Consider the following 461,373-nt stretch of genomic DNA (forward strand, 5'->3'; position numbering starts at 1 on the left):
CGGACACGCACGGCCTACGTTAGCGCGCAACTGTCGCAGGAACTCGAACTCATCGCCACCGTGGCCGTTGAACAGGCCGACAACTTCCTCGCGCAGGAGAGATTGCGCTTCGAGTCCGGCGTCGCGTCAGAGCTCGACGTGCTGAGGGCCGAGGTATCGGCGGAGAACCTGCGCCCCGATCTCGTGCGGGCGCGCAACGCTTCGGCCGTTGCCACCTTGGACCTGAAGGCGCTGCTCGACATTCCGCCAGCGACGCCGCTGCGTCTGTCGACGGCGCTCGACGTGCCAACGGCGGAGCGGCGTGTGAGCGATGCCGCGCGGCGTGCGGACGCTCTCGATGACCGCCCTGCGTTGAAGGCCGCCGAGCGCACGGTGGCAATTCGGCGCGAGCAGCTGCGCATCGCGCGCGCTGGGCATTTGCCGACGGTGAGTCTCCGCGCAAATTATGGTCGCCAGGCATTCCCGCAGACGGTTTTCGGCTTCAACGGCGTCGACTGGCGCAATGACTTCAATGCCGTTGTCGGCGTGCAGATCCCGATCTTCTCGGGCTTCCGCGTCGATGCTGAAGCAGAGCAAGCCACCGTTGCGTTGGCCCAGGAGGAACTGCGGCTCACCCAGCTACGTGAGGGGGTCGCGTTGCAGTACGAGCGAGCGGTGGGGGAGCGTGAACGTGCCGAGGCCAGCCTCGCGGCCCGTGAGCGTACGGTCGCCCAGGCGACTCGCGTGCACGACCTCACTGTGCTGCGCTACGAGCAGGGGCTGGCGACGCAGCTCGAAGTCGCCGATGCCCGACTCGGACTTCTGCGTGCCCGCACGGCGCTGGCGCAGGCGACTGCTGACTATCACCTCGCCGCCGCGGCCATTGTGCGCGCGTTGGGCGAGACGACCGTGAGTTTCTGATGACGACCTCCACACCCTCCGGATTTTCTCGAATGACGGCCCGCCTTCCGCTGCTGCTCCTCCTCGCCGCGTGCGCCGCTTGTGGCGGCGCAGATGCCTCGCCGGAGTCCGCGGCCGCCACCGCGGCTGTCGAGCGCCCCGTTACGCTCGTGGAGGCCGATCTTCTGACCGCCGAGACCGGCGATCTGACCACCGGCGTGTCTCTCTCGGGGATGCTCGAGCCCGCGGCGACGGTAACCGTCGCGGCGCAGGTCGAGGGCACCCTTGGCCAGGTATTGGTGAATCGCGGCAGCGCGGTCGTCGAAGGCGCGCGGCTCGCGACGCTCCAGGCCGATGGCGTGCGCGCTCGTGTCGCCGCCGCCGAAGCGAACGTTGCGGTCGCGAGGACGCGGCGCGACGCGTCGCGCCGTCTCTTCGAGGCCGGGGCAATCAGCAAGATCGACCTTGAGAGTTCCGAGGCCGCGTTCGCTGCCGCAGAGGCCCAGTCCGCGGCCGCGCTCGAGAGCGCGGGATTCACGGCCGTCACAGCGCCGATTACGGGGACGGTGAGCGATCGCCGCGTCGACGCGGGCACGGCGGTCCGCGTGGGGGACCCGCTCTTCACGGTGGTGAGCACGACAGAGCTAGAACTCGCCGGCCGTGTGCCGGTCGACGAAGCCGGTGCGATCCGCGTGGGCCAGGAGGTGCGATTCAGCATTGATGCCCTGGCGGGGCGAGAGTTCACTGGCCGCGTCGCGCGCAAGGATCCGATCGCCGACCCCGTCACGCGGCAAGTGGGGGTGTACGTTCGGCTGGCGAATCCGCGGAATGAAATCACGGCCGGGCAGTATGCGCGCGGGGAGGTCGCGGGGCGTACGCTTCGTGCGACGCTACGCGTGCCCGAGACCGCGGTGCTCGGTAGCGGCGCGGAGGCGGTTGTGTTCGTCTTTGCCGACGGGCGACTTGAGCGCCGGTCCGTGACGGTCGCCGCGCGCAGTGCGCGCGACGGCGTGGTCGCGATCAGCAGCGGTCTTACGACGGGCGAGCGTGTGCTGATGCGCCCAACACTCGGCCTGGCCGACGGCCAAGCCGCTGTGATTTCGGGAGAGCGTTGAGAATGACAACGCCGTCACTCCCAGACGCTGGCGACCGAGAGTCGAAGGGCTCTGGCCTCAGCGGCGTTGCTGTCGCACGCCCCGTCTTCACCCTGATGATGATGCTCGGGCTGATCGTGCTTGGTATCTTCGGCTTCCGCCGCTTGAGCATCGACCAGTTCCCGAACGTCGACATCCCGGTGATCACGGTGCAGACCGTGTATCCGGGCGCGAGCGCCGAGACTGTCGAGCGCGAAGTCACGGAGCGGATGGAGCGGGCATTCAACCCCGTCGAGGGCGTGGACCGCATCACGTCCGTGTCGCTCGAGGGCGTTTCGCAGGTCATCATCGAGTTCGACCTCGGACGAGGCGCCGACCTCGCGGCACAGGACATCCGGACGAAGATCGAGACGATTCGTCGCGATCTTCCGGTGGACATCGATCCTCCTCTGGTGCAGAAGTTCGATCCGTCCGCGCAAGCAATCATATCACTGGCGCTCTCGTCGGCCTCGCTGCCGCTCACGCAGCTAACCACGCGCGCCGATGAAGAAATCCGTCGCGCGCTGGAATCGGTGCAGGGCGTGGGCGAGGTACGCCTCGCGGGCGGCATCCGCAAGGAAGTGCGCGTCTCGCTGAAGCCAGAGCGGCTACGGGCGCTTGGCGTGACGGTTAACGAGGTCATGACCGCGCTTCGCCTACAGAACCTTGAGGTGCCGGCAGGTCGCCTCGAGCGCGGCAGCACGGAAACGCTCGTGCGCGTGACGGGCCGCATCACGGATCCGGCGCAGTTCAACGAGATCATCGTTGCGAACCGCCGCGGCACTCCCGTGCGGCTCAGGGAAGTCGCGACCGTCATCGAGGGTGGCGAGGACGAGCGCTCAGTCGCCTTGGTCAACGGCACTCGCGCGGTCGCGCTCGATGTCATCAAGATTTCCGGCTCAAATACCGTGGAGGTCGCGGACGGTGTACTTGAGGCGCTCGACGGGATCCGCGCGCAACTGCCGCCGGGCACTGAGCTTCAGGTCGTGCGCGACAATTCCGTTATGATTCGCGCCTCGGTCACCGATGTGCTGCACGAACTCGTACTCGGCGCGATTCTCACGGTGGTGATCGTGATGCTCTTCCTCAACGACTGGAAGGCCACGGCCATCACCTCCTTAGCGCTGCCAGTGTCGGTGGTGAGTTCATTCATCCTGATGAGCGCGCTAGGCTTCACGCTGAACATGTTGACGTTGATGGCGCTGGCGCTATCCATCGGCATTCTCATTGACGACGCAATCGTTGTCATCGAGAACATCGTCAGGCATCGCGAGATGGGAGCGAGCGCACGGGAGGCGGCGTTGAGGGGCACCAGCGAGATTCAACTCGCCGTGCTCGCGACGACACTGGCGATCGTCGCCGTGTTCGTGCCGGTGGCGTTCATGGGCGGCATCATCGGTCGCTTCTTCTTCCAGTTCGGTCTCACCGTTGCCTGGGCGGTGCTGGTTTCGCTGTTCGTGTCGTTCACGCTGACGCCAATGTTGGCAGCCTGGTGGGGCGTCGACCCGCACTCCGCGAGCCATCATTCCGGCGGCAATCTGTTGACGCGAATCATCACTAAGTTCAACGTATGGTTCGACTCGATCGCCGAGCGGTACCGAGGCGTCATTTCCTGGTCGGTGGCGCATCGCAAGGCGACGTTGGCGGTAGCCGGGGTGTCATTCGTCGGTGCGTTCGCTCTGTTTCCGCTTATCGGCGGCGCGTTCACGCCGGACGTGGACAACGGCGAGTTCACGGTGACATTCGAGACGCCAGAGGGATCGAGCCTCGAGTACTCCCGTGGCAAGTTAGCGCAGATCGACGCAAACCTCCGAGCGATATCTGAGGTGCGCTACACCTACGCGACCATCGGCGCGGGCGCCACTGGCACCGTGACCAACGGTGAAGTGTTCGTGAAGCTCGTCCCCGCTGCGGATCGAAGCGTCTCGCACCTGGACCTGATGGCGCGCGCGAGGCAGTTACTCTCGCCGATTTACGGGGTGCGCACTGCAGTGCTCGCCCCCTCGGGTCCCGGGGGTACGCAATCGCCGCTGATCGTAAACGTGCGCGGCAATGCGGTGGATACGCTGCAGCAGATCTCGGGAAAGGTGGCGGCAGCGATGCAGGCTATGCCCGGTGTTGTGGACGTCGCGACATCGCTCGGCGATCCGCGGCCGGAGTATCGCATCGAGGTGCGCCGCGATGTCGCGAACGATGCCGGACTGGACATCGGGCAAGTTGCGGCGACAGTGCGGCCGTTTATGGCCGGCGAGGTAGCGACCCGCTGGGAAGACCCGACTGGCGAGGAGCGCGACGTGCGAGTCCAGGCCGAGACGGAGGCCCGCATCTCGGAGCGCGATCTCGAGTTGCTACCGCTAGCGACAATGCGTCGCAATGCGGATGGGTCCGCCGTGACGATCCCACTCGGAGCAGTCGCACGCGTAACCCGCAGCTCCGCGCCGGCGCAGATTGATCGTCAGGACCTGCAGCGCTCCGCGAGCATTACGGCGGCCACTGAAGGCGACCTCTCGATTTCGGAGGCCTCGGCGCAGATTCGCGCGGCCATTGCGCAAATCGAGCTGCCGGCCGGCTACACCGTTCAGCTGGGAGGCGAAACCGAGCAGCTCGAGGAGACGGCCGGCTTCATGATTGAGGCCATCGTGCTGGCGATCGTGCTGATTTTCCTTATCCTTGCGTCTCAGTTCGAGTCGCTGACGCAGCCGTTTGCAATCATGCTCTCCCTGCCGCTTTCGCTGATTGGCGTGCTCCTCGCGCTGCTTGTTACGAACGACACTCTTAATATGATGTCGATGATTGGTGTCATCCTGCTGTTCGGCCTCGTGGTGAAGAACGCAATCCTACTCGTTGACAACGCCAACGAGCGCCGGGCTGCAGGCCTGGACCGGGTTGCGGCGGTCATCGAGGCGGGCGTAATCCGGCTGCGGCCGATTATGATGACCACGTTGGCAATGATCGCGGGCATGCTGCCGATCGCGCTCGCGATGGGCGAAGGCGGCGGCTTCCGAGCACCGATGGCGCGGGCGGTAATCGGTGGATTGATCACGTCGACAATCCTGACCCTGGTGGTGGTGCCGGTGGCATACCTGTACCTCGACGAGTTCGGGAGCTGGGTCGCGCGCAAGGTTACGCGGCGCGATGCCTGACCTGCCGGGGCGGAGCACGCGCGAGCGGCTGTTGGCGGCCGCCGCAAAGTGTTTCGCGGCCGGTGGCTCGCACGGTGCGACGACGCGCGCGATTGCCTCGGCGGCTGGGGTGAATGAGGTGACGATCTTCCGGCTCTTCGGAGGCAAGGAGCGCTTGCTGGTTGAGGCGAAGGTCAAGCTCTTGGCAACAATCGCGGTGGAACCGCTACCGCCGCAGCCCGGCGACGCCATGAGCGACATCACACACTGGGCGGGCGAGTCAGTTGCGCAGTTGTCGCGCGTGCGTGACCTGTTGAGGCATGACCTTGCAGAGGCAGCGTCCAGTTCCACCGCGAACTCAGCGGGCCGACTACTCGGGGAGATGAACGAAGAGCTTGCGCGTTACCTCGGCGCATTGGAAGGCGTCCGGATCACGAGAGCGCGGCTGGAAGCGACAGTTGCAATGTTTGTTGCCGCGTTGGTGACCGAGGCAATCATCGGCGTGTCGACCCGGGGCCGGCCCTGGTTGCCGTACGAGGTGCGCCTGCACTTGTATGTCGCAGCTACATTGGACGCCGTTCGCTCAGATCACGGCGAGGCCGCAGAGTGATTGCGCGGAGATGGGCGAGACGATCGCCCGCGCAATCAACCCATTCGCGCCTGTGTGAGGTCACAGTACCGCTTCTTCTGCCCTCCCGTCGGAACGACCGGCTCTGACGCCAGCGGTTCTGTTTTCTCCAGGTGTGCGAGCAGGCTCCTAACATCCCGCGGATCGAAAACGACAGCTTCGATCGAACGACGTTCCGGCGTGACAGATTACCGTGACGAGGCCTAGCGTGGAGAGCAATGCGCGGTCTCGTGGCGAGGGGAACGAGCGCCCCGGCGCTGCGCGTGCGTCCGAGAGGCCCTGTCTCGCCCGAACGTTTGACGACCGGCATATTCCCGATTTCGTCGCAGGACCGGCGATTCGCACTGAGCGTTGACGGGGACAAGCCTGCATGAGCCTGTGTGGTCCTCTGGGTGCGAGGCAAGTGCGGTGACCACCGAAGTCCGCGAAGCGAGTGCCTAATAGCACAGCGAGGCAGGACCCCGTGGTCGCCGTCCCGTCACTCGGAAAGTGGTCCCAGGTCTCCACGATCTTCCGGAAATCCATGTGTAGACTCCCAACCGCGTTCGTCGTGTAGCGGAGCGCGCGAATCGCCTGCGGATAGGTGAAGACCTGCACGACGGGCGGCGAGTGGCGCCGCCAGAGCGAGGCGCTGGCGCACCAAATGTACGACGCCGTGATGCACCAGCGCCTGCGTGAGCACTTGTGGCAATCGCGTCGGCAATCGCGCCGACGCCATCGACGCGCGCAGGATGTCGTCGACTCCCCGACGCGGGAGTTGCGTCCTCACACGGAGCCAGAAGCCCGCGCCCTCGGTCTGCACAATCCAGCAGCTCGACACGTCTTGGTGTCCCTCGCGGCCGCGCCGAACGAAAAGTACACGGCCTTCTTCCGGACCACGCCCTCGCAACAATTGTCACGCCTTTCGCGCAAAGATCACCACCGGAATCACGCGATCGAACAGGCGCTGTTGGCAAGCCTGCACTTCGACCACCACGCCAACGGTAATGACGCTGATCGTGTTCGGCTCCATGGCTACTTCGGCCTGTCGTTCCAAGTGCGCCCAAATCTCGCGCACCGTCACGCCGCGCGTCTATTGCGAGGGCGCGAGTGCGTCGAACTGGGCAAGCGCCGCAGGGCGAATGGCACTAACTGCGGCCGGAGGCTCCAGTCGCGGCCGTGCGGGATCTCGAGCGGCAGCGCGTCGATTGTCGTCAGCTCAGTCTTGGATGTCGAGCCATTGCGATGATTCGTCTGGCCGGCCAGATTCTCCTCGCTCGGCGCGTGACCGACGTGAAGGGTCGGCTCGCTCATGCGCATCTCCGCTGCCGGGCGCTTCTGGCATTCGCGGATGAGGCCCGCATAGTCGTTCGCCGACTGCTCCCAGCTAATCGGCGCGTCGAGCGCCGCCGGGAAAAACGCACAACGCCAGCTTCGGCTTGGCGATCGCCCCTGCTCACGGCGAGGATTGCCTCACCCGCTGAATTCAGGAAGGGCCCAACTGAATCGCACTCCGCTCAGCCTAACGTCAAGTTGTGCTGCGGCCATTCCATAAGATGCGGCGGCGCAGCCGCCGCTTCACTAACATGGCCGTCGGCACCAACTGCCGTTATGCCATTGCGATGCAGCGGCCCGAGCGTGAAGAGGCCTACTCCGACACTCGCTCAACCGAGACCCCTCCCGAAACGTGCCGCACCTGCGGAGTCCGCGTTTGCTGCAGCAGCGCGCATGCTTGATCCGGCGGAATCGGCGTGCATGTGAAGGGGTTGTACTCCACCCGTGGCGCTTTCGGCAGGTCGAATGCAATGCGGGCCACCGGCGAGAGGCGGCCGTTAGCAACGGCGAGGCGAAGGTCGACCGTCCCGCAACGAACGATCAGCCGATCGGTGCCTTCCGACGGCGTGTCGCAGACATGAGGACGACCGACGGGAGATCCGCCAAGGTACGACACACGGCCGCTGGAGTCGACGCGTATCCTGGCGCTGACGCGGGTTCCCTGCAGTCGCCCAGTCAACCGATAGTCGCCGGCGATTCCGGCAGAGGCCGGCGAGCCAAGCGCGTAGCCTGACTCCGGAGTGGGCGCGAGATCGCGCGACTGGCGCGTGCAGGCCAAGAGAATCAAGAAGACCCAGGCCGAGCGGATACGGATAACGGTGCGCACTGTTTCTCCGGTGATCACGTGAGGGACACAGTGCGGAGAGTCCCCGCCCGCACTACCTCGTGAAACTCGAAAGGGGGCAACTGGCATAACGTCACGTTGTGCTGTGGCCGCTTTCATAAGATGCGGTTGGGCGGCCGTGCGGTACCTTCAGGTACGATAAAGCACGGCCGCCCAACCGCTACCCCAGCGCGGCCGTCTGCACCAACTGCCGTTATGCCGCCGGGCACGCGTCCCCGCTCAACTCCGCCTTCAACACGACCGCGGGGTCGACATCCGATACGGTGCGTGCCTGTAAGCACTCTCCTTCTAGACAAATCGCCGCTGAATCGCTGGAAGCTTGATCTCTCCCTTCTTGATGTGTGATGTCCTCGATGAGGTTCTTCAAGGAGGTTGTGTCGGTGTCGAGACGACTCGGCGGAAGTAGCTCGGCAGGCTCAGTGGCAGGGCAACGGCCAGCGGGGGGGCCCGCTGGCCGTTGTCGTGTCCAGAGGCCACCTCCGAGGTCGAGCTACTACAGCCGCGCCCTCTCGCGGTACGCCTCCCGCAGGATTCGCGTCACGCTCCTCAGGATCAGCACGCAGATGCCAGCCGCGATCACCAGGTCGGGGATCCCCGACGCGGTCACCGTGACGAGCACCGCCGCGAGCATCACCGCGAGGTTCACCTGCACATCGGTCGCCGAAAAGATCCACGCGGCCCGCAGGTGCACCTCGCCCTGCCGATAGCGCTTGAGGATCGCCAGTGACCAGACGTTCACGCCGAGCGCGAGGAGCGAGATGCCAATCATCGGCAACGCCTCGGGCGCACTGCCATGCACGAGCGCGACGCCGAGCTTGACGATGGCGGCCGCGGCGAGGGTGAGTTGTGCGTAGCCAGCGCCGATCGCCGCACGAACTTTCGCGCGTGCCGGCCGACCCACCGCGTAGAGGGAGAGACCGTACACCGCAGCATCGGCGAGCATGTCGAGTCCGTCGGCCACGAGCCCCATCGAATCGGCGGCGAACCCGGCGCTCACTTCGATGACGAACATCGCGCCGTTGAGCGCGAGCAGCGTGCGCAGTGCTCGCCGCTCCGTTTCCTGAGCCGTCGCTTGCTCCATCGCTTCCGCTACGGTCGAGGGTCGCTCTCGAGCGTCACCGGAATACGGACCACCGTCCGATCCCACTGCACGACGAGATCGGCGGCGTACGCCGAACGACGCGTGAGCAGCATCCGCAGCAGGTCCTCCGAGGTCATGACGGCTTCTGTGGGAACCGATCCCTCTCCCACATCCAGCTTGCGGACCGTGCTGTCGATCGGTGTGCCCCAACGCCGCACGCCGCGATTCACTACGATCCGCCACGCGGTCGGACCGGGGATCGCATACAGGGAGTACCAGCCGGCATCCACGGCCACGCCGGCGATGGTCCCGCGCGACGGCATGTGGATCGCGGTCGCCTCATCCGCACCCATGCGCCATGGTGCGTCGAACGGCACGAGTCGGCCCATGATCGGGCGTCCGAGCTTGCGCGGTCTGCTGTAACACACCTTCACGGTGCGCGCGCCGAGAACGACTGCCGTCGAATCGAATGGACTGGCGCGGATCTCCAGATCCTCGCGCGGACCCTGCACCCAGCATTCCAACGAGGGCGCGGTGCCTTGCGCCTGAGTGGGTGAGGACACGAGCGCCAAGAGTGCCGCAACAGCCAGCGCAAGACTACGCATCAGACGCATCTCTCCAGAAGGGGTGATCCTGATCGCAACGCGAAACCGCACGTGCGAGCGACATCGCTGACGCCAACGCGGGACCGATCATCGCGTAGCGGCGCCGGACGCGATGATCGCCATTCCCGCGAGGGTCACAACAACTCCGATGACATCGGTGGGACGCGGTGTCACCCCGTCAACGAGCCAGAGCCACGCGAGCGCGACGGTCACATAGACTCCGCCGTACGCCGCATAGACGCGCCCCGAGGCCGTCTCGTGGAGGGTGAGCAGCCACACGAAGATCGCCAGCGCGCCGGCGGCGGGCAGAAGGAGCCACGGACTGCCGCGCTGTCGAAGCCAGACATACGGCAGGTAGCAGCCGATGATCTCCGCGAGCGCGGTCGCGATGAAGAGGGCGGTCGTGCGGGCGAGTGTCATTCTACGCAGGGGGTTGAGAATAGGATAACAGGCGCAGCGCGTTCGCGATAACGACCAGCGTGCTCCCCTCATGCATGACGACCGCGGCACCGATCCCGATGAAGCCCGTCGTGGTCGCGACGATGAGGACGGCGATCACCCCAAGCGAAACGAACAGGTTCTGCCGGATCACTCGGCGCGACGCACGGCTCAGCCCGATCACGAACGGCAGCCGTCCCAGATCATCGCCCATCAGCGCGACATCGGCGGTCTCGAGTGCGGCGGCGGTGCCGGCGCCGCCCATCGCAATGCCAACAGTAGCAAAGGCGAGCGCCGGCGCGTCGTTCACGCCATCACCGATCATGGCCACTGGACCTTCACCGGCGAGCAGGCGGATCGCCGTGACCTTTCCCTCGGGAAGCAGCCCCGCGCGCACCTCGTCCACGCCCACTTCGCGCCCGACGGCGTCCCCGACGCCGGCATTGTCGCCGGTGAGCATCACCACTCGGCGGATCCCAAGTGTGCGGAGCCGGCTGAGGATCTCGCGCACTCCAGGGCGCGGCCGATCGGCGATCCCGATGACACCGAGCCATTCACCCGGCGCTCGTCGGACGATCATCGTGCTCCGGCCCTCGCGCTCGAGCGCCTCCACGCTCGCGCGGATCTGCGCCGGTACGGCGAGACTCGCCTCCTCGAAGAGCAGCGCACGACCGACCTCCACCGTCTCGCCCTCCACGGTGGCGCGAATGCCGCGGCCCGTCACCGACGTCGCATCCGACGCCACGGGGAAGGCGATCGTCCGTGACTCGGCCGCGCGCACCACGGCGCGCGCGAGCGGATGTTGGGAGCGTGCCTCCACTGACGCGGCCGTGCCGAGCAGCTGCTCCTCCGTCACACCGTCCGCGGGCCGGAGGTCGGTCACGCTCGGCTCGCCGAGGGTGATCGTGCCCGTCTTGTCGAGGGCAAGCGTGTGGATGCCGCCCAGTGACTCGAGATGTGCGCCGCCCTTGATGAGCACGCCGTTCCTCGCGGCCTGAGCGATCCCGGAGAGGACCGCCGCTGGCGTGCCCAGCGCGAGTGCGCACGGTGAGGCGGCGACGAGCAGAGCCATCCCGCGATAGAACGCCTCGCCCCAGGTCCAGACTCCGAGGAGCGGAGGCACGACGATCAGCAACGCGTCCGCGACGAGCACGGCGGGAACGAAGACTCGCGCGAAGCGGTCGGTGAACTGCTGTGTCGGCGCCTTCTGCGTCTGCGCCTCCGAGACCAGCTTGATGACGCGGTCGAGAGTCCGGTCACCGATCGCGGCGGTGACCTCGACGACGAGTGCCCCTTCGCCGTTCACCGTCCCGGCGAACACCGACTCGCCCGGCGCCTTGTCCACCGGCACACTCTCGCCGGTGATCGGCGCCTGGTTCACCGCCGAGTTCCCCTCGCGCACCGCACCGTCCACCGGGATGCGCTCGGCCGGCTTGATCAGGACGCGGTCACCCGGCACCACCTCGGCGATGGGCACGGCCGATTCCTGCCCGTTGCGGATCACCGTCGCTGTCTGCGGTGCAAGCTCGGCGAGAGCTGCGATGGCGTTGCGTGCGCGTCCGAGCGCGTACTTCTCGAGCGCGTGACCGAGACTGAAGAGGAAGAGCAGCAGCGCGCCCTCGAGCCATGCGCCGAGCACTGCCGCTCCTCCCGCGGCGACGACCATCAGGAGGTCGATGTTGAAACGGAACTTCCCGCGACGGAGGTCGGCGATGAAGTGTCCCACGAGGTCGCGCGCACCGAAGAAGTACGCCGCGGCGAACACCCCGACCACGAGCGCGGGCGGCGCGTCGATGAATCGCCTCGACACCCAGCCCAACGTGAGCAGCACGCCCGCACTGATGCTCCAGACGATCTCGCGATTGCGACCGTACCAGCTCTTCGGTGCCGGTGCTCCTTCCCGTCCTGAGGTCTCGGCGAGCGGCTCTGCACCGACGTCGCGCAATCGCGCTTCGATCGCCGCCCGATCCGTGCGCCTTCGATCGAACTCCACACGCACGACCTGCCCCGCGAAGTTGACCGCAGCCGCGCTGACGCCGCGGAGCTCGCGTAGCGCGTCTTCGATGCGTCGTCCCTCATCCTCCGCTCCGACCGCACGGAACGGGATGACCATGTGCGCGAAGCGATCCGTGACACCGGCGCCGGCGGCGTGCGCCAGCGCGACCACCTGCGTGAGGGTGAGCCGGTCGGGGTCGTAGTGCAGGCAGAGCTGCGGCCCGGTCGGGTCCGTCCGGCCTGCGCTGCCATCATGCGGGGGTTCGCCGTCCGGAACCGCACCCGTCTCGAAGACGTGCACGCTCTCGACACCGTCTTGGCGCTCGAGCAGTCGGAGGAGTCGCGCCACACACGCGTCGCGGAGATCCTTGACGTCGGGCAGCAGCAGGGGCAGGTCGAGTCTGGCAGCGCGTTGCATCGGCACTCCGGAATATGAGTCGTGTTCCCCCGCCGCGAACGAGCCGGCGGGCGGTGCAGCATGCTCAGACCGCCGCGTCCCCTTCTTCGCCTGTTGCGACGCGCAGTGCGCGCGAGACCGGAATCACGACGACCTTCCCGTCACCACGATTGCCGGTGCGCGCGGCACCCTCGATCGCGCGCACCACCGCCGCCTCGAGCTCATCCGGCACGATCACCTCGATGCGCACTTTGGGAACCGTGCCGCGCAGGACCTCGGCGTCTCGCGGATCCGACTGCCGTCCGCGCCCGAAACCCCGGACATCGACAAACGTCGCACCTGTCAACCCCTCGATGCGATGCAACGCCGCCTCGACCCCGTCGGCCATGAACGGCTGGATGTACGCGATCACCATCTTCATGAGACAGCCCCCGGTCGCCGTTCGAAGAGGAGATACAATAGGGGCAGCACGAGCAGTGTGAGCAGCGTGGCGGTGATGAGTCCGCCGATGACCACCGTCGCGAGAGGCCGCTGCACCTCCGCGCCGGCGCTGCTCGAGATCGCCATCGGCAGGAAGCCGAGACTCGCGACCAGCGCCGTCATGAGCACGGGACGGAGTCGCGTCATGCCGCCCTCGCGCACGGCCTCGTCGAGCGGACGGCCGTGCTGACGCAGCTCGTTGATATAGGAGACCATGACCACACCGTTCAGCACCGCGATGCCGAACAGCGCGATGAACCCGACGCCTGCCGAGATGCTGAACGGCATCCCGCGCGCGAAGAGCGCGAACACCCCGCCCACCGTCGCCAGCGGGATGCCGGTGAACACCAGCGCGGCCTGTCGAAGCGAGTTGAAGGTTGCGAACAGGAGCAGGAAGATCAGGAGCAATGAGATCGGGACCACGAGCATCAACCGCTTGCTCGCACGCTCAAGGTTCTCGAACTGCCCGCCGAACTCTGGCCGGTAGCCGGGCGGGAGCGTGATCGTACCGTTGTCGAAGAGCGCGCGCACGTCGGCCACGAAGCTGCCGATGTCGCGCCCGCGTACGTTTCCCTCCACGATCACCAGCCGCGACCCGTTCTCGTGGCTGACCTCGGCAGGCCCACCCACCTCCTCCACCCGCGCGAGCGTACCGAGCGGAACGCGTTCCCCGTTCGGCGCACTCACGAGGATCCGACTGATCGACGCGGCGTTCGCGCGCACCGCCTCAGGGAACCGCACCGTGAGCGCGAACCGGCGCTGACCCTCCAGCACCTGCGACACCTGCACGCCCCCGAGCGCCTCGACCACCTGCATCACATCAGCGGAGTTGATGCCATAGCGCGCGAGCTGCTCCGGCAACACCGACACCTGGAGTTGCGGCAACCCTTCAAGTTGCTGCGCCTTGAACCCGGTGGCGCCGGGCAGCTCAGCGACCGCGGCCACGATCTGTTCCGCCGTCGTGCTGAGCTGGCCGAGGTCGTCGCCATAGATCTTGATCGCGAGGTCGCTGCGCACCCCGGCGATGAGCTCGTTCACCCGCAGTTCGATCGGCTGACTGAAACTCACGACGAGGCCGGGGATCCGCTCGAGCGCCTCGGTCATCACCGTTTCGAGTTCACCCTTGGTCGAGGCCTTCGTCCACTGATCGGTCGGTGTGAGCCGCACGAGGATGTCGCTGATATTGACGCCCATCGGATCGGTCGCGATCTCGGCGCGGCCCGTCTTGGCGACCACGTCGACCACCTCGTCAGGGAACTCCTCGAGCAGGATCCCTTCCAGCTGGGTCGTCTGCCGTACCGATTCCTCGAGCGAGATGCTCGGCAGTCGCAGTACCTGGAGCGCGAAGGATCCTTCGTCGAGGCGTGGGATGAACTCCGAGCCGAGGAACGGCACGGCCGCGAGCGCGACCGCCACCGCCGCGCCGCAGCCGATGAGTACACGCCGGGTGTTCGCGAGCGTCCATTCGAGGGCGGGCTCGTAGAGGCGCTTCGCGCGCTTGACCAGCCAGACGTCCTCCTCCGAGACCTTGCCCCTGAGGAAGATCGAGATCAGCACCGGCGTGAGCAGGAAGGTCAGGAGCAGCGACCCGACGAGCGCGAAGACCACGGTCAGCGCCATCGGGCGGAACATCTTGCCCTCGATCCCCTGCAGCGTGAGGATCGGGAGATAGACGACGATGATGATGCCGATGCCGAAGAGGATCGGCCGACCGACCTCGGCACACGATTCGAGGACGGTGTGAAGGAAGTTGTCGCCCGGCTTTCGATGCCCGAGTCGGCGCATCGCGTTCTCGACCATCACGACGGATCCGTCGACGACGAGCCCGAAGTCGATCGCACCGAGGCTCATCAGACTGCCGGCGATCCCGACCTGCACCATCGCGCTGAGCGCGAAGAACATCGAGAGCGGGATGGCTGCGGCGACGATGAGCGCTGCACGGAAGTTCCCGAGCAGGACGAAGAGCACCACGATGACGAGGATGGCGCCTTCGACGAGGTTCTTCTCCACCGTCCCGATCGTGCGACCGATGAGGTCCGTCCGGTCATAGAAGGGCGCGAGTCGGACGCCCGGAGGTAGCGTGCGCGCCGCGACTTCGAACTTCTCCTTGACCGCATTGACGACGGTGCGCGAGTTCTCACCCATCCGCATCATCACGATGCCGGTGACCACCTCGCCAGCTCCATCCTTCGTCACGGCACCCTGCCGGATCGTCGACCCGATCACGACCTCCGCCAGATCGCCCACGCGCACCGGTGTACCGCCCCGGCTGGCGACCACGATGTTGCGGATCTGGTCCAAGTCCTGCACCTGTCCCACGCCGCGGATCACGAGCTGCTCGGCGCCGCGCGTGATGTAGCCGCCGCCGGCGTTCTGGTTGTTCGCCGCGATCGCGCTCAGCACCTGCGGCAACGTGAGGTCGTACTGCACGAGCGCCTCGGGACGCACCAACACCTGGTACTGCTTCTCGAACCCACCGAACGCATTGACCTCCGCCACACCGGACACGGCGCGCAGCTGCGGCGCGACGACCCAGTCCTGCAGCGTGCGCAGCTCGGTCGCGTCGATCCCGGTTCCCGAGTCCGCCGAGACCGTGTACTGGAAGATCTCACCGAGACCGGTCGAGATCGGTCCCATCTCAGGCGTGCCGTATCCCGGTGGGATCTCCTCGCGAGCCAGCTGCAGTCGTTCCTGCACCTGCTGTCGCGCGAAGTAGATGTCGGTGCCTTCCTTGAATACGACCGTCACCTGCGAGAGCCCGAACTTGGATATCGAGCGGATCTCCTCGAGGTCGGGGAGCCCGAACATCGCGAGCTCGACCGGGAGCGTCACCTGACGCTCCACCTCCGACGGCGGCAATGCAGCAGCGTTGGTGTTGATCTGGACCTGGACGTTCGTCACGTCCGGCACCGCGTCAATAGGGAGTGCGAGCGCGCTCCAGATGCCCACGCCGACCAGTAGCATGGTCATCGCGAGCACGAGGAGCCGTTGATTCAGGACGAAGCCGATGAGAGAGCGCATGAGAGTATCGGTTGCGATCAGTGGCCGTGCTCGCCGATCTCGCCCTTGGCGAGTTCGGAGCGCAGCGCAAAGGCCCCAGCGACGACCACCCGACTGCCGGTCCGAAGACCGCTTCGGATGATCACGCGACCGCCGTCCACCGTCTCACCCACCTCGACCGGCACGGGCCGGAACTCACCGGGTGCGACGCCGGGCACGAACACCACCTGACGTCCCTCGACTTCCTGCACGGCGGCCTGTGGCACGACCGGCATCGCCGGACCACCGCCGCCGACCTGGATGCTCGCCGTCGCGAACATCCCCGGTTTGAGCGAAGCGTTCGCGTTCGGGATCTCCACCCGCGCGCGCACCGTGCGCTTGGTCTCGTCCAGCACCTCACCCACATACGCGAGACGCCCGATGAAGCGCCGCCCCGGGTACGCGCTGACCGTCACGACGACCGACTGTCCCGCGCGCACTCGCGCGAAGTCCCGCTCGAAGATGTCGAGCTCGATCCAGACCATCGAGAGATCGGCCACCGTGAACAACACGTCGGTCGGTCCGACGACCTCACCGAGACTGACGTTGCGCGCGACGACGGTGCCGGCGAAGGGCGCGACGAGACTGTACGCGGCCCCCGCGCCATGGTCGTGCGCGGCGCCGAGCACGGCCAAGCGTTCCTCGGTGCTCCGCAGTGCCGCCTCGCTGCGACGCAACTCGGCTTCAGCTAGCAGCAACTCCTTCCGGCTCGAGATGCCTTGGGACTCGAGTCGCTGTTCGCGCGCGAAGTTCTCCTTCGCGATCGCGACCAACTCCTCGCCCTGGCGCTCCTCGGCGCGCAACTGTCCGACATCTGCGCTCTCGAGCATCGCGAGCACCGCGTCGCCACCGACGCGGGCGCCGAGATCGGCGCGCACCGACAGCACGCGTGCTTCGGTGCGCGAGCCGACGTGGCTCACGCGGTTCGCATCATAGGTGATGGAACCAGTGACCTCGAGGCCGCTGGTCGTGATCGAATCGACGATCGCGACTCGTATGCCGCCGAGGCGGATGGACGCCGTATCGAGTACCACCACGTCGGACTCGGCTGTCGAGTCGCCGGCGGCCGGCGCCGTGCCGTCCGCTTCTGCCGCACCGTCCCCACCGGCGTCTCCGCCTCCACAGGCGAGCGAGACACCACCGACGACGAGTGCGAAGAGCAGCGCGACCGGCCGCGGTCGCAGGATGTTGAAGCTTGGGGTCACGGTGTGGTCCTGACGATGGGTGTAGTGGCATCCCGCGCACGAACGGCGGCGGGATCGATGGGCTGGAGGGATGCGGAGGACGGCGTGAGCCGACCAGTCGCCGCATCGAGTCGCACGAGCGCCTCGCGCTGCGCGAGCCAAGCGTCCCAGAAGCCGAACTCGGCATCGAGGAGCTGGTTGCGGAGGAGGAGCAGTGTCGAGAGATCGATCTTGCCCGCACCGTACGCGGTCTCGAGCAGCGCGGCGTTCTCATGCGCACGCGCGAGGACCTCGCGCTCGTAGACCCGAGCCTCCTCCGCCGCGGCGCGATACGCGCGCTCGGCGGCGATGACATCGGTCTCGACGCGCAGGAGGGCCCAACGGCGCGCGAACTGCGCTTGCTCCACGAGTGCGCGGCGTTGGTCGCCGAGTCCTTGATTCCGATTGAAGAACGGGAGTGTCAGTCCGAAAGCCGGCCCGAACTGCACCGAGCCGTCGTCCGGCGATCGGTTCCCCCCCACGCCGATCCGCAGATTCGGGAACGCCTCTCGTCGACCGAGTGCGCGAAGCGTCTCCGCCTCCCGTACCGCCTCCCCGGTCGCCGCCAGATCCGGTCGGCGGACGAGCGCGAGCGCGACGAGAGAGTCCACGGACAGCGCTTCGAGTCCGGTGATCAGCGAGGCGGTCGTGTCAGTCACCAAGCGGAGCGGCGTCTCCGCGCCGATCCCCACGAGCAGTTTGAACTCCAGTTCGGCGCTCGCTGCAGCGCGCCGCGCGCTCAAGACGCGGCCGCGCGCACGACCGGACTCGATCTCGGCGAGATTCGCCTCGAGCCTGCTGATCTCGCCCTCGCGCACTTGGATCCGCACCGCGACGAGCAGTCGCTCGCCCAGCGCGAGCGCTTCCTCTGCCACCGCGAGCCGACGGTCGGCGGCGACGGCACGAAAGAAGCCAACGCTCGCCTCGCCGATCGTGAGGCGGCCGGCATCCTGCACACCGAACGAGGCGCGCTCAAGTCCGAGCCGGGCGGCATCGGAACGCAAGCCGCGCTGCCCTGCCCACTCGATCTCCTGCAGCACCGTCAACTGCAGTTGGTCGGCGGCGCTCCCGAGCGCTCCTCCGGCGGACTGTATCGCCAGTTCGGGATTGGATCGGAGCACGCGCGTCTGGCGCAGCGCGCCGCGCGCGACCGCCGTCTCCTGGCGAACGCCCAGCAGCGTCGGACTTCGTTCGAGGGCGAGCCGTCGGACGTCGTCGAGCGCGAGCACGAGCGTGTCCGCGCGCGCCGAAGCCGCGGGGGACTGTGCGGTCGCCGACCGTGCGACGCTCGTGCTACCGAGCAGCGCGAGGAACGCGAGGAGCGCCGCTGATACTACGGGATGCGAGGAACATGGGAATCGAAGGGACACGCGCATGAGTCTCCGAAGAACCTCATCGCACGCCACTCTCGAGAGCGACGGCGGCAACGGCGCACCTTCCGCAACGCGGAGCGGCACCATCGCGCCTGAGCGCGGTATCGAGTTGGTCGAGCAACGAGATGTGTTGGGGCCCACCACAAGGGGCGGGCGCGCAGCGCGAGTTCGAACGCCTCAGCCGTCGTAGCTGAGAGTCAGCGCTGCGACAGACTCAGTCGATCGGCGGCCGCAACTGTGGCTGCGCGTCGCGGCTCGCGGGAATCCGGTCGCGAGACGCTAGCGGCGATTCGTGACCCGCGGCGAGGGCCCCGTCCAAGACCTGGTCCGTGCGGAACCAGCCGCCATGCGCGTGCGCATGATGGCACGCGTGTTGGTCATGACCTTCTTCTCCTGACGAACGCTCGCCCGGATGTTCAGGCGAGTCGTTCATCGCGCCATTCTCCCCGTCGCCGTGCGCGACGTGAGACGCGGCGTGACGTCCTGACCCCTCCACCTGCGTCAACTCTTGGTGCGTCGCGTCGCCATCATGCACGTCCGCCAGCAGTGACTCGGCCGTGGAGAAGCCGAAGCACAGAGCGAGGACGAGCGCCGCGAGGTGGCGCAGACGGCGGAGGCGGTGGAGGGACATTCCCATGCAAACTAGTATCGGCGGCGGTCGCGCCGCAACAAGGACGCGATCCCTCCCCTGCTAGCGCCCGCGCGGTGACTCACCGATGACACCCGACATCCGCCTCGGCCTCCGTGAGAACCTCGGCCAGTTCTCGCTCCTCCTGCTGGTCAATTCGTTCGTCGGCGCGATGGTCGGTATGGAACGCACCATCGTCCCGGCAATCGCCGAACAGGAGTTCCGGCTCGCGGCCGTACCGCGATCCTGTGGTTCATCGTCGTCTTCGGTGTCACGAAAGCCCTCTCCAACTATCTCGCCGGGCGGCTCTCGGATCGCTTCGGCCGCAAGCATCTCCTTGTCGCGGGGTGGCTCGTCGCCGTCCCAGTAACCGTTCTATACATGATGTGGGCGCCAAGCTGGACGTTGGTGCTCGTCGCGAACGCATTCCTCGGCGTGAGCCAGGGTCTGACCTCGTCGACCACCGTCATCATGAAGATCGATCTCACCGGACCGCGGAATCGCGGGTTCGCGATGGGGCTCAACGAGTTCGGCGGTTACCTCGCCGTCGCGCTCAGCGCGCTCGCCAGTGGCTTCATCGCCGCGCGCTACGGGCTCCGGCCGCAGCCGTTCTATCTCGGGATCTCGTTCGTCGCGATCGGATTGGTGCTGTCCGTCGTCGCGGTGCGTGAGACGGCACCACACGTCGCCGCCGAGTCGCGGAGTCACGGCGTGGCATCCGGCGCGGCCGGCCCGACTCAGCGAGAGATCTTCCGGCGTACGTCGCTCACTGACAGCGATCTCTCGAGCGTCTCGCAAGCCGGTCTCGTCAACAATCTCAACGACGGCATGGAGTGAGGCTGTTCCCGCTCCTCTACGCTGCCGCGCAACTCGACGTCGCACGCAGTACGTGCGATGTATCCACCACCTGAGGGGTCGGCATAACGTCAAGTTGTGCTGCGGCCGCTTCCATAGAATGCGGTTGGGCGGCCGCGCGGTACCTTCAGGTACGATAAAGCGCGGCCGCCCAACCGCTAGCCCAGCGCGGCCGTCTGCACCAACTGCCGTTATGCCGCTACGTGCTCCGCGGCCGTGAACGCCTAGAGCCCACGCACCCAGTGCGCCCACACCTCGGCATCGTGACCGAGATCCTTTCCCCGAAGGGCGACCAAGAGCCGGTGCGCCGAATCCCGGAGATCGGTGTGCTCCGCTGCCGCGAACGCGAGAAGCATCTCACCTCCATCCCGCAACAAGGGCAGAGCAAGGCTCGAGTCGACCCCCGTGGCAGCCAGCAAGCGCATCGTGCCGGTGAGGTGGAACAGTGCGGTGCCTCGGAGCATCTGGTGCAGTTCAGGAGCGACGGGACCCCAGTCCACCGGGCGTGGTGACGTCTGCGTGAACGAGGAGAGCACGAGACTCGCCATTGCGCCGACGGGACCATCCGCCTCCAACTGCGCGCGCAGGAGAGCGTGCAGCACTCGATCGTCGTTCGTGAAGTTCGACAGCAGTGCCACCGCAGCCATTCGGTTGCGAAAGTTCGGGTCCGCGTGCACGGCACTCAGAGCGGCCTCCCTGTCCGAGAGGCTCGCGTGCGCGGCGAGGAAGCGCCATACCCCGAGCACTGCAATGGAGTCGGCTCCCGAGAGACCTCGGAGCGCCGTTGAGTCGCCTCCTCGCCACGCTCGGTACCGCCACAGACTCATCTGAAATGGACCGGGATGCTCAGAAAGCACGAGGATTACCGGCGCCCACTCATGGCGGGGCGCGAGTGTGTCCATTGGCGCAATACGATGGCGCACGCGCGCAGAATCTTGAGGTTCCACGACAATCACGACGACGCGCTCGAGGGAGTCCCCCGGTAGCTCATATGAGGTTGCAGCGGCGTCCGCGAAGCCGAGCTGGTATCTCAATGCAGCTGCGCAGGCATGCGAATCGAGCGTAGTCCCGGGTGCGTACTTCGCGAGCGAATCCTGCATCATCGCGATTGTCCACCGCTGGAGACCGACGACCTCGATCGACTTACCGGGGACCAAGAGCACCGTCGGAGTGCGGCTGGGCGGCGAAGCGCACGCGGCGACCGCGAACGCCAGAATCGCACCTCGCAACACCGTCACGGTAGTCATCCGGCTAAGGCTCCAGTCGGCATAACGTGTGCTTCTGCTGTGAACGCTTCAATAGAAAGCAGTTGTGGGGCGGCCGCTAGGCCGTGTCTTTCCCAACAACCGGACGCCCCACAACTGCATCCGTACCCGCGTTCATCGGCAGCAAGCGGCGTTATACGGCGCCCGTCGCCGCGCACGCGTTCACGGTGAACCGGTGGAGGGCAACGTGGTCGTGTCGATGGCAATGGTCGAGTCGCCGAGCCGGCCGCGCACGCGGACAAAGTGCTGGGGATTCGGGTCGCTCGTGCAGACGTAGGCGATCCAGGAGTCGGCACCGACGAACCCGGCGAATCCACAATGGGCATCTCCGCCCGGCACCTCGATGCGCCGCGATCGAGCGAGTTGGCGGTAGTCCGGCACGGACCGCACCACGGCGAAAGCGCCATTGCGACCATCGAACTCCACGAACGCGATCCGTTGGCCCGTGGAGTCGAACGCGAATGTCGTGAGGCCGTCGACGAAGCCGGGGGGGAGCGGCAGGAACTCCGGGTCCGCCGCCGCCATCTGGCGCACGAGTCCGTGCGCGTAGCCGCAGCGATCACTGACCGCCGCAATGCGATAGCCGGCCACGGTGTCGAGAGTGAGTTCCTGCACCAAGAGCGGCGGGATGGCGGCGCTCGAGTCGATGAACACGACGAGCGGTACGGAGTCCTCATCGCAGGAACCAGACGAGAACTGCAGTCGCTCACGGCTCCACGACGTCGCGGGTTGCGCGTCAGGCGCCGCACCCACGTCCTGGCGTGCGCGCGGCTGCTCGGATTCCGCGCTACAGGCCGCGACCAGTGATACAAGAACGACTGTGCATGCTAGTTTCATCGCGCGTCAGTATAACGTCAGCTTGTGCTGTGGCCGATCGTATAAAATGCGGGTTGGCGGCCACGCCGGTCCTTCAGGAACGATAAAGCGGGGCCGCCAACCCGCTACCCTGGCCGGCCATCTGCACCAAGCGCCGTTAGCCGGCGGCACGCCGAACTCTGCCATCGGAGTGCCACGACTCGATGCTTCTCAGGTCTTCGGCCAGACGATGTGGGAGCTGTGCGCGCAATGCCTGCTCCGCGCTTGGGGATCCCGCGCGTCCGAGCCCTTCAAGGAATGACACCGAGATCATGTTCGATACAGGATCGTCGGACGGCCCAAGGGCACGGTCGAGTTCACCGAGCAAGCTTGTCACGGTTGTGGGGTCGGCAGCGAGCGTCTCGCAGGCCCAACGCTTCACGTCAGCCATCAGGACGTGGCCGAGGAGCTCACCGTAATCAGCCTCGTGAGCAGCACGCAACGCGGCGATCGCGGGAACTGCGCTCTGGAGGCGATCGAAGAACTCCTTCTCTGGGTTCACGTAGCTCGCCTCCGTCCGGCTAACGTCAAGTTGTGCTGCGGCCGCTTCCATAAAACGCAGGTGGGCGGCCGTGCGATACCGAAAGGTACAAAAGAGCACGGCCGCCCACCTGCTTCACTAACGCGGCCGTCTGCACCAACTGCCGTTAGGGCGCCGCGCGCGGAGCACGCGCGTACCGCATGCTCCCGCAGAATCCGTCCATCTCTAACGCCCCATCTTCAACGAGTGTAAACCGGCTGGAGTATTCCCGCGTCGAAAGAGTGAGCTGCCGCCCGACGACCGAGTACCTGAACTCATGTCGGAAGTCGTAGTAGAACACGCGCGTCGAGTCGCTGTTCTGAAACCGGTCCTCGGGACGCGAGCGCTGATGCGAGCGCCACTCTCCGCGGCCGCTCGCTTGGAACAACAGCGTGTCTCCAAGGAAGTACATCTCCGCGCCCTCCGCCGCCATCAGCGGCATACAGCGAACCAATAGGTTCTCTGTCGTATCAAGGGCGACGCCGCCGATCGACGAAAGGACGAACAGCTGCGGGGCCGGCCCGGGTCCGAGGAGGTCGCTGCAGCCGGTCGCGATGAGTAGCGGAACGAGGAACACCGCTGCCGCGCGAACGGCGCCTGCCGCTCGTGCTCGGAACCGAATCGCAGAGACGTGCAGGGTGTGCATCGATGCCTCTCTGGTCGCCCTAACGTCGAGTTGTGCTGTGGCCGACGGGTGCGGCCGACCAATGAGGGCCGCCACCCAGCGGCCCTGCCCACTGTCGTTAGGTGGTACCGGGCGATCCCCAGTGCGGGTCGACGCTCGGCCGGCGGCCAGACGGCGGAGTTTGCGCCGCCCGGGGGCGGGGGGGGTGGGGGGGGGGGTGCCCGGGGGGGGGGGCGGGGGGGGGGGGGGGGGGGCGCGAGGGGGGGGGGGGGGGGGGGGGGGGGGGCGCTGAGCGGGTGCGCAGCCACCAGCCACCCAACCGGCACGGCAGATTGCCCTAACGCGGTGCCGGCCGCTTTCATAAAATGCGGTTGGGCGGCCGTGCGGTACCTTCAGGTACGATAAAGCACGGCCGGCCAACCGCTACCCCAGCGCGGCCGTCTGCACCAACTGCCGTTATGCCGCCGGCACGAGACCCCGCTCTACTCCGCCTGCAACACGACCGCGGGGTCGATCTCTGACACGGTGCGTGCTTGTAGGTACGCGATTCCCCCGACGAGCAGTAGGACGGCGGAGGCGACCAGCGCAACAAGAGTCATCGCAATCGCCCCCCAGCCTGCTCCACTCACGTCACCCAGCTGGGAGTCACGCACCATCGACGCGCCGACCGTCAGCAGAAGGATCATCGACAGCACGCCGCCAGCAGTCGCGCCGATAAACCCAAGCTTCGTCGCATCGCGCACGACCAGCCGCACGAGCGCCGCCGGCTGCGCCCCGAGGGCCAAGCGGATGCCGAACTCATGGCGTCTCCTGCGCAGCGCCTCGCGCACGACGGCTGCCACGCCGACGAGCGCGAGAGCAATCGCGATAGCGCATGTGACGAAGATCGTCTGCGACACCATTCGGCCGAGATCGAGATCACCGGCGCGATTGAGATGGTTGCGCAGTGATCCGATGAACTCAATCACGGCAGACGGATGCGACACCTCGATGCTCTGCCGAAGTGTTCCAAGGGCGACTTCGTCGGTCGCACGAGGAAGGACTGCGATTGCAAAGCCGGGCGGCGAGGAGAAGTCTTGACCAAGCACTTCCCCTTGGGCGAGCGGGCGGAACATGATGCTGAAGCGGGGGGAGCCGGACGTGGCATACCGACCGGCCAGGCCGTGCAACGGCTGCGTGTTCTCAACGACCCCAACGACCGTCATCCACGGCGCCGGCTCCGAGGGCGGACCAAGCTTGATTCGGCGTCCGAGCGGGTCTTGTCCGGGCCACAGTTGCGCGCACGCGGCCTCGGTCAGGATGACGACGGGCTGCGCACCGTACGTGTCGGAGGCATCAAACGCTCTGCCACGAGTGATGCGCAGATCTAGCGTACGGAACATCTCGGGGTCTACATCGAATGACCAGGAAGGAGAGCCAGCGTAGCGCTGAGGCGCTCCTACTCCCTCGAGCGTGATCGCCTCGTCTGGCGTTCTGCCCACATTGGGATAGAAGGTGCCCCAAGCGGTTGCGGCCGCAATCGCCGGCGTCGAGCGCAAGCGTGACAGGAGGTCCGCCACAAGCACCTGTCGGTCCGCAGGGCTTAGGGATGGGGGCAGCGAGACGCTGGCGAAGGAGACGCCGTCCACTCGAAACGCGAGTGCCGCGCGTTGCGAGCTTGCGTACGTACCATAGAGGAACGCGGCGGAGACGCTGAGCAAGAGTGCAACCGCGACCTCTACGACCACGAGCCCATTTCGAACGCGTCCAACAGCTCGCGTTTCGATACTGCCTCCTGCTCTGAGTAGGGCTCCGACGTCCTGGCCAGCGAGCAAGGGCGGAAGTGCCGCCGCGAGCGTTGCGGACAGCAGGCCGACCCCGAGCGCGACCACGAGGCCCGGCGATCCGATGGCGATCTGATCCACTCCCGCGCGCTCAAACCATCCGATCCACGCTATGAGTTTCAGGATGCCAGCGGCCATGCCAAAGCCGGCGAGTCCGCCGAGCACACCGACCAGCACCGCTTCGACGACGAATGGACGTGCCAGTTGGATGCCGGTTGAGCCGAGCGCGACGCGGACCGCTATGCCGTGCCTCCTCTCGACTGCCCGGCCGAGGAAGAGCACGAGCGTGTTGAGCGTGGCGATTAGAAAGAGACAGGCGCTGCCGGCGAGTAGCACGAAGGTGCCTCGACCCATCGCGGGGCGAAGAATACTCGCCACCGAGCGCACCCACGCGCGGGAAGGAGCGCCAGTTGAGGCACCATCCGAAGGCGACTGTGCCTTTGCGATTGCGAGAAGCTGTGGCATCGCAGACTGGGTCTTGGCGCGAGCAAGTAGTGAATAGGCCCGCCGCGCGCCGGGTGGTGGAAACTCCGCGTCGAGCACCCACAACTGCGCCTGACTCGGATAGTCGATCACCGATGGCATGACGCCCACGACGCGGAACTCTCGCTCGGACACCAGCACCGAACGACCAATGAGTGCGGTATCACCGCCGAAGTAGCGATCCCACAGTCCGTGGCTGAGTATCACGCTACCCGGCTGGCGCTCCAGAGCATCCGGGACGGGCGCGCGAAACCGCGGTAGGGATCCAAGAGTCCGGAAGAACCCCGTATCGACCGCCGCTGCGGTCGCTCGAATGGCGCCGGCTGGTGTCACAATCGTCAACGGCATCGTGCGCCAGCGCGCCACGGCGGCGACGCGGCTTAGCTCGCGCGACCATGCGTCAGCTGTCGCCGAACTGAGTACGTCTGGCGGGGGGGAGGCATCGTCAGCAGTGACGGCGAACGCCAATGCGCATACCGACGCCAAGCGCAGTACGAAAGAAGCGAGGAGAGGGCGGAAACCGGGGGCGAGATGACGCCACGGAGTCGGACGTCGCTTACCGTGCCACCGAAGAAAGCTTCGCACCGAGGTCCTCGGCTGGAGATCGAGCGCAGAGGTGCTCCTCTTCGGAGCGCGAGACCTGACTGGGTCGGCATAACGTCAGGTTGTGGCGCGGGGCCGTCCTAGATGCGGGGGGCGGCCGCAGTGACGGCGACGCCAATGCGCCTGGCCACACACGCCAAGCGCAGCCGAACTGTCAAGCGCTGCGGTCCCGGGCGAGATCGAGTGCGAACGCGGACCACGAGCGCGGCTGACTCCTGCGGCTCGGCAACTCAATGGCGCGATCTGACTCGCGCCGGCGGCAGGGGAGGGTCCGGCCCTGGGGCGGCCCGGGGGGGGCGAGCGCAATCGGACGTCGCTTACCGGGCCACCGACGAAAGCGCCGCACCGAGGTCCGCTCGGCGCTGGCGGGAGATCGAGCGCAGAGAGTGGCGGCACTTCGAGCGAGACCTGACTCGGGTCCAGCTAACGTTCTATTCACCTGCAAGATATCCTACCCCCCGCGCCACCTTTCCTGCAAGCGGCGCCGGGATATCCACTATCTGGGCCCAAGCCGGTCCGCCGGACTCAACACCCCCAAACGGCCGCGGTTCAGCACGTGCGTGTAGATCATCGTCGTGCTCACGTCCGAATGGCCCATCAGTTCCTGCAGCGTCCGGATATCGTACCCGTCCTCCAATAGATGCGTCGCGAACGAATGGCGAAGCGTGTGGCAGGTCGCCCGCTTCGCTATCCCCGCCTCGCGCACCGCCCGCTGCACCGCCCGCTGCACCGCCGACTCGTGCAGGTGGTGCCGGCAGATCCCGCCCGTCTCCGCATCACGGTACTCGCGCGCCGCCGGGAACACCCACTGCCACGCCAGGTCCGTCGCCCACGACGGCGCCTTCCGGTCGAGCGCCGTCGGCAATGCCACGCGCCCATGGCCGCGCGCGAGATCGCGCTCGTGCAGCGTCCGCACGCGAGCCAGGTGCGCCTCCAGCGCCGCGCGGGCGCTCGTCGGCAGCATCGTCACCCGGTCCTTCCCGCCCTTGCCGCGACGCACGCGGATCTCCCCGCCCGCGAGGTCGATGTCCTTCACCCGCAGCGTCAGGCACTCCATCAGGCGGAGCCCCGCGCCGTACAGCAACAGGCCGATGAGGCCCATCGTGCCGCTGAGCCGCCCGAGCAACGCGCGCACCTCCTCCCGACTGAGCACCGCCGGCAGGTGCGGAGGCGCATTCGACCGCAGTACGCGGCGAAGGTCGCCGATCGGGATCGCGAGGACATCATTGTAGAGCAGCAACAACGCACTCAGCGCCTGCATCTGCGTCGATCGCGAGACCCGGCGCTCGCTCGCTAGATGCGTCAGGTACGCCAATACCTCGGCCTCCCCCAGGTCGGCTGGATGTCGAGTGCCGTGATATCTGATGTAGCGAAGGATCCAACCTAGATATGCCTGCTCGGTGCGCGGGCTTAAGTGGCGCGCGCGCATGCGGCCTTTCACGAGCGGCAGGAGCCGAGGACGGTCGGGTGGCATCGAGGCGGACGGGGGTCGGGGTCGGACATTCGACCATCATCCTGCCCACACCCCGCCGCCCCCGCATCACCCCTTTGTTGCGAGTGACATCGCGCGAGCTGAACCGGCGCGCCGCCACGCCGCCTCGGCGGCCGCCTCAGCGCCCCGCGGGCTCCTCGTGCATCTTCTTGAAGTGCAGCAGGCCGGGTGCCCACATGTGCTTCACCGGGTCCACGTCCACATGCACCACCGCGCAACGCCCTGACGCGAGGGCGCGCTCCAGCGCCGGCCGCAGCGCGGCCGCCTCCGACACCCGCTCGCCGTGCGCCCCCATGCTCCGCGCGAGGTCGTCCCACCGGATCTCGCCGAGGTCGGCCTTGATGGTCTCGTCGGCATCGAGATGCTTGAAGAGCATCGTCTTGATGGGCCGCAGCATGAACTGCTGGTTCATCTTGACCATCCCCCACTGCCGGTCGACCATCACGATGAACACCACCGGCGCCCCGAGCCGGATGGCGCTCTCGATCTCCTGCGGATGGAACCCCATCGCGCCATCGCCGATGATGCAGCACACCGGCTGGCCCGGGCGCGCGACCGCCGCGCCGATCGCCTGCGCCGGTCCCGCGCCGAGCATCCCGAACTTGAAGGTCGAGAGCAGCGTGTTCGGCACCTCCATCAGGTGGTGGAACATCGTCCAGATCGCCGCGTTGCCGCCGTCGGCGACGAGCACGGTCCCCTTGGGGAAGACGGCGCGGCAGGTGGACGCGATGTGCGCGGGATGCATCGGGACGGCCACGTCGTCCAGCGCCTTGTCCCAGCCGGCGCGGTCGGCGGCGATGCGACGCTGATACGCCGCGATGCGCGAGCCGTGCAGGCCGCGCTGCGCCTCGAGCATCGGCGTGCGTTCGAGCGCCTCGGCGAGCAGCGTGAGGAAGCGACCGACGTCGGCCTCGATGCCGAGATCGACCGGCCGGTTGAGCCCGATCATCGCGCCGTCGATGTCCACCTGGATCGCGCGCTGCGTCGCCGGGTCACGCCAGTACGGCGGGCGTCCCCACCAGTCGGTCTCGCCGAGCCGGGACCCGAGGATGAGCACCACGTCGGCATCGTTGCGGACCTTGTGGTTGAGCTCCACGTGCGGCATCGGGATCGCGAGCGGCGACGATTCGCTCAGCACGCCGCGGGCGGCCCAGCTGGTGGTCACCGGCGCCTGCAGCGCCTCGGCGACGCGCGCGAGGGCGGTGAAGGCCTGCGCGTGGATGACGCCGCTCCCCGCGTGGAGCATCGGGGCGCTCGCCTGGCGGAGCAGGCGCGCGGCCTCCTCCACGTCGGCCATCGCGGGTTCGAGCGGTGACCGGCGCCGCGAGCGCGCCGGCGCCCACAGGGCCGGCTCGCGCTCGAGCTTCCCGTTCATGATCGTCTCGGGCACGTCGAGGTGGACCACACCGGGGCGCCCTTCGAAGCTCGCGCGCAGCGCCTTCCGCGCGAGCTCGGGAAGGCGATCGGGGGACGAGACCGCGGTGCTCCACTTCGCGAGCTTGCCGATCACGCCCGTCTGGTCGAAGCACTGGTACGCGCCGCCGCGATCGGGATACATGATCCCCGGGCGCCGCGCACTCGTGATCGCCAGCACGCGATTGCCCTCGGCCTGCTCCACCACGAGGCCGGGCAGCAGGTTCGCGACGCCGGGACCGTTGCTCGCCATGCAGACGCCAAGCTTGCCGGTGAGGCGCGCGTACGCGCCCGCCATGTGCGCGGCGGAGGTCTCGTGGCGCGGCGTCACGATCCCGATGCCGAGTCGATGGAGTGCGGAGTAGAAGCCGAAATAGGTCCCGTCGATGATGCCGAAGACCTGCTCCACGCCTTCCGCCTGCAACATGCGCGCGAGGACCTCGCCGCCGGTGGTGCCCGACATCATCTGCCTCGGAGTGGGGACCCGCACACGGTACGGGTCAGGGGACGATGCGGGGATAGGCATTTCCCCCACGCCAACTCGGGCCGCGCCTGACAGCCGATTCCGCACGGCATTCGCATCGTCCATCCCATGCGACACCGGACCATCATCGAGCCGTTCCGCATCAAGAGCGTCGAGCCCATCCGCCTCAGCACGGAGTCGGAGCGCACGGCCGCGCTGCAGGCGGCGCACTACAACCCGTTCCTCCTCGACTCCGACCAGGTCATCATCGACCTGCTCACCGACAGCGGCACGTCGGCGATGAGCGTCGAACAATGGGCCGGCGTGATGGTCGGCGACGAGGCGTACGCCGGCTCGCGCTCCTGGAAGCGGATGGAGCGCGCGGTGCATGACCTCACCGGCATGGCGCACGTCCTCCCGACGCACCAGGGCCGCGCCGCCGAACGGATCATCTACGGCCATCTCGGCGGCGCGGGGAAGGTCTTCATCTCCAACACGCACTTCGACACGACGCGCGCCAACATCGAGTTCTCCGGCGCGACGGCGCTCGACATCCCCATCGCGGTCGGGCGCGATCCGCGGGCGGAGCATCCGTTCAAGGGGAACATGGACACCGTCGCGCTCGAGCAGCTGTTGCGCGCGCATGCCGGGCACATCGGCGCGGTGATCCTCACCGTCACCAACAACACCGGCGGCGGCCAGCCGGTGAGCCTGGCGAACGCCGCCGAGGTCTCGCGGCTCTGCCGGGCGCATGGCGTGCTCTTCCTGCTCGACTGCTGCCGCATCGCCGAGAACGCCTGGTTCATCAAGGACCGCGAGGCGGGGATGGAGGCGCTCAGCTACCGCGAGATCGCGCAGCGGATGTTCGCGCTGGCCGACGGCGCCGTGATGAGCGCCAAGAAGGACGCCTTCGCGAACATGGGGGGGTTCCTCGCGCTCCGCGACGAGGCGCTCGCCGCGGCCTGCACCAACCTGCTCATCATCACCGAGGGGTTCTCCACCTACGGCGGCCTCTCCGGCCGCGACATGGAGGCCATCGCGATCGGGCTCGTCGAGATCTTCGACCCGCACTACCTCGAGTACCGCATCCGGTCCACCACCTTCCTCGGCGACCACCTGCACGCGCTGGGGGTGCCGCTCATGCGGCCCATCGGCGGGCATGCGGTCTACGTGGACGCCAAGGCGCTGTACCCGCAGATCCCCGTGACCGAGTATCCCGGGCAGGCGCTCGTCTGCGAGCTGTACCAGCTGGCCGGCATCCGCTGCGTCGAGATCGGCTCGGTGATGTTCGGCACGTACGGGGCGGACGGGGCGCTCGTCCCCGCGGCGATGGAGCTCGTGCGGCTGGCCATCCCGCGGCGGGTCTACACGCAGAGCCACATCGAGTACGTGGCGGAGACCTTCGAGGAGGTCCTGCGGCGGCGCGAGGCGACGCGCGGCTACCGGATCGTCAAGGAACCGCGCTTCCTGCGGCACTTCAGCGCGCACTTCGCGCCGGCCTGAGCGCACGTCGCGGAACGGGGGTACCGGCCGTAGATTCGGGGGGGCCAGCAGGCCCCCCGGCTGCCCCGTTCCCCCCAGCTCCGCGACGATGACCGCACATGCTGCCGCCGCCCCCGAGGCGCCGCGCGCCCGCTTCCTCTCGCCCACCCAGCAGATCGTCGTCGCGATGGTCGTCGGCATCGCGCTGGGGACGCTCTTCCCGGCCGCCGAGTATCCCGGCGTCATCGCGGCCTTCAAGGTGGGCTCGAGCGTCTTCCTCCGGCTCATCAAGACCCTGATCGTCCCGCTGCTCTTCAGCACGCTCGTGGTGGGCATCGCCGGGCACGGCGACGACATGAAGAAGGTCGGGCGCCTGGCCTTCCGGTCGATCATCTACTTCGAGGTCGTCACGACGCTCGCGCTCGTCGTCGGGCTGGTGGCGGTGAACGTCGTGAAGCCCGGCGCCGGGATCTCGCTCGAAGGGGCGGCCGCGACCACCGGCACCGAGTACGCCGCGACCAAGGTGACCTTCGCCTCGGTGATGGAGCACATGGTCCCGCAGAGCTTCTTCGAGGCCGCGACGAAGAACGAGGTGCTGCAGATCGTCGTCTTCACGATCCTCTTCGCCATCGGCGTCGCGCAGGTGCAGGGCCCGGCCAAGAAGGTGATGCTCGATTGGTGCGACGCGCTCGCGCAGGTGATGTTCAAGTTCACCGGGCTCGTGATGTCCTTCGCGCCCATCGGCATCGGATGCGCGATCGCCGTCACGGTGGGATCGAGCGGCCTCGGGGTGCTCAAGTCGCTCGCGATCCTCGTGGCCACGCTGTACGGTGCGCTCATCGTCTTCGCGCTCGGCGTGCTGCTCCCCGTCGCGCTCATCGCCCGCGTGCCGATCCGCCGCTTCTGGAGCTTCGTCAAGGAGCCCTGGCTCATCGCGTTCTCCACGGCCAGCTCCGAGGCCGCGCTCCCCAAGGCGATGGAGAACCTCGAGAAGTTCGGGATCCCGCGCCGCATCATCGCGTTCGTGCTGCCGACGGGCTACTCGTTCAACCTCGACGGCTCCACGCTCTACCTCGCCGTCGCCGCGGTCTTCGCCGCGCAGGCCGGCGGCATCGACCTGCCGATCGGCCAGCAACTCGTGATCATGCTCACGCTCATGCTCACGTCGAAGGGCGTGGCCGGCGTGCCGCGCGCGTCGCTCGTGATCCTCTCGGGCGCGCTCGCGATGTTCGACCTCCCGCTCGAGGCGATCGCCATCATCCTGGGCGTCGACGCGATCATGGACATGGCGCGCACGAGCATCAACCTCCTCGGCAACTGCCTCGCCACCGCCGTCATGGCGCGGTGGGAGGGCGAGTTCCCCGACAACCCGCCCGCGGCGAGCGCGTCCTGATCCGGCGCGCGCCGTGAACGCGGACACGAAGGGCGAGCACGGCCTCGTCCGCGCGGTCGGCGCGCTCGGGCTCGCCGCCGGCGTCGTCAACGTCACCATCGGAGGCGGGATCTACCGCCTCCCGCGCGAGGTGGCGGAGTCGCTCGGACCGGCCGCACCGCTCGCCTTCCTCGTCTGCGCGGCGGTCATGGCGATGATCGGCCTGAGCCTCGCGCAGGCCGGCAGCCGCGTCGCCACCACCGGCGGTCCCTACGCCTACGTCGAGCGCGCCTTCGGGCCGTTCGCCGGCTTCATGACCGGCGTCATGACCTGGCTCATCGGGGTCACGGCGATCGGCGCCATCGGCAACGTCTTCATCGGAAGCCTCGCCTCCGTCCTGCCGGCCCTCGCGACCGCGGCCGGCCGGACGACGGGGCTCGTGCTGGTCTTCGCCTTCCTCACCGGCGTGAACGTCCTCGGCGTGAAGCATGGCGCGCGTCTCAGCGTCGTGACCACGATCGCCAAGCTGCTCCCGCTGCTCGTGTTCGTCGTGCTCGGCGCCTTCGCGATCGATCCCGCGAACCTCGCCGTCGCCGAGGCGCCGGCCGCCTCGACCGTCGCGAGGACGTCGATCGTGCTGCTCTTCGCCTTCACCGGCGTCGAGTACGCGATCGTGCCGGGCGGCGAGTTGCGCGATCCGGCGCGCACCGTCCCGCGCGGCATCCTCCTCGGGCTCGGCGGCGTCACGGTGCTCTACCTCAGCATCCAGCTCGTCGCGCAGGGCGTGCTCGGCCCCGCCCTCGCGACGGCCGCCACGCCGTTGCCCGACGCGGCGGGTGTCGCCTTGGGCCCCTGGGGCCGCACGCTGCTCCTCGTCGGCGTGGTCGTCTCCACCTTCGGGTACCTCACCGGCATGGCGCTCGCGTCGCCCCGCACGCTCTACGCCTTCGCGCGCGACGGCTATCTGCCGCGCGCCCTCGCCGCGGTGCACCCGACGTTCAAGACGCCCTGGATCTCGGTGATCGTGCAGCTCGCGCTCTGCTGCCTCCTCGCGGTGATCAGCGACTTCGGCCCGCTCGCGCTCATCTCCAACGTCGCGGCGCTCCTCGCCTACTTCGCGTGCGCGGCGGGCGCCTGGGAACTGCGCCGCCGCGGCGTGCAGGAGGAGGGCACGGTCGCCTTCGCCATGCCGGGGGGCGCGATCATCCCCGTCCTCTCCTGCGGCGCGATCGTCTTCCTGCTCACGTCCATCACGCGCGCGGAGTGGGCGGTCCTCGGCTGGGTCGCGGCGGTCGCGACGGTGCTCTTCGTCGCCACGCGCGGGTCGCGCGCGGCGCGCGCGGCCGCGGTCAGAACAACAGACTGAGCGAGTAGAGCGCGAGCCCGGCGAGGCCGCCTACGAGCGTGCCGTTGAGCCGGATGTACTGGAGGTCCCGGCCGACGGCGAGTTCGATGCGGTCGGCCGCAAGGTCCGGATCCCACCCCGCTACCGTGTGCTCGATGAGCGACGCCACCTCGGCGCCGTGCTCCTCGACCAGCGAGGCGGCCATCTCGGTGAGCCGGTCCTCGAGCTCGGCGCGCGCCGCCTCGTCCGCGACGAGGTGCGTCCCCACCGAGGTGAGCAGCTTCGCGATCGCGCTCGGGGTGCCGTCCGTCTCGCCCGGATGCTCGGCGGCCTCGCGCAGCCGGTCCAGCGCCTCGCGCAGCGCCGCCTCCACCCGCGCGCGCGCCGGGTGGGCGGGATTGGATGTCACCTCGGCGAGGAAGCGTTCCAGCGCCTGCATCACGCGCTTGTGGATCGCCTCGATCGCGATCGACGGCGTGAGGCGCGGCAGGCTGGCCCGGATCTGCTCTCGCAGCGTCGAGGCGATCGCGTCCTCGCTGCTCTCCACCGCGCGCGCGACGAGCTTCACTCCCTCGTCCACGAGCCCGCCCTGCCACTTGTCGGCGGGGAGCTTCTCCACCGCCGTCGCCACGCCCTGCGTCACCTGTCCCGCGACGCGCGCGCTGTTCGTCGGGTCGGCGAGCCACTCGCCGATGCGCTGCGCGAGTCCGAGCGCCCGCAGGCGTTGGGCGATCACCTCGCGCGTGAGGAAGTGGTTCTGCACGAAGGTGCCGAGGATGCGCGCGATGCGATCCTTCTGGCGCTTCACGATCGCCGTGTGCGGGATGGGGAGCCCCAGCGGCTGGCGGAAGAGCGCCGTCACCGCGAACCAGTCGGCGAGCCCGCCGACGAGCGAGGCTTCGGCGGTCGCCCGCACGAAGCCCATCCACCACCACTGTCGTTCCAGCAGGTGCGCGACGACGTATACCACGGCCGCGACGACGAGCAGCGTCGTCGCATAGCGCCGGACCCGCGCGATGTCGGCGCGACGGGCGTCGTCCGTTGGCTTGGGCCCGAGCGTCCCCTTGGGTCGCTCGGCCGCTGGCGTCACGGGTCCCGACGGCAGCGTCATCGCGCGGCCGTCAGTACTCGAGCTTGCCGGCGGCGGCGAACTGCTTCATGAGTCGCTCCTGCTCCGGCGTGAGCGACTCGGGCACGACCACCTGGATCTCGACCAGCAGGTCGCCGGTCTTGCCGCCATGCGTGATCCCCTGGCCGCGCACGCGGAAGCGCTTCCCGCTCGGCGTGCCCTTCGGCAACGTCAGCGTGACCTTGCGCTCATCGAGCGTGAGCACCGAGACCTTCGAGCCCAGCGTCGCCTGCGCGATGTTCACCGGCGCCTGGACGATGAGGTCGAGCCCCTCGCGCTCGTAGGCGGGATCGTCCTTCACCTGGAAGGTGATGAGGATGTCGCCCGCCGGCCCGCCGCGCAGTCCCGCGCCGCCCTGCCCCTTGAGGCGGATCTTCGAGCCGCTCTCGGTGCCCTGCGGCACCGTGATCAGGACCTTCTTGTGCGTGCGCGAGGCACCGGCACCGCCGCAGGCGTGGCACTTCTGCGTCGGGACCTGGCCCTTGCCGAGGCACATCGGGCAGGGACGGTTGACCGCGAATCCGCCCTGGCCGAACGAGATGGTCCCGCGCCCCTGGCACTCGGGGCAGGTCTGGATCTTCGCGCCCTTCTCCGCGCCGGTGCCGTTGCAGCTGCCGCACTCCTCGTTCACCTCGAGCTCGATGGGCACCTTCCCACCCGCCGCGGCGACCTTGAACGGCACCTCGAGCGTGGTCTCCACGCTCTGGCCCTTCTCGGGACCGGACGGACGCGCGCGACCGCCGCCGCCCCCGAACATCGAGCTGAAGAGATCGCCGAGCCCGCCGAGGCCGCCGATGTCGAAGTCCTCGACGCGCGGTCCCGCGCCGCCGGCCGCACCGGGCCCGCTCGCCCCGGGGCCCGGGCGCGCGCTCGATCCGCGCGGCCGAGACGTGAAGGGATCGAAGGCCCCCAGGCGGCGCATCTCGTCGTACTGCTTCCGCTTCTCGGGATCGCCGAGGACGTTGTGCGCCTCCGAGATCTCCTTGAAGCGATCGGCCGCCTTGGGGTCCCCCTTGTTCGCGTCAGGGTGGTACTGCTTCGCCATGCGGCGGTACTGCTTCTTGATCTCGTCGGCGGTGGCCGACGCGGAGACGCCGAGGACCGCGTAGAAGTCCTTCTGGGCCATGGGGTGTCCTCAGGGCGCGATCAGCCGTTCCACTGCGTCACGACGACGCGAGCGGGACGGAGGAGCGTGCCGTTGTGGACGTAGCCGACCTGGAAGACCTGCGCGACGAGGTGGTCCTCCTCCTTGGACGCCGCGGGCGTGGTGGTGATCGCCTCGTGCAGCGCCGGGTCGAAGGGATGGCCCTTGGGGTCGATGACCTCGAGGCCGTGGCCGGCGAGCGACTTGAGCATCTTCTTCTCGACCATCGCCACACCCTCGATCGCCGTGCGCGCGTCGGTCGTGGCCGGATCCACATGCGCGAACCGCGCGATGTCGTCGATCGTCTCGAGCAGGCCGCGGAGCAGGAACTGCATCCCCTTGAGCTCCGCCTCCTGCCGCTCGCGCACCGCGCGCTTGCGGTAGTTCTCGAACTCGGCGAAGAGCCGCAGATACTTGTCCTTCTGCTCCTGCACCTCGCGGGCGAGGGCGGAGGTCACCATCCCGACCTCCTCGTTCTCCGAGGCCTGCTCGTCCACGGCCCCGCTGACATCGGCCGGCATGCCCTGGGCGGCGGCGGGGTCGATGGCCGCGTTCTCGAAGGAGGAGGTCTGGGTCGGGTCGGGGGTCACGTTCGGGTCGGTCATGAGGAGAAAGGTCGCCGTTTCCACAGTAGAGGGGCAACGGTCGTGCCAAGCCCGGCGTGCCGGATCAGCAGGTCCGGCGCGGGGGCAGGCTCCCTACGGCTCCGCGGGGCGTGCCGTTTCGGCGCACGCGCGCCCGTCGGCGCGCGCTACCCGTCCACCGCCTCGTCGAAGAGGGCGACCAGGGCGATCCGGAGCGGCGCCAGACCGGGACGCGGCTGCCACTCGATCGCCTCGCGGAGCACCTCGGGCCGCTCGTCGCCCGCGCGCCACCGCTCCACCAGTCGCGCGTGATAGTCGACGATCCAGTACTCGCCGACCCCGGCGCGCTGGTAGAACTCGCGCTTCCGCCCGCGATCGACCCGCGCCGTGCTCGGGGACAGCACCTCGATCGCGAGCAGGAGCCCGCCGATGGAGTCCCAGCCGAAGACGCGATCGCGGTCAGGCTTCGGCACCGCCACGTAGAGGTCCGGCTGGACGAGCGTGCCCGGGACGATCTCGATGTCGGCAGGGGAGAACCGCAGCTTCGCCGGCCGCAATGCCCGCACGCACGGATCGAGCGCGAGGAAGAACCCCGCCACGACATCCTGATGCGGGTCGCGCGGCGAGGGCGTCACGAGCAGCACCCCGTCGATGCACTCGTAGCGGTTGCCGTCGTCCGGCAACGCGCGCACGTCCTCGGCAGTCCAGAAACGCGATTCGACCGCAGGCATGGCCATAGGGTACGCTCGGCTCGGCGGAAAAGTAAAGAGGGCACGCCCGAATCTCGGGAGTGCCCTCATCTCCACCGGCATCGGTTCTACGCGGGCCCCATCGCCGGACCGCGATTCACCCCGGCAGCGACCGCCGGACGAGACTCAGCGCCGCCTGCGTCGCGCGTTGCCGCACCTCGTGCCGGTCTCCCACGCTCGAGGTCCGGAGGGACGAGACGCTGCCGCGCACGGCGACCGCGACGCAGAAGGTGCCGACGGGCTTCTCCGGGGTCCCCCCGCCCGGCCCGGCGACGCCCGTGATGCTCACGGCGACGTCCGCGCCGAGCGCCGCCGCGGCCCCCAGCGCCATCTCGCGCGCCGTCTCCTCGCTCACCGCGCCGTGCGCGCGCAACGTCTCCTCCTGCACGCCCAGCTGCCCGATCTTCACCGCATTCGCGTAGGCGATGACGCCGCCCAGGACGACGTCGCTCGACCCCGGGATGGCGGTGAGCCGCATGCCCAGCATGCCGCCGGTGCAGCTCTCGGCGACGGCGATCCGCATCCCGTGCGCGCGGAGGGCGTCGAGCACGAGCACCGCGAGGTCCGCCTCGTCCTCGCCGTAGACCCAGCGACCGACCTTGCCGCGCACCGCCTCTGCCGCGGCCGCGAGCCGCGCGTCCGCCAACGAGGACTCGATGTTGCGGACCGTCAGGCGCAGGTCCACGCCCTCCCACCCTGGGAGATACGCGAGCGACACGCCCATGGGATCCTTCGCGTGCTCGGCGAGGGCGTCGGCGATCGCGCTCTCGGCGATCCCGGTGGTGCGGAGCGTCCGCGACCGGATCACCGTCCCCCCCGCGCCGCGCGCGACGAGCCGCGGCAGGAGCGTGTCCTTCGTCATCCCGCGGAACTCGCGCGGCACGCCGGGGAGCATGGCGACCCAGCGGCCGCGCTCGTCGTCGAGCCAGATCCCCGGCGCCGACCCGTGCCGGTTCTCGAGGATCGTCGCGCCCTCGGGGATCATCGCCTGCATCTCGTTCGCCTTGGGGAGCTCCCCCGGCCAGCCGCGCGCCTTCCATCGGGCGCGGAGCGCCTCGACGATCGCGTCGTCGCGGTACATGCCGCGCCCGAAGAGCGCGGCGATCGAGGCCTTGGTGAGGTCGTCGGCGGTGGGGCCGAGTCCGCCGCTCGTGATCACCGCGCCGGTGCGGTCGAGTGCCTCGCGCACGCCGGCCGCGATCTGCTCGGCGCCGTCACCGACGGTGGCGCGGCGCACCACGCGGACGCCGAGCGCCGCGGCCTCGCGCGCGAAGAACGCGGCATTGGTGTCGATGGTGTAGCCGAGCAGCAGCTCGTCGCCGATGGTGACGAGTTCGACGTCCATGCGCCTACGCCTTCTTGGGGACCGTGAAGACGCTGCCGTGCTTGACGAGATAATCGCCGAGGGAGATCAGCGTCAGCAGGAAGGCGACGGCGAGCGTGATCGTCCCGATGCCACCGAGGAGTCGCGCCCAGAACATCGCGATGGGCCCATGCCATCCCTGCTCGTCGTAGAGGAGCTTGAGCCAGAACCAGCAGTAGGAGGCTCCCATCCAGGTGTACTGGAAGCCCGCCTTCCACTTGCCGAGCCGCTGCGCCGCGATGACCACGCCGCGTGCCTGCGCGAAGCTCCGGAACCAGGTCATGAAGGCCTCGCGCCCGACGATGAGCACGAGGACCCACCAGGGGAACCAGAACGCCTCGAGGCCCCACGTCGTGAAGGGATACGCCGACCGCTCGGCGATCGCCGGCAGGGCGTTGAGGAGCAGGTCCTCGGGATGGCCCTGGAGCATGAACATCGGGATGAACGTGCCGACGAGGAGGAGCTTGTCGGCGAGGGGATCGAGGATCTTCCCGAGGTCGGTGATGAGGCCGCGGGCGCGCGCGATCTTCCCGTCCCAGTGGTCGGAGATCGCGGTGACCAGGTAGAGGACGAACGCGAAGACGCGCACCGGCACCGACTGCACGAACGGCAGCATGGCGAGCAACGGCGACGCGACGATGCGCGCGGCGGAGATCGTGTTCGGGAGGTTCACGCGGAGTGGCGCCTGCGGGGTCGCCGGCTCACGCCAGCGTCTTGAGCACGAGCTTGCTGACCGCCTTGAGGGTGTCGAACACGCCGTCGCCGGTGACGGCGACCGCCTCGAAGTAATGCGCCCGCTCGACCCACTCGCCCGTCGGCAGCTGCTCGATGATCTGCTCCCCGGGGTGGAACTGGTCCGGCGTCACCTTCTGCTTGGCCGGGTCGGTGACCTCCCACCCCGGGTTGAGCGTCGCCTGCAGCTCGGCGAGCGGCGCGGCGTTGGGGAGGTCGCGCTTGTTGTACTGGATCACGAACGGCATCTTCGTGAGGTCGTACCCGTACTCGGCCATGTTGTCGTACAGGTTCTGCATGGCCTCGAGGTTCGCCTCCATGCGCTCCACCTGCGAGTCGGCGACGAAGACGATCCCGTCGACGCCCTTGAGGATGAGCTTGCGCGAGGCGTTGTAGTAGACCTGCCCCGGCACCGTGTAGAGGTGGAACCGCGTCTTGAAGCCGCGGATCGTCCCGAGGTCGACGGGGAGGAAGTCGAAGAACAGCGTGCGCTCGGTCTCCGTTGCCAGCGAGATGAGCTTGCCGCGCGTGTCCGGCTTCACCTTGCCGTAGACATGCTCGAGGTTGGACGTCTTCCCGCCGAGACCAGGACCGTAGTACACGATCTTGCAGTTGATCTCACGCGAGGCGTAGTTGATCATCGACATGCGCGTTCTCCCTTAGCCGAACAGCTGGTCGATCTCGTCATCAGCACCGGCGAGGAGGCCGGGCTGCTGCGCTGCCGACTTGCCGCGCGTGAACACTTCGTGGAACAGCTTGGTGAGCTCGAGCACGGTGTCCTTGATCCGGAGACGGACGAGGCCGAGGGTGGTCCGGTTGTCGAACAGCGCGACGAGGATGACGCGCTTCGCGACGTCGGCGAGGTACATCGATTCCTTCTCGCCCTGGTGGAAGAGCGAGTTGAAGTCGCTCTCGCCGATGAGCTGCGCGAGTTGGGCATTCGCGGAGAAGTCGGCGGCGGTGAGCGTCGCGAACGCCGTGGGATCGAACGTCGGCGCCTCGCCGACCGTCGCCACGAGCTGCCCGGAGCGGTCGACCAGCAGCGCACACCGCGCGTTGGTCTCGCCGAGGAACTTGTTCAACGCATGCGTGATCGCGTTGAAGTCCTCTTCCGTGAATGACCAGCTTGCCGAGCCGACCGCCATGCTCCCGTCCTATTCGAGGGTCATCGCCCGTTCAGTCCCGCTTCACATCGCCCGGCGCGCGGAGAGCGCCTGCACGATGGTCACGCCATCCGCGTACTCGAGGTCCCCACCCACGGGGAGGCCCCGCGCCAGCCGGCTCACCGCGACGCCGGAGGGCCGCAACTGCTCCTGAAGATACAGCGCCGTCGCCTCGCCTTCGAGCTTCGGGTTGGTCGCCACGATGACCTCCCGGACCCCGCCCTGCGTGACCCGGGTCACCAACGCCGCCACCGTGAGATCCGAGGGCCCCACGCCGTCGAGGGGCGCGAGGCGGCCTCCCAGCACGTGATAGAGCCCGCGATACTCGCCCGTCCGCTCGATCGACGGGATGTCCGACGCCTCCTCCACCACGCACACCACCGTCCGGTCCCGCCGCGGGTCCGCGCACAGCGCACACCGTTCCGACTCGGTCAGGTTGTAGCACTCCGAGCAGGGACGGACCTTCTCCGCCAACGTCACGAGCGCCTCGGCGAGGCGCTTGCTCTGCTCCGGCGGCTGCCGCAACAGATGGTACGTCAGCCGCATCGCCGACTTCCGACCGATCGTCGGCAGCCGCGACAGCTCGGTGACGAGGTCGTCGATCGCCGACACGCGCTAGAACGGGAGCTTGAAGGGCAACCCGCCGAGCCCCAGTCCGCCCGCGACCTTCTTCATCTCCTCGTCGGCCGCGTCCTTCGCCTTCTTCTGCGACTCCTGCAGCGCGACGACGATGAGATCCTCGAGCATCTCGACGTCGGCGGGGTTCACGACCTTCGGGTCGATGGAGACGCGCTTCACCGCGCCGCGCCCATCCGCCTCGACGGTCACCAGCCCGCCGCCGGCCGATCCGGTGACGGTGAGCCGCCCCAATCCTTCCTGCACTTCCTGCAGCTTGCCCTGCATCTGCTGGGCCTGCTGCATCATCTTCATGAGATCCACGAGCCCGCCGCGCGGTCGAAGTTGTGCAATCCGAATAAGTTAGGCGTCGGGACCGACCGCCGGCAATCCTGCCGCCCCCCCACCTCGGGGAGCAGCTCAGTCCATGAGCTCGAGGTCGAGCGCGTCGACGGCGGCGTCCAGCATCGGCGACTGCTTGCGGAGCATCGCCATCCGGTCCGCCTTCACCGCCCCCTCGTTCAGGCGACGCACCGCGCGCTCCCCCTCCGGGGCGACCGCCTTCACCACGACCTTCTGCACGCCGTCGAAGCGGCGCTTGAGGGCCCCGAGGATGATCGCCTCGCCGCCGGTGATGATGTCGGCGTGCGCATCGGACTCCACCGTGAGCGTGACGGTCCCGCTGGCCGTGACCGCCGTGGGAGTCGCGTGCGCGAGCGTGCTCGAGAGCAGCAGCGCGCGATGCTCGGCGTTGACGCTGTCGACGATCGCGTCCCAATGCTCGGCGACGCGATTGATGTCGAGGGCGAGCAGGTCGCGCCGGGGCGCGGGCCGGTCGGCGACCTCGGCGGCGGGCGCGGGAGCTGGAGCGGACGCGCCCGGCGACGCGGCGCGGCGTGGCGGCGGCGCTGGCGCCGGCTCGCTCACCCGCGCCGCCGGCGGCGGCGGGGCCGCGATGCGCTGCGCGGGCGCTGACACCGGTGCGGACACGGCCGCCGGGACGACGGGCGCAGGAGCCGCGGCCTGGACGGCCGGACGCGCGGTCGGCGCACCGGCACCGCCCGCGCCCCCACTCCCTCCGCCGGCGGCGACGCCGCGCAGGACCGCTTCGAGGTCGATCGTCCGGTCGAGGAGCGCGAACCGGACCAGCAACGTCTCGAAGAGCATCTGCTGCTGGCCGCTGCGCTTCAGGTGCGGCTCCACCTCGACGACGAGGTTGAGCATGCGGAGCAGGTCCCCGGCGGTGAAGTGCTTCGCGCGCTTCGGCAGCTCCTCCTTCAACCGGTCCGACAGGTCCGGCATCGTGCCGCCGAGGACGATCGCGAGCTGCGCGCGCAGGAGGTCGGCGAAGTCGGCGAGCAGGATGGAGAAGTCCACGCCGTGATCGGCGAGGCGCGCGACGGCGGTGAAGACGTCGGCGGCCCGGCGTTCGGCGACGAGGTCGAGGAGCGCGAGGTGCTCGTCCTCGTGCACGAGCCCGAGGGCCTCGCGCACGCGCTCCGCGGTGAGCGTGCCGCCGCCGAGCGACAGGACCTGGTCGGTGAGCGAGAGCGCATCGCGCATCGAGCCGTCCGCGGCGCGCGCGAGCATCGCGAGCGCGTCCGGCTGGGCGGCGAGTCCTTCGGCCTCGAGCACCGCCGTGAGGCGCGCGCGCACGTCGGCCGGGCCGATGCGCTTGAGGTCGAAGCGCTGCATGCGCGACAGCACGGGGGCGGCCGCCTGCTGGATCTTGTTCGGCTCCGTCGTCGCGAAGACGAAGATCACGCGCGGCGGCGGTTCCTCGAGGATCTTGAGGAGCGCATTCCAGGCCTCGCGCGTGAGCATGTGCGCTTCGTCGACGATGTAGACCTTGTACCGGTCCTCGCCGGAGGGCGCGTACATGGCGCGTTCCCGGAGCTCGCGGGCATCGTCAACGCCGCGATTGGACGCGGCGTCGATCTCGACCACGTCGAGCGACGCGCCACCGGACCAGATGCGGGTGCAGGACGCGCACTCGCCGCAGGGTTCGCGATCCTCGCGCCGGGCCTCGCAGTTGAGCGCCATCGCGAGCACGCGCGCGAGCGTCGTCTTGCCCGTGCCGCGGGGACCGCAGAAGAGGTAGGCGTGGCCGAGGCGGTCGCCGGAGATCGCGTTGCGCAGCGTGTTCGCGACGTGCGACTGGACGGCGACATCGGCGAAGCGGCGCGGGCGGTACTTGCGGGCGAGCGCGAGGGACATGCGGGGAATTTAGCCTCGGCGGCGGGGTGGCGTGAGGGCGATCGCGCACCGCCGCGCGGCGGCCGTGCCCCCGTCGTGCGCCGCCGGGAATGCAACGCGCGGGGAGCACATGCGTGCTCACCCGCGCGAGTGTTCCAGGCCTGACGGAGCGACGACGGACACCACGTACCGTTGCTGCCTTTCGGCCCTGGCGGAGTTGGCGGGCCGAAGCCCCCCGGGACCTGGAACACCAGAAGGATAGCGGGAGAGGGCGGCGTGGACAACGCAGCGCCGTCGGATTCCTCGATACTACGGGGCGCGAGCCACCCGGTCGGGTGGCTCGCCTCCATCCCGATAGGCGTTCTGCCGGGGCGTGACGCGTCCTAGACTGCCTCCCAGCTGAGCGACTCCTCAGGGAATCGAGCGCGAGACTCAGTTGCGCGGCGGCGGGGGCGGGGGGCTCCCGTCCGCCTGCGCTCCCCGCCCCCCATCCGCCGCGGGCGGGACAAGGAGCTGCTGACATGGCAGGCAAGAGCGCCGGGCACGGCGACGCACCCCGTTCCCGCTGGGCCGCCGGCGTGGCTCCCTACGCCGAGATGGGCTACTACCAGCCCGACTACGAGCCCAAGCCGACCGACATCCTCTGCGCCTTCCGGTTCGTCCCGCAGGAGGGCGTCGACCCCGTCGAGGCCGCCGCCGCGATCGCCGGCGAGTCGTCGACCGCGACCTGGACGGTCGTCTGGACCGATCGCCTCACCGCCCACGAGCACTACCAGGCCAAGACCTATCGCGTCGTGCCGGTGCACGGCACCGACCAGTTCATCGCGTACATCGCCTACGACCTCGACCTCTTCGAGGAAGGGTCGATCGCGAACCTGACCAGTTCGATCATCGGCAACGTCTTCGGCTTCAAGGCCCTCAAGAGCCTGCGCCTCGAGGACATGCGGATCCCGCCGCACTACACGAAGACCTTCCAGGGCCCCGCGCACGGCATCGTGATGGAGCGCGAGTACCTCAACAAGTACGGCCGCCCGCTGCTCGGCGCGACGACCAAGCCCAAGCTCGGGCTCTCGGCGCGCAACTACGGCCGCGTCGTCTACGAGGCCCTCAAGGGTGGCCTCGACTTCGTGAAGGACGACGAGAACATCAACTCGCAGCCGTTCATGCGGTGGCGCGACCGCTTCCTCTTCTGCATGGAGGCGGTGAACAAGGCGCAGGCCGCGACGGGCGAGATCAAGGGGCACTACCTCAACATCACCGCCGGCACGATGGAGGACATGTACGAGCGCGCCGAGTTCGCGAAGGACCTCGGCAGCGTCATCGTCATGATCGACCTCACCATCGGGTACACGGCGATCCAGTCGATGGCGAAGTGGTGCCGCAAGCACGGCGTGATCCTGCATCTCCATCGCGCCGGCCACTCGACGTACACGCGGCAGAAGACGCACGGGGTCTCGTTCCGCGTGATCGCCAAGTGGATGCGGCTCGCCGGCGTGGACCACATCCATGCGGGCACCGTCGTCGGCAAGCTCGAGGGCGACCCGGCCACGACGAAGGGCTACTACCACACGCTCCGCGACGACAAGGTCGCCGCGGACCCGTCGATCGGTCTCTACTTCGAGCAGGATTGGGCCTCGATGCCGGCCGTGATGCCCGTCGCGAGCGGCGGCATCCACGCCGGACAGATGCACACCCTGCTCCACCTCCTCGGCGAGGACGTCGTCCTGCAGTTCGGCGGCGGCACGATCGGGCACCCGGACGGCATCGCCGACGGTGCCACCGCCAACCGCGTCGCCGTCGAGGCGATGATCCAGGCACGCAACGCCGGCCGCGACTTCCTCAACGAGGGGCCCGAGATCCTCGCCGCCGCGGCGAAGTGGTCGCCATCGCTCAAGAAGGCCCTCGAGATCTGGAAGGACATCTCGTTCAACTTCGAGTCGACCGACGTGCCCGACGTCGTCGTCACGCCCACCTACTGAGGACGGATCGATGCGCGTGACCCAAGGGACCTTCTCGTACCTCCCGGATCTCACCGACGCCGAGATCCGCGCGCAGGTGCAGTACTGCCTCGACAACGACTGGCCCGTCTCGGTCGAGTGGACCGACGACCCGCATCCGCGCAACGTCTACTGGGAGATGTGGGGCCTCCCGATGTTCGAGGCCAAGGACGCGGCCGCGGTGATGCTCGAGATCGACGCCTGCCGGAAGGCCAACCCGCACGTGTACGTGCGGGTGAGCGGGTACGACCGTCGCCTCGGCCGGCAGACGACCGCGATCAGCTTCCTCGTGCAACGCCCCAAGCACGAACCCGGCTTCCGCCTCGCGCGCGAAGAGGGGGCGGACCGCCGCATCCGCTACACGACGCACAGCTACGCGGTCGATCGGCCCCAGGGCGAGCGGTACACCGAGGGCCGGTGAGCGATCCGACGGTCGATCCGGCGGCGGGAGCAGCCGCGGGGGCAGCGGCGGCCGGCTTCGTCGATATCGACGAGGCGGTACGCCACACGCCGGTCGCCGAGGCGCTCGCCGAGCTCGAGCATGACCTGATCGGGCTCGGCCCGGTGAAGCGGCGCGTCCGCGAGATCGCGGGACTCCTGCTCCTCGGCAAGCTCCGGGAGGTGCACGGGCTCGAGACCGAACGCCCGACGCTGCACATGAGCTTCACCGGGCGGCCCGGCACGGGCAAGACGACCGTCGCGATGCGCATGGCGAGGATCCTCCATCTCCTCGGCTACGTGAGGAAAGGTCACCTCGTGGTCGCGACGCGAGACGATCTCGTGGGACAGTACGTCGGGCACACGGCCCCCAAGACCAAGGAGGTCGTCAAGCGCGCGATGGGCGGCGTGCTCTTCATCGACGAGGCCTACTACCTCTATCGCCCCGAGAACGAGCGGGACTACGGCCAGGAAGCGATCGAGATGCTCCTCCAGGTGATGGAGAACCATCGGGACGATCTCGTCGTGATCCTCGCGGGCTATGGCGACCGGATGGAGACCTTCTTCCGGTCGAACCCGGGCTTCCACTCACGCATCGCGCACCACCTCGAGTTCCCCGACTTCACGGCCGACGAACTCCTCACGATCGCCGAGGGCATCCTGGCGCAGCAGGCATACGCGTTCGACGAGGATTCCCGTGCGGCCTTCCGCGCGTACATCGACAAGCGCACGGCGCAGCCCCACTTCGCGAACGCGCGGAGCATCCGCAACGCGATCGACCGCGCGAAGCTTCGGCAGGCGAGTCGGCTGCTCGCGAACGGCGGACGCATCCCGGTGGACGAACTGCGGCGACTCGACGCGACGGACATCCTGCAGAGCCGCGTCTTCCGCGGGGGCTGAGCGCTGTCGTCCTGCGTCTCCCACGCGCGACCGCGCCTCGCTGGCGCTGTCGCGCTCAGCGCAGCGGTGTGCCCGGTCGGCCGGACTTGCCATGCCTGAGCGCGGCCTCGGTCCGGTTCTTCACGCCCAGCTTCTGGAACAGGTGCTGCACGTGGAACTTCACGGTGTTCTCGGAGAGCGAGAGCTGCGCCGCGATCTGCACGTTGGTGCGCCCTTCGGCGATGAGGCCCCAGACCTCGCGTTCGCGCGCGGTGAGCTCGTCGGCGCCGCTGCGCGCCCCGCGCGCCTCGAGCCAGCGTCGCGCGGCCTGCGGGAAGACGAGCTGGCCTGACACCACCTGCCGGATCGCCGCGAGCGTCTGCTGCGGCGAGGCCGTCTTGAGCGCGAGCCCCTCGGCGCCGCTCTCGAGCACCGAGCGGATCGTCTCGCCATCGTGGTACGCGGTGAGCACGAGCACGCGCGGTCGTTCCGGCCGGTCGCGCAACTGCGCGATGATGTCGGTCGCGTGGATGCCGCCGAGCTCGTAGTCCAGCACCACGACGTCCGGCGCGAGCGACGCGACGAGCCCCAGCACCGCCTTGCCGTCGGTGGTCGCGCCCGTCACCTCCATGTCGGTCTCGCCCTCGACGAGCGCGCGCAGTCCCTCGAGGACGATCGCGTGATCGTCGGCGAGCACGATGCGGATGGGGGCGGTCACAGGACCGCCGGGACGACGACGCGCAGCACGGTGCCCTGCCCCGGCGTGCTGTCGAGCGCGAAGGTCCCGCCGAGCATCGCGACGCGATCCTGGATGCCCCGGAGACCGAAGTGCCCGCCCTCGACGCCCACGCCCTCCTCGGCCTTCAGCACCGGCGGGGCCTCGAACCCCTGGCCGTTGTCACTCACGGTCAGCTGCACGTGCTCGCCGCGCCGCTCGACGCTCACGGTCTGCCGCGTCGCCTTCGCATGCCGGAATCCGTTCGCGAGCGCCTCCTGCAGGATGCGATAGAGCGCGATCTTGCTTGGCAACGCGCAGTCGCCGAGGTCGGCGGCCATGGTGATCTCCACGGGTTGGTCGGTCATCGCTTCATGCTGGACGGTCAGTCCCTCGAGGATGGCCCCGAGGTCACGACGCTCGAAGCCCGGCGGCCGGAAGACGCCGATGAGCGTGCGCACCTCGCCGAGCGCGCGCTCGAGCAGTTGCACGGCCTGCGTCGCCCGCCGCTGGTCGGCGGGGCGGTCGGCGAGGTCGCGCGTGAGCACCTGCAGGTGCGAGAGCGCGGCGAAGACGTCCTGCACGGGCCCGTCGTGCATGTCGAGCACGATCCGCTGCAACTCGCGCTCGCCGGCCGCGAGCAGCCGGAGCGACGCGTCGCCCGCGCGCCCTTCGTCGAGGGCGCTCACGCGACGAGCGCTCCGGCCAGCACCGCCGACGCCCGGCGGAGCGCGGCATCGTCGATGTCGAGGTGCAGCACGCAGCGCACGCGCGTGTCGTGCCATTCGGTCACGAGCACGCCGGCGGCGCGGGCGCGCGCGGCGACCTGCGCCGAGGTGAGACCGTCGAGCAGGTCGATCATGACGATGTTCGTGTCCGGCGGGACGACGCGGGTGCCCGGGATGTCCGCCAGCGCGGCGGCGAGCTGCCGCGCGCGCGCATGGTCCTCGTGCATCCGCGGCAGGTGGTGCTCGAGGCCGTGCAGCGCCGCGGCCGCGAGGATCCCGGACTGTCGCATCCCGCCGCCGAAGCGCTTGCGCACCTCCCACGCGCGCCGCATCGGGCCTGCATCGCCCGCGAGGGCGGCGCCGACGGGCGCGCCGAGCCCCTTGGAGAACGAGACCATCACCGTCGCCGCGCAGGCGGCGAAGTCGGCGAGCGGCGTCCCCGTCGCCACGTGGGCGTTCCAGAGCCGTGCGCCGTCGAGATGCAACGGCAGTCCCTTCGATGCGGCCGTCTCCTGCAGTGCCTGGAGCCGCGCCAGCGGCGTCACCATGCCGCCAGCCCCGTTGTGCGTGTTCTCGGCGCAGACGACCGACGCGCGGGGCGCGTGCACGGAGTAGGGTCTGAAGGCGGCGCGGAGCGCGTCAGCGTCCATCACCGGCCCTCCCCGCACGACGCGCACCTGGAGCCCGGCGAGCGCCGCGGTGCCGGCGATCTCCCAGTTCACGATGTGCGAGTCGTCGTGGCAGTAGACCTCGGTGCCCGGCTCGCCGAGGAGCCAGAGCCCCGCCTGGTTGGCCATCGTGCCGGTGGGGAAGAAGAGCGCCGCCGGCTTGCCGAGCAGCTCGGCGACCCGCGCCTCGAGCCGGCGGACGGTCGGGTCGCCATCGAGGACGTCATCGCCGACCTCGGCCTCGGCCATGGCCCGGCGCATCGCGGGCGTGGGCTTGGTGACGGTGTCACTGCGCAGATCGATCGGAGCGGTCACGGAGCGGGGGTCTTGCGGGTGGGGATGGCGAGGTCGCGCGCGCCGGCAGCGCGCGCCTCGGCGGTGGTCTTGAACTCGGCCGTGAGCGAGGACCGCGGCGTCAGGTCACCGCGCGAGACGAGATGCATCTCCAGCACGTGGGCGACTTCGGCCCCGAGGACGAAGATCAGCGCCGCGTAGTAGGTCCAGAACATGACGATGAAGATCGCACCGAGCGTCCCGGTGTACACGGACGACGGCGGATACCGGAGCCAGATCTCGGCGAAGAGCCAGCGCGCGAACTCGAAGAGACCGGTCGCGGCGGCGGCGCCGAGGAGCGAGGGGCGCCAGGGCGTGCGGGCGCGCGGGAGCCAGCGATACAGCGCCACGAAGATCCCCGCGAGCACGAGGAGCGCGAAGAACCGCAGCAGCCCGATCTCGAGCCCACCGGCGACGTTCTCGAGGAATCCGGACGCCTCGAGCCGCGCGCCCACGCGCCCGCTCGTGACGACGAGCCATGCGCTGATGCTCACCCACGCGGTCATGAGCAGCACCGAGACGAGGATGAGGTTCAGGTCGACGAGCTTGCCGTGGAAATAGCCGCGATCGCGCCCGTGCATGAAGACGAAGGCCAGCACCGCACGGAGCGTCGTGAAGAGGCGCATCGCGAACCAGATGAACGCGAGCGCGGAGCCGACCCCGACGAGCGCGCGGGTGCGCACGACGTCGGCGAGGATGGGGTCGAGGATCGATCCGCCATCCGCGCCGGCGGCGGGCAGCAGGTTCTCGAGCGTCGCCTGCAGCACCTTCGCGGCCGCGTCGGTGGACTGGTCGAGGATGAAGCCGAGCCCGGCGGCGAGGAGCAGCAGGAACGGGATGCCCGCGAGCAGGACGTTGAACGCGACGCCGCCGGCGAGGAAGAGGGCATCATCCGCGTCGGCGCGCCGGACCACATCGGCGAGGAAGCGCCAGAGCGCCCTCAGACGCGGGCGTCCTCGGCGTCGGCATCAGGCGAGGCGCCACGGCCGTGCTTCGCCAGGCGGGATTCGAGGACCTCACGCGCCTCGCGCGCGACGTCACGCGCGACGTCGCGTGCCGCGGACGAGGTCGTGCGGACCAGTTCCTCCGCCTGCTCCCGCGCGTCGTCGACCACCACGCGCGCCTTCCGGCGGAGGCGCCGGGCGCCGCGACGCAGGTCCTGCCGCGTCTGGGCGCCCGACTGCGGAGCAAGGAGCAGGGCGATCCCGGCGCCTACGGCGACCCCCAGGATGAAGAGGCCGATCCCGCCGCCCGACCGCCGTTCGACCACCACGGTGGGTTCGCTGCCGCTCTGCTCCGCCATTGCTCCCTCTCGGTTAGAGCTCCATCAGGACGAGGAACTTCGACGAGCGCCAGAAGACCTCGGGAGAGGAGATCCGGATGCTCCCCTTGAACTTGCCGTCGGCGGGCGCCGCATCCAAGCCCGTCATGTCATTCGTGGTGATGATGCGGTACGACTTGGCCGGGTTGGGCAGGGTGATCTCGACGACCTTCAGCCGGTCGATCGAGGTGAACTCCCCGGTCTCGAGCGTCCGGGCGAGCACCTGCGTCTTCCCGATGCCGAGCATGCCGCCGCGCTGCTCGATGATGCCGCGCTTGAGCAGGTCATCCTTCTTGCCCGCGACCCAATAGACGGTGTTCTGCTCCGTGGTCAGCATCGCCGTCTGCTCGCTGAGCGCGGCGCGCTGCGTCTCCAGCTGGGTGTTCGTCTCGCGCAGCGCCATGTTCTCCGACGTCAGCGCGCTCACCTGGTCGAGGAGTGCGACGATCTCGGCCTTCTGGTTGTCGATGATCGACTGGAACTGCTTGATGGTCGAGTCGTACGACGCCATCTGCGCGGTCATGGTGGCGTTGGTCGCCGTGATCTGGCCGACGCGGCGCCGGCTCTGGGCGAGGCGCTCCTCGGACTCGCGGAGCCGCTCCGTCAGCCCCTTCACGCGGTCGGCGAGCGCCTGCCGCGCCTGCGTCGGCGACATCTGCTCCATTTCGCCGGTGGCGCTCACGACCGGCTGCCCGCTCTTCACCTTGTCGAGTTCGCCGTTGACGTCGGCGATGAACTGCGAGGTCGCCACGACCTCCTTGAGGAGCGAGTCCTTCTCCGACGAGATCGCCGCGACCTGCTGCAGCTGCTTGTCGTACTCCGACTTGGACACGCAGCCCGTGGCGACCACCGCCAGGGCACCGGCCAGGATGAACTTCCGCATACGAACCTTCTCCGTTCTGGGCGCTGCTTCGCGCGTGGGGGGGCACGGGTGGGGCGGACGCCCCACCATCCTACTCGCCCGCTTCGGCATCGTCGGGTGCGGCTTCGACCGCGGGACCGCCCGTGCCGGGCGCCGGTCGCTGGATGGCCGGCCCCCTCACGTACCGCCGCACCGCCTCCGCTGTTCCCTTCACCCCCAGATTCTCGAACAGGAAGGTGAACTTCGCGTCGTAGGCCGCGGCGATCCGCGCCTGCAGATCGGCCGGGAGGTCCCAGAGCTGCCGCTTGAAGGGCCCGAAGGCCTTCTTCCGCGTCTTGTAGAAGAACTGCTCGTCCGAATCGCCCGCCTTCCGCTCATCCGCCGCGTTCACGCGAAGCCACTCGTAGATCTCGGCCCGGAGCGCCGGCGGCATCAGGTCGTACATCATGTTCTGGAACCCGGTCGCGAGGTGGATCTCCGCGGTCTCGGTCCGGGGGAAATGGTAGAAGGCATCATCGGGCAGCGTCGAGGCACCGTGTTGCACGGCCCCGGAGAGCCCGTACTGCTCGCGCGAGACCCGCGAGAGGTCCTCGAGCGTCTTGAAGTCGAGCGCGACGTCCTTGATCGACCCGTCGGCGAGCACGACGCCGCCGTGCGAGGTCCCCGACTGCACCGAGATCTTCGAGAGCCCCACCATCCCCGGGGCCTTCGCCTGCAGGGTCGCGTTGTAGCCGTCCATGAACGCCTGCAGCTCGGCGACCGTCGAGTTCTCGGTCCCGACCTCGCCGATCTCGCCGCCGAGCGAGATCGTCACGCCCGCGGGCTCGAGCGCGCGGACGTGGCGCGTGAGCTCCACCCCCACCTCGTAGTTGAGGCGCTGCTGCTCGGCGAGCGTCGCGTGCGAGAGGTCGACCAGGGTCGACGTGTCCAGGTCGATGTTGTAGAAGCCGGCCGCGACGCCCTCGGTCGCGAGCGCCTTCACCGCGGCCACCTCGGCCGCCGCATCGACCTTGTACTTCTTGGCGTTCACCTGGAAATGGTCACCCTGCACGAAGACCGGCCCGCGGTATCCCTCTCGCAGTGCTGCCGCGAGGATCACCGCGACGTACTCGGAAGGACGCTGTTCGGTGTAGGCGATCTCCGAGCGGGCGATCTCGAGGATGATGGCCGCGCCGTCCAGGCGAAGCGCGGTGCGGTAGACCGAGCGCACGGTGTCGTACGTCGCACCGCGGATGTTCATCGCCGGCACCGTGACGCCCTTCACCTCGCCCCGGCCACGCGCCATGTAGAAGTCGTGGATGGAGGCCGAGAAGGTCCCGACCGCGCGCGCGGCCTCCCAGATCACCCAGCGGGCCCACTCCTTCTCGGCCTCGGTGCCGAAGACCGCGAGCCGGACGAGCCCGTCCATGAGGGGCGACGCGAGTGCGGAGGCGTCCGTGACGCGCACGGTACCGGCATCGAGGGCGATCGCAGCGCCGAGCGCGCTGCGGACGGAGGCGGGACAAGCGGACATGCGATTGGTCAGGGCAGGAGGGGGGACGCGACGCCCGGGCGCCGCGGTGATGCCGACCGTGGGAATCTGCCCACGGCCGGGGAGCGAGGCAACGCGCTGCGCGCGGCTAGAGCACCCAATCGGGGTCGGCGGGCGGGAGCGCGTCCCACGTGGCCTGCATCTTCTGCCACGCGGGATGTCCGAACTGGTAGTACGTGAGCTGCTTGCCGAGTTCGACGCCGGGCTGGTCGAGCGGATCGACCTCGTAGAGCTGGCCCGCGTAGATCGTCGCGAGCTCGAACAGCATGAAGAGGCCGCCCAGATGCCAGGCGTCGGCGCGGGTGACCTTCAGCGTCATCGTCGGGCGCCCCATCGTGGCGAGCGCACCGGCCGTCGCCCGGCATTCCGCGCGGAGCAGTTCGGCGAAGCCGTGCCCCCCGAGATAGGCCAGCTCGGCCGGCCCGTCCCGCGGGATGAGCAGCTCTCCGCCCTCCGGCTCCTCGACGTCGAGGAACGTCACCGTCTTGTCCGCCGGCCCCTCCATGAACAGCTGCACCTGCGCATGCTGATCGGTCGCGCCGACCGCGACGATCGGCGTCGGGCCGACGTGCCGGCCATCCCCGGTGCGCTTGCCCAGCGACTCGGCCCAGAGCTGCACGAACCAAGGGGCCAGATCGCGGAAGGCGTCCGAATACGGCATCAGCACGTGCATCCCCTGTCCGGCCTCGAGGTGCGCGCGCCACTGGAGCGCGGCGAAGGCCAGCGCAGGGTTGTCACGGAATCGGTCGTTCGCGCAACGATCGCGCATCGCGGTCGCGCCGGCGATGAGCGCATCGACGTCGAGGCCGAGCAATGCCGCCGGGAGCGTGCCGACGGGGGTCAGCACGGAGAAGCGTCCGCCGACGTTCGGCGGGATCTCGAACGCCGGGATCCCCTCCGCGTTCGCGATAGGGCGCAGCACCCCCTTGGCAGGGTCGGTCACGAATGCGAGCGCATCCTTCGCGGCGATCCCCGCCGCGGCGAGCCGCTCGCGGATGAGCACGTACTGCGACATCGTCTCGGCGGTGCTCCCCGACTTGGAGATCACGAGGAAGCGCGTGCGCGGGAGGTCGACGAGTTCGAGCAGCCCGCGCACCGAACGCGGGTCCACGTTGTCGAGCACATGGAGGCGCGGCCGTCCGCCGCGCTGCGCCTTGGTGCGCGCGTTCCAGTCACGCGGGAGGAGCGCGGTGCGGAGCGCGACGGCACCGAGGGCCGACCCGCCGATGCCGAGCACGACGACATCCTCGAGCCCCTCGCGGTGGGCGGCGGCCCACGCCTGCATCCGGGCACGCTCCGCCGCCTGGGCCTCGAACTCGCGGAACCCCAGGATGCCCTTCGCGACGTCCGCCATCAGACCCGCGTGCGCGGCGGCGAGCCGGGGGGCGAGGGACGTGATGCGATCGGGCGAGGCGCCGTGCGGCACGGCGCGCGCGAGCATGCCGGAGACGTCGAGCTGGATGGTCATGCGTCAGGGATCTCCACGGTCAGCCCGTCGTACGCGGGCCGGATGTCGGGGGGGAGTTCGGCCTCGAGGTCGGCGTGCGCCGTCTCGTGCGTCAGGTGGATCAGGTAGGTCCGCGCCGCGCCCACGCGCCGCGCGGCCGCGACCGCCTCGCTCACCGACAGGTGCGTCGGATGCGGACGGCGGAAGAGCGCATTCAGCACGAGCACCTCCGCGCCGCGCAGGACCTCGATCGCCTCGGCGGGGAGATCCTTCGCGTCGGTGACGTACGCGAGGGGACCGATCCGATACCCGAAGACGCGGGCGCGGCCGTGCGGGACCTCGACCGGCGTCACCGCGAGCTGGCCGATCAGGACCGGCACACCCGCCTGGAGCGCATGCAGCGCCCCCTCCGGCTTGCTGGTCCCGGGGATCGGCTTCACCGTCGAGTCGAACACGTACGGGAAGCGGTGCTTGAGCGCGACCAGCGTCTCGGCGGGGCCGTACATCGGCAGCGCGCCCCCCCGCACCGACAGCGGGCGCACGTCGTCGATGCCGTGCGTGTGGTCAGCATGGTCGTGCGTGAAGAGCACTGCGTCGACGCGGTCGACGCCGGCCGCGATGAGCTGCAGCCGCAGCTCGGGCGGCGTGTCGAGGAGGAGGCGCGTCCCCTTCCCCTCGACGATCGCGCCGATGCGCATCCGCTTGTCGCGCGGATCCTCCGACCGGCACACCGCGCACCCGCATCCCACCTGCGGGACGCCGAACGAGGTCCCCGTGCCGAGGAAGGTGAGCCTCACACCGTCTCCACCTTGAGCTGGTTGGTCGTGCCGGGCGTGTCGAACGGCACGCCCGCGGTCACGACGATCCGGTCGCCCGGCCTGGCGAAGCCGTGCTCGACCAGCTTGGCGCGGGCGATCGCCGCCATCTGCTCGTAGGTGTCGCAGTGCGGCACGAGGAGCGGGACGACCCCCCACACCATCGCGAGCTGCCGATAGGTGCGCTGGTTGTCCGTGAGGCAGACGATGCGCACACCCGGCCGCCGCGCCGCGACGACGCGCGCCGAGGCGCCGCTCTTGCTGATGACCACGATCGTCTGGGCGCCGAGCAGGCGCACCGCGGTCACCGTCGCCGAGGCGATCGTCTCCTCGACCGAGGCCGAGCCCGGCGTCACGCGGTCGATCCCCTGCCCGCGCAGCACCGGCGCTTCCTCCGCCGCGCTCGCGATGCGGCGCATCGCCTCGACGGCGAGCACCGGATGCAGTCCGGCCGCGGTCTCGGCCGAGAGCATCACGGCGTCGGTGCCGTCGAGGATCGCGTTGGCCACGTCGCTCGCCTCGGCGCGCGTCGGCCGCGGGTTCTGGATCATCGACTCGAGCATCTGCGTCGCGGTGATCACCGGACGTCCGTAGCGCGCCGCGAGCCCGATGATCCGCTTCTGCTGCAGCGGGACCTCCTCGAACGGCAGTTCCACGCCGAGGTCGCCGCGGGCGACCATCACCGCGTCGGTGACCTTGAGGATGTCCTCGATGCGCGCGAGCGCCGAGTCCTTCTCGATCTTCGCGACGATGAGCATCCCCTTGGGGAGCAGCGCGCGGAGTTCCTCGATGTCCTCGGGGCGCCGCACGAACGAGAGCGCGAGATAGTCGAGGTCCTGCTCGATTGCGAACGGGATGTCGGCGCGGTCCTTCTCGGTGAGCGAGGGGGCCGAGACGTCGATGCCGGGGAGGTTCATCCCCTTGTTCGACTTGAGGAGCCCCCCATAGCGCACCTTCACCGCGACGCGGACGCCATCGATGCCGGTCACCTGCATCGAGAGGAGGCCGTCGTCGACGAGGATGGTGCCGCCCTTCTGCACGTCCTTGGCGATGTCGTCGTACGTGACGGGGATCTCGTCGCCGGTGGCGACCTCCTCGGGGGCGAGCACGAGCGCGTCACCCTCGACCAGCTGCCGCGGCTCCTTGAGCAGGCCGATGCGGATGCGCGGCCCCTGCAGGTCGCCGAGGATCGCGACCGGCTTGCCGAGCTCCTGCGCGATGCCGCGGATGGTCGCGACCGTGCGCGCGTGCGCCTCATGCGTGCCATGCGAGAAGTTGAGGCGCGCGACGTTCATGCCGGCGAGCATGAGCTTGCGGATCACGTCGGGGTTGGCCGACGCGGGACCCATGGTGCAGACGATCTTCGTGATATCGGGACGGACGGGCACGTGGGGGGATGCTGAGGGTGGGGCTTACTTCGCCAGGGCGGCGGTCTTCGTCTCGATACCGGCGATGAGCGTGTCGAACGACTTCCGGAACGAGGCGAGTCCCTCGGCCAGCAGCTGGTCGGTCACCGCGTCGAGCGCGATGCCCAGCCCGGCGAGCTCGTCGAGGACCGCGTCGGCCGCGGCGAGATCCGCGTCGACCGACCGCCGCGTGATGCCGTGGTCGCGATACGCCTCCAGCGTCACCGGCGGCATCGTGTTCACCGTGTCGGGACCGACGAGCTCTTCGACGTAGAGGACGTCGCGGTAGGCCGGGTTCTTGGTGCTCGTGCTCGCCCAAAGCGGCCGCTGGAGCTGCGCTCCCTTCGACGCCAGGGCCGCCCACCGGGGCCCGCTGAACCGCTCGCGGAAGAGACGGTAGGCCCGCTTGGCGTTGGCGATGGCGGCCTTCCCGCGGAGCGCCGCGAGCCGGTCGGCGCCGATCGTGCCCGCGGCCGCGAGCGACTCGAGCCGCGCGTCGATCGCATTGTCCACCCGGCTCACGAAGAACGAGGCGACCGAGGCGACGTGCGAGAGGTCGCCGCCGCGCGCCGCCCGGTCCTCCAGGCCCGCGAGGTACGCCTCGATGACGCGCGCGTGGGCGTCGACGGCGAAGAGCAGGGTCACGTTCACGTTGAGGCCGTCGGCGATGAGGCGTCGGAGCGCGATGCAGCCCTCGGGCGTGCCGGGGACCTTGATCATCACGTTGGGCCGGTCGACCGCCTTCCACAGGCGGTGCGCCTCCTCGATCGTCGCCGCCGCGTCGTGCGCCGAGCCGGGCGAGACCTCGATGGAGACATACCCGTCGGTGCGGCCCGAGGCCGCGTACACGCCGGCGAAGGCGTCGCACGCCACGCGCACATCGTCGGTCTCGACGAGCTCGAAGAGCGCCCATGCCCCCATGGTGCCCGCGTGCGCCGTGAGCTGCGCGTCGTAGGCGGTCCCGGTCGCCAGCGCCTTCTCGAAGATCGTCGGATTGGACGTCATCCCGGTGAGGGCGTCGTCGCGGATGCGGCGTGGCAGCTCGCCGCTGCCGAGCATGCTGCGGTCGATGTAGTCGAGCCAGATGGACTGGCCGGCGGCGTGCAGGGCGTGGAGCGGCGTCGGGGTCATGTCGGGGGGAGGTCGGACGGAGGGAACGACGGTCGGCGCAATTTACCACGGCGGACCCCATCGCGTGGCTGTGCCCTCATGAGGGTTTCGTGAGTCCGTGGTGTATGCCCCCGACGCACCACGCCCCCCGACCGGACCGCCCTCGGACGCCACTCGGACTCTGGCGCGCGCTCCCCTTCACCGCGCAGCTGCTGGTGATCGGCATGCTCGTCGGGCTGTCCTGGTTCCTCGCCTCCCGGGCCGACGCGGAGCGGCAGCAGGACGCCGCCCTCGCGCGCAACGCCGACCTCGTGCGGCTCCAGCGGGCCGAGGTGCTGACGAGCCGGCTCGGGCGCACCCTGACGGAGATGTCGCGGGACGAGCGGGCCTACCTCCTCCTGGGGGATGCGCGGTTCATCGCACACTTCGAGATGGACAGCATCGATTTCGAACTCGACGCCGCCCGTCTGCTCGAGACGAACGCCTCCGCCGTCGTCGAGGCCCACCTGCAGGAGGTGCGCGACCGTCTCGCCCTCTGGCGCGACTCGGCGGTCGCCCCCGACCTCGCCCGGCGCGCGAGCGGTGGCGCCGCCGCCTTCGATGCGCCCGGCGCGGCCCGCGACGGACTCTGGCGCAGCATCGCGCTCACGGACCGGCTGCTCGACGCGCAGCGCGACCTCGAGCAGGTGATCCGGGAACAGGTGCAGTCCACCGAGATCCTCGCCGACGAGGCCGCCACCCGGGACGAGCTGAGCACCTTCCTCACCTCGACCGGTGGCCTCGTCGTCCTGCTGCTCCTGCTCACCCTGCTGATGCGCCTGGTCGCGGCGACGCTCGACCAGGTCGTCACCGCCGCGCGCGCGATCGACGCCGGCCGGTACTCGGAAGTCCGCTTCCCCGACGCCGACACCGCGCCCAACCGCGAGATGGCGGTGCTCGCTCGTACCTTCGGGGCCCTCGCCGCCTCGACCGAGCAGCGGGAGCGCCAGCTCAAGGAGGACGTGGTCCGCCTGAAGGAGCTCGAGCGGCTCAAGCGCGACTTCGTGTCGACCGTGAGCCACGAACTGCGCACGCCCCTCACCTCCATGCGTGGCGCGATCGGCCTGATCCTGGCGGGCAAGGCGGGCGAGGTCCCGCCCAAGGCGAAGGAACTGCTCCAGATCGGGATGACCAACACCGAACGGCTCATCCGTCTCATCAACGACATCCTCGACGTCGAGAAGATGGATGCGGGCGAGTCGCCGCTGCGCCGCGAACCGCTCCGACTCCGTCCGATCGTGGAACAGACGCTCGGGACGCTGGAGGCGTTCGCCCGCGAGCACGACGTGACGGTCACCCTCACCAGCGGCCCCGTCGACGCCGACCTGCTCGGCGATCCGGACCGGATCACGCAGGTGCTGACGAACCTCGTCTCGAATGCCGTGAAGTTCTCGCCGGCCGGCGCGAGCGTGGATGTCGCCCTCGCGCCGGAAGCCGAGGGCATCGCCATCCGCGTACGCGACCGTGGCCCGGGGATCCCGGCGGAGTTCGCGCCGCGCATCTTCGGGCGCTTCCAGCAGGCGGGCGGCGCCGACCAGCGTCGGAGCGGCGGCACGGGGCTCGGCCTCAACATCGCGCGCGGCATCGTGGAGCAGCATGGCGGACGCATCGGGTTCGAGGCCGCCGACGGCGGGGGGACGACGTTCACCGTCTGGCTCCCGGCGCTGGAGGTGCGCACCGCGGAGGTGCCCGCGCCCATCGACCCGCGGCGGGCCGTGCTCCTGATCGAGGACGATGCCTCGATGCGCGAGGTGCTCATCGCCCTCGTCTCCCCCATCGCGCGCCCCATCGCCGTCGCGAGCGGCGAGGCCGCCTTCGAGCTCCTCGAGCACGAGGTCGTCGCCGCGATCATCCTCGACCTCGAGCTGCCGGGAATGGACGGCTTCACCTTCTCACGGAAGCTCCGACAGGACCCGCGCCTCCGGAAGCTCCCCACCCTGCTCTTCTCGGCCCGTGAGTACTCGGCCGAGGAGCTGCGGCAGTCGGGCATCCGCGCCGCGGACGCCTATGTGAAGACGCGCGACTCCGAGGCGGTGCTCGTCGAGCGGCTCAAGAAGGAGATCGCCGCCGCGCGGTGATCAGCCGGCGCGCCCGATCCCCTCGCGCGGCATGCGTCCCCAGGTCTCCACGCCGCGGAAGAAGCGGAAGTACCCGAGCATCCGGAAGAGCACCGTGAGCTGCCGGTAGCCGATCCCCTCGATGATCGCGAAGCCGAGGAGCCGGAAGAAGTCGCGCCGCCGGCGGTAGCGCCGGAAGCTCAGCTCCTCGAGCACGATCGCCCAGAGCGAGAGCAGCATGCCGTAGCCGATGGCGACGCCGAGGAAGAGGAACGCGAACTGCGCGTCGACCGCCCCGATCGCGATGCCGAGGCCGAGCGCGAGCACGCCGAACACCTCGACCGCGGGCGCGAGCATCTCGCCGAAGACGTAGAACGGCATCGCGATCATCCCGATGCGCCCGTACTTCGGGTTGAGGAGCATCACGCGGTGCTCCCAGAGGGTCGCGATGAGCCCGCGATGCCACCGTTCGCGCTGGCGCGCGAGGACGCGCACGGTCGCGGGGACCTCGGTCCACGCGACCGGGTCGGGCACGAACGGGAGCTGCGCGTCGATCTTCTTCTCGCGGAGCCACCGGTGCAGCCGGACGACGAGGTCCATGTCCTCGGTCACGTTGCCGGTGCGGTAGCCGCCGATCGCGCGCAGGTACTCCTTGCGGAAGAGGCCGAAGGCGCCGGAGATGATGAGGTTCGCACCGAGCGCGTTGAGCCCCATGCGGCCGAACAGGAAGGCGCGGAGGTACTCCACCACCTGGCAGCCGGGGAGCCAGCGGGGATCGACGCGCGCATCGGTCACGCGCCCGAACTCCACCGTGCAGTTGTTCGCGACGCGGATCGTCCCGCCGACAGCGGCGACGTTGGGGTTGAGCAGGAAGGGGCGCGCAAGGCGCAGCAGCGCGTCGGGCTCGATGATCGTGTCGGCATCGACCGCGACGACGAAGGGGTGCCGCGCCGCGTTCATGCCCGCATTGAGCGCGTCCGCCTTGCCGCCGTTCTCCTTGTCGATGACGAGCAGCCGCGAGTGGAGCCGCGAGCGGTAGTAGGCCCGCACCGGCGCGGTCGGCACCGCGATCGCGAAGGCCGGCGGCACCTGGTAGAGGTCGAACTCCTTCATGAGGACGGCCATCGTCGCATCGACCGAGCCGTCGTTGATCACGACGACCTCGAGGTGCGGATACTCGAGCGTGAGGAACGAGAGGAGGCTCGACCCGACGGTGACCTCCTCGTTGTGCGCCGGCACGAGCAGGCTGAGCGGGGGCAACGCCTCGGTCGCGAGCAGGCGCTGCAGGTGCTCGTCGGCCGCGAGCCGCCAGTGCTTCCAGAGCTCCGGGATGGAGAGCAGGAGGAGCACCGCGTACGCCGAGTTGAGCAGCGCGAGGTAGATGAGCGCGAGGTGATCGCTCGTCCAGAGGATGTCGCGGATCAGGTCCGCGAGGGAGCCGCTCACGTCAGGCGTCCCCCATCTCGAGGATCGCGCCCTCGGTCAGGCCGGTGACCATCGTCGCCATGTCGCGCGCGAAGCGGTCCTCGCCCGCACGCGCGACGCGAAGGGCGGCGCGGCCCCGCTCCCCCAGCTGCGCGAGCGACACCGCTGCTCGCACGCGCACCATCCAGACGCCGTCGCTGAGCATCCGCGCCAGCGCGGGCACCGCGCCGCGGCTCCCGAGCTCCCCGAGCGTGCGCGCGGCCGCGGCGCGCACCGTCGCGTCCTTGTCCGCGAGCAGTTGCACGAGCGCGGCCTCGGTGGCCTGGCTCGGATAGCGCCGCAGCGCCTTCGCGATCGCGCGGCGCACCGCGACCGACGGATGCTCGAGTCGCGTGAGCGACGCCGCCACCGTGTCCGGGTCCGCGATCGCCTCGGCGAGCTCGATCCAGGCCGCGAGCGGCGCGAAGTGACTGCCGCGCTCGATGCGCGCCGCGAGCGCCGGCCCCACGAGCGAGCGCGACCGCTGCAGCACCGCGGTCACGTAGTGCCGTACCACCTTGGGCAGGCCGTCGAGCCGGTCGAGCACCTTGCCGATCACGAACGGGTCGGCGACGTGCGGCAACGCGCCGGCGGCCGCCACCTGCACCGCGGGGTGCTCGTCGAAGAAGAGCTTGAGCACGACATCGCGATGCTGCGTCTCGGCCATGATGGAGAGCGCGCGGGCCGCCTCGAGCCGCCGCCACCACCAGCGCGAGTGGGCCTGGCGCAACGCCTTGTCGAGCCAGGCCTCGCCACGGAGCGCCACCGCGAGCTCGTCGCGATTCGCCTGCGGGATCGTCTGCCGCGCGAGCAGCGCGAGATAGCCCACCGCCGTCCCGCCGGGCATCGCGCGCAGCGCCGCCACCACCGGGTCCGCGTGCGCGCCCGCCACGAGCCAGGCGCGGAGCGGCGCCGCGAGCTCGCCCTTCCCCACCTCGAATGCCGCCCGCTGCCGCCGATCGTAGGCGCGACGCACGATCAGGAAGGCGAGCAACAGCGCGAGGAAGATCACCTGCAGCAGCGCCACCGTGCCCGCGATCAGGACCGCCATCAGTCCGGCCCGTCCTGGTCGCGCCAGACGGCGATCTTCGCCATCAGCACGCGCAGGCTCACGGGCTTCACGATGTAGTCGAGTGCGCCGGCGCGCAGCGCGCGCAACTGGTCGCCCTCCGACGCGTGCACGGAGATGAACACCACCCGGAAGTCGCGCGGCCGGTCGATGCGCAGACGCTCGAAGAGGGAGAAGCCGTCGAGCCCAGGCAGGTCGATGTCCATCAGCACCACCGGCCGTCGCTCATGCACCTTGAGCGCGAGCAGACCCGCCAGCGCCTCCGGTCCCTTGCGGTAGATCTGGTGCGTGAGCCCGCGGCTCGCCAGCGCGTAGCCGAGCAGGTCGGCGAGCGCGGGATCGTCCTCGACCACCACCACGTCGGGCGCGATCCCCGAGTCGGCAGTGTCCCAGCGGTGCAGGCGCTCCCCCGAGTCGCGCGCCAGCTGCCACGCTTCTTCCGCGAGGTGCACGAGGGTGCGCGCGCTCCGCTCGGCCTCGGCCGTCTGCTCCACGACGCCCGCGCACCACGCGACCGTCTCGCCCTCCGCCGCCTCGGCGAACCCTTCGAGCCTCGCCATCGCCGCTTCGGCGCCCATCGGCAGGAGCGCGGCGAGCGCCGTCTCGTCGATGAAGCCGCAGCGCACCCCGTCGACGGCGAGCGCACCGGCGACCAGCGTCGCCTCGCGGTGCCAGAGCGCGGACCCGCGCATCCCGCCCGGCGCCTGCCGCGGGCGGAGCACGGCGAGCGAGATGGCGCGTCCCTCCTGCGAGGCGAGCGTGATTGCCTCGTCGAACACGCGGACGGTCCGCTCCGGCAGCCAGAGCGAGGTCGCCGGATGGATGCCGCGCGCGATCTGGCGCTGGCGCCGCACCTCGAGCAACCGGGCGATGCGGCGCGAGAGCTCGACCGCGACGACCGGCTTGTTCTGGAAATCGTCCGCGCCGGCCGCGAAGGCCGCCGCACGCAACGCCGAATCGGTAGACGCCGACAGGATGAGGATCGGCAGGTCGGCGAACCGCCGATCCGCGCGCACGGCCCTCGCCGCGGCGATCCCGTCCACGCCCGACATGCTCGCATCGAGAAGCAGCATCGCGGGCGGATCGGCGACGAGCTGCGCGAGCAGATCGGCGGCCGACGTCGCAGTGCGGACGAACATCCCCTCCGACTCCCCGACGCGCCGCAGCAGCTCGAGCATCGCCGCATCATCGTCCACCACGTACAGGCTCGCGCCCGCCAGGCCGGTCTGCGCCGCGAGCGACTCGGCGATGCGCATCACCTCGCTCGCTTCCGCCCCGGGATCGAGGATGCGCACCCGCCCGCCGGCGGAGGGCGCCTCCATGTGCCCGAGCATCACCACCGGCACGCCTTCCGGCAGCGTCGGCAGGTCGCGTCCCGCGCAGATGACGACCTCGGGGAGATACTGATCGAGGATCGTTTCGATGTTCCCCGAGGTCGCGCGCTCCACGGCGTGCCCGCGATGCACCGCTTCGGCGACGAGTGGCGCCGCGAGCTCGTCGTCCACGTCCACGAGCAGCACACGATGCGTGAACGACCCTTCGGCACTCTCGCTCGGCCCCTGGAACGCCACCGCGAGCGACCGCGAGAACTGCCGTACGATCGCCGCCCGGCGGTCGCGGTCGCGCGACGGGTCCGCCTGCCAGCGACTCGCGACCAGCTCGAGCGCCGCGGCCAGACGACTCACCTCGTGGAAGCCATAGCTGCCGGCCGTCCCGTGGATGCGATGCAGTTCCCGTCGCAGCGCATCGACCACTTCCGGTGCCGTCGGCATGCGCTGGAGCTGGTCGGCCAACGCCGAGAACGCCTGCACCGTGTTGCCCGCGGTGGCAGCGAACTTCTCGCGCAGCTTCGCGATGGCTTCGTTGAACTGCGCGGGCGACGTCACGTCGAGCGGATCGGGCGGAAGGAAGGCCGGACCGGCAGGGGCTCTGCGGGCGGACCGTAAGATCGCCCGATATGTGCCTCTGGAACAGAGGCGACTTGGTCAGTGACCAACAAAGTGACACTTTTCATTGCCGCCGTCGGCCTGACCCGGCACATTCAACATACCATGCGAGTCCTCTGCGCCGATGACGAGGCGGACATCCGGACGATCCTCGAGTTGGCGCTGAGTCTCGAGCCGAGCATTGACGCGGAGTTCTTCGCGTCAGGCGGAGCCTTGCTCGACCGCGCGAGGCAGGGCGGCGCGGATGCCGTCCTGCTCGACGCGATGATGCCCGGGATGGACGGGTACGAGACCTGCCGACGACTGAAGGCGGATCCGGCGACGGCGCATCTCCCGGTCGTCTTCCTCACGGCGCGCGCGACGAGCGCTGCGCGCGAGGTGGAGGTTCCGGCCGGGGCCGTTGCCTGCCTCACCAAGCCGTTCGATCCGCTGACGATCGCTGCGGACCTGCTGGCGGCGCTCCCGCGATGAGCCGCAGGCCCGCGCGCGCCGCGGCGACTTGCCTCGCCGCGGCGTTGATGCTCACGCTCGGGACACCCGTCCATGTCGACGCGCAGCGCCCGTTGCCCGTCGTCACCTGTCCAGCCGGCACCGACGTGATCGTCGCCGCCGGCTGGAGGGCGTATCGCGCCGATTCGATCGCGGTCGCCGCGCGCCGCTTCGCCGACGCCCTCGCGCGGTGCCCCGAGGACCACGACGCCACGCTTGGGCGCGCATACGTCCTGCTGCGCGACGGCGACGTCGAGGCCGCGGATGCCCTCTTCCACACGCTCGCGCGCCGCACTCCCGCCTCGGCCGATGCCTGGGAAGGCGTGGCGACCACGTCCACGCGGCGTGGCCGACCCGACGAGGCGATCTCCGCCTGGCGGCGCGTCCTCGCGCTCGCGCCGGCGCACCGCGAGGCCAGGGCGCAGCTCGACCGGCTCGCGCCCGGCTGGTCGCGCGTGACGTCACCCCTCGTGAAGCGCCGCGCCGCGACGCTCGACCTCACGCTCCGGGTCCGAGGGGAGGGTTTCGAGCTCCGGCGCGACGGCGCCTGGACGCCCTTCTACATGCAGGGCGTCAACCTCGGACTCGCGATGCCCGGCAAGTGGCCCAGCGAGTTCCCGGCGGACTCGGCCCTCTACGCCAAGTGGCTCGGCATGATCGGCGAGATGCACGCGAACACCCTGCGCGCGTACACGATCCTCCCGCCGGAGTTCTATCGCGCGCTCCGCGGCCACAACCTCACGCACCCGCGCGCGCCGCTCTACCTCGTGCATGGGGTCTGGACCGAACTCCCGCCGCGCGACGACTTCAACGACCGCGGCTTCAACGCGGGATTCGCGGAGGAGATCCGCCGCGTCGTCGATCTCCTGCACGGCGCGGCCGAGTTCCCGGTGCGGCCCGGCCACTCGGGCGGCCGCTACGACGCGGACGTCTCGCCGTGGACGATCGGCTACATCCTCGGCCGCGAGTGGGAACCGTACTCGGTGGTCGGGTTCAACGCGGACTCCGCCGCGGCACGGTCGCACGCCGGCACGCATCTCGTGCTCGCCAACGGCACGCCGACCGACGCGTGGATGGTGCGGCAGTGCGACTACCTCCTCAGCTACGAGGAGGAGACGTACAACGCGCAGCGCCCCATCGCCTACTCCAACTGGCCGACGACCGACCCGATCGTGCATCGCTCGGAGACGTCGTACGCGCAGCAGATGCGGTTCCGCGGCATCGAGTGGACCTACGACCCGCGCCACGGACCGCTCCACGAGGAGGAGGGGGTCGCGCTGGATCCGTCGCTCGTGCGCACGACCGCACGCAACGTCGCGGGCTGGTTCGCCAGCTATCACGTCTACCCGTACTATCCCGACTTCCTGATCCTCGACCGCGGCTACAACCTCGCCTCGTCGAGCCTCGGCCGGTCCAACTACTTCGGCTACCTGCAGGACCTCCGCCGCGTGCATCGCGGCATCCCGCTCGTGATCTCCGAGTTCGGCGTGCCGTCGAGCCGCGGCGACGGCCATCAGCAGCCGCAGGGCTGGGACCACGGCGGGCTGGACGAGACGCAACAGGCGGCCGCGTACGTGCGGCTCGCCCGCGAGATCCGCGAGGCCGGTGCCGCCGGCGCCATCGCCTTCGCCTGGCTCGACGAGTGGTTCAAGAAGAACTGGATCGTCGTCGACTTCGAGCTGCCGATGGAGCGCGAGCGGCTGTGGCACAACATGATGGACCCCGAGGAGCACTACGGGCTGCTCGCGATGCGGCCCGGTACGGCGGACCGCGTCCCGGAACTCGGCGGCGACGCGGTGCGCTGGCGCGCGTTCGCGGCGGTGCAGGCGGGGGCGTTCATCGACGGCGACAGCGCCGTGCTGCGCGCCGGACAGGATGAGGGTTTCGTCTACCTCGCGCTCGAGTCGCCCGCCTGGCGAGGGCGCCCGTTCCCATGGGGAGCGCAGCGACTGGAGCTCGCGATCGACACGCACGACCCGGCGCGCGGACAGCGCTTCCTTCCGGGCGGCCGCGTCCGCAGCGCGGTCGGCTTCGAGTTCGTCGTCGAGATCAACGGCCCCGCCGATGCGCAGCTGAAGGTGACCCCGGACTACCAGATCTATGCGTCGATCGAGCGCGCGCGCTCGGGACCGTTCTACGGCGAGCCGTTCCGGCGCCCGGTCCTCTCCGTCGCACGCGAGGACGGGGCGCTGGATTCGCTGTGGTCGCTCACCAACCGGCCCCGCTTCATGGAGGATGGCACCGAGGTGCCGGCGATGGGCCTGAACATCGGACGCCTGCGCCACGCGCGGGCCAGCGAACACTCCAACGCCGACTGGTGGTACGACGAGCGAGCGGGTATGCTGCAGCTTCGCCTGCCGTGGGCGATGCTGAACGTCACCGATCCGTCGTCCCGACGCGTGCTGACCGAGAGCGACCCCGAGCAGGCGCTCGGCCGCCGGCCCGGCGCGCCGCCGTCGATCTGGATCGGCAGCCCGACGGAGGGGTTCCGCTTCGGCGTCCTCGCGTACCGGCCCGGCCGAGGCGTGACGGGCGCGCTGCCGGCGCTCGATGACCGCGGCGAGTGGCCCCTCGCGCGGTTCCACACCTGGACCTGGCCGACGTGGGAGGAGCCGACGTGGCACGAGTACCTGAAGCCGTCGTATCGCGCGTTGCAACAGCTGTGGGGCGCGCCATGACACCGCGGCTCCACCTCGCGCGCGCGGTCGGCGCCGTCGCCCTGCTCGGCACGCTGGCCGTGCCCACCGCCCGCGCCCAGGTCGCCGTGGGCGACTCGCTCTGGCGGCTCGGCCGCATCGATGAGGCCGCGAGCGCGTACCGCAAGGCCTTGGATGAGGATCGCCTCTCGGTGCGCGCCAACTTCCGCCTCGCGCAGACGCTGGCCTGGAGCAGCAACATCGACTCCGCCCTCGTGCTGCTGCGCGCGGCCCGCATCCGTGTGCCGAACGACCCCGACCTCCTCTACACCGAGGCGTTGTATCTCTCGTGGGGCAAGCGGTATCCCGAGGCGGTCATCCGCTACGACTCGGTGATCACCGCACACCCCGGGGCAGACTTCGTGCACGTGCGCATCGCGCGCGCACGAACGCTCTCGTGGGCCGGACGACTCCCCGAGGCGGCGCGAGGCTATGCCGCCGTGCTCGCGCAGGACTCGACCGACCGCGACGCGCAGTTCGGGCTCGCGCAGGTCTCGGCGTGGAGCGGTGACCTCGATGCCGCGGCCCGGCGCTACGAGGCGCTGCTCGCCTCCGACCCCACCGAGGTGCGCTCCCTCATCGGGCTCGGGAACCTGCGGCTCTGGCAGCAGCGTCCCGGCGACGCGCGCCGCCTCTCGGAGCGCGCGTGGGCGCGCGACAGTGCCAATGCCGAGGTCCTCGAGTTGCGGAAGGCGGTGCGCACGGCGTACGGCGTGCGCACCGAGGTCTCGAGCGACTACAGCGAGGACAGCGACCGGAACGTCAACCGGTGGCAGGCCCTGCGCGCGAACACCACCATCGGCAACGGCATCCGCGTCGGGGCAGCCGTCGCGCAACTCGCGGCGACCGATCCCTTCCGCGAGTCACGCCGCACGATGCTCGAGGGCTCGCTCGGCCTGCCGATCTGGACCGGCAGCGTCACCGCGGTGCTGGCCCTGCGACAGATGGCCCCCGCCCCGCTGACCGTCGGCGGCCCCGCGTCGCCGGAGCGGAGCGTACTGAGCGGACGCGTGACCCTCACGCAGCGCGTACGGCCGGCGCTCTCGCTCTCCGCGACCTTGGCGCGCTGGCCCTTCGACGAGGTCGCATCGATCACGCCGCTCGCGCTCGACATCACCCAAGGGGAACTCGCGGCCGACTGGCGACTGAGCGCGACCACGAGCGTGGCGGGGACACTCGGACGGCTCGATTGGTCGGACGGGAATGCCAAGCGCACCTGGTCGGCGCGCGCGACGCGTCGTCTGCCGCGCAACGTGAGCGTGGGGGCGTTCGCAGCGGGCTTCGGATTCGACCGGCGCGCGCCGCGCTACTTCTCGCCGCCGCGGTTCGTCTCGGGTGAACTGACCGGCGCCTGGGCGCACGAGAGCCCCACGTGGAGCATCGGCATGGGGGGTGGGTTCGGCGCGCAGCGCGTCGACACCCTCGCCGTGCAGGACCAGTGGCACCTCGATGCGCGCATCGCGCGGACCTGGGCCAGCACCTGGCAGGTGGAACTGCACGGCGGACGCAGCACGAGTGCGGCTGCGTCCGCCGTCGGGGCCTACGCCTACTCGACGCTCGGCGTCACCGTGCGTCGGACCTTCTGATCAGCGGACCGCCCACTCCGTCGAGAGATGGAGCTTGCCCCACGCGATCGTGAGGGTCCCCTTCGCCGGGCCGGTGGCCGGCGGCACGAACGCGATCTGCAGCGACTCCTGCGTGGCCGCGAGCGTGGTCGCGCTGAGCGGGACGCGCACGAGGTCCTTCGACGCGTCGTACTCGGTGCCCCACTGCCCCGTGTTGCGATTGATGATCAGCAGGTACTTCCCCGCCTCGCGGATGGTATAGAGCGAGTAGGCACCGGCCGGCACCGCGGCGCCGCCGATCGTGAGGTCGACCTGCGTCGTCATGGTCGTCGACGAGTTCGCACCGGTGCGCCAGACGGTCGCATCCTTCATGAGCTCGGTCGGGACCTCGCGGCCGCGCGCGTGCGGCACGCCGTAGTCCACCACGACCGTCTTCGCGGCGGGCGCCGGCTGCCCCTGCACTCGCGGGGCGTTGAGCGTCAGCGTGGCCGTCGCGCGGGTGCTCGCGGCGGCCGTGAGGTTGGACTGGGCGGCAAGCGGGGCCGCGAGGAGCACGGCGGCAACGAAGGGAAGGACTCGCATCGGTCTCGATTGGATGAGGGTGAACGCCAGCCGAGCCTCTCGGCTCGGCGACGGGGCAAGATACGTGAGCGCACCGCGCGGAAGCTTGGGGCGCACCGATCCGGGGTTCAACGGTCCTACCCCAGACTTGTTCCGTAGATATCTCGTCCAGCTAATATCTTGACAAGACCATTCGGTGTTCAGATATTCAAGTCATGACAGACTCCAACGCTTCCCCGATGCTCCATCCGATGCGTGTCGTAGCGCAGCGCACCGGGCTCACGCCGGATCTCCTCCGGGCGTGGGAGAAGCGCTACGGTGCCGTGTCACCCGTGCGCTCCGCCGGCGGACAACGCCACTACACCGATGCGGATGTCGAGCGCCTGGCGCTGCTCGTGCGCGCCACGCGAGGTGGACGCCTGATCGGACAGGTCGCCGCGTTGCCGAACGCCGAGCTCGCGAAGGTCATCGAGGCGGACGAGCGGGCGGCCGCCCTCAATCGCGCCCCCTCGTCCGATGGTCCCGCGCCGGAGGTCTTCCTGTCGAGCGCACTCATGGCCGTGGAGGCCTTCGACGGCTACGCGCTCGAGCAGACGCTCCGCACCGCGGCCCTGCGTCTCCCCGCCGACGACGTCCTCGACCAGGTGATCGGTCCGCTCCTCTTCACGATCGGCTCGCTCTGGCACCAGGGGCAGCTCCAGCCGGCCAACGAGCATCTGGCGACCACCACCATCCGCCGCGTCCTGACGTGGATGGGCGAGGTCACCGCCCCGGTGGCCGGCGCGCCCGTCGTCATCGTCGGCACGCCAGCGCACCACGTGCACGAGCTCGGCGCGATGCTCGCCGCGACGACGGCGAGCGGCAACGGCTGGCGCGTCGTCTATCTGGGCGCCAACCTGCCCGCCGAGGAGCTCGCGCGCGCGGTGCGACAGGTCAAGGCGGACGCCATCGCGCTCTCCATCGTCTATCCGGCCGGCGATCCCCAGGTGGCGGAGGAGCTCCGTCGTCTCCGCACGGCGCTCGGCCCCCAGATCGGGATCGTCGTCGGCGGCAGCGGCGCCGGGTCCTACGGAGAGGTGCTGCGCGAGATCGGTGCGGATCAGCTCACGTCGCTGACCGCGCTGCGCGGCTGGCTCCGCCGCCGCGCGCGCGGCTGAAGATCAGGCGCGGCGCGTCAGGGGCGCCGGTCGAGCTGCTCGATCGTCGCCGTGCTCGGCGGCCGTGACGCGCGAAGCCGCGCCGCGACCCGTTCCGCCTGGGCGAAGGCGCGCAGCACGTTGCCGCCCGCGAGCTTGGCGAGTTCCTCGTCGGTCCAGCCCCGTCGCGCGAGTTCCGCGATGAGCATCGGGTAGCGCGAGACATCCTCGAGTCCATCGACGACCTCGGTGATCCCGTCGAAGTCGCCGCCGAGGCCGACATGATCGATCCCGGCGACGCGGCGGATATGTTCGATGTGGTCCGCCACCTGCGCCAGCGTCACCTTGGGTGCCGGGCCGGTGCGTTGCGCCGGCGCCGTGCGGTTCCAGTCGATGAGCGCCTGCGAGGTGAATCCCGGGACGAAGGTGACCATCACGACCCCGCCGTTCTGCTTGAGGCGGACGAGGATCGAATCCGGCACGTTGCGCACATGGTCGGCGAGCCCGCGGGCGTTCGAGTGCGAGAAGATCACCGGCGCCTCGGTCACGTCGAGGGCATCGCTCATGGTGCCGGGCGAGACGTGCGAGAGGTCGACGAGCATGCCGAGGCGGTTCATCTCGCGGACCACCTCGCGCCCGAAGCTCGAGAGGCCGCCATGCCGCACCACGTCCGACGCCGCGTCCGCCCAGTCGAGCGTGGAGTTGTGCGTGAGCGTCATGTAGCGCCCGCCCATGTCGTAGAACGCGCGGAGGGCCCCGAGCGAGTTCTCGATCGCGTGTCCGCCCTCGAGGCCGAGCGCACCGCCGATGTGGCCGCGCGCGAAGGCGTCGGTGAACCCCTGCGCCGTCGTCACCGGCTCGAACCGCTCGGGATACTTCGCCATCACGCGCTTCGCGATGTCGATCTGCTCGAGCTGCACCTTCGCGTACCCTTGGCGCGCCACGCTCGTATCCCCGGGGATGTAGACCGACCAGAACTGCCCGCCGACGCGCCCCGCCGCGAGGCGCGCGAGGTCGGTGTGCCCGGGGACCGGGCGTCGCAGGTCGTACTGCTCCACATCGTGCGGGTGCTCCTTCCACTCGCGGATGGCCCAGGGCAGATCGTTGTGCCCATCGATGAGCGGCGACGCCGCGAGCACGCGGTGCGCGCGCGCGAGATTCGGATCGTCGGTGGCGGTCGGGGCGGGCGCGGCGACCGGCGTGCGGGCGCAGGCGGCGATGGCGAGGAGGAGGGCGGGTACGGGGCGGCGCATGGGCGTGGGGTCGGGGATGGTGCAACCTCACCCCGTCCGGCTCGACAGGGAAGGGTCCGGACGGCCTGAGGGCCGCGCATCGCGGGACGCGCGGCCCTCAGGCCCCTCACCCCGCGCGGATCAGCGCGCGGCGGTCTTCACCGGGCAGGTGCTCAGGCCGAGCACGGTGTAGAGCGGGCAGGTCCCCAGCGCCGCGGTCAGGAGCGGCACGATGCCGACCCAGCCCCAGGGGGTCTTGGGGCCGACGAAGACGAGCGAGAGCACGCCGAGGCCGATGATGACACGGAGCGCGCGATCGATGGTGCCGACGTTGTTCTTGAGCATGGGGGACTCCTGCAGAGGGTTGGGGAGGAAGGGCCGTTCGGGAGAAGGTATCCTCCATGCGTGAACTAAGTTCCCATGTAGGCATATGCTCGACACGATGCCCCGGAATCCCTGACGCGAGCACGGTCCCGTAGATTCTCGCAGCCCCCGCGCGATGGTGGCGCACTCCCCCCTTTCCACACGGATCCCCTTCATGCGACTGCTCTCACTTCTCGTCCTCGCGCCGCTGGCGCTGTCGGCGCAGCAGGGCGCCGCGCCCGCCGGCGGCCAACCCCAGTCGCGCATCGCGCGGATCGTCGTCTCCCCGGTGCAGAAGGTCGTCGTCGCCGGCGACTCGGTGCGATTCCGTGCCGAGGCGCGGGACGCGAACAACAACGTCATCCCGAACGTGACGTTCCGCTGGACGCGCAGCGGCATGGCGCGCTTCGAGGGGCAGATGCGGGAGGACGGAACGCTCGTGTCGGGATCGACCGGCACGCTGCCCATCACCGTCGTCGGCATCATCCCGGGCGAAGCGCCGAAGGTAGAGCAGTTCGACGTGCGGATGGTCCCGGGTCCCGCCGCGCGCATCGCCATCAGTCCGACCCCGTCGCGGCTCGTGCCGGGACAGCGCATCCGGCTGGGTGCGGAGGTGCTGTCGGCGAAGAACGACCGGCGCGACGACAAGGTGATGTGGCGGTCGTCCGCGCCCGCCATCGCGCGCGTGAACGAGGTCGGCGTCGTCACCGCCGTCGCGGCGGGGCGCGCGACGATCACCGCGAGCGTCGGCGCGGTGCAGCAGGCGATGGCGGTCCAGGTCCTCCCGTCGGCGGTCGCCTCGCTCACGGTCACGCCGGAGGTGTCCGACGCGCGCACGGGTGACGTGATCCGCTTCCGCGCGGTCGCGAAGGACGCGGCCGGCAAGCCCATCGACGGGATCACGCCCGTCTGGAGCTTCAATCCGGGCCAGGGGATGATCGACCCGGACGGGGCGTTCGTCGGCTACGAGGCGGGCGCCTACACCGTGACGGCCTCGCTCGGCAATCGGGCGGCGGAAGCGGTGGTGACGCTCGCACCGCGCGACGTGCGCCGACCGCTCGAACTCGTCGGTCGCCTGCCCCGCTCGCGCTTCACCACCGAGGAGGTCTGGCTGCACCCCAACGGCAAGGTCGCGTACCTCGGCTCGGGCGGTGGCGGCGACGTGCTCTACACCATCGACATCTCCGATCCGTCGAAGCCGGTCGTCGCGGACTCGATCATCGCCAACACGCGGCGCGTGAACGACGTGATGACGACGCCCGACGGCCGGTTCCTCGTCTTCACGCGGGAGGGGGCGTCCGACCGCAAGAACGGCGTCGTCTTCGCCTCGCTCGAGGACCCGCTCCATCCGAAGGTGATCTCTGAGTTCACCGACGGCGTCACCGCCGGCGTGCACTCCTCGTTCATCTACAAGGACGCGCGCCACGGCCAGCACGTCTTCATCACGAACGACGGCACCGGCTACGTGCACGTGCTCAACATCGATGACCCGGCGCATCCGCGTGAGGTGGGCCGGTGGGCGCCGACCGACCGCCCCGAGGCCGGCCGCTCCTTGCACGACATCGACATCCAGGATGGCCTGCTCTACGGCTCCTGGTGGAACGACGGGCTGATCATCCTCGACGTGGGCAACGGGATCCGCGGCGGCACGCCGGCGAAGCCGGTCTTGGTCTCGCAGTTCAAGTACGACCTCAACGCGATGTACCGGCAGACCGAGGTCGACGGCGGGGCGGGCTTCATCCGCGGGACGCACACCGCCTGGCGCCACAGGAATTACGTCTTCATCGCCGACGAGGTCTTCCCCGCCAATCAGCCCAAGGGCGCGACGGCCACCCAGGCCGGGCGCGCCTGGGGCCGCCTGCAGGTGGTGGACATCAGCGACATCACCGCGCCGCGCGCGGTCGCGTTCTACGAGCCGGAGTACGGCGGCGTGCACAACGTCTGGGTCGCCGGGGACTCGCTCTACATGGGCGCGTACAATGCCGGCTTCCGCGTGTTCGACATCTCCGGCGAGCTGCGCGGTGACCTGCGCGCGCAGGGGCGCGAGATCGGGCACTTCAACACAGCCGACATGAACGGGCACGTGCAGGGCTCGGCCATGACCTGGGGTGTCGTGGTGCGCGACGGCCTCGCGTACGTGAACGACGACAACAACGGGCTCTGGATCGTCCGTATCATCCCGAAGACGCCCGTAGTGCCATGACGCGGCGTCCGCTCCTCCCGCTGGGCCTCCTCGCCCTGCTCGCCGGCGTCGCCGGCGCGCAGGGCACGGCGCCGCCTGCCGGCACCGGCGACGGGGCGACCTATCGGGCCTACGTGCTCAGCGAATCGGTCGACCAGGTCGCGGTCGTCCGCTTCGACGGTCGGACGGCCGCGATCGAGCGGACGACGACCGTCGGGATGTCGCTCATGGATCCCGATGGCCCGCACGGCGTCGCCGTGGCGCCCGACGGGCGACACTACTTCGTCTCGACGGCGCACGGGACGCCCGACGGGTCGCTCTGGAAGTTCCGCACCGACACCGATGCGCCGGTCGGACGAGTGGAGCTGGGGTCATTTCCCGCGACGGTGCAGGTGAGTCCCGACGGGTTCTTCGCGTGGGTGGTGAACTTCAACCTCCACGGCGAGATGGTACCGTCGAGCGTCTCGGTGGTGGAGACGAGCGCGATGGTGGAGGTCGCACGGATCACGACCTGCACGATGCCACATGGTTCCCGACTCAACGCCGCGGGCACGCGGCACTACTCGGCCTGCATGATGGACGAGGAGCTGGTCGAGATCGACGCGCGCACGTTCGCGGTCTCGCGCCACTTCTTCCTCACCAAGGGGAAGGAGATGGGGATGACGGGTGCCCCGCCCCGCCGCGGCGCGGAGGCGCATGCGGGGCATGACATCGGCGGGCACGGGATGGAACCGCCCAAGCCCGGCGACGTGGGCTGCTCCCCGACGTGGGCGCAACCGAGCGTCGACGGCGCGCGTGTCTGGGTGGCCTGCAACAAGTCGAGCGAGCTCGTCGAGATCGACGTCGCGTCATGGTCGCTCGTTCGCCGACTGCCGGCGGGCGACGGGATCTACAATCTCGCGGTGACGCACGATGGGACGCGCGTGATCGCGACGAACAAGCGCGGCCAGTCGGTCAGCGTGTTCGACGCGGCGAGCGGGAAGGAGCTCGCGCGGATCGCGACCTCGAGGCGCGTGGTGCACGGCGTGGCGGTCACCACCGACGACCGGTATGCGTTCGTGACGAACGAGGGCGTTGGGAGCGAGAAGGCCACGGTGGACGTGATCGACCTTCGGGCCCTCGTCCGCGTCGCGACGGTCGAGGTGGGACAGCAGGCGGGCGGGATCGATATCCTCCGCTGAGCGCGGTCCGCGCGTCAGCCGCCCCGCAGCGCCCGCCCCGTCCGCGCGAACCGTTCCCCCTCGCCGAACGCCTCCGCCCCGTTCACGACCGTCGCCACGAACCCCTCGGCGTACCGGAACGGATCGACGAAGTCCGCACGATCGATCACCGTCGCCGGATCGAACACGGTGACGTCGGCGAGCGCTCCCACGCGGAGCGTGCCACGGTCGCGGAGCCCCACGCGCGAGGCAGGAAGCGCGGTGCACTTGTGGACCGCCTGCTCGAGCGTGAGCGCCTGCCGCTCCCGGACATAGCGCCCGAGCACGCGCGCGAAGCTCCCCGTGCCGCGGGGATGCGGCACGCCGCGGCGCGCCGGACCCGACATGGCGAAGGCACCGCCGTCAGACGCGACCATCCCCTGCGGATGTCGGAGGATGCGCTCGAGGTTCTCCTCGCTCATCGCGAAGCCGATCATCCCCACCGACCCGTTGTTGCGACGCAGCATCGCGACGGTGCAGGCATAGGGCTCCTCGCCACGCGCGGCCGCGTACGTCCCGAGGCGCTTCCCTTCCGCCGGCTTGTCCTCGGCGGCGGAGACGCTCGTGATCTGCACGTTGTCCCATCCCCCGATGAGCGCGACCTTGTCGAGCGTCTCGGTGCGCATGCGCGGTGCGGTCGCCGCGTCGTCGAGACGCGCGAAGAAGCGCGCGGTCCCGCCATCGCGCGACCAGACGGGGAAGAGGTTCGTGAGTCCCGTCTGGTAGGCGAGGTAGGGATAGCGGTCGAAGGCGGCATCGACGCCCGCGGCGCGCGCCGCCTCGATGCGCGTGAAGACGGCGTCGAGCTTGCCCCAGTTCCGCGGGCCCTGCGTCTTGAGGTGGGAGATCTGGAGCGCGCACCCCGCCCCCCGCGCCACCGCGATCGACTCGTCGATCGCCTCGAGGAGGCGATCATCCTCGTTCCGCATGTGCGTGTGATATGCGAGCCGCCGCGCCGCGAGCGGCCGGCAGAGCGCGACGAGTTCGTCTCGCGGCGCGAAGGCACCGGGGGTGTACTCGAGGCCGCTCGACGCTCCGAGCGCCCCGTCGGCGAGCGCCTCCTCCACCAGGCGCACCATCGCCGCGAGCTCCGTGGTCGAGGCCGGGCGGTCGTCGTCCCCGACGACGGCGCCGCGCACGGTGCCGAGGCCGATCATGGTGCCCACGTTGAGCGCGGGCGAGGTGACGGCGACCTGCGCGAGGAAGTCGCGCACGCTCGCGCGCGACGAACCATCAGCGCCGACGACGATGGTGGTCACGCCCTGCCGGATGAGCCCCTCGGTGTTGGGGTCATCGAAGAGCGTGCCATCGCCGTGCGAGTGGATGTCGACGAATCCCGGCGCGACGACCTGTCCGCGGCAGAGGATCTCGCGCTCACCCCGTTCGACGATCCGGGGCGCGATCGCCGCGATGCGGTCACCGCTGATGCCGACATCGGCGACGAAGCGCGGTCGCCCGCTGCCATCGACGATGGTGCCGCCGCGGAGGACGACATCGTGGTCCCGCCGTCCGAGCCCGACGAGCGCAGGCGCACCGAGCGCCGCGACCGAGGTGGCGAGAAAGGTTCGACGGCGCACAGGAGGGGAGGCTGGGGGGTGAAGTGGACGCAGCTCGGCGAACACCGACCCGTGGAAAGTGCCGCGGGGCGGCCCGGCGCGCCATCGCGCCGGACCGCCCCGCTTCTTCCTTCTACCTTCTCCCTTCCGCCTACTAGTACCGATAGTGATCCGGCTTGTACGGCCCCTCGACCGGCACGCCGATGTAGGCGGCCTGCTTCTCCGTGAGCTTGGTCAGCTTCACGCCGAGCTTCTCGAGGTGGAGGCGCGCGACCTTCTCATCGAGCTTCTTCGGCAGCACGTAGACCGCATTCTTGTCGTACTTGGTGCCCGAGACGGTCGGCTTGCCCTGCGCCGCGAGATGCAGGTCGATCTGCGCGAGCACCTGGTTGGTGAACGAGGAGCTCATCACGAACGACGGATGGCCGGTGGCGCAGCCGAGGTTGAGGAGACGGCCTTCGGCGAGGATGAGCACCGAGTGCCCGTCCGGGAAGACCCACTCGTCGAACTGGGGCTTGATGTTGTTGCGGACGATGCCCTTGTAGTTCTTGAGGCCGGCCATGTCGATCTCGTTGTCGAAGTGGCCGATGTTCCCGACGATCGCCTTGTCCTTCATCCGCGCCATGTGCTCGACCGAGATGATGTCGGCGTTGCCGGTGGCGGTGACGAAGACGTCGGCGCTGGAGACCACCTCGTCGAGCGTCGTGACCTGGTAGCCCTCCATCGCCGCCTGGAGCGCGCAGATGGGATCGATCTCGACGATGATCACGCGCGCGCCTTGGCCCTTGAGCGCCTGGGCCGAGCCCTTACCCACGTCGCCGTAGCCGAGCACGACCGCGACCTTGCCGGCGAGCATCACGTCCGACGCGCGGAGGATGCCGTCGGTGAGCGAATGGCGGCAGCCATACAGGTTGTCGAACTTCGACTTGGTCACCGAGTCGTTGACGTTGATCGCCGGGAAGAGGAGCTTGCCGGCGGCCATCATCTCGTAGAGGCGATGCACGCCGGTCGTGGTCTCCTCGGAGACGCCCTTGATCGCCTTGCCGACGTTCGTCCAGCGCTTCGGGTCCTCCTTGATGGTCTTGCGGAGCAGCTCGAGGATGACGCCCCACTCCTCGGGTTCGTTCGCGGCGTCGAACGCGGGGACCGCGCCGGCGGCCTCGAACTCGGTGCCCTTGATCACGAGCATCGTCGCGTCGCCACCGTCATCGAGGATGAGGTTCGGGCCGGCGCCATCGGGCCACATGAGCGCCTGCTCGGTGCACCACCAGTACTCCTCGAGGGTCTCACCCTTCCAGGCGAAGACCGGGATGCCGCGCGGCTGCGCGACCGAGCCGTCCTTGCCCACCGCGACCGCCGCGGCGGCATGGTCCTGCGTCGAGAAGATGTTGCACGACACCCAGCGCACGTCGGCGCCGAGCTCGGCGAGCGTCTCGATGAGCACCGCCGTCTGGATGGTCATGTGCAGCGAGCCCATGATCCGCGCGCCGGCGAGCGGCTTCTTGCCCTTGTACTCGGCGCGGAGCGCCATGAGGCCCGGCATCTCGTACTCGGCGAGACGGATCTCGTTGCGGCCCCAGTCGGCCAGCGAGATGTCGGCGACCTTGAACGCGGGACGGCCGGTGGACTTCACGGCGTCGAACGGGTGAAGCGAGGGAGCGACGGCGGTCATCGGAACCTTTGATGAATGTTGAAGGAAGAAGGACGAAAGCGCGTGTTGCGTGATGCGGACAGGCTGCTGGATGCGAGGACGAGGTGCACTTCCATCCTCCATCCTTCGGCCCTCATCCGGTGCCCAGCACCGCGACGAACAGGTTCGGCCCCTTCGCCTGCGGCGCGGCGGGAAGCGCGTGGTGGCGGATCGACGCGAAGCCCGCGTCGGACGACCACCGGGTCAACTGGTCCGCGTCGAACCCCAACCAGACATGCCCCATCGTCTGGCGATACTCCACGCGGTCGTGCGGCTGCATGTCCACCAACAACAGGCGTCCCCCCTCGCCGCGGAGCGTCCGCCGGATCTCGGCGAGCGCCGCGGCGGGATCCGCCACGTAGTGCAACACCAACGACAGCACGGCGACGTCGAGCGTGGCGTCCGCCAGCGGCAGCGCCTCGAGCGAGCCTTCGCGCAGGTCCACGTTGTCGAGCGTGGAGAGCCGCGCCCGCGCCGCCTTCAACATCGCCGGCGACTCGTCGACGGCCACCACGCTTTGCACGAACGGGGCCATCACTTCTGCCAACTGGCCCGTGCCGCACCCGAGGTCTCCGACGGTCGCACCCGCGTCCAGCAATCCGGCCAGGGAGAAGAGCTCCGTGCGGGCACCGAACAGCTCGGAACGCACGCGGTCCCACTGCCCTGCCGAGCTGGCGAAGAACGCCTGCGACCGCGTCTGCCGTTCCGCGAGCACTCCCTTCACCCGTTCCGCATCACGGCGCGACGCGGGCAGGGTCCGGAGCTCCTCGCGCACGGAGGTCCAGAGCCGGCGCGTCCCCGCGTCCAGTTCGCGGGAATCGTGCCGGTAACGATTCGACGTCCCGTCCTCGCGCGCCGCGATCCACCCGGTGTCGGCCAGCACCTTGAGGTGCCGGCTCACCGTGGACTGCGGCAGCTGCAGGACGGTCCGCAACTCGGAGACCGTCAGCTCATGGCGCTCCAGCAACAGGAGGAGCCGCGTGCGGATCGGGTCGGCGAGTGCCGCCAGGCGGTCGTGGAGGGCTGGTCGTTTCATCCGTATATCCGGATGAAAGGTTGCTCAACGCAGGCGCCCCGTCAACCCCGGGCGGGATCCGCTCGGGGGACGGGGCGTCGGACCGCGACTCGGCGGTCGGGCGGCTCAGTGCCGTGCGTAGACCGGCTGCACAGGCCGCGCGCTCTCGCCCAGCACGCCGACGAGCCGCTGCACCTGGCGGAACGAGGCGGTGATCGGGCGCGCACGCACCGTCCACTTCACGCCCTCCGAGCAGGGCGGCGTGGTGAGCGACCCATGATACGTGAAGACCTGCTCCGATTCCGTCGCGCGGGCATCCAGCAGCTTCGCGAGGTCCACCGGCGCGCGGAACCGCACGCTGTCGCCCGCATGGTCCGGCAACCGCGCGATGAGGGCCTCGAGTTCGGGGTTGTCCTTCGGGCCGATCGCGATGAAGATGCCGAGCACCGCCAGTTCACCCTTCGCATTCGCGTGCACCAGATGGAGCTCGGCCGGGAACGCACGGCCCTGGATCGTGTGCTCGCTCGGGTGATGGAAGTGGAACTGGAGCGAGTTGAAGTGCCCCCCCTCCGCCGTCAGGTCGCTCGGCTTCTCGAGTGCGGCCTGTACCGTGTGTCCGTTGTGGAAGAGCACGAAGGGCGACGGGATGAACTTCTCCTCGATGCGTGCGGCGTGCGGCGCGACCGCGCCGCCCAGATCGATGGGCGACTGCTCATGCCCGACCGAGCAGGTGCGCCACGCCGGATCGATCCGCCCCCAGGCCTGCGGCCCCTCGGCGCCTTCGTAGGTCCAGTGCGGCGCGTGGGCGGCGGCGGCGGAGGGCGTGCCGTGCGAAGCCGCCCCGGAGGGGGCGTGGGACTGCGCCGCCAGCGGCGCGGCAACGAGGAGCGGCAGGAGGGCGAGCACGGCACGGCGCATGGGACGACTCCGCGAAGGACTGGTGAGAATGACCGGTCCTATCAGTGTCGGCCCGACCCGTCCCGCCCTGAACCGCCGCTCTCACCCCGTGACGGCGCGCACGAAGGACTGGAGACGGTCGGCCGAGAGACGGCCTTCGATGCGCACCCCGGAGCAGACATCGAGCCCGTGCGGCCCCACCGCATCGACCGCCGCGCGCGCATTCTCGGCGCGGAGGCCCCCCGCGAGCCAGACGGGCACCCCGCTCTCCTGGACGATGCGACGGCTGAGCGACCAGTCATGCACGCGGCCCGTGCCGCCCAACTCCTTCACAGCGGCGCTCGGGTTCCCTGAATCGAGCAGAAGCTCATCGACCGCCGGCGCGAGGGCGAGCGCCTCGTCCACCGACGACGCGTCACGCACATGGACGACCTGCACGATGACGATCCCCGGCAACGCCGCGCGCAGCACCGCATGCGCACCGGGCGCGAGGGCATCGACCAGCTGCACCGTATTCACCCCCGCCTCCCGCACCTGCGCGGCGATCGCGTGCGGATCGGTGCGCGACGTGAGCAGGAAGGTGCGGACCTCGCGCGGCGCCCAGCGCGCGACCTCACGGATCGTCGCGTCATCGATGACGCCCGGCCCGCTCGGCATCTGCGAGACGAGCCCCAGCGCCGACGCGCCATGGACGAGCGCCAACTCGGCCTCCGCGACCCCCGCGATGCAGCAGACCTTGACCCTCATCCGTGTCCGCGCTCGAGGGCCGCGGTCGCTCCGCCGAGTGCCGAGCCCACGTAGCAGTGCATCCCGACGTGCTGGAGTCCGGCGCGACGGAAGTGCCGGCGATAGAACTCCGGGCTGCGATGATGCCAGTCGCTGCGGTCTCCCTCGATCTCGTCCTCGGTGGTGTACGCCTCGAGGTAGGTGACGCCTCCCAGCAGCGACGCGATCCCCGCGAGCCCGGGACCGAGCTCGCCGTCGGGCACATAGTGGAGCACGTCGCAGACGACCACGAGGTCGAACGGCCCCCCGAGACCGAGCGTGCCGACGGTGCCGAACGCGCCACGCACGATCCCGCGCCGTGCGCCGAACCGCCGCACCACATACTCGCTCGACTCCACGCCCACGTAGCGGACGCCGGGTCGCAGCTTGCGCAGGTGCGCGCGCCACGGTCCCTCCCCGCACCCCACGTCGAGCACGGAGCGGATGGGGCGCTCGAGGAGCGACTCGGCGATCGCGGTCACGAGGTGCACCTTCCGCGCGACCGCGGCCGGCGTGATGACGCGCCGCGCGGGGTCGTGGTACCAGCGGCGGTAGTAGTGCTCGTCGTACGCCTTGGGGCTCATGCGGCGCCTCCGGCGCGGCGGATCGCGCGCACGTCCGCGCGCGCACGACCGTGGCGGTCGGCGAGGGCGAGCGTGACCAACCCGCGTCCGAGCTGCTCACCGGTGAGCGATCCGTACGCCTCGCGAACGCGCCCCAATCCCACCAGCGCGATCGCGCCGAGCGCGGCATCGAGCGTGATCGCGTAGAACCGCTCCATCGGCCGCGAATCGTCCCGATCGCTGCCGCTGACGAACGCCGGCTGGGCGACCAGCCAGGGGAGCGGGCCCTCGCGCAGTTCGCGCTCCATCCGCCCACGGACCGCGACGTACCTGTTCCCGCTCCGCTCGTCGGCGCCGATCGCCGAGAGATAGGTGAAGCGCGGCAGCGACCCGCACGCGACCGCCGCGTCGCGCAGCATCGCGGTGAGGCCGTAGTCGATGCGCTCGTAGGCGTCGTCGATCCCCTCGGCGGCGGCGCGACGGCGCGTCGTGCCCAGCAGGGCGAACACATGGTCGGGGCGGAGTCCGGCGAGGGTCGCGGCCATGGCGGCGGGTTCCCACGGGGACTCGTCCACGACGGCACCGAGCGCGCCGAACCGCGCTCGCCAGCGATCGGCGCCGGACGACCCGGGACGGAGATGGGCGACGGTCCGGACCCCAGCAGCGACGAGGGACGCGGCCACGGCGCGACCGGTGTAACCGGTCGCGCCGGCGACGAAGGCGACGGGCGGTGTGCTCACGTCACGAAGGTAGCCCGGCGGGCGCGCCGCTCCAACTGGAACGGAGGGACGCCGCGCCGGCGTTCATCGACCATGACGAAGACTCCCGACGTCCTCATCGTCGGCGGCGGACTGGCCGGACTCGCGGCAGCCCGCACGCTCACTTCGCACGGGATCGCCGCCCAGGTGCTCGAGGCCGCGCACGACGTGGGCGGACGGGTCGCCACCGACGAGGTCGAGGGCTTCCTGCTCGACCGCGGCTTCCAGGTGCTGCTCGACTCCTACCCCGAGGCGCGGCGGGCCCTCGACATGCGGGCGCTCGACCTGCGGCCGTTCGCGGCGGGTGCGCTCATCCGGCGACGGGGTCGCACCGGACGCGTGGGGGATCCCTGGCGCGACCCGCTCGCCGGCATGCGTTCTCTCGTCAGCGGCGCGTTCACGCCCGCCGATGCCTGGCGGATGATGCGACTCCGCAGCGATGCGCTCCTTGGCGCGCCCGCCGAGCCCGACGCCGCGACCCAGACGGCCGCCCGCTCACTCGCGGAGCGGGGGTTCTCCGAGCGCGCCCTCGACGCGTTCTTCCGTCCCTTCTTCGGCGGCGTCTTCCTCGACGCGCAGCTCTCGGCGCCGCGCGGCTGGTTCGATTTCCTGTTCGGCATGTTCGCCACCGGCCGCGCGACGTTGCCGGGGGCCGGGATGCGTGCGATCCCGCGGCAGCTCGCGGCGGGCCTCCCGGTCGGCGCGGTCCGCACGGGCGCGCGCGTGCGCGCCCTGCGCGCGGACGGCGTGGAGATCGACGGTGGCGAGGTGCTCCGCGCCCGCGCGGTGATCATCGCCACCGACGCGCGGCACCTCGCCGTGCTGGTGCCCGGCATGCGCGCGCCGAGTTGGGTGGGATGCACGACGCTCCACTACGCGGCGGCATCCACGCCACTCGACGAACCCGCCCTCATGCTGAACGGCGACCCGCGGAGCGGGCCGGTCAACCACCTGTGCGTGCCGAGCGACATCGCGCCGCGTTACGCGCCGGCCGGACAGCATCTCGTCTCCGCGACGGTGATCGGCGTGCCGGCCCAGGATGACGCGACGCTCGACCGCGAGGCCCGATCGCAGCTCGCGCACTGGTTCTCGGCGCGCACCGTCGCCGACTGGCGGTTGCTGCGCGTCTCGCGCGTGGCGCACACGCTGCCGCGCCTGACACCGGGGGCGAACGTGGAGCGCGCCGTGCGCGTGAGCACCGGCCTGTATGCCTGCGGCGATCATCTCGAGACACCAAGCATCAACGGCGCGCTCCGCAGTGGGAGGCGCGCCGCCGAGGCCCTGCTCGAGGATTGGGGACTCCGCGACGGCATCGCCGTCGCGTAGCGGTCAGCCGGTCGTCAGGAATCCGCAGCCGAGTCCTTGGGCGTGGCTCGTGGCGAAGATGCCCGAGGGCATGCGGATGACGCCCGGAACGAGGCTGTCGTGGACGAGCTTGCGCGCATCCTGCCGCGGGATCTTGCGCCGCTCGGCCACCTGCGCGATCACCCCGCCGAGGGCCAGGTCGCACGCGAGCACGATGACGCCGCGGCTGATGAGGGTGTCCATCGCGCCATCCGCCCACGTGAGCGCGTAGCGGGCGCCGGCCGGGATATTGATGAACGGATTCCGCTTCGCGGGCTCCCCGGTGACCGGATCCTTGAGATCGTTCTGCTTGGCGATCTCGCCATCCTCCCAGACGGCATCGCCGCACGCGAGCGGCACGCCCTTGTGGCGGAGGATCATCACCGCCGTCAGGTCGCTGTCCCCCAGGCCGAGGGTGGCCTTGTAACCGGCCAGGAACGAGCGGGCCTGATGGAACACCACGCCCTCGGCGATCTCGGGCGAGTCGAAGGCCATGCGATACTTGCCGGTGACCTTCGCCGTCCACGACATGTCCCACTCGCCCTGTGCCTGGCCGGCGGCCTGCGCCTCGAGCGAGCGAGGATCGAGGGAACCCGCCGCCAGCGAACCGGCGGCGAGGAGCGAAGCCTGCTTGAGGAAGTCACGCCGCTGCGTCATCTGGAGCTCTCGGGGCTGGGGTGGCGGTCGCATCAATTGTCTCCGCTTGGTCGCCTTCGCGCCAGAGCAGCAGCGCGAGGAGGATCGCGCCGGTCGTGACGCCCATGTCGGCGACATTGAACGTCCAGAACCGCCAGCTCGCGGTGCCGACGTCGATGAAGTCGACGACGCCCTTGGTGTGGCGGAGGCGGTCGAGGAGGTTGCCGAACGCCCCCGCGGCGATGAGGGCCAGGGCCGCAGGCGTGGCGCGCGCGCCCGGGGCACTCTGCCGATGCAGGCGATACAGGTACACGATCATCCCCAGCGCGATCGCGCTGAAGACGATGCGGGACGAGGCGCCGAGCGAGAGGTTCATCGCGGCGCCGGTGTTGTACGTGAGCGTCCAGCGCAGCCAAGGCGCGACGACATCGACCGGGACGTGGAGCGCGAGCGCGGCCTCGGCCCAGCGCTTCGAGAGCACGTCGGCGATGACGATCAGCGCGACGAGCGACCAGAAGATCCGGTCGCGAGTCGCGGTGTTCGGCGGGAGGGTCAGGGTGGGTTCGTTCATGCGTGGGCGGTAAGTTACTCGACCGTGCGTACGTGAGGTACGCACGTCGCGTTTCCCGTGTTCCCCCCTCCTCCCCTCCCCGCCCGCGTGCCGACGCTCCACGGCGCCGCCCCCCTCCCGATCGATGCGGTCCTCCCCGAGGTGCTCGCGGCGCTCGCCGGCGCGCGCGCCGCGGTGCTCGTCGCACCGCCCGGGGCGGGCAAGACGACCCGGCTCCCGCTCGCGTTGCTCGATGCCCCGTGGGCGGCGGGCGGACGGATCCTCGTGCTCGAGCCGCGCCGCATCGCTGCGCGCGCCGCGGCGACCCAGATGGCCCGGCTCCTGGGCGAAGCGCCGGGCGAGACGGTCGGTTATCGGGTGCGGCACGAGTCGCGCGTGGGCCCGCGGACGCGCGTGGAGGTCGTGACCGAGGGCATCCTGACGCGGATGGTGCAGGACGACCCCGCGCTCGACGGCGTGGCCGCAGTGCTCTTCGACGAGTTCCACGAACGGCATCTCACCGCCGATCTCGGCCTCGCGCTCGTGCTCGAGGCGCGGGCGCTGGTACGTGACGACCTGCGGCTCGTGGTGATGTCGGCGACGCTCGAGGCCGCGCCGGTCGCCGCGCTGCTCGGCGACGCGCCGGTGATCGTGAGCGAGGGCCGCGCCTTCCCCGTGACGACCGAGTGGCGGCCCTCGCGTGCGGACCAGCCGCCCGCCCTCGGCGTGGCGGCCGCGGTCCGTGACGCCTGGTCGCGAACGACCGGTGACCTGCTCGTCTTCCTGCCGGGGATCGCCGAGATCGACCGGGTCCGTCGCCTGCTCGTCGACGACGCCTCGCTCGCGGACGCCGAGGTGCTGCTGCTGCACGGCGGACTCACGCTCGGCGAACAGGACCACGTGCTGCGGCGGCGCGGCGCACAGCGCCGCGTGGTGCTGTCGACGGCGATCGCCGAGTCGTCGGTCACGTTGGAGGACGTGCGCGTGGTGATCGACTCGGGACTCGCCCGCATTCCGCGTTTCTCGCCGCGGAGCGGGATGACACGACTCGAGACCACGCGCGTGTCGCAGGCATCGGCCGACCAGCGACGCGGCCGCGCGGGACGCGTCGCCCCGGGCCTCTGCGTGCGGCTCTGGAGCGAGGGCGACCAGGTGTCGCTGCCGGTGCGCGCGGTGCCGGAGATCCTCGAGGCGGACCTCGCACCGCTCGCGCTCGAGCTGGCCTGTGCGGGCGTGATGGAGGCGACCGCGCTGCGGTGGCTCGATGCGCCACCGGCCGGCGCACTCGCGCAGGGCCGCGCGCTCCTCGCCGACCTTGGCGCGCTCGGCGCGGACGGTCGCGTGACGGCGCACGGCCGCGCGATGGCCGCGATGGGGATCGCGCCCCGGCTCGCGCACCTGGTGATCGCAGGCGCGGCGCGCGGCGAAGCCACGCTCGCGTGCGAGGTGGCCGCGCTCCTCGCGGAGCGCGACATCCTGCGGCGCGAGGCCGCGGAGCACGATGCCGACCTGCGCACGCGCATCGAGGCCCTGCGCGGTCAGGGAGGCGATGTCGATCGCGCACGCACCGATCGCGTCCGCCAGGAGGCGCGCGCGCTCCGCCGCGGGCTCGGACGCGAGGCGCGCGATGACGCCGAGTCGCTCGCCGACGTCGGTGGACTCGTCGCCCTCGCGTATCCGGACCGCATCGCCATGCGACGCGACGGCGAGGCCGCGCGCTTCCTGCTGCGCAACGGGCGCGGCGCGAGGCTCGAACGCTCGAACGCGCTCGCACGCGCCGACTTCCTCGCCGTCGCCGACCTCGATGGCGACCCCGCCGAGAGCCGGATCTGGCTGGCGGCACCGCTCGACGAGGCGGCGGTCCGCGCGGCACTCGGCGCCGCGGTCGTGACCGAGCGCGAGGTGACGTGGGACGCGACCCGTGAGGTGGTGCGCGCCGTCGAGCGCGAGCGGAGTGGAGCCCTCGTGTTGCGCGAGCGGGTCTTGCGCGAAGTACCGGAGGAGGCGGTCACCGACGCGCTGCTCGGTGCGGTGCGCGGCGCCGGCGTAGGGGTGCTCCCCTGGTCCGACGGCGCGCGCGCGCTGCGCGCGCGCCTCGCGTTCGCCCACACGATCCTGCCCGAGACCTATCCAGCCACGGACGATGCCGCGCTCGACACGACGCTCGACGCCTGGCTGCGGCCGGCGATCGGCGGACTGCGCAAGCTCGCGGACGTCGCGCGCGTCGATCTCGGCGCGGCACTCCTCGCGCCGCTCGCGTGGAGCGCTCGCGCGGCGCTCGACCGCCTGGCGCCGACGCACCTCGAGGTCCCGAGCGGGTCGCGCATCGCGATCGACTATGCCGATCCCGCGTCGCCGGTGCTCGCCGTGCGCTTGCAGGAGGTGTTCGGCCTGGCCGAGACGCCTCGCGTCGGGGACGGACGCGTGGCCCTCACCATCCACCTGCTGTCACCGGCGCATCGGCCGGTGCAGGTCACTCGGGACCTCGCGAGCTTCTGGCGCACCGGGTACTTCGAGGTCCGCAAGGACTTGAAGGGACGCTATCCGCGACACCCCTGGCCGGACGACCCGCTCAGCGCGCCGGCGACCCGACGGGCGAAGCCACGCGGGACCTGAATTCGCCCGCGCGGCCTGCCGGACCGCTCCGTGCTCAGCGCACCCAGGCGGGACGGGTGATCGTGCTCCACTTCGACTCGCCGTGCGAGTAGCCGAACCAGGCGGTGTCACCGGCCGCGCGGGGGAAGGCCCGCACCAGCTGCTCCGCGCCGCCGAAGCCGAAGCGATCGTGCCCGGCGTAGCCGACCAGCTGCGTCGAGTCGAGCGCCGCGAGCGCGAGCCGCGCGATGCCCTGCGGACCGTCAGTGTAGGCGAAGAGCGCGCCACGCTTGTCGTCCCCGCTGCCGAAGGTGGAGACGAAGAATTCGCCCCGACCGTCGCCGTCCACGTCCGCGGTGCCGATGAAGCCGACGGTCCCGTCACGCGTCTCCGTGAGCGTCTGGAGCGTGTCATCGCCACGGGTGAAGACGACCTGGAACGTGCCGGAGGCGCACGTCTCACCCGCGGGGATGACCACCTCGGCCGCGAGGTCCTGATAGGAGAGGACGCGACTCGCGAGGCACGCCGGGTCGACGGCGACCGGCTCAGGCGCGGGTTCACCCTTGGCGCAGGCGGCGAGCACGAGGGCGAGGGGGAGGACGCGGGCGATGCGCATGATGGGATCCGGTGCTTGGGTCAGATGCCGAACTGCGTGAAGTGATGGTCGAGATGGCGGTACAGGAGCACGCCCCAATCCCGCTTGGACATCGGCCCGAACGCGGGATGCGGAGGCAGCGGGGCAGCGTCCGCCGGCACGGGCAGCTGCGCGATGCGGTCGCGGAGCTTGGCCACATCGGCCTCCCAGGTGGTCGGCTTGCCGGCGAGCAGCTCGGGCGCGGTGGGGGCGCCCTTGGGCCACGGCATGAGATGGATCACGACCGGGCGCACGAGGAACTGCAGCGGGAACGGGCGCGGCCTGGGCGCGCTCTCGCCGGTGACCATCTTGAGCGACTCGATGAGGTGCTGGACCATCTTGGGCGCCGTGAACTTCCCCCAGGCGGCCTGTCGGTCGGCACGCAGGTTGCCGAGCCGGTCCAACAGTTCCTGGCGGCGGGCGGGATCGTAGAACGAGGCCATGGGGCACGGGTCGGGGGTCGCCCCACTCTACGACAGTCGGCGCGTCGACGCCAGCACCCGACCCCGCTATGTTCCTCCCACCTCCCTTCACCCCGAGAGCAATGCCCCGTCCGCACTCGCACGCGCACTCGCGCCTCGCCGCGCTGGCCCTGGCGCTCGCCGCCCTTGCCCCCGTCGCCAGCGCTCAGGAGGCTCCGGCGGTCGTCACCAAGATCACCGCCGACATCGGATACGTCGCGGTCACCGGCAACACGCAGGTGACGACGTTCAACATCGGCGAGAAGCTCACGCAGTCCCGTGGCCGCCTCTCGCTCGAGCAGGGCGTGGGGCTCGTCTACTCGACGCAGGCGGACAGCGTCATCTCCAACTATCTCCGCACGCATGTCCGCGGCGACTTCAAGATCGACCGTCTCCTCGCCGTGTTCTCGGGTGTGGCCTTCGACCGCAACACCTTCGCCGGTATCGAGCGCCGCTTCGAAGAGCAGGTCGGCATCTCGGCGCGCCTGATCGGCTCGGCGCGCGACACGATGCGGGTGGAGGGCGGCGGCAGCTTCACGCAGCAGATCGGCACCGATGGCATCCAGCAGAACTTCCCGTCGGCCCGCGGGGCGCTCAACTGGAGGCACATCTTCACGCCGGCCGCTTACTTCACGCAGACCTTCGAGTACATCCCCAACCTCAAGGAGACCGAGGACTGGCGCATGAACTCGGAGTCGGGGATCGTCGCGCCGCTCTCGTCGAAGATCGGCCTCAAGATCTCCTACGTCATCCGGTACGACAACCTGCCGCAGCCGGGGTTCTCCGAGGTCGATCGCCTCTTCACCAGCGGACTCCAGATCACGTTCTGATCGCGGGAAGAGCGGGATGACGAACGGGCCGCCGGCGATCGCCTGCGGCCCGTCGTCGCTTCGCACCGCGCGATCAGGCGGCGGGTGAGCCCTGCTCCCGCCACAGCACATGCGCGCGGTCGACCGCCGCGCTGATGCGGGTGACCATGAGCAGCAGGCCCACGCTGAGCCCGATCGAGGCCACCATCACGACCGCCACACCGAGGCCGCGGGCGCCGGCGGCGACCCGCACGAACTCCCACTGCACCAGCAGCAGGATCACCATCGTGCCGGCCGCGATGAGGTCGACCATGAGCTGCGCCTCGCGCATCACCGGGCCTCGAAAGCGTTCCGGGAGCGCGAGCAGACGCTCCTTGTCCGGGATGTTGAGCATCTCCGGCTGCGCCGGCAGCCGTGTGCCGAGGAAATCGATGAACACGAGGACGAACGTCGCGATGCCGCAGAGGAGGAACCACGTCACCACCGACTTGCGCGCGGTCCGGTCGGCGACGCCATTCAGGTCGATGTGCGTGGGGATCTGGTCGGGCAATCCCCCGTACGTGACCGCGGCGAGCGCGATCATCGCGAGGAGCATCCCCCAAGAGGCGAGTCGGAGCGGGCGCATGATCGAACGTTGCGAGGTCGTCAGCTGCGACGGTAGGGTCAGAGCCGCTTGACGCCCGGTTTGCCGTGCTCCACCAGCCAGCGCGTGGGCGTCGTGACCGGAGCGCCGGGGCGCGACACGTACGCGACCTCGCGGTAGTCCGTGGTCCACGCGTCGGGCTTCACGTCGCAGACCATGTAACCACGGCGCGCCGTGTGCCACTTCACGTGCGGATTCTCGGCCATCGCCGCATTCGCGTCACGCCAGGTCGCCTCACCGTCCCCGCCCGACGAGATCGACGTCCCGACGAACTCCGCACCGATGACCCGGCGGTCGGGGCGGTCGAAGCCCTCATGCAACTCGTGCACCCAGTTCGAATGCACGTCGCCCGTCAGCACGACCGTGCGGTCGCGCGCCTTCTCGGCGATCGTCCGCAGGAGGCGATCCCGGTTGGCCGGGTAGCCGGCCCATCCGTCCATGTAGTTGCGCGTCTCGGGGCCTGGCGTGCCATCCCACGGCGCGAGCGGCACCTGCTGCCCGAGCACCTGCCAGCGCGCCTGCGACGCGCCGAGCCCGTCGGTGAGCCACCGCTCCTGCTCCGCTCCCATGATCGTGCGCGACGGATTGGCCCACTCGCCGCAGGGGACCGCGGCCGTGCCGTCCCCGCAGGCCTGATCATCGCGGTACTGCCGCGTATCGAGCATCCAGAAGCGGGCCAGCGCGCCCCAGTTGGTCGTGCGGCGGATGGTGAGGTCGGCCCAAGACCGTGCGCGCGGCACACGCACCGGCTGGTGCTCCCACCACGCCTGGTAGCCGGCCGCGCGTCGGGCCCGCATCTGCTCGGCCGACTCCATCACGTTCTCGCCGACGTCGTTCGCGTAGTTGTTGTCGACCTCATGGTCGTCCCACACGACGAGCCACGGGCACATGCGGTGCGCAGCCTGCAGCGCCGGATCCTGCTTGTATTGCGCGTAGCGCTCGCGATACTGCTCGACCGTGCGGATCTCGAGCCCATGGTGCTTTCGCGCCTGGCCATCGCTGCCGCTCCGCTCGTAGATGTAGTCGCCGAGGTGCGTGACGAGGTCGAGCGACTCGCGCGAGAGATGGTCGAGTGCGGTGTAGTGGCCGGCCTCGAAGTGCTGGCAGGAGGCCACGCCGAAGCGGAGCGGCGTGAGCGCGCCGTCCGCGGGGGTGGTGCGCAGTCGACCGATCGGGCTCGTCGCGTCCCCCGACCGGAACCGATAGAAGTACCAGCGGTCGGGGGCGAGTCCGTCGACCTCGACGTGGACGCTGTAGGCGAGCTCCGGTGCGGCCGTGTACCGGCCGCGCTTCACGACCTTCGTGAAGGCCTCGTCGTCCGCGACCTCCCAGCTCACGATCGGCCGCTGGCCGGGCATCCCTCCTTCCGGCTCGAACGGACGCGGCGCGAGGCGCGTCCAGAGCACCGCGCCCGTGCCGGTGGGGTCGCCGCTCGCCACCCCGAGCGTGAACGGATCGTCCTCGAACGACGGGCGCCAGGTGAGGCGCCAGTCGTTCGGGACCGCCGCGCAGAGTGCGGCGTAGCGGGCGATGTCGGTGACGAAGCGGCGACGCTGCATGGTCGGCTCAGGGCCAGGGGAGCGGGATCACGGTGAAGCGCGTCCGCTTGGCCGGATCGTCCTCACCGTAGAAGTAGCGCTCGATCTCGCGCTTCGCGGTGAGCCGCAGCGCGCGGTCGGCGGGCGCCCCGGTCGTCATGGCGTTGATGCGCTCGGCCAGTTGCGAGAGATGCATCTCCGCGACCTGCCGCACGTCGGGGAGCGCCTCCTTGTCCCCGGCGCGGTCGAGGAGCGTGTTGAGCACCACGCGCTGCACGGTGCGGCGCAGGGACTGCACGTGCGGGTCCGCCGAGGGTGGCGCGCCCCAGGTGCGGTCGACGATCGCCTGCAACACCTCGTCGAGCGACGGGTTCTGCGCGTCGCGGGCGCGGAAGAGCACGACACGCGCCAGGCGCTCCCGGTGCAGCAGTCCTTCGATCACCTCGGTGGCAAGGCCGCCAGCGAGCGAGATCTCGTCGAACGCGGTCCCGGCGGCCGTCTCCAGCCACATGAACTGCGGATCGCCTCCGGGCGGGAGCGGGACCATGAGCGCCTGCACGCGCTCCGGCACCGCGAGCGCGGAGGGCTCGAGCGCATCGAGGGCCATCCCCAGCGCGCGGCGCTGCTGCGCGGCGGGAACGATCGTCGTGGGCGGCTGGCCGTCCCCGCGGTACGCGTAGCGGAAATCCATCCCGCCGAGGTACTTCACCAAGCCCTCGAGCGAGTAGCGATGGTGGAGATAGACATGCGCGAAGCGCATGTTGAGCAGGTAGAGCGGCTCGCCCGGCTTGATCGCGGACTCGTCGAACTTCTCGATGCCCACGCGCCGGACGGCGCTCGTGCGCTCCACCGCCTCGAACATCGTGCGACCCTCGACCCAGCGCGTCACCTCGGGGATCGACCCCGCGGCATCGGCGTGCTGGTCCCCGACGAATCGCAGGTTGCGGCGCAGCCCTTCGGCGACGATCGCGTCGAGGCCCTTCGCCTCGGCATCGGCGTCGGGATACCAGGTGTAGCCATAGCGCACCGCGAGCGAGTCCCAGCCGCCGGCGAATGGCCGCCACGCCTTCGAGAGGTCGAGCGTGCCGCGGGCGTCGACGGTGATGAGCGGGAACGGATAGTCCATCACCGAGGCGCGATCCGAGACGTGCGCGATGTAGTTGTGCCCGAATCCGATCGTGTGCCCGATCTCGTGCGCGACGTGCTGGCGACGCCGCATCATCGCGAACTCCTCCGGCGCGACGTTGTGCCCGTTCGGGCCGGCCGCGGGAAGCAGTCCCGCGTAGATGTTGTAGTCGATCTGCGAGCGCCAGGCGTCCATGCGCACCACCGTGCGGACGATCTCGCCGGTGCGCGGATCGGAGAACGACGGGCCGACCGAGGGACCAGGGCCGGCGCGGTGCACCCAGTAGATGAGGTTGTAGCGCGCGTCCATCGGATCCGCGCCCGCCGGGAGCTCCTTCACCTGGAAGCCGTTCTTCCATCCGGCCGCCTCGAAGACGGTGCCCCACCAGTTGCCACCCTGCAGGAACGCCGTGCGATACGGCTCGGGGATCCCCGGATCGAGATAGTAGACGACCGGAGTGACCGGCTCGCTGAGCTCACCCCGCAGATACGCGGCCGGGTCCTTGGGGACCAGGCGCCAGCGGTTGGCGTACCCGCCGCGGTAGAGCTCGTCGAAGCCCTGCGCGAAGTCCTGGAAGCTCGTGCCGAACAGTCCGGACCGCGCATCGCCGCGCCGCGGACGGAAGCCCTCGGCGGACGGCAGCTGGACGAGCGAGTGGTGCACCTCGAAGGTCGGCGAGGCCGCATCCGGCGCGGCGCGGCGCAGGGCGGCGCCGGGGTTATCGATGCCGAAGGTCAGCACCGCATGGATCTCGGTGTTGATCGGGAAGGCCTTCGTCCGGGACGCCTCGATCCAGCTGCGATTCGCGTCGACGCGCGCGTTGCCCCCCTGCGCGCGCCGGATCCCCTCGGCGATCCCGTACGTGTCGGAGAGGAAGAAGCTCGTGGCGTCCACCACGAGCGTGCCGTTGGCCTCGCTCTCGATCGGGAAGGACGCGACGACCGACGTCGGGAATGCCTCGGTCGCCGCGCGTGCCGTCGCCTCGCTGGCGCCGATCGCGCGCACGCTCTGGTTGTCGCGCGTGACGACGACGCGCTTGCCGCGCCGCTCGAAGCGGATGATCGCGCTGCCGCCCGTCTGGCCGCGATCGAGACCCAGCGCCCCATTGCCCCCGCCGGTCGCGAGGACGCTCTGGTGCATGAGGTCTTGGTCCAGGCGGGTCGCCGGGATCTCCAAGAGGACCTTGTTGCGGTCGGCGTCGACGCGCACGCCGATGAACGGCGCCTCCTGCGCGGCGAGCGCAGTGGCAGCGAACCAGCAGAGCGCGCCAAGGGCGCGGACGGAGCGGACGAGGGACATCGCGAGGGACCGGAAGAGGGTTCGGATGGTGCTGCTGCTCTACGGGCCAGGCGGACGGGTCGCTGTGCGCGGCGCCTGACGGGACGATGCCGGCGCGGTGCGCGCACGGCACCGGCATCGTCGGAACCTGCGGTGACGCCGCGTCTGCCGCCAGTCGGGTCTCCGCGGCCCTGGAACGGAGCCGGCCCCGGCGTCAGGGACGCCGGGGCCGGGCTCGCAGGGGAGTCGCGCGATCGTTACGGGACCAGCAGCGGCCAGTAGGTCGTGATGTCGAAGTTCACCGGGTCGATCTCGTAGTAATGCCCACGGACGAAGTGCCCGGTCGTCGGGAAGTACGGCGGCGGGTTGGCGCCGGCGCAGGCGTCGTACTGGTAGCGCTTGATGTAGCCGCGCCCGTTGGTCTGGCCGACCGGGCCGCGGGTGTACTGGATGATGCCGCCCGTCAGGAAGAGGCAGCCGCGGGCGTTGTTCGCACCCTGGCAATCCTCGACGTTCTGCGGATCCTGGTCGTGGTTCTCGGCCCGGAAGTTGTCGAGGGCGAGCACCACCGCGTGGACGTACTCATCGCTGCCTCTGGTGTTCCACGTCCGATAGGTGCCCGATGTCGTCGTCCGCTGTGGCGAGTTGATCAGGTTGTCGGCCATCAGGACGTCGGTCCCGCTGAAGAGCCCGAGCATGTCGCGAATGGGCGAGTTGCACGGGGTCGTTCCACCGGGATTGGTGACGTAGGTCAGGTTGTCGACGATGATGATGTCGTTCGTCGCGGCGAGCGTGATCTGCCCGCGGACCTTGCCGCTGATCGCGACCTTCCCGGCGACGTGGATGACGCCCTTGAAGTTCGGGTTGAGCTGGCGCGAGATCGGCCAGAGGTAGGCCGCGTCGGCAGGACGCGCGGCCGTGACGCGCGCATCGACGGTCCCGGTCCAGGCGCGCCAGGACCCGAGCGAGTCGGTCGCGAGGAAGCTGCCCGCCGGCGTCGTCCAGTCGTTGAGGATATTCGAACCGCCGAGGTAACAGTTGCGGTTCTGCCCGTTGTTGACCGCCCAGGGCCGCTGGTCGGACGTGTTGCTCGAGCCCGAGTGGTGGCGGAAGGTCTTGAAGGCCGCGTGGCTCCCTGTGCCGCTCGAGAGCGTGTGCCCGCAGTTGCGCGACTGCGTGAGCCCGATGCTGCCGAAGTTGCCAGTGGTATCCGCGGTCACGAACCACGAGTTCGCCGTGTTGGCCACCGAGTAGATCTTCATGAAGCCCTCGTCGGCGTCGGTGCTGTCGCTGTCGCCGTTGAGGTCGAGCGCTACGAACTCGATGCGCATCGAGGCCTGTCCGGTGCCGCCGGCGGTGCTGCCCGTGAAGTTGGTCCCGCCGAGCGTCGCCTGTGCGAGCAGGCGGTTCAGGTCGGCGACGTCGGGGAACGGGATCTCCCCCGCATTCTCCTCATAGCCGGCGTTGTAGTGTCCGGACGCGCGGTTCGTGATGGTCTGCGCGGTCTTGAGCTTGCCCCAGAAGGTCGCGCCCGGGAGGGCGGCCTGGATCTGGATCACGTCATTCGAATGGACGGGCCCGTAGAGCACGTCGTTCGCACCGAAGACGATCGCGCCTTCGACGTCGGTGAAATAGGCGTACTTGGCGAAGCTCTCCTGGAAGACCTCGAGCCGCCGCACGATGCGATTGCCCGACCCGTCCGTCACCACCGTGACGACGCTGCCGAACACGCCGTACTGGCCGCTCGTGTTGCCGGAGGGACCGAGGTAGGTCGAGCGCTGCACGCCCGCGATGGTCGCGCCGGACGCGTCCGTCGCCGAGACACCGTTCTCGTAGGTGACATACCCCGAGTCCGGGTAGAGCGAGTCGATGCCGTTGAGTGCCGAACGGCCCTGCTCGAGGCCGGCGTCGGCGACGCTCTCGAGCACGCTCAGGCGGTTGTGATACGTGCTCACCAGCGAGGTGTTGAGACTCAGGAAGCTCGCACCGGAGGCGATGGCGGCCACGGCGAGCGCGACGAGCAGCACCACGATGAGGGCGATGCCGCGTCGCGACCGGAGTCGGGGACGGGGATGCATGCGCGGTTCTCCGTTCAAGGGATCACGACCAGGCTGCTGGTCTGCTGCGAGGACAGGGAAGGCGTGCAGTCCTGCGCCGACACGGCGTAATACAGCGAGTCGCCGCTCGTGACGCTCGCATCGCTGTAGACGTAGAGCGAGTCACCGCCCGGGAGCACGACATAGGGGTCGCCCCAGTCGGCCACCGCGGCCGTGCGACGCCAGACCACGTAGCGCTCGACGTCACGCTCGCCGGACAGCTCGTCGATCGACCGGAGCCACGTCAGCCGCGTGATGCGCGTGACGCTGTCCGACGCGAACGTGGCGGTGCCCGTCACCGTCGAGGTGAAGATCGGCTGGTCGCCGCAGCTGCGCGTGTTGACGAGGCCCATGTTGGGGAGCCGGATGAGCCGCGAGAGCGCGCGCGTGCGGGCGTTGACGCCGGTCTGGCCGTTGATCACCGTGAAGTTCACGCGGACCGCGCGCACGCTGTCGATGAGCGCGAAGCTGCCGGTGTCGTTGTTCGCGAGGTGGATAGGGCGCGTGTGCCGCCAGGGGAGCGACGCGGCGGTGACCTGCGACATCGTCTGCACGCCGGCCGCCGACGTCGAGACGCGGAAGTACTCGAAGAAGGGAACACCGGTGGTCCGCACGACGTTCGTCGCGACCACCTCGGGGTCGAGGTTGTTGACGCGCCGGTACAGGACGAAGTCGTCGGTCCGGCTCGTGCTGGAGTCGCGACGGAAGTAGAAGCTGATCGTCTCCGACGCCGAGTTGACCGCGCCGACGAGGTAGTTCGTGTCGGGATAGCTGATCGCCGTGTACGGCAGGGTGATCTGCGAGGCCGTCCTCAAGGCGGCGACCGCACTGTCCGGTGCGTCCGGATTGTAGTACACCGCCTCGACGTCGCCCGCGGTGTTCGTCCAGTAGTTCGCGTTGAAGACGATCACGCTGTCGGCGATGTAGATCAGCTGCGGCTGGATGTCCGGCGCGCCCGCCCCGGACGTCCGGAGGTCCTTCTCCATCTCATTGATCGCGAAGCGCCCGTTCTGGTACATCGCCACGCGCTCCGAGCCGAGCGAGAAGCTGCGACTCTCGGACTTGAGGAGGAGCATCGCGCCGGCGGTGACGAACGAGAAGATGAGGAGCGAGACGATCATCTCGATGAGCGTCATGCCGCGGCGCTGGCGCAACCGGGATGCAGTCATGGGGCCGCCACCGTGATCGTACGCGAGACGGCCGAGAGGAGTCCCGGTCCGGTCACGCGTACCGTGACCTTCTTGTAGTCGTGCCCGCCGCTGTTCGTGCGAACGATGGTCGTCGTCCGCACGAATCCCTGCAGCGTTGCGAAGTTGGTCTGCGTCCCGGCATAGATGCTGTCGAGCCCGGCGTAGTTCGGATTGGTGCGCACCTCGTCGGTGCGGTCGGTCGCGAGCTGGATCGCGGCCTGCTCGCGCTCGGAGATCGTCGTGATGTGCACCGTGCGGCCCGTCAGCGTGACGAGCGTCAGCATCACGATGAGGAGGATCGCCATCGCGATGACGATCTCGATGAGGGTGAACCCTTGGCGTGCGCGCATCAGAAGGCCTTGATCCAGCCGTCGGACCGGTAACGGAACCAGGTGGCGCGTCCGGTGGCGCGAGCCACCATGACGGCGCGGGTGTCATCCGGATGGCCGCCATCGCGCGCCTCCCGGACGGAGGTCACATAGAATCCGCCGGCCTCGCTCGCGCTGCCGTCGCGGTGGAAGACGATGCCCGGGAGACCGCCGATCGTGCGGACCACTTCCACCGGGCCGTTTCCCATCGCCATCGCCGGCGCCGAGCCGCGGCCGAAGACGATGCCCTCGCCGATCTGCACCGACCGCTCGTGCTCGCCCGCGTCGATCGTGCCGTCGTTGTCCCGGTCCTCATGGATCCTGAGCCGGTGCTGGGCGGTGTCGAAGCGGACGATGATGTCGTGCTGCTGCGTGATCGCCTGCCGCTGGACGGTGAGCATCGTCGTGCCCATGACCTGCATCGATGAGTTCACCCGGTAGCGCGTGGGGTCGATCTTCGGCGCGGCAAAGGCCACGATCATCCCGAAGATGACCATGACCATCAGCAGTTCGATGATGGTGAATCCTGTCCTGAGCACTCGCCCGCGTCCGACCATCCGCTGCCTCCTCATGCCGGCGCCACGCGCCGTGCTCCGCTATCCGACCCTGCCGAAAAGTCCCCCGGCAACTGGGGAATTGACAGATGGACACGGATGCACGCAACGGTCGGCGGGCAGTTCGCCCCGGGGACCGTCACATAGTGCGACGGGGGTGACCCGACCGCCTCAGGATCGCCCGAATGGGCGCCGAGCGGCTGTGCGGCCGGTCACATGCCGCTGGAGGACCCCTGTCCGCGGCTGGGCAGTGCGGCAGGCGCGCGCTCGCCGGCTGCGGCCTCCCGGGAGGCCAGGAGCTGGGTGACGAAGCGCTGGCCCTCGCCGATCCGCTCGATCTCGAGCGCGACCGTCTCGAGGTTCCGCTCGATTCCGCCCACGCGGTCGGTGAGCTCGGCGGGGACCGCGGAGATGACGCTCGCCTTCCGCCACAGCCGGCGCGCCCAGGCGAGGGCGACGGGAAAGAGGAGCGCCGCGGTCAGCCCCATCCCCAACGCGACCAGCTCCGGCGGCGGCCCGTTCGCCCAGCGGTCCTGCGGCGCCTCCTCCCGGAGCGCGCCCGGGATGGCCGCCCCGGCCGCGACCGCCGCATCCGCTTCGGCGATGTCGATCGAGACCCGGGCGATCTGCTGGTCGACCGCCGCCAGCCGCTGCTCGAGCCCGGCCCGGTCCGCATCGCTCGCGGGACCCTGACGAATCTGTTCGACGAGCTCCTCCCGCTCGTTCTCCAGTCGCGACTTCACGTTCCAGAGGACCTCGCGCTTCTCGCGGAGCCCGAGATAGATCGTGCGCGGCGAGGCGACTTCGGGGGCGCCAGGCGCGAGGACGGGCGCCGGGACATCCGGCGGGACTGGCGGCGTCGGCGCCGTCGTGGGTGCAGGCGTGTTCTGCTGAGGCATCAGGGAGGCGTACGCACCCTCGGGCGAGCGGGTTTCGGGTCCGCCGACGACGCTACTTGAGCGTCGCGACGAGCGTCATCGGCACGCTGGCGAGGGCCCGTGAGACGATGCACCCGTCCTTCGTCGCCGCCGCCACCTGCTGGAAGACCTCGGGCGCGATGCCGGGCACCTCGGCCTCGGTCACGAGGTCGATCCCGACGATGGTCATCTTCTCGTTGACCCGGTCCATCCGGACCGTGGCTGTGGTGTGGATGCGCACCGGGGTGTGGCCTGCCTGCGCCAGTCCGAGCGACATGGCCATGGAGAAACAGCCGGCATGGGCGGCGCCGAGCAGCTCCTCGGGATTGGTCCCCGGGGCCCCTTCGAAGCGGGTGCCGAACGAGTACTTGCCCTCGAATGCGCCGCTCCCGAGCCGGATGGAGCCGTTGCCGGCCTTGAGGTCGCCGTTCCACTGGGCAGAGGCGTTGCGCTGGATCATGTTCGGGGCTCCGGTTGGGGGGTCTGGGACGGATGGTAACCGCGTGGTCGGCGCAAGGCGAGGACCCTTGCGCTGTCACGGTGTGACGGCGTGGAATTTGCTGGCAGTCCCGTGTTCCCCGGGGCCCCGCCCCCTCGTGCGCACCACCCTCAGTCCCCTGCCCATGCGTCCCTGGACGATCCGCGCGGCCCTCCTGGCCGGCATCGCCGCCTTCGCCATCTCCTGCTCCGGCGACGGCCCGACCGCGCCCGAGCGCCTCACGCTCTCCCGCGCGGGGGCGCCGAGGATCATCGGCAGCGGCCCCGCGGTCCGCATCAGCGAGGTCCATTACGACAACGCGGGGACCGACGCGGGCGAGTCGATCGAGATCTCCGGGCCTGCCGGGACGGACCTCACCGGCTGGTCCGTCGTGCTCTACAACGGCAATGCGCCGGCCGCGGCCGTCACCTACGGGACGGCCCGCGTGCTGAGCGGCACCGTCCCGACGACGTGCAACCAGCGCGGCGTCGTGGTGCTGACCTACCCGACGGACGGCATCCAGAACGGCCCGAATGACGGCATCGCGCTCGTGGACGCCGCCGGGGCAGTCGTCGAACTGCTCTCCTACGAGGGCGTGTTCACGGCGAGCAACGGCCCCGCGGCCGGCATGACCTCCTTGAACGCCGGCATCTCGGAGATCAGCACGACACCCGTGGGTTCGAGCCTGCAGCGCAACGCCGATGGCACCTGGACCGGTCCCGCCGCCAACACCTTCGGCGCGTGCAACGACGGCGACGAGAATCCGGGCGCGACGCCGACCGTCGCGACGGTGACGGTCGCGCCGACGATCGATACGGTGGTGGTGGGCGCGACGGTCAGCTTCACCGCGACGGCGCTCGATGCCACGGATGCGCCCATCGCCGGCGTGGCGCTGACGTGGAGCTCCTCCGACGAGGCGGTCGCGACGGTCTCGAGCAGCGGCGTCGTCACCGGCGCGGCGCTCGGCGTCGCGACCATCTCGGCGACGGCCGCCAACGGGGTGCTCGCGACGGCGACGGTGCAGGTCATCGCTCCCCCGCCGCCGCCGGCCGGCGTGCGCTTCTCCGAACTCCACTACGACAACTTCGGCACCGACCTCAATGAGGCGATCGAGGTCGAGGGCCCCGCGGGCTCCGACCTCACCGGCTGGAGCATCGTCCTCTACAACGGCAACGGCGGCGTCACCTACGAGCCGACGCAGGTCCTGAGCGGCACGATCCCCGACCAGTGCGGCGGCCGCGGCACGCGGTTCGTCTCGTATGCGAGCAACGCGATCCAGAACGGCTCCCCCGACGGCATGGCGCTCATCGACGCGTCCGGCACGGTCGTGGAGTTCCTCTCGTACGAGGGCACGGTCACGGCGACCAACGGTCCCGCGGCGGGCATGACCTCCGTCGACATCGGCGCGCTCCAGAACTCGGCACCCGTCGGCACCTCGCTGCATCGCACCCCGGCGAACACCTGGGCGTCGGAACCGGCGAACTTCGGCTACTGCTACGGCGTCACCCCGCCGCCGCCGCCCAACGGCATCACCTTCTCCGGTCGCGACGGAACCGACCCGGCACTGCCGGTCGGCTTCGAGGACCAGCTCTTCGCGACGTTGCGCTCGGGCGCCGACAACTCGGTGATCACGACGACCTTCACCTGGTCGTCGGAGACGCCCGCGGTGGCGAGCGTCGATGCGAACGGCGTGGTGCGCGCGCTCGGCGCGGGCACGGCGACGCTCAAGGCGGTGGCGGCGGACGGGACCGAGGCGACCTACTCGATCGCCACGACCATCGCCGAGGCGAGCACGACCGCGCTGTACGGCGATCACACCGAGTTCGGCGACCCGACCGATGGGGACGCGTCCGACGAGGTGATCCTCCGCCGCGGGCAGTACACGACGTCATTCAGCCCGGCGCGCGGCATCCCGAACTGGGTGAGCTACAACCTCGAGGCGACGCACTTCGGGTCGCTCGACCGCTGCGACTGCTTCACCTACGACCCGGAACTGCCCGCCGCCCAGCGCTACACCACGGCGGACTACACCGGGGCGGGGGCGGCCGCCGGCTACGGCATCGATCGCGGTCACCTCGCGCGCTCGTTCGATCGCACGTCGGGGAGCTTCGACAACGCGACCACCTTCTACTTCTCGAACATCATCCCGCAGGCGTCGGACAACAACCAGGGTCCGTGGGCGCAGTTCGAGAACCATGTGGGCGATCTCGCGCGCCTCGCCGGGCAGGAGGTCTACATCATCGCCGGCGCGTCGGGCAGCAAGGGGACGGTGAAGAACGAGGGGCGCATCACGATCCCCTCCGTGACGTGGAAGGTCGCCGTCGTGCTGCCGCGTGACGCCGGCCTCGCGAGCATCGACTCGTGGGACGATGTGCAGGTGCTCGCGGTGCTGATGCCGAACGACGCGGGCATCCGCAACGTCGCGTGGGAGACGTATCTCGTCACCGTGGACCAGGTCGAGGCCGCCAGCGGCTTCGACGTGCTCTCCGCGCTGCGCGACGACATCGAGATCGCGGTGGAGAGCAACACGGTTCCGCCGCAGGCGTCGCTCGACGGCCCGTGGTCGGCGTACGCCGGCGACCCGCTCGCGCTGAGCGGCGCGGGTTCGACCGACGCCGACGGTGACGGGCTCACCTACGCGTGGGACTTCGGTGACGGCAGCACGGCCGAGGGGGCGACGGCGTCGCACATCTACGCGACCGCGGGGGAGTACGCGGTGCGGCTCGTCGTCACCGACGTGCGCGGCCTGGCGGATACGGTGTCGTCGACGGCGAGCATCACGCCGCTGCCGACGATCGTCGGGCTCGACCGCGCCATCGCGTACGCCCACGCCCTGACCGCACAAGGCGTCCTGAAGTCGAACAGCGGTACCGCGCTCGCCGTGACGCTCGAGACCGCACGAAAGAACCTGCAGCGAGGCAGCACGGCGCCGGTGGCACCCAACATCGAAGCGGCGCTGCGCGTCATGGCCGGATTCGTGAACGGCGGAAAGCTGACCGCGGACCAGGCGGCGCCGTACATCGCGGTGCTCGAGCGGATCCTCGCCGGACTCTGATCGGCGGTGCATGCTCGACCGGACGACCCCGGATGCTCCCGCATCCGGGGTCGTCCCGCATGCACGAGACTCAGGAGATGGTGAGCGTCCCCGCGCCCGCATCGAGGGTCACGGCGTACGACGCGAGGTCCCGCGTGCGCTGGCCACCGGTCCAGCCTCCACTCGGGGCGAAGCGCGCGCCGTGATTGGGGCATTCGAAGCCCGCCGGCGTGATGTCGATCGGCCGGTACCCCGCATGCGGGCAGATCATCGAGAACGCGAGATAGGTCGTGGCATTCACCCGCGTCACGGCGATCGGGACGCTGGTGCTGCCATCGACCCGGGCGATCCCGCCGTCCACCGCGAGCGCAGGGAAATCGGCGAGGGCGATGGAGAGCGGGCTCGCCCCACCGCCGCCACCGCCGACGGGCGGCGGCGGGTTCACGGCGCCCCCCGATCCGCCGTCGCCGGTGACGCCGCCGATGTTGCCGTCGCCGCAGGCGACGAGGAACGCGCTGATCGACGCGGCCAGCGTGGAGGCGACGAACCGCCGCCGCGAGCAGTCGCCCGCACAGTGCGACATGCTCAATCCCTCCGGAAGACGTCGAGCATCGTCAGGTACCCGATGGTCGCGACCGCGACGGATCCGAGGGCGACCGCGCGATGGAGGTCGCGGTCGTCGTTGGATCCCTCGGCGCGCTCCGCGAGGATGCCGGTGGCGGTGAAGCCGGCATCGGCGGCGAGCATCATGACCGCATGGAAGACGCGGCGTCCACGCCCCTCCGGCTCGCGGCGCGCCTCGTACAGGTTCATGACGCCGGTGACCGTGTTGACGGCGAAGAGCGCGGCGACCCCGGTGGCGGCCACGCGATGTCCCGTGCGCGCCCACGCCGGCGCCTCGAAGCTCTTGTCATAGAGCTGGCGCCCCGCGAGGTACTGGAAGGCGAAGAGCGGCAGCATGGTATAGCTGGCCGCGCGATGGACCGAGAGCCGCGTGTAGTACGCGGCACTGAGGTCGACGACGGTATCTCGCGCGACCGGGGGAAGGAACCGGACCACGCGCACCGGGCCATCGGCGGGCCCCACGTGCCCCCGCGCGACGACCTCGACGGTCGGCGCATCGGCGCTTGCGACGACCGATGGCGCAGCGAAGGCATGCGATGCGAGCAGGGCGAGCGAGATGAGGTCCATATGGCGGATCGGCTGGGGGTGGCGACACCTTTAGGGACAGAGGCCCGGTCGGCTCGGGTCCCGCTAGTATACCCTTAACCGGTGAACTGATGTCACTCCCCCTCCGCCCAGCCCTCGCGAGGACCGCCTCGCTCCTCTCGCTGGTCGCGGCCGTCTCCGCCACGTCGAGCGCGCAGGACGATGCCGCGCTCGTCGCGCGCGCCCGCGCGATCCACGACCGCGTGATGACACTCGACACCCACGTCGACATCAGCCCCGCGGCGTTCCGTCGCGACTCGTCGAACTACGTGACGGGGATCGCGCGCAACCAGGTGGACATCCCGAAGATGGAAGCCGGCGGTCTCGACGCCGCGTTCCTGATCGTCTACGTGGGCCAGGCGCGCACGATCGACTCGGCGACGATGGCGAGCGCGTACGCGCAGGCGATGGAGAAGTTCGCCGCCGTCCACCGCCTCACCGACTCGCTCGCCCCGACGCGCGTGGGACTCGCCCGCACGGCCGACGAGGCGAGGCGCATCCATGCGAGCGGCCGGAAGGTGATCTTCATCGGGATCGAGAACGGCTTCTCGGTGGGCACCGACCTCGGACGCATCCGGCAGTTCGCCGAGCTGGGCGGCCGCTACATGTCGCTCGCCCACAACGGGCACAGCCAGTTCTCCGACTCCAACACCGGCGAGCGCGACGGCGTCTGGATGTGGAACGGCCTGAGCCCGCTCGGCCGGCAGGCGATCGCCGAGCTCAACAAGTGGGGCGTGATGATCGACATCTCGCACCCGAGCAAGCAGAGCATGATGCAGACGCTCGAGCTGACGCAGGCGCCGATCATCGCCTCGCATTCCGGCGTGCGCGCGCTCTGCAACCACAGCCGCAACCTCGATGACGAACAGCTGCTGGGCATGAAGCGGAACGGTGGTGTCGTGCAGCTGGTGGCGTTCAACAGCTACGTGAAGTGCAACCCGGTGCGCGACGCCGAGCGGCAGGGCGCCATCGACGCGCTGCGCAGGCAGTACGGCGTGACGGGGACCAACCCCCGCGAGGTGCAGGCGTCGGTGCAGGCGCTGCCGGAGGAGCGGCGGAACGCGTACCTCGCGGCGCAGGAGGACATCACGGCGCGGCGGTATCCGGCGGACCCGATGGCGACCGTCGCGGACTTCGCGAACCACATCGACTACGCGGTCAAGCTGATCGGCATCGACCATGTGGGCATCAGCTCGGACTTCGACGGCGGCGGCGGCGTGGACGGGTGGCGCAACGCGAGCGAGACCTTCAACGTGACGCTCGAACTGGTGCGCCGCGGCTACACCGAGGAGCAGATCGCGAAGATCTGGAGCGGCAACCTGCTGCGCGTGCTGTCCGAGGTGCAGGCGGCGTCGGCCCGGCTGCAGCGGGCGACGCGGTGAGCCTCGGCGCGCACCTCAAGGTCTACGCGGCCTGCGTGGTCGTGTTCTTCGCGCTCGACCTCACTTGGCTCGGGGTGGTGGCGAAGGGCTTCTACAACGCGCAGATGGGGCACCTGCTGCGCCCCGACGTGCAATGGGGCGCGGCACTGCTCTTCTACCTGATCTACGTCGCCGCGATCGTCGTGCTGTGCGTGGTGCCGGCGGTGGAGAAGCAGTCGATGGGACGCGCGCTCGCGCTTGGCGCGGTGTTCGGGCTCGCCGCGTATGCGGCGTTCGATCTGACCTCGCTGGCACTGTTGAAGGACTTCCCCACGAAGGTCGTCTACGTCGACCTGGCGTGGGGGATGGTGCTCACGGCATCGGTCTCGGCCGCGGGGTACTGGGCGGCGCTTCGGCTGGGCTGAAGGTTGAAGGCTGAAGGATGAAAGAGATCCCTTCCACCTTCATCCTTCAGCCTTCATCGTCAACCCTCTCTCCGCACGAGCGTGAGGATGGAGTACAGCGCCACCGCATCCCCGTCCTGGTTCGACACCTCCACATCCCACTCGACCACGCCTTGCGGGATCGCGCCCTCGGGCGTGTCCTTCGCCGTCTTCTGCTTGACGGTGAGGCGCACCCGGATGCTGTCGCCCGGATAGACCGGCTTGGTGAAGCGCAGGCGCTCCATGCCGTAGTTCGCGAGCACGGGGCCGAGCGCGGGATCCACGAACAGCCCCGCGGCCGCCGAGACGATGAAGTAGCCGTGGGCGACGCGACCGGTGAAGACGCCGTTGGTGCGCGCCTCGTCATCGTTCATGTGCGCGTAGAACCGGTCGCCGCTCAGGTTCGCGAACGCGACGATGTCGTCGAGCGTGATGGTGCGCGTCCCGGTGAGCAGCGTGTCACCGATCTCCAGCTCGTCGAACGTCTTGCGGAACGGATGCACCGCATCGGTGCGCTGGACCGCGCCCGCGCTCCACTCGCGCGTGATGGCGGTGAGCATGCTCGGGCTCCCCTGCACCGCGGTCCGCTGCATGTAGTGCAGCACGCCGCGCGCGCCGCCCATCTCCTCGCCGCCGCCGGCGCGACCGGGCCCGCCATGCACGAGATTCGGCAGCGGCGACCCATGCCCGGTGCTCTCCTTGGCGCTCGCCGTGTCGAGGACCATGAGCCGACCGTGATACGGGGCGACGCCGAGCACGATCCGTCGCGCGATGGTCGCATCGCCCGTGACCACCGATCCGCAGAGCGATCCGCGCCCGCGCTTGGCGAGCTCCACCGCCTCGTCGAGCGTGCGGTACGGCATGACGGTGTTCACCGGCCCGAACGCCTCGATGTCGTGCGGCTCGCTGCGGCCGAGGGGCTGGTCGCAGAGCAGGAGCATGGGGCCGAAGAACGCGCCGGTGTCGCGGTCGGCACCGACGACGGCGAAGTCGCCGCCACCGAAGACGAGTTCACCGGCCTCCGTGATGCGCGCCGCGGCCGCGGCGACGTCGCGCACCTGCCCGCGGCTCGCGAGCGGCCCCATGCGCACGCCCTCGACCGCCGGATCGCCGACGGTGGTCTTCGCGAGGCGGGCCGAGAGCGCCTTGACCACGGCCTCCTCCCACCCCGCGGGCACGATGGTGCGACGGATCGCGGTGCACTTCTGCCCGGCCTTCGTCGTCATCTCGCGCACGACCTCCTTGATGAAGAGGTCGAACTCCTCGGTCCCGGGTGCGGCGTCGGAGCCGAGGATGGAGCAGTTGAGCGAATCGGCCTCCATGTTGAAGCGCGCCGAGTGCTGGACGATCGCCTTGCTCTCCTTGAGCATCTGGCCGGTCGCGGCGCTGCCGGTGAACGCGACGGCATCCTGCTCGGTGACATGGCTGAGCAGGTCGCCCGCGCTGCCGCAGATGAGCTGCACCGCGCCCTCGGGGAGGATCCGCGATGCGATGATCTCGCGGAACATGAGCTCGGTGAGATAGCTCGTCGCGGTCGCCGGCTTCACGATGCACGGCACGCCGGCGAGCAGCGTGGGCGCCATCTTCTCGAGCATCCCCCAGCAGGGGAAGTTGAAGGCGTTGATGTGGATCGCTACACCCTCGAGCGGGACGCAGATGTGCCGGCCCGCGAAGGTTCCGCCCTTTGAAAGCGATTCCTGCGGCCCTTCGACGTGGAAGGTCTCGTTGGGGAACTCGCGACGGCCTCGGCTGGAGTAGGCGAAGAGCGTGCCGATGCCGCCTTCGATGTCGACCCAGCTGTCGGCCTTGGTCGCGCCGGTCGCCGCGGAGAGGGTGTAGAAGGCGTCCTTCTTCTCCATCAGGTGCTTGCCGAGCGCCTTGAGCAGCGCGGCACGCTGATGGAATGTGAGGGCGCGGAGCTTCGGCCCGCCGACGGTGCGCGCGTGGTCGGCCATCGCCTTGAAGTCGAGCCCGCCGCTCGAGGCCTCGGCGATCGGTTCGCCGGTGACGGCGTGGAAGAGCGTGGCGGCCTTGCCGGTGCCTTCGACCCACTGGCCGAGGGCGTAGTTCTTGAGCGTCTGCATCAGGTGGGCGTCCCCTTGGTCTCGTTCCAGGTCTTGAGCAGCGCCGACTGCGCGGGGCGGTCGGCGGGGAGTTCGCGGAGCGGCTCGACGGCCCGCCAGGTGTCGCGCATCGCGGCGGGGAGTCGCTGGTAGAGGGCGGTGCCCTCGGACTTCCAGGCGAGCATCTCCTCGCTCACCTGCTTCACCACCTTCGCCGGGTTCCCGACCACGACCGAGCGCTCCGGGACCTGCATCTCGGCGGGGACGAAGGCGAGCGCGCCGACGATGCTGCCGGCGCCGATGCGGGCATTGTCCATGATCACCGCGTTCATGCCGACGAGCGCGTTGGCGCCGATGCGCGCGCCGTGCACGATGGCCCCGTGGCCGATGTGCGCACCGGCTTCGAGCACGACGGTGACGCCGGGGAACATGTGGACGGTGCAGTTCTCCTGCACGTTGCAGCCATCCTCGATGACGATGCCGCCCCAGTCGCCGCGGATGGCGGCGCCGGGACCGATATAGACGTCACGGCCGATGATCACGTTCCCGGTGACCGCGGCCTGCGGATGCACGAAGGCGGTCTCGTGCACCACGGGGATGAATCCGTCGAAGGCGTAGATCATGTGAGGCGGAGGCGAGTGCGGCGAAGGATGGGCCCGGGCGGCGACCAAATCCAGTGGACCGGAGGCCGCGGACCGGCCACCGGAAGATATTCCGCCCTCCCGTACCCGGCCGTAGCTTGGTGGCCATGGAGGCCCCTGACGCCCGCGACCTGCGGACCAGCCGTGCGCTGCGCGCCCTCGCGCCGGTGCTGCTGGCCGTCGGCACCCTCTTCGCCGTGTCGCAGTACTCCGGGGTGTTCGCCGAGAAGCCGTTCTGGCAGCAGCTCTTCGAGTCGTTCGCGTTCTTCCCGCTCCAGATGGGGTCCTCGCTCGCGCTCGTGCTCGCATCGCGGCGCGCGGCGCTCCCCGCGGGGGTGCAGCGGGCGTTGCGGTACTCGGCGGCCGCCTTCGCGTTCGTCGCGGCCGGATCACTGATCTGGGCGACCTACTACCTGAGCGTCGGCACGGCGTTGCCGTACATCTCGTGGCTCGACGCCGTCTACTTCCCGTTCTACCCGCTCTTGACGGTCAGCATGCTCGCGCTGCCGGGCGTGGAACGGCCGCGCCGGGGCGTGCCGTACTGGGTAGGACTCGCCGTGGTGACCGCGGCCTTCGGCGGCCTCACGGTCTTCGGCCTCGCGGTCGACCCCGACATCCGTTCGGTCAAGCCCCTCCTCCGCGTCCTGATGGTCCTCACGAGTGCGACGCAGCTCGTCGCACTCTTCGCGGCGAACGGGGCCGTCGAACGCGCGCGACGCATCCCGTCAGCCCGGGCGACCCTCCTGCTCGCGGGTGCGCTCGGCCTCGCGGTCGTCGGCGACCTCGTGTTCCAGCTCATGTACGCCGTGGGCTACGAGGGGCCGAACATCAACATCGTGGTCGCGATCCTCTCGAACCTGATGATCTACCGTGCCGCGATCGCGTTCCTCGAGGACCCGATCCAGGAGGCGGGGACCGATACGCCGATGCTGCCCTACAGCCCGCTGCCGATCGTCGCGGTGACGGCGGTGGCGCTCATGCTGGTCTGGATGAGTTCGACGGGGCGCGGGAGCGGGACCGGCGGGCTGCTCGTCGCGCTGGTGCTCCTGAACGTGATGCTGGTGGTGCGCGACGTGCTGACGGCGCGTGCGGCGGCGGCCGCGATGCGGGCCGGCGTGCAGGAGCGCGCCGAACGGCGCCTTGAGGCACTCGTCCGGCACGCGTCGGATGCGATCCTCCTCGTCGACCAGAGGGGGAGCCTCGTGTTCGCGAGCGCGCCAGCCGACCGACTGTTCGGCACCGCGCTGTCGAGCCGCGAAGGGATCCCGTTCCGCGACCTGATCCCTTTCGAGGGACGGGAGGAGTGGGACGCGTTCCTCGCGTTCCTGCGCGCATCCCCAGGGCGCCCCGCGACGCACCTCTGGCGCTTCCCAGAGGGGGACGGCAAGGTCCGCATCCTCGAGTGCATCGGACTCGACCTGCGCGACGAGCCCGCGGTGGGGGGCACGGTCCTCAACCTGCGCGACGTGACGGAGCGACAGGCGCTCGAGGACCGGCTGCGCCAGGCCCAGAAGCTCGAGGTCGCCGGGCGTCTCGCGGGCGGCGTCGCGCACGACTTCAACAACGTCCTCACCGCGGTGATCGCCGGGACCGAACTCGCGCAGCTCTCGCTGGAGGAGGAGCATCCGCTCCAGTCGGACCTCGCGGGGATCGGCGCGGCGGCGCAGCGCGGGGCGGCCCTCACGCGTCGCCTCCTCGCGTTCGTTCGGCACGAGCCGGTCCCCGCACAGCGCATCGACGTCGAGGAGTCGTTACGGGACCTCGAGCCGCTCCTCACGCGCCTCGCCGGTGAATCGCATCAGGTCGTGCTCTCGACCGCCCCGGGACTCGGCACCATCGAGGTCGACCGCAACGAGCTCGAGCACATCATCTTCAACCTCGTCGCGAACGCGCGCGATGCGATGACGTCGGGCGGTCGCATCGTCATCGATGTCGAGCCGGTCACGCTCACCGAGCCCCCGCACGACGACGCCTTCATCATCGGGCCACCCGCCGGCACCTTCGCCGCGATCACGGTGGCGGACACCGGCATCGGCATGGCACATGACGTGCGCCGGCGGATGTTCGACCCGTTCTTCACGCAGAAGAGCGGCGGCCGCGGCACCGGGCTCGGCCTCATCGGGGTGCAGCCGCTCATCGATGGGGCACGCGGCGGCGTGCGCGTGACCTCGGCACCCGGAGCGGGCACGGCCGTGACGCTCTTCCTCCCGCTCGTGGGCGGGGGCGCGACGACGCCGCGCCGCAGTGGCGGCACGCGGGCGGCGAGCGTCTCGAGCGCGCTGGGCGATGCGGAGCCGAGCCCGCGGCCCACGACACCGCGGGACACACTGACCATCTCCGGCAGCGGACCGCGCGTCCTGCTCGTCGAGGACGAACCCGATGTCCGCGAGCAGCTGGCGCGCCTGCTCGAGGCCCTCGGCTACACCGCCATCGCGGTCCCGTCGGCCGCCGACGCGCGCGCGGTGCTCGCGCGCCCCACGCACGGCATCGTGGCCGTCGTGAGCGACGTCATGATGCCGGGCGAGACCGGCATCGACTTCGCCGCCTGGCTGCGCACCGACCATGCCGCGGTGCCGATCATGCTCATCTCGGGGCACACCGGGACCGCACTCGACCTCGAATCCCGCGGGTCGGCGCACCTGCCCCTCCTGCGGAAGCCGTTCGGGCGGGCGGAGCTCGACGAGCGGTTGCGCGACCTGCTCGACACCTAGCGTCGGCGTCGCGTCCGCGGGGCGACACCCGCTACGGCGCGAAGCGCTCGGCGCCGCTCAACAGGAGGAGCTCGAGCGTCGCCGCCCCCGCGGTCGCGAGGTCGTGCGCGCGCGGCGGGAGATGCACGAGGTCCCCGACCTCGAACCGTTCGCTCCGGCCATCCGCCTGGACGACATCGAGCGCGCCGCCGAGCACCATCGCATCGAGCGCGTCCGTGCGCTGCGCCACACCGAGGGCTGCGCCAACGTCGACCGACCAGCGCCACCCCGACGCGCAGGTCGCGCGCCCGATCACGCCGCCGGCCAGCCGCACGAGGTCGACGCGAAGCCGCGGGCGTTCGCGCGACTCCTGCGGCGCATCGAAACGCGCACGCACGATCCCCGCGTCAGCGCCCTCGGCGCCCTCGGCGGCCGCGCGCGCCTGTCGCTGCCACGCCCGGGCGACCGCGGCGACGGTCTCCTCCGGCGGCGCGGCGGTGAGCGTCGCGCGATCGGGGCCGGCCTCCGGCTTCACGACCGGATTGGCGGCGCGGTGGCGCGCCTCCCAGATCCTGCCGGTCAGCGCACCGAGCACGTAGCCGGCGGCGCCGGTCGCGAGCCCCGCGACGACGAGGGTCCCGGCGAACTTGATCACACCCATCGTCGCGTCGCCGTAGTCCTCGAACGACGCCGTGAGCGCCCGCCATCCGAGCGGCGCGGCACCGAAGAACCCGAGGAGGAACCCGGTGTACGCGCCGGTGTCCGCCATCTCGCCGCGACGCGGCGTGTAGAAGTCGTCGTGCGCGCTCACGCGACCGTCGCGCTCATGCGAGGGCCGCGCGCCGCATCACGCGCGTTCGAGCACGAGCGCGAACCCCTGCCCCACCCCGATGCACATGGTGCAGAGCGCGTACCGGCCCTTCGAGCGGCCGAGCTGGCGCGCAGCGGTGAGAGCGAGCCGCGCGCCGCTCATCCCGAGCGGATGCCCGAGCGCGATCGCGCCGCCGTTGGGGTTCACGCGCGGATCGTCGTCGGCGACGCCGAGTTCGCGCAGGCAGGCGAGTCCCTGCGCGGCGAAGGCCTCGTTGAGCTCGATGACATCCATCTGGTCGATGGTGAGTCCCGCGAGCGCGAGCGCCTTCCGCGAGGCGGGGACAGGCCCCATCCCCATGATGCGCGGCTCCACGCCCGCAGCCGCGCTCGAGACCACACGCGCGATCGGCGTGAGCCCCGCCTCCTGGACGCCGCGTTCACTCGCGAGCAGCAACGCGGCGGCGCCATCGTTGAGCCCGGACGCATTGCCCGCCGTCACCGAGCCCTGCCCGTCGTGCCGGAACGCCGGCTTGAGCTTCGCGAGGATCTCGAGCGTGGTCTCCGGGCGGATGAACTCGTCCTGCTCGACCGTCGTCGTCCCCTTCTTCGCCGCGATCATGACCGCCGCGATCTCCTCGGCGAGCCGACCCTCGGCGCGCGCGGTGGTCGCCTTCTGCTGCGAGCGGAGCGCGAACGCATCCTGGTCGGCGCGCGAGACGCCGTACTGCGCGGCGACGTTTTCCGCGGTCTCGCCCATCGAGTCGGTGCCGTGCATCGCCTTCATCGCCGGATTCACGAAGCGCCAGCCCAGCGAGGTGTCGAAGAGCTGCATGTCGCGCGCGAAGGGGGTCGCACCCTTGGAGAGCACGTACGGCGCGCGGGTCATCGACTCCACGCCGCCGGCGATGTAGAAGTCCCCCTCGCCGACCTTGATGCCGCGCGCCGCGCTCGCAACGGCGCTCAGTCCGGACGCGCAGAGGCGATTGACCGTCTCGCCGGGGACCGTCACCGGCAGGCCCGCGAGGAGCAGCGCCATGCGCGCCACGTTGCGGTTGTCCTCGCCCGCCTGGTTCGCGCAGCCCATGATCACGTCGGCGATGCGCGCGGGATCGAGTGCCGACTGGCGCGCGAGCAGTGCCTTGATCGCGTGCGCGCCGAGGTCGTCGGCGCGGACGGGAGCGAGCGCCCCGCCGAGGTTGCCGATCGGGGTGCGGATGCCGTCGACGAGGTATGCGGTGGTCATGGCAGGGGCTTCTTGGTGCGGTAGACGGTGCCCTTGAAGAGCGCGACGATGGCGTCGTCCTGGTTCCGGATGACGATGTCGCTGAACCCGAGTCGGTTGGTCTCGGTGCGCTCCTCGGCGGTCGCGGTGATCACGTCACCGACGCGGATCGCCGCGGGATAGGAGATGTGGCAGTCTGTCGCGACGCTGATCTCGCCGGCCGAGTTGCTGCAGAAGGCGTGCGCGCTGTCGGCGAAGGCGAAGGCGATCCCGCCGTGCGCGAACCCGAAGCCGTTGGCCATCTCGGGGCGGACTGTCATGCGAATGACGGCGCGCTTGTCGGCGACCTCGAGGACCTCGATGCCGAGCCACTTGGAGAACGCGTCGCGCTCGATCATGCGGCCGACGACCTCGCGGGCGCGCGCGTCGGCGTCGGAGGGCGGGACCTGCGTGGGCGGGACGTCGGGCAGGTCGGGGACGCGGGTGACGAAGGTGGTGCCGCGCCGCGGCCGGGGATCACCGGTCATGTGAGGAGCTTGCCTCCGCCGCGCGCCGTGCGGCGCAGGAGCGGACTCGGACGGTAACGGTCCTCGCCGTACTCCGCCTGGAGTGCGTCGAGGGTGGCCAGCACGGTGCCGGCGCCGAGCTCATCGCCCCAGGCGAGGAGCCCCTTGGGATAGTTCACGCCCTTGGTCATCGCGAGCTCGATGTCCTGCGGGCTGGCGATCCGGAGCTGCACCGCATCGACGGCCTCGTTGACGAGCATCGCCACGATGCGGTCGACGATCATCCGGCCGACGACCGGGTCGGTCGTGGGCGCCGGTGCGACCGCCCCGTCGCGATAGTCGTAGTAGCCGCGCTTGGCCTTGCGGCCGAGGAGTCCGGCCTCGACCAAGCGGCGCTGCGTGAGGGCCGGCCGGTAGCGCGGGTCGTAGAACATCGCCTCGAACACCGAGCTGGTCACGGCGAAGTTCACATCGTTGCCGATGAAGTCCATCAGCTCGAAGGGCCCCATCCGGAAGCCCCCGAGTTCGCGCATCGCCCAGTCGATGGTGGCGGCGTCGGCGAGGCGCTCCTCGAGGATGCGCAGCGCCTCGCCATAGAAGGGACGCGCGATGCGATTGACGATGAATCCCGGGGTGTCCGTCGCGACGACGGTGACCTTGCCCCACGCGTCGACGAGGGCGCGCGCCTGCGTGGCGACCCCGGGCGCGGTGGTGATCGCCGGGATGATCTCGACGAGCGGCATCACCGGCGCGGGATTGAAGAAGTGGATGCCGATGACCCGCTCGGGATGCGCGCACGCGCCGGCGAGCGCGGCGACCGAGAGCGACGAGGTGTTGGTCGCGAGCACCGCATCCTTGGCGAGCTCCGCCTCGAGGGCGCGGAAGAGGGCCTGCTTGGCCGCGAGGTCCTCGAGGATCGCCTCGATCACCAGCCCGCACGGCTCGAAGGCCTGCAGCGCGGCGGCGGTCACGCCCTCGACGTACGTGAGGCGGGCGAGCACCGCGTCGGCGGCATCCCGCGTGAGCCGCCCCTTCTCCACCTCGCGCGCCATCGCCTTGGCATGTCCGTCGCGCGCGCGGTCGAGGGCGGCGGGGAACGCATCCGCGAGGAGGACGCGGTGTCCGCGCACCGCGGCGACCTGCGCGATCCCCGCCCCCATCGCGCCGGCACCGACCACGCCAACGACCGTCTCCTTGCCGAGGCCCATGCGTCAGGCGCCGGTGTAGACGGGCTTCCGCTTCTCGAGGAAGGCGCGGACGCCCTCCGCGTAGTCGGCGGTGCGACCGGCCTGCTGCATCAGCTGCGCCTCGAGCTCGAGTTGCTGCTCGATGGTGTGCCCCCACGAGGCGTTCATCGCGCGCTTGGTGAGCCCGAAGCCGCGCGTCGCCTGCGTGGCGAGCTGTTTCGCGAGATGGAGCGCGACCTCGTGCAGCTGCGCCGCGGGGACGACCTCCCAGATGAGCCCCCACTCCTTCGCCTTCCCCGCCGGCATCTTGTCGGCGAGGAAGAACATCCCCGTCGCGCGCTGCGGCCCGACCAGCCGCGGCACGAAGAAGGTGCCGCTCGTATCGGGGATGAGCCCGAGCTTGGCGAAGCTCTCGACGAAGACCGCCTCCTCGGCGGCGATGGTGAGGTCGCAGGCGAACGCGAGGTTCGCGCCTGCCCCGGCGGCGACGCCGTTGACGGCGCAGATCACCGGCTTCTCGAGCTGGCGGATGGCGAGGACGATCGGATTGTATGCCTTCCGGACGATCTCGCTGATGTCCGGCATGGGCCCATCGCCCTGCGGGAGCGCTTCCTGCAGGTCCTGGCCGGCGCAGAAGCCGCGGCCGTTCCCGGTGAGGAGCACGGCGCGGACGTCCCGGTCGCTCGCCGCGCGCGCGAGGGCCGCCTGCAGCTCGACCGCCATCGCGACGGTGAAGGAGTTGAGGACCTCAGGCCGATTGAGCGTGAGGACGAGGACGCCGTCGTGGAGCTCGGAGAGGACGAGGGGCGTAGGCATGCGACATAAGATAAGGCCGACCGGCGGTGGACGGGCGGCGCGCCCCGCCAGCGACCGGCCGCTCGGAGCGGTTCCCCGCGCCCCCACCCCTGCCCAGATTCCACGCATGCCACGCACCCCCCTCGCCGGCTTCGACTGGCGTCGCATCGCCTACAACGTCCTCGTCTCCCGCGCCCTCGACGACGTCGAGGAGGCGACGAACCGGAATCGCGCGACGGTCCCCAAGGACCACGTCGTCCTCTACCAGTTCTCGGCGCGCGGCCACGACGTGGCGCAGTGCATCCTCGGCGCGATGATCGACGGCCGCCACGATGCGGCGGGCGCGTACTACCGGAGCCGGCCGCTCCTGCTCTCCCTCGGCCTCCCGCTCGACGACGCGCTCGGGTCCCCGCTCGGGCGGGCCGGCGGCTTCTCCGACGGACGCGACATCGGCGTCGTCTGCAACCTGCCGAATCCCGAGGGGCCGGTCGTCCTGCCGATGTCGGGCGACGTGGGATCACAGTACACGCCGACCGCCGGGTGGGCGCAGGCGATCACCTATCACCGCGACACGCTGCAGGACGCGAGCTGGCAGGGATCGCTCGGCGTCGCGCTCGGCGGCGACGGCTCCGTGGCGACCAACGGGTTCTGGGCCGCGCTCACGATGGCGACCACGCTCAAGCTCCCGATGCTCTTCTATATCGAGGACAACGACCTCGGCATCTCGGTGAAGGGCGAGATGCAGACGCCGGGCGGGAACATCGCGAAGAACCTCGCGTCGTTCACGAACCTGTTCCTCCGCGACGGCGACGGCACCGATCCCGACGCGACGGCCCGGCTGCTGAAGGAGTGCGTCACGCACGTGCGGAGCGGCGCCGGCCCGGCGCTCGTGCACCTCACGCTGCCGCGGCTCTCGAGCCACTCGGGCCCCGACAACCAGAAGGGCTATCGCACCGACGCCGAGATCGCCGCCGACCAGGCGCGCGATCCGCTGCCGCGCCTGCGCGAGTACCTCGTGCCCGCCCTGCTCTCCGAGAAGGACTGGTCCGCGCTCGAACTCGAGGTCGCACACGACGTGGAGCGCGCGCTCGCCGCGGCGCGCGCGCGCCCCGCCCCCGATCCGGCGCAGATCGCGCGGCATGTGCGCGCCGACGACCGCGATGACGTGCGCGAGGCGTTCGGCGGCGTCCCGCGCCGCGTGCGTCGCGACCTCGGCGGTGACGCTACGCCGCGCGAGGACGGGGCGATGCTCCGGTTCGCGGAGGCGGTGCGGCGCACGCTGTGGCGCGAACTCGAGGTGAATCCTCGCGTCGTCGTCTTCGGCGAGGACGTCGGGAAGAAGGGCGGCGTGCACCTCGTCACCGAGGGCCTGCAGAAGCAGTTCGGCAAGGACCGCGTCTTCGACACCAGCCTGTCCGAGGAGGGGATCATCGGACGCGCGTCCGGCCTCGCGATCAGCGGGTTGATGCCGGTCGCCGAGATCCAGTTCCGGAAGTACGCCGACCCGGCGACGGAGCAACTCAACAACACCGGGACGATGCGGTGGCGCACCGCGAACCGCTTCGCCGCGCCGATGGTGGTGCGGATGCCCGGCGGGTTCGGCAAGGACGTGGGCGACCCGTGGCACTCGCTGAGCGACGAGGTGCGCTTCGCGCACGCGTACGGCTGGCAGGTCGCGATCCCGTCGAACGCGGCGGATGCGGTGGGGTTGCTTCGCGCGGCGATGCGGTCGCCGGACCCGACGATCTTCTTCGAGCACCGCTCGCTGCTCATGACGGGTGACGGCAGCGCGCGTTATCCGGGTGATGACTACGTGCTGCCGTTCGGGCAGGCGCGCGTGGTGCAGCCGGGACGCGCCCTCACGCTCGTGAGCTGGGGCGCGATGGTGCATCGCTGCGGGGACGCGGCCGCGCGGTTCCCGGGCGAGGTGGAGCTGCTCGACCTGCGCACGATCGCCCCGTGGGATCGCGACGCGGTCCTCCAGTCGGTGACGAAGACGGGGCGCTGCCTCATCGTGCACGAGGACAACCTCACGGCGGGCTTCGGTGCCGAGGTCGCGGCCTACGTCGCGCAGGAGGCCTTCTGGCATCTCGACGCGCCGGTGCGGCGCCTCGCGCCGAATGACATCCCCATGCCGTACCACCCCGTGCTGCTCGAGGCGGTGCTGCCGGATGCGGACCGGGTGGCGATCGCGATCGAGGAGATACTGCGCGCGTGAGCGGGATGAAGGCTGAAGGATGAAAGAGCGGAGGCCGTACGGCCTCCGCCCCTTCGACCTTCGACTTTCATCCCGCTTGACGAACCACAGCCAGGCCGCTTACTCTGAAACGTCTTCCCAACTTGGGTGCCCAGATGGACCAGTCCCCTCTCAACGACATGACCCGGCGTGACCGGACGGCGAGCTTCGGCTCGTCCGCGCCTGTCTCGGGCATGGCCGTCGGAGCGGGGCTCCTCGGGTAGCAGCGACCAGACGCGTCGCTCCTCGGGATCACGCCCTCCCTGCTCCGGTCCGCAGCGAGGGCGTTCTCATATCCGATCCCACGAGGTCCTCTGTGCATAGCCCTACCGAACACCCCGCGCCCATCACGCCCGCGCCGCACGACACGCCCGGCGGCCTCTGGCGCGACCTGAAGGACGCGCTCCGCGGCACCGAACACGACTACACCAGCGGTGCGCTCGGCCGCGCGATCTTCCTCCTCGCCGTCCCCATGGTCGTGGAGATGTCGATGGAGTCGCTCTTCGCCGTCGTCGACATCATGTTCGTCGGACGGCTCGGCCCCACCGCCGTCGCGGTCGTGGGGCTCACCGAGTCGTTGATGATCGTGATCTACACGCTCGGCTTCGGCCTCAGCATCGGCGCGACGGCGACGGTGGCGCGACGCATCGGCGAGAAGGATCCCGATGGCGCGGCGCGCACCGCGGTGCAGGTCCTCCTGCTCGGCGCCCTGCTCTCGGGGACCATCGGGCTCGTCGGAGCGATCTTCGCGCCGCAGCTGCTCGCGCTCATGGGCGCGGCTCCCGAGGTGATCGCGATGGGCACCGGCTACGCCCGCGTGATGCTCGGCGGCAGCGCGACGGCGTTCCTGCTGTTCGTGATCAACGCCACCTTCCGCGGCGCGGGCGACCCCGCCGTGGCGATGCGCGTGCTCATCGTCGCGAACTCGATCAACATGGTGCTCGACCCGATGTTCATCTTCGGCGTCGGCCCGTTCCCCGAGCTCGGCGTGACCGGCGCCGCGGTCGCGACGACCATCGGGCGCGCGACCGGGTTCTGCATCGCGCTCTGGATGATGATGCGCGGCAGCGGGCACCTGCGCGTGCGGCGTGAGCATGTGCGCGTGGAGCCGGCGACCATGATGGCGATCATCCGGCTCTCGACCGCAGGGACCTTCCAGACGGCGATCGGCACGATGAGCTGGATGGCGATGATCCGTGTCGTCGCCGGCTTCGGGAGCGTGGCGATGGCCGGCTACACGATCGCCGTGCGTCTCGCGATCTTCGCGTTCATGCCGGCCTTCGGTCTCGGCGGCGCCGCCGCGACGCTCGTCGGGCAGTCACTCGGCGCGAAGAAGCCCGAGCGCGCCGCCGAGGCCGTGCGGGTCGCGACCAGGTACGACGTCGTGTTCATGGCCACGCTCGGCCTGATCTTCGCGGTCTTCGCGCACCGGATCATCGGCATCTTCACGCAGGACCCGGCGACGGCGGCGGTCGCCGTGCGCGGGATCCGGATCATGGCCCTGGGGTTCCCACTCTTCGGCGCGGGGATGGTGCTCGAGCAGGCCTTCAACGGCGCCGGCGACACCTGGACGCCGACTTGGATCAACCTGATCGTGTACTGGCTGATCCAGATCCCGCTCGCGTGGGCGCTGGCCTATCCGCTGGGCTTCGCGCAGGACGGCGTCTTCGTGGCGGTGACGGTGGCGTACTGCGTGTTCGTGGTGGTGGCGTATGTGCTGTTCAGGCGCGGACGCTGGAAGCTGAAGCACGTCTGAAGCGACGAGGAAGGCCGAAGGATGAAGGGGCGGAGGCCGTACGGCCTCCGCTCTTTCGTCCTTCAGCCTTCTTCGTTCACCGACCCCGCAGCGCCTCGGCGATCTCGGCCTCCGTCGCCGCACGCGGGTACCGATCGCCGCGCTCGTTGCGCTCCATCAGTGGTTCGATCGCTTCCACGCGGCCTGACGCGCTCACCCTCACGAAGACCTCGGCCGTGTTGTAGGCCTCGTGCTTCCCCTGCTTGATGGTGAAGACGAGCAGCCAGGGGGTGCCGGTGGCCCACTGCTTCGTCACGGCGTAGTGGCCCGTCGCGCCGTAGCGGGTGAGCGCGATCGGCCGCGACTCGCGCGTGCCGCCGCGCATCGTGATCGCGCGCGCCGAGACGTCGGCCTCCGGTTCGTCGGTATGGTGGTGCCCCTCGACGAGCAGCACCGCGCCCGGCACGGGCGGGGTGTCGCGCACCTCGCGGATCTCCAGCCGCGGCGGGCCGAAGCGGGCGGCGGCGGCGAGGAGCAGCGCGGTGAACGGTAGCGCGAACGCGAGCGGACGATGACGCATGGCAGTCTCCTGTCGGTGATGGACATCACTCCGATGCCGCGACGGGGCCGAGCGTGTACGGGCGCGCGGATTGCGCTCCGCCACCCCGGCCCCGAGCTTCTTCAGGAACTCCTCCGGCCCCGGACCGCATGAAGCTCCGCCACCTGCTCGCCGCGATCGTCTACGGACTCATCGCCTACGGGATCTTCGCGCGGAACGAGCCTGTCTCCGACTCGTTGCTGATCCTCGTCTCGATCAGCTTCCTCTTCGGCATCCCGTTCGGCGTCGGGTACCTCATGGCCCGCGGGATGCAGTCGGAGCACGCGGCCGTCGCCGCGATGTCCGGCTGGCTCCCGGTGATGGTCGCGATCGGGTTCCTCTTCGCGACGGGGTTCGAGGGGACGATCTGCATCGTGATGGCGCTGCCGTTCATCCTCGCCGGCGCAGCGGCAGGCGGGCTCTTCGCGCACCTCCGGGCGCGGGCCGAGGCCCGCGACCGGCGCCTCGAGATGGGGGCGGTCCTCGTGCTTCCGTTCCTCCTCTCGCCGCTCGAACGCCGGCTCGAGTCCCCCGACCGGTTCGCCGAGTCGGTGACGACGATCGAGATCGCCGCGTCGCCCGCCCGCGTGTGGGACGAGATCGCCGAGGTGGACACCATCCGCGCCGAGGAGCGCGGACGCGCGCTGTACACGTCGATCGGCTTCCCGCCGCCGCTGGCCGCGACGCTCGACCTCCCGCAGGAGGGCGGCATCCGCCGCGCGAGCTTCGGCGGAGGCGTGCTCTTCACCGAGACGATCACCGACTGGGAGCCGGAGCAGCGCATCGCATTCGAGATCGACCCGTCGTTCGCCGAGGGAGAACCGGCGCTCGATCCGCACGTGCGGATCGGCGGACGCTACTTCGATGTGCTCTCCGGCGCGTACGTCATCGAGCCGATCGACGCCGCCCGCGTGCGACTCGTCCTCACGAGCCGGCACCGCGTGAGCACGCGGTTCAATGTCTACGCGGGCTGGTGGAGCGAGCGCGTGATGCAGAGCGTCCAGCGCGAGATCCTCGCGGTGATCAAGGCGCGGGCAGAGGACGCGACGCGCGCGCCCAAGGCGCGGCTGCGGGCGGCGACCGCCGCCCGCGGGCTGCGCGAGTCGGCCGCGCCCCGCGTGGCGAACTCGTTCGAGACGGGATTCTCCGTCGTGGGCGACTTCCCCGGCCGGACCGATGTCTACGCCGACAGCGTCGTCGTGCTCGTGCGCGGCGGCCGCATCGCCTGGCCGCGGCTCGGCGCGGGCGAGGTGCACGACTCCACCACCGCCTCGCTGGCGCAGCCCTCAGGGGAGTCGTGGATCGCCGGACGGGAGAGCCGCGGGCTCGTCTTCGAGCATGCGACCGTCGGCGACTCGGCAGGGCTCGGTCCCATGCTGCGCTTCACGATCCCGCGCGAGCCGGGTGAATCGCTCGAGGGCCGGTGGGTGGTCTTCACGCATCATCTCACCGTGCCGAAGACGACCGACAACCCGTACGGCACGGCGTGGGCGTACACGCACGCGGTGCTCGCCCGGCGATAGCTAGATCGGCTTGAACTCGTCGAACGGCTGCCGGCAGCTCCGGCAGACATGGATCGCCTTGCACGCCGTGCTGCCGAACTCGCTGCGCAGTTCGGTGTCGGAGGAGCCGCACCAGGGACAGGGCACGGCGGCCCGCGCGCGCGAGAGCGTGATGAGTCCGCCCTGTTCGGCGCGGCCCGGCGGCGCGATGCCGTAGGCGCGCAGCTTCTCGCGCGCGTCGGGGCCGATCCAGTCAGTGGTCCAGGCCGGGCTGAGCACCGTCCGCACCTCGACGCGCGCGACGCCGGCGCCGGCGAGGGCGGCCCGGATGTCCTTCTCGATCTCGAACATCGCCGGGCAGCCCGAGTAGGTCGGCGTGATCGTGACGGTGACGCTGCCGTCGTCCGCACTGGCCACGTCGCGCACGATGCCGAGCTCGACGACCGAGATCACCGGCACCTCGGGATCGGGAACGGTACCGAGCACCTCGAGGAGGCGTTCGCGGGTGAGCGGCGCGGGCATCGCGGTCGGCGCGGGAGGCCGCGCTACCAGGTGGCGCCCGGGTGCGAGCGCGCGACGATCTGCATCGTCGCGAGCAGGTGCCCGAGGTGCTCGGTGTGCTTGCCCACGCGCCCGCCACGGCGCATGGCCCCATCGGCCGGCCGCACGAGCGTCGCGCGCGCGAGGACGTCGTCGACGATCGCGTCCCAGCGCGTCCTGATCCCGGCGAGGTCGACGTCGACGCCGAGCGCTGCGACCGCAGCATCGACCCCGTCGCGTTCGAAGAGCTCCGCGGTGTAGCGCCAGAGGCCGTCAAACGCGCGCTGCACGCGGGCGTGGCTCTCCTCCGTCCCGTCGCCAAGCCGGATGATCCACTCGCTGGAGTGCCGGAGGTGGTACTTGTCCTCCTTGATCGCCTTCGCCGCGATGGCGGCGAGCTGGGCGTGCCCGCACTTCCCGAGCGCTTCCCACATGAGCAGGCTGTAGGCGTCGAAGAGGAACTGCCGCACTATCGTCTGCGCGAAGTCCCCGTTGGGCTGCTCGACGAGGAGCGCGTTCCGGAACTGCACGCCGTCGCGGAAGTACGCGAGCGCGTCCTCGTCACGGCCGGCCCCCTCGACCTCGCCGGCGAGCTTGAGGAGGCTCACCGACTGCCCGATGAGATCGAGCGAGACGTTGGCGAGCGCGATGTCCTCCTCGATGATGGGCGCGTGCCCGCACCACTCGGACAGACGGTGCCCGAGGATGAGCCGATCGTCCCCGAGCCGCTGGAGGTACTCGAAGAGCGGCGCGCCGAGCGCCGGACCGCGGACGCCCGCGACCTTTTGCACTCCGCCTTCCGCGGCGCCGGTCGCGATCCCCGGCTCCTCCTCGTCGTGCTCGGGCGTCCGCATCAGAACACCTTCACGCCGCGCGGGACCTTGTAGAACTGGGGATGCCGGTACGGCTTGTCGTTCCCCGGATCGAAGAACGGCCCCGCCTCGCTCGGCGCCGACGCCGTGATCGCCCAGCTCGGCACGACCCAGAGGTTCACGGCCTCCCCGCGGCGGGTGTACACGTCGCGCGCATTCTGCATCGCATGCTCCGCGTCGGTCGCGTGGACCGAGCCCGCATGCTCGAAGGGCTGTCCCTGCCCGCCCTGCGTGAAGACCTCCCAGAGGGGCCAGTGGCTGTCATCCTTGCCGTTCACCGTCATGCGGCCTCCGTGCGCTTGGCGTGCTTGGTCGCGTAGGCCGTGGCCGCGTCGCGCACCCACTGCCCGTCGGCATGCGCCGCGTTGCGCGCGGCGAGGCGCTCTTCGTTGCACGGCCCGTTGCCCTTGATGACCTCGAAGAACTCGGCCCAGTCGATCTCGCCGAAGTCCCAGTTCTTCGTCTCCGCGTTGAACCGCAGGTCGGGGTCGGGCAGCGTGAGCCCGATCGCCTGCGCCTGCGGGACGGTGAGGTTCACGAAGCGCTGACGGAGCTCGTCGTTCGTCTTGCGCTTCACGCGCCAGCGCAGGAGCTCGGCCGAGTTGGGCGAGTCCTTGTCGGACGGACCGAACATCATGAGCGAGGGCCACCAGAAGCGGTTCACCGCGTCCTGCACCATCGCCTTCTGCGCCGGCGTCCCGTTGGCGAGCGTGGCGCAGATCTCGTAGCCCTGCCGCTTGTGGAAGTTCTCCTCCTTGCAGATCCGCACCATCGCGCGTGCATACGGGCCGTACGAGGTCTTCGCGAGGATCGTCTGGTTGACGATCGCCGCGCCATCGACGAGCCAGCCGATCACGCCCATGTCGGCCCACGAGAGCGTCGGGTAGTTGAAGATGCTCGAGTACTTCGCCGTGCCGTCGAGGAGCGCGTTGTACAGGTCGAAGCGGTCGACGCCGAGCGTCTCCGTGCCGCAGTAGATGTAGAGGCCGTGGCCGCCCTCGTCCTGGACCTTGGCGATGAGCGCCATCTTCCGGCGCAGCGACGGCGCGCGGGTAATCCAGTTCCCCTCGGGGAGCATCCCGACGATCTCGGAGTGCGCGTGCTGGGACATCATGCGCGTGAGCTGCTTGCGATAGCGCTCCGGCATCCAGTCCTTCGGCTCGATGCTGTCCCCGGCGGCGATTCGCGCCTCGAAGGCGGCGAGGAGGGCCGGGTCCTCCTGGGCGGGCGGCTTCTTGTCCATGGGCTAAACCTATATTTCCGGCATGACCACGACCACCTCCGGCGTCCCTGAAGGGAGCGTCCGCACCAGCATCGCCGACGGCGTCGGCACCGTCGAGTTCGCCCATCCGAAGGGGAACTCCCTACCGGCCAAGCTCCTCAATGAACTGGCGGCGGCGGTGACCGCCATGGGGGACGACCCGGCGGCCCGGGTGATCGTCCTGCGGAGCGCGGGGCAGTCCACCTTCTGCGCGGGCGCGTCGTTCGACGAGTTCACCGCCGTCGCGACACCGGAGGCCGGCCAGGAGTTCTTCTCCGGCTTCTCGCGGGTGATCCTCGCGATGATCCGCGCGCCCAAGTTCGTGCTCACCCGCGTCCAGGGGCGCGCGGCCGGCGGGGCGATCGGACTCATCGCGGCGAGCGACTACTCGTTCGCCGTCCGCTCCGCCCAGGCCAAGCTGAGCGAGCTGCAGGTCGGGATCGGCCCGTTCGTCGTCGGGGTGGTCATCGAGCGGAAGCTCGGCCTCGCGCCCTTCATGCACCTCGGCGTGCACGCCGACTGGCATGACGCCGAGTGGTGCGAGCGGCATGGGCTCTACTCGATGCTGTGCGACGACGCCGCGGCGCTCGATGCCGCGGTGGAGGCGCATGCGGCGCGCCTCGCCGCGAGCAACCCCGAGGCGATGCGCGAGATGAAGCGGATCTTCTGGGCCGGCACCGAGGAGTGGGGCGAGCGGATGAGCGCGCGCGCCGCGATGAGCGGACGGATGGTGCTCTCCGACTTCACGCGCGAGGCGCTGGCGAGGTTCCGCGCGCGCTGACGATCCTCGGCGAGGGAACCTCGGTCAGGCGTAGACCGCGGTCACCGCCTCCTCGAACGTCTCGCGGAAATCATTCGCCCGGAGGCGCTCGGTGGTGCGGAACCCCGCCTCGTCGAGCTTCTTCGCCGCCTCGAGCAGCGTCTCGATCGCGAACGGCACGCCCGCCTCGCGCGCGAGATACTCCTCGACCGCGGTGAGATAGCCCATCATCCCGCCCAGCTCGGTGGGCGCGTACGCCTTGTGTGCGCGCTGGAGCAGCACCTGCACCGACGGATCCGGCATCGCGAGATTCTCGCTGCCGCAGACGACGCGGAGACGCGTGTTCGCGACGCACGCCTCGACCGTCGCACGGTCGAGTGTGCCGCCGGCGGCGTTCACCACCACCGCATCCACCGGTTCGCGAAGCATCTCGAGCTTCCGCTCGGGCGTCCACGTGGGAATGCCCCGCTCCTCGAGCTCGGTGCGCCGCTCCGCGCGCGACTCGCACACGAGGATCCGCGTGCCGCGCGACTGCAGCCGCCCGATCACGTGCATCCCGATGTGGCCGCAGCCGATGAGCGCGACGGTCGCGTTCTCGAGCGGCACGCCGGAGGCGCGGAGCATCCCGTCGAGGATCCGATAGTTGCCTTCACCCGTCGGGATCGACGTGTCGGCGACGACACTGCCCTTGTACCGCGCGTTGAGGTACTGGAGCGACGGCGTCATCCCGTCGGACATCAGCCCGTGACCGAGATCCTGGCCGGTGGTGAGCCGGATCCCCGCGCTGGCCTCGAGTTCCTGGAAGCAGGCGATCGCGAAGTCGAGCAACTCGGCGTCATGCGGCTGGCCGACCCGCGCATCCGCGGTGGGCGCGAGCACGCACTTGCCGCCGACGATCCGCTTGATGTCGCGCAGCGCGAGCGGGCCGCCCACGCCTATCACACGGGACCAGTGGACCTTCTCCTCCATGCCGATCGCGAGCGCGATCGCCTCGCGGTCGGTCGTGAAGCCGGGGGCGCTCGTGCGCTCCACCGGGGCGATACGAAAGCCGCCGAGCGAGAGCTTGAGAGAGCCCGGCTCGGCGTGCGTCGCGATGCTGAGCGTCCACCCGCGGGTGGGCTCGGTAAATCGGTAGACCCAGACGTTCGGGTTCAGGGAGGTCGCGAGCTCGGGAACGAGTCGGCGCGCCTCATCGGGGGGGAGGAGGGTGTAGGGCACCGGCGAAATGTAGCCGATCCTGGACCGCCGGCCCGCGGCCCCTCCTGGCCGAAACCGGCGCTCGGTTTGAGCGTAATAGTATCGTGTACTTGACATCCTGTTGTATTAATACAACATTTCGGTCCATGAAAGCTCCTGAAAAGGGCCGTCCAGAAGGCGGTCAGCTCTTCAATAGGATCGCCGTGCTGCGCACCGAGCGTGGCCTGTCCCGACAGGCCCTCGCCGAGGCGCTCCAGGTGAACTACCAGACGGTGGGGTACCTGGAGCGCGGGGAGTACAACCCGTCGCTCGAGCTGGCCTTTCGCATCAGCGAGCTCTTCGGCGTTCCCATCGAAGCCATCTTCGCGCGCGCACCCTTCGCGCCTCTCTCCGCCATGCTGTACGGTCGCGCGGCCGGCGGCCCGGAGCAGAACCCATCGTCCGAGGGTATCCACTGATGACCGAACTGCCACCGCGCGCCACGCGCCGTCGTGACGTGGTCCTGCTCTACGCCTCCTACCCCCTCGGCGTGCTGCTCCTGCATCTCACGCTGGGCGGAACGATCTGGTACGGGATCGTGCACGTCCTCTTCATCGTCGCGGTCTGCGGATGGGGCGCGCTGGTGCGCGTGGGCGGCATGGGCCGATCGATCGCCGACGACCTCGATGGACGGTTGGACGAGCGGCAGCTCGCGATGCGGAACGCCGCGTATCTCGACGCCTATCGCATCGTCAGTACGGTGGCCGTGCTCGGCTGCGTCTGGATCGCGCTGGGGATCGATCTCGGGTGGTGGTGGGTCCCGACGACCTACCGTGAGTGGAATGACATCTTCTGGGGATTGTTCCTCCTGACGATGAGCCTGCCGAGCGCATTCCTCGTCTGGCGGGAACCTGACCGCGCCGAGGAGGCGCTACTGGTGATGGCCGATGCGTGAGCGTGGACGATGGGCCCTCGTGCTGGCGTGCGGATTCGCATGCGCGGCCTCGCCGGTGGTCGCGCAGGTCGCGGTGGTCGCCGACCGCGCGACGCCGGTCGCCCCGATCGCGAGCTTCGACTCCGCCTGGGCGTCGATCAGCCGCACCTACTGGGATGCGGCGCTGCTCGACGGCGCGTGGCGCGTCGCGCGCGATTCGCTCCGCGGCGCGCTCGGTGGCGCCCCCACCGACGACGCCGTGCGCGACGCGATCCGCGCGCTCATCGCGGTGCCGAAGCAATCGCACTTCGTGCTCATCCCCGCCTCCGCGGCCCCCGGCGGCGCGAAGGCGGTGCGCGAGCCCGGTGCGGCCGGGCTCGAGGTGCGCATGATCGATGGCGCTCTCGTCGCCTGGCGCGTCCCGAGCAACGGGGTAGCCCATCTCGCCGGCATCCGCGCCGGCGATCGGATCGTCCGCATCGACACGGTCGACATCGCGACGTTGCAGGGAACACTGCGCACGGCGGCGAACGGTGACACCGCGAAGGCCGACCACCTCCTCGCGACCTTCGCGGGGGCGCGGCTCGCTGGCGAGGAAGGGGACGAGATCACCGTGCAGTACATGAACGCGCGGAACGAACTCCGTCCGGTGATCCTCGAGCGCGGCCCGGTCGATGGCACGGTCACGCAGTACGGGAATCTCCCGCCCTTCGTCGTGCGCGCGACGGGCGAGCGCCTCGCGTTCGCGCCCGGCGATGCACGGCAGATCGCCGTCATCCGCTTCAGCGGCTGGTTCCCCGTGCTCATTCCCACGCTCGACAGCCTCTTCTTCGCGTCGCGCGATGCGGCAGGCCTGATCATCGACCTCCGCGGGAATCCCGGCGGCGTGATCGGACTCATCGCGGGACAGTCCGGGCACGTCCTCGACACCGCGGTCTCGCTCGGCGAGCTCAAGTCGCGGACCGGCACCATCCGCTTCACCGCCAATCCGCGGCGCGTCAATCCGCGCGGCGAGCGCACCGCGCCGTTCAGTGGACCGGTGGCGATCCTCGTCGACGAGTTCTCGGCGAGCACGTCGGAATTCTTCGCGACCGGGATGCAGGCGCTCGGCCGCGCGCGGATCTTCGGCACGCGGAGCGCGGGGATGGCGCTCCCGGCGGCGATGGGTCGGTTGCCCAACGGCGACGTGCTGATGCACGTGATCGCCGACCATGTGGACCCGAAGGGCCGGCGCGTCGAGGGCGTCGGGGTGGCACCGGATACACCGACGCCGTTGCGCATCAATGACTTGCGCGCTGGCCGCGACGCCGCCCTCGACGCGGCTCGGACCTGGATCGCCAGTGGCGCCCCGTAGGTCGCTCGTTCATCGTTCAGCAAGACCGGCGGCGCACCGCGCGCTGTCGTCACCCATCGGCCCAGAGTGGCCCGGAGGCTTCGTGCTGTCCCGTCCCACCCGTTCGTTCGCCACGCTCGCGCTCTTCCTCGTCGCCACCACCGCGGCCGCGCAGACGCCGGCCGAGATCCTCGCGAAGCACGCGAAGGCCGTCGATCCGACCGGCATGGCCGAGTCGATCCAGGGCATGAAGATGACGGCGAACTTCGAAGTCCCCGCCGCCGGCATGGCCGGGTCGGTGCTGCTCCTGCAGCGTCGTCCGAACCAGCAGACGATGACGATCGGCATCCCCGGCCTCGGCGAGATCCGCTCCGGCTACGACGGCACCACCGCCTGGGCGGCCGACCCGATGCAGGGGCCGCGCCTGCTCGCAGGGCTCGAGGCCGCGACGGCCGCCGAGGGCGCCGACTTCCGTTCGCTCACGCGCCCGGCGGATCTCTTCACCGCGATGGAACTCGCCGGTGAGGGCGACGTCGCGGGCGAGAAGTGCGTCAAGATCAAGCACACCTGGAAGTCGGGCCGCGTGAGCACCGACTGCTACTCGACCACCACCTGGCTGATCCTCGAGAGCGCAACGACGCAGTCCTCACCGCAGGGCGAGATGCAGTCGGTCACGCAGTTCGCGGACTACAAGAACCAGGGCGGCATCATGATGGCGGCGAAGATGACCGTCTCGGTGATGGGCATGCAGCAGGTGGTGACGACGACGTCGGTCGAGTTCGGCGAGCAGCCGGCGACCGCGTTCGAGATGCCGGCCGAGGTGAAGGCGCTCAAGAAGCCCTGATCCCCGGGGTGGATGGAACCAGTTGAACTTCGAGGCGGGCTTGCGTGTAGGAGGGGGCAGAACCCTTCCATCCGAGCCCGCCTCGATGCGTTCCCTCTCCGCGCGTCCCGTCCTCCTCGCCCTCCTGACCTCGACGCTCATCGCGTGCGATGACGTCCCGACGTCCCCGCCCACCGACTCGCTCGCCTGCAACACGACGGTGGGCACGGTCTCCCGCGGCAGCACGGTGACCGGCGTCCTCACGCCGGAGTCCTGCCGCTTCTCCGACGGCACGCGCGCCGACCGCTGGCGCCTCGTGCTCGACTCGGCCGCGATCATCACGATCGACATGACGAGCCCGGACGTCGACCCGTTCCTGATCATCCGCCACTCGGACGGCACGCTGATCGCGCAGGATGACGAGGGGGGCGGCAGTCCCAACGCGCGCGTCACGATCGGGCTCGCGTCCGGCACGTACTACATCGTGGCCAACACGTACTACCAGGACGAGTTCGGCGGCTACACGCTCGCTATCCAATGAGCCCGAGCCGCAGGTCCTCGAGGATGTCGTCGGGATGCTCGAGGCCGACCGAGACGCGGATCAGCCCGGGGGTGATCCCCACCTGCGCGCGTTCGGCCTCGGTCAACTTCGAGTGCGTCGTCGAGGCGGGATGCGTGACGATGGTGCGCGTGTCACCGAGGTTGGGCGAGTGCGAGCAGAGCTCGAGCGCATCGATGAAGCGTCGCGCGGATCCGTAGCTCGCGAGTCGGAGCGTCAGCACGCCCCCGCCCCACCGCATCTGCCGGCGCGCGAGCGCGTGCTGCGGGTGTGACGGAAGGAACGGGTACCGCACCGCCTCGACCGCCGGATGCCCCTCGAGCGCCGCCGCGATGGCGAGCGCGTTCTGCGAGTGCTTCTCCACGCGCAGCGCGAGCGTCTCGAGGCTCTTCGAGAGCACCCACGCATTGAACGGGGCGAGCGCGGGCCCCGAGTGCCGCGCGAGGAACCGCGCCTCGGCGACGAGCTTCGCCTCGCCGAGGATCGCCCCGCCGAGCACGCGCCCCTGCCCGTCGATGAACTTCGTCGCCGAGTGCACGACGAGCGACGCGCCCAGTCGGATGGGCTGCGTGATCGCCGGCGTCGCGAAGCAGTTGTCCACCACGAGCGGGATGCCGCGCGCGCGCGCGAGCTGGCCGAGCGCCGCGAGATCCACCAGGTCGAGCCCCGGGTTCGATGGTGTCTCGACGAACAGCACTTTCGTCTCCGGTCGGACGGCGGCCGCCCAGGCGGCGGGATCGTCGCCATCCACATACGTATGCGTCACCCCCCACTTGGCGAAGATGCGCGTGAAGAGCTGGTGCGTGGAGCCGAAGACGGCGCGCCCCGCCACCACATGGTCGCCCGGCCCGAGGAGCGAGGCGAGGGCGGTGTACACCGCCGACATCCCCGACGCGGTCGCGATGCCGTCCTCCGCCCCTTCGAGCAGCCGCAGCTTCTCGACGAACTCGTCGGTGTTGGGATTGGAGTAGCGCGAGTAGACGGCCCCGGGGATCTCCTCGGCGAAGAGGGCGCGCGCCTGTTCGGCGTCGTCGAAGACGAAGCTCGAGGTGAGGAAGAGCGGGACGGCGTGCTCGCGATGGGCGGAGCGCGCGGCCTGCGTGCGGATGGCGAGAGTCTCGGGATGCACGGCGCTAGAAGGCGGAAGGAAGAAGGGGGAAGGCGGCGGACGACCGCAGCAGATCCGCGAGCAGCGCGGATGCGGTCGCGTTGCCGCCCGCGCCGCGGCCATGGAGGGTGATGGTGCCCGCGCTCTCCGACTCGATGAGCACGACGTTCTCCTCGTCGCGCACGCGGGCGAGGGCGTGCGCCGGGTCGAGCGCGACCGGCGCGACCGAGGCGTGCACGCCGTCCTCACGGAGTTCGGCGTGCGCGACGAGACGGATGACGCGGCCGTCGAGCCGAGACTGGTGCACGCGATGCGCGATATCGTCACCGAGGCCCGTGGTGCGCACGTCGAGCGCGGTGGGGTCCACGCCGAACGCGAGCCAGGCGAGCACCGCGATCTTGTCGGCGGCATCGAGACCCGTCAGGTCGCGCGTCGGGTCCGCCTCGGCGAAGCCCGCGCGCTGCGCCTCCGCGAGCGCCTCGGCGAACGTGGCGCCGAGCTCGAGCCGCGTGAGGATGAAGTTGGTCGTGCCGTTGAGCACGCCGCGTACGGCGCGCACGCCATGGCCGGCGAGCGACTCGCGCAGCGCCCGCACGACGGGCACGCCGCCGCCGACCGCGGCCTCGAAGTCGAGGGCCGCACCCTGGAAGGCGTGCGCGCGGACGAGCGCGGCGAGCGCCGGCCCTTCGGCGCGGAGCAGCGCCTTGTTCGCGGTCACCAGCCGGCGACCGCGCGCGAGCGTGGTGCGCGCGATGGCCCCGGCGACCGTCGTGCCGCCGATCGCCTCGACCACCACGTCGCACGGCGTCGCGAGGAAGTCGGCGAGCTGGTCGGTCACGAGGTCGCGCGGTACCGCCGCCGAACGCGGCAGCGCCGCGTCGCGCACGAGGACGCGGACGACCTCGAATCGCGCGCCGGTGCGCCGCGTGAGCGCCGTCCCGTGCTGCGCGAGCAGGTCGAGAAGGGCGCCACCAACGGTGCCGCATCCGGCGATCGCGACGCGGATGGTCCGGTCCGGGTGCGCGGTCATCACGCCACCTCCAGGATGCACGCCGCCGGGGCGCCGAGCGATTCACGGAGGATCCGCGCGACGGCCTCGGTCTCGATGAGGAACGCATCGTGACCATGCTCGGAGTCGATCGCGCGGTAGGTCCCGCCCGCGGCCCGCACCCACTCCGCCACATCCTCCGCCGGAGCGAAGAGATCGCCGGGGATGCCGATGCCGGTGAGCGCCGTGCCCGACTCGCGCAGTCGCTCGGCGATCCCGCCGCGGCCGCGACCGATGTCGTGCGTGTCCATCGCATCGAGGAGCGCGAGGTAGCTCGCGCGGTCGAAGCGCGCGTCGAGCTTGGCGCCGTGCGCCCAGAGCCACTCCTGCACGCTGAACGCGCCGCGGGTGCCGCGGCGGCGACCGAAGCGGCCGCGGAGTCCGGTGGGCGTGCGATAGGTGAGCATCGCGACCTGGCGCGCGAGCTGGAGCCCTTCCTCGCCGCCGATGCGCAGCGCCTCGCGCTGCACATGGCTCCAGCCGATCGCGACCGCGGGTGTGGCCGCGGGTGCGGCGAATACCGCCGCGCGCTCGGCGCGCCCCGGGAAGGAGGCGACGAACTCGAGCGCGACCATCCCGCCGAGCGATCCCCCGGTGACCAGCGCGACGTAATCGATGCCGAGCGACTCGAGCAGCACGCCGATCGCGCGCGCCTGGTCGCGCGTGGTGAGCGCCGGGAAGCGCTCGCCGTGGGTGCCGGGACCGCTCGATCCGTAGCAGGAGCCGAGAAGATTGGGCGCGAGCACGGCGAAGCGGTCGGTGTCGATCGCGAGACCGGGCCCGACGACGCCCTTCCACCAGTCGCCGAGCGCGTCGGCCGATCCGGTGAGGGCATGGAGGACGAGGACGACGTTGTCGCGCCGGGGCGAGAGGGTGCCATCGAGGTGGTACGCCATCGTCGCGTGCGGCAGCACCTCGCCGCACTCGAGCGGGAGCGGGGGCAGTTGGGCGAAGCGGAGCTGGCGGGTCTCGGTCGTGGACATCGGCGCGTCCCTCTGGTGGGAAAACGAAACGGCCCTCTCAGGTGAGAGGGCCGCGGGTCAACGTGTTCGGGCGCCGACGTGGGAAACGAAAAGACCCACGGCGAACGCCGCGGGTGAAACGCGTTTTAGCACTTTATTTAACGTGGCGGCAATCGCGGCAAATGACCACGGGCTTCAGATGTGATTCCAGTATCGGCGCGTCCCGCCGGGAAGTCAAGTCCCGGCGGGACCTCGCAGGATCACTCCTTCCGGAAGAGATCGGTCATGATGAGCCAGCCGATGGTGGAGACGGCCATCGAGGTGATCGCGACGTTGCGATGCGTGCTGGCATTGCCCCCGCCGTCCTCCGCCTCCGAACCGAGCACGCCGGTCGTGACGAAGCCCGCGTCGGCGAGGAGCATGAGCGTGACGTGCGTGATGCGGCGCGCGCGCCCGTTCGGGTCGGCGCGCATCTCCCACGCGTTCCACAGGCCGGTGACCGTGTTCACGGCGAAGAGTCCGCCGACGCTCAAGGCGAGCGCGCCGTGGAGGTCCTCGTTGCCTTCGACGTTGCCGTCATAGAGCTGCCGGCCGACGAGGTACTGCGCCGTGAAGAGCGGCAGCATGGCGTAGCTGCCCCAGCGATGGATGGTGAGACGCTGGTAGTAGGCCTTGGAGTACTCGATGACGGTGTCGCGCGGCGCGGGGGCCGGTCCCACCGGACGGGTGACCGCGGCGGCGAGGCGCGAAGCGGGGAGCCGCGGGCCGTCGAGCTCGATTGACGGCAGGGACGGCTGCGAGGTCGCGAGCGTGGTCGCGGCGAGGACGACGAGGGAGAGATCCATGCTTGACGCTATGGGGCGGCGGTGCTCGGCACAACCGCGGCATCGCTCGCATGGACGGCACTGGCCCTGAGGTCTCAAGGCCGTCGCGATCGTCGGGCGTTGCGCCGGGCGCGCCAGCGCCCCGCTCACCCACTGTTCGCCGTGCGCGACAGGTCCGTGCTTCTCCTCTTTCAGCTCTGCGCACCGCGCGGGGGGACAGCGGGGAGAGAGGCACCGTGACGTTCGTTGGTGCGCGGCGCGGGCGGCGACCCCGTGACCGACGGCGCGGCATCCGCGGTCTGTTCACGAGGTTCCGGGCTCGGTGCGCCGCGAGAACGGCCCCTCCCGAGGGTCGCCCGCGAGTCCGCCAAACTCGCGCGGGAGTCCCGCGCACGTTCCCGCGACTGCGCACGCGGTCCGGCGACTCCGCACCCGGTCCCGCGACTCCGTCCACCCGTTCCCGCGAGTGCGCAGACGTTCACGCGACTCCCGCACCCGTTCCCGCGACTCCGCACGCGGTCCCGCGACTTCCGCACCCGGTCCCGCGACTTCCGCACCCGGTCCCGCGACTTCCGCACCCGGTCCCGCGACTTCCGCACCCGGTCCCGCGACTTCCGCACCCGGTCCCGCGACTTCCGCACCCGGTCCCGCGACTTCCGCACCCGGTCCCGCGACTTCCGCACCCGGTCCCGCGACTTCCGCACCCGGTCCCGCGACTTCCGCACCCGGTCCCGCGACCCCGCACCCGGTCCCGCGACTCCCCCGACGTCCCCCGCCCGCACCGCTAACTTCCATCGTGCCCGATTTCACCTTCCAGACCTCACACGACGCCGGCGCCGCGCGACTCGGCGCCTTCACCACCCCCCACGGGACCGTCGAGACCCCGGCCTTCATGCCGGTCGGCACCCATGGGACCATCAAGGGCCTCGCCGTCGAGGAGGTCGCCGCCGCCGGCGGGCGGATGATCCTCGCCAACGCCTTCCATCTCTACCTCCGCCCGGGCGACCACATGGTCCGCGCCCTCGGCGGCCTGCACGCCTTCACCCGCTGGCAGGGCCCGATGCTCACCGACTCGGGCGGGTTCCAGGTCTTCTCCCTCAGCCAGCTCCGCACCGTGAGCGAGGAGGGGATCGCCTTCCGCAGCCATCTCGACGGCTCCAAGCACCACTACACCCCCGAGCTCGTGATGCGCATCGAGCGCAACCTCGGGGCCGACTGCATCATGCAGCTCGACGAGCTCATCGAGGGGCGCTCCGACCTCGACGCCTCGCGCTCCGCGATGGAGCGATCGCTGCGCTGGCTCGACCGCTGCCGCACCGAGTTCGACCGCATCGGCCGTGACGGCCGCGACGTCCCCCCGGAGTTCACCGTCCCGGACGGCGCGCCCGCCCTCGCGACCCATCACCCCGACGACGACATGCCGGCGCCGCCGCAGACGCTGCTCCCCATCGTCCAGGGCGGCGTGCACGCCGAGTTGCGCCAGGCGTCCGCGCGGGGGATCCTCGCGGCCGGGGACTGGGATGCGATCGCCATCGGCGGTCTCTCCGTCGGCGAGCCCAAGCCCTCGATGCTCGCGACGATCGAGGTCTGCGACGCCGAACTGCCGCGCACCAAGCCGCGCTACCTGATGGGGGTCGGCCACCCCGACGACCTCGTCGAGGCCGTCGCCCGCGGCGTGGACCTCTTCGATTGCGTCGCTCCCACGCGGATGGGGCGGCACGGCACCGCCTTCACGCCCGACGGGCAGGTGCAGGTGAAGAAGGCGACCAATCGCACCGACCGCCGGCCGCTCGTGGACGGCTGTCCCTGCCCCGCCTGCACGCAGTACGATCGCGCCTACATCCGGCACCTCTTCGCGGCGGAGGAGATGCTGGGGCTCCGGTTGGTGGCGCTGCACAACGTCACCTTCCTCATCCAGCTCATGGCGCAGGCGCGCGCGGCGCTCCGGGCGGGCGACTTCCCGGGCTGGAGCCGCGCGTGGCTGCAGCGCTATCGCGAGCGGAGCGCTCGCTCGGCGCCCTGAATGCGGCGATATTTGGCGGGATGAACGCGCCGACCGGCCGACCGGAGGAGACGCTCGTGGCCCTGCGCCACGCGCTCGGCGCGCGGTACGCCGTGGACCGCGAGGTGGGACGCGGCGGGATGTCGCTGGTCTACCTCGCGCACGACCTCAAGCACGACCGTCCCGTCGCGCTCAAGGTGCTCCGCCCCGAGGTGGCTCTCAACCTCGGCGCCGAGCGCTTCCTGCGCGAGATCGGCACCGCGGCGCGGCTCCAGCATCCGCACATCGTCCCCATCTACGACTCGGGCGACGCGGGGACGATGCTCTACCTGGTCATGCCCTACATCGACGGCGAGTCGCTCCGCGACCGGCTCCAGCGCGAGCAGCGGCTCGCGGTGGCCGAGGTGCTGCGACTGGGGCGCGAGGTGGCGGAGGCGCTGAGCTACGCGCACAGCCGCGCGGTCGTGCACCGCGACATGAAGCCGGAGAACATCCTGCTGCAGCATGGGCATGCGTTCGTCGTGGACTTCGGGATCGCGAAGGCCATGGTGGCGGGGAGCACCGAGTCGGTCACGATGGAAGGGATGTTCGTGGGCACGCCGGCGTACATGGCGCCGGAGCAGATGTTCAGCGACGAGGCGGTGGACGAGCGCGCCGACGTCTACGGCCTCGCGTCGGTGCTGTACGAGGCGCTCGAGGGCGCCCCGCCCTTCTCCGGCCCCACCCCGACGGCGATCCTCGCGAACAAGGCGGTGCACACCGCCGTGGCGCCGCGCCGCGCGATCGAACCGATCCCCGGCCATGTGGAGCGCGCGCTGCTCCGCGCCCTCGAGCGCGACCGCGACCAGCGTCCGGCGACGATCGAGGAGTTCATCGAGCTGCTCACGACCCCGTCGCGGCAGTCGCGTCCCGTCGCGCGCCGCTCGGGGGCGACGTCGCTCAAGTCGATCGCCGTGCTCCCCTTCGCCAACGGCAGCGGCGACCCCGAGAACGACTACCTCGGCGACGGCATCAGCGAGGACCTCATCCACGCGCTCTCGGCGCTGCCGACCCTGCGCGTGGTGGCGCGGACCTCGGCCTTCGCGTTCAAGGGCCGGTCGGCCGACATCCGGACCATCGGCGCCGAGCTCGGCGTGACGACGATCCTGACCGGCAGCGTGCGCCGGATGGGCCAGCGGATCCGCATCACCGCCGACCTCATCGACGTCGCCTCGGGCTTCGCGCTCTGGTCGCAGCGCTTCGACCGCGAACTCACCGATGTCTTCGCGGTGCAGGACGAGATCTCGCAGGCGATCGTGGACCAGCTGCGCCTGCGGCTGATCGGCGATTCGGGACGCATCGTCGACACGCCGACCTCGAGCCTCGATGCGTACGAGTCGTATCTCCGCGGCCGCTTCGAGTGGAGCCAGCGGACGCCGGCGTCGATGCAGCGCGCGCTGGAGCACCTGCAGCGCGCGGTGGGGCTCGACCCCCGCTTCCTGCTCGCCCTCACCGGGCTCGCCGACTGCCATCTCACGCTGGCCATCTACGGCCTCGTCGCGCCCGCGGAGGCGATGCCGCGGGCGCTCGCGGCGATCGAGCAGGCGCTGTCCATCCGCGCGGATGCCGCCGAGGCGCTGACGGCGCGGGCGTCGGTGCGGGCGTTGCACGCCTTCGCGTGGGCGAGCGCCGAGGAGGACTATCTCGCGGCGCTCTCGTCGCGCGAACAGTACCCGGTGACGCATCAATGGTACGCGATGCATCTCTTGGCGCCGCTGGGGCGCTTCGCCGAGGCACGGGCACAGGTGGCGCGTGCCCGTGAGCTCGACCCGCTCTCGCCGTCGATCGCCGCGAGTGCGGGGATCCTGCGCGTGTACGAGGGCGACGCCGAGCAAGCGGCGCGCGAACTCGCGCTCGTCCTCGAGCAGCACCCGACGTTCGGGCTGGCGCACCTCTTCCAGGGACTCGCGCTGACGGAGACCGGGCGGCACACGGAAGCGCGCGAGGCGCTCGAACGCGCAGTGCTCCTCTCCGGCGCGAGTCCCGAGTCGCGTTCGGCGCTCGGCTACGCGCTGGCCCGCGGCGGCGATCCGGCGGCCGCGCGGACGACACTCGCGGCGCTCGAGGCCGAGGCGGCGACGCGCTACATCTCGCCGGTGCTGCTCGCGCAGGTGTGCGCAGGGCTCGGCGAGCGGGCCGCCGCGCTCGACCACCTCGAGCGCGCGGTCGCGCAGCGGGCGACGGACCTGCCCCATGTGCTGGTGCGGCCGGCGTTCGGCCCGCTGCGCGGCGACCCGCGCTACGAGGCCGTCGCGGCCGCGCTGCGGCCCTGACGCGCGGGCCCCGCCGGGGACAGATTGTCCCAGCGAATCAACGCCGCTGCGCCGTGTCCCACGGTCCGCGGCGAGAACATCCCGGAGAACGCCATGCACCATGCCTCCCGTCCGGCGGCCCGACTCGCGTCGGCCCTGCTGGCCATCCTGCTCGTCCCTCTCGCCGTCGCCGCACAACAGGACGCCACGCTGCAAGGCACGGTGCGCGACGCCGCCACGCAGCGACCGCTGGCGGGGATCTCGGTGACGGTGAGCGGCGGCCGCTCGGGCACCACCGATGCGACGGGCAGTTATCGGATCACGGGGATCGCGCCGGGGACGCGCACGGTGCTCTTCCGCTGGCTCGGCTACGCGCCGCGCACCGACACGCTCGTGCTGGCCGCGGGTGAGCGACGGGTGCTCGACGCGGCGCTGCGCGCGAACCCGGTGCTGCTCGGCCTCGTGCGCGTGAGCGGCGCCTCTCGCGTGCCGGAACGCACCGTCGACGCGCCCGCGGCGATCGTCTCGGTGGAGCCGGCGCGGGTGCGCGACCTCGCCGCCTCGGGGCAGGTCCCGATGCTCGTCGCCGATCTCACGGGCGTGCGCACGGCGCAGGCGGGCCTCTTCGACTTCAACGTGAACACGCGCGGCTTCAACACGCCGCTCAATCGCCGGACGCTCGTGCTGATCGACGGCCGCGACGTCTCCATCCCGATGCTCGGCAACCAGGAATGGGCCGACCTCTCGGTGCTCGAGGAGGCGACGCAGGTGGAGATGGTGCGCGGCCCCGGCGCCGCGCTCTACGGCGCGAACGCGTTCAGCGGCGTGCTCGCGATCACCACGCCGGCGGTGCGCGAGACGCGAGGGACCCGGGTGAACGTCTCCGCGGGCCAGCTGGGCCTGCTCAAGGTCGATGGACGACAGAGCTGGCTGACCGAAGACGGGCGGTGGGGATTCCGCGCGAGCGCCGGGTTCCAGCAGAGCGACACGTGGGATCGCGCGCGCACGAACCTCGGTGACCTGGAGGCCGAGTACGGCGCGGCAGGCTTCGGCGCGGGTGCGATCGCGGCGCCGGCTCCCGGCTACGAGTTGCTGCCGCTGTTCGGACAGACCAAGGCCGGCGCGTTCGGCCTCCCCGGCGCCGCGAGCGGCACGCCTGACCCCACGCAGGTCACGTTCGGGACGCTCCGCGCCGATCGCTACGCCGCTGACGGCGGTGTCCTCACGATCGAGGGCGGCACGAGCCGCGTCGCGAACACGGTGATCACGACCGGCACCGGTCGTTCACAGGTGAAGGAGGCGACGCGCCCCTGGGCCCGCATCGCGCTCACCGCCGACGACTACAGCCTCTTCGCCTATTTCACTGGACGTGACGGCGACCAGACCGCGCTGGCGAGCGGCACGCGCGGATTCGACCGTGGGAGCACGACGCACATCGAAGGGCAGCGCACCTTCCGCTTCGCGGGCGACGCGGGCCGCTGGGTGGTGGGCGCCTCGGCGCGCCAGATCAGCGTGGACTCCAAGGGCACGGTGCTCGATGCCGCGGAGGACGGCCGCACCGACGGCATCTACGCGCTCTTCCAGCAACTCGACTACACCGTCCTGCCACGACTCAAGGTGATCGTCGGCGGCCGCGTCGATGGCGGCTCGCAGTTCGCGTCGCAGGTCTCGCCCAAGCTCGGCGTGGTGTTCGCGCCGGCGCGCGACCAGGCGCTGCGCGTCACGTTCAACCGCGGCTACCTCGCGCCGAGCGCGTTCCAGCGGTTCCTTCGCTTCCCGGCGGGCGCGCCGCAGGACCTCTCGGCGCTCGAGGCCGGACTGCGCGCCTCGCCGCTCGGCGCCGCGCTCGGCGGCGTGCCGAACGGCGAGTTGTTCACCACATCGGCGGCGGTGCCGGTCTACGCGCTCGGCAATGCCTCACTCGAGCCGGAGGTCGTGCAGGGGCTGGAGGTGGGGTACAAGGCGCAGCTCGGGCGGCTCTTCCTCACGGTCGATGCGTACCAGAGCGTGATCACGGACTTCGCGACGGGCATCATGCCGGCGACGAATCCCGATTTCCCGATCTGGACGGCGCCCGCAGCGGTGCCGGAGCCGGCGCGGGCGGGCCTCGAGCAGGCGGTGATCGGGACCGTCGGCAACGCCATCAGCCGGCTGGAGAACGGCAACACCGCGTTCATCCTCTCCTTCGGCAATGCCGGGCGCGCGACCGAGCGGGGCGCCGAGGTCGGCGCGGCGTACCAAGCGAACGATCGCCTCCGGATCGACGCGAATTACACCTGGTACGACTTCACGATCGACCAGGACCGGTTCGCACCGGGCGACACCATCGACGCGAACGCGCCGCCGCACGCCGCGAACCTCGCGGCGAGCTGGCAGCACCCCGGCGGCCTGCGCGTCCGCGTGGGCGCGCGCTACACCGATGCGTTCGCCTTCCGCGTGGGGACCTGGCGGGCGACGCTGCCGGCCGCGACCGCCCTCGACCTGCACGCGCGGATGCCGCTGCGGGACGCCTTCACGCTGAGCGTGAGCGCGACCAACCTGCTCGACCAGAAGCGCGTGCACGCCCTCGGGGGCTCGGTCATCGAGCGGCGCGTGCTCGTGACGCTCGGCTGGGCGCGCTGAGCGTGACCGCACCCGGAGGGTTCGAGGCGCCGTTCACGCCGTTCGCGCTCGCGTGGGACGGCCCGCAGATGCCGGCGGCCGACCTCGCGGCGTTCCCGAGCGCATTCGAGTGGTGGTACTTCGACCTCGCGTGCGAGGACGGCACCGACCTCGTGCTGGTCATGAGCCGGCAGAACCCGGTGTTCGCGACCCGGAAGGCGTCGGTCTACCTCGAATACAAGGACCCGACGCGGGCGCTCAAGCGGATCCGCAACTACGCGCCGAGCGCGTTCTCGTTCCGTGAGGGCGCGGACGAGCGCACGATCGCCATCGACGCCTGCTCCGTGCGCATCGTCGGGGCGACGCCGGAGACGATGCACTACGCGGTGACGATCGACCTCCCCGGCTTCCAGGCCCACTTGACGATGCGGCCGGAGCACCTCGGCTTCCTTCCCACGCCGACCGGGCGCTACTTCACGGATCGCACCGACGCGCGCCTCTTCACCGCGGTCTCGTTCTCGGCGCCCCTCATGCGCTCGCAGGGGACGATTACGATCGACGGCGTCGCGCGCCCGGTGGACGGCCGCGGCTACCACGACCATCCGTGGGGGACGCAGCAGATCTTCTGGACGAACCTCGAGTGGAACTGGGCACGCACCGAGACGCCCGCCGAGGGCGTGATGTTCGCGAAGGTGACGCCGGCCGCGGAGTACGAGGGGGCGTTGACCTTCTGCTACTCGGCGGCGCTCGGCGTGTGGGAACCGACCGTGACGGGGTCGCTCGACGTGTCGCCGAGCGACTGGCGGAAGGACAACGCGATGGACATCCGCTATCCGCACACGCTCGGCGTGCGCACGCCGAGCCGGTCCTGGACCGCGGCGGCGACCGGCCCGCTGCTCGACACGCCCATCTACGTGCGCGCCTCGGTGACCTGGACGCCGTCGCAGGGCCCGGCGGGCAAGGGCTGGGTCGAGTACTTCCATTTGAGTCCGTGGGCGCGCGGCCTCGCCTTCCTCGGCGCGCGCGTGCAGTCGTTCTTCCTCCGTCCGTTCCCGTGGTTCGGCCGCTGACCCTTCGCACCCGCTCCTGAACATGGACCTCCCGGCCTGGCTCGTCGCGCTCGCCGTCCTCCCGCCGTTCGCCATCTTCGTCTACTATCTCGTTCGTGCGGCGAAGGTCAGCCGCTACCAGGCGGTCGCGCTCTTCGCCGCCTTCGCGTACGGGATGAGCGTGGAGGCCCTCGCGCTCCACACGACGCACGACTACGACTACGCGAACCTCTGGCTCATGTTCGGGCGCCGGCCCAACTGGGTGCCGGTGACGATCGGGATCTGCTGGGCCTCGATCCTCTACTGCGTGATGCGGACGAGCGACGCCCTCGGGCTCCCCTGGTGGCAACGGCCGTTCTACGACGGCGCGACGGCGATGACGCTCGACCTCGTCATCGACCCGGTGATGAGCAGCACGCGCGCGGTCGCGAACACCCTGCTCCCCTGCATGGACGAGACGGGTCCGCTGCGGGGCGGGCTCTCGCTCTGGACGTGGTGCGAGCCGGTGGACGCGCCGATCGCCTACTGGTTCAGCGTCCCGGTGTCGAACTTCCTCGGCTGGTTCATCGTCATCACGACGCTCTCCTGCACGGTGCGGCTCGGCGCGCGCTACTTCCGGGGCGAGGAGCGGCCGCTCCACGGCCAGGTCGTCCTGCTCCTGCTGATGGCGGTCTTCGCGATCGGGCTCGATGCGGGCGTCGCGAAGGTGTTCGGCATCACGGGCAGCGGGGTGACGGCCGAGTACACCGCACTCACCATCGCGATCGCCCTGCCGTTCCTGATGGTGCTCCTGCAGCGCCGGACGGTGCGCCTCGACAATCCGTTCTCGCCCGGCCTGCTCGCGTGGCCGGTCTACGCGTACCTGACCTGGGGCAGCCTCTACTACCTCGAGCGCATCGGGGCCGCGGCGTGGCCGGGCGAGGCGGTGCTGATGGCGGCGACGATCGCCGTCGGGCTGCTGATGCTGCTGATGCCGTATCTCGCCGGCTTCAGGCGACCGCGCCCGGCGTGAGCGGGAGCCCGTAGAGGGTCTCGACCTCCTTGCGGCCGCGGATGACGACATCGGCGTGCCGCACGAAGTCGCGGGCCGGCGCACCGGCGCGCTGGTGCGTGGTCGCATCGATGAGCACGCTCGCTCCCTTCTCGCGCGTGAGGACCTGCAGGCGCGCGGCGAGGTTGGTGGTGCTGCCGATGGCGCTCCAGATGGTCCGGTCCACGGCCTCGATGTTCCCGACGAAGGCGATCCCCGTCGCGATGCCCACGCCGACGCGGAGGACGGGGGCCTCGACCTCGGGACCGGCGATGCGCGGGACCGCATCCACGAGGGCGCGGGCGGCACGCACCGCGCTCGTCTCCTTCTCGGCGAGGGGGCGCGGCGCGCCGAAGACGGCCATCATGCCGTCGCCGTTGAACTCGACCACCACCCCGCCGTTCTCCGTCACGATCTTGCTCGCCGTCTCGGTGTAGCGGTTGACGGTGGAGAAGATGTCGGTCGCCTCGCGCCCGTCGGCGAAGGCGGTGTAGCCGCGGATGTCGACGAAGAGCACCGAGACCTCGCGTTCGCCGGTCGCGAGGTCGTCGCCGAGCGCGATCGCCTCCGCGACGGCACCGGGGACGTAGCGGCGCATCTTCTCCTGCATCGCCTTCGCGCGCTCGAGGAGCTCGGCCTCGTCGAAGCGCAGCATGTGGCTCGACGCGGTCTTGCCGAGCGAGGTGAGGAGGGTGAGGTCGGTCGCGGTGAAGATGTCGCCGGACCGCTTCTCGCCGAGGAGGAGGAAGGCCTCGAGGTGGCGGCCGCGGTGGATCGGCACGACGACGCGCGCGCCGAGGCTCTCGAGCATCGCGCGACCCTCGGCGCCGGGGCCGAGGACGCGCGCATCGACCTTCACCGCCCCGGGGAGCGCGTCGATCCACGCCACGAGCGGCGTGCGCGCGTCGAGGGCCGCGGGGAGGGCGTCGCCATCGGCGAAGACGGGCACGAAGGTGTCGCCGGCGGAGAGGAAGATGAGGCAGTTCGCCGGACGCAGGTTGGCGACGAGCGTCTCCCCGGTGAGCGTCCACATGCCGTCGGCCTTGCGCACGGCGGCGAAGCGTTCGGGGAGTTCCTGCATCACCTGTTCGAGCGCGAAGCGTTCCTTGAAGAAGAGCCGGTCGATGTACGGCCGCAGGCGCCGCTCGGTGATGATGACGACGGCGGCGAGGCCGATGGCGATGACGGTGCGGCCGACGGACGGGTCGAGCCCGAGGCGCGCGGCGAGCCCCGCGGTGAGCGGCGGGACGACGGCGAGCCCGCCGCCGACGACGACGATCGCCATGACGTTGTACGAGACGGTCGCCCCGACGATGCGGTCGACGTCGAAGAGGTCGGACCGCAGCATCGCGATGATGAGCGAGGCCGGGAAGAGGACCGACGCGGCGGCGATGGTCAGCGACGCCCAGCGCGGTGACGAGGTGGTGAGCGCGAGGTCGCCGGTCCCGAGGAAGACGAGGAAGCTCATCAGCGCCCCGACGTAGGCGAGGTAGAGCACCCACTTCACCTGGCGACGGCCGGCCGGCGAGCTGCGCCGGTAGTTCAGCGTGTAGAGCGTGAGCTGCGTGACGATCCAGAGACCGGAGAACGGCCGGGCGAGCTCCCGTGCGCGCACGGCATCGAACGGCACGCCGAAGACGATCGAGACCCAGAGCAGGCCAAGGCCCACGAAGAGCCAGGGCCAGAGGAGATTGCGCCCCTTGAGGCCACCGGCCTCGTCGGGGAAGCCCATCGCCTGGAAGACGAAGGCGACGGGGGCGAGCGTCGCGGTGACGCAGGCGATCCCGAACGAGACCCAGAAGAGCGGGCCGGGCGCGACCCATTCCGCCATGTACATGGTGGCGTAGATCGCGAGACCGAAGAACATCGCCGTCGCCCCGCGCGAGGGCCGCGCGCGCGCGAGGATGATCACCGCACCGATGGCGTTGGCCAGCGACGTGATGAAGACCTGGAAGTAGCGCGCCGGGAGGACCGGACGTCGCCAGGGGGCGACCTGCATCCGGGTGCCGCCGCGCTCGATCTCCACCGGCACGGTCGCGTCGGCGCGGTACCAGGCATCGCTCCAGACTGCGAGGAACCGCAGCTGGCCCTCCCCGCGGAAGTCCGTCGTCCCCACACGGACCAGACGGTCCCCGATCGCGAACGGCCCCTTCCCCTCCGCCGACTCGTCGTCGAACCCGGTGATCGTCGGATAGCCGCCGGCCGGATCGCGCGTGACGAAGAAGTCGTACGTCGGGATGTGCCGCGCCTCCCGGAGCCGCATGACGGCACAGAAGGACCAGATGCCCACGAAGAGCCACAGGACGAGTGCCTTGTGCCGTCGCAGGTCGAGGTTCATCTGGAGGGATGGAGGGGGAGGATGTGCGCGGCGGGGCTGGCGGCTAAGATAGTGGCGCACGACCCGCGCCGCTCCCCGGTGCCGGCGTCATCCCCTCGCCCCACCCCCACATGCGCAAGACCGATCCAGGCCGCGACATCCGCATCCTGCTCGGGATGGTCGTCACCCTCGGCCTCCCGGCCGTGCTGACGCTCGCGTCCATCCGTACCGGTCCGGCGGACGCGCTCAAGGACCCGAATGCGTCGCGCTTCGGCTACACCATCAGCCTCCTGCTCTTCCTCTTCCCGATCCTCGTGCTGTTCTGGCTGCATCTGCAGGCGCACAAGCCCAACGTGCATCGCCGGGCGCTCATCTGGTCGTCGGTCGCGATCGCCTCGATCGGCTTCGTGCTCGACACGGTGTTCGGGTACACCTTCTTCACCTTCAAGAACCCCAATGCCACGCTCGGCATCTTCCTGCCGTCGTGGGACTGGGCGGCGATGTCGTGGGTGAGCGGGTACCTGCCGGTGGAGGAGTTCGCGTTCTACATCCTCGGCGCCCTCTTCACGATCGCGGTCTACCTGTGGGCGAACGACGAGTGGCTCGCCGACTACGACCCCGACGCGCACCGGGACCTCTGCCGCGCGGTGCCGAAGCTCATCCACATCAGTTGGGGCTCGCTCTGGGTCTGGCTGGCCCTGCTCGCCGCGGGGATCGTCTTCAAGCGGGTCGGCCCGCATCCGGAGGGGTTCCCCGGCTACTTCATCTTCGTGATGACGCTCGGATTCCTGCCGACCTTCCTGTTCCTGCGCGCGATCAGCCCGTTCGTGAACTGGCGCGCGTTCGGCTTCGCGTTCGGCATCCTGCTGCTCGTGAGCCTCATCTGGGAGGCGACGCTCGGCGTGCCCTACGACTGGTGGAACTACCACCACGACCAGATGCTCGGCATCAAGGTGCGGGCGTGGGCCGACCTGCCGATGGAGGCGGTGCTGCTCTGGCTCGTGATCGCGTGGGACTGCATCATCGCGTTCGAGCTCTTCCGCGTCTACTTCCACATGGACCGGCCCGTCCGCGCTGCCCTGCTCGGGCAGCGCCAGACGAGCTACTGAGCGCCCGGCTCAGTCCATCGACACCGCCGACCCCTTCTCGATCACCAGCGACTGGATGAAGAACTCCATCATCCGCTGCTGGTTGAGCGCGGTGTGGCCCGCGTCCGGCCCGACCTGCACCTCGAAGCTCTTCCCCGCCTGCTGCAGCGCGCGGATGAGCTGCATGGCGTTGTTCGGGTGCACGTTGTCGTCGGCGGTGCCGTAGTAGATCATGAGGCGGCCGCGCAGGTCCTTCGCGTACTCCATCGCGCTCCCCCGCTTGTAGCCCTCGGGGTTGGCCTGCGGCGTGTACATGTACCGTTCGGTGTAGATCGTGTCGTAGTGGTCCCACGCCGTCACCGCGGACATCGCCGAGGCGGCGGCGAAGGCGTCGGGATGCCGGAGCAGCGCCAGCGCCGAGGAGTAGCCGCCGTACGAGGTCCCGAAGATGCCGACGCGCTGGCCGTCGACGTACGGCAGCTTCGCGAGGTGCCGTGACGCGGCGGCGAGGTCGTCGATCTCGACCTGGCCGAGCTTGAGGTAGATCGCGTCGAGCGCGCGCTTGCCGCGGCCGGCCGCGCTCCGCGTGTCGAGCGTCACCATGATGAAGCCGAACTCGGTCTGCGCCATCGGCGGCGTGAACGCCTCGCGCGCCCCGTTCGTCGCCGGACCCGCGTACACGGAGAAGAGCACCGGATACCGCTTGGACGGGTCGAAGTTCGACGGCTTGTGGATCATGCCGTGGAGCGGCGTCGTGCCGTCGGCGCTGGTGTAGGTGAAGAGCTCCGCCGGCTTGAAACCCGCCGCGTCGAACGCGGTGCGGTCGGTCTCGGCGAGCGTCGCCACGACGCGCCCGTTCGCGTCCATGAGCCGCGTGGTGGGCGCGATCGCCGCCGTCTGCGCCACGTCGGTGAAGAACCGGCCGTCGGGCGAGACCGAGACCGAGTGATTGAGCGCCGGATCGGTCAGACGCCGGTCGCCCTTGCCGTCGAGCCCCACGCGATGGAGCTGCACCTTCATGAAGTTGTCGCCGGTGCGGGCGTAGTACCACAGCTGCTTCGCGCGCTCGTCGACCTTCACGATCCCCGCGACCTCGGCCTCGTGACTCGTGAGCGTCGCGAGGAGCTTCCCGGAGAGGTCGTAGAGGTAGTAGTTCGAGAACCCCGTGCGCTCCGACTCCCAGATGAACCGCTTGCCGTCCGCGAGCCACGAGATCGTCGGCGAGTTCTCGGTCCAGCTCGGGAGCCACTCCTCGTGCACGATCACGCGGCAGGCGCCGGTGGTCGGCTGGCAGGCCGCGAACTCCATGATGTTCTGCCGGCGGTTGGTGCGGCGCAGCAGCAGCTCGCTGCCGTCCTTGGTCCACGAGATCCCGTAGACGTAGTGCCCGACCACGTCGTCGGTGAGCGGCTTGCCGTCGCGCGCGTCGATGCGCTGCGTGGCGCCGGTGGCGACGTCATAGACGAAGAGGTCGACGATGGGGTTCTCGGTGCCGGCCTTCGGGTACGCCTCGCTCGCCGCGCTCCCGGCGACGGTCGTCTGGTCCATCTGCAGCACGTAGTCGCGCACCGGCCGCTCATCGAACCGGTAGAACGCGAGCTTGCTGCCGTCGGGCGACCACCAGATCGCGGTGACCTGGCCGAGCTCCTCGCCGTAGACCCAGCTCGCGGTGCCGTACTTGATGCGCCCGCTCTCGCTGCCGTCGGTGGTGAGCTGGCGCTCGCCCGAGCCATCGCGGTTGGCGATGAAGATGTTGCGGTCCTTGTAGAAGGCGCGGCGCGCCGAATCGGCGGTCCAGGCCTCGGTGAACTGGCGTCCACGCGCGGGGAAGCCGCCCCGCCGGCCTCCATTGGCACCCGCGGTCGGCGCGGGCGCGTCGCCCACCGCGCGCGTCGTGAGGTCGAAGCGGCGGCGCTTGCCGTCCACCGTGAAGTCGAAGCTGCGCCCATCCTCGGCCCACTGCGGCGTGACGGCGCCGCTCTTGATGGCGCCCTGGAGGCGCGGGGCCATCGCCGCGTAGCGCTCGTAGCCGGGCATCTGGCGCAGGCGGTCCTGCGCGGGGAGTGCCGCGGCGGCGAGGAGGAGCAGCGCGAGGGAACGGGAGAGGGTGCGTCGCATGGGTCGTCGGGGCCGCAGGGTGGCGGACGGGTTCGGGGTGGGACGGGGAGAAGCTACGCGTGGGTGGGCGCGCCGGCGACGGCAGGCGCATATTCCGCGCGCCCCCTTCACCGCCTCATCGGATACTCGCCATGCGCGCACTTCGTTTGGACACCATCGGCGCCCCGGTGGTTCTCGCGGACCTCCCGACCCCGGTCCCGGCCGCCGGCGAGGTCCTCGTCCGCGTCCGCGCGGCGGGCATCTGCCATTCCGACGCGCACTACCGCGCCGGGCGGTCGGCGTCGCTCGTCGCGCCGATCACGCTCGGGCACGAGGTCGCCGGCGAGGTCGCGGCCCTCGGCGCCGGCGTGACCACCCACGCCGTCGGCGACCGCGTCTGCCTCCACTACCTCGTCACCTGCGGCCAGTGCGCGCACTGTGTCGCCGGGCGCGAGCAATACTGCACCACCGGGAAGATGATCGGGCATCACCGCGACGGCGGGCACGCCGAGTACATCGTGGTCCCGGCGCGCAATGCGGTCCCGCTGCCGGCGGAGATCCCCTTCTCGCACGGCGCGGCGCTCATGTGCTCGAGCGCGACGTCGCTCCACGCGATCCGCCGCGGGCGCCTGCAGCCGGGCGAGACGGTCGCGGTGATCGGCATCGGCGGGCTCGGCATCTCCGCCGTGCAGCTGGCGAAGGCGCTCGGCGCGCTCGCCGTGTACGCAGTGGATTTCGACGAGGCGAAGCTCGCGGCGGCGGCGCGGTACGGCGCGGTACCGGTGCGCTCGTCGCGGCCGGGGAGCGCGCCGGTGATCGATCCGGTGGCCGGCCTGCGGGCCGCGACCAACGGGCGCGGCGTCGACGTGGTGCTCGAGCTGGTCGGCTCACCGCTGACGATGCGGCAGGCGATCCAGATGTGCGCCGTGCAGGGGCGCGCGGTGATCGCCGGGCTCTCGCGCACGCCGATGGAGCTCGACACCTATCGCGAACTGCTCGGCCCCGAGACGGAGCTGATCGGGTCGAACGACCACCTGCTCGCCGAGCTCCCGCTGCTGCTGGAGCTGGCGCGCACGAAGCGCCTCGACCTGACGGATGTGGTGGTGCGGAGCGTGCCGCTCGAGGCGGCGGCGGTGAACGGCGTGCTCGACGAACTCGAGGCCTACACCGCGCCGCTCCGCACGGTCATAGCACCCTGACGGCGCCGGAGCTGCGCCGCTCGCGGCGCGGCCCCACGCGTCGATCGCCGCGCCGCCGCTCGGCGGTCCGCCGATCGGCATCCCGGCGGCCGGAGGCGCGACGGTCGGCGACGCGCCGTCCGCCGAAGCGCAGTTCGGGTTCGCGCCGCTCGCCCTGCCGGCGGTCCGGGACGCCCCGGCGTTCAGGCTGGAGGATCACGCTCATGGGCGAGTGGGCCACGGGACACCCTGGTCCCGACGCGACACGGGACGGATCCCGCGATAGACGAATCGCTGCAAACGCTTCCCCTCGTAGGTCTCGGTCGTGAAGATGTTGCCCTTGGAGTCCGTCGCGATGGAGTGCACCGCGAAGAACTGCCCCGGCTGCCGCCCGCCGTCGCCGAACATCGTGAGGATCTCGAGCGACTGCCGATCCATCACGTAGACGCGCTCGTTCTTGCCGTCCGCCAGATAAAGATACTTCTGCGCCGCGTCGCGGGAGAAGGCGATGTCCCACACGGCGCCGTCGCCGCGGGTGAGCGGGGCAACTTGTACCTCCTTCACGAACTTCCCCGCCTTGGTGAACACCTGGATCCGGTTGTTCACGCGGTCGCAGACGTACACGTGGCCATCGGTGGTGGGCTCGGCGCAGTGCACCGGGGTGCGGAACTGCGGGATGAGCGGCTTCGCCGGGTCGTAGGGCCCGTAGTTCGTGTCGCTCGGCGCGTTGCCGTAGGCGCCCCAGTAGCGCTTGATCGCGCCGGTGGCCATGTCGAGCACCGCGACCCGCTTGTTGCCGTAGCCGTCGGCGACGTACGCCTCGTTGGCCGCCGCGTCGAAGCTCACCTTGGCAACGCGGCCGAAGGAGGTCATCGAGTTCGAGTTCGTCGGCTGGCCGGGGATCCCGATCTGCTGCAGGAAGCGCCCCTCGTGCGTGAACTTGAGGATGTGCGAGTCGGCCATGTTCACCGAGTCGCGCGCCCCGTTGCCGCCGATCCAGACGTTGCCGAGGTGGTCGATGGTGATGCCGTGGTTGGAGCCGGGCCAGACGTAGCCCTCGCCGGGGCCGCCCCAGGAGTTCACGAGGTTGCCCTCGGGGTCGAACTCCAGCACCGGCGGCGCGGCGCTGCAGCAGGGGCCGACCTTCGCGTAGCCGCCCTCGGTGCGCGCGTTCAGCGTCGCCTGCCCGCGATGGACGATGAACACATGGTCGCGGGCGTCGACGCCCACGCCGATCACCATGCCGAGGAGCCACCCGTTGGGGAGCGGTTTGGGCCACATCGGATCGACCTCGAAGTACGGCGCCTGCACCTGCCGCTCGAGCGTGGCGGAGAGCTCGCGCTGGCCGAGGGCGAGCGAGAGGGCGGCGGCGCCCAGCACCGCGCCCGTGATCACCGTAGTCTTGCGTGGCATGTCCCACTCCCCCGAGTCGCGTGATGAGCCTGTGCGCGGACGGGGCCAATGCTATATCTCCCCGGCGTGATGCACCAGAGACGACTCCTCCTCGCCTTCGCCACGGCGCTGCTGGCCCAGCCGCTCCTGCCGCGGGCGCTGCCCGCCCACGAGATCCCCCAGCGGGTCGCGGTGCTCGGCTACGTGCGCCCCGAGGGCACGCGCGTGGACCTGCTGCTGCGGGTGCCGCTCGAGGCGATGCGCGACGTGGAGTTCCCGCTCCGTCCGGACGGGTCGCTCGACCTGGTGCGGGTACGGCCGCTCCTCGAGACGGCCGCGACCCAATGGCTCGCCGACTACCTCGCGCTCGATGCCGACGGGGTCCCGCTCGGCCGTCCGCGTGTGCTCGCGACCGCGCTCGCGATCCCGAGCGACCGCAGCTTCGAGTCGTTCGCCGCCGCGTCGGCACGGTTCGCGCGCGAACCGCTGGGGGAGGAGACGACGCTGCAGTGGCGGCAGGCGCTGTTCGACGTGCGGCTCGAGGTCACCCTGCCGGCGGCGGGCGCGCGGCTCGTGCTGCATCCGCAGCTCGCGCACCTCGGGCTGCGCACGACGAGCGTGCTGCATCTCATCGGCGCTGACGGCCGCGACCGGATCCTGGTCTACGAGGGGAATCCCGACCGCATCGCCCTCGCGCCGCGATGGCATGACGCGGTGCGGCGTTTCGTCGCCGAGGGCTTCCGCCACATTCTCGGCGGGATCGACCATCTGCTGTTCGTGCTCTGCCTCGTGCTCCCGGTGCGCCGCTGGCGGTCGCTCGTCGCGATCGTGACGGCGTTCACGCTGGCGCACTCGCTCACGCTCGGCGCGTCGGCCCTCGGCCTCGCGCCGACGGCGGGGTGGTTCCCGCCGCTGGTGGAGGTGCTGATCGCCGCGTCGATCGTCTGGCTGACCGTCGAGAACATCCTGCTGCCCGCCGACCGGCTCGAGCGGCGGTGGGCGATCGCGTTCGCCTTCGGCCTGGTCCACGGGTTCGGCTTCTCGTTCGCGCTCGGCGAACAGCTCCAGTTCGCCGGCGGACATCTGGTGATGGCGCTCGCCTCGTTCAACGTGGGGGTGGAGCTCGGGCAGCTGCTGGTCCTCGCCCTCGCGCTCCCGCTGCTCCGCTGGATGCACGCCCACGTGGGGGCCGACCGCGAACGGCTGGTGACGATCGTGGGGTCGGCGTTCGTGGCGCACACGGCATGGCACTGGATGACCGACCGCGCCGCGACGCTCGCCGAGTACCGGGCGCAGTTCGTCTGGCCGGTGATGGACGGGACGTTCGCCCTGGGACTGATGCGCTTCGCCCTGCTCCTCACGCTCGCGCTGGCCCTCGGGCTCGCGCTGCGGCACATTCTCCGGACCCTCCGGACCTCCTGACCCCCTGTTGCCCCCCTGCTGACTCCCGTGCTCCTGCGTCCTCTCGTCCCGCTCGCCGCCATCGCCCTCCTCGTCGCCGCGCAAGGCTTCACGCAAGGCGTGGCGCGGACGACCGCGGACGGCGTGTACACCACGCAGCAGGCCAACGAGGGGCGCGAACTCTGGGCCAGCGCGTGCAACAACTGCCACACGCCGCACAACGGCCTGCCCTTCAAGAACAAGTGGATCGGGCGAGACCTCGCCTCGCTCTACGCCTATGTCAAGAACGAGATGCCGAAGAACGATCCCGGCGGCCTCTCCGACGAGGAGTACCTGCTCGCGGTCGCGTTCCTCGTGCGCGCCAACGGCATGCCCGCCGGCGAGCGCCCGCTGCCGATGGACTCGCTCGCGCTCAGTCGTATCCGTTTCGATTCCGTCCGCACCGTCCCCACCTCCACCGGTCCACGGCGATGACCCTTCGACGCCTCTCGCTCCTGCTCGCGCTCGTCCCCGGTCTGCTGCAGGCGCAGACACGCCCCGCGAGTGCGCCCGGCGGCGCCGCCCCGGTGATGACGAACCTGGAGCGCGGCAACGCGTTCGGTGAATGGCGCTTCTGGGCCGCCGACGCGCACAGCACGCGCTACTCGCCGCTCGACCAGATCGATGCGACGAACTTCAACAAGTTGCAGGTCGCCTGGCAGTGGAACGCCGGCACCTTCGGCCCCGACGAGTACTACCGGACGACGCCGCTCTACGCGAACGGCCGGCTGTTCACCGTGGCGACGACGCGCCGCTCGGTGATGGCGATCGACCCCGAGACGGGCGAGACGCTCTGGATGTACCGGCTGGAGGAAGGGATCCGCTGGCAGAAGGCGCCGCGCCAGTTCGCGGGACGCGGCCCGTCGTATTGGACGGACGGGCGCGAGGAGCGGATCATCGTCGTGACGCCGGGCTACCACATTGTGTCGCTCGACGCGAAGACCGGGCTCCCCGATCCGCGCTTCGGGAAGAACGGCGTGGTGGACCTGATGGACGGGCTCGGCTTCCCGCTCGTGCCGCTCGCGGTGGACGACTCCGGTTCGCTGGTGATCTCCGACGCCGCGCCCGCGCGTCGGGCGCGCCCCGGCGAGACCTGGGACCCGGTGAAGAAGATCGGCGCCGACGGCACCATCGGCATCGACCCGGTGAACGGCCAGATCGCGGCGAGCTCGCCGGCGATCCTCATCAACGACGTGGTCGTCGTCGGCAACTCGAGCATCCACGGCTACTACCCGATCCGCGTCCGCAACATCCCGGGCTTCATCCGCGGCTTCGACGTGCGCACGGGGCGCCAGCTCTGGAAGTTCAACCTCGTCCCGCAGCCGGGCGAGTTCGGCGCCGAGACGTGGGAGAACGGCTCGAAGATCGGCACCGAGGGCGTGGGCAAGAACGACGCCTGGGCGACCTACTCGGGCGACCCCGAGCTCAACATGGTGTACATCCCGGTCGGCATGCCGCTCATGGACGAGTACGGCGGCCATCGCCCGGGCGCGAACCTCTACGGCAACTCGCTCGTCGCGCTTGACGCGCGGACCGGCGTGCGGAAGTGGCACTTCCAGATGGTGCACCATGACATCTGGGACTACGACACGCCGATGGCGCCGAACCTGCTCGACATCACCGTCGACGGGCGGCGTCGGAAGGCGATCTCGCAGGCGACCAAGCAGGGCTGGCTCTACACCTTCGATCGCGTGACGGGCGAGCCCATCTGGCCGATCGTCGAGACGCCGGTGCTGCAGAGCGACGTGCCCGGGGAGCGGACCTGGGCGACCCAGCCGATCCCGTCGAAGCCGGCGCCGTACTCGCAGCAGGGACTGCTCGAGAGCGACCTGATCGACTACACGCCCGCCATCCGCGACTCGGCGCTCGCCCGCGCGCGCACCTGCCGCATGGGACCGTACTTCATCCCGGCGGTGCTGAGCGACGGGTCGAGCCCCACCGGCACGCGCTGCGCGTGGTATGCGCCGGGCGCCTCGGGCGGCGTGAACATCGACGGCGGCGCGGCGGTCGACCCGGTGACGGGGATGATGTACGTCGCCTCGATCAGCGGCCTCTCGACGATCACGCTGCAGAAGGATCCCTGCTCGGAGTTCCGCTACAGCTCGCCGCGCGACAACTGCGGCCTGATCGGCGCGGTCGCCCCGCCGCCGGGCTACACGCCGCCCACGTCACGGGGCGGCGGCTTCGAGGGGCGCGGCAACGTCGCGACCATCGGCGGCGTCTCGATCCTCAAGCCGAAGCAGTTCGGCGGCATCACCGCCTACGACATGAACGTCGGCGACAAGCGCTGGTGGATCCCCAACGGCGGGATGGTACCGACGACGAGCACGCATCCGCTCTTCGCGGGCGTCCAGCTCCCGCCGCGTCCGGCCGGCGGCCAGCAGCCGCAGGTGATCAACACGAGGACGCTCGTGATCTACGGGACCGGCCGCTCGGGCGGCGTGCCCGGGGCGAAGCCGATGCTCTTCGCGGTGGACAAGAACACCGGCGCGCAGGTGGGGGCGGTGGAGATCCCGGCCAAGACGACCGCGATGCCAATGACGTTCCTGCACAAAGGGAAGCAGTACATCGTGTTCGCGACGGGGGCGGGGACGACGGCGGCGCTGGTCGCGCTCCGACTGCCCTGAGCTAAGGAGCGAGGACCGTCCGATCCGTGCCAGCGCCCACCGGTGGCGCTGGCGCGCAGTCCCGGCGCAGCGCGTCGTCGACCGCGCCGCGCATCACCGCCTGCGCCTGACGGAGCTCATCGGCGGCGGAGCCGTCCCCGACGCCGCGTGCGAGTAGCGCTGCCGTTGCGCCGAGCGCGAGATCGGCTCGGCGCACGCCGTCGCAGGCCCGCGTGACCGAGGAGAGCACGAGTTCGCTGCGGGCCATCTGTAGCCCTCCCGCCACCAGCAGGCCGCGCGTATCGGGGCCGGACTCGACGCTGTCGGCGAGCGCAAGGAGCGCGAGGGGCAACGCGTAGGAGGAGGGCACGGTGTCGGACGCCGACCGGAGCAGCTCGACGCCGCGCGCCATCGCGTAGCGGCGCAGCGAGGCCGCGCCGGCGATGCCCTCGCGCGGCGCGCGCTGCAGCACGCGCAACGCGCTGTCGGGGCGACCATCCTGGAACCAGAGTTCCGCGAGCCGCAACTGACTCTGCGCGAGCGTCGCGTCCGACGCGAGCGCCTCGCGCAACGCGACACGCTCGGCGGCCCGGTCACCGGCCGCGCGCGCCTCCTGCGCCGCGAGGACCCGCAACTCCGCCAGCCGAGGGAATCGCTCCAGCCCGCGCGCCAGGGCGACGGTGCGTTCGTCGGCGATGAGACGGAAGTACTGGACGTACAGCCGCGGATCGTCAGGATGCTCGACCACCGAGCGCGCGCTCTTCGCCACGGCGCGCAGCGTATCGCCGCGGTGCAGCAGCGCATCGACGTACCGCACCGCGTACGCCGCGCCGGCCGCGAACTCGGGATCGACGGTCTCGAGCGAATCGCCGAGAGTCGCCGTCGTCTCCCATCGTCCGAGGGTGTGCAGGGCGCGGAAGCGCAATCGCGGGAATCGCGCGTCGCTCGCATGCCGACCCACGAGCGCGTCGATCGCGTCGAGGGCGACCGCGGGACGCTCGAGCGCGAGCAGTCGTTCGAGCGCGACGACCGCCAGGTCCGCCGAGTCGGGACGCGCGGCGAGCACCTGCGCCCAGGCCTCCGCGGCATCGCGACGGCGGACGAGTCCGTCCAGCGCCTGTGCCCGGAGGGCCAACGCGATCACGCTCGCCGAGTCGCGCGCCAGCACCTGTCCGGCGAGCCGCAGCACCGAGTCGGCGGGCGCCCCCGACTCGACGAGCGCGCGCGCGAGACAGATCCGCGCCACCAGCCCCGTGGGCGTGAGTCGGAGCGCTGCGGTCGCGGCCCGGATGGCCGCCGCGCGATCGCCGAGTCGCGCCGCGTTCTCGCACTGGCGCACCTCGCCGAACTGCCGACGCACCTCGAGGAGCGCACGCGCGAGGGAATCCCCGGCCGCCTCGGGCGTGGCGGCGCGCAGCGACCGCAGCGGCTCCCGTTGTCGCGGATCGCGCACGAGCACGACCCACGCCTGCACGTCGATCCCCCCCGGGCCGGGCACGGCCCGCCCGACGAGCAGTTCGTCCGCCCGCGCGAGGCGCGTGACGGTGCGCAGGTCCATCTCCGTCGCGTCGCCCGGCTCGCGGATGCCGAGGGCACGCAGCATCCGCTCCAGGGAATCGGCGGGGACGAGTGCGATGGCGCGCCGATCCACGTCACGACGCAGCCCCGATCGCGCCGCATCGACGACACGGCGCCAGAGGCGCGAATCCCCACTGCCCGGCGCGGCCGCGATCGCGAGCGTTTGGCGCACGAACGACTGCGCCCCGAGCGGCGCGACGGCACACGCCCAGGCCAGCACGCACGCGACGGTCCTCATCTCATTGGATGAACTTCCAGCTCGCCCGATAGTCGCGGGACAGCGCCGCTCCCGTGAGCCTCGCGCGCACCATCTCGATCGGCATCCGCCCGCCCTGCATGATCGCGTCGTGGAACTCGCGGTTCGTCATCCGACCACCGCCCACCAGTTCGCGGTGGAGCGCGCGGATCTGCAGCCCGCCCATCATGTAGGCCGCCTGGTACAGCGGCGAGTAGGTGCCGTTGAACGACCGTCGCACCTCCGCCTCGGCGTTGGCGCGCTCGTGGCCGACGCGCGTGACGAGGAGGTCGATCGCCTCCTGCGGCGTCATCTGCCCCAGGTGGACCTTGAGCGAGAAGATGATCCGCGCGAGCCGGTGCGAGCGCCAGAAGAGCATCCCCATCCGGTCCTCGGGGGTCTTCGGGAAGCCCTGATCCCAGAGCAGCATCTCCCACCAGAGCGACCAGCCTTCGGTCCAGAAGGGCGTGCCGAACGCGCCGCGGTGCGTGTTGTATCGCGACGTCATGTAGCCCTGCAGATGGTGCCCCGGGATCAGCTCGTGGTGCACCGTCGCCATCGAGAAGTGCGGGTTGTTGCCGCGCATCGACATGAGCTTGTCGGCGTCGGCCATGCTGTCCGTCGGATACGAGACCTGGATGATCTCGCCGCCGAGGAAGAAGGGGGAGACGAGCTGCTGGCGCGGGGTCATCATCTCCATGCGCCAGATCTCGTCCGCCAGCGGCGGCACGGTGATGAGGTCCTTCGCCGTGATGAACGCGACGGCCTCGCGCGCCAGCCGGCGAATGAGCTCGGGCTGGTCACCGGGCGGCACGTAGGCCTGCTTCACCTTCTCGAGCGCGGCGCGCCAGTCGTCGCCGAAGCCCATCTCGCGGGCCGCCTTCTTCTGCTCGGTCTCGATCCAGGCGAACTCGCGCTCGGCGAGGTCGATCAGCTCCTGCGGCTCGTACGCGATCATCTCCGCCGCGAGATCCTCGCGCAGACCGTCGAGGCCGATCGGGTCGCCGACGATCGGCTCCTCCTGCCCGTCGCGTTGGCCGATGATCGCCTCGCGGATCGCCTTCTGGTAGTTCGTCAGCGCCGTGTTGGCACGGCGCATGGGGTCCGCCGTCCACCAGGTGTACTCGGGGTCGTAACCGGAGTAGAAGCGGTTCCAGTTGCGCAGCGTCCCCTGGAGGTCATCGAGGTACCCGACCGTGCGCAGGGCAACGATCCGCTCGGGGCGCGTGGCGCTGTTGGCCGGCTTCGCGCGCACCGCGCGGGTGAGCGAGTCGGCGGTGGCGGCGAGCTTCGCGAGCGCGCGCGCCGATCCGGGCGCGTCCACCGGTTCGAAGCGGCGGCGCTTCTCCTCGAGCTCGGTCACGACCGCCGCGAACGGCACGAGCGCCGCCATCTCCCCCGCGAGCTTCTCCTCGCGCCGCAACTGCGCCTGCTCGGCCTTCACCTTCGACTCGAGCAGCACGTAGTCGATCTTCCCTTCCTGACTCAGCCGGGCGAAGTCGATCTTCCGGAGCCGCTCGCGCCATCCTTCGTAGAACGTGCCGAACCGCGCGCGCCGCGTGGGAGAGAACTCCACCGTCCAGCGCCGGCCGAGCGCGGCGCGATCGGTCGAGTAGAGCGCGACGGTGTCGCGGAGTTCGCTCGCGCCGACGGGGATCATCCCGATGCGGCGCTGGGCGGCGAGCGGTGCGGCCAGCGGCGACGCGACGGCCGACGCGAGGAGGAGGACGAAGGCCAGCCTCGTCATGCCCGCGAGGCGGGAGCTGTTCGCCGTTCCCCCTTCCCCCATCATCCTTGAGCCTTCGCCGTTCATCGCTTCCTCTCATATCGCTTGAGCGCCCGCGGTCCGACCTCGGCGCCGTAGATGTTCCCGCGCGAATCGACGGCCACCCCTTCGGCCGCGCTCGTGTTGCGGGTGGTGGTCACCGGGTCCGGGATGAAGGCGGTCACCTCCCCCGTGCGGGCGCTGCCGATGCGGATCCCGCGCTGCCACTCGGGACGTCGCGGCTCGATCGACCCCGACTCGGAGTCGGCGGCGTAGAGCACGTCGTTGGCGTCGATGAAGAGCCCGCTGGCGCGCGAGAACTGGGTCCAGGTGTCGAGCAGCTTGCCGTCCTGCGAGAAGATCTGGATGCGGTCGTTCGAGCGGTCCGCGACGAAGAGCCGTCCCTGCGAGTCCATCGCCAGCGCGTGCGGCTGGTCGAACTCGCCCGGCCCGGTCCCCTTCTTCCCCCATGTCATGAGGAAGCGGCCGCTGCGGTCGAACTTGAGCACGCGCGCATTCGCCTCGGGACCCGACGCATGCCCCTCGACGACGAAGATGTCGCCGTTGGGCGCGACGTAGACCGCGTTGGGCTGGAAGAAGAAGCCCGGCTCACGCGCGCCACCATCGGTGCCGAGGCGGAGGAGCACCTCGCCGGTGGGCGAGAACTTGATGACCTGATGGCCGAAGACGCGTGAAGGCGTCGCCGCCGGAGTCGCGGGAGCGGGCTGTCCCGGACGGGGCGCCGGCGGGCGATTGTCGCGCCCGTCCACGATCCAGACGTTCCCTTCGCGATCGACATGGATGCCGTGCGGCCAGTTGATCATCCCCTTGCCGAACGAGCGCACGAGGTTGCCGTCCTTGTCGAAGAGCAGCACCGGATCGAGGTCCGACCCGACGCACGAGTTCTGGCCGCAGCGCTCGGCGACCCAGACGCTCTGGCCGTCGCGGTCGATCGCGACGGCGCTCGTGGACCCCCAGACGCGACCGGCGGGCATCTTCGCCCAGCCTTCGATGGTCGTGTAGGGATTGGGCCGGTCGTTCACCGGCGCGACCTGCGCGTCGAGCCGCGCCACGGCGGCGAGCGCGAACGCGGCGAGCGTGATGCGGCGGATCATTCGTCGTCCTCCCCGCGCGTCGGCGGCGTCGGCGGATACTCGTTGGCCGGATACTTGAAGGCCTCGGCGATGGTCGGGTCCCCTGCATTGCCCATCACGCGCCAGGCCGCGTACTCGCCGAGCACGATCGAGAACTTGAAGCCCTCCGCCTGTCCCATGCCGGTGATCCACGCATTCTCCGCGCCCGGGACCTTGTCCACGATGAAGTTCCGGTTGACGCTGATCTCGTAGTGGCAGGCGCGCGTGGAGAGCAGCGGCGCCAGGGCCATCGCGGGGAAGTACTTCTTCAGGACGTTGCGCGACCCATCGACGCGGTCGGCGTTGGTCCAGCGCGAGCTCGTGTCGGGGTCCTGCTGGGCCGGGTCGGCACGGACCTGCGGCGGGGGAGGCGGCGGCGCGGCAGGGGCCTCGCCGGGCGGCGTGGGCGGGGCCGGCGGCGCGATCGCGCCCCGCACGCGGAACCCGTGCGAGTCGGTCGGCAGCGCGGCCCAGCCGGTCACGCCGGGCACGTTCCAGCTCGGCATGTTGGGATGGGTGAAGCGCGTGTCGTCCATCGGCGGGCCGAAGTAGCAGACGTGGCCCACCGGCAAGCTCGTGCGGTTCTTCATCACCTCGGGGAAGACCTTGCCCATCCACGGCCCGCAGGCGAACACGAAGGCATCGGCGCCGATCCGCGTGCCGTCCTGCAGCGAGACGTACTGCATGCGCCCGTTCGTGACCGGCCCGGGCGTCACGCGGCCCTGCCGGAACTGCACCCCCGCGTCGCGCGCGAGCGTGACCACCGCCTGCACCGAGTCGCGCGCGCGCGCGACGCCGGCGTCGGGCTCGTAGAGGATGACCTCGTTCCCCTCGGAGCGGATCTGCGGGAAGCGGCGCGTCGCCTCGGCCTCGTCGAGCACCTCGTACTTCACACCGAGCTTGTCCCACAGCTCGCGCGAACGCGTGGTGAAGGCCTGCGGCTTGTCGCGCAGGATGATGTCGCCGGTCGTGTAGAAGAACCGCGTGCCGAATCGCTTCGTGTGCTCCTGGTCGAACTCGCGCCAGCGCTTGATGCTCTCGCGGGCCCACGCGACCCAGAGCTCCGGGGTGATGGTGCGGTCGCCGTACGAGGAGCGGATGCCGCGCGTCTCGTCGCCGCTCGTCGAGCGTGAGTTCGCCGCGCCGTACTGCTCCACCACCGTGACCTTGTTGCCTTCCTTGCGCAGGTGCCAGGCGATGAACGCGCCCCACGCGCCCGCCCCGACGACGACGACGTGGTTGTTCCGCGTGCCGCGCGGCCGCCGGCCGGTGTGGACGGGGAAGATCGGGGGCTCCTGCGCCTCGACGGCGAGCGGCGTCACGCCACTGAGGAGCGCGCCCGTGCCGAGTCCGGCCAGGCGAAGGAAGTCGCGGCGCGGCAGCTCGGAGGCGAGCGGCTCGCGCGGATCGGAAGCGTCTGACATCGAGAGGACCCGGGGCTGGGGATGGGCCGAAGATCGCTCCCGCGCGAGGGGGCCGCAATCGCGCCGGGAAGGACTCGCGTCCCGTTCCAACGCCCGACCGCTTGCACGCGTTGAGGCGGCGACCCAGCTTCCGAGCCGATGATCCCCCGCTCCCGTTCCCCTCGTGCCGCCCTCGGTGCCCTGCTGGGCGCCGCCGGCCTCATCGCCGCGCTACCGCTCTCGGCGCAGGAACCCTCGCCGTTGGACTCCGCCGCCCTCCGGCAGGTGGAGGTCGGCGAGCAGTGGTTCCGCTCGGTCTGTCTCGAGTGCCACGCGCAGAACCTCTCCGACCCGGATTTCCGCCTCAAGTGGGGCGGGCGCTCGGCCTACGACCTCTTCGACCAGATTCGCACGACGATGCCGGAGAGCGATCCCGGCTCGCTCACACCCGAGACGTACACCGCGGTGATCGCGTACCTGTTGAAGCGCAACGGGATGCCCGTCGCGCCCGCCGTGCTCGCCGCCGACGCTGCCGCACTCGCGGCCGTGAAGCTGACCTTCCCTCCCTCCACCCGCTGACCGGGCCCATCATGCGCACCCTCTCCCTCCTCCTCCGCGCCACCGCCGTGACCGCCCTCGTCGCGCTCGCCGCGTTCCCGTCGGTCGCGCGCGCGCAGGCCCGCGAGGCGATCGGCAACTCGAGCGCGACGCTCACGCCGGCGATCCGCGTCGGGAACCTCGTCTTCGCCTCGGGCGCCCTCCCCGGCCGCGACGCCGACTCGACCATCCAGAGCCAGACGACGAGCGCGCTCAACGCGATCAAGCGCAACCTCGAGGCCGCGGGCACGACGATCGAGAACGCGGTGAAGTGCACCGTCTTCCTGGTCGACGGCGCCGACTTCCGCGGGATGAACGAGGCCTACGCGAAGATGTGGCCGGTGGCGCCGCCGGCGCGCACGACGGTCGTGATCAAGGCGCTGGTGGTGCCGAACGCCAAGCTCGAGATCGAGTGCATGGCGACGATGCCCGCGAAGTAGCGACGGTCAGCGGGTCCAGACGACGATCACGCCGCAGCCCTCGAAGTCGTTGTAGCGGGCCGGCGCCTGTGTGGCGGGGTAGACCTCGATCGACTTCGCGCGATCGAGGAGTCCCGGGATCTCGGCGCCGTCGAAGTGCGGGCGTCCCTGGCTGTCGAACTGCGGACCTTCGTCATGGCCGTCGACGAACCAGCGGGGCCAGCACGGCATGGTCCCGCGCATCATCTTGATCGCGCCCCGGTCCATCTTGATGCGCGGCGCGAACTGGGCCACCGCGTTCGGCGTGACGCGGGGCAGGCGCCGCAGCTGATCCTCCGTGATGAACTGCCCGAGGCCGATCGCCCGACGCCGGTCGAACTCGTCCCGCCAGTCGAACGGGTCCTTCGCGGTGATGCGCACGGTGTCGAGTCCCTGCGCCACCGGGACCAGCATCACGTCATCGATCTCGACGAGCGCGGCGCGCGGGTCGAGGTCGATGATCCGCGGCTCGTAGCCGAGGGCGCGCACGCGCGCCTGCTGCGAGCGGCGCCCGCGGATCGCGAGCTCGTAGCTCCCGTCGCCGCGCGTGAGGGCGATCGCGTCCTCGTCGTTCATCGAGGCGACGGTCGCCTGCCGGAGCGGCGATCTGTCCGGGCCGACGACGCGGCCACGCACGCGCACCCGCGCGTTCGCATCGCCCAGCACGAGACTGCGCCGCCCGATGTCCCCCGTCGGGCCGACGCGCGCGCGCACGCCGACGGTGTCGGCGTCGGTCGCGTACGCGGTCACGTCGAACGGGACGTCCTTCGGCAGTCCGCAGAGCAGGTAGGCCCCGCTCACGCCGGTCGTGTCGGTGCGCTCCATCCGCTGCTGGCTGGGACGATCGCCCTCGATCCGCCAGATGCTCCACCGCGCGACGACGCGCGCGCCGGCGAGCGGCATCCCTTCCCCGTCGGTGATCTCGCCGTGGAGGAGGGCGTCGAGCGTGTCGAGCTGGGCGCCGCACTGCAGGAACTGGTAGGTCGCGAGGGCGGGCGTCGCCAGCGCCGTCTCGGTGAGCTCGCCGGCGCGCACCTCGAGCGCGTGCGTGAGCGGGCTGACGCCGAGGCTGTCGAACCAGGGCGCCCGGTAGAGGAGCGTGTAGCGCCCCGCGGGGACACCCTTGAAGTCGAAGGTCCCGGTGAAGTCGCTGACCGCTCGCAGTCCGAGCTCGCGCAGCACCACCGTGTCGCCGGCGAGCCGCACCGCGTCGCGGGTGCGGAGCGAGTCGGTGAGGGTGCCGCGGATGCCGCCGAAGGTGATCCCCGCGACGCTGCCGCCGTTGGCGCCGATCGCGGCGAGCATCCGGCGCTCGAGCGCCGAGTCCCCCTGGAAGAGGAGCGTGTCGGCGATGCGCATGGAGAGCACCTCGCCGGTGGAGCGTTCGTGCCCGTCCAGCACCGGGAACGGCATCCGGCCGCGCGAGACCGGCGCCATCCGGAGGCGCGGCATCCGCACCTCGAAGCGACTCTCGATCCAGGAACCATCGGCGAGCCTCGTGAAGAGCACCTCGCCGCCCAACCCGGCGCGCGCGAGCATCGGCACGAGTCCCACGTACTCGAAGTCGAGCCGGCGCAGTTCGTACGTCGCGCGATCCATCCAGAGCGTGCCGGCGATCCCGACCCGCGGCCGCTGCACGCGCACCGGCTTGAAGCCGATGCCGATCAGCCCCGCCTGCGTCCCCTGCCCCTCGACGAGCTGCAGGCAGTGCGACGCCGCGAACGACTCGGAGAGGAGCACCGGAGCGTCGGGCGCGCGGAAGAAGGTGTTGCCGTCCTCCTCCACCACGTAGCCGCGCCGCTCGATGTCCTCGAGGGGCACCGCCTGGAAGGGACGCACCGACTGCCCGGAGATGAGGCGGAACTCCGGCTCCATCAGCGACGCGCCGGTGAGGGACGTCGCACTCTTCGCCACCGCCACCAGCGCGGTCGGTCGTCCCTCCGGTGGCCGCAGCTGCGTCGCGACCAGCGCCTTCCGCGCCTCATCGAAGAGGCTCGCGACCGCCTCGCCGGCGCGTCCGACCACGTCGCACCGGGCGCTCGCGCGCAGCGTCACCGCCTGCAGCACGAGCGGGTTCTCGGGCAACACGAGCGAGACGCGGCGGATCTCGTCCGGCGCCAGCGTGTAGGTCCCGAGCTCGGCGGGGCGATAGCCGATCCGCAATGCACGCACGCGGAACGCGCCCGCGCGCACGGGCAACGCGAACTGTCCCCGCGCCCCTGAGATCGCGCGCGCGAGCACGGTGTCGCCCACCGGCGAATGGGCGAGAAGGACCACGCCGCTCACCGGTGCGCGCGAGGCATCGCGGAGCACGATGCCCGTGAGTTGCTGCGCGGCCAGCCGGTCGGCGGCCAGCAGCAACACCAGGGCGGCGAGCGCGCGGGATCGCATGCTACCCTTGCATCGCGATGCGCAGGTCCCGGTCGCTGAGATTGCCGCCGCACATCACGATGCCGACGCGCTTCCCCGCGAGCCGCGGCGCGAGCTTGCGCAGGCCGGCGAGCCCGGCCGCCCCCGCGCCCTCCGGCAGGTTGTGCGTGATGCGGATGAGGTCCCGCACCGCCGCGTACATCTCGGCGTCGCTCACCTTGATGAAGTCGCTCAATCCCTCGCGCAGCGCGGCGAAGGTGAGCACGTACGCCGAGCCGGTCGCGATCCCCTCGGCGAAGGTCCGCGCCGGCTGTCCGGTGAGCCGCGTCCCCTTCGTCCAGCTATCGTACTGCGCCGGTGCCCCCTCGGCGCCCACGGCATAGACCTTCAGCGCCGGCTTCTTCGTGAGCGCGACGGTGAGCGCGCCCACCGATTGCGAGCCGCCGCCCAGCGCGATCACGAGCGCGTCGAGGTCGGGCTGCTGTGCGAGGATCTCGAGCGTCATCGTGCCGGCGCCGGCGACGACGAGCGGGTCGTTCGTCGAGTGCAGCAAGGCGAGGCCGCGCTCCTCCGCGATCCGCCCGCACTCGACGACGGTCTCGTCATAGGTGGCCCCCACCTCGACGAGCTCCGCGCCGAGTGCGCGGATGGCGGCGTTCTTCTCGGGGTTGTTCCCCTCGGGGACGCAGACGGTGACCGGCGTGCGGGTGAGCCGCCCGCCGTACGCGATCCCCTGCCCATGATTGCCGGTGCTCGCGCCGATCACGCCGCGCGCGCGCTGCTCCGCCGAGCGCCCGAGGATCGCATTGAGCCCGTTGCGGATCTTGAAGCTCTGCGTGGGCTGGTGGTTCTCGTGCTTCACGAACACCTGCACGCCGCTCCCCACGAGTTCATCCAGTTGCGCGTAGGCGCGCAACGGCGTGGGGGCGAGATGGGGCCTCAGCCGCTCCTCCGCCGCGAGGACGTCGTCGAAGGTGATGGGCAAGGCCGCGGCGAGGGCCGCCCCGCGCGGCGCGCTCATCGGCTGTGCTTGTACATGAGGTCCACGAGCTCGTCGTACATCGCCTCGGCCTCCGTCGGTCCCGCCTGGATGGCGCCCGCCGCACAGTGCTTGAGATGATTGCGCATCAGCTCGCGGCTCACGCTGCGCAACGCCTCCTGCACCGACGAGATCTGCACCATGATGTCGGCGCAGTAGCGGTCCTCCTCGACCATCTTGTGGATCCCGCGCACCTGCCCCTCGATGCGGCGCAGCCGCTTGAGGTTGCGTTCCTTCACGTCGACGTCCACGGCGACGGCCTTGCGACCATCCTCGGCCTCGTGTGCCCCGCAGCCGCAGCTCGCCGCCGCATGGACCTTGAGCGCCGTCGCCATCAGGCGCTCGCGATCGCGACGTAGCCTTCTTCCGTCACGAGCTGCGCGAGGTGCGCCGCGGAGACCTTCGATTCGTCGTACTGCACCTTGGCGGTGCCAATGCGCACCTCCTCCACCTGTACGCCCTCGACGGCCTTGAGCGCGTTGGAGACGGCGGCGACGCAGTGGCCGCAGGTCATGCCGGAGATGCTGAGCGTGAGGTTGGTCATGGGGAGGTCCGGAGAACGGTGTCCCCTAGCATACATACCCCCTACCCCTATTGGCAAGATTCCGAGCGCCCGGGCCCGCCGCGCGATAATGTTGGCGGTCCCCAACTCCTCGCCGCCATGCTCCTGCCGCTCCTCGCCCTCGCCGCGCTGACCTCCGCGCCTGCCACCGCCATGGCCGTCGCGCCCGCGGCCGACTCCACGGTCTGGCTCGTCGACAATCACGGCCGGAAGGCCGGCGACCTCGTCGTCGCGACGCGCGGCGACACGACCATCACGCGATACATCTATACGGACCGCAATCGCGGCGGCCGGATCGAGGTGCGGCAGGTCATGCGCAATGGCCGACTGGCGAGCGCCGAGTCGAGGCCGATCAATCCGGATGGCGCGACGGGCGCGCCGACCGAGCGCTTCGAGGTCGCGGGAGATTCGCTGCGGAGCATCTCCGCGAGCGGCATGGCGACGATGTCCGCGATCCCGGCCGGCTCGTTCGTCGGGCTCCGCGGCGGCACCCCGCTCGACCAGGCAGCGCTCGCGCGATTCCTCCTCGCCCAGCCGGGCCGGCGCGGCACGCTCGCGGTGGGCGGCACCGCGCGCGCCGAGATCATCGCCGACACCACGCTGCGCCTCGGCGCCGCGCGCCAGCGCGCGCGCCTCGTCATGGTGTCGCGCGGGTCGAGCATCGTCACCAATGGCGTCTGGCTCGACGAACGCGGCGAGCTGCTGGCGACCGACGTGCAGTGGTTCATCACCGTGAAGCCCGCGGTCGTGCCGCTCCTGCCCGCCTTCCGCGCGATCGAGCTCAAGTGGCGCGATGCGCAGGGCGAGGCGCTCGCCAAGCGCGTCGTCACGACGACGGTCGGGACGATCGCGATCCGCGGCGGCGACCTGTTCGACGCCGAGGCGGGCGTGATGCGGCCGGCGCAGACGATCATCGTCCGCGGCGACCGCATCGTCGCGGTCGGTGCGGCGGACGCGGTCACCGTCCCCGCCGGCGCGACGGTCATCGACGCGACGGGAAAGACGGTGATGCCCGGGATGTGGGACATGCATGGGCACATCCAGGTGAACAGCCAGCTCACGCTGGGCACCACGCAGCTCGCCAACGGCATCACGACGCAGCGAGACCTCGCGGCCGACTTCGACGTCGCGACGTCGCTGCGCGACCGCGAGGCGCGCGGCCTCCTCGCCGCGCCACGCGCCGTGCTCGGCGGGTTCATCGAGGGGCCGCTCGCCTGGGCCGGACCGAGCGAGGCGCTCGTCGCGACCGAGGCCGAGGCGCGGCGCTGGGTCGTGAAGTACGACTCGGCGGGCTACAAGCAGATCAAGCTCTACAACGTCACGCATCCCGACCTCGTCCCGACGATCGCCGCCGAGGCGCATGCACGTGGGATGCGGTTGAGCGGGCACATCCCGCGCGGCCTGAGCATCGAGGCCGCGGTCGGCCTCGGCTTCGATGAGATCCAGCACGCCGCGTTCTTCTTCTCGAACTTCTTCCAGGACTCGCTCTACCTGCCGCGCATGCGCGCCTACTCGCAGGTGGCGACGGCGGTCGCACCGACCTTCGACGTCTTCTCGCCGCCGATGACGAAGCTGCTCGAGTACCTCAAGGCGAAGGGGACCGCGGTGGACGGGACGTTCAACCTCTGGATCGGCGGTGGCGGCGCGATCGTCGGCGCGGGCGGCTCACCGGACCAGCTGAAGGCCGACAGCGCGTACCTGAACCTCATCCGCCGGCTCTACGCGATGGGGATCCCGCTCATCGCGGGGACCGACAACTCGTCGGGCTCGACCTATCGCCGGGAGCTGGAGATGTACGAGAAGGCGGGGATCCCCGCCGCGCGCGTGCTGCAGATCGCGACCATCGAGGCGGCGCGCCACATGAAGGACGAGCGCGACTTCGGCAGCGTGAGCGTCGGCAAGGTCGCGGACCTGCTGATCGTCGCGGGGCGCCCGGCGGAGCGGATCGGGGACCTGGCGCGGATCGAGACCGTGATCCGCGGCGGGCGCGTCTACAAGGTGAGCGACCTCGTGGCCGCGGGGTCGCGTGGGCCGAACGGCGCCGAGGGCGACGACGGCCACGACCACTAGGGTGCGAGGATCCCGCTCAACCAGTGCAAGGTGTTGAGCGCGAACCGCGGATTCTGCTCGGCGAGTTCGGCGTTCATCCCCATGGGCCGCTTCTGCGGCCCCGCGACCTGCGCGCTGAACATCGCCGCCTCGCCGAAGAAGGCGACGCGGCCCTGCCCCACGCGACGCGTCGCGCCTTGCAGCCAGCCGCCCACCGCCTCCTGCCGCGTGCGCGCATCGAACTGCCAGGCGTAGCGCGGCAGCAGCACGATGAAGTCCGCCGGCAGGACCATCACCGGCTCGACGTCGGCCCCCTCCACGCGGAAGGCCTGCCCCGTGAAGCTGCGGACCTGCGTGACGCGCTCGGTGCTGTCGCGCCCGCGGACGATCGCGTGCTCGGGGAGCGTGCCATCCTGCGGCACGAACAGGGTCGGCGTGCCGCGGATGCGCGTCACCATCGAATCGGGCGCGCCGGCGGGCGTCGCCTTGTACGCGAAGCCGTCGGTGAAGCTCGCGCCGAAGGCCGCCGCGAGCTTCGCGGCCGCACCGGCGAGCGGCATGTGGTCGGCGATGAGGAGCAGGCGTCCGCCTCCCTCGACCCACGCGCGCATCGCGGCGATCTCGGCGTCACTGAACGCCGAGGGCGTCGGCGTGGGATAGCGATCCCACTCGAGCGCGCTCGACTGCGCGTTGGAGATGACGAACAGGTCGCACTTGGCGAGCGCGGCCGCGGTGATCGGCTCGCGTGATGGCGCGACGCGATAGCCGTCTCGCCGCGCGAGTTCGCCGAACGCCCAGAAGCGGTCGTCGAGGGTGTGGAAGTTGTGATGCGCCTCGTCGAGGCAGAGACGCGGCCCGGCACCGACCGCATACGCCGGCCGCGGCACGGGCGGGCGGAAGGCGCGGTCGGGGACCTGCTGCGCCGTGAGCGCGCGCACAGCGACCAGCGCGATGAGACCCGCCGCGAGCGCGGCACCGTTCCGGGGACGACGCATCCTGACCTCCGAGAGAGACGCCTCAAGTTGCGGCGCCGAGCGGTCCCGGACAACTTGCCGCATGCCCTTCTCCCACCCGCGGCTCCTCCGCGACGGACGCGCGCTCGTCGCCGCCCTCGCCCTCGTGATCGTCACCGCCCCACTCGGCGCGCAGGCGGCCGGCCCGCGCGCACGCTGGGAGGCCCAGGCCCGCGCCCTGCTCAAGGAGCTCGTCGAGATCAACACCACCGAGAGCGTCGGCAGCACGCTCGCGGCCTCCGAAGCGATGGCGCGGCACCTGCGCGCGGCCGGCTTCCCGGCGAGTGACGTCGTCGTCACGCCGATCACCGAGCGGAAGGGGAACCTCGTCGTCCGGCTCCGGGGCCGGAACACGGGGAAGAAGCCCATCCTCCTCCTCTCGCACCACGACGTGGTCGAGGCCGACGCGCGGGACTGGACGCTGCCGCCGTTCACGTTCATCGAGAAGGACAGCACCTTCTTCGGCCGCGGCGTCGCCGACGACAAGGACGAGGGCGCGATCCATCTCACGGTGCTGCTCCGCCTCAAGGCCGAGGGGATCGTCCCGGACCGCGACATCATCGTCGCGCTCACGACCGACGAGGAGAACGGCGAGCACAACGGCGTGGAGTGGCTCCTGCGCAACCGCCGCGAGCTGATCGACGCCGAGTTCGGCTTCAATGAGGGGGGTGGCGGCCGGATCGAGGAGGGGAAGAAGGTCTCCAACGACGTGCAGGCGAGCGAGAAGAAGTACACCGACTTCCGCCTCGAGACGACGAACCCGGGCGGCCACAGCTCGCAGCCGCGCGCCGACAACGCGATCTACGCGCTCGCGCACGCCCTCGAACGCATCGAGTCCCACCGCTTCCCCGTCCACCTGAACGAGGTCACGCGCGAGTACTTCCGCCGGCAGGCGGCGATCGTCGGCGGCGAGATGGGCGGCGCGATGCGGCGCATCATCGCCAACGAACGCGACTCGGCCGCCGCGGCGCTGCTCTCGCGCGACCCGGCACACAGCTCGCGCCTCCGCACGAGCTGCGTCGCGACGATGCTCGAGGGCGGGCACGCACCCAACGCGCTCCCCCAGCGCGCACGCGCCAACGTGAACTGCCGCATCCTCCCCGACGAACCGGCGGAGGAGGTGCAGCGCACGCTCGAGCGCGTCATCGCCGACACCGCGGTGAAGGTCACCAACGTCACCGGGTCTCGCGAGAGCCCGCCGTCGCCGCTCACCCCGGACCTGCTCCGGAGCATCGAGGAGACGACGCGCGAGGTGTGGCCGGGGATGCCCGTCGTTCCGACGATGAGCACCGGCGCGACCGACGCGCTCTACCTGCGCCGGGCCGGCATCCCCGTCTACGGCGTCTCGGGCCTCTTCTACGCGGCGCCCAACGCGCACGGGATGAACGAGAAGGTCGAGGCGCGGGCCTTCTACGACGGCCTCGAGTTCATGTATCGTCTCGTGCGCCGCATCACCACCACCGGACCCGGAATGTGAGCCCCATCTTCCTGCGCCTCCGCCTCGCCGCCACGCTCCTCGTCGCCGCCGCTTCGCCGCTCGCCGCGCAGCAGGCGACGCCGCCCGCCCTCGCCCCGCGCACGCGCTGGGAGGCGCAGGCGCGCGCGATGCTCAAGGAGCTCGTCGAGATCAACACCACGCATTCCGTGGGCAACACCGTCACCGCCGCCGAGGCGATGGCGAAGCACATGCGCGCGGCCGGCTTCCCGAGCGAGGACGTGATCGTCGTCGAGAACGCGCCGCGGAAGGGGAACCTCATCGTGCGCTATCGCGGCAGGAGCACCGGCCGCAAGCCGATCCTGCTACTCTCGCACATCGACGTCGTCGAGGCCGATCCGAAGGACTGGACGCTGCCGCCGTTCGAGTTCATCGAGCGCGACGGCATCTTCTACGGCCGCGGCGTCGCCGACGACAAGGATGAGAGCGCGATGCACCTGACGATCCTCCTGCGGATGAAGGCCGAGGGGGTCGTTCCCGACCGGGACATCATCGTCGCGCTCACCGCCGACGAGGAGGGCGGCCCGCACAACGGCGTGGACTGGATCCTCCGCAACCGCCCCGAGCTGCTGCAGGCCGAGTACGCGTTCAATGAAGGGGGCGGCGGCCGGACGGAGGAGGGGAAGAAGGTCTCCAACGACGTCCAGGCGAGCGAGAAGAAGGTCGCGAACTTCACGCTCACCGCGACCAACTCGGGCGGACACAGCTCCGTCCCGCGGCCGGACAACGCGATCTACCAGCTGGCGGCCGCGCTGGACCGGATGGGCAAGTACCATCATCCGGTGCACCTGAACGAGATCACGCGCGAGTACTTCCGGCGGCAGTCGGCGATCGTCGGCGGCGAGACCGGTGCGGCGATGCGGCGGATCGTCGCCAACGCGCGTGACTCGGCCGCGGCGGCGACGATCTCGCGCGACCCGGCGAACAACTCGCGTCTCCGCACCACCTGCGTCGCGACGATGCTCTCGGGCGGCCATGCGATGAACGCCCTCCCCCAGCGCGCGACCGCGACGGTCAACTGCCGGATCCTCCCCGACGAGACGCAGGCCGAGGTGCAGGCCCGCATCGTCGCCGCGGTGGCCGACACCGGCGTGAAGGTCACGGTCGAGCGCGAGGCGGCCGACAGCCCGCCGTCACCGCTCACGCCGGAGCTGCTCAAGGCGATCGAGGAGACGACCCGCGAGATGTGGCCCAACATGCCGGTGGTCCCCACGATGAGCACCGGCGCGACCGACGGCCGGTACCTGCGCAACGCGGGGATCCCCGTCTACGGCGTCTCCGGGCTCTTCTACGCCAATCCCAACGCGCACGGGATGAACGAGAAGATCGAGGTAAAGGAGTTCTACGAGGGGCTCGAGTTCATGTATCGGCTGGTGCGGAAGGTCACGGCCGGGCCGGGGATGTGACGGCGGCGCTCGGCCGACGCGTGTCAGCCGGCACGATCGCCGTCACGCGGATCCCCGCATCGCGTACCGCGCCGTAGATCCAGAACACGTCCTGGTACGCGACCGTCCGCGCGCCATCGATGAAGAGGATCTTCTCGGGCCGGCCGTCGTAGATCCGCGTGAGCTCGGGCAGGAGCGCCGCGGGGGCGATCGCGCGTCCGTTGACCGAGTAGCTCGGGCCCGGGTCCACCCGGAGCACGATGTTCGGGGCGCTCGAGTGCGCGCCGGGCGTGGTCGCCGGGACGGGAAGCGGCAGCTCGACCTTCCATTGCTCCTTGGGCAGCGCCCAGAGGATCGCGGCGATCAGCAGCACCAGCAGGATGTCGATCATCGGCACGACGTTCGGCTCGCTCGCGAGCCCGCCACCGCCCATCGGTCCCATATGCACTCCGGGTGAGAGGTCGTCCTGACGCTCTCACCCGGAGATTGTCCTGCGATGGGCGCCGCATGACGGCGCGATGAAGCCTGCGTGAGGTGTCCCTTAGCGGATCACCGCGGCGGCCCCATCTCGCGCAGCCGCTTGAGCACCTCGCCGAGCAGCTGCATCTCGCGGCCGTAGGTGGCCCAGTCGTCGGCGCGCTGCGCCGCGCGCGCCCGCTCGTAGTGCTCCGACGCCTCCGTCGCGAGTGCCGCCCGTTGCGCGTCGCCCGCCGCGCCCGGACGTGCGGCGGCGGTGGCCGCCGCCCCGGTCGCCGTGCGCGAGGTGGCTCCCGGCCGCGCAGCGCCCGACCCGCCGAACATCACCTGCAGCGCGCCGAGGAAGGTCTCGTTCATCACCACGCGCCCCTCGTGCGCGACGACCACGCGCTTGAGCTCGGGGATCTTCCCGCCCTCCGACTGCAGGTAGAGGGGCTGCACGTAGAGGAGCGACGCCTCGATGGGGATCACGAGCAGCTCGCCGCGGATGACCTGGCTCCCGCCCTGGTCCCAGAGCGAGACCTGCCGCGACACCTCGGTGTCCTGGTTGATGCGGCTCGTGACCTGGCGTGGCCCGAAGACGAGGCTCTGCCGCGGGAAGCGGTAGGCGATGAGCTTGCCGTACTGCTCGCCGTCGTTCCGCGCGACCATCCAGGCCGCGAGGTTGTCCTTCTGCCGCGGCGTGAAGGGCCGCATGATCAGGTACTCGGCCTCCTTCTCTCCGGGAAGCCGCATGACGATGTGCCGCTGGAATCCGTTCCCTTCCTCGTCATCGGCGCCGGGGATCTGCCACTGGTCCTCGCGGTGATAGAAGGTCTCCGGATCGGTCATGTGGAACGTCGCATACAGGTAGGTCTGCGCGTCGAAGAGCGCTTCCGGATACCGCACGTGCGAGCGGAGGTCGGCGGGCATCTCGTCCATCGGCCGGAGCAGGTCGGGATAGATGCGCGAGAGGGTGCGGATCATCGGGTCCGCCGGATCGCTCAGGTACGCGGTGATGGTGCCGTCGTACGCCTCGACGGTCACCTTCACGCTGTTGCGCAGGTAGTTGGTGCCATCGCCCATGCGGGCCGAGTACGGATAGCGGTCGGTGGCGGTGTAGGCATCGAGCATCCAGACGAGGCGCCCGCTGTCGGTCACGACGAGGAACGGATCGGGGTCGAACCGCAGGAACGGCAGCGCCTTCTGCGCGCGCTCGCGGACGTTGCGGTAGAAGAGGACGCGCGTGCTGTCGGTGAGGTCGCCCGAGAGGAGGATGTTGAGCGACTGGAATCGCAGGGCGAAGAGCGCCTTCCGCATCAGCGATCCGATGGGGACGCCGGCCGCACCGGTGTACGTCGAGTAGACCCCCTCGTCCCCTTCGGCGGCCGGATGGTCGAACTCCCGCTGACGGGACGGCGCGAGCGCGAAGGTGCTCGCGACCTCGCCGAAGTAGATCTGCGGGCGCGTGACGTCGCGGTCGACGCTCGTCGAGGGCGGGAGGTCCTGTACCCAGAGCACGGGCAGGCCTTCCGGGGTGATCTCGTTGGTCGGGCCCATCGTGAGCCCCATCCCGTGCGTGAACGTGAGATGCTCGTTCACGAAGGTGCGCGTGGGCAGCGACGCGACGTCGAGCTCGCGCGCCGAGAGGAGCACGTGCCGGAGGCTGCCGTTCACCTGGTAGCGATCGTCGTCGACCGCGATGAACTCGTAGTAGGTGCGGATGGACTGCAGCTGGCCGAAGGTCCGGAGCAGCGGCGCGCGGTCCCAGAGCCGCACGTTGTCGATCGTCGCCCGGTTGGCCTCGAGGTCGCGCGCGGTGAGCTCCTGCGCGCCGTCGAGTTCGCGGCGCTCCACCGCCTCGAGCCCCCACGCCTTCCGCGTCGCCGCGATGTGATGCGCGATCTGCGGCGCCTCCTTCGCGAGTTCGTTGGGCTGCACGACGAGGCGCTGGTAGAGCGAGGGGATGATCCCCGTGAAGACGAGCGAGAGGACGAGATACCCTACGATGACGCCGCTCGCGGTGCGCACCACCCGGCCGCTGCGGGCGCCCCAGAGGACCGCGAGGCACCCGGCGGCCAGCAGCGCGGCCATCACGTACAACGAGGGCAGCACGATGCTCACGTCGGTGAGGGTCGCTCCCTGCAACGGACCGTGCGACCCGAAGAGCAGCGACGGCGCGCTGACGAAGGCGAGGCGCGCGGCATGCACCAGCAGCAGCGATGCGACGAGCGACGCGGTGTGGAGGCTCACCCGCGGATCCACGCGCAGCCGGAACGCCTGCATCCCGATGTCGCCCCGCGCGAGGTAGATCGGCACCACGAGCAGCACCAGCGAGAGGAACAGCGCGACCGTCACGATACCGAGCGCGAGTTCGAGCGTGGGCAGCGTGAAGACGTAGTACGCGATGTCGCGACCGAAGATCGGGTCGGTCTCGCCGAACGGCGTGCGGTAGAAGAACTGGATGAGCGTCCGCCACTGTGCGGCCGCGCTCAGCGCGATGAGGGCAGCTCCGCCGAGCGAGACGGGGAGCGCGAGCATCTCGGCGAGCCGGACGAAGAGGCGCTCGCGCGTCTCGATACCCCCTTCGGCGAGCACGCGCACCGACTCGCGCACCTGCTCGATCCCCCGGAGCGCGATCCGCGCGTTGCCGTACAGCACGGCGAACCCGCCGATGCCGGCGAGGAGGCCGAGCGTCCACTGCGCGCCGATCTGCAACAGGAAGACCCGCTCGAACCCGACCTCGCGGAACCACCACCAGTCGGTGATCCGCGTCGCGATGGCGCGGGCGAAGAGGAAGAGCAACAGCAGCGCGAACATCCACAGCACGAACGACGGGCGGGACGAGCGCTTGGGGAGCGACTTCTTGGCCATCGGGATCTCGGTCGGGGGGAGGAGCACCAACGCATGAAGTCTGGGCACCTGCCGCGGGCGGCGCCATGCCGCCTCCTGCTGCCCGCCACCGCCCGCCGCGTTCCACCCCGCCCACTCCCGATGTAGCTTCCCTCCACGCCGCCCACCCGTTCCCACTTGTCGAGCCTCACCGACCGCCTCCGCGCCGCCCTCGCCGGCCGCTACGACATCGAACGCGAACAGGGACGCGGCGGCATGGCGATCGTGTTCCGGGCGCGCGACCTCCGCCACGACCGCACGGTGGCAGTGAAGGTGCTCCTCCCCGAGCTGGGCGAGGCCCTCGGGGCCGAACGGTTCCTCCGGGAAGTGCGGATCACGGCCAAGCTGAGCCACCCGCACATCCTGCCCCTCCTCGACTCGGGCGAGGCGGATGGGCTGCTCTTCTACGTCATGCCGTTCGTCGAAGGCGAGTCGCTCCGCGACCGCCTCGCCCGCGAGGGAGAGCTCCCCGTGGACGATGCCCTCCGCATCACCCGCGAGGTGGCCGACGCGCTGGGGTACGCGCACACCCATGGCGTCGTCCACCGCGACATCAAGCCGGAGAACATCCTGCTGCAGGGTGGGCACGCGCTCGTGGCGGACTTCGGGATCGCGCGCGCCTTCGACGCGCCCGAGCTGCAGCAGTCGATCACGATGACCGGCACCTCGATCGGGACGCCGCTCTACATGAGCCCCGAGCAGGCGCACGGCGATGCCAACCTCGACGGGCGCAGCGACCTGTACTCGCTCGGATGCGTCGCGTACGAGATGCTGACGAGCGAGCCGCCGTACACCGGCCCGAACGCGATGGCGATCACGGCGCGCAAGCTCACCGAGCCGGTCCCGCCGCTCCGGTCGCGCCGCATCTCGGTGAGCACGGGGCTGGAGTCGGCGATCACGCGGGTCCTCGCGCGCACCCCCGCGGACCGCTTCCGCACCGCGCACGAGTTCCTCGAGCAGATCAGCGAGAAGGCCATCACCGGCGAGACGACAGCCCCGACACGATCACTCCCCGCCGTCGCATCCGGCCGGTCCCGTGCGGTGCTCGCCGGCATCGCGCTACTCGTGCTCGCCGCCGTCGACTGGTTCGCGTTCCGGCCGCGCGCTGGCGCCGCCACCGCCGGTGGCATCTCGTCGGTCGCGATCCTCCCCTTCGAGAACCTCAGCCCCGACACCGCGCAGGCGTACTTCGCCCTCGGCCTCGCCGACGAGATCATCACGAGTCTCTCGATGGTGGAGGGGATGAAGGTCGCGTCGCGCACCTCGACGACGGTGCTCGCCGCGCAGGGGCTCGAGATCGCCGAGCTCGGGCGGCGGCTGGGCGTCGCCACGGTCGTCGAAGGGAGCGTCCGCGCCGCCGGCGAGCGGATGCGCGTCACGGCGCGGCTCGTCCCGGTGGACGGCGGCGCGCCGCTCTGGTCGGAGACCTTCGAACGCACCGCCGACGACGCCCTCCGCATCCAGGAGGAGATCGCCGGCTCGATCGTCGAGGCCCTCAAGGGCAAGCTCGGCGGCGGACAGCTGCAGGCGGTGAGCAGCGGCACGACCGACCCCGAGGCGTACGATCTCTACCTGCAGGGGCGATCATTGCGGCAGCGACAGACCGAGCAGACCATCGCGCGCTCGGTGGAGTTCTTCCAGCAGGCGATCTCCCGCGCCCCCGATTTCGCTCGCGCGCACGCGAGCCTCGCCGAGGTGCGCGCGGTGCAGGGCTACTACGAGTACGTCGAGCCCGGCGTGGCCTTCCCGGCCGCCGCGCGCGCCGCCGAGGAGGCGCTCCGCCTCGACGCCCGCATCGGATCGGCGCATGCGACGCGGGCGTACGTCTCGCTCTACTACGCCTGGGATCTCGCGAAGTCGGAGCGGGAGTTCAAGCAGGCGCTCGCGGTGGAGCCCAACTCGGCGATCGCGCACCAGTGGTACGCCAACCTGCTCGTCGCGCAGGGGCGGTTCGAGCAGGCGGAGCAGGAGTTCCGCACCGCGCTCGCCATCGACCCCGCGGCGGCGGTCCGCCGCGCGGCGCTCATCTACGTGGACCACTACAGCGGGAACCATCCGCGTGGCGTGGCGACCTATCGCAACGCGGTCGCGATCGACTCGAGCTACGCGCTCACTTTCCTGTGGGGCTCGTGGGTCCTCGAGGGCGCCGGACTGAAGGATGAGGCGATCGCCGCGTTGGAGCGCTCGGTGGACCTCTCCTCGGGCGGGATCGGCTTCGTCGCCGCGCTCGCCCGGATGCGCGCGGTTCGCGGCGAGGCGGCCGAGGCGCGGCGACTGCTGGCGCAGGTCACGGCGTCGAAGGTGGTGCCCGCCTACGACGTGGCGCTGATCCACCTCGCGCTCGGCGACCGTGCCGAGGCGCTCCGCTGGCTCGAGCGCGCGTACCAGTCGCGCTCCCACTCGATGGTGCTCATGCGGCACGACCCGCATCTCGACCCGCTCCGCGGGGACCCCGCGTTCGAGGCGATCGCGAAGAAGGTCGGGATCTGATCAGGGCGTGGCGCCGCACGAGTCGGTGCGGCGCGTGAACACCATCTGACTGGCGAGCCAGCGCCCGCCCGACCGGACCAGCACGTAGTGGTCGATCCCGCAGTGGCTCACGATGCCGTCGAAGCGCGTGACGTACGGCGCCACGAGATGCGCGATCGGGCCGTCGACCGTGACCGCCGGCGACCGCAGCACGCCGCTGAACACGCGCGGATCGCTGGCCATCCCGACGAGGAACTCACCGAGCGTCCGCACGGCGACCGCGCCCGTCGCCACGGTGACGCCCACCGTCGCCATGGTCGGCAGGGAGGCGGCGCGAAGGTAGGCGGTGTCGCGCGCGCTCATCGCGGCGATGTACCGCTCGACCACCCCGACGACGGCCGCCGAGTCGGCCGACGTGGTCTGCGCGCGTGCGGGCGGCGCGACAAGGAGGAACAGCCCCGCCAGCATCGCGGCGCGGCGGACCTGTCGCCGGTCGTGCGCGACGAGCACATCATCGCGGCCGCGACGCCGCTCCAGCCGCCGCACCGCCACCGCCGCCAGCGCGAACGACCCGCACCAGAGCCAGTACCCGGCGCGCAGGTCGAGAAACTCCCCGCCCCGCGGCCAGATCCACTGTACGTTGAGGACGAAGGCCGCCCAGAGCTGCGCCGAGAGGCGGTACGGCACCGGGAAGTGGATCCGCGGCCAGGCGAGCACCAGCGCGAGGGTGTAGGCCATGAGCAGATTCGAGAGCGCGCTCATCGCCATGAGCACTTCGCGGATGGTGAGGAGGTCGATTTCCGCGAACTTGTGCCAGGTCGCCGGGCCGATCGCGACGAGGAAAGCCTGCCAGCCGGGAAGGACACCATCGGCCAGAGTCGCCGAGGCGGCCTCGACCGGGAGGAACCAGGCGGTGGCGAACAGCACCAGCGCGGCGAATGCGGGGCGCTTCTCCCGTTCCATGTGACTGACTCAAGGTCAAGGTGGCAGGCTTACGGTGCACTCGCCGGCCCACCGGCGCAATGCGGGAATCCCCGGTCATCCACTGCAGCTCGCTTGACCATTCTCGCCGTCGGAATCAGACTTGGGGCCGAGTGATCGTGCCGAGCGCTCGCGCACGAGTCGCGCGATTCGCCACGGTCTCGAACGACCGGCGACGAACGCGCCGGCCTCGGAGCCCACCGCCTCCCAGGAACTCCGTGTCCCGAATCGCCTGCCGTTCCGTCTGGTTCGCCCTCTTCCTCGCCCTGCCGGCGTCGACGGAGGCTCGCGCGCAGTCCGCAGGTCCGACTCTAGAGGTCGGCGAGCGGGTGCGCGTCTCGGCGAGGGACTACCGCCCGTATACCGAGTACATCTTCGAGGGGCGATCGGGGGACTCGCTGCAGTTCCGGCATGTCGGCACGACCCTCACGCACTGGAAGCATGAGCGCGATGTCCGACGGCTCGGACGATTCGTCCGGCCTCGATCCCGGGGCATGGGAGCGGTGCGTGGTCTGCGCTGGGCCGTCGTGGGGGTCGCTCTGGGCGCGGCCGTCGGCGCGGTGCAGAAGGATTGCACGGAGTGCCTGGAGTCACCCACGAAGGGTGAACGCATGACGACGTCCGCGACGGAACTGGGGGTCATCAGCGCCACGATGGGTGCGACGATCGGCGCGATCGCGCCGGGCGACGTGTGGCAGCGCATCGACCCGCGGAATCGCGCGGCCTTCGCCTCCAGGCGCGGATCCCGCCGGGGATGGGGGCAACAGACGGCGCCCCCGGCCGTCGTTCTGTCCGGAGGCGCCTCGCCCTCGATCCGTTGACCTCGCGATCACCGCATTCAGGCCAACGCCATCGCCCCCGCCTCGACCACCTTGCCGTCGAACAGGTGCACCTCGCGATCCGCATGCTGCGCGTACCGCGAATCGTGCGTGACCATGCAGATCGTCGACCCGTTCTTGTTGAGCTCGCGGAGCAGGTCCATCACCGCCTCGCCGTTCTTCGAGTCGAGGTTGCCGGTCGGCTCGTCGGCGAGCAGGATCGCCGGGTCGCCGGCGACGGCGCGCGCGACAGCCACACGCTGCTGCTGGCCGCCCGAGAGCTGCGTCGGGTAGTGCTTGGTGCGGTGGCTCATCCCCACGCGCTCGAGCGCCGCGGCCACGCGGTCCTTGCGCTCGCTCGCCGGCATGTCGCGGTAAGTGAGCGGGAGCTCGACGTTCTCGAAGACCGTGAGGTCGCCGATGAGGTTGAACGCCTGGAAGATGAAGCCGATCTGCCGGTTGCGGACGCGGGCGCGCTCCACCGGGGCGAGCTTCGCGACCTGGTGCCCGTCGAGCAGGTAGTTGCCGTCGCTCGGCGTGTCGAGGAGGCCGAGGATCGAGAGGAGCGTCGTCTTGCCGCAGCCCGACGGGCCGCTGATGGCGACGTACTCGCCCTTCTTGATCTCGAAGTGGATGTCCTGCAGCGCATGGGTCTCGACCTCGTCGGTGAGGAAGACCTTCTTGATGCCGGTCATCGAGATCAGCGCGGGGGCGGTCGGGTTCATCATTGCGGCTCCGGGGGTTGGGCGGTGGAGGTCGTGTAAGCGGCTACTTGATGCGCACGCGGTCCACCGCGGCGTACTGCGTCATGTCGCTGAGGATCACCTGGTCGCCCACCTTGAGGCCACCGAGGATCTCCACGGTGTTCACGCTCGTGCGGCCGAGCTCGACGGGCATCCGCACCGCCGCCGAGCCACCGTCCACGAGCACGAACAGTCCCACGCGCCCGCTCGCCGCGCCGAACGCCGGTCGCCCGGTGTGCAGCACGTTGTTCAGGCGTTCGATCTGGATGGTGCCATCCACCGAGAGGTCCGGCACCGCGCCGGCGGGGAGCGGCCCCTCGAGCGAGACGTCGATCGTCACCGTCCCCTGGATCGCGGACGGGTCCTTCCGGATCACGCGCCCCTTCACGATCCCGTTGCGCGTGTCCACCGTCGCCGACTGGCCGAGCACGACGTCCTTCGCCTGCGACTCGGGGATCCGCAGCACGGCCTTGAGCTTGCCCGGCTGCACCACCTTCGCGAGCGTCGTCCCTTCGGGCACCCACTGGCCGAGCTGGAGCGTGAGGTCCTGCAGCACGCCGCCCTCAGGGGCTCGGACACTCAGCGAGCCCAGACGGTTTCGCTGCCGCTCGGCGATCGCCTCCAGCTGCGCGACCTGGCCCGTCTGCGTCGCGATCTGCGAATCGATCGAGGCCCGCTGCAGGTCCAGGCGCTCGCGCTCCACGCGGAGACGCGTCGTGGCCTCCTCGGCCTGCGCCCGACGGTTCGCCACCTCGAAGGCCGAGATGAGGTTGCGGCGCTGCAACGAGTCGGCCGCCTGCGCCTCCTGCGACGCGGCGACGAAGGTCGTGCGCGCGGTCGCGACCACGCCCTCCTGCGTGAGGATCTGGCTGCGGAGGTTCGTCTTGAGGTTGAGGAGCTCGATCTGCGCCTGCCGCACCTGCTGCTCGGCCTGCATCGTCTGGATCTGCAGGTCGGGGTTGCTCATCTCGAGCAGGACCTGCCCCGCGCCGACGCGGTCTCCCGACTCGACCGACTTGCGATCGACGCGCGCCGAGGCCTGGGCGGTGATGAAGCGGATCTGCTCGGGCACGAGCGTGCCGGGGCCGCGCACCTCGCGGACGACATCGCCCTGCCGCACCGAGTCGATGAGGATGGCGACGCGTTGGACGGTGGGTGCCGCCGGATCGAGCTGCGAGAGCGCGATCGTCGCGAGGATCACGACGGCCACGCCGGCGCCGATGGCGATGTTGCGGCCGGTCTTCTTCTGCGGAGCGCGAACGATATCCATCGTGGTCAGTCAGCCCTGAGAGTGATCGCCGGATCCACCGCCGCCGCCCGCCGCGCGGGCGCATAGGTCGCGACCGCGGCCACCGCGAGCAGCACGAGCGGGACCAGCGTGAACGTCATCGGATCGAGTGCGTTGCCGCCATATAGTACGCCCGCGAGCAGGCGGCTGGCACCCACGGCCCCGGCGAGCCCGAGGACCGCGCCCACCACCACCAGCAGCATCCCCTGCCGCATCATCAGCCGGATCACGTCCGACGCCGCGGCGCCGATCGCCATCCGGATCCCGATCTCGCGAGTGCGCTGCGAGACCGAGTACGCCATCACCCCGTACATCCCGACCGCCGCGAGGAGCAGGCCGAGCAGGCCGAAGACGCCGAGCGCCATCCCGGTGATGCGCGCCGGGAGCAACGCGATACTGAGGTGCTGATCGGCCGTACGGAGATTGCTGACGGGAAGATTCGCGTCGAGGTCGGCGACGACCCGGCGCAGCGTGGGGATCGCGGCCGCCGGGTCGCCTGCCGTCCGGATCACGACAGCCATCGACGCCCCCCAGAGCTGGGCCTGGGGGAACCACATGAAGGCCTTCGGGTCCTCGCCGAGCCGCTGGTACTTGCCGGTCGGCACCACGCCCACGACGGTCCAGTCGCCACCGGCGGTCCGCACGACCTTCCCGACCGCCTCCTGCCCGGGCCAGAACCGATCGACGAAGCGCTGGTTGATGATGATCGCCCGCACCGCGCCGCTGTCGTCCTGCACGGTGAAGTCGCGGCCGCGCAGGAGCGGGATGCCCATCGTCGCGAAGTAGCCGGGCGCGGCGCGTGAGTAGTTCACCGACATCCCCTCGTCCTTCGCGGGCACGTACCCGGGGATCTCGACGCCGCGGTCGCTGCTGTTCAGTCCGAGCGGCACGGCCTCGGTGAGGCTCGCGCCGCGGACCGTCGGCTCCGCCTGCAGCCGCGCGACGAGCTCGCGATAGAAGGTCTCGGTGTTGCCGCGCGCGTACCCTTGCATCGACGGGTCGAGGTCGGCGATGAGCAGGTTCGTCTCGTCGAATCCCTTGTCGAGCGCCGTCGCCGCGCGGAGGTTGCCGAGGAAGAGCCCGGCCGAGACCAGGAGCACGATGGAGAGCGCCATCTGTGCGACGACGAGTCCGCGTCGCACGCGCGAGCGGCCGTCGCCGGCCGGTGCTTCGCCCTTCAGCGCAGGGATCAGCGCCGGTCGCGTCGCCTGCAGCGCCGGGGCGAGCCCGAAGAGGACGCCCGTGAGCACGGTCGCGCCCAACGCGAAGCCGAGGACGCGACCGCTCAACTGCAGGTCCGGCGCGAAGTCGATCGCGATCGGGAATCGGATGCCGTTCACCAGCGCGATCGCCCAGGTCGCGACGAGCAGCCCGGCCGCGCCCGAGACCAGCGAGAAGACCAGGCTCTCGACGAGCAGCTGCCGGACGAGCGCGGCGCGACGGGCGCCGAGGGCGAGGCGGATCGCCATCTCCCGCGCCCGGTCGCGCGCCCGCGCGAGGAAGAGGTTCGCGACGTTCACGCAGGCGATCAGCAGGAGGATCACGACGACGGCCATCACCACCGCGGAGAGTCCGACCTGCGCCCCCCGGAAGGACGGATGGACCCCCGCCTCGTCCTGTGCCACCATGTGGATCCCGCTCTGCTCGTACTCGTCCGGGAACTCCGCGCGCAGCTCCGTCTCGAGCGCGTCGAGCCGCGCGCGCGCCTGCTCGAAGGAGACGCCCGGCTTCAGTCGTGCGACGATGTTCATGTAGTTGTTGCCGCGCGTCTCGAACCCCGCCTCGCCGCCGGGCCGGACCTGGCCGAGCTGCATGAGCGGGATCCAGAGCATCGGCTGCACCATCGGCATCACGCCGAGGAAGCGCGGCGGCGCGACGCCGATGATCGTGACGTTGCGCCCGTTGAGCGGCACCTCCTTTCCGACGATGTCCGGATCGGCACCGAAGAGCGTCCGCCAGCCCGCGTCGGAGAGGACGATGACCGGATGCGCGCCGCGCCCCTCGTCCTCCTCGGGAAGGAAGGTGCGCCCCCGCGCGGCCGGCACGCCGAGCACGGAGAAGAAGTCGGCCGAGACCATTTGCGCGAACACCATCGTCGGGCGCCCCGAGGCGGTGATGCTCACCTCGGACCAGTTCCAGGCCATCGCGCCGTCGAAGACGTCGGTGGTGCGGCGCCGGACGTCCCAGAAGTGCGGGATGGAGCTCGAGCCGTAGAGCTCCGGCCCCGGCCAGGTGCGATAGAGCTGGACGAGCCGGTCGGTCCCTTGCACGACGGCCACGGGCCGCAGCAGGAGCGCCTCCACCGCGGCGAACACCGCGGTGTTGAGACCGATGCCAAGCGCGAGCGTGACGACGACGATCGTCGTGAAGAGCGGGCTCTTCGCGAGCATGCGGCCGGCGAAGCGGAGGTCGTCAATCATAGCGGAGGGCCTGCATCGGGTGGACCTGCGCAGCGCGGCGCGCCGGGACGAAGCCGGCGGCGAGCGCGACGAGCGCGAGGAGTACGACGCTCGACGAGAAGACGAGCGCATCGTGCCCTTCCAGTCCGTAGAGCAGCGAGCGCGCGGCCTTGCCGAGCCCGAGCGCAGCGGCGACCCCGAGGAAGCCGCCGACGATCGTCATGAGGCCCACCTGCCGCATGACCATCGCCCGCACCTTCGCGCCGTCCGCCCCGAGCGCCATCCGCACGCCGATCTCCCGCGTCCGCTGCGCGACCGAGTACGCGAGCACGCCGTAGAGCCCGACGCCGGCGAGCAGGGTCGCGAGCACCGCGAAGCAGGCCGAGAGGATCGAGATCATCCGGTCGAGGAAGACGTTCTCGCGCACCTGCTGCGGCAGCGTCTTGAGGTCCTCCACCGGGATGGTCGCGTCGACGCGCTTCACCACCTCGCGGATGCTCGCGAGCATCTGTTCCGGCGGCAGCGTGGACTTCACGTAGAAGTTCATGTAGCCACTGGCCAGGGTCTGCGGCCAGCTCGTGTAGAAGACCGGCGGCACCGAGTCCTTCACGTCGGAATACTTGATGTCCGGCACGAGGCCGACGATCTGGGTGTCGAGCGTGTCGCGGCTCGTCTCGTCGGTCATGAACTTGCCGACGACGTCGTTGCCGAGCTTGAACTTCCGGGCGAAGGCCTGGTTCACCACGGCGACCTTCATGCCGCCGCGGATGTCCGATGCGGCGATGTCGCGACCGGCGAGCATCGCGACCCCGAGCGTCGTGAAGTAGCCGGGGCCGACCGAGTTGAGGCGCGAGTTGTTGTCGACGTCGGGGCCGCGCTCATAGCCCTGCACGAGCACGTCGGTGCCCCAGTTGTCCCCCGCCAGGAGCGGCACGAGCGCGGAGGTCACCCCGGTCACGCCGGGCATCGACCGCAGTTCCTCCTCGACCCGCTGGAAGTAGAGGGTCGAGCGCGTCGAATCGTACCCCGACCGTTCCGGCGAGAGGCCGAACGTCGCGAACTGCTCGATCCGGACGCCCAGATCCACGCGACTGACGTTCGCGAGGCTCTTGAGGAAGAGCCCGGCCGACACCAGCAGCGCCATGGAGAGCGTGATCTGCACCGTCACGAGCGAGGCCCGGAAGCGCGCCGCCGCCTTTCCGCCCGTGAGCTGCCCCGCGCCCGACCGGATGACCGAGATGAGGTCGCTCCGCGTGCTGTGCAGCGCCGGGAACATGCCGAACAACACGCCCGTCGCGATCGAGAGCCCTGCGGCGAAGAGCACGACCGATGGCTGCAGCTCGAACCGCAGCGTCTCGATCGCATCCGACGGCATCAGCGACCCGATGAACGTCAGCGTCCACTGCGCCACCACGAGGCTCACCGCGCCGCCGAGCAGCGACAGCAGCACCGACTCGGTGAGCAGCAGTGACAGCAGCTGCCGCCGCGTCGCGCCGAGCGCGAGCCGCACCCCCATCTCGGCGGCGCGCCCCGCGCCGCGCGCGAGCAGCAGGTTCGCGATGTTCGCGCAGGCGATGAGGAGCACCACCCCGGTGACGCCGAAGAGGAGGTAGAGCGGCGTCCGCGCTTCGCTGAAGATCGAGCTCTGGCCCTGCTTCCCCGGCTCCACCCCGAGGGTCTTGGTGCGGAACCGCTGTATCGTCTGGTCGCTCATCCCGTCCTGCAGCGGCGCCTCGACATCATTGATGATCGGACGATAGATCCCGTTGAGCGCCGCGGTCGCCTGGTCGAGCGAGACGCCCGGCTTGAGGCGCCCGAAGACGTAGACCCAGTAGTTTCGGCGCCGTTCGAACTGCTCGGTGCGGAACCAGCGCTCGAGCTGCGCCCGCATCGAGATCGGCACGAAGAACCGCGGGCGCGAGCCCAGCGTGGTCCCCGTGAAGCCCTCCGGCGCCACGCCGACGATGCTGTAGGTGGAGCCGTTGATCAGGAGCGTCCGGCCGATGACACCGGGATCGGCGCCGAAGCGTTCACGCCAGAAGTCGTGCGCGAGCACCGTCACGTAGTTCGCGCCCGGGACCGCGTCATCGCTCGGCGTGAGGAGCCGCCCCACCGCGGCCTGCAGCTGCAGCGTCGGGAAGTACGAGCCCGACACCATCATCCCTTCGGCCGTCATCGGTTCGTTGTCGATCGCGACGCTCGCGCCCATGTTGCGGTGCGCGGCGAGCCCCGTGAGGACCGTCTGCGCCTTCTCGAGGTCGCGGAACATCGGATACGAGAGGACGACATCGCAGTCGCCGGCCTGCGAGCAGGACTGGGAGCCCGGCTTGGGGCCCGGCGCGCTCAGGTTCACCAGTTCCGTGGGCGCCGGCACGGGCAGCGGCCGCAGGAGGATCTGGTCGAACAGCGAGAAGATCGCCGAGTTGGCGCCGATCCCGAGCGCGAGGGAGAGCACGGCGACGGCCGTGACGAACGGCGTGCGGAGGAGCATGCGCGCCGCGAGCTTCACGTTCTGCAGCATGGGACGGGGCTTGGGGGGCGGTGGCCTCGATGACGCGGGATTGGACAGTCCCCGCGGCCAGACCGTTTGACCTTCCCCGACTACCTGCGGGGCCGGGGGCGAGTTTCAGCCCCGGGCCGACCCGTCACGGGGTCCGGCGGTACCACCCGTCGAACGAGACCGCCCAGGTGCGACCGCCGTCCCCGCTCGTCTCCCATAGCTGACGGACCCGACCGTCGCCCTGCGGGATCCAGCTCACGCGCTGCCGGAGCAATTTGCCCGCGGGGTCCTTCGCTTCGCCCTCGAGCACCATCCGGCCGTCGCGGAGCCCGCCCCGCAGATGGAGTACGTCACCGCCGCTCCCGACCCAGTCCTGCCCCCACTGGCCAGTGCCGAGGTCGTAGGCGTTGAGGCTCTGCCCGGTGTTCGGCACCGAGCCGCCCGCGACCCAGTGCTCATGGACGGTGCAGCCGCCGTCCTCGAGGGTCACCGAGTTGCGCCCCATGACCGTGGTGCCGGCGCTGTCCGTCACCGTCCACTCGCCGACCCAGAAGTCGAACTGGCGGTGCATCGGGGTCTTGCACCCCGGCGGAGCGCCCTGGGCGAGGGCCGTTGTCGGCAGGAGCGTCAGGGCAACGAGCAGGCCGAGCAGTCGCATCAGCGTTCACTCCTTCGGACCATGAGTTTGAGACCCGACCAGGTCTCGTCGACCGCACACACCTTCACATCGACCCACCCCATGGGGAGCGCGACCTCGCGGATCACGTCCTCGGTGACGTCGGTCTTCACCTTCGAGGCCTTCTTGGGCCAGGAGACCCAGACCGTGGCTTCCGGGCGGAGGGTCTGCCGCAGGGTCTTGAGGGCGCGCTCGAGGCGCGACCGGGCCGTCGCGAAGACGTGGACCAGATCCGCGTTGGAGTCCAGTCCCTTCGCGAACCGCACCCCCGTCGGCAGGGGCGCCACGAGATCGCGGTAGTCGGCTGGCCCGTCCCAGACGAAGAGACGGGCGCCTTCCTTGATGTCGAGCTTCTTCGCGAGGGGGGTCCCCGAGTATCCGGCGTCGCTGGGCATGACGAGTCTACCCGTGCCAGTCCGAAAACCGCACAGGAAGGCTGGTCAGCGCCGCGTTCCGGAACGAAGTCAGGCCGTGGGCGGCGCCGGAGCGGCCGCGGCGGGAGGCTCGGGGTCGCGCTCCACGAGGATCGCGTAGTCGGTGGCAAGCACCGCCACCGCTCCCACCGCTGCCCAGAACGGGAGCAGCGCCATGCCGGCGATCCCGGCGTTGAGCGGCATGTCGAACAGCGTCCGCCCCTCGGGATTCTTGAGGATGATGCGGCGGACGTTCCCCTCGTGGATGAGCTCCTTGAGCTTCTCCATGAGTGCGGCGCCACTGACCTTGAACTCTTCCATGGGATCGACCTTGCCGCGCGGGGCGGCGGTGGGTGCCATCGGGGCGTACGCATCGCGGGGGGCATTGGTGTCACCGGACCCCGGGATGTCGTACCTTCCGGCATCGAGCGGGGCCGCATTCCCGGTCCAGGCCACTTTCCTCCTTCTTCCTTCTACCTTCTTCGTTCTCCTTATGGCCAAGATCGGCGAATCCGAGTGGATCTGGCGCGACGGTTCCCTCGTGAAGTGGCAGGACGCGACCGTACACGTGCTCGCTCACTCCGTGCAGTTCGGCTCGGCGGTCTTCGAGGGCATCCGGTGCTACCCGACGCCGAAGGGCCCGGCGATCTTCCGGCTCCGCGAGCATCTCAAGCGGATGCTGAACTCCTGCAAGATCTACCGCATGGACCCGCCCTGGACGATCGACCAGCTGGTCGAGGCGCATCGCGAGGTCGTCCGGAAGAACGGCATCGCGCAGTGCTACATCCGCCCCATGGTCCTGCGCGGCTACGGCGCGGCGGGGATGGTGCCCTTCGACAGCCCGATCGAGACGTTCGTTCCGTGCTGGCCGTGGGGCGCGTACCTCGGCGACGAGGCGCTCGAGAAGGGGGTCGACGCCTGCGTCTCCACCTGGAACCGCGTCGCGCCCAACACGATCCCCGCCGCGGCCAAGATCGCCGGCAACTATCTGAGCGGCCAGCTCGTGAAGATGGAGGCGCTGCGCAACGGCTTCGACGAGGCCATCGCGCTCGGTCCGGACGGGATGCTCAGCGAGGGGTCGGGGCAGAACGTCTTCGTGGTGGACGGCGGTGAACTCTACACGCCGCCGCTCGACGGGACGCTGCTCCCCGGCATCACCCGCGACACGGTGATCAACATCGCGAAGGACGAAGGCCTGACGGTGCACGTCCAGCCGCTCACGCGCGAGACGCTCTACACGAGCGAGGAGTGCTTCGTGTGCGGCACGGCGAGCGAGGTCACGCCCATCCGGAGCGTCGATCGCCTGCCCGTCGGCGACGGCAAGGTCGGCCCGGTGACGCGGCGGATCCAGCAGCGCTATCTGGACATCGTGTACGGCCGGATCCCGGACACGCACGGGTGGCTGACGTACGTGTGATCCCGTTGCACGCGGCGAGGCAACGAGGAGTCCGACTCCTCGTCGCCCTGTCGGTCGTGCTCGCATCGCCGATGGCGATGGCCGCGCAGGCCGGCGCGGTCTCCGGTCAGGTCGTGTCCGAGACCGGCGTCCCGCTCGCCGGCGCTCGCGTGTCGGTGCCGACCGGCCGGCGGGAGGTCGCGACTGACGCCGCCGGCCGGTTCCGGATCGAGCGGCTCGCGATCGGCCCGGCGACGATCACGGCGAGCGCACCGGGGTTCGAGACGGCGCGGCGAACCGTCGAGGTCCGCCTCGACCGGCCGACCGAGGTGCGCCTCGTCCTGACGCCAGTCCGTACGCGCCTCGGCGCCGTACTCGTCCGCGAACAGGCACCAGCGGGGACGATGCGTCCCGCGGGCGACACCCTCGGGCCCCTCATGGTGCCCGGCGCCCGCACCGAGGTGATCGCGCTCGAGGGATCGGACGCGAACCTCGCCGAGAAGGTCGGCCGACAGATCTTCGCGCGGGTGCCCGGCCTCCAGGTCTACGACATGGACGGCGCAGGGAACCAGACGAACGTCTCGACCCGCGGACTCGATCCGCATCGCTCCTGGGAGTTCAACCTCCGGCAGGATGGGGTGCCCATCAACTCGGACCTGTACGGGTATCCGGCGAGCCACTACAGCCTGCCGATGGAAGCGATCGAACGAGTGGAGCTCGTCCGCGGCACCGCCTCGCTGCAGTACGGGTCCCAGTTCGGCGGACTGCTGAACTACGTCACGCGCGCAGCGGACACCTCGCGAGCGCTGGCGCCACGGGTCGTGATGAATGGCGGCTCGTTCGGCCTCGCCAATCTGTACGGCGAGGCGAGTGGCCGCGTCGGCGGCGTCGACTATGTCACCTATGCGGCTTGGCGCGAGAGCGACGGGTACCGGGACGGCGCCCGCTCGCGCTACTCGGCGCAGTACGCGTCGGCGACGTGGCGCCTCACGTCGACGCTGCGACTCCGCGCCCAGGTGGCACGGTCGTGGTACCTGTATCGGATCCCCGGGCCGCTCACGGATGCGATGTTCGCCGCGGACCCCAGGCAGTCGACGCGGTCGCGGAACTGGTTCAGCCCGACCATCACGATCCCGGCGTTGCAGGCCGAGTGGCGGCCGAGCGCGCGCACGCGACTGTCCGTCCAGGCGAGTGGCGTCCTCGGCGACCGCAGCTCGGTGCAGTTCGTCGGATTCGCCACCGTCGCGGACACCGCACTGACCGCCACCGGTCGCCCGGCGAACCGGGCCGTCGACATCGACGACTTCGACAGCCGCACGCTCGAGGTCCGACTCACGCACGCGCACACGGTCGGCGCGCGCGCCGCGACGATCGCGGCCGGCGTCACGATGTCCGACAATCACATGCGCCGCCGGCAGCAGGGGGTCGGCACCACCGGCGACGACTACGATCTCGGCATCACCGGCGCGTTCGGTCGCGACCTGCGCTACCGGTCGCGCGCGGTCGCCGCGTACGCGGAGGAGATCGTGCGCGTGACCGACCGCTGGACGCTCATCCCCGGCGTCCGCATCGAGCGCGGCGAGACGCGCATGACCGGACGGCTCGCGTACTACGACCCGGCGGACGTGCCGCGCACGGTGCGGCACGATTTCCCCCTCCTCGGGCTTCGCACGAGCTATCGCGGTGCGCGCGCGGAGTGGTACGGGGGCTGGAGCGAGTCGTACCGGCCGATGCTGCTCAAGGACCTGCTGCCGGAGAACGCGCTCGAGCGGAGCGACCCGGCGATGCGCGACGCGCGCGGCTGGACGGCGGAGAGTGGCGTCCGCGGCACGCGCGGGGCGCGGCTCACCTACGACGTCGGCCTCTTCTGGATGCGGTACGATGGGCGATTCGGCGCGCTGCTGCGCGATGACGGCGCGGGGCCGTACGTGTTCAAGACGAACCTGGGGTCCACGCGAACGGCGGGGGCCGAGATCGCCCTCGACGCCTTGCTCGCGACCTCGGCGCACGCGACCTGGCGGGGATTCGCCTCCGCGGCGCTCTTCGACGCCGTCTATCGCAAGGGCGTCGCCGTGACCGGTGGCGCGAACGTCGCCCTCGACGGGAATCGCGTGGAAGGGGTGCCCGCGATCATCGTCCGGACCGGCGTCGTCCGCACCGGCGCCGCTGGCACGATGACGCTCCAGGTGAGCCACACCGGCGAGAGCTTCGGCGACCCGCTCAACACGCGCGAACCGAACGTGACGGGTGCTCGCGGCATCGTGCCGGCATACACGCTCGTGGATCTCACGCTCTCGCGTCGTGTCGGCGCGCACGCCGTCGTGCGCGCGGGGGTGACGAACGTCTTCGATGTGCGGTACTTCACCAAGCGCCCGGCGTTCTACCCGGGCCCCGGCGTCTGGCCGAGTGATGGCCGCGGCGTCACCTTGGGGATGTCGCTCGGCCGGTAGCGTCGCGGATCTGGCACGGTCCCTGCCTCGTAGGGAGGCGTAGGGCCGAGGAAACCCGCGGTTCTGTCCTCCCTGCAGGTCACTCGCTCGGTCCAAGTGTGTCATTCCGGATGGAACGCGTATCTGGCGTGCTCTGAAGGGGTTGGAACTTCCCGGAACTCCCCCCCTGCGCCACGGTACGACCGGGTAGGCCTGTCACGCAGGAGACCGTATGACCCGCTCCACCGCAGTCCTTCGCCTCGCGCTCGCCCTCTCGGCGGGCGCCACTCCGCTGGTCACCCCGGCACTCCTCGCGCAGGAACCGACCATCTCGGCCGATTCCCGCGTGCGGGACGATGAGCTCTTCACGGTCGAAGAGCTCGACAATCTGCTGGCGCCGGTGGCGCTGTACCCTGATCCGATCCTGGCCCAGCTCTTCATCGCGGCCACGTATCCGGAGCAGGTCGAGCTCGCGGCGCGCTACGTCGAGAACTACGGCACCGACGGCATCGACGACCAGCGCTGGGATGTCAGCGTCCGGTCGATCGCGCACTACGGTCCGGTGCTGAACATGCTCGTCGAGCGCCCGAACTGGGCGACGGCGGTCGGCCGCGCGTACGCGATGCAGCCGGGCGACGTGATGGCGAGCGTCCAGAGCCTGCGCCGCATGGCGCGCGCCCAGGGCAACCTCCAGTCGACGGAGCAGCAGCGCGTCGAGGTCGAGCGCGAGTACATCCGGATCGTCCCCGCGCAGCCGCGCGTGGTCTACGTCCCGGTCTATGACCCGTACGTCGTCTACTACCGTCCGGTGAACTACGTCCGCCTCGACACGCCCTACTGGTCGTTCGGCGTGGGCTTCCCCATCGGCGCGTGGCTCAACTACGATCTCGACTGGGACACGCGCGTGGTCTACTACCACGGGTGGAACGGCTACGGCCGCCGCCACACCTGGTACCACGTCTCGCGCCCGTTCATCTCGTACAACAGCATCTACATCGGGTCGCGCTACACCGTGGTCGCGATCAATCGCACCATCTACGGCCGTCACGTGAACTACGGCGGCTTCGGCTACTACAACACCGTGCACCGCAACACCGGGTGGGACCGTCCGCGCCTGCCTGGGCGCGGCTATGCCACGGGCCCGAATCGCGCGCCGCAGCCGGATCGCTATGGCGTGCCCTCGTCGGGTGGCAGCGCCTATCGCCCCGACAAGCGTGGTGAAGGGAACGTGGTGCCGCGCGTGGGCGGGAGCCGTCCGGTGGGTGGCGGTGAAGCGCGCGGCAGCGGCAACGGCCGGGGCAATGGCGCGGGCGTTGTCGGCAGCACGGCCAACGTCGACCGCGTGAAGCCCGTGCGCATCGGCGGGAACGAGCGGCCGCTCTATCCGCGCGGCGAGGATCGTCCCGCCGAGCGCGGCCAGCCGCGCACGTCGCCCGAGGGCTTCGGCTCGACCGGCAGCGTGAGCCGTGGCCGCGATGCGGACCCGGTGCGCGTGCCGCGGGCGAGCGCGGAGCGGATCTCGCCCGCGTCGTCCGGCGATCGAATGGAACGGAGCGCGCCGCGGGGCACCACCCGCTCCGAGCCGCGCTACGAGGCGCCACGAGCGGAACGCAGCTCGCCGCGGTACGAATCGCCGCGCACGGAGCGGAGCACGCCGCGGTACGAGTCCCCGCGCGTCGAGCGCAGCACGCCCCGCGCCGAGTCGCCGCGGTCACAGCCGCGGGCCGAACGCTCCGAGCCGCGCAGCGCGCCGCGGGCGAGTGCCCCGCGGGCGCCGGAGTCGCGGTCGAGCGCGCCGCGTGGCGGCAGCTCGGGCTCGGCGCCGCGGGCCCCGCGCGGCGGCAGTCGCGATCGCGGCTGATCGCGCGCCGCAGGTCCGGACACGAGAACGCCGCCCCGAAGCTCGGGGCGGCGTTCTGGCCTTCAGGGCTTGATCACCGGTCCGCCGCTGTCGGCGGCCGGCACTGCACTCAGCGGACCGAGCCCGAGGCCGGCGAGGCGCCCGTTCTCCAGCATGACGAACCGCAGGACGAACGGCTCGGGGAAAGTGGTCATCTCCATGGTCCGCCAGTACTGACGGCGACCGTTGCGCCAGGCGAAGCGTTCCTCGAGCACGCGCATCGCGAGCCCGGCGCGCTGGGCGACCATGCCCTGCGCATCACGAAGCGCATCGACGCCCCCCATCTCCGCGAGGAACTCCGGCGTGGCCGCGGCCGCGAGGCTGTCCGCGTGGCCGGTGAGGAACCAGCCCGACCAGCGCCGGGCGATCGCGAGCGAGTCCGAGGGCAGGCGTTGCTGCGCATCGGCGCGTGCGGGGTCGGACGCGAGGAGCGCGAGCGTGAGGGCGGCGCACGTCGCGCGCACGAGAACGGACATCGGGACTCCGGGAGAAGGGATGCCGGACCTACGGCAACTCCCTCGGGCGGTTTCGCCCGCACCGGTCAACGCTCCCGACGGCTCTCCTTGAGCTTCGCCAACGCCTCACGCGCCATCTCCGCCTCGCGCGTACCGGGAAAGCCGTCGATGAGGCGTCGGAGTTCGACGAGCGCACGGCCCTCATCCTCGAGCGGTCCGAGATAGAGGTCGACGATCTTCGCCTGCGCGTAGCGCACATGTTCGCGGCCTGCGGTCGGCATGTCACGCACGGTCCGGTAGAGTCCCAGCGCAGTCGAGGCATCCTGCCGGAGCCGCAGGTGGAAGTCCGCGGCCTTCACGTGCACGAGCGCGTTGCCCGCGTGCGTCGCGCAGGCATCGGCCCAGGCGGTCGCGGCCCCCTCGAGATCGCCGCGGATCTCGAGTGCCTCGATGTGCGAGAAGGTCGGGACGTAGGCGGTGGTGTCGCCGCTGGGCATGTGCACGGTGCCGGCCACGCTCCCCGAGCCCTGGATGACGGCGTAGTTGATCGCCCACGAGAGGAGACCGAACCCGATGCCACCGAGCAGCAGGACGAACGGGCCGTTCGGGACCATGCCTCGGAACTGCATGAGGCCGGTGAAGAACATCCCGAGCAGCCCGCCGAAGATCCCCTGCGGGACGCCGCGCTCCATCGCGAAGAGACTGCCATTCCCCGACATGCCCGGAATCCTACCGCCCGCACGCCGCGTCGGCTACATCCGGAGGAAGCGGACGTACTTGGCCACGAGGGCCCCACGCAGCGGACGGTCCCACGGGATGCCTCGGTCGAGCCCGGTGGGCCAGGTATTGTTCCACACCACGTAGAGGTCGCTGCCCGGCGACGTCGTCCAGCGGACGCGCGCATTCACCGCGGCGCGATCACTCTGGTCGTCGTACTGCACGAAGGCGGTCGCCGTGAGTCGCGGCGAGAAGGCGTAGTCGCCACGGAAGCGCATCGTGTTGGCGACGAACGCGCCGCTCGGCAGCGAGACGTCGTTGCGCGAGAGGTCGAGCGAGAGCTCGACGTGCGGTTGGAGCCGCAGCTTCCCGGAGAGCGTGAGGTCGGTGCGATCACCGTCGTAGAAGGTGCCGGTGACGACGGCGGCACTCATGCCCCAGGTGCGCACGTTCGACCCCTGGTACTGCAAGCCGACCTGATTCCACCAGTAGTCGCCGGCGGCGACGGTCGTGCCCGGAACGAGATCGAAGTCGGCCGTGGGACCATCATATCGGCGCTGGACGGTGACGTTCAGCTGGTCGCCGCTCTGGAACTGGATGCCGAGCGGCCGCACGGTGAAGCTCGCGTTGTCGAGCGGCCCCCCGATCCGCTGCACGATGTCGTAGTTGAGCAGCGAGAACTCGAAGCGGCGGATCACGCGCGCGTTCTTCGGGCGCGGCGAGATGCTGAACTGCCCGGCGAAGCGGTCGATGCCGCGTTGCGGCACGAAGCCGAGCGCCGGGTCGTAGCCCTCCTCGATCCGGTCGTAGCGGAAGACGACGTCGGCCTTGTCGTTGGGATAGTCCGCGACGAACCGATAGTGCGCGCCGCCCGGCGCGCCGCTGCTGTCGCGGCTCCAGGCCGCGTTGCCGGCGAAGATCAGGTTCTGGCGATTGCGCAGGATGAAGGGGAACTCGAAGTCCACGCCGCCGGAGAGCGCGCCGGGACGCGCCGCACGATCGCTGTAGGTGCTCATCGCGCCGACGTATCCACGGCCGAGCACGTCGTGCCGCACGCGCGCGACGAGGTCGGTCGCCTGCTCGTCGTCCCCGGTGCGGACGGCGAGGAGCCCGAGCTGGTTGGAGCCCACCCGCCCCTGCATCCGCGCGCCGAAGGGGATCTCCACCGGCGTGCCGCCCACCCCGAGCCCGACACGCCGCGAGTAGAACATCTGCGACTGCTGCGGCCGCCCGAAGGCGAAGATCGCCGATCCCTCGGTGAAGAACGGCCGCTGCTCGGGGAAGAAGAGCGGGAAGCGGGTGAGGTTCACCACCTGACGGTCCACCTCCGCCTGCGCGAAGTCGGGCAGGACGGTGAGGTCGGCGGTGAGCGTGTTGGTGACGGGCACCTTGACGTCGAGCCCGGCGGCGAAGGTGCTCGCGGGCGCGGCCCCCAGTGTCTCGGTGCCATTGGCATCGAAGCTCCGCTCGCGCAGGCGGCCCTCGCCGAGGACGAACGGTCGCAACTCGGCGCGCGCGCGAGGCGGCAACGCACCGAAGCCCTCGACGGTCCCCTCCTCCTCGAGGAAGCGATAGCCCTGACCCCGGCGCCACGCGCGCCAGAGCACTTCCTCGTTGGTCCTCGGCAGGAAGCGGCGGAAGTTCATCCCCATCGCCGAGACGTCCTTCGGGTAGCGCAGCGTGGCCCAGGGGATGAGCATCTCGGCGCTCCAGCCGCCCTCGAAGACCGCCGTGCGCGCGTCCCAGATGCCGTCCCACTCCTCGTTCCCGCTCTCGAAGGTGACGTGCTCACCGTCCCAGAGCGCGCCGTTGGAGTTGGTGCGGAAGTAGAACGCGCTCCGCTTGTCGCGGAGGCCGTCGATCATCAGGCTGACGTAGTCGTCGGAGCGGAGCTCGGCGTCGCGACGCAGCTGCGAGCGGCGCCGTCCCTCGACGTCGCGATCGTAGTTCCACCACCCGATGGCGAGCCCGGTCGGGGTCGCGAGCAGGCGGACGATGGTCCGCTCGCTGGGGACGCCGCCCTCGGTCGGCTCCTTGGTCTTGAAGTCCCAGATGGAATCGGCGAGCGCCCAGTCCGCCTCGTCGAGCTGGCCGTCGAGGCGGATGTTCGGCGCGGTGCGCACGCGCGGCCACGGCGCGCCCCCGCTGCCCTGCGCGAGCAGGGCCGCCGGGAAGGCGAGGAGGACCACGGCGGCGAGGCGGCGGGGGCTGAGCATCGTCGCAACCTAAACGCGCCGCGAAGCCCCGCCGTTGGGTCACCCCCGCTCGGCGACGCGCTTGAGCTCGCTGGTGAACCAGACCCAGCCGAAGGGATAGTCGGAGATATCCACGGTGCGCGTGAATCCCCCGTGCACGAAGTGCACCGTGGTGCGGTCGCCGTCGCCCTCGAGCGTGAAGGCGATCCACTGGCCGCTCACCGACGCATCGCCCCGCCAGTCGGGCCAGTCGAGGACGAGTCGCCGCTCCGGCTCGATCTCGAGGATGCGGGTGGGGCCGCCAAGGACATCGCGGCCCTCGATCTGGTACTCCCACCCGACGCGGTATTCCCCGCCCGTCTCCGGCGTGATGCGGACCTTCGGGGCGCCGAACCACTCGGCCACGCGGGCCGGATCGAGCAGCGTCGTCCAGACCACCGCGCGCGACGCCGCGATCTCGATCGACATCCGCACCTCGGGCGCCGGATCGGCGAAGTCGGGGCGCACGATCCCCGCGCCGCCGGCGAGGTGGGCCGTGAGGTTGCCGCACTGGAATCGCCAGTGATCGTCGAGGTACTCGCGCGCGCGCGACACGGGGAGCTCCCCGTCGACGGTGTGCGTCACCTTGAGCGACGTGCCCTTCTCGGTCGAGGCGATCACGAGGTCGACCGTGGTCGCGCACCCATGCAGCATCCACGTGAAGACGAGCCGCTCGCCCGGGACGAGCGCGGTGATGCGCTGCGTCGCCTCGTCCGCGGCGGGGGTGTCGAGCGTGTGCCGACCCCAGAAGCGATAGGGTCCGCCGACGCGCGCGTCGACCTCCGCCTCCTCGGCGAACCAGCGGCGCAGGGCCTCCGCGTCGGTGAGCGCCGACCAGACGGCGGCCGGCGAGGCGTCGAGGGGCTGCGTGTGCGTGACGACGAGGTTCATCGCGTGCGATCCGTGGGAGAGGTGGCGCGTTGCGCGGCCTCGGCCGCGAGACGGAGGTCCTGCAAGCGGGCCGCCCAGAGGACGCGATAGCCGTCGAGCCAGCGGTCGACGTCGCGGAGCGGCGCGGGGCGGAGCGAATAGAGACGGAGCCGCGACTCGCGGCGCTCGGACACGAGTCCGGCCTCGCGAAGGACCCGGAGGTGCTTGGAGATCGCCGGCCGACTCACGCGATAGTCGGTCGCGATGGTGCCCGCGCTCCGCTCGCCCGCGCGGAGCGAGTCCAGGATCGAGCGCCGCGTGGGATCGGCGATGGCCGCGAAGACCGCGGCGGAATGCGTAACCATTGGGTTACATATATGACGAAGAAGAACGGGGCGCAAGCCCCGTCCTCCGGTCAGCACGTCAGCGCGAGACGTTGCTCACATCCGCGGCCGCCCCGAGCGCAGGTACTCCGCCGCCGCGTTCGCCATCAGGCGCACCCCCGTCTCGAGCGCCGCGTCATCACCCTGGAAGAGCGGCGAATGGTTCGACGCCGCGGTGCGCCAGTCGATCGCCGTCGGCGTCACGCCGAGTCCGAACACCACGCCGGGCACGCGCTCCTGGAACCGCGAGAAGTCCTCGGCCGGCATCGACGGCTTGCCCACCGAGACCTTCCCCGCCCCGACCGTGCGGCGGAGCACCGGCGCGAGGAACTCGGCGAGCGGGGTGTCATTCACCGTCGGCGGATACCCTTCGACGATCGTGACCTCCGCCGTCGCGCCCGACGCCTCGGCGATGTTGGTCGCCGTGCGACGCAGCCGCTCGTGCGCGATGCGGCGTGTCTCGGGGTTGAGCGAGCGGATGGTGCCGATCATCACCGCGGTGTCGGGGATGATGTTCTCGCGGAGTCCGCCGTGGAACGCGCCGACGGTCACCACGAGCGCCCCGTCGGCGAGATCCACCTGCCGGCTGACGATGGTCTGCACGCCGAGGAGGATCTGCGCGCCGACGACGAGCGGATCGACGCCCGCGGCCGGCATCGCGCCGTGCGTCTGCTTGCCGCGCACGACGATGCGGAAGTTGTCGGCGCTCGCCTGTCGCGGACCGGCGGACCACTCGACGGAGCCGAGTTCACCGGGGCCGACATGGAGCGCGAAGATCGCATCGACCTTGGGATTGTCCATGACCCCGGCGGCGATCATCGGGCCGGCGCCGCCGACGGGCGATCCCTCCTCGGCGGGCTGGAAGATGAACTTCACGGTGCCGGGCAGCTGCGCCTTCATCCCCGAGAGCACTTCGGCCGTGCCCATGAGGATCGCGACATGCATGTCGTGCCCGCAGGCGTGCATCACGCCGGTCTCGACGCCGTTGTAGACGGTGCGCGTGGTGGACTTGAAGGGCACGTCCACGAGTTCGGTGACGGGGAGCGCATCCATGTCGGCGCGGAGCGCGACGGTGGGGCCGGGACGGCCACCGCGCAGCGTGCCGACGACGCCGTTCCCGCCCACGCCGGTCTGCACCTCGAGTCCCAGCGCGCGCAGGTGCGCCGCGACGAGCGCGGCGGTGCGGGTCTCCTGGAACGAGAGTTCAGGATGCTGGTGGATGTCGTGCCGCCACTCGATCACGCGCGACGCCACGGCCTTCGCCCGGCGGTCGATCTCCTCGACGAGGGCGTCGGGGCGCTGCGCGGCGGCGGTGAGGGGCGAGGCGACGAGGACGAGGGCGATCAGGCGGGTGGTGAAGCGCATGCCGGCTCCGGCGAAGGGATGCCGGGCAATTTGCGCGCGGACCGAGGCCGCGGCCAACTTCCACGCATGCCGGGTGTCCCCGGCCTTCCCCCAGGATCCCCACATGACGCACTCCCTCGCTTGCGGCGCGCGCCGCGCCGCCTCGTTCGCGGCCCTCGCCCTCCTCGCGGCGCCGATGGCCGCACAGGACGTCGAGCGCACCAAGCAGTACGACTTCCGCATCGTCACCGTCGCGGAAGGCCTCGTGAGCCCATGGGGCTTCGCCTTCCTCCCCGGCGGCGACATCCTCGTCACGCAGCGCGGCGGTCAGGTGCGCATCGTGCGCTCCGGGAAGCTCCTCCCCGACACGGTGACCGGCGTGCCCCGCGTGCGCGCGAGCGGGCAGGGCGGCCTGCTCGATATCGTGCTGCATCCGAAGTTCGCGGAGAACAAGCTCGTCTACCTGAGCTACTCGAAGCCGAGCGAGGACGGGACGCAGGGCGCGACGGCAGTGGCGCGCGGGCGGTACGAGAACGGCCGCTTCGTCGACATGACCGACATCTTCGTCGCCAAGAACTGGTCCACCGGCCGCGGCCACTACGGCTCGCGACTCGCGTTCGACCGTGACGGGTTCCTCTTCATCTCCCTCGGCGACCGTCAGGTCCCGCCGACGGGCGACCTCGAGAAGCATCCGGCGCAGGATCTCGCCACGCACCACGGCAAGACGATCCGCCTGAAGGACGACGGCTCGGTGCCGGCGGACAATCCCTTCGTGAACACCGCAGGGGCGCTGCCGGAGATCTGGAGCTACGGGCATCGCAACATGCAGGGCATCGTGGTCCACCCGGAGACGAACCAGCTCTGGACGGTGGAGCATGGGCCGCAGGGCGGTGACGAACTCAACCTCGACGAGGCCGGCAAGAACTACGGCTGGCCGGTGATCGGCTTCGGCGTGAACTACAACAGCGGGCTCGCGATCCACACGGGCACGACGCGCCGGGGGATGGAGCAGCCGGTGAACGTGTGGGTCCCGTCGATCGCGGTGGAGGGACTGCTCGTGTACACGGGCGACAAGTTCCCGCAGTGGCGCGGCAACTTCTTCGTGGGCGGGATGGCGGGCCAGCGCTTGGTGCGCCTCACGATGGACGGCACCAAGGTCGTCGACGTGGAGAACATGCTGCAGCGGCGCGGACGCATCCGGGCGATCCAGCAGGGGCCGGACGGATTCCTCTACATCGCGTTCGAGGACCAGGCGGGCGGGCCGTCGAAGATGGTGCGGCTGGAGCCGGCGCCGCGGCGCTGAGCTCGACGGCTGGAGTGACGCGGGGGGCGGCGCTTCGCGCCGCCCCCCGCGTCGTTCCTCACCGCGGCCGCTGGCGTCGGCTCACGGTCACCGTGATCGGCGCCGAGACGAGCGGCGGGCCGATCACCTTGTGCTCGTGGTCGGCGAGCACGAGCCGGAGCGTGTAGCGCCCGGGCTTGAGCGTGAGCATCGTCTCGATCTGCCCGCCGCCGAAGTGCCGATGCAGCGAGTCCGCCGGGATGACGGTCCCCGGCGCCGACGGCTCCACGTTGATCAGCACATGGAAGTGCCCGGTGTTGGCCAGGTTCACGCCGGCCGGGGCGACCCCGTAGTTCTTGAGCCCGAACGCGAGCTCGAAGGTGGTGTCCACGACGGCGTTGTTCGCCGGCGCGCGGAAGTAGATCTGCGGCGCCGGCATGGTCGAGGCGGCCGCCGGAGCGGGCTTGGCCGGCCGACCGGTCCCGGGGGTCTGGGCCGCGAGGGGCGCGGCGGCAAGGAGCGCCAGCAGTGCGAGGCGGATGGGGGGAGTCATGCCCATTGAACGCCAGTGAGGGGGCGAAAGTTCAACGCGAGGCCGACAGCTCCGTGATCCACGCCCCGATCGCGCGCTCGAAGTAGCGCGGATTGAAGAGGACCCACTCACCGAGCGCCGCCGGGATCTGGTACTCTGCCCCGGCGGCCTGCGCAGTGAGTCCCCGCTCCACCGCGCGCCGCGCCGCCGCCTCGACCGAGTCGAGCAGCGCCAGGTAGCGGTCCATGTCCGCGACCGTCGCCAGCGTGCCATGCCCGGGCACGAAGGTCGTGGCGTCGCTCGCGCGCAACGCGCGGACACTGCGCGTGAGCTTCGACGGGAGCGCATCGACGAAGTTGGGGAACATCCCGTTCCAGACGAGATCCCCGCAGAACAACACCGGCGTGTCGTCCACGCGGGCGCTCACGTCGCTGGGCGTGTGCCCGTCGTGCGGCGCGATCCGCACGCGGCGGCCGCCGAGGTCGAGCGTGGCGCCGGCCGCCGGGTCGACGAGGATCGCGTCCTTGAGGAGATCGGCCGGCGCGCCGGCGTTGCGTGAGGTGGTGAGATCGCGCGTCACGGCGGTCGCGTGTAACCGCACGCTTCCCGGGGCATGCGCCGCGGAGAGGCCACCGGTGTGATCGGCATGGTAGTGCGTCACCGCGACGTGCGTCGGTGCCTGGCCGGTGAGCACGCGCGCCTGCTCGGCCATCCACTTCGCCCCCGCGTCGCTCCCGAAGGCCTCGATCATCAGGACGCCATCGCGCCCCGCGACGAGCCCGCCGTTGCAGAGCGTGGTGCGATCGACGAGCGGCGTGGAGACCATCGCCCACACGCCCTCGGCCACGCGCTCGAGACGTCCCCACGGTTCGAGCGCGGCGACGGGGAATCGTGCGCGGGCGGCCCATCGCGCGCGCATGGGCGCGGGAACGCCCGCCGACATGAGCGCGAGGTGGGCGGCGCACCCGCCGCCGACGCCGAGGAACCCGCGACGATCCATCACGGCGCACCCAACTGGTCGAGTCCCTTCAGCAGGCCGCTGAAGAAGCGCACCGCCACCGCGTAGTCCTCCACTCGCACCCGCTCGTTCACGCCGTGCACGCGCGCCACGTCCCCCTCCCCGAGCGGGATGGCGAGGAACCGGAACACCTTGTCCGAGTGGTCGTTCCAGTACTTCGCGTCGGTGCCGCCCATCACGAGATACGGGAGCACGGGCACGCGCTCGCCGGGCATCATCCCGCGGATCGTCCGTGCGATGAGCTGGTACGCCGGCGACCGGATGTCGGAGACCGGCGATGGGTCGGTGCGCGCGGAGTCGGTCGGGGCGATGGTGATGAGCGTGTCATCGATCACGCGCGTCACGTAGGCGATCACCGACTGCTGCGTCTCGCCGGGACGGATGCGGAAGTTCACCACCGCCGAAGCCTCGGGCGGCAGGACGTTGTCCTTGATGCCGGCGTCGAGCATGGTCGGCGAGATGGTCGTGTGCATGAGGGCCGCGCCGAGCGGGGCCTTGCCGAGCGAGCCGACGACGAGGGGCGCGGTGAGCCAGAGATTGCCGAGCACGACCTTCTGCCCGAATCCCGAGTAGGGCGCCATCGCCTCGAGCATGCCGCGCGTGGGACCGTCGAGCGAGAGCGGGAACGGATTGGCCTCGAGCGCGGCGATCGCGCGGCTCAGCGCACCGACCGCGGTCCGCTCCGTCGGCATGGACGAGTGACCGCCCTGGGCCTTCGCGGTGAGCCGGAGCGAGAGGTACCCCTTCTCCGCGATGCCGACGATCGCCGCGCGGCCCTCGATGCCGGGCATGACGCCGCTCGCCATGAACCCGCCCTCGTCGATGACGAGCGCCGGCTTCACGCCACGCCGCACGAGTTCGGCGACGATGGCGCGCGCGCCGTACCGTCCGCCCACCTCCTCGTCGTGCCCGAAGGTGAGGTACACCGTGCGCGAGGGGACGAAGCCCTGCGCGACGAGTCCCTCCACGGCTTCGAGCGTCGAGAGCACCGTCGTCTTGTCATCGAGCGTCCCGCGTCCCCACACGTAGCCGTCGGCGATGGCACCCGAGAACGGGGCGTGCGTCCACTCGGTGAGGTTGGGCTCCGGGACCGGGACCACATCCATGTGCCCCATGAGGATCACCGGCGCGGCGGTCGTGTCCTTTCCCTTCCAGGTGTAGAGCAGGCTCAGGCCACCGATGCGTTCGCGCGTGAGCGTGGCGTGCGCCTGCGGGAAGGCGCGCGCAAGGAAGTCATGGAAGCCGAGGAAGGCGGCGGTGTCGATGGGCGCGCCGGAGGCGTACGAGACGGTGGCGAACCGCACGGCCTCGGCGAGCCGCTGCGCGGCGACCGCGGTATCGACCGCCACCGCCTCGCTCGCGGGGGCTGGCCCGTCCGGCGCGGAGAGCATCGCGGCGCGCGCGACGAGGACGGCCGCGAGACCGACGACGAGCGAGAGGAGCGCGAGCAGGGCCTTCTTCACGGGTCGTTCCGGGGTGAGGGTGGCGGGAATATCGTCCCTCCGCCCCTGACGGGCGAGCCTCCGGGCGGCATCTTCCCCCGGTCCGCTCGCCCTCCGGCCGATCGCCGGATGCCCTCACCCGCCCGACCCTCGTGACCGCCCTCCCGCTTCCCTTCCGTCCGCGTCGGCTCGTCGTCGGATCGAGCACGCACGCCGAGCTCATCGCCTGGCTGCGCGCCCGGCGGCCCGACCTCGAGTTCCGCGGCGCCCTGCACACCGCGATCACCCCTGACGACCTCGCGTGGGCCGATGCGTACATCGGCTTCCGGCGTCCGCCGTCGGCGGCGACGATGGGCGCGGTGCGCTGGGTCCACTGCACCGGCGCGGGCGTCGACTCCTGGCTCGACGCGCCCGGGCTCGATGCCGGGATCCTGCTCACGCGCACGCCGGAGTCGTTCGGGCCGCCGATCGCCGAGTGGGCGGTCGCGCGCGTCTTCGCGATCCAGCAGCAGCTGCTCGACGTGGCCGCGGCGCAGCGCGAGGCGCGCTGGGCACCGCGCGACGTGGCGCGCGTCGCGGGGACGCGCGCGTTGATCGTGGGCACGGGGGACATCGGGCGTGCGATCGCGCGGAGCTTCGACGCGCTGGGGATCACCGTCACCGGCGTCTCGCGGAGCGGGGCGATGGTCGATGCCCCGTTCGCGGCGGTGCATCGCGTGGACGCGCTGGCCGACCTCGTCGTCGACGCGGACTGGATCGTGCTCGTCGTGCCGGCCACGCGCGAGACGCGCGGGCTCGTCTCGCGCGCCGTCCTCTCACGGTGTCGCGGTGCGGTGTTGCTCAACGCCGGTCGCGGAGCCGTGGTGGATGAGGCCGCGCTCCCGGAGGCGCTCGCGCTGGGATGGCTGCGCGCGGCGGCGCTCGACGTCTTCGAGCGCGAGCCGTTGCCGGCGGAGTCGCCGCTCTGGGCCGACCCGCGCGTGCTCGCCTCGCCGCACATCTCGGGACTCACCACGATCGATGGCGCGGGGAGCGGATTCCTCGAGTGCCTCGAGTCCCTCGAGGCCGGGCGGATCCCGAAGTGGCAGGTCGATCGACTCGCAGGGTATTGACCACTACACGTCACCGGTACCGCGCATGCGCCTCGTCCTCCGCTCCGCCGCCTTCGTGCTCGCCACCGCCTCGACGCTGGCGGCGCAGTCCCCGTCCTTCGAGGACGTGCTCAGCCTCCGCCAGGCGGGGTCGCCGGCGATGTCGCCGGACGGCCGGCACGTCGCCTTCACGGTGCGCACCACCGAGTGGAGCGAGAACCGGTACGACACGGAAATCTGGCTCGCGCGCGAAGGCGGCACGCCGATCCAGCTCACGCGCACGGCCAAGGGCGGATCCTCGTCGCCGCGCTGGTCGCCCGACGGCCAGTGGATCGCCTTCCTGACCGACCGCGGCGACAAGCAGCAGGTCTTCGTGATGGCGCTGTCCGGTGGCGAGGCCTTCCAGGTGACGGCGTCCAAGGAAGGCGTGAGCGACTTCCGCTGGGCGCCCGACGGACGCGCCATCGCCTTCACCGCCACCGAGGCCGAGAGCGACGCGATGAAGCAGCGGCGCGAGCGCTTCGGCGAGTACGCGGTGGAGGACGGGGAGTATGCGCTGACGCATCTCTGGATCGCGCCGGTGGTGCCGGAGGAGTGGGCAGCGGGCAAGCGCCCCGATGCCGCGCGGCTGACCGGTGGCGACACCTTCACCGTGGGGAACTTCTCCTGGTCGCCGGACGCGTCGAGGATCGCCTTCGACCACGCGGACGACCCGCTCATCAACTCCTGGCGGACGCGGGACATCTCGATCATCACGGTCGCGACCCGTGAGCTGCGTCCGCTGGTCCGCACGCGCGGCAGCGACGACTCGCCGGTCTGGTCCCCGGACGGACGGGCGATCGTGTTCGCCTCCGCCGGTGGGGACACGACGGCCAACTACTACAAGAACGGTCTCGTCCTGCGCATCCCCGCCGAGGGCGGCGCGACGACGCGGCTGGCCGCGGACTTCGACGAGCAGGTGAGCGGAGTCGCCTGGACCCCGCGCGGCATCTTCTTCAACGGCCGCACGCGCACGGCATCGCGGCTCTTCCGCATCGACCCCGAACGCGGCACCACCACGGTCGCGGTCGACACGCCGATGAACATCTCGTCCGCCTCCTTCTCGGCCGACGGATCGCGCTTCGCCTTCCTCACGCAGGACGCGACGCATCTCCCCGAGGTCCACACCGGCGCGCTCGACGGCTTCCGGCCTGCCCCGGTGACGACGATGTCCGCGCAGATCGCCGCCTGGCCGATCGGGACCGCGGAGGTGGTCCGCTGGCGGAGTACGGACGGCGCCGAGATCGAGGGCGTGCTGCACAAGCCGCGCGACTTCGATCCGGCGCGGAAGTACCCCCTGCTCGTCGTCATCCACGGTGGCCCGACGGGGATCGACGTCCCGCAACCGCTGCCGGGGAGCGTCTATCCCATCGCGCAGTGGGTGGCGCAGGGCGCGCTCGTGCTGCGTCCCAACTATCGCGGGTCCGCGGGGTACGGCGAGGCATTCCGCGCGCTCAACGTACGCAACCTAGGCGTCGGCGACATGTGGGACGTGATGAGCGGCGTCGACCATCTCGCCCGCCAGGGGATCGTCGACACGACGCGCATGGGCGCGATGGGCTGGAGCCAGGGCGGCTACATCTCGGCCTTCCTCACCACCAACACGACGCGCTTCAAGGCGATCTCCGTCGGCGCCGGCATCTCCAACTGGGTGACCTACTACGTCGCCACCGACATCCATCCGTTCACGCGGCAGTACCTCAAGAACGACCCGTGGCGCGACGCGGCGATCTACGCCCGGACCTCGCCCATGACGAACATCGTCCGCGCGCGCACGCCGACGCTGATCCAGCACGGCGAGTTCGACCGCCGCGTGCCGATCCAGAACGCGTACGAGCTCTACCAGGGACTGCAGGATGTCGGCGTCCCCACACGGCTCGTGGTCTACAAGGGATTCGGGCACGGGATCACGAAGCCCAAGGAGACGCTCGCCGCCCTGCGACACAACTGGGCGTGGTTCGGTCGATACGTCTTCGGCGACTCGGTGACGCCACTGCTCGGGGAACGCTGATGCGGTCCGGGGACCGCACGTGAGCCCAGGCGCCCGTCGCGCGACCGCATGCCTGCTCGCATGCCTGGTCCTGCTGGCCGTGTCACTCACCGTGCCGCTGCGCACGGCCGCGGCGCAAGCTCGCCAAGACCGCACGCCATCCCGCGCCGTCGGCGGCACCGTCCTCGACTCGGCGACGATCGCGGCGAGCCCGGCGCGCACGCTGGCCGACCTGCTCTCCGGCCGCGTCCCGGGATTGAACGTCACGTACACCACGGGGGCACCCGGCTTCGCGCCGGAGATCACGGCGCGCGGGTCGGCCTCGCGATACGGGCCGGGACGCCCGCTGCTCTACGTGGATGGCGTGCTGATGCGCGAGGATCCGCATCAACTCGGACTGGGCGAGGCGCTCGACCGGCAGGTGCCCGCGCCGGCGTGGAGCTTGCCGACGTCGGAGATCGCCGAGGTGGAGGTCGTCCTCGGTCCGGCGGCCGGGACGCTCCTCGCGTTCGGTGCCCCGCGCGGCGCGGTGATGGTCCGCACGCGGCGCGGCGGCGGCGCGTGGCGTTCGACGGGATCCGTCGAGGCGGTCGCACAGTCCGCTCCTGCACCGTTCTCCAGCCGCCTGCTGAATCGCGGCCTCGTCATCGGCGGCGGCACCACGGACTTCTGCCCGCTCACCGACCAGGCGACCGGCTACTGCGTGCAGACGAGCAGCTACACGGCGCGACCGTTCGGCGGCGAGACGCCGTTCCGTTCGGCGGCCGCGATGCGCGCCGACGTCTCCGCCACCGGGGACACGCCACTCGGCGCGCTGCGGGTCGGTGCGGCCTTCGACCAGGCGCCCGCGGTGCTCGCCCGCGATGCGGTGGAGCGCCTCGATCTCTCGCTCGCGGCACGTTCGCGCGCATGGCGTGGCCTCTCGGCGACCCTCGATGCGCGCGTGTCACGTCACGCCGGCGCGTACGTGCGGCGCGGCGAAGGGGGCGTGGGCGAGCTCGGCACCAATCTCATCCAGCCCACGGACACCACCTTCGGCGCGGCGTTTCGGACCGTCGACTCGACCATCGCGCGCGCCACGCCCTATCGCAGCGAGCGCGAGAGCGCGTCGCTCGATGTGCGATGGGCGCCGCGTGACGGACTCCTCGTCTATGCGCAGGGCACCGCCACGCGCGCCGCGCGGCAGAACGACCTCACCGTCGCGCTCTACAGCGCGTTCGCGCCGTTCGCGTACGGCGGGACCGAGCGGACGTTCAACGCGTACCTCGAGACGCTTGGGTCGGGCACCGCCGGGGTGCGCTACACGCGCGCGCTCTGGCGCTCGCTGCGCGCGAGCGCCGAGATCGGCGGGCACCGGACCAACGTCGACCAGCACGAGGAGCGCCTGCGGACGCGGGAGAGCACCGTCGGCACCTCCACGCTCGAGGACCGCGCCGCCTCGCCGGACATCCGCGGCAGTTCCTTCTTCACCGCCGCGCGGCTGGAACTCGGACCGGCCCGCTGGATCAGCGGCGGATTCCGCAAGGAGACCACGACGCTGTTCGGCCGCGCCTATGGTGACGACCCGTTCAACACGCTGCAAGCCGCGTGGACCATCTCGCAGGAACGCTTCTTCCCGAAGGTCCCCGGTGTCGATCGGGTGCACCTGCGGGCCGCGTACGGGGAGTCGGGAGACCACGAGGCGGTGCTCGCGGTCGGGACCGCCTTCGCGTTCACCCCGGGCGTGTCCGAGGGGCCGGCGCGACGGCTGCAGCGTACGCTCGAACGCGAAGCGGGGGCTGATCTCGACCTGTTCGACGGCCGCGTGCAGTTGCGCGGGACCGCCTTCGCGCGCGCGCTCCGCGACGGCTATCTGCCGAGCGGCGCCCCGCCGGGGAGCGGCGGGGCGGCGCTGGTGTTCGCCTCATGGGTCACGCACGGGCATGAGTGGTCGCTCGTGCGCCCGGCGCGCGGGACCGGTCCCTTCCGTTGGAGCGGGGCGGTCCACTGGTCGAGCGCGCGCACGCGCATCACGCCGCTGAACGCGCCGACGCTCCAGTCCACGCTGCAGGGCGGATCGGTCGTGCGCTTCGCGCCGGGTGAGTGGTTCGGGGCGATGCAGGCCGCGCGCCACTACTTCTCCGATGCCAACGACGACGGCATCATCGACGCGAGCGAGATCACCATCGGCGCGCCGACCTTCGTCGGCGTCACGCAGCCAACGGACCTCGTCGGGGCCACGTTCACCGCCTCATGGCGTGAGTGGCTGCGCGCGGGCGTCACGCTCGACGGGAAGTTCGGCCACGTCCGCGCAAACGGCACGGCGCGCTACGCCTGCCAGGCGCTCGTCTGTGACGGCCTCTACGCGGGGACGCTGGCCGAGCAGGCGCTCGCCGTGGCGAGTGGCTATTCGGGGACCTTCACCGGACCGGTGCACGCCGCGGACTTCGTGCGCGCGCGCGAGCTCTGGGTGCGCGTCGCGATCGCGTCGCGGTTCGTCCCTCGCGCCCTCGGCGGCGCCGCGCTCACGCTCGCCGTGCGCAACGTGGGGAGCTGGTCGCGCTACCCGTCGGGCGATCCCGAGGTCGGCAGCTTCGCCTTCCCCACCGTCCAGCGCGGCGACTACTTCACGCCGGCGCTGCCGCGCCTCGTCTCGCTGCGCCTCGACCTCGTGCCCTGACTCGCGGGACCGCGCCGCGGCTCACCCGGCGAAGAGGCCGATGAAGAGCTGACAGAAGAGCGCGCCGAGGATGGTCATCGAGAGCCCCCAGAGCAGCAGGCTGCGGAAGAGGCGGGCCGGCTCCTGTCCGGTCGGCAGTGCGGCGATGCAGAGCGCCCCGAGCGTGGAGAGCGGCGAGACGTCGACGAGCGCGGCGCCGACGTTGATGCTCAGGGCGATCTCGAGCGGGTCCCCGCCGCCCAGCCGCTGCACCAGCCCCGGGACCGACGGCAGGAAGGTCGGATAGACCACGCCCGACGTCGAACTGTACGTGGAGATGGTCCCGGTGATGAACGCGATCACGCCGTTCACGCTCGCCGGCGACGCGACGCGGGCGAGCAGGTCGGTGAAGAGCGCCATCCCGCCGGTCCCTTCGAGCACGCCGATGAGCACGCTCACGCCGCACACCATCACGAGCACGCTCCACGGCACCGCCTTCACCATCGCGGCATCGTCGGCGGTGCGGGCGAGCACGAGCACCGCCGCCGCGGCGAACGCGGCGAGCCCGAGATTCACCTTGAGCACGACCACGGCGAGGATCCAGAGCGCCCCGACGCCCAGCGTGAAGCGATGCGCACGCGCGAACGGCGTCGGCGTCTCGCGCGCGAGAGTCGCGCCCGCGCGGAGCAGGGCCGGCCCGCCGAAGAGCGCCCACGCCAGCCCGCCCGCGAGCGCGTGCGCGACGAAGTTCGCCGCCCAGACCCGCCACTCGTGTCCGGCGAGCCCCGCCTTCTCCATCGCCGAGGCGACGATCACGCCGACGGCGCTGAAGGGCGAGAGATTCCCGGCGTTCGCGCCGTTGCCGATCATGAGCGCCGTGAGCAGCACCGGCACGCCGGCGCGGACGCCGGCCGCCATCGCGAGCGGGGCGAGCAGGGCGAGCGTCGCGATCGCGCCGGGCCCGAGCGTGCTGATCGCGCACGCGAGCACGAAGAACAGCGCCGGCAGCAGGCCCGCGCGACCGGCCGCGAGCGCGAGCGAGCGCTGCGTGAGCGCGGCCATCGTCCCGTTCACCTGCGCCACGCCGAAGAGGAGCGTCACCCCCAGCAGCGTGAGGAAGAGCGACGACGGGAACGCCGCCATCAGCTGGTCCGGCTTCCATCCCGCCGCGTAGACCGCGATGGGCCAGGCGAGCGCGACGGCGAGCACCCCCACGTTGAGTCGCGTCCCGAAGCTCGCGACGACGACCACGAGGATCGCGACGAGCGAGAGTTCGGCGGGGCTCACGTGGCCTTTGACGCGAGCAGGTGCTTCTGGACCTTCCCCAGCGCGGTCCGCGGCAGCGCATCGAGCCGCACCCAGCGCCGCGGCACCTTGAAGGACGCGAGCTCGGCGCGCACACGCTGCTCGAGCGCGTCGAGGTCGAGCCCGGCATCACCCACGACGTACGCGACCGGCACCTCGCCGCGCACCGGATCGGCCTCGCCGGTGACCGCGGCCTCACGCACTCCGGGGAGCGTGGTGAGCAACTCCTCGATCTCGCGCGGATAGATGTTGAACCCGCCCGAGATGATCAGGTCGCTGCGCCGTCCCTGCAGCGTGATGTAGCCGTCGGCCGCGCGCACACCGATGTCGCCGGTGCGGAACCAGCCGTCCTTGAACGCGGCCGCCGTCGCCTCGGGCCACTCCCAGTAGCCGCGACAGACGTTCGGCCCGCGCACCCAGAGCTCGCCGACCGCGTCGGCACCCGCGACGTGCCCCTCGTGGTCGCGGATCTCCACGTCGGTCATCGGCAACGGCAACCCGACGGTCCCAGCGCGGCGCTCCCCGACGAGCGGATTGCTCACGTTCATCAGCGTCTCGGTCATCCCGTAGCGTTCGAGGATGACATGACCGAAGCGTTCGCGGAACTGTTCGAGCACCTGCGCCGGGAGCGGCGCCGAACCCGAGACGAAGAGCCGCATCCCGGCGCCGATCGCGCGCGCGCGCGCCGCCTCCGCCTCCAGCAGCCGCACGTACATCGTCGGCACGCCGAAGAACAGCGTGGGGCGGTACGCCTCGAACCAGCCGAGCGCCTCCTCGCGGTCGAACCGCTCGACGAGCTTCATGTGGCAGCCGCTCACGAGCCAGCATTGCACCCCGTTGCCGAGCCCATGCACGTGGAAGAGCGGCAGCGCGGCGAGATAGCGGTCGTGGCGCGTGATGTCCCACGCCGCGCAGAGCGCGAGCGCGTTCGCGCCGAAGTTGCCGTGCGTGAGCACCGCCCCCTTCGCCACGCCGGTCGTGCCGGAGGTGTAGATGATCGCCGCCGGTGTCGCCGCGTCGGCGCGCGGCGCGTGCGGCCGCCCGTCAGGCGCTGCGTCCGCCTCGGCCGCGAGCGCGTCCACGTCCCAGAGCGCGGTCCCCGCCGGAAGGTCGGCCGCCCGGTCCGGCGTCGTCACGACGGCGAGCGGCTTGGCGTCGCCCACGATGTGTGCGATCTCGCGACCCTTGTACAGCACGTTGATCGGCACGACGATCGCGCCGAGCTTGAGGCAGGCGATCCAGAGGTCGATCACCTCCACGCGGTTGGCCAGGCAGAACGCCAGCCGATCGCCCGCGCCGAGGCCGCGCGCCCGGAGCGCCGCGGCAAGGCGGTCACTCCGCCGGTCGATCTCGCCGAAGGTGAAGTGCCGTGTGGCGCCGTCCGCGCCGGCGCACTCGAGCGCGGGCGCGTCCGCGCGGCCGCGCAGCGAGAGGTCGTAGAGGTCGAGGAGGGACATGCGAAGGGGAAGGTACGACCTCCCGACCCCGCTCGTCCATCAGCGGCGCGCGGGAAACCGCGCGGGCGTGCGCGCCGTCAGCCGCGCGAACTCGGCCGCGATCGCGTCGAACACGCGCTCGTCCTCGATCACCGCCCCGCCCACCGGCGCCGGCTGCGCCGACCACACCACGATGACCACGCGCGCCGCCGGGTTCACGTAGAGGAACTGCCCGTGGATGCCCTGGGCGCTGAACGCGCGGTCGCCGCGTCCCGCCGGCGTGGTCGCGGGCCACCACATGTAGCCGTACTCCAGCGGCGTGCCGTCACGCAGGAACTTCGCCGACGTCGCCTCGGCCACCCAGCCCGGCGGCAGCACGGTGTCGGTGCCGATGATGCCCTCGTCGAGGATGAACTGCCCGAAGCGCCCGTAGTCGCGCAGGGTCGCACTGATCCCGCTCCCCCCGATCTCCACGCCATCCGGCGAGTCGAGCCACCAGCGCGCCTCGGCCTCAGTGCCCAACGGTTGCCAGATCCGCTCCGACAGATACTCGGCGAGCGGGCGCTTCAGCGCGCCACGCAGGACCTCGGCCAGTACCTGCGTCTCGCCCGTGCTGTAGGTGTTCACCGTGCCCGGTGGCGCCGCGCGCGGCAGGGCGCGCATCACCGCGAGCGCTCCCCCCGGGAGCTGCGCGATCTGCGCCTCGAGGAGGCGACGGCGATCGCTCGTGGGGTCCGTGTAGCGCTCCGTCCACCGCACGCCGGAACTCATCATGAGGACGTCGCGGATGCTCACCCCCTCGTACGCGCTCCCGGCGAGCGACGGCACGTAGCGCGTGACCGAGTCGTCGATCGACCGGATGAGGCCATCGCGGAGCGCCGCGCCGACGAGCGTCGCGCTCACCGACTTGGCGATCGACATGCTCATCCAGCGCGTGCGGGGCCCATTGCCGTAGCGGTAGCGCTCCACCGCGATCCGCCCGTCGGCGAGGATCAGGAGGCCGGCGACGCGGTTCCGCTCCATGTAGGTGGAGAGGTCGTAGGTCGAGTCGCCGATGCTGAACCGGAAGGCGGGCAAGGTGCGCGCCGAGGGCGGCAGCGCGCGCGGCCGCCGCGGCGCGGCGATCACGCGCGTGGGGAAGAGCCGGTGGATGTTGCGGAAGGTGTGCACCGCGAGCGAGTCGCTGAGCGTGCCGTCGTAGGACTCGCGCACCGTGCCGATCGCCTCGCGTTCGTGCGGGTAGCGGTCGGGGGGCGGCGCGATCGTGTCGCAGGCGGCGAGCGCGGCGACCAGTGCGCCGGCGAGCGCCAGCAGGGAGCGTGCCCCCGGTCGCCCCGCCCTCCCCGCGGACTGCACGCTCACTTCCGCAACCAGACGACGAGCCCCGCGGGATCCGGCGGGCAGTTGCAGCCCGTCGACGGCGGGAAGCGCCCGCAGAAGGTGCGGGAGTTCTCGCTCCCGACCGGGAAGATCTCGACCAGTTCGACCTCGGAGGCACGGAAGAAGCTCAGGAGGTCGCCGCTCGCGATCTCGTGCCCGTTGACGAGCACGCACGAGACCGTCGGGGCGTTCGCCGCGCCGATGGAGGAGCGTGCGCCAGCCGTCCCTCGGGTATCGATGGAGCCGGGGCCGCGCGCCGAGCGCCGGTCGCGCGGCACGTCCACCAGCGTGCGCATCGCGAGCGCGCCGGAGCTCCCCATCAGCGCGTTGATGAGCGGGGCCTCCCCCCAGCGTTCGAGTTCGGCACGCGTGACGAAGGCCGCCTGTGCGCCGGCGAACGACTTCCGTCGATCCATCTCCGCCGCGACCACGCGCGCGAGCGCGAGGCTCGTCCGTTCGTCCACTCCGGCGTAGAGGCGCACCGCCAGGTCGCGCTCGATCCGCGCGACCATCTGCACGGCCCGCCGCGCGAGGCCGTAGCCCTCCTTCCGGACCTCCAGGAGGTAGTTCCCCGGTGCGAGATCGACGAAGATGAATCGCCCGTCGGCATCGCTCACCATCGCGCGGCGGAGTCCGACGACGTCGACCTCCGCGCCGGCGATGGGCCGTCCCTGCTCGTCGATCACCACGCCGCTGAGCTGGTTGAGCAGCTGCTCCTCGATCCGGACCCCGGCGAGGGTCTGCGCATCGGCGACCATCGTGACGGCGATGACCATCGCGCTGTCGGGGCGCACCGCGAGCTGCGCGCGCGCGGGCCGGAAACCGATGCGGCGGATGGTGATCTCCTGGATGCCGACCGGCACGCGCTCGAGCGCGAAGCGGCCGGCCGTGTCGGAGCGGGTCTGTCGCGCCGTGCCGTCGACGGTGATGACCGCCTGCGGGACCGGGCGTCCCGCCTCATCCCGGACCGCCCCAGCGATGATGCCCGTTGGCTGGGCTTGCGGTGCCGGCTCCTGTGCGCGCGCCGCGAGGGGCGCGCACAGGAGCAGCATCGCGGCGATGCGTCGCATCAGGGGCACGTCGCGCCTGTGCCCGTCCCGCCGATGGTGCCGCCGAGGTTCGAGCAGGTGCCGGTCTTCACCAGCGCCCCCGTGACCGTGGTCGACGAACCACTGTAGAGCGAGAGCAGCCCGCTCACCGTGAGGGTGCGCCCGGTCGCCACGGTCATCGTCCCTCGCTGGTCGAGCGGGGCGCCGACGGTCGCGGTCGCGTTGGCCTGGAAGCTGCCGAGGTTGTCGATGAGCGCCGCGTTGATCGTGCGACTGCCGCCGCTGCCCTGCTGGATCGCGATGGTGCCGGTCGCGGAGTTCGTGAGCGTCTGCGTGCCGAGGCCGAGTGTGACGGTGTACCCGGCCCCCTCGGCGTTCAGCGTGAGCGTCCCGTTGTTGGTGAAGCCGTTCGTGAAGGTGACGTTGGCGAGCTGGCTCACACCGCGCACCGCGAGGGTGGATCCCGCGCCCGACGTGTACGCGGTGTTCACCGTCAGCGTGCCCTCGAGCCCGACGAACCCGTTGTTCACGAGGGCGGTCGGGGCGAAGGTCCCGCCCAGGACACGGAGCGAGTCGCTGACCCCGACGGTGAGGGACACGGGCACCGTGGTCGTCGCAGCGAAGGTGACCCGCGGCTGCACGTTGGACGGTTGGAACTGGACGGCAGCGGCGCCGGTCGTGATGAAGCGGCCGCCATATCCGGAGATGAGGCCGTCGGTCAGCTCCACCGCGCCGGTGTTGATGGTGAGCGTCCGCGCGTTGGCCGCGATGGTCCCCGTGTTGGTGAAGCTCGGCGCCGCGCCAGACTGGGTCACGGTGAGGTCGCCGGTGGTCATCGTGAGGGTGCCACTGTTCAGGTGTGCGGCGTTCGCGCCGTTGATGCTGAGGTCGTACGGGATGTTCACCGCGCCGGCGTTGACCAGCGTGCCGGTGAAGGTGCGCGTGCCGCCCGAGCCCGCGAGCGACGTCAGCGTACCCGTCGCCGTGTTCGACAGCGTGGGCACGATGAGCACGCCGTTATAGCCCGCGGCCTCTGCCGTGAGTTCGATCGCGCCCGCGTTGGTCAGTGGATTCGTGAAGGTCGCGGTCGGGGCGCCGGCGATGCCCGTGCCGCGTACGCGGATCGTCGAGCCCGTCCCGGTCGTCACCGCCGAGGTGATCGTCGGCGCGCCCTCGAGGATCAGCAGCCCATCATTGGTGAGCGACGGCGGCGCGAACGTCCCGCCGAAGACCCGTAGCGAATCGTTCGCCGGCACCGTGAACGGATCCGGCAACACGGTCGTCGCCGAGAAGGTGACGCGCGGCTGCACCGTCGGGACGGTGAAGCGCACCGTCGGCGCGCCGGTCGTGACGAGGCGACCGGTGTACCCGGTCACCACACCCCCGAGCAGGTCGAGCGTGCCGCCCGTCACCGTGAATGTCCGCCCATTGGTGGCGATCGTCCCAGTGTTCGTGAAGCTCGGCGTCGTTCCGGTCATCGTGACGGCGAGATCGCCCGTCGTCATCGTGATCGTGCCACTGTTCACGTGCGACGCGTCCACGCCGGTGAGGATGAGATCGTGCGGGATGCTCACCGCGCCGGCGTTGACCAGCGTGCCGGTGAAGGTGCGCGTGCCACCGGAGCCTGCGAGCGACGTCAGCGTGCCCGTCGCCGTGTTCGTCAGCGTGGGCACGATGAGCGCGCCGTTGTAGCCCGCGGCTTCCGCGGTGAGCTCGATGGCGGCCGCGTTGGTCAGGGGGTTGGTGAACGTCGCCGTCGGGCCGCCACCGACGCCAGAGCCGCGCACGCGGATCGTCGAGCCCGTCCCGGTGGTGACGGCCGAATCCACGGTCGGCGCGCCTTCCAGGACCAGCAGGCCGTTGTTGGTCAGCGACGGCGGGGCGAACGTCCCGCCCAGGATGCGCAACGAGTCGCCCGCCGGGACCGTGAACGGATCCGGCAGCACCGTCGTCGCCGAGAACGACACGCGCGGCTGGACCGTCGGCACCGTGAACCGCACCGTCGGCGCGCCGGTCGTGACGAGGCGACCGGTGTACCCGGTCACCACACCCCCGAGCAGGTCGAGCGTGCCGCCCGTCACCGTGAATGTCCGCCCATTGGTGGCGATCGTCCCGTTGTTCATGAAGCTCGGCGTCGTTCCGGTCATCGTGACGGCGAGATCGCCCGTCGTCATCGTGATCGTGCCGCTGTTGACGTGCGCCGCGTCCACGCCGGTGAGGATGAGATCGTGCGGGATGCTCACCGCGCCGGCGTTGACCAGCGTGCCGGTGAAGGTGCGCGTGCCACCGGAGCCTGCGAGCGACGTCAGCGTGCCGGTCGCCGTGTTCGTCAGCGTGGGCACGATCAGCACGCCGTTGTAGCCCGCGGTCTCCGCGGTGAGCTCGATGGCGGCCGCGTTGGTCAGGGGATTCGTGAAGGTCGCCGTGGGACCGCCACCGACGCCCGAGCCGCGCACGCGGATCGTCGAGCCCGTCCCGGTGGTGACGGCCGAATTCACGGTCGGCGCGCCTTCCAGGACCAGCAGGCCGTTGTTGGTCAGCGACGGCGGGGCGAACGTCCCGCCCAGGATGCGCAACGAGTCGCCCGCCGGGACCGTGAACGGATCCGGCAGCACCGTCGTCGCCGAGAACGACACGCGCGGCTGGACCGTGGGGACGGTGAAGCGCACCGTCGGAGTGCCGGTCGTAATGAGGCGGCCGCTGTAGCCGCTCACCACGCCACCCAGCAGATCGAGCGTACCCCCCGTCACGGTGAACGTCCGCCCGGCCACCGCGATCGTGCCCGTGTTCGTGAAGCTCGGCGTCGTGCCCGTCATCGTGACGGCGAGATCGCCCGTCGTCATCGTGATCGTGCCGCTGTTCACGTGCGCCGCGCTCGCACCGGTGATACTGAGGTCATGCGGGATGTTCACCGCGCCGGCGTTGAGCAGCGTGCCGGTGAAGGTCCGCGTGCCACCCGACCCTACGAGCGACGTCAGCGTGCCCGTCGCCGTGTTCGTCAGCGTCGGGACGATCAGCACGCCGTTGTAGCCCGCGGCCTCCGCGGTGAGCTCGATCGCCGCGGCATTGGTCAACGGATTGGTGAACGTCGCCGTGGGACCACCGCCGGCGCTCGAACCGCGCACCCGGATCGTCGAGCCGGTTCCAGTGGTCACGGCCGAGGTGATCGTCGGCGCGCCTTCGAGGAGCAGGAGCCCATCATTGGTGAGCGACGGCGGGGCGAACGTCCCGCCGAGGATGCGCAACGAGTCGCCGGCCGGGACCGTGAACGGATCCGGCAGCACCGTCGTCGCCGAGAACGTCACGCGCGGCTGCACCGTCGGGACGGTGAAGCGCACCGTCGGTGTGCCGGTGGTGACGAGGCGGCCGCTGTACCCGGTCACCACGCCGCCGAGCAGGTCGAGCGTACCGCCCGTCACGGTGAACGTCCGCCCGGCCACCGCGATCGTGCCCGTATTCGTGAAGCTCGGCGAGGTCCCCGTCATCGTCACGGCGAGGTCGCCGGTGGTCATCGTGATCGTGCCGCTGTTCACGTGCGCCGCGCTCGCGCCGGTGATGCTGAGATCGTGCGGGAGGGTCACTGTCCCTGCATTGACCAGCGTGCCGGTGAAGGTGCGCGTGCCGCCCGAGCCCGCGAGCGACGTCAGCGTGCCCGTCGCCGTGTTGGTCAGCGTCGGGACGACGAGCACGCCGTTGTAGCCCGCGGTCTCCGCCGTGAGCTCGATGGCGGCCGCGTTGGTCAGGGGATTGGTGAAGGTCGCCGTGGGACCACCGCCGGCGCTCGAGCCGCGGACGCGGATCGTCGAGCCCGTCCCGGTCGTCACGGCCGAGGTGATCGTCGGTGCGCCTTCCAGGACCAGCAGGCCGTTGTTGGTCAGCGACGGCGGGGCGAACGTCCCGCCGAGGATGCGCAACGAGTCGCCGGCCGGCACCGTGAGCGGATCCGGCAGCACCGTCGTCGCCGAGAACGTCACGCGCGGCTGCACCGTCGGCACCGAGAACCGCACCGTCGGTGCGCCGGAGGTGACGAGGCGGCCAGTGTAGCCGGTCACCACACCCGCCGAGAGGTCGAGCGTACCGCCCGTCACGGTGAACGTCCGCCCCGCCACCGCGATCGTCCCCGTGTTCGTGAAGCTCGGCGTCGTGCCCGTCATCGTCACGGTGAGATCGCCGGTCGTCATCGTGATCGTGCCGCTGTTGACGTGCGCCGCGTCCACGCCGGTCACAGTCAGGTCGGCCGGGAGCGCGATCGTGCCCTGGTTGTCGATCGTGCCCGTGATCGTGCGCGTGCCGCCCGTCCCCACGAGCGACGTGATCGTCCCGGCGGGAAGGTTCGTCAGTGCCCCGCCGGTCACCGTCATCTGGAGGTTGTATCCGGTCGTCGAGGTGGTGAACTCGATGTTCCCCGCGTTGGACACGCCGCCGCCGAAGGTCGGCGTCGCCGCGCCGGTGGTCGACTCACCGCTCACGCGCAGCATCGCGCCGACGTTGTTCGTCACCGCCTGCGTGAACCCCATCGCTCCGCGCGCGGTCACCGTCCCGGCGTTGGTGAGCGCCTTCTGGATCGACCCACCCGCTGTGGTGATCGCCCCCTGGCTCGTCAGCGTCCCCGCCCCGCGGACGATGCCGCCCGTCGAGATCGTGAGCGCGCCGCTGGTCGCGACCGACGCGTCGCCGTCCACCTGCAGCGTCCGCCCGACCACCGCGAGCGTCTGCGTCCCCGCCCCGCCGCCCACGAAGAGCGCCGCGACCGTATCACCCACGTCCATCGTCACCGTGTACGTGCCCAACGCGGCGATGCTCACCGTGTCGGTCGCGATCGGCGTCCGCCCCAGGCTCCAGTTGGCGATGCCGCTCCAGTTGCCGCCGGCCGCGCTCGTCCACGCGTTCACCAGCCCAGCCGTGGGGCCGAGCACCGTCGCGCCGGTCGCCGAGTACGACGGCGCCGCCTGGAGGCCCGCGGCGGCGTTCACCGTGCCGAACGTCCCCGTGCGCGTGCCGGCCGTGAGCACGTCGAACGAGCTCCCGGGTGTCGGCGTGAAGCCGCCGAAGAGCCCGACGTTCAAGGTGCCGCCGAGCGTGGCCGTGCCCGAGATCGTCAGCTGGTCGTACTGCGTCACCGGCACCAGGCCGCCGAGGTCCACCGCGACGGTGCCACTGCTGCCGGTGAAGTTGCCGGTGATGGCGAGCTGTCCCGCCGCGCCGGGCGCGATCTCGAGCAGACCCTGGTTGAGCACCGGCCCGACGATGCTGCGCGTGCCGCCGCCATTCCCCGCCGCGGTCGTGATGAGGCCGCCCACCGCGTTGGTGAGCGTCCCCGCGCTCAGCTGCAGCGTCGCGTCGACCGCCTGCGGGCTCGCCGTCTGGTTCGTCAGCTGGATCACGCCGCTGTTCGTGAAGCCCGACGCGAGCGTGAGCGTCGTCGCCGCCGTCTGCGCGCCGATGGCGCCGATGCGCAGGAACGAACCGCTGTTCATCGAGAACGACCCGCCGATCGAGCTGGCGCCGCTCACTTCCATGAGGCCGCTATTGGCGACGTTGCTGAGCACCGCGCCGTTCAGCAGGCGCAGCGCGGCGCCAGACGTCACCGCGAGGCTGCCGCCGCCGGTCATCAGCGCCCCGCTCGCCTGCGTGAACGAACCCGCGGTGAGCCCGAGCACTTGCCCGGACGCGATCACGATGGTGTCGAAGTTCGTGAACGTCGGCGCCACACCCGAGATGCCGAGGCTCAGCTGGGCGTTGACGTTGATCGTGCCGTTGTTCGTGTTCGCGCCATCCTGCAGCTGGATCACCGAAGGCGTTGCGACCGTGATCGTGCCCTGGTTGTCGAGGCGGCCGAAGAAGGTGCGCGCCCCGCCCGTCCCGGCGGCGAACGTGATCGTTCCGCCGGCCCCGTTGACCAGCGTGCCGGTCGAGAACGCGAGCCCGGCGTCGAAGACTCCGCCGGTCGAGGTCAGCAGGATGTCCCCGTTGTTCGTGAAACCGTTCGCGAAGGAGACACCGATGTCGCCGGCCCCGGCGTTCGCCTCGATGTCGATCGCCGACACCGCCGTGGTCGTCACCGCCCCCGAGACGACGGTCGTCCCCCGCGCGAGGAGCGAGCCGTTGTGGACGAGATCGGCCGCGATCGACCCGCCGTTGGACCGGATGAGGCCGTCATTCGCGACCGGTGCGCCGAGGATGATCGCGCCCAGTTCGAGCGAGAGGATCCCCGGTCCGTTCACCTGCACGCCTTCGGTGGTGGTCAGGGTGAAGGTGCCGTCCACCGACAAGGTCGCGTTCCGCCCGCCGGCGCCGCCGATCTCCACGCGCGCCACCGTCGCGTCCTCGGCGAGCACCACGGTGTACGTGCCGACGGCATTGAGCCGGACCGTATCCGTCGGGATGGGGGCGCGACCGAGACTCCAGTTCCCCGCGACATCCCAGGTGCCGCCCGCCGCGATCCACTCGTTGATCCCGCCGACGGCCACACCGATGTCGAACGCCGCACTCGTCGCGCTCGTGAGCCCGCCGGACGACGCGACGAGCGTGTAGCCCGTCGCCGCGCTCGAGAGCGTGATGGTCGAGAAGGTGGCGAGCCCGCCGACGACGATCGCCGTGGTCGTGCCGCCCAGCGTCGCGCCGCCCGGGTTCGCGCCGAGCGCGAGCGTGACGTTGCCGTTGAACCCGGTGACGGTGTTGCCGAGCGCATCGCGCACGCGCACCGTGATCGGCGGCGCGATCGCCGCGCTCACGGCCGCGTTCGTCGGCTGCTGCACGAACTCGAGCGCGGTCGCCGCCCCCGCCTGCACCGCGAACGGCGTGCTCACCACCGACGCGATCCCCGGCGACGTCGCGAGCAGCGTGTATCCCGCGGCGATCGAGTCGACCGACAACCCCGCGAACGTCGCGATGCCGCCCACGGCGTTGACCGTGAGCGTTCCGCCCAGCGTCCCGCCGCGCGGATTGTTCGCGAGCGCGAGCGTCACCGGCCCGGTGTAATCCGTCTTGAGGCGGCCGAGCGCATCCTCCGCGCGCACCACGACGGCCGGCGTCATCGCCGCGCCCGACACGACGTTCGTGGGCTGTGTGCCGAAGACGAGCCGGCCGAGCGTCGTCACGCCCGTCGTGTACAGCGCCGTCACCTGCGCCGGCGTCAACGCCCCGCGATGCACGCGGAACTCGTCGAAGTCGCCGAGGATGTAGCTGCCGCCCGACCCGTACGCGCGCCCGAGGCGTGTGTTCGTGCCGCCCGCCGCCGGCACGATCGCCGTCGGGAAGAGCGCGACCTGCACGCCATCCTGGTACAGCCGCGACTGGTTCGCCGCCGAGTCCACCACCAGCGCGATCTGGTGGAAGAGTCCGTCATCACCGGCCGGCTGGACCCCGGTGCTGCCACCGCCATCACCGACCGCGAGATCGATCTGCCCGAGCGTGTAGCCGATGACGAGGCCCGGCCCGCCGGATGTGCCCTGCGAGAGATACGCCCCGTCGCCCTGGATCACCGCGCGCACGAACATCGACACGGTGTAGCTCCCCGACGTCGGCACCACCGCCGACGCGAACTCGGCGTACCCCGTCGTCCCGTCGAGCGTGAGCACGCCGTTGGACACCGACGCCCCGCCGAACAGCGTGCCGTTCGCCCCGCCGACCGCGTCGGCGAGATCACCGTTCATCGGATAGTGATGCAGCAGCTCCGCCGTCGGCAGCTGCGCGGTGAAGGTCAGCGGCGACCCGACCAAGCCAGTGGCCGTCGCGGTCACCGTCTGCGCGCCGAGCCCGCTGCCGACCGTCCACGTCACCTGCGCGAGCCCGCTCGCGTCCGTCACGACGGACGCGGAGCTCACGCTGCCGCCGCCCGACGTCACCGCGAAGTTCACCGCCACGCCGGCCATCCCCTGCCCGTCCGTCGCGTTCACGCGCACGACGAGCGGCTGCGACAACGGCGTGTTGAACGTGCCCGACTGGTTGTTCCCCGACACGAACTGCAGCGCCTGCGCGCGCGGCTGGATGTCGAGCACCACGGTATCGGCCGGTCCGGTCAGCAGCTGTGCGATGATCGCGACCGGCCCGCGGGCGGGCAACGTGATTCCGGTGCCGGCACCGGGCGTGTTGATCCGCGCGCGCGTGGTGTCCGCCGACCGCCACGCGATCGGCGTGCCCGCGATCGGCTGCCCCTGCGCGTCGCGCGCGGCGGCGACGAAGGCGAATGGATCACCCGACAGGATCGTCGTGACCCCGGGTGCGATCTCCACGACCGATGCCTGCGAACCGGGGCCGGTGTAGTTCACCGGCACCTGCGGCGCGGGCGGCGGCGCCTGCCCCGGCCGCGACGGCACGACCGGCACCGAGACCGGCCCGCCACGGAAGACCGTGTCCCCCTGCGCATTGATGAACGCCAGCGCCAGGCTCATCAGCTCGCCGCTCGCCGGCGCCGAGGACGACACCGGCACGTCCACGCCGAGTTCGACCGAGTCCGCCCCGTTCGGGAACGGGATCACCCGCTTCACCACCGTGTCGCCGGTCGCGTTCACCAGCACCACGCGCACATCGGTGAAGTCCACGAGCGTGCCGGCGACCCCGTGCGCCAGTCCCGGCGCGTCGAACCGCGCATCGAACGCGAATCCGCGCATCAGCGACATCCCCGGCGGACCGGTGACCTCGCGACCGCAGCTGAGCGTGGCGAGGAGACAGGCGGCGCCGAAGAGGACGGCACGGCGGAAGGTCGGACGATCGAATCGCGGCAAGCGCGGGTCCTCGCGTGTGACGGCAAGCCGCTGGCCTCCCCCGGGTCGGGGGCAGCGGCTCTAATGATGCGAGGAAAGGTGCGGGTCCGGACGCGGAGGTGGCAAGAATGCAGGCCCCTGTCGGCGCGTGACCCGCGTCACAACCGATCGCCGCGGGCGATGCCCGCGGCCCGCTCACCGCAGCCGCGTCACCGCCGCACGAGCACCGGCTGCGTCCAGGCCTTCGCGCCATTCGACTCGAGCACCGTCGCCCGCACGTAGCCCTCGTCGCCGGTGATCCGGTACGTCGCCGACGTCGTCGTCACCTCGCTCAGCAGCCGACCGTTCCGTCCGGTGAAGCGCACACGATACTTGCTGAAGGCCGTCGGCTTGATCTCGAGCGTGATCTCCGTGGCCGTCGCGCGATAGTCGCGCAGCTCGACGCCCGTGGACGAGTAGAACTCGCCCCGCTCCACCGCGTCGAGGATCGCGCGCGGCGTCAGCGTGTCGGCGCGGACGACGATCCACCCTTGCCCCGGCCTCGACGCGGTCGGGTCCTCCGGCCGCGTGAAGTGGTGCGCATCGTCCGTCGCGAGGCCGTAGATGAGCTTCCCGCTCGAGAGGATCTGGTCCCACGCCTCCTCGAGCCCCGGCACGCCGCCCCCGCCGACGTTGTTCACCATCGGGTGGCCGTTGAACACCTCGAAGAGCGAGAGCCCTTCCACCTGCTTGATCTCGTCCGCCGTGACCGACCAGCCGAAGTTCGGATGGTTGAGATGCGGCACCGCATCGGCGGCGCGGATCGCGCGCACGTCACGCTGCAGCGCGTCGAGGACGCTCGTCCCGCCCTGCGGCGCGATGAGCCGCGACGGCGCGAGCGCGTTCACGTGGATGTTCTTGTCGCCGAATCGGTCGGTGACCTCTTCCCCGCGGATCACGAGGAAGCGCTCGTCGAGCCCGTGCAGCGCGTTCAGCGCCTCGACGCTCGTGAGGACGTTGTGGTCGGTGAGCACGAGGAACGCGTACCCGCGCTGCTTGTACCACTTCGCCACGTCGTCGGGGTGCGAGTCGCCGTCGCTGTTGAGCGTGTGCGTGTGCGTGTTCCCCTTGTACCAGCGGAGCCGCGCCTGCGCGTCCCGGCCGCGCGGGTCGCGCAGGGCGAGCGACGAGACGGCGACGACACCAACGAGCACGACGGCGATGAGACGGCGGGGCACGGACGCTCCGGGACGTGGGATGCGCGCAACTTGCCCCCGCTCGGCGCCCGGTTCAAGTCGGCGAGGTTCCGCGCGCGTATCGATCGCGCCAAGTTCCCCCGATGACGACCGCCGACCCCACACCGCGCTTCGAGCTGCCCGTGCCCGTGATCCCCGAGGACTTCGACGAACTGGGGCACGTGAACAACGTCGTCTACCTGCGCTGGATCCAGGATGTCGCCACCGCGCACTGGCGCCACGCGGCGACGCCCGAGCAGCAGGCGCGCTACGCCTGGGTCGCCCACCGCCACGAGATCGACTACAAGGCGCCCGGGCTCCCGGGTGACGCGATCGTCGCGAGCACCTGGGTCGGCGCCGCCGAGGCGGTGCGATTCGAACGGTTCGTGGAGATCCTGCGGGCGAGCGACCGGAAGGTGCTCGCGGCCTCGCGCAGCATCTGGGTGCCGATCGCGCGGGCGACCGGACGCGTCGCTCGCGTGGACGAGGATGTGCGACGGGTGTTCTCGCGGTCCTGACGGTCGGATCGACCCTGTCCGACCAGTTAACGGCCTGCGAGCGGATGCCGCCAACGCAGCCCTTCGAATCGCGCGAAGTCCTTGTCCGCGGTGACGAACTCACACCCGTGCTCGATAGCCAGCGCGGCGAGCCACGCATCAGGCACGAGGTTGCCGCGAGCGCCCGACGACCGACAGAGCGCCGTGAAGATCGACCAGTGATCCGCGCCGGGCGTGATGAGTCGGGCGCGCGGCTGCACACGCAACGCTTCCACGAACCCCAGTGCGTCGTCGAGGGGGGTCGGCACCTCGAAGAGGCGGGGATTGGTCACGATCCGCAACTGGCTCGCGAGCACCGCATCCGAGATCGCGAACGGCTCCGGGGCGCCGACCATCCGCTCCAGCCACGTGCGGTACTCCGCATGCTCCGCCAGATCGTCGCGCGACGCGTACACCAGCACGTTCACGTCAGCGAGGATCATCCGCCTCGTCCATGATGTCGAGCAGGGCGGCCATGCGATCGAACGTCACGCCTGCGCGAGGTCCCGTTCCACCAGTGAAGACCGGGATGGGCGGCCCCACGTCGGCTCGGCGCGCCGCCGCCGACTGCGCATCGAGCGCACTCAGGCCGCGCCGGAGCACGTCCGACTTCGTCGCGCCCAGTCGCGTCGAGAGGCGGTCGAGCAGATCGAGGTCGGGACCCGCGAGATAGACCTGGACAGGCTCCGAGACCCGACCGCTCCGTGCCCCGGAGGTACCGGAACGCTTCTTCATGATCTCATGATACGAGACGACTCGTGATCAGGCAACCCGCTCGACCCACCCCACGGAGTCGAACCCCACGTCGAAGCTCATCACCCGGGTGATCCCGTGTCGCTTCATCACGGCGACGTGCAGTGCATCCCGCGCCGAGATCTTGCTCATCCCCATCATCACGTCCTTCGCCCGCTGGACATCCGCGGCATCGATCGGGAACACCTCGTCCACGACGCCGAGGAGCGCGTCGAGTGCCGGCTGGATCGCATCCGGACGCTGGATCCTTCCGTAGCGATGCAGGATCTCCTGCATCACCTCGGCGCTCGTGACCATCCGCTCCCCGCGCGAGATGACGAGTTCCAGCGCACGACGCGCCGCATCCTTGTTGGGATGCGGCGCGCCGATCAGGTACATCGGGATGTTCGCGTCGATGAAGATCACGCGCCACCCTCGAGGCCGTCGAGCTGGCCGAGCGCGGTCTCGGCGAGCATCTGATCGATGTCGGCCGTCGGGTAGTCGCCCCGCGCCGCCTCACGGACCGCCGCGAGCTTCCGCGTGGGGGCCGCGTAGGGCTCGTCCGCGCGCGCCAGACGCAACGCCTGGCGCACCCACTCGGCGACGGTCATCCGGTGCCGCTTGGCGATCCGCCGGATCTCGGCGAACTCGTCCTCGTCGAGGAGGACCTGCAGGCGCTGTGTCATGAGCATGAGTATATACCACTCATCATGATGAGTCAAGTAGGAAGCGCGGGAACGAACGAGGGGCGAGCGCCAAGTTGGCGTCGCCCCCGTCCTCCCGTGCCATCGGAATGCCGCCACGCGTACCGTTCCGCGCGGTGCGCCCCCCCCGTTCGCCGGATCCGATCAGCCCTGCTCCACCGCCCGCTGCTTCGAGGTGACCAGCAGCAGGAATGCGCCGACGACGAGATAGAACGCCAGGATCCCCGCCGCATTCCGCGCCGCGCCGCCGAGCCCGATGGTGTTCACGTCGACGAAGAAGTACGGATACTCCCCCACCATCGCCCCGCGCGCCACGAGATAGAGGAAGTACGCCGTGGGATAGACCGCGAACCAGGGCAGGTGCGCGAAGCGCAGCCCCGCCTTGGGCGCCGCGAGCACCCAGTGCAGCGTGAAGAGCGTCGGCACGATGTAGTGGAGCCCGAGATCGGTGACGTACTCGATCCCGGTGGGGTGGTTGATCGAGCTGAGCAGCACATGGTACGCGAGCCCGACGACGATGATCGCCGCGCAGGTCATCGCGGTCATGTGCGGCCGCCCGAGCCACGTCGCGGCGGGGCTCTCGGGGGCGAGCCACGGCACGGTGAGCACCAGCGCGACGAGGGTGTTCGTCGTCACGGTGAAGTAGCTGAAGTAGTCGATGGTCGCGCGCGCGAACGAGTCGCCGGCGGCGAGGCCGTGCTGGATCGACATGACCATCTGGACGAGGACCGAAGCCCAGGCGATGGCGGCGGTGAGGGGACGGAGGAGGCGGGGCATCGGGGGCGGGCGAGTGAGAGCCGGGTCGCGGCGGAATCTACCGCGCATCCGTGGGTACGACGACGGCCAGCGGTCGCGCGCCGCTGGCCGTCGCCATCCCCCGACCGGCGTGCCTACGCCGCCCGCTCGAGCGCGGGCATCGGCTCCTCCTCGTCGGTCGTTCGACCGGCCGCGCCACCGCGCGACCGCTGCACGCGCTTCGCCGATCGCCAGGCGGCGAGCGTCATCTCATCCGTGAACGAGGCGCGGACGATGGAATCGAGGCGCCGCACCGCCGCTCGGCCACGCCGCGCCTGCACGGCGAGCCCGGCCCGTGCGCCGACGTGCACACCCACCTGCAACTGGCGCCCGCCGAGCACCGCCTCGAGCGCGTTGCGCGCCGCGGCGAAGCGCGCGAGGAAATCCGCCGGGAGCCCCTCGGCGATGAACGTCGCCTCGAACGGGCGCACGGCCTCGATCATGCCATCGCACTCCTGAAGGATCCGCGTGATGCCGCGGTTGAGGCGCGGCAGCCGCAGGGCCGCCGGCAGGAGCACGCTGGACCCGGTGTCGACCTGCGACTGCGCGATGGCGACGATCGGCCGCATGTGCCGATCGACGAGATCGCGCACCATCTGCCGCTGGCGCTGGACCTCGTTGCGGCTGAGGTCCCGTCCGGTGAGCTGTGCGCCGGCGTGCTCCCGCAGCCGCCGCACGACGTCGTCGAGCGTCTCGCGGACGCCAGCGTAGCTGAGGGGCCCGCTGACGGGGTGTGCTTCGAGGAAGGAACGGACACGCACGAACGACTCGATGAGCTGCTTCTGGATCTCCTTCATGGATCGCTCCTATTGGTATTGGGTGAGTGGAACCACGGGACTGCGTGACGCACGGGCGGTCGGGTCGGACGCGAGGAGGGGGACGCGCGTCGCAGACGCGGGTGCGCATGACGCGGCCGCGGGCGCGCGTGACGCAGCCGCAGTCGCGCGTGTCGCAGCCGCGGGCGCGCGTGTCGCAGCCGCGGGCGCGCGTGTCGCAGTCGCGGTCGCGCGTGACGCAGTCGCGGTCGCGCGTGTCGCAGCCGCGGGCGCGCGTGTCGCAGTCGCGGTCGCGCGTGACGCAGCCGCGGGCACGCGTGACGCAGCCGCGGGCACGCGTGACGCAGCCGCGGGCACGCGTGACGCAAGCGCGGGCACGCATGACGCAAGAGCGGGCGCACGTGTCGCACGCGCGGTCTCGCGTGCCGAACGGGTGGTCACGCGTGCCGCACGGGTGGGACAGCGCGCCGCAGCGCGGGACACGCGTCTCGAATCGCGGGACGGTTCGACGGAATGACGGTCGGGTAGTTCGCACGGGTCGGCCGGTCGGTGGGTTCTCGCGCCCGACCCGCGGGAATGCGGGGCGGGCGCCGAGATGCTCGGGACTCTCCCTACCACGCGACTGGCGGCCCGCCCTTTCGACGGCGCCGCTGCGGCAAGGCCCGGTCCGCGCGATCGATCCGCGGTCTCGGGCGACGACTCCTGCTCCTGCGCCAACAAGTGGATCGGGCGGATCCGACGGAGACCGGGATGGCGTCCGGTCCTGCCACACGTCGTCTCTCCCCTTCCTGCCACCGCGCGCGCGGCCGCGGACGGCCGGCGCGAGATCGAGTTCACTGCCCCCTCTACTTGTGTATCTCTCGAGAAGGCCAATTCGAATTATCGTCCAGATGTAACAATCTTCTTGTCCAAGTATTTGGCCGGTTTTCGCCGCCCAAACGCCCCGTTGCAACCATTTCCCGCTGGATCCCGTCTTACCCTAAGAAGCTTAGGTAAGAACCCGAACCGGGATCCCGATGTCCGACGCCGACCTCGAGCTCGTCCGCGGCACCCTCGACCTCATCCTCCTCAAGGCCCTCGCCTGGGGACCCATGCACGGGCTCGGCGTCGTCCGATGGATCGAGCAGACCACCGACCGGCAGCTCGTCGTCGAGGAAGGGGCGCTCTACCCCGCCCTCCACCGCCTCGAGCAGAAGCGGCTCCTGGCCGCCGAGTGGGGACTCACCGAGCAGAACCGCCGGGCGAAGTACTACCGGCTCACCGAACGCGGGCGCGACCACCTCGCCGCCGAGGTCAGTCGCTGGTCGCGCTACACCGCCGCGGTCTCCCGCATCCTCGCCGCGGAGGGTGGCCGATGAGCTGGTGGAATCCGTTCTCCCGGGATCCCAAGCGCACCTTCGCGCTCCCGCCCTCGCCGGCGCGCGTCGCCGCCGAGGTGGACGAGGAGCTTCGCTTCCATATGGAGGAGCGGCGTGCCGAGCTCATCGCCGCGGGCCTGTCGGCCGAGCAGGCCGATGCCGAGATGCGCCGTCGGTTCGGCGACGCGGAGGCGTATCGTCGGCAGACGGCCGCGATCGACCACGTCACCATCCGCCAGGAACGGCGCGCGCACTTCGTCACCACGCTGCGGCGCGAGACGCGCCACTCGGCGCGGGCGCTGCTACGCGACCGCGGGTTCAGCGTCGTCGCTGGCGTGACGCTCGCACTCGGAATCGGTGCGACGGCGGCGATGTTCGCCGTGCTCGACGCCGTCGTGCTACGCCCGCTCCCCTATGCCGATGCCGACCGGCTCGTCTCGGTGATGCATCCCGCCGTCGTCCCGGGGAGCGGCCCGCAGCGCTGGGGCGTGTCGCCCGGCGGCTACATCCACTTCAAGCGTGACGCGCGCACGCTCGCCGACTTCGGCATCTACCGCACCTTCACCGTGACGGTGACGAGCGGCGGCGACGCCGAGCTCGCGCGGGTCGCGATGGCCACGCACGAGGTCGCCGGCATCCTCGGCGCGCGCGCCGAACTCGGCCGCCTGCTGGGCGCCGAGGACGACCGGCCAGGTGCCGCGCGGCGGGTGATGCTCAGTCACGAGTACCACCAGCGACGCTTCGGTGGCGATCCCGCCGTCGTCGGGACGATGCTCGAGACCGCGTTCGGGAACTACGAGATCGTCGGCGTGACCACGCCGGGCGTCGCGTTGCCCATGCCCGGTCCCTTCGCCGAGGCGTCCGACCTCCGCACCTTCGGCGTGGATGTCTGGATGATGCAGCGCATCGATCCGGCGGGACCGTTCTGGAACAACCATCCGAACGTCGGCGTCGGCCGGCTGCGCGCGGGCTCCGCGGTGGAGAGCGCGAACGCCGAGTTCGCGACGCTGCTCGCGCGCTTCCCCGAGCAGATGCCCAACGCCTACTCCGCGAAGTTCCTCACGAGCTACGGGTTCGGCGTCGAGGTCGCCCCGCTGCAGGACGCCGTCCTCGGCGCGAAGGTGCCGCGCGCACTCTGGATGCTCTTCGGCTCGGTGCTCGTGGTGCTGCTCATCGCCGCGGCGAACGTGGGGAACCTCTTCCTCGTGCGCTTCGAGGCGCGCCGCCGCGAGGCCGCGGTGCGCGCCGCGCTCGGCGCCGACCGCGGGCAGATGGCCGCGCACTACCTCTCGGAGTCGCTGCTGCTGTGCGGCAGCGCGTCGCTCGTGTCACTCGCCGTCGCGTGGGCCGCGCTCCGGCTCGTGCTCCTCGTCGCCCCCACCGACGTGCCGCGCCTCGCGGCGGTGACGCTCGACGCGCGGACCGCGGGCGTCGCGCTCGCGATCGGCCTGGCGATCGGTGTCGTGCTGGGGATCCTGCCCCTGCTGCGACGCGACGTGGACGTGGGCGCGCTGCGCGAGGCGAGCCGCGGGATGTCCGCCTCGCCGCGACGGCGTGCCGCGCGCCACGCGCTCGTGGTGGCGCAGGTCGCGCTCTCGCTCATGCTCCTCGCCGCGACGGGCCTGCTCTGGCGGAGCTTCGCGCAGCTGCGGGCCGTGGCGCCGGGGTTCGACACCGACCGCACGCTCGTGTTCAACGTCTCGCTCCCCTTCGTCGCGTACGACACGCCGGAGAAGGCGATCGTCGCGCACCGTGCGCTGCACGACGCGTTCGCGGCGATCCCGGGCGTGCGCAGCGTCGGCGCCGGCGCCGTGCCACTGCGCGACTTCGCGAGCGGCTGCACGGTGGTCTATCGCGAGTCGCGACCGTACGGCTCGAACGAGGAGACGCCGTGCGTCGCGTCCGCGTCGGTGCTGCCGGGGTGGTTCGAGACCCTCGGCATCCGCGTGGACGGTGCGACATCGACCTGGCGCGACCTCGACGCGCGGACGCAGCCGGCCGTCGTGACGCGCGCCCTCGCCGACCGCCTCTGGCCCGGCGAGGATCCGATCGGCCGCGGCATCGGCAGCAACGGCCCCGACGCCAAGGCGTTCTACCACGTGGTCGGCGTGGTCCCCAGCGTGCACCTCGACGGGCTTGATGCGAAGCCGACCGAGGCGGTGCTCTACCCGGCGACGAGCCTCATCCCCAACGAGCGCGGGGAGTGGGTGAACGATGTGGCGTTCTTCGTGCGCACCGATGGTCGCGACCCGCTGTCACTGCTGCCGCAGGTGCGTGATGCGGTGCGGCGGATCGACGCGCGGGTGCCGATCATCGAGCCGACGACGTTCGATGCCGTCGCGGCGCGGTCGATCGCGCGGACGTCGTTCACGCTCGCGTTGCTGGGGCTCGCCGGGGTGCTGGGGCTCGTGCTGTCCGCGGTCGGGCTGTATGGCGTGGTGAGCTATCTGGTGCAGCAGCGGCGGAGTGAGCTCGGGCTGCGGCTCGCGCTCGGGGATACGGCCGCCGGGGTGCGGCGGCTGGTGGTGCTGCAGTCGCTGCGGCTCGGCGTGGTCGGCGTGGTGATCGGGCTCGTGGGGGCGATGGCGTCCAATCGCGCGCTCGAGGCGATGCTGTTCGAGGTGCGGGCGATGGATCCGGTGGTGCTGGTGGGGGTCGCGTTGTTGCTGCTGGGGACGGTGACGTTCGCGAGTTTGGGGCCGGCCGGGCGGGCGGCGAGGATCGAGCCGGGGGAAGCGATGCGGGGGTGAACGAAAGCGGGCCCCTCTCTCGAGGGGCCCGCATCGTTTCCGACCATGACGCTCGTGACCGCTAGTGGCTCAGCCGCACTCGGAGAACCCGCAGACGTGGCACTTCACGCATCCTTCCGCGAACTCCAGCTGGCTCCCGCAATCCGGGCAAGTCCCGATGAACGCATCCCCGCCGCTCATCGCCTCGAACTGCATCTGCGCCCCGCCCTGGCTGGTGACCATCACCGGCGTCGCGGCCGGCGCTGACGGCGCCTGCTGCTCGGCCGTCGTGGTCAGCAGCTCCTGCTGCACGCCGTTCTTGGTGCGCATCCAGTCCTCGAGCGCGAGGCCGATCGCATCCGGCACCGAGAGGACCTTGTTCGGGCCGAGGCCCACGGCGCGGTCGGACGAGATGCCGCGCATCTGGCGGTGCACCTGCGGCATCGAGATGCCCGAGCGGAGCGCGAGCGAGATCAGGCGACCCATCGCCTCGGCGTCGGCCATCGCGCTGCCGCCGGCCTTGCCGAGGTTGATGAACACTTCGAACGGCTGGCCCTTGTCGTCCTCGGTCACGTGGACGAACATCGTGCCGAGCGGGGTCTCCTTGCGGATGGCCGTCGAGCGGAGGATGTCGGGACGCGAGCGCTTCTGGCGGCGCTGGAGGTTCTCGGCCTCGGCGTCGAACAGGAGCTTCTTCAGGCGGTCGTTGTCGCTCGTGATCTCGGCCAGCTGACCCTTGAGCTCGGCGAGTTCGCGCTTGAGCGAGGGATCCTCCTTCGCCCCGTCACGCTTGGCGGCCGCATCGGCGGTCGCACCGGTCGAGAGCACCTGGCCGTCGCGCGAGCCGTCACGGTACACGGTGACGCCCTTGCACTTCATGTCGTACGCCAGCTCGTAGATCGCGCGGACGTCTTCCTTCGTCGCGGTGTGCGCGAAGTTGGTCGTCTTGGAGATCGCGGAGTCGCAGTGCAGCTGGAAGGCGGCCTGCATGCGGATGTGCCACTCGGGCGTGATGTTGTTCGCGGTCGCGAACACGTCCTGCCACTTCTTCGGCACCTCGGCGTGGATCACCGAGCCGGTCTTCGCGATGCGCTCCATGAGCGCGTCGGAGTACCAGCCTTCCTTCTTGGCGATCGCGACGAAGTCCTCGTTCACGTCCGGCATCATGACGCCGGCCTGGTTGCGCATGAAGGCGACGGCGAAGAGCGGCTCGAGGCCCGACGAGCAGCCGGCGATGATCGAGATGGTGCCGGTCGGCGCGACGGTCGTCACGTTGCAGTTGCGGAGCTTCTGCATCGGGCGGATGCGCTCGCCGTGCTCGTCACGCGCGCAGGTCTGGTCCGGGCCCCAGATGGACTGCGCCCACTCGGGGAAGCAGCCGCGCTCGTCGGCGAGGCGCTCGGACTCCTTCTTGCCCTCGACGTCCACGAACTCCATGACCTTGCGCCCGAACTCCACGCCCTCGGCCGAGTCGTACTTGACGCCGAGGCGGATGAGCGCGTCGGCGAAGCCCATCACGCCCAGGCCGATGCGGCGGATGCGCTTGGCGAGCGCGTCGATCTCGGGGAGCGGATACTTGTTGGCGTCGATGATGTTGTCGAGCATCCGCGTGGACAGATGGATGTCGGTCGCGAAGGCCGCCCAGTCCATCTTCCCGTCGACGACATAGTAGCCGACGTTGATCGAGCCGAGGTTGCAGACGTCGTACGGGAGCAGCGGCTGCTCGCCGCAGGGGTTGGTCGCCTCGTAGGCGCCGAGGTGCGGGACCGGGTTGTAGCGGTTGGCCTCGTCGATGAAGAAGACGCCGGGCTCACCGGTGCGCCACGCCCCCTCGATCATCTTGTCCCAGACTTCCTTGGCGTCCATCTGCCCGACGACCTTCTTCGAGATCGGGTCGACCAGGTCGTAGGACGTCCCGGCCTTGAGCGCCTCCATGTACTTGGAGGTGATGGCGACCGAGATGTTGAAGTTGGTGATCTTGGTGAGGTCTTCCTTGCACGCGATGAACTCCATCACGTCGGGATGGTCGACGCGGAGGATGCCCATGTTGGCGCCGCGGCGCGTGCCACCCTGCTTCACCGCGTCGGTGGACGCGTCATAGAGCTGCATGAAGGAGATCGGGCCGCTCGCCACGCCCGTGGTCGAACGCACCATCGAGCCGCGCGAACGCAGCCGCGAGAACGAGAAGCCCGTGCCGCCACCCGACTGATGGATGAGCGCCATCGAACGGAGCGTGTCATAGATGCCGCTGTGGCCGTTGCTCAGCGCGTCCTCGACGGGGAGCACGAAGCAGGCCGAGAGCTGGCCGAGCGGACGCCCGGCGTTCATGAGGGTCGGCGAGTTCGGCTCGAACCGACGCTGCGTCATGAGCTCGTAGAACTTGTTCGCGACCTCCTCGACACGCTTGTCCGTCGCGCCATACCGACGCTCCGGCTCCGCGACCGTGGTCGCGACACGCCAGAACATGTCCTCCGGAGTCTCCACCGCCTTCCCGGCCCGATCCTTCACGAGGTAGCGCTTCTCGAGCACGGTCCGGGCATTCTGGGACAGCGTCGCGGGCGTGGCGGGCGGATTCACCGGAAGCGGCATTGCAACTTCTCCAACGAAGGGTTCTGGACCAAGGGCGAGGGCGAGCAACATACGGCCATCGTGAGGCCGCGCAAGCATTTTGTAAGGTCCTACGAAACAACGAGTTACAAGAGGTCAATCACGAATCGGTCACAGGATGTGGCTTTTCCACGCCACCAGAACTGTCGCCTGTCCCTACCACCGTGCCGACACCGTGACGCCATCCACGCCGTTACAATCCAGCGTCGCAAATCACTACACCCGAACGACTTACGACCGATTCCCCTACACACACCTTCGGGCCCGTTTCGCTCGGGGGACGCAACGTACCCCACCCCCATTCCGCACGCCAGTCCTTGCTCGCAAGCGCGACATGCTGTAGGACCGACGGTCTTAATTCGCCCGACGCAACTATTCCGCGGTCACGCCGCGGTAACGCTCCTTCAACGCCACGTACGTCCGCCAGTTCGCTGCCACCCGCGCCCGCTGCTCCTCCGTGAGCGCACGCATCACCTTCGCCGGCACGCCCGCCACCAGCGCCTCCGACGGCAGCACGCGCCCCTCGCCCACCACCGCGCCGGCCGCGACCAAGGTCCCCATCCCCACCACCGCGCCATTCAGCACCACCGCGCCGATCCCGATCAACGCCCCGTCCTCCACGGTGCACCCATGCACCACGGCGCGATGCCCGATCGTCACCCCCGCGCCCACCACGCACGGCTTCCCCGCGTCGCAGTGCAGCACCGCCCCGTCCTGCACGTTGCTCCCGCGTCCCACGCGGATCGACTCCACGTCGCCGCGCAGCACCGCGCCGGGCCAGACGCTCACGTCCGCCTCGAGCGTGACGTTCCCGATGATCACCGCCGTGGGATGCACCCAGGCGGTCGGATGGATGGTCGGCGTCCCGAAGGCCGACTCGTGCGGGTCGCGTGCGGTGGTCAGAACGAACTCCCCAGCGAGAAGTAGACGGTGTTGGACTTGGCGGCGAACGCCTCGCCGCGCACGGGATGGGCGAACCCCAGACGGAAGCGATAGACCTGGTCGTACTGGATCGCCGCATCCACCCCGAGCTCGCCGCCGACCGACGCCAGCGTCGTGCGCGCGGGGAGCGTCGCCGGACAGATGAACGAGCCCGCCACGGGGAACTCGCACCAGGCGCGCCCCGCGTCGGCGAACGCCGTCACCGACGTCTTCTGGAAGAAGACGGGCAGCAGCTTCACGCCGCGCCCGAGGAGCGTGAGCGGCGCGCGGTACTCCACGCTCGCGGCGAGCGCGCGCACGCCGAGCTGCGCGCCGCCGGGGAACCCGCGCACGCCGAACGTCCGCCGCGTGGACCCGATCACCATCCCGGGCAGCACCTCGAGCGAACTCCCGCTCACGCCGCCCGCACCGAAGGCCGCCGTGGTCGCATGCCCGGTCACGCCGTACGCGCCGCGCACGGCGATCACGTGCCGCGCGAAGCCCGGGAACGGGATCGACTTCGCCGCCGATCCGCTCACGATCGTCTCGCCCACGTCCTCGAAGTTCACGCCGACGTTGAAGCGCTCGCGGTGCGTCACACTTCCCGTGATCCCGTCCTCGGGCGAGACGGCGTTCGACGGGCGTTGCATGGTGCTGAAGCCGAGCGTCGCCTGCACGGCGTGCGAGTAGTTCTCGCGTTCGAGCGCGAGGTTGCCGAGTGCAGGGATCAAGCCGCCCGGATACGAGCGATACCGCACCGCCTGGAACTCGCCACCCAGCACCGCATGGCTCGAGAAGCGGATCCGCGGCCGCTCGGCGATCACGTTGAACTCCACCCGCTGCGCGCGCTGGCCGAGGTAGCCGACGAAGTCGCCGCCGGTGTTCCGGATGACGCCGTGCTCCCACTCGTTGAACAGGTCCACCTGCAGCACGGGGACGCCGAACCCCGCGAAGGCGTAGGCGGCGTGCGCGGTCCACTCCTCGCGGTTCGGCTCGAGCGAGGCCTCGAGCGCCCAGGCGTGGCGACCGACGACATCATGTGCCGCGGACATCGCGCCGATCGACGCGGTCCCGGGGTCGGTGGTGATCACGACCGGCAGCCACCAGCTCGGATAGAGCTGCTCCCACGGCGAGTAGTCGGACTCGATCGCCTCGCGCGCCTCGGCCGCCGGTGCGAGCGGCCGGAGCGGATCGGGCAGCGTATCCGCGGCGGGCAGTTCGAGCGGGACCATCGTCGGTCGATCGCGCAGCACGACATGGTAGCCGTCGGCCCGGAGCTCGACCGCGGCCACGCGACGCCCGCTCGGCGAGACATCCGGCGTGTGCAGGATGGTCGCACTCGTCCAGACGCGGCCGTAGGCCCCCGTCCGCACATCGCCTCTATATATGAGGGCGCGCCCTTCGTGATCGCTCACGAACAGCAGCGTCGTGTCGCCCGGCTCCCACACCGGCGACGAGACGACGGTCATCCGCTCGCCGCGCGGCGCGAAGCTCCGCTGCGGGCGGCCGGTGCGGTCCATCACGACCACCGCGTTGCGGCCGCCGCGCTCCCAGCGCACGGCGACGATGCGCTGCCCATCGCGCGAGAACCGCGGCTCCGCCCAGGTACGGTCGAGCGTGCCGAGCACGACGTCGCGCGTGACGAAGTCATCGGCGGGATCGACGGTGACGAGGCTCGTCGTCCCGGGGTCGGTGCGCACGGCGACGATCATCCCGCTCGCGGCATGCACATCGGGCGAGGAGAGCCGCTCGCCACGCGTGACGGCGCGGCGACGGAGGCCGCTCCCCGTGTAGAGCTCGCTGCGCAGGGTGTACGGGTCGGTGAAGTCGAGTTCGCCCTGCACCGAGCCGCGATCGCCGAAGGGCGCGCTGATGTCCACGCTGTTGCGGCGTCCGAGCCGGACGCGCCGGCCCTCGAGGTCGAGCCGATACGCGCCGGGCGTCCGGCGCGCCTCGTCGGCGACGTAGAGGAGCGCATCGTCGCGCACGAACCGAGGGAAGCGGGCGGTGAAGCCCTCGTCGGTGAGGGTCGTCGCGGGGTCCACGGCGATGCGGATGGCCGTCTCGCGCCGGACCACCGAGTCGCGCCACTCGGTCCAGCGAGCGGTGAAGTCGACGCCGAAGGCGTCCTTCGCGTTGCGGTCGTGCCTCCAAGGGAGGAGCCGCGCGCTCGACGCCTCGACGAAGCGCCCCATGCGCGCGGAGTCCGCGCGCGTGACCGCGTAGCTGCCGAACAGATAGGCGGCATTGCCGCCGGGGAAGAACGGCGTCTCGATGGAGAGCGCGTCGAGCGACGGCAGACGGCCTTCGATGGCGGCCGCGCGCACGTAGGCGGGGAACTCGGTGCCGCGGAGGCGGCCCCCGCCGGCGAGCTTGCTCTCGTAATGGACGGCGAGCCCTTCGGTGATCCAGCGCGGCGCGTACGTGTTGGGGAAGAGCGGTGCGGCGCGCCCGAAGACGCGCTGCCCGAGCGCCCAGATCCCCTTCACCCGGTCGAGGTGGAAGATGTGGACCAGCTCGTGGGTCACGAGGAGGCGGTTCCAGTCCTCGTGATTGCGGAGCGCGTGGTCCTCGACGGGTGGCCGTGCGTACACCACGATGCGGTTGGTGGGGTACGGTGTCGCGTAACCGTTGGCGTAGTCGGCGTTGTCCGCGACGACGATATCGACCATGGTGCGCGGCGGCACCAGTTCGTTGCGCAGCTCGGCCCAGGCGGCCTCGGCGTTGGCGGCGGTCCGGCGGGCGAGGGTCTCGAGCTCCGGGGTGAAGTGGACCCGGAAGTGCTCGGTGGTGAGGGTGCGCCACTCGAGGTCGGGGCGGACCTGCGCCGTGGCGCGCAGGGGGAGCAGTTGGGCCGCCACGAAGGCGACCAGGCGGAGGCGGGTCATGAGGTGCACGGGGCCAAAGTCTATCCCTCCCGGGGGTGACGTGCATCCTCGGCGCGGCTTCTCCCGTAGTGGCCGCGCCAGCCATATATTCGCCGGATTCCCTCTCGCCCCTGGATCCCTTGACCACCCGATGCGCAGTCTGCGGCCGTGAGAACGACCCGGCCTCGAAGTTCTGCATCGATTGCGGCAAGCCCATCGCCCCGAGCGGTGCGGTGAGCGCGGCGCTCGGTGAGACGATCGGGGGCGTGTACCACCAAGACCCCAAGGCCAAGTTCGGGGTTCCGGCGACCCGCGTCTCGGCGAGCGCGCCCCCGGCGGCCGGCCTGGGCTCCACCGGTCCGGCGCGACCGGGTCCGTCGATCCCGCCGCTCTCGGCGATGCCCCCGGGCAAGGCCCCCTGCCCGACCTGCGGGACGGCCGTGGACCCGTCGCTCCCCTTCTGTCCGAAGTGCGGCGGGCGGGTCGCGGGACAGCCGCCGCAGCCGGCCCCCTCGCGCGCGGTGTGCGGCGGTTGCGGCAACGCCGTGGTGCCCGGAGTGGACGTCTTCTGCGCGCGGTGCGGGACCCGCGTCGCGGCGACGGTCGCGGCTCCCACCCCAGCGGTGGGGACGGCCGTCTTCTCGGCGACCGGGGCCGGGCTCGGCCCCAAGCTCTCGCTCCTCGACGGGGCCGGCGCGGTGAAGAAGACGGAGACGCTGCCTGGTCCCGAGGCGACGCTGGGGCGGTCGGACGGCGAGCTGCGCTTCCCCGACGACACCTTCATGAGCCCCGTCCACGCGCAGTTCTCGATGCGCGACGGGCAGTTGTTCATCCGCGATCTCGGGTCCCGGAACGGGACGTGGCTCTTCATGCAGGAGCCATACAAGCTGGCCGACGGCGACACGATCCTCGTCGGGTCGCAGCTGCTCCGGTTCCGGCGCCTCGGCTACCCCGGCCCTCAGCCGGCCGAGGCCGATGCCACGAGGCGCCTTGGATCGTCCACCCCGAGTGCGGACATCGCCGTCCTGCAGCAGTTGCGGGCGGACGGCAGTGCGCGCGACAACTGCCACCTTTCGCCCAGCCGGAACGTCGTGATCGGCCGGGCGGAGGGGGATTGGGTGTTCGCGTACGACAAGACGATGAGCGGCCGGCACGCCGAGATCCGGAGCGAGGACCTCGACTTCATCGTGCTCGACCTCGGGAGCCGGAACGGGATCGCGATCGCCGTGCGCGGCGAGCGCCAGGTGAAGGCCGGGCAGAAGCTGCTGATCGGGGACCAGACCATGCGTGTGGAGAGCTTGTGAGCGAACAGAAGACCTGTCCCACCTGCGGCACCGAGTATCCGCTCAGCGAGCGCTTCTGCCCGCGGGACGGGACGGCGTTGCGCTCGTCGAACACGCAGGACCTGCTCGGGTCGGTGGTCGCCGACCGTTACCACATCCTGAAGAAGCTCGGCGAAGGCGGCATGGGGACGGTGTACCTCGCCGAGCATGTGAAGATGGGGCGCAAGAGCGCGCTCAAGGTGATGAACCCGGGGATGAACACCGACCCGGACGCGATCGCCCGGTTCAATCGCGAGGCGTCGAACGCCTCGCGGCTGAGCCACCCGAACATCTGCGGCATCTACGACTTCGGCGAGACGTCGGAAGGACTGATCTACCTCGCGATGGAGTTCATCGAGGGCTCGTCGCTGACGTCGCTGATCGAGAAGGGCGGCTCGCTTCCCGCGCCGCGCGCGGCGAGCATCGTGCACCAGACGGCCGACGCGCTGCAGGTGGCGCATGACGCGGGGATCGTGCACCGCGACCTGAAGCCCGACAACATCATGGTCGCGAAGGGTCGCGACGGCTCGGACCAGGTGAAGGTGGTGGACTTCGGGATCGCGAAGGCGAGCTCGAGCGACGCGCAGAAGGTGACGAAGACGGGCCTCGTGGTGGGCACGCCGGAGTACATGAGCCCCGAGCAGCTCGCGGGGGACAAGCTCGACGGGCGGTCGGACATCTATTCGCTCGGGCTCGTGGCGTTCAACTGCCTCACGGGGACGCTCCCCTTCCCGTCGAACTCGGCGCAGGAGGCGATGATCATGCGCCTCACCGACCGGCCGAAGACGCTGGCGGAGATGATGCCGGAGAAGAGCTGGCCGGAGACGCTGCAGGCGACGCTCGACAAGGCGCTGGCGCGCGATGCGGACGACCGGTACGCGAGCGCGGCGCAGTTCGGTCGCGACTTCGCGGCGGCGATCGCGGACATGCCGATGACGCAGGCGGTCGAGGCGGGCACGATGATCGTGAACGCGGCGGCGGCGGGTGCGGCGGCGAAGGAGATCGCGAAGACGCGCGTGGCGCCCGAGGGGCGTCCGAGCGCGAACACGATGCCGATGCAGGCGGCCGGCGCCGCGAAGAAGGGCGCGGCGAAGGCGGCGCCTGTGGAGGTGGTGAAGAAGAGCGCGATGCCGATGGTGCTCGGGGGCGTGGGCGGGCTCGCGGTAGTGGGGTTCGCGGCGATGAAGTTCCTCGGTGGCCCTACGCCGACCGTTGCGCCGCCGGGGCCTGGCACGCAGACCCGGCCGGATTCGCAGGTGGCACAGGTGCCGGACCCCACGCCTGCCGCGTCGGATACGGGTGCGGGGACGAAGGTGGTGACGCCGCCGCGACCGGATCCGAACCTGCTGTCGAAGTCAGGCGCCCCGACGCCGACGAAGTCGCCGACGACGGTCCCCGCTCCGACGACCCCGGCTGGGCCCAGCGTGATGTCCCGACTCGAGACCTGGCTCAACGAGGTCCAGACCGAAGGCGTGTCGAAGTCCGCCGCGCGCCGGGTCCTCGCCGATGTCGAACAGCTCCAACCTTCGCTCACCGGGATGCAACTCGCCGAGTCGCACTTCGTCGCGCTGATGTCGTACGTCGCGCTCGAGGACGAGACCGGTGCTTGCCGAGTGGCACGCATCGTGAAGGGTACGCATCCGGACCGGACGCGCGTGACGGCCGCAGGCCAGATCGTCGATGCCTGTCCGTGACCTGCATCACGTTGCCCCACAACGACATACTGTCGCATCCGACCTCTGTCCAGTAAAATGCTGGTAACCCTTTCTCTTCAACCTCGTACTCGCGCCTCGTGACGGGACCAAACACGCCGCAGGGTGACGTCATCGTTCACGTCTTCGGACGGACCGACGTCGGTCGCACGCGCGAACACAACGAGGACACGTTCACCGTCGCCGACCTGTCGACGATGAATGCGTCGCTGCAGCCCGAGGTCCGGACGCATGTCACCGGCTCGCGCGGCACGCTCTTCATGGTCGCCGACGGCATGGGCGGTGCGGCGGCGGGTGAGGTCGCCTCGGCGATGGCGACCGAGGTCGTCCTCGCGGAGATGGACAAGCGCTGGCGCATCTCCGACGACCACGACCCGGAGATGTTCGCGCACTCGCTGCGTGTCGCCACCGAGGTCGCCAACACGCGGATCCACGCCTACGCGCAGGCGCATCCCGAGAACCGCGGCATGGGCACCACCGCGACCATCGTCGGGCTGCTCCACGATACGCTCTACGTCTGCCAGGTGGGCGACTCGCGCGCCTACCTCGTCCGCGACGGCGTCTGCTCGCAGATCACGAAGGACCAGTCGCTCATGCAGAAGCTCGTCGAGGCCGGCGAGCTCACCGCCGAGGAGGCCGAGGTCTCGGAGCGGCGCAACATCATCCTGCAGGCGCTCGGCCCCGAGCCGATCGTGAAGGTGGACCTCACGTCGCAGCAGGTGAAGCGCGGCGACACGCTGGTGCTCTGCTCGGACGGCCTCTCGGGCCAGGTCCGCGCGCACGAGATGGCGCAGATCGTGAAGGAGAACACCGACCTCGTGCAGGTCTGCAAGAAGCTGATCGACCTCGCGAACGAGGCGGGCGGCCCCGACAACATCACGGTGGTCGCGGCGCGCTTCGAAGGCCCGGGCCTCGTGGAGACCGGCGCCGAGCAGCCGGCGCATCGCGTCTACCGCGGCTCGCAGCAGCAGCGCAGCACGGTGCCGCTCGACCGCGGCTCGGTCCCCGCCCTCGCGGCGATGGACATCTCGGAGATGCCGACGCTCGAGACCGAGCTGTCGCTCGGCAAGATGCGCACGCCGCGCGTCAATGCCGCGGTCGATCCGTCGGCGGAGACGGTGGAGGTCTCGCCGCGCGAGGTCGCGGCCGGTCCGGTGAAGGTCGGCACCGCGAAGGCCGCGCCCTCCGGGACGCCGCCGCTCGAGACCGTCGAGATCGCCCCCGCGCGTCCGCGGCCGCCGGCCGCGCCCAAGCAGCCCAAGGTCGAGCCGAGCCAGCTCCGGCTCATCTTCGGCGCGCTCGCGGTCGTGGTGCTGGTGGTGTACGTCCTGCGCTGGTTCGTCCTCAAGGGCGAGTGATGTCGGTCGAGTTCCGCATCACCACCGGCGCCCGTGCGGGCGCGAGTGAGCGGTTCGAGAAGTCGGTGGTGTCCATCGGACGCCACCCCATGAACGACCTGCGCTTCGACGCGAACAAGGACATCGACGTCTCCGGCCGCCACGCCGAGCTCCGCTCGGTGGGCGGCCGCCACGTCCTGCACGACATCGGGAGCACCAACGGCACCTTCGTGAACGGCGATCGCATCACCGAGCGCGAACTGGTGGATGGCGACCTCGTCACCTTCGGCGCGGGCGGGCCGCAGGTGAGCTTCCATGTGGTGAGCACGGCGTCCGCCCCCTCGCCCGCGACGCGGGTGGACTCGGCGGACCGCCCCGCGCCGGTGAGCCCGGAGCCGGTGCGCACGACGGCGGCGCCGCACGCGGCCAAGCCGGCGGCGCCCAAGGCCCCGGCCGCGAAGGCGCCCGAGGCCAAGCCGCGCCTCAACACCGAGGTCCGCGTCGCGATGGCGGTCGAGAAGCAGACCGGCAAGCTCCGCCAGATGGTGATCGCGCTGGGCGCGCTCGTCGTCGTGGGCGGCGCCGGCGCGGCCTGGGTCCTCTCCAAGCAGGCCGACCTCGCGCAGCAGCAGGTCGCGGCGCTGCTCGCGGCCAACGACTCGCTCTCGCGGTCGTTCGAGGCGCGCCTGCGCGCGACGGGCATCGCCGACGCGGCGCTCTCGGCGGCGCGGGCCGAGCGTGACAGCCTCGACAAGGCGCTGCGCGCCCAGCAGGCGGCCGGCGCCGACGTGAGCGCGCTCTCCGCCGCGATGCGCTCGTCGCAGCAGCGCACCGCGAGCCTCGCCGGGACCGACTACGCCGCCATCGCCGAGGCCAACAAGCCGGCGATCGTCTTCATCGCGGTGCAGATGCCGGACGGCTCGCCGTCGAGCGGCACGGGCTTCAACATCCTGCCGAGCGGGCTCATCGTCACCAACCGGCACGTGGTGCAGGCGTCGAACGGCACGCGGGCGACGCGCGTGGGCGTGATCTTCGAGGGACAGCAGGGCGCGTGGCGCGAAGCGCGGATCGAGTACGTGAGCGACACCGACGAGCTCGCGCTGCTGCGGCTGGTGACGCCGGGGAACCACCCCATCGTGAGCGGCATCGCCGGCGACGCGCGGAGCGTGCGGCTCGCGAACCCCATCGCGCTGCTCGGGTACCCGCTCGGCACCGGCACCGCCGGGATGGACGGCGACATCAACACGCTCAAGCCGGTCGCGACGATGAACATCGGCACGGTGAGCAAGGTGCTCGACGACAACGTGCAGCTCGACGTCTACGCGGCGCCGGGGTCGAGCGGCTCGCCGGTGTTCGACAGCCGCGGTCTGGTGATCGGCGTGCTCTACGGCGCGGCGCGCGAGAGCGAGGGGCGCATCATCTACTCGGTGCCGAGCTCGCGTCTCGCGAAGCAACTGCCCGCGGACGCCGCGGGCGTCATCCGCTGACCGACGCCCCTTACGGCAGCTGCGGCTGAGCGGGCGGGCGAGGCGGCATCTGCCGGAAGCGCGCCCGTTCCATCTCGACCATCATCGGCAGGACCTGCGGCATCATCGCGCCGATGCCCGCCGTGGGGTCGCTCGCGAGCACCGGGCTCGCGATCACGCGGCGATCCATCCCCTGCGCCGCGTGCAGGTCGTGCACCGTGATGAGCCGCACCACGCTGTCCTTCGACGGCACCAGCGAGACGGAGACGATGAAGTCGGCGGAGAGGCGCATCTTCACGCCGTCGATGGTGCGCGACTCGCGGAGCGCGGCGGCGACGGAGTCGGCAGCGATCACCATGTAGCGCGGCGACGCGTCGATCCGCAGGCGCAGCGAATCGACGAGCGCGGCGGCGACCTTGTCGACATCGGGCCGCGAGCGTGACGGCCGCGGCGGCGCGACGACCACGCGCCGCGGCTCGGTGGAGCGCATCCCCGGCGGCGGGCCGGGTGGCCGCCCCGCATCGAGCGCGCCCTCCATGTTCGTCGCGAGCGCGGTCGCCTCGGCGATCTGCGCGGCACCGCTCGGGCCCTGGACCACGCGCGTCCGGGCGACGCCCATCCGCGCGCCCAACTGCACGAGCGAGTCGAGCACCGCGCGCTGGATCTGCTGGCGGATGGAGTCGGCGAGCTCGGCGATGGCGGCGGGATCGGTGCGGCCGACGGGCCGCGCGAGCCGGTCGCTCACCGCCTTGGCGATCGCCATCGAATCCTCGCGCGTGAGCATCGCCGCGGCGGAGGAGACGACCTCCATGGAGTCGGCGGTCGCGAGCGAGTCGCGGAAGGCCTCGCTGACGGTCTCGGTGGCCGACTGCTCGCCGGCGATCCAGGCGGTCGCGATCACCGCCGCACCCGCGGCGACGAGCCCGAGCGTGCGCCCGACGGACGGCTTGCGCGTGGGACGGATCGGCGCGAGGTGCTGCCCCGACGTGAGCGCGATGTCGTCGAGCGCGGTGACCACCTCGCTCGCGTCCTGCGGACGCTCCTCGGGGAGCTTGGCGAGCAGGCGCGCGATGAGCGCGGCCAGCGGCGGCGGCACGTCGCCACGCGACTCGGCCAGCGGCGCCGGCTCGCGCGTGAGCTGCGCGGCCATCGTCTTCTGCGGCGAGTCCTCCTTGAAGGGGACCTTGCCGGTGAGCATCTCGTAGCCGAGCAGGCCGAGCGCATAGAGGTCCATGCGATGGTCGGCCGCGGGATCGGCGGCGATCTGCTCGGGGGCCATGTACGCCGGCGTGCCGATGGCCATGCCCGCGCTCGTGAAGCCGGAGCTCGGCATGGAGGCCGAGATGGCCTTCGCAACGCCGAAGTCGGTGACGAGGGCGTGCGAGCCCATCAGCAGGACGTTGCCCGGCTTGATGTCGCGATGGATGACCCCGAGCCCGTGCGCGTAGTCGAGCGCCTCGGCGACGTCGCGCATGATGCGCACGACGTCCTTGATGGCGTAGCTCGCGCCGCCGGCGATCGCCTCGCGCAGCGACTGGCCGTTGATGAACGGCATGGTGTACCAGATGAGCGTGCCCTGCTCGCCGGCCGAGAGGAGCGGCACGACATGCGGATGTTGGAGCTGGGCGGCGACCTGGATCTCGCGCCGGAAGCGCTCGTGGTTCACGCCCGCGGCGAGCTCGGGCGGGAGCACCTTCACGACCACCTTGCGGGCGAGCGCGACATCGGTGGCGACGAAGACGCGCGACATGCCGCCGCCCGTGAGTTCACGCTCGAGCGTGTACCCCGGGGCGAGCGCTTGCTGCAGGATGTCGGCGAAGTCGGACATGATGTGCGTTTGACCTGCTGGATGATACGTACGGTTGCCCGGAGGGGCGAGGTTCCACGCCGTCAGCCCAGACGACGGGCCAGGGCCTGCTGCATCGCGCGCGTGCCGTCCCAGGCACAGACGACGTTCGCCGCCTCGGGGATCTCGGCGGCGAGTCGCGGCGGCCCGAAGAGCGCCACCACCACCGTGCGCCGCGCCTGCCGCGCATCCGCGATCACCTGCGCGACCCGCCGCCGCGTCGGGACATCGTACCCCGCCCGTCCCTTCCCCGTGCCGGGCCCGCCGAAGAGCGCGAGCAGGACCGCTCCCTCCCCTTCGGCCGTCGGCGCGTCCACGAGGCGGGGCGCGTGCCCCATCGCGCGGAGCGCGTCGACGAGATGCTGCCGCGGCGGCACCGGCCAGCGCGACGACGCGTCATCATCCACCTGTATGACGTCCACCACCGGCCCGACGTTCGCGAGGATCCCGCGGACCGGGTGCACGAGGGTGTCGGCGAGCTGGCGCGCCCAGAGGACGTCCTCGAGCGTCGGCTCCCGCCCGGGCCCCGGCATGGCCCAGTCGGCCCAGAAGGTCCGGCGGTTCCGCGCCTCCTCGAGCGCCAGCGCCGGGAGCATCCCGCCGTCGTAGCCGCGCTCGAGGGTCTCGAGCACGCCATGCAGGTCGTGCGGGGCGAGGAGCAGGTCGCAGCCGGCGGCGATGGCCTCGATGGCGGCGATCCCCTCGTCGTCCCCTTGGCGCAGGCCCGGGGCCGAGAGCGCGTCGCTCACGATCAGCCCCTCGTAGCCGAGCTCGCCGCGAAGGAGTTCGGTGAGCATGGGGCGCGAGCGCGCCGCCACGCGGCCGGTGGCATCGAGCGCGGGATAGGCCGCGCTCGCCGCCATGATGCTCGCGACGCCGGTGTCGGCCGCCGCACGGAAGGGGAGCAGATCGTCGGCCCAGAGCGTGCCGGCCGCGGTCGGGATCACGACGGGTCCGAGATGCGGATCGGCGTCGGCGCGCCCCATCCCGGGATAGTGCCGCACGCATGCGAGCACGGCCTCGGCCTGCATCGCGTCGACCCACTCGACCGTCCACTCGGCGGCGCGCTGCGCGTCGAGCCCGAAGGTGCGCGCGCCGAGCAACGGGTTGGCGGGCTCGCGTTCGAGGTCGCCGCTGGGGCCGAGCGCCCAGTTGATGCCGAGGCCGCGCAGCTCGCGCGCGGTGAGCTTGGCGGCGCGGCGCATCACGTCGGCATCGCGCAACGCGGCGAGGGCCGCGAGGGGCGGCAGGCCGGTCGCATCGCTCACCGCGCCGCCTGGACCGCCGTCGATCTCCGCGCCGATGAGGAGCGGGAGGCGCGAGCGGCGATGCAGCTCGGCGGTGAGCGCCGCGACCTCGGCGCGCGACCCGCCGCTGATCCAGAAGCCGCCGACGCCCACGTCGATGGCGTCGCCGATCATCTCCTCGAGATACGTGAAGCCGAGCCCCGGGTCCCACCGGAGCTGCGGGACGAGGAGCGAGGCGAGCGGGTGCGTCACCGCGGGTGGAAGGCGCCGAGGAGGCGCGGCCCGCGCGCGCCGGTGGCGCGCGGCACATTGCCGGCGCGCCCTTCGAGGTGCAGCCACCCGAGGAACGCGAACGCGACCGCCTCCTTGGCATCGCCGTCGAAGAAGACGCGATCGAAGGGCCGCACATGGCGGCCGGCGAGGGCCATCGCGATCGCCTCGCGGAGGACCGGATTGCGCGCGCCGCCACCCGAGAGGAGGATGTCGTCCACCGGCTGCGGCACGAAGCGCTCGAAGGCGAGCGCGATGCTGCGCGCGGTGAACCAGACGGCGGTGCAGATGATGTCCTCGTCGGTCGCGGCGGGACGGGCGGCGCGGCAGCGCGCGACGAAGTCGGCGATGAACCGCGCCGTGTAGCGCTCGCGCCCGGTGCTCTTGGGCGGCTCGACGGCGAACCAGGGATCGGCGAGGAGCGCCTCGAGGACCGGCTCGATGGGCGTGCCCTGCGCGGCGAGCGCCCCATTCAGGTCGAACGCGAGCGCGGGACGCAGCAGGCGCGTGACGCCATCGATGATGCAGACGCCGGGGCCGGTGTCGAAGGCGCGCACGCCGTCGAAGTCGGCGCCCTGCGCGCTGCGCGGCGGGACGACGGTGAGGTTGCCGATGCCGCCGAGGTTCTGCAGGACACGCCAGTGCGTGTCGTCGGCGAAGAGGAGGGCGTCGGCGATGGGGACGAGCGGCGCGCCCTGCCCCCCCGCGGCGACGTCGCGCACGCGGAAGTCGGCGATGACGTCGAGGCCGGTGCGTTCGGCGATCACCGCCGGTTGGCCGAACTGCCAGGTGCCGTGCGGCGGCTCGTGCCAGACGGTGTGCCCGTGCGAGGCGACGGCGTCGATCTCCTCGCGCGGCACGCCCGCCTCGGCGATCGCGGCGACGGCGGCGTCGGCGAGCCAGCCGCCGAGGGCGAAGTCGAGGCGCGTGTACTCGCTCGGCGTCGCGCCCTCGAGCGCGGCGGCGAGGCGCGCGCGCGTGGCGGACTCGTAGGCGCGATCGACATGCGCGAGGAGCTCCGGCGTCACGCGACCCTCGCCGTCCTCGTGGAAACGCACGACGGCGGCGGTCACGCCGTCGAGCGAGGTGCCCGACATGAGGCCGACGAGCACGCGCGGTCGCGTCGCGCGCGGGATCGAGGCGTCGGTGTCGCGCACGAGCTGGAGCGTCACGCGGTCTCCACCGGCGGCGGCGCGTCGGGGACGACGCGGCGGATGACGCCGCCGGCCTCCGCGAGCCGCGCGAGCGCCGTGGCGCGATCGAGGCCGAGCTTGTGCATGGTGATCGCGACCTTCACATGGCCCTGCGCGTCGGCGAGCAGCCGCCGCGCCTCGTCGCGTGTGAGGCCGCAGGTGGTGATGACGAGGCGTTCGGCGCGGTCCTTGAGCTTGTCGTTCGAGGTCTGCAGGTCCACCATCAGGTTGCCGTACGTCTTGCCGAGGCGGACCATCGCGCCGGTGGTGATCATGTTGAGCACCATCTTGGTCGCGGTGCCGGCCTTGAGGCGGGTGGAGCCGGTGACGACCTCGGGGCCGGTGATGGGGACGATCGCGACATCGAGCGCGGCGACGAGCTCGGGGAGCGGGGGGCGAGCAGGCGAGGATGCCGGTGCGCGCGCCGAGGGTGCGCGCGTGCTCGAGCGCGGCGCGCACGTACGGCGTGGTGCCGCTCGCGGCGATGCCGAGGACGAAGTCACCGGCGGTGACGTTGGCGGCGGTGAGGTCGGCGCGGGCGCCGTCAGGGCGGTCCTCGGCCCCCTCCTGCGAGCGCGTGAGCGCGGCCGGTCCGCCGGCGATGATGCCGACGACCATCGACGGATCGCTGCCGAAGGTGGGCGGACACTCGGAGGCATCGAGGACGCCGAGGCGTCCGGAGGTGCCGGCGCCGAGGTAGAGGAGGCGGCGGCCGTCGCGGAAGGCGGCCACGGCGAGCTCGATCGCGCGCGCGATGGGTTCGCGCTGCGACGCGACCGCGTCGGCGACGGCGCGGTCCTCGGCGTTCATGAGGTCGACGATCGCGAGCGGGCTGGCGAGGTCGATGTCGGCGCTGCGCGGGTTGCGGCGCTCGGTGACCCGGGGATCGAGCACGAGGGGGCGGGGTCTGAGAGGGGCGGCGGGGCGCCCGGCGTCGTCGGTGTCGCCTGCGGCCCGCGTCCCCTAAGTTATCGCACGTGATGACCCCTCGCATCCTCCTCGCCTCGCTGGTCCTCCTGGTCGCCCGCCCCGCGTCGGCGCAGATCATCAGCGTCCCCTCGGTGGACGAGGCGCGCCGGCCGCTCGCGGTGAGCGCCACCTTCGGCTTCCTGCAGACGCAGAGCCGCTTCGACGGCCAGAGCGGCGTGCTCTGGAGCCTGGGCGAAGCGCTGCAGTACCGCGCATCGGTGGAGCTGGGGATGAAGAGCGGCGCGTTCGGCGTGGCGGCGGCGCTCGCGAGCGTGCCGATCCGTCGCGACGGCGGGACGGCGCCGCTCAACTCGAACGGCGACATCGAACTCCGTCAGTTGCTCGCGACCTTCCGCACGCCGGAGATGGAAGGCGCGCACCAGATCGTCGAAGTGGGGATCGGCGCGTCGCAGTGGGCGAACTACTCGGGCACCGACCAACTGACGGCGGCCGAGGCCGAGCCGCGCAACGCGTTCACGCTGGTGGTGGGCTACGGCTTCGGCTTCACGATCGGCGACCGCGCGGCACTCACGCTGGTGCAGGACGTCTCGACGCTCTGGGGCTCGAAGGAAGGGCTGCCGAGCGGGGCGTCGCGGATGGTGCGGCAGTATACGACGCGCGTCGGGATGAGATACCGATTCTTTGGGAGGCGATGAAGTGTCACGATGAAGGCTGAAGGATGAAGGGTGAAAGTGAACTGCTCCTTCTTCCTCGTGTGCCCTTGGTCTCGAGCGCGTTCTCCGTCTTCTCTGTGTCCTCTGTGTCCTCTGTGGTGAATAGCAGTTGCCGTTCCCCCGCACCCCGAATCGCCATGCGCACCATGTTCCGACGCCCGATCGCCCTCGTCACGCTCGCCGCGTTCGCGTTCACCGCCTGCCGTCCGACGGCGGCGGCGCCTGCCCCGACGGCGCAACCGACCGATGCCCGCTACTCGGGCACCTTCGCCGGCGGATTCCGCTTCCCCGAAGCGCGGGAGGCGGCGTTCGGCGCGCATGCGATGGTCGCGAGCAACAGCGAGCTCGCGAGCGCGGCCGGACGCGAGATCCTGCAGGCGGGTGGCAACGCGATGGATGCCGCGGTGGCGGTCGGGTTCGCGCTCGCGGTGACCTATCCGTTCGCCGGCAACATCGGCGGCGGCGGGTTCATGGTGATCCGCATGGCGGACGGCCGCACCGCGGCGATCGACTATCGCGAGATCGCGCCGCTCGCGGCGACGCGCGACATGTTCGTGGACTCGGCGGGGAAGCTCACCGACAAGAGCGTGGTGGGACATCTCGCGTCGGGCGTTCCGGGCGCGGTCGCGGGGATGGATGCGGCGCTCGACCGTTTCGGGACGATGTCGCTCGCGCAGGTGATGGCGCCGGCGATCCGGCTCGCGCGTGAGGGCTTCACGGTGGACAGCGCGCTCTTCCGTTCGCTGAGCGGCGCGAAGCAGCGGATCTGCCGGTTCGAAGGGTGCGCGACCTTCTATCCCAACGGCGAGACGGTGGCGCCCGGGGCGCGGCTGGTGCAGGCCGAGCTCGCGCGGTCGCTGCAGCTGATCGCCGAGCGGGGGCCGGCGGCGTTCTATGACGGTCCCGTGGGCGCGGCGCTGGTCGCGGAGATGGAGCGCGGCGGCGGGATCATCACGCGCGAGGACCTGCGCCGCTACGCGCCCAAGTGGCGCGAGCCGGTGGTGAGCACGTATCGCGGGCACACGCTCATCACGATGCCGCCGGCGTCATCGGGCGGGATCACGATGACGGAGACGTTCAACATCCTCGAGACGTTCGGACCGCTCCCCGCCTTCGGCACGCCGGAGTACATGCACCTGGTGGCGGAGGCGTTCCGGCGCGCGTTCATCGACCGCAACGCGAAGCTCGCCGACCCCGACTTCGTGCCGGTGCCGCGCGAGGAGCTCACGAGCAAGGCGTACGCGCAGCGACTCGCGGCGCAGATCGACCGCGCGCGCGCGTCGGTGACGCCGGCCTTCGACCAGGGGCGCGAGCCGGAGCACACGACGCACTACTCGGTGGTGGACGAGAAGGGCAACGCGGTCGCGACGACGACGACGATCAACGGCGGCTACGGCTCGGCGGTCTGGGTGCGCGACGGCGGGTTCTTCATGAACAACGAGATGGACGACTTCGCCGCGCAGCCGGGGACGGCGAACATGTTCGGGCTGGTGCAGGGCGAGGCGAACGCGGTGCAGCCGGGGAAGCGGATGCTCTCGGCGATGTCACCGACGATCGTGCTCGACCCGCAGGGGAACGTGCTGCTGGTCGTGGGGGCGGCAGGCGGGCCGACGATCATCACGGCGGTGACGCAGGTGATCCTGAACGTGATCGAGCACCGCATGACCCTGGCCGACGCGATGCGCGCGCCGCGGATGCATCATCAGTCGCTGCCGGACGAGATCCGGGTGGAGAGCGTCGGGTTCCCCGAGGCGTCGCTCGAGCGGCTGCGGGCGATGGGGCACAAGGTCGTGACGACGCAGGGGATCGCGAACGTGAATGCGGTGATGCGGGTGCCGGGTGGCTGGCACGGCGTGAAGGAGCCGCGCGGTGCTGGGGCGGCGCTCGGGTACTGATTCACTGCGTTCACCACAGAGGGCACAGAGGGCACAGAGCACTGCGGAGAGGTGCAACTGCTTTCACCACAGGGGCACAGGGGGCACAGGGGCATCCGTGCGCTGGAGCCGAGCTCGGTGGGGGCTCACGGTCCTTTTCTTGGGAATGACAACGACAGCGTTCGATGACGCGCTGTTCACCCCAAAGAGCCGTTCCCTGTGTCCCCTGTGCCCATGTGGTGAACGTGGTCGCTCCGAGGAAGGCGGAAGGATGAAGGATGAAAGCAGAAGGGCGGAGAGCGCCAAGCGCCCTCCGCCCTTCTCTGTGTCCTCTGTGCCCTCTGTGGTGACCGCCGTTCAGCCGTTCACCGCATCCGGCATCACGCACGCGGCACGGTGAGCGCCTTGGAGATCGCGATGGTGATGGTGCCGTTGGCCGGGAGGCAGCCCTCGTAGTCGGCGGTGCCGGCGGCGACCGCGCCACCCGCGGCCGCGCCGACGGCGGCGCCGATCACGGTGCTCTTGGTGTTCTTGCCGAGGAGCTGGCCGGCGACCGCGCCCACCGCGGCGCCCGTCGCGACCTTGCCGACCTGCTGGCCGGTGCTCTGCGAGCGCACGGCCTCGATCGTCGCGACCTGCGTCACGTCACCCTCGACGGCGAGCGTCTGCGAGCCGATCTGCACCGAGACCACGTCGAACGCGAACTTCCAGTTGTCCTTCGAGTTCTTCGAGATGGCCGACTCGGTGACGGTGAGCGTGACGACCGAGCCCGCGGGGATCCGCGCGCCGTTGGTGCCGGTGACGTCGGCGCCGAGGGTCGCGGTGAAGGTGTCGCCGGCCTTGTGCGTGTTGGTGCACATGCGCGCCGCGGTGGTGACGGCGAACGAGGTGCCCGCGGCGATGGTGCCGGAGCGCGCGGCCGGCGCCTTGGTCGGCGTGGTGGCGACCGGCTTGGGCGCCGGGGCCGGGGCCTTGGTCTCCGGGGCCGGCGTCGGCGCCGGGGCCGGGGCGGCCATCGCGGTGTCGGCCATCGGCGCGCCCGAGTCCGCCGGGGCGAGCTGGATGTCGCGCGCGGCGGCGTCGGTCTTCGGCTCGCCGCCGCAGGCCGCAACGGCCGCAACGATCATGAGCGGCGCGATGGCGCGCCGGATAGTATTCGACAGCATGGGGCTTCTCCGTGGGGTGTGGGGGCGTACGACCCCTGTAAGATCGACCCCGCGCACGCGCAAAGCAACGATTCCAGCCATTTGTGACCTCGCTCACACGTCTCCTCCCCTGGGCCGGCCCCTACCGGCGGCAGTACCTCATCGGGCTCGCGTGCGTCGCCATCTCCACGGCGCTCTACAGCGTCCAGCCCACCCTCGTGCGCCGCGCGATCGACGCCATGGGCGCCGATGCCCCGCTCCGCGGCGTGTTCACCATCGCCGGCCTGATGGTCGCGACCTCGCTCGTCACGGGGTGGTTCCGCTTCCACATGCGCGAGATCCTCAACGGCGTCTCGCGCATCGTCGAGAACGACCTGCGCGACGCGCTCTTCGCGCGGCTCACACGACTCGACCCCGCCTGGTTCGCGCGCAACCGCACGGGCGAGGTGATGGCGCGCCTCACCAATGACCTCGGCGCGGTGCGCATGGCCGTCGGCCCCGCGGTCATGTACCTCACCAACACGATCTTCGGCGGCGTCTTCGCGCTCTCGTTCATGATCGCGATCAGCCCGCGCCTCACGCTGCTCGCCCTGCTGCCGATGGTGCCGCTGCCCCTCGTGATGTGGGGACTCGGCCGCGCCATACACCAGCGGTTCGAACGGGTGCAGGCGCAGTTCGGCGACCTCACCACGCATGTGCAGGAACACCTCTCCGGCGTGCGGATCGTGCGCGCCTACCAGCAGGAGGGGGCGGAGGTCGGGCGCTTCGGGCAGCTGAGCGCCGACTACCTCGAGAAGAACCTCGGGCTCGTGCGCCTCAACGGCCTGATGAACCCGAGCTTCACGCTGCTCGCCGGACTCGGCGCCGCGATGGTGCTCTGGCTGGGCGGGGGGATGGTGCTCGACGGCACGCTGACCATCGGCGCGTTCGTCGCCTTCGGCCTCTACCTCGCGAACCTCACCTGGCCGCTGATCGCGCTCGGGTGGGTGACGAGCCTCTTCCAGCGGGGCGCGGCCTCGATGACGCGCCTGCTCGAGATCCTCGACGCCACGCCGGCCATCGCCGATCCGCCGGCCGCGACGTCGCTCCCGGAGACGCACGGTGGCCGCGCCCTCACCTTCGAGGGGGTGCGCTTCGCGTACCCTGACAAGGCGGGCGGGCTCGGCCGCGAGGTCCTCGACCGCATCTCGGTCACCGTGCCCGCCGGCGGCACGCTCGGCATCGTCGGTGCGACCGGCTCGGGGAAGACGACGCTCCTCGAACTCATCCCGCGTCTCGCCGACCCGACCGAGGGGCGCATCCTCCTCGACGGCGTCGATCTCCGCGCACTGCCGCTCGCGGTGCTGCGGCGCGAGATCGGGTTCGTGCCGCAGGAGAGCCTGCTCTTCAGCGAGACGATCCTCGACAACCTCACCTATGGCGGCGCGAGCGCCGACGATGCGCGCTGGGCCGCGGGGATCGCGCAGCTCACCGAGGCGATCGACGGCTTCCCCGCGCGCGAGGCGACGATGCTCGGCGAGCGCGGCGTGAACCTCTCGGGTGGGCAGAAGCAACGGGCCGCGATGGCGCGCGCCCTCGCGCGTCGGCCGAGCGTGGTGATCCTCGACGACGCGCTCTCGGCGGTGGACACGCACACCGAGGCAGCGATCCTGCGCGGGCTGCGCGAGGCGCTCGCCGGACGCACGGCGATCATCGCGTCGCATCGCATCACCGCGATCCGCGACGCGCACTGGATCATCGTGCTCGACGAGGGGCGCGTGGTCGAGCAGGGACGGCACGACGAGCTGCTCGCGGCGCGGGGGCGCTACTGGACGCTGTTGCGGCGACAGCAGCTCGAGGACGAGCTCGCGTCGGAGCCGACCGCTGTGACGACCGCTGTCCCGTTGTGACGCCTTGGGGATCGGGAAGTCAGGTAAGGAGAACCCTTATCCCGGAGCTCACAGTGCACAGATTCGTTCGCACGTCCGTCGCCGCCGCCTCCCTCCTCCTCGCCTCGGCCACGGTGTCGCAGGCGCAGATGGCGGAGTCGCGCTTCGGCGCGAAGGCCGGCATCGCGCTCCCCATGGGCGACTTCGGTGACGCGGTGGGGCTCGGCTTCCATCTCGGCGGCCACCTCGCGCTCCCGTTGCAGGGCAAGCTCGCGCTTCGCTTCGACGTCGACTATGGTCGGTACAGCGGCGAGGACGGCTTCGGCATCGACAACGTCTCGCTCCTCGGTGGCGTGGCGAACCTCGTCTATCGCATGGAGACGAGCAGCGAGCTCAAGCCGTACATCCTCGGCGGCGTCGGCTTCTACAACACCACGATCGAAGGCAACGGCGGCGGCTCGGCCGACGAGTCGAACCTCGCGTTCAACGCGGGCATCGGCTACGACTTCAAGTTCGGCAACTCGAACCTCTTCACCGAGCTTCGGTTCCTCTCGATCCAGACCGACGGCAGCTCGACCACCACGCTCCCGATCGTGATCGGCCTTCGGTTCTGATCCATCGGTCATCTGACGGAACGCGGGGGGCGGCCATCGGCCGCCCCCCGCATGCGTTCCGCCCCTGCCCTGCGTTCAGCGCGCCGCGAGTCCGCGGACGAAGGTGTCGAGCTCGGCGTCGGTGATCGGCGCGAGGTGGGTCCCGAGTTGCGCATCGAGCTCCGCGACGAGCGCCTGCACCCAGTAGGCATTGAACACGGTCCCCGCGTGCCCGTCGGCGACGGCAGCGTGTGTGAGCGCGTCGCCCTGCGAGAGGGTGACGGTGAGGCCCCCGATCGTCTGGGCGCGGTAGTCGCGCGTGACGGTCGCGCCCGAGGTGCCCGAGGTGCTCCAGCTGCCCCAGCGTGCCGCGAAGGCGGCGCGATCATCGATGAACGCGACGCCCGGCGTGGCCGCCGCGAAGGCGCGCAGTGCGCCGTCGAACGCGTCGAGCAGGTGCCGCTGCGCCGCGAGTCCCCTCGCCTCCTTGAAGAGGTCGAAGTTGGGCGGCCAGTTGGCGTTGTCGAGGATGCCGACGAGGACGATGCGCAGCGCCGGCTGCGCGGCGCGCAGGGTGCGCACGCTCGCGAGGATGGTGTCGGTGCATTCGCGCGCGAGCCCGCGGAACGCGTCCGCATCGGCCTCGCGCGAGAGGCGTTCGAGGACCTCGCGCCGGCCGAGGTCGTTGATACCGATGCGGAAGAGCACGAGGCCGTCGCGCCATGCCTCGGGATCGCGCGCGATATCGTGCCGCAGTTGCGCAACCTGGCCGCGCGGCCCGGTGAGGTTGGCGCAGCGCGCGCCGGAGTAGGCGACGTTCCACGCGTAGTCCTGCTTGCGGGGCGAACGGAGGCGGATGCCGACCCAAGCCGCGACGCGCGCGACGCGCGGATGCACCCCGCGCGCCCCCCACGCGCCCTGATCGATCGCGTCGCCGCGCAGGCGCTCGAGGATCTCGGTCCACTGGAAGGTGACCGCGCGCTGCGGACCACCGCGCTCGGGTGACCCGTCGGCGAAGGAGACCGAGTCGTGGAAGGCGTGGCTGTCGGAGTTGCCGAGGACGGCGAGGCGCATGCGGGTCGGGGCGGCGGGATCGGGACGGGCCTCGGGGGCGCCGCACGCTTCCGACGCGCTCACGAGCACCAGCAGCAACGGCAGCAGCAGCGCGGTCGCGCGACGGCGCGCGCGCTGCCCGCTCACGGGACGAGGGCGCCGAGCCACTCCGCGGTGTCCTTCACGAACGAATCCACCTGCGCGCGGGACCCGAACACATGGTCGAGGTGCGAGGCCCAGACGACCTCGAACTGCGCCGGCGTGAAGGCGGTCGGGAGCGCCTCGCGGACCTGCTCGGGCGCATTGCAATAGTGGCGGACGCCGGACGAGAGGACGAAGCGGAGCCGGCCGCCGTGGTCGCGGAAGGCGCGCGCGCGACGATCGGTCTCCTCGGGCGAGGCGACGAGCAGGCCGTAGTAGCCGGGCGGGCGGCGCAGCGGATCGACGCTGCCGCGCCAGCGGTCGATGCGGGCCTTGAGGGAGCGCCCGGTGAGGAAGTTCCCCCACGCGCGCCCGCTCGTGAGCGACCGCGCCCACTCGCGACGCAGGAAGCCGCTCGTGCGGTGGACCGTCGGATCGAAGAGCACCGCCGCATGCACGCGCGGATCGTCGCTGCCGGCGTGCAGCGCGTTGTCGGCGCCGGAGCAGAAGCCGACGAAGGCGATGCGACCCGCCCACTTGCCGTCCTTGTCGCGCGCGCAGGCGAGGTCCACCGCGTCGCGGATGTCGGCGGTGACGGCCGCCTCGAGCGAGGGCTCGGTGGGCCGCCCGCTGTCCCCGATGCCGGAGAGGTCGAAGCGCAGCACGGGGTGCCCGCGCGCCGCGAGCGCGCGCGCGAGATGCACCGCCACGCGCGACGGCCCGATGCGATGCAGGATGCCGGCGCCGAGGATGATGACGGGGATCGCCGTCGCACCGCCCTTGGGTTCGGTCCAGATGCCGAGGAGCCCGCCGTTGCGCCCGAACATCACGGCGCGCTCACGATAGGCGCTCACCACGGGGTTGCTCGCGGGCGTCGTCATTCGCCGAGGGCCTTCACGAGGCGTCCGAGGAGTTCGGTGGGGACGGCCCCCGCGCCGAAGTCGTGCTCCTCGATCCAGCAGGTGGGGGACCCTTCGACCGAGACGACCTCCTCGACCGCGGCGCGCAGCGGCTCGGGGACGCCGTGCCCATGCTCCGACATCGCGAGGTGCATCCGCACGCGGCCGGTCGCCGCCGTGTGCACGGTGAGCGCATCGAGCTCCGCGCGCAGCCGCGAGTCGGGGACGTCGGTGTAGGGCGTCCGGTCGATCTTGGTGGGCGTCTGCACTTCGGTCGTGACGATCGGCGGGTCCCAGAGGATCACGTGCTCGATCCCGCGCGGCCGCCGTGCGGCGACCTCAGCGGCGATGGCCGCGCCGGCGCGGAGGCCGATGAGCGAGACGCGCGTCGAGCCCGACAGCCCACCCACCTCCTCGATCGCCTCCTCGACGTCGCGGATCCACTGCGCGAGCGTGAGCCCCTGCCCGATGTCCCCCCAGCTGTCGCCGGTGCCCGAGTAGTCGAAGCGGAGGACGTCGTAGCCCGCCTCGGCGAGGCGATTGGAGAGGATGCGCAGCGTGCGGTGCGCGCGCAGGTGCTCCCAGCCGATGGGGCTGAGGATCACCACCGCCATGCGACGACGCGGGGCGTGCCCCTCCTCGTAGAGCCCGAAGAGCTGCTTGTCGCGCGCGCCGAAGTGGATGGGGAGCACGGCTACTCGGCCAACTGCGCGAGGGTGGAGAAGAAGAAGCGGCGCGGGTCGATGCGACGCCCGGTGCGCTGCTCCACCGCGGCGACCGCCTGGAGCGAGAGGAGCGAGTAGCCGCCGAGCTCGAAGAAGTTGTCGTGGCGGCCGACCTGCGGGAGATCGAGCAGGCGGCGCCATTCGATCGCGATCGCCTCCTCCATGGTCCCCTGCGGCGGCGCGAACTCCGTGCGATCCGTCGCGGCGGTGCGCGTCGGATCGGGGAGACGGCGGCGGTCGACCTTCCCGTTCAGGGTCAGCGGCATCTCGGTCACGGGGACGAGGATGGCAGGGACCATGAAGGCGGGGAGGCGAGTGCGCAACTCCCGGCGCAGCTCCGATGAGGTCGGCGGGTCATCGAGCCCGTCCTCGAAGAGCACCCAGCCGATGAGTCGGCGGTCGGCGACCTCGCCGCGCGCGTCCACGGTCGCCTGGCGGATGCCGGGGAGCGACTCGAGCACGCGTTCGACCTCGGCGAGCTCGATGCGGTGTCCGTGGACCTTCACCTGCGTGTCCACGCGCCCGAGGAAGGCGAGCGTGCCGTCGGCGCGCCAGCGCCCGACATCGCCGGTGCGATACATCCGCGCGCCCGGCACGTCGGAGAACGGGTCATGCACGAAGCGCGCGTCGGTGAGCTCGAGCCGGTTCCAGTAGCCGAGGGCGACGCCAGCGCCGCCGATCCAGACCTCGCCCGGCATCCCCTGCGGGACGGGGCGGCGCTGGTCGTCGAGGACGTAGACGTTGGTGTTGAGGATCGGCCGGCCGATGGGGATCGGCCCCTCGCGGTCCACCACGCGATGTGCGGTGGACCAGACGGTCGTCTCGGTGGGCCCGTACATGTTCCAGAGCGTGTCGCAGCGCTCGAGCAGGCCGTCGGCGACGGCGCGCGGAAGGTCCTCGCCGCCGGCGAGCGCGACGCGGAGCCGGCCCGGCCAGCCGTCGTCCAGCAGCAGTCGCCAGGTCGCCGGGGTCGCCTGCATGACGGTGACGGCGTTCGAGCGCATGCGCTGCGCGAGCGCGGGCGCGTTGAGCGTCTCGTCCGACGAGGCGATCACGACGCGCCCGCCACTCACGAGCGGGAGGAGCAGCTCGAGGAGCGAGATGTCGAAGGCGATCGTCGTGACCGCGAGCAGCACGTCGTCGGGGGTGAGGTGCAGGAGGTCCTGCATCCCGGCGAGGAAGTTGGTGAGCGCGCCGTGCGTGACGGCGACGGCCTTGGGCTGACCGGTGGAGCCGGAGGTGTAGAGCCGGTAGGCGACGTCGGTGACGTGCGGATGCGCCTCGCCGGCGGCGCTCGACGACATCATGAGGTCGTCCTTGAGCAGCGGCCGCAGGCCGATCTCCTCGGCGAGGCCGCGGGTGCCGGCATCGACGATGGCGAGCTGCGCCCCGCCGTCCTCGGCCATGAAGCGGAGCCGTTCGACGGGGTAGCTCGCGTCGAAGGGGAGATAGCTCGCGCCGGCGCGGAGGATCCCGAGGAGCAGCGCCGGCAGGTGCCGGTCGCGCTCGACGAGCATCACCACCGGATCGCCCGGGCGCAGGCCGCGCGCGCGGAGTGCGGCGGCGACCGCACCGGCGCGGGTCCAGAGTTCGCCGTAGCGCACCGCCCCGTTGGGGTCCTCCACCGCCACGCGCTGCGGCGCGCGATAGGCGTGTGACTCGATGTCGGAGAGGAACGAATCGAGCGACTCGAGGTCGCGCTGCGGCCCGCGCCGGCCGCGGGTCTCGGCCTCCGCCTCCGCCGCGTCGAGGAGCGGCAGGTCGCGGAGCGGCGTGTCGGGGGCCGCGACGGCGGCGACGATGAGCCGCACGAAGGCGCGCGCGAGCGTCTCGACCGACCGCCCGTCGTACAGGTCGGTGCGCATGTCGATGCCGGAGTCCAGGCGGTCATGGTACTCGCGCATCCACATGCTGATGTCGAACGTCGTCGCGTGGATCGGATGGTTGATCGACCGCACGCGGACGTTGCCCCACATCCCGGGCCGGTCGGCGGCGTACTGGTGCGTGAGGAGCGTCTGGAAGATCGGCGTGCGGCTGGGATCGCGGCGCGCGAGGCGGCGCACGAGCCATTCGAACGGCGTGTCCTGGTGGTCGAGCGCCGCGATGGTGCGGTCGGCGACCTGCCGCATCAGCTCGCGGAAGGTCATCGTCGGCGTCGGATGCGCGCGGATCGCCATCGTGTTCACGAAGAATCCGACCACCTCGTCGAAGCGCGGCTCGTGGCGTCCCTGCACCGGCACGCCGACGATGAGGTCGTCCTGTCCGGTGAATCGATGGAGCATCGCCGTCCAGGCGGCGAGGACGACGCTGAACACGGTCGCATGCGACGCCTTCGCGAGCGCGCGGAGGCGAGCGAGGTCGGCATCGCGCAGCTCGAAGTGCACGCGCATGCCGCCGTACCCCACCTCGGCGGGACGCGGACGGTCGCCGACCAGCTCGAGGTCGGGGATCGGCGCGGCGAGGGCCTCGCCCCAGAAGCGCTCGCTCTCGCGCGCGCGGTCGCCGGAGACGCGCTCCCGCTGCGACTGCACGTAGTCGCCGTAGCCGGCCGTGAGTGCGGGGAGCACCGGCGCACGGCCCTCGAGCCGCGCGGCGTAGCACTCGGCGATGTCGCGGTAGCAGATGTCGAACCCCCACCCATCCCAGATCGCGTGATGGATGAGGATGTTGAACACATGCAACTCATCGCTCACGCGCAACATGGTGAAGCGGATGAGCGGTGGCTGGTCGAGCGGGATGGAGGTGCGTCCCGCATCGGCGACCCAGGTGAGGAGCGCGGCGGGGTCGTTCGGGTCGGCGAGGACATCCGCCGCCTCGAGCTCGTCGTACGAGAAGACGGTCTCGGCGGCATAGTCGAGGAAGGGGCGGCCGGCCTCGGTGCGCAGGTGCACGCGCCCGAGATCGTGGCGCTCGACGAACTCGCGCACCGCGGCCTTGAAGAGGTCGGGACGGAGCGGGCCTTCGAGCCGCACGGCGCCCTGCAGCACCCATCCGGTGAGCCCGGGCTGGAGGCGATCGAGGTACCAGAGCCGCTCGAGCTGCCCCGAGACCTCCACGCCCCACCGCCCCGCGCGCCGCAGCTCGGCGACGAGCGCCGGCTTGTGCTCCTTCAGGAGGCGCACCTCCTCCGGCGTGAGCGCGCCCTTCGGCGCGCGCACCTTCAGCTCGTCCCCTTCGACGCGCAGGCCGACGCCGCGATCGTGCAGCCGCGCGAGGAGGTCGCGGATCATCACAGGCTCAGCTCCTCGTACGAGGCGCCGCTGACACGCGACTGCGGGATGGCCTGCACGAAGTCCTCGAGCCGGCTCTGCTCGAAGAGGCGCCGCAGGCCGATCGTCACGCCGAGCTGGTGCTCGAGGCGCGAGATCACGCGGCCGACGAGGATCGAGTGCCCGCCGAGCGCGAAGAAGTCGGCGGAGCGGCGCGTGACGGGCGCGCCGAGCACCTCCGTCCAGACGCGGGCGACGAGCCGCTCGCGCTCCGACCACTCGGCCGGATCATCGGGCGTGTCCTCGACGGTCATCGGCGAGGGGAGAGCCGCGCGGTCGAGCTTGCCGTTGGGCGTGAGCGGCATGGCGGCGAGCGTGACGAGATGCTGCGGCACCATGTAGGACGGCAGCAGCGCGCGGAGCCGGCGAAGCATCGCCTCGGCATCGACCGCGCGTCCGGCCGCGGGCACCACGTAGGCGGCGATGCGCGCGTCGCCCTGTCCGTCATCCCAGAGACGCGCGCCGGCGACCGCGACCTCGGGCATCGCCGCGAGGACGGACTCCACCTCGCCGAGCTCCACGCGGAAGCCGCGGATCTTCACCTGCGCGTCGGCGCGCCCGAGGAAGACGAGCGTGCCGTCGGGGCGCCAGGCGGCGAGATCGCCGGTGCGGTACATGCGCGCACCCTGCGCGAGCGGATGCGCGACGAACCGTTCGGCGGTGAGCTCCGGCCGCGCGTGGTAGCCGCGCGCGACGCCGTCGCCGCCGATGAGGAGCTCGCCCGGTACGCCGACCGGCACGCGGCGGTCGCGCGCATCGACGATCTCGACCTGCGTGCGCGCGATGGGACGCCCGATGGGGACCACCGACTCGACGGCGGTGATCTCCTGCAGCGTGGACCAGATGGTCGTCTCGGTGGGTCCGAAGACGTTCCAGAGTCGCGCGACACCGCGGTGCAGGCGCGCGGCGAGCTCGGCGGGGAGCGCCTCGCCGCCGCAGAGCGCCTTGAGGCCGGCGGGGGGGACCCAGCCGTCGTCGAGGAGCATGCGATAGGTCGAGGGCGTCGCCTGCATGAGCGTGATGCCCTGCGCGGCGATCGCGTCGGCCAATGCGCGCGGGTCGCGCGCGGTGGTGCGGTCCACGACGAAGACGCTCGCGCCGGTGACGAGCGGCAGGAGCAGTTCGAGCGCGGCGATGTCGAACGAGAGCGTGGTGAGCGCGAGGACCCGGTCACTCGGCCCGATGGGCAGCGCCGCGGCCATGGCGGCGAGGAAGTTCGTCACCGCCGCATGCGGGACGAGCACGCCCTTGGGTCGGCCGGTGGAGCCGGAGGTGTGGATCAGGTACGCGATGTCCGCGGCGACGAGGGCGTCGTTCGCGCCCGCTGTCGCGCCCGCGGCCGCGCTGGCGCGCGCGCCGGTCGGGAGCGCGGCGAGGTCGAGCACGGCGGTGCCCGGCGGCGCGAACTCGGGGAGCGCGCCCTCGACGAGCCAGACGCGCGGCGCCGCATCCTCGAGCATGAAGCGCACGCGGTCGCGCGGATACTCGGGGTCGATCGGCACGTAGGTCGCGCCGGCGGCGAGCGTGGCGAGCAGCGCCACGGGGAGCGAGCGCGACCGCGAGACGGAGAGCGCGACGCGGTCGCCGGGCGCGACGCCAGCGCGCTGGAGCTCCTCACCGAGCGCGCGCGCCTGCGCGACGAGCCCGGCGTAGGTGAGCGTGCCCGCGGCGTCGCGCACGGCGATGGCCGTCGGCGATGCGGCGGCGGTGCGCAGGATCCACTCGTGCACCGTCGCCGGTGGCGCGGCGGCGAGCGACGGGCCCTGCCATTCCCCGTCGAGCCGGGCGCGCGTGGCCGGCGGGATCGCGTCGAGCGCGGCGGCGGGGCGGTCGGCATCGGCGACCATCGACGCGAGGAGCGCGACGTAGCCGGCGAGCCACTCGCGCACGAGCGCCTCGCTGAAGCAGTGCGCGTTGTACTGGCACTCGATGACGAGCGGCCGCCCCTCGTGCTGCACGAGGTTGAGGAAGAGCTCGAAGTACTCGGCGACGCGCGGGATGGTGCGCACCTCGCCGCGCAGCGCGGTGCCGGCGAGCAGGGTATCGAGCTTGAGCCCCTGGTCGACGTTGAACATCACGGGCGTCACGGGGATGCGGCCGGGGACGCGCGGGAGCGCGACGGTCCGGAGCAGGCGGCCGAGCGTGAAGCGCGCATGCTCCTGCACGTCGAGGAGGCGCGTCCCCGCGCGGCGCACGAGCGCGCCGACGGACTCCTGCGCATCGACGTAGAGGCGCACGGGCAGGACGTTCACGCAGTGCCCGACGAGTCCCGGCATGCCGAGCGTCGCCTGGCCGGCGGAGGGGAGCGCGAGCACCACGTCATCCTCGCCGCAGAGGCGGCTGACGGTGGCGGCGGCGGCGGCGAGCATCGCCGCGACGAAGGTCACCTGCTGCCTCGCCGCGAAGCGCCGCACCTCGGCGACGAGCGCGGGATCGACGTCGACGTCCACGCGCGCGGCGCGGTAGTCGCGCACGGGGCCGCGCGCGCGCTCGGCGGGGAGCTCCATCCGCGGCACCGAGCCCTCGAACTGCCGGCGCCAGAACTGCTCCGTCTCGGGCGCGATGGGCGCGCGGTCGCGCTGGGCGTAGTCGATGAAGCGCGGCGCGTCCCCGAGCGCGGCGGCGGGATCGCGATAGAGCGTGAGCAGTTCCTGCACGAGCACGCCGAGCGACCAGCCGTCGCAGGCGAGATGATGCGCGAGGAGGACGAGCTCGGTGCGGTCCGCGGGGCCGTCGAGGAGGATGGCGCGGAAGAGCGGCCCCTCGTCGAGGTCGAACGCCTCCACGGGCGCGGCGGCGCGACGCTCCACCCGGAGCGGCCGGTCCCAGACGAAGAACGCCTCGTCGTCCTTGCTGAAGGTCATCCGCAGCGACTCGTGCCGGCGATGCACGGCCTCGAGCGCCGCGATGAGGCGCGCCTGGTCCACCGCGCCGTGCAGCGTGAGCTGCGTCCCTTCGTTGTACGCGAGGTTGGCGTCGTCGCCGAGGCGGGCGACGGCGAGGACCTCGCGCTGGGCGTCGGTGGTGGGGGCGGACGCGACGAGCGCGCCGCCGGCGAACGGATCGAGCGGGGTGCTCGCGCGCTTCGACCTCGGATCCGCCATCAGGCCTCCACCTGCACGTACGTGCCGGGAGCCGCCGGATCCTCGACGAACCAGGCGGCCGAGCCGTCGGCGGCGCGCCCGAGGCGCGCGCCGGGGACGGGCGGCGTGCTGAAGCGCTCGGCGGCGGGCGCGATGCTCGGCGCGGCGGCAGGCGAGGTCCAGAAGCGCGCGGCGAACATCCGCGCGATGGCGCGACGGAAGGCGGCGACGACCGCCGCGAGATCGTCGTCGCTGTGCGCGAGCGTGAGATAGGTCGGGAAGCCCTCGAGCAGATGCACGCCCTCGTCGCGGAGGAAGTGCCAGAGGAAGGTGTTGAGCGGATCGCGCGGGTCGGTGGCCTTCAGGTGCATGATCGACCCGAAGTGCTCCATGGAGACCGGCGCCTGGAGTTCGCGCGCGACGGCCTGCATGGCGGCGACGAAGCGCGCCGCGCGGGCGTTGAGGTCGGCCTGCAACGACGGTCCCGCGTCGCGCAGGTAGCGCAGCGTGGCGACCGTCGCCGCGAGCGCGAGCGGGTGGCGCACGAAGGTGCCGGCGAAGAACGAGACGCCCTGCTCCGGCGCGCTCTCGTCGCCGAAGGCCCAGGGGCCGCCGTCGAGCACGTCGATGAAGGGCCGCCGGCCGGCGACGACGCCGATGGGGAGTCCGCCGCCGAGCACCTTGCCGTAGGTGACGAGGTCGGCCTCGACGCCGAAGTGGTGCTGGGCACCGCCCGGATGCACGCGGAAGCCGGTGACGACCTCGTCGAGGATCAGCACCGCGCCCGACTCGCGCGTGATGCCGCGCAGCGCATGGAGGAACTCGCGCGGCTGGAGCGCCGGATGCCGCGACTGCACCGGCTCGACGAGGACCGCGGCGAGCTCGTGCGCGTGCGCGCGGATGTACTCGAGGGCGCGATCGCTGCCGTACTCGAGCACCGTCATGTCGTCCACCGCGCGCTGCGGGACACCCGGGGCGCTCGGCACGGTGCGAGGGCCGCGCGGCCCGTCGATCCCGCGCAGGAGCACCTCGTCGAAGTTGCCGTGGTAGTCCACCGCGAAGGTGACGACGCGCGTGCGCCCGGTGACCGTGCGCGCGATGCGCAGCGCGGCCTGCACCGCCTCGGAGCCGGTGCAGACGAAGGTCGCGCGATCGACGCCGGTGAGTTCGCAGACGAGCCGTGCCGCCTCGCCGGCGAGCGGCGACGAGGGCCCGAGCTCGAAGCCGCGCTCGAGCTGCGCGCGCACGGCCGCGACGACGAACGGCGGATTGTGCCCGAAGAAGGTCGGACCGAAGCCGCTGAGCAGGTCGATGTAGCGATTGCCGTCGAGATCCCAGAGGTACGCGCCGTCGGAGCGGTCGACGACGAGGGGATACACGATCTCCTTCCACTGGTCGTTCCAGCCGCTCGCGGTGCGCGGGTCGGCGTGCACGGCGCGCTCGGCGCCGATGATCGCCTTGGAGCGGGCGGTCTTGCGGTTCCACGCCTCGGCGAACTGCCGGACCGCCGCGTCCTGGTGCGGCGTGAGCGCTCCCGGTTCGGCGCCGGCGGACACGACGGGGCGGGCGACCGGGCGGGCGACGGGGCGCGCGCGGGGGGCGGACGGCTTCGTGACCGGCGCAGGGGCCGCGGCCTGCACGAGCGCGATGCCCTCGGCGTTCGCGACGGCCTGCAACTGCGCCTTCATGAGTTCGAGCTGCGCGACCATCATCGGCACCATCGCGGCCGCGCCCTCACCCGTCGCCGTGCGGACCGCGGCGGACAGCGCGTCGGGCGCGGCGGCCGGTGCGGTCGATCGCGCGGCGTCGTGCGTGGGGGCCGTCTCCCGCTCCGCGCCCTCGGCGGCGATGCGCGCGCAGACCGCGTCGATCGTCCGCGTGGTGGTGAAGAACTCGCGGAAGCCGATGGTGATGCCGAAGCGGCGCTGCAGGCGCGACGCGAGCTGCGTGAGCGTGAGCGAATCGAGGCCGAGCTCGGCGAGCGACGTGGCGGGATCGAGCTCATCGGCGGTGATGCCGGTGAGTTCCTCGATCAGCGACGCGACGGCCTCGCGCAACGCGGGCGTGCTCACTCCGTGGCTCCCACTGCGGAGGGATCCGCGGTCACGCTGCGCAGCACGCTGAGCTGGTCCTGGATGAGATGGAGTTGATCCTGCAGCAGGCCACGCAGGTCGCGGGCGGTGCCGGTCTGACGGGAACGGACACCCGCGTCGCGCGACGGCTCGACCCACAGCCGACGCCGCTCGAACGGGTATCCGGGCAGTGCCGCACGAGAAACGGTCAAGAGACTGTCGAATCCACTCCAAGTCAACCCATCGAGGCCACTTCGCCAGAGGGCACCGACCGCGGTCAGGAAATCCCCGAACTCCTGCGCCTGGTCGCGTGCCGGCAGGAGGGCCGCGCTCACCGCGCGAGCACCGAGGTTCTGGAGACCGAGGGCGGACAACGACTCGCGCGGTCCGGCCTCGACGAGCAGCACCGGACGGTCGGCGGCAGCGGCCACGAGCCCATCGGCGAAGCGCACCGGCTCCCGCAGCTGGCGCGCCCAGTACGCGGGATCGATCGCATCCGCGGCCGTGATGAACGTGCCGCTCACGCACGAGATGAACGGGATCGTCGGTGAGCGCAGTGTCACCTTCCGCATCACCGACTCGAAACGACTCGCCGCGTCGTCCATCGAGGGCGAGTGGAAGGCGTGCGAGGTCTGCAGGCGGCGACAGCCGATGTCGTCGGCCGTGAGCGCGACCTCGAGCGTGGCGATCGCGGCCTCGGGACCGGCGAGGACGCAGAGTCGCGGCGCATTCACGGCCGCGACGACGACGTCCGCGCCGAGGCGGGGCCGCACCTGCTCGGCGGGGAGCCGTACCGCGAGCATCGCGCCGCCGGGCATCGCGGCCATGAGCCGGCCGCGCGCGACCACCGCGCGCATCGCGTCGTCCGGGGTCATCACCTCGGCGAGCGCGGCGGCGGCGAACTCGCCGATGCTGTGCCCGACCATCGCCGCGGGACGGAGCCCGCCGGCGAGCAGCCGCTGACCGAGCGCGTACTCCAGCGCGTAGAGCACCGGCTGCGCGATCTCGGTCTCGCGCAGCAGCGCGGCCGTGGTCGCGTCGTCGGCGAAGAGCCAATGCGTGAGCGACTTGCCGCGAATGCGGCCGGCGGCCTTGGCGCAGCGGTCGATCGCCGCGCGGAAGATGGCGTCGGCGGCGTAGAGCGTCTTCCCCGCCCCGGCGGTCTGCGCGCCCTGGCCGGGGAAGAGGAGGATCGCGTCGCGCGCCGTGGTGCGCGGCAGCGCGTCGTCGCCCGCGGCGAGCTGATCCAGCGCGGTCGCGGCCTCCTCGCGCGACGAGGCGACGACGACGGCGCGGTGCTCGAAGGCGCGACGTCCGAGCCGCAGCTCGGCGGCGACGGCGTCGAGGGCGGGCGCCGGCTCGCGCCGCAAGCCCTCGGCGAGGTCGCGCGCGCGCGCGCGCAGGGCGCCCGGCGTGCGCGCCGAGAGGAAGAGCATCCGCGCCGTGCTCGGGGAGGGCGCGTCACGCCTCGTGCGGGTGCCGTCGCGGGAGGTTCCCCGCGACGCGGCGCTCGCGTCCGCCCCGCGATGCTCCTCGACGAGCAGGTGCACGTTGGTCCCGCCGACGCCGAACGAGCTCACGCCGGCGCGACGCGGGTGGCCGTCGGTCTCCCACGCGATCCCGTCGCGCGCGACGAGGAAGGGCGAGTCGGTGAAGTCGATGCGCGGATTGGGCGTCTCGACGTGCAGGGTGCGCGGGATGAAGCCGTGGCGCATCGCGAGGAGCACCTTGATCACGCTCGCGGCGCCGGCGGCCGCGGTGCAGTGACCGATGTTCGACTTCACCGAGCCGATCCAGCAGAAGCGGCGGCGGTCGGTGGTGCGGGCGAAGGCGCGGGTGAGCGCCTCGACCTCGATGGGATCACCGAGCGGCGTGCCGGTGCCGTGCGCCTCGACGTAGCTCACCGAGTCGGCGCGCCAGCCGGCATCGGCGAAGGCGCGCGCGACGGAGGCCTCCTGGCCCTGCACCGTCGGGGCGGAGAAGCTCGCGCGCCCCGCGCCGTCGTTGGTGACGCCGACGCCGTGGATGACGCCGAGGATGCGGAGCCCGTCGCGCTCGGCGTCGGCGAGGCGCATGAGGAGCACCATCGCGACGCCGTCGCTGAACACCGTGCCCGACGCGTCGGCGTCGAAGGTGCGGGTGCGGCCGTCGCGCGAGAACATGCCGCCCTCGACGTGCGCATGCCCGCTGTTCACCGGCACCGTCACCGACGCGCCGCCGGCGAGCGCGCGATCGCACTGCCCCGCGCGCAGCGCCTGCACCGCCATCGCGATGGCGGTGAGCGACGTGGACGACGAGGTCTGCACCGCCATCGCGGGGCCGCGGAGGTCGAGGCGATGCGCGATGTGCAGCGCGGCGTAGTCCTTGTCGTTCTGGAAGAGCAGCGCCGCGTCGCCGAGGGCCTCGGCAAGCTCGGGATGCGTGCGGAGGTTCTGCGACGCGTAGGCGTTGTGCGAGACGCCGGCGTAGACGCCGGTGAGGCGCTCGCCGTCGCCGGGGACGATGCCGGCGTCCTCGAAGGCGTTCCATGCGGCCTCGAGCAGGAGGCGCTGCTGCGGGTCGGTGATCTCGGCGAGGCGCGGGTTCATCCCGAAGAACTCGGGATCGAAATCCTCCACGCCGTCGAGCACGCCGCGCGCCGGCGAGTAGTGCGGCGCCAGGCGATCGGGGATCGAGGCATCGATCCCGTCGCGCGAGAAGTGGCGCACGCCGTCGCGCCCCTCGCGGAGGAGCGTCCAGAGCGCGTCGGGCGACGCGGCGCCGGGGAAGCGGCCCGCCATGCCGACGATCGCGATGCGCGCGTCGCGCGACGGAGCGTGGGACGGATCGTGCGTCGCGGCCCCGGACGACGCGCGCGACGTCGACGTCGCGCCACTCCTCACCACGCCCGACTCGCGCTCGGCGAGATGCGCCGCGAGCCGCGCGATGGTCGGGAACTCGAAGACGCGCACGATCGGCAGCTCCACGCCGAGGCGGAGGCGGATGGCCTCGGCGAGCAACAGCGCGAGGAGCGACGTGCCGCCGACATCGAAGAAGGCCGCGTCGCGGTCGGTCACGGGCGCGCCGAGCAGCTCGGTCCAGATGCCGGCGAGCGCCGACTCGAGCGCGGTGAGCCGCGCGGGAGTCGCGGCCTGCGCCGCTGGCTGCGCCGCGCGCTGCGCCTCGGGCGGCGCGACGAACATCGACGCGATCGCGCGGCGATCGACCTTCTCGTGCGGCGTGAGCGGGAGGTGCTCGAGCACGACGAACTCGGCGGGCACCATGAACGCCGGCAGTCGCTCGGTGGTCAGGCGCGTGGCAGCCGCGATGGCGGCCGGCGCCTTGGCGCGCGGCGCGAGCACGAGCGCCGCGCGGAGCCGCGCGCCGGCCCCTTCGCCGACGAGGACCACCGCCGCCGCGCGCACGCCGGAGGCGGCGACGAGGGTGCGCTCCACCTCCTCGAGCTCGACGCGATGGCCGCGCACCTTCACCTGCGCGTCGGCGCGGCCGAGGAACTCGAGCGTGCCGTCGGCGCGATGGCGGGCGAGATCACCGGTGCGATACACGCGTTCGCGACGGCCGCCGGGGAAGCGCGCGGTGACGAAGCGTTCGGCGGTGAGGTCGGCCCGTCCGACGTAGCCGAGGGCGAGGCCGTCGCCGCCGGTGCAGAGCTCGCCGACCATCCCCGGCGGCACGAGGCGCTGCGCGGCATCGAGGAGATAGACCGTCGTGTTGTCGATCGGCCGACCGATCGACACCGGCGCGTCCTCGGCGTCGCGCCCGCGGACGCGGTACTCGGTGGTGTAGTTGTTCTCGGTGGGACCGTAGCCGTTCACCACGAGGAGCCGCGGGTAGCGCCTGGCCGCGCGCACCGCCTCGCGCGGGGGCATCGCCTCGCCGGCGACGAGGAGCAACCGGAGCGTGGCGAACCTGGCGAGCTGCGTCTGTGCCATCTCGCGGAAGATCCCCGGGGTCATGCAGCTCACGGTGATGCGATGCGCCGCGAGCAGGCCGCCGAGCTCGGCGAGGGAGTGGAGCGCCGCGGAGGACTGGTGGAGCGTCGCGCCGTTGAGCAGCGCCCCCCAGGTCTCGAAGAGGTTCACGTCGAAGGTGAACGGCGTGTGGCCGAGGACGCGATCGGTGGCGCGCACGCGCGTGAGGCGGTTGCCGACGACGAGGCGCACGACGGCGCGGTGCGGGCACTCGACGCCCTTGGGCTCGCCGGTGCTCCCCGAGGTGAAGAGCACGTATGCCGGCCGCGCGCCGCCGCTCCGCGCCGCGGGGAGGAGCGCGGGGAGCGTCCCCGCGACGGGCGTGTCGAGCGGCGCGAGGACGATCAGGCGCGCGGCCCGTGCGCCGCTGCCGGCGATCGCCGCGGCCTGGTCGCGTCCGTTCGCGAGGCAGACGATGGCCTCGAGCCCGGCGATCTCGCGCATGCGCCGGAGCCGCGCGATGGGCTGCGTCGCCTCGAGCGGGACGGCGACCGCACCGGCTTCGAAGACGCCGGCGAGCGCGACGGTCTGCGCGGCCGAGCGCTCGACGAGCACGCCGACGCGCGCGCCGGGCTTCACGCGCGCGGCGATGAGCTGGGCGCGAAGACGCACCGCCTGCGCGACGAGCTCGGCGTAGGTGAGCCGATGCTCGGCGTCCTCGACGGCGACGGCGGTGCGGCGCTGGGTCGCGGTCGCGCGGAGGAGCGCGGCGAGCGAGGCCTGCGCGGGATAGCGGTTCCGTCGACCCGCCCACGCGCCGAGGAGCCGTGCACGCTCGGTGGCGGTGACGAGGTCGATGGCGCCGAGCGCGACGCGCGGCGACCGGATGGCGGCGGCGAGCAGCGTGACTAGGCGCGCGAGGAGCTGCGCCACGACCTCGCGCGGCAGCCCCTGCGCCGAGAGCGCGAGCGACCCGCGCCCGGCGACCCGGACGATGGCGAGGTGGAGCGCGCGCTCGTCGGCGGCGGGAGCGCGCGGGACGGCGTCCGACTCGGCGGCGCGGATGCGTTCGGCCGCATCGTGCAGCGTCATATCCGCGTCAACGCCGACGAAGAGCGGCAGGACGCGCGAATCGCCACGCGTGACCAGCAGCGGGACGGCATCCTCGGGCGCGTAGCGGCGGAGGATGTCGGCGAAGGCGGCGACGAGCAGGCGCGGGATGGCGGTGTCGGCGACCGTGGCGCTCGCCTCGAGCGCGGCGATCACGGGCGCGGGGAGCGCGTGCGTGACCCGGAGCGGACGGACGGCGCGGCGTGCGGCGACCCACGGCAGCCCGGGCACCCGCCCCAGGCCCGCGATCGACTCCGCCTCCGTGCCGCCGTTCAAGAACGCATCCTCGAGGATCGTGGGTTCAGGTGGGGAGATCGAGATAGATGCAGATGCGTCCAACGACAGCGGCGGCCTGCGAGTTCAGGTACTGGTGCCCTCCGGCGAACGACTCGTAGCGGACCGGACCGATCACCCGCTGTTCCCACCGCTTGAGCTCGGATTCCTCGGTGGTCGGATCGTCGGGACTCCAGAGCACGGTGAGAGGGAGATCGAGGGCCGGGACCGGTTCGGTCGGGACCTGTGCCATCAACGCCCAATCCCCTCTCAGCTTGTGCAAGACGGATGCCATCAAGAGGGGGTCCTGTTCGAGCTCCGGCGCGAGCCCGCCATTGAGGATCCGGAGCCCCTCGATCATCCCCGCGTCATCCCGGAGATGCAGGTCGGGAAAGCGCAGCGGGACCTCGGCGGGCTCCTTCGCGGAGACGAAAAGGTGCAGGGGGGGTCTGCCAGTGGCGGCGAGCCGCCGGGCGACCTCGTAGGCCATGAGACCGCCCAGGGAGTGCCCGAACAGCGCGATGGGCATGAACGGGTCGTCCCGGAGGGCGGCGAGGATGCCGTCGAGATAGCGCGACAGGTCGGCCTCGGGGTCCTCGTCCGGACGGAGTTCGCACCCGGGTGGGGCGATCAGTCGCAGTTCGACGGCGGGGGGCAGGTGCCGGACCCAGCCGAGGTAGCCGGAGGGGCCGCTCCCCGCGTAGGGGAAGCAGACCAGCCGGAGGCGGGCCATCGGACGCGGGCGCGGGTTCCAGATCCAGGACCCGGCCACCGGTCAGATCCGGTCGAGGATGAACTCGGGCGTCAGGTCCTGCAGCCAGCTGGACAGCATGGTGAAGCGTCCGGTCACCATGAGCAGGCCCACGAGGACGAGCATGACGCCGGCGATGCGGTTCACCCAGACCATCTGGTGCCGGAAGCGCGCGAACGCCGTCAGGAACTTGTCCACCATGAGCGCCGCGAGCAGGAAGGGCACGGCGAGGCCGGCCGAGTAGGCGGCGAGGAGGAGGAGTCCGCGCTGCAGGTCGCCCTCGGTCGCGGCCATGGTGAGGATCGCGCCGAGGATGGGGCCGATGCAGGGCGACCAGCCGGCGCCGAAGGCGATGCCGACGAGGAGCGTGCCGAGGTGGCCGATGGGCTTGCTGCTGAGGTGGAGCCGCGTGTCCTTCGCGAGGAAGGCGAAGTTGAACACGCCGAGCATGTAGAGGCCGAAGACGATGATGAGCGCGCCGCCGACGCGGCTGATCCACTCGCGATAGCGCAACATGACCTGGCCGAGCACGGTCGCGCCGGCGCCGAGGGCGAGGAAGATCAACGAGAAGCCGCAGACGAAGAAGAGCGCGTGCGTGAGCGTCTCGCGCTTGGTCTGCTGCATGTCCTCGAGCGTCATCCCGGTGATGAACGTGATGTAGCTCGGGACGAGCGGGAGGACGCAGGGGCTCAGGAAGCTGAGCAGTCCGGCGCCGAAGGCGATGAGGAGGCCGAGCTGGCCGGCGGGTTCCACTAGTGGTGTCCTCGCGTCTGGCAGTCCTTGCAGACGCCGTGGATGACGAGCCGGTGGCGCTGGCGCATGAACCCGCGCGACTCGGCGACGATCGTGGTCATGCGTTCGAGCCGTTCGTCGCGGAACTCCTCGACGCGGCCGCACTGGGTGCAGACGAGATGCTCGTGATGCGGGATGTCGCGGGCGGGCTCGAAGCGGCGGAAGCCCTCGCCGAAGTCGCGCTCGACGACGAGCCCGCTCTCGAGGAGGGTGTCGATGGTGCGGTAGACGGTGGCGGTGCCGACGGCGCGCCCGCGGGCGGAGACCTCCTGCGCGACCTCCTCGGCGGAGAGATGCCGCTCGGAGGTGAGGAGCACGTCGGCGATGGCGAGCCGCTGCGCCGTGACGGGCAGGTTGTGCTCGCGGAGGTAACCGACGAAGCGCTCGACTACGGGGTGGTCCGGCACCGGGCGTCGGTGATGCGGGCGCGGGCCTCGTCGCCGGAGACGCGCTCGGGTTCGACGGTGTCGTTGGAGCGCTGCTGGACGCCCTTCACGACGGCCTCGACCGTCACGAGGGGGGCGTCCGCTTCGGCGACGACCTCGGACTCCCATTTCCCGCGCTCGGGGCCCTTGCGGGTCCAGCGGTAGCGGGCCGTGTAGACGACGTGCCGTTCGCGCTCGGGGACCTCGGCGACGGACCGCAACGCGGCGACGACGGCGACGCCGGTCTCGAGGGTGCCCTGGCGGATCGGCGGGAAGAAATGGACCTCGGCGATGCGGTCCGGGTCGACCTGCTCGGCGATGGCGAGCAGGAGGCGTTCGCGGGCGTCGGACGAGAGCGGGATCGTCTGCTGGGACATGCCTGCAATCTAGTCGGGCGGGGGAACAGCCGTCACCACAGAGGGCACAGAGGGCACAGAGAACGGCGGAGAACTGCCGGAACGGCAACTGCTTTTCACCACAGGGGGCACAGGGGGGCCAGCGCGGGGGGCTGAGCCCCCTGTGTCCCCTGTGCCCCCCTGTGGTCCATGCCGTTGCGGTGGCGGTGGCCGCGAACCTCCGCCGTTCTCTGTGCCCTCTGTGCCCTCTGTGGTGGATCAGTTGAGGGATTCAGAGCAACGACACCGGATCCCGATCGACCACCAGCCGCAACTCGGCATGCGTAGGCACATCGATCCCGGTCATGAGGCCACGGATCAGTCGCGTGAGCGGCGCGGGGGTGTGCGACTTGAGGATCGCATGCCACCGGAACCGCGTCTTGATGCGCTCGATGGGGGCGGGGGCGGGGCCGAGGATCGTCACGTTCAGCCCGAACTTCGCATCCGCCGCCACCAGCCAGTCGGTCACCTGCCGTGCGAACTCGGCGACCGCCAACTCCTCGAGGCCGCTCACCACGACGTTCGCGATGCGCAGCGTTGGCGGATACGGCGGACTCTCGCGCGCCTCGAGTTCCTCGGCGGCGAAGGCGAGGAAGTCGTGCGTCGCCGCATGGCGCACGGCGTGGTGGCTCGGCACGCGCGTCTGGATCACCACTTCCCCGCCCTTCGGGCCGCGACCGGCGCGACCGGCCACCTGGCTCAGCAACTGGAAGGTGCGCTCGCTCGCGCGGAAGTCGGGGAGGTTGATGCCGATGTCGGCGTCGATCACGCCCACGAGCGTCACGTTCGGGAAGTCGAGGCCCTTGGCGATCATCTGCGTGCCGAGCAGCACGTCCACCTCGCCACGCGCGACGCGGTCGAGGATCGTCGAGTGCGCCCACTTCCCCGACGTCGTGTCCACGTCCATTCGCGCGATGCGCGCTTCGGGGATGCGCTCCACGACCAATCGCTCCACCTGCTGCGTGCCGAGTCCGCGCTGGCGTTCCATCGGCGCGCCGCAGTCGCTGCAATCCTTCACCGCCGACTCCTGGTGCTGGCAGTAGTGGCAGACGAGCCGCTCGGGCGTGCGATGATACGTGAGCGAGATGGAGCAGTTGGGGCAGGTCGCGACGTGGCCGTCGGCGCACTGCACGAAACTCGCGTAGCCGCGACGGTTGAGCAGGAGGATGCTCTGCTCGCCCTTGCGCAGGCGATCGCGCAGCAGCGCTTCGAGCGGCGCGGAGAGGACCTGGCGGCGCGCCTTCTCGTCCGGGGTGCTCGCCTTGAGCTCCTGCCGCAGGTCGAGGACGCGCACGACGGGGAGTGCGCCACCGCCCACGCGGTCGGTGAGCGTGAGGAGCGTGAGGCGGCCGTCGAGGGCGTTCTTCCAGCTCTCGAGGCTCGGTGTGGCGCTGCCGAGGACGCAGCGCGCGCCGGTCTCGCGGGCGCGGACGAGCGCGATGTCGCGCGCATGATAGCGCGGCGTCTCGGCCTGCTTGTAGCTCGCCTCGTGTTCCTCGTCCACGATGATCGCGCCGAGGTTCGCGAGCGGGGCGAAGATCGCCGAGCGCGCGCCGACGGCGATGCGCTTCTCCCCGCGACGGAGCGCGCGCCAGGCATCGAGGCGCTCGCCGTCGGAGAGGCCCGAGTGGAGGACCGCGACCATGTCGCCGAAGACGGCGCGGAAGCGGTCGACGGCCTGCGGCGTGAGCGAGATCTCGGGGACGAGCACGATCGCGCTCTTCCCTTCGCGGCGCACGACCTGCTCGAGGACCTGCAGGTAGACGAGCGTCTTGCCGCTGCCGGTGATGCCGCGGAGGAGGAAGGCGGCGCCCGGTGCGCCGGCGAGGATCGCGTCGATCGCGGCCTGTTGCGCGGGCGTCGGCGTGATCGCCGGCGCCGTGCCCGCGGGACGCGTGGCGAAGGGATCGCGGTGCTTCCCTTCCCGCTCGGCGCGCGCGATCCCGCGTTTCACGAGGGCGCTCACCACGCCCGCGGAGACGGCGTGCCGCTCGAGCAGCAGCTTCACCGGCGCGCGGCCGCCGAGCTGTTCGAGCAGCTCGTACAGCGCGCGCTGCTGCGGCGCGCGCTTGAAGGCCGCGTCCCGCTCGAGGAGCGTGGGGAGTTCCTGCGCGATGACGAGCAACCGCTCCGACTTCCCTTCGGGGGCGGGCTTGGCGGCGACGCCGAGCGCGGCGGGGAGGACGGCGCGACAGACGAGGCCGAGCGGCACGACGTGGTAGTCGGCGATCCAGCGACAGGTCGCGAGCAGGTCGGGCTGGAGCGACGGCTCCGCGTCGGGGACGTCGAGGACGGCGAGCGCCTTGCGGTCGCCCAGTGCGACGCCGTCGCTCTCGCCGACGCAGAAGCCGATGGCGCGCTTCCCCTTCACCGGGACGACGACGCGGCTCCCCGCGACGAGCGGATGCCGCGTGGCGTCGGGGACGGCGTAGGTGAAGGTGCGGAGGAGCGGGAGCGGGAGCGCGACCTCGACGAGTCGCGGGGTGGCCCCTTCACGCCCCGCGTCGGCGGGGGCGGGGGCGGTCACGCCGACGGGCGACTCGCGCGCGCGGGCGGCTCGTCGTACACGCCATCGGTGTGCATCCACTCGTAGATCGCGCGGGCGAGGTCGTGCCCGCGCTGGAAGCGCGCGTCGGGGGTCTTCTCGAGGCAGCGCATGGTGATCTCGCAGAGCGCGCGCGGGAGGTGCGGCGCGACGTTCTGCAGCGGTGTGGGGAGCTCGTGCACGTGCTTGTAGCCGATCGCGTAGCCGTCGGGGCCGTCGAAGGGCGTGGTGCCGAGGAGGCACTCGTAGAGCATCACGCCCACGGCGTAGAGGTCGGCGCGGCCATCGACGAAGCGGCCCATCGCCTGCTCGGGGGCCATGTAGTGCGGCGTCCCCATCGCGCGGCCGCCGGCGGTGAGGCGGCCGTGGAAGTGCGCGGTCGCGATGCCGAAGTCGGTGAGGATCGCGTTCCCGTCGGCGTCGAAGAGGACGTTGTCGGGCTTCACGTCGCGATGGACGACGCCCGCGCGGGCGGCGTAGTCGAGCGCCGTGGCGACCTGCGCCGCGATGCGCGCCGCGCGCGGCGGCTCGATGATCCGCGTCGCGCCGAGGTCGTCGGCGAGGCAGCCGCCGGCGATGAACGGCATCACCAGATAGACCGCCTCGTCCGTCTCGCCGTAGTCGAGCGGCGACGCGATGAACGGATGCAGCAGGCGGCTCGCCGCCTCCGCCTCGCGCTTGAAGCGCTCGCGCATCTCCTGCTCGCGCGCGAGGTGCGAGTGCAGGACCTTCACCGCGAGGGGGCGGTCGAGGAGGTGGTGGCGCGCCTCGTAGACGTCGGCCATGCCGCCGCTGCCGATGCGCCGGACGATCTTGTACCGCTGCCCCGTCGCCTGACGGATCGACGTGATCAGGTGGTCGGGCGCATCGATCGCGACCGGCACCTCCGGCAGCACGAGACTGCACTGCCCGCAGTTGCGGGCGGCGCTCCGGTTCCAGGTACCGCAGTCAGGGCAGAACACGCTGGGAATCTACAGCCAACCGCGGCGCTTGAGGACCCAGATGAGCCCCCCGCCCAGCCCGAGCTGGACGGCGAGCATCACCCAGAAGCCGTGCGGCCACCCCGAGAGGGGGATGTTCGTGAAGTTCATCCCCCACATCCCGCTCACCACCACGAAGGGCACGCTGAGCGTCGCGACGACGGTCAGGCCCTTGGTCACGAGGCCCATCCGGTTGCTCACCTGCGTGAGGTACGAGTCCATCGTGCTCGAGAGGAGGTCGCGATAGGTGTCGAGCGACTCGTTGAGGCGGATGACGTGGTCGTAGATGTCGCGGAACCAGATCTGCGAGTCGGCGGGGATGACGGCGCAGGGGCGGTTCTGCAGGATGTTGAACACCTCGCGCATGGGCGAGAGGTGGCGCCGCAGCTGCAGCACGAGGCGCTTCACCGAGAAGATGTCGCGCAGCGACTCCTGGTCGAAGTGCACGAAGACCCGCTCCTCGAGCCCGTCGACGAAGGCGTCGAGCTGGTCGATGATCGGGAAGTAGGCGTCGACCGTGGTGTCGAGGATGTTGTGGAGCAGTCGCGCCGGGCCGCGCTCGAGCAGGTCGGGGCCGAGCCCGAGGCGCTGGTGCGTGGCATCGACGCCGGGCGCATGCGGTCCGTGCACCGTGACGACGAAGTTGTGCCCGATGAAGCACGAGAGGTTGAACGTCTCGATATCGTAGAGGTCCTGCGTCTCCTCGACGAACCGCACGGCGCGCACCACGCAGAAGGCGTAGCCGGGGAACTCCTCGAACTTCACGCGCCCCTCGGCCGAGCGCGTGTCCTCGATGCTCAGCGGATGGAACTTGAAGACCTGCTCGAGCAGCTGATGCTGTGCGTCGCTGCGATGGTCGATGTCCACCCAGAGCAGGCCGGCGCCCGACTGGAGGATCGCGGCGAACTCCTTGGGGTCGAGATCGCGGCTGACCTTCCCCGCGGCGTCGCGGTACCACGAGCGCGGCCGCGGCTCGGTCACGACGACGACCGGATGCTCCTCGGTGATCGGCCGGATCCGGAGGGTCTTGCTCGCGCGCCGCTTGCGTGCCATGCGGAGAAGTTACCGCAGGGCCTCGAGGTGCGCGACGACCGCCTCGGCCACCCGGTCGGGCTCGTAGCCGCCCTCGAGCACGCTCACCACCCGGCCCCCGCACCATCCCTGGGCGCGCTCGACGAGCGTCCGCGTGAGGGCGCGAATGTCGTCCAGCTCGAGGGAGAAGCCGCCGAGCGGGTCGCCGGCGAGGGAGTCGAAGCCGGCCGAGATCATCACGAGGTCCGGGGACCAGCCATCGGTCGCGGCGTCGATCGCCGTGAGGAGCGCCTCGCGATACGCGGCGGCCGGGAGGCCGGCCGGCATCGGGACGTTCCAGACGGTGCCGTGCGGCCCGCGATCCTCCGCCGCCCCCGAGCCCGGATACCAGGGCCACTGGTGCATCGAGATGAAGTGGATGTCGGCATTGGTCTCGACGATCGCCTGCGTCCCGTTGCCGTGGTGCACGTCCCAATCGACGATGAGCACGCGGCGCGCGCCGAGCTGCTGCGCGCGCAGGGCGCCGATGGCGACGTTGCCGAAGAGGCAGAAGCCCATCGGCTGGTCGCGCAACGCGTGATGGCCCGGCGGCCGCACGGCGACGAACGAGCGCGCGTTGCGGCCGTCGATCGCGCGCTCCACCGCCTCGAGCACGCAGCCGGCCGCCGCGGTCGCCGCGGCCCACGAGCCGGGACTCGCGGTGGTGTCGGCGTCGAAGCGGCCGCCGCCCGCCTCGCTCATCTCGCGCACGCGCGTGATGTTCGCCGGCGTGTGCGCGAGCGCGAGCTCCGCCTCGGTCGCGTGACGCCCCTCGACATGCTCCAGCGCCATGAAGAGCTCGGGGTGGTAGCGCATCGCGCGCGTGATGGCGCGCATGCGGCCCACATGCTCGGGATGGTTCCAGCCGTTGTCGTGCATCCCGACGTCGGAATGCGAGATGAAGGCGAGCGTCATGCGGCACCTCGGGCCCGGCGCGACGCCCACTCCGCGAGCAGCAGGAGCAGGGCGACGGCGCCGGACCAGGCAGGGAGTGAGGAGGGAACGGGGCGCGTGGCCGGCGCGTCGGCGACGGCGGGACCGAGCCGCTGCACGAGCGCGGCGAGCGGCGCCTCGTCGAACGTGCGTACGATCGGCGCGGATCCCGCGCGCGCGGTGTCCGCGGTGGACGACGGCACCGCCGCCGCAGCGGTCGCGACGAGCTGGTTCCAGAAGGCGCGATGCGCCGCCGGACCATCCCGCTCGGCCTGCATCCGCCAGCGCCAGGTCTCGTCGTAGCCGACCTGCACCACGCGCCCCGCGGCGAGGCGTCGCGCCGCGATGGCGACCGCGTCGTCGCGCCGCTCGAGCGGCACCGCGTCGGCACGGAGGGAGACGAGCGGACGGAATGGCAACGCATGCTTCGGCTCGTCGCGATCGAAGGCGTCGCGCTCGCCTTCCTCCGTGGCGCCGGCGCGCGCCGGTGCGAGCGCGGCGAAGGCCGGCGCCCCCGCCGCATCGCCGGCCAGCACGAGGCCGCCGCCGCTGCGCACGAAGCGCGCGATCGCGGCCGCCTGCGCGCCGACCGCCGTGTCGAGCACGACCACGGCGGCGTGCGTCGCGAGTGACAGCGGCGCAGTGCCCCCCTGCGTGATGCGCAGCGTGTCGGCCAGTCGCAGGCGCGCATCGACGAGCCATCCCGCCTCCTCGAGCGCGGCGATGGTGAACTTCGTCTCCCAGCCGAGCCGGCCGAGCACGAGGACGCGGCCCACGCGCGCGCCGAGGGGAGGGCGCGTGGAGGCCGCCGTGCGCGCCGCGCCGCCCGCCGCGGTGCCCGCCTCGGTGCCCGCGACCATCAGCACGCGCACCGGCCCCGCGAGCCCGCTCGTCGTGAGCGCGCCGCCCCCCGCCGCGAGCGAGTCGAGTGCGCCGAGCGAATCGCCGAGCGTCGCCGCGGCCTCGCCGGCGACGGCGATGCGCGTCCGCGCCGAGGGATCGCGCACCGGTTCGCTCGCCACCGCCAGCGCGGCGACCGCGCCGCTCCAGGTGACGCGCGCGCCGCTCCGCGCCAGCGCGGCGAGCGAGTCGCGCGCCCCCGCCTCCAACCCGCCCTCGGCGCGCACATGCACCGACGGCGTCCCGCTCGCCGTGCCCGCGAGGATGAGGCGCACGAGCGCGACCACGAGCAGCGCGAGCGCCCCCGCGCGCAGCAGCCACTCCACCCGCTCGCGGTCAGCGCGAGAGCGCATAGACCACCAGGTTCACGCCGAACTTCGTGTTGTCCACCGAGAAGTAGCGCTTGTTGTCGGGATGGTAGTTCCACTCCGAGCTGTAGTCCTTGCTGGAGTAGAGCACGGCGATGCGGTCGCCGTTGAGCACCGCCTGCAGGTGCTTGTGCACGAGGTTGTCGCCCCAGCCGTTGAGCTCGTGGCTCGTCGTCGGAGGGCCGTCGGCGAACTGGAAGAACGACCGGTAGATCGCATGGTCGTTGGGGAGGTCCTTGAGCGGCCCCACCGCGCGCGCGATCTCCTCCCACGCCGACTTGTGGAACTGGCCGTCGATGTCGTGGTTGTGGTCGTCCACGAAGAGCAGCCCGCCGCGCGCGCAGTACTCGCGCAGCGTGGTGCGCTCCACGTCGGAGAAGCGCACCGGGAGATGGCCGGTGAGGTACGCGAGCGGATACTTGAAGAGGTCGCGCGACCCGAGCGGGACGATCACGCCGGTGGGCGCGACGTCGAGCGTGGTGTAGCGCGCGAGCGAGTCGATGAGGTTCGCGGGGACGAGCGGCGCGCTGTCCCAGTCCCCCGAGTCGTACTGCACCGTGGCGAAGGTGAAGTCGGCCATCACATCCCCCAGGGGCCGAGGCCGTCGGTGCGGACGGGCGCGCCCACCAGTGCGCGACGCGCCCGCTGGAGCGCGTCCGTCACGTCCCCGCCTCGTCGCACCGCATCGGCGGCGGCGGTGAGCGCATCGGCGGCGACGCGTTCGGACGCGGGGAGCGAGAGGCGGAGGAGCAGCAGCGCATCGGTCGCGGCGAGCGGATCAGCCACGACCTGCGCGAGCACGCCGTCGAAGCGCGCGAGCCGCGCCTCGCGCTCGGGGTCGAGCGCCGGACGCGCCGCGCGCGCGGAGGGCGCGCCCTTCTCCTTGCCGGTGCCGCGCACGCGCGCGAGATCCACCACCACGCGCGGCGGACGCCCGCGCAGATAGATGCGCTCGGCGGCGCGCGCGCGCTGCAGCGCTTCGATGGCGCGCTCCATCCAGGGGATCGCGCCGGAGGGACTCCCCGTCTCGAGCTCGGTGGAGGCCTGCCACATGTGATTGTAGGCCTCGAGGAGCGGACGGTTGATCGCGACGACCGGCGTCTCGTCGCCCTCGCCCTCGAGGTTGCGCGTGGGATCGACGCTCGCGGCACGTTCGGCGGCGGCGAGGACCTGATCGGGGTTCAGCGGGCGCTCGGTACCGTGCTCGTGCCCGTCGCCGGCGAAGTGCGCGTGCTCGCCCTGATCCTCGTTGAGGCGAGTGAAGACGATCTCGCCGACGCGCTTGCGGAGCTTGTTCTGCTCCACGGCGAGCTGGCGCGCCTCGCGCGTGGTCTGCACCGGGCCAATGCGGCGTTCGCGCGCGCGGAGCTCGGTGGTGAGCTGGAGGAGCATCCGCTGGGAGAGGGCGTTCTTCTCCGGCTCGGTGGGCGGCATGGGATCGACGCTCACCGAGTCGTACTCATCGGCGCGGGCGATGCGCAACGTGCGCGTCTCGCTCGCGCCGGCGCCGGGCCCGGTGACGTCGTTCCGGTCGCGCGCGACGGCGCGCAGGTGCACGAGGTCACCCGGCGCGAGCTTGAGCGTGTCGAGCGCGAAGGCGCCGCGGAGCTGCGCGCGCCCCGTCCCCGCCGCGTAGCGCGTGGCGGCGATGCGCCCGCCGCGGAAGGTGAAGGTCTCCCCCGCCCCGCTGCTCACGATGTACTCGAAGGCCGCGTCGGCGAGGCCGTGATCGTCGGTGAGGTCGGCGGCGAGCTGCACGGTGCCGGTCGCCGCGCGCAGCACCGTGTCGCGCGCGGGCTGGTCGAGCCGCACCACGGGGACGGAGTCGGCGAACGACTCGATCACCAGCACGCGCTCGCGCGCCGGACCCTGCAGGCGGACGCCGAGCGGCTCGGCGGGTGCGGGGAGCGTGAGGCGCCAGCGGTCGCCGCTCGCGGTCGCGGTGAGCGAGGCAGCGCCGACGACGGCGCGCACGCCCTCGCCGCGCCCTTCGATGGTGATGCGCCCGCCGGCGAGCGCGCGGACGGCCGAGGGATCCTCGAAGACCTCTTCGCCGAGCCCGGTGTACGCGGGCGGGCGCACGCGGACGACGATGGTCGCGAGCGGATCGGCGACCGCGCGCGCGGCGGCGCCGGGCCGATCGAGGATGTCGCCGACGGCGGGCGTCGCGACGCGGCGCAGCGCGGCGGCGGGCACGAGCAGGAACGCGACCGCGGCGAGGAGCGCGAGGATGGCGGGCCGCTGGAGCGCGGCGCGTGTCGCCTTGCGTACCTCGTCCTCGAGCGGCGCGGCGGCGATCGGGGCGAGCAGCGCGTGCGTGATATCCGTGCGCGCGACCGTGCCCCCTGCGGGAGTGGCTGGCGTGGTCCCCACCGCCGTGACCAGCGCGTACCGGAGCGTCGGGATCCGCTGCTCGAACCAGAGCGCGACCGCTTCGAGATTCGCGTCGAGCGCGGGCTTCACGCGCTGCGCGATCTCGCGCGCCAGCACGAGCAGCGCGGCGAGCGACGCGATGGGCCACGCGATCCGTCGCACCGCGATCGGGAGCCCGACGAGGAGATCGACGACGACGAGCAGCAGCGCGACGCCCATCGCGACGGTGAGCGCGACGAGCAGCGCGCGCGCGCCGACGGCGAGCGCGAGCGTGCGACGGGCGCGCAGGAGGCGAGCTTCGACCGCGGCGGCGCTCATCCGTCCCTCCGGCGCCGCAGCATCCACTCCGCGGCGAGCGCGAGGAGCGCGCCGCCGAGGAGCCAGGCGGCGAGCGTCGCATCGGCGGCGACGGCGGCGGTGAGGAGGCGCGAGGGCACGGCGGCCTCGTCGCGCGCGAAGGCGCGCGCGGCGGAGTCGCTCACCGCGATGCCGCGCGCGCCGCCGCAGGGTTCGACCATCGCCTGCAGAAATGAGGCGAAGGCGGGACGCAGCGTGATGTCGCCGGCGAGCGGGATGCCGGCGCCGATGTCGCGCACGCAGCCGGCGCCGATGCGGCGCTCGGTGGCGGCGGCGGCACCGTCGCGCCAACGGGCGATGATGCGCGCGGCGGAGTCGGCGAGCGGGAGCCGCACGAGCGGCGCGACGAGCGTGGCCGGGCGGAGCCCGAAGGCGGTCACGCCGTCGGCGCGTGCGGTGGTGGTGTTCACGCCGGCGTTGTTGCCCGAGGCTTCTCCTTCGACCAACGGCCAATGCACGAGCACGCGGCCGGGCTCGCGCACCCAGGCGGAGTCGGCAGCGACGAGCGCGCGGCGCACGAGCCGCACGTCGTGCGCACCTCGCGCGGCGCGGAGGCCCGCGAGCGCCGGCGCGATGGGATCATCGGCGAGCGGCGTGTCGACTCGTGGAGCGGCCCCGCGCAGCGTGTCCGCCACGCCCGTGGGCCGCACCAGCGTGATCCCGCCGGGCCACTCGGCGCGCGCGCCCGCGGTCGCCGCATCGAACAGTTCCTCGGCGAGCGGCGAGACGAGCACCATCCGCACCGAATCAGCGCCGCGCGCGATGACGCGCGCCTCGCGCACGCCGGCGACCAGCGCCGCGGAGAGGATGCCGTCCGCCGCGCGCGGGGGCCCGGCGCGATACGCGCCGCTCGCATCGACCACGCCGGTCGCCGCCTCGCGCGCACCGGCGAGTTCACGGAGCGACGCGACCTCCGTGGTGCCCAGCGCGCGGACGACGGTATCGAAGGCGACGATCGCACCGCCCTCGCCGAGCCGTTCCGTCGCCTCGCGGGCCGCGGCGGTGCGATCCTGAACGCTCGACGACGCGTCGAGCAGCACCACGGTGCGCACGCTCGGCCCCGGCGCATCGAGCACCGGACGTGCGAAGGCGGCCCCGATGAGCAGTGCCGCGAGCATCCGCGCGGCGAGCAGCAGGAGATCGGTCGGCCGCGACGAGCGCGAGACCGCGCGCGCTTCGCTCTCGGGGACGAAGCGCGCCGTCGGCAGCACCGCGCGCGGCGGGCGGCGCGTGGAGAGGAGATGCAGGACCACGGCGCCGAGCGCGGCGAAGACGCCGACGGCGAAGGCCCAGGGCGCGAGGAAGCTCATCGGCGCGGCTCCGCGCCGGCGGGCTCGGCCGCGCCGCGCGCGACGCCGGCCGGCATCACGATGCGACGCACGAGCTGCTCCGCCGGCGCATCATCGACCACCTCGTGGTACGCGATGCCGTCGGCGCGCAGGCGGGAGGCGACCTCGTTGCGCCAGGCGGCGAAGCGCGCGCGATACGCCTCGCGCGTGTCGGCGACGAGCGGGCGCGCGATGGTCTCGTCCTCCGGATCGGTCGCCATCACCGCCTCGCCGTCCGGTTCGAGCTCGCGACGCGCGACGACATGCAGCAGGTGCGCCTCGCCGCCCTGCGCGCGATGGCGCGCGAGGGCCATCCGCAGCGCGTCGGCGTCGCCGAGGAGGTCGGTGACGACCACGCAGCGCGACGCGGAGGCGGCGACGAGGGGCGCGAGGTCGATCGCGCCGTCGCAGGTGGTCTCGTCGAGCGTGCGCGCCAGCTCGGCGATCACGCCGCCACGCGCCCGCGGCGGGAGGCGGCGCGCGCGGCTCGCCGACGCGACGACGAGTCCCACCGGATCGGCGCTCGCGTGCGCGACCGCGGCGAGCGCGACGACGAGCCGCTTGGCGAGCGTCCACTTCGCCGCGAAGCCCATGCTCGCCGACGCATCGACGATGAAGGTGGTGCCGAGCGTCGCGTGGTCGGGCGCCAAGCGGATGAAGGCGCGATCGGAGCGCGCGAGCAGCTTCCAGTCGATGCGCCGCGGGTCATCGCCCTGGCGATAGGGGCGATACTCGGCGAACTCCGGCGCGATGCCGCGTGTGCGCGCCTGGTGTGCACCGGGGGCGCCGCCGGGGACGGGACCGCGCGCGAGCCATCGCACGCCGCGCACGGCGTCGAGCAACGCGCCGTACGGGCCCACCGCCACGGCCTAGATCCCGGTGAGGCCGCGCGGCTCGGGCACGCGCGCGATGAGGTCCTCGACGATCCGCTCGCCGTCGATCCCTTCGGCCTCGGCGGCGAAGTTGGGGAGGACGCGATGGCGGAGCACGGGTCGCGCGACGCGGCGGATGTCCTCGGGCGCGACGGCGTGCCGTCCGGCGAGGAGCGCGGCGGCCTTTGCGCCGAGGATGAGCGCCTGACCGGCGCGCGGGCCGGCGCCCCAGCGCACGTACTGCTCCACGAGCGGCGTCGCCTCGCCACCCTTCGGGCGCGTCGCGCGCGCGAGCGAGGCCGCGTAGCGCAGCGCCGCATCGGAGGCGGGGATCTCGCGCGTCATCCGCTGCAGCGCCTTCGCCTGCGCCGCGTCGATGATCGGCGTGAGCGCCGCCTGCCCAACGCCGGTGGTGGCGCGCAGGATCGCGACCTCCTCGTCCGCGCCGGGATAGCCGATGCGGATGTCGAAGAGGAAGCGGTCCAGCTGCGCCTCGGGGAGCGGGTAGGTGCCTTCCTGCTCGATGGGGTTCTGCGTCGCGAGGACGAAGAACGGCTCGGGGAGCGGCATCGTCTGGCCGGCGGCGGTGACGCGGTGCTCCTGCATCGCCTCGAGCAGCGCGGCCTGCGTGCGCGGCGGGGCGCGGTTGATCTCGTCGGCGAGGACGATGTTCGCGAAGACGGGGCCGCGCACGAAGCGGAAGGCGCGATGCCCCGTCTGCGAATCCTCCTCGAGCAGCTCGGTGCCGGTGATGTCGCTCGGCACGAGGTCCGGCGTGAACTGGATGCGGCGGAAGTCGAGCGCCATCGCCTCGGCGACGGCGCGGATCATCATCGTCTTGGCGAGGCCGGGGACGCCGACGAGCAGCGCGTGCCCGCCGGCGACGAGCGCCATGAGGATCTCATCGAGCACCTGCTCCTGTCCGACGATGCGGCGGCCGACCTCGGCGCGCAGCTGCGCCGCCGCGGCCAGCAGGGCGTCGCGTTCGCTCGGCGTGGGGGTGCTCGCGGCGGCGGTCAGCGGACCGGCCGCCGGAGGCGGTACGTCATGAGGAAGGTCGAGCCCTCGCGCGCGCCGGCGACGGTCACCGGGGCCGACTCGTCGAGCACCTCGAAGCCGCGGAGCTTGAGCACGTAGTCGTCGGCCGGGTGATGATGCTGGCCGAAGGCGTCGAGCACCGCCTGCTTGAGCGCGCGGCAGGTCGCGCCCTCGCCGCAGCGCACGGCGAGCGTGTCCCACAGTTCGGGGACCTGCACGCGCACGGTGATGGCGCCGGGACCGTCGGTGCCGAGGGCGACGACGCCGGGGCGCGCGCGCAGCGCGTTGACGAGCGCGCTCACGAGACCGGCTCCATCTGCGCCGCGGGCGGCAGCGTGGAGAGGAACTGCGCGACCTGCGCGTCGAACATATAGGAAGAGCCGGTGACGGCGGTGCCGCCGGCCTCCTCGTTGGCGGCGATGACGATCTCCTCGCCGCCCTGTCCGCGAAGGCTCATCCAGGTGGGCCCCTGCTTCTCGAGGAAGGCGGAGTAGATGCCCGAGCCACGCGAGAAGTACTCGCGCGCCGCCTCGAGGACGTCCGCGGCGGGGAGCGAGGTGCGCTGCTGCTGGAGGGTGCGGCCGGTCTGCTGGTGTCTCACGTGGTTTCCTCTGTTGCTTCGACAACCGGTACGGTCGGGGGGTTCACGGCGTTGATGGAATCTAGCGCGGCGTCGGCGCGGCGCAGGCGGTCCTGCAGGTCCGACTTCTCGGCGATCGCGGCCATGATGTCGGCGACGGCGCGGAGGAGGTGGCGGACGCGCGAGTCGGGGGAGCCGGCGTCGGTGAAATAGAAGGTGGTCGCGCCGACGACCGCGCCGTTGGTGAGGAGCGGGAGCGCGACGAGGGCCTTGAAGCCGAGTTCGCCGGCGACCTCCTGCCAGTCCTCGAGGGTGGGATCGGCGAAGACGTCGGGGACCTCGATGACGCGGCGTTCGCTGACGGCCTCGCCGCTGGGTCCGAAGCCGACGCGGACACGCATCTCGCCGAGCCAGGGACGCCAGCGATCGGGCCAGGCGTGCGCGGCGACGAGGCGCATGAGTTCGGAGGCGCCGTCGAGGACGAAGACGGACCCGAGCGACGCGCCGACGACGGGACAGGCGCGATCGAGGGCGAACTGGAACGCTTCGTCGGCGCGTTCGGCGACGAGGAGGGTGTGCACGAGGTCGCGGAGCAGCGCGACGTCGCGATCAGGGCCCGTGGCCTCGGTCGAGGCGGGGGTCGGGGTGCGCCAGATGCGGCGGCGAGGCGTGGAGGGCACGCCGGAGAATAGCGCCACAACGTGGGGCAGGAGAAGGAGTTACGCGGTCGTGCGAGCGGCCAGGCGGTTCGGCGAGTGCAGATTTGTGATCTGGCAGCGTCAACAAATGTCTGACGGGGCTCAACGAGTGCGCTGCGGGGCTCAACGAGTGCGTGGCGGGGCTCAATGAGCGCGTGGCGGGGCTCGACGAGCGAGATGCGGGACGCTTCGAGTGCGTGGCGAGGCTCGACGAGCGAGATGCGAGGCGATTCGAGTGCGTGGCGAGGCTCGACGAGCGCGTGGCGAGGCTCAACGAGCGCGTGGCGAGGCTCAACGAGCGCGTGGCGAGGCTCAACGAGCGCGTGGCGAGGTGACTCGAGTGCGTGGCGAGCGAGAATTCTCCTCTGGCGAGCTCGAACGCGCGGTCAGCGAGTCTCCTTTCGCTCCTGACCGGTCTCGTTTCGCGGTCTGCGAGCTAGAACGAGCGGACAGCGAGACACATTACGGGAGTGGCGAGGCTCAACGAGGGAGCGACCGGACGAATCGAGCGCGTGGCAAGGGAGAACTCGGATCTGGCAAGGTCGATCGAGGGTGCTCCGGGGGAGTTCGAGGACGCTGCGAGCGATCTCGAGGGTGCTGCGAGCGATATCGAGGGTGCTTCGCGGTCGAAACGGCGTGCATCGCGCGCGGTCGAGCGTGCGACGAGGGGCATCCCGTGATCGACCAACGCCGATGCAGGTCGCGTCAGGCCCGTGCGGTGCGCTATCGGGGCGGCTGATCGGCGCTTCGCGCGCACACGACGAGCAACAAGGCGCCCGCGACGATCGTCACCGCCTTCTGCGCGAGCACCATCGTCCGCAGTCCGTCCGTCGTGCCCGTCGAGGGCCCGAACGTGATCAGCCGGGCATACGCGATCATCACGACCGCGAGCAGCAGCCACGCGGCGACGAGCCTTCGTGCGCCCGAGTCCGCTCGCGCCGCTGCGACCGTCATGAACAGCGGGACGAGCGGCGCGAGCTGGAACGCGAGGCGCGTGAAGCGCACATGCCACTCCATCACGCGATCCTCCGGCGTGAGGGCGACGCCCGCGAACGCGGCGCAGACGACGAACGCGGCCACGAACGCCGCTTGCGCGGCGCGGCGACTCTCGGCGCGCGCCGCGTACGAACGGATGACCGGCCAGAGTCCGCTGCCGAAGCCGATCACCATCGCGCCCATGCTCAGCACGAAGAGCGCGCTGCCCAGCGCGTTGCGGCGACCGTCGTAGGCGACGGTCATGCCGAGGTCGCTCAGGAAGTTCTGGTCGAACGTGTAGCCGACGGTGTGCGCGTCGAGCTGCGTGCCCCCGGGGTAGCGGAGCATCGCGAGCAGCGCGCACACCGCCGCGGCGACGACGAACGTCGTCGCCCGCGACGGTTGCCTACCGCGCGTAATGCCTACCGCGACGCCGCCGCCAGCCGGCGGATCTCCGCCGCCATCGTGCGCACGCGCGCCGCGTCCTTCGCACCCGCCACGTCCTTGTCCACCTCGGCGGCCAGCGCCGTGAGGGCACGACGACGGTCGCGACCGCTCATCGCCTCGGCTGCCGTGAGCGCCTGGTCGATCGCCGTGGTGCGCGCCGCGGCGAGGCCCTGGTTGCGCACGAGCTGGTCGAGGTACGACCGCACCACCGGGAAGGCGGCGGGCCAGACGAGGCGGGGCTGGCTCTGCGGATTGTAGTTCTCGAATCGCACGAGGCGCGCCGCGGCGATCTCGTTGGCCGAGAGCTGGTCGGTGGGCTTGAGCTCGAGCACGTCGAAGCCGCGGTCGATCTCCGACGAGTAGATGTACCCGTTGAAGTAGTAGGCGCCCCACGAGCCGCCGATGGTGCCGCGCGCGCGGCCGCCGGCCGGCGGCGTAGCGGGAGCGGGCGTGACCGGGACGTCGGCGCCGAGCGGCGACGGATCGATCGAGCCGCGATCGAAGTAGCCGACCTCGAACGGATGATCGGCGTCGGTGAAGTCGATGACGTTCACGCCGCCCTGGTACCAGCCCTGCGCCATCAGGTCGCGCCCGGGGACGGGGATGAGGCCGCCGTTGTGCGAGACGCAGTTCTCCTGCGCCGTCTGCGCCGAGGGGATCTTGAAGTACGCGTGCTGCGTGAACTTGCGGTCGTCACTGATGGTGACGGTGGTGTTGCCGCCCATCTCCATCATGCTCGACTTCTGGCACATCGGCGAGGTGCCGCCGCCCCACTCGTCGGTGAAGACGACCTTCCGGCCGTCATTGCTGAAGACGGCGGTGTGCCAGAGCGAGAAGTTGGTGTCGGCGACCGCCGAGAGGCGGACGGGCTTCTCGGGATTGCGGATGTCCACGAGCAGGCCGTAGCTGCCGCAGGCGCCGGCGAGCAGGTGGCGCTCGGGATAGACGGTGACGTCATGGCAATTGCGCGGGCCGGTCGGGGCCGGCGGCGGCGCAGGCGCAGCACCCGGGGCGGTCGGAGCGGGCCGACCACGCGCCGGACGACCCGCGGCGCGCGGCGCCGCATCGAGGCCGGTGAAGATGCGCGCGCCGGTCACCACGGTGGAACGCTCGGGATGATCGAGCGGCACGCGGATCACGTCGAGACGGAAGAGCGAGTTGGACTCGTCGGCCGGGTCATCGCCGTTCACGCAGCCCGCGAGCTCGGTGTTGGGGCGCGCCGCCTGGCTGCCGGAGACGTAGAGATAGATGACGTCCTTCTTCTTCGGATGCGGCACGATGGTGTGCGTGTGCGAGCCCTTGCAGGTCTCGACGTTCATCACGAAGCGCGGGTTCGCCGGATCCGACACGTCGAAGATGCGCACGCCCGCCATGTGGTCCTCGGGCTTCTGCACGCCGCCGCTGCCGCAGTCCTTGCGGTTGCCGTTGCCTTCGGCCGAGATGAAGAGGAGCGTGCCGTAGATCGAGGGATCACCCTGCGACGTGGTGCACTTGATCACCGAGACGATCTTCGGATGGGCGGCATCGCGCACGTCCCAGATGGTGAAGCCGGCGAAGTTGCCCTGATAGACGTAGTCGCCGCCGAACGCGAGGTCCGAGTTGGCGAAGGTCAGGCCGCGCGCGGTGTCGAACTGCGCCGGCTTGGTGGTGAAGGAGACGAGCGACATGCCCTTCGCGGCGACGCCGGCGTCGAGCCGCCCCGAGGCGAGCGCGTCGCGCGGGTCGGTGCCGGTGGGATAGGTCTGCGCGCCGGCGGTCGCCGCTGCGGCGAAGACTCCGGCCGCGGCAGTGATGGTGAGGAAGCTGCGGATCTGACGCATGTGAGGCGGGACTCCGGTCGCGGGTTACGGACGGCCTTGCGGAATGCTGCTGATCATCTGGCGCATCAGACCGATCTCCGCGGTCTGCACTGCAACGACATCGTTGGCGAAGACCGAGACGTCCACGTCCTGGCCGGCGCGCGGCGTCGCGAAGAGGTCCTTCACCATCATCAGGGCGCCCTCGTGGTGCTGGATCATGAGGACGAGGAAGGCGCGATCGAAGTCCGGTCCGTTCGCGCCGTCGAGCTGGGCGATCTGCTCGGGGGTGAGCATCCCCGGCATCATGACCGTGTGATACGAGGAGGTGTCCGGCACGAACTGCCCGTTGGCGCGGAGCCAGCCCTGCATCTGGTGGATCTCGGTGGTCTGCGACTGGTCGATCTTGATGGCGAAGCGCTGGAGGCGCGGATTGGCGCGGTGCGCCTCGGCCAGCCGCGACATGTAGATCGCCTGCGCGTGGTGCGCGATCATGCCCTGCATGAAGCGGACGTCGGCTTCGACGAACAGCGCGCCCGGGGGGATGGTGACCGGGGCGTCGAGGCCGGTCATCGTGTGCCCCGCGTGGCCGCCGGCCATGCTGGACATGTCGTGCGCGGCAGGGGCCGCGTCCGCGACGGGGGATGCCGCGGACTGCACGGTGGCGCGCGGGGCGCAGGCGAGGGCGAGCGCGGCGAAGAGGACTGCGGCCGTGGTGCGCGGCGCGGTGGGGCGGGAGATTCGCTGCAGCATGAGAGGTCCGTAGGGCCGAGTGGCAACGGCCCGTCGAGGTGGGTCTCGAGAAGCTACAGCGTATCGCCCTACGGCGCCCGCCCGCGCAGGGCGCTCTCGGTGAACCCCTCCCACTCCCACGGCGTGACCGTGTTCGCGAACACGGCCTCCATGAGCGGACGGAACGCCCACGCCCCGTTGTCGCTGTTGGTGAGGATCACGATGCAGTCCTTCCGCCGCGGGAAGCAGATCATGTAGGTCCGCGCCCCGTCGCCGTTGCCTTCCTTGAAGAAGGCAGGCCCGAACGGCGTCCGCGTGAGCAGGCCCCACCCGAGTCCATACGCGAGCCCCACGCGCTCGGTCTCGGCGCTGAACGGCGGATCATCCGGCAGCGGGAACTGGTGCGCGCCACGCAACTGGATCTGCGGCTGCAGCATCTCCTCCATCGCGGCCTTGCCGAGCACGCGTCCGTCCATGAGCGCGATGCCGAAGCGCGCGAGGTCCTCGGCGCTCGAGGTCATCGAACCGGCGGCGCGCGCGTTGCGGCGCGTCTTGGCGAGGAACTGCCCTTCGGTGCCGAAGCGATCGGCCATGTCGGGCTCGAACTCGCTGCGGAACGCGACGGCGGTGCGCGTGAGACCGAGGGGGCGGAAGAGGTCCGCGTCCATGAGCTCCGGCAGCGACTTGCCGAAGCGCTCCTCGAGGGCGAGCTGCAGGACGTTGAGTCCCTCGCCGGAGTAGCGGAAGGCGGTGCCGGGGTCGTGATGGAGATGCATCTGCGTGTCGGGCTCGAACATGGCGAAGTTGCCGAGCCCGGAGGTGAGCGAGAGGAGCATGCGCGGCGTGACTCGCGCCCAGCGCGGATCGGCGACGAGCGCGCGCGAGCGGTCGGCCCACTCCTCGTACGAGACGAGCGGCTGGCGCAGCATCGACGCGACGGGCTGGTCGAGATCGACGAGGCCCTTCTCAGAGAGCTGCACGACCCAGGTGCCGAAAGCGGCCTTGGTGATGGAGGCGGCCCAGGTGATGGACGTGCGTTCCATGGCGCGATCGGGGGCCTTGGTGCGCAGGCCGTAGGCGGCGCTCCAGGTGATGCGGCCGTCGTTGACGACGGCGACCTGCATGCCGGTGATATCGTGCTCGGCGACCAACGCGCGCGCGATGGAGTCGGCGGTGGCGTGCGAGATGGTGGTGCCGTCGAGGCGGCGCAGCGAGGTGGCGGTTTGCGCGGTCAGCGGTGGTGCAACGACGGCGAGGGCCGAGAGGAGGAGCAGACCGGACCGCGACATGGAAGCCTCGATGAGGGTATGGCTCCTCTACGCGGCTGGCGGGGGACGGTTTCGTTCGGTTGCCCTGAACCGCTCACCACAGAGAGCACAGAGGGCACAGAGAACGGCGGAGAACTGCCTTTGGGGGGGCTTAGCGGAGAGATCCGTCCTCCGAGTGCGTTCCCCTTGAGTCGTTGTCGTTCTCCGCCGTTCTCTGTGTGCTCTGTGTCCTCTGTGGTGAACGCGGTTCAGTCGCGGGCGGACACGTCGCGCCGGGCCGTCGACGCGGTGAGGAGGAAGCACAGGAGGAGCAACACGCTGTACTCGGCGCCGCCGCTCTGATGTCCGACGGTGAACCATCCGTTCGGCGCGTGCACGAGGATGATCCCCATGCAGTGCTCGAACGCGAAGGCGGCGGCGAGGGGGCGCACGAAGCGTCCGCTCGCCAGTGTCAGGCCGCCGACGATCTCGTTGATGGTGATGCCCCAGGCGACGAGGACCCCCATGGGCAGACCCTGCGCCGCGAGGAAGCCACCGAAGTCGTCGACCGTGCCGACCGCCGCGCGCGTGGCGCCGTGCGCGGTCATGTAGAGGCCGAGCACCACGCGCAGCACGACGAGCCACTGCGCGGTCGAGAGGAAGGGGAAGTTGGTCATCGTCGGGCTACTCCTCATTCATGGTGGAACGATCTCTCACCGGCTGCCGTGTAGCGGAGGAGGAACCGCTCACCACAGAGAGCACAGAGGGCACAGAGAACGGCGGAGAACTGCCTTTCTTGGGGGGGCTTGGCGGAGAGATCGGTCCTCCAAGCGCCTTCCCCACAAGTCGTTGTAGTTCTCCGCTCTTCTCTGTGTACTCTGTGCCCTCTGTGGTGAACGCCGTTCCCTCACCGGTCCGTGCGGCTCACCTGCAGCGCGCCCGACGGACAGCGCGCGACCTGCGCCGCGACCTCGTCCGGCGATGCCGCCTCGGCGTGGATCCATCGCTTGCGTCGCACGTCGAACACCGCAGGCAGGCCGCGCACGCAGGCGCCGGCGTGGATGCAGATGCCCGGATCGAACGTCACGGTGATGCCCGGCGCTTCGTACGTCTGCAGACGCGAACTCATGTGCTCCTCCGGCCGACACGGCCTGCGAATCGTCCCGGTAATGATGTCGGCCGTTCCGCGCGACGGCCACTGGCGCGCGTGATGCGCACGCGTCTCGCCGGGTAGAATTGATGCGAGACCACCACGAGGATGTCATGGGGACGAACCGTTCGTCACACGCGATCGCCTGCATCATCGCCGCGCTGCTGCCGCTCGCCGGCGCCCGCGCGCAGGCCTTCGAGATCGCCATCGGCCCGGCACTGCGTCAGCTCGACGTGCCGTCGTTCTACGGCACGTCCACGGCGTGGGATGCGAAGGCCGTGCGCGCGACATGGACGGGTCGTATCAGCCCGCGCACGCGGCTGGTGCTCGGCGCCGGCGCGCTCGGTGGTCCGTCGATCGTCGAGGAGATCGCCATCCCCAGCTTCGCGCCGTGCCTGCCGACCTCGAATTGCCCGCCCCCGATCCGCCACACCGTGCTCAGCGGCTCGCTCGTGCACGCGCAACTCGGGCTCGGCTTCGAGGAGGGATGGTTCGCCGTCAGCGGCGGCGCGTTGGTCGCCCGTTCGTCCGACGGGGACGAGCGCAGCGGCGTGGGCTCCTACGCGGACCTGCGGCTGCGGCCGTTCGCGCGCGCGCGGGCGATCAGCATCGGCGCGTTCGCGATGCGCGTCTCACCGTCGCCGGGCGGACAGCGCGGCGTGGTGATGCCGAGCCTCGGCATCCGCTTCTAGGCACGCGCGCCGCTCAGCGCTGGAACGTCACGCGCCCGCGGGAGAGCGTGAGCAGCACCGCCCCGCGCCGCAGCGCCGGCCCGTCCGCGCGGAACGGATCGACATCCATCACCGTCAGGTCGGCGCGCTTCCCCACCCTGATGGTGCCGGCGTCGTCCTCGTCGAATCCCGCCTCGGCGCTCCAGACGGTGTAGCCGCGCACCGCCTCCTCCGGCGTGAGGCGCTGCGCCGGATACCAGCCGCCCGCGGGCGCGCCGGTCGTGTCCTGTCGCGTGATCGCCGAGTGCAGTCCATAGAACGGGCTCCAATCGGAGCCGGGCAGGTCCGACGAGAGGACGAGCGCGGCGCCCGCCACGCGCAGCGTGCGCCAGGCATACGCGCCGGTGATGCGCGCCGAGCCCACGCGCGTCTCCGCCCATCCCTTGTCCTCCACCGCGTGCGGCGGCTGCATGGAGGCGACGACGCCGAGCGCCGCGAAGCGCGCGATGTCCGGCGGCGACACCACCTGCGCGTGCTCCACGCGATGGCGCAGGCCGCGCGCCTTGGGGGCGGCGGTCATCACCGAGTCGATGAAGTCGAGCGTGGCGCGATTGCCCGCATCGCCGATCGCGTGGATGCCCACCTGGAAGCCGGCGCTCATCGCGTCGGCGACGAGCGCGCGGTCGAAGCCATAGGCGCCGCCGCTCACGCCGCGATGTCCGGGACGGTCCGAGTAGTCGGCGAGCAACTGCGCGCCGCGGGAGCCGAGCGCGCCGTCGTAGTACGCCTTGACCGACCGCACGCTGAGCATGCCGTTGGCGGAGGTGAACGGTCCGCGCGCGATCCAACTACGGATGAGCGCCGAGTCACGCGCGCTGAGCATCGCGTACACGCGCAGTGGCAGCGAGTCGCGCTCGGCGAGCCGCTCGAAGCTCTCCATCACGTCCGGTGCGACGCCCGCCTCGTGCACGCCGGTGTAGCCGGCGGCGGCCATCACGCGGAGGGCGCGCAGCACCTGCGCATCGCGCTGCGCGGGCGCGGGGATCGGGATGGCCGCGTCGAGCAGCTCGACCCCGCGATTGAGCACGAGTCCCGTGGGTTCGCCATTCGCATCCTTGCGGATCTCGCCGCCCGTCGGCGGGACGGTCTCGCGCGTGATGCCCGCCGCGGTGAGCGCGCGCTCGTTCGCCCATGAGGCGAAGCCGTGCAGGCTGCGAAGGATCACGGGGTGGTCGGGGACACGCGCGCTCAGGAGACGCTTGTCGGGATAGCGGTTGGCCCAGGCGCCCTCGTCCCAGCCGTAGCCGAGGATCCACTCGCCCTTGGGCGTCTCGGCGGCGCGCGCGACGATGCGTTCGACCGCCTCGGCCTCGGTCTCGATGCCGGTGAGGTTCACGCGATCGAGCGACTGCCCGAGCTCGGCGACATGCGTGTGCGCATCGACGAGACCCGGGAGGAGGACGCCGCCCTCGAGGTCGATGACCCGGGTCTCGGGTCCCTTGCGGGCGAGCGCGGCGGAGTCGGAGCCGACGAAGACGATGCGTCCCTCGCGCACGGCGACGGCGGAGGCGTCGTGATGCCAGCCGTTGATGGAGTCGTACGGCGCCTGGGCGGAGGGGCGGCCGTCGGTCGCGGGCTCGCTCCAGGCGAGGGTGTAGACCCGCGCGTTGTGCAGGATCAGATCGGGGGCGGGGGCGCTGCCGGTGCCGACACCGGTGGTGCAGGCGGCGAGCGAGAGGAGGAGCGCGGGAAGGATTCGCGCGCGGAGGTGGCGCAGCGGCGTGGTGGCGATCATGCGGAGAAGGTACGGATTCCGCGGGCGACTCGTCACCAGCCGCCGTGGCAGATCGCGCAGTCGTTGTAGGCGTCGATGCCGAAGACGAGACCGACGAGCAACAGGACCGTCCACATCGTCTCCTGCTCCTTCAGGTCCCGGACGCTCCGCACCTCGAGCGACTGCACCTCGTCGAGCGGGATCGCGACACGCACGGGCGGCACCTTCGGCCAGTGCGCGGGCCGGTTCTCCGGCACACCGGGCGTGACGTACACCAGGGTGTCGGACTCGATTCGCGCCTCGCGGGCGACGAAGGTCTCGCCGTCGGTGCGCACCACGCGCACCTCGGCGCCGACCAGTACCGATGGTTCAGGTCGCGGTTCGAGCCGAACGGCGTTCCACGGGACACTGCACGCCATCGCGTGCGACGCGACCAGGAGGAGCAGCGGGATCCGCAGGAGACCACGGCGCACTGGATCAGCCTCCGCAGAGGGATGCCCCATGATGGTGTCGGCGGCGCGCGGTCGCAGTAGGTGAACCGCTGTGCGGGTGTGGTGGCAGTCCGCCGCGGGAATCGCCTTCGTCCGTCGAGCGAGAGCGACGGCACCTGTGCGCCTCGCCGGCGAGGCGACTCATCGCGCGGCCCGCCGGCGGAAATCCGCCGCCTTCGCCTTGTTCCCGCAGGCAGACATCGAACACCATCGACGGTCCCCCTTCCTCGACGCGTCGATGAAGAGGATCGCGCAGTGCTCGCCGTCGCACTGCCGGATACGCGGCGCGGACTGGCCGCCAAGGAGTTCCACACCGAGGCGCGCGAGCGTGGCGACCATCGCGTCGGCGGTCCCGTCGAGTCGAACCGTCCCGTCCGGCGTGAGCACCGGCGCGGCTGGCTCGCGTCGCGCGATCCGGTTGAGCTCCTGCCGCTCGGTGGCGGGGAGCGCGCGCCGTTCGCGCCTCGCGATCGCGAGCCGGTAGAGCACCTCCCGCAGTGTGCGCGCCCGCTCGAGCGCGGCGACTGTGACGTCGGGAGTTCGCGCCGCGAAGCCGGCGGCGACGAGCCAGCGGGCGAGATCGGCCGGCGTGGCCAGCAGCTCCTGCTGGCGGTCGCGCAGCCGGCCGGTGAGTGTCGCGGTGAGGTCGAGCGCCGGGTGTCCGCCGCGGAAGCGGAAGCCGTCGCGGAGCTCGGCGTCCATGGCCATGGAGAGTGATCCTCGGATGGTGCGTAACCTGCTTGACAGGTTGCGCGCGTCGGGTATGTTCAAAGTTAACCTGCTGGACCGGTTATCACCATCTTCGCGGCGGCGCGCATCATGTCCTCCCTTCTCTCCCTTGCTGCCGGCGCCGTGTTCCTCCTCGCGGCGAGTGCGTTCCCCTTCGCGGCCGTCGTCCCTGGCCTCCCACCCGCGGACACGCCCGCGGGCGGGCATCCGCTCGCCGGCACGTGGGAACTCGTCGCGGCCGACGATGTCCTGCCCGACGGGACTCGAGTGCCGGCCTATGGTGCCGCGCCGAAGGGGCTCCTGATCGTCGATGCGCAGGGGCGCTATTCGCTGCAGCTCTTCCGGACCGACCGGGCACGTTTCGCAGCCGGCGATAAGCGAAAGGGCACGCCCGCCGAGTTCGAGGCGGCGGTGCTCGGGATGAGTTCGCACGTGGGGTGGATCACGGTCGACGCCGCCGCTGAGGTGCTCACCTTCCACATCTCGCTCGCCGCCTTCCCCAACTGGGAGGGGACCGAACAGCGGCGTCGCTACGAGCTCGTGAACGGCGTGCTCACGTATCGTCTGCCAGCACAGGCGGGGAGCAGCAGCAACATCCCGCTCACATCGTGGCGACGGGTGGAGGACGGCTATCGGCCGTGAGCGGCAGGAACGGGGCCCGTCCGCGAGGATGGCGAATCGCTACGTGAGCGCCGGCCTGCCGGGAACGTGTACGTCATCCCGACCCCGCCGTACACGGCCCATTCCGGACCGAAGCGTCGCGCGTTCTGCCCCACGCGATGGTCCCCATGGCCGCGCCCGACGACGAGCGAGAGCGACGGCACGAGTGCACTGCGCCGGCGCGGCGTGAGCAGGCCGATGGAGTTGGAGAGGCCGACGAAGGTGCCGGCGGTGAATTCATCCTTCCGTCCGGTCATCGCGACGATCGCGGGATTCCAGGTGATGATCTGGCCCGAGGCGAGCCAGTGATCGACGCGCGCGTACGCCTGGACCTCGGTCCATCCCCCGATGCTCGTGGCGACGCGGGCGCCGAGTCCGCGGGGGGACTCGCCGGATCGCTGCTGCTGGTAGTAGTCGAGGTACGGGAGGATGCGTCCGTCGGCGGCGCTGAGTCCGGCGCCGAGTGCGCGGCCGGCGGGGCGGCCGTCGGAGATCCAGCCGTAGGTCATGCCGACGCTGCCGCCGACGAGGAGTTCGCTGCACTCGAAGAGCGGCTTGGAGAGGACGCAGCGCGAGGTGCCGCCGGGGGCGAAGGCGACGGAGTTGGAGAGTTCGACGGTGGGGCCGGGGCGCGTCTCGGCTGAACGTGCGGCGGGCAGGGAGATGCAGGCGGTGCAGGCGAGGGCGACGATGAGACTCGGCATTGAAGCGGCAACGCGAGCGCGTCGCATGGGGCCCCTCACCTCAGTACCACCCGGCGAAGGAATTCCCCACCCATGCAAGGCTGCGGCCGAGCGACTGGCCGACGCCCGTCGAGACGCCCAGCCATGCGCCGATCTCGACGACGAGGCAGATCGCCAATCCATACCAGTAGGCCGGGTGAACGCGCCGGTCGCGCCACGCATCGTACGCGATGCCGCCGACGATGAAGAGGTTGGTGGCGAGGATCCCGACGGGCGTCGCCCAATCGACGGGACCGAAGATCGTCATCACGATGCGGAACCCCGCCGCCCCCAGCCCTGCCGCGCCGGCCACCAGCATGAGGCGCTTGTGGCTCGCCCGGTCGCGGTGGAGGACGATCGCGGCGATGTAGAACCCGAGAAAGAGCACGAGCGTGGCGAAGATCATCAGTCCCCACGCCGACCAGAAGCCCGGCTCAGGCGAGGCGAGCGCGGTGGCCATCTGCACGCCGAGCACGAGCGTGCCGGTGGCCGTCATGACGGCCGCGAGCGCGAGGCTGCTCCAACCGAGCGTGCGATGCAGGCGGACGCGCCGCGCGTGGATCAGTCCCGCCTGGAGCGGCAGGAGGAGATAGAACGCGAAGAAGCTCCAGCCGTGGAGATGCACCGCGGGTGCGGCCGTCGGATAGGTGCCGCGGAGGTTCGGGCCGAAGTAGGTGAACCAGAAGCCGAGGTACGCCGTGGCGCTCAGGGCCACGGCGGTCCGCAGGTAGTGCGGCTCGCGTGCACGGACGCTCTTCGTATCCACGAATGCGCTCAGCGTTCCTGTTCGTCCGAAGCGAGCGCTCGTCCGACCATCTCGACGAGCGCATCGATCCGTTCCTGCGCCTTGCTGCTGGACGAGGTCCAGAACGCGCGCGCGAGCGCACACGCCCCTCCGATCCCGGTGATGGCCACCCAAGGCGTGAGGGACGGTGCCACACTCTTGATGCCCGCCGCGACGACGAGGGACATGAACATGCCGAGCCCGGTGAGCACACCGGTGAGCAGGAACGTGCCTCGCCGATCGATGACGACGGATACGGACGTGCCCACCGCGTCGGGTCGCGCGACGATGCTCAGGACGTTGCCGTCGCCCGACGCCTTCCACATCATGCCGAGCGCGCTGGCCTCTCCTGGGTCCGAGCTGTGGAACGCCGTGCTCAAGCGCACGGCTGAGAGGACCCGCGCGGCGCCCTGCGCGTCGAGCCCGACACGGAAGCGGGCGTCGCGTTCGTGTCGCAGGGCACCGCCGATCAACCGTTCGAACGTCGAGACCCTCGTGCGCAGGTCCAGCATGCGCGCCGCCCCTTCGACAAGCGCCGGGTCGATCCCCGCCTGCTCGGCCGCGGATCTCATCTCCGCCAGCGTGAGGCCTTCGCGCGAGGAGCGGGGCGTCCCGGACCCGCTCGCCCCCTCCGCTGCCTTGCGCAGGATGAGCGCGAACTCCTCCTCGCTGTAGATCCGCTGGTCGTCGGCCGTCACGGCTCGCCTCGATGGTTGACGCCAAAGCTACGACGGAGTGCGACCGTCCGCACCACTGGAATCACCGTCGCCGGCGGTCACCGTGCGCGAGTCACGCGGCCCGCAGCACCTCACGCTCGAGCCGCGCATATCCCGTCTCCATCCCCTCGGTCATCCCCGTGCCGAGGATCATGTCGCGCAGCTCCTTGCTCGGGTACGTGATGAGGAGCGAGAGGAGCGTCCCGCCCGGCAGCGCGGTGAGGCTGAGCTCGTTGCGCGTCCCCGGCCCTTCCATCCCGATCATCCGCTCCGACGTCACCGCGCGATAGGGCGCCGCGGACTCGAGCAGTTCGCCGGTGAAGCCGAAGCGCTGCGAGCCGTCCACCATCTCCCACTCGTAGCGGTAGGTCTCGCCGACCGTGGTCGCGACCTCGCACACCGGCATCGTCCAGCCGTCGGGGCCGAGCAGCCAGCGCTGCATGAGGGCGGCGGCGTGATGCGCGCGCCACACCTGCTCCACCGTGCCGCGGATCACGCGGCTCACGCGCACCTGCGTGTCGTTCAGCAGCTGCGCGTTGGTCCCCGCCTCGGCGGCGTAGCTCTTCAGGTCGGCGAGCACCGCCTCGATCTGCCCCATCGCGGACCGGACGCCCTGCTCCATCCCCATCTTCAGGACCGTTTCCATCGCCTCGAGGCTCGCGTACTTCGCGACGCCGTGGAAGCGCGTGCCCTTCGCCGACGGCTCGAAGCGAAAAATCATCCGTGCCGTCGGGAGCGAATCATTGCGCGAGCCGTCGGGGTTGGAGAAGCCATCCTCGACCTCGAACGACTTGAGGGGATCGACCGCGAGGAAGCGGAACCAGCCGTGGTGCCGCGAGCCGTCGGGGCCGGTCATGTAGTAGTGCGACTCCCCGCCGACGGCGACGTCGTGCCGCGTGAAGGTCGCGGGCCAGCCCTCGGGCCCCCAGAAGCGCTCGAACTGGCGCGGGTCCACGTACGCCTCCCACAGCCGCTCCACCGGCACGGCGTACTCGGCTTCGATGAACAGCGAGAGGGTCTTGGGATCGGGCGTGATCGACGTGAGCGGCATCGGGCTACTCCTTCCGGGGACGGGGTTCGGCGAGGAGGGCGTCGAGCTGGCGGAAGCGCGAGGCCCAGAGGTGTTCGAGCGATTGGAGGAGCTCGCGCGCGCGCGCGAGCCGCTCGGGGTTGCCGCGGACGAGCTTCTCGCGGCCCTGCGGGTGCTTGGTCACGAGTCCGGCCTCCTCGAGCACGGCGACGTGCTTCTGCACGGCGGCGAACGACATGTCGTACCGGGAGGCGAGTCCGGAGACGGACGTCGTCTCGCCGCCGAGGAGGCGCGTGATGATGTCGCGCCGCGTCGTGTCGGCGAGGGCGTGGAAGAGGCGGTCGAGATCCGCGGCGGAGAGGTCAGGACGTACAACCATGTGGTTGTAGGTTAGGGCGTGAGGGAGGATCGCGCAAGGGGCGAGGGTGCGGGAGCTCAGGGTATCTCGATGCGGATCAGGTCGCCGTCGACCGAGACCACACGCAGTTCCTGGCCATCGCGCATCGCGGCGCGCAGGCGGTCGTACGCCCGCATGCCGGTGCCGAGGCCCGACTCCGAGTAGCTGAATGTCCGCGGCCCTTCCGCGGCGACGACGGTCCAGGAGAGTGCGCGATGCGCCGGGTCGTCTCGGAGCCCCGACACGACACCAGCGGTGGTCACCGCGCGCGCCGACGCCGCCGCGGTGCGCAGGTTCGCCGCCCGAACCTGTGGCATGACGACGAACCATGCCGCGCCCCCGCCTCCGACCAGGATGAAGGCGATGCCGAGCAGTCCGTTCAGCACACGCCCGGCGGAAGGGATCAACCGTGCGAGCGTCGAGTCGGCTCGGGAGTTCGCGCCGAGCGGTCTCTCCCGGCGCGAGAGGTAGAAGACGCCGAGGGCGACGAACACCGCTCCCATGGCGGCGCTCCAGGTGTCGAGCGGCACCGGCTGGGTGATGTCGAGGAGCACGTCCGCGGCGCGGGCATCGAGATCGGGCATTCGCATCCGGTGAACCCCTCCTCGGGTCGGCGTGCAGGGTCAGTGCGCGAGCGGAAGCCGGATCACGGATCTCGGCGGGTGACCACGCGCCCCCGGAGCACGACCGTCTCGATGCGCTGCAGCGCGCCGATGTCCTGTGTCGGATCCCCCGCGAGCAACACCAGGTCGGCGTGCTTGCCACGGGAAAGTAGCGGCCCGGACTCTCCGCGGTAACGCGCCGGCGCGGAGGTGGCGGTGCGGAGCGCCTCGAGCGGGGAGAGGCCGGCCTCGACGAAGAGCGCGAGTTCGTCATGGAGGCTCGCGCCGGGGATCACCCACGGTTCGTCGCTCGCGTCGGTGCCGGCGAGGAGCGGCACGCCCGCGCGATGCATGGCACCGACGAGGGCGAGCTGCCGGCGGTACACCGCCCGCCCGGCGCGTCGTTGGTCGGCGGACCAATCATCGCGCGTCGCGAGCCAGCGCTCGCGCACGGGCGCGGGCACCACGCGCAGGCGCGAGTCGGTGGTGATCGCGTCCCCCGGCTCGACGAACGCCCCGCGCAGCTGCACGAGCGTGGGGACCTGCCACACCCCGGCGGTGGCGAGGGTGTCGAGGAGTGCATCGCAGGTGCGCGTGTCGAAGCGGTCGAGCGACGCCGCCAGCCGTCCATCGGCGAGCAGGCCCATCGCATCGCGGCCGGTGTCCGCGGCGACCCAGGCGAGGGTGCCGGGAATGCACGACTCGAGCACGAGCGTGAGATGCTCGATGGTCCGCTGGCCGGCGACGGTCGCCGCTCCCGGCGACAGGCGCAGCGGCACATGCCCCTCGATGGGGATGCCCAGCCGTCGTGCCTCGTCCGCGAGCGCGCGGTAGCTCGCGGGGTCGAGGCGATCGTAGACCTTGAGGAAGTCGTAGGCCAGCGCGTGGAACCGCTGCGCGGCGGCGCGGGCCTCGTCGGGCGACGCGATGGGTATGCCGAACGACAGCACCGCGGGCACGCCATCGAGCGGCGGCGAGCCCCACCAGACCGTGGGCGCGAGGGTGTCGGTGCGCAGCCGCTCGCGCCAGGCCGTCGCGGAATCCACGAAGGTGCCGGCGTCGCGGATGCCGGTCACGCCGTGGGCGAGATACGCGGGGTACTGCCAGCGTGCGCGTCCGTCCCGGTGCGCGTGGGTGTGCATGTCCCAGAGGCCGGGGATGACGTAGCGTCCGCGGCCGTCGAGGGTTCGCGTGCGGGCAGGCAGGTCGATGGAGTCTGCCGGGCCGACGGCGGCGATGGTGTCGCCGGCGATGAGGAGGGTCTGGGCTGGGCGGAGCTCACCGGCGTCGACGTCGATGACGGTGACGTTGGTGATGGCCAGCAGGCGCGGGTCGGGGCGGCGGGCGCAGCTCACCGTCAACGGGACGAGGAGCAGCACGGCGATGCCGGCGAAGCGGATCACAGGGTTGATCCAGAAGGATGGAGGCAGTCCGCTCGCTCCGCGTGGGGCTGAATCGCGCTTGGCCATGCCGTGACGACCTCCAGAATATGCAGCTGCGCGGCCGCTCGCCCGATCTCCGCTACGTGCCGGCGCTCCGATGACGGTGTTCAGCCGAGACGATGCAGGCGGCGTAGCCGAGGACCTGGTCACCCGTCTTGAGCGCGGTGGCGGTCGGCCGCCAGCCGCGGGCAAGCCGCGCGTCGAGCATGTCCTGAGCGGAGGGCCTTCGATCCCAGACGGCGACCGCCGTCACGGAACCGAGTCAGGTCGTGTCGTAGACGAGGAAGCAGTCTCCCGCGAGCTCGAGCACCACATCGTGCGTGTACTCGTCCTGCGTCACGATCTCGACGGGTGCCCGAGGCGGCGCCAGCGACAGCCCCCACTTCATGACGTCGCCGAGCGTGACTTGCCTCGCCAGCGCGTCGGACACGGCGGGCGCGAGCGTCGGGCCGCCGGCGTGGATGATCGGGACCTGTCGAGTACTCGTCATCGATTGCGGTGCCTCCGGTGGGATTCGCGCGACGTCGGGCCGGGGCGAACATCGAGTTCCGCCGTGGCCGCTTCCATCAAATGCAGGTGGGCGGCCGCGATACCGAAAGGTACAAACGAGCACGGCCGCCCCCTGATTTCCTACCGCGGCAGTCGGTCACGATCTGCCCTTAGCCGGGGCCTCGTGCGAGATCGAAGCGATACTCCTGCAACGAGAACACGCAGGCCTCGCGACCGGCACGCCGGCCTGGGCGGAACCGGATGTTCGGCAGCGACGAGAAGACCGACGCACGAAAAGCCGAGTGCGTTGCCTCGAGCACAAGCGCCGTGCTTGTGTCGGGCCGACCTCGCGCGTCAATCATGAAGGCGATCACTACGCGGCCTGTCATGCGCGTGGCCCGAAGGTCGTCGGGATAGCGCGGGTAGCCTGAGCCGGGAATGAATCCGGGTGCCGCCGCGGCCGCCCCGAGATCTTCGGGATGCGCCCCGGTCGCGAGGGGCTCCAAGAAGATCGGGTACTGACGGACACCGGCGGCGTCCGCTGCAACCGCGTTCACTGGAAATGGCGACGGAGTGAGCCCGTGGCCCGAGAATCGCAGCGAAGCACTCGCGCTCAGCGCAGAGCCGAATCGAAACTCACCCGTCGGCGAGGATTGCGTGCGCTCCAGAACGCGACCTGCACTATCTGTCAGGGCCACGTCGACGCACGCGAGCGGTTTCAGCGAGCCATCCTCCACCACAATGCCGTGTATCGCGCCTTGCGCGGCCGCATTGAGCGCTACCACACAGAAGATCAACACGCCAAGCGCCAAGCGAACCATATGCCTCCGGCTAGCGTGTGCATCTGCTGTGGACGCTTCAATAAGAAGCAGTTGTGGGGCGGCCGCTAGGTCGTGCGCTTACGGAAAATTGGCCGCCCCACAACGGCATCCTTACTCGCGGCCATCGGCAGCAAGCGTCGTCAAGTGGCTGAGTCGCCGCTGCTGAGGAGTCGAGCGCAGAAATGGCCGCTCGCGGGCTGCACTGGGCGTCCGGCGGAGTCGACGACATTGTGTCCGTATCGCGCGCGCCAACTGCCTCCGAACCCTGTCGGTGCCGACCAGTGAACGTGGAGCGCTAGAGAGCCCACGCCGTCGGCTTGTTTGACGCCGTAGTACCGCGCGTGCTCTCCTACGAGCAGATTCGTTCCGTCAAGCACGACTCCGGGCCGTGTCGAGTCTGCCGATTCGGGGGAGACTTCGCCACGCACGCCGAATCGGGTGAGCGCAACCGCTGCAGTGCCGAACAGCGGTCGTTCCGTACTCGGATGCCACGCGACGATGCTGTCAGAATCCAAGCGCACGTGCTGGATCGTGAAACTACCATCCTTCGTCGTGCTGTCCACGATCGTCAACGGCTCAGGGATGTTGAATCGAGGGACGGATCCCGGGACCCAAAGCCGCAGTTCCCCGGTCTCCGTGATTCCTCGGTCTCGCTCATTGGTGGCGACGACAGCTAGCGCGTAACGACCCACCAAGTCGGTCGCGTCCGGAGCGCGGAAGGGGACCGCGCCCTCAGCAGGTGACTCTGAACATGCGTCATTCTCTCCGGTCCGCCGCGCGGAGGTGCACGACGCGAGGAGCAGAGCACATGCAATGAGCGCAGTGAAGGGCCGCATTCCTAGAAGAGAACAAGTTGCGTTGAGTCCACCTGACGTCAGGTTGTGCCGTGACCGCTTCCATAAGATGCCGGTGAGCGGCCGCGCGCTACCGAAAGGTACGACAGAGCGCGGCCGCTCACCGGCTTCCCCAGCGCGGTCATCGGTCACCAACCATCGTTAGGGGCGCGGGGCGCTAGGGTGCTCGCTCGTATCGCCATTCGCCACAGGTACCCTCGTACGAGTATGAGCCGTCTTGAGCGACTGCGACCATGCTCCATCCGCGCCCATATGACACCGCCAGTTGCACGGCGCCGCCGTCAAAAGTCTGGCGCCACTTGAACGACGAGCGATTCGGGCTCAGAAATGCCGTGTCCGCTCGGCCATATACGCCTCTCTCAGCGACCGAGTACCGGACACGCGCCACGTTGCGTGCCTCGCCCTGCCCCTCTGGATAGAAGAACACGGAGTCTGAGAGCATCTCCCACTCGGCACCCTGCGCCGCGTACTCTGGCGCGCAGAGGAGCCAGATGTTCGGCAGCGACTGAATCGGCACACCCGCAATGGATGCGAGAACGTAGATCTTTTGTGTCGCGCTCCGGAGCGAATATCGCGCCGCAGCCGACTGTTACGACGGCGCAGCTGATGAGAACAAGTCTCCGCATTCGGTGACTCCCTCGCAAAGTGACTGCTACTCCGACTCGCGCGAGCGCACTGTAGCGGGATCTGGTCGCCCTAACGTCAGGTTGTGCCGTGACCGCTTCCATAAGATGCCGGTGAGCGGCCGCGCGCTACCGAAAGGTACGACAGAGCGCGGCCGCTCACCGGCTTCCCCAGCGCGGTCATCGGTCACCAACCATCGTTAGGGCGCGGGGCGCTAGGGTGCTCGCTCGTATCGCCATTCGCCACAGGTACCCTCGTACGAGTATGAGCCGTCTTGAGCGACTGCGACCATGCTCCATCCGCGCCCATATGACACCGCCAGTTGCACGGCGCCGCCGTCAAAAGTCTGGCGCCACTTGAACGACGAGCGATTCGGGCTCAGAAATGCCGTGTCCGCTCGGCCATATACGCCTCTCTCAGCGACCGAGTACCGGACACGCGCCACGTTGCGTGCCTCGCCCTGCCCCTCTGGATAGAAGAACACGGAGTCTGAGAGCATCTCCCACTCGGCACCCTGCGCCGCGTACTCTGGCGCGCAGAGGAGCCAGATGTTCGGCAGCGACTGAATCGGCACACCCGCAATGGATGCGAGAACGTAGATCTTTGTGTCGCGCTCCGGAGCGAATATCGCGCCGCAGCCGACTGTTACGACGGCGCAGCTGATGAGAACAAGTCTCCGCATTCGGTGACTCCCTCGCAAAGTGACTGCTACTCCGACTCGCGCGAGCGCACTGTAGCGGGATCTGGTCGCCCTAACGTCAAGTTGTGCTGTGGCCGCTTCAATAAATGCGGGTTGGCGGCCACGCCGGTCCTTCAGGAACGATAAAGCGTGGCCGCCAACCCGCTACCCTAGCCGGCCATCAGCACCAACTGCCGTTAGCCCGTGCCGGCACGGAACTCGCCAACGCGTCCTTGAGCTTCGGCGACGATGCTCGTTTCGATCTCTCCACGCTGCTCCGGGTACTCGTCCCAGTCATCTGCGAGCGCGACGAAGACGCTGAGATTGTGGCGGTGGTCCGTGGCCGACCAGATCTCTCCCAGTCGTCCGGCGCCAGATCGCGGAGTCACGGTGCCGGCCACCATGGCGTCCAGGACGCCTTGAATCACGCGGAGGTAGGCGAACCGCGGATGCGGGATGGTGCGGCCCGTTGCGGCAACTGCCGACTCGAACAGCGCACGCGCGTCACTCCAGGTTGGAGCGCGCATGAGCGCCAACGTCGCGGCATCGGGATCTGCCTCGCCCGATGCGAGCAAGGCGGCCGCAAGCTCAGGGGCCCGTTCGCTCGGCAACTGGCCGATGGCATACTCCGCTAGAGCGAAATCAATGTCCGGTTGCATCGGGCTAACGTCAAGTTGTGCCGCGGCCGCTTTCATAAGATGCAGGTGGGCGGCCGCGCCGTACCGAAAGGTACGACAAGGCGCGGCCGCCCACCTGCTCCCCTAGACGGCCGTCGGTCACCAACTGCCGTTAGCTCGCGGGGCGCGTGCCCTTCGCCGGTCGAGGCACCCAGACCAAAGAGTCGATCGGGAGCAGGTTTGAACCGTCCCACCGATAGTAAGTCGACTGCATGGACCCGGCGACCGGAGCGTCCCACGCATGAGGAGGGTCGAGAATCAGGAGACTGCTCTCGATTGAAAACTCAGCGTCGAGGCTAAAGGATACATCGGACATATACACGCGGCCGGACACTGGTTCGACGATTGCGAACGACTTGCACGCGGTGCCGCATCCCCAGGATACCAGCACAAAGCGACCGGCGAAGTTCGGTCCGGCCGCGACTCCATCCTGCAGAACGGTGCGAAAGCGGCGCGCGCCCGGATTACTTGCGAGGTCGACTCGTCCGGCAGTGCGCGACGTTGCTGCGACCGCCGCGAAGTCACGTGCCCGAGGAGTGGGCGCCACAAGCGTGTCGCGCAATAAGGCGTACTCGCACTCTTGACTGCTCGGATCGCACGCCGAGCTTACGCGCCCACAACCGGCGACGACGGAAGCGAATGCTAGAACTAGAAGGGCGTGCGAAGTCATTGTTCGTCGAGCTAACGTCAAGTTGTGCCGCGGCCGCTTTCATAAAATGCAGGTGGGCGGCCGCGCCGTACCGAAAGGTACGACAGGGCGCGGCCGCCCACCTGCTTCACTAGACGGCCGTCGGTCACCAACTGCCGTTAGCTGGCGGAGCGCCAAGCTCAGCCGATCTGAGTGCGGCGTGCCGCTAGTTGTCGAAACGACGGGACACTGTCGATGAAGATCACGAACGGGGTACGCTGCCAGCCAAGTGAGGCCTGACCCAACCGCCCATGAACCTCGATGGTCTCGCCGAGGAGCTCGTGGACGTTGGCCGGGGGCACCACGAGTTGAACCTCTCGCCGCGCGCTGTCAGCACTCTCGTCCGTGGCGTCACACGGGGGTAGCGCGGCGGGAAGGAGCACAATCCATGACGTGTCGCGCGTGTCGATCGTGGGTGACTCTCCGTATCCCGGAGGACCGAGATGGACGCGCCGCTCCAGACGTCCGCGAAGCCTGGTCGCGAGACCAAGGCCGATCGCGCACGTGACTTCAGCGCCGCGGCCAGCCGAGGCACTTCCCTCACTGGCCAACTCAAGATTCGGGGGCCCCTCGCCAGCGCTACCGCATGCGCTCAGTGCGAGGATGAGCAGAAGCCGAGGGTTGAACATGTACGAGGTATCCGTCGTCCAGCTAACGTCACGTTGTGCTGTGGCCGATTCAATCAATGCGGGTTGGCGGCCACGGCCGACCCTGAAGTACGATGAGGCCGGGGCCGCCAACCCGCTACCCCAGCCGGCCATCAGCACCAACTGTCGTTAGGGCGCGGCGCACAGACGGCAGCGCCATGAAGGCCACCGCGGCGACGCCGCCGGCCCAAGACCCCCAAAGCGGCAACGAGCTCATCTCGTACCCGCGCGGATGAAACTCAGGAAAGTACCAACTGCGAAGCACAAACCACGCGAGCCACGCGCCCAGGAGGAACAGTGCCGGCGCAATGAGCGCCCTGGCACGCGGCGCCATGAGCGAACCGGCCAAGACGAACACGAGGGCCTCGAGCGCGAGGCGGACGGCTTCCTGTCCATCTAGCGGAAGCACTGCCTCAAGCGTCGCCTGGCCGAGGCGTGTCTGGAGCCACCCTTGGACGCCCCGCGACGCGATGCCTGTCGCTCCGCATGAGCCGACGGCAGCGAGGGGACACAACAGCCAACGAGCGGTGTGCGCGCTTAGCATACGATCGATGCCGGTCTCGTCGCCCTAACGTCAAGTTGTGCCGTGGCCGCTTCCATAAACTGCGGGTTGGCGGCCGCGCCGGTCCGTAAGGAACGATAAGGCGCGGCCGCCAACCCGCTACCCCAGCGCGGCCATCGGTCACCAACTGCCGTTATGCGGTCGCTGCGCCCGCAACCTGATACAGGCTTACCCCGAAGAGGGCGAGCGCACCTGCGCACGATACCCACAGTTCAGTTGAGACGCCCGGCTCCAGCACAGAGTCGCGTGGAGAGCGTGGATTGTAGGCGACGAGAACCGTGCGCCCCGGGCGATAGTCATCCGTGGTCCATCCAGCCATGAGTTCTCCGCGGTGCAGCCCATGGAACCGTACGCGCGTCCCGCGATACTCCTTGCCGTCGACTTCGAAGCGATAGGAGACCTCAGCCCAGCGCGCTCCCTCGGTGTCACTCTCGGTGCGCGATTGCAGAACACTGCCGCTCGCACGCGGCCACTCTTCCGCGTCGAGTGCTCGCCAGACGACGAAGGCATGCCAGCCGAAGTAGAGAACCGAGATCGAGAGCACGGCGGGCCACAGCCAGGGCACGCCGCCTACACTGCCGCTCATGCTACCCTCACTGCGATAGGTCTCCGAGCCGCATAACGTTTGCTTCTGCTGTGAACGCTTCAATAGAAAGCAGTTGCAGGGCGGCCGCTAGACCTTAGTTCGCTCCATAGGCGGCCGCCCTGCAACTGCATCCGCACCCGCGTTCATCAGCAGCAAGCGTCGTTAGGTGCCGGCCGCGCCAATCCCTGAGTCCCGCGGCTCTAAGCGTCAGTTTGCCCGCAGAGCGATTGATGGCTCGACTTGCGCGGCTCTGCTGGCACGCCAGTAAGCGATGGCGAGTGCAAGAGAACCGATCAGTCCAGCCACGGCAAATACTAGCCATACTGGGGCTTGGGCCACGGTGGCTGCGGTGGCGTGCGAATCCTCGCGCAGAAGGAATTGCATCGCTGGTCCGCTCAGCACGAAGCCCACCATCGCGACGACGATCCCGGCAGCAGCGACACGCAGTGTGTCGAGACAGACACGCCAAATGATCATGTGGGCCGGCGATCCGAGCGCGCGGCGGATGCCAATCTCCCGAGTTCGCGCATGAAGTGTCTCGTCTACCGCGGTCGCCACAGCGAGAAGCGCAAGAAGAGCGCCGAGGACGCCGAAGAGCCCGAGCACAAGTGCCTCAAACCTCGCTTCCTCGAGGCGGCCTTTCCTATCGACGAATGCACTGAGCGGCCCATTAAACTCTGGGCGCTCGCCAGGAGCGACTTCCGCGATAATCTGCTCGAACACGCGGGCCGCGCGAGCAGGCGTGCCATTCGACGCCACCGCAATCGAGAATCCGGAGTTGGAAAGCGGCGCGAGCAAAGCAGCGGGCGCGGACTGGCTGAGTGGACGATACATCAACGGGAAGCGAGTACCTTCGAGCTCCCACTCCAGCGCTAGCGGATGAACCGGCTGACTGCTCGCCACGATGCCCACAACTGTCATCCAAGGGAGTGTGCTTGCTCGTCCTCCGAGTCTGAGCGACTTGCCGATGGGCTCTTCGTCACCCCAGAGCGCTCTAGCCGCGCGCTCATCAAGAATGACGACCGGATCACTTCCCTCGGAATCGGACGAGTCGAAGACTCGCCCTTTTCGCAAGGAGATGCCCATGACATTGAAGTACTCCTGATTCACGTCGACCGAGAGAACCGGCAACACCATCGGGTCCTGAGCGGGCAGAACCCGCTCGGGAATCTGAATGGGAGATTCGGTTTGAAGTGCGAGCCGATGCGGATAGGTTGTGCCCCAAACGGCCACGGCCGACGCATTCAGTGACTGACGCGCTCGCTCCGCGACGTCACCAGCGATCGCCCGCACTCGTGCAGGGTCCTGGAACTCCTCGGCGCCAAGCCCAATGGTCGCGAAGCTGACTTCTCTGTGGGCGTATCCAAGATCGATGCGACTGACCTCCGCGAACGCCATGCCGATTGCTGCTGCGATGAGGAGAAAGAACAGGGTAGTTCCCACCTGTAACCCAAGAAACAGCCGTCGCAACCGGCTCGCTCCTGGACTTCCAGCCGAGCCAGACATACGCAGTGCGACCGCCGGCTCGATTCTGTTAAGCGCAAGCAAGGGGGCAAGCGCGAGCGCACCAGTGATTAAGAGCAGAGCAACACCAAGAGCCAGCAACCACGTCAAGTCAAAGCTGACATGTGCGTCGGCGAACGGGCCTCCGAGCAGGGCCCGCATTGCGCCAGTTGACGCGGCAGCGAGTCCGAGGCCCACCAAGAGACTGAAGGCCACAAGCAGAAGAATCTCGAGCGACGCGTGGCGCGCCAAACGGGAGAATGGCGCGCCCAGCGTGACTCGAAGTGCATTCGCGAACAGGTTGCGCTCTGCACGTAGCATCATCGCGCTTGACACGTTGACTAGCACCAGCACGACCACGGCGGCGATGCCAACCAAAATGACTCGAACGCGCCTTCCGATGCGCGGCCGGAAGTGCTCGGCGAGCGAGGTGGCCTGCGTTGAGGTTCGCACGCCAGGATCGCTTGGCGCGGAAGCTACTGCGGCGGCAACACCCTCAAACAGCCGTTCAATTTCCTCAGCGGAGCGTCCGGCCGAGTCGCGCACAATGAGATCAACTGTGCGCCCGCCGACACCCTCGAACCTGCTCCTTCCTAGTCGCCACGCGTCGACACCTAGTGGGTACTCAGATCCATTCGGCATCACGCCAACAACCGCCAGCTTGCGATCACCGACGGTGATGTATTGTCCCACTGCAGTCGTGCTCGGGAAGAGTTCTTCACGCAAGCGCGACGACAGTACGACGACGTCCTCTTCCTCTTGAGTGCGGGGCAGCCTCCCTTCGAGCGCCGAGAGTCCAAGCACTCCGAAGAACTGCGGCTCAACGAGCGCGACGTCGGCGATGCTACTATCGCGAGACTCAACGATTTTCTCTTCGGAGGTCGCGTACCAAGTGATGGCGATGCGAGGCACGGCGCCGTCGCGAGCCGCGGTTGCCTCGCGCTCAGTCCACTGTCGCGGGACGTTATTGTCGCGAAGTATCAGCGCAAATAGCTGCTCAGGCGCAGCCCAGGGTAGTCGACGGAAGACAGTTGCCTGGAGGAGTCCGATCACAAACACGACTCCCGCGAGGCCTACGCCAAGCACCAGCGAGAATCCAATGGCGAACCGGGGATTACGTCGCATCGATCGGACAATCTCGGAAAGCTCCGGCAAACTCACAGTTGGCGCGCTCCAGATGGAGTGAAAGAGCTCACGAGACTGTCCGACAACAAGCGATGGTACTCACGGCGCTCTCGCAAGGTGGGCTCCGGGACCTAACGTGTATTAGACTGACCTGCCTAACCCAATATCTCCTGATTAGGCAGGTCCGAGTATTCAGGCATTGAGAATCTTGGACGCGGACCCATGCGTCGCAAGTACCACGTGCGCCGTCGCCTATCCCGCGTTCGCTCAGCTGATCCTTAAGTACGTTCTCAGGAATACTCCGACCTGAATGTTCCGCCGCGCAGGGCGGGGCGGAAACGTCACTCCTCGCGGCTACTCGCGCGCAAGTCGCCTGCGCCGCCTACCGCCCCACCGCCAACGCCTCCGCGATCCCCGTCACGAACCGCACCCCGAACCCGAACGCCGCGAGCGGCAACCGCTCGTCGTTCCCGTGCATCGCCTCCTCGACCGGCATCTCGAGCGGGAACGGCAGCAGCCCGTACGCCTTGATGCCGGCGCGGCGAAGATCGGCCGAGTCTGTCGCACCGGTCGAGAGATAGGGCACCACCGTGATCGTCGGGTCGACGCGCCTGGCCGCGCGCTCGACGGCCGCGAAGAACTCGTTCTCCGCACTCATCGCCGGCGAATCCTCCCCACGGCTCGTGATTGCGAACTTCACCATCGGATCGCCAACGGCCCGCACCAACCGCGCTACAGTCGAATCGATCGACTGACCCGGCAGCGTCCGCACGTTCAACGTCGCCACCGCCTCGCGTGGGATCACGTTCGACCGGATCCCGCCCCCGACGATCGTCGCCGAGATGCCGGTCCGCAGCACCGCGTCGAAGGTCGGCGTCGCGCGCAGCACCTCGGCGCCGCGCGCCACGCGCGCCGCATCGCCCGAGGAGACATCGGTCATCGCCGTGGCCTCGCGCGCATCAGGCCACACCGCCGCGAGCGACTTGAAGAAGCGCGTCGTCACCGGCGTGAGCACCGCCGGCTCGCGGTGCGCGCCGATCGCGGCGAGCGCACGACCCAGCCGCACGATCGCGTTCCCCTCGAGCGGGATGCTCGCGTGCCCGTCCGGGCCGCTCGCGGTCACGGTCACCACATGCGACACCTTCTCGGCCATCTGCAGCGCGACGTACCGCTTGCCGTTGGGCATGATGCGCGTGCGGCCGCCCTCGTTCAGCGCATACTCGGCGCGGATGGCGTCGGGGTGGTTCTTGAGGAGCCACCCCATCCCGTAGTCGCCGCCAGCCTCCTCGTCGGCGTTGGCCACGTAGATCACGTCGCGCGTGAGCACCTGGCCGGCCTTCACGCGGCGCTGGAGGGCGAGCATCGCCTGAAGGTTGGCGATGAGCATCCCCTTGTCGTCGATCGCGCCGCGGCCGTAGAGCACGCCGTCCCGCACCTCGGCGGCGAAGGGGTCGGCGGTCCACTGCTCACGCACGACGCCGACGACGTCCATGTGCCCCATGAGGATCACGGGGGACTTGGCGGTGGGGCCCTGCACGCCGCGGATGCGGGCGACCACGGCGCCGCGGCCGGGGGCGCTCTCGTAGACGCGGGACTCGATGCCGGCCTGCTTGAAGAGGGAGTCGAGGAAGCGGGCGGTGGCGAGCTCGTTGCCGGGGGGGTTCACCGTGTTGATGCGGATCATCGCCTGCAGCTGGGCCGTGGCTTCCCGGAGGATCGCATCCTCTGACGGGGACTGGGCGTTCGCTTGTCCACCCAACAGCAACAGACTACCACAGAGGACACAGAGGGCACGGAGAAGGGCGGAGAAGGACTTGAGGGGGCTTCCTCCGCCGTTCTCTGTGTACTCTGTGCCCTCTGTGGTGAACGCCGTTGCCCTTCCCCGCACCGCCGTGCTCACTTGGCGTAGAGGCGCTTCGCGAACGCCTCCTTGAGCTTCACGGTGATCGGGCCGGGCTTGCCGGTGCCGACCGTGCGGCCGTCGATCTCCACCAGGGGGGTCACGTCGGTGGTGGTACCGACCACGAAGACTTCGCTCGCCCTCGGCAGGTCAAGCAGCGCCACGGGGCGCTCTTCGCACTTGATGCCGAGTTCCTTCACCAGCGCCATGATCTCGATGCGCGTGATGCCGGGGAGGATGTAGTGCGAGAGCGGGTAGGTGCGCAGCACGCCGTCGATCACGAAGAAGGCGTTCGTCGCGGCGCCCTCGGTGATCATGCCGTCGCGATGCAGCAGTGCCTCGTAGGCGCCGGCCTCCTGCGCCTGCTGACGGGCGAGGACGGGGCCGAGGAGGTTCACCGTCTTCAGGTCGCAGCGGGCCCAGCGGATGTCGGGGGTGGTGATGCCCTTCAAGCCCGTGTCGCGCGCGGCGAAGTTGGGGGTGAAGGCGCTCGCGGCAGCGTAGATGGTGGTCGGCGTGTTGGCCGGCGGGAAGTGGTGCGTGCGCGGCGCGGCGCCGCGGGAGACCTGGAGGTAGACCGTCGCCTCGCCAGCCGCGAGGGCGTTGTCGGCGACGAGCTTCTCGCAGACGGCCTTCAATCCCTCGGTGCCCGCCCTGTTGATGCGGAGGCCGTCGAGACCGTTCGCGAGGCGCGCGGCGTGCGCGTCCCACGCGAAGACCGCGCCCTTGATGACCCGCACCACCTCGTAGATCCCGTCGCCGAAGATGAAGCCGCGGTCCTCGACCGGGATCATCGCCTGCTCCTTCGGCACGTACTTCCCATTCAGGTAGACGGTCGTCATCTCACGGCGCTCCTATCCGATCATGCGTTCGATGCCGGCGATGACGGGGGCGAAGGAGAGGCCCTTCCCGGCCACGCGGCGTGATTGTTCGTCCGCCAGCTCGCGCTGGCCCCAGCCGAAGAGCTCGCCGACGATCCACGGACCCGCCTTGGGGTTCCGCCACCAGTCGGCGTCGAACCGCTCGCGCAGCGATTCGTCCAGCACGGCCTGCATCTGCCAGGCGCGCAGGTAGCGCGCGGCATAGTACCGCGGATCCACATCGACGAACGCGTCGGCCGCATGGTAGCGGAAGCCGGTCGCGTTGGTGAGCGTCTCCACGAACAGGTCGGGCAACGCGCTCCACGAGACGCCGCCGCCATGCAGCTCGGTCTCGTAGATGAGCTTGGCGCAGTACCGCCGCACGAAGTGCAGCTCCTCGAACCCCTGCGAGTGGAGGAAGGCGGGGAGCTCCTTCTTCCCCAGCCCGGTGTAGCGCGCGAGCCAGCCGGCGTCCTTCAGGCGGTGATCGAAGAGCATCGCGTACCCTTCGGTCACCGAGTTGTCGCCGAGCCAGCGGAACTCGAACGGCAGGTCGCGACGCATGTTGCCGAAGTGGAGCGCATGCCCGAGCTCGTGCATGAGCGTCATATAGTCCGACGAGCCGCCGTGCGGCCGCAGCACGAGATGCACCACGTCGGGGATCCGCACCGGCGCGCAGAAGGCGCGGGCGCGCTTCCCCGGACGGTCGGCCGTGTCATAGAGCACGTGGCCGTTCGCATCGGGCGACGTCCCCATCTCCGTCACCTGGCGGCGCACCTCGCGCTCCATCGCCTCGGCGGGGAAGTACGCGTCGAACTCCGGCGCGCGCATGAGCGCGAGGAGGTCGGCGCGCGTGACGTCGGCGACGGCCATGCCGAGTCCCTTCTTCACGTAGAAGGGCATGAGCTCGTCCCACATCGCCTGCGTGTCGCGCAGGAAGGCCTCGCACTCGGCGCGCAGCGCGGCGACCGAGACGCCGGCGAGTGCTTCCCAGGTGGCGTTGTAGGTGGACGCGATGCCGAGCTTGGAGACGACCTCGTGCTCGCGCTCGAGCTTCTCCTGCTTCATGGGCGCGAGCTCGGCCTGCACGAGCGCGGCGCGGGCGTCGTCGAGCGCGTGCCGCGTGGCGGCGTCGCGGGTGTTGGCGATGGTGATCGCCGCGCGCTGGTACGGCTCCTCGGCGCCGTCGCTCGTGCGGACGACGGCCGCACCCTCCCAGGCGATCTCGCGCTCGTCGAGCGCGGCGAGCTCGCGGCCCACGCGGCTCTCGAGGAGCCAGTCGAGGAGGAGGCGCGACGAGCGGTGCTCCTCGCTGACGGGCGCCCCGGCGGCGGGCGTGGAGCCCTTGAAGAGCTCGAGCGCCATCGCGAACGCCTCGTCGTCGTACGCGGCGCGGTGCTTCTCGTAGATGGGCTGGAGGGCGGCCCCTTCCTTGTGCCCGGCGTGCGCGGCGTGGTACTCGGCCGAGACCTCCTCGAGGAAGGCCTCGCCGCGCCGACGCAGCGCGTCGAGCGGTGCGTCGTCGCGGCCCATCGCGGTCACCCCACCAACGCCGCTTCGGCGCGCGCGTGGTCGGCTTCGATGTAGTCGGTCATGATCTCCGCGACCTTCGACGTGTTCACGCGGATCTGCCCCATGTCGTCGCGGAAGCGGATGGTGACGTCGTCGTTCTTGGTGGAGTCGCCGTCGATGGTGATGCCGAACGGCGTGCCCGCCTCGTCCTGCCGGCGATAGCGGCGGCCGATGGCGCCGGCCTCGTCGTAGAAGACGTTGAACTTCTTGCGCAGCGCGGCGCCGAGCTTCTCGGCCATCTCCGGCTGTCCGTCCTTCTTGGTGAGCGGGAAGATGCCGGCCTTGATGGGGGCGAGCGCGGGATGGAAGCCCATCACCGTGCGGCCCTCGGTCTCGCCGGGAACGGCCTCCTCGCGGAGGGCGTTGACCATGATGGCGAGGGTCACGCGGTCGGCGCCGACGGAGGTCTCGATGACGTACGGCAGGTAGCGCTTGTTGGCGGCCTGGTCCACGTACTCGAGCTTCTTGGAGGAGAACTCCTGGTGCTGCTTGAGGTCGAAGTCGGAGCGGTTGTGGACGCCCTCGATCTCCTGGAAGCCGAGGGAGCCGCCGAAGTCGAAGTTGATGTCGAAGGCGGCGCGGGCGTAGTGCGCGAGTTCCTTCTCGGTGTGCTGATGGAACTCGAGGCGGTCGCGCTCGAGGCCGAGGCCGAGGTGCCAGTCGAGGCGGGCCTGCTTCCAGCGCTCGAAGTGCTCCATGTCGGTGCCGGGCTCGACGAAGAACTGCATCTCCATCTGCTCGAACTCGCGCGTGCGGAACGTGAAGTTCCCCGGGGTGATCTCGTTGCGGAACGCCTTGCCGATCTGGGCGATGCCGAACGGGACCTTTTGGCGCGTGGCCTGCTGGACGTTCAGGAAGTTCACGAAGATGCCCTGCGCCGTCTCGGGGCGCAGGTAGACGACGGCCGCCGAGTCCTCGACGGGGCCCATGAACGTCTTGAACATGAGGTTGAACTGCCGGGGCTCGGTGAGCTGGCAGTCGGTGTGCTCGCCGGGCTTCTTGCTGGGCTTCCGGGCGCACTGGGCGTCGCCGAGCTTGTCGGCGCGGAAGCGGGCCTTGCAGGCCTTGCAGTCGATGAGCGGGTCGGAGAAGCCGGAGACGTGGCCGGAGGCTTCCCAGACGCGGGGGTGCATGAGGATGGCGGCGTCGAGGCCCTCGACGTCATCGCGCTCGCGCACCATGGCGTTCCACCAGCGCGCCTTGACGTTGTTCTTGAGCTCCACGCCCAGGGGACCGTAGTCCCACACCGATCCGGTGCCGCCGTAGATCTCGGAGGACTGGAAGATGAAGCCACGCCGCTTGGCGAGGCTGACGAGGGTCTCGAGGACGTCGGGACGGGGCATGAACGACCGGGGGCGCGGGGATGAGGGCGGTGACGCCTCAATCTACCATCGCGCCCTCAGGGGGCACACCCGAGCGAACTAGCGGCGGTCGAGTTCGTTCAGGACCGGGGCGCTCTGGCCCACGAGGTCGAGGAGGACGAACGAGGCCGCGGCGGCCGCGGCGGCGGTGCGCGCGTACATCGGCTGCGCCTGGAGGCGCGCCGAGAGGGCGCGGAAGGGCGCGGTCCACGGCGACGGCGGCGCGATCTCGGGGACGGCCTGGCTGAGCTCGGCGCAGAGCGTGGGGCCGAGGCGCTTGGCGCCGAGGGCGGCGACGAACCGCTCGCCGCGGGGGGCGTCCTGCGCCGCGGGCGTGCTGGCCCAGACGCGGGTGGCCGCGACGATCGCCTGCTCGCGGCCGCCGGCGACCATGCGGCGGAAGCCGAGCTGGAAGCGGTCGAACGAGTCGGCGTGGCGGCAGAGCATCTCGCCGACGAGACCCTTGAGGAGCGGGTCGAGCGACTTGGGGAGCTCGGCGGCCGCCTCGAGATCGACGGCGAGGGGGACGAACCAGCCGTCCTTGGTCTGCTGGAGCAGGCCGGCCTCCTCGAGGTCGGCGACGCGGTCCCAGTCCATCGGCGAGGCCCAGGGCCAGCGCTCGAGGAGGTAGGCGACGTCCGCCTCACGGACCGAATCGCCGGCCATGGCGATGGCGTGCAGGAGCACGCGGTCGTCGGCGGAGAGGGCGAAGTCGAGGGAGGCGGGCGTGGGCGTCATTTTGTCATCCCTATGACGCGCGAGCCGGCGGAAAGTTAACAGTGCACCTTTTCGCGGCGGGCCGGGGGCGGGGGCGGTAGATGATGACCGGCTTGGGGTGCTGGCGGCGGGGGCGGGACATAAAGGCAGTCTCGGCCACCGCCGCCGGACCTTTAGCCCTCCTATCATCCCGTGATCAGCCCCCGATCGCCCCCGCGATCAGCACCCCGTGCCCGCGCCCGTTCTCGATGAAGACCTTGTTGGCGTCGTACCCGCTCGCCAGGACCCCGGCGATGAACACCCCCGGGACGTTGGTCTCCATGGTGGAGGGGTCGTGCGAGGGGATCCCCGTCGCCGCGTCCATCTCCACGCCGAGCGAGGAGAGCAGCTCCGAAGACGGGGTGAAGCCGGTCATCAGATAGACGTGCTGCGCCGGCAGGATCCCGGGGCCGTCCTTCCCTTCGAGGTGGACGCGGCCGTGCTCGATGGCCGTCACCCGGGTGTTCCAGCGGACGCCGATCGACCCGTCCTTCAGGCGGTTCTGGAGGTCGGGGAGGACCCAGGGCTTGATGTTCTTGTCGAAGCTGGGCCCGAAGTGGACGAGGGTGACCTTCGCCCCGTGCCGCCACAGGTCGAGGACGGCCTCGGCGGCGGAGTTCCCCGCCCCGACGACGATCGCATCGCGCTGGAAGGCCTCGTGCCCCTCGCGGTAGAGATGCGAGACGTGCGGGAGGTCCTCGCCGGGCACGTTGAGGGGGTTGGGCGTGCCGAAGTAGCCGGTGGCGACGACCACGGCGCGGACCTTCGTCTCGACCACATCGCCGCCGCGCGGCTTGGAGTGGATGACGTAGTCCTGCTTGCGCCGCCAGACCTGCACCACCGGCTCGTACTGATGCACGTCGAGGCCGAGGTGCTGGACGACCATGCGATAGTAGGCGAGCGCCTCGCGGCGGGTCGGCTTGTCGGTCGCGATGGGGAACGGCACGTTCGCGATGGCGATCTTCTCGGCGGTCGAGAAGAAGGTCATGTAGAGCGGGTACGACGCGATGGAGCTCGCGACACAGCCGCGGTCGTAGACGATGGCGCGGACGCCGGACGCCTCGAGGGCCGCGGCGGCGGCGAGGCCACAGGGCCCGGCGCCGATGACGGCGACGGGGAGCCCGGCGTCGCGCTCGCTGATGCTGCCGACGAGCCCCGGCACGGACTTCGCCGAGGCCGCCTTCACGGCGGAGGGGCGGCGCTTCTTCTCAGCCACCGCGCGCCTCCCGGATCACGCCTGCAGACCGATGATCTGATCGCGCCGCGTGCCGACCGAGACGTACTGGGCGGGGCACTCGACGAGTTCCACCAGACGGTCGAGATAGGCGCGCGCCTGCTTGGGGAGCGCGTCGAGCGTGCGCGCCTCGGCAGTGGAGGACTTCCAGCCGTCGAACCACTCGTAGACGGGCTCGATGCCGACGAGGTCGGCGATGTCGCCGGGGAACTCGGTCATCACCTCGCCGTCGATGCGGTAGCCGGTGCAGAGACCGACGCGATCGAGGGTGTCGAGGACGTCGAGCTTGGTGACGGCGAGGCCGGTGAGGCCGTTCACGCGCACGGCGTAGCGGACGACGACGGCGTCGAACCAGCCGCAGCGGCGAGGCCGGCCGGTGGTGGCGCCGTACTCGTTGCCGAGGGTGCGGACATGCTCGCCCATCTTCTCGTCGAACTCGGTGGGGAGCGGCCCGCCGCCGACGCGGGTGGTATACGCCTTCACGACGCCGAGGACGGCATCGATGGCGCGCGGCCCGATGCCGACGCCGATGGCGGCGCCGCCGGCGGTGGTGCTCGACGAGGTCACGAACGGATAGGTGCCGTGATCGATGTCGAGGAGCGAACCCTGCGCGCCCTCGAGGAGGATGGCCGCGCCCTGCTTCTGCGCCTTGTGGATGGCGAGCCCGACGTCCTCGCTGATGGAGAGGAGCCGCGGCGCGAGGCGCTCGAGGGTGGCGAGGGTGAACTCGGCGTCGGCGCGCTTGGAGGAGCCGAAGCCGGCGAGGACCTGATTGGCGCGCTCGGTGCCGCGCTCGACGAGATCGCGGAGCCGGGTGGGATGGCGGAGGTCGAGGACGCGGATGCCGCGGCGGGCGACCTTGTCCTCGTACGCCGGCCCGATGCCGCGGCCGGTGGTGCCGATCGCCTTGCTCGCGGCGCTCTCCTTGTCCACGAGCTTGTGGTACGGCATGACGAGGTGCGCGCGGTCGGAGAGGTAGAGGCGACCGTTGACGTCCACGCCGTTGGCGACGAGGGCGTCGACCTCCTCGAAGACGCTCTCGGCGTCGAGCACGACGCCGTTGCCGATGGCGCAGCGGACGCCGGGGTGGAGGATGCCGCTGGGGACCTGGTGGAGCACGGTGGACTCATCGCCCACGTGGACGGTATGGCCGGCGTTGGCCCCGCCCTGGTAGCGCACGACCCAGTCGGCGCGCTCGGCGAGGACGTCGACGAGCTTGCCCTTGCCCTCGTCGCCCCACTGGGCGCCGACGATGACGATGGTGCGGGTCTTGGTATCGAACATGGTGCGGTACTGGTCAGGGTCAGGGGCAACAAAAAACGCCCCGGGTGGCGGGGCGTTGGAATAATCTACGCACGGTACCTTGGGCGGGCAACGCGGTTTGGAACCGCTTTCACCACAGAGGGCACAGAGGGCACAGAGAACGGCGGAGAACTGCGACTGCCTCTTTGGGGGGCTTCGGGGAGGGATCCTTCCCCCACGCCCTCTCCAACGGCCGTTCTCCGCCCTTCTCTGTGTTCTCTGTGTCCTCTGTGGTGAGCAGTTCCTCAGCCGAGCGCGGCGCGCATCTCCGCGCGGCCGGCATCCGAGAGCGGTAGCAGCGGCAGGCGCGGCGCGGCGCCGACGCGGCCGACCTGGTCCATCGCCGCCTTCACGCCCGGGACGCCGAGCTTGGCGACGATCGTGTCGGCCATCGGCTTGAGCTTGGCCTGCGCCGCGGTGGCACGCGCCGTGTCGCCCGAGCGGACGGCGTAGAGCACCTCGCGCGAGAGCGCGGCGGCGAAGAGCGAGACGGCGAGGATGCCGCCGCGCGCGCCGGCCTCGAGTCCCGCCTGGAGCGCCGAGCCGCTGCCGGTGATCACCGAGAACGTGTCGGACTGCGCGGCGAGGAAGCCCTTGAGCATGTTCACGTCGCCCGAGCTGTCCTTGATGCCGATGACGTTCGCGTGCTGCGCGAGCTCGGCGACGAGGTCGGCGGGGAGCGCGAAGTGCATGTACTTGGGGATGTTGTAGAGCATCACCGGGAGCGGCGAGCCGTCGGCGACGCGATGGTAGTGCGCGGCGAGGTTCTCGCGCGCCATCGCGTTGGAGTAGTAGTGCGGCGCGACGACGAGCACCGCGTCGGCGCCGGCGTCCTTGGCGGCGCGGCAGCGCGCGAGGCACTGGCGCGCCGACTCGGCGCCCGTGCCGACGATGACGAGCTTGTCCTTGGGCACCACCTCGCGCGCGGCGGCGGCGAGCTGCGCGCGCTCCGTCTCGTCGAGGAGCGCCGCCTCGCCCGTGGAGCCTGCGACGACGACGCCGGAGAGCCCGTCGGCCATGTGCGCGCGGACGTTCGCCTTGAAGCCGTCGACGTCGAGGTCCTCGTTGGCGCCCTTGAAGGGGCTGATGACGGGACCGAAGATGCCCGAGAGATCGATGCTCATCCGTTGAGGAACTCCAAGCCGGTGCCGAAGCCGCCCGACATCGGCTCCTGGATGGGGGTGGTCTCGCCGTGCGCGGGCGTGCCATGCGACGTCGGCCGCTTGCTGAGCATGCCCATCTTGAGCTGGAAGTCGCTCGGCCGCGTGCTCGCCGCGAGCGCGACGGGGTACTCGATGACGCCGGTGGTGACGAGCTCCTCGAGATGCTGGTCGAAGGTCTGCATCCCGTACTGCTCCCGGCCGTCGGCGATGAAGTCGCGGATCTCACCGACGCGGTCGCGGTCGAGCATCAGCTCGCGGATGGTCGGCGTGACCACCATGATCTCGAGCGCGGCGACGCGGCCCTTGCCGTCGGCGCGGGGGAGGAGGCGCTGCGAGACGACGGCGTGGAGCGACTCGGCGAGGCGCACGCGCACGACGTCCTGCTCCTCGGGCTGGAACATCGCGAGGATGCGCAGCACGGTGCTCTGCGCGTCCGGCGTGTGGACGGTGGAGATGAGGAGGTGCCCCGTCTCGGCGGCCTTCATCGCGGTGTCGATCGTCTCGGCATCGCGCATCTCGCCGATGAGCACCACGTCGGGGTCCTGGCGCAGCGCGGCGCGGAGGCCCATGCGGAAGCTCTCGGTGTCCACGCCGATCTCGCGCTGCGTGATGGAGCTCTGCAGGTCGCGATGGAGGAACTCGATGGGGTTCTCGAGCGTGACGATGTGCTTGTTGAGATGCTGGTTGATGTGATTCAGCATCGCCGCCATCGTGGTGCTCTTGCCCGAGCCGGTGACGCCGGTGACGAGGACCATGCCGCGCTCGGCCTCGGAGATGCTCTTGAGCACCGGCGGGACGGCGAGCTTGTCGAAGCTCGGCACCTCGAAGGGGATGACGCGCATGACGATCATGAAGCTCGAGCGCTGGCGCAGGATGTTCACGCGGAAGCGGCCGATGCCGGGAGCGCCCCACGAGCAATCGTAGTCCTGCAGCTTGTCGAGCCGCGCGCGGTCATCCTCGTTGGAGATGAGCCGCATGGCGATCGACCGCGTCTGGTCGGGGGTGAGCGCCTGCTTGGTGAGCGGCACGAGCTTGCCGTCGATGCGCGCGCGGAAGACGTCGCCCGCCTTGATGTGCAGGTCGGAGGCGCCGCGCTCGACCGCTGCCTTGATGATCTTCTCCATCACTCCCGTCCGTGTGTGTGGCTCACTGCTGGGTCCGTTCGCCGTCGGGCGGCGTGGTGCCGGCCGGCGGCGTGACCACCGGCGTCTCCGAAGTGTAGCGCGTGGGACGTCCGCGCCGGTCGGTCGCGCGTCGCCCCTCTTCCTTGCCCAGCCACTCCTGCGCCGGGACGCCGTTCTGCTGGTCGCCGTCGTGCGGGAGGTACTTCTTCTCCGCCCATCCGAGTCCGACGAGCACGACCATCACCGTGACGGTCGAACCGAAGGCCTCGACGAAGTAGCCGGCACCGACGGTGAGACCGAGCGCCGCGACGACCCAGATGGTCGCGGCCGAGGTGAGGCCGGTGATCTGGCCTCGCGTGTGAAGGATGGTGCCGGCGCCGAGGAAGCCGATGCCGGTGACGACCTGCGCCGCGATGCGCGCGGGGTCGCCGCCGTGCGTGGCGGCGATGCTCATGGAGAGGTCCATGAGGATCGCCGAGCCGAGGCAGATGAGGATGTTGGTGCGGAGCCCGGCCGGCTTGTGCTTGAGCTCGCGCTCGAGCCCGATGCCGCCGCCGATGAGCACCGCGGCGATGAGCTTGGCGGCGAGGTCGAGGCGGAAGGCCTCGACGATCAGGTCATTGAGCGGCATCGAGTCCCATCCGGGCGCGCACCGTGTCGATCGTCCCGCGCGCCACCACGCGCGCGCGACGCGCGCCATCGGCGAGCAGTTCGTCGACGTGGGCCGGCTTCGCCATCAACTCCTCGGCGCGCGTCCGGATGGGCGTGAGCTCGGTCATCATGTTGGCGTGGAGCGCCTTCTTGCAGTCCATGCAGCCCCAGCCGGCGCCGCGGCACTTGGTCTCCACTTCGGCGACGGTGTCGGGCGGCGAGAAGGCCTTGTGGAGCTGGTAGATGACGGGGCACTTGTCGGGATCGCCGGCGTCGGTCTTCCGCTGGCGCGCGGGATCGGTGACCGCGGGGCGCAGCTTGTCCCACACCTGCTCGGGCGTCTCGAGGAGGCCGATGGTGTTGCCGATGGACTTGGACATCTTCGCTTGCCCGTCGAGCCCGGCGATGCGACGCGTGGGCGTGAGGCGCGGCTGCGGCTCGGGGAAGTACGGCGCGTCAGGGGAGAAGCGCGCGTTCCAGTTGCGCGCGATGACGCGCGAGAGCTCGAGGTGCTGGACCTGGTCCTCGCCCACGGGCACGGTGTCGGCGAGGTAGAGGAGGATGTCGGCGGCCTGGAGGACGGGATAGTTCAGGATGCCGGCCATCACCTGCTCCTGCTTGGCCGACTTCTCCTTGAACTGCACCTGCCGCTCGAGTTCGCCGAGCGGGGTGATGGTGTTGAAGATCCAGCCGAGCTCGGTGTGCTCGGGGACGTCGGACTGGACGAAGACCGCGGCCTTGGTGGAGTCGAGCCCCGAGGCGAGGAGTCCCACCGCCATCTCGCGCGTGCGGCGCCGCAGGTCCTCGGGCGCGAACGGGATGGTGATGGCGTGGTAGTTTACGATGCAGAAGAAGGACTCGTGCTCGTGCTGCAGCGCGACCCAGTTCTTCACCGCCCCCAGGTAGTTCCCGATATGGAGCTCGCCGGAGGGCTGGATCCCGCTGAAGATGCGTGGCATGACCCGAAGTTACGGAGCGTGTGATGGGCTATCAACCGGAGCGGGCGGAACTCCTCGGGATCGTGGTCCGGGCGGCGCGTGAGGCGGCGCAGGTGATCCGCGAGGCGGCGCCCCGGGTGCGGAGCATCGACTGGCAGAGCAAGGGGCCGACGGACTTCGTCTCCGAGGTGGACCTCGCGGCCGAGGCGCGGATCCTCGCGATCGTCTCGCGGGAGCTCCCCGCGGCGACGATCCTCGCCGAGGAGACGGCGGCGGCGACGCCGGCCGACCGGGTGGCCAAGGGGCTCGCGCTGGTGATCGACCCGCTCGACGGGACGACGAACTTCCTGCACGGCTACCCGGAGTACGCGGTGAGCATCGGGGTGCTGCAGGACGGGGAGCCGGTGGCGGCGGTGGTCTACGACGTGCCGGGGGAGGAGCTGTTCACGGCGACGGCGGGGGGCGGGGCCTTCTGCAACGGGGCGCTGATCCGGGTGAGCACGATCACCGACCCGCAGCGCGCGCTGATCGGGACGGGGTTCCCGTTCAAGGACCCGGCGGACATCCCGCTCTATCAAGCGCAGATGTCGCGCGTGATGGCGCAGGTGAGCGGCGTGCGGCGGCCGGGGGCGGCGAGCATCGACCTGGCGAGCGTGGCGAGCGGGCGGTTCGATGCCTTCTGGGAGAACATGCTCTCGGCGTGGGACTATGCGGCGGGGATGCTGCTGGTGCGGGAGGCTGGGGGCGTGGTGACGGACCTCGGCGGGGGGCACCTGCGGCCGGTCGCGGGGTCAGGGGTGATCGCGGGGAGTCCTGTGTTGCACGAGTGGTTGCGGCGGGCCGTGCAGGGCTGAGAGAACGGCGGTCACCACAGAGAGCACAGAGGGCACAGAGAAAGGCGGAGGACTGCAACGACACTGCTGGGGGGAGTGCACTGGCGCCCCGGCGCGCCCCCCCCAACAAGAGCGGTTCTCCGCCGTTCTCTGTGCACTCTGTGCCCTCCGTGGTAAGGCAGTTGCAGCCCCCCGGACCCGACCCGGTAGATTCGGTGAGCGTTCCGTTGCCTTCCTCCTTCTGCCTTCCGCCTTCTCCGATCCATGAGCCTCGTCGAGTGCGTCCCGAACTTCTCCGAAGGCCGTCGTCCCGAGGTCATCGCCGCCATCCGTGACGCGATCGCGGCGGTGAAGGACGTCGTGATCCTCGACGTCTCGAGCGACCCGAGCCACAACCGCACCGTCGTCACCTTCGTCGCGCCGGTCGCGACGGCGTCCGACGCCGCCTTCGCCGGCATCAAGAAGGCGAGCGAGCTCATCGACCTGAACCACCATACCGGCGAGCACCCGCGCATCGGCGCGACCGACGTCTGCCCCTTCATCCCGCTCGAAGGGGCGTCGATGGAGGATTGCATCGTCCTCGCGCGCACCACCGGCGAACGCGTCGGCCGCGAACTCGGGATCCCCGTCTATCTCTACGAGCGCGCCGCCTCGCGCCCCGATCGCACCAACCTCGCCGACATCCGCCGCGGGGAGTTCGAGGCCGCGAAGACCGAGATCGGCACCAATCCCACTCGTGTCCCCGACTTCGGCCCCAACGCGATCCATGCGACCGCCGGTGCCACGGTCATCGGCGCGCGGCCCTTCCTCGTCGCGTTCAACGTCTACCTCGGCGGCAAGGAGAACCTCCACGTCGCCAAGAACGTCGCCAAGGCGGTGCGCGGCTCGTCGGGCGGGCTCAAGGGCGTGAAGGGGCTCGGCATGGAGGTCGATGGCCAGGCGCAGGTGTCGATGAACCTCGTCGACCTCGACGCGACGCCGCTCCATCGCGCGTACGAGATGGTGAAGATGGAAGCCGAAGCGCAGGGCGTGACGCCGACGTGGAGCGAGATCGTCGGGCTCGTGCCCGAGCGCGCGCTCTTCGAGGCCGCGGCGCGCCACCTGCGCTGGCGCACCTACTCGCCGGAGCTCGTGCTCGAGCGCCAAGTGCGGAAGGCCGCCTCGGGCGGCGAGTCGCTCGCGGGCTTCGTCGCCGAGGTCGCGAGCTCGGCGCCGGTCCCCGGCGGCGGCTCGGTGGTCGCGCTCACGGGCTCGATGGCGGCAGCGCTCGCGCAGATGGTCGCGGGGCTCACGGTGGGCCGCAAGAAGTACGTCGCGGTGGAAGCGGAGATGAAGGAGATGGGACTCCGCGCCGCGCACCTGGTGCGCCGCCTCGCGGAGCTCAAGGACGAGGATGCGGCGGCGTACGCGCTGGTGAGCAACGCGTACAAGCTGGCGAAGGACACGCCGGAGCAGGTCGCGGCGCGCGATGGCGCGATCCAGGCGGCGCTGATGAAGGCGGCGGAGGTCCCGCTCGAGACAGCACGGTGGTGCGCCGAGGTGGCGCAGCTCGCGGCGTTCTGCGCCGAGAAGGGGAACACGAACGCGGCGAGCGATGCGGGGGTGGCGGCGTTGCTGGCCGAGGCGTCGTGCCGCGGCGCGGCGTACAACGTGCGGATCAATGCGGTGGCGATGCCGAACAAGGAGGCGGGGGCGCCGCTGGTGGCGGAGGCGCTGCGGCTGGTGACGACGGCCGGGGAGTATGCGCGGCGGGCGACACTCGCGGTCGAGGCTCAGCTCGGCTGAGCCTCGACTCACGTCCTCTCACGGCGCGCGGAAATCGACGCCACCCAGCACTTGAGTCGGCACGAGCCGTCTGGTCGTGGTCCCGTCGCCGAGTTGGCCAACGCCGTTGAATCCCCAGCAGTAGGCGGTGCCGTCGGTCGCGATCGCGCAGGTGTGACCATTCCCCGTGGCGATCTCGATGAGCTTCTTTGGGCTGAGGACCTTGACGGGTGACGGTCGCGTGGTGGTCGTGCCGTCGCCGAGTGCTCCCTCGAAGTTGTGTCCCCAGCACCAGGCATCGCCGGATCGGGTCAGGCCGCACGAGTAGAGATAGCCGGCGACTATGCGCTCGAACCGAAGCGTCGTCGATACCTCGCGCACCCAGTGTGATGCGCCGCTTGCGTCATCCAGCGGGAGCGACCCCCAGCAGTACGCTGCCCCGCCGGCCGTCAGCCCGCAGGCGTGCGATGTCCCTGACGCGAACGACGTGAACGTCGGCACGGAGTCAACCCGGACCGGGAAGCGCTGGCCCGGGAACCCCGGCACGCTCGGAAGCTCGGAGCCCCAGCACCAGATGGCGCCGGACGCCTCGAGACCGCACCCGTGTCCGGCGCCCAGGTCCAGTGCCGTGAATCGCAGGTCGTGCCCGGCGAGCCGGGGGACCGAATCGCGCACGATCGGCGAATCATCGCCGAACCACCAGAACTGGTTCGAACCCCAGCAGTACATCCCTCCATCGGAGACCAGGCCACAGGATCCCAACCACCCGTTGGCGAGGGAGATGGATCGGAACCTGAGTCCGCCACTGACCGCGGTCGGCGTCGACACGGCTTCCGGCGTGGTGGCGCCCATCCCGACGGAGCCCTGCCCATTGTGACCCCAGCAATACGCGACACCGTCGGCCGTGAGTCCGCACAGATGGAAACCACCGGCCGTGATCGTGACGAGCGGGGGCGCGACCATGGACTGCGTGGGCACCGTAGGCGAGGCGGTCGCTCCGTTACCGATCTCGCCGTTCTCGCCTCCGCCCCAGCACCACAGCGCGCTCTGCCCGGCGAGGGCACACGTCGTGTTCGCTGTCAGCGCGAGTCGTGGGGGCGAGAGCGGCAGTCCAGGATCGTCCGGTCCGGCGGGATCGGAGCAGGCGGCGAGCAACAGCGCGAGGCCCGCGCCCAACGCGGCGCGCGTGAGGTACCGAGGGGAGATCGAGCGCATGTCGGCTCCATGGATCGACGTGGTCACCCTGCGCATGACCGGTCCGCGCAGCGGGCGGGCAGAACCTACGACCGCGCACCGGTCGCGTAAAGCAACGGGGGGAGGGGAGGCACCGGAGGTCGCGTCAAGGCGACGCGGCCGCAGGACCGCGCAGCGCGTCCGAGAGCGTCGCCGTCGCGACCTCCGGGGCCGACCCGACCGCGCGCAGTAGTCCGTCCCCCCGCATCCGCGGGAGGAGATCAGCCGAGCGTCGTGAGGATCCGAGGCCCGTCGCCCGTGATGGCGATCGTGTGCTCGAAGTGCGCCGACATCGACCCGTCGAGCGTGACGATCGTCCACTTGTCGCTGAGCGTCTTCGTCGCCGCGCCGCCCGCGTTCACCATCGGCTCGATCGCGATCGTCATCCCTTCCTGCAACTTCGGCCCCCGCTTCGGCTTGCCGTGGTTCGGCACCTGCGGATCCTCGTGCATGTTCGCGCCCACGCCGTGGCCCACCAGGTCACGCACGACCGTGAAGCCCGCCTTCACCACCACCGCCTCCACCGCCGCGCCGATGTCGCCGATGTGGTTGCCGAGGGTCGCCGCGGCGATCCCCGCGTGGAGCGAGGCCTCGGTGACGTCCATCAGCCGCTGCGTCTCCGGCGCGATGGGGCCGACGGCGTAGGTCCAGGCCGAGTCGGTGTGGAAGCCGCCGTAGTGCACGCCGATGTCGATGGTGACGATGTCGCCGGCGAGGAGGATCCGCTTCCGCGACGGGATGCCGTGGACGATCTCGTCGTTGATCGAGATGCAGGCCGAGGCCGGGAAGCCGTAGAGGCCCTTGAACGAGGGGGTGGCGCCGGCGTGCGAGCGGATGAAGGACTCGACCATCGCGTCGAGGTCCCAGGTGCTGATGCCCGGCTGGACGGCGGGCTGCACATGGCGATGGGTCGCGGCGAGGATGCGGCCGCCGGCCGCCATCGTCTCGATCTCGCGCGGACTCTTGAGCTGGATCATCGCTCGTCCTGCCGCCTCAGCGGCCGACGGCCTTGAGCGCGCGGGCGAAGACGTCGTCGAACGACCCCGTCGCCTCGATGCGCTGGACGTTCGCGCCCTGCGCGACGTACCAGTCGAGCACCGGCGCCGTCTGCGCCTGGTAGACGCGCAGGCGGTTGCGGATGGCCTCGGGCTCGTCGTCCTTGCGGCGGACGAGCGTGCCACCGCAGCCATCGGGGCAGGCGACGCCGGGCTCCATGCCGGAGAACGGCTTCTGCGTCTTGTCGCAGGTCGTGCGCCCGGAGAGGCGCGACACGAGCAGTTCGTCGGCGATGTCGAAGACGAGGACGACGTCGACCTTGCGGCCGAGCTCCTGCGTGACCTTCGCGAGACCCTCGGCCTGCGGCACGGTGCGGACGACGCCATCGAGGATGACGCCCTTGGCCTGAGCGGGCTGGGCGAGCGCTTCCTTCATGATGCCGAGGATGACCGCATCGGGGACGAGGTCCCCGCGATCCATGAAGCCCTTGGCCTCGAGGCCGAGCTTCGTCCCGTCCTTGACCGCGGCACGCAGCACGTCGCCGGTGGCGATCTTCGGGATGCCCAGGGCGGCAGCGATCCGCTCACCCTGGGTCCCCTTTCCCGCGCCAGGCGGGCCGAGCAACACGACGATCATGCGTACCCGCCTGGCTGGAGTGACACGTTCATCCTTCCGCCTTCACCCTTCATCTGGCCTAGAAGCCGGCACCCGCATTGCGTCCACGGAACCGGACGCGGCCCTTCTTCATGAAGCCGTCGTACTTGCGGAGGAGGAGGTGCTGCTGGACCTGCGCCATGGTATCGAGGGCGACACCGACGACGATGAGGAGCGACGTGCCGCCGAACTGGAACGGCACCGCGAGCGCGTCGGCGAGGAACACCGGGAGCAGCGCGAGGAAGGTGAGGAAGATCGCGCCCGGGAGCGTGACCCGCTCGACGATCTGCCCGATGTGCTCGGCCGTCTTGGCGCCCGGCTTGATGCCCGGGATGAACCCGCCCTGCTTCTTCAGGTTCTCCGAGAGGTCGGCCGGATTGAAGATGATCGAGGTGTAGAAGTACGTGAAGAAGACGATGAGGACCGTCATCAGCACGTAGTAGAGGCCCGTGCCCGGCGCCAGGTAGTCGGCCATGTCGGCGAGCCAGCTGTTGCCGGAGAACTGCGCGGCGGCGCCGGGGACGACGATGAGCGACTGCGCGAAGATGATCGGCATCACGCCCGCGGAGTTGATGCGGATCGGGATGTGATTGCGCGCGGCCTCGCGCTGCCGGCCGCGGGCCATGGTGCGCTGCGGGATCTGGATCGCGATGCGACGGGCCGCGAGCGTGATGGTCACGACGCCGGCGACGACGCCGGCCATGATCGCCACGAGCGCGAGCAGCGAGAGCGGCTTCACCGCGCCGGTGCTCAGGAACCCGAAGGCCGAGAGGATCCCCGGCACGAACCGCTCGACGATCGAGAAGAAGATCAGGAGCGAGGCGCCGTTGCCGAGGCCGCGTTCGGTGATCTGCTCGCCGAGCCACATCACGAAGAGCGAGCCCGTCGTGAGGAAGAGCACCATCTGGAGGATGAAGCCCGACCCGGGGTTGATGACCGCCCCGGTGATGCCCGACGTGAAGAGCGCGTAGCCGTACCCCTGCACCGCCGCGAGGGCGACGGTGAAGTAGCGCGTCCACTGGGTGATCTTCTTCCGCCCTTCCTCGTCCTTCTGCAGCTTGTCGAGCTGCGGGATCACCGCGGCGCCGATCTGCATGAAGATCGACGCCGAGATGTACGGCATGATGCCGAGGGCGAAGATCGTGGAGCGCGAGAGGTTGCCGCCCACGAAGAGGTCGTACAGGCCGAGGAGGCCGTTGTTGCCCTGGTTCTGGAAGAAGTTGAGCATCGCCGTCACGTCGATGCCCGGCGCCGTCACGTGCGAGCCGATCCGGTAGACCAGAAGGCACAGCATCGTGAAGGTGATCTTCTGCCAGAGCTCGGGCGTGTTGCGGATGTTGCCCAGCGCTTCCACGGCCTTGGGCTGTGCCATCTTACGCCTCGACCGTGCCGCCGGCCGCGACGATCTTCTCGCGCGCCGAGCCGCTGACCTTGATGCCCCGCACCGTCACGGCGCGATCGATCTCGCCGTTCGCGAGGAGCTTCACGGCGCCCTTGGACGTCTTGGCGAGTCCGGCCGCCACGAGCGTCTCGAGCGTGACCTCGTTGCCGGTCACGAGCGCGAGGTCGGCGAGCCCGACGACCTGGTGCTCCTCACGGAACGGGTTGGTGAAGCCGCGCTTCGGCACGCGCCGCGTGAGCGGCATCTGGCCGCCCTCGAAGTGCGGCTTGTTGCCGCCCGGGCCGTGATGGCCCGAACGCGCCTTGATGCCCTTGTGGCCCTTGCCCGACGTCTTGCCCGTGCCGGAGCCCGGGCCGCGCCCGAGGCGCTTCCGGTTCCGGTGCGACCCCGGCGCTGCGGCCAGGGTGCTCAGGGTGATCTTCTCGTCACTCATTGGTTACTCCTTCACCGGCGTCACTTCGATCAAGTGACGCACGCGCTTGATCATCCCACGGAGGGAAGGCGAGTCCTGGTGCACCACCGAGTCCTGGTGGTGCTTGAGGCCGAGGGCCTCGAGGGTCGCGTTCATGACCTTGTTGTGGCCGATGCCGGAGCGCACCTGCGTGATGCGCACCTTCCCTTCGGTCAGGGTGTTCGGCTTGGTATGCGCCGGGCCACGGCCCGGATGCCACACGAATGTCCGCGGCATCAGACGATCTCCTTGGACTTGGCGCGCGACTTGTAGCCGAGCGACGCCACGTCGACGCCACGCTCGCGCGCGATCTGTTCCACCGTCACGAGGCTCTGGAGGCCGTCGAGCGCCGCCAGCACCATGTTGTGCGGATTGGTCGAACCCAGCGACTTGGTGAGGATGTCGTGGATGCCCGCGCACTCCATGATCGCGCGCACCGCGCCACCCGCGATCACGCCCGCGCCCGGAGCGGCCGGCTTCATCAGGACCTCACCGGCCCCGTGCTTGCCGACGATCTCGTGCGGGATGGTCGCGCCCGTCATCGGGATCGACACCATCTTGCGACGCGCCCCGTCCACGGCCTTGCGGACCGCTTCGGAGACCTCGTTCGCCTTGCCCGTCGCGACGCCCACCTTCCCCTGCCCGTCGCCGACAGCGACCAGCGCGTTGAAGGAGAACCGGCGGCCACCCTTCACGACCTTGGCCACGCGATTGATCGCGATCACGTTCTCGAGGAGATCGGAGCCCTCGCGATCCTGCTGCGGGGCGCCACCGCGGCCGCCGTCACGGCCGCGGCCGCCATCGCGTCCGCCCGGGCCGCCCGGACCACGTCCGCCCGGACCACCGGGACCGCGACCGCCACCCGGGCCGCCACGTCCGCCGCCCGGGCCACCACGACCCGGACCACCCGGACCGCGCGCGCCACCAGGACCGCCCGGACCACGACCGCGCCCAGCGGGCGCGCCACCACCACTCTGTTCAGCCATTTAGAACTCCAGCCCGCCTTCGCGGGCTCCGTCGGCCACCGCCTTCACGCGGCCGTGATACTGGTAACCCGCGCGGTCGAACACGACGCTCGTGATCCCCGCCGCCTTCGCCTTCTCGGCGACGCGCTTGCCGACCTCGACCGACTTCTCGGTCTTCTTCCCCGTCAGACCGGCATCCGTCACGGTCATCAGGGTGCGCTTCGCCACATCGTCGACGAGCTGCGCCGACATGTGCTTGAGCGAGCGGAACACCACGAGGCGCGGCCGCTCGGCCGTCCCCGCCACCTTCGCCCGCACGCGGACATGGCGACGGGCCCGCAGGCCCGCACGCGTCTTCGGTACACGCTTCCCCGGCATTACTTACCTCCCGCCTTACCGGCCTTCCGCCGGATGACTTCGCCCGTGTACTTGATGCCCTTGCCCTTGTACGGCTCGGGGGGCCGCAGCGAGCGGATCTCCGCCGCCACCTGCCCGACCTTCTCCTTGTCCGCCCCTTCGATCACGACCTGCGTCGGCTGCGGCGCGGTGAGCTTGATGCCCGCCGGCGCCTTGTACTGGATCTGGTGCGAGTAGCCCAGCGCCAGCTGCAGTCCGAACGGCTTCGGCTCGGCCTTGTAGCCGACGCCCGTGATCTCGAGCGACTTCATGTAGCCCTTCGCGCACCCCTCGACCATGTTGGCCACGAGGGTCCGCGAGAGGCCGTGCATCGACTTGTCCTTCGTCTCATCCGAGGGGCGCGTGAGCGTGATCACGCTGCCCTCGAGCTTCACGGAGATGTTCGACGGGATGGTGCGCGAGAGCTCACCCTTGGGTCCCTTCACGGAGACCGTGTTCCCCTCGACCTTCACCGTGACGCCGGCCGGGACGTTCACCGGCAGCTTTCCGATACGCGACATGGTGGGCTCCTTACCAGACGAAGGCGAGGAGTTCACCGCCGGTGCGCTGCTGGCGCGCCTGGCGGTCGGTCATCAGCCCCTTCGAGGTGCTGAGGATCGCCACGCCGAGGCCGTTGCGCACGCGCGGGATCTCGCCGGCGCCGACGTACTGGCGGAGGCCGGGCGAGGAGACGCGGTGCAGCTCACGGATCACGGGGGTGCCGCCGGCGTACTTGAGCGCGACGCGGAGGACCTTCCGGCCTTCCTCGGTCTCGAGCGTCTTGTAGCTGGCGATGAAATTCGTCTCGAGGAGGAGGCGCGCGATCTCCACCTTCATCTTGGACGCCGGGATGTCCACGCGGCGATGCTTCGAACCGACAGCATTGCGGATCCGCGTGAGCATATCGGCGATCGGGTCGGTCATGCTCATGGTGCTTCTGGTCTCCTCTGGTTTCCGGATCGCTCCGGACCTGTAGGAAGGATGGAAGTGGTTCCGGACGCGGAGTGCGCCGGCCTGCTTCCGTTGGGTTGCCGATGAAGGCTCAAGGTGGAAGGGGGCGAGGCCGTACGGCCTCGCCTCATTCATCCTTCAGCCTTCCTCGTTCGAACTACCAGCTCGCCTTCCGCACGCCGGGGATCAAGCCCTGGAGTGCCATCTCGCGGAACGCGATACGGCTCAGCCCGAAGGCCGAGATGTAGGCGCGGCTGCGGCCGGTCATCTGGCAGCGGTTGCGCACGCGGGCGGCGGCGCCGTTCCGCGGGAGCTTCTGCAACGCGACCTGGGCCGCGCGCTTCTCCTCGTCCGTCGCCTTCACGCTGCGGACGGTGTCGGCGAGCGCCTTCCGCTTGGCGGCCTGCTTGGCCACCATGCCCTTGCGGCGCTCGTTCTTCTCGATCGTGCTCTTCTTGGCCATGTGTGTCTATGCTCCTCAGCCCTGGACGACGATCGGCTTGTCGTCACCGCGGAACGGCATGCCGAGCTCGCGCAGGAGCGCGAAGGCCATGTCGTCGCGGGTGGTGGTGGTCACGAACGTCAGGTCCATGCCATGGATCTGTTCCACGAGGTCGTAGTTCACCTCGGGGAAGATCATCTGCTCCTTGATGCCGAGGCTGTAGTTGCCGCGGCCGTCGAACGCGCGCGTGTTGAGTCCGCGGAAGTCGCGGATGCGCGGGATCGCCGTGGAGATGAAGCGGTCGAGGAACTCCCACATCCGGGCGCCGCGCAGCGTGACCGCCGCGCCGATCTCCTGCCCTTCGCGCAGCCCGTAGTTGGCGATCGACTTCTTCGCCTTCGTGCGGATCGCCTTCTGGCCGGTGATCGTCTGGAGCTCGTCCACCACCGCGTCGAGGACCTTGGGCTGCTTGATCGCCTCGCCCATGCCGACGTTGATGGTGATCTTGGTGAGGTTCGGGATCTGGTGCGGGTTCTTCAGCCCGAACTGCTTCATGAGCCGCTCACGCACCGTCTTCACGTAGTACGTGTGCAGGCGCGGCGTGGGGGCCGGCGTGCCGGCACCCTTGTGGTCCTTCGGGAGCATGGAGGCGCGCTTCTCGCCCGCGCCACCGCTCTTCTTCTTCTCGCCCTGCGTCTTGGTCGTCGCCATTGGTCAGTCCTCGGTCAGCGGCTGCGGAGGATCGGTTCGCCGCTCTTCGCGCTCACGCGCTCCTTCGTCCGCTCCTTGGTCTTCGCGTCCACGTCGATCCGCGTGCGGACCCGCGTGGGCTTGCCCGACTTGGGGTCGAGCAGCATCACGTTCGAGATGGCGATCGTCCGGGGGAGCTCGATGATGCCCGACTGCTCCTCGGCGCGGCGCGCCCGACGATGCTTCTTGAGCATCTTGAAGCCCGGCCCCTCGACGGTCACGCGCCCCGCCTTGAGGTCGACCTTGATCACCTTCCCTTCCTTGTCCTTGTTCTCGCCGCGCATCACGCGCACGGTGTCGCCCTTCGTGATCTCGGTCGAGATCCGCTCGGCGTTCCGCTCGTGACGGGTGACGTTCTTGCTGCCGCGCGTCTTGCGGTACGTCAGGATGCGCATATCAGATCACCTCGGGGGCCAGCGACACGATCTTCATGTAGCGCTTCTCGCGCAGCTCGCGGGCCACCGGCCCGAAGATGCGGGTCGCCTTCGGTTCGCCCTTGTCATCGATGATGACCACGGCGTTCTCGTCGAACTTGATGTACGACCCGTCCTTGCGGCGGGTCTCCTTCACGGTGCGGACGACGACGGCCTTCGCCACGTCCGACTTCTTCACGGTGCCGTTAGGCAGCGCGTCCTTGACCGCCACCACGACCTTGTCGCCAAGGCCGGCGTAGCGGCGGCGCGTGCCACCGAGGACGCGGATCACGAGGGCCTTCTTGGCCCCCGAGTTGTCCGCGACCTTCACCATCGATTCCTGTTGGATCATTGGTCGACTCCCTTAGCGCGCGCGTTCGACGATCTCGAGCAACCGCCACCGCTTGTCCTTCGACAGCGGGCGGGTCTCGACGATCCGGACGGTGTCCCCGACCTTCGCGCTGTTGGCCTCGTCGTGCGCCTTCAGCCGCTTGGTCTTCGTCACCATCTTGCCATACACCGGGTGCGGCACGCGACGCTCGATCGCGACCACGACGGTCTTGTCCATCTTGTCGCTCACCACCAACCCCTGGCGCACCTTGCGCTGGGGCCGGCTGGCGGCGGCGTTGCTCACGGTCTCAGCCATTCATTCTCCCTGCGCGCCTTAGCGCGCGGCCTCCGTCGCGCTCGCCTTCTGGGCGAGCACCGTCTGGAGCCGCGCGATGTCGCGGCGGATGGAACGGAGCCGGAGCGGATTGCTCAGCGGCTCGGTGGCGCCACGGAACCGGAGGTTGAAGCGCTCGCGCTCCAGCTCCGCGATGCGGGCCGTGATCTCGGCCGCACCCAGTTCCCGGATATCCTTAGCCTTCATTGGTGTGCGCCTCCTCGCGCGCCACGAACTTCGTCTTCACGCCGAGCTTGGCCGAGGCCAGCCCGAGCGCCTTCTGGGCGATCTCCTTCGTGACGCCCTCGATCTCGAACAGCACACGGCCCGGCTTCACCACGGCGACCCAGAGCTCCGGCGATCCCTTGCCCTTGCCCATGCGGGTCTCGGCCGGCTTCTTCGTCACCGGCTTGTCGGGGAAGATGCGGATCCAGACCTTGCCGCCGCGCTTGATGTGGCGCGTCAGCGCCACGCGCGAGGCCTCGATCTGGCGCGAGGTGACCCACCCCGGCTCCAGCGCCTGCAGGCCGTACGTGCCGAACGCCACGGTCGCGCCACGGTGGGCGAGACCCGTCGTGCGGCCCTTGAACATCTTGCGGAACTTGACGCGCTTCGGTGCGAGCATTGGTCAGTCCCCCTTATGCGTCGGAGGAGTACGTGGAGTTGCCGCCACGACGCCCCTCGACGATCTCGCCCTTGAAGATCCAGACCTTCACGCCGATGGTGCCGAACGTGGTCTTGGCCGTCGAGGTCGCATAGTTGATGTCGGCGCGCAGCGTATGAAGGGGCACACGACCCTCGTGATAGCCTTCGACGCGCGCGATCTCGGCCCCGCCCAGGCGACCCGAGCACTTCACCTTGATGCCTTCCGCGCCCATGCGCATCGCGCTCTGCACCGCCCGCTTCATCGCGCGGCGGAACGAGATGCGCTGCGCCAGCTGCGCGGCGATGTTGTCGGCGACGAGCTGCGCCTCGATCTCCGGGCGCTTGATCTCCTCGACGTTCACGCCGACGTCCTTGCCCGTCAGCTGCTGGAGCTCGTTCTTGAGCTCCTCGACGGCCTGGCCCTTCTTGCCGATCACGACGCCCGGACGGCCGGTGTGGATGGTCACGACGACCTTCCCCGGCTTCCGCTCGATGGTGATCTCGGCGATCGCGGCGCCGCCCAAGCGGGCCTTGAGGTACTTCCGGAGGAGCGCGTCCTCCTTCAGGAGGCCCGGGAAGTCCTTCGCGCTCGCGAACCACTTCGAGCTCCAGTCCTTGGAGACGCCGAGGCGGAAGCCGATCGGATGAGTCTTCTGTCCCATTATCGCCCTTCCTTCGAATCCACGACGATCTCGACGTGGCTGGTTCGCTTGATCATCGGCGTCGCCCGACCCATGGCCGCCGGCGTCCACCGCTTGAGCTTCGGCCCTTCGTTCACGATCGCGTGCGTGATGTAGAGGTCGTCGACGTCGAGCGACTCGCCCGCGGCGCGGGCCTTCGCCTCGGCGTTCGCCACCGCCGACTTCACGACCTTGATGATCTGCACCGCCGCGTGCTTCTTGCTGAACTGCAGCATCGCGAGGGCCTCGTTCACCTGCATGCCGCGGATCTGGTCGATCACGAGGCGCATCTTGTACGGCGACTGGCGCGTGGTGCGCTGCGTCGCCGACGGCGGCGCGGCGAGGCGCTCGGCCTCGTACCGCTCCTTCCGCTCACGGCTCTTCCGGCTCATGAGTTACTTGCCTCCCTTGGCCGGGGCCGCCGCCGGGGCGGGCGCCGCCTTCTTGTCGGTCTTGTTGTTGCCGCTGTGCCCGCGGAAGAGGCGCGTCGGCGCGAACTCGCCGAGCCGGTGCCCCACCATGTTCTCCGTCACGTAGACCGGGATGAACTTGTTCCCGTTGTGCACCGCGAACGTGTGCCCCACGAACTCGGGGATCACCGTGCTCGCGCGCGACCAGGTCTTGACGACCTTCTTCTCGCTCTTCGCGTTCATCGTCTGCACCCGCTTGAGCAGGGCTTCCTGGATGAACGGACCCTTCTTTACGCTGCGTGCCATTGGTCGTGTTCTCCGGTCAGCTCTGGGTGGCCTTGCCGCGCTTCCGGCCACGGACGATCAGGCGCTGCGACGGCTTCTTCTTGTTGCGCGTCTTCACGCCCTCCTTCTTGCCCCAGGGGCTCACCACGTTGCGGCCGCCGCGCGTGCGGCCACCGTGCGGGTGGTCCACCGGGTTCATCACTTCACCGCGGACCTTCGGACGGCGACCCATCCAGCGGGTCTTGCCGGCCTTGCCCCACGAGATGAGCTCGTGCTCGGCGTTGCCGACCTCGCCGATCGTGCCGAGGCAGTCGCCGTGGATCATGCGCATCTCGGTCGAGGCCATGCGGACCGTGACGTAGTCGCCTTCCTTCGCCACCACCTGGAGGCTCGTGCCGGCCGAGCGGGCCATCTGGCCGCCCTTGCCCGGCTTGAGCTCCACGTTGTGGACCGAGGTGCCGAGCGGCACTTCCCGGAGCGGCAGGGCGTTGCCCGTGCGCACGTCCGAGCCCTTGCCGCTCACGATCGTGTCACCGACCGCGAGCCCCTTCGGGTGGAGGATGTAGCGCTTCTCGCCGTCGGCGTACTGGACCAGCGCGATGCGAGCCGACCGGTTCGGGTCGTACTCGATGTGCTGGACGGTCGCCACCTGCCCGTGCTTGTTGCGCTTGAAGTCGATGATGCGGTACTTCTGCTTGTGGCCGCCGCCGAGGCGCCGCATCGAGATATGGCCGTGGTTGTCGCGCCCGCCGCTCTTCTTGATCGGCTCGGTGAGCGACTTCTCGGGGGTCGAACGCGTGATGACGTCGTTGTCCGAGACCGAACGGAAACGCGTCGCCGCGGTGACCGGCTTGAACTGTCGGATACCCATTTTTATCAGCCCTCGAAGATCTCGATCGTGTCGCCCGCCTTGAGCGTCACGATGGCCTTCTTCCAGCGGGGACGCAGGCCCATGGCACCGCCCACACGACGGGGCTTGCCACGCTGCTGCGACGTCCAGACCCCCGTGACCTTCACCCCGAACAGCGTTTCGATCGCTGCCTTGATGGTGGTCTTCGTGGCATCCGGGTGGACTTCGAACGTGTACTCACCGCGCGCCTGATAGGCGGCCGAGGTCTTCTCGGTCACGATCGGGCGGACGATGGTGCGGATCATGGTCGGCATGCGTTACTTCCCCTTCTTCTTGGGGGCGGCCGCCTTCTTGGCCGGCGCCTTCTTGGCTGCGGCCTTCGGAGCGGCCTTCTCGGCCGGCGCCTTCTTGGCGGCGACCTTCGGGGCCGCCTTCTTTGCCGCCGGCTTCTTCGCCGGGGCCTTCTCGGCCTTCGCCGCCTTCGGCGCCTTCGCCGGCGCGGCCTTCTTCACCTTGTCCATCGCCTTCTCGGCCACCGGCGCGAGCTCATGCCCGAGCGCGGTCGCCTCGACGAGCACCACGTCCGACCAGACCACGTCGTACGCGGTCACGTCGGCGTAGGGCCGCACCTCGACGCCGGGGATGTTGCGGGCGGAGAGGTAGACCGACGGCTTGGCGCCATCGGTGAGGATGAGGACCTTCTTGCCCTCGGCCTCGACGCGCGAGACGAGGTTGACGATCTGCGCCGTCTTCGGCTTGTCGTAGGCGAAGCGGTCGATGATCACGAGCGCGCCCTCGCGGGCCCGGGCGTTCAGCGCGCTCTTGCGGGCGAGCTGGCGGACCTGCTTCGGCATGTTCTCGCGGTAGCCGTGCGGCTGGGGGCCGAACACGGTGCCGCCGCCGACGAAGTGCGGGGCGCGGGTCGAGCCCTGACGGGCGCGGCCGGTGCCCTTCTGCTTCCACGGCTTCTGGTTGCCGCCGACGACCCAGCGGCGGGTCTTCGTGGCGTGGGTGCCCTGGCGCTGGTTGGCGAGGAACGCCTTCACCGCCTGGTGCATCACCGGGACGTTCACGGTGCCGTCGAACGTGCTGCCCGGGAGCGCCACGCGATCGCGCGGGGTGCCGAGCGCCGTGTACGCGGCCGCGTCGAGGTTCATGGGTTCAGTCATCTGGGTCAGCCCTGCTTGCGGACGAGCACGATGCCGTTGGTCGGACCGGCGACGCTGCCGCGGATGTAGATCAGGTTGCGCTCGGCGTCGATCTTCTCGACGCGGAGGTTCCCCTGCGTGTGACGCTCGGCGCCGTAGTGGCCGGGCATCTTCTTGCCCTTGATCACGCGCGACGGGTCGGTGCCGGGTCCGATGGAGCCGGGGCGACGGTGCTTCGTGTTGCCGTGCGTGTTGGGACCACCACCGAAGCCCCAACGCTTCACCACGCCCTGGAAGCCGCGGCCCTTCGTCGTCCCGGTGACCTTCACCATCTCGCCGACGGTGAAGATGTCGACCTTGATGACGTCCCCGATGTTGTACGTCGGGATCTCCGCGCCCTTCCCCGGCGCATCATCGAGGCGGAAGGAGCGCAGCACGGCAGGGGCGGCCTCGAGGCCGGCCTTCTTCGCGTGTCCGAGCTCCGCCTTGTTCGCGCGGCTGCCCTTGGGCGTCCGCTCCCCCTTCTTGTTCTCGCGGGCCGTGCGCTGCGCGCCGTAGCCCAGCTCCACCGCGGCGAAGCCCTCCTTCTCCGCGGCGACGACCTTCGTCACGGGATTGGGGGTGGCCTCCACCACGGTGCAGGGGATCTGCATCCCTGCCTCGTCGAAGATCTGGGTCATCCCCAGCTTCTTGCCAATGATTCCGATCATGACTCTCTCAGTGCTTCAGTTAGTCGCGGCCCGGGCGCACCGTTGTGTGCGCTCCGCTGCGGCCGGAGGACTGTGGGGAACTCGATGAAGGCTCAAGGCTGAAAGATGAAAGTGACTGCGGTCCCGCATCGCCGTGCGACTTTCATCATTCATCCTTCCCCCTTCATCCAGGCTCCCCTATTCGACCTTGATCTCGACATCGACCCCGGCCGGCAGGTCGAGCTTCGTGAGGGCGTCCACCGTGACCGCCTTCGAGTCGAGGATGTCGATCACCCGCTTGTGCGTCTTCAGCTCGAACTGCTCACGCGACTTCTTGTCGACGTGCGGCGAGCGGAGGACGGTCCAGCGCTGCGTCTTCGTGGGGAGCGGGATGGGCCCGGAGACCTGGGCCCCCGTCTTCTCCGCGGTCCGCACGATGTCCGCCGAGGCCTGGTCGATCACCGCGTGATCGAATGCCTTGAGACGGATGCGAATACGTCCAGCCATTGAATCTCCACTGGTCGCGGGGCGCCGCGTGGGCGCCCCGCTCCCGGTTGTTGTTAGGCGAGGATCTTGGTCACGACGCCCGCACCGACGGTGCGGCCACCCTCACGGATGGCGAAGCGGAGCTGCGCTTCCATCGCGATCGGGATGATGAGCTCGATGACCATCTGGATGTTGTCGCCCGGCATCACCATCTCGGTGCCGGCCGGGAGCTCGATCGCGCCCGTCACGTCGGTGGTGCGGAAGTAGAACTGCGGGCGGTAGCCCTTGAAGAACGGCGTGTGGCGGCCGCCCTCTTCCTTCGTGAGGACGTAGACCTCGGCCTCGAACTTCGTGTGCGGCTTGATCGAGCCGGGCTTGGCGAGCACCATGCCGCGCTCGATGTCCTTCTTGTCGATGCCGCGGAGGAGGAGACCGACGTTGTCGCCGGCGAAGCCCTCATCGAGGAGCTTGCGGAACATCTCGACGCCCGTGACGATGGTCTTCTTGTCGGAGTTGTAGCCGACGAACTCGAGTTCCTCGCCGACCTTGCACTTGCCGCGCTCGATACGGCCGGTCGCGACGGTGCCGCGGCCGGTGATCGAGAAGACGTCCTCGACCGGGAGGAGGAAGGGCTTGTCGACTTCGCGGACCGGCTCGGGGATGAAGGTGTCGAGGGCGTTGTAGAGCTCCTCGATCTTCGCGACCCACTCGGCCTTGCCGGCGATGGCGTTGGACGCCGAGCCGCGGATGACCGGGGCGTTGTCGCCGTCGTAGCCGTACTTGGAGAGGAGCTCGCGGACCTCGAGCTCGACGAGGTCGAGGAGCTCGGCGTCCTCGACGAGGTCGCACTTGTTCAGGAAGACGACGATCTTCGGCACGTTCACCTGGCGGGCCAGGAGGATGTGCTCGCGGGTCTGCGGCATCGGGCCGTCGACGGCCGACACCACGAGGATCGCGCCGTCCATCTGCGCGGCGCCCGTGATCATGTTCTTCACGTAGTCGGCGTGCCCGGGGCAGTCGACGTGCGCGTAGTGGCGGTTGGTGGTCTCGTACTCGACGTGCGAGGTCGCGATCGTGAGGATCTTCGTGGCGTCACGACGACCCTGCGACTCGGACGCCTTCGCGACCTCGTCGTACGCGATGTACTTGGTGTTGCCGAACTTGTCCGCCGAGATCTTGGTCAGGGCGGCCGTGGTGGTGGTCTTGCCGTGGTCGACGTGACCGATCGTGCCCACGTTCACGTGCGGCTTGTTCCGCTCGAACTTTGCCTTGGCCATTGGAAAGCGTCCTGAGAAAGTTGGAAAGTTGTCCTGCGATCGGATCTGCGCTGTTTCGTCCTTCAGCCTTCAGCCTTCAGCCTACTTCTGCTTGGCGATGATCTCTTCGGCCTTCGCCTTCGGCACTTCTTCGTAGTGCGAGAACTCCATCGAGTACACCGCGCGGCCCTGCGTCATGGAGCGGAGCTTGGTGGAGTACCCGAACATCTCGCTGAGCGGCACGGTGGCGCCGATGACCTGGGCCTCCCCGCGCTGCGTCATGCCGCCGATCTTGCCGCGGCGCGACGAGAGGTCGCCGAGCACGTCGCCGAAGAACTGGTCGGGGCTGACGACCTCGACCTTCATCATCGGCTCGAGGATGATCGGGGTGGCGCCGCGGGCGGCTTCCTTGATCGCCATGGAGCCGGCGATCTTGAACGCCATCTCGGACGAGTCGACGTCGTGGTACGAGCCGTAGACCAGCTCGACCTTCACGTCGACCATCGGGTAGCCGGCGAGCACGCCGTTCTCGAGCGCCTCGCGGATCCCTTCCTCGACGGGCTTGATGTACTCACGCGGGATGACGCCGCCGACGATCTTGTCCTCGAAGACGTAGCCCTGGCCCGGCTCGGCCGGCATCGCGTTGATGACGACGTGGCCGTACTGGCCCTTGCCGCCCGACTGCCGGATGAACTTCCCCTCGACCTTGTCGACGCGCTTCTTGATCGTCTCGCGGTAGGCCACCTGCGGACGGCCGACGTTCGCCTCGACCTTGAACTCGCGCATCATGCGATCGACGATGATCTCGAGGTGCAGCTCGCCCATGCCGGAGATGATCGTCTGACCGGTCTCGGCGTCGGTGTGCACGCGGAAGGTCGGATCCTCTTCGGCGAGCTTGTTGAGCGCGATGCCCATCTTGTCCTGGTCGGCCTTGGTCTTCGGCTCGACCGCGACGTCGATGACGGGCGTCGGGAACTTCATCGCCTCGAGGATGATCGGCTTGTCCTCATCGGAGAGCGTGTCCCCGGTGCGGGTGTCCTTGAGGCCGATCGCGGCGGCGATGTCGCCGGCGCGCACTTCCTCGATCTCCTCGCGCTTGTTCGCGTGCATCTGCAGCAGGCGGCCGATGCGCTCGCGCTTGTCCTTCGTCGAGTTGTAGACGTGCGACCCGGCCTTCAGGACGCCCGAGTAGACGCGGAAGAAGGTGAGGCGGCCGACGAACGGGTCGGTCGCGACCTTGAACGCGAGGGCGGCGAACGGCGCGTCGTCGGAGACGGCGCGGGTGTCGGGCGTCGCGTCATGGAGCGGGGCATGCCCCTCGATCGCCGGCACGTCGTGCGGCGACGGGAGGAAGTCGATGACCGCATCGAGGAGCGCCTGGACGCCCTTGTTCTTGAACGAGGCGCCGCAGAGGATCGGCACGAACTTCATGGCGATCGTCGCCGAGCGGATGCACTGGCGGATCTCGTCGTTCGAGAGCTCCTCGCCGGCGAGGTACTTCTCGATGAGGATCTCGTCGTGCTCGACGACCATGTCGATCAGGGCGCGGCGCGCCTCCTCGACCTGCTCGTGGAACTCGGCCGGGACGTCGGTGACCGTGAAGGTCTTGCCGAGGGTCTCGTTGTCGAAGATGTACTGCTTGCGCTCGATGATGTCGATGTGGCCCGTGAAGAGCTCGCCCGAGCCGACGGGGAGCTGGATCGGGAGGGCCTGCTTGCTGAGGCGGTCGCGGATCATCTCGACGCAGCGCGTGAAGTTCGCGCCGACGCGGTCCATCTTGTTCGAGAAGATCATGCGCGGGACCTTGTAGCGGTCGGCCTGGCGCCAGACGGTCTCGGTCTGCGGCTCGACGCCGGCGACCGAGTCGAGCAGGGTCACCGCGCCGTCGAGCACGCGGAGCGAGCGCTCCACTTCGACGGTGAAGTCGACGTGCCCGGGGGTGTCGATGATGTTGATGCGGTATTCCGGCCCTTCGCCCTTCTTGTCCGACTGGCCGTGGCGCATCCAGAAGCACGTCGTCGCGGCGGACGTGATGGTGATGCCGCGCTCCTGCTCCTGCTCCATCCAGTCCATCGTGGCCGCACCATCGTGGACCTCGCCGATCTTGTGCGACTTCCCCGTATAGTAGAGGACGCGCTCGGTCGTCGTGGTCTTGCCGGCATCGATGTGGGCCATGATGCCGATGTTGCGATAGTACTTCAGGTCGGTCGTACGGGCCATTGTCTCTATTCGCTCAGTTGAACGTCTGGGTCAGGCTCAAGCCAACAAAAACGCGGCTGGACCGGGCGTCCCCCCCAAACCAGCATCCGGGGGACCGGTATCCATCCGCACTCGCCGGGTACAGTCGCCACTGGAGCGCGACTGGGGACCCTCGGCGCATCGGGTGTCAGCTGGAAGCCGACTCCACCACCCGACGTCGAATTGTCCTGCGAACTTTTCGGGAACCTTGGCGCCGGGAGCGTGCGAGCACGTCACGGCGGGATCGGTCGGGCTGTCCACTCCCCCCGCGCGTCACTGGAACCGACGTTGGCGGGCCCATCTGTCCGGGTCGCAGTGCCCCGGGGAGGCCGACGAATCGGACTCCTTGCCGCGCCGAGTGCCTTTTCAGGCGCTTCGACGTAGCCCGAGAAAAGTAGTGTGCTGAGGGGCTATGTCAATGGGGGACAATGCGCTCGCTAGATCTCCAGCCGGCGGTCGTACGGCACCGTCTCCCCGCGCTGCACCCAGTGCTTGAGGAGCCGGAGGTACATCGCCCAGCAATAGGCCGAGATCCGGTAGTGTTCGCCCGCGTCGGCCCACCCCTCGTGGGCGAAGCGGACCCACGTGAGGCCGCCTGGCTGCGCCTCGAGCTCGACCCGGACACGGGTCCCCCGCCAGTCGGGGTCTGCCTTGGTGAGCTCCCATTCGACCACCTGCCCCGGCTCGAAGCGGCGGACGACCCCCTGCCACTGGAACTTGGGACCGAAGTCGAACCCCCAGACCGCCCCGACCGCCGGGTCGCCGTCGGCGGGGGTGCGGGTCCACCAGCGGGGGAGGCCGTCCGGGGTCGCGACGGCCTCGAAGACCTTGTCCGGGGTGGCGGCGACGGGGAAGTCGAAGAGGATGTCGGGCATGACAGGCTCCAGTGGGGGCGGTCCCGAAAGATACGAGCCGGCGGGCGCGGGCGGCCCCCGACCCAACCTCGCCGGCCGCGGCACCGCGACTAGTCGATGCGGACCTGGTCCGGTCGCCCGACTACTCGCAGACGCCAGCGGAGCAGGAGGAAGCAAAGGAAGGGGAACGAGACGAGCTGCGCGCTTCGAAGCGCCGCCTCTTCCGGGAGCTCCCCGCGCAACACCGCCGGGAAGAGCAGCACGGCATCGAATGGCGGGGCGAGGAACTGCAGCGCGTTCTCCATCTGGTCGGAGAACCCGAACGCGGACTTGAGGAACGCGACGAGGAGCGGCGCGATCAGCCACCCGATGGCGAACCCGGCCGTTCCGGAGCGGGCGGCGGTACTCGTCACCGCCACGGCGCACACGACGACGAGGGACCAGAGGGGCATCGAGATGAGGTGCGACCGGAACGCGGTCGGCGGGAGGTCCGGACTACGCAGGATGCCGACCATGGCGCCGACCAGGAGGATCGCACTCAGAGCCAGCGAGACTGCCGCCCCGACTCCGAGGATCGACCAGGCGCGGCGCACGTCCGACCCCGGCCGCTGCGCGAGCATCACCCACACCGAGGATCGCTGCGAGTACTCGAACGTACGACCCATCACCGAGATCGCAACCATGGGCGGGCCGTAGTATCCGACGAACCCGATGAGGCTCTCGCCGCCACTGGAAAGGACGACGGCGGCGAGCGCGGCGAGCACCACCGTCGCGCCGAGCACGCGCCAGTCGCGAGCGGCGCGGAAGACGAGGAGCACCTCCTTGGCGGTCATTCGGCCTCCACGAGTCGACGGTAGTCGGCCCTGAGCTCAGTGGCCGCCTTTCCGCGCGGATCCACCGACCCCCGCACCTTGCCGCGCGCCATGAACAGCACCGTGTCGGCGGTGAGCGCCATCTCATCGAGGTGATGGCTGAGCATCAGCACCGCGGCCCCGCCGTCCGCGGCCGCTCGCACGACGAGGCGCAGGCGGTCGAGGGCCGCGGGATCGAGCCCTGCCTCCGGCTCGTCGAGCACGAGAAACCGCGGCGCGGACGCCAAGGCGAACCAGAGCTGACAGCTGCGCCACTGCCCCTTGGAGAGCACGGCGATGGGGCGATCCATCAGTGGCGCGAGCTTGAGGATCTCGCCGACCTGCCGGACGGTCGCGGCGTCGGGATCGCCCCGGAGCGAGAGCAACTGTCGCGGCGTCAGGCGGTCCCATCCGCGCGCACCATCCTCGCGGACGAAGCCGACGCCGTGCGCCTCGCGATACGCCGCGGGCGCGAGACCGTCGATCGTCGCGCGGCCGCCATCGAGCGAGGAGAATCCCAGGAGCATCCGCGCCATGGTGGACTTCCCTGAACCATTGGGCCCGGCGACCCCGACGACGCGACCGCGCTCGAGCGTGAGGTCCACCCCGTCGACGGCCCGGACGGCGCCGTACGATCTCACGAGACCACGCGCGACGACGAACGCCTCGTTCACTCGGCACACTCGGCGTGGAAGTCCTGGCTCCGGTAGAACGACAGCACCAGCGGACGATCCGGCGCATCACGCGGCGGCTCGTCGACGGCGACGATCCCGCCGTCCACGACGAACAGATCGTTCAGGCCGGCGCGCGAGAGCAGCGTCCGACGGAAGGTGCGGCCACAGTAGAGGTCGAGGAATCGCGCCTCTTCCCCGCCCTGGGCGACGACGAGATAGCCGAACGCGAATGGCAACGCCGCAAGCGCCGCCGGTCGCTGGCGGGGCGGTCGCGACGCACGGATCGCGTCCGGCGTGCGCGGGTCGGTGCGCATCCGCTCGATCCCGGAGCGCTCCGCCGGGCCGAGTTCGCGTCGCGGTGGGTCGAGCAGCGTGTCGACCGTCGATCCCGTGGGCGAGAGGGAGAGCACGCGCGCCGGGTCGGCCCCGACCAGCACCAGGCGGCCACGCAGTGCGCGCGCACTGATGGGATCGACGACGAACGCGTCGGGGCGCGAGGGACCGGTGCGCTCGAGCCCGAAGACCCGCGCCACGCGCCCGGCGGAGTCGACCGCCGTCACGAGGACGCTATCGACCGGCGCGCCCTGCAGCACCACCACCGCGTGCACGGCGACCCAGCGTCCGTCGGTCCATTCGCCGAGGGCCAAGGGCCGATGGATCGGACGGAAGGCGCGGATGATGTAGGCGAGTCGGTCGGCATCCGCGCGCTCCATCACGCGCAGGGCGCCATCGATACCGATCACCGACAGCCCAGCGGGGTGCGCGGCCATCGCGAACACGTCACCCTGGGCGAACTGCCGTGGGCGGGAGATGCGGTGGAGGGCGGGCGGGCTCGCGGGCGTGGTCGAGCCCGGGAGCTCCAATTGCCAGATCTCGCCCGACGACCCATCGAGGATCAACAGCGCGCGGTCGGTGGCGATGACGTCCCGCACCGAGAGCAGGGTGCCGTCGTCGGCGCGCAGCGGGAGCGTGAAGCGAGGGGGTACGGCCTCGACGACCGCGACCGTCTCGCCCGTGAGTTCGGCGCGTCCGGCGCCGGCGCGCGGCCCCTGCTGGTCCCCGCCGCACGCGGCGAGGACCAGCAGGGTGAGCGCGAATGCGTGACTCGCGATCATGCGCATCGGCTCAGATCGCGTTGAACATGACCGAGGGCGCGCAGAGGATGCCGTCGGCGGCGTAGCGGGCGTAGCACGCCGCCTCCTGGTACCACGGCAGGTCATCCACGCACCGCTTGAGCTCGTCCGCCGCGCCGTCGATGCACGCGATCACGTCGTTCGACCGGCTCTGCGCCTTCGCCTCGGTCACCGCGCTCAGCCCGAGCCCGATGACGAGCGCGAGGATGTACGGCGACCGCACCCACTTCCGTCCGTTCATGTCTACCTCCGTTGTGGTTGGTGAGCACCCTCGAGGAGTCGGCAGGATAGGGCGGGAAGGCCGAGCGAGCCCCACGAGATCATTGCCACCGGGTGCGCCGTATTGCGGCGCGCGCCCCATGCTGTGGCGGCACCGTCATCGGCGCGTCACCGGGCGGGGGGGGAAAGCAAAGCGGGGGGCGACCTGTCGGTCGCCCCCCGCTCCTTCGTCCTTCAGCCGTGCGCTACCAGCGATAGTGCGCGAACGCCTTGTTGGCCTCGGCCATCTTGTGCGTGTCCTCGCGCTTCTTGATCGCGTTGCCCTCGCCCTTGGCCGCGGCGAGCGTCTCGGCGGCGAGCTTCTCCGCCATCGACTTCTCGTTGCGGTCGCGCGAGTAGCTGATCAGCCAGCGCATGGCGAGCGCGGTGCGGCGCTCGGGACGGACCTCGACGGGGACCTGGTAGGTCGCGCCGCCGACGCGGCGGGACTTCACCTCGACGACCGGCTTGAGGTTGGTGAGCGCCTGCTTGAAGACGTTCACGCCCGGCTGGGCGGCCTTGGCCTCGACGATGTCCATCGCGCCGTAGAAGATGCGCTCGGCGGTGGACTTCTTGCCCTGGTACATCAGGACGTTGATGAACTTGCTGACAGTCTGGCTGTCATAGCGCGCATCCGGGAGGATGGTGCGCTTCACGGCACTCTTGCGGCGGCTCACTTCTTCTTACCTCCAGCCGGGGCACCCGCCTTCGGCTTCTTGGTCCCGTACTTGGAGCGGCTGCGATTGCGCCCGGCCACGCCAGAGGCGTCGAGCTTGCCGCGTACGATATGGTAACGAACGCCCGGGAGGTCCTTCACGCGGCCGCCGCGGATGAGCACGATCGAGTGCTCCTGCAGGTTGTGGCCTTCGCCCGGGATGTAGGCGGTGACTTCGAAGCCGTTGACGAGACGGATACGCGCGACCTTGCGGAGCGCGGAGTTCGGCTTCTTGGGGGTGGTGGTGTACACGCGGGTGCACACGCCACGCTTGAACGGATTCTGCTTCAGAGCCGGCGCCTTGTCCTTCTTGAGGACCTCGCGGCGGCTCTGCCTGACGAGCTGATTGATCGTCGGCACGGTAACCTATGGTTGTTCGACCATCTGCCACTACGTGGATCGCCCGGACGGGCGGCACGGAACAGAGCCACTCAAGATACCCGGGCTGGGGGCGCGGGTCAACGGGCGGTGGAGCGCTTCGCGTGTCCCCGGCTCAGCCGAGGCTCCCCAGTTCCCGGAGATCCACCCGATCCTTGTCCCGGCCGGAGGCGCGCTTGTTCACGAGCAGGTCCTCCAGGCCGAGTACCTCCACGGCCACGCCCCCGATCGTCGCGCTCTTGCGACGATCCCACGCGGAGGAGAACTCCGGAAGTCCGCTCAAGCTCGTCATCAGGTCGATCCGATTGGGTGGGACGCCGATCTGCACAACGCGGTCTGGAGTCTCGAAATCGGACCTTTGGACTCCGATCGATGCCAAGGGAGCGCCGAATCGAGCGAGTGCGTCGATCACCCGCGCTGAATTCTCTCGAGTCGGGTCTACCCACACGTCGAGATCGCGCGTCGCTCGAGGAACTCCGTGAACTCCGACAGCGTGCGCTCCCACGAGGAGGAACCGCACTTCAGAGGCTCGAAGCTCTCGCAGCAGGTCCAGCCAGTCAGCGTTCATCGCGCCGAAGCACCCGGATCGGGATGGTGTCGCGTGTGTAAGGGCACGGCAGCGAACCTTGGAGCTCCCAGATCCGGCGCGTCAGTTCCCAAACCATGGCGAGGCGCTCGTCCGCCGTGGTGGTCGACAGGATGTCATCCGGCGGCTCCTCGCCGAGGCGGAACTTCCGGACGACCAACCCCTCGCGGGCTCGCTTTGGCGCGTCGCTCATCTGAGGAATTTACACCCAGCGCTCCAGTCCTGCTCGCATCCTTGGCATAGAATGACATGCAGGACCGCATCACCGCCCGATGAGCGTGTCCGACGGCAGCGCATCGCGCTCCCGCACCTCGTCCTCCCACTGCCCGCACAGGTGCGAGATCCCGTTGGCGTAGTAGCTGATCAGCTCGCGTCGAGGCAAGGAGATCACGAGGCGCCGCGTTCCTAGCTGAGTTCGCCCCGCATCTGCTACTCCGTCGCGCGCGGTGCAGCGAGGCATGCGTGAGACTCGCCGATCGCGGCGAGGTCCGACGCGGCCAGGACGGTGGCGCACGTGCGCGCAACGCTTCGCGTATTGCAGCACCCAGTCCTCTACTTCAGCGCCCGCCCGAGCCGTCATTTGCGGACGGCCATTCGCTCTCAAGCGCGCTTCGGCGCGTCGCTCATCGCAAGAAGTTGCGCTCCGAAGCCCCGTTTCCGCGAACGTCGGTGCTACCGAGCCAACACGCGGCAGGGGACCGCAGGTTTCTTGCGGAGTGCCCACCGGTTTCACAGCGAGCACAGCGAGCACAGCTGCACAGCGAGCCCGCGAGAGCTTGCAAGATCCGAGCGACGGATCTGACTTGCACTGCCGATGACGATGCTGCGACCGAGGTCCCGATCGGGACCCTGAGTGCCGGCCCTCGTCGGCATCGGTGTCACAATCGCTCACATGGCGCTTGCATCGTGTTGTACTCGGAACAAGGCTTGATTCCTACACCCAAGGAGCTGAGTGCATGTCAGGGCCGAGTCGAGCGTCGTTCATCAAGAGGGCACTGCTGTCAGTCGGTGCCGTGGCATTCCTAGCGTGCTCGGATTCGCCCACCGGCCTGCAGCGCAGAGACCCTTCAGGGAATCTTCTCGAATACGGCTACAGCTCCGGTGGCCTTTTCGCGGACTCGACCGCCTGGTACCGCCGCGCGTGGGTGTGCTCGGTCGGCTCAAACGGAGTCTTTTCGGTCAGCGTGGATAGTGGTCCACCGACCCTCCACAACGTCACCGATGACCTCTGTGTACAGCTGCACTACAACTCGGCGGGCGCGTCTCAGCTGATTACGATCACATGGGTGGACTCGCTCGGCGCGACGCTCGACTCGATCGTGACTGATTCGACCCACGGCGGTACGAAGCTTCGGCTTGCGACAATGACAACCGAGACCGAACGAACGATCACAACCACCACGAGCAAGGGTGGAATACTGGCGTTCCATTTCACGGCGGCGGCCTTCTCGATGCTACCGCCAGATGGCGTTCCGGACAGCCTCTTTGACGACAGTCGCATCCTGGAATCCGCGGACTCCGTGGGCGTACCGATCTATGCGGGCTTGGTCACGGTGATGTTCGATCCCAATGCGGCTTCGACCGCACGCGGACTCGCGGTCGCAGCCGTGGGTGGCACGATCGTTGGAGGCCGGAGAACTCCTGGCTACGAGGGATACGACTCCTACCTTCTCCGAGTCTCCGATGACAGCGCGGGAGCGGGTGTGGCGGTCGCAGTCGCGCTCCTGAATGAAGATTCAGCGGTCCTATCTGCAAGTCATGTGCCCGCTAGACCGGCGACGGTCACCTACGCGCGACCGACCGACGGTGCGGGCATGTCCGCAGCTGACTACAAGTTCGAACCCGATTCATCCTACACTGGATCGACCACGTGGGGACTGAATACCATTGGCGCGCCGCTGGCGTGGGGGTGTGCAACGGGGAACGGGGTGAAGGTCGCGGTAGTAGACATGGGCCTGGCCTCGAACGCAGAGCTCGCCGGAAGGAACACGATGAGTCCGAACGTCCGCGGGCCACTCTCCGGTCCGAGGAACGCGCATGGTCAGCGAGTGGCGAGCACTCTCGCCGCGACCGCAGACAACGACACCGGTACCGCAGGGATCGCGTACGAAGCCGAGTTGCAGCTGATCGACGTCGCCAAGTACCACGCGAACGGCAGCCCGGACTACGATGCGAATGGCGAACTGCAATCGTCTCCTTACGATCAGAAATTTGCCATTTGGGAGGCGATGGTCGCCGGGGCCCGAGTGGTGAACATCTCACTCGGAAAGGATGTCAATACGACTCCGACGGCTAACACACTCAATGCATGGGCGGTTGAGAGCAATGACATAGCGATGACGCTCGAGCCGCTGAAGACGAACCCGCAGCTGAAGCTACCGTTGCTCGTGATCTCTGCCGGCAACAACGGGCTCACTGCCCACGGTCAGTGGGGTGCCTACGCAGGGCTTCGGCACGATACGCTCACGCAATCCATCACCCTGCTCGTTTCTGCAGCCGGAAAGACCAAAGGCACCCGCTGGATCGGCTCTCCTCAGAGCGCTACGGGTTCAGGAACCATCGACCTGTTCGCTCCCGGCCAGGAGCTGCCGGTCTACGATTCGCTCGGCGGATACATGCCGGATTCCGGAACTGGCTCGTCGTACGCGACGCCGTTGGTGGCCGGAACCGCAGCACTCGCCCTTGAAGTCGACCCTACACTGACCGCAGCCGAGTTGCGGGATCTGCTGATCGCTTCCGGCTCCTCGAGCCGGGGCGTTGGCGGCGTGCCCCTCCTTGACGCGTACGAGACCGTGAGGCGAGCGGCGCAGCGCCACGGCGCTTCTCTGTGCGGCAATCGCGTCTGGTCCGACACCAGCAACCGCGTCTTTGCGCAACGCACGAGTGGACCTGAGGTCCTCTTCACCGCCGGCGCCACGCTCGGGGACGCGAACGGGATCAACGTGCTTCGCGGTGGGCGGCGGATCAACCTGCATCAGATCGAGAGCACTTACGAACTCCAAAGCGGCGGGTCCTGGACCCAGGCTGGTTCCTTCTCTGGAGCCGATACCGGCAACTGGTCAGCCGGATACAAGGGAGCCGCTCTCTCGCAGGATATGGACGACCGGTTTGCCTCTTGGGCCGCTACGTTCTTCGACGACTCGGAAGTCTGGTTCAGGATCTGGCGCGTCGGCCTCGGCACAGGATTCATCGATGACTCGATGGTGACGCCGACGTTGTCACTGCCATTGAGCAGCAGCCAGTCGTTCAGCTGCACACGAGATGTGCTGAGTGACACAGTCCGCATCTGCCAGGGTGGCATCATCGAAGGCACCAGGGAGTTCGTCGGCGTGACCGCGGACCCCGGCTTTCCGACCACAGAACCGGGACAGGGAAGCGCGCCGTACGCGGTTGATGGACAGGGTCGGTTCGCCATCAGCGCCGTGAATGTCGGCAGGCTCGAGGTCGAGGTCGACACCACGTGGATCCCGTGCATTGGAGGTGACGGCGCCTCGTTCCCTGTCATCCGGTGCCGCGAGGTGACGAAGAATCAGACCAGTAGCGTCCGCAGCAAATTGGTGCGCATCAACTTTTCGACGCATGCGATAGACACGCTCACGGTGTCGAACCTCTCGGCCGGTGACGTGATCATGTCGGTCTCGCTGAGCACTGATGGCAAGGAGTTGGCCATGCAGGTCGGGCGCGTGACATTCGAGCGCGGGACGTTCGTTGTCACCGCATGCTCGAACGAGCGATACCTCTGGGTAGCCCTGCCCACTGGGAGTGCGACCAGCACGACGCAGGTCTACAACCAGGCGGCGCCCGGCGGAGCGATATGCAGCGGAATGCTCTGGAATTCTGCCGGCACCATGGACCGATACATCCCATAGCAGGATATCGACGCTACCAGAGCCGGCTCCGAGGCAGGCCGGGCGATAGGAGGTCTGTCGCTCGTAGTCGGGGATCGTGGAGCGCCCGCCGCGGGGTATTGCCTGGTGTGACTACGCCTCACTCACCAAGACATTGACCGCTGAGCTTCATCGTAACGAATCACGTGGAGATACCTGATGCCCATGAACGTAGAACGACCTCACTCGCTGTCACTCGCGTTGGCACTGCCGGTCGCGCTCGTCGCGCTCGGGTGCGGTCGATTTTCGAATCCAGCGAACCCGGTGAATGCGATTCCGGTCACGACCCACTCCATCGAAGTACTGATTCCTTGCGCCGAGCGCGTGATCGTGCGCAATCGCGACAACGCCGCTCGACGCCTCCAGTTTATCGTCGGAAGGACCCGTGCAGACGGAGAGATCCGAGGACGCGAATCGAATCCGCGACTGCCGTTCTTCTCGCTGATCCGCGCGCTTCCCGACGGCGGAGCGGCTGGGCGTGTCGTCTACGCCAATGGAGAGTCGCGCTTTGATTCGCGCGGCGTGCCGTCCTGCTTCGCGGCGATCCCCGATTCGGCCCCGCCGATGCCTCCAGACGACTACTGGTTCTCCAACAGCCAGCGAGAACAGACAGGGGTCGGGTTTTTCCCGGGGCTCGTCGTGATGAGCTTCAAGGATTCGATCACAACGGCCGCGCACGAATCGCTGCTGCGAGAACTGCGAGGCTCCGTCGTCGCGATGGCACCCGCGAGGTTCCCCGGACAGGACTACATCGTCTGGTTCGACGGCGACGACGAGACGGCGGCGATCGCAAAGGCACGCGCTGCGGAACTCTCACGATCAAGCCTCGTGCGCACTGCGAGTCCGATGACCTTCGGCGGGATCTGGGGATCGCCGCCGGACTGATTCGAGAAGTTGACAGTCACCGCCCGACCAGCGTGTCCGCCGGCAACGCATCCCGCTCCCGCACCTCGTCCTCCCACTGCCCGCATAGATGCGCGATGCCATTCGCGTAGTAGCTGATCAACTCGCGCCCGCGCGGGAGGATCACATACGCATCGCCCTCCTTGGTGAGCACGCGCCGCATCCGCAGCATCCGAAAGGCGCGCTCGAACGTCTCTGACGCTTCGCGCGCCGGCTCCACCACCTCGGCGCCCCGCGCGACGAGCGTGTCGCGCAGCTCCTCGATCCGCGCGAGCAGCCGCGCCTCGGGGATGTACTCGGCGTCGAACGTCTGCAGCGCGGCGCAGGTGAGTGGCACCGCGGTCACGGGGATGATCGCGCCGATGCGTGCCATCATCCCGTCGGTGAAGCGCTGCACCGCCTCGAGTCGCTCGGGCCGCGGGCGCTCGAAGAGCGGCACGCCCTCGTTCGCGACGCTCGCGAGCCAGGGCGCGACCGGCACGGGATCGCCGACCACGACGGCCGCGCGGCCGTACCGCCGCCAACGGCGCGTGGAGAGTCGGCCGAAGTTCGACACGGTGTAGTTGAGCACTTCGCGGAGCTGCGCCAGCCGTCCGGTGGTCGTGCCGCCGCTCGTCGCGCGCAACTCGCGCAGCAACGTGCGATCCTCAAGCACGCGGTCGTAGTTGATCGCGACCGGCACGACATACATGCGTTCGGCGAACCCCGGTTCAGCGGCGGTGCCGAGCATGTAGTCGAGCAGGCCGATCTTCGCCGGACGCAGATGCCCGTCGCGCGAGAGTCCGCCCTCGGGGAAGAGTCCCTGCGTGACGCCGTTGCGCGTGATGAGCTGCACGTAGCGCTCAAGCACGGTGTGGTACAGCGGCTCGCGATAGCGGCGTCTGATGAAGTACGACCCGAACGACTTGAACAGGTACTCGAGCGGGAACACGCGCGCCCACTCGCCCACCGCGTACGAGATGGCGACCTGCCCGGCGAGCGCGTAGCTCGCGAGCACGTAGTCGGCGTTGGAGCGGTGGTTCATGAGATAGATCACGATGCTCTCGCGGGGGAGCCGCTCGAACGCCGCGGGATCGCGCACCTTCACGGTGGTCTTGTAGAAGAGCTCGAGCGACGCCTTGGACGCGGCGTAGCCGAACTGGTAGTACATGAGGAGGTTGAAGGCGGGGACGATCTCGTCGATGTACTCGCGCACGCGGGCCCAGGCGCGCGCATCGGAGATGCGGTGCTCGAGCGCGTGGGCGCGCGCGGCGACGGCGACGGCGGGGTCGGCGAGCAGCGAATCGCGGATGTAGCGCTTGCCGGTGAGCTTGAAGCGGTCGACGCGGGCGCGGAAGCGGAGCATCGCGCGCAGGGCGGTCTTCCGGGTCCATCGCGACCAGATGCCGAGGGCGATGGGGACGACGGCGGCGAGCGCCGCGACGACGAGGATCCAGGTGGGGGGGCGATTCACCGCGGGAAACGTCCCGGCGCCCGGGGGCGGCGTCAAGGCGCGCGGGGGTGACCGCGCGCGCGCCTCTCCTTAGAATCCGGGATGTCTCGCGCCCTGCTGCTCTCCCTGCTCTGCCTCGCATCGAGCGCGGTGGCTCCCACCCTCGCGGCGCAGGCGGCGCGACCGACCTGGTCGGCCCCCGCGCCGCCGCTCGACGCGATCCTCGACACGGCCGCACTTCGCGCAGCGCTCGCCGCGCTGCCGGCGAACCCCGATGCCCCGCGCGCCATGCGGATGATGACAATCCCGTACGACTCGGCGGGGACTCCCCTGCCCCCGCGGCCGACGGTGCCGACGCAGATGCCGGCCGCGATGCGCGACACGCTCGTCGCGCTGCTCACGGCGCTGGTGCGGCCGACGGCGTCGCGCGGGGCGCCGTGGGACAGCGACATCCTCTTCGAGACCGGCGCCGCGGCGCGGGTGGAGCGTACGACGCGCGTCATCCGGCCGGCGTCGGTGTCGGACGTGCCGCGGCTCACGCGGCGCCTGCAGACGGTGACGGAGCGCCTGATGCAGGAGGATGAGTCCCTCGTCGGCACCGAGCGCGCCATGCGGCTGCGGGTCTCGCTCACCTCCGAGGGACTCGTGAGCGACGTGACGGTGACGGTCTCGTCCGGCCGCAAGGAGATCGACGCCGAAGCGGTGAAGCTGGTGCGGCAGACGCTCTTCGTCCCGCTGCTCGTGGAAGGGGAGCCGACCGCGACCGAGGTGACCCTGCCGCTGCGCTTCATCTTCGGCGAGTGAGGGCGGCGCCGCTCGGCAGGGGCCGCGGCGCGCGGTAGATTCGGGGATGCGCATCGCCTTCGTGGAGGATGACGAGCAGCTGCGGACCTCGGTGGCGCGCGGACTGCGCGAGGCCGGCAGCACGGTCGCGCTCGCGAGCCATGGTGGCGAGGCGCTCGCGCTCATCCGCGAGGGCGGGCATGACGTGGTGGTGCTCGACCTCAAGCTCCCGGTGCTGAGCGGCCTCGAGGTATGCCGCACGGTGCGCGACGAGGGGAATCGCGTGCCGATCCTCATGCTCACCGCGCTCGACGCGGTGGAGGATCGCATCGCCGGGCTCGATGCCGGGGCGGACGACTACCTCACCAAGCCCTTCGACTTCGGCGAACTGCTCGCGCGGCTGCGCGCGCTCACGCGGCGGCATGGCGAGGCGGCGACCCGTCTCGCGGTGGGCTCGCTCGTGATCGACACGGCGCGGCATCGAGCGACGCTGGGCGAGACGGAGCTCACGTTGACGGCTCGCGAGTTCGACTTCCTGTCGCATCTCGCGCGGCATGCGGGGCATGTGGTGAGCCGCGCGGACCTGATGGCGGTGGTGTGGGAGGACGCGCGCGCGCTCTACTCGAACATCATCGACGTCTATGCGGGACGCCTGCGCCGGAAGCTGGAGAGCGTGCCGGGCGGGCCCGTGCTGACGACGGTGCGCGGCGCAGGCTTCATCCTCGAGCCCGCGGACGCGCCCGCCGCCCCCGCGCCTCCCGCCCGATGAGGCGCTGGCCCGTCACGCTGCGCGGGCGGCTGACGCTCTGGTTCACGATCGTCCTCGGCGTCCCCTTCCTCGCGTTCGAGGTCGCGGGGTATCTGCTCTTCGCCGCCGCGCTGGGCGCGGGGACCGAGCGGTTCGTCGATGACGCGCTCGCGGCCTTCAGTCGCGAGTTGCGCGCCGAGCGCTTCGTGCGCGGCGATGCGCTCGAGACGATCCGCTCGACCGTGCGCGAGGTGCGGTTCAAGGACCTGCGGATCGAGGTGCGCGACAGCAGCGGCGCGGTCGTCGCGGCGAGCGAGGATGCGCCGCCCACGCGCGGGGCGCGGGTGCGCGAGCGCGACGAGGTCCTCGAAGGACAGCGGTTCCGCGTGATCGGCGCGTACCCGCGCCGCGAGGAGGAGGCGGTGCTCGGACGCATCCGCACGGGTTTCATCCTCGCGGTGCCGTTCCTGCTCGGCCTCGCCGCGACCGGCGGGTTCCTGCTCGCGAAGCGCGGCCTGCGACCGGTGGCGGAGATGGGCGCGCGCGCGGCGGAGATCAGCGCGAGCACGCTGCACGAGCGGCTGCCGGTGACGGGCGGCGAGGAGCTCGTGGGGCTGGCAACGGTGGTGAACGCGCTGCTCGACCGCCTGCAGGCGGCGTTCGAGCAGCAGCGGCGGTTCATGGCCGACGCGTCGCACGAATTGCGCACGCCGACGGCGATCGTGCGCACCGAAGCGGAGGTCACGCTCGCCCGGCCGCATCGCGAGGAGCCGGAGTACCGCGCGGCGCTCGAGGTGGTGCACGACTCGTCGCGGCGCCTGACGCGCATCGTGGACGACCTCTTCCTCCTCGCGCGCGCGGACGCGGGGCAACTGCAGGTACGGCGCGCGCCGCTCTACCTGGAGGAGCTGGTGCACGAGACCACACGCGCCGTCACGCAGCTCGCTGCCGCGCGTGGCGTGGAGGTCGCGGTGCTCGCGCTCACGCAGGCGCCGCTCGCCGGCGATCCCGACCTGCTGGGACGCGTGCTGCTCAACCTGCTCGACAATGCCATCCGCCACGCGCCCGGCGGGAGCCGGGTGGAGGTGGCGATGGAATCGCAGGCCGGGCGCTGCGTGGTGCGCGTGACGGACCAGGGCGCCGGGGTCCCGGTCGAGATGCAGGAGCGCATCTTCGACCGCTTCGTACGGGCCGGCCCGCCGCAGGACCGAGGGTCCGGCGGAGGGTCGGGCGGCGCGGGGCTGGGGCTCGCCATCGCGCGCCGCATCTCGGAACTGCACGGCGGGACGCTCGTCCTCGAGTCGTCAGTGCCCGGTCGAACGGTCTTCCGGCTCACCCTGCCGGTCGAGGATGGACTCCGCGTCTAGCGCCGACGAGCCGTCCACGTACGCGCTCGCCGCGCCGTAGGTGTAGACGAGCCGCCCGCCCGAGTGCCCCACGTTGTAGCCGGCGACGACGAGCGCGAGCGTTCCGGCGGCGGCGAGGTACCGCGAGGCCGTCCCCACCTTGCCGCCGACGAGCCCGAGCCCGGCCACGCCGAGCACGCCGAGCGAGAGGATGAAGAAGGCCTGCGCCGCCTCCTCGTGCGTCTCGAAGGCCTGCTCCGGCACCACCGCCTCGACCTTCTCCTCCTGGTCCTCGCCGGTCTCGAGCGAGACGAAGGCGCTCAACGAGAGCGCGGCGAGCATCGCAGCGGCGAGGCTCCAGGTCCTGAGGACCTTGGCGCCACGGTGGATCGCGATGAGTGCCCCAATGGCGAAGAGCGGCACAAGCAGCGTCAGCGCGATGGGCAGGTGCACCACCGCCGGATGCAGGGGCGTGGGGAGTAGATTGGAGAGCATGGGATGATCCTCCGGCTGGGATGGCGGCCGCCGGGTCGTCCCGCGGCCTCGAGCGAAGAGTCGGCCCGCCGGAATGGCGGCACCATCCGACATTCGACGCGATCCGGGCCCGATGGACACACGCCGGAGGGCCTCCGGCGGATGACGGATACGGTCAGCGGGGGGAGACGGGCATGGACGAGGGCCACGACGGGCTGGATTCGGCGCAGCTTCGGGTGCTGGTGATGCTCCTGCTCGGGATCGTCGCGATCGCCGGCGCGGTGGACATCTGGCTGGACCGCCCCGCGCATTGGTTCACGCCGCACATCCTCGTCGAACTCGGACTGATGACGGTGAGCGGCGGGACGGCGCTCTTCCTCGCCCGGGGCTGGCGGCGCGCCCAGGTCTCGCTCGCCGGCACGCGCCGGTCGCTGGTCGAGCGCGAGGCGGAGCGCGACGCGTGGCGCGCGCGTGCCGAGGCATCACTCGAAGGGCTGGGTCGCGCGATCGACGAGCAGTGCACCGCCTGGGGGCTGACGCCCACCGAGCGCGAAGTGGCCCTCGCGCTGCTCAAGGGCCAGGGACACAAGCAGATCGCGGCGGCGACGGGGCGGAGCGAGCGCACGGTGCGCCAGCACGCGGTGGCCGTCTATGAGAAGTCCGGGCTGGGGGGGCGCGCGGAGCTGGCGGCCTTCTTCCTCGAGGGGCTGCGCTGAGCGCGCCTCAGCCGAGCCAGAGGCGCACGAGCGCCGGCACGGCGGCGAGCACGCCGAATCGCACCGTGCGGCCCGCGAGACAGATGAGCACGAAGCGCCCGAAGGGGATCGCGACCATGCCCGAGGCGATGGCGGCGAGATGGAAGGGCGGCACGCTGGTGATGGCGCTCACGGCGAGGAGGCCGGTGCCGTAGCGCGGGTACTGCGCGATGAGGGTGCGCGCGCCGTTCACGAAGCGCTGGGCCCTCGGATGACGGGCGCGGTCGGCGACGCGCCCGAGTCCATACCAAGGCATCTTGGCGGCGACGTGCGCGAGCGTGAATGCGGCAAGCATCGCGAGGGCGAGTCCCGGCGGCTGCACCACGCCGATCCCCACCGCCGCGACCTCGGCGAGGCCGACGGGGAGGATGCCGACGGAGAAGCCGGTGGCGGCCGCGACGAGGATCGCGAGCAGGGGTGAGGATGGATCGATCGTCGGCACCGCGGGGAAAGGTCGTCATTCCGGGGCACGCGCCGCTATGCTCCGGAAGGACCGGGAGGCCCACATGCCGCATCTCGAACGTCATCGCGTCGACCGGATCGGTTGGCTCCGCGCCGCGGTACTGGGCGCGAACGACGGGATCGTCTCCACCGCGAGCCTCGTCGTCGGGGTCGCCGCATCGGGCGCGGACCGCGCGGCGATCGGTGTGGCCGGCGTCGCGGGCCTCGTCGCCGGTGCGATGTCGATGGCGGCGGGCGAGTACGTCTCGGTGAGCTCGCAGGCGGACACCGAGCGGGCCGACACGGCGCGCGAGACCCAGGAGCTCGCGACCGACGCGGCGCATGAGCTCGACGAACTCACCGGGATCTACGTCGGGCGCGGCCTCGAGCCCGCGCTCGCGCGACAGGTGGCCGAGCAACTCACGGCGAAGGACGCGCTTGGCGCACATCTGCGGGACGAGCTCGGGATCTCGGGCCACCAGCAGGCGCGGCCGCTGCAGGCATCGCTCGCCTCGGCCGCGACGTTCGCGGTGGGCGCGTTGCTCCCGCTGGTGGTGGCGTGGGTCGCCCCTGCCCCGCTCCTCGCGTGGCTCGTCACGGGCAGCTCGCTGCTCTTCCTGGTCGTGCTCGGCGGGATCGCGGCGCGGGCGGGCGGCGCGCGCGCGATGGTCGGCGCGGTACGCGTCGGGTTCTGGGGGGCGTTCGCGATGGGGCTGACGTATGTGGTCGGGCGGATGTTCGGCGCGACTGTGTAGCGCGCGTCGAGCGCGGCACGGTGCAGGCTTGACCTCGGTGGTCCCGCTGGCCTAACTGCGATGCACGACCGAGCACCGGATTCCACCCCGAGGGCTGTGATGCGCGCAGGCTTGACCGGACTGACCAACACCTTCAATCGCTTCGTCGAGTCGGAGCGCTCGAGCGGCCTCCTGCTGCTCGGGTGCACCACGCTGGCGATCGTGATCGCCAACGGCCAGTGGGGCCCGGCGTTCCATCACCTGCTCGAGTGGCAAGCAGCCGGGCTTTCGATCGAGCAGTGGATCAACGACGGCCTGATGTCGGTGTTCTTCCTGCTCATCGGGCTCGAGCTGGAACGCGAGCTGTACAGCGGCGAGCTGTCCGACCCGCGCCGTGCGCTGCTGCCGGCGGTCGCCGCGGTGGGCGGGATGCTAGCGCCGGCGCTGCTGCACCTCGCCGTCACGGGCGGCACGCCGCTCGCCGCGGGCGCCGGGATCCCGGTCGCCACCGACATCGCCTTCGCGCTCGGCGTGCTCACGCTGCTCGGCACCCGTGTGCCGCCCGCGCTCAAGGTGTTCGTCGTCGCCTTCGCCGTGATGGACGACCTCGGCGCGATCATCGTGATCGCGATCTTCTATTCGCAGGGGCTCTCGGTCGGGTTCCTCGCGGGCGCGCTGGCGACGTTCGCGGCGCTCGTCGTGCTCAATCGCCGCTTCCGCGTGATGGCGCTCACGCCGTATCTGGTCGGCGGGGTCGTCATGTGGTGGTGCCTCCTCCGGTCGGGGGTGCATGCGACGCTCGCCGGGGTGATCCTCGCGTTCGCGATCCCCTACTCGGCGAAGGACGCCGACCAGTCGTCGCCGTCGCACCGACTTGAGCACCTGCTGCACCGGCCGGTGGCGTTCCTCATCGTGCCGGTCTTCGCCCTGGCGAACACCGGCGTGGTGCTCGGCGGCGACTGGATGCGCGGGTTGACCGACCCGAACAGCGTCGGGATCATGCTCGGTCTCGTGCTCGGCAAGCCGATCGGCGTGAGCATCGTCGCCTTCGTCGCGGTGTCCGCCGGTCTCTGCCGGCTCCCCGCCGAGGTGTCGTGGCGCCACATCGTCGGGGCCGGGATGCTGGGGGGCATCGGCTTCACGATGTCGATCTTCATCACGAATCTCGCGTTCGCGGGTGAGCCGGCGATCGCGAACGCGTCGAAGCTCGCGATCCTCGTGGCCTCGCTCCTGTCCGGCGTGCTCGGGTTCGTCTGGCTACGATACGCGGGGGACGCGGCCGATGGCCACGCCCCCCGCGCGTCGTAAGTCGTTCCGCAATCAGCGTCTCACGGCCCGAATCCCGGCGGAACCTTCTCCTCGGCCGGCGAGGAGAGGATCCGCTTGTAGCACCAGGCGCAGCCGCCCCAGACGACGATCAGCGACACGCTCATCATGATCCATCCACCTGTAGTCATCGTGGTCTCCTCACTCTGCGGGATTGCGGTCGTCGAGATCGGCGCCGGCGGCGCGCATGCGGCGCTCACCGAGCCAGGTCACGAATACCAGGTAGGCGAGGATGCCGGCGATGGTGAACATCCCCATCCGCGAGCCCGTGTTGGCCCATGAGGCCGCGAGGGCACCGCGGAAGTTCTGCACGGTGAAGCCGACGAACACGATGATGAGGTACGCGGGCGCGACGTACTTCATGATGAACTTGAAGATGGGCGGGATCTGGATCGACGCGCCCGAGTGGAGCTCCGCCCAGCCGCGATCGATGCCGAAGACCCAGGCGAAGTAGATGATCTGCACCATCGCGAGCACGAAGATGAGGTAGGTGCCCACCCAGAAGTCCACGGTGTTCCAGAACGATCCGCCGGCCGTGAACCAGAGCGTGAGCAGGGCGCCGACCGTGCCGATGCCGGCGATGACCGTGGTGGCCTTGACGTGCGTCCAGGCCATCATCTCCTTCAGGTGCGCGACCGCCGGCTGGTACATCGAGAGCGAACTCGTGATGGCCGCGAGCCAGAGCATGAGGAACCAGAGGGCACCGACGAAGTTGCCGAAGGCCCCCATCTGGGCGAAGACGACGGGCAGCGTGGCGAAGCCCAGGCCGAAGGAGCCGCCGGCGACGGCGGCCGTGGTGCCACTCAGCCCGAGGAAGACGAAGGCCGCGGTGAGAGTGATCATGCCGCCGAAGCCGACCTCGAAGAGCTCGTTGGTCGCGGTCGCGGTGAGGCCCGAGAGCGCCACGTCGTCCTTCTTCTTCATGTACGAGGCGTAGTTGATGATCACGCCGAAGCCGACCGACAGCGAGAAGAAGATCTGCGAGGCGGCCGCGAGCCAGGTGCTGAAGTCCCCGAGCTTCTCGTAGTTCGGGTTCCACATGTACCCGAGACCGTTGATGACGTTCTGTTCCGGATTGGCGGGGTCAGGGGTGCCGAGCGTGAGCACGCGGATGAGCACGATGAGGGCGCAGACCGCCATGATCGGCATCGCGAACGATACGAACTTCTCGATGCCCTTTGAGAGGCCGCGGAAGACGAAATAGATGTTCACCGCGAAGACGACGACCCAGCTGATGACGGTGAACTTCGAGTCCCCGGTGAAGAGGGTGCCGTCACCGTTGAAGCCGGTGAAGCTCTGGTAGAAGGCGAGCGAGGTGGCGCTCTGGTCGGCGATGCTCGCCGTGGCATCGACGCCGATCCCGCCGGTGATGTACTTGAGGAAGTACCCGAAGGTCCAAGTCTCGATGAACATGTAGTACGTCGAGACGCCGAGCGGGATGAGGACGCCGACGACGCCGAAATAGCGCGCGATGGAGCCCTTGCCGATCGCCCCCATGATGGTCGGCGCCGAATGGAAGCCCTTCTTTCCGCCGTAGCGTCCCATGGCCCACTCGGCCCACCCGATGGGGATGCCGAGCAGGAAGAGGGCGCAGAAGTAGGGAATGAGGAAGGCACCGCCACCGTTCGCGGCCGCCTGACCGGGGAAACGGAGGAAGTTGCCCAGTCCGACGGCGGAGCCGGCCACGGCGAGGATCACGCCGAGCTTTGAGCCCCATTCTTCCTTGTGTTCAGCCATTCGGGGGGACCTGGGTTGTGGGGAACTGCCGGGGGAATCGGGCAAATATACCCCGCACCGGGCAGATGGCTACTCAGGATCGCGGTCGCCGACGCCGGGATGGGCTACGGGGTGACGGTGACCGTGCGGATCGCATCGCCTTGCTGCACGAAGCCGGGGACGGTCGCGGTGATGGTGGCGTTGCCGGAGGTGAGGGGCCGGAAGTTCGCGCGCGTGGCGACGACGTTCGGCGTGCTGCTCTCTCCTACCGGGATGGTGAGTGTCGCGGGCGAGCCCGCGACCCCGCCGATGACGAGCGTGCCCACGGTCGGGGCGCTCGAGGTGAGCGTCACCGTCAGCGGAGCCGGGGCGCCGAAGCGCACGAGCTGCTGGCGCACCCCGTTCCCCACGGGGACGCCGACCAGCGCCTGGAAGGCGATGTCACCCGCCGAGATGGTCCGCGTGGCCGGCGGACCATCGAGCGCCACCGCGGGTGCCACGACGGTGATCGCGAACGTCGTGTCCCGATAGCCGGTGATCGTCGCCGTGATACCGACCGATCCGGTGACCCCTTCGAGGGCCATCATCGTGATGGCGCGCGAGAAGGTCCCCGCGGTGAGCGGGAGGACCAGCTGGCCGGTGCCGGCGGTGCTGCCGTCGGGCGCGAGCCGCAGGAGTGACGAGTCGGTGGACGTGAGCGTGAGCGTGAGACCGCCGACGGGGATGCCCGACTCGAAGCTCAGCGTTCCGGCCTGCGCGAGACCGCTCCCGACCGTGGTGCCGCTCAATGAGAGTGAGATGCGCGGGACCGTCACGGTCACCGTCTGCGGGACGGTCGGCGACTCGGCCGGCACGAGGCCAACCCCGCTCGGGGCGATGGTCGCCACGCCCGCACCGATGGGGCGCACGCCGACGCTGGCCCGCGACTCCCCGGGGAGGATCGCGACGCTGATGCCTTGCTGCGCCACGCCCGCGACCACCGGCAGCACCACCGACGGGGCGGAGGTGGTGAGCGTGATGGTCCGCGACACCCCGCCGGTGCGGATCACCTGCTCAGGCGAGACCGAGCGATTGCCCGCGACGCCGGTGATGATGCCGAGGTAGACCGTCCCTGACCCATCGCCGGCGAGCGTGGTGAGGCTCGACGTGCCCGACCATTGCACGCCGATGGGTTCGACCGCGACGGTCGCGATGGCATCGGTGAAGCCGGCGGTCTGAGCGGTCACCGTCGGGCTGCCGGTGACATCCTCGAGTCCCATCACGACGAAGCTCGTCGAGAACTGGCCCTGGTTCACGGGGATGGTGATCTGTGCCGCGCCCGCACTGGTGACGTCACGCGCCACCAGCAGGCGCGTCGGGTCGGACGACGTAAGCGTCACCGTGGCACCGCCCGCGGGGATGGCGACCGCGAAGCTGACCGTGCCCTGCATCGCGAGGCCCGCGCCCACACGCGGACTCAGCGAGATGCTCGAACTGGGCGAGACGACAGTGAGCGTCGCCGGATACCCGGTGCGCACCGGTGTGACGGCGTCCGGGGCGGTCGCCGTGAAGGTCGTCGTGCCGGCCACGAGCGGCCGGATGCCGAAGTTCGCGCGCGACTGCCCGGGACCGATGGTGACGATGCGCGGCGACGCCGCGACGGCCGCGACGACGGGCACGGCCACGGTCGGTGTCGTGCTCGTGAGCGTGACGGTGTATGTGCGTCCGCCGGCGCGCACCACGCTCTCGTTGATGACCGACTGGTTGGCGCCGCTCGTGCTGATGGAACCGAGCGTGACGGTGCCGTTCCCGTCCCCCCCCAAGGTGGTGAGCGAGGTCGACCCCGAGGCCTCGACGCCGAGGGTGTCGATGGCGATGTCGCGCGGGGCCGGCGCCGAGTAGAGGCCGCCTGGCACCGTGGCGCTGATCGTCGCGGTCGTCCCGCCCTGATCCTCCACGCCGGCGTACCAGATGCTCGCCGAGAACTGGCCGGCGGGGATGGTGACGTCGAGCGTCCCGTGGCCGATGGTCGACGCATCCGACGACAGCAGGAGGCGCGTGGAGTCACTGCTCGACAGCGCGATCACCGTGCCGCCCGGCGGCGAGGCGGCGCCGAGCGAGATCGAGCCCTGTCGCACGAGTCCCGCGGCGATGCGCGGCGTGACACTCAACGCGACGGTCGGCTGCGTGATGGTGATCGTCGCCGGGTACCCGACGCGGGACGGCGTCACGACGTCCGGTGCGGTGCCCGTGAAGGTGGTCGTGCCGGAGGTGAGTGGACGGATGCCGAAGCCCGCACGCGACTGCCCGGGGGCGATCGTGACGGTCCGCGACGCCCCTGCGGTGCCGCCCACGACAGGGATCGCGACGGCGGGTGAGGTGCTGGCGACGGTGACGGTGTAGGTCCGCCCGCCGGCGCGCACGACGCTCTCGTTGATCACCGACTGGTTGGTGCCGCTGGTGCTGATCGATCCGAGGATCGCGGTGCCGGAGCCGTCACCGCCGAGCGTGGTGAGCGACGACGAGCCGGAGAGCTCGACGCCGAGCGTATCGATGGTGATGTCGCGCGGAGTCGGATCGGAATAGAGCCCGCCCGGCACCGTGCCGCTGATCGTCGCGGTGGTCCCGCCCTGGTCCTCGATGCCGGCGTACCAGAACGAGATGGAGAACTGGCCGGCGGGGATGGTGAGGTCGAGGGTCCCGTGGCCGACGGTCTCGGCGTCGGGCGAGAGCAGGAGGCGCGTGGAGTCGCTGCTCGCGAGCGTGAAGACGGTGCCGCCCGGTGGTGAGGCGGCGCCGATGGAGAGCGTGCCCTGGCGCACGAGGCCCGCCGCGATGCGCGGCGTCACGCTCAACGCGGTCGTCGGCTGCGTGATGGTGATGGTGCCGGGATATCCGGCGCGGACCGGCGAGATGACCGCGGGCGCCGTCGCCTGGAAGGTGGTCGTGCCCGACGTGAGCGGACGGATGCCGACCGACGCGCGCGACTGGCCGGGGCCGATGGTGACGACGCGCGTGGCCGCGGCGACGCCGGCAACGACCGGTACGGCGACCGCCGGCGAGGTGCTGGTGACGGTGACGGCGTAGCTCGAGCCGCCGGCCCGCACGACCGACTCGTTGATCACGCTCTGGCTGCCGGCGGCGCCGGTGATCGACCCGAGCACCACGGTACCACCACCATCGCCGCCGAGGGTGGTGAGCGAGGTGGAGCCGCTGAACTCGACGCCGAGTGTATCGATGGTGATGTCGCGGGCGAGCGGCGCGACGTAGCGCGCCGCGGTGCCGCTGATCGTGGCCGTGGTGCCGCCCTGCCCTTCGACGCCGGCGTACCAGAAGCTGGCCGAGAATGATCCCGGCGGGATGGTGAGTTCCAGCGTTCCGTGCCCGACCGTGGCGTCATCGGGCGAGAGCAGGAGCCGCGTGGAGTCGCTGCTCGCGAGGGAGACGAGCGTCCCGCCCGGCGGCGAGGCGGCACCGAGCGAGACGGTGCCCTGGCGCACGAGGCCGGCGGCGATGCGCGGCGTCACGCTGAGCGTCGACGTGGGCTGCGGGTTGACGGTGACGCTCACGCTGTCGGAGTCGAAGCTGCTCGACGAGACGATGATCCGGGTGGAGCAGGTGGTGGCCGCCGAGCCGCCGTACTCGAGGACGACGTCGATGGTGTTCGCCCCGGCGGGGACCGACGTCGCCGTCGGGGCGGCGACGCAGGCCGGGTCGCGCGAGACGAACGCAAGCGGGATGCCGCCGACCGGCGCGGGGAAGACGGTGCCGCCGCTGAGCAGGCGCGCGCGCACGGTCGCGGTGTTGAAGTTCGCGTTGAGGGAGGTGCTGGTCTCGATGAAGTCGAGGGCGGCAGTGACGCGGACCGTCGAGACGCCGGTGGCGAGCGCGGGACCGCTCACGAGCACCGCGGCCTCGCCGAGTGTCCGCCCCTCGAGCTGGGCGTTCGCGCTGAGCGTTCCGGCCGCGATGGTGACGGTCGGCGTGAGAACGGTCACGATCGCCGGATCGGACGAGGTGACGGTGAGCGTCGTTCCGCCCGCCGGGGCCGGCTGCGTGAGGTTGATCGGTAGCGACGTGGTGCGCGTGTACGGGGCGTTGAGGATGAGGGGGACGGAGATGGTGTTGCTGCTCACCGTGACCGAGATCTGTCCCGCGCCTGCCCCGTCGCGCGTGAGGTTGAGGAAGGTCGTGCCCGTCGAGAGCCCGACGATCGTCCAGGTCGCGACGCTGTCGCCCGGCGGGATCGTGACGGTCGCCGGCGCGCTGACGCCGAGGATCGCGCCGTTCGACGGCGCGAGCGAGACCACGAAGCCCGCGCCGTACGCCGGAACGCCGGAGATGGCGCGCACGGTCGCGGTGCCGCCGAGCGCGACGAGCGGCGTATTGACGAGCGTGAAGTCGAAGGGAATCCCGATGGAGAACGCGGCGCTCCCCGCCGTGGCGAGTCCCGGTGACGTGGCGAGGAGCACCCAGCTCGTCGCCGCGACGTTGACCGTGAGGTCATTGAAGGTCGCGACACCGGCGACGGCGTTGCGTGTGGTCGTCCCGCCGAGGGTCGTGATGCCGGTCGGGCCGTTGGAGAGCGCGACGGTGATGGGCCCGGTGAAGGCGGTCGCGGTGTTCGAGAAGGCATCCATCGCGCGCACGACCCACCCGGGCGCGATGATGCTCCCCGCATTCCCGCCCCCGGTGTTGAGCGAGAACTGCAGCGCGACGGCGGCGCCCGGGAGCGGCGTGGCGGTGAAGGTCGCGTTCGTGACCGTCGGCGCGCCGACGACGCTGACGGTGAAGGTCGCGGGTGACGCGACCGTCGGCATCGTCGGCCGGATCGACGCGAGGCCCGCGGCATCCGTGGTGACGGTGCTGTCGAGGAAGGGGTTGCAGCAGCCGTGGATGCCCTGCACGCGGAGCGAAGCGCCGCTCACCGGCGCGCCGCCGATGCCGATGTAGCGGATCACGACCGGGGCCGCGAGCGCGGTGCCGACGGTGGCGGACTGCGCGTCGCCCGATACGATGCTGAGTCCGACCGGGAGCGGGAGCGTGACCGTCACGAGCACCGAGTCGATGCCGTCGTTGACCGAGGCGCGGATGTACGTGGTGCCGGCGCCGACGATGCTGACCGTGCCGGAGTCGTCGACGGTCGCGACGGCGAGGTCGGTCGATTCCCAGAGGAACGACTTCGAGGTGATGAGCGAGTCGGCGAGGTTGTACGCGTCGGCGCTGAAGCGCTCGCTGTCTCCGATGCTGGAGAAGTTCAGGCGCGAGGCGGTGATCGCGACGCGGGTGACATACGTGCCGGCGATCGCGGTGCCGGTGAAGACCGCACTCCGGTAGCCGGCGCGCCTCACGGTCACGGTGTGGGTGCCGAGCTGCTCGCTCATGCGCCAACGCGTCGCGACGTAGCCGTTCTCGTCGGTCACCTCATCGGTGGGCAGTACGCTGCCGCCGTTGCTCGAGACGGTGAAGGAGACGAAGGCATCGCCGAGCGGGGTGCCGTCCGCCTGGAGAACGCGCACCTTGAGCGAGTCCGGCGCGATCTCGCCCCACTCCACCTGCTGCCCGTCGCCGGACACGATGACGATGCGTGGCCCGTCCTCCACCGTGAGGATCACGGGGACATCGACCGGGTCGACCCCCGACACCGTGGAGGAGACGGTGACGGTCGCGGTGTAGGTCCCGGCCGCGAGGAACTCCGCCGACGCGGCGAACCGCAACGTCGTCGGCGCGGTCGTGCCATCGAGCGTCACGAGCAGCCAGTCGCTCGCGCCGGCGCCGTACAGTACGTCGACCGCGAGTCCGTCCAGCGTGCCGACCCCGGCATTCGTGATGGCCGACGCGCTGGTCGCCGGCACCACCGACCCTGCGGTCGAGGCGAGCATCGGCGCATCGGGCGCGACGAGGATGATCGGCACCTCCGGCCCGGTGAGCGTGAAGCCGAGCGTCGCGACTACCGGATCCCACTCCGGCGGTGCGGCGCTCACGTGCACGCTCGCAGAGCCCGCGACACCGGTGCGCGCCAGACGCAGGCTCGCCGGCGTACCGACGAACTGGCCCGACGACGTCGAGTTGTACTCCGGCTGCACGGCGAAGGTCACCGTGACCGCCGGACCCTGATCCCCACCGCTCGTCACGGGCGTGGCGAAGTGCTGGACCAGGCCGATCGTCGGCTGCTCCGCCTGCAACGTGAAGACCGGGGCGGTGACACCGACGCTGACGGCCATCGGCACCCACTCGCCGGTGAAGCGACTCACGTCGCCGAGTTCGAGCACGAACACGGGGTCGGCCCCGCCCGTCGCGGGGACCGATTCGGTCTCGAAGCGGCGCAGGCGGTACATGGGGCGCCGCGTCAGGATGACCAGGGTGTCGGGCGCGTAGCCGACGGCTTCCGCCACGACGTTCACCGTCCGCTCGGATCCGCCCACCATGCCCTGCATCCAGTACTGCGCCTCGTTCGTGCCGCCCTCGATCTCGACCTGCGTCTGCTCGCTCCCGACGACCGAGGCCCCGGCCGAGAGGAGCAGACCGCTCACGTCCGTCGTGCGGAGCGTGACCAGCACCGGCCCGCTCGCGTTCGTCGGGATCGTGAGCGAGCGACGCGCCTGCAGCTGCGCCGAGTGGTCGATGTCCGGTCCGAGGTCGAGCTTCGGCAGCGGCACCGACCCCTGCACGCTGAGCTGCACGGTCACCTCGCGCGACGCGACATTCGGTCGCGACGACGCGATGGTGATGGTCGCCGTGTAGTCGCCGGCGACGAGCGCATCCGTCGCCGGCGTGACCGGCACGGTCAGCGGCGCGGCGGTCGAGTCGAGCGCGACCGAGAGCCATCCGCTCGCCCCTGCCCCGTATGCGATACTGATCGACAGTCCCGTCAAGCGATCACCGCCGGCGTTGGTGATGTCGAAGGCCTGCGGCGCGGGCGAGGTCCCCTCGTTCGTGATGAACGAGAGCGTCTCGGGCGCGATCCCGATCGAGGGCGGCGCGAGCACGGTGAAGAGGACGGAGTCGGCGCCGGTGCCGGACGTGGCCTTGATGTACGCGGTGCCGGGCGCGACGCTCGTCACCTGGCCGGTCGGCGCGACCGTCGCCACGGCGAGCGCGCTGCTCGACCAGGCGAACGTCGCGTTCGGCAGCTCGACGTCGGCAACGTTGTACGCGCGACGGGGGATCGTCGTGGTGTCGCCGGCGCCCACGAGGACGGAATCGCTCGGCAACAGGTCGACGCGTACCACGCGGGTGCCGGCCGTGGCGGTGGCGAGGAAGGTCACGCTGTCGTAGCCGGCCGCGTGGACCGCGACGAGCTGCGGCCCGAGCGGGAGGCCGAGCACCCAACGGGCGTCGGCGAGGCCGCTCGCGTCCGTCGTCGCGTCGGCCGCGGTGATCGACCCGCCGCCGATGCTCGCGGAGAAGGAGACCGCGACGTTCGCGACCGGCTGCCCCGCCGGATCGAGCGCACGCACGACGAGGGGGAGCGGGAGCGTGTCGCCCTGCTCGCCGGACTGCGCATCACCGCTCACGACCACGAGCCGCGGCCGCGCGAGCACGCGCACCGGGATCCCGAGCCCGAGCGCACCATACTCGGCGCGCACCGTCGTCGCGCCATCCGCGATGCCGGTGACGAGACCGGTCGAATCGACCATGGCGATCGACGGGTCGAGCGACACGTAGCGCATCGTCTGGCCCGGCTCGACGGTCGTCGCCGTGCCCGTCACGTCGAACAGCGACGGCGTGAGCCGGGCCGTGTCGTTCGGCACCAGCACCATCTGCGACGGCGCGACCATGATGCTGCGGGGCCGCGTATCCGGTCCGCCGTCGGGCCCGGTGATGATCCCGCTGCACGCCACCACGCCCGCCAGCACGGCGAGCGCGCCGAGGAGGGCGCGCCAGGGCGAGGCGGCGGGACGCGGCGACATCAGAAGCTCCGCCCGAGCGTCGTGGTGAGGAAGCGCTCGCTGAACGCCGGACGCACGCCGAGCGCGCCGAAGTTCATGTAGCGCGCCTGGAGCGAGAACTGGATCTCGCCCGGCAGCTGCCACCCCCACTGCGCAGTCGCGGTCGTCACCTGGCGCGCGGAGACGAACGTCTGCGAGAACTGCGCGGAGGCGGTCATCCGCTTCAGCCCCAGCACACTGAGCCGCAGACTGCCGAGCACGTTCTCGCCGTCGGGCTGTCCGTCGGGGAGCACGGCGGAGACGGCGGGCGACGCGGAGAGCCAGGAGAGGATCGGGAGCTGCAACGCGAGGTTCGCCGTCTGGACGGTGACCTTGGGCGTGAGCCGGACCGGATTCAGGTCCTCGGTGGATTGCCGCGAGTACGCGACGCTCGCGCTCGCCGCGCGCCGGGCGAACCGGAAGGGCTTGGAGAGCGACGCGTTCATCGTCGACGTGCGGTTGTCGACGAGGAGCGTGTCATTTGTCTCGTCGTTGCCGGCAGCGGCGAGGAGCGCCACCAGCGAGACCGTCAGGTCCGCGGGCAACCGCACCGTCGCCGTGCCGGTCAACACGTCGCGCGTCGTCGTCGCGACCTTCTGCGACTGGAGGTTGTTCTCCTGACGCTGGAACCGTCCCTGCACCTGCATCCGTCCACCGATGAGCCGCAGGTCGCCGCCGGCATTCCAGCTGCGGCGGTCATTGATGAGATACGCGAGCCCGAGCGAGGTGAAGCCCGCGCCGATCGACTCGTATCCGCCGCGCAGGCCGAAGCCCTTGCCTTGGAACTGCGCGTCGAGGTTGTAGGCGGCATCGCCCAGGCTCGACGTGCGCAGCGTGCCGACGCCGCCGAGGGGCGCATCGACGCTGTCGGCATCGATCGCCGGGCTTGTGAGGTCGCGCGTGAGCAGCGCACCGGCGACCTCGCCCTTGAGTGAGAGCTTCCGCTCGAAGAGCCGCAGCGTGCCGCCGAGCGCGGCGACGATGTTCTCCTGCGGCCGCGAGCGCTGCTCCGGGCGGAGATCCGCCGGGAGGGTGTCGAGCCCGAGCGTGTCGAAGACCGGCGTCTCGTCGGGGATGAGCGCGTCCTGCGCGCGGAGCAGGCGCAGGTCGAGCGACCGCGTGCCGACCGCGCCGATGCCGACGGCCGCCGCGACGACGTTGCGCCGGTACTGCGGCCCGTCGGCGGAGGAGATCAGCGCGGCACTGCGTCCGCCCTGCAGTGACGCACGCAGGCCCCAGCGTTCGATGTCGAGTCCGGCGCCGCGGATGCGGAGCCCCTGCATCGTGTACGGCGAGTAGTCCTTGCTGAAGTCGCCGAGGTGGAGCTGTCCCCATCCCCAGTTGGGCTCGAACGCGACCTGATTGATGCTCTGCCGCGCCTCGTTCCCCTCGGAGCTGAGCAGCAGGTCGAGCCCGACCTCGGTCCCGCCGATGATGCCGAGTCGCGGCGAGGCCATGATGCGCCAGGTGCTGCCCGGTCGGCGGCGATCCATGCCGGAGATGCCGTACATCTCGGAGAAGACCTGCGCCTGGCCGCCGAGGCGGCGCGAGAGCCAGTTGGAGCCGGTATCGGCGGCGACCGGCGCCTGCGCGGAGGCGCGAGCGGCGAATCCGCCAAGCACCAGGCCGACCGCCCCCGCGAGGGCGATCGTGCGTCTCGTCATCCGGCCGCCGCTCACCGCGCCACCCCGAGCGTATCCGCCATGATGCGCGCGGCCTCATCGCGGCGGCCGAGCCGATGCAGCACCTCGATCTCGTGCTCGCGCACGGCGCGGCTGTCGGGATAGACGATGCGCAGCCGAGCAAGGCTGTCGCGCAAGCGCGGCAGCGTCCCAGCCGATTCGTGCGCGCGCAGGAGGGCGCGCCACCCGTCCTCGTCCTCCGGCGCGAGCTCGAACCGTGCCTGCCGCGTGCGGAGCGCGTCAGCCGGGCGCGCGAGCGAATCGAGCGCCTCGGCGCGCCACCGGAGCGCCTGCGTGTCGCGCGGAGCGGTGGCCTGCATCCGCTCGACGAGCTGGAGCGCGTCGGCCGCGTCGCGCGCGAGGAAGGCGGCGCGCACCTCGGTGCGCCGCACCTGATCGATCCCCGGCCACTCGGTGGCGAGCAACTTGATCGCCGCGCGCCCGCGCGGTCCGGCGGCGAGGAGTGTGTCGAGCCCGGCCGTGACGCGCGCGCGGGCGCGCGCCCGGCGATCGAGCGTCGCCTCGTCCGCCCCGCGCAGCGTGCTCGATCCTTCGGCGGGCATGAGTTCACGATCGACGGCCGCGAGCGCCGCGAGCGCCTCGCGCAGGCGATCGACGGTCGGCCGCACCGCGGGATCGAGCTCGGCGCGGAGCACCGGCTGCGGGCGGCGCGGCGGCGTCGCCTGCGCCTCGGCCGGCGCCGCCGCGACGAGCGCGATGGCGAGCAACACCGGCAGGAGACGCAGCGCGCGCACGCTCATGGGCGACGCTCCGCAGTGACGGCGACCGGACTCTCGTCCGACTCGTTGCCGTTCGTGTCGATGGCCCGCACGATGTAGCGCGACGTCGGCGTCCCGGCGCGATCGACGAACTCGAGCGCGGTGACCGGTGTCGCCGTCAGGCGCGTGCGCGGGCCGTCGGTGCGCTCGGCGCGATAGACGACGTAGCCGCGGAAGTCGAGGCTGACGACGCGCTCCCACTTCACCGTCGTCGCGCCGGCGGCCCGGACCGCCGTGACGCGACGGGGGGCGGGCGGCTTGGAGAGATCGCGGAAGGTGAGCGTGTCGATGACCGCCGGCCCGCGGTTGCCCGCCGAGTCGATGGCGATCACCGACCAGCGCGCGAGGCGCCCCTTGGTGGCGGTGGTGTCACGGATGCTGAGGGCCCCGCTCGCCGATACGGTCCCGACGAGGACCGGCGCACCGCCGGCGGCCGCCGACCGTTCGACGGCGTAGCGCACGACATCCACCGACGGACTCGGCGCCCACACCACTTCGACGTGACGACCGAGGACGTTGCGCACGAGGAGACTGCGCACGGCGTCCGGCGCCTCGTCGTCAGGCAGGCGATAGCGCACCGAGGCGAACGGCGACGTGTTGCCGGAGCTGTCGACCGCGACGACGCGCCAGGTGTACTCGCGGCCGGGTTCGAGCGTCGCGCCGTCGTAGCCGGAGTCAGCATAGGCGAGCGCGGCGAGCGGCTCGCCAGTGAGGCGCGCGAAGATCGTGTCGCCCGGCTCGGCGCGATGGATCTCGTAGCCACGGAGGTCGCGGTCGGCGGGCGCGCGCCAGGTGAGCCGCACCGCATGACCCGGCAGCGGCCGCACCGCGAGGGTCGACGGCGCGGCCGGCGCCGTGTTGTCGATCGCGCGCGTCGCAGCGGGATTGGACGGCGGTCCCGCGCGGCCCGCGTCGTCGAGCACGCGCACGCGATACGAGTAGATGATGCGGCCCCGCACGAGCGTGTCGACGAACTCGGGGGACTCGTACGGGATCGGCGTGCGCGTCACGCGCACGTAGGCCGAGTCGCCGCCGGCCGACCGCTCGACGTGATACGCGCGCGCCTGCGGCTCGGGCGGGAGCGTCCAAACGACGCGGATGCGCCCCTCCTCCACCGACGCGCCGACGGCGACCGGCGGCAACGGGCCCCGCTGCCCCGGCGCGCGCACCGTCACCACCGCGCTCGGCTCCGAGAGCCGGCCGATGAGGTCGGCGGCGCGGACGCGATACCGATAGAGCCGTCCCGGCTCGGCGGACTCGTCCGAGTGACCGCTCTCGCGATCGACGAGGCGCATGATCGGCCGCGCCGTAAGGCGGGCGAACGCGCCGGCACTGTCGGCGCGCTCGACGACATACGCGACGATCGGATCGTCCGAGGCGCCGGTGAAGGCGGGCGAGGGCCAGGTGATGGAGACCATGCCGTCGCGCACACGACCGCGCGGGGCCGCCGGCGCCGGGATCACCGTCGTCACGACGCGCACGACCGCGCCCACGCGCCGCAGCACGGAGTCGGGGCGCGAGAGCCGCACGAGCTGCGCCTCGTAGGTGTGCACGGAGCCGGGCGCGACGGTGGAATCGACGTAGAGTGCGCCGAGCGCCAAGGCGGTGCGCGGCGAGAGCACCTGCGCGATGCCGGTGGCGGACCCGCCGGCACGCAGGCGGCGCCAGGTCGGCAGCGAGCCGCGCGTGCCGGCGATCTCCTCGACGAAGGCCATGTCCGGCCCGACGATCTCGGCGAACTCGGCCGGTCCCTGTGCGCCGATCATCGGCTCGCGGTCGACGCGGACGCCGTCACGCGAGATGAACCATCCCTCGCCGTCGGATGGGGCGCGGCTCGGGTAGATGAAGACGCGTCCATCCGCGACGACGACGGCGAGACGGCCGCCCTCCGCCGCGGTACTGCCCGCGGTGGTGACCGGCGGTCCCTGCGCGGGGAGCGCGAGCGCCGTGGCGGCGGCGAGCGCCAAGCCGAGCAGCGGGCGAACGGAGTGACGCATCAGTGGACCCTCGCCGCGACGGCGGTGCTGCTGATGCCCGCGCCGTTGCGCGCGCGGACGTAGACGTAGAGCATCGGCTCCGCGAGCACGTTCGCCGGCAACGAGAGAATGAGCTGGCTGCTTCCCGCTGTCGCCGGATAGCTCGTGTACGGCAGGAGCATCTGCGTCGCCGCGAACTTCCCCGACGGCTCGTACGCCGACGTGCCGAAGGCGATGTCGACGCCGCCGATCCCGCTCTCCGGGTCCGCGGTGATCGCCAGCCGCACCCGCACGGCGTTCAACTGACGGTCCGGCACCACGCCTGGCGCGGACGGCGCGGTCACGTCGACGAGGATCTCGCCACTGATGTTCACGTCGCCCGCGACACCCGCACCATTCACGGCGCGGACCTCGACGCGGTGGTTGCCACCGGTCGCGACCGTGACCGGCAGGCGGATACCGCGCCCCGGCGTCACCTGGCTCGCGGGGAGATCCACCGCGGTCGCCGCGGGGAAGTCGCGCAGGATGGCGCCGTTCGGACCGCGCACGCGCACCTGATAGCCGCGCACCCCGCTCTCGGCGTCGGTCGAGAGCGTCGTGAGGTAGGCGATGAAACCGCCGGCGGCATAGTCACCGCAATGCATCGGCGCGCTCGGCCCCGTGGGGTCGGCGATGGTCACCGGCCCGTAGACGAGCGGCGCGGAGCGCGCACCGCCGCCGTTCCATGCGGCGAGCGAGATCCAGAGTGGACGTCCGTACAGCATGCTGGGCCCGCGCGCGACGAAGGTCGGCCCCGCCGCCGGGATGTCAGCCCACGGCGCGTTCGGGTCCGCGGCAGCGGGCGCGACGGTGTCGACCCGGAATCCGTAGGCGTAGATCCCGGTCTCGGGGTCACTCGCGGTGGGGAAGGCGAGCGTGATCGTCGGCGAGGTCGCGCCCACCACGCCGTTGTCGGGCGTGACGGTGAGCAGGCGCCCGTCCCACACCTTCGGCTGCGCCCCCCCGAGGCGGGCCCAGCCCGCGTAGCCGCAGACCGGTTCGAGCGGCGGCGTGTAGCCGCCGACGGTCATCCCGATGTAGGAGATGCCGGTCCTCGACCCCATCGTGTTGTAGAGCGGCGTGGAGCTCGGTGGCGGTCCAAGCGTGGTCCCCGCGGCGAAGGCGGGCGGCGTGACGTCGTGCCGGAGCGCGGGCGACTTGCGCGCCGGTCCCATGAGGCCGGCGCCATTCCGCGCGCGGACCTCGACGAAGATCTCCTTGTCGGCCGGCAGCACGAGCCCGTTGATGGTGACGCTCGTGCGGCCACCCGCGCTGGTCCAGGGGAGGAGTTCGGTCGCCGTGGGCGGGCGCGGCAGCGAAATGCCGCCCCCCCCGCCCAGGAAGGAGAGCGTGGTGCTGCCGCCCGTCGCGGGAGTGAGCGTCACGACCCGATAGAGATACTCGGCGATCCCGCTCTCGGGATCGTTCGCCGACCAGCTCGCGACGAAGTGGTCACCGGTGCCGGTCCAGAACTGGGTCGCGCCGATCGCGCTGACGCGCGAGATGAGGCCGGGGAACTCGACGACGGGACCGCTCGGCGCCGTGATATCGGTCGGCGGCGTCGCGACCTGCGTGACGGGGTTCCCGTTCGAGCCGCGACGGAAGGTGACGGTGTACGAGGTCAGCGATTGCGCGGTGAAGCCGGCACCGCCGCGCACCTGGAGGCGCTGGTTCATCGGCACGCTCGTGCCGGCGAGATCGGTGGTGTACGCCCAGCGCCGCGCGTTGCCCTGCGCGCCGACGGTCATGAGCGAGTCGGCGCCTTCCTGCATGAGGTACTCGTAGATGCCGCGCGCGTGCGTGCCGCTCCACGTGGACTGGATCGACGAGAGGAAGCCGAAGTCGGTGACGGTGACGGTGGTGGTCGCCATCCGCGGCGTCGCGAGCAGCTCGGCCAGCGAGGCGCGCCGTGCCGTGTAGGCCTGCCCGATGCTGTCGGTGGCGCCGTAGTTGCGGAGGTAGCCGTCGTAGAGGTCGTGCAGCGTGCCGACGAGCTCGCGCTGCCGCTGGTTGAGCGAGCCGAGCTGCGTCGTGATGTTCGCGTGCATGTCCCGCATCGCGCGGACGACGGGGCGCGCACTCGCGTCGGCGCTCGCGACCAGGCCCGCGGCACCCGAGAGCGCGGTCGTCAGGCCGGTGTTCGCGACGCCCCACCAGGCCTGGAGGCCGTAGTCCATCGCCTGCGTGCGGAACCACTCGATCTCGAGATTGAGGTTCTCCGACGCCCCGCCATTGCCGGGATCGTTGCGGAGCGTGGTCACGTACGAGTTGGCGGTCGCCAGATGCGTCGCCGCGTTGCTCTGATAGCTCGCGAGGATCGATTGGTCGCCGCTCCACGAGGTGAGCAGTCGCGCGCGATGGAGGGCGATGGTGTCGATATGGAAGATCATCCGCAGACGCTGGATGCGGTCGGGCTGCGCCGTGTTCGCGCGCTCGAGATCGACCATCGCCTCGATCCGGTCGCTCAGCTTCTGCACGACGTTCGCGCGCTCGGTCGCGAGCGTATCGAGCTTGCCCTGGACCCAGCCGCGGCGCCGCATCCGGAAGTCGATGTCGGCGGCGAACTGGTGCTCGATCGCCTCGACCACGTCGTTGTGCACGCGGGCATAGCTCGCGAACGAGTTCGGGTCGCTCGCGGTCGTCGCGGCCATCACCGTCGTGAGCCCCGCTTCGACCTTCGCCAGCTGCGCGCGCAGCGCCGGGGCGGCGGCCGCGCTCGACCGCGCGGCCGTGGTCATCGTCGAGCGCGCCGTCGCGGCGAGCCGGTCGTCGAGCTCGAAGCGCGGGGGATTCGCGACGATCATCGTCGCGCGACCGTCCGTGCCGACCGGTCCCGGCACGAGCGACGGCGAGCCTGAGGCGCTGTCGGTCACCGGATCGACCGGGGCGACGAAGGCCGCGGCCTGTTCGGCCGCATCCAGATCCAGGCGCAGCGCGCGGATCCGTGTCTCCACCTCGGCCCGGCGATCGGCGATGACCTGCAGCTTCACGCGGGCCTCCTCGCGGAGCTGCTTCACCAACGCCGTGTCCGACCCCGCCGACTTCTCGCGCAGCGTCCGGTCGTAGAAGGGGATGTACGGATCGTTCGATGTGATCGGCGCGAAGCCGGCACCATACGTCCCCTCCCCAGCGATGAAGATGCCCCAGAAGAGGAGGCGCTCGCCGGCCGACCACCGCTGGAAGTTGTCGTAGGCCGCACTGAGGCTCGCCTCGGACACCCCGAGCGGCGTCCGCGCCCGTTCCTGCGCCGCCGCGTCGATCCCCGCGAGGATCCGATTCGCCTCGGCCGTCAGGTCCGCCGCGATCTGCTCCGCGCGCGCCAGGACCGCCGCGAGCTCCTGATTCTGTCCGAGCCCCGCCGCGAAGCCGGCGTTGGTGTACTGCACCCAGACATCCACGCGGAGCTCGGGCACGCCGACCACGCGCGCCGTGCCCTGCGCGTAGATCGCGAGCTCCGGCTGGATGACGAGCGCGCCGACCAGTTCGATCGCGCCGGTGATGCCGAGCGCGGTCACGTTGCCGTACAATCGCAAGTACGCCCCGAGATCGTTCGTCGACGGCCGGAACCAGATGCGGAGGTTCGCCCCCACATCCACCGACACGATGCTCGTCGCCCGCTGGACGCGGAAGCCCAGGTTGGCGGTGAAGCCGCTCGGCACGATGATCACGTCGGCGTACGACTGGATCGTGCCGAGGATCATCAGGTCCACCTTGCCCTTCACGGCGAAGACGTTGCTGCCGGCGAAGAACTCGACGCTCGCCGTGCCCTTCACCGTGCTGTCCATCTTGATGTCGAGCGCGACCATGCCGCGCACATACGCGGCCGGCTCCCAGCCGACCTGCAGCGCGAGGTCGCCGGTGATCTGGTCGGTCAGGTTGAAGAACGTCGCCGTCGCGTTGATCTGGAACGCCTTGTCGGTGATCGTGACGAGGGCCTTGCCTGCCGCGACCGAGGCGCCGTTGACCCCGCCAACCGCGAAGCCGGCGTAGAGCATCACGGCGAACTTGCTCGCCGGTGGCATGCCGATCCGGTTCGCCGCCGGTCCGTTCATCCCGGCCACGCTCTTCACGAGCAGGAGATCGGACGGATACGGGTTCACGAAGAGCCCGCCGCCCACCTCGGTGAGCGTGACGATCCCGGGGACGATGGGCACGGTGAGGCTCGTCCGCAGGAAGATGCCTGCGCGGAACACCCCTGCCCGCTGCCCCATCACGCCGACGAGGCCGATCCGGTAGGCGCTCAGCAGCACGCCTTCCGTCGACAGCGCCATGTCGAACCCGTCCGGGAACTCGTCATAGCTCATCGACGCCTTGAACTCGATGACGCCCGGGATCTTGACCGCGAGGTTCTCGATCAGGAAGTGGTTCGTGCTGTCGGCGCTCTTCACGTAGACGAGCACGCGGTCCACGCCGCCCGAGAAGACGTCGGCGATGTCCACCGAGGCGCCGAAGTCGACGAACATCGAGACGGCGGTGAGCGCGCTGTCGCGCTGGATCTCGCCGTTCGAGGACGGCGGCCGCGCCACCGGGACATAGATGCTCGTGTCGCTCTCGGAGAACGCGAATTTGCCGACGACGATCTTGACCTTGTCCTGGATCGTCAGCGTCCCGCCGTCGATCCGCGCCGAGCCGAGGCGGATCTCGCCCTCCGACGTGAATCCGACGTGCTGGAAGGTCAGCGACCCGCCGCTCCCGGAGAGGTCGAGCCCCAGCTCGCCGCTGATGTCCACCTCGAATCCGCCGGTGGGCGTCGAGGTCGCGGTCACGTCGCGCAACACCAGCGCCACCGGGCCCATCGTCATCGTGATCGACCCGGGCATCGTGAGCCCGCCCCACGTCACCTGCCCCACCGCGCTGATCCGCAGGCCCGGTGTGACGGTGTTCCCCTGCACGCTGCCGAAGCGCAGCAGGTTCTCCTGCTTCTCCTCGATGTAGACGTCCGCGACGATGCCGACCGCGGTGTTCGCCATGTTGCTGAAGTCGAGCTCGACGTCGAGCCGCCGCAGGTGGAAGGCGGCGATGCCCACGCTCAGCTTGGTCTGCGCCGTCGCGAGCCCCTCCGCCTCGGCGATGACCACGATCCGTCCGCCGCCGGTCACCGTGCCGTCGGCGTTGATCCGGACCATGATCTCCTGCGCCGCCTGCTGCGTGAACGGCTTCGGCAGCCGCACGTCGCCGCGCAGCTCCAACCCGTTGTTCACGATCGACGCCTGCGTGAGCCGCGCGGTGTTCGCGATCAGATCGATGGGCTGCGAGAGGAAGTTCGCCCCCTGCAGTGCGAACTGGCCGTCGGTCGAGAATTGCAGGCCGATGAACCGGGTCGTGTTCTGCAGGAGCGTCACGTGCCCCGAGAGCGTGAAGCGGACGACCCCGCGATCGAACGCGATCCCGATCGCCGGCGCCACCTGCGTCGTCCCCACCGTCGAGTCGCGCAAGGCGAACCGCGCCCCGAAGAGGTCGAACTCCTTCGTGTTCGCGGGCGCCGTCACCGACACCGAGGGGATCGCGATCCCCGCCGAGCCCACCTTGAAGTCCTCGACCCCGAGCGAGAAGCCCGGCGCGACGGTCGGCAGGCGGATCGACCCGCCCAGCACCACCGCGAACTCCTGCGCCGTCGCGGTCACCGCGAGCGCCGGCTTGTTCGCTCCGTTCTCGAGCCGCAGCTCTGCCACGCCGATCGGGATCGGCGTCTCGGCATCACTCACGTCGGCCGTGCCGCGGAAGCCGTTCGCATCGACGGTCGCCGCGAGATGGATCACGCGCGGCGCACCGCTGGGCAGCTTGAACAGCGACGACTTGATGCCACCCGAGATCCGGATGACGTTCGCGTTCGGCTGCAGGGTCAGCTCGGCGCCGGTGAACGCAACCGAGAGCGTGTCGCCGAGCAGGTTCGCCTGCGCGATCGGCGTCGCGGTCGGGTCGAAGACCTCCGAGTAGTCGCCGAGCTCGATCACGCCGGTGAGACCGGTGGCCGTCACCTCGAGGTTCCGGAACTCGAGATCGACGTCGGCCAGCGGTCCGGGCAGCTTGGCTCGTGCTCCCGCGCGCAGGCGGAAGCCGCCCGTGTCCGCGCCGAAGCCGAGCTCGGTGATGCTGATCGGCAGCCCCTGCATCGGCACGAGCGACTGCCCGGCCGCCGCCACCAGCTGCAGACCACCCGAGACCGGCCGCATCGTGCGCGAGTTCAGCACGAGGTCGAACTCGGCCTGCACCTCGGGGACCGGTCCGCCGTTCGCGAGCGCCGGCAATCCGACGGTGATGCGCTGGTTCGGGAGTGTGCGCAGCCGCACGGTCTCCGCGCTGAACACGGTCTCCACCAGCAGGAGCGACGTGTCCGCCGGATTCCGCAGCTGGACCCAGGCCACGTCCTGGCTCGGGAGTCCGAGGCGCGCCGGGATCGGTAGCACGGCGAAGACGTTGCCGGGCCAGAATCCGACCGAGTCGGCGTAGGCGATCAGCTGGCCGCCCGTGTCCCGGAGGTTGATGCGGCCGCGCGCGATGGCCACCCGGCCCGTGGTCGAGATGGTGAAATCGTTCGCGAACTCGCCAGCGAGGGCTGCATAGTCGTTCCCGCCGAAGCCGAGCGAGGCCGTCCCCGTCCCGCTGATGTGCAAGCCGGCGCTGTCGATCACCGCGCCCTGCGGCAGCACCAGGCGCGCCGAGGCCGTGCCGCCGCGCGGCGTGGTGACCGGGTACACGCCGAAGAGCAGCGACCCGTCGTCGGGGATCTCGATCCCCACCGCGGCGTCCGCCGTGAGGCGGATGCGGCCGCTCGTGAGCGCGAGGGAGTTCAGATCGAACGCCACGTCCTCGAACGCGACGTCCACCCCCGCGCCCTCATTCGTGCGGAGCTGCCCGGTCGCGCCGAAGCGGAGCTCGTCGGCCGTGAGCGATGCCTGACTGACGATGAGCTTGAGGAACGGGTTCGCCGTGTCCGGCGCCCAGAAGAAGGGCTGGTCGATCGCGATCGAGGCGTCGCGGACGATGCCCTCGTCCACATCCACCACCAGGCGACCCGTCGCGGAGACCGTCTCGCCCGGCGTGTCGCCCGGCACGCGCAGCGTCGCCGCCATGTCGAGCGCGACGTCGACGCGGCTCCGCACCGCGTCGTAGCCGAAGGTGACCGTGCTCTGGCCGAACGTGAGGTCGAACGGTCCGAGGTCCATCGGGCAGCGCGGCAGCACGTTGCGCATCGAACCGCGGATGGTGCCGTTGCTCGCGAGGAAGAGCGTGTCGGCCCCCGGCAGCATCGGGACGTACCGCGTGGCCGCGTCGGCGCAGGCCATCAGGTCGGGGAGCCGCAGGTCGGCGATCACGCCGATGCTGATGTCGGGGGCTTCGCCGTCCGCGACGCGGAAGTCGCCGAACGCGCCGCGGATGTCCGCGACCGGCGTGCGGATGGGCACCGGGATCTCGATCGGTTCGAAGTGCCCGGTGAACGCGCCGTTGGTCACGCCGACGTCGAGCGCGCGGAGCGCGATGCGCGCCGCCTGCCCTTCGACCGCGGACGGGAGGTCCTCCACCGCGAACTCGAGGTCCACGCCGAAATCGAAGGTCGGGGGCGGCGCACCCGCGAACCAGTTCCAGCGGAACTCGCTCACCCGGAAGGCCAACGCCCGCACCGCGAAACCTCCCACGCGCACCTCGGTCACCGTCGGCGCGAAGGGGTTCGTCGCATCCGGCGCCACCGGCGTCGAGCCCATCTCGAAGGACGGGATCACCATGCCCTGCGGCGTGATCCGGATGTCGCGGATCTCGGGGAGCTTGAGACTGTCGAGGGCCGGCACCTGGAGCCCGACGTCGAACAGGAGCTCGAAGTCGAAGCGCTTGGTCGCGAAGTCCCACCGGAAGGTCGGGGCGCGCACGCGACCGAGCCGCAGGTCCACTCCCGGCAGGCGGACCGTCGTCAGCGAGTCGAGCGCGCGGAAGTCGATGAGCGCCGCCTCTTCAGGCGAGAGCCGGAAGGTCGCCTTCGCGAGTTCACTCTCGCGCTGCCGTTCGGCATCGAAGTACGCGAGCCGCCCCGGCAGCTCGAGGCGCCACCGGAAGTCGGAGCCGAGCTTGCCCTGCGCGGTGAAGCGCAGCGAGTCGAGATGGAACTTGACGAGCTCCGACCCGCTGACGAGCGGCAGGTCGTCGCGGAAGACCTGCTTGGCATCGGCGGTGAGCTGTCCGTCGCCGCGGATGCCGATCGCCAGGTGCATCGGCTCCGCCTGGTCGCCCCACGCGGCCAGCCGACCGTGCGCGAGGAAGCTGGGCTCCCCGTCGCGCACGGCGCGGAAGATCACCGAGTCCACCTGCAGCGGGAAGTCGGGGTTCGCGAAGTCGTCGGCCGCGAGCCCCGCCGCCGCCGCGACGATCTCGCCGGCAAGCGGGCGCCAGGTCCCCTTCTCCAGCGTGAGGTCCATCGCGATCGTCGCCGCCGGCGCCGACGCGCGGTTCCCCTTGAGCGCCGGGATCACGAGCCGCACCGGCGTGCCGGCGCGCGTGGTGATGCGCGGCCCCTCGGGCGTCTCGTTCACTTCCACCAGCAACGCCCGCTGCGCATCGCGCAGCACGACGTACGCGGCGCCACGGTCGGGCAGGAAGAGCGTGTCGGGGATGAGCGTCTGCACCAGCTCGGCGATCGCGAAGCGCCATCCGGAGGGTTCGAGGAAGGCGATCGGATACTGGTTCACCTTGAAGAGCGCGCGCCCTGCGGTCACGCGCCCTTGGGCCGGGCGCATGGCGAAGCCGTTCTCGAACGCGACCGACGCGGCGTCGTAGCGCGACCCGAACAGCGACGCCTGCGCGGGAGCGGTGCCGCTGATCCGCATCCCCTGCGCGTCCATCGTCGGCGTCGAGGGGAGATTGAGCCGGATGTTCCCGCCGAGTCCGCCAGAGGGATCGAACGACCCGGTGGCGTCGACGAGCGAGAAGCCGAAGAGGTTGGTGCTGCTCACCGCGGTCCCGGTGGCGGCGAGCGCGCCTTCGCCACCGCCCGTGACGGCGCCGCCGATCGCCGCCGCGCCCACCGAGAACGCCGCCGACGAGATCGACGATTCGAGTGCGAGCCGCCCGTCGAAGGTGATGGTGCCGGCCGCGAGGTCGCCCGTCGACGGATCGAGCCGCACGCCGGCGAAGGTCACGCCGACCGTGTCGTCCTTCGTCGTGTAGGTCGAGTCGGGACGGGCAGCGGTGTTGGTGCTCTTCGCTTCCGCGGTCGTGTGCCGGACGATCGTCCGCTGGCGTCCCTCGACGTGCAGGCCGAGCGTGTCGAGCGACGCCTCGGCCACGATGAACTTCACGAAGCCGACGTCGAGCTTGAACGGGCCCTTGAGCGCGATCTTGCCGCCGAGGAAGCGCGAGCGGATCCAGTCGAGCTTCGCCAGCGCGCGCACCGTGTCGCTCGCCCCCGAGGCGAGTCCGCTCCCGAGGCTCGTCGCTGCGGAGGTCGCCGAGCCGACCGTGCTGGTGTCCTTCTTCGTGGTGGTGTCGGCCTTCTTCGACTCGTCGATCTTGCCGAAGTCGACCTTCACCGAGCCGTCGTAGAGTGCCGTCTGCGCGCCGGTCGTGTCGACGCCGAGCACGAAGGTGCCGCCGGCGAGGTTGAGCTTCGCGAACCGGAGATCGAAGGTCGCCCAGCTCGCCTTGAAGCCCGCCGCGGTGCCGAGGAGCCGGCCACGCGACGTGAGGCGGATGTCGCCCGAGAGCGGCTCGCGCGGCGGGCCACCGAGGCAGCCGATGACGATGATCCCGCAGTCCGGACGATGGTCCGTCGCGGAGCCGGTGATCGCCGGCAGTTCGGTGATGTGCGCCGCGCTGTCGAGCGCCAGCCGCACCGCCCCATGCACGCTCGAGATCATCACGTGCAGGTTCTCGGCCGCGTAGAGCTTGCACCCGTCGCCGTCGAACCGCTTCTCCTGCAGCGGGGCCTCCAGGCGGCCTCGCGCGATGATGAGCGTGTCGACCTCGAGCGGCATGCTGTTGAGGCAGCTGCTGTTCGCCTGACCGATGAGCGGGAGGCGCACCCAGCTCGTGCCGGAGCCCCACTCGAAGCCGGGATCCTCCCCGCGGAGCCAGCGCGCGTAGGGGATGAGCCCCCCCCGGAGCCCGATCGTGCGCGGGACGATCCCGAAGCCCTGCAGCTCGGCGTAGCCGGAGGTGGAGGTCCCGGGCTGGTCGGAACTCGTCGACGGCACCTGCACGCCGTTCTCGTCGAGCCGCACGTCCTTGATGGTCGGCAGGTTGAGGTCACGCGCCGCGCGCACCTCGGGCTCGAGGTCGACGAGCGCGCGCCAGACCAGCGACGCTCCCGGCGCGTACTCGAGCCGCTCGATGCGCAGGTTCGACATGCCCATCGTCACCCAGCCGAAGTCGGCGCGCGCCACGCCGGCCTCGCACGACGGCTGCTCGTCCTCGCGCTTGATCGCATCGCGGACGAACACCATCGTGAACTGGAGCACGCACGACTGGTCGGCATCGCCGAACACGCTGAAGGTCGCCGGTGCCCGGAGCTCGCTGCCGAGCGTGTCGGTCAGGAAGTCCGCCGCGAGCGACCCGGCGACGGTGCCGAACGTGAGGAGCGACCGCGCCTGCGACGTGTCCGGACGGAAACCCTTCGAGGGATCGCAGAAGACCGGCATCCGCACGATCCCTCCCTCGACAGCGCCCGTGGCGGGGCAGCCGACCTCCTGTTCGAAGAGGAGCACCTGGCCGCTGAACTCGAGGCGTCCGTCGGGCAGCGTGAGCCGTGCGCCGGTCGCCGCGTACTGCACCGGCGCGCGGCCGATCGTGCGGATGGGAGCGCTGACCGACCGTGTACCTTCGAGCCGACCGAAGAGCCCCGTCGTGGTGAGCTGCACCACGCCCGTGAGCGGGACCGCTGCCGCGCCGGGGAGCTTGAGCATCGCGGTCGCGCGGAAGCCGGTCGCCGGCGTGTACGTCAACGGCGCGAACGTCACGAGACCGCGCAGATTCGCCGGGATGTATGCCTCCGGCACGGCGGCCTCGATCGTGCCCGAGAGCACGGAGAGCTCGCCGCCCCGGAAGCCCGCGCGCAGCCCCTTCACCTGCACCTCCTGCTCCTTCGCGCCGACCGCGCCGAGGAACTGCAGCGTCACCGGACCGTCGATGGTGACGTCGGTCTCGGTGCGCGTGATCCGCGCGTCCTTGAGGCCGGTGAGCTGCGCGACCCCGGGCATGAGCACCAGCACATCGGGCAGATCCGATACCCTCCCCACCGGCTGGAGCAGGTCGTCCGACATCGCGAACGACCAGATCTCGCTCGCGACCCCGTCGCGGAAGAGCTGCTTCCCCGCGTCGTCCACGGCCCGCACGCGCCACGCATAGCGCTTGGTGCGCTCGAGCGGGAGCGCGTCCAGTGGATAGATCAGGAACGGGGTCGCGGTGACCGATCGCAGCACCGGGATGTTCGACTCGAGCGCCGCGCGCGGCTGCTGCTTCTCGTCGAGCAGTTCGACGACGGTCACTTCGTAGTTGAGCCCCACCGAGGGCGGCGCCAGCACCGGCGTCCACTGGAAGAACGGCTGCGTCGAGACGACGAGGTCGTTGTCCTGCGGGGAGAGCAGCTGTGGCGGATCCGGCTGGAGGATCGAGAACTCGGCGCACGCCTCTGTCGCCTGGGTGCCCGCCGTCCCGATCAGCACCCGCGCGCAGGCGCGGTAGTCGCCTTCGGGGATCTGGCCCGTCTTCAGCGCGCCGTCGGTGATCGCCGCGTTGCGGGAGACCGTCGTCCACTCGAAGACGGCGTCGCGCACACTATATAGGTAGGCCGTCGGCCCACCGGCGACCGTGACTGTCGGGCTCTCGGTCGTCCCGACCAGGCCGCGCGTCGTGCTCGTGAGCGTTACCCGGACCCGGAAGTCGGTCGCCGCCGTCCCCGTATAGGTCAGGGACAGCAGGGCGGTCGACGGCACCCGCTCCCAGTCCGTCAGGTACGGGCTCGGCGTCGGGGAGATCGTGAGGACCCCCGACCAGTCAGGGGACTGGGCCGCCACCGGGATCGACGTGCACAGGGCCCCCGCCACGAGGGCGAGAGCCGAACGCCGGAGCATAGCGCGGGCCGAATCGAGGAGCAACGGACCTCTGGGTAGGGGCTCGGTCCGGCGGTCTGACCGAGGTCGACGGTGTAGCGGCCGCGAACCTACTCCGCCCTTCTCAGGGCCACATCATTCTGGTATCATGTTCCTATGGCATTGCGGGGCAACGGCTTAACGGCCATTGGACTCGCGTGAGCGCCATGTTCCGCGCACTCCCACGAACGGTTCACATGTTCAGAGTCCGGTTGCTCGGCACGCCGCACCTCGAATCCGACCGCGGCGTGGTCCCTCAGGGGCCGAGGCGCATCGCGATCCTTGCCGCGCTCGCCGCGGCGGGACCCGCCGGACTCACGCGCGACAAGCTCATCACGCTGCTCTGGCCCGAGGGCGACGCGGACCGCTCGCGCCGGAACCTCTCGCAGCTGCTCTACGCCATGCGCACCGAGCTCGGCGCCGACCTCGTCGAAGGGACGGGGAGCCTCCGGCTCGACCCCGCGCAGTGCGAGGCCGACGTCATCGCCTTCGACGCCGCCGTCGCCGAGAAGCGATGGGCGGACGCGCTGGCTGCCTACGGCGGCCCCTTCCTCGACGGCTTCCATCTCGCCGAGAGCGCCGAGTTCTCGCAGTGGTCCGATGCGGAACGCGATCGTCGCGCGGTGCAGGCGCGATCGGCGGCCGTCCGGGTCGCCGAGGCCGCCGACGAGCCCGCGGCGCGCGCGACCGCTTGGCGTCGGGCGCTCGCTCTCGACCCCCTGAGTGCCGCCTTCACCCTGCGGCTGATGGACGCGCTCGCCGCGCAGGGGGACCGGGCCGGCGCCATTCGAATCGCGGAACAGCATGCGACGATGCTCAAGGGTGAGCTTGATGCTGCACCGGACGAGCAGGTGGTGCGACGCGCCGAGGAGATCCGGCGCGCACCGACGGACGGCGCAGCGCCACTGCCGTTCTGGGTAGCGCCCTCGAGCGATCCGACGACCGCTTCGGTCACTCCCGTGCCCGCGGAGTCGCCGGCCAACGCCGACGCTCCCGCGCCGCGACCCGCCCAGTCGCCGCGCCGTCGATCACTCGCGCTCCTGACGCTGGCCGCGGCGATCGCGCTGGTCGCGCTCGCCGGGTTCGCTTGGTCGCGTCGCGCGCCGGCTCGCCTCGCCTACGACGAGTTCGTGCTCATCTCGCAGTTCGAGAACCGCACGCCGGACACCCTGCTCTCGCACACGCTCGGGGCAGCGGTCGCCGCCGCGATGCAGCAGTCGGCCTTCGTCGTGCCGCTCCCGCGCAGCCGCGTCGCGGCCGCCATGCGCCGCATGAAGCGCGCCGACAGCACCGAGTTCCTCCCGCTCGACCTCGCGCGTGAGGTCGCCGAGCGCGAGAACGTGCGCTTCGTCATCGCCGGCGAGCTCGTCGCCCTCGGTCCGTCGCGACAGCTGATCACCAGGATCCTCGAGTCGGGGAGCGGTCGCGTCGTCGCCGCCCATACGTTCGTCGTGCCATCGGACACGATGCTCCTCGAGGCGATCGACCGCGCCGCGCGGACGCTGCGGCGTGACCTCGGCGAGGCGCGCGCGACGGTGAGCGCCTCACCCGGGCTGCCTGACGTCTCGACGCGCTCGCTCGCCGCACTCCAAGAGTACGCCCTCGCCATCGAGGCCGAGCGACGGAACCAGCTGGCCGTCTACCGCGGCTACCTGCTCCGCGCCGTCGAGCTGGACCCGGACTTCGCGGTGGCGCACGCCAAGCTCGCGGAGCACTTCGCGTTCAACAACGACGTCCCCAACTCGCGTCGGCACGGCGATCTCGCGATGGCCCTCGCGGACAGCCTGCCGCTCACCGAGGCGCTGCGGATCCAGATCTCCGTCTCCTGGTCTCGCGGGGACCGTGAGTCGATGGTGCGCGCGAGCCGCACCTACCTCGGGCTCCGCCCGCGCGATTTCGTGGCGTGGACGCGACTCGCCTTCAGCCTGTTCTCGGCCGGCCAGCACGTCGAGGCGCGCAGCGCCTATGCCACCGCCGACCGCCTCTCGCCGCTGAGCGCCGGCTCGGTGCTCAACTGGGGCACGGCCTGGCTCTCCGCGGCCCGACGCGGCGGCGCGGCGGAGTTCGACTCGGCGCGCACCTACTACGAGCGCGCGTTCCGCACCGACTCGACGCTCGAGTTCGACACGTTCTACAACCATCAGTACGGGATGATCCTCGTCGGGGCCGGGCTACCGGACTCGGCACGCGCCACGTATGAACGCATGCGCACGCGTTCCGACCTTGATCGCGCGCGCGCCCTGCGCTCCCTCGCGTACCTCGACGCCCATCAGGGCGAGTGGAGTGCGGTGGCCGAGCGGCTCGCCGAGGCGGCCGACATCGGGACGAGGAAGCTCCAATGGACGACCGCTCTGCGGAATGAGGCGCTCGTGGCGGAGACAGACGCGATGCTCGGGCAGCGGGCGCTCGCCGGTCCGGCGCTCGCCCGCGCCACCGCGATCGCCGCGCGCGAGCCGCTCGAGGCGCGCATGATCGCCTTCATCGCGCTCGCGCAGGTGAGGGTGGGCGATCTCGCCACCGCGCGGCGGCTGCGCGACCGCATGCGCGAGCTCGCGCGTCCGGATCATGATGCCGAGCAGGGCTCCCTTGCGTTCGTGAATGGCGCGATCGAACTCGCCGCTGGCAACGCGGGGCTCGCGCGCGAGATGATCGAGTCGGGGTTCCGTCGCGACTCGACGAACGCCCAGGGCCGGGTGCTCCGGGCACGCGCATTGGAAGCCGCCGGCGAGGATGCGCTCGCGCTCAAGGCGTGGGAGGCGGTCACCGCGGCCTTCGAGTTCGGCGCCGAGGGCCAGTTCGAGTGGCAGTTCGCGGACGCGGAACGGGCCCGGCTGCTCGAGCGCCTCGGCCGCACCGACGAAGCCGTCAGCGCGCTCCGCCGGATCGTCGCCCGCTATCCCGCGCGCGCGAACGCCGTCGAGCCGACCGTCCTCACCGAGGCGCGCGAACGCCTGCGTCGCCTCGAGTCCCGGCCACCGCGCTCCTGACGGGCGCCGGCCCAGGAACACGAAGGGGCGCCCCAGGCGGGGCGCCCCTTCGTCACGGCAGGACCTGCGCGATCAGTTGGTCTTCTTGAGCTCCACGCGGCGATTCTGCGACCGACCGGCCGGCGTCGCGTTGTCCGCGACCGGCACCGTCGGACCGTAGCCCTTCGCCGTGAGGCGGGCGGCCGCCACACCCTTCGAGACCAGGTAGGCGCGGACCGACTCGGCACGGGCGCCGGAGATCCGCGTGTTGTTCGCCACCGAGCCGGTGTTGTCGGTGTGGCCCTGCACCTCGACGTTCACATCCGGCGCGCCATTGAGGGTCTCGGCCATCTTGTCGAGCACCACCTTCGCGGCCTCGGTGAGGATCGCGCTGCCGGTGGCGAAGGTCACGCCCTCGAGCACGATGTTCGCCTTCCCTTCCTCGAAGACGCGCGCGCAGCCGCGCGCATCGACCGCCGTGCCGCGCGCCGTATTGGCACAGGCATCCACGTTGTCCATGACGCCGTCGCCGTCGGTATCGACCGGGACCGCGCACCCGTTCGCATCCACGCGCGTACCGGCCGGCGTGCTCGCGCAACGATCGGCGTTGTCCATCACGCCATCGCCATCGGAATCGACCGGGACCGGGCAGCCGCTCGCATCGATCCGCGCGCCGGCCGGCGTGTTGGCGCAGCGGTCGTTGTTGTCCATCACGCCATCGCGATCGGAGTCGACCGGCACCGCGCAGCCGCTCGCGTCGACGCGCGTGCCGGCGGGGGTGTTGGCGCAGGCATCGTTGGCGTCGATGACGCCGTCGCGGTCGCTGTCGGCCGGCGGGGCGGGCGCCGGCGCGGGGGCCGGGGCAGGCGCGGCCGGGGCCGGCGCCGCATCGCTGTCACGGAAGCGCCAGACGATCCCGAACTGCAGCGCCAGGTGCGTGTGCTCGATGTCATTCGCGAGCGTCTCGCCGATGGGGCTGACGAACTGCTCCACGATGCCGTCGACGCGGAGCGACGAGCGACCCGAGAGGCGACGTTCGACGCCAACGAGGGCGGTCACGCCGTCATCCGGCCACTTGCCACCCGGACCGACCGGATTGATGTACTCGCGGACCCACCCGGCCCCGACGATCCCCGTCCACTTCTCGGTGAACGGGTGGTGATACGCGAGACGCGCCGCGAAGGGCATCATCAGCGTATAGGTGGCCTTCTCGGTCTCGGAACGCGAGAGATCGAACTCGAGCGCGAGATTGCGCTTCAGATAGAGTCCGAGCCGACCGCCGCCGCCGAGGGGCATCTTGTCGGTGAGACCATCATCCGGCACGGTCGCGCGAAGGAACAGGCCGAGGTCGACCGCTCCTTCTTCCTGTGCCAGCACGGGAGAGGCAACGCCGAGCGTGAGCGCGGCGCCAAGGATGAACAACGAACGCATGGTGACTCCGGAAAGATGACTGTGGGGTTCCGGCCTGGCTTCACCGCCTGATGCGGTGTGGTCCCAATGTAACGACGAGCAACTATGCGGTGTCGTGACATTGGTCACAGACGCCGTTCGGACCGTGCGAGGCTCTCGATTCAGCACGGACGAAGGAAGGGGGCGCCCCGGTCACCCGGAGCGCCCCCTTCACCCTTCAACCTTCATCCTTCGCTCAGTCCTCGTCCGCCGGACCCGCCAGCAGCGAGGCATCAGCCTCGGACGGCGGGGTGAGGAAGCTGGCCGGCAACTCGCCGAACCCGCCGAACTCCGGCGCGGGCGCCGGCGGCGGCTCGATGTCCATGTCCACGTCGTGGTACCGGTACATGCCGGTGCCGGCCGGGATCAGGTGACCGATGATGATGTTCTCCTTGAGGCCGAGGAGGTTGTCCTTGGCGCCACGGATCGCGGCATCGGTGAGCACGCGGGTCGTCTCCTGGAACGAGGCGGCCGAGATGAACGACTGCGTCGTGAGCGACGCCTTGGTGATGCCGAGGAGCAGCGGCTCGGACTGCGAGGCCTTGGTCTTCTTCTTCTTGGCCTTGTCGTTCGCGTCGCGGAAGACCGCCTTGTCGACGTTCTCCCCCTCGAGGAACTCGGTGTCGCCCGACTCGACGACCCGCACCTTCTGGAGCATCTGGCGCACGATCACGCCGATGTGCTTGTCGTTGATCTTCACGCCCTGCAGGCGATAGACCTCCTGCACTTCATTGAGGAGGTACTCCTGCACCGCGCGCGGGCCCTTGATCCGCAGGATGTCGTGCGGATTCACCGGACCCTCGGACAGGCGGTCGCCGGCCCGCACGCGGTCGCCCTCGTGCACGCGGAGATGCTTGCCCGACTGCACCTCGTACAGCTGCGGCTGCTGCGACTCGTCGAGCGCGCCGGCGACGTCCACCGGCTGAACGAAGATCTCACGCTTGCCGCGCTTGATATCGCCGAACCGCACGACGCCGTCGATCTCGGAGATCGTCGCCGGATCCTTCGGCTTGCGCGCCTCGAACAGCTCCGCCACGCGCGGCAGGCCGCCCGTGATGTCGCGGGTCTTGTACGCCTCGCGCGAGATCTTCGCGATCGTCTGGCCGGCCGCCACCTCGGCACCGTCCTCGATGATGAGCTGCGCGCCCACCGGGATCACGAAGTCGCGGATCTTCTTCTCCTTCCCGCCCTTCGACTGCCAGATCTCGATGTGCGGGTGGAGCTTCTTCTCGCGGTCCTCGATGACGACGCGCTGGCGGAGGCCGGTGAGTTCGTCGAGCTCCTCGGACACCGTCTCGTCCTCGACGAGGTCGACGAACTTCAGGGTGCCCGTGACGTCCGCGATGATCGGGTTCGTGTACGGGTCCCACGTGAAGATCTTGTCGTCCTTCTTCACCGTCGCGCCGTCGGTCACCTCGAGGATCGCGCCGAGCGGCACGGCGAGACGCGCCACCACCGGCGCGTTCTTGTCGGCCGAGGCGCGCACGTAGAGCTCGCCCTCGTACGACGTCACGACCTCCTGGCCCTCGGGGTTCGTGACCTTCACCAGGCGGTCGCCGAACTCGACGACGCCCGCCACCTTCGACTTGCGCGCCGTCTGCTCCGCGATGCGGGCCGCCGTGCCGCCGATGTGGAAGGTGCGCAGCGTGAGCTGCGTGCCCGGCTCGCCGATCGACTGCGCGGCAATGATGCCCACCGCCTCGCCGAGATCGACCATCTGCATGGTGGCCAGGTTGCGGCCGTAGCACATGCGGCAGAGGCCGCGCTTCGCCTCGCAGGTGAGCACCGACCGGATCTTCACCGTCTCGATGCCCGCCTCCTCGATCGCCGTCGCCGTCTCCTCGGTGATCATCTGGCCCGCCTCGACCAGGAGCATCGGGCGGCCGGCCTCGTCGAGCAGCTGCGGGTCGACGACATCCTCGCCCGCCACGATGCCGACGATGCGCTCGGCCAACGGCTCGATGATGTCCTCGCCCTCCTTCAGCGCCCCGATGTCGAGGCCCATCACCGTGCCGCAATCCTCCTCGGTGATCGTCACGTCCTGCGCGACGTCGCAGAGGCGGCGCGTGAGGTAACCGGCGTCCGCCGTCTTCAGCGCCGTGTCGGCGAGACCCTTGCGGGCGCCGTGCGTCGACGAGAAGTACTCGAGCACCGAGAGGCCTTCACGGAAGTTCGACTTGATCGGGTTCTCGATGATCTCGCCGATGCCGCCGGTGAGCTTCTTCTGCGGCTTCGCCATCAGGCCGCGCATGCCGGCCAGCTGGCGGATCTGGTCACGCGAACCGCGCGAGCCCGAATCGAACATCATGAACACGGTGTTGAAGCCGTTCTGCGACTCGCGCATGCGCTTCACCATCGCGTCCGCGATGTCGTTGTTCGCGTGCGTCCACGTGTCGATGACCTTGTTGTAGCGCTCGCCGTTCGTGATGTTGCCGGTCTGGTACGCGCGCTGGAAGCGGTTCACGCGCGTCGCCGCCTCGTCGAGCAGCGTCTCCTTCTCGGCCGGGATCTCGAGGTCCTCGATACCGATCGAGACGCCACCGCGCGTGGCGTTGCGGAACCCGAACTCCTTGAGCCGGTCGAGGAACGCGACGGTGCCCGCGAGCCCCGCCTTGCGGTAGGACTCGAACACGAGCTCGCCCAGCGCCTTCTTCTTCATTTCTCGGTTCTGGAACGGCAGCTCCGGCGGCACCACCCCGTCGAACAGCACGCGGCCGGCCGTCGTGGTCACCCAGGCGCGCGTCCCCTCGGGCGTCCGCCCGAAGTACTTCACCGCCGAGTGCACCGTGAGCTGGCCGAGGGCCAGCGCCATCTCGATCTCCGCCGCCGAGCTGAACGTGCGGAGCTTCTCCTGGGCCTTCGCGTCCTTGAGCAGGGCGTCGAACCCGTGGGGCGCCTTCGTCGCGAAGTAGCAGCCGAGCACGATGTCCTGCGACGGCTCCGCCACCGGGCGGCCGTCGGACGGCTTGAGGATGTTGTTCGACGACAGCATCAGCACGCGCGCCTCGAGCTGCGCCTCGAACGAGAGCGGCACGTGGACGGCCATCTGGTCGCCGTCGAAGTCGGCGTTGAACGCCGCGCAGACGAGCGGATGGATGCGGATCGCCTTGCCCTCGACCAGCACCGGCTCGAACGCCTGGATGCCCAGGCGGTGGAGCGTCGGCGCGCGGTTGAGCAGCACCGGATGGTCGCGGATGATCTCCTCGAGGATCTCGAACACCTCGGACGACTCGCGCTCCACGATCTTCTTGGCGCGCTTCACCGTCTCGGCGATGCCCTTCTCCACGAGCTTGTGGATGATGAACGGCTTGAAGAGCTCCAGCGCCATCGCCTTCGGCAGGCCGCACTGGTGCAGCTTGAGCTCCGGGCCCACCACGATGACCGAACGGCCGGAGTAGTCCACGCGCTTGCCGAGCAGGTTCTGACGGAACCGGCCCTGCTTGCCCTTGAGCATGTCGGACAGCGACTTGAGCGGACGCTTGCCGCGGCCGCGGATCGCCTTGGAGCGACGCCCGTTGTCGAACAGCGCATCGACCGCCTCCTGCAGCATGCGCTTCTCGTTGCGCAGGATCACTTCCGGCGCGCGGTGCGAGATGAGCTTGGTGAGGCGGTTGTTGCGGTTGATGACGCGGCGGTACAGGTCGTTCAGGTCGGAGGTCGCGAAGCGACCGCCGTCGAGCGGCACGAGCGGACGGAGATCCGGCGGGATGACCGGGATCACGTCCAGGATCATCCACTCCGGCTTGTTGCGCATGCCGCTGTGGTCGCCCGAGTTGCGGAACGCGTCCACGATCTTGAGGCGCTTGAGCTGCGCCTTCTTCTTGTGCTGCGAGGTCTCCACGAGCACCTGCGTGCGGAGCTCCTCGGCCACCTTGTCGACGTCGAGCCGCTTGAGCAGCTCGCGCACCGCCGGGGCGCCGATCTCGGCGTAGAAGGCGGTGTCGCCCTCCTCCTTCGCCTTCATGCGGAGCTGCAGGTACTGGTCCTCGTCGAGGAGGTCGTTCTGCTTGACCTCCTGCTCGCCGGCGTCGATGACGACGTAGTTCGAGTAGTACACGACCTTCTCGAGATCACGGAGCGTGAGGTCGAGGAGGTTGCCCATCGGGGACGGCAGGGTCTTGAAGAACCAGATGTGCGCGACGGGCACGGCGAGCTCGATGTGCCCCATCCGGTCACGACGGACCTTGGACAGGGTCACTTCGACGCCGCAACGGTCGCAGATCACGCCGCGATAGCGGATCCGCTTGTACTTGCCGCAATGGCACTCCCAGTCCTTGACCGGACCGAAGATGCGCTCGCAGAAGAGGCCATCCTTCTCCGGCTTGAACGACCGGTAGTTGATGGTCTCCGGCTTGGTCACCTCACCCCACGACCACCAGGAGCGCAGGCCGGCCATCTCCAGCCGCTCGCGTTCCTTGGGGTCACGGGGGCCGCGGATCTCCTCGGGAGAGGCGATGCGGACCTGGATGTAGTCGAACGCCGACGCGCTCTTCTCGCGCGCAGAACGGAAATCGATCATGCGGTCAGTCCTCGCTGCCTGGGCCGAAGCTGCCACCCATCCCCTGGTGGCCTCCTTCAGCGTGCGAATCCATCGTCACGTGGATGCCGAGCGCCTGCAGTTCCTTCACGAGCACGTTGAACGACTCGGGGGTGCCGGGCTCCGGCAGGTTCTGCCCCTTCACGATCGCCTCGTACACGCGCGAGCGACCGTTCACGTCGTCCGACTTCACCGTCAGGATCTCCTGCAGGGTGTGCGCGGCGCCGTACGCCTCGAGCGCCCACACTTCCATCTCGCCGAAGCGCTGGCCGCCGAACTGCGCCTTGCCCGCCAGCGGCTGCTGGGTGACGAGGGAGTACGGTCCGATGCTCCGGGCGTGGATCTTGTCGTCGACCAGGTGGCTGAGCTTCAGCATGTAGACCTGGCCCACCGTCACCGGGTTCGAGAACCCTTCGCCGGTGCGACCGTCGCGCAGGCGGATCTTCCCGCCCGGCAGCAGCCCGCCCGCCTTGATGAGTTCCACCGCCGCCGCATCGACGTCGGCCTCGCTCTTCTTGCCGAGCATCGCCGACAACGCCGGCAATCCCATCGCCTCGAGCAGCCCCGCGGCGTCGAGCGCCGTGCGCTTCTCGAGGTCCTTCATCGCCTTCTTGAACTCCGCCTTCTGGTTCGCCGGCGTGTCCTCGGCCGCGATCGACGCCTCGTGGAACGCGACCGCATGCGTGGTCGCCTCCGCCTCGCGCGCCGCCAGCTCCTTCGCCGACGCCACGAGATAGTCGTAGATCCGCTGGTACACCGCCTTCGACTCCGCGCTCGTCCCGCGCGCGTTCAAGGCATTGATCGTCGCGTCATGCAGCAGCTCGACCTTCTCCGCGTCCTCCACCGCCGGACGCTGGTCGTCGAGGATCACCCGGAGCTCGTCCGCGCTCGGCGTCGGGGCATCCGCGGAGAGCCGCAGCGACCCCTTCACCCACTCGAGGCCCGAGAGGCGCAGGCAGAGCCCGATCTCGCGCTCGTTCGCGCCCTGGAACACCGGCGTCTTCGCGTAGAACCCGAGGATCTTCGCCGCCCACCCGAGGTGGGTCTCGAGGATCTGGCCCACGTTCATGCGCGACGGCACGCCGAGCGGGTTGAGCACGATGTCGACCGGACGGCCGTCGGGGAGGAACGGCATGTCCTCCTCGGGCACGATGCGGGCGACGATACCCTTGTTGCCGTGACGGCCGGCCATCTTGTCGCCGACCGAGATCTTGCGCTTCTCGGCCAGGTAGACCTTCACCAGCTGGATGACGCCCGGGGGCAGCTCATCCGGCTGGAGGATGCGGTCGATCCGCTCCTCGGCCTTCTCCTCGATGCGGGCCTTCACCGCGTCGGCCGCGTCGATGATCTCGCGCACCGCCGCGTTCACCTTCTTGTCCTCGACCCGGAACGTCTTGAGGTCGAGCGTGATCAGGCGCAGGTCGCGGAGCATCGCCTCGGTGAGCACCGTGCCCGCCGGGATCGCCTCCTCCACCGTGCCGTTCTGCAGCGCCAGCGAGACCTTCTGGCCCACGAGCAGGGCCTTGATCTCGTCGTCGCGCACGTCGTTCACGCGCACCTTCTCCTCACCCTCGAGGCGGCGCACCTCGCCGATCCGCTCGCCGCGGTCCTTCTCGACGACCTGGTCCTCGACGCGCGAGAAGATCTTCACGTCGATCACCACGCCCTCGACGCCCGGCGACACCTTGAGCGACGAATCCTTCACGTCCTTCGCCTTCTCGCCGAAGATCGCCGTGAGCAGCTTCTCTTCCGGCGACAGCTCCGTCTCGCCCTTCGGCGTGATCTTGCCGACGAGGATGTCACCCGGGCGCACATGCGCGCCGATGCGCACGATGCCGCGCTCGTCGAGGTCCACGAGGGACTCCTCCGAGACGTTCGGGATCTCGCGCGTGATCTCCTCCTGGCCCCGCTTGGTGTCGCGGACGTGGAGCTCGTGCTCCTGGATGTGGATCGACGAATAGACGTCGTCCTTCACCAGGCGCTCCGAGAGCACGATCGCGTCCTCGAAGTTGTGGCCGTACCAGGGCATGAACGCCACCGTCACGTTCGAGCCGAGCGCGAGCTGGCCGAACTGCGTGCCGGCGCCATCGGCCAGCACGTCGCCGGCCTTCACCTTCTGGCCCTGCACGACGAGCGGACGCTGGTTGAGCGCGGTGTCCTGGTTGGTGCGGCGGTACTTCTTGAGCTTGTAGCGGTCCTGCTGCGTGAGGCGCTGCAGCGGGGCCGCGGCATCGCGGTTCGCCTTGTTGCCGGCGCCGGCGTCGACGATGATCTCGTCCGCCGTCACGCGCGTCACCACGCCCGCGCGCTTGGAGATGATCACCGCGCCCGAGTCCACCGCCACCTTCTCCTCGAGCCCCGTGCCGACGAACGGCGTCTGCGGGTTGAGGAGCGGCACCGCCTGGCGCTGCATGTTGGAGCCCATGAGCGCGCGGTTCGCGTCGTCATGCTCGAGGAACGGGATGAGCGCCGCGGCGATCGAGACGAGCTGCTCCGGCGCGACGTCCATGTAGTCGACGCGCGACGGGTTGAGCAGCGGCACGTCCGCCTGCTGTCGGCAGAGGATGAGGTCGTCGATGAACGAGCCGTCCTCGTTGAGGCGCGCGTTCGCCTGCGCGATCACCGCCTCCTCCTCACGATTCGCGTCGAGCCAGGCGATCTCGTTCGTCGCCTTGCCGTTCTTCACCACGCGGTACGGCGTCTCGATGAAGCCGAGGTCGTTGACGCGCGCGAACGTCGCGAGCGACGTGATCAGGCCGATGTTCGGGCCTTCCGGCGTCTCGATGGGGCACATGCGCCCGTACTGCGAGTAGTGCACGTCGCGGACCTCGAAGCCCGCGCGCTCGCGCGTGAGGCCGCCCGGTCCGAGCGCCGAGAGACGACGCTTGTGCGTCAGCTCGGCGAGGGGGTTGGTCTGGTCCATGAACTGCGAGAGCTGCGACGAGCCGAAGAACGCCTGGATCACCGCCGAGACGGTGCGCGCGTTCACGAGGTCGTCGAGCGAGATCTTCTCGCTGTCCTGGTTGATGCTCATGCGCTCCTTGACCAGGCGCGCCATGCGCGAGAGGCCGACGGAGAACTGGTTGGCGATGAGCTCGCCGACCGAGCGGATGCGGCGGTTGCCGAGATGGTCGATGTCGTCCACGTGCCCGCGACCCTCATGGAGCTCCACGAGGTAGCGGATGATCGCGACGAAGTCGTTCGTCTCGAGCACCGTGGTGCTCGCCGGCGTCGGGAGGTGGAGGCGCTGGTTGATCTTGTAGCGCCCCACGCGGCCGAGGTCGTACCGCTTGGGCGAGAAGAAGAGCCGCTCGAGCGCCTGCTTCGCCGTCTCCTTGTTCGGGGCGTCGCCCGGGCGGAGGAGCGAGTAGATCTGCTTGAGGGCCTCGTCCTCGGACTTGGTCGGGTCCTTGGCGAGCGTGTTCTTGATGAGCATGCTCTCGGCGCGGCCCGAGGCCACGAAGCACGAGACCTTGCTCACGTTCGCCTTCCGGAGGCGCTTGACGAGCGTGACGTTGAGGGCCTGGCCGGTCTCGGCCAGGATCTCGCCGTCCTCGGCGTTGATCACGTCCATCGCGAGCACGCGCGGATGGGCGCGCTCCTCGCGCTCGAACGCGTCGAGTTCGTCGCGGAGGTCGACCGACTGGTACGAGGCGAAGACCTTGATCTTGTCGATCTTCTGGCGGCGAAGGCGGTTGTACACCTCTTCCGTCAGCTCGTCGCCTTCCTTGACGAGGAGGTTGGCCTCGGCGCGCTCACGCTCGGCGCGGGCCTTCTTCGTCTTGGCCTTGGGGGCGTCCTCGGCGGTCGCCTCGCCCGGGAGCTCGACGGCCTCGGCGATGATGGCACCGATGACCTCGCGGTCACGGCCTTCCTTGCGCTTGGTGAGGTCGAGTTCGCGGATGCCGAAGAAGAGCCGGTAGATGTCGGCGTTCTGCCCGTAGCCGAAGGCGCGGAGGAGCGCCGTGGCCGGGAACTTCTTCTTCTTGTCGATGTGGACGAAGACGACATCATGGATGTCGACCGTGAACTCGACCCAGGAGCCGCGGAACGGGATGATGCGCGACGAGATCAGGCGCTGCCCGTTGGGGTGCGTCGACTCCTCGAAGACCACACCCGGCGAGCGGTGCAGCTGGCTGACGATGACGCGTTCGGCGCCATTGATGACGAAGGTGCCGAGGGGGGTCAGCAGCGGCAGTTCGCCGAGATAGACCTCCTTCTCGATCTGGTTCTTGACGCGCTTCTTCTTCTCGTCGGCCGGGTTCTCCTCGAACACGGTGAGGACGAGGGTCGCCTTGAGGGGCGCCGAGTACGTCATGTCGCGCTCGATGCACTCCTCGACCGAGTACTTCGGCTCGCCGAGGGTGTAGCGCTTGAAGTCCAGCGAGAAGTTCTCGTGGACGTCGGTGATCGGGAACAGGTCCTTGAAGACGCGCTCGAGCCCGACGTCCTCGCGGTTGTTGGCCGCGGCGTCGAGCTGGAGGAGCGACTCGAAGGCGCGAGTCTGGATGTCGAGCAGGTGCGGCATCTGCATGCCGTGCTCGAGCTTTCCGAAGGAGATCTGCGTGATCATGGCCACCCGGGGTTGAACCGGTGAACAGGCGAAAACCGCCTCGCTGCCCGACGGACGGGCCGTCGGGCGCGAGGCGCGAGGAGCTTCAGTGGGACTGCTGGTGGAGCATCAGGCGCATCGGGGACCAAGTGAGGGTGGAAGGCTTCGGGCGGCGCGTCGGGGGCCCCGGCGCGCCGACCGACCCTTCGCCCTTACTTGATCTCGACGACGGCGCCTTCGGCCTCGAGCTTGGCCTTGACGGCCGCGGCCTCGTCCTTCGAGACGCCGGCCTTCAGCGTCTGCGGGGCGCCGTCGACCATGTCCTTGGCTTCCTTCAGGCCAAGGCCGGTGAGCTCGCGAACCACCTTGATGACCTGGATCTTCTTCGCGCCCGCTTCCTTGAGCACGACGTCGAACTCGGTCTTCTCCTCGGCGGCGGCGGCGGGAGCGCCACCGGCCGGGCCACCCGCGGCGACGGCCGAGATGGTCACGTTGAACTTCGTCTTGAACGATTCGATCAGGTCGGCGAGCTCGATGACCGACATGTTGCCGATCGCCTCGAGGATGTCGTCCTTCGAAAGGGTCGTGTTAGCCATTGTTCCGTTCTCCAAGTGTGTTCCCCCAGGGACTCCCTGGGGCGTGTGGTCAGGCGTACGCCTGGGGGATCAGTTCTGACCTTCGAGCTGCGTCTTTCGGGCTTCGAGCGAGAGCGCGAACATCGAGAGCACGCTGTTGAACGTGCCGACGAGGATCGAGAGCGCCTCCTCGCGCGTGGGGAGCGACGCGAGCTTCTTGACCATCGCGGCGTCGATGACCTCACCAGCATAGAGGCCACCCTTCACCGCGGGGCGGGCGTCGTTCTCCTTGGCGAAGTCGGTGAGGACCTTCGCAGCGGTGATCGCATTGGACTTCGCGACCACCACGCCGGTCGGACCCTTGAGCGCCTGGCCCGTGAGTCCGGCCTCGTTCACCGCCCGCAGCGCGAGGGTGTTCTTGATGACGACGTACTCGACGCCGGCCTTGCGGAAGCGGCGGCGGAGTTCGGTCATCCGCTTCACGTTGAGCCCGGTGAAGTCGGTATACAGGACCCCTTCGGCGCCATCGAGCTTGGACTTCAGCTCGGCGACGAGCTGTTCCTTGTCGGATCGCTTCATCGTGGGTTACCGGTAGGGGTTGGTGTCGATGCGGACGCCGGGGCCCATGGTGCTGGACACGGCGACGGTCTTCACATAGACGCCCTTCGCCGCGGCGGGCTTGGAGCGGACGATCTGGTCCATGAAGGCCGAGAAGTTGGACTCGAGGGCGTCGACGCCGAACGAGACCTTGCCGATGGGGGCCTGGACGTTGCCGGCCTTGTCGACGCGGAACTCGATCTTGCCGGCCTTCGTCTCCCGGACCGCGCGCGCCACGTCGAACGTGACGGTGCCGGCCTTGGGGTTCGGCATGAGGCCGCGGGGGCCGAGCACGCGGCCGAGCTGGCCGACCTGGCCCATCTGGTCCGGCGTGGCGATCATGACGTCGAAGTCGGTCCAGCCTTCCTTGATCTTGGCGACGTACTCGGTGCCGACGAAATCGGCGCCCGCGGCCTCCGCTTCCTTCGCCTTGTCGCCGACGGCGATGACGAGAACGCGGACCGGGGTGCCGGTGCCGGCGGGGAGGACGACGGTGCCGCGCACGACCTGGTCGGCGTGGCGCGGATCGACGCCGAGGCGGACGGCCACTTCGACGGTCTCGTCGAACTTGGCGAACGCGGCACCCTTGACGAGCTCGAGGGCGGCCTTCGGCGCGAACTGCGTGTTCGGGGCGACCTTCGCGGCCGCGGCCCGGTACTTCTTGCCATGCGTCTTCATCCCTTCACCTCCACGCCCATCGAGCGAGCGGCGCCGGCGATCATCGCCATCGCCGACTCGAGCGAGTCGCAGTTGAGGTCAGGCATCTTGAGTTCGGCGATCTTCCGGACCTGCGCCTTCGAGATCGAGCCGACCTTGTTGCGGTTCGGCTGACCCGAGCCCTTCTCGATCCCGGCCTCGCGCTTGACGAGGAACGCCGCGGGCGGCGTCTTCAGGATGAACGAGAACGACTTGTCACCGTAGATGGTGATCTCGACAGGGAGAATCGCATCCTGGCCCTGCGTCCGTGCATTGAACTCCTTGCAGAACGCCATGATGTTGATTCCCTGCGGACCCAGCGCGGTGCCGACGGGCGGGGCCGGATTCGCCTTGCCTGCAGGGATCTGCAGCTTGACGAAACCGGTGACCTTCTTTGCCATCGTGTCCTCTGGAACGTTGAGCGGGCCCGGGCGCCACCCCTGACGGGCGGGCTGGCGGACACTCGCTGACTCCCACGGTGTGTTGTTACGACGTCGTGGTATCCGTCGGGGCGCTCCTCGGTGTGGACGTGACTCGCACACCTACCCCGCGCAAGGGCCTCAACTGTACTGCTGCTAGATGAAAGCTCAAGGTGGAAGGGGGCGAGGCCGTACGGCCTCGCCTCATTCATCCTTCAGCCTTCATCCCGTCCCTAGTGTCCCTTGAGCTGCAGGTAATCCAGCTCGACCGAGGTCGGTCGACCGAACAGGCTGACGCTCACCCTCACCTTGCCCTTGTCCGCCATCACTTCCTCGACCGTGCCGTTGAAATCGGTGAACGGTCCATCCGTGACGGCGACGGCCTGACCGACGAGGAACGGGATCTCCTCCTTCGGGGCGGCCACTTCCTCTTCGACCGCGATGCCGAGGAGGCGCTTCACCTCATCGTCCCGCAGCGGCTGCGGGTCGCGGTCCTTGCCGACGAACTTGATGACGCCCTGGATCGCGTTGATCGTGTGGAGCGTCTCCTCCGAGACGGCCATCTCCACGAGCACGTAGCCCGGGAAGACCTTCCGCTCGACGGTCACCTTCTTGCCGTTCTTGATCTCGACCACCTGCTCGGTCGGGACGAGCGCCTGCCGGATGGCCCGCGCCTCCGCGGCTGCCGGATCCGCGTCGATCTTCCGCTGGATCAGCATCCGCACCTTGTTCTCGTGTCCAGACGTGGTCTGGATCGCGTACCAGCGGTGGGTCACGGGATCACCCGAACAGCGAAGCGGGCAACCGGACGAGCACCAGCTGGAGGACGAGGTCGAGGCCCCAGATGATGACGCCCACGAGCAGCGAGAGGATGATCACGCCGATCGAGAGCGACTGCACCTGCGGGCGATCCGGCCAGGTCACCTTCCGCATCTCGGCCATGACGTCGTGATAGAACGTCACCACCCGCTGCGGCAGGCTCTTGGGCTCAGCGACCACGACCTCGGTCGCCATCTACTTCGTCTCCTTGTGGACCACGTGCTTGTTGCACCGCGGGCAGTACTTCTTCCACTCGACGCGCTCGGGATGCAGGCGCTTGTTCTTCGTGGTGAAGTAGTTGCGGTTCTTGCAGTCGCTGCACGCGAGGATGATCTTGTCGCGGGGCATGGCAGTCTCTCAGGAACGTGTACGCTGGCGGCCCACCGGGGACGCGCCGGGCCACCCCGGCCCCCGGAGAGGGGCGCAGGGCGGCGAGCCTTGAAAGGTAGGGGGGGCTGTTGCCGCTTGCAAGTCCCGGTCGTATCACCGTTTCGGGGCTTCGCGGGGCGGATCCACGCACGGATGCCGGGGCGCGGAGCGAACTGCGAACCGCCGGACCACAGGGGCACAGGGGACACAGGGGACCGCGGCGGGGGCCTCCGCCCGAGGAAAGGGGGCGGCCAGCTACGCTGGCCGCCCCCCTCTGCCTTCTCTTTTCCGCCCTCCGCATCAAGCACGCAACCGGGATCGAACCGGTGACCTCATCCTTACCAAGGATGTGCTCTACCGACTGAGCTATGCGTGCGACTTCTCCCTTCGGCCCTCTTTCTTCAGTACAAGCGGGAGACGGGGCTCGAACCCGCGACATCAAGCTTGGAAGGCTTGCGCTCTACCAGCTGAGCTACTCCCGCAGACCCTGCGTCCTCTCCCCTCTCCCTTCCTCTCCTGCCCTTCCCCTCGCTCCTCGCTCCTTGCCTTCAGTGGTGGGGGAAGGATTCGAACCTTCGAAGGCATAAGCCGGCAGATTTACAGTCTGCTCTCGTTGGCCACTTGAGTACCCCACCCTGCGCGTCCCGGCCGCCAGCCTTCCTGAAAGAGCCGACGGCGAGGATCGAACTCGCGACCGCCCGATTACAAATCGGGTGCTCTACCAGCTGAGCTACGTCGGCGAAACCGATGTCCTGCGCGAGCTATCAAGGATAGTCGGGTCCGGGGGGAGGGTCAATCTCGGAATGAAAGCTGAAGGATGGAGGGGGCGAGGCCGTGCGGCTTCGCCTCGTTCCGCTTCCCGCCCTCGTCCGGTCGCGCCCTACCGCACCACCTTCCACCGCGTCCCGCCCGGCGTGTCCTCGATCGCCACGCCCCGCTCGTCCAGCGCCTTCCGGATCTGGTCCGCGGTCCCGAAGTCCCGGCGGGCGCGCGCCTCGGTCCGCGCCACCAGCTGCGCCTCCACCCAGGTCGCGAGGTCCTCGGCCACGGCGCCCCGCTCCGGCTGCAGGTCGAGGATCGAATCCACCCTCGCGAACACCTCCCGGGCCCGGCTCAGCGGCCCCGGCTCCGTCCCGCCAGCATCGAGCTCCTTGTTGGCCGCCCGGATGAACTCGAAGAGCGCCGCCATCGCGTTCGGCGCATTCAAGTCGTCGAAGAGCGCCGCCCGCACCTCGTTCTCCAGGCGATCCGCCGCATCCTCGAGCGCTCGCGTGCCCCCCTTCGCCGCCTTCAAGCGCTCGGCGAAATCGCCCACGCGCCGCACCGCCTCGAGCGATCCCTCCAGCGCCTCGCCCGCGAGATTGAGCTGCTTGCGATAGTGGGTCGAGAACACGAAGTGCCGCACCGCCGCGCCGCTGATCCCCGCCTCTCGCAGGCCGTCGACGTTCTGCACGTTGCCGACGCGCTTGGCCATCTTCGCCCCGTCGGTGAGCAGGAACTCGCCGTGGCACCAGCACCGCGCGAACGGCTTCCCCGTCGCGGCCTCGCTCTGGGCGATCTCGTCCTCATGATGCGGGAAGACCAGGTCGATGCCGCCGGCGTGCAGGTCGAGCGTCTCGCCCAGCAGCGCCATCGCCATCGCCGAGCACTCGAGGTGCCAACCCGGGCGCCCACGCCCCCACGGCGAATCCCAGGCGGCGCCGCACTTCTCGTCCTCCTCCTTCGCCGCCTTCCACAGCGCGAAGTCCTGCGCGTTCTCCTTCGAGTAGTCGTCCTGCGCCACGCGCGCGCCGCTCTGGATCTCGCGCGTGTCGAGGCGCGAGAGGCGGCCGTACGTGGGGAACTTGCCGATCGCGAAGTAGACCGAGCCGTCCTCGGCGAGGTACGCCACGCCGTTGGCGATGAGCTTCTCGACGAGCGCGATCATCTCCGGGATGTACGCGGTCGCGCGCGGATAATGCTCGGCATCCTCGATGCGCAGGTACTCCCGGTCCGCGTGGAAGATCGTCACGATCGGATCGGTGACCTCGATGATCGTCTTCCCCTGCTCCGTCGCCCGCTTGATGATCTTGTCGTCGACGTCGGTCAGATTCATGACCTGCACGACCTTCCATCCACGCAGGCGCAGCACGCGCCGCATGAGGTCCTCGAAGAGGAACGTGCGGAAGTTGCCGAGGTGCGCCGGGTTGTAGACGGTCGGACCGCAGGTGTAGAGCTTGACGGTCTCGCCGTCCGCCGGAACGAAGGGTTCGACGGTGCGCGTGAGCGTGTTGAACAGTCGGAACTCGGCCATGCCGAAAGCTACGGACCGTCCTCCGCGCGGGGCAACGCCTCCTCCGCGACGCGGGACGCGCGTACCCGGACACCCACGTCACGGCAGAGGGCGAGGATCGCCTCAGGGGTCTGCCCGCCGAGCGGGATGCGGAGCCGACGGCCGCGTCGCGCGAGACTCGGCAACCGGCGCAGCAGCCGGCGCATCGCGTCCTCCGGACTGGGCACCGCGAGTTCGAGCACCGTCCGCGTGCCGCGGGCCGCGCCCACAGGCTCGACAAGACGCCCACGGTCGAGGACGAAGCGGCGATCGGCGAGGCCGAGCGCGTCCGCCGTGTGCGAATCGCGCGTGGCGACGAGCATCGCGATGCCGCTCCCCGCGATGCGGCGCAGCAGCTGTACCGCCTCGACGCGCTCCTCGGGACCGCAGAAGGCGAAGGGTTCCTCGCAGCAGAGGAGGCGCGGATGGGCGAGCAGCGCCTGGGCGACCACCACGCGCAGACGGTCGAGGGCCGCGAGCTGGCCGAGGCGCACGCGCGAGAGGCCGCGCAGCCCGACGCGCGCCATGAGCGGGACGAAGCGCGTGGGCGCGGGGATCGCTTCGTCGGCGAGTGCGAGCTGGTCCGCGTGGAAGGCGAGCGCCTGGCGCACCGTGAGGAAGCCGTACTCCCACGGCCGCGCGCCGATCGACTGCGGGCGGGCCTCGGCCGGGTCGTCGCGGTCGCCCCAGCGGATGGTCCCCTCCGAGGGCGCCGCCTGGGCGGACGCGAGAAGGAGGAGGGTGCTCTTCCCCGCCCCGGCTCCGCCGGTGACGAGGGCGATCTCGCCGGGCATGAGCCGGAAGGAGACGGCGTCGAGGGCGAGTTGCTCGGTGGGAGCACCGAGCACGCCGGCGCGCCAGCGGCGCGAGACCTTCAGGAACTCGAGGGCGGGTGTCATGGCGCGAAGGTCGCACCGGCGCTTCCCTCGACCATCATCCTCGGCACGCGCCGAGTGGCGAAACCCGTCAGTCGCCCGTGGGCGGCGTGGCGGGGCCGGTACCGGATGGGGGCGGAGATCCCGGCGGCGGCACGACGGGGACGCCCTCGGGCGGTGACGACTCGCGCAGCTGCGCCTCGAGTCTTCGCTTCTGCCGTCGCGAGATCACCGGCCGCACCACGGGCCCGGAGAGCGCCTCGTCCTGGTAGACGCGGCCGATCAGCACTCGGCGCACGAGCACCATGACCACGGCGAGCGTCGGAACGGCGACGAGGAGGCCGAAGGGACCGAGTAGCTTCCCGCAGATCAGCACGCTCATGATCGTGAGGACCGGCGGCAGGTCTACCTTTCGGTGCATCAGCAGCGGCACGACGAGCTGGTTCTCGGCCACGTGGATGATCGTGCCGAGGAGGATCACGAGCAGGGCGCGGGTGCCACCGCCCTCCGTGGGGAGGACGAAGAGCGCCGGCACGAGCGTCGAGACGAACGTACCGAAGAACGGCACGATCGCCACGAGGCCGGTGAAGATGCCGAAGGCGAGCCAGTACGGGACGTCGAGGAGCCAGAGCCCGACCGCGGTGAGCGCGGCGAGGGTGACCATCGCGAGGAGCTGGGCGATGGTCCAGGCGCGGAGCGTCTCGCTCAGCGCATCGATGACCTCGTGCGCGACCTCGCGATGCTTGGGCGGCGTGACCGAGATCGCGAGGTCTCGATAGAGGTCGGGGCGGAGCGCGAAGTAGATCGCCATCACGAGGACGGCGACGAGGTTGATGGCGAGATGCAGCGTGTCGAAGAGCCGCGGCACGAGCGCGCCGATGAGGCGCTCGGACTCCTCGAGGGCGACACCGAGGATGCGGTGCTCGCCGGGCACGAACGAGTCGCCCATGCCGGGGACGCGCGCGAGGATCCGCTCGAGCCCCGCCTCCCACTTGGTGACGAGCTCGGGGAGGACGGCGATGAGCTGGCGCGTTTGCTCGATGACCGGCGGGATGAGGAGGAACCCGACCCCGACGAGGCCGCCGACGGTGAGGGCGAGCGACAACGCGAAGGCGGCGCCACGCGGCAATCGCGTGCGCGCCGCCAGGACGTCGGTCACCGCCGAGAGATAGACGGCGAGGAGGATGCCGAGGAAGAGCAGGAGCAGCAGGTCGGCGACGGTGCCGGCCAGCCAGAGCAGGAGGACCGTGACGAGGATCGCGGTGAATCCGGGGAGGATCCACACGCGCCGCACGCCGGTGTCGTTCATGCGGTCACCGCCCCCTGCTCACCGCGCGAGGACCTCAGGGCTTGTTGCCCCGGTCCTCGACGTGGGCATCCGCGATCTCCTCGCCGGCCCCGATGCGCTTGGGCGGGGCCGAGGTCCCGGAGCCGAGGAGCCCCATCTTCTGCTTGAGCGCGAGGAGCTGCTGGTCGGCGCTCGCCGACCCCGCCGACTTCTCGAGCCGCTTGAAGTCGTGCGAGAGGCGATCGCCCGAGAACTCCTCGTCGATCTCCGAGCTGGCTTTGATCATGCGCTCGTTGCTCGTGATCTTCTCCTCCATGCGGGCGAAGGCCTCGAAGGCCGACTTCTCCGACATGGACGACATCGTCTCCGAGATCTTCTGCTGCGCCTGCGCGCGCCGCTGCCGCGCGAGGAGGAGGTTCTTCTTGCGCTTGGCCTCCTCGATCTTGTCATTCAGGTCGCGGAGCGAGTTCTTGAGCTTCTCGGTCTCGAGCTGGTGCGCCTGCCAGGTGGTGAAGAGCGTGTTGGCATGCTCCTGGTGCTCGGACTGGCGCACGAGCGCCTGCTTGGCGAGGTCGTCACGCCCTTCCTTGATGGCGAGCATGGCCTTGGCCTCCCAGTCCGCGGCGGCCTTCTCCTCGGCCTCGGCCTGGTCCTTCAGGCGCTTCTCGTCGGCGATCGCGGCGGCCACCTGCTGCTTGGCGCGCGCGAGCTGGTTGCGCATGTCGACCACGATCTGGTCCAGCATCTTCTCCGGATCCTCGGCGCGCGAGATCAGGTCGTTGATGTTGGACTTGAGGAGGGTGGCCAGCCGGTCGAAGATGCCCATGGTCAGCGGGCCTCGCGGAAGTGAGCCAGCTCGCGGAGGTGCGACGCGAGCGACAAGGTGATGCTCTCGTAGCTGGCCAGGAACTCCTCGTAGTCGAGGTGGCTGAGCTCGAGCGCTTCAGTGAGGACGACCTCGCCCTTCTGGATCCCGTAGGAGCCATGCAGGAGATCGGTCGCGTTGAGTTCGAGGAGTCGCCGGTACAGCGTCGCGGCCGAGGTGGACTCGGCGGGGAGCGTCATGACCTTCACGCGCAACACGACCACCGGCGGCGAGTGATGGATGACGACGGTCATGTCGAGTTCGCCGCCGGGCTGGACGGCCCAGAGGCCCGGCTCGATCTCGTTGTACGATGCGCCTTCGGCCGCGAGTCGGCCGAGGAATCCTTCGATCTGTTCGGGCGTGACCATTTCCGACCCGTGGTGAGGGGACACTCGGGCTTACGCCGCGGGTGTGTCGGAAAGTTTCACCCGGGCAGAGCGTTGCGCCAGCGGGGACGTACGTCCCCGGACAGGACCTGCACCCGCCCGATCAGGTGCGCTTGATCTGGACGAGGCGTTCCTTCGCGAGGCGCCGCCCGGTCGGGGTCGCCGCGAGCCCGCCGCCGGCCGTCTCGCGATACCGGACGTCCATCTCCTTCCCGATCTCGCCCATGGTGTCGATCACCTCGTCCGCCGGGATGGCGAAGGTGATGCCCGCCATCGCCATCTCGACGGCGGCAAGGGCGATGGCCGCGCCGGTCGCGTTGCGGAAGACGCAGGGCAGCTCCACGAGCCCGCCGAGCGGATCGCAGACGAGCCCGAGCGTCCCCTGCTGCGCGAGGGCGACGGCGTGTCCGACCATGGAGGGCGAGCCGCCGAGCATCTCGGTCGCGGCGCCCGCGGCCATGCCGGCGGCCGCGCCGGTCTCGGCCTGGCATCCCCCTTCGGCGCCGGAGAGCGAGGCGCGCTGCGCGACGACCGCCCCGATGAGCCCCGCGGTCGCGAGCGCATCGATGAGCTGGTCGTCGGTGCACCCCTTCTGCTTGGCGATGCCGAGGAGCACGGCAGGGAGGACGCCCGCGCCGCCGGCCGTCGGCGCGGCGACGATGACGCCCATCGCGGCGTTCACTTCCTGCACCGCGAGCGCTCGCATGAGGACGTCGCGGAACACGGTCCCGGCGAGCGGACCCGCGGGGCCGGTGCGGAGCTTCGCCGCATCGCCGCCGACGAGGCCGGAGTTCGAACGGAGGTCGCCGACCAGCCCCTGCTCGACGGCGTGGCGCATGACGGCGAGGGCGCGGCCGAGCGCCTCGCGGATGTCGTCAACGGTGCGGCCCTGGTCACGCGACTCGATCTCGAGGGCGACTGACGCGAGCGTGGTGCCCTTGGCCTCGGCGTCGCGGATGGCATCGTGCAGCGAGCCGTACATCAGCCACCGACCTTGTCGATGCGGTGCGTCCATCGCACCCACGGGAGCGCGCGCAGGTCGTCGCGGACCTTCTCGTTGGGCTGCTCGTCCACCTCGATCACCATGAACGCGTCGCCCCCTCGATGTTTCCGCGAGAGCCTGAGCGTGGCGATGTTGACGCCATCGTCGCTGAGGATGCCGGTGATCTTCGCGATCGATCCCTTGATGTCCTCGGCGACCATGACGATGGTGTGATGCGAGGCGTCCACCTCGACGGGATAGCCGTCGATCTGCGACACCTTGATGCGCCCCGCGCCGAGCGAGGCGCCGAGCATGACGTGATGCCGGTGCTGCCGGGTGACGGTGATGCGCACGGTGTTGGGATGCACCTCGGGCTCGTCGCCGAGCGTGGTCTTCTCGAAGCGCCAGTCGAGGCCCTCCTTCTCCATGATCGCGAGCGCATCGCGCAGACGCTCATCATCGGGCCGGAATCCGAGGAGCCCGCCGACGATCGCCTTGTCGGTGCCGTGTCCCTCGCCGGTGCGCGCGAAGGAGCCGTGCAGTTCGATCAGGGCCTTCTCCGGCGTGCCCGCGACGAGGTCGCGCGCGACCAGGCCGAGGCGGCAGGCACCAGCGGTGTGGCTTGAGCTTGGGCCCACCATGACGGGGCCGATGATGTCCAGTATCGATACCATGGGATGAAGCTAAGGAGCGAGGAGCGAGGGGAAAGAGCGAGGACGGGCAGGGGAAGGGGGAGAGGGGAGGGGGAGGGTCCAGGGGGAGGGGAGGTTCCGGACCGCTCGGCGGGGTTCTGGTGGGGGTGTGCGAGGTGCGGGGTGCCATGGTTGCGCGCATGGCACCTCCAGCTGCGGCGCGGCCGCTTCTTGCGGATCGGCTCGTTCTCTTCGGGGGGCGGGTGGGCGCGGTCATCCGCAGTGCGCCTCGGGATGCGGCATTGGAGCCGATGTTCCGGCAGCTCGCGCGGTCAGCGACCTCGCCGGCGGCGAACTACGCCGAGGCGCGCGAGGCGGTCTCGTCTCGGGACTACGTGCACAGGATGAAGATCGTCGTGAAGGAGCTCCGCGAGACCATCACCTGGCTCGAGATGCTGCGGGTCGCGGGCTTCCGCGCGCGCGACATCGAGGTACTCGAGCGCGAATGCCGAGAGTTGATCGCGATCAGCGTCACGTGCATTCGTCGCGCCATCGGCCAGTAAGCCCCTTCCCCCTTCCCCCTTCCCCCTCCCCCTCGTCCCTCCCCCCTTCCCCTCGCCCCTTCCCCTTCCCCTCGCTCCTCGCTCCTTCTCACGGCAGCCGGCGAAGCGCCTGCACCACCCTGCCATCCGCTCCCCCCGCCGCCCTCGCCCACCCCTCAAGCCTGTCCCGCGTCGCCCGCGCCGCCGCGGTGTCCGTTCCGCGCCGCCGCGCGAGCTCCGCCTCCAACAGGTCCTCGGCGCGCTCGTCGACGTTCTCCGGATACGGCTTCCCTGCCCCGAGCCGCTCCGGCCACTCGCGCGCGGCGGCGATCAGGGCCGCCGCCGCCTCCCAGCGCGCGTCGCGCATCGCGTCGACCGCGAGCAGGAGCTTCGCTTCACGATAGAGCGCGTGTCCCTCGGCGCTGCCCTCGTACGGGATGATCTCGATCCGGTCGAGGATCCGCTCAGCCGCCGCATGGTGCCCGGCGGCCATCTGCGCGCGCACGAGGGTGAGGCCGAGGATGTAGCTCGCCGGGATCCGCCCGTAGTAGTCGCTCGCGACGGCCTCGGCACCTGCCGCGTCGCCAGCGGCGAGCAACGCCTCCGTGAGTCGCTTGCCGTACCGCCACTCGCCGCGATCGAGCTGCGCCGCGCGGCGGAGGTCGGTGATGCGGTCGGCGGTCGATCGCCCCGGGAAGGCGGCACGCGCCGCGTAGAAGGGCGCGAACCCCGGACGGTCACCCAGCTCGACGAGGAGCGGACGCGCCTCCTCGAGCCGCCCGAGATGCCAGAGCCCGAGCGCGCGATAGTAGCGCGGCTTCCAGTCGTCGCTCGTGGCGACGACCTGCTCGAGCGCAGTGATCACCTCGGGGCGGAAGGGGAAGACGCGCAGCGGCGGGAGCTCGTTGGCCCGCGTGATGAGCGCGGTCGCATTGGCCGGCCGGAGCGCGGCGCGCCAGTAGAGGGCTTCGGGGTGGTCATTGAGCGCCTCGAGGAGTCGCAGCGCCTGCGCGCGTTCGCCGACGCCGAGATACCAGGACGCGAGCTGGAAGAGCTGCTGCTCGGGGAGTTCCGCGCGCACACCGCTGAGGAGGAGGCGCGCCGGATCCTGCGCGCGCCGCGCGAGCAGGCGCTCGTAGCGCGCGAGCTGACTGAGCGGATCGGCGGCCTCGAGCGCGGCCGTCGCCGCCGACAGCGGCACCGGCGCGCCGTTCCGACGGGCGATCACCACGCGCACGCCGAGTGCATCGAGATCGGCGGGGTCGGCGGCGAGCGCCTTGTCGGCATAGGCCGCGGCGCGGCGCGCGTCGCCGTCCGCGAGCCAGAGCTTCGCGAGTTCGGCGTAGGCGGCGACGCGGTACTCGAGCGTCTGCGACGCGATCTCGAAGCCGTCGCGCGCATCGGCGAGGCGTCCGAGGTGGCGGTTGGCGAGACCGTAGTAGTAGTTGGCCGCACCGTCGTAGGTATCGACGCTGAGCGCCGTGCGGGCATCGCGACGCGCCGCCTCGTAGCGCATCGCGCGGAGTTCGAGGGCGGCGCGGTCGGTGAGCGCGGGGACGAAGTGCGGGTCCTTCGCGAGCGCGCTGTCGAGGAGCGGACGCGCGCGGTCGTACTCTCGCTGCCGCATCAGCTCCTTGCCCTTGAGGTGCAGGCCGACCGCCGATGTCCAATCGAAGTCGCGCGGCGTGGCGATGGGCCGGTCGAGCGCGACGGTGGCGGGGTCGCCGTCGAAGACGAGGCGATGGTCGCCGAGGATGATGCGCAGGTCGCGGAGGGCGACGCCGGGCGCGGTGATGGTATCGGCCCAGGGCTGGAGGGGGGACCGCACCACGCGCCGGGCGGCGAGGCGCTGGCCCTTCGCCTGGATGATGAGCGAGTCCGCGACCGGCTCGGCGGGCGAGAGGGCGAGGATGATGCGATCGCCGACCTGCGTGACGTTGAGCGCCCCGGCGGCGCTCGCGGTGACGAATCCCTTGGTGCCGACGACCGGCATCCACCGTTCGGTCCAGCGGTCGGTGAGATGCGGCGTGAAGCCGCGGTGCTTGAAGGGGGTGAACGTGCTCCCCTCGGCGGACTGGTTGAAGAGACGCCCTGACTGGAGTTCCGAGTACTGCCCATCGCGGTCCGTGAGCAGTTGCTCCCAGATCATGCCCTGCCGCGAGAGCCCCCAGATCCAGATCTTCTGCCCCGGCTTCTCGTCGCGCGGTGCGACGCGGGCCATGCCGAAGTCGTGATCGCGCCAGTAGGCGCCGAAGAAGTCGCCGGCGCCGCCGAAGACGTGATACGACTTGTAGGGCCCGAAGTCATTCCGCTCGTACCGGCTCACATCGGCATTGCGCGCGGTGTTGATGGGCCACTCACCGGGCTCGCCGTCATGTCCGATCCAGCTCGTGCCGGGGAAGACGTACTGGAGGTCGCCGCGGGTGGGGATGCCGGCGGTCATCCACGTGTAGTAGGGCTGCTCGAGTGACGAGCCGTTGTGCCAGGTGGAGCTCGTGGTGAAGTAGGCCTGGTCGGGCGCGAGGCGCGTCTCGACGCGCCACGTGGTGTTCGTGAGGAGGTCGAGCGCGCCGACGATCGCGCTCACGCTGCCGTCAGCGTTCTTGCGGACGACGTAATCGACGGGCGTGGAGACGTTGGGCGTGTGGCCGATGATGCCGTAGTTGGCCTCGATGCCGCCGCTCGTCCAGGGGCCGCGCATCGCGATGTCGCGGAACTTCACCGCGTGATTGAAATAGATGAACGGCCGGCCGGTGCGCTTCTCGACCGCGGCCCAGATCTTCCCGCCGATCTCGGGGAGGATGAGCACGCGGATGAAGTCGTTCTCGAGCTCGACGACCTTCCACGCCTGCGGTCGCGCGGTGGCGGTGAATCCGTCGAAGCGGAAGTACGGATAGATGCGGCCGACGACGGGGATCGGGTCGGGGTCGCTGAAGGGATACGTCGGGAAGGTGTCGCGGTACTCGCGGATGCGCGCGGTCCGCGCCTGGACCACGGCACCGCGCTGGATCTCGCGCGACTGTGCCATCGCCGGCAGCGCGGTGATGGCCAGGAGGGCGAGGCCCAGCGCGCGCGGGCGTCCGATGATCGTCCGCATGATGATCACCGGATGACGAGGAGGATGCCCTTCCCCGGCGCGAGCGTGATGCGCTCGCCGGCGCCGATCGTGCGCGCGTCCTGCAACGCGCCCACGGCGGGGGCGGTGATCGTCGCGCGCGCCGGATCGATCCCGAGCGCGGCCCAGTCCACCTGCGGCGTGATGCTCACGGTGTCGGCGGCCCAGCTCGCGATGGCCACGAGGGCGCGGCCGTCCTGCTTGAACACGGTGGCCTTCACGTCCTCGCGCCCGGTGCGCACCTGCACGTTGGGGGACCAGTAGCCGTAGAGCTGCGACCCTTGCATGCCGAAGTCGTCCCAGAGCTTCCAGAGCGGACGCGGGTCGGCGTTGCTCGACCAGGGCATGCGATTGGTCATGCCATGGACCATGCCACGCCACGGGTTGCCGCCCCCCTCGAGCATCTCACCCATGAGGCCGAACGGGATGCCGCTCACCTCGGTCATCCAGAAGTCGTCGGGGCTCTTCTCGTAGTCGAAGTACTCGCCGAACCAGAGGCGGTCGATGTATGGGAAGAGCTCGAGGTAGAGCATCGCGCTGTTGATGAAGCCGTCGCGCTCGTTGTACTGGTTGGCCGAGTGGAGGTCGAGGATGCCGGGGCGCCCGTCCTGGCGAAGCATGCGACGCACCCGCTTCATGGTCGTGCGGTCGAACGCGACGTCATCGAGGTAGAGCCCGTCGATGCCGACGTTGTGCACGAGCCAGTTGATCCCCTCGATGTAGTAGTTGTGCCAGCGGCTCATCCCGCTGTTGACCACCGCGGCATCCTTGAGCTCGGGGACGAACCAGGCGGCGATGTAGTCGTCCTGCAGGTGCTCCTGGAGCCAGGAGTATCCGCCGCCGCGGCCGGGGGAGAAGACCTCGTGCCCGAGCGAACGGAGGGCGTAGAGCTCGTGACTGCGATTGGAGAGCTCGCGGACGGTGTTGTAGATCTTGACCTGCAGGCCGCGGCGGTGCGCGTCGTCGATGTAGCGCTTCATCGCGTCATGGGCGATGAAGGGGTAGTTGATGTACGGGTTGATCGCGTTGGCGTGATGGATGTTCACGACGGTCGCGCCCGTCGCGACGACGGTGTCGAGCGGCGAGTACTTGTGATAGAAGCGGCGCGACCACTGCGCGTCGGTCTCGAGCGGATGGAAGGGCGTGACGAGGAAGCGGGCGTCGAAGCGGAGCGAGTCGCCGGCGGCCATGAGCCGCCCACCGCTCGTGGCGCGGACCATCACCGCGTCGGGATCCTCGCTCCAGGTGATGTGCCCCGCGCCGCCGTTGCCCCACGAGGTGGGAAGGAGCAGCGGCTTCTGGAGATAGAAGTTGGTGTTGAGTGGCCGGACGTAGTGCTCGTCGCGCAGGGAGAACCAGAGCCCGGCGTTCACGCCGCCGAGCCAGGCGCCGTCCTGGTTCTTCTTCGCGACGTCCCAGGTCCAGTCGTTGAAGCGGGGTCGCCGCTGGCCCTTGAGTCCGAGCCCCATCGCATAGGTCGCCGCGCCGGGCGCGTAGGGGATGGTGAGCGCGACATCCTCGAGCGCGACGCTGCGCTTGGCGCGGAGGCGCATCTCGTATGAGAGGCTCCCGTCGAACTCGAGCGTGCCGCGGACCTCGAGGTCCCATGCGCCGGCGTCGGTCGTGGCGGTCCACGAGACGGTGCCGGGCTCCTGTCGCGTGAAGCGGAGATCGCCGGGGCGCGGGACGGGATCGCCCTGCACCGCACCGGGCGCCTCGGGTACCTTCACCTGCGTCACGTCGAGCCGGATGGGCGCCGCGATCACCGCATTGGGCGCCGCCTGGAGCCCCGTCATCTCGGGCGTGAAGAAGGTCTCGATGCGCGCCGGGAGTCCGTTCGCACCGAGCGTGATGCTGCGCCCGAGGATGCGCAATGTGCGACCCTCCACCGCGATCGGCGTGTACGGGGCGATGACGTCGTTGCGGTGCCCGAGCGTGGAGTTGAGCCAGGCGAGGCGGGTGAGCTTCTCCGGTTCGTCGGCGCCACCGACGAGGACGGAGTCGGGACGCACGACGATGGTGAGGGCGACCTTCACGGGTGCGGTGCCTGCGGCGGTGACGGTCGCGTCGCCGGTGTAGGTCCCCGGGGCGGCGCTCATGGGGACATCGACGCCCGCCCACATCGCCTGCACCTGCCCCGCGGCGACATCGACGCGCGCGGTGAAGGGGCGGCCGTCCCAGCCGGTGCCGCCGTTGTTGATCGACGTGAGGCGCGCGGACGGGATGACGTTCGCGCCGGCGCGCAGGTCGCCGAACGTGACCTTCAGGTCGTTCGTCGCGCGGCGCGCGTACACGCCGAGCTGGAAGGCGAGGAACTCGCCGCGGCGTGCCTCGTCGCGGAAGGTGGCGGTGGGGCCGCGCGTGATCCAGCGCAGCGGCAACTGGTCGCGCATGCGGATGGAGTGGAGGCGGTCCTCGGGGAAGACGAGGAACGGCTTCGTCGCGTGCGCCGCGTCAAGGCGCTGCACCTCGGCGGGCGTCGCGATCACCTGCATCGGCGCGAAGCTGTTGAGCGCGTCGATGGCCTCGAAGCGCTCGACCGTCGCGCGCGGGACGGCGGATGCGCGCGTCAACTCGGCGAGCCAGGCGGCGTCGGCGCTGTCGGCGACTGGCAGATAGGTGACGTTCGGGTAGTTGGAGCGGCCGCCCGACTTGTAGGGCAGGTAGTAGATGAAGTAGCGCCCCGCGCCGGCGACGGGCTCGAAGTCGAACTCGCCGGCCGCCTGGGTGATCGCGCCGCGGCGAACATTCGCGATCCGCTGCCCGCCGCGTTCGGCGATGACGAGCACGGCCTTGGCCTCGGGGTTCCGGTCGGGGCGACGCCACGGGACGCTCACGTGCGCGACGCGGCCTGCAGCGGTCACGCGTACGACGGCGCGGTGATTGCCGAGCGTCTCGGAGTCCCAGGCGGAGTCGGCGACGGTGAACTGCTGGGCGCCGAGCGGCGAGACGGCCGCGGCGAGGAAGGCGAGGGTGATGATCGACCGGGTCATGGTCGGTAAGGTACCGGTGACCGGCGGAACTGCCACCGCGACGGCCGCACCCCGGAGGGCAGGGCGCGGTAGGCGAGGAGCGGAGATGGACCTATGACCGATGGGACCATTGCCCCAGATTGCGGGATGCGTCCGCCGACGCGCCGCCGCGGCGCCAGCGCCCCGACCATCGCCCTCCCGCTCGACACCGAACGCGAGGAGCTGCCCCTGTATGCGCAGCTCTACCAGCGGCTGCGGGAGCACATCCTCAGCGGCAGTCTCGCGGCGGGCACGGCGATCCCGTCCGCACGCACGATGGCCGCGGACCTGCGCCTCTCGCGGAACACCGTCGAGACCGCCGTGGGGCTCCTCGTCGCCGACGGATTCGTCTCACGGCGCGTGGGCTCTGGGACGATCGTGGCCGACGTGCACGCGCTCGCATCGCTCGCCCCGCGCTCGCGACGTGGGCCGGTCCCGCCGATGGCACGTGCGCCGGAGACCTCTGCCTCGGCGGAAACGCCACTGTCGACGCGGGGAGTCAGACTCGCGGACGCGGGCATGGCCGAGCGCGAAGCTGACCACCGGGGGCTGCCCACGACCGTCGACGTCACGCGCTTCCCGATCGCCGAGTGGAACCGCCTGCTCGCGCGCGCCGCGCGCGAGTGCGGGGTACGCGCCCTGCAGACCGGCGACCCACAGGGCGAACGCGCCCTCCGGCGCGCGATCGCCGACCACGTGCGCCTCGCGCGTGGCGTACGGTGCACCGCCGACCAGGTCCTCATCGTCAACAGCACGCAACATGCGCTCGACCTGACGAGCCGGCTCCTGCTGGACCGCGGTGATCGCGTCCTCGTGGAGGAGCCCGGGTATCCGAGCGCCCGCGCCGTCTTCGAGGCGGGCGGCGCCGTGCTCTCGGGCGTCCCGGTGGATCGCCACGGCGCGCGGACCGATCGCCTGGACGAGTTCCCCTCCGCCCGGCTGCTCTACCTCACGCCATCACACCAGTTCCCGCTCGGCGTGACGCTCACCGTGCGCCGTCGGCTCGCGGCGCTCGCATGGGCGCGCGCGCATGAGGCGTGGATCGTCGAGGACGACTACGACAGCGAGTTCCGTTACGACGGGCGCCCGATCGCCGCGCTCCAGGGCCTCGACCGCAATGGACGCGTGCTCTACGTGGGGACGTTCAACAAGGTGCTCTTCCCGGGCCTGCGCCTCGCGTACCTGATCGTGCCCGAGGTGCTCGCGTCGGCGTTCACGAGCGCCCGGCGCCTGACCGACGGCGGCGCGCCACCCCATGTGCAGGCGGCGCTCGCGGCCTTCATCCGTTCCGGCCAGTTCGCCGCGCACCTGCGCGCGATGCGGCTGACCTACCGCGCGCGGCGCGACACGCTGGTGCGCCGACTCTCCGCACTCGGCAACGCCGTGCGCCTCGGTGCGAGCGATACTGGGCTCCATCTGGTCGCGCACCTGGCCGACGGGGTCGACGATCTGCGACTGGCCGCGGCCGGGGCCGGGCACGGCCTCGGGATCGCTCCGCTCTCGACCTACTACGCCGAACGCGCCGCCGGTCCACGTGGTCCGCGCGGGCTGCTCCTCACGTTCGGCGCGTCGTCCGTCGCGCAGATCAGCGCCGGCGTGACGGCCCTCGCACCGCTGCTCCGCCCGACGAAGGGCGCGGGCCGCGTCAGGCGCGCACCCAATCCATGATCCACTGATCCATCCAGGTCGCGCCGCCGTCGCGTGACACCGCCTGCTGCCACCGGCAGGTGGTGGGCGAGATGTTGTCCCACATCCCGCGGACCTTGATGGGCGTCTCGCCGTCCTTCTCGTCGGAGATGAACGTGCCGACGCCATCGACGAAGGCGCCGGTGGTACCCGGCGACGTGAGGACACCGCTCTTCGCGTTGACCCAGAAATCGGACCAGATCCCCTGTGGCACGTCGAGCAGGCGAAGCCCGAGTCCGCTGAAGTCGCGGGCGGGGATGCGCAGTTCCTCGACGCTCCCGATCCCGCCCAGGATGGTCCAACAGGTCGCCTCACCCTTGAAGCGATCCCAACCATCGGGCGCCGTGGCCTTCTGCATGCGATGAGTGATGTTCCACGAGCCGGCGAGGAAGTCGAACTCCCCCGGCTTGCCCGTGCCTCTCGCGACCGCGAGCGGCGGCGAGATCGGCGCGGCGGAAGGGACCGTGCGCGGGGCCGCGTGACTCCCGCCCGACGCGAGCAGACTCGCCAATGGTCCGTCGAGTGCCGCTCCGCCGGCCGCGAGGCCGACGAGCGTGTGGACGAGCGTACGGCGCGGGACTGCCAGATCCGATTCGGACATCGCGAAGCGACCCTCGGCTCGAGTGATGCCGTACGATCGCCCCGCGCTGGGCGCGTGCACAGAGCCATTCCCGCGGGTCTCGCGGGGCCATTCGGCGCGCACCGCGTTGGCGGGCCGAGGAGCGCGCGTGCTACCCGCGCAGCACCTTCGCCAAGTACCGCCCCGTGTGCGACGCCTTCACCTTCGCCACCTGCTCCGGCGTCCCCTCGGCGACGATCGTGCCGCCCCCTGACCCGCCCTCGGGCCCGAGGTCCACGATCCAGTCCGCCGTCTTGATCACGTCGAGGTTGTGCTCGATCACCAGCACGGTGTTGCCCCGATCGACGAGCTTGTGGAGCACCTCGAGCAGCACCCGCACGTCCTCGAAGTGCAGTCCCGTCGTCGGTTCGTCGAGGATGTAGAGCGTGCGGCCGGTGTCCCGCTTGGAGAGTTCGGTCGCGAGCTTCACGCGCTGGGCCTCGCCGCCGGAGAGCGTCGTCGCGCTCTGGCCGAGGTGGATGTAGCCGAGCCCGACGTCCATGAGCGTCTGCAGCTTGTGATGGATGCGCGGCTGGTTCTCGAAGACCTCGAGCGCATCCTCCACCGTGAGGTCGAGCACCTCGGTGATGCTCTTCCCGCGGAACTTCACGTCGAGCGTCTCGCGGTTGTAGCGCTTGCCGCGGCACTGCTCGCAGGTGACGTAGACGTCGGGGAGGAAGTGCATCTCGATCTTCACGAGCCCGTCGCCCTGGCACGCCTCGCAGCGCCCCCCCTTCACGTTGAACGAGAAGCGGCCCGGGCCGTAGCCGCGGAGCTTCGCCTCCGGCATCTCGGCGAAGAGGTCGCGGATGGGCGTGAAGAGCCCGGTGTAGGTCGCCGGATTGGAGCGCGGCGTGCGCCCGATGGGCGTCTGGTCGATGTCGATGACCTTGTCGAGATGCTCGAGCCCCTTGATGCGGTCGTGCTGGCCCGGCACCACGCGCGCCCGGAAGAAGTGCCGAGAGAGCGTCTTCTGCAGGATGTCCTCGACGAGCGTGCTCTTCCCCGAACCGGACACGCCGGTGACGGCGACGAACAGCCCGAGCGGGAACTCGGCGTTCACCTTCTGCAGGTTGTGCTCGCGCGCGCCCTCGATGCGCAGCACGCGCTCCTTGTCGCGCGGACGGCGCGTGGACGGCATGGGGATGGTGCGCACGCCATTGAGGTACTGCCCGGTGATGGACGCCTTCACCGCCATCACCTGCTTCACGGTGCCCTCGGCGATGACCGAGCCGCCATGCTTGCCGGCGCCGAGCCCGAGGTCGATGAGGTGGTCGGCCTCCATGATCGTCTCCTCGTCGTGCTCGACGACGAGGACGGTGTTGCCGAGGTCGCGGAGCCGCTTGAGCGTGTCGAGGAGTCGCGCGTTGTCGCGCTGGTGCAGGCCGATGGAGGGTTCGTCGAGGATGTAGAGCACCCCGACGAGCCGCGACCCGATCTGCGTCGCCAGGCGGATGCGCTGCGCCTCGCCGCCGGAGAGCGATTCGGCGGAGCGATCGAGCGTGAGGTAGTCGAGGCCGACGTCCACGAGGAAGCGCAGCCGCTCGCTCACTTCCTTGAGGATGGGACCGGCGATCCCCTCGTCGAGCCCGGGCTTGCCGTTGCCCCGCACCGGGACGCTCAGCGCGAACGCGAGCGCGTCGGCGGCGGAGCACTCGGTGAACTCGCCGATGTTGCGCCCGTGGATGGTGACCGCGAGCGATTCCTTCTTGAGGCGACGGCCGTTGCAGTCCGGGCACTCGGCGACGACCATGTACGCCTCGAGTTCGCCGCGGATCGCGTCGGAAGTCGTCTCGGAGTATCGGCGCTGCACGTTGGAGAGGATGCCCTCCCAGCGCGATTCGTCCTCGCCCTTCTTCTTCTGGGTGCCGAAGAGGAGCTCGAACTTCACGCGATCGGGGAGTTTCCCCCACGGGGTGTTGAGCTCGAACTTGAGCTGCTTGGCGAGCGCGGGGAGGATCACGCGCCGCAGGTAGCCGTCAGGCTCGCCCCAAGGGAGGATGACGCCCTCGAGGATCGAGATCGTCGGGTCACCGAGGATGAGCTCGGGCGAAGCGGTGCGCTTGGTGCCGAGTCCCGAGCAGGTGGCGCAGGCGCCGAAGGGGGAGTTGAACGAGAAGTGGCGCGGCTCGAGCTCGGGCATGGAGATGCCGCACGTCGGGCAGCCGTACTTCTCGCTGAACATCTGCGTCGCCGCCTTGGGGCCGTCGTGCCGCACGATCTCGGCGAGCCCTTCGGCGAGGCGGAGGGCCGTCTCGACCGAATCGGTGAGGCGGCCACGATCCTCCTTCTTCACGACGAGCCGGTCGACCACGATGGAGACGTCGTGGTTGAGCTTGCGATTGAGCTTGGGCGGGTCGGCGAGGTCCACGAGCTCGCCGTCGACCAGGGCGCGGACGAAACCCTGCTTGCGCGCGTCCTCGAAGAGGTCACGGAACTCGCCCTTCCGGCCGCGGACGAGGGGCGCGAGGATCTCGATCTTCGTGCCGCTCGGCCAGGTGAGGACGATCTCGGCGATCTGCGTGGGCGTCTGCTTCGAGACGGCGCGCCCGCAGTTGGGACAGTGCGGCGTGCCGGCGCGGGCGTAGAGCAGGCGCAGGTAGTCGTAGATCTCGGTGACGGTCCCGACCGTGGAGCGCGGATTGGCGCCGGCGGTCTTCTGCTCGATCGAGATCGCGGGCGAGAGCCCCTCGATGGCATCGACGTCGGGCTTCTCCATGAGCCCGAGGAACTGGCGGGCGTACGCGGAGAGCGACTCGACGTAGCGCCGCTGGCCTTCGGCGAAGATGGTGTCGAACGCGAGCGAGGACTTGCCGCTGCCCGACAGCCCGGTGATGACCGTCAGCTTGTCCCGGGGGATCGTGACGTCGATGTTCTTGAGATTGTGCTCGCGGGCACCGCGGACGATCAGGGAGTCGCCTGGCATAGTCACGGAAGTTCTTCCGGCGACTGGGTTTATGGAAGGGAGCAAGGCTGAAGGCGGATGGGTGAGCGACGGCCCGCGATGCGAAGGGGGGCGGGTCCAAGCCTCCCCCGGACTCGTTCCGGGACGTGCAACACCCCATCTTTCACCCTTCAACCTTCAGCCTTCCTCCCGAGTGCTCGACCCCCTCGACCGCCCCGAAGCCGGCTCCGCCCCCGACCCCGAGCAGCTGCCGCTCGGGATGTTCGAGGGCATCCCGCTCGTGCCGGTCGAGACCTTCGGGCCGGACGACGAGGTCATCATCGTCCCGGTCCGCGAGCCGCCCGTCTGCGGCGAGTGGTCGTATGACGACAGCGAGCTCGAGGAGCCCCGGTTCGTGGCGCGCCGCATCGACGGCGTGGCGGCCCCCACGATGAAGGCGACGCCGATCGCGCCCATCCGGACCGTGGTGGACTCGCGGCCGGCGGGCCAGCCGGCGCCGCGGCGGTCGGTGCCGGTCGCCGGGTCGGTGGTGACCATCGCCGGGGCCGCGCGACCCGATGTCGCGCCGTCCCGGGCGATGCGTCCGTCCATGGAAGCGCTCCGGCTCGCGTTCGAGCAGTCGCCGGGGGACACGGCCCGTGCCCTCGCGTACGTCGCCGCACTCGAGAAGAAGAACGACGCCGCGGCGGCGCTCACCGTGCTCGACCGCGCCGAGGCGGCGGGAGGCGATGCCTTCCTCATCCTCTGCGCGCGGGCCAGCGCGCTCGGCGCCACGCTCAAGTACGATGACGCCGAGTCGATGATCAAGAAGGCCGCGAAGCTGCGTCCCGAGGCACCCGAGGTCTTCCTGCAGATGGGGATCCTCGCCTGCCGGCGCGCGCGCTGGCGCGAGGCGGTGGAACCGCTCAAGCGGGCGATCGCGCTCGCGCCGGAGAACGCCTCGGCGCACTACCACGTGGGCGAGGCGCTGAACCAGACCGACGACAAGCCCGGCGCGCTCGCGGCGTACCAGCGGGCGGCGGAGCTCGAGCCGGACCACTGGCGCGCGCTCAAGGGCGTCGGGATCGTCCTGGACCGTCTCGGGCGTTCACCCGAGGCGGCCGATTTCTATCGACGGGCCCGCGACGCCCAGCGCGCCTGAGCACGACTCCACTCCCCCACATGACCCACGACCGACCGCGGCATCCGGATCCGAACCGCGGGCGACGGCGCACGACCGCCGCCGTCCTCATCCTCGGCGCGTGGCTGGTGGGCGTGGGCCTGCTCGTCCGCCGCGAGTTCTTCCGCGAGAGCGCCGCGATCCTCGCCGAGGCCGCGTTGCGGCTGGGTCCGAGCACGAGCTTCTATCTGGTGGAGCAGGACGGCCGGCAGATCGGTTACGCCTCGACGACGATCGACACGTCGCTCACGCAGTTCGAGGTGACGGACTTCTTCACGGCCGACCTCCCAGTCGCCGGTCAGGAGTTCCGGGCGAGCGCGCGGAGCGTGATCACGCTGTCGCGGTCGCTCGTGCTGCAGACCTTCGACGTCTCGATCGAGAGCGCCGTCGCGCCGATGAGCATCGTGGGGCGCGCCGAGGGCGACACCGGGGTCGCGTTCGTGATGAACGTCCCCGGACAGCCGGCCGACACGCAGCGCCTCGCGGTGCGCGGGCCGATCCTGCTGCCGACGATGATCCCCGCGGTCGCGGTGCTGGTGCGCGATCCCGAGGTGGGGAAGACGGTGACGATCGCGAGCTTCGATCCGGCGACGATGGCGGCGAAGGACCTCACGCTGCGCTTCGCGGCGGAGAGCCTCTTCACGCTGGTGGACAGCGCCAAGTTCGATTCGACGTCGATGCGATTCGTCTCGGCGCTCACCGACACCGTGCGCGCCTGGAAGCTCGAGCCGACGGACGGGGCGGGATTCAGCGGCTGGGTCGATGCGCAGGGCCGCGTGGTGGAGTCGACGCAGCCGGGCGGGATCGTGCTCAAGCGGATCGCGTACGAGATCGCGTTCGAGAACTGGCGTCGCGACCGGATCGCGAGGGGAACGCAGTCGGCGCCGGCGCCGGGCGCGGCGAGCGGGACGGGACGCACCGTCGGCGACATCCTCGAAGGCACGGCGATCGCGGCCGGGGCGCTCCCCGGGCGGGACGGTCCGACGCGACTGCGGGTGCGGCTCTCCGGCACGTCGCTCGACGGCTTCGATCTCCAGGGCGGCCGGCAGCGGCGCGAGGGGAACGAGCTGACCATCACGCGCGAAGGGGCCGACGTCCTCGCGGCCGACTGGACGCTCGCCGGACGACAGGCGGGCTTCCGCCAGCGCTTCGCCGCCGAGCTGGCGAGCGAGCCGCTGCTGCAGGCCAACGACCCGGCGATCGTCGCGCTCGCGCTCCGGATCGCGGGGAACGAACGCGACCCGCGGGTGGTGGCCGAGCGGATCAATCGCTGGGTGCACGACTCGCTGGCGAAGGAGATCACGCTGTCGATCCCCAACGCGGTGCAGGTGCTCCGCTCGCGGCGCGGCGACTGCAACGAGCACACGCAGCTCTTCACCGCCCTCGCGCGCGCGGTCGGCATCCCGACGCGGATCGCGACGGGGCTCGCGTACGTGAACGGCAAGTTCTACTACCATGCGTGGCCGGAGATCCGGCTCCGCGATTGGGTCGCGGTCGATCCCACCTTCGGGCAGTTCCCGGCCGATGCGGCGCACCTGCGCTTCGTCCGCGGCGGGCTGACCCGGCAGGGGGAGCTGCTGCGGCTCGTGGGCACACTCCGGATCGAGGTGCTGGACGCGCGATGATCGAACTCCTCAAGCTCTCCAAGCAGTACGGCGACTTCACCGCCGTCGACGCGATCGACCTCGTGGTCCCCCGCGGCGAGTTGTTCGGCTTCCTCGGGCCCAATGGCGCGGGGAAGACGACGACGCTGCGCATGATCGCCGGCATCCTCAAGCCGACGAGCGGGACGATCCGCGTGGCCGGCGTGGACATGACGGCGGACCCGATCACGGCGAAGTCGAAGCTGGGGTTCATCCCCGACCGGCCGTTCATCTACGAGAAGCTCACCGGCGCGGAGTTCCTGCGCTTCGTGGCGGGGCTCTACGACCAGCGCGGCGACGAGATCGAGCACCGCGCGCGCGAACTGCTGGCCCTCTTCGACCTCGAGGAGTGGCGCGACGAGCTCGTGGAGAGCTACTCGCACGGGATGCGGCAGAAGCTGATCATCTCGAGCGCGTTCGTGCACCGGCCGGAGGTCATCGTGGTGGACGAGCCGATGGTCGGCCTCGACCCGAAGGCGGCGCGCATCCTCAAGGACCTCTTCCGCGAGTACACGCACCGCGGGCACACGATCATCTTCTCGACGCACACGCTCGAGGTGGCCGAGTCGCTCTGCGACCGCCTCGCGATCATCGTGAACGGGCGGATCAAGGCGTATGGCACGATGACCGACCTGCGGCGCGACCTGCAGGGCGGCGAGAAGGGGCTGGAGGAGATCTTCCTCCGGCTCACGGGCGAGAACGCCGCGCGCAACCTCGTCGATGTCCTCGATGCCTGAGCCCGGCGCCCGCGGGACCGGGGAACAGCCCCTCGCCGGTGCGCTGGGGCGGCGGAGCGGGAGCCAGCCGGTGGTCGGCCTGCTCCCCGACCCGCCGCTGCTGCACCTGCTCCTCCCCAAGTGGCTCACGGCGCGCGCGCGCTCGATGCAGGGGGAGAAGGGCCGCGGGGCGCGCTTCGCGATCCTCGGCCTCACCGGCTTCCTGTTCTGGGCGTTCATCTTCGGCGTGCTCTTCCGCCTGCTCACCTACTTCCGCGGCGTGCAGGAGATCGGCCAACTGCTCGCCGGGAAGCTGCTCGGGCTCATCCTCCTCGGCTTCACGTCCATCCTGTTGCTGTCGAACGTGATCACCGCGCTCTCGAGCTTCTTCCTCGCGAAGGACCTCGACATGCTGGTGGCGGGGCCGGTGGACTGGCTCAAGCTGTACGGCGCGAAGCTGCTCGAGACGGTGATCGCGTCGAGCTGGATGGTGCTGCTGGTGTCGGTGCCGATGTTCAGCGCGTACGGGCTCGTGTACGACGGCGGCTGGTTCTTCCCGCTGCTCGTCGCCGCGCTCATGCTGCCGATGTTCATCATCCCCGCGGTGGTGGGATCGGCGGTGACGCTGACGCTGGTGAACGTCTTCCCCGCCCGCCGCACGCGCGACATCCTGTCGGTGATCGCGGTGCTCACGGCCGGCGGGATCGTGCTGCTGTTCCGTCTCATCCGCCCCGAGCAGCTCGCGCGCCCCGAGGGCTTCCGCAACCTGGTGGACTTCATCGCGGTGCTGCGGACACCGACCTCACCGCTGCTGCCGAGCGAGTGGGTGCAGAAGGCGACGATGGGGTACCTGAACGGCGAGCCCGACTGGCTGGCGATGTACCTGCTCTGGACGACGGCCGCGGCGGCGGTGGTGCTCGGCGCGCTGCTGCACCGCTGGCTCTACCTGACCGGCTTCAGCAAGGCGCAGGAGAGCGCGCAGCGGTTCGTGAAGAGCGGCGGCCCGCTGCTCGCGCTGGGCAACCGGTTGCTGGCGCCGTTCGGGACGTTGCGCCGCGAGCTGGTGCTGAAGGAGCTCCGGCTCTTCTTCCGTGACACGACGCAGTGGTCGCAGCTGATCCTGCTCGCGGTGCTGGTCGTGGTGTACGTCTTCAACATCAAGTACCTGCCGCTCCGGGGCGAGGGGATCACCTTCTTCCTCGTGAACGTGGTGCCGTTCCTGAACCTCGTGCTCGCCGGGTTCGTGCTGGCGTCCATCGCGGCGCGGTTCATCTTCCCCGGGGTCTCGCTCGAGGGGCGCACGCTCTGGCTGCTGCGGTCCAGCCCCATGCGGGTGCGCGACCTGCTCTGGGCGAAGTTCTGGGTGGGGACGACGCCGCTGCTGCTGCTCGCCGTGTCGATCGTCGGGGTGACGGACTACCTGCTGCAGGTGAGCGACTTCATGTTCTTCGTGTCGGTCATCAGCATCACGATGCTGACCTTCGCGCTGAGCGGGCTGGCGATCGGGTTCGGGACGATGTTCCCGCAGTTCGAGACGGAGAACGCGGCCCAGATCCCGACGAGCTTCGGCGGACTGCTGTACATGATGGCGTCAGTGGTGGTGATCGGCGGCGTGGTGGTGCTCGAGGCGGTGCCGGTGTACGACTACCTCTCGGCGAAGCTCGCCGGGCGCGAGGCGGACCCCACGCAGATGGTGTTCTGGTTCTCGATGGCGGCCCTGCTGTGCATCACCGCGACCGTGCTCCCCATCCGGATCGCACTCAACCGGCTCGAAGCCGTGGAACGCTGACGATGATGACCTCCCAGAGGATCACCCGCGCGAACGAGACGGACATCCCGTCGCTGCTCTCGCTGAACAACCGGTACTCGGCGGCGGGCTTGACGCTCGCGCGGTCCGCTGAGTTCGCGGCGAACCACCTGGGGGACTACCGCGTGCTGCGCGACGCGAGCGGCGGCATCCTCGGGTGCGTGGCGCTGGACGAGTATTCGCCGAGCGTGGCGGAGGTGATCTCGCTGGCGGTTGAGCAGGACGCGCAGGGGCTCGGGTACGGTCGACAGCTGATCGCCGCGGTGGTGGAGCTCGCGCGGTCGCGCGGGTACGGGGAGCTGTTCGCGGTGAGCTACTCGGACGAGCTCTTCCTGAGCTGCGGGTTCGAGCGGGCGCCGCTGGCGACGTACCCGGAGAAGATCTCGCGGTACCAGAAGGTGGACCGGACGGAGATCGAGGTGGGCGAGAAGCACTGCTTCGCGCGCCAGCTGGGGTGACCGGCGGCGCGGCAGGCGGAGCGTCGAGCGCGAGCGCTGCACGTGTGCCGCGCGGCTCGTCATCCGGCAGAGCCGATCCGGCAGGTCGAGTGCGCCAAACATGCTAGAATTTGTTCTGGCCTCCTCGAGCGATATACAAGGAGGAGGGTCGAGCAAGGTGAATGGCGGGATTCGCGACCTGCCAACCTCGAGCTTCAGCCGGAGCACTCGAAGATCGACGTGGACAGTCGCGAGTCAGGAGCGGTCAGCAGGATCGGTCGAGCTGCCAATCGGAAGTCGCGTGCGGTCTCCCGCAACTCGCGGACGGTCACCGAGATCGAATGCTCTGACACCAGGCTCGCTCAGGCGGCACCGGAGGCGTAGCGCTCGGACGCCTCGGAGGAGAGTGCGGACACCCCGAAGTCGTGCGCGGACACGCGGCAGTTGCGCGCGGACACGTCGAAGTCGCGCCCGGGCACCTCGAACTCGCGCGCGGGCCCCTCGAAGTAGCGCGCGGGCACGTCGAACGAGCGCACGGACACGTCGAACGAGCGCACGGACACGTCGAACGAGCGCGCGGACACGTCGAACGAGCGCGCGGACACGTCGAACGAGAGCACGGACGCGTCGAAGGAGCGCACGGACACCCGCCTCTCGCTCGCTGTCTCTGCCAAGTGGAGGTCGGACCCGCGAGACCACCGGGCTGACCGTAAGGCCGAGCGCGTTGCGCGACGACCGCAGCAGACTGTCACGCGCCGACAGTCGACCTTCGCACGAGACGCGCAGAGGTTCCACGAGGACTCGCACGACCGCTCGCGACCCACGCACACGGGACGGACGGACGAGAAGCGTTCGCGGCCGGTCACGTCCATTCTATGGAATGGTCAGGAGAGGTGAGGGGCACAGGCGGTTCGGTGTGAACCGAGAGAAGCAGAGGGGCCACCGGCGGACGCTCCGGTGGCCCCTCTGCTTCGTGCGATCCCTCGGCGGACCAGCCGTGTTCAACGGTCCTCGCTCCCGTCGACGGGAGGACGCGGCGGCATCCGTCCCGGACCTGCCTGTCCGCCCGGGCCCTGCGGCCCACGCACACCACCCTGCGGTCCGCGCATCGCGCCGGGGCCGGCCTGTCCGCGCCCGAACTCCGGCCGTTGACCACCGCGCGCGCCGCGACCGCCCTCACCACCCGGCCCGCCGCGCCCTTCGCGCATCCCGCGCTCATACCCGCGCCGCTCGGCCTGCATCTCGCGCAACTTCTGCCGCTGCGTGTCGTTCAGCACGCGCTCCGCCGCCGCGTTCAGCGACGAGTCCCGCTTGCGCTGCTGCTCCATCAGCGGGCGATCCGCCTCCATGCGCTTTCGCGCCTCTGCCTGAAGCGAGTCGCGCAGCCCCGGCGTGCGCGGGCCTGTCCGGCCACGTTGCACGATCGAGTCGCGCATGGGCCGCACCCTGTCGGCGAACGCCTTTCGCTCGGCGAACTGCAAGCGCTCGAGCGAGTCGAGCTGGGCCACCTGACGCGGCGTGAGTTCCAGGTCGCGACGGGCGTTGAGGAGGTGCGTCACCGCGCCGGGCCCCGGCCCGCGGCCGCGCACGCCCCCGCCGGGCGCGCCGCCAGCCGCGCCACGTGGCGGACCATCGGGGGCGCCACGACCCGGCTGCGCCGCGGCAAGGACGGGCGCCACGAGGAGCGCGGCGCCGATGACGAGTGTGAGCCTGCGATGCGTGCGCGACATGGTGTGCTCCGGGTTCGTGCGTGGCGGGATCGCCGCGCTCACAGAGGAGACGCCGCGGAACGGGCGGTGTTAATCTTCACCGCCATGACGACCTTCCATGCCCCGGCGCGCTTCCCGCGCGGTTTCACCTGCGCCAGCCGCAACGTCGGACTCAAGCCGCAGGCCAAGGACCTCACGCTCTTCGCGAGCGAGGTGGAGGCGAGCGCCGCCGCGGTCTTCACCCGCAACCACTTCCCCGGCGCGCCGATCATCCTCGGCCGCGAGACCATCAAGGGCGGCCGGCTGCGGGCGATCGTCGCGAACAGCAAGGTGAGCAACGTCGCCACCGGTGCGCGGGGCGTGGAGAACGCGCGCCGCATGGCCGCGGCGGCGGCGGCCGAGTTGGGCACGCTGCCCAGCCGCGTGCTCGTGAGCAGCACGGGGGTGATCGGTGTGCAGCTGCCCGTCGAGAAGATCGAGGCGGGGATCGTCGGCATGGCGCAGGACCTCCAGCGCGACCCGCTCGTCGGCGCGGAGGGGATCATGACCACCGACACGCATCCCAAGGCGCTCTCGGCGAGCGTGGGCGATGCGACGATCACCTGGGTCGCGAAGGGTTCGGGGATGATCGAGCCGAACATGGCGACGATGCTGAGCTACATCTTCACCGACGCGGCGTTCGATGCGGCGACGCTCGACCGACTGCTGCGCACGGCGGTCGCGACCTCGTTCAACATGCTGAGCGTGGACACCGACACGAGCACGTCGGACACCTGCGTGATCCTCGCCAACGGCCTCGCCGGCGAGGTGAGCGAGTCGGCCTTCCTCGAGACGCTCATCGCCGGCTGCGTGCGGATGACGGAGATCCTCGGACGCGATGGCGAAGGGGCGGAGCACCTGCTGCGCGTGAAGGTGCGTGGCGCGGCGGACGACCATGAGGCGCGCCGCATCGCGAAGTCGGTGCTCAACTCACCCCTCGTGAAGACGATGGTGCACGGAGCGGACCCCAACGTCGGGCGCCTGTTGATGGCGGTGGGCAAGTGCTTCGAGTGCCGGATCGATCCGGCGGCGACCGACGCCTGGATCAATGGTTACCAGGTGGTGCGCGGCGGAGAGCGGCTCACGTTCGACGACGCGGTGGTGCGGACGGCGCTCAAGGCCGAGGTGGTCGATCTGGAGATCGCGCTCGGCGTGGGGGCGGCGGAGGCGACGGCGTACGGGTGCGACCTGACGAAGGGGTACGTGGACGAGAACGCGAGCTACTACAGCAGCTAGACGAAGGCGGAAGGAAGAAGGATCACTGCCGCGGCGCGTCGATCCTCGGGGCCTGCGCGCGGGTCTCGGACTCGGCGAGGAGCCGCGTCACGAAGCGCTGGCCCTCGCTGACGCGCTCCATCTCGATCGCGATGGAATCGACCGCACTCTCGAGTCGCGCGAGGCGCTCGGCGTTCTCGCGTGCGAGCTTCGACTCCTCGGGCGGGGCGCTGCCGCGTCGCCAGATGATCCGGGCGAAGGCGATGGCGAGCGGGGAGAACACGAACACCGAGAGGATCGCGACGATCGGGACGACGTCATTCGGCATGTTGCGGGTGCGGCAGGAGGTGGAGGGCGGGCGTGGGCTGACGGACCATACGGTGCGGCGCGGCAGCGGTGTCAGGCGCGGGCCGTCGACCGGCGCCACCAGAGGAACGCGGGCACCCCGGCGACGAGGACGAGCGTGCCCCGCAGGGCGTTCATCGGATTCGAGACGATCGCCCCGAGCACCACGTAGCCCGCGGCCAGCAGGAAGAGGGCGGTGCTCCACGGATGCAGCGGCGCGAGGAAGTGGTCGCCGCCGGGCGCACGGCGCCGGTAGACGAGCAGCGTCGCGGCGCAGAGGCCGAAGAAGATCCAGTCGGCGAAGGTGACCCAGTCGAGCAGCTCGCCGTAGCTGCCGCTGAGCAGCAGCGCGATGGCGACGACGGTCTGGAGCAGGATCGCGTTCACCGGCGCCTGCGTGCGGGGATGGAGCGTCGCGAGCGCGCGGAAGAAGACGCCGTCGCGTGCCATCGCCTGGTAGACGCGCGAGTTGGCGAGGATCACCACGTGGATGAAGCCCGCGGTGGAGACGGCGATGCCGGCGGCGATCAGCGCGCGGCCGCCGTCGCCGAAGCGAAGGCCCATCGCGTCCGCGGCCGGCGCCTTGCTCGCGGCGAGGCCCTGCGCGCCGAGCGCGCTCAGGTAGGCCCAGTTCACGAGCAGGTAGGCGGCGGCGACGATGAGCACCCCGAGGATGAGGGCGCGCGGCAGGTCGCGCCGCGGGTCGCGCATCTCCTCGGCGACGAAGTTCGCCTGCTGCCAGCCGCCATAGGCGAAGAGCACGGGCACGAGCGCGGTCCCCATCGCGAAGACGAAGCCCGCGGCGCCCACCGGCGGCACGAGCGCCGGCGAATCCACAGGGACGGTCGCCACGCCGCTCGCGCCGAGCAGGCCGGTGCCGGCGATCACGAGCACCGCGATGGCGGCGAGCTTGAGCAGCGTCATCACGTTCGTCGCGACGGCCCCGGGCGTGATGCCGAGCATGTTCACGACGGCGAAGAAGGTGATGGTGCCGATGGCGAGCACGCGTTCGCTCCCGGCCGGGAGACCGAGCAGCGGGACCGCATAGTTGGCGAAGGTGACGGCGACGGCGGCGATGGCGCCGCTCGCGATGGCGGTGATGAGCGCCCAGCCGTAGAGGAAGGCGGGGAGCGGGCCGAATGCATCGCGCAGGTACGCATAGCCGCCGCCGGCCGCGGGCGCGCGCGCGCCGAGCTCGGCGAAGATGAAGGCTCCGAGGATGGCGATGACGGCGCCGAGTCCCCAGGCGAGCATGGTGAGCGGGCCGGAGCCGACGCGCTGCGCGACGACGGCGGGGTTGAGGAAGATCCCCGACCCGATGATGCCCGCGACGACGAGGAGGGTGCCGGAGAACGGCCCGAGCCGACGGGCGTAGGTGGTGGTCAAGGGCGCGGCGTAGCGGGGGGCGGGGACTGCGGACGGGCGAGGGAACGATAGTACTCCTCGACCTGCGCGCGATACTCGCTCGGCACGGGCGCACGCGCGCCGAGGGACGAGCGCGGACCGCCCTTCTCGACGAGCTGCTGGAAGAGCGAGAACTCGAAGCTCTTCAGGCGTTCGAGCGCGGCGGCCTGCAGCGCGGCGACGGCCGCGGGATCGCCGGCGACGCGCGCGGCCTCGAGCCGGCGCAACTCGTCGATGGCGCGATCGAGCTCGCCGGTCGCGACCCCCTGTTCGCGCGCGAGCGCGCGGAGCTGCTCCGCGTCGCCGCGGCGCAGGCCGAACTCGCGCGCGAGTTGCCGCGGATCGATCGCCGGCGCACGCCCGGCGCGTGCACCGGTGCGCGGATTCCCGCCGTCGCGTCCGTCAGCCGCCTGCCCACCCTGTCCGCGGCCATCCTGCTGGCCGCGTTGGCCTTGGCCACCCTGGCCTTGCTGTCCCTGCCCCTCCTGCCCCTGCCCCTGCCCCTGCTGTCCTTGCTGCCCCTGCTGTCCCTGCTGTCCCTGCCCTTGTTGTCCCTGCCCTTGTTGTCCCTGCCCTTGCTGTCCCTCACCCTGCTGCCCCGCCTCCGCCGTACTCTGTGCCCTCTGTGCCCTCTGTGCCCTCTGTGGTGAAGCAGTTCCCTCCGCATCCCGCAACCGCTCCCCGATCGCCTCCACGCCTCTCACCAACTCGCGCGCCGACTCGAGCGTCCGCTCCTGCCGCCGCTCCGCCGACTCGCCACTGAGCGCCCCCGCCGCCTCCCGCAGGTTGTCCGCCGCCTCGCCGATGTTCGCGCCGATCTGCTCCTCGAACGCGTTCGCGTACTCGGGCGACCCCTGCCGCATCACCGACTTGGAGAACTGGATCTTGTCGCGCACCCGCTGATCGCGGAGCGCCTCGGCCGCCTCGCGCAGTTCGCGCGATGCCCCAGGCTGGTCACGGCGGCCCTCGCGCGCGACGCGTTCCGCCTCGGCCTCGAGCCGCTGCACATCGTTCGAGAGCGCATCCTTCTGCTCGCCGAGCTGCCGCATCTGGTTCGCGCGCTCGGCGCCGGTGGCGCTCTGCAGGCGGCGCACGCCTTCGGCGACCTCCTTCTGCCGCTCCTGCAGCTCGCGCGCCTGCTCGGCGAGCCGCTGCACGTCACGCGCGATGTTCTCGTTGCGCGAGTCCTCGATCTCCCGCGCCGCGCGCGAGAGTTCCTCGAGCGCCGCGTTCCCCTGCGACTCCGACCCGGTCGCCGCGCGGCGCATCGCATCGGCGGCGCGCTGCATCTGCTGCGCCGCCTGCTGCATCTCGGGCGACTGCTGCTCGCGCGCGAGACGCTCGAGCCGCCTCGCCTCCTCCTCGGCCTGACGCGCGAGTTCGCGCTGCGCCCCGCCACCGCCGCCGCCGGCCTGGCGGCCCATGCGGTCGCGCATCGCCTCGGCCTGGCGCTGGAGCCGCTCGTTCTCCTGCTGCTGCCGCGCGGCGAGCTGCCGGATGCGTTCGAGCGTCTCGTCCACCTGCTGCGCGGCCCCCTGCGTGGCCTGCTGCTGCACCGCCTCGTACTGGTTCTGCGCGCGGTCGTTCTCGAGTTCGAAGATGTCGGCGAGGTCCTCGGCGTTCTGCCCGCCGCCTCCGCCACCACCGCCGCCCTGCTGCTGCCCGCGCTGGACCTGCATGTCGCGGTACTGCGCGTCGGCGCGCTGGAGCTCGCGGAGCGCCTTCTCCTCGCTCGGGAGCGCCCCGCGACCATCGCGCGTGCCGAGTTCCTCCTCGGCGCTCTTCATGGCGGCGACGCCGGCGACGAGCGCGTCGCGGATGACCTTGAACATCGTGTCCTGCTGCACCACGCCGCGTTCCTGCAAGCGCTGGGCGAGGGTGGCGACGTCCTCGCGGAGCTTCCCCTGCGCGATCGCGAGCGTCGCCGCATCCTCGTTGCGACGGGCCTCCGGCGAGCGGGCGCTGTCGCGCACCCAGTTGTAGGTGCCGGCGACGATGTCGCGCTGCCGCTGGACCAGGTCGCCGGGGCTCTCCTCGCCGCCCCCGCCCCCGCCGCCACCGCCACCGCCGTTGGACTCGGCCTCGGTGTAGTTGCGCGAGAACGGACGCACCTGCAGGAAGTAGACGTCGCTCAGCGTCTCGTGCCCGGTCGCATCGCGGGCGACGGCGTTGTAGGCGACGAGGTCGCCGGGCTCGAGCCCGAGTTCCTCGAGCAGCAGCGTGTGGGCCGCCTGCGTCTCCTCGGTGCCCGCGCCCGGCGTGGCGAGCACGACCATGCGCTCCTCGCCGCCGTTCACGCGGTAGCGCAGCTCGAGGCGCGTGACGCCGTGGTCGTCGGAGGCCTTCGCCTCGATGGTGACCTCCTCGAGCGCGGTGACCTTGGTGTCCCGCCCCGGCGTGGTGATGCTCACCTCGGGGGCGCGGTCCTCGAGCACCTCCACCGCGTACTGGACGCCGCCGCTCACCTTGCGGCCGTCGGCGGACTCGAGGTCCACCCGGTAGAAGCCGCTCCGCTGGAGCGTGAAGCGGCCGCTCAGCTTCCCCGCCGCATCGAGCGTCATGGGCACACTGCGTCCATCGTCGAAGACGAGCGTCCCGGCGCGGACCGGCAGCGAGATGGTCGGTTCGATGATCGCGACGGTGCCGGCGACGGCGGCGATGTCGCCGCCATCCTCGTCGCGCTCGGGCGGGAGGTTGGTGAACGCCGGGAAGCGCAGCTCGACGGCGAGCTTGGTCACGGCGGGGAGGTCGGTGATGCGGAGGCGGAAGGTCTCCGAGCGGATGCCCATCGCCTCGACGTAGTACTCGGTATCGTCGACGAGATCGAACAGCCGGCCGGCGAATCGCGCCTCGAGGGAATCGCGACCCATCGGGATGCGGGTCCACTCGGCGGCGCTGTCGGCGCGGAAGACGAGCTCGGCGCCGTCGGCGGTGAAGTGCGCGAGCGCCGCGCGGATGTCGAGCGCGCCGCCGCGCGGCACCTCGGCGTCGCCGGGTTCGACGTTCACCACCGGCGCCGGCGGCGTGGCGGCGATGGCGACGGACCAGGGCGCGAAGAGGATCCGCGCCGAATCGCGCACGGACGCGGGGCCGAAGGCGAGGAGGAGCGCCGCGGCGACGAGCCCGCCGGCAAGCCACTTCTGCGCGCGCGCGACGCGCGGGCGCTCGATCGCGCGTTCGCTCGCGAGCGGCGCGATGGCGCGCGCCGCCTGCTGCACCACGCGCGCGGTGAGCGCCGGCGAGGCCTGCTGGTCGATCGGCTGCTCGAGTTCCTGCACTGCGGAGATCAGCGCCTGCTTGAGCTGCGGGGCGTGCTGCTCGACGTACATCGCGAACTCGGCATCGCTCGCGCGACGCACCAGCGGGAGCACGAGCCAGCGGACGGTGGCGGCGAGGACGATGCCGTAGCCGACGAGCCGCGCGGCGAGGACGCCGCTCCCGGTGCGCCCGAGGGTGGTCGTGACGAGCAGGCCGACGAGCACCGCCGCGACGAGCGCGACGACGACGATCGCGGCCGCTTCGAGCAGGAGTCGCCGGCGCCGCTGGCGGCGGAGGGCGGCGAGGAGGTCGTGGAGCTGTGCGGCTGCGGTCATCCTGGGCTCCGCTCGGGTGAGACGAGAGTGGCGCGGCGCGCACGTCCGCGCCAGCCCTGCGAGGCGATCACGCTCTCCCCGAGGAGCAGGAGCGCGGCGAGCACGATGAGCCAGCGCCAGACGCGCTGGCGCGACTCGAGTTCGATGGACGTCGGGGCGGTGAGACCCTGCAGCGTGGAGTCGGCGGATTCGCCGACCCCGAGGAGGAGGTCGGCGGGGCTCGCCACGACGAGGTCGGACTCGCCGGGCGCGACGTTGACCGCCGCGCGCTCGCGCGGCGCGCCGTCGACGCGTCCCGCGTAGGCGGCGTACACCCCCACCTGTTGCAGGAGGAGCGCCGCCCCGGCGCCGGTCCCCTCGGGGCGGATGAGCGTGCCGTCCGGGGCGGCGACGACGGGCTCGCGTCGCACTCGGCGCGGTGCCCAGCTCTCTCCGGTGGTGCGCGCGAGCGGGGTGGACTCGTGCCCGGAGGCGTGCAGCGCGAGCCGACGCGTGAGCGGGAGGAAGGCGGGCTGGAGCGGCAGGTCGCTCTCGCGCGCGTCGAAGGCGACCGCGAGGAGGATCACGCGCCCTTCGCCTTGCACGCGCTCGATGACCGCGGGTGCGCCATCGTCGAAGCGTGCGAGGACGTCGCTGCCGACGGCGGGTTCGAGGCGCGCGTAGCGCTGGAAGCGCGGCGCGGTGAGCGCGGCCTGCGCGGCGCGGAACGGCGAGAAGACCGGATGCTCCTCGCGCACCTCGCCGAGCATCGCGCCGCCGCCCGCGCGCCGATCCGCACTGCCGGCGAGCGCGGCCACGCCCGCGAGATCGGCGATCCGGCGCGCGCCGAGCCGCGGACCGGCGAGCACGATCGCGCCGCCGCCCGCTTCGATCCACTGCGTGAAGCGCGCGGCCGCCGCGCCGGTGGGTGGGGTGACATCCCAGAAGATCACGGCGCCGGAGCGGTCGAGCGTCGCCGCGTCGAGCGTGCCGGGGCGTCGCCGCTCCACGCGCACCGCGGGCGCGCGGCCGATGCCGAGCGCGCGCTCGAGGTACAGCGTCTCGTCCTTCTGCAGGTCATCGGGCACGACGAGCTGCACGGCGATGCCGTCGTCGGCCGGGAGCGCGAAGTGGAAGCGATCGTCACCGGCGAGGGCGTCGGCGTCGACGGCGACCTCCCCTTCGACGGCGGTGGCCGGTGCGGGGATGGCGTCGAAGACGACGGCGAGCTCGCCGTTGGGCTGCAGGGTCGCGGTGCGCGTCCCCACGTCCCGACCGGCGAGGCGGAGCGTGAACCGGGCGCTCCGCGGCGCCGGGAGATCCCGCGTCACCGCGCGCGCGAGCACCTGGAGCAAGACGCGCTGGCCATCGACGATGCGTCGCGCCTCGACGGCGCGGAGCGACGTGTTCGGCCGCGTTTCCGCGGCGACCTGCACGACGCGCAGCGGCAGCCCCTTGGGCAGCTCGAGTCCGGCGACGCCGGCGAGTCCGCTGCGCTGGAGATCGGTGACGATCACGAACTCGGGGGCGCCCGGCGGCGCGCCGATGAGCGCGCTCCGCGCCACGCGCAGCGCCGCGCCGAAGCGTGTCCCGCGCGCGACGGGAGTGGTCGCGTCGACGATCGTCCGCGCGACGGCCTTGTCGTTCGTCCACGCCTGCGCGAGTTCCGCTTCCTCGTCGAACAGCACGACGCTCACCTGGTCGTCGGCGCCGAGCGAGGAGAGGACGGCGCGCGCGGAGTCGCGTGCGGCCTCCCAGGTGCCGGCGTACCCCATGCTCATCGAACGGTCGAGGAGCAACACGACGGTGCGGACACGCCCGGCGCTGCTCGACTCGGCGGCCTTGCCGAAGAAGGGCCGGGAGAAGGCGAGCACGAGCACGGCGACGGCGAGCGCGCGCAGGAGGAGCAGCGGCCAGTCGGTCACGCGCCGGCGGTCGCTCGTGCGGATGGGGAGCCGCACGAGGAACATCAGCGACGGGAACCGCATGGGCGTCTCCTCGTTGCGGTCGCGCAGGTGCATCAGCAGCGGGATGCCGAGGGCGGCGAGGCCGGCGAGGAAGGCGGGGACGAGGAAACCCATCAGCGCACCCGGCTCCGCGAGAGGCGGTGGTCGAGATAGGCGTAGAGCGCGCGGTCGAGGGGTTCGTCGGTGCGGATGGGGATGTAGTCCACGCCGCCGGCGGCGAAGCGCTGCTCGAGCGCGGCGCGGTGCGCGCCCCACATCGCGAGATACCGCGCCCTGACCTCCTCCGGCCGGAGCGGCATCCGCAGCCCGCTCTCCCCGTCCTCGAAGACGGTGGCCGCCTCGAACGGGAACTCCTCCTCGGCGGCGTCGAGCAGATGGAAGACGAGCACGTCATGCCCACGCGCGCGCAGCGTGTCGATCGACCGGCCGATCGCTGCGGGCTCGTCGTAACAGTCGGTCACGACGACGATGATGCCGGGGCGATTCGCGACATCGGCGACCTTGTCGATCGCGAGCGGCAGCTTCCCTTCCCCGACCGGCGTCGCGCGCCCGAGGGCGTGGAACAGCAACTGGAGATGCCGCGTGCTCGGCGGGATCATCTCCTGCAGTGTGCCGGCGAAGGTGGCGAGGCCGATGCGGTCCCCCTGTCGCTGCGTGAGCCAGGCGAGCGAGGCGACGAGCATGCGCGCGTAGGCGAACTTGTTCACGGCGCCCGACGCGTAGTCCATCGAGCCGGAGACGTCGAGCGCGAAGAGCACGCCGGCGTTCGTGTCGGCCTCGTACTCCTTGATGTAGAAGCGGTCGGTGCGGGCGTAGGCCTTCCAGTCGATCCGCCGCAGGTCGTCGCCCGGCTGGTACTGGCGGTGCTCGGCGAAGTCCAGGCTGAGGCCCTTCTTGGCCGACCGGTGCAGGCCGTGCATGAAGCCGTCGACGACCGTCCGCGCGAGGAGCGGGAGGTCGGAGATGCGGGTCAGCAGGGCGGGGTCGAGGAAGGTCTCGAAGGACGGCATGAAGGAGCGAGGAGCGAGGGGAAGGGGAAGAGGCGAGGGAAGGGGGAGGGACGAGGGGGAGGGACTAGGGGGAGGGACTAGGGGGAGGGATCAGGGGGGGGGATCACAGCTTGGACTTGGGGGTCGGTACGGCGGCGACCAGCTGTTCGATGATCCGGTCGGTGGTCACCTTCTCGCTCTGGGCCTGGAAGTTCAGGATCAGGCGGTGACGGAGCACAGGGCGTGCGAGGGCCTGCACATCCTCGTACCCGACGTGGGCGCGGCCCTGCAATAGGGCGCGGGCCTTGGCGCCCAGAATGAGGGCCTGGGCCGCGCGGACGGAGGCGCCGTAGTTCACGTAGCTCTTGATGAAATCGGGGGCCGTTGGGCCTGGGCGGCTCGTGCGCACCAGGGTCACCGCGTAGCGGGTCACGGCGTCGGCGACGGGAACGCGGCGGACCACCTTCTGGAAGGCGAGGATCTCGGCCTTCGACACCACCGGCTGCACCGCCTCCGGCGGCAGCGCGGTCGTCGCCTTCACCACCGCGACCTCGTCCTCCTCCGGCAGGTAGTCGAGCAGGACCTCGAGCATGAAGCGGTCGAGCTGGGCCTCGGGGAGCGGGTAGGTGCCTTCGAGTTCGATCGGATTCTGCGTCGCGAAGACGAAGAACGGCGGGTCGAGCTCGTAGGTGCGCCCCTGCACCGTCACGCGCTTCTCCTGCATCGCCTCCAGTAGCGCCGACTGCGTCTTGGGCGGCGTGCGGTTGATCTCGTCGGCGAGCAGCACGTTGGCGAACACCGGACCGGCCATGAAGGCGAGCCGGCGCTGACCGGTCGCCGGGTCGTCCTGGATCACGTCGGTCCCCGTCACGTCGCTCGGCATGAGGTCGGGGGTGAACTGGATGCGCGAGAACTTGAGGTCGAGGGCGCGTGCCATCGTCGAGATGAGCAGTGTCTTCGCGAGCCCGGGCACGCCGACGAGGAGGCAGTTGCCGCCGGCGAAGAGCGCGATGAGCGCCTGTTCCACCACGGCATCCTGCCCGACGATCACCTTCCGAAGCTCGGCGGTGATGCGGCCCCCCGCCGCGTGCAGGCGGTCGGCGAGCGCGCCGTCATCGAGTCCGGCGAGGGCATCTGCGGGTGCGGTCACGGTCTTCTCCAGGTGGTCGGTCAGCGGCTGAGCGAATAGACGAGGAAGTTGATGCCGAGCTTGTACGCTTCGTTCTCGAGGTCCACCGGGGCGAAGCCCTGCCCCGAGAACTCCCAGTACTCCGAGAGGTCGCCATCCCGATACGCGAGGGCGATCATGCGCCGCTTCGGGTCGTTGTCCTCGAAGAGCGCCCAGAAGGTGGGCACGGTGCCGCTGTATGACGTGAGCTCCTCGGGGTGCGGCACGCGGTAGAACGCGTCGAAGATCGGGTGCGTGCCATCGATCGGCACGAACCGCAGCGCGGGGAGCACGCGGCGCATCTGCGCCTCGAGGTTGAACCAGTGGTTGCCGCGGAAGTCGTCGAACATCACGAACCCGCCCTTGGCGAGGTAGGTCCGCATCGCGGCGACCTCCACGTCGTTGGGGCGCCAGAAGCCCGGCTCGGCCATGTACGCGACGGGATAGCGACCGAGCTGCGGGTCGGTCACGCGCATCACCGCACTCTCCGCGGTCCGCACGCGGATCGTCGTGAGCTCGCTCAGGATCTGCGTGAAGTTCCGCTCGCCGCGCGGGTAATCGTGCGACCAAGGGACGTCCCCGCCACCGAAGCGACCGACGTCCTGGTCCATCCCCATCTCGTAGCGCAGGCGGACGAAGGTGACGCGGCCGTCGTACGGGGGATTGTCGCCGGGCTCGGTGAAACGATTCCGGCGGCCCCGCTGCGCCTCGAGCGGAGCGGCGGCGCACAGCGCGGCGAGCAAGACCAAGCGTCGCCAGTTCATGGCGTGCCCCCGGGCGGCGCGTTGCGGAGTTCCAGCAGCAACTGCTGCGCGCGCTCGTACGTGGGCGACTGTTCGAGCACCGCGAGGACCTCGCGACGCGCGCCCGCACGATCCCCTGCCCCGAACAGCGCGCGCGCGAGGTCGACGCGCGCCGCGAGCAGGTCGGACGGCCCGAGTGCGAGGATCGCCCGACGCTCGCGCACCGCCTTCCCCGGCAGGCCGGCGCGCGCCGCGGCGTCGGCGAGCTTCGCATGCGTCGGCGCGTCGTAGGGCCAGATCCAGAGCATGCGCTCCAGCGCGCCGATGAGCGCCGTGTCGTTGCGCGCGCGCTCGTACTGTTGCGCCTCCGCGATGAGCGGCTCGAGTTCCGCATCGCCGACGACGGCGCTGTCCGACATCGCCGCGACACTCGTCGCCGCGAGCGCGCGTGCGAAGCGCGCGCGCACCCAGGTATCGAACCGCTCGTCGAGCGCGGCCTCGCTGAGCTTGAGCACGCGCTGGAAGACCTGCGCGTTCGTGAGGCCGTCGCGCCAGCCCCGCAGCATCGCGCCGAGCGCCGGCGCGCCGAACTCGGCCTCGATCATCTCCACGACCATCGAGGCGTGGAAGTAGCTCAGCACGACCTCATGCTCGTTGCGCGGCCTCACGAAGCCGTCGTTGAGCTGACTCACCGGGCGGAGGACGTTCCCCTTGAGTGCGGCATAGTACGGCGGCGATGGCGTGGCGCCCCAGCCGGGTCGCGCGCGCCGCTCCTCGTGCACCGACACGCCTTCGGAGAACCAGCGCGGCACCCGATTGTCGGAGAGTCCGAGGGTGAAGGTGTGCGTGAGCTCGTGCCAGGCGGTGGAGCCCCAGTTGAACGTCCCCGGCGCGCGCGCCGAGGGGGCGTCGATCGCGAGCAGACGACCGAAGCTCACGCCGAGCGCGCCGAGTCCGGTGAGGCCGACAGTGCGCACGGAGAAGTCCGCGTGCCGCGCGTAGATCTCCATCCGCACCGGCGCGGCCGGCCGGTAGTCGTACCGTGCCGCGAGCTTGTCGTACGCCTCCTCGAGCAGCGGGGAGAGGTACGGCAGGAGGATGTCCGCCTCGCGCGCCGAGGCGACGAACTCGAACCGCCCCATCCGCACGGTGCGGAAGGTCGCGAGCGCGTCGAGGAGGTCGAGCGTGTTCTTGTGCCAGAGATTGAACGGGTCGATCGCGAAGGCGCGCTCGATGTGCGCACGCCCCTGGGAGAGCTGGCCGGTCCGAAGACGGTTGGTGCCGAGCGAGCCGAGCGCGGCGACGGACATCGAGTCGAGCTCGAGGGCGCGCGCCGCGAAGCGCTCGGCATCCGCGTAGCGACGCTGTCGCGAGGCGGCTTCCGAGAGCGTGATATAGAAGGGCGCCGGCCGCGGCGTGATGCGCTCCGCCTGTGCGCGCGCGTCGCGGAAGGCGCTGGAGTCGCCTTCGATCCACGCCACCGCGCCGATCACCGCCCACGCGTCGAGCGCCTGCGCCTCGGTGGCGCGCAGATCCGGCGTGAGCACACGGCGTGCGGCGGCACGCGCCGAATCATCCGCCTCGGCCTCGAGGTGCTGGCGCGCGACGAACAGGTGCGCCGGCACGAAGCGCGGGTCGGCGGCGAGCGCCTCACGCGCCTTCGCGAGCGCGTCCCCCTTGCCGGTGAACTCCATCACGCGCGCCATGCCGAGGAGGGCCCACGCGCTGGTGGGCCGACGGCGCAGCACCGCCTCGTACCCCTGCTGCGCGTCCGGGGCGACGTACTTGTCGAGCAGCAGGTCCGACGCGCGGAGCACCGCCTCGTCGTTGGTGGGATCGGCCGCGGCGGCGGCATCGAACGCGCGCAGGGCCGCGCGCACCGCGTCGGCCTCGCCCGCCGAGACGAGCAGGTACGCGCGTCCGGCCGCGATGCGGTCGCGCGCCGACCAGCCGTCGCCGCCCCGCCCGTACTCGGCCGCGATCGTCGCGCCCTCGCGCTCCGCGGTCGCGCGGTCCCCGCGGAGGAGCGCGAGCTCGGCGCGCTGCACCCGCGCGGTGCGGTCGGGCGCGGCCTGTGCCGCGACGGGAGTCGCGATGACCCCCGACGCGGCGGCCGCGAAGCTGACGACCGCGGCGAGCGCCGCGCGGCGCGCGCTCATGGCCGCCGCTCCAGCGCGCGGATCTCCGCCGACTTCTCCGCGATCGCGACGAGCAGCCGCTCGAGCTCGGCCTCGTATTCCGCCTCGGGCGTCGTCGCCTTGCGGGCCTTGAGGCGCTCGACCTGCTCCTCGAGCGCCTTCCGCTCCGCCACCAGAGTCACCACGCGCGGGTCGCCGCTCGAGACGCTCGCCGCGTAGGCCGTGCGGGACGCGAGCACCGAGTCGGAGACCACCGCGTGCTCGGTGAGCATCCGCCGGTTGGTGTCGTACGCCTTCGCGACCTCGCGCACCGCGAATGCGAAGGACTCCATCACCGTGGTGCGGCCGTCCTTGTCCGCATCCGCCTCGTCGCTCGCGAGGCCACGCACGAAGTGCTCGGCGAACTGCGAGTCATTGCGCTCGAACGCCGTGCGCGTCGCGGTGACGATCACTCGCCCAGGGCCCTTGAGCGCCGCGCCGAAGTCGCCGCTCGCGCTCGCGGCGACGACGAACACGACCGTCTGCCGCGCGAAGCCAGCGATCCAGGTGGCGTACTCCGCGGCGGTGGGATCGACCCCGGGGAGATTCACGCGCGACTGCATACCTTCCCCCGACCCATGCCCGATGAGGATCACGACCACCACGTCGCCCGGCGCCACGCGGCGCGAGAGGGCGAGGAAGGCGCCCGCGACCGCGTCCTTCGTCGCGCGGCCATCGATCCGCTGTGAGTCGCGCGCCGGATCCTCGGCGAGCCAGACGAGACTCGAGTCGGCCACGCGCCAGCGCGTGCGCGCGAGGTCGGCGAGCGCCGCGCCGTGCTTCGCGAAGGCCGCGGTGTACGCCGGTTCGCCGCCGAGTCCGGTGACGACGAGCAGGTGCGTGCGCTGCGCGAGGGCGTCGGTCGCGGCCGCCGCGTTCGCGACGGCGAGCGCTGCCATCGACCAGAGGAGACGCCGCGCGGAGAGCCGACTCATGCGAGCCCCCGCGAGCGGCGGATGCCCCACTCGGCGCCGAGCAGCAGGGCGAGGAGCAGGAAGACGATCGGCATGTCCCACAGGTCGAGCGCGTCGCGCACGGAGACGCCTGCGTCCGAGTACTTCACATCCTCGGCGAGCTGCGACGCGTCGTCGAGCGGGTAGTAGCGGCCGCCGGTCTCCTGCGCGATGCGCCGCAGGAGCGGCGCCCGGAGCTCGGCCTGCTCGACATCGGCCCCAGCGTCGTCCGCGAGCAGCGCGGCGGCGGGACCACGCGTCGTGTCGGCGCCCCGCACCGCCTCCGCCCCGACGGCGTAGACGCCCGCCTCGTCGGCGACGAAGCGGCCCGTATACACGCCGTTCTCGGCGAGCGCCCACTCGAGCGGCACCTCGCTCACGCGCCCGCTCGGTGCGCGCACCGTCGCGACGACCGCCGCGTCATTGATGTCATTGAACCGCTCGTCCGCCACACGCACCCGGAGTTCCACCGGTTCGCCCGGCGCGACGCGCGTCGGCACGGCCGTCACCTCCACGCGGTCGGGCGCATCCTCGGTGAGCGCGCGCGCGAGCTGCCGCCAGAGCGTCTCGTGCGTGAGGTCCTCGACCGGCGTCCGCGGATCCATCTTCCATAGGTAGCTGTCCTGCGGGGCGAAGATCCCGGCGAGCCCGCGTCCGAAGCGCTGCGTGGCGTAGACGGTCTGGTCGATGCTCTCCCCCGCGCGCCGCCCGGTGAGCAGCGCCGTCGCACCGGGGCGCAACGACCCCAGCGCATTGACGATGGTGATGGCGGGGAGCGAGTCCCAGCGTTGCACCGTCGCCGAGTCGGTGGCCCCGAGCTGCAACGCCGGCTGGGAGAAGCCTGCCACCGTGGGACGCAGGCGCAGTTCGACGGCAGGCCCCTCGGCCTCACGCGGGGCGCGATCGAGCGCGATCGGCAGCACTTCGGCGACCGGCGTGCCACGGAACCCGCCCTCGGCGAAGGCGGCGCGGCCGCCCAGCGCGAGCAAGCCGCCGCCGCGCACGCTCACGAACTCCGCGAGCATGCGCAGCTGGTCCGGCGTGAAGAACGACGCCTCCACGCTGCCGAGCACGATGCCGCGATACGCGAAGAGCTCCTCGCGCTTGGTGGGGAAGCCGCCGGCGAGCTCGAGCGAATCGCGTACGCCGAGGCGGAGGTACTTCTGCTCCGCGCTGCGGAGCAGCACGACGAGGTTCAGCGCACTGTCGGTCGCGACCGCGCGACGGATGAAGCCGAGCTCGTAGCGCGGCTCGCCCTCGACGTAGAGGATGCGGTCGGGTCCCTCGCGCACCTGCACCACGCCATGGGCCTCGTTGTTCTCGGGGATCGTCTCGCGCTCGAGCGCCGCGGCGCGGACCGAGATGCGGTGCGTGCCGGGCTCCAGTTGCGCGAGCCGCACGCGCGCGCGCATCGACTCCTCGCGCGCGGGGAGCGTGACGGTCTCGGTGCCCACCACGCGCCCATCGGCCTCGGCGGTGAGGACCAGTCGCTCGCCCGCGACGCCGCGGAGCCGCAACGTCACGTCCACGAGGAGGTTGGCGCCCTGGAGGGGTCGCGCGGGCAGCGTGATGCGTTCGATCGCGACATCGCGCGGGAAGCGCTCGAGGCCGGCGCCGACGGTGAAGACCGGGATCCGGCGCGCCTTGAGCGCGAGGAGCGCGGGGTCCAACTCGCGTCCGGCGTTGTCCGCCCCATCGGTGACGACGACCATCCCGGCGATCGGCGTGCCCGCGAGTTCCTGCCGCGCGCCGTCGAGCGCGCCCGCCACGTCGGTGCGCGTGCCGAGCGTCCGGAGCCCTCCGGCGCTCGACGCCGGCCGGACGTCGGCGGCGAACCGATAGAAGCGAAGGGCGAACCGGTCGGCGAGCGCCCGAACGAGCGCCGCGGAGTCGGCGAAGACGCGCTCAGCGGCCGCGGCGCGGGACTCGTCGCCGCCGTCCTTGAGCGCCATCGAGCGCGAGTCGTCGAGCAGGACCGCGAGGACGTTGCGCTGCGGCACCGCGCTCGCGACGACGAGCGTCGGACGCGCGAGACAGGCGACGACGATGAGCAGGGCGGTGGTGCGGAGCGCGGCCAATCCGGCGCGATGCGCACGGCCGAGTCCCTGCACGCGCAGGTAGCCTCCCACCCCGACGGCCACGGCCAGCAGGGCCGCCGCGGCGAGCACCCATCCGGGGACGACCGGGCTCCAGACCAGCTCCCCTCGCTCCCAGACGCGCGCCGGATGCTTGAGGAGGAAGGTGAGCAGGGCGTCCATGATCCTCGGAGTACGCGGACAGACGGGGTGGCGCTGGCGATATGGCGGAAGGCGAATGTAGCGCCGGGACCTGGATACCGCTCTGGGCACACGGAGCGCACCTTTCACGTTCGTACCCGACACCTCAAGGAGCGTTGCCCCCGTGCGCATCGGGATGGAAGTGGCGGTCGTGGGTGGTGGCATCGCCGGACTCTCGGCCGCGTGGCGGCTGAGTGCCCGCCACCGCGTGACGCTCATCGAGCGGCATGCGGTGGCCGGGATGGATGCGCATTCGCTCGACCTGCCGCACGACGGGCAATCGTTCCGCATCGACGTGCCGCTGCGCGTGATCTACGAGGGGTACTATCCCACGCTCATCGCGTTGTATCACCGGCTGGGCGTGAAGCTGGAGCGGACCAACTACGCCGGGGCGTTCAGCCGGCTCGACGGGCCGGTCTACTACCGCTACGCCAACTGGCTGGTGGGCGGGCGCTCGGTCCCCCTCCCCGCCTTCCCGCTCGGCGGCGCCGCGATGCGCATCAACCGCGACCTCATCCGGTTCTTCCGGATGGCGCCGGCGGAACTGCGCCGGCTGGGCGATGACGAGGAGCCGCTCGGCTCCTGGCTCGACCGGAGCGGGCTGGGACACGAGTTCACGGAAGGGTTCCTCATCCCGACGTTCGCCGCCGTCTGCACCTGCTCCAATGCCGCGGTGCGCGCCTATCCGGCGCGCGTCATCCTCGAGTACCTCACGCGCGGCCTCACGTTCGGGGGCGTGCGCCGGGTGGTGCACGGTACGCGCGAGGTCGTCGCGCGCCTGACGGAGCCGCTCGCCGAGGTGCGCTGCGGAGTGAGCGTCCGCGCGATCCGTCCCGCGCCGGACGGCGTGCGGATCTCGTGGGACGGAGGCGAGCAGCGATTCGACCAGGTGGTCGTGGCGACGCAGGCGAACCAGGCCGCGGCGATGCTCGACGCCGGCTATCGCCGCGAGCGTGACGCGCTCGAGCGCTTCGCCTACGAGTCGAGCGAGGTCGCGGTGCACACCGACGCGCGCCTCGCCCCGACGGAACGCCGGCACTGGGCGCCGGTGAACCTCATCCAGAGCCCGGAGCACGACAAGCCGATGGCGACCATCTGGATGAACCGGGTGCAGCCCGCGCTGCGCGACGCCTCACCCGTGTTCCAGACGTGGAATCCCATCCGCGACCCGCACCCCGATTCGGTGCGGGCGCGCTCGCGCTTCGAGCGGCCGGTAGTGAACGCGGCCTCGCTCGTCGGCGCGCGCGAGATGGCGATGCTGCACGCGCAGCATGGACGGCGGCTCTGGTTCTGCGGCTCCTATCTCGGCCCCGGGATCCCGTTGCTGGAGAGTGCCGCGACGACCGCGGAGAAGGTCGCGCTCGCGATCGACGACGTGAGCGGGACGCTCGCGCGGAGCGCCTAGGCGGCGGCGATCAGGCGGACCAGACCCGCTCCGCCTGGTCGAGATGCCGATGGCAGTGTCGCACCAGCACCAGCCAGCCCGACCAGGCATCGTACTGCGCCCCCGCGACGAACGGTGATCCCACCTTCACCAGATGGAGCGGGAGGCCGTCGGCGGCGCGCAACGCCTTCTCGTGCGAGGCGAGGTGCCGCTCGAACTCGCCGCTGATGGTCGCGCGCGGCTCGTCGCCGGTGGGGACGAAGGCCGGTGGCGTCCGCACACGGCCGAGTCGCACGGAACCGAGCCGCATCAGTGGCCCCACCATCGAGCTGAGCACCGCGCCGAACATCGAGCGCTTCATGCTGCCGGAGAAGGGACCGCGCGGGCGCGCCTGCTCGGTGGCGGCCTCGAGCAACGGCTGCATCGCGCGCGCCGTGAGATTGAGGTGGGCGATGCACTCGGCGACCGACCACGACTCGGGATGGGCGCGGACGGCCCAGCGGTCATCGGGGGTGGCGGCGGAGAGACGCGCCCAGCGTGCGCGGACGGCGGTGAGCTCGTCGAGGAGGGACTGGATCTGCGGATGCATGTGGACCCCGGGGGAGGTGTCGGGAATCTGTGGTGTCCCGGCACGCGATGCCACGCCCGGACGCGAGGCTCCGTACGCGAACCCCTTCCGCGTGGTTCCGGGCACGCGCAGGTTCCGGGAGCAGGCGAACCCCCACCCACCCGACGATGCGCGCACGCTCCGCCCTCCTCCGTACCCTCGCGACCGCGACGGCGCTCCTGCTGCCGTCCGGGCTCAGCGCCCAAGCCTCGCGCCTCTACGCCGAACTCGATCGTCGCACCGCCGAGGTGAATGCGCGCGTGGTCGCCTGGCGTCGCGACATCCATGAGCATCCCGAGCTCGGGATGCAGGAGACCCGCACCGCGGCGCTCGTCGCGGCGCACCTGCGATCATTGGGGATGGAGGTGCGCGAGAAGGTCGGCGGCACCGGCGTCGTCGGCGTGCTGCGCGGCGGCAAGCCGGGCAAGGTCGTCGCGCTCCGGGCCGACATGGACGGACTCCCCGTGACCGAGATGACGGACCTGCCGTTCCGTTCGCGTGTGAGGACGACGTGGAACGGCAACGAGGTGGGCGTGATGCATGCCTGCGGCCACGACAACCACGTCGCGATCCTCATGGGGGCGGCAGAGGTGCTCGCCGGGATGAAGGCGCAACTGCCCGGCACCGTGGTGTTCCTGTTCCAGCCCGCCGAAGAGGGCCCGGGCGGGGCCGAGCCGATGATCGCCGATGGCGCGCTCGAGAACCCCAAGGTGGAAGCGATATTCGGCCTGCACGTGTGGCCCGGCCCGGCGGGCAACGTGATCTTCCGCGGGGGCCCGACGATGGCCGGCGGCAACGCACTCAACATCAAGATCAAGGGGAAGCAGACGCATGGAGCGGCGCCGTGGGGCGGCGTCGATCCCATCGTGGTCGGCTCGCAGATCGTGCTCGCGCTGCAGACCATCGTCAGCCGGCAGATCAACATCACGCAGACACCGGCGATCGTGACGGTCGCGCAGTTCCATGGCGGCATCCGCGACAACATCATCCCCGACTCCGTGATGCTGAGCGGCACCATCCGGACCTTCGACGCGGCGCAGCGCGAGTTCATCCTGGCGAGCGTGAAGCGGATCGCCGAGGACATCGCCTCCAGCGCGGGCGCGACGGCCACGGTGAGCCTCGAGGCGGGGTACGGCGTCACCGCGAACGACGAGGCCCTCACGCGGCGCATGGCACCGTCGATCGAGCGCGCGGTGGGCGCGGACCGCGTCTCCGTCGCGCCGCTGGTGACGGGCTCGGAGGACTTCTCGGTCTTCCAGGCGAAGGTCCCGGGCGTGTTCGTCTTCCTGGGCGTCACCCCGCGCGATCAGGATTGGCGCACGGTCGCGCAGAACCACTCGCCCTACTTCTTCGCCGACGAGTCCGCGCTCCCCGCCGGGGTGCGCACCCTGAGCTCGCTCGCGCTCGACTTCCTCACCGGCAACACGCCGCCGCCGATGCCGACGCGGCCGATCCAGTAGCGGCCGGAGGACTAGGCGGCGAGTGCGGCCCCGCACTCGCCGCAGAAGCGGGAGTGGGCATCGGTGATGGTCGCGCCGCAACGGAGGCAGGCCCCGGCGAGGTAGGTGCCACAGTCGGAGCAGTAGAGCGCGTCCGACTCGGGGCGCGGCCCGTGCGCGGGACAGCTCGTGCCACGCGACTTCATCCGCGCGATCAACCGTTCGGCCGCGTCGGACGCGCCGGCACCGCCCGCGAGGGCGCCGTCGATGGCATCGGGATCGGCCGTCCCCGCCCCGCCCGCCGACTCCCGCGCTTGCAGCTCCGCGAGCGCACGCGGTGCATACGTCGCCTTCAGCGTCGCATAGTCCTCGGGGGAGAGCTTCCCCGTCGCCTGATCGAACTCGATCTCGCGCAGCGCCTCGAGCGCGCTCGCCTCCGGTGCGAGCTCCGGCACGTACGATCCGCGGACATGCGTGCCCGTCCCGCGGAGCAGCGGCGCCAGCACGTAGAGCAGCGCGCCGACCGCGAGCAGCGTCCCGACGATCAGGGGCAGCATCTCAGGCGTCCTCGCGCAACGCGCGGTCGAGGCGGGCGCGATCCTCGTCGCTCATCCCCGGGATCGCGGCACCGGGGACCGACGCGCGCGCCGCCGCGGCGACCCGCGACTCGGCCGTCCACTTCCGCACCAGCACCGTGAGCAGCACCGCGCCGGTCGCGAGCGCGACGCTCGGGGCGAAGTAGCCCGCCCAGTTGAAGCCCTCCTTCTTGGGCTCCGTCATCGCGACCTCGCCGTACGTCTCGACGAAGGCCGCGAGGATCTCGTCGCCGTCGTAGCCGCCCGCGATGAGCCGCAGCACGTCGCGGTGCATCGCCGGCGAGACCTGGCAGGTGAAGTCCGTCGTGCGACAGGTGTAGACGTCGAGGATGCAACCGCACTGGCACTTGATGCGGTGCTCCAGCGCGTCGCGCTGATCGTCGGTGAGCTTCGGCGTCGCGCCGGGCTTGTCCGGCCGCAGCGTGGGACGGTACGCCCCCTGCTCCATGGGCGCGAAGTTCTGCGTCGCGTCCTGTCCGCCCGCGGCGCGGGCGACGAGCGCGCTGCCGAACCCCGCGGCGCCGAGGAGGAAGAGCCGTCGGTCGATCCGGTCGGGCGACCCTGCGTGGCGCGCGCTCACGCCGACGCCACCTCGGCCTGCGGCGCCAACTCCGCCACGTAGCCCTGCTGGCGCCGACGCGCGGACTGCGGCCACATCACGATCAGGCCGCCGAGCGCCATGAGCGTGCCGCCATGCCAGACCCAGACGACGAGCGGATTGAAGTTGATGCGGATCTCGGCCTTGCCGTTCACGACGCCGGCGAGGACGAGATACACGTCCTGGTCGTTGTGCTGGAGGATGCCGACCTCGGTGGACGGCTGGAACGTCGGGTTGCCGCGCGAATCGAAGTGCTGGCGCTTCTCGCTCGTGAGGATGTCGAGGCGCTCGCCGTCGACCTCGGGGCGGAGCGCGACCGTCACGACCTCGCGATTGAGTTGCTTGGCCGACGAGAGCCCTTCGCTCGTAAAAGTCCAGACGCGCCCGTAGGGATCGACGGCCTTGTAGCTCTCGCCGTCGGCGAGCGAGACGTCGTACTCCTTCTTGAACGCCATGCCGGCGAACGCGGCGAACATGATCACGATCCCGGCGTGCACCACGTAGCCGCCGTAGCGGCGGCGATTGCGCGCGACGAGGCGGCCGAGCGCGACGACGGGGTTCTCGCCGTACATCCGGCGACGCGCCCCGACGCCCTTCCAGAACTCCTGGATGATCGTGCCGGCGACGAAGCCGGCGAGGGTGAACGAGACGAGGGGATAGAACTTCCGCATCCCGAGCACCATCAGCGCCGCGCCGACGAGCAGGCCGAAGGCCGCGGGGCCCGCGAACTGCCGCTGGATGTTGTGCACGCTCGCCTTGCGCCACGCGATGAGCGGCCCGATACCGGTGAGCGCGAGGAGGAGCAGGCCGAGCGGCACGTTCACCGCGTTGAAGAACGACTCGCCGACCGTGATCTTGGAGCCGCGCACCGCTTCGGACAGGATGGGGAAGAGCGTCCCCCAGAGCACGCTGAACGCGATGCCGACGAGGACGAGGTTGTTGTAGAGGAAGGCGGCCTCGCGGCTGATCATCGCCTCGAGCTGCGCCTTGGCCTCGAGGTCCTGGAGCCGCTGCGACACCAGGATGCTCGTCGCGACGATGGCCAGCACCATGAAGGTCGCGAACCAGGTGCCCACGGGACTCTGCGCGAACGAGTGCACCGACTGGATCACGCCGGAGCGCGTGATGAAGGTGCCGAGCACGCTGAGGAGGAACGTCCCCACCACGAGGGTGACGTTCCACTTCCGGAGCATGCCGCGCTTCTCCTGGATCATGATCGAGTGGAGGAACGCGGTCCCGGTGAGCCAGGGGAGCAGCGAGGCGTTCTCCACCGGGTCCCACATCCAGTAGCCACCCCAGCCGAGCTCGACGTACGCCCACCACATCCCCATCACGATGCCGAGCGTGAGGAAGACCCAGCTCACGAGCGACCAGCGGCGCACTGCGCCGAGCCAGGCCGCATCGAGGCGTCGCGTGACGAGCGCGGCGATGGCGAAGCCGAATGGGATCGCGGTCGCGACGTAGCCGAGGTAGAGGAGCGGAGGATGGATCGCCATCGCCGGGTTCTGCAACTGCGGGTTGAGCCCGCGGCCGTCGGCGGGGACCCAGTCGAGGCGCTCGAACGGGTTGGTCGCGAGCGCGGTGGTCGCGACGAAGAAGAGGAGCACGAGCGCGTTGGTGCCCGTGACCCAGGGCATCAGCTCGCGGTTCGCGTTGCGGTTGGCCCAGGTCGCGAGCCCCGCGTAGCCGGCCAGCACGAGGCACCAGAAGAGCATCGAGCCCGACTGGCCGCCCCAGAAGGCCGAGATCTTGTAGACGGTGGGGAGGTTCGCGCTCGTGAACGAGGCGACGTAGGCGAGCGAGAAGTCGCTCGTGAGCAGCGCGGTCCAGAGGCCGGCCGACGCGAGGATGACGAACCCGACGCCGGCGTAGAGGCCGCGTTCACCGGAGGCGACGAGGTCCGCGCGGCGGAGCGTGCCGCCGGCGAACGAGGTCGTCGCGGACCAAGCGCACATGAGCAGCGCGATCCAGAGGGACAGCTCGCCGACGAGGATCATGGCTTACTGCGGCGTCTTCGTCGGGGCGGCCGCGGTGTCGGCGGGATGGGGCGGCTGGGCACCGTTCTTGTACGCCTCGCGCATGGCCGGCGAGTAGCTCTCCGGCGCGGCCTCGTAGCGCGACGCGCACTTCGCGAGCAGCGTGGTCGCGTGGAAGACGCCGTCATCGCCCAGGCGACCCTCGACGACCACGTCCACCGAGTCGCTGAAGGTGTCGGGGATGATGCCGCGGTAGTCGACCTTGTAGGTCGCCTTGCCGTCGGTCATGTCGAATCGCACGCGCTTGCCGCTCGAATCGCGCTCGACCGAGCCGTGGACGACGCGCGCGCCGACCTTCACCCCGGTGCGCTTGATGCCCGGGTCCTCGAGGACCTTGGCTTCGAGCTCGGCGGGCGTCAGGAAGTAGACCGCGGTGTCCTTGATGGCACCGGCCATGAGGAAACCCGCGGTCCCGAGGACCAGCGCGCCGCCGATGAGGAACTTGGAACGTGCCTGCATGCGATCTCCGGAAATGCGATTCGCGGAATATAGCCGGGTGCGAGCCTTACGGGGCCACCTGCCGCATGAGGATCGCGCCCGCTCCCGTACCCGCGGCGTCGGCCACGAGGTCCTTGGCCGACGCGTCCCCGCCGGTCCGGTGGTCCCACCACTCCTTCGCGACACCGACCGAGAGCGTGACACCCGCGGCCGTCCAAGCGGCGTCCCGGTATCGGTGTCCGTTCGCCCGCAGGACGCTGTGGGTCGCGGAATGGATCGCAGCGGAGGCCGCGAAGTGGTAGAGCTTGTCGCGCCCGAGCCAGCGGTCGATCGATGGCTCGCGCCGCGGGCCACCGAAGCTCAGCGAGCCGGCAAGGAGCACGAGGGTCAGTCCGGGCATGCGGTCACTCCCGGTCTCTCGCCCACGCGACCGTTGCGCGCACCGCCCGCCGCCATCCGCCGAGTCCCTGCCGCGCTGCGCTCACCCCGACGGCCGGCGCGAACCTCGTGTACGACCGCGATGCGAAGAACGCCTCCGCGTCCGGCCACACCCCTGCCGCGATCCCCGCGAGACCTGCCGCGCCCATCGCCGTCGTCTCGATGACGTCCGGCCGTTCCACCGGCACACCCAGCACGTCGGCCTGGAACTGCATGAGCCAGTCGTTGAACGTGGCACCACCGTCCACGCGC

372 protein-coding genes, 4 tRNA genes, 1 other RNA gene, 3 pseudogenes and 1 riboswitch (1 of these 381 only partly in view) are annotated in these 461,373 nt (G+C 70.5%); of the genes and pseudogenes, 93 read left to right on the forward strand and 287 right to left on the reverse strand.

The genetic code is table 11. The features are described from left to right. The 4 genes from IPJ78_00005 to IPJ78_00020 all read left to right on the forward strand — a co-directional run. Window positions 1–900: TolC family protein (locus tag IPJ78_00005; GenBank protein MBK7904925.1), on the forward strand; the 900-nt coding region annotated here is incomplete at its 5' end. Further along, entirely contained in the window at window positions 900–1,994 is a 1,095-nt protein-coding gene (locus tag IPJ78_00010; GenBank protein MBK7904926.1) for an efflux RND transporter periplasmic adaptor subunit, read from the forward strand. The genes IPJ78_00005 and IPJ78_00010, both read left to right, overlap by 1 nt. Before the next feature lie 101 nt (window positions 1,995–2,095). Continuing rightward, window positions 2,096–5,155 (forward strand): efflux RND transporter permease subunit, encoded by a 3,060-nt coding sequence (locus tag IPJ78_00015; protein MBK7904927.1) that lies wholly within the window; start codon window positions 2,096–2,098, stop codon window positions 5,153–5,155. After that, window positions 5,148–5,744 (forward strand): TetR/AcrR family transcriptional regulator, encoded by a 597-nt coding sequence (locus tag IPJ78_00020; GenBank protein ID MBK7904928.1) that lies wholly within the window; start codon window positions 5,148–5,150, stop codon window positions 5,742–5,744. Before IPJ78_00015 ends, IPJ78_00020 begins: the two co-directional genes overlap by 8 nt. A gap of 496 nt (window positions 5,745–6,240) precedes the next feature. Here IPJ78_00020 and IPJ78_00025 read toward each other — a convergent pair whose 3' ends face one another. The 13 genes from IPJ78_00025 to IPJ78_00085 all read right to left on the reverse strand — a co-directional run bounded on the left by IPJ78_00025 (window position 6,241) and on the right by IPJ78_00085 (window position 19,182). Continuing rightward, entirely contained in the window at window positions 6,241–6,582 is a 342-nt protein-coding gene (locus IPJ78_00025; protein MBK7904929.1) for a transposase, read from the reverse strand. Between the two features lie 75 nt (window positions 6,583–6,657). Beyond that, window positions 6,658–6,825 carry a hypothetical protein gene (locus tag IPJ78_00030; protein ID MBK7904930.1) on the reverse strand — a complete coding sequence of 56 codons (168 nt, stop codon included), beginning with the start codon at window positions 6,823–6,825 and terminating at the stop codon, window positions 6,658–6,660. Beyond that, complete coding sequence (locus IPJ78_00035; GenBank protein ID MBK7904931.1) at window positions 6,822–7,133, reverse strand: transposase; 312 nt, start codon at window positions 7,131–7,133, stop codon at window positions 6,822–6,824. The genes IPJ78_00030 and IPJ78_00035 overlap by 4 nt, the downstream gene beginning before the upstream one ends. A 256-nt stretch (window positions 7,134–7,389) precedes the next feature. Beyond that, on the reverse strand, window positions 7,390–7,920 hold the full coding sequence (locus IPJ78_00040; GenBank protein ID MBK7904932.1) for a hypothetical protein: 531 nt from the start codon (window positions 7,918–7,920) through the stop codon (window positions 7,390–7,392). A 493-nt stretch (window positions 7,921–8,413) separates the two neighbouring features. Beyond that, window positions 8,414–9,001, reverse strand: coding sequence for a cation transporter (locus IPJ78_00045; GenBank protein MBK7904933.1), 588 nt, complete (start codon window positions 8,999–9,001; stop codon window positions 8,414–8,416). 8 nt (window positions 9,002–9,009) lie between these two features. Continuing rightward, window positions 9,010–9,615: a DUF2911 domain-containing protein gene (locus tag IPJ78_00050; GenBank protein ID MBK7904934.1), complete on the reverse strand. Its 606-nt coding sequence runs from the start codon at window positions 9,613–9,615 to the stop codon at window positions 9,010–9,012. A 78-nt stretch (window positions 9,616–9,693) separates the two neighbouring features. After that, on the reverse strand, window positions 9,694–10,026 hold the full coding sequence (locus IPJ78_00055) for a YnfA family protein (GenBank protein MBK7904935.1): 333 nt from the start codon (window positions 10,024–10,026) through the stop codon (window positions 9,694–9,696). A gap of 1 nt (window position 10,027) precedes the next feature. Beyond that, window positions 10,028–12,457 carry a cadmium-translocating P-type ATPase gene (gene cadA, locus IPJ78_00060; GenBank protein ID MBK7904936.1) on the reverse strand — a complete coding sequence of 810 codons (2,430 nt, stop codon included), beginning with the start codon at window positions 12,455–12,457 and terminating at the stop codon, window positions 10,028–10,030. Between the two features lie 64 nt (window positions 12,458–12,521). After that, entirely contained in the window at window positions 12,522–12,857 is a 336-nt protein-coding gene (locus IPJ78_00065) for a P-II family nitrogen regulator (GenBank protein MBK7904937.1), read from the reverse strand. Beyond that, complete coding sequence (locus IPJ78_00070) at window positions 12,854–15,937, reverse strand: efflux RND transporter permease subunit (protein MBK7904938.1); 3,084 nt, start codon at window positions 15,935–15,937, stop codon at window positions 12,854–12,856. The genes IPJ78_00065 and IPJ78_00070 overlap by 4 nt, the downstream gene beginning before the upstream one ends. A gap of 17 nt (window positions 15,938–15,954) precedes the next feature. Next, window positions 15,955–17,160, reverse strand: a complete 1,206-nt coding sequence (locus IPJ78_00075) for an efflux RND transporter periplasmic adaptor subunit (protein MBK7904939.1) — start codon at window positions 17,158–17,160, stop codon at window positions 15,955–15,957. Beyond that, window positions 17,157–18,548 (reverse strand): TolC family protein, encoded by a 1,392-nt coding sequence (locus tag IPJ78_00080; protein MBK7904940.1) that lies wholly within the window; start codon window positions 18,546–18,548, stop codon window positions 17,157–17,159. The genes IPJ78_00075 and IPJ78_00080 overlap by 4 nt, the downstream gene beginning before the upstream one ends. Window positions 18,549–18,765: 217 nt before the next feature. After that, window positions 18,766–19,182, reverse strand: a complete 417-nt coding sequence (locus IPJ78_00085; protein ID MBK7904941.1) for a hypothetical protein — start codon at window positions 19,180–19,182, stop codon at window positions 18,766–18,768. Between the two features lie 85 nt (window positions 19,183–19,267). Between IPJ78_00085 and IPJ78_00090 the strand changes: the two are divergent. After that, a pseudogene (locus IPJ78_00090) lies at window positions 19,268–20,016 on the forward strand (MFS transporter). 242 nt (window positions 20,017–20,258) lie between these two features. On the opposite strand, the gene IPJ78_00095 reads toward IPJ78_00090, so the two are convergent. The 7 genes from IPJ78_00095 to IPJ78_00125 all read right to left on the reverse strand — a co-directional run bounded on the left by IPJ78_00095 (window position 20,259) and on the right by IPJ78_00125 (window position 29,576). After that, entirely contained in the window at window positions 20,259–21,281 is a 1,023-nt protein-coding gene (locus IPJ78_00095; protein MBK7904942.1) for a hypothetical protein, read from the reverse strand. Window positions 21,282–21,461: 180 nt separating this feature from the next. After that, window positions 21,462–21,953 carry a hypothetical protein gene (locus IPJ78_00100; protein ID MBK7904943.1) on the reverse strand — a complete coding sequence of 164 codons (492 nt, stop codon included), beginning with the start codon at window positions 21,951–21,953 and terminating at the stop codon, window positions 21,462–21,464. A gap of 319 nt (window positions 21,954–22,272) precedes the next feature. Continuing rightward, window positions 22,273–22,656: a hypothetical protein gene (locus IPJ78_00105; protein ID MBK7904944.1), complete on the reverse strand. Its 384-nt coding sequence runs from the start codon at window positions 22,654–22,656 to the stop codon at window positions 22,273–22,275. A 145-nt stretch (window positions 22,657–22,801) separates the two neighbouring features. Further along, entirely contained in the window at window positions 22,802–23,320 is a 519-nt protein-coding gene (locus IPJ78_00110) for a hypothetical protein (protein ID MBK7904945.1), read from the reverse strand. Window positions 23,321–23,781: 461 nt separating this feature from the next. Continuing rightward, on the reverse strand, window positions 23,782–26,073 hold the full coding sequence (locus IPJ78_00115; protein MBK7904946.1) for an ABC transporter permease: 2,292 nt from the start codon (window positions 26,071–26,073) through the stop codon (window positions 23,782–23,784). Window positions 26,074–26,704: 631 nt separating this feature from the next. Beyond that, the gene (locus IPJ78_00120; protein ID MBK7904947.1) at window positions 26,705–27,682 is read right to left on the reverse strand and encodes an integron integrase; all 978 of its coding nucleotides are present in this window, start codon (window positions 27,680–27,682) and stop codon (window positions 26,705–26,707) included. Between the two features lie 136 nt (window positions 27,683–27,818). Further along, window positions 27,819–29,576, reverse strand: a complete 1,758-nt coding sequence (locus IPJ78_00125) for a thiamine pyrophosphate-binding protein (protein MBK7904948.1) — start codon at window positions 29,574–29,576, stop codon at window positions 27,819–27,821. A gap of 129 nt (window positions 29,577–29,705) precedes the next feature. Between IPJ78_00125 and IPJ78_00130 the strand changes: the two genes are divergently transcribed. The 3 genes from IPJ78_00130 to IPJ78_00140 all read left to right on the forward strand — a co-directional run bounded on the left by IPJ78_00130 (window position 29,706) and on the right by IPJ78_00140 (window position 33,796). Continuing rightward, complete coding sequence (locus IPJ78_00130) at window positions 29,706–31,079, forward strand: tryptophanase (GenBank protein ID MBK7904949.1); 1,374 nt, start codon at window positions 29,706–29,708, stop codon at window positions 31,077–31,079. A gap of 88 nt (window positions 31,080–31,167) precedes the next feature. Next, window positions 31,168–32,451 (forward strand): dicarboxylate/amino acid:cation symporter, encoded by a 1,284-nt coding sequence (locus IPJ78_00135; GenBank protein MBK7904950.1) that lies wholly within the window; start codon window positions 31,168–31,170, stop codon window positions 32,449–32,451. A 13-nt stretch (window positions 32,452–32,464) separates the two neighbouring features. Further along, window positions 32,465–33,796 carry an amino acid permease gene (locus IPJ78_00140; GenBank protein MBK7904951.1) on the forward strand — a complete coding sequence of 444 codons (1,332 nt, stop codon included), beginning with the start codon at window positions 32,465–32,467 and terminating at the stop codon, window positions 33,794–33,796. Here the strand turns inward: IPJ78_00140 and IPJ78_00145 are convergent. The 12 genes from IPJ78_00145 to ffs all read right to left on the reverse strand — a co-directional run bounded on the left by IPJ78_00145 (window position 33,780) and on the right by ffs (window position 43,697). Continuing rightward, window positions 33,780–34,886 (reverse strand): DUF445 domain-containing protein, encoded by a 1,107-nt coding sequence (locus IPJ78_00145; GenBank protein ID MBK7904952.1) that lies wholly within the window; start codon window positions 34,884–34,886, stop codon window positions 33,780–33,782. The genes IPJ78_00140 and IPJ78_00145 overlap by 17 nt on opposite strands. A 10-nt stretch (window positions 34,887–34,896) precedes the next feature. Next, entirely contained in the window at window positions 34,897–36,030 is a 1,134-nt protein-coding gene (gene dnaJ, locus IPJ78_00150; GenBank protein ID MBK7904953.1) for a molecular chaperone DnaJ, read from the reverse strand. Between the two features lie 20 nt (window positions 36,031–36,050). Then, the gene (locus tag IPJ78_00155) at window positions 36,051–36,653 is read right to left on the reverse strand and encodes a nucleotide exchange factor GrpE (GenBank protein ID MBK7904954.1); all 603 of its coding nucleotides are present in this window, start codon (window positions 36,651–36,653) and stop codon (window positions 36,051–36,053) included. Between the two features lie 146 nt (window positions 36,654–36,799). Beyond that, window positions 36,800–37,363: a Uma2 family endonuclease gene (locus tag IPJ78_00160; protein ID MBK7904955.1), complete on the reverse strand. Its 564-nt coding sequence runs from the start codon at window positions 37,361–37,363 to the stop codon at window positions 36,800–36,802. A gap of 115 nt (window positions 37,364–37,478) precedes the next feature. Then, on the reverse strand, window positions 37,479–38,726 hold the full coding sequence (locus IPJ78_00165) for a competence/damage-inducible protein A (protein MBK7904956.1): 1,248 nt from the start codon (window positions 38,724–38,726) through the stop codon (window positions 37,479–37,481). 4 nt (window positions 38,727–38,730) lie between these two features. Then, the gene (locus IPJ78_00170) at window positions 38,731–39,417 is read right to left on the reverse strand and encodes a CDP-alcohol phosphatidyltransferase family protein (GenBank protein MBK7904957.1); all 687 of its coding nucleotides are present in this window, start codon (window positions 39,415–39,417) and stop codon (window positions 38,731–38,733) included. A gap of 28 nt (window positions 39,418–39,445) precedes the next feature. Then, window positions 39,446–40,123, reverse strand: a complete 678-nt coding sequence (locus tag IPJ78_00175) for a GTPase domain-containing protein (protein MBK7904958.1) — start codon at window positions 40,121–40,123, stop codon at window positions 39,446–39,448. Between the two features lie 12 nt (window positions 40,124–40,135). After that, the gene (locus tag IPJ78_00180) at window positions 40,136–40,621 is read right to left on the reverse strand and encodes a roadblock/LC7 domain-containing protein (GenBank protein ID MBK7904959.1); all 486 of its coding nucleotides are present in this window, start codon (window positions 40,619–40,621) and stop codon (window positions 40,136–40,138) included. 42 nt (window positions 40,622–40,663) lie between these two features. Continuing rightward, window positions 40,664–41,251 carry a recombination protein RecR gene (gene recR / locus IPJ78_00185; protein ID MBK7904960.1) on the reverse strand — a complete coding sequence of 196 codons (588 nt, stop codon included), beginning with the start codon at window positions 41,249–41,251 and terminating at the stop codon, window positions 40,664–40,666. A 3-nt stretch (window positions 41,252–41,254) separates the two neighbouring features. Beyond that, window positions 41,255–41,569: a YbaB/EbfC family nucleoid-associated protein gene (locus IPJ78_00190; GenBank protein ID MBK7904961.1), complete on the reverse strand. Its 315-nt coding sequence runs from the start codon at window positions 41,567–41,569 to the stop codon at window positions 41,255–41,257. A gap of 105 nt (window positions 41,570–41,674) precedes the next feature. Further along, entirely contained in the window at window positions 41,675–43,471 is a 1,797-nt protein-coding gene (gene dnaX, locus IPJ78_00195) for a DNA polymerase III subunit gamma/tau (protein MBK7904962.1), read from the reverse strand. 130 nt (window positions 43,472–43,601) lie between these two features. Next, an RNA gene (ffs, locus tag IPJ78_00200) (signal recognition particle sRNA small type) lies at window positions 43,602–43,697 on the reverse strand. Between the two features lie 274 nt (window positions 43,698–43,971). Here ffs and IPJ78_00205 point away from each other — a divergent pair. From IPJ78_00205 to cbbX, 3 genes are read left to right on the forward strand one after another with little or no spacing between them, the layout of a single operon-like run. Then, entirely contained in the window at window positions 43,972–45,429 is a 1,458-nt protein-coding gene (locus IPJ78_00205; GenBank protein ID MBK7904963.1) for a form I ribulose bisphosphate carboxylase large subunit, read from the forward strand. A gap of 10 nt (window positions 45,430–45,439) precedes the next feature. Beyond that, complete coding sequence (locus tag IPJ78_00210) at window positions 45,440–45,868, forward strand: ribulose bisphosphate carboxylase small subunit (protein ID MBK7904964.1); 429 nt, start codon at window positions 45,440–45,442, stop codon at window positions 45,866–45,868. Beyond that, window positions 45,865–46,785: a CbbX protein gene (gene cbbX / locus IPJ78_00215; protein ID MBK7904965.1), complete on the forward strand. Its 921-nt coding sequence runs from the start codon at window positions 45,865–45,867 to the stop codon at window positions 46,783–46,785. The genes IPJ78_00210 and cbbX overlap by 4 nt, the downstream gene beginning before the upstream one ends. Before the next feature lie 55 nt (window positions 46,786–46,840). Here cbbX and IPJ78_00220 read toward each other — a convergent pair whose 3' ends face one another. The 11 genes from IPJ78_00220 to tal all read right to left on the reverse strand — a co-directional run bounded on the left by IPJ78_00220 (window position 46,841) and on the right by tal (window position 57,721). Continuing rightward, entirely contained in the window at window positions 46,841–47,482 is a 642-nt protein-coding gene (locus tag IPJ78_00220) for a response regulator transcription factor (protein MBK7904966.1), read from the reverse strand. Then, the gene (locus IPJ78_00225) at window positions 47,479–48,168 is read right to left on the reverse strand and encodes a sensor histidine kinase (protein MBK7904967.1); all 690 of its coding nucleotides are present in this window, start codon (window positions 48,166–48,168) and stop codon (window positions 47,479–47,481) included. The genes IPJ78_00220 and IPJ78_00225 overlap by 4 nt, the downstream gene beginning before the upstream one ends. Then, entirely contained in the window at window positions 48,165–49,136 is a 972-nt protein-coding gene (locus tag IPJ78_00230; protein ID MBK7904968.1) for a threonine aldolase family protein, read from the reverse strand. Before IPJ78_00230 ends, IPJ78_00225 begins: the two co-directional genes overlap by 4 nt. A 50-nt stretch (window positions 49,137–49,186) precedes the next feature. Then, window positions 49,187–50,122 (reverse strand): YihY/virulence factor BrkB family protein, encoded by a 936-nt coding sequence (locus IPJ78_00235; GenBank protein ID MBK7904969.1) that lies wholly within the window; start codon window positions 50,120–50,122, stop codon window positions 49,187–49,189. Window positions 50,123–50,148: 26 nt separating this feature from the next. Next, window positions 50,149–50,511: a YtxH domain-containing protein gene (locus tag IPJ78_00240; GenBank protein ID MBK7904970.1), complete on the reverse strand. Its 363-nt coding sequence runs from the start codon at window positions 50,509–50,511 to the stop codon at window positions 50,149–50,151. Window positions 50,512–50,524: 13 nt separating this feature from the next. After that, entirely contained in the window at window positions 50,525–51,412 is an 888-nt protein-coding gene (locus IPJ78_00245) for a hypothetical protein (GenBank protein ID MBK7904971.1), read from the reverse strand. 70 nt (window positions 51,413–51,482) lie between these two features. Continuing rightward, window positions 51,483–52,904, reverse strand: coding sequence for a class II fructose-bisphosphate aldolase (locus IPJ78_00250; GenBank protein ID MBK7904972.1), 1,422 nt, complete (start codon window positions 52,902–52,904; stop codon window positions 51,483–51,485). 106 nt (window positions 52,905–53,010) lie between these two features. Next, window positions 53,011–54,390 (reverse strand): glucose-6-phosphate isomerase, encoded by a 1,380-nt coding sequence (locus IPJ78_00255; GenBank protein ID MBK7904973.1) that lies wholly within the window; start codon window positions 54,388–54,390, stop codon window positions 53,011–53,013. Then, the gene (locus IPJ78_00260; GenBank protein ID MBK7904974.1) at window positions 54,387–55,166 is read right to left on the reverse strand and encodes an MBL fold metallo-hydrolase; all 780 of its coding nucleotides are present in this window, start codon (window positions 55,164–55,166) and stop codon (window positions 54,387–54,389) included. The genes IPJ78_00255 and IPJ78_00260 overlap by 4 nt, the downstream gene beginning before the upstream one ends. Beyond that, window positions 55,163–56,533, reverse strand: coding sequence for a pyruvate kinase (gene pyk, locus IPJ78_00265; GenBank protein ID MBK7904975.1), 1,371 nt, complete (start codon window positions 56,531–56,533; stop codon window positions 55,163–55,165). Before pyk ends, IPJ78_00260 begins: the two co-directional genes overlap by 4 nt. 63 nt (window positions 56,534–56,596) lie before the next feature. Further along, on the reverse strand, window positions 56,597–57,721 hold the full coding sequence (tal, locus tag IPJ78_00270; protein MBK7904976.1) for a transaldolase: 1,125 nt from the start codon (window positions 57,719–57,721) through the stop codon (window positions 56,597–56,599). Between the two features lie 104 nt (window positions 57,722–57,825). On the opposite strand from tal, the gene IPJ78_00275 reads away from it, so the two are divergent. Next, complete coding sequence (locus IPJ78_00275; GenBank protein ID MBK7904977.1) at window positions 57,826–59,817, forward strand: response regulator; 1,992 nt, start codon at window positions 57,826–57,828, stop codon at window positions 59,815–59,817. Here the strand turns inward: IPJ78_00275 and IPJ78_00280 are convergent, their stop codons facing one another. From IPJ78_00280 to IPJ78_00290, 3 genes are all read right to left on the reverse strand, one after another. After that, complete coding sequence (locus IPJ78_00280; protein ID MBK7904978.1) at window positions 59,818–61,083, reverse strand: glycosyltransferase; 1,266 nt, start codon at window positions 61,081–61,083, stop codon at window positions 59,818–59,820. A 160-nt stretch (window positions 61,084–61,243) separates the two neighbouring features. After that, a complete protein-coding gene (locus IPJ78_00285; protein MBK7904979.1) occupies window positions 61,244–62,311 on the reverse strand; it encodes a HEAT repeat domain-containing protein in 1,068 nt (355 codons plus the stop codon). Continuing rightward, a complete protein-coding gene (locus IPJ78_00290) occupies window positions 62,311–64,215 on the reverse strand; it encodes a response regulator (protein ID MBK7904980.1) in 1,905 nt (634 codons plus the stop codon). Before IPJ78_00290 ends, IPJ78_00285 begins: the two co-directional genes overlap by 1 nt. Window positions 64,216–64,380: 165 nt before the next feature. On the opposite strand from IPJ78_00290, the gene IPJ78_00295 reads away from it, so the two are divergent. The 3 genes from IPJ78_00295 to IPJ78_00305 are packed head-to-tail and all read left to right on the forward strand — an operon-like array spanning window position 64,381 to window position 69,046. Beyond that, a complete protein-coding gene (locus IPJ78_00295) occupies window positions 64,381–64,746 on the forward strand; it encodes a response regulator (GenBank protein ID MBK7904981.1) in 366 nt (121 codons plus the stop codon). Then, window positions 64,743–67,442 carry a hypothetical protein gene (locus IPJ78_00300; protein MBK7904982.1) on the forward strand — a complete coding sequence of 900 codons (2,700 nt, stop codon included), beginning with the start codon at window positions 64,743–64,745 and terminating at the stop codon, window positions 67,440–67,442. The genes IPJ78_00295 and IPJ78_00300 overlap by 4 nt, the downstream gene beginning before the upstream one ends. Beyond that, a complete protein-coding gene (locus tag IPJ78_00305) occupies window positions 67,439–69,046 on the forward strand; it encodes a tetratricopeptide repeat protein (protein ID MBK7904983.1) in 1,608 nt (535 codons plus the stop codon). Before IPJ78_00300 ends, IPJ78_00305 begins: the two co-directional genes overlap by 4 nt. Here the strand turns inward: IPJ78_00305 and IPJ78_00310 are convergent, their stop codons facing one another. Further along, window positions 69,047–69,607: a DUF2911 domain-containing protein gene (locus tag IPJ78_00310; protein MBK7904984.1), complete on the reverse strand. Its 561-nt coding sequence runs from the start codon at window positions 69,605–69,607 to the stop codon at window positions 69,047–69,049. A gap of 230 nt (window positions 69,608–69,837) precedes the next feature. Between IPJ78_00310 and IPJ78_00315 the strand changes: the two genes are divergently transcribed. Beyond that, window positions 69,838–70,743: a cobalamin B12-binding domain-containing protein gene (locus IPJ78_00315; protein ID MBK7904985.1), complete on the forward strand. Its 906-nt coding sequence runs from the start codon at window positions 69,838–69,840 to the stop codon at window positions 70,741–70,743. 17 nt (window positions 70,744–70,760) lie between these two features. Here IPJ78_00315 and IPJ78_00320 read toward each other — a convergent pair whose 3' ends face one another. Both IPJ78_00320 and IPJ78_00325 read right to left on the reverse strand, forming a co-directional pair. Beyond that, complete coding sequence (locus tag IPJ78_00320) at window positions 70,761–71,975, reverse strand: dipeptidase (GenBank protein MBK7904986.1); 1,215 nt, start codon at window positions 71,973–71,975, stop codon at window positions 70,761–70,763. A 120-nt stretch (window positions 71,976–72,095) separates the two neighbouring features. Further along, window positions 72,096–72,299, reverse strand: coding sequence for a DUF2892 domain-containing protein (locus tag IPJ78_00325; GenBank protein ID MBK7904987.1), 204 nt, complete (start codon window positions 72,297–72,299; stop codon window positions 72,096–72,098). 193 nt (window positions 72,300–72,492) lie between these two features. Here IPJ78_00325 and IPJ78_00330 point away from each other — a divergent pair, with 193 nt between their 5' ends. Together IPJ78_00330 and IPJ78_00335 are read left to right on the forward strand one after the other, a co-directional pair. After that, window positions 72,493–74,520, forward strand: coding sequence for an Ig-like domain-containing protein (locus tag IPJ78_00330; GenBank protein MBK7904988.1), 2,028 nt, complete (start codon window positions 72,493–72,495; stop codon window positions 74,518–74,520). Then, window positions 74,517–75,680 carry a YncE family protein gene (locus IPJ78_00335; protein MBK7904989.1) on the forward strand — a complete coding sequence of 388 codons (1,164 nt, stop codon included), beginning with the start codon at window positions 74,517–74,519 and terminating at the stop codon, window positions 75,678–75,680. The genes IPJ78_00330 and IPJ78_00335 overlap by 4 nt, the downstream gene beginning before the upstream one ends. A 14-nt stretch (window positions 75,681–75,694) precedes the next feature. On the opposite strand, the gene IPJ78_00340 is transcribed toward IPJ78_00335, so the two are convergent. The 7 genes from IPJ78_00340 to IPJ78_00370 form a co-directional block, all read right to left on the reverse strand. After that, the gene (locus tag IPJ78_00340) at window positions 75,695–77,275 is read right to left on the reverse strand and encodes a D-aminoacylase (protein ID MBK7904990.1); all 1,581 of its coding nucleotides are present in this window, start codon (window positions 77,273–77,275) and stop codon (window positions 75,695–75,697) included. A 133-nt stretch (window positions 77,276–77,408) separates the two neighbouring features. Beyond that, the gene (locus tag IPJ78_00345; GenBank protein MBK7904991.1) at window positions 77,409–78,926 is read right to left on the reverse strand and encodes an adenosylhomocysteinase; all 1,518 of its coding nucleotides are present in this window, start codon (window positions 78,924–78,926) and stop codon (window positions 77,409–77,411) included. Window positions 78,927–79,038: 112 nt separating this feature from the next. Further along, window positions 79,039–79,980 (reverse strand): metalloregulator ArsR/SmtB family transcription factor, encoded by a 942-nt coding sequence (locus IPJ78_00350; protein ID MBK7904992.1) that lies wholly within the window; start codon window positions 79,978–79,980, stop codon window positions 79,039–79,041. 105 nt (window positions 79,981–80,085) lie between these two features. Then, the gene (locus tag IPJ78_00355; GenBank protein ID MBK7904993.1) at window positions 80,086–80,877 is read right to left on the reverse strand and encodes a carbonic anhydrase family protein; all 792 of its coding nucleotides are present in this window, start codon (window positions 80,875–80,877) and stop codon (window positions 80,086–80,088) included. An 81-nt stretch (window positions 80,878–80,958) separates the two neighbouring features. Beyond that, window positions 80,959–81,603: a phosphoribosylanthranilate isomerase gene (locus IPJ78_00360; GenBank protein ID MBK7904994.1), complete on the reverse strand. Its 645-nt coding sequence runs from the start codon at window positions 81,601–81,603 to the stop codon at window positions 80,959–80,961. After that, window positions 81,600–82,205, reverse strand: coding sequence for a class I SAM-dependent methyltransferase (locus tag IPJ78_00365; protein MBK7904995.1), 606 nt, complete (start codon window positions 82,203–82,205; stop codon window positions 81,600–81,602). Before IPJ78_00365 ends, IPJ78_00360 begins: the two co-directional genes overlap by 4 nt. Continuing rightward, on the reverse strand, window positions 82,202–82,924 hold the full coding sequence (locus IPJ78_00370) for an NAD(P)H-binding protein (GenBank protein ID MBK7904996.1): 723 nt from the start codon (window positions 82,922–82,924) through the stop codon (window positions 82,202–82,204). Before IPJ78_00370 ends, IPJ78_00365 begins: the two co-directional genes overlap by 4 nt. A 72-nt stretch (window positions 82,925–82,996) precedes the next feature. Between IPJ78_00370 and IPJ78_00375 the strand changes: the two genes are divergently transcribed. Further along, the gene (locus tag IPJ78_00375; GenBank protein MBK7904997.1) at window positions 82,997–84,268 is read left to right on the forward strand and encodes an FAD-dependent oxidoreductase; all 1,272 of its coding nucleotides are present in this window, start codon (window positions 82,997–82,999) and stop codon (window positions 84,266–84,268) included. Between the two features lie 3 nt (window positions 84,269–84,271). Here the strand turns inward: IPJ78_00375 and IPJ78_00380 are convergent, their stop codons facing one another. Together IPJ78_00380 and lspA are read right to left on the reverse strand one after the other, a co-directional pair. After that, window positions 84,272–84,943 carry a hypothetical protein gene (locus IPJ78_00380; protein MBK7904998.1) on the reverse strand — a complete coding sequence of 224 codons (672 nt, stop codon included), beginning with the start codon at window positions 84,941–84,943 and terminating at the stop codon, window positions 84,272–84,274. Beyond that, window positions 84,927–85,493, reverse strand: coding sequence for a signal peptidase II (lspA, locus tag IPJ78_00385; GenBank protein ID MBK7904999.1), 567 nt, complete (start codon window positions 85,491–85,493; stop codon window positions 84,927–84,929). Before lspA ends, IPJ78_00380 begins: the two co-directional genes overlap by 17 nt. Window positions 85,494–85,580: 87 nt before the next feature. Between lspA and hrpB the strand changes: the two genes are divergently transcribed. Further along, a complete protein-coding gene (hrpB, locus tag IPJ78_00390; protein MBK7905000.1) occupies window positions 85,581–88,088 on the forward strand; it encodes an ATP-dependent helicase HrpB in 2,508 nt (835 codons plus the stop codon). Between the two features lie 34 nt (window positions 88,089–88,122). Here the strand turns inward: hrpB and IPJ78_00395 are convergent, their stop codons facing one another. Next, window positions 88,123–88,683 carry a hypothetical protein gene (locus IPJ78_00395; protein ID MBK7905001.1) on the reverse strand — a complete coding sequence of 187 codons (561 nt, stop codon included), beginning with the start codon at window positions 88,681–88,683 and terminating at the stop codon, window positions 88,123–88,125. A 20-nt stretch (window positions 88,684–88,703) separates the two neighbouring features. Further along, window positions 88,704–89,144 carry a DinB family protein gene (locus IPJ78_00400; GenBank protein ID MBK7905002.1) on the reverse strand — a complete coding sequence of 147 codons (441 nt, stop codon included), beginning with the start codon at window positions 89,142–89,144 and terminating at the stop codon, window positions 88,704–88,706. 101 nt (window positions 89,145–89,245) lie between these two features. Here IPJ78_00400 and IPJ78_00405 point away from each other — a divergent pair, with 101 nt between their 5' ends. Continuing rightward, complete coding sequence (locus IPJ78_00405; protein ID MBK7905003.1) at window positions 89,246–89,992, forward strand: DUF481 domain-containing protein; 747 nt, start codon at window positions 89,246–89,248, stop codon at window positions 89,990–89,992. A 73-nt stretch (window positions 89,993–90,065) separates the two neighbouring features. Here IPJ78_00405 and IPJ78_00410 read toward each other — a convergent pair whose 3' ends face one another. The 9 genes from IPJ78_00410 to IPJ78_00450 form a co-directional block, all read right to left on the reverse strand. After that, the gene (locus IPJ78_00410) at window positions 90,066–90,596 is read right to left on the reverse strand and encodes a DUF1648 domain-containing protein (protein MBK7905004.1); all 531 of its coding nucleotides are present in this window, start codon (window positions 90,594–90,596) and stop codon (window positions 90,066–90,068) included. A 38-nt stretch (window positions 90,597–90,634) separates the two neighbouring features. Next, the gene (locus IPJ78_00415; protein ID MBK7905005.1) at window positions 90,635–92,173 is read right to left on the reverse strand and encodes an alkaline phosphatase D family protein; all 1,539 of its coding nucleotides are present in this window, start codon (window positions 92,171–92,173) and stop codon (window positions 90,635–90,637) included. 7 nt (window positions 92,174–92,180) lie between these two features. After that, window positions 92,181–94,577 (reverse strand): zinc-dependent metalloprotease, encoded by a 2,397-nt coding sequence (locus IPJ78_00420; GenBank protein ID MBK7905006.1) that lies wholly within the window; start codon window positions 94,575–94,577, stop codon window positions 92,181–92,183. A 236-nt stretch (window positions 94,578–94,813) separates the two neighbouring features. Then, on the reverse strand, window positions 94,814–96,634 hold the full coding sequence (locus IPJ78_00425) for a hypothetical protein (GenBank protein MBK7905007.1): 1,821 nt from the start codon (window positions 96,632–96,634) through the stop codon (window positions 94,814–94,816). A gap of 14 nt (window positions 96,635–96,648) precedes the next feature. Further along, on the reverse strand, window positions 96,649–97,821 hold the full coding sequence (locus IPJ78_00430) for a prepilin-type N-terminal cleavage/methylation domain-containing protein (GenBank protein ID MBK7905008.1): 1,173 nt from the start codon (window positions 97,819–97,821) through the stop codon (window positions 96,649–96,651). Next, window positions 97,818–98,192, reverse strand: a complete 375-nt coding sequence (locus IPJ78_00435; protein MBK7905009.1) for a prepilin-type N-terminal cleavage/methylation domain-containing protein — start codon at window positions 98,190–98,192, stop codon at window positions 97,818–97,820. The genes IPJ78_00430 and IPJ78_00435 overlap by 4 nt, the downstream gene beginning before the upstream one ends. After that, window positions 98,192–98,749 carry a type II secretion system protein gene (locus IPJ78_00440; protein ID MBK7905010.1) on the reverse strand — a complete coding sequence of 186 codons (558 nt, stop codon included), beginning with the start codon at window positions 98,747–98,749 and terminating at the stop codon, window positions 98,192–98,194. Before IPJ78_00440 ends, IPJ78_00435 begins: the two co-directional genes overlap by 1 nt. Before the next feature lie 227 nt (window positions 98,750–98,976). Continuing rightward, window positions 98,977–99,663 carry a hypothetical protein gene (locus tag IPJ78_00445; protein ID MBK7905011.1) on the reverse strand — a complete coding sequence of 229 codons (687 nt, stop codon included), beginning with the start codon at window positions 99,661–99,663 and terminating at the stop codon, window positions 98,977–98,979. Window positions 99,664–99,715: 52 nt separating this feature from the next. Then, window positions 99,716–100,141 carry an OsmC family protein gene (locus IPJ78_00450; protein MBK7905012.1) on the reverse strand — a complete coding sequence of 142 codons (426 nt, stop codon included), beginning with the start codon at window positions 100,139–100,141 and terminating at the stop codon, window positions 99,716–99,718. A 163-nt stretch (window positions 100,142–100,304) separates the two neighbouring features. Here IPJ78_00450 and IPJ78_00455 point away from each other — a divergent pair, with 163 nt between their 5' ends. Beyond that, window positions 100,305–103,214: a DNA/RNA non-specific endonuclease gene (locus tag IPJ78_00455; protein ID MBK7905013.1), complete on the forward strand. Its 2,910-nt coding sequence runs from the start codon at window positions 100,305–100,307 to the stop codon at window positions 103,212–103,214. A 70-nt stretch (window positions 103,215–103,284) separates the two neighbouring features. Here IPJ78_00455 and IPJ78_00460 read toward each other — a convergent pair whose 3' ends face one another. Further along, window positions 103,285–103,776, reverse strand: a complete 492-nt coding sequence (locus tag IPJ78_00460; GenBank protein ID MBK7905014.1) for a Rieske 2Fe-2S domain-containing protein — start codon at window positions 103,774–103,776, stop codon at window positions 103,285–103,287. A gap of 2 nt (window positions 103,777–103,778) precedes the next feature. Then, a complete protein-coding gene (locus tag IPJ78_00465) occupies window positions 103,779–104,384 on the reverse strand; it encodes a hypothetical protein (protein MBK7905015.1) in 606 nt (201 codons plus the stop codon). Between the two features lie 89 nt (window positions 104,385–104,473). Here IPJ78_00465 and IPJ78_00470 point away from each other — a divergent pair, with 89 nt between their 5' ends. Both IPJ78_00470 and IPJ78_00475 read left to right on the forward strand, forming a co-directional pair. Continuing rightward, entirely contained in the window at window positions 104,474–105,784 is a 1,311-nt protein-coding gene (locus IPJ78_00470) for a dipeptidase (GenBank protein MBK7905016.1), read from the forward strand. After that, on the forward strand, window positions 105,781–106,188 hold the full coding sequence (locus IPJ78_00475) for a DUF2177 family protein (protein MBK7905017.1): 408 nt from the start codon (window positions 105,781–105,783) through the stop codon (window positions 106,186–106,188). Before IPJ78_00470 ends, IPJ78_00475 begins: the two co-directional genes overlap by 4 nt. Before the next feature lie 59 nt (window positions 106,189–106,247). Here IPJ78_00475 and paaZ read toward each other — a convergent pair whose 3' ends face one another. Both paaZ and IPJ78_00485 read right to left on the reverse strand, forming a co-directional pair. After that, on the reverse strand, window positions 106,248–108,290 hold the full coding sequence (paaZ, locus tag IPJ78_00480) for a phenylacetic acid degradation bifunctional protein PaaZ (protein MBK7905018.1): 2,043 nt from the start codon (window positions 108,288–108,290) through the stop codon (window positions 106,248–106,250). Further along, on the reverse strand, window positions 108,290–108,892 hold the full coding sequence (locus IPJ78_00485) for a transferase hexapeptide repeat family protein (protein MBK7905019.1): 603 nt from the start codon (window positions 108,890–108,892) through the stop codon (window positions 108,290–108,292). The genes paaZ and IPJ78_00485 overlap by 1 nt, the downstream gene beginning before the upstream one ends. Before the next feature lie 125 nt (window positions 108,893–109,017). Between IPJ78_00485 and IPJ78_00490 the strand changes: the two genes are divergently transcribed. After that, window positions 109,018–111,621, forward strand: coding sequence for a response regulator (locus IPJ78_00490; GenBank protein ID MBK7905020.1), 2,604 nt, complete (start codon window positions 109,018–109,020; stop codon window positions 111,619–111,621). Window positions 111,622–111,652: 31 nt separating this feature from the next. On the opposite strand, the gene IPJ78_00495 is transcribed toward IPJ78_00490, so the two are convergent. From IPJ78_00495 to IPJ78_00515, 5 genes are read right to left on the reverse strand one after another with little or no spacing between them, the layout of a single operon-like run. Continuing rightward, window positions 111,653–112,411: a hypothetical protein gene (locus IPJ78_00495; GenBank protein MBK7905021.1), complete on the reverse strand. Its 759-nt coding sequence runs from the start codon at window positions 112,409–112,411 to the stop codon at window positions 111,653–111,655. Between the two features lie 36 nt (window positions 112,412–112,447). Next, entirely contained in the window at window positions 112,448–113,656 is a 1,209-nt protein-coding gene (gene pcaF, locus IPJ78_00500; protein MBK7905022.1) for a 3-oxoadipyl-CoA thiolase, read from the reverse strand. Continuing rightward, window positions 113,653–114,162 carry a hydroxyphenylacetyl-CoA thioesterase PaaI gene (gene paaI, locus IPJ78_00505; protein ID MBK7905023.1) on the reverse strand — a complete coding sequence of 170 codons (510 nt, stop codon included), beginning with the start codon at window positions 114,160–114,162 and terminating at the stop codon, window positions 113,653–113,655. Before paaI ends, pcaF begins: the two co-directional genes overlap by 4 nt. Then, window positions 114,159–115,349 (reverse strand): 3-hydroxybutyryl-CoA dehydrogenase, encoded by a 1,191-nt coding sequence (locus tag IPJ78_00510; GenBank protein ID MBK7905024.1) that lies wholly within the window; start codon window positions 115,347–115,349, stop codon window positions 114,159–114,161. Before IPJ78_00510 ends, paaI begins: the two co-directional genes overlap by 4 nt. 3 nt (window positions 115,350–115,352) lie before the next feature. Continuing rightward, entirely contained in the window at window positions 115,353–116,144 is a 792-nt protein-coding gene (locus IPJ78_00515) for a 2-(1,2-epoxy-1,2-dihydrophenyl)acetyl-CoA isomerase (GenBank protein MBK7905025.1), read from the reverse strand. A 106-nt stretch (window positions 116,145–116,250) separates the two neighbouring features. On the opposite strand from IPJ78_00515, the gene IPJ78_00520 reads away from it, so the two are divergent. Continuing rightward, window positions 116,251–118,341 carry a pyruvate dehydrogenase gene (locus IPJ78_00520; protein ID MBK7905026.1) on the forward strand — a complete coding sequence of 697 codons (2,091 nt, stop codon included), beginning with the start codon at window positions 116,251–116,253 and terminating at the stop codon, window positions 118,339–118,341. A gap of 490 nt (window positions 118,342–118,831) precedes the next feature. Continuing rightward, a complete protein-coding gene (locus IPJ78_00525; protein ID MBK7905027.1) occupies window positions 118,832–120,115 on the forward strand; it encodes an MATE family efflux transporter in 1,284 nt (427 codons plus the stop codon). Window positions 120,116–120,191: 76 nt separating this feature from the next. On the opposite strand, the gene IPJ78_00530 is transcribed toward IPJ78_00525, so the two are convergent. Continuing rightward, window positions 120,192–120,674 carry a hypothetical protein gene (locus tag IPJ78_00530; protein MBK7905028.1) on the reverse strand — a complete coding sequence of 161 codons (483 nt, stop codon included), beginning with the start codon at window positions 120,672–120,674 and terminating at the stop codon, window positions 120,192–120,194. 128 nt (window positions 120,675–120,802) lie between these two features. Between IPJ78_00530 and IPJ78_00535 the strand changes: the two genes are divergently transcribed. Further along, window positions 120,803–122,215, forward strand: a complete 1,413-nt coding sequence (locus IPJ78_00535) for a hypothetical protein (GenBank protein MBK7905029.1) — start codon at window positions 120,803–120,805, stop codon at window positions 122,213–122,215. Here IPJ78_00535 and paaJ read toward each other — a convergent pair whose 3' ends face one another. From paaJ to paaA, 4 genes are read right to left on the reverse strand one after another with little or no spacing between them, the layout of a single operon-like run. Continuing rightward, window positions 122,216–122,716 (reverse strand): phenylacetate-CoA oxygenase subunit PaaJ, encoded by a 501-nt coding sequence (gene paaJ / locus IPJ78_00540; GenBank protein ID MBK7905030.1) that lies wholly within the window; start codon window positions 122,714–122,716, stop codon window positions 122,216–122,218. It lies immediately after the preceding gene. A gap of 23 nt (window positions 122,717–122,739) precedes the next feature. After that, window positions 122,740–123,588 carry a phenylacetate-CoA oxygenase subunit PaaC gene (paaC, locus tag IPJ78_00545; protein ID MBK7905031.1) on the reverse strand — a complete coding sequence of 283 codons (849 nt, stop codon included), beginning with the start codon at window positions 123,586–123,588 and terminating at the stop codon, window positions 122,740–122,742. Then, the gene (paaB, locus tag IPJ78_00550) at window positions 123,588–123,890 is read right to left on the reverse strand and encodes a 1,2-phenylacetyl-CoA epoxidase subunit B (protein MBK7905032.1); all 303 of its coding nucleotides are present in this window, start codon (window positions 123,888–123,890) and stop codon (window positions 123,588–123,590) included. Before paaB ends, paaC begins: the two co-directional genes overlap by 1 nt. Then, a complete protein-coding gene (gene paaA, locus IPJ78_00555) occupies window positions 123,887–124,849 on the reverse strand; it encodes a 1,2-phenylacetyl-CoA epoxidase subunit A (GenBank protein MBK7905033.1) in 963 nt (320 codons plus the stop codon). Before paaA ends, paaB begins: the two co-directional genes overlap by 4 nt. 22 nt (window positions 124,850–124,871) lie before the next feature. Here paaA and IPJ78_00560 point away from each other — a divergent pair, with 22 nt between their 5' ends. Next, window positions 124,872–125,648, forward strand: a complete 777-nt coding sequence (locus tag IPJ78_00560; GenBank protein ID MBK7905034.1) for an enoyl-CoA hydratase/isomerase family protein — start codon at window positions 124,872–124,874, stop codon at window positions 125,646–125,648. A gap of 24 nt (window positions 125,649–125,672) precedes the next feature. Here the strand turns inward: IPJ78_00560 and IPJ78_00565 are convergent, their stop codons facing one another. After that, on the reverse strand, window positions 125,673–126,845 hold the full coding sequence (locus IPJ78_00565) for a hypothetical protein (GenBank protein ID MBK7905035.1): 1,173 nt from the start codon (window positions 126,843–126,845) through the stop codon (window positions 125,673–125,675). Between the two features lie 125 nt (window positions 126,846–126,970). On the opposite strand from IPJ78_00565, the gene IPJ78_00570 reads away from it, so the two are divergent. The 5 genes from IPJ78_00570 (at window position 126,971) to IPJ78_00590 (ending at window position 130,434) form a co-directional block, all read left to right on the forward strand. Then, the gene (locus tag IPJ78_00570; protein MBK7905036.1) at window positions 126,971–127,282 is read left to right on the forward strand and encodes a helix-turn-helix transcriptional regulator; all 312 of its coding nucleotides are present in this window, start codon (window positions 126,971–126,973) and stop codon (window positions 127,280–127,282) included. Further along, window positions 127,282–127,758 carry a hypothetical protein gene (locus IPJ78_00575; protein MBK7905037.1) on the forward strand — a complete coding sequence of 159 codons (477 nt, stop codon included), beginning with the start codon at window positions 127,282–127,284 and terminating at the stop codon, window positions 127,756–127,758. The genes IPJ78_00570 and IPJ78_00575 overlap by 1 nt, the downstream gene beginning before the upstream one ends. Continuing rightward, entirely contained in the window at window positions 127,751–129,091 is a 1,341-nt protein-coding gene (locus IPJ78_00580) for a hypothetical protein (protein ID MBK7905038.1), read from the forward strand. The genes IPJ78_00575 and IPJ78_00580 overlap by 8 nt, the downstream gene beginning before the upstream one ends. A gap of 82 nt (window positions 129,092–129,173) precedes the next feature. Further along, the gene (locus IPJ78_00585; protein MBK7905039.1) at window positions 129,174–129,914 is read left to right on the forward strand and encodes a hypothetical protein; all 741 of its coding nucleotides are present in this window, start codon (window positions 129,174–129,176) and stop codon (window positions 129,912–129,914) included. A gap of 85 nt (window positions 129,915–129,999) precedes the next feature. Next, window positions 130,000–130,434 (forward strand): hypothetical protein, encoded by a 435-nt coding sequence (locus IPJ78_00590; GenBank protein ID MBK7905040.1) that lies wholly within the window; start codon window positions 130,000–130,002, stop codon window positions 130,432–130,434. On the opposite strand, the gene metZ is transcribed toward IPJ78_00590, so the two are convergent. The 4 genes from metZ to IPJ78_00610 form a co-directional block, all read right to left on the reverse strand. Further along, window positions 130,424–131,683: an O-succinylhomoserine sulfhydrylase gene (metZ, locus tag IPJ78_00595; protein MBK7905041.1), complete on the reverse strand. Its 1,260-nt coding sequence runs from the start codon at window positions 131,681–131,683 to the stop codon at window positions 130,424–130,426. The two genes, IPJ78_00590 and metZ, sit on opposite strands and share 11 nt — an antisense overlap. Then, on the reverse strand, window positions 131,586–132,590 hold the full coding sequence (locus IPJ78_00600; GenBank protein ID MBK7905042.1) for a homoserine dehydrogenase: 1,005 nt from the start codon (window positions 132,588–132,590) through the stop codon (window positions 131,586–131,588). Before IPJ78_00600 ends, metZ begins: the two co-directional genes overlap by 98 nt. After that, window positions 132,590–133,591: an alpha/beta fold hydrolase gene (locus IPJ78_00605; GenBank protein ID MBK7905043.1), complete on the reverse strand. Its 1,002-nt coding sequence runs from the start codon at window positions 133,589–133,591 to the stop codon at window positions 132,590–132,592. Before IPJ78_00605 ends, IPJ78_00600 begins: the two co-directional genes overlap by 1 nt. Window positions 133,592–133,699: 108 nt before the next feature. After that, window positions 133,700–133,770: riboswitch (SAM riboswitch) on the reverse strand. A 60-nt stretch (window positions 133,771–133,830) separates the two neighbouring features. Next, a complete protein-coding gene (locus IPJ78_00610) occupies window positions 133,831–134,415 on the reverse strand; it encodes a hypothetical protein (protein MBK7905044.1) in 585 nt (194 codons plus the stop codon). A gap of 775 nt (window positions 134,416–135,190) precedes the next feature. Between IPJ78_00610 and tgt the strand changes: the two genes are divergently transcribed. The 5 genes from tgt to IPJ78_00635 all read left to right on the forward strand — a co-directional run bounded on the left by tgt (window position 135,191) and on the right by IPJ78_00635 (window position 143,349). Then, window positions 135,191–136,417, forward strand: coding sequence for a tRNA guanosine(34) transglycosylase Tgt (tgt, locus tag IPJ78_00615; protein MBK7905045.1), 1,227 nt, complete (start codon window positions 135,191–135,193; stop codon window positions 136,415–136,417). 20 nt (window positions 136,418–136,437) lie between these two features. Continuing rightward, on the forward strand, window positions 136,438–138,708 hold the full coding sequence (locus tag IPJ78_00620) for a protein kinase (protein ID MBK7905046.1): 2,271 nt from the start codon (window positions 136,438–136,440) through the stop codon (window positions 138,706–138,708). A 93-nt stretch (window positions 138,709–138,801) separates the two neighbouring features. Continuing rightward, on the forward strand, window positions 138,802–141,309 hold the full coding sequence (locus IPJ78_00625; protein MBK7905047.1) for a TonB-dependent receptor: 2,508 nt from the start codon (window positions 138,802–138,804) through the stop codon (window positions 141,307–141,309). A 2-nt stretch (window positions 141,310–141,311) separates the two neighbouring features. Then, on the forward strand, window positions 141,312–142,358 hold the full coding sequence (locus IPJ78_00630; protein ID MBK7905048.1) for a hypothetical protein: 1,047 nt from the start codon (window positions 141,312–141,314) through the stop codon (window positions 142,356–142,358). Window positions 142,359–142,380: 22 nt separating this feature from the next. Beyond that, on the forward strand, window positions 142,381–143,349 hold the full coding sequence (locus tag IPJ78_00635; protein MBK7905049.1) for a carotenoid biosynthesis protein: 969 nt from the start codon (window positions 142,381–142,383) through the stop codon (window positions 143,347–143,349). Here the strand turns inward: IPJ78_00635 and IPJ78_00640 are convergent. Then, the gene (locus IPJ78_00640) at window positions 143,327–145,705 is read right to left on the reverse strand and encodes a hypothetical protein (GenBank protein MBK7905050.1); all 2,379 of its coding nucleotides are present in this window, start codon (window positions 145,703–145,705) and stop codon (window positions 143,327–143,329) included. The two genes, IPJ78_00635 and IPJ78_00640, sit on opposite strands and share 23 nt — an antisense overlap. A gap of 110 nt (window positions 145,706–145,815) precedes the next feature. On the opposite strand from IPJ78_00640, the gene IPJ78_00645 reads away from it, so the two are divergent. After that, the gene (locus IPJ78_00645; GenBank protein ID MBK7905051.1) at window positions 145,816–146,793 is read left to right on the forward strand and encodes a hypothetical protein; all 978 of its coding nucleotides are present in this window, start codon (window positions 145,816–145,818) and stop codon (window positions 146,791–146,793) included. A 9-nt stretch (window positions 146,794–146,802) separates the two neighbouring features. Here the strand turns inward: IPJ78_00645 and IPJ78_00650 are convergent, their stop codons facing one another. Next, complete coding sequence (locus tag IPJ78_00650; GenBank protein ID MBK7905052.1) at window positions 146,803–148,890, reverse strand: DPP IV N-terminal domain-containing protein; 2,088 nt, start codon at window positions 148,888–148,890, stop codon at window positions 146,803–146,805. Between the two features lie 131 nt (window positions 148,891–149,021). Here IPJ78_00650 and IPJ78_00655 point away from each other — a divergent pair, with 131 nt between their 5' ends. After that, window positions 149,022–150,068, forward strand: coding sequence for a zinc-binding dehydrogenase (locus tag IPJ78_00655; protein MBK7905053.1), 1,047 nt, complete (start codon window positions 149,022–149,024; stop codon window positions 150,066–150,068). Here IPJ78_00655 and IPJ78_00660 read toward each other — a convergent pair. Then, window positions 150,055–150,273, reverse strand: a complete 219-nt coding sequence (locus IPJ78_00660) for a hypothetical protein (GenBank protein ID MBK7905054.1) — start codon at window positions 150,271–150,273, stop codon at window positions 150,055–150,057. The genes IPJ78_00655 and IPJ78_00660 overlap by 14 nt on opposite strands. Continuing rightward, the gene (locus tag IPJ78_00665) at window positions 150,270–151,460 is read right to left on the reverse strand and encodes a hypothetical protein (GenBank protein ID MBK7905055.1); all 1,191 of its coding nucleotides are present in this window, start codon (window positions 151,458–151,460) and stop codon (window positions 150,270–150,272) included. Before IPJ78_00665 ends, IPJ78_00660 begins: the two co-directional genes overlap by 4 nt. 66 nt (window positions 151,461–151,526) lie before the next feature. On the opposite strand from IPJ78_00665, the gene IPJ78_00670 reads away from it, so the two are divergent. From IPJ78_00670 to IPJ78_00680, 3 genes are read left to right on the forward strand one after another with little or no spacing between them, the layout of a single operon-like run. Further along, entirely contained in the window at window positions 151,527–152,861 is a 1,335-nt protein-coding gene (locus tag IPJ78_00670; protein MBK7905056.1) for a HupE/UreJ family protein, read from the forward strand. Between the two features lie 27 nt (window positions 152,862–152,888). Next, window positions 152,889–153,314, forward strand: coding sequence for a cytochrome c (locus tag IPJ78_00675; GenBank protein MBK7905057.1), 426 nt, complete (start codon window positions 152,889–152,891; stop codon window positions 153,312–153,314). Then, the gene (locus tag IPJ78_00680) at window positions 153,311–155,506 is read left to right on the forward strand and encodes a PQQ-binding-like beta-propeller repeat protein (protein MBK7905058.1); all 2,196 of its coding nucleotides are present in this window, start codon (window positions 153,311–153,313) and stop codon (window positions 155,504–155,506) included. Before IPJ78_00675 ends, IPJ78_00680 begins: the two co-directional genes overlap by 4 nt. Window position 155,507: 1 nt before the next feature. Here the strand turns inward: IPJ78_00680 and IPJ78_00685 are convergent, their stop codons facing one another. The 4 genes from IPJ78_00685 to IPJ78_00700 form a co-directional block, all read right to left on the reverse strand. Beyond that, window positions 155,508–157,301, reverse strand: coding sequence for a hypothetical protein (locus IPJ78_00685; GenBank protein MBK7905059.1), 1,794 nt, complete (start codon window positions 157,299–157,301; stop codon window positions 155,508–155,510). 1 nt (window position 157,302) lies between these two features. After that, complete coding sequence (locus IPJ78_00690) at window positions 157,303–159,045, reverse strand: DUF885 family protein (protein ID MBK7905060.1); 1,743 nt, start codon at window positions 159,043–159,045, stop codon at window positions 157,303–157,305. A gap of 62 nt (window positions 159,046–159,107) precedes the next feature. Further along, window positions 159,108–160,178, reverse strand: coding sequence for a hypothetical protein (locus tag IPJ78_00695; GenBank protein MBK7905061.1), 1,071 nt, complete (start codon window positions 160,176–160,178; stop codon window positions 159,108–159,110). Next, window positions 160,175–161,620: an FAD-dependent oxidoreductase gene (locus IPJ78_00700; GenBank protein ID MBK7905062.1), complete on the reverse strand. Its 1,446-nt coding sequence runs from the start codon at window positions 161,618–161,620 to the stop codon at window positions 160,175–160,177. Before IPJ78_00700 ends, IPJ78_00695 begins: the two co-directional genes overlap by 4 nt. Window positions 161,621–161,758: 138 nt before the next feature. On the opposite strand from IPJ78_00700, the gene IPJ78_00705 reads away from it, so the two are divergent. Together IPJ78_00705 and IPJ78_00710 are read left to right on the forward strand one after the other, a co-directional pair. Continuing rightward, window positions 161,759–162,178 (forward strand): cytochrome c, encoded by a 420-nt coding sequence (locus IPJ78_00705; protein MBK7905063.1) that lies wholly within the window; start codon window positions 161,759–161,761, stop codon window positions 162,176–162,178. Between the two features lie 11 nt (window positions 162,179–162,189). Beyond that, window positions 162,190–162,636 carry a RidA family protein gene (locus IPJ78_00710; protein MBK7905064.1) on the forward strand — a complete coding sequence of 149 codons (447 nt, stop codon included), beginning with the start codon at window positions 162,190–162,192 and terminating at the stop codon, window positions 162,634–162,636. Between the two features lie 6 nt (window positions 162,637–162,642). On the opposite strand, the gene IPJ78_00715 is transcribed toward IPJ78_00710, so the two are convergent. Genes IPJ78_00715 through IPJ78_00730 form a run of 4 tightly spaced genes read right to left on the reverse strand, consistent with a single transcriptional unit; the run spans window position 162,643 to window position 166,607 of the window. After that, on the reverse strand, window positions 162,643–165,045 hold the full coding sequence (locus IPJ78_00715) for a carboxypeptidase regulatory-like domain-containing protein (protein MBK7905065.1): 2,403 nt from the start codon (window positions 165,043–165,045) through the stop codon (window positions 162,643–162,645). 1 nt (window position 165,046) lies between these two features. Then, a complete protein-coding gene (locus tag IPJ78_00720; GenBank protein MBK7905066.1) occupies window positions 165,047–166,045 on the reverse strand; it encodes a pyridoxal-phosphate dependent enzyme in 999 nt (332 codons plus the stop codon). Next, the gene (locus IPJ78_00725) at window positions 166,042–166,398 is read right to left on the reverse strand and encodes a metal-sensitive transcriptional regulator (protein MBK7905067.1); all 357 of its coding nucleotides are present in this window, start codon (window positions 166,396–166,398) and stop codon (window positions 166,042–166,044) included. The genes IPJ78_00720 and IPJ78_00725 overlap by 4 nt, the downstream gene beginning before the upstream one ends. Next, window positions 166,398–166,607, reverse strand: coding sequence for a heavy-metal-associated domain-containing protein (locus tag IPJ78_00730; GenBank protein ID MBK7905068.1), 210 nt, complete (start codon window positions 166,605–166,607; stop codon window positions 166,398–166,400). The genes IPJ78_00725 and IPJ78_00730 overlap by 1 nt, the downstream gene beginning before the upstream one ends. A 117-nt stretch (window positions 166,608–166,724) precedes the next feature. Here IPJ78_00730 and IPJ78_00735 point away from each other — a divergent pair, with 117 nt between their 5' ends. Continuing rightward, the gene (locus IPJ78_00735; protein ID MBK7905069.1) at window positions 166,725–168,695 is read left to right on the forward strand and encodes an amidohydrolase family protein; all 1,971 of its coding nucleotides are present in this window, start codon (window positions 166,725–166,727) and stop codon (window positions 168,693–168,695) included. On the opposite strand, the gene IPJ78_00740 is transcribed toward IPJ78_00735, so the two are convergent. Continuing rightward, entirely contained in the window at window positions 168,692–169,669 is a 978-nt protein-coding gene (locus IPJ78_00740; GenBank protein ID MBK7905070.1) for a DUF4350 domain-containing protein, read from the reverse strand. The genes IPJ78_00735 and IPJ78_00740 overlap by 4 nt on opposite strands. A 61-nt stretch (window positions 169,670–169,730) precedes the next feature. Here IPJ78_00740 and IPJ78_00745 point away from each other — a divergent pair, with 61 nt between their 5' ends. Together IPJ78_00745 and IPJ78_00750 are read left to right on the forward strand one after the other, a co-directional pair. Further along, a complete protein-coding gene (locus tag IPJ78_00745) occupies window positions 169,731–171,164 on the forward strand; it encodes a M20/M25/M40 family metallo-hydrolase (GenBank protein ID MBK7905071.1) in 1,434 nt (477 codons plus the stop codon). Window positions 171,165–171,175: 11 nt separating this feature from the next. After that, on the forward strand, window positions 171,176–172,588 hold the full coding sequence (locus tag IPJ78_00750; GenBank protein MBK7905072.1) for a M20/M25/M40 family metallo-hydrolase: 1,413 nt from the start codon (window positions 171,176–171,178) through the stop codon (window positions 172,586–172,588). On the opposite strand, the gene IPJ78_00755 is transcribed toward IPJ78_00750, so the two are convergent. Further along, the gene (locus tag IPJ78_00755) at window positions 172,566–173,009 is read right to left on the reverse strand and encodes a biopolymer transporter ExbD (protein MBK7905073.1); all 444 of its coding nucleotides are present in this window, start codon (window positions 173,007–173,009) and stop codon (window positions 172,566–172,568) included. The two genes, IPJ78_00750 and IPJ78_00755, sit on opposite strands and share 23 nt — an antisense overlap. A gap of 107 nt (window positions 173,010–173,116) precedes the next feature. After that, the gene (locus IPJ78_00760) at window positions 173,117–175,924 is read right to left on the reverse strand and encodes a UPF0182 family protein (GenBank protein ID MBK7905074.1); all 2,808 of its coding nucleotides are present in this window, start codon (window positions 175,922–175,924) and stop codon (window positions 173,117–173,119) included. Window positions 175,925–176,053: 129 nt separating this feature from the next. On the opposite strand from IPJ78_00760, the gene IPJ78_00765 reads away from it, so the two are divergent. After that, window positions 176,054–178,405 (forward strand): protein kinase, encoded by a 2,352-nt coding sequence (locus IPJ78_00765; GenBank protein ID MBK7905075.1) that lies wholly within the window; start codon window positions 176,054–176,056, stop codon window positions 178,403–178,405. On the opposite strand, the gene IPJ78_00770 is transcribed toward IPJ78_00765, so the two are convergent. After that, the gene (locus IPJ78_00770) at window positions 178,406–179,347 is read right to left on the reverse strand and encodes a hypothetical protein (GenBank protein ID MBK7905076.1); all 942 of its coding nucleotides are present in this window, start codon (window positions 179,345–179,347) and stop codon (window positions 178,406–178,408) included. A 236-nt stretch (window positions 179,348–179,583) separates the two neighbouring features. Between IPJ78_00770 and IPJ78_00775 the strand changes: the two genes are divergently transcribed. Then, window positions 179,584–180,186: a hypothetical protein gene (locus tag IPJ78_00775; protein ID MBK7905077.1), complete on the forward strand. Its 603-nt coding sequence runs from the start codon at window positions 179,584–179,586 to the stop codon at window positions 180,184–180,186. A gap of 17 nt (window positions 180,187–180,203) precedes the next feature. Here IPJ78_00775 and IPJ78_00780 read toward each other — a convergent pair whose 3' ends face one another. The 7 genes from IPJ78_00780 to IPJ78_00810 form a co-directional block, all read right to left on the reverse strand. Next, a complete protein-coding gene (locus tag IPJ78_00780; protein ID MBK7905078.1) occupies window positions 180,204–180,908 on the reverse strand; it encodes an ABC transporter ATP-binding protein in 705 nt (234 codons plus the stop codon). A 43-nt stretch (window positions 180,909–180,951) separates the two neighbouring features. Continuing rightward, window positions 180,952–182,196 carry an HlyD family efflux transporter periplasmic adaptor subunit gene (locus IPJ78_00785; protein MBK7905079.1) on the reverse strand — a complete coding sequence of 415 codons (1,245 nt, stop codon included), beginning with the start codon at window positions 182,194–182,196 and terminating at the stop codon, window positions 180,952–180,954. A gap of 5 nt (window positions 182,197–182,201) precedes the next feature. Continuing rightward, window positions 182,202–184,634, reverse strand: a complete 2,433-nt coding sequence (locus IPJ78_00790; protein ID MBK7905080.1) for an ABC transporter permease — start codon at window positions 184,632–184,634, stop codon at window positions 182,202–182,204. After that, complete coding sequence (locus IPJ78_00795; GenBank protein ID MBK7905081.1) at window positions 184,627–187,134, reverse strand: ABC transporter permease; 2,508 nt, start codon at window positions 187,132–187,134, stop codon at window positions 184,627–184,629. Before IPJ78_00795 ends, IPJ78_00790 begins: the two co-directional genes overlap by 8 nt. Before the next feature lie 124 nt (window positions 187,135–187,258). Continuing rightward, the gene (locus IPJ78_00800; protein MBK7905082.1) at window positions 187,259–187,771 is read right to left on the reverse strand and encodes a hypothetical protein; all 513 of its coding nucleotides are present in this window, start codon (window positions 187,769–187,771) and stop codon (window positions 187,259–187,261) included. Continuing rightward, on the reverse strand, window positions 187,771–188,184 hold the full coding sequence (locus tag IPJ78_00805; GenBank protein ID MBK7905083.1) for a DUF3052 family protein: 414 nt from the start codon (window positions 188,182–188,184) through the stop codon (window positions 187,771–187,773). Before IPJ78_00805 ends, IPJ78_00800 begins: the two co-directional genes overlap by 1 nt. A gap of 69 nt (window positions 188,185–188,253) precedes the next feature. After that, entirely contained in the window at window positions 188,254–188,523 is a 270-nt protein-coding gene (locus tag IPJ78_00810; GenBank protein ID MBK7905084.1) for a DUF4342 domain-containing protein, read from the reverse strand. A 172-nt stretch (window positions 188,524–188,695) separates the two neighbouring features. On the opposite strand from IPJ78_00810, the gene IPJ78_00815 reads away from it, so the two are divergent. The 3 genes from IPJ78_00815 (at window position 188,696) to IPJ78_00825 (ending at window position 193,888) form a co-directional block, all read left to right on the forward strand. Then, the gene (locus tag IPJ78_00815; GenBank protein ID MBK7905085.1) at window positions 188,696–189,619 is read left to right on the forward strand and encodes a branched-chain amino acid transaminase; all 924 of its coding nucleotides are present in this window, start codon (window positions 188,696–188,698) and stop codon (window positions 189,617–189,619) included. Then, window positions 189,601–192,048, forward strand: coding sequence for a TonB-dependent receptor (locus IPJ78_00820; GenBank protein MBK7905086.1), 2,448 nt, complete (start codon window positions 189,601–189,603; stop codon window positions 192,046–192,048). Before IPJ78_00815 ends, IPJ78_00820 begins: the two co-directional genes overlap by 19 nt. Before the next feature lie 211 nt (window positions 192,049–192,259). Then, window positions 192,260–193,888 (forward strand): DUF3300 domain-containing protein, encoded by a 1,629-nt coding sequence (locus IPJ78_00825; protein MBK7905087.1) that lies wholly within the window; start codon window positions 192,260–192,262, stop codon window positions 193,886–193,888. A gap of 62 nt (window positions 193,889–193,950) precedes the next feature. Here the strand turns inward: IPJ78_00825 and IPJ78_00830 are convergent, their stop codons facing one another. The 6 genes from IPJ78_00830 to IPJ78_00855 all read right to left on the reverse strand — a co-directional run bounded on the left by IPJ78_00830 (window position 193,951) and on the right by IPJ78_00855 (window position 199,951). Further along, window positions 193,951–194,403 (reverse strand): hypothetical protein, encoded by a 453-nt coding sequence (locus IPJ78_00830; protein MBK7905088.1) that lies wholly within the window; start codon window positions 194,401–194,403, stop codon window positions 193,951–193,953. A 65-nt stretch (window positions 194,404–194,468) separates the two neighbouring features. Then, window positions 194,469–195,101, reverse strand: a complete 633-nt coding sequence (locus IPJ78_00835; GenBank protein ID MBK7905089.1) for a hypothetical protein — start codon at window positions 195,099–195,101, stop codon at window positions 194,469–194,471. Window positions 195,102–195,134: 33 nt separating this feature from the next. Continuing rightward, entirely contained in the window at window positions 195,135–197,315 is a 2,181-nt protein-coding gene (locus tag IPJ78_00840; protein MBK7905090.1) for a carbohydrate binding family 9 domain-containing protein, read from the reverse strand. A gap of 39 nt (window positions 197,316–197,354) precedes the next feature. After that, entirely contained in the window at window positions 197,355–198,224 is an 870-nt protein-coding gene (locus tag IPJ78_00845; GenBank protein MBK7905091.1) for an SRPBCC domain-containing protein, read from the reverse strand. Beyond that, window positions 198,221–198,568, reverse strand: coding sequence for a winged helix-turn-helix transcriptional regulator (locus IPJ78_00850; protein ID MBK7905092.1), 348 nt, complete (start codon window positions 198,566–198,568; stop codon window positions 198,221–198,223). Before IPJ78_00850 ends, IPJ78_00845 begins: the two co-directional genes overlap by 4 nt. A gap of 75 nt (window positions 198,569–198,643) precedes the next feature. Then, window positions 198,644–199,951: an amidohydrolase gene (locus IPJ78_00855; GenBank protein ID MBK7905093.1), complete on the reverse strand. Its 1,308-nt coding sequence runs from the start codon at window positions 199,949–199,951 to the stop codon at window positions 198,644–198,646. Window positions 199,952–200,054: 103 nt separating this feature from the next. On the opposite strand from IPJ78_00855, the gene IPJ78_00860 reads away from it, so the two are divergent. Then, on the forward strand, window positions 200,055–201,233 hold the full coding sequence (locus tag IPJ78_00860; protein MBK7905094.1) for a PQQ-dependent sugar dehydrogenase: 1,179 nt from the start codon (window positions 200,055–200,057) through the stop codon (window positions 201,231–201,233). Between the two features lie 58 nt (window positions 201,234–201,291). Here the strand turns inward: IPJ78_00860 and IPJ78_00865 are convergent, their stop codons facing one another. Genes IPJ78_00865 through IPJ78_00875 form a run of 3 tightly spaced genes read right to left on the reverse strand, consistent with a single transcriptional unit; the run spans window position 201,292 to window position 204,153 of the window. Then, a complete protein-coding gene (locus tag IPJ78_00865; GenBank protein ID MBK7905095.1) occupies window positions 201,292–201,765 on the reverse strand; it encodes a DUF4399 domain-containing protein in 474 nt (157 codons plus the stop codon). 31 nt (window positions 201,766–201,796) lie between these two features. Beyond that, window positions 201,797–202,744: an MBL fold metallo-hydrolase gene (locus IPJ78_00870; GenBank protein ID MBK7905096.1), complete on the reverse strand. Its 948-nt coding sequence runs from the start codon at window positions 202,742–202,744 to the stop codon at window positions 201,797–201,799. Next, a complete protein-coding gene (locus IPJ78_00875; GenBank protein MBK7905097.1) occupies window positions 202,744–204,153 on the reverse strand; it encodes a M20/M25/M40 family metallo-hydrolase in 1,410 nt (469 codons plus the stop codon). Before IPJ78_00875 ends, IPJ78_00870 begins: the two co-directional genes overlap by 1 nt. A 203-nt stretch (window positions 204,154–204,356) precedes the next feature. On the opposite strand from IPJ78_00875, the gene IPJ78_00880 reads away from it, so the two are divergent. From IPJ78_00880 to IPJ78_00890, 3 genes are read left to right on the forward strand one after another with little or no spacing between them, the layout of a single operon-like run. Next, a complete protein-coding gene (locus IPJ78_00880; protein ID MBK7905098.1) occupies window positions 204,357–205,316 on the forward strand; it encodes a D-2-hydroxyacid dehydrogenase in 960 nt (319 codons plus the stop codon). A gap of 25 nt (window positions 205,317–205,341) precedes the next feature. After that, window positions 205,342–207,345 carry a S9 family peptidase gene (locus IPJ78_00885; GenBank protein ID MBK7905099.1) on the forward strand — a complete coding sequence of 668 codons (2,004 nt, stop codon included), beginning with the start codon at window positions 205,342–205,344 and terminating at the stop codon, window positions 207,343–207,345. A gap of 19 nt (window positions 207,346–207,364) precedes the next feature. Next, complete coding sequence (locus tag IPJ78_00890; protein MBK7905100.1) at window positions 207,365–209,983, forward strand: TonB-dependent receptor plug domain-containing protein; 2,619 nt, start codon at window positions 207,365–207,367, stop codon at window positions 209,981–209,983. A gap of 21 nt (window positions 209,984–210,004) precedes the next feature. On the opposite strand, the gene IPJ78_00895 is transcribed toward IPJ78_00890, so the two are convergent. From IPJ78_00895 to IPJ78_00920, 6 genes are all read right to left on the reverse strand, one after another. Further along, window positions 210,005–211,249, reverse strand: coding sequence for a C4-dicarboxylate ABC transporter (locus IPJ78_00895; GenBank protein MBK7905101.1), 1,245 nt, complete (start codon window positions 211,247–211,249; stop codon window positions 210,005–210,007). Further along, window positions 211,246–212,724, reverse strand: coding sequence for an AMP-binding protein (locus tag IPJ78_00900; GenBank protein MBK7905102.1), 1,479 nt, complete (start codon window positions 212,722–212,724; stop codon window positions 211,246–211,248). Before IPJ78_00900 ends, IPJ78_00895 begins: the two co-directional genes overlap by 4 nt. A 39-nt stretch (window positions 212,725–212,763) precedes the next feature. After that, complete coding sequence (locus tag IPJ78_00905) at window positions 212,764–214,059, reverse strand: beta-lactamase family protein (GenBank protein MBK7905103.1); 1,296 nt, start codon at window positions 214,057–214,059, stop codon at window positions 212,764–212,766. A 2-nt stretch (window positions 214,060–214,061) separates the two neighbouring features. Next, window positions 214,062–215,153 carry a carboxypeptidase regulatory-like domain-containing protein gene (locus tag IPJ78_00910; protein ID MBK7905104.1) on the reverse strand — a complete coding sequence of 364 codons (1,092 nt, stop codon included), beginning with the start codon at window positions 215,151–215,153 and terminating at the stop codon, window positions 214,062–214,064. After that, on the reverse strand, window positions 215,153–223,858 hold the full coding sequence (locus tag IPJ78_00915) for a hypothetical protein (protein ID MBK7905105.1): 8,706 nt from the start codon (window positions 223,856–223,858) through the stop codon (window positions 215,153–215,155). Before IPJ78_00915 ends, IPJ78_00910 begins: the two co-directional genes overlap by 1 nt. 188 nt (window positions 223,859–224,046) lie before the next feature. Then, the gene (locus tag IPJ78_00920) at window positions 224,047–225,054 is read right to left on the reverse strand and encodes a CehA/McbA family metallohydrolase (GenBank protein ID MBK7905106.1); all 1,008 of its coding nucleotides are present in this window, start codon (window positions 225,052–225,054) and stop codon (window positions 224,047–224,049) included. A 101-nt stretch (window positions 225,055–225,155) separates the two neighbouring features. Here IPJ78_00920 and IPJ78_00925 point away from each other — a divergent pair, with 101 nt between their 5' ends. Further along, window positions 225,156–225,569, forward strand: coding sequence for an acyl-CoA thioesterase (locus IPJ78_00925; GenBank protein MBK7905107.1), 414 nt, complete (start codon window positions 225,156–225,158; stop codon window positions 225,567–225,569). 26 nt (window positions 225,570–225,595) lie between these two features. On the opposite strand, the gene IPJ78_00930 is transcribed toward IPJ78_00925, so the two are convergent. The 6 genes from IPJ78_00930 to IPJ78_00955 all read right to left on the reverse strand — a co-directional run bounded on the left by IPJ78_00930 (window position 225,596) and on the right by IPJ78_00955 (window position 228,615). After that, window positions 225,596–226,030 carry a type II toxin-antitoxin system VapC family toxin gene (locus IPJ78_00930; protein MBK7905108.1) on the reverse strand — a complete coding sequence of 145 codons (435 nt, stop codon included), beginning with the start codon at window positions 226,028–226,030 and terminating at the stop codon, window positions 225,596–225,598. Continuing rightward, entirely contained in the window at window positions 226,017–226,322 is a 306-nt protein-coding gene (locus IPJ78_00935; protein MBK7905109.1) for a hypothetical protein, read from the reverse strand. The genes IPJ78_00930 and IPJ78_00935 overlap by 14 nt, the downstream gene beginning before the upstream one ends. Window positions 226,323–226,349: 27 nt before the next feature. Further along, on the reverse strand, window positions 226,350–226,745 hold the full coding sequence (locus IPJ78_00940; GenBank protein MBK7905110.1) for a type II toxin-antitoxin system VapC family toxin: 396 nt from the start codon (window positions 226,743–226,745) through the stop codon (window positions 226,350–226,352). Further along, a complete protein-coding gene (locus IPJ78_00945) occupies window positions 226,742–227,005 on the reverse strand; it encodes an antitoxin (GenBank protein MBK7905111.1) in 264 nt (87 codons plus the stop codon). Before IPJ78_00945 ends, IPJ78_00940 begins: the two co-directional genes overlap by 4 nt. A 162-nt stretch (window positions 227,006–227,167) precedes the next feature. After that, a complete protein-coding gene (locus IPJ78_00950) occupies window positions 227,168–227,800 on the reverse strand; it encodes a Pr6Pr family membrane protein (GenBank protein ID MBK7905112.1) in 633 nt (210 codons plus the stop codon). Between the two features lie 113 nt (window positions 227,801–227,913). Next, complete coding sequence (locus IPJ78_00955; GenBank protein MBK7905113.1) at window positions 227,914–228,615, reverse strand: hypothetical protein; 702 nt, start codon at window positions 228,613–228,615, stop codon at window positions 227,914–227,916. 995 nt (window positions 228,616–229,610) lie between these two features. Here IPJ78_00955 and IPJ78_00960 point away from each other — a divergent pair. Continuing rightward, on the forward strand, window positions 229,611–229,952 hold the full coding sequence (locus tag IPJ78_00960) for a PadR family transcriptional regulator (protein ID MBK7905114.1): 342 nt from the start codon (window positions 229,611–229,613) through the stop codon (window positions 229,950–229,952). Then, the gene (locus tag IPJ78_00965) at window positions 229,949–232,702 is read left to right on the forward strand and encodes an ABC transporter permease (GenBank protein MBK7905115.1); all 2,754 of its coding nucleotides are present in this window, start codon (window positions 229,949–229,951) and stop codon (window positions 232,700–232,702) included. The genes IPJ78_00960 and IPJ78_00965 overlap by 4 nt, the downstream gene beginning before the upstream one ends. 69 nt (window positions 232,703–232,771) lie before the next feature. Here IPJ78_00965 and IPJ78_00970 read toward each other — a convergent pair whose 3' ends face one another. The 3 genes from IPJ78_00970 to IPJ78_00980 all read right to left on the reverse strand — a co-directional run bounded on the left by IPJ78_00970 (window position 232,772) and on the right by IPJ78_00980 (window position 239,097). Beyond that, entirely contained in the window at window positions 232,772–235,270 is a 2,499-nt protein-coding gene (locus tag IPJ78_00970; protein ID MBK7905116.1) for a vitamin B12-dependent ribonucleotide reductase, read from the reverse strand. Window positions 235,271–235,660: 390 nt separating this feature from the next. Beyond that, window positions 235,661–236,191 carry a gamma carbonic anhydrase family protein gene (locus IPJ78_00975; protein MBK7905117.1) on the reverse strand — a complete coding sequence of 177 codons (531 nt, stop codon included), beginning with the start codon at window positions 236,189–236,191 and terminating at the stop codon, window positions 235,661–235,663. After that, the gene (locus IPJ78_00980) at window positions 236,188–239,097 is read right to left on the reverse strand and encodes a hypothetical protein (GenBank protein ID MBK7905118.1); all 2,910 of its coding nucleotides are present in this window, start codon (window positions 239,095–239,097) and stop codon (window positions 236,188–236,190) included. The genes IPJ78_00975 and IPJ78_00980 overlap by 4 nt, the downstream gene beginning before the upstream one ends. 119 nt (window positions 239,098–239,216) lie before the next feature. On the opposite strand from IPJ78_00980, the gene IPJ78_00985 reads away from it, so the two are divergent. From IPJ78_00985 to IPJ78_01000, 4 genes are all read left to right on the forward strand, one after another. After that, complete coding sequence (locus tag IPJ78_00985) at window positions 239,217–240,380, forward strand: FHA domain-containing protein (protein MBK7905119.1); 1,164 nt, start codon at window positions 239,217–239,219, stop codon at window positions 240,378–240,380. Next, a complete protein-coding gene (locus IPJ78_00990; GenBank protein MBK7905120.1) occupies window positions 240,377–242,092 on the forward strand; it encodes a protein kinase in 1,716 nt (571 codons plus the stop codon). The genes IPJ78_00985 and IPJ78_00990 overlap by 4 nt, the downstream gene beginning before the upstream one ends. 98 nt (window positions 242,093–242,190) lie before the next feature. Beyond that, window positions 242,191–243,468, forward strand: a complete 1,278-nt coding sequence (locus IPJ78_00995; GenBank protein ID MBK7905121.1) for a Stp1/IreP family PP2C-type Ser/Thr phosphatase — start codon at window positions 242,191–242,193, stop codon at window positions 243,466–243,468. Further along, window positions 243,468–244,934 (forward strand): trypsin-like peptidase domain-containing protein, encoded by a 1,467-nt coding sequence (locus tag IPJ78_01000; GenBank protein ID MBK7905122.1) that lies wholly within the window; start codon window positions 243,468–243,470, stop codon window positions 244,932–244,934. The genes IPJ78_00995 and IPJ78_01000 overlap by 1 nt, the downstream gene beginning before the upstream one ends. Window positions 244,935–244,944: 10 nt before the next feature. Here IPJ78_01000 and IPJ78_01005 read toward each other — a convergent pair whose 3' ends face one another. The 4 genes and pseudogenes from IPJ78_01005 to murQ all read right to left on the reverse strand — a co-directional run bounded on the left by IPJ78_01005 (window position 244,945) and on the right by murQ (window position 250,363). Continuing rightward, a complete protein-coding gene (locus IPJ78_01005; protein MBK7905123.1) occupies window positions 244,945–246,741 on the reverse strand; it encodes a serine/threonine protein kinase in 1,797 nt (598 codons plus the stop codon). A gap of 62 nt (window positions 246,742–246,803) precedes the next feature. Further along, window positions 246,804–248,258 carry a hypothetical protein gene (locus tag IPJ78_01010; GenBank protein ID MBK7905124.1) on the reverse strand — a complete coding sequence of 485 codons (1,455 nt, stop codon included), beginning with the start codon at window positions 248,256–248,258 and terminating at the stop codon, window positions 246,804–246,806. Beyond that, the gene (locus tag IPJ78_01015; protein MBK7905125.1) at window positions 248,255–249,448 is read right to left on the reverse strand and encodes an anhydro-N-acetylmuramic acid kinase; all 1,194 of its coding nucleotides are present in this window, start codon (window positions 249,446–249,448) and stop codon (window positions 248,255–248,257) included. Before IPJ78_01015 ends, IPJ78_01010 begins: the two co-directional genes overlap by 4 nt. Continuing rightward, window positions 249,445–250,363, reverse strand: a pseudogene (gene murQ, locus IPJ78_01020) (N-acetylmuramic acid 6-phosphate etherase). The gene IPJ78_01015 and the pseudogene murQ overlap by 4 nt, the downstream one beginning before the upstream one ends. Window positions 250,364–250,449: 86 nt before the next feature. Here murQ and IPJ78_01025 point away from each other — a divergent pair. Both IPJ78_01025 and ggt read left to right on the forward strand, forming a co-directional pair. After that, window positions 250,450–251,094 carry a hypothetical protein gene (locus IPJ78_01025; protein ID MBK7905126.1) on the forward strand — a complete coding sequence of 215 codons (645 nt, stop codon included), beginning with the start codon at window positions 250,450–250,452 and terminating at the stop codon, window positions 251,092–251,094. Between the two features lie 164 nt (window positions 251,095–251,258). Next, window positions 251,259–253,007, forward strand: a complete 1,749-nt coding sequence (ggt, locus tag IPJ78_01030; protein MBK7905127.1) for a gamma-glutamyltransferase — start codon at window positions 251,259–251,261, stop codon at window positions 253,005–253,007. A gap of 470 nt (window positions 253,008–253,477) precedes the next feature. Here ggt and IPJ78_01035 read toward each other — a convergent pair. After that, window positions 253,478–253,564: pseudogene (locus IPJ78_01035) on the reverse strand (glycine zipper 2TM domain-containing protein). A 671-nt stretch (window positions 253,565–254,235) separates the two neighbouring features. Here IPJ78_01035 and IPJ78_01040 point away from each other — a divergent pair. Then, window positions 254,236–256,020, forward strand: a complete 1,785-nt coding sequence (locus IPJ78_01040; GenBank protein MBK7905128.1) for an ABC transporter ATP-binding protein — start codon at window positions 254,236–254,238, stop codon at window positions 256,018–256,020. A gap of 53 nt (window positions 256,021–256,073) precedes the next feature. Beyond that, window positions 256,074–256,613, forward strand: a complete 540-nt coding sequence (locus IPJ78_01045; GenBank protein ID MBK7905129.1) for an outer membrane beta-barrel protein — start codon at window positions 256,074–256,076, stop codon at window positions 256,611–256,613. Window positions 256,614–256,688: 75 nt separating this feature from the next. Here the strand turns inward: IPJ78_01045 and IPJ78_01050 are convergent, their stop codons facing one another. The 24 genes from IPJ78_01050 to IPJ78_01165 form a co-directional block, all read right to left on the reverse strand. Then, window positions 256,689–257,792, reverse strand: a complete 1,104-nt coding sequence (locus IPJ78_01050; GenBank protein MBK7905130.1) for an SGNH/GDSL hydrolase family protein — start codon at window positions 257,790–257,792, stop codon at window positions 256,689–256,691. Next, window positions 257,789–258,667 (reverse strand): alpha/beta hydrolase, encoded by an 879-nt coding sequence (locus tag IPJ78_01055; GenBank protein ID MBK7905131.1) that lies wholly within the window; start codon window positions 258,665–258,667, stop codon window positions 257,789–257,791. The genes IPJ78_01050 and IPJ78_01055 overlap by 4 nt, the downstream gene beginning before the upstream one ends. After that, entirely contained in the window at window positions 258,664–259,377 is a 714-nt protein-coding gene (locus tag IPJ78_01060; GenBank protein ID MBK7905132.1) for an alpha/beta fold hydrolase, read from the reverse strand. The genes IPJ78_01055 and IPJ78_01060 overlap by 4 nt, the downstream gene beginning before the upstream one ends. 2 nt (window positions 259,378–259,379) lie before the next feature. Beyond that, window positions 259,380–262,640, reverse strand: coding sequence for an amino acid adenylation domain-containing protein (locus IPJ78_01065; GenBank protein MBK7905133.1), 3,261 nt, complete (start codon window positions 262,638–262,640; stop codon window positions 259,380–259,382). Continuing rightward, complete coding sequence (locus IPJ78_01070; GenBank protein ID MBK7905134.1) at window positions 262,640–265,783, reverse strand: amino acid adenylation domain-containing protein; 3,144 nt, start codon at window positions 265,781–265,783, stop codon at window positions 262,640–262,642. Before IPJ78_01070 ends, IPJ78_01065 begins: the two co-directional genes overlap by 1 nt. Continuing rightward, window positions 265,783–267,834, reverse strand: a complete 2,052-nt coding sequence (locus IPJ78_01075) for an aminotransferase class III-fold pyridoxal phosphate-dependent enzyme (protein MBK7905135.1) — start codon at window positions 267,832–267,834, stop codon at window positions 265,783–265,785. Before IPJ78_01075 ends, IPJ78_01070 begins: the two co-directional genes overlap by 1 nt. Beyond that, window positions 267,831–273,131 carry an amino acid adenylation domain-containing protein gene (locus IPJ78_01080; protein ID MBK7905136.1) on the reverse strand — a complete coding sequence of 1,767 codons (5,301 nt, stop codon included), beginning with the start codon at window positions 273,129–273,131 and terminating at the stop codon, window positions 267,831–267,833. Before IPJ78_01080 ends, IPJ78_01075 begins: the two co-directional genes overlap by 4 nt. Before the next feature lie 25 nt (window positions 273,132–273,156). After that, entirely contained in the window at window positions 273,157–273,900 is a 744-nt protein-coding gene (locus IPJ78_01085; GenBank protein ID MBK7905137.1) for a thioesterase, read from the reverse strand. A 3-nt stretch (window positions 273,901–273,903) separates the two neighbouring features. Next, window positions 273,904–274,632: a cytochrome c biogenesis protein CcdA gene (locus tag IPJ78_01090; protein ID MBK7905138.1), complete on the reverse strand. Its 729-nt coding sequence runs from the start codon at window positions 274,630–274,632 to the stop codon at window positions 273,904–273,906. Then, window positions 274,632–275,078: a transcriptional repressor gene (locus IPJ78_01095; GenBank protein ID MBK7905139.1), complete on the reverse strand. Its 447-nt coding sequence runs from the start codon at window positions 275,076–275,078 to the stop codon at window positions 274,632–274,634. The genes IPJ78_01090 and IPJ78_01095 overlap by 1 nt, the downstream gene beginning before the upstream one ends. Further along, window positions 275,060–275,473 (reverse strand): hypothetical protein, encoded by a 414-nt coding sequence (locus IPJ78_01100; GenBank protein MBK7905140.1) that lies wholly within the window; start codon window positions 275,471–275,473, stop codon window positions 275,060–275,062. The genes IPJ78_01095 and IPJ78_01100 overlap by 19 nt, the downstream gene beginning before the upstream one ends. Before the next feature lie 250 nt (window positions 275,474–275,723). Next, window positions 275,724–278,018, reverse strand: coding sequence for a primosomal protein N' (gene priA, locus IPJ78_01105; GenBank protein ID MBK7905141.1), 2,295 nt, complete (start codon window positions 278,016–278,018; stop codon window positions 275,724–275,726). Beyond that, window positions 278,015–278,998, reverse strand: a complete 984-nt coding sequence (locus IPJ78_01110; GenBank protein MBK7905142.1) for a serine/threonine protein kinase — start codon at window positions 278,996–278,998, stop codon at window positions 278,015–278,017. Before IPJ78_01110 ends, priA begins: the two co-directional genes overlap by 4 nt. Before the next feature lie 9 nt (window positions 278,999–279,007). Then, a complete protein-coding gene (gene corA / locus IPJ78_01115) occupies window positions 279,008–280,069 on the reverse strand; it encodes a magnesium/cobalt transporter CorA (protein ID MBK7905143.1) in 1,062 nt (353 codons plus the stop codon). A 9-nt stretch (window positions 280,070–280,078) separates the two neighbouring features. Continuing rightward, window positions 280,079–281,002: a histone deacetylase gene (locus IPJ78_01120; protein ID MBK7905144.1), complete on the reverse strand. Its 924-nt coding sequence runs from the start codon at window positions 281,000–281,002 to the stop codon at window positions 280,079–280,081. Next, on the reverse strand, window positions 280,999–282,273 hold the full coding sequence (locus tag IPJ78_01125) for a hypothetical protein (GenBank protein ID MBK7905145.1): 1,275 nt from the start codon (window positions 282,271–282,273) through the stop codon (window positions 280,999–281,001). Before IPJ78_01125 ends, IPJ78_01120 begins: the two co-directional genes overlap by 4 nt. Continuing rightward, window positions 282,257–282,868, reverse strand: a complete 612-nt coding sequence (locus tag IPJ78_01130; protein ID MBK7905146.1) for a DUF4159 domain-containing protein — start codon at window positions 282,866–282,868, stop codon at window positions 282,257–282,259. Before IPJ78_01130 ends, IPJ78_01125 begins: the two co-directional genes overlap by 17 nt. Then, a complete protein-coding gene (locus IPJ78_01135; protein ID MBK7905147.1) occupies window positions 282,868–284,979 on the reverse strand; it encodes a hypothetical protein in 2,112 nt (703 codons plus the stop codon). The genes IPJ78_01130 and IPJ78_01135 overlap by 1 nt, the downstream gene beginning before the upstream one ends. Continuing rightward, the gene (locus IPJ78_01140) at window positions 284,976–286,328 is read right to left on the reverse strand and encodes a BatA domain-containing protein (protein ID MBK7905148.1); all 1,353 of its coding nucleotides are present in this window, start codon (window positions 286,326–286,328) and stop codon (window positions 284,976–284,978) included. Before IPJ78_01140 ends, IPJ78_01135 begins: the two co-directional genes overlap by 4 nt. Next, on the reverse strand, window positions 286,325–287,212 hold the full coding sequence (locus tag IPJ78_01145) for a DUF58 domain-containing protein (GenBank protein MBK7905149.1): 888 nt from the start codon (window positions 287,210–287,212) through the stop codon (window positions 286,325–286,327). The genes IPJ78_01140 and IPJ78_01145 overlap by 4 nt, the downstream gene beginning before the upstream one ends. Window positions 287,213–287,215: 3 nt before the next feature. Continuing rightward, window positions 287,216–288,112 (reverse strand): AAA family ATPase, encoded by an 897-nt coding sequence (locus tag IPJ78_01150; protein MBK7905150.1) that lies wholly within the window; start codon window positions 288,110–288,112, stop codon window positions 287,216–287,218. Between the two features lie 122 nt (window positions 288,113–288,234). Beyond that, window positions 288,235–288,558, reverse strand: a complete 324-nt coding sequence (locus IPJ78_01155; protein ID MBK7905151.1) for a hypothetical protein — start codon at window positions 288,556–288,558, stop codon at window positions 288,235–288,237. Continuing rightward, the gene (locus IPJ78_01160) at window positions 288,555–288,857 is read right to left on the reverse strand and encodes a hypothetical protein (GenBank protein ID MBK7905152.1); all 303 of its coding nucleotides are present in this window, start codon (window positions 288,855–288,857) and stop codon (window positions 288,555–288,557) included. The genes IPJ78_01155 and IPJ78_01160 overlap by 4 nt, the downstream gene beginning before the upstream one ends. Next, on the reverse strand, window positions 288,854–289,516 hold the full coding sequence (locus tag IPJ78_01165; GenBank protein ID MBK7905153.1) for a GAF domain-containing protein: 663 nt from the start codon (window positions 289,514–289,516) through the stop codon (window positions 288,854–288,856). The genes IPJ78_01160 and IPJ78_01165 overlap by 4 nt, the downstream gene beginning before the upstream one ends. A 173-nt stretch (window positions 289,517–289,689) precedes the next feature. Between IPJ78_01165 and IPJ78_01170 the strand changes: the two genes are divergently transcribed. Further along, a complete protein-coding gene (locus IPJ78_01170) occupies window positions 289,690–289,869 on the forward strand; it encodes a hypothetical protein (protein ID MBK7905154.1) in 180 nt (59 codons plus the stop codon). 388 nt (window positions 289,870–290,257) lie between these two features. Here IPJ78_01170 and IPJ78_01175 read toward each other — a convergent pair whose 3' ends face one another. From IPJ78_01175 to IPJ78_01200, 6 genes are all read right to left on the reverse strand, one after another. Next, window positions 290,258–290,857: a hypothetical protein gene (locus IPJ78_01175; GenBank protein MBK7905155.1), complete on the reverse strand. Its 600-nt coding sequence runs from the start codon at window positions 290,855–290,857 to the stop codon at window positions 290,258–290,260. A gap of 74 nt (window positions 290,858–290,931) precedes the next feature. Then, complete coding sequence (locus IPJ78_01180; GenBank protein ID MBK7905156.1) at window positions 290,932–292,776, reverse strand: hypothetical protein; 1,845 nt, start codon at window positions 292,774–292,776, stop codon at window positions 290,932–290,934. 24 nt (window positions 292,777–292,800) lie between these two features. Continuing rightward, window positions 292,801–293,505 carry a DUF305 domain-containing protein gene (locus IPJ78_01185; GenBank protein ID MBK7905157.1) on the reverse strand — a complete coding sequence of 235 codons (705 nt, stop codon included), beginning with the start codon at window positions 293,503–293,505 and terminating at the stop codon, window positions 292,801–292,803. A 68-nt stretch (window positions 293,506–293,573) separates the two neighbouring features. Beyond that, on the reverse strand, window positions 293,574–294,773 hold the full coding sequence (locus IPJ78_01190; protein ID MBK7905158.1) for a beta-lactamase family protein: 1,200 nt from the start codon (window positions 294,771–294,773) through the stop codon (window positions 293,574–293,576). Window positions 294,774–295,000: 227 nt separating this feature from the next. After that, window positions 295,001–295,366 carry a DoxX family protein gene (locus IPJ78_01195; protein MBK7905159.1) on the reverse strand — a complete coding sequence of 122 codons (366 nt, stop codon included), beginning with the start codon at window positions 295,364–295,366 and terminating at the stop codon, window positions 295,001–295,003. A gap of 272 nt (window positions 295,367–295,638) precedes the next feature. Next, entirely contained in the window at window positions 295,639–295,860 is a 222-nt protein-coding gene (locus tag IPJ78_01200; GenBank protein MBK7905160.1) for a (4Fe-4S)-binding protein, read from the reverse strand. Between the two features lie 110 nt (window positions 295,861–295,970). Between IPJ78_01200 and IPJ78_01205 the strand changes: the two genes are divergently transcribed. Further along, on the forward strand, window positions 295,971–296,573 hold the full coding sequence (locus tag IPJ78_01205; GenBank protein ID MBK7905161.1) for a hypothetical protein: 603 nt from the start codon (window positions 295,971–295,973) through the stop codon (window positions 296,571–296,573). Window positions 296,574–296,586: 13 nt separating this feature from the next. Here the strand turns inward: IPJ78_01205 and IPJ78_01210 are convergent, their stop codons facing one another. The 3 genes from IPJ78_01210 to IPJ78_01220 form a co-directional block, all read right to left on the reverse strand. Continuing rightward, entirely contained in the window at window positions 296,587–298,347 is a 1,761-nt protein-coding gene (locus tag IPJ78_01210) for an amidohydrolase (protein ID MBK7905162.1), read from the reverse strand. 32 nt (window positions 298,348–298,379) lie between these two features. Beyond that, window positions 298,380–298,799, reverse strand: coding sequence for a hypothetical protein (locus tag IPJ78_01215; protein MBK7905163.1), 420 nt, complete (start codon window positions 298,797–298,799; stop codon window positions 298,380–298,382). A 159-nt stretch (window positions 298,800–298,958) separates the two neighbouring features. After that, entirely contained in the window at window positions 298,959–299,525 is a 567-nt protein-coding gene (locus IPJ78_01220) for an ABATE domain-containing protein (GenBank protein MBK7905164.1), read from the reverse strand. A gap of 111 nt (window positions 299,526–299,636) precedes the next feature. On the opposite strand from IPJ78_01220, the gene IPJ78_01225 reads away from it, so the two are divergent. Further along, window positions 299,637–300,188 (forward strand): lipocalin-like domain-containing protein, encoded by a 552-nt coding sequence (locus IPJ78_01225; GenBank protein ID MBK7905165.1) that lies wholly within the window; start codon window positions 299,637–299,639, stop codon window positions 300,186–300,188. Here the strand turns inward: IPJ78_01225 and IPJ78_01230 are convergent. The 24 genes from IPJ78_01230 to trpS form a co-directional block, all read right to left on the reverse strand. Next, on the reverse strand, window positions 300,176–300,937 hold the full coding sequence (locus IPJ78_01230) for a hypothetical protein (protein ID MBK7905166.1): 762 nt from the start codon (window positions 300,935–300,937) through the stop codon (window positions 300,176–300,178). The genes IPJ78_01225 and IPJ78_01230 overlap by 13 nt on opposite strands. 13 nt (window positions 300,938–300,950) lie before the next feature. Further along, window positions 300,951–301,694: a hypothetical protein gene (locus IPJ78_01235; GenBank protein ID MBK7905167.1), complete on the reverse strand. Its 744-nt coding sequence runs from the start codon at window positions 301,692–301,694 to the stop codon at window positions 300,951–300,953. A gap of 8 nt (window positions 301,695–301,702) precedes the next feature. Then, window positions 301,703–302,410: a hypothetical protein gene (locus IPJ78_01240; protein ID MBK7905168.1), complete on the reverse strand. Its 708-nt coding sequence runs from the start codon at window positions 302,408–302,410 to the stop codon at window positions 301,703–301,705. A 91-nt stretch (window positions 302,411–302,501) separates the two neighbouring features. Next, complete coding sequence (locus IPJ78_01245; protein MBK7905169.1) at window positions 302,502–303,479, reverse strand: SRPBCC domain-containing protein; 978 nt, start codon at window positions 303,477–303,479, stop codon at window positions 302,502–302,504. A gap of 4 nt (window positions 303,480–303,483) precedes the next feature. Continuing rightward, entirely contained in the window at window positions 303,484–303,837 is a 354-nt protein-coding gene (locus tag IPJ78_01250; GenBank protein MBK7905170.1) for a winged helix-turn-helix transcriptional regulator, read from the reverse strand. Between the two features lie 56 nt (window positions 303,838–303,893). Next, window positions 303,894–304,445, reverse strand: a complete 552-nt coding sequence (locus IPJ78_01255) for a hypothetical protein (protein ID MBK7905171.1) — start codon at window positions 304,443–304,445, stop codon at window positions 303,894–303,896. A gap of 56 nt (window positions 304,446–304,501) precedes the next feature. Continuing rightward, window positions 304,502–305,860 carry an amidohydrolase family protein gene (locus IPJ78_01260; GenBank protein ID MBK7905172.1) on the reverse strand — a complete coding sequence of 453 codons (1,359 nt, stop codon included), beginning with the start codon at window positions 305,858–305,860 and terminating at the stop codon, window positions 304,502–304,504. Between the two features lie 118 nt (window positions 305,861–305,978). Next, window positions 305,979–306,152 (reverse strand): hypothetical protein, encoded by a 174-nt coding sequence (locus IPJ78_01265; protein ID MBK7905173.1) that lies wholly within the window; start codon window positions 306,150–306,152, stop codon window positions 305,979–305,981. A gap of 9 nt (window positions 306,153–306,161) precedes the next feature. Then, on the reverse strand, window positions 306,162–306,365 hold the full coding sequence (locus tag IPJ78_01270) for a hypothetical protein (GenBank protein MBK7905174.1): 204 nt from the start codon (window positions 306,363–306,365) through the stop codon (window positions 306,162–306,164). Window positions 306,366–306,558: 193 nt separating this feature from the next. Then, complete coding sequence (locus IPJ78_01275) at window positions 306,559–307,209, reverse strand: energy transducer TonB (GenBank protein ID MBK7905175.1); 651 nt, start codon at window positions 307,207–307,209, stop codon at window positions 306,559–306,561. A 2,354-nt stretch (window positions 307,210–309,563) separates the two neighbouring features. Continuing rightward, on the reverse strand, window positions 309,564–310,025 hold the full coding sequence (locus IPJ78_01280) for a hypothetical protein (GenBank protein MBK7905176.1): 462 nt from the start codon (window positions 310,023–310,025) through the stop codon (window positions 309,564–309,566). Between the two features lie 2,048 nt (window positions 310,026–312,073). Continuing rightward, window positions 312,074–312,505, reverse strand: coding sequence for a DUF3592 domain-containing protein (locus tag IPJ78_01285; GenBank protein MBK7905177.1), 432 nt, complete (start codon window positions 312,503–312,505; stop codon window positions 312,074–312,076). 228 nt (window positions 312,506–312,733) lie between these two features. After that, the gene (locus IPJ78_01290) at window positions 312,734–315,082 is read right to left on the reverse strand and encodes an ABC transporter permease (protein ID MBK7905178.1); all 2,349 of its coding nucleotides are present in this window, start codon (window positions 315,080–315,082) and stop codon (window positions 312,734–312,736) included. 454 nt (window positions 315,083–315,536) lie between these two features. Continuing rightward, window positions 315,537–316,838: a M20/M25/M40 family metallo-hydrolase gene (locus IPJ78_01295; protein MBK7905179.1), complete on the reverse strand. Its 1,302-nt coding sequence runs from the start codon at window positions 316,836–316,838 to the stop codon at window positions 315,537–315,539. A 212-nt stretch (window positions 316,839–317,050) separates the two neighbouring features. Beyond that, complete coding sequence (gene dat / locus IPJ78_01300) at window positions 317,051–317,896, reverse strand: D-amino-acid transaminase (protein MBK7905180.1); 846 nt, start codon at window positions 317,894–317,896, stop codon at window positions 317,051–317,053. Window positions 317,897–317,908: 12 nt separating this feature from the next. Further along, window positions 317,909–319,447 carry a hypothetical protein gene (locus IPJ78_01305; GenBank protein MBK7905181.1) on the reverse strand — a complete coding sequence of 513 codons (1,539 nt, stop codon included), beginning with the start codon at window positions 319,445–319,447 and terminating at the stop codon, window positions 317,909–317,911. Between the two features lie 5 nt (window positions 319,448–319,452). Next, complete coding sequence (locus tag IPJ78_01310; GenBank protein MBK7905182.1) at window positions 319,453–320,829, reverse strand: glycine--tRNA ligase; 1,377 nt, start codon at window positions 320,827–320,829, stop codon at window positions 319,453–319,455. Window positions 320,830–320,907: 78 nt separating this feature from the next. After that, window positions 320,908–321,585, reverse strand: a complete 678-nt coding sequence (locus tag IPJ78_01315; GenBank protein MBK7905183.1) for a hypothetical protein — start codon at window positions 321,583–321,585, stop codon at window positions 320,908–320,910. Window positions 321,586–321,760: 175 nt separating this feature from the next. After that, window positions 321,761–322,819: a YpdA family putative bacillithiol disulfide reductase gene (gene ypdA, locus IPJ78_01320; protein MBK7905184.1), complete on the reverse strand. Its 1,059-nt coding sequence runs from the start codon at window positions 322,817–322,819 to the stop codon at window positions 321,761–321,763. 15 nt (window positions 322,820–322,834) lie between these two features. Next, window positions 322,835–324,121 (reverse strand): adenylosuccinate synthase, encoded by a 1,287-nt coding sequence (locus IPJ78_01325; protein ID MBK7905185.1) that lies wholly within the window; start codon window positions 324,119–324,121, stop codon window positions 322,835–322,837. A gap of 263 nt (window positions 324,122–324,384) precedes the next feature. Then, entirely contained in the window at window positions 324,385–325,263 is an 879-nt protein-coding gene (locus tag IPJ78_01330; protein ID MBK7905186.1) for a dihydrodipicolinate synthase family protein, read from the reverse strand. Next, a complete protein-coding gene (locus IPJ78_01335) occupies window positions 325,260–326,426 on the reverse strand; it encodes a PilT/PilU family type 4a pilus ATPase (GenBank protein ID MBK7905187.1) in 1,167 nt (388 codons plus the stop codon). The genes IPJ78_01330 and IPJ78_01335 overlap by 4 nt, the downstream gene beginning before the upstream one ends. Before the next feature lie 22 nt (window positions 326,427–326,448). Next, window positions 326,449–327,057: an MgtC/SapB family protein gene (locus IPJ78_01340; protein ID MBK7905188.1), complete on the reverse strand. Its 609-nt coding sequence runs from the start codon at window positions 327,055–327,057 to the stop codon at window positions 326,449–326,451. Beyond that, on the reverse strand, window positions 327,044–328,036 hold the full coding sequence (gene trpS / locus IPJ78_01345) for a tryptophan--tRNA ligase (protein ID MBK7905189.1): 993 nt from the start codon (window positions 328,034–328,036) through the stop codon (window positions 327,044–327,046). The genes IPJ78_01340 and trpS overlap by 14 nt, the downstream gene beginning before the upstream one ends. 23 nt (window positions 328,037–328,059) lie before the next feature. Here trpS and IPJ78_01350 point away from each other — a divergent pair, with 23 nt between their 5' ends. Further along, entirely contained in the window at window positions 328,060–328,869 is an 810-nt protein-coding gene (locus tag IPJ78_01350) for an inositol monophosphatase (GenBank protein MBK7905190.1), read from the forward strand. Window positions 328,870–329,112: 243 nt separating this feature from the next. After that, window positions 329,113–330,633: a glutamate formimidoyltransferase gene (gene ftcD, locus IPJ78_01355; GenBank protein ID MBK7905191.1), complete on the forward strand. Its 1,521-nt coding sequence runs from the start codon at window positions 329,113–329,115 to the stop codon at window positions 330,631–330,633. A gap of 18 nt (window positions 330,634–330,651) precedes the next feature. On the opposite strand, the gene IPJ78_01360 is transcribed toward ftcD, so the two are convergent. From IPJ78_01360 to IPJ78_01535, 36 genes are all read right to left on the reverse strand, one after another. Further along, window positions 330,652–331,827, reverse strand: a complete 1,176-nt coding sequence (locus IPJ78_01360) for a hypothetical protein (protein ID MBK7905192.1) — start codon at window positions 331,825–331,827, stop codon at window positions 330,652–330,654. A gap of 239 nt (window positions 331,828–332,066) precedes the next feature. Beyond that, the gene (map, locus tag IPJ78_01365) at window positions 332,067–332,822 is read right to left on the reverse strand and encodes a type I methionyl aminopeptidase (GenBank protein MBK7905193.1); all 756 of its coding nucleotides are present in this window, start codon (window positions 332,820–332,822) and stop codon (window positions 332,067–332,069) included. A 16-nt stretch (window positions 332,823–332,838) separates the two neighbouring features. Continuing rightward, on the reverse strand, window positions 332,839–333,477 hold the full coding sequence (locus IPJ78_01370) for an adenylate kinase (GenBank protein MBK7905194.1): 639 nt from the start codon (window positions 333,475–333,477) through the stop codon (window positions 332,839–332,841). A 58-nt stretch (window positions 333,478–333,535) separates the two neighbouring features. Then, window positions 333,536–334,867, reverse strand: a complete 1,332-nt coding sequence (gene secY / locus IPJ78_01375; GenBank protein MBK7905195.1) for a preprotein translocase subunit SecY — start codon at window positions 334,865–334,867, stop codon at window positions 333,536–333,538. Window position 334,868: 1 nt separating this feature from the next. Beyond that, a complete protein-coding gene (gene rplO / locus IPJ78_01380; protein ID MBK7905196.1) occupies window positions 334,869–335,315 on the reverse strand; it encodes a 50S ribosomal protein L15 in 447 nt (148 codons plus the stop codon). Window positions 335,316–335,333: 18 nt separating this feature from the next. Continuing rightward, entirely contained in the window at window positions 335,334–335,585 is a 252-nt protein-coding gene (gene rpmD / locus IPJ78_01385) for a 50S ribosomal protein L30 (GenBank protein ID MBK7905197.1), read from the reverse strand. After that, window positions 335,585–336,334 carry a 30S ribosomal protein S5 gene (rpsE, locus tag IPJ78_01390; protein MBK7905198.1) on the reverse strand — a complete coding sequence of 250 codons (750 nt, stop codon included), beginning with the start codon at window positions 336,332–336,334 and terminating at the stop codon, window positions 335,585–335,587. Before rpsE ends, rpmD begins: the two co-directional genes overlap by 1 nt. Continuing rightward, complete coding sequence (rplR, locus tag IPJ78_01395) at window positions 336,335–336,691, reverse strand: 50S ribosomal protein L18 (protein ID MBK7905199.1); 357 nt, start codon at window positions 336,689–336,691, stop codon at window positions 336,335–336,337. Then, a complete protein-coding gene (rplF, locus tag IPJ78_01400; protein MBK7905200.1) occupies window positions 336,691–337,230 on the reverse strand; it encodes a 50S ribosomal protein L6 in 540 nt (179 codons plus the stop codon). Before rplF ends, rplR begins: the two co-directional genes overlap by 1 nt. A 10-nt stretch (window positions 337,231–337,240) precedes the next feature. Beyond that, on the reverse strand, window positions 337,241–337,639 hold the full coding sequence (gene rpsH, locus IPJ78_01405; GenBank protein ID MBK7905201.1) for a 30S ribosomal protein S8: 399 nt from the start codon (window positions 337,637–337,639) through the stop codon (window positions 337,241–337,243). 178 nt (window positions 337,640–337,817) lie between these two features. Next, window positions 337,818–338,123, reverse strand: coding sequence for a 30S ribosomal protein S14 (gene rpsN / locus IPJ78_01410; protein ID MBK7905202.1), 306 nt, complete (start codon window positions 338,121–338,123; stop codon window positions 337,818–337,820). Between the two features lie 15 nt (window positions 338,124–338,138). After that, window positions 338,139–338,813, reverse strand: a complete 675-nt coding sequence (gene rplE, locus IPJ78_01415) for a 50S ribosomal protein L5 (protein ID MBK7905203.1) — start codon at window positions 338,811–338,813, stop codon at window positions 338,139–338,141. Window positions 338,814–338,827: 14 nt separating this feature from the next. Continuing rightward, window positions 338,828–339,247, reverse strand: a complete 420-nt coding sequence (rplX, locus tag IPJ78_01420) for a 50S ribosomal protein L24 (GenBank protein MBK7905204.1) — start codon at window positions 339,245–339,247, stop codon at window positions 338,828–338,830. A gap of 1 nt (window position 339,248) precedes the next feature. Next, window positions 339,249–339,617 carry a 50S ribosomal protein L14 gene (rplN, locus tag IPJ78_01425; protein ID MBK7905205.1) on the reverse strand — a complete coding sequence of 123 codons (369 nt, stop codon included), beginning with the start codon at window positions 339,615–339,617 and terminating at the stop codon, window positions 339,249–339,251. Window positions 339,618–339,629: 12 nt separating this feature from the next. After that, on the reverse strand, window positions 339,630–339,911 hold the full coding sequence (gene rpsQ, locus IPJ78_01430) for a 30S ribosomal protein S17 (GenBank protein ID MBK7905206.1): 282 nt from the start codon (window positions 339,909–339,911) through the stop codon (window positions 339,630–339,632). An 18-nt stretch (window positions 339,912–339,929) separates the two neighbouring features. After that, window positions 339,930–340,136, reverse strand: a complete 207-nt coding sequence (gene rpmC, locus IPJ78_01435) for a 50S ribosomal protein L29 (GenBank protein ID MBK7905207.1) — start codon at window positions 340,134–340,136, stop codon at window positions 339,930–339,932. Beyond that, window positions 340,126–340,554 carry a 50S ribosomal protein L16 gene (rplP, locus tag IPJ78_01440; protein ID MBK7905208.1) on the reverse strand — a complete coding sequence of 143 codons (429 nt, stop codon included), beginning with the start codon at window positions 340,552–340,554 and terminating at the stop codon, window positions 340,126–340,128. Before rplP ends, rpmC begins: the two co-directional genes overlap by 11 nt. A gap of 13 nt (window positions 340,555–340,567) precedes the next feature. Next, window positions 340,568–341,236: a 30S ribosomal protein S3 gene (gene rpsC, locus IPJ78_01445; protein MBK7905209.1), complete on the reverse strand. Its 669-nt coding sequence runs from the start codon at window positions 341,234–341,236 to the stop codon at window positions 340,568–340,570. Further along, window positions 341,236–341,646, reverse strand: coding sequence for a 50S ribosomal protein L22 (rplV, locus tag IPJ78_01450; GenBank protein ID MBK7905210.1), 411 nt, complete (start codon window positions 341,644–341,646; stop codon window positions 341,236–341,238). Before rplV ends, rpsC begins: the two co-directional genes overlap by 1 nt. Before the next feature lie 3 nt (window positions 341,647–341,649). Next, a complete protein-coding gene (gene rpsS, locus IPJ78_01455) occupies window positions 341,650–341,970 on the reverse strand; it encodes a 30S ribosomal protein S19 (protein ID MBK7905211.1) in 321 nt (106 codons plus the stop codon). A 16-nt stretch (window positions 341,971–341,986) separates the two neighbouring features. After that, the gene (gene rplB / locus IPJ78_01460) at window positions 341,987–342,820 is read right to left on the reverse strand and encodes a 50S ribosomal protein L2 (GenBank protein MBK7905212.1); all 834 of its coding nucleotides are present in this window, start codon (window positions 342,818–342,820) and stop codon (window positions 341,987–341,989) included. Window positions 342,821–342,825: 5 nt separating this feature from the next. Continuing rightward, the gene (locus IPJ78_01465) at window positions 342,826–343,113 is read right to left on the reverse strand and encodes a 50S ribosomal protein L23 (protein ID MBK7905213.1); all 288 of its coding nucleotides are present in this window, start codon (window positions 343,111–343,113) and stop codon (window positions 342,826–342,828) included. A 3-nt stretch (window positions 343,114–343,116) separates the two neighbouring features. Beyond that, window positions 343,117–343,968 (reverse strand): 50S ribosomal protein L4, encoded by an 852-nt coding sequence (rplD, locus tag IPJ78_01470; GenBank protein MBK7905214.1) that lies wholly within the window; start codon window positions 343,966–343,968, stop codon window positions 343,117–343,119. A 5-nt stretch (window positions 343,969–343,973) separates the two neighbouring features. Then, on the reverse strand, window positions 343,974–344,657 hold the full coding sequence (gene rplC, locus IPJ78_01475) for a 50S ribosomal protein L3 (GenBank protein MBK7905215.1): 684 nt from the start codon (window positions 344,655–344,657) through the stop codon (window positions 343,974–343,976). 177 nt (window positions 344,658–344,834) lie between these two features. Continuing rightward, window positions 344,835–345,143: a 30S ribosomal protein S10 gene (gene rpsJ / locus IPJ78_01480; protein MBK7905216.1), complete on the reverse strand. Its 309-nt coding sequence runs from the start codon at window positions 345,141–345,143 to the stop codon at window positions 344,835–344,837. Window positions 345,144–345,196: 53 nt separating this feature from the next. After that, the gene (tuf, locus tag IPJ78_01485; protein ID MBK7905217.1) at window positions 345,197–346,399 is read right to left on the reverse strand and encodes an elongation factor Tu; all 1,203 of its coding nucleotides are present in this window, start codon (window positions 346,397–346,399) and stop codon (window positions 345,197–345,199) included. An 81-nt stretch (window positions 346,400–346,480) separates the two neighbouring features. Further along, complete coding sequence (gene fusA / locus IPJ78_01490; protein MBK7905218.1) at window positions 346,481–348,598, reverse strand: elongation factor G; 2,118 nt, start codon at window positions 348,596–348,598, stop codon at window positions 346,481–346,483. Window positions 348,599–349,053: 455 nt separating this feature from the next. Then, entirely contained in the window at window positions 349,054–349,491 is a 438-nt protein-coding gene (locus IPJ78_01495; GenBank protein MBK7905219.1) for an SRPBCC domain-containing protein, read from the reverse strand. 89 nt (window positions 349,492–349,580) lie between these two features. After that, a complete protein-coding gene (locus tag IPJ78_01500; protein ID MBK7905220.1) occupies window positions 349,581–350,303 on the reverse strand; it encodes a hypothetical protein in 723 nt (240 codons plus the stop codon). Then, complete coding sequence (locus IPJ78_01505; GenBank protein ID MBK7905221.1) at window positions 350,300–350,995, reverse strand: ABC transporter ATP-binding protein; 696 nt, start codon at window positions 350,993–350,995, stop codon at window positions 350,300–350,302. The genes IPJ78_01500 and IPJ78_01505 overlap by 4 nt, the downstream gene beginning before the upstream one ends. Beyond that, window positions 350,992–352,110, reverse strand: coding sequence for a hypothetical protein (locus IPJ78_01510; GenBank protein ID MBK7905222.1), 1,119 nt, complete (start codon window positions 352,108–352,110; stop codon window positions 350,992–350,994). The genes IPJ78_01505 and IPJ78_01510 overlap by 4 nt, the downstream gene beginning before the upstream one ends. A 10-nt stretch (window positions 352,111–352,120) precedes the next feature. After that, window positions 352,121–352,369 (reverse strand): hypothetical protein, encoded by a 249-nt coding sequence (locus IPJ78_01515; GenBank protein MBK7905223.1) that lies wholly within the window; start codon window positions 352,367–352,369, stop codon window positions 352,121–352,123. Window positions 352,370–352,592: 223 nt separating this feature from the next. Then, window positions 352,593–353,063: a 30S ribosomal protein S7 gene (gene rpsG / locus IPJ78_01520; GenBank protein ID MBK7905224.1), complete on the reverse strand. Its 471-nt coding sequence runs from the start codon at window positions 353,061–353,063 to the stop codon at window positions 352,593–352,595. Further along, window positions 353,060–353,461, reverse strand: a complete 402-nt coding sequence (locus IPJ78_01525; GenBank protein ID MBK7905225.1) for a 30S ribosomal protein S12 — start codon at window positions 353,459–353,461, stop codon at window positions 353,060–353,062. The genes rpsG and IPJ78_01525 overlap by 4 nt, the downstream gene beginning before the upstream one ends. Before the next feature lie 133 nt (window positions 353,462–353,594). Further along, complete coding sequence (locus IPJ78_01530; protein ID MBK7905226.1) at window positions 353,595–354,047, reverse strand: nucleotidyltransferase; 453 nt, start codon at window positions 354,045–354,047, stop codon at window positions 353,595–353,597. After that, window positions 354,037–354,258, reverse strand: coding sequence for a hypothetical protein (locus IPJ78_01535; GenBank protein MBK7905227.1), 222 nt, complete (start codon window positions 354,256–354,258; stop codon window positions 354,037–354,039). The genes IPJ78_01530 and IPJ78_01535 overlap by 11 nt, the downstream gene beginning before the upstream one ends. A gap of 1,093 nt (window positions 354,259–355,351) precedes the next feature. On the opposite strand from IPJ78_01535, the gene IPJ78_01540 reads away from it, so the two are divergent. Both IPJ78_01540 and IPJ78_01545 read left to right on the forward strand, forming a co-directional pair. After that, window positions 355,352–357,934 carry a S8 family serine peptidase gene (locus IPJ78_01540; protein ID MBK7905228.1) on the forward strand — a complete coding sequence of 861 codons (2,583 nt, stop codon included), beginning with the start codon at window positions 355,352–355,354 and terminating at the stop codon, window positions 357,932–357,934. Window positions 357,935–358,111: 177 nt separating this feature from the next. Then, window positions 358,112–358,837, forward strand: a complete 726-nt coding sequence (locus tag IPJ78_01545) for a hypothetical protein (GenBank protein MBK7905229.1) — start codon at window positions 358,112–358,114, stop codon at window positions 358,835–358,837. Between the two features lie 16 nt (window positions 358,838–358,853). Here the strand turns inward: IPJ78_01545 and IPJ78_01550 are convergent, their stop codons facing one another. Then, window positions 358,854–360,308: a 1-acyl-sn-glycerol-3-phosphate acyltransferase gene (locus IPJ78_01550; protein ID MBK7905230.1), complete on the reverse strand. Its 1,455-nt coding sequence runs from the start codon at window positions 360,306–360,308 to the stop codon at window positions 358,854–358,856. Window positions 360,309–360,389: 81 nt separating this feature from the next. Here IPJ78_01550 and IPJ78_01555 point away from each other — a divergent pair, with 81 nt between their 5' ends. Genes IPJ78_01555 through IPJ78_01565 form a run of 3 tightly spaced genes read left to right on the forward strand, consistent with a single transcriptional unit; the run spans window position 360,390 to window position 363,185 of the window. Continuing rightward, window positions 360,390–361,091, forward strand: a complete 702-nt coding sequence (locus IPJ78_01555) for an energy transducer TonB (protein MBK7905231.1) — start codon at window positions 360,390–360,392, stop codon at window positions 361,089–361,091. Window positions 361,092–361,137: 46 nt separating this feature from the next. Further along, window positions 361,138–361,839: a response regulator transcription factor gene (locus IPJ78_01560; protein MBK7905232.1), complete on the forward strand. Its 702-nt coding sequence runs from the start codon at window positions 361,138–361,140 to the stop codon at window positions 361,837–361,839. Next, complete coding sequence (locus IPJ78_01565; protein MBK7905233.1) at window positions 361,836–363,185, forward strand: HAMP domain-containing protein; 1,350 nt, start codon at window positions 361,836–361,838, stop codon at window positions 363,183–363,185. Before IPJ78_01560 ends, IPJ78_01565 begins: the two co-directional genes overlap by 4 nt. Here IPJ78_01565 and IPJ78_01570 read toward each other — a convergent pair. Further along, a complete protein-coding gene (locus IPJ78_01570; protein MBK7905234.1) occupies window positions 363,123–363,659 on the reverse strand; it encodes a hypothetical protein in 537 nt (178 codons plus the stop codon). The two genes, IPJ78_01565 and IPJ78_01570, sit on opposite strands and share 63 nt — an antisense overlap. A 410-nt stretch (window positions 363,660–364,069) precedes the next feature. Here IPJ78_01570 and IPJ78_01575 point away from each other — a divergent pair, with 410 nt between their 5' ends. After that, a complete protein-coding gene (locus IPJ78_01575) occupies window positions 364,070–364,354 on the forward strand; it encodes a helix-turn-helix transcriptional regulator (protein ID MBK7905235.1) in 285 nt (94 codons plus the stop codon). Between the two features lie 7 nt (window positions 364,355–364,361). Here IPJ78_01575 and IPJ78_01580 read toward each other — a convergent pair whose 3' ends face one another. Beyond that, entirely contained in the window at window positions 364,362–364,835 is a 474-nt protein-coding gene (locus IPJ78_01580; protein MBK7905236.1) for a hypothetical protein, read from the reverse strand. 64 nt (window positions 364,836–364,899) lie between these two features. Between IPJ78_01580 and IPJ78_01585 the strand changes: the two genes are divergently transcribed. Further along, complete coding sequence (locus tag IPJ78_01585) at window positions 364,900–365,589, forward strand: VIT family protein (protein MBK7905237.1); 690 nt, start codon at window positions 364,900–364,902, stop codon at window positions 365,587–365,589. 99 nt (window positions 365,590–365,688) lie between these two features. Then, window positions 365,689–366,876, forward strand: coding sequence for a Na+/H+ antiporter NhaA (nhaA, locus tag IPJ78_01590; GenBank protein ID MBK7905238.1), 1,188 nt, complete (start codon window positions 365,689–365,691; stop codon window positions 366,874–366,876). 20 nt (window positions 366,877–366,896) lie between these two features. Here nhaA and IPJ78_01595 read toward each other — a convergent pair whose 3' ends face one another. From IPJ78_01595 to IPJ78_01625, 7 genes are all read right to left on the reverse strand, one after another. Further along, window positions 366,897–367,025 carry a MetS family NSS transporter small subunit gene (locus tag IPJ78_01595; GenBank protein ID MBK7905239.1) on the reverse strand — a complete coding sequence of 43 codons (129 nt, stop codon included), beginning with the start codon at window positions 367,023–367,025 and terminating at the stop codon, window positions 366,897–366,899. A 10-nt stretch (window positions 367,026–367,035) separates the two neighbouring features. Further along, the gene (locus tag IPJ78_01600; GenBank protein ID MBK7905240.1) at window positions 367,036–368,631 is read right to left on the reverse strand and encodes a sodium-dependent transporter; all 1,596 of its coding nucleotides are present in this window, start codon (window positions 368,629–368,631) and stop codon (window positions 367,036–367,038) included. A 104-nt stretch (window positions 368,632–368,735) separates the two neighbouring features. Then, on the reverse strand, window positions 368,736–376,502 hold the full coding sequence (locus IPJ78_01605; protein ID MBK7905241.1) for an Ig-like domain-containing protein: 7,767 nt from the start codon (window positions 376,500–376,502) through the stop codon (window positions 368,736–368,738). Next, the gene (locus IPJ78_01610; GenBank protein ID MBK7905242.1) at window positions 376,502–378,184 is read right to left on the reverse strand and encodes a hypothetical protein; all 1,683 of its coding nucleotides are present in this window, start codon (window positions 378,182–378,184) and stop codon (window positions 376,502–376,504) included. Before IPJ78_01610 ends, IPJ78_01605 begins: the two co-directional genes overlap by 1 nt. Window positions 378,185–378,195: 11 nt before the next feature. After that, the gene (locus tag IPJ78_01615; protein ID MBK7905243.1) at window positions 378,196–378,963 is read right to left on the reverse strand and encodes a hypothetical protein; all 768 of its coding nucleotides are present in this window, start codon (window positions 378,961–378,963) and stop codon (window positions 378,196–378,198) included. Then, entirely contained in the window at window positions 378,960–380,978 is a 2,019-nt protein-coding gene (locus IPJ78_01620; GenBank protein ID MBK7905244.1) for a hypothetical protein, read from the reverse strand. The genes IPJ78_01615 and IPJ78_01620 overlap by 4 nt, the downstream gene beginning before the upstream one ends. After that, the gene (locus IPJ78_01625; protein ID MBK7905245.1) at window positions 380,978–393,052 is read right to left on the reverse strand and encodes a hypothetical protein; all 12,075 of its coding nucleotides are present in this window, start codon (window positions 393,050–393,052) and stop codon (window positions 380,978–380,980) included. The genes IPJ78_01620 and IPJ78_01625 overlap by 1 nt, the downstream gene beginning before the upstream one ends. A 215-nt stretch (window positions 393,053–393,267) precedes the next feature. Here IPJ78_01625 and IPJ78_01630 point away from each other — a divergent pair, with 215 nt between their 5' ends. Beyond that, a complete protein-coding gene (locus tag IPJ78_01630) occupies window positions 393,268–396,057 on the forward strand; it encodes a hypothetical protein (GenBank protein ID MBK7905246.1) in 2,790 nt (929 codons plus the stop codon). 72 nt (window positions 396,058–396,129) lie between these two features. Here IPJ78_01630 and IPJ78_01635 read toward each other — a convergent pair whose 3' ends face one another. The 21 genes from IPJ78_01635 to sdaAB form a co-directional block, all read right to left on the reverse strand. After that, a complete protein-coding gene (locus tag IPJ78_01635; GenBank protein ID MBK7905247.1) occupies window positions 396,130–397,467 on the reverse strand; it encodes an OmpA family protein in 1,338 nt (445 codons plus the stop codon). Between the two features lie 214 nt (window positions 397,468–397,681). Then, entirely contained in the window at window positions 397,682–402,004 is a 4,323-nt protein-coding gene (gene rpoC, locus IPJ78_01640; protein ID MBK7905248.1) for a DNA-directed RNA polymerase subunit beta', read from the reverse strand. A gap of 4 nt (window positions 402,005–402,008) precedes the next feature. Continuing rightward, entirely contained in the window at window positions 402,009–406,595 is a 4,587-nt protein-coding gene (gene rpoB / locus IPJ78_01645; GenBank protein ID MBK7905249.1) for a DNA-directed RNA polymerase subunit beta, read from the reverse strand. Window positions 406,596–406,786: 191 nt separating this feature from the next. Next, window positions 406,787–407,170, reverse strand: coding sequence for a 50S ribosomal protein L7/L12 (rplL, locus tag IPJ78_01650; protein MBK7905250.1), 384 nt, complete (start codon window positions 407,168–407,170; stop codon window positions 406,787–406,789). Window positions 407,171–407,239: 69 nt separating this feature from the next. Next, complete coding sequence (locus tag IPJ78_01655; protein MBK7905251.1) at window positions 407,240–407,728, reverse strand: 50S ribosomal protein L10; 489 nt, start codon at window positions 407,726–407,728, stop codon at window positions 407,240–407,242. A gap of 6 nt (window positions 407,729–407,734) precedes the next feature. Next, complete coding sequence (locus IPJ78_01660; protein MBK7905252.1) at window positions 407,735–408,424, reverse strand: 50S ribosomal protein L1; 690 nt, start codon at window positions 408,422–408,424, stop codon at window positions 407,735–407,737. Next, window positions 408,421–408,843 (reverse strand): 50S ribosomal protein L11, encoded by a 423-nt coding sequence (gene rplK / locus IPJ78_01665; protein MBK7905253.1) that lies wholly within the window; start codon window positions 408,841–408,843, stop codon window positions 408,421–408,423. The genes IPJ78_01660 and rplK overlap by 4 nt, the downstream gene beginning before the upstream one ends. A 251-nt stretch (window positions 408,844–409,094) precedes the next feature. Next, window positions 409,095–409,637 (reverse strand): transcription termination/antitermination factor NusG, encoded by a 543-nt coding sequence (gene nusG / locus IPJ78_01670; GenBank protein MBK7905254.1) that lies wholly within the window; start codon window positions 409,635–409,637, stop codon window positions 409,095–409,097. 4 nt (window positions 409,638–409,641) lie between these two features. Next, window positions 409,642–409,875, reverse strand: a complete 234-nt coding sequence (gene secE, locus IPJ78_01675; GenBank protein MBK7905255.1) for a preprotein translocase subunit SecE — start codon at window positions 409,873–409,875, stop codon at window positions 409,642–409,644. Next, window positions 409,876–410,028 (reverse strand): 50S ribosomal protein L33, encoded by a 153-nt coding sequence (gene rpmG, locus IPJ78_01680; GenBank protein MBK7905256.1) that lies wholly within the window; start codon window positions 410,026–410,028, stop codon window positions 409,876–409,878. A gap of 324 nt (window positions 410,029–410,352) precedes the next feature. Further along, window positions 410,353–410,425: transfer RNA gene (locus IPJ78_01685), tRNA-Thr, on the reverse strand. A gap of 33 nt (window positions 410,426–410,458) precedes the next feature. Continuing rightward, window positions 410,459–410,531, reverse strand: a tRNA-Gly gene (locus IPJ78_01690). A gap of 70 nt (window positions 410,532–410,601) precedes the next feature. Next, a tRNA-Tyr gene (locus tag IPJ78_01695) sits at window positions 410,602–410,684 on the reverse strand. A gap of 32 nt (window positions 410,685–410,716) precedes the next feature. After that, a tRNA-Thr gene (locus tag IPJ78_01700) sits at window positions 410,717–410,789 on the reverse strand. Window positions 410,790–410,929: 140 nt separating this feature from the next. After that, the gene (locus IPJ78_01705; protein MBK7905257.1) at window positions 410,930–412,342 is read right to left on the reverse strand and encodes a cysteine--tRNA ligase; all 1,413 of its coding nucleotides are present in this window, start codon (window positions 412,340–412,342) and stop codon (window positions 410,930–410,932) included. 8 nt (window positions 412,343–412,350) lie between these two features. Next, entirely contained in the window at window positions 412,351–413,259 is a 909-nt protein-coding gene (locus tag IPJ78_01710) for an ATP-binding cassette domain-containing protein (GenBank protein MBK7905258.1), read from the reverse strand. Between the two features lie 67 nt (window positions 413,260–413,326). Next, complete coding sequence (locus tag IPJ78_01715; GenBank protein ID MBK7905259.1) at window positions 413,327–414,544, reverse strand: AI-2E family transporter; 1,218 nt, start codon at window positions 414,542–414,544, stop codon at window positions 413,327–413,329. Between the two features lie 34 nt (window positions 414,545–414,578). Then, window positions 414,579–415,349 carry a PspA/IM30 family protein gene (locus IPJ78_01720; protein MBK7905260.1) on the reverse strand — a complete coding sequence of 257 codons (771 nt, stop codon included), beginning with the start codon at window positions 415,347–415,349 and terminating at the stop codon, window positions 414,579–414,581. 2 nt (window positions 415,350–415,351) lie between these two features. After that, the gene (locus IPJ78_01725) at window positions 415,352–415,756 is read right to left on the reverse strand and encodes a hypothetical protein (protein MBK7905261.1); all 405 of its coding nucleotides are present in this window, start codon (window positions 415,754–415,756) and stop codon (window positions 415,352–415,354) included. A 121-nt stretch (window positions 415,757–415,877) separates the two neighbouring features. Next, window positions 415,878–416,756 (reverse strand): L-serine ammonia-lyase, iron-sulfur-dependent, subunit alpha, encoded by an 879-nt coding sequence (gene sdaAA / locus IPJ78_01730; protein ID MBK7905262.1) that lies wholly within the window; start codon window positions 416,754–416,756, stop codon window positions 415,878–415,880. Then, window positions 416,756–417,430: an L-serine ammonia-lyase, iron-sulfur-dependent, subunit beta gene (sdaAB, locus tag IPJ78_01735; GenBank protein MBK7905263.1), complete on the reverse strand. Its 675-nt coding sequence runs from the start codon at window positions 417,428–417,430 to the stop codon at window positions 416,756–416,758. Before sdaAB ends, sdaAA begins: the two co-directional genes overlap by 1 nt. 158 nt (window positions 417,431–417,588) lie before the next feature. Between sdaAB and IPJ78_01740 the strand changes: the two genes are divergently transcribed. Beyond that, the gene (locus IPJ78_01740; GenBank protein MBK7905264.1) at window positions 417,589–417,951 is read left to right on the forward strand and encodes a four helix bundle protein; all 363 of its coding nucleotides are present in this window, start codon (window positions 417,589–417,591) and stop codon (window positions 417,949–417,951) included. A gap of 88 nt (window positions 417,952–418,039) precedes the next feature. On the opposite strand, the gene IPJ78_01745 is transcribed toward IPJ78_01740, so the two are convergent. Both IPJ78_01745 and IPJ78_01750 read right to left on the reverse strand, forming a co-directional pair. Further along, the gene (locus IPJ78_01745) at window positions 418,040–421,027 is read right to left on the reverse strand and encodes a DUF5107 domain-containing protein (GenBank protein ID MBK7905265.1); all 2,988 of its coding nucleotides are present in this window, start codon (window positions 421,025–421,027) and stop codon (window positions 418,040–418,042) included. 5 nt (window positions 421,028–421,032) lie between these two features. Then, the gene (locus tag IPJ78_01750; protein ID MBK7905266.1) at window positions 421,033–424,038 is read right to left on the reverse strand and encodes a hypothetical protein; all 3,006 of its coding nucleotides are present in this window, start codon (window positions 424,036–424,038) and stop codon (window positions 421,033–421,035) included. A 126-nt stretch (window positions 424,039–424,164) separates the two neighbouring features. On the opposite strand from IPJ78_01750, the gene IPJ78_01755 reads away from it, so the two are divergent. Beyond that, complete coding sequence (locus IPJ78_01755; protein ID MBK7905267.1) at window positions 424,165–425,724, forward strand: PLP-dependent aminotransferase family protein; 1,560 nt, start codon at window positions 424,165–424,167, stop codon at window positions 425,722–425,724. Here the strand turns inward: IPJ78_01755 and IPJ78_01760 are convergent. Both IPJ78_01760 and uvrA read right to left on the reverse strand, forming a co-directional pair. Beyond that, on the reverse strand, window positions 425,702–426,343 hold the full coding sequence (locus IPJ78_01760) for a hypothetical protein (protein ID MBK7905268.1): 642 nt from the start codon (window positions 426,341–426,343) through the stop codon (window positions 425,702–425,704). The two genes, IPJ78_01755 and IPJ78_01760, sit on opposite strands and share 23 nt — an antisense overlap. 130 nt (window positions 426,344–426,473) lie before the next feature. Continuing rightward, window positions 426,474–429,287, reverse strand: coding sequence for an excinuclease ABC subunit UvrA (gene uvrA, locus IPJ78_01765; GenBank protein MBK7905269.1), 2,814 nt, complete (start codon window positions 429,285–429,287; stop codon window positions 426,474–426,476). A gap of 172 nt (window positions 429,288–429,459) precedes the next feature. On the opposite strand from uvrA, the gene IPJ78_01770 reads away from it, so the two are divergent. From IPJ78_01770 to IPJ78_01790, 5 genes are read left to right on the forward strand one after another with little or no spacing between them, the layout of a single operon-like run. After that, a complete protein-coding gene (locus tag IPJ78_01770; protein ID MBK7905270.1) occupies window positions 429,460–430,407 on the forward strand; it encodes a tetratricopeptide repeat protein in 948 nt (315 codons plus the stop codon). A 20-nt stretch (window positions 430,408–430,427) separates the two neighbouring features. Then, complete coding sequence (locus IPJ78_01775) at window positions 430,428–432,050, forward strand: transglutaminase domain-containing protein (protein ID MBK7905271.1); 1,623 nt, start codon at window positions 430,428–430,430, stop codon at window positions 432,048–432,050. Beyond that, window positions 432,047–432,805, forward strand: coding sequence for an ABC transporter ATP-binding protein (locus tag IPJ78_01780; protein ID MBK7905272.1), 759 nt, complete (start codon window positions 432,047–432,049; stop codon window positions 432,803–432,805). The genes IPJ78_01775 and IPJ78_01780 overlap by 4 nt, the downstream gene beginning before the upstream one ends. Then, entirely contained in the window at window positions 432,798–434,573 is a 1,776-nt protein-coding gene (locus tag IPJ78_01785) for a hypothetical protein (GenBank protein MBK7905273.1), read from the forward strand. Before IPJ78_01780 ends, IPJ78_01785 begins: the two co-directional genes overlap by 8 nt. Window positions 434,574–434,578: 5 nt before the next feature. Next, entirely contained in the window at window positions 434,579–435,049 is a 471-nt protein-coding gene (locus IPJ78_01790) for a GNAT family N-acetyltransferase (GenBank protein MBK7905274.1), read from the forward strand. A 341-nt stretch (window positions 435,050–435,390) separates the two neighbouring features. Here IPJ78_01790 and IPJ78_01795 read toward each other — a convergent pair whose 3' ends face one another. Together IPJ78_01795 and IPJ78_01800 are read right to left on the reverse strand one after the other, a co-directional pair. After that, window positions 435,391–435,675 (reverse strand): hypothetical protein, encoded by a 285-nt coding sequence (locus tag IPJ78_01795; GenBank protein ID MBK7905275.1) that lies wholly within the window; start codon window positions 435,673–435,675, stop codon window positions 435,391–435,393. 354 nt (window positions 435,676–436,029) lie between these two features. After that, a complete protein-coding gene (locus IPJ78_01800) occupies window positions 436,030–436,758 on the reverse strand; it encodes a hypothetical protein (GenBank protein ID MBK7905276.1) in 729 nt (242 codons plus the stop codon). A gap of 84 nt (window positions 436,759–436,842) precedes the next feature. Between IPJ78_01800 and argJ the strand changes: the two genes are divergently transcribed. Beyond that, window positions 436,843–438,012: a bifunctional glutamate N-acetyltransferase/amino-acid acetyltransferase ArgJ gene (gene argJ / locus IPJ78_01805; protein ID MBK7905277.1), complete on the forward strand. Its 1,170-nt coding sequence runs from the start codon at window positions 436,843–436,845 to the stop codon at window positions 438,010–438,012. Window positions 438,013–438,034: 22 nt separating this feature from the next. On the opposite strand, the gene IPJ78_01810 is transcribed toward argJ, so the two are convergent. The 10 genes from IPJ78_01810 to IPJ78_01855 all read right to left on the reverse strand — a co-directional run bounded on the left by IPJ78_01810 (window position 438,035) and on the right by IPJ78_01855 (window position 453,567). Beyond that, on the reverse strand, window positions 438,035–438,319 hold the full coding sequence (locus IPJ78_01810) for a hypothetical protein (GenBank protein MBK7905278.1): 285 nt from the start codon (window positions 438,317–438,319) through the stop codon (window positions 438,035–438,037). Window positions 438,320–438,390: 71 nt separating this feature from the next. Then, window positions 438,391–439,722: an amino acid permease gene (locus IPJ78_01815; protein ID MBK7905279.1), complete on the reverse strand. Its 1,332-nt coding sequence runs from the start codon at window positions 439,720–439,722 to the stop codon at window positions 438,391–438,393. Further along, window positions 439,719–443,333: a DUF4175 family protein gene (locus tag IPJ78_01820; GenBank protein MBK7905280.1), complete on the reverse strand. Its 3,615-nt coding sequence runs from the start codon at window positions 443,331–443,333 to the stop codon at window positions 439,719–439,721. The genes IPJ78_01815 and IPJ78_01820 overlap by 4 nt, the downstream gene beginning before the upstream one ends. Beyond that, window positions 443,330–445,393, reverse strand: a complete 2,064-nt coding sequence (locus tag IPJ78_01825) for a BatA domain-containing protein (GenBank protein MBK7905281.1) — start codon at window positions 445,391–445,393, stop codon at window positions 443,330–443,332. Before IPJ78_01825 ends, IPJ78_01820 begins: the two co-directional genes overlap by 4 nt. Beyond that, on the reverse strand, window positions 445,393–446,289 hold the full coding sequence (locus IPJ78_01830; protein ID MBK7905282.1) for a DUF58 domain-containing protein: 897 nt from the start codon (window positions 446,287–446,289) through the stop codon (window positions 445,393–445,395). The genes IPJ78_01825 and IPJ78_01830 overlap by 1 nt, the downstream gene beginning before the upstream one ends. Before the next feature lie 103 nt (window positions 446,290–446,392). Then, window positions 446,393–447,418 (reverse strand): MoxR family ATPase, encoded by a 1,026-nt coding sequence (locus IPJ78_01835; protein ID MBK7905283.1) that lies wholly within the window; start codon window positions 447,416–447,418, stop codon window positions 446,393–446,395. Window positions 447,419–447,438: 20 nt separating this feature from the next. Continuing rightward, complete coding sequence (locus tag IPJ78_01840; GenBank protein ID MBK7905284.1) at window positions 447,439–448,200, reverse strand: DUF4159 domain-containing protein; 762 nt, start codon at window positions 448,198–448,200, stop codon at window positions 447,439–447,441. Next, a complete protein-coding gene (locus IPJ78_01845; protein ID MBK7905285.1) occupies window positions 448,197–450,338 on the reverse strand; it encodes a hypothetical protein in 2,142 nt (713 codons plus the stop codon). Before IPJ78_01845 ends, IPJ78_01840 begins: the two co-directional genes overlap by 4 nt. Further along, complete coding sequence (locus tag IPJ78_01850) at window positions 450,335–451,291, reverse strand: hypothetical protein (protein ID MBK7905286.1); 957 nt, start codon at window positions 451,289–451,291, stop codon at window positions 450,335–450,337. The genes IPJ78_01845 and IPJ78_01850 overlap by 4 nt, the downstream gene beginning before the upstream one ends. Then, a complete protein-coding gene (locus tag IPJ78_01855) occupies window positions 451,288–453,567 on the reverse strand; it encodes a hypothetical protein (protein MBK7905287.1) in 2,280 nt (759 codons plus the stop codon). The genes IPJ78_01850 and IPJ78_01855 overlap by 4 nt, the downstream gene beginning before the upstream one ends. 142 nt (window positions 453,568–453,709) lie before the next feature. Between IPJ78_01855 and IPJ78_01860 the strand changes: the two genes are divergently transcribed. Further along, window positions 453,710–454,990: an FAD-dependent oxidoreductase gene (locus tag IPJ78_01860; protein MBK7905288.1), complete on the forward strand. Its 1,281-nt coding sequence runs from the start codon at window positions 453,710–453,712 to the stop codon at window positions 454,988–454,990. Between the two features lie 10 nt (window positions 454,991–455,000). On the opposite strand, the gene IPJ78_01865 is transcribed toward IPJ78_01860, so the two are convergent. Beyond that, on the reverse strand, window positions 455,001–455,558 hold the full coding sequence (locus tag IPJ78_01865; GenBank protein MBK7905289.1) for a DinB family protein: 558 nt from the start codon (window positions 455,556–455,558) through the stop codon (window positions 455,001–455,003). 146 nt (window positions 455,559–455,704) lie between these two features. Here IPJ78_01865 and IPJ78_01870 point away from each other — a divergent pair, with 146 nt between their 5' ends. After that, window positions 455,705–457,036: an amidohydrolase gene (locus tag IPJ78_01870; GenBank protein MBK7905290.1), complete on the forward strand. Its 1,332-nt coding sequence runs from the start codon at window positions 455,705–455,707 to the stop codon at window positions 457,034–457,036. Between the two features lie 11 nt (window positions 457,037–457,047). On the opposite strand, the gene IPJ78_01875 is transcribed toward IPJ78_01870, so the two are convergent. The 6 genes in view from IPJ78_01875 to glpK are tightly spaced (at most 46 nt apart) and all read right to left on the reverse strand, a layout consistent with a single transcriptional unit that may run on beyond the window. Beyond that, a complete protein-coding gene (locus IPJ78_01875; GenBank protein ID MBK7905291.1) occupies window positions 457,048–457,572 on the reverse strand; it encodes a zinc ribbon domain-containing protein in 525 nt (174 codons plus the stop codon). Window position 457,573: 1 nt separating this feature from the next. Next, window positions 457,574–458,191 (reverse strand): cytochrome c-type biogenesis protein CcmH, encoded by a 618-nt coding sequence (locus IPJ78_01880; protein ID MBK7905292.1) that lies wholly within the window; start codon window positions 458,189–458,191, stop codon window positions 457,574–457,576. Then, window positions 458,188–460,206, reverse strand: coding sequence for a heme lyase CcmF/NrfE family subunit (locus IPJ78_01885; GenBank protein MBK7905293.1), 2,019 nt, complete (start codon window positions 460,204–460,206; stop codon window positions 458,188–458,190). The genes IPJ78_01880 and IPJ78_01885 overlap by 4 nt, the downstream gene beginning before the upstream one ends. Before the next feature lie 3 nt (window positions 460,207–460,209). Then, window positions 460,210–460,704, reverse strand: a complete 495-nt coding sequence (locus tag IPJ78_01890) for a cytochrome c maturation protein CcmE (protein ID MBK7905294.1) — start codon at window positions 460,702–460,704, stop codon at window positions 460,210–460,212. Between the two features lie 46 nt (window positions 460,705–460,750). Further along, window positions 460,751–461,083: a DUF2279 domain-containing protein gene (locus IPJ78_01895; protein MBK7905295.1), complete on the reverse strand. Its 333-nt coding sequence runs from the start codon at window positions 461,081–461,083 to the stop codon at window positions 460,751–460,753. A gap of 4 nt (window positions 461,084–461,087) precedes the next feature. Then, window positions 461,088–461,373: the final stretch of a glycerol kinase GlpK gene (glpK, locus tag IPJ78_01900; GenBank protein ID MBK7905296.1), read on the reverse strand. 1,196 nt of this gene lie beyond the right edge of the window; the window shows 286 of its 1,482 coding nt (coding positions 1,197–1,482); the start codon falls outside the window, past its right edge — the gene reads right to left on this strand; it ends in the stop codon at window positions 461,088–461,090.

This window comes from Gemmatimonadota bacterium (assembly GCA_016714015.1).
In the GTDB taxonomy this organism is placed as follows: Bacteria; Gemmatimonadota; Gemmatimonadetes; order Gemmatimonadales; family Gemmatimonadaceae; genus Pseudogemmatithrix.

Bases quoted from the DNA above. Each gene is read 5' to 3' on its own strand.
- map (MBK7905193.1), bottom strand. From the start codon at position 332,822: ATGATCCAGCTCAAGAGTCCGCGCGAGATCGAGACGATGGCGGCCGGC.
- rplC (MBK7905215.1), bottom strand. From the start codon at position 344,657: ATGATCGGAATCATTGGCAAGAAGCTGGGGATGACCCAGATCTTCGAC.
- IPJ78_01775 (MBK7905271.1), top strand. From the start codon at position 430,428: ATGACCCACGACCGACCGCGGCATCCGGATCCGAACCGCGGGCGACGG.
- IPJ78_01845 (MBK7905285.1), bottom strand. From the start codon at position 450,338: ATGAGCGCGCGCCGCGCGGCGCTCGCCGCGGTCGTCAGCTTCGCGGCC.
- IPJ78_00770 (MBK7905076.1), bottom strand. From the start codon at position 179,347: ATGGAACGGGAGAAGCGCCCCGCATTCGCCGCGCTGGTGCTGTTCGCC.
- IPJ78_01280 (MBK7905176.1), bottom strand. From the start codon at position 310,025: ATGCAACCGGACATTGATTTCGCTCTAGCGGAGTATGCCATCGGCCAG.
- IPJ78_00790 (MBK7905080.1), bottom strand. From the start codon at position 184,634: ATGATTGACGACCTCCGCTTCGCCGGCCGCATGCTCGCGAAGAGCCCG.
- IPJ78_01230 (MBK7905166.1), bottom strand. From the start codon at position 300,937: ATGCGACGCGCTCGCGTTGCCGCTTCAATGCCGAGTCTCATCGTCGCC.
- rpmD (MBK7905197.1), bottom strand. From the start codon at position 335,585: ATGCCGCGGACATTCGTGTGGCATCCGGGCCGTGGCCCGGCGCATACC.
- IPJ78_00175 (MBK7904958.1), bottom strand. From the start codon at position 40,123: ATGTCGATGATCAACTACGCCTCGCGTGAGATCAACTGCAAGATCGTG.
- IPJ78_00400 (MBK7905002.1), bottom strand. From the start codon at position 89,144: ATGGCCTCGTTCTACGATCCCGCCCGCCGCCAGGAACTGTTGGACCGG.
- IPJ78_01125 (MBK7905145.1), bottom strand. From the start codon at position 282,273: ATGCGCTCTCGCGCTGACCGCGAGCGGGTGGAGTGGCTGCTGCGCGCG.
- IPJ78_00325 (MBK7904987.1), bottom strand. From the start codon at position 72,299: ATGCTCAAGAACAACGTCGGCACCATCGATCGCGCGCTCCGTGTCATC.
- IPJ78_01565 (MBK7905233.1), top strand. From the start codon at position 361,836: ATGAGGCGCTGGCCCGTCACGCTGCGCGGGCGGCTGACGCTCTGGTTC.
- IPJ78_01275 (MBK7905175.1), bottom strand. From the start codon at position 307,209: ATGGTTCGCTTGGCGCTTGGCGTGTTGATCTTCTGTGTGGTAGCGCTC.
- IPJ78_00835 (MBK7905089.1), bottom strand. From the start codon at position 195,101: ATGTCGGGGAATGGCAGTCTCTTCGCGATGGAGCGCGGCGTCCCGCAG.
- IPJ78_01825 (MBK7905281.1), bottom strand. From the start codon at position 445,393: ATGGGTTTCCTCGTCCCCGCCTTCCTCGCCGGCCTCGCCGCCCTCGGC.
- IPJ78_01350 (MBK7905190.1), top strand. From the start codon at position 328,060: ATGGGCTATCAACCGGAGCGGGCGGAACTCCTCGGGATCGTGGTCCGG.
- IPJ78_00560 (MBK7905034.1), top strand. From the start codon at position 124,872: ATGACCACGACCACCTCCGGCGTCCCTGAAGGGAGCGTCCGCACCAGC.
- IPJ78_00885 (MBK7905099.1), top strand. From the start codon at position 205,342: ATGCGCCTCGTCCTCCGCTCCGCCGCCTTCGTGCTCGCCACCGCCTCG.
- dnaJ (MBK7904953.1), bottom strand. From the start codon at position 36,030: ATGGCCCAGAAGGACTTCTACGCGGTCCTCGGCGTCTCCGCGTCGGCC.
- IPJ78_00520 (MBK7905026.1), top strand. From the start codon at position 116,251: ATGCCACGCACCCCCCTCGCCGGCTTCGACTGGCGTCGCATCGCCTAC.
- IPJ78_00900 (MBK7905102.1), bottom strand. From the start codon at position 212,724: ATGTCCCTCCTCGACCTCTACGACCTCTCGCTGCGCGGCCGCGCGGAC.
- IPJ78_00755 (MBK7905073.1), bottom strand. From the start codon at position 173,009: ATGGGACCGATGGGCGGTGGCGGGCTCGCGAGCGAGCCGAACGTCGTG.
- IPJ78_01630 (MBK7905246.1), top strand. From the start codon at position 393,268: ATGTTCAGAGTCCGGTTGCTCGGCACGCCGCACCTCGAATCCGACCGC.
- IPJ78_00250 (MBK7904972.1), bottom strand. From the start codon at position 52,904: ATGTCCGCTTGTCCCGCCTCCGTCCGCAGCGCGCTCGGCGCTGCGATC.
- IPJ78_00730 (MBK7905068.1), bottom strand. From the start codon at position 166,607: ATGACCAACCTCACGCTCAGCATCTCCGGCATGACCTGCGGCCACTGC.
- IPJ78_00860 (MBK7905094.1), top strand. From the start codon at position 200,055: ATGACGCACTCCCTCGCTTGCGGCGCGCGCCGCGCCGCCTCGTTCGCG.
- IPJ78_01810 (MBK7905278.1), bottom strand. From the start codon at position 438,319: ATGCCGAATGACGTCGTCCCGATCGTCGCGATCCTCTCGGTGTTCGTG.
- IPJ78_00450 (MBK7905012.1), bottom strand. From the start codon at position 100,141: ATGATCCAGCGCAACGCCTCTGCCCAGTGGAACGGCGACCTCAAGGCC.
- rplD (MBK7905214.1), bottom strand. From the start codon at position 343,968: ATGACTGAACCCATGAACCTCGACGCGGCCGCGTACACGGCGCTCGGC.
- IPJ78_00345 (MBK7904991.1), bottom strand. From the start codon at position 78,926: ATGACCGCCGTCGCTCCCTCGCTTCACCCGTTCGACGCCGTGAAGTCC.
- IPJ78_01100 (MBK7905140.1), bottom strand. From the start codon at position 275,473: ATGTCCCAGCAGACGATCCCGCTCTCGTCCGACGCCCGCGAACGCCTC.
- IPJ78_01610 (MBK7905242.1), bottom strand. From the start codon at position 378,184: ATGACGAGACGCACGATCGCCCTCGCGGGGGCGGTCGGCCTGGTGCTT.
- IPJ78_01780 (MBK7905272.1), top strand. From the start codon at position 432,047: ATGATCGAACTCCTCAAGCTCTCCAAGCAGTACGGCGACTTCACCGCC.
- IPJ78_01065 (MBK7905133.1), bottom strand. From the start codon at position 262,640: ATGATCCGCGACCTCCTCGCGCGGCTGCACGATCGCGGCGTCGGCCTG.
- IPJ78_01500 (MBK7905220.1), bottom strand. From the start codon at position 350,303: ATGACCGCCAAGGAGGTGCTCCTCGTCTTCCGCGCCGCTCGCGACTGG.
- IPJ78_00510 (MBK7905024.1), bottom strand. From the start codon at position 115,349: ATGGGCCTCGGCAAGGAGACGGTCGTTGGCGTGGTCGGTGCCGGCGCG.
- IPJ78_00050 (MBK7904934.1), bottom strand. From the start codon at position 9,615: ATGCGTCTGATGCGTAGTCTTGCGCTGGCTGTTGCGGCACTCTTGGCG.
- IPJ78_00805 (MBK7905083.1), bottom strand. From the start codon at position 188,184: ATGCCCAGCGACGCCGGATACTCGGGGACCCCCCTCGCGAAGAAGCTC.
- IPJ78_00840 (MBK7905090.1), bottom strand. From the start codon at position 197,315: ATGCTCAGCCCCCGCCGCCTCGCCGCCGTGGTCCTCCTCGCCTTCCCG.
- IPJ78_01855 (MBK7905287.1), bottom strand. From the start codon at position 453,567: ATGGACGCCCTGCTCACCTTCCTCCTCAAGCATCCGGCGCGCGTCTGG.
- IPJ78_01745 (MBK7905265.1), bottom strand. From the start codon at position 421,027: ATGCGGACGATCATCGGACGCCCGCGCGCGCTGGGCCTCGCCCTCCTG.
- paaZ (MBK7905018.1), bottom strand. From the start codon at position 108,290: ATGCAGACGCTCAAGAACTACGCCCTCGGCCAGTGGGTCGAAGGCACC.
- IPJ78_00205 (MBK7904963.1), top strand. From the start codon at position 43,972: ATGGCAGGCAAGAGCGCCGGGCACGGCGACGCACCCCGTTCCCGCTGG.
- IPJ78_00180 (MBK7904959.1), bottom strand. From the start codon at position 40,621: ATGGCGGTCGGCTCGGCAAGCTGGTCATTCACGGAAGAGGACTTCAAC.
- IPJ78_00785 (MBK7905079.1), bottom strand. From the start codon at position 182,196: ATGGATATCGTTCGCGCTCCGCAGAAGAAGACCGGCCGCAACATCGCC.
- IPJ78_01660 (MBK7905252.1), bottom strand. From the start codon at position 408,424: ATGAAGACGCATGGCAAGAAGTACCGGGCCGCGGCCGCGAAGGTCGCC.
- IPJ78_01120 (MBK7905144.1), bottom strand. From the start codon at position 281,002: ATGACGCTCGCCTTCATCTCGCATTCCGACGTCGGGATGCACGACAAC.
- rplR (MBK7905199.1), bottom strand. From the start codon at position 336,691: ATGCCGGGGAAGCGTGTACCGAAGACGCGTGCGGGCCTGCGGGCCCGT.
- IPJ78_00335 (MBK7904989.1), top strand. From the start codon at position 74,517: ATGACGCGGCGTCCGCTCCTCCCGCTGGGCCTCCTCGCCCTGCTCGCC.
- dat (MBK7905180.1), bottom strand. From the start codon at position 317,896: ATGACGACCGTCTACCTGAATGGGAAGTACGTGCCGAAGGAGCAGGCG.
- rpsJ (MBK7905216.1), bottom strand. From the start codon at position 345,143: ATGGCTGGACGTATTCGCATCCGTCTCAAGGCATTCGATCACGCGGTG.
- rpsC (MBK7905209.1), bottom strand. From the start codon at position 341,236: ATGGGACAGAAGACTCATCCGATCGGCTTCCGCCTCGGCGTCTCCAAG.
- IPJ78_00930 (MBK7905108.1), bottom strand. From the start codon at position 226,030: ATGATCCTCGCTGACGTGAACGTGCTGGTGTACGCGTCGCGCGACGAT.
- IPJ78_00405 (MBK7905003.1), top strand. From the start codon at position 89,246: ATGCCCCGTCCGCACTCGCACGCGCACTCGCGCCTCGCCGCGCTGGCC.
- IPJ78_00825 (MBK7905087.1), top strand. From the start codon at position 192,260: ATGACCCGCTCCACCGCAGTCCTTCGCCTCGCGCTCGCCCTCTCGGCG.
- IPJ78_00810 (MBK7905084.1), bottom strand. From the start codon at position 188,523: ATGGAAGAGTTCAAGGTCAGTGGCGCCGCACTCATGGAGAAGCTCAAG.
- IPJ78_00525 (MBK7905027.1), top strand. From the start codon at position 118,832: ATGGTCGTGGAGATGTCGATGGAGTCGCTCTTCGCCGTCGTCGACATC.
- IPJ78_01705 (MBK7905257.1), bottom strand. From the start codon at position 412,342: ATGGCCGAGTTCCGACTGTTCAACACGCTCACGCGCACCGTCGAACCC.
- rpsQ (MBK7905206.1), bottom strand. From the start codon at position 339,911: ATGGCTGAGACCGTGAGCAACGCCGCCGCCAGCCGGCCCCAGCGCAAG.
- rpoC (MBK7905248.1), bottom strand. From the start codon at position 402,004: ATGATCGATTTCCGTTCTGCGCGCGAGAAGAGCGCGTCGGCGTTCGAC.
- IPJ78_00640 (MBK7905050.1), bottom strand. From the start codon at position 145,705: ATGAACCTCGACCTGCGACGGCACAAGGCACTCGTCCTGTGGCTCTTC.
- IPJ78_00135 (MBK7904950.1), top strand. From the start codon at position 31,168: ATGACCGCACATGCTGCCGCCGCCCCCGAGGCGCCGCGCGCCCGCTTC.
- IPJ78_01750 (MBK7905266.1), bottom strand. From the start codon at position 424,038: ATGACCCGGTCGATCATCACCCTCGCCTTCCTCGCCGCGGCCGTCTCG.
- sdaAA (MBK7905262.1), bottom strand. From the start codon at position 416,756: ATGTACGGCTCGCTGCACGATGCCATCCGCGACGCCGAGGCCAAGGGC.
- IPJ78_01200 (MBK7905160.1), bottom strand. From the start codon at position 295,860: ATGAGTTCGCGTCTGCAGACGTACGAAGCGCCGGGCATCACCGTGACG.
- IPJ78_00395 (MBK7905001.1), bottom strand. From the start codon at position 88,683: ATGCGCATCGCCCGCGTCCTCCCCCTCGCCCTCGTGCTCGCCGCCTGC.
- IPJ78_00650 (MBK7905052.1), bottom strand. From the start codon at position 148,890: ATGCGACGCACCCTCTCCCGTTCCCTCGCGCTGCTCCTCCTCGCCGCC.
- IPJ78_01370 (MBK7905194.1), bottom strand. From the start codon at position 333,477: ATGATCGTCGTGTTGCTCGGCCCGCCTGGCGCGGGAAAGGGGACCCAG.
- paaA (MBK7905033.1), bottom strand. From the start codon at position 124,849: ATGGACAAGAAGCCGCCCGCCCAGGAGGACCCGGCCCTCCTCGCCGCC.
- IPJ78_00690 (MBK7905060.1), bottom strand. From the start codon at position 159,045: ATGACGAGGCTGGCCTTCGTCCTCCTCCTCGCGTCGGCCGTCGCGTCG.
- corA (MBK7905143.1), bottom strand. From the start codon at position 280,069: ATGGCACGCAAGCGGCGCGCGAGCAAGACCCTCCGGATCCGGCCGATC.
- rpsN (MBK7905202.1), bottom strand. From the start codon at position 338,123: ATGGCCAAGAAGAGCACGATCGAGAAGAACGAGCGCCGCAAGGGCATG.
- rpsS (MBK7905211.1), bottom strand. From the start codon at position 341,970: ATGGCACGCAGCGTAAAGAAGGGTCCGTTCATCCAGGAAGCCCTGCTC.
- IPJ78_00950 (MBK7905112.1), bottom strand. From the start codon at position 227,800: ATGCCCCGCCTCCTCCGTCCCCTCACCGCCGCCATCGCCTGGGCTTCG.
- IPJ78_00570 (MBK7905036.1), top strand. From the start codon at position 126,971: ATGAAAGCTCCTGAAAAGGGCCGTCCAGAAGGCGGTCAGCTCTTCAAT.
- IPJ78_00980 (MBK7905118.1), bottom strand. From the start codon at position 239,097: ATGACCCGCCTCCGCCTGGTCGCCTTCGTGGCGGCCCAACTGCTCCCC.
- IPJ78_01800 (MBK7905276.1), bottom strand. From the start codon at position 436,758: ATGTCGCGCACGCATCGCAGGCTCACACTCGTCATCGGCGCCGCGCTC.
- IPJ78_00380 (MBK7904998.1), bottom strand. From the start codon at position 84,943: ATGACGCAGCGGCGTGACTTCCTCAAGCAGGCTTCGCTCCTCGCCGCC.
- IPJ78_00125 (MBK7904948.1), bottom strand. From the start codon at position 29,576: ATGTCGGGCACCACCGGCGGCGAGGTCCTCGCGCGCATGTTGCAGGCG.
- IPJ78_00410 (MBK7905004.1), bottom strand. From the start codon at position 90,596: ATGCGCCCGCTCCGACTCGCCTCTTGGGGGATGCTCCTCGCGATGATC.
- IPJ78_01740 (MBK7905264.1), top strand. From the start codon at position 417,589: ATGGCACCTCCAGCTGCGGCGCGGCCGCTTCTTGCGGATCGGCTCGTT.
- IPJ78_00830 (MBK7905088.1), bottom strand. From the start codon at position 194,403: ATGTCCGTTCTCGTGCGCGCGACGTGCGCCGCCCTCACGCTCGCGCTC.
- IPJ78_01150 (MBK7905150.1), bottom strand. From the start codon at position 288,112: ATGGCGCTCGTCGCCGGCGGGCACGCGCTGCTCGTCGGCGTCCCCGGC.
- IPJ78_01620 (MBK7905244.1), bottom strand. From the start codon at position 380,978: ATGCGTCACTCCGTTCGCCCGCTGCTCGGCTTGGCGCTCGCCGCCGCC.
- IPJ78_01305 (MBK7905181.1), bottom strand. From the start codon at position 319,447: ATGGGCCGCGACGACGCACCGCTCGACGCGCTGCGTCGGCGCGGCGAG.
- paaB (MBK7905032.1), bottom strand. From the start codon at position 123,890: ATGACGGTGAACGGCAAGGATGACAGCCACTGGCCCCTCTGGGAGGTC.
- IPJ78_01625 (MBK7905245.1), bottom strand. From the start codon at position 393,052: ATGCTCCGGCGTTCGGCTCTCGCCCTCGTGGCGGGGGCCCTGTGCACG.
- IPJ78_00300 (MBK7904982.1), top strand. From the start codon at position 64,743: ATGAGCCGCAGGCCCGCGCGCGCCGCGGCGACTTGCCTCGCCGCGGCG.
- IPJ78_01555 (MBK7905231.1), top strand. From the start codon at position 360,390: ATGTCTCGCGCCCTGCTGCTCTCCCTGCTCTGCCTCGCATCGAGCGCG.
- ggt (MBK7905127.1), top strand. From the start codon at position 251,259: ATGTTCCGACGCCCGATCGCCCTCGTCACGCTCGCCGCGTTCGCGTTC.
- argJ (MBK7905277.1), top strand. From the start codon at position 436,843: ATGACGACCTTCCATGCCCCGGCGCGCTTCCCGCGCGGTTTCACCTGC.
- IPJ78_01595 (MBK7905239.1), bottom strand. From the start codon at position 367,025: ATGACTACAGGTGGATGGATCATGATGAGCGTGTCGCTGATCGTCGTC.
- IPJ78_01820 (MBK7905280.1), bottom strand. From the start codon at position 443,333: ATGACCGCAGCCGCACAGCTCCACGACCTCCTCGCCGCCCTCCGCCGC.
- IPJ78_00800 (MBK7905082.1), bottom strand. From the start codon at position 187,771: ATGCGACTGCTCGGCCTGCTCGTTGCCCTGACGCTCCTGCCGACAACG.
- IPJ78_00310 (MBK7904984.1), bottom strand. From the start codon at position 69,607: ATGCGAGTCCTTCCCTTCGTTGCCGCCGTGCTCCTCGCGGCCCCGCTT.
- pcaF (MBK7905022.1), bottom strand. From the start codon at position 113,656: ATGACCACCGCATACCTCGTCGACGGCATCCGCACCCCGATCGGCAAC.
- tuf (MBK7905217.1), bottom strand. From the start codon at position 346,399: ATGGCCAAGGCAAAGTTCGAGCGGAACAAGCCGCACGTGAACGTGGGC.
- IPJ78_00365 (MBK7904995.1), bottom strand. From the start codon at position 82,205: ATGAGCCCCAAGGCGTACGACGAGCACTACTACCGCCGCTGGTACCAC.
- nhaA (MBK7905238.1), top strand. From the start codon at position 365,689: ATGCGCGCAGGCTTGACCGGACTGACCAACACCTTCAATCGCTTCGTC.
- IPJ78_01025 (MBK7905126.1), top strand. From the start codon at position 250,450: ATGACCCCTCGCATCCTCCTCGCCTCGCTGGTCCTCCTGGTCGCCCGC.
- IPJ78_00705 (MBK7905063.1), top strand. From the start codon at position 161,759: ATGATCCCCCGCTCCCGTTCCCCTCGTGCCGCCCTCGGTGCCCTGCTG.
- IPJ78_00460 (MBK7905014.1), bottom strand. From the start codon at position 103,776: ATGTCGCACTGTGCGGGCGACTGCTCGCGGCGGCGGTTCGTCGCCTCC.
- IPJ78_00850 (MBK7905092.1), bottom strand. From the start codon at position 198,568: ATGGTTACGCATTCCGCCGCGGTCTTCGCGGCCATCGCCGATCCCACG.
- IPJ78_00465 (MBK7905015.1), bottom strand. From the start codon at position 104,384: ATGGACCTCATCTCGCTCGCCCTGCTCGCATCGCATGCCTTCGCTGCG.
- IPJ78_00320 (MBK7904986.1), bottom strand. From the start codon at position 71,975: ATGCGCCGCCCCGTACCCGCCCTCCTCCTCGCCATCGCCGCCTGCGCC.
- IPJ78_00740 (MBK7905070.1), bottom strand. From the start codon at position 169,669: ATGCGTCGTCCCCGGAACGGTGCCGCGCTCGCGGCGGGTCTCATCGCG.
- IPJ78_01895 (MBK7905295.1), bottom strand. From the start codon at position 461,083: ATGCCCGGACTGACCCTCGTGCTCCTTGCCGGCTCGCTGAGCTTCGGT.
- IPJ78_01335 (MBK7905187.1), bottom strand. From the start codon at position 326,426: ATGGAGAAGATCATCAAGGCAGCGGTCGAGCGCGGCGCCTCCGACCTG.
- IPJ78_01315 (MBK7905183.1), bottom strand. From the start codon at position 321,585: ATGACGCCCACGCCCGCCTCCCTCGACTTCGCCCTCTCCGCCGACGAC.
- IPJ78_00685 (MBK7905059.1), bottom strand. From the start codon at position 157,301: ATGAGGACCGTCGCGTGCGTGCTGGCCTGGGCGTGTGCCGTCGCGCCG.
- IPJ78_00445 (MBK7905011.1), bottom strand. From the start codon at position 99,663: ATGCCTCAGCAGAACACGCCTGCACCCACGACGGCGCCGACGCCGCCA.
- IPJ78_00815 (MBK7905085.1), top strand. From the start codon at position 188,696: ATGGCCAAGATCGGCGAATCCGAGTGGATCTGGCGCGACGGTTCCCTC.
- secE (MBK7905255.1), bottom strand. From the start codon at position 409,875: ATGGCGACCGAGGTCGTGGTCGCTGAGCCCAAGAGCCTGCCGCAGCGG.
- IPJ78_00635 (MBK7905049.1), top strand. From the start codon at position 142,381: ATGGACCTCCCGGCCTGGCTCGTCGCGCTCGCCGTCCTCCCGCCGTTC.
- IPJ78_01330 (MBK7905186.1), bottom strand. From the start codon at position 325,263: ATGAGCATCGATCTCTCGGGCATCTTCGGTCCCGTCATCAGCCCCTTC.
- IPJ78_00455 (MBK7905013.1), top strand. From the start codon at position 100,305: ATGCGTCCCTGGACGATCCGCGCGGCCCTCCTGGCCGGCATCGCCGCC.
- IPJ78_00210 (MBK7904964.1), top strand. From the start codon at position 45,440: ATGCGCGTGACCCAAGGGACCTTCTCGTACCTCCCGGATCTCACCGAC.
- IPJ78_00190 (MBK7904961.1), bottom strand. From the start codon at position 41,569: ATGAAGATGATGCAGCAGGCCCAGCAGATGCAGGGCAAGCTGCAGGAA.
- trpS (MBK7905189.1), bottom strand. From the start codon at position 328,036: ATGCCACGCATCTTCAGCGGGATCCAGCCCTCCGGCGAGCTCCATATC.
- IPJ78_00655 (MBK7905053.1), top strand. From the start codon at position 149,022: ATGCGCGCACTTCGTTTGGACACCATCGGCGCCCCGGTGGTTCTCGCG.
- IPJ78_00055 (MBK7904935.1), bottom strand. From the start codon at position 10,026: ATGACACTCGCCCGCACGACCGCCCTCTTCATCGCGACCGCGCTCGCG.
- IPJ78_01180 (MBK7905156.1), bottom strand. From the start codon at position 292,776: ATGCGTCAGATCCGCAGCTTCCTCACCATCACTGCCGCGGCCGGAGTC.
- IPJ78_00120 (MBK7904947.1), bottom strand. From the start codon at position 27,682: ATGCCACCCGACCGTCCTCGGCTCCTGCCGCTCGTGAAAGGCCGCATG.
- IPJ78_01225 (MBK7905165.1), top strand. From the start codon at position 299,637: ATGTCCTCCCTTCTCTCCCTTGCTGCCGGCGCCGTGTTCCTCCTCGCG.
- IPJ78_00720 (MBK7905066.1), bottom strand. From the start codon at position 166,045: ATGAGCGCGCCGCGCGGGGCGGCCCTCGCCGCGGCCTTGCCCATCACC.
- IPJ78_00070 (MBK7904938.1), bottom strand. From the start codon at position 15,937: ATGCGCTCTCTCATCGGCTTCGTCCTGAATCAACGGCTCCTCGTGCTC.
- IPJ78_00165 (MBK7904956.1), bottom strand. From the start codon at position 38,726: ATGGACGTCGAACTCGTCACCATCGGCGACGAGCTGCTGCTCGGCTAC.
- IPJ78_00415 (MBK7905005.1), bottom strand. From the start codon at position 92,173: ATGCAGCGTCGCCGCTTCGTCACCGACATCGCCCGCTACGCCGCACTC.
- IPJ78_00430 (MBK7905008.1), bottom strand. From the start codon at position 97,821: ATGACTGCATCCCGGTTGCGCCAGCGCCGCGGCATGACGCTCATCGAG.
- IPJ78_00620 (MBK7905046.1), top strand. From the start codon at position 136,438: ATGAACGCGCCGACCGGCCGACCGGAGGAGACGCTCGTGGCCCTGCGC.
- IPJ78_01840 (MBK7905284.1), bottom strand. From the start codon at position 448,200: ATGAACTGGCGACGCTTGGTCTTGCTCGCCGCGCTGTGCGCCGCCGCT.
- fusA (MBK7905218.1), bottom strand. From the start codon at position 348,598: ATGGCCCGTACGACCGACCTGAAGTACTATCGCAACATCGGCATCATG.
- IPJ78_01135 (MBK7905147.1), bottom strand. From the start codon at position 284,979: ATGAGCGCCGCCGCGGTCGAAGCTCGCCTCCTGCGCGCCCGTCGCACG.
- IPJ78_00275 (MBK7904977.1), top strand. From the start codon at position 57,826: ATGCCCCCGACGCACCACGCCCCCCGACCGGACCGCCCTCGGACGCCA.
- IPJ78_00610 (MBK7905044.1), bottom strand. From the start codon at position 134,415: ATGGATCTCTCCCTCGTCGTCCTCGCCGCGACCACGCTCGCGACCTCG.
- IPJ78_00285 (MBK7904979.1), bottom strand. From the start codon at position 62,311: ATGGCGGTCCTGATCGCGGGCACGGTGGCGCTGCTGCAGGTGATCTTC.
- IPJ78_01790 (MBK7905274.1), top strand. From the start codon at position 434,579: ATGACCTCCCAGAGGATCACCCGCGCGAACGAGACGGACATCCCGTCG.
- IPJ78_01185 (MBK7905157.1), bottom strand. From the start codon at position 293,505: ATGCTGCAGCGAATCTCCCGCCCCACCGCGCCGCGCACCACGGCCGCA.
- IPJ78_00245 (MBK7904971.1), bottom strand. From the start codon at position 51,412: ATGCGGAAGTTCATCCTGGCCGGTGCCCTGGCGGTGGTCGCCACGGGC.
- IPJ78_01605 (MBK7905241.1), bottom strand. From the start codon at position 376,502: ATGTCGCCGCGTCCCGCCGCCTCGCCCTGGCGCGCCCTCCTCGGCGCG.
- IPJ78_00735 (MBK7905069.1), top strand. From the start codon at position 166,725: ATGCTCCTGCCGCTCCTCGCCCTCGCCGCGCTGACCTCCGCGCCTGCC.
- IPJ78_01545 (MBK7905229.1), top strand. From the start codon at position 358,112: ATGCCCATGAACGTAGAACGACCTCACTCGCTGTCACTCGCGTTGGCA.
- IPJ78_00715 (MBK7905065.1), bottom strand. From the start codon at position 165,045: ATGCGATCCCGCGCGCTCGCCGCCCTGGTGTTGCTGCTGGCCGCCGAC.
- rplV (MBK7905210.1), bottom strand. From the start codon at position 341,646: ATGAGCCGGAAGAGCCGTGAGCGGAAGGAGCGGTACGAGGCCGAGCGC.
- paaC (MBK7905031.1), bottom strand. From the start codon at position 123,588: ATGCGGACGCCCGAGCACGACGAGGAGGAGCCGGGGATCGCGACCGGC.
- IPJ78_01535 (MBK7905227.1), bottom strand. From the start codon at position 354,258: ATGAGCGACGCGCCAAAGCGAGCCCGCGAGGGGTTGGTCGTCCGGAAG.
- IPJ78_01190 (MBK7905158.1), bottom strand. From the start codon at position 294,773: ATGTCGCGGTCCGGTCTGCTCCTCCTCTCGGCCCTCGCCGTCGTTGCA.
- IPJ78_00130 (MBK7904949.1), top strand. From the start codon at position 29,706: ATGCGACACCGGACCATCATCGAGCCGTTCCGCATCAAGAGCGTCGAG.
- IPJ78_00160 (MBK7904955.1), bottom strand. From the start codon at position 37,363: ATGCCTGCGGTCGAATCGCGTTTCTGGACTGCCGAGGACGTGCGCGCG.
- IPJ78_01850 (MBK7905286.1), bottom strand. From the start codon at position 451,291: ATGAGTCGGCTCTCCGCGCGGCGTCTCCTCTGGTCGATGGCAGCGCTC.
- IPJ78_00020 (MBK7904928.1), top strand. From the start codon at position 5,148: ATGCCTGACCTGCCGGGGCGGAGCACGCGCGAGCGGCTGTTGGCGGCC.
- IPJ78_00780 (MBK7905078.1), bottom strand. From the start codon at position 180,908: ATGAACCCGACCGCCCCCGCGCTGATCTCGATGACCGGCATCAAGAAG.
- IPJ78_00240 (MBK7904970.1), bottom strand. From the start codon at position 50,511: ATGGCGGAGCAGAGCGGCAGCGAACCCACCGTGGTGGTCGAACGGCGG.
- IPJ78_01210 (MBK7905162.1), bottom strand. From the start codon at position 298,347: ATGATCGCCACCACGCCGCTGCGCCACCTCCGCGCGCGAATCCTTCCC.
- rplL (MBK7905250.1), bottom strand. From the start codon at position 407,170: ATGGCTAACACGACCCTTTCGAAGGACGACATCCTCGAGGCGATCGGC.
- metZ (MBK7905041.1), bottom strand. From the start codon at position 131,683: ATGGCCGCGGCGCGGGCGGCAACGCGACCGCATCCGCGCTGCTCGCGG.
- IPJ78_01495 (MBK7905219.1), bottom strand. From the start codon at position 349,491: ATGCCCGACATCCTCTTCGACTTCCCCGTCGCCGCCACCCCGGACAAG.
- IPJ78_00590 (MBK7905040.1), top strand. From the start codon at position 130,000: ATGCGTTCCCTCTCCGCGCGTCCCGTCCTCCTCGCCCTCCTGACCTCG.
- IPJ78_00155 (MBK7904954.1), bottom strand. From the start codon at position 36,653: ATGACCGACCCGAACGTGACCCCCGACCCGACCCAGACCTCCTCCTTC.
- IPJ78_00575 (MBK7905037.1), top strand. From the start codon at position 127,282: ATGACCGAACTGCCACCGCGCGCCACGCGCCGTCGTGACGTGGTCCTG.
- IPJ78_00355 (MBK7904993.1), bottom strand. From the start codon at position 80,877: ATGCGCCGTGCCGTGCTCGCCCTCCTGCCGCTCCTCGTTGCCGCGCCG.
- IPJ78_00515 (MBK7905025.1), bottom strand. From the start codon at position 116,144: ATGCCTACGCCCCTCGTCCTCTCCGAGCTCCACGACGGCGTCCTCGTC.
- uvrA (MBK7905269.1), bottom strand. From the start codon at position 429,287: ATGCCAGGCGACTCCCTGATCGTCCGCGGTGCCCGCGAGCACAATCTC.
- IPJ78_01310 (MBK7905182.1), bottom strand. From the start codon at position 320,829: ATGCCCCGTCCCGACGTCCTCGAGACCCTCGTCAGCCTCGCCAAGCGG.
- rpmC (MBK7905207.1), bottom strand. From the start codon at position 340,136: ATGAAGGCTAAGGATATCCGGGAACTGGGTGCGGCCGAGATCACGGCC.
- IPJ78_01250 (MBK7905170.1), bottom strand. From the start codon at position 303,837: ATGGTTGTACGTCCTGACCTCTCCGCCGCGGATCTCGACCGCCTCTTC.
- IPJ78_01130 (MBK7905146.1), bottom strand. From the start codon at position 282,868: ATGGCCGACTTCACCTTCGCCACGGTGCAGTACGACTCGGGGGACTGG.
- rpmG (MBK7905256.1), bottom strand. From the start codon at position 410,028: ATGCCCCGCGACAAGATCATCCTCGCGTGCAGCGACTGCAAGAACCGC.
- IPJ78_01600 (MBK7905240.1), bottom strand. From the start codon at position 368,631: ATGGCTGAACACAAGGAAGAATGGGGCTCAAAGCTCGGCGTGATCCTC.
- IPJ78_01885 (MBK7905293.1), bottom strand. From the start codon at position 460,206: ATGATCCTCGTCGGCGAGCTGTCCCTCTGGATCGCGCTGCTCATGTGC.
- IPJ78_01340 (MBK7905188.1), bottom strand. From the start codon at position 327,057: ATGCCGCTCAATGACCTGATCGTCGAGGCCTTCCGCCTCGACCTCGCC.
- IPJ78_00845 (MBK7905091.1), bottom strand. From the start codon at position 198,224: ATGAACCTCGTCGTCACGCACACGCAGCCCCTCGACGCCTCGCCGGCC.
- IPJ78_00580 (MBK7905038.1), top strand. From the start codon at position 127,751: ATGCGTGAGCGTGGACGATGGGCCCTCGTGCTGGCGTGCGGATTCGCA.
- IPJ78_01755 (MBK7905267.1), top strand. From the start codon at position 424,165: ATGCGTCCGCCGACGCGCCGCCGCGGCGCCAGCGCCCCGACCATCGCC.
- IPJ78_01720 (MBK7905260.1), bottom strand. From the start codon at position 415,349: ATGGGCATCTTCGACCGGCTGGCCACCCTCCTCAAGTCCAACATCAAC.
- IPJ78_00625 (MBK7905047.1), top strand. From the start codon at position 138,802: ATGCACCATGCCTCCCGTCCGGCGGCCCGACTCGCGTCGGCCCTGCTG.
- IPJ78_00230 (MBK7904968.1), bottom strand. From the start codon at position 49,136: ATGCGCCGGGCCATGGCCGAGGCCGAGGTCGGCGATGACGTCCTCGAT.
- IPJ78_00375 (MBK7904997.1), top strand. From the start codon at position 82,997: ATGACGAAGACTCCCGACGTCCTCATCGTCGGCGGCGGACTGGCCGGA.
- rpoB (MBK7905249.1), bottom strand. From the start codon at position 406,595: ATGATCACGCAGATCTCCTTCGGAAAGCTCGAGCACGGCATGCAGATG.
- IPJ78_00435 (MBK7905009.1), bottom strand. From the start codon at position 98,192: ATGCGCGCACGCCAAGGGTTCACCCTCATCGAGATCGTCATCGCGATG.
- IPJ78_00700 (MBK7905062.1), bottom strand. From the start codon at position 161,620: ATGTCAGACGCTTCCGATCCGCGCGAGCCGCTCGCCTCCGAGCTGCCG.
- IPJ78_00925 (MBK7905107.1), top strand. From the start codon at position 225,156: ATGACGACCGCCGACCCCACACCGCGCTTCGAGCTGCCCGTGCCCGTG.
- IPJ78_00095 (MBK7904942.1), bottom strand. From the start codon at position 21,281: ATGACTACCGTGACGGTGTTGCGAGGTGCGATTCTGGCGTTCGCGGTC.
- IPJ78_00485 (MBK7905019.1), bottom strand. From the start codon at position 108,892: ATGATCTACGCCTTCGACGGATTCATCCCCGTGGTGCACGAGACCGCC.
- ftcD (MBK7905191.1), top strand. From the start codon at position 329,113: ATGAGCCTCGTCGAGTGCGTCCCGAACTTCTCCGAAGGCCGTCGTCCC.
- IPJ78_00350 (MBK7904992.1), bottom strand. From the start codon at position 79,980: ATGAAACGACCAGCCCTCCACGACCGCCTGGCGGCACTCGCCGACCCG.
- IPJ78_00145 (MBK7904952.1), bottom strand. From the start codon at position 34,886: ATGACGCTGCCGTCGGGACCCGTGACGCCAGCGGCCGAGCGACCCAAG.
- IPJ78_00605 (MBK7905043.1), bottom strand. From the start codon at position 133,591: ATGTCCACGACCGAGACCCGCCAGCTCCGCTTCGCCCAACTGCCCCCG.
- IPJ78_00695 (MBK7905061.1), bottom strand. From the start codon at position 160,178: ATGATCCGCCGCATCACGCTCGCCGCGTTCGCGCTCGCCGCCGTGGCG.
- IPJ78_01785 (MBK7905273.1), top strand. From the start codon at position 432,798: ATGCCTGAGCCCGGCGCCCGCGGGACCGGGGAACAGCCCCTCGCCGGT.
- IPJ78_01510 (MBK7905222.1), bottom strand. From the start codon at position 352,110: ATGATCGCGAGTCACGCATTCGCGCTCACCCTGCTGGTCCTCGCCGCG.
- IPJ78_01245 (MBK7905169.1), bottom strand. From the start codon at position 303,479: ATGCCGCTCACGTCGATCACGCCCGATCCCAAGACCCTCTCGCTGTTC.
- lspA (MBK7904999.1), bottom strand. From the start codon at position 85,493: ATGAACGAACCCACCCTGACCCTCCCGCCGAACACCGCGACTCGCGAC.
- IPJ78_00970 (MBK7905116.1), bottom strand. From the start codon at position 235,270: ATGCCGCTTCCGGTGAATCCGCCCGCCACGCCCGCGACGCTGTCCCAG.
- IPJ78_01760 (MBK7905268.1), bottom strand. From the start codon at position 426,343: ATGTCCGAATCGGATCTGGCAGTCCCGCGCCGTACGCTCGTCCACACG.
- IPJ78_01005 (MBK7905123.1), bottom strand. From the start codon at position 246,741: ATGTCCGACTTCGCCGACATCCTGCAGCAAGCGCTCGCCCCGGGGTAC.
- IPJ78_01070 (MBK7905134.1), bottom strand. From the start codon at position 265,783: ATGGCGGATCCGAGGTCGAAGCGCGCGAGCACCCCGCTCGATCCGTTC.
- IPJ78_00875 (MBK7905097.1), bottom strand. From the start codon at position 204,153: ATGCTCTCCGCGCCGGACGGGCCAGCCCCCGCGAGCGAGGCGGTGGCG.
- rplP (MBK7905208.1), bottom strand. From the start codon at position 340,554: ATGCTCGCACCGAAGCGCGTCAAGTTCCGCAAGATGTTCAAGGGCCGC.
- IPJ78_00745 (MBK7905071.1), top strand. From the start codon at position 169,731: ATGCCCTTCTCCCACCCGCGGCTCCTCCGCGACGGACGCGCGCTCGTC.
- IPJ78_01725 (MBK7905261.1), bottom strand. From the start codon at position 415,756: ATGGTCACGCCCGAACAGATCGAAGGATTCCTCGGCCGACTCGCGGCC.
- IPJ78_00965 (MBK7905115.1), top strand. From the start codon at position 229,949: ATGAGCTGGTGGAATCCGTTCTCCCGGGATCCCAAGCGCACCTTCGCG.
- IPJ78_01585 (MBK7905237.1), top strand. From the start codon at position 364,900: ATGCCGCATCTCGAACGTCATCGCGTCGACCGGATCGGTTGGCTCCGC.
- IPJ78_01175 (MBK7905155.1), bottom strand. From the start codon at position 290,857: ATGCTCCGCTACCCCGGGGGCACGCAGCTCGACGCGCACACCGTCGGC.
- IPJ78_00360 (MBK7904994.1), bottom strand. From the start codon at position 81,603: ATGAGGGTCAAGGTCTGCTGCATCGCGGGGGTCGCGGAGGCCGAGTTG.
- IPJ78_00295 (MBK7904981.1), top strand. From the start codon at position 64,381: ATGCGAGTCCTCTGCGCCGATGACGAGGCGGACATCCGGACGATCCTC.
- rpsE (MBK7905198.1), bottom strand. From the start codon at position 336,334: ATGGCTGAACAGAGTGGTGGTGGCGCGCCCGCTGGGCGCGGTCGTGGT.
- IPJ78_01360 (MBK7905192.1), bottom strand. From the start codon at position 331,827: ATGCGCTCGATCTCCCCTCGGTACCTCACGCGCGCCGCGTTGGGCGCG.
- IPJ78_00110 (MBK7904945.1), bottom strand. From the start codon at position 23,320: ATGCACACCCTGCACGTCTCTGCGATTCGGTTCCGAGCACGAGCGGCA.
- rplE (MBK7905203.1), bottom strand. From the start codon at position 338,813: ATGGCGACGACCAAGACGCAGGGCGAGAAGAAGAAGAGCGGTGGCGCG.
- IPJ78_01710 (MBK7905258.1), bottom strand. From the start codon at position 413,259: ATGACACCCGCCCTCGAGTTCCTGAAGGTCTCGCGCCGCTGGCGCGCC.
- IPJ78_01255 (MBK7905171.1), bottom strand. From the start codon at position 304,445: ATGCGAATGCCCGATCTCGATGCCCGCGCCGCGGACGTGCTCCTCGAC.
- IPJ78_01220 (MBK7905164.1), bottom strand. From the start codon at position 299,525: ATGGCCATGGACGCCGAGCTCCGCGACGGCTTCCGCTTCCGCGGCGGA.
- IPJ78_00470 (MBK7905016.1), top strand. From the start codon at position 104,474: ATGTCACTCCCCCTCCGCCCAGCCCTCGCGAGGACCGCCTCGCTCCTC.
- IPJ78_00910 (MBK7905104.1), bottom strand. From the start codon at position 215,153: ATGCGACGCATCGCCGCGATGCTGCTCCTGTGCGCGCCCCTCGCGGCG.
- IPJ78_01295 (MBK7905179.1), bottom strand. From the start codon at position 316,838: ATGATCCGCATCAACACGGTGAACCCCCCCGGCAACGAGCTCGCCACC.
- IPJ78_01570 (MBK7905234.1), bottom strand. From the start codon at position 363,659: ATGCTCTCCAATCTACTCCCCACGCCCCTGCATCCGGCGGTGGTGCAC.
- IPJ78_01000 (MBK7905122.1), top strand. From the start codon at position 243,468: ATGTCGGTCGAGTTCCGCATCACCACCGGCGCCCGTGCGGGCGCGAGT.
- secY (MBK7905195.1), bottom strand. From the start codon at position 334,867: ATGGCACAGCCCAAGGCCGTGGAAGCGCTGGGCAACATCCGCAACACG.
- dnaX (MBK7904962.1), bottom strand. From the start codon at position 43,471: ATGTCCCTCGCGCTCGCCCGCAAGTACCGCCCGCGCCGCTTCGCCGAT.
- paaJ (MBK7905030.1), bottom strand. From the start codon at position 122,716: ATGCCCGCGCCGCTCACCCGCGAACGCCTCCTCGAGGTGCTCGGTACC.
- IPJ78_00535 (MBK7905029.1), top strand. From the start codon at position 120,803: ATGAAGCTCCGCCACCTGCTCGCCGCGATCGTCTACGGACTCATCGCC.
- rplX (MBK7905204.1), bottom strand. From the start codon at position 339,247: ATGCGCATCCTGACGTACCGCAAGACGCGCGGCAGCAAGAACGTCACC.
- IPJ78_00085 (MBK7904941.1), bottom strand. From the start codon at position 19,182: ATGTCCCTCCACCGCCTCCGCCGTCTGCGCCACCTCGCGGCGCTCGTC.
- IPJ78_00305 (MBK7904983.1), top strand. From the start codon at position 67,439: ATGACACCGCGGCTCCACCTCGCGCGCGCGGTCGGCGCCGTCGCCCTG.
- tal (MBK7904976.1), bottom strand. From the start codon at position 57,721: ATGACCCCGACGCCGCTCCACGCCCTGCACGCCGCCGGCCAGTCCATC.
- IPJ78_00315 (MBK7904985.1), top strand. From the start codon at position 69,838: ATGCGTGTCGTAGCGCAGCGCACCGGGCTCACGCCGGATCTCCTCCGG.
- IPJ78_01530 (MBK7905226.1), bottom strand. From the start codon at position 354,047: ATGAACGCTGACTGGCTGGACCTGCTGCGAGAGCTTCGAGCCTCTGAA.
- IPJ78_01055 (MBK7905131.1), bottom strand. From the start codon at position 258,667: ATGACGACGCCCGCGAGCAACCCCGTGGTGAGCGCCTATCGTGAGCGC.
- IPJ78_00490 (MBK7905020.1), top strand. From the start codon at position 109,018: ATGGAGGCCCCTGACGCCCGCGACCTGCGGACCAGCCGTGCGCTGCGC.
- IPJ78_00870 (MBK7905096.1), bottom strand. From the start codon at position 202,744: ATGGATCGTCGCGGGTTCCTCGGCGTCGGCGGCGGGTGCGCCGCCCAC.
- IPJ78_00725 (MBK7905067.1), bottom strand. From the start codon at position 166,398: ATGGCGACGGCGCTCAAGGTCCATGCGGCGGCGAGCTGCGGCTGCGGG.
- IPJ78_00680 (MBK7905058.1), top strand. From the start codon at position 153,311: ATGACCCTTCGACGCCTCTCGCTCCTGCTCGCGCTCGTCCCCGGTCTG.
- IPJ78_01865 (MBK7905289.1), bottom strand. From the start codon at position 455,558: ATGCATCCGCAGATCCAGTCCCTCCTCGACGAGCTCACCGCCGTCCGC.
- IPJ78_01205 (MBK7905161.1), top strand. From the start codon at position 295,971: ATGCGAGACCACCACGAGGATGTCATGGGGACGAACCGTTCGTCACAC.
- IPJ78_00530 (MBK7905028.1), bottom strand. From the start codon at position 120,674: ATGCGTCATCGTCCGCTCGCGTTCGCGCTACCGTTCACCGCGCTGCTC.
- cadA (MBK7904936.1), bottom strand. From the start codon at position 12,457: ATGCAACGCGCTGCCAGACTCGACCTGCCCCTGCTGCTGCCCGACGTC.
- IPJ78_00045 (MBK7904933.1), bottom strand. From the start codon at position 9,001: ATGGAGCAAGCGACGGCTCAGGAAACGGAGCGGCGAGCACTGCGCACG.
- IPJ78_01870 (MBK7905290.1), top strand. From the start codon at position 455,705: ATGCGCGCACGCTCCGCCCTCCTCCGTACCCTCGCGACCGCGACGGCG.
- IPJ78_00420 (MBK7905006.1), bottom strand. From the start codon at position 94,577: ATGTCCCTCGTCCGCTCCGTCCGCGCCCTTGGCGCGCTCTGCTGGTTC.
- IPJ78_00255 (MBK7904973.1), bottom strand. From the start codon at position 54,390: ATGACCATCCAGCTCGACGTCTCCGGCATGCTCGCGCGCGCCGTGCCG.
- rpsH (MBK7905201.1), bottom strand. From the start codon at position 337,639: ATGAGCATGACCGACCCGATCGCCGATATGCTCACGCGGATCCGCAAT.
- IPJ78_01655 (MBK7905251.1), bottom strand. From the start codon at position 407,728: ATGAAGCGATCCGACAAGGAACAGCTCGTCGCCGAGCTGAAGTCCAAG.
- IPJ78_01715 (MBK7905259.1), bottom strand. From the start codon at position 414,544: ATGAACGACACCGGCGTGCGGCGCGTGTGGATCCTCCCCGGATTCACC.
- IPJ78_01875 (MBK7905291.1), bottom strand. From the start codon at position 457,572: ATGCTGCCCCTGATCGTCGGGACGCTGCTCGCGGTCGGCGCGCTGCTC.
- IPJ78_01465 (MBK7905213.1), bottom strand. From the start codon at position 343,113: ATGCCGACCATGATCCGCACCATCGTCCGCCCGATCGTGACCGAGAAG.
- IPJ78_01560 (MBK7905232.1), top strand. From the start codon at position 361,138: ATGCGCATCGCCTTCGTGGAGGATGACGAGCAGCTGCGGACCTCGGTG.
- IPJ78_00425 (MBK7905007.1), bottom strand. From the start codon at position 96,634: ATGCATCCCCGTCCCCGACTCCGGTCGCGACGCGGCATCGCCCTCATC.
- IPJ78_01140 (MBK7905148.1), bottom strand. From the start codon at position 286,328: ATGAGCTTCCTCGCGCCCTGGGCCTTCGCCGTCGGCGTCTTCGCCGCG.
- IPJ78_00945 (MBK7905111.1), bottom strand. From the start codon at position 227,005: ATGACACAGCGCCTGCAGGTCCTCCTCGACGAGGACGAGTTCGCCGAG.
- IPJ78_00795 (MBK7905081.1), bottom strand. From the start codon at position 187,134: ATGCTGCAGAACGTGAAGCTCGCGGCGCGCATGCTCCTCCGCACGCCG.
- IPJ78_00015 (MBK7904927.1), top strand. From the start codon at position 2,096: ATGCTCGGGCTGATCGTGCTTGGTATCTTCGGCTTCCGCCGCTTGAGC.
- rplB (MBK7905212.1), bottom strand. From the start codon at position 342,820: ATGGGTATCCGACAGTTCAAGCCGGTCACCGCGGCGACGCGTTTCCGT.
- IPJ78_00645 (MBK7905051.1), top strand. From the start codon at position 145,816: ATGCGCAAGACCGATCCAGGCCGCGACATCCGCATCCTGCTCGGGATG.
- IPJ78_00600 (MBK7905042.1), bottom strand. From the start codon at position 132,590: ATGACCGCGCACCCGGACCGGACCATCCGCGTCGCGATCGCCGGATGC.
- IPJ78_01325 (MBK7905185.1), bottom strand. From the start codon at position 324,121: ATGTTCGATACCAAGACCCGCACCATCGTCATCGTCGGCGCCCAGTGG.
- IPJ78_00710 (MBK7905064.1), top strand. From the start codon at position 162,190: ATGCGCACCCTCTCCCTCCTCCTCCGCGCCACCGCCGTGACCGCCCTC.
- IPJ78_00065 (MBK7904937.1), bottom strand. From the start codon at position 12,857: ATGAAGATGGTGATCGCGTACATCCAGCCGTTCATGGCCGACGGGGTC.
- IPJ78_00955 (MBK7905113.1), bottom strand. From the start codon at position 228,615: ATGAAGGAGATCCAGAAGCAGCTCATCGAGTCGTTCGTGCGTGTCCGT.
- IPJ78_00660 (MBK7905054.1), bottom strand. From the start codon at position 150,273: ATGAGCGTGATCCTCCAGCCTGAACGCCGGGGCGTCCCGGACCGCCGG.
- IPJ78_01635 (MBK7905247.1), bottom strand. From the start codon at position 397,467: ATGCGTTCGTTGTTCATCCTTGGCGCCGCGCTCACGCTCGGCGTTGCC.
- rplF (MBK7905200.1), bottom strand. From the start codon at position 337,230: ATGTCGCGTATCGGAAAGCTGCCGGTGAACGTCCCGGCCGGCGTCACG.
- pyk (MBK7904975.1), bottom strand. From the start codon at position 56,533: ATGGGTCCCGCGTCGGCCAACCCCGACGTGATCCGCAAGCTCATGCTC.
- IPJ78_00855 (MBK7905093.1), bottom strand. From the start codon at position 199,951: ATGCGCTTCACCACCCGCCTGATCGCCCTCGTCCTCGTCGCCTCGCCC.
- rplN (MBK7905205.1), bottom strand. From the start codon at position 339,617: ATGATCCAACAGGAATCGATGGTGAAGGTCGCGGACAACTCGGGGGCC.
- IPJ78_00935 (MBK7905109.1), bottom strand. From the start codon at position 226,322: ATGAAGAAGCGTTCCGGTACCTCCGGGGCACGGAGCGGTCGGGTCTCG.
- rplK (MBK7905253.1), bottom strand. From the start codon at position 408,843: ATGGCAAAGAAGGTCACCGGTTTCGTCAAGCTGCAGATCCCTGCAGGC.
- IPJ78_00330 (MBK7904988.1), top strand. From the start codon at position 72,493: ATGCGACTGCTCTCACTTCTCGTCCTCGCGCCGCTGGCGCTGTCGGCG.
- IPJ78_00665 (MBK7905055.1), bottom strand. From the start codon at position 151,460: ATGCCACGCAAGACTACGGTGATCACGGGCGCGGTGCTGGGCGCCGCC.
- IPJ78_01890 (MBK7905294.1), bottom strand. From the start codon at position 460,704: ATGCAGGCACGTTCCAAGTTCCTCATCGGCGGCGCGCTGGTCCTCGGG.
- IPJ78_01615 (MBK7905243.1), bottom strand. From the start codon at position 378,963: ATGAGCGTGCGCGCGCTGCGTCTCCTGCCGGTGTTGCTCGCCATCGCG.
- IPJ78_00865 (MBK7905095.1), bottom strand. From the start codon at position 201,765: ATGACTCCCCCCATCCGCCTCGCACTGCTGGCGCTCCTTGCCGCCGCG.
- IPJ78_00960 (MBK7905114.1), top strand. From the start codon at position 229,611: ATGTCCGACGCCGACCTCGAGCTCGTCCGCGGCACCCTCGACCTCATC.
- IPJ78_00010 (MBK7904926.1), top strand. From the start codon at position 900: ATGACGACCTCCACACCCTCCGGATTTTCTCGAATGACGGCCCGCCTT.
- sdaAB (MBK7905263.1), bottom strand. From the start codon at position 417,430: ATGGTATCGATACTGGACATCATCGGCCCCGTCATGGTGGGCCCAAGC.
- paaI (MBK7905023.1), bottom strand. From the start codon at position 114,162: ATGACCGGTGATCCCCGGCCGCGGCGCGGCACCACCTTCGTCACCCGC.
- IPJ78_01830 (MBK7905282.1), bottom strand. From the start codon at position 446,289: ATGCCGTCCTTCGAGACCTTCCTCGACCCCGCCCTGCTGACCCGCATC.
- IPJ78_01515 (MBK7905223.1), bottom strand. From the start codon at position 352,369: ATGAACGGACGGAAGTGGGTGCGGTCGCCGTACATCCTCGCGCTCGTC.